Source organism: Rheinheimera sp. ATLC3, assembly GCF_059429535.1.
In genome coordinates, this window is sequence record NZ_CM182103.1 from 3625544 (window position 1) to 4086916 (window position 461373).

Here is a 461373-nt window from a genome sequence, read left to right on the forward strand (position 1 = left end):
GCGTGCAATACTCAGCGCTGGAGTTTATTAAACCTGCCGCACTACAATTCCGTTACCGGCTGCAAGGGTTTGATCAGCACTGGCATGATGTTGGCCAGCGGCGCGAAGCGGTATATACCAATCTTACGCCAGGGCGTTTTGTGTTTCAGGTACAAACGCGTTTTGATAATGGTCCCTGGCTTGATGAGCAATCTGCTGAGCTGGACATAGTAGTACCTAAACGCTTTGACGAAACCTTTATTTATCGCGCACTGTGGGCACTGTTGGCGTTGTTCTGCCTGTATGGCGTATTGTGGTTACTCAGGCGCAACACTGTGAATCAGCAACTACAGCTGGAAAGACTGGTGCGGCAGCGGACACAAGAGTTAGAAAACAGTAACCTGAAGCTTAATGAACTGAATGAACAGCTAACTTTACTGACGCATAAAGACAGTCTGACCGGACTGCGCAACCGTCGTTTTATGTTCGAGCAACTGCCAAAAGATATTGAACACTTTCAGCGTAACCGTGAATCAATGCAGTCGCAGGGTAAATGCGTGGCGTTAATTCATCTGGATCTGGATAACTTTAAACAGGTTAACGATCAATATGGTAATACTGCCGGCGATAGCTGTATTCAGCAGGTTGCAGGCATCTTAATTCGAGAAACACGGGGCTCAGACTACGTTGTACGCTTTGCCGGTGAAGAGTTTGTGCTGGTACTACGTGATATCCAGACTGATTTGGTTGAACAGTTCAGCTACAGGTTAAACGAGCTGATTGGCAAAACGGTATTCAGTTTACCGGATGGCCACCGTACCCGGTTAACCTGCTCAGTCGGTTATGCTATCTTCCCGCTCGACTTGCTGGGCGGGCAACTGATCAGCTGGGAAATATCGCTGCAACTGGCTGAAATGGCGCTATACCACGTGAAGCATGCCGGTAAAAATGGTGTCGCTACTATTCATTTTGACCAACAGGTCGATGCCTTTGAATTTGAAGACTCATCTCATGTTGAAGCTCAGGTAGAGCGTTTACTGGCAGCAGGGCTCGCCCGCTTTGAGCTGAAGAACACCCAGCTGTGAACAAAAAAGCCTGCATTATGCAGGCTTTTTTACAGAACATGCGGCGTTATTTCAGTGCGCTGATACTGTTGTAGATACCGTCACTATCCAGGCCAAGTTCGGCATAGATCTCCTGCTGACTGCCATGCTTAATAAACTGGTCCGGTAAGCCCAGGTTTATACTGCGTACATTTAGCTTTGCCTGGCTGATAAACTCGTTTACGGCAGAGCCCGCACCTGCCATTACAGCATTATCCTCGACCGTAACAAAGTAATCATGCGAAGCGGCAAGCTCGGTCAACAGTGTTTCATCCAGCGGTTTGACAAACCGCATGTCAACCAGGGTGGTGTTCAGCTGCTCGGCTGCATGCTGGCAGGCACTGAGCAGCGGGCCAAATGCCAGTATCGCAATACGCTTGCCCTGACGTATGACTTTGCCTTTACCCAAAGCCAGTAGCTGCATTTTCTGCTCTGTCGCTATACCGGTTCCGCTGCCACGCGGATAACGCACAGCCGCTGGCCCCTGATACTGATAACCAGTGTACAGCATCTGCCGGCACTCGTTTTCATCTGACGGTACCATAATGACCATATTCGGTATGCAGCGCATAAAGCTGATATCAAAGGCTCCCTGATGTGTCGGGCCATCTGCGCCAACGACGCCTGCACGGTCGATAGCAAATAACACATCAAGATTTTGCAGGGCAACATCGTGAATTAACTGATCATAACCACGCTGCAAGAAACTGGAGTAAATGGCCACTACCGGTTTTAACCCTTCAATGGCCATACCGGCAGCCAGTGTTACTGCATGTTGCTCTGCAATAGCTACATCAAAGTAGCGCTTGGGAAATGCTTTTGAAAACCTTACCAGATCAGAACCTTCACGCATTGCCGGCGTTATGGCCTGTAAGCGCTCATCCTGTTCGGCCATGTCGCAAATCCAGCTGCCGAAAATATTAGAGAACGTCGGCAAACCGGCTTTTTTGGCCGGTTGCTTGTTATCATCCGGGTTAAATTTCGACACCGCATGGTAGCCAATCGGATCGGCTTCTGCCGGGGCATAGCCTTTACCTTTTTTGGTTACAATATGCAGCAGCTGCGGGCCTTTCATATTGCGCATATTGCGGATGGTGTTAACCAGCCCTTGCACATCATGGCCATCGATTGGCCCTATATAGTTAAAGCCCAGCTCCTCGAAGAAGGTGCCCGGTGTTACCATGCCTTTGAAATGCTCTTCTGCGCGGCTGGCCAGCTCATGCAGTGGCGGTACACCGCTTAATATTTTTTTACCGCCTTCGCGCAGGCTGGTGTAGAAATTGCCCGACAGAATGCGGGCGAAATACCGGTTTAACGCGCCGACATTCTCTGAAATCGACATTTCGTTATCGTTCAGAATAACCAGCATATCCGGGCGTACTTCACCCGCGTGATTCAGCGCTTCAAATGCCATGCCGGCTGTAATAGCCCCGTCACCGATAACGGCCACGACCTTGCGGTTGCTGCGGGCCTGCTGTGCGGCAATTGCCATACCCAGCGCTGCGCTGATTGATGTGCTGGAGTGGCCCACCGACAAGACGTCATATTCGCTTTCTTCTCGAAACGGGAATGGATGCAGGCCATCTTTTTGCCGTATGCTGTGCATACGCTCTGCGCGGCCGGTCAGGATTTTATGCGGATAGGCCTGGTGGCCAACATCCCATATCACCCGGTCAAATGGAGTATTGTAGACATAATGCAATGCCACAGTCAGCTCAACAGTACCTAAACCAGAAGCGAAATGGCCGCTGCTTTGACTAACACTGCGTAACAAATAACTGCGCAGCTCGTCACTGAGTGCGGGCAGTTTTTCTTGTGGCAGCGCTCTTAGCTGCTCGGGTAAATTAGCCTTGGCTAATAACGGGTAATCGTTAATATCTAACGCCATATTCCTTGCCTGTGTTAAAACCTGCGTTCGATAATGTACTGTGCAAAGGCACGTAATTCATCAGTGTTATACGGTAAGTCTGCCAGAGCGTTCAGTGCCTCCTGATAAAGCTGCTGTGCTTTGGCTTTGGCATTGTCTAAACCCAGCAATGCCGGATAGGTAGATTTATTCGCTTTGGTATCTGACCCCTGAGGCTTACCCAAGGTTACAGTATCGCTTTCTATGTCGAGAATATCATCCTGCACCTGAAATGCCAGCCCTAAAGCACGGGCGAACCTGAGCAGGTTATCGCATTCTCTGGTATCGGTCGACGGGCTGCAAAGCCAGGCCAGCTGCACGGCACATTCTATCAGGGCACCGGTTTTCAGACGGTGCATACGCTCCAGCTGCGCAAGCGTCGTGCTTTGGTTTGTCTGAGCCAGATCAATCGCCTGGCCGCCACACATACCGGCATAACCGGATGCAGCAGCTAAACGCTTTATCATCTGCAATATTGCATCAGCCTTAACCTGTTGGTAAGGATGACTGCTAAGTACTTCAAACGCCAGCGTTTGCAGAGCGTCACCAGCCAGAATTGCGGCGGCTTCATCAAAGGCTTTATGGCAGGTTGGTTTGCCGCGACGTAAGTCATCATTATCCATTGCCGGCAGATCATCATGGATCAATGAGTAGCTGTGCAGCGCCTCGATGGCCGATGCCGGGCCATCCAAATCATGCAGGCTGGCACCGAGCATAGTTCCACAGCTGTATACCAGAAAAGGCCGTACCCGCTTTCCGCCTAACAGTAAGCTGTAGGACATTGCCTGCATAAGCCTATCATCGGTTACCGGCTGCTGAGACAATAGTTGTTGCAGGTGTTGTTCTACCCGTTGCTGATACCGCGGCAAATTAGCTGGTAGCACACCTAATCTCCTTGCTCGGGTTCAAAAGGTAGCAGGCTTTCCTGTTGCTGTTGTTGCATCAGCAGTTGTACTTTCTGCTCTGCGCCTTGCAGTAATTGCTGACTCTGCCGGGCCAAGGTAATACCGCGTTCAAACCGGGCTAAAGATTGATCCAGAGAAAGGTCTCCCTGTTCCAGTTGTTGTACTATCTGCTCCAACTCGGACAAGGTTTGTTCGAACTGGCTCAAATCGGCTTTTTTCTTGCTCATACTGCCCCCGGAAAAAGTGTGCGCAAAGGTACCTTAGCAGGCTATTATGGTCAATCAGAAAGCATAAGTGAAAAGCTAAATAGATAATTTCACGTAATTTATACTCAATCATTGTTTGCTGTTGTCGATAAACAGCTATCGTCTAAGATAAACTTGTCCGGGACGTTCGATGTAGCAGTGCGTGATCTAAGGAGATAAGAGTGGATATAGCTACCCTGGTTGGTATGTTGGGCGCAATTGGCTTTGTGGTAATGGCAATGATCCTGGGCAGTAACGGCGCTCCCGGCATGTTCATGGATACTGTATCCGTACTGATAGTGTTTGCCGGTTCTATTTTCGTGGTTATCTCAAAATTTACCCTCAGTCAGTTCTTCGCTTCAGGTAAAGCTGCTGCAAAAGCGTTCATGTTTAAAATTGAAGCGCCGGAAGAGCTGATTGAAAAAGCGGTACAGCTGGCAGATTCAGCGCGTAAAGGCGGCTTTTTGGCACTGGAAGAGGCTGAGATACCTAATGCTTTTATGCAAAAAGGTGTCAACATGCTGGTGGATGGTCACGACGCTGATGTGGTACGTGCGACGTTATTAAAAGATATCAGCCTGACAGAAAAGCGACATGAAACCGCTATTGCTATCTTTAAAAGCCTCGGTGATGTCGCGCCGGCAATGGGCATGATAGGTACGCTGATTGGTCTTGTTGCAATGCTATCCAACATGGATGACCCTAAAGCAATAGGCCCAGCGATGGCGGTAGCTTTGTTAACCACCTTATACGGTGCTTTTATTGCTAATATTATTGCTATACCGCTGGCAGACAAACTCGCCATTCGTAACGCGCAGGAAAAAACCAATAATCAGCTAATTCTTGATGCTATTTTGGGCATTCAGGACGGACAAAACCCGAAAGTGATCGAAGGGATCCTGCGTAATTACCTGGCGCAAAGTAAACGTGAACCGGCGGCTGCGGAGTAAGTCATGAGTGATGAAGCAGAAGAGTGTAAATGCCCGCCACCGGGTTTGCCGGCGTATATGGGAACCTTTGCTGATTTAATGGCGCTGCTGATGTGCTTTTTCGTACTGCTGTTGGCGTTTTCTGAAATGGATGTACTGAAATTCAAGCAAATTGCCGGCTCAATGAAATTTGCTTTCGGTGTGCAGAATAAAATTGAAGTAGAAGACATTCCAAAAGGTACCAGTATTATCGCGATGGAGTTTCGTCCTGGCCGCCCTGATCCGACGCCGATAGAAACACTGCAACAGCAGACGATTGAAATTACCCAGCAGGTTATAGAGTTTCAGGCCGGCGAAGAAGACTCTGCCGGTGGCCGGCAGGAGCAGCGCGAAGATTTAAGCGGCGGCCAGTCGGTTAGCAATGCTGAAGAAATTATGGATGGCGAATCGGCTGCGGCCGAGGCGCAGGCAGAAGCCCAGCAGGAACAAACCAATGAAATGGTTAAAAAGCTGGCCGAGCAATTGGAAAAACAAATTATCGATGGCGCGATAGAGCTGGAGTCGCTTGGCCAGCAAATAATTATCCGCATTCGCGAAAATGGCTCTTTTCCGTCTGGCTCATCGTTTTTGCAGCCACGTTTTAAACCAATTATTCAAAGGATTGGTAGCTTGTTAAACGAGGTACCGGGGGAGATTACGGTTACCGGTCATACCGATGATATTCAGGTATCGGATGAACTGCACAGCAATAATTGGGATTTGTCAGCCAAGCGGGCGGTTTCAGTTGCAACAGAAATGATTAAAGCCGACGGCTTTGACCGCACACGTTTAGTGGTAGTTGGCCATGCCGATACCAAGCCACTGGTGCCGAACGATACTGATTTAAACCGGCGCCGCAACCGCCGGGTAGAAATTTCGATTATGCAGGGTAAGGCAAAAGAGTCTGATCCGATAAGCCTGGAACCAGCCTCAGGTAACAACCAATAAAGCACTGGCGCAGATTAGGTCTTTGTTAAGAGATCCGCTATAATCTGCGCCACTTTTTTTCCTGCTGATATTTGCTGCTGTCCGATGATTGAATTTATTATCAAACTGCACCCTGAAATTGCCATTAAAAGCAAATCGGTGCGTAAACGCCAGACGTTGCTGCTTGAGCGCAACATCAAGACCATTTTGCTGCGTACCGACAGCAATATCGAAGTTAACAATAATTACGATCACCTGACGATCCGCTGTCCCAGTGACGATACTGCTATCCAGCAGCAGCTGATTGACCGCTTAAGTTGTATTCCGGGTATCGTGCATTTTTCTGAAATGCAGTCGAGTACCTTTAGCTCACTGCACGATATCTACGAGCAGGTTGCCGCTGTTTACGCCGACCAGATACAGAATAAGACCTTTTGCGTGCGGGTTCGCCGTGCCGGCAAGCATGATTTCTCATCAATTGAAGCGGAGCGTTATATTGGCGGCGGCTTAAACCAACTGGTGGCATCTGCACAGGTAAAACTGACTAAACCGGATATCATTGTTGCGCTTGAAGTACGAAAAGATCAGTTGATTATGGTGCGTAAACAGCATCAGGGCATGGGTGGCTTTCCGCTGCCTTCACAGTCTGATGTACTGTCACTGATTTCTGGCGGTTACGACTCAGCTGTAGCCAGCTACCTGATGATCCGCAAAGGCCTGCGCACGCACTACCTGTTTTTTAATCTCGGTGGCGCTGCCCATGAAGCTGGCGTGCGCGAGATGGCACACCTGATTTGGCAAAAATACAGCTTGTCGCACAAGGTGAAATTTGTCAGCGTCAATTTTGCGCCTGTGGTTGACCAGATTTTAGAGACCATTGATAACGGGCTGATGGGCGTTGTACTCAAACGCATGATGATGCGCGCCGCCAGCACTGTAGCAGAGAAGCTGGGCATTAAAGCCATCGTAACCGGTGAAAGTATTGGCCAGGTTTCCAGTCAGACCATTGCCAATTTAAACGTGATTGACCGGGTAACCGAAACATTGATCCTGCGCCCGCTGATTTACCAGGATAAACAGGAGATCATTGCGCTGGCAGCCAAGATTGGTGCTGAAGATATTGCCAAGAGTATGCCGGAGTATTGCGGTGTGATCTCACGCAAGCCTACGGTCAATGCCGTGCTGGCCGAGGTTATCGCCAATGAGCAGAACTTCGATTTTGCTGTGCTGGACCAGGCAGTGCAGGATGCCAAGGTGCTGGATATCCGCACTATAGATTACCAGGCTGAGCAACAGGCTGATGTGGTCACTGTGCTGGCGCAGTTACCTGCCGATGCGGTAGTACTGGATATCCGTAGCCCGGAAGAAACGGATGTTAAGCCGCTGACAGTTGCAGGACATGACGTGGTTGAGCTGCCGTTTTTCCGCCTGGCGTCGCAGTTTGCTAATTTGGATCAGAGCAAGCACTACTACTGTTACTGTGAACGCGGTGTCATGAGCCGCCTGCAGGCGGTTGTATTGCAGGAGCAGGGCTTTAAAAACGTATCGGTGTACCGGCCTTAACACCGATATTGCTGGCGCTGTAAAATCTGTTGTAGCAACGTCTGATTATGCGGCACTTTAATATTATGGTATGCCGCCTGCTGCACTATATAGCCGGTTATCGCGTCAATTTCGGTACGCCGGCCATGCGCTAAATCCTGCTGCATAGACGAGAAGTTCTTAGCGGTATCATTGATAACCCGCAGCACTGTTTGCAAGGTGGTTGGTTCATTAAGCGGATAGCCGCATATTGCCGCCACCTGGCATACTTCAGTCACCAGCGCCTCGATATGGTGGCGATATTTCAAAGACGCGAGTTCACCATTACGGCAATTATGTAATGCAGTCAGTGGATTAATCACGGCATTGATAGCGAGCTTTTGCCACAGCGCCGGTTGGATATTATCGGTAAGCGTCACAGGGCCAAGCGCCATATCCATAGCTTGCACCACTTGTTGCTGCTGTACTTTGGCCGCACTATTGAGCGCTGCCAGCGTACTCATACCCTCACCGGTATGCAGCACTGTATCAGCCTGTCTCAATGCGCCGTGGGTTGTTGTCAGAAACCACAGGCCTTGCTGCGGCAACAGCATTGGTGTTACCTGCGCTATGCTGCCCATGCCGTTGTGGCTTAATACCAGTTGCGCATCTGAAGCTAATGCCGGAAGCAAGGCTTGCACGGCTTCTGTTACCGCATAGCTTTTTACCGGTATAAGTACTGCGGAGATGGGCGCCGAAGCAGGCGTAAACTGTAACTGACGATGGGAAAATTTAATCGTCAGCAACCGGGGTTGGCGCAGCCACAGGCTGACATCACAGCCTGCCTGTTGCATGCGGCACGCAGCCAGTAAACCTATAGCGCCCTGGCCAACAATGCTCCAGCTTAACGTTTGCTGCGGGGCCGGATCTTGTGCCACAGGCCACGCACCAGGTAAAAGCTGATGACGCCGGTGATATCAGCTGCAAAATCAAGCCAGTCGCCCTGGCGACGGGTAAAGTAGTGTTGTACCAGCTCTATAGCGCCGCCATAACTGCCAAGCACAATAAAGGCGGTGAGCGGTGCCAGTTTAAAGCCTTTCCACAACAAGGCGGCGAGTAAGGCAAAAATACTAAAATGCACCAGCTTGTCCACGTGAGCAAAGCCAGCGATAACACGGTGGCCGTTTAGCTCAGCCAGAAAGCTTGCCGTAGCCAGCACAAAGAAGGAGAGGCAAAAAACGCGGTAGACAGTCTGCGACACAAAAACCCCCGTAATATATGGCGCTCGGATTGTAACAGTTTTCTGGTTATAATCACCAGCAAACAGAGGCTGTTATAGTCAGGAGATAAAGAATGCCATCCTTCGATATTGTTTCAGAAGTTGATATAAACCAGGCGAAAAACGCCGTAGAGAATGCCAAACGGGAACTGGAGACACGCTTTGATTTTCGTGGCGTTAACGCCAAAATTGAGCTGAACAAAGAGCAAATTGAGCTGACCGCTGAAGCTGATCAGCAAGTCATGCAACTGTTTGATATTTTTGCGACTAAAGCCAGCAAATTGCAGCTGGATGTCAGCAGCTTCAAAATTGAAAAAGAAGAACGTCACGGCAAATTTATCACCCGTCATGTCAGTATCAAGCAGGGTATCGATAAAGAGATGGCGAAAAAAATCGTTAAGCTGGTTAAAGATAGCAGTATCAAAGTGCAGGTCGCGATACAGGGCGAAGAACTGCGGGTAACCGGTAAAAAGCGAGACGATTTACAGGCCGTTATGCAATTGGTGCGTACCAGCGAGCTGGGGCAACCGTTTCAGTTTAAAAATTTCCGCGATTGATTTTTAGCCATCCAGACATCTATTGACATTTTGCCTTGATGGCGTAAACTGCACGCGGCTCCATATGGAGCCGCTTTTTCTGGTGCTGCAGAGCGACTGCAGTTAAACGGGAATCTGGTGTAAATCCAGAGCTGCCCCCGCAACGGTAAACAACTGAGCTGTACTCAAGGCCACTGTCACAGGATGGGAAGGCGGGTGCAGGCGAAAGCAGGTTGTCAGCCCGGAGACCGGCCCGAAAAATTCCTATAACTTGAATAAATGTGCGGTGGGCACGTTTTCGGAGCTTACATGTTTAAACCTGCTTTTGCGGCCGTTCTGGTCGCGTCCTGCTGCTCGGTTGCAGCAGATGATTCTGTTGAACATATCAGTATTTATGCCAATCGTACCGCAACGCCGCAACAAGAAGTGCTAGCCAGTATAACTGTACTGGAGCGCGATGATATCGTTGCGCGCCAGGCCAGCGATTTGCCCGCTTTGCTTGCGCAGTTGCCGGGGATCAGTTTGGCAAGAAGTGGTGGCCGCGGCCAGCTTAGCAGTGTATTTGTACGTGGCGGCGAGACAGATCATACGCTGGTGCTGATAGATGGTGTGCGCAGTGGTTCAGCAACTGCTGGTGCAAGATCTCTGGCAACGTTGCCGCTGGAGCTGATTGAGCGTATTGAAGTGATTCGGGGGCCCCGTGCTGCTTGGTACGGTTCCGATGCTTTAGCAGGTGTGATTGCTATTACTACGCGGCGCAGCAACGGTGTTGAGGCGACTGTTAATGCAGGGAGTTATGGCCAGTTCGGTACTGATGTTAGCATCGTACATCAGGCTGAAAAATTAACGCTTCGGGCTACAGCTGGTGCGAGTGCTGCAGACGGATTTAATGTTCAACCTGAGCTTGATCAGGATAGAGATGGCTATGATCAGCGGTTTGTAAAAGTTGCAGCAGACTATCAAACTGACTGGGGGGTATGGAGTGCGCAGGCTGATGTTGTCTCAGGCTCATATCAATATGATACCTCCTATGGTGATCAAGACCAGGCTGATACGTTAAATCGCACCTACTTACTTGGCTGGCACCATCAGCTTGGCCAGTGGCAGCATCAGGTGCAAGTAAACCGGCAGCTTGATAGCGACGCTGTTTTTGGTCCAACTTCAAGAAGCCCTTTCGTTACCGAACGCGATGAATTTAACTATCAGACATCAACGGCATTGTCTGACAACTTAAATATTCTTGCCGGTATTAACTGGTATCAGGAGAGTGTAGACAAGTCAGCCACTGTCTATGAGCGCTTAAGCCGCAACAACCGTGCAGTGTTTACCGGCGTAAATTATCAGCTAGCCAAGTTGAAACTTGAAGCCGCAGCACGCCGGGACGACGCCACCGAATATGGCAGCAATAATACCTGGCAGCTGGCCGCTGGTTATCAGTTAAATGAGCAATGGAGTTTACGTGCCAGTCGGGGTTCTGCATTTAAAGCACCGACGTTTAACGACCTGTACTTCCCCGGTTCAAATAATCCTGAGTTGTTACCGGAACACGCTGTTTCTGATGAGATTGCCGTAGACTTTGCGGCGGAGAATGTGCAGTTAAGTCTGGCTTGGTTTGACCGCGATGTAACAAACCTGATCCAGTGGGCAGTGACCCGACCAGAGAACGTCGCTAAAGCAGACATTGAGGGGTTTGAGCTTACAGCTGATTATCAGTGGCAGCAGTGGTCACAGAGTTTAGCTTATACCTGGCTGGATGCCAGAGATAACGATAGTGGCTCACGTTTGTTATTGCGCCCTGAAAACAGTATTAACTGGCGCGGCAGTTATACTGCAGATGTGTGGTCGGCATTCGTAACAGCAGACTATCAAAGCCGTACTCGTCAACCGTCTGACTGGTATACCAGCTTGGCTTTTCCGGATGGGCCGTCCCACACACTGTGGGGCGTTGGAGTAAGTTATGATCTTTCAACAGAGCTGACGTTAAGAGCCAAGGTCGATAATCTGTTTGATAAAGATTATTACACTAATTATGGCTTTGCTACCGCAGGCACTAACTTTGGTATCAGCCTGAGTTACAGCCCACGTTAACAATAAAAAAGCCACACTGATATCTAGTGTGGCATATCAGCCTGAGTTACAGCCCACGTTAACAATAAAAAAGCCACACTGATATCTAGTGTGGCATATCAGCCTGTTGCGGCTCACTCTGCCGTTGCAGGTACTGATAATAGCGCTGCGGTTCCTGTGTCTGTTGCAAAGCTTGCCACAGACTTATCGCCAGTTGCTGATGTTGCTGATAAAAGCCCTTACTAAACACCAGATAACCGGTAGTTTGATAAAGCGGCGGGTACACGACTTCTAAACCCTCAGTAAAGCCTGTCGGGGCTGGTAACGTGTTTACTTCACACAGCGTTGTAGTCGCATCAACACGGCCTTGTTTTACCAAATCAAAAGCCTGCTGCTGCGACTGCACCGGTACAATACTTACCCCAACCGGATAATCGGGTGTGGCATAACCCAGTGGTCTGGCAATCATGATGCCAGTGCCTGAGCGTTGCATAACATTGTCGTTATGCCGCTGTACCAGGCAAGTAGAATGCTGGCTCAGTGCCAGCCTGGCGTCCGGCTCGTCATTGCTATTTAACGGATAGACAGCAAAGCTGCGGCGTGATTCAGCGTAGGTTGCTACCAGTGCATCTACCTTATTTTGCTCCAGTAACTGCAGGCAACGTAGCCAGGGCTTGCGCTGCAACATCAGTTGTATCCCGGTAAGTTTTACGGCAGCTTGCAAATGCTCTATCGTTACACCGGGTGGTGAGGCCACTTGCTCACCGTCACCGGCATAGTAGGGCAGTAGCTGCTTATCTTCGTAGCAGAAGGTAAGCCCGGTTGTCATATTTTCCTGTGCCGCATTTGTCTGTGCTGCGGTTAGCATCAGGCTTAACAGGCAAAATATCGCCCTGAAGCCGTTCATGATTTCAACAATGCCTGATAGCGCTGGCGAAACTTCATCATTTTCGGTGCGACTATGACCTGACAATAGCCTTGTTCCGGATGCTTGAGAAAGTAGCCCTGATGGTAATCTTCAGCGATATAAAATGCGGTTACAGGTGATACTTCAGTGACAATACTGCCACTAAATACATTTTCTGCTTTAAGTTCAGCGATGATGTTATTGGCGATATGTTGCTGCTTGTCATTGTGATAGAAAATCGCTGAGCGATACTGCGTGCCAATGTCGTTGCCCTGGCGGTTTAGTTGAGTAGGGTCGTGCAAACTAAAGAAAATCAGACAGAGCTGCTCATAACTTATCATGGCATCATCATATTCAACCTGCACCACTTCTGCGTGGCCGGTGTCGCCGTCACAAACACGGCGATAGTTGGCAGTTTCAGCACTACCGCCCATATAACCACTAAGTGCGCTTATTACACCATTTAATTGGTTCATAGCTGCTTCAAGGCACCAGAAACAGCCCGCACCAAATGTTGCGGTTTGTAACGCCATTGCTTTTCTCCTTCTTCCCTGCATTTTGACTTTACGCTAGTTTTTCAGTTGCATCCAGTTTCTGTATAGCGGAAATAAATAAGGCGCCGACCGGCGCCTTATTATTGGCTAAGAGGGATGCACCTCATCTGCAGCATGCTCGTCAGGCGCTTCATTTTCCAGTTTATGCAGCTTCTGCTCCAGTCGCTTTGGTGAACCGGTGTTGCGGGCTATCACCATGTAAGTTACCGGCACCACATAAATGGTCATCAGTGTGGCCAGAGCGACGCCTGAGAAAATAACCATACCAATTACCATCCGGCTTTCAGAACCCGGGCCGCTGGCAACGATTAGCGGTATGCTGCTCATCGCCGTAGTGAAAGCTGTCATCACAATAGGGCGCAGTCGCTGTGTCGCGGCTTGCTGTATCGCGGTGGTAAATTCTACACCGGCATCACGCAGCTGGTTAGCAAACTCAACAATCAGAATACCGTTTTTAGCTACCAGACCTATCAACATGACCAGACCAATCTGGCTATATATATTTAGCGTCATACCACTGAAGTACAGACCGGACAGTGCGCCGACCAGCCCAAGTGGTACCGTGACCAGGATCACCAGCGGGTGAATAAAGCTTTCAAACTGTGCCGCCAACACCAGATAGGTGATAAGCAGCGCCAGTACAAACACCATCAGTGTTGAACGGCCACTTTCCTGATACAGCAGTGACTCACCTTTATAATCTATACCGACCGTATCGTGGATCTCGGTTTCAACGATGTTTTCCAGATATTCCAGCGCTTCACCCAGGCTGTAACCCGGCGCCATACTGGCCGTTAGCGTAATACTGCGCATACGGTTATAGCGGTTCAGGCTAGACGAGGTGGCTTCTTCACGCAGGGTTACCAGATTATCCAGCGGGATCAGCTCGCCTGATGTCTCAGAGCGCAAATACACATTAGTAATACTGCCAGGAGCAGTGAAGTCATCATCTTTACCTTCAATAATGACATCATACTCTTTACCACGGTCGAGGAAGGTGGTTACCCGGCGTCCGCCCAGCATGGCTTCCAGTGAACGGCCAATGGCGCCAACAGAAATCCCCAAATCACCGGCACGTTCGGTATTAATTTCGACTAATACCTGCGGTACTGTCTCTTTGTAGTCATGATCCAGCATCAGAATATTCGGATTTTCTGCTGCTTTTTCCAGCACTATATCGCGCCAGCGCGCCAGTTCTTCGTAAGTGTTGCCTTGCAACACAAACTGAATAGGACGGCCACCGCCACCACCGCCGCCCAGGCCGCTACGCATAAACGTAAAGGCGCGCACATCCGGTATCTCATTCAGCTTCTGGCCAACTTCACCCATCAGCTCTTGCGTGCGGCGCTTACCGTTGTGCCAGTTCTCGGTGCCGACAATCGCCACACCGCCACTGTTGCCCCAGCCGGGCACCCTTACCAGTAAGCGGTTAAACTCACCTTTTTGGTAGTAAGGCATCAGCACATCTTCAATTAAGCGCATATTTCGGCTGTTGCTGGTATAGCTGGCGCCTTCGGCGGGGCTCATCATAACAAAGAAGGTGCCACGGTCTTCCGGCGGCGCCAGTTCGCTTGGTAGCAGCCGCACCAGCATGTAGCTGGCGATAAAACATAAGGCAACCACAATCATTACCGGCCAACGGGTGGCACATACGACTTCCAGTTGCCGGCGGTAGGCGTTCTCCAGCTTATGAAAGGCCGCATGCAGCCAAAGGCCCAGCTTGCTTTCACGTTTTTGATGCGTCAGTAGTTTGCTGCACAGCATTGGGGATAGTGTCAGTGCAGTCACACTGGAAAAGGCTACAGCCGCTGCAATGGCCAGCGCAAACTCCGTAAAGAGTTTACCCAGCTGCCCCTGCATAAACACCAGCGGCACAAACACTGAAATCAGCACCAGAGTGGTAGCGATAACGGCAAAACCTACCTCGCGCGCGCCACGGTATGATGCCACCAGCGGATGCTCGCCAAGCTCGATTCGCCGGTAAATGTTTTCCAGCACGACGATGGAGTCATCCACCACCAGGCCAATGGCCAGCACCATCGCAAGCAATGTCAGCAGGTTGACTGAAAAATCCAGTGCAAACAATACCGTTACGGCGGAAACCAGCGCCACCGGCACAGTTACCGCCGGGATAAACGTTGCTCGGATATTGCCAAGGAATAAGAAAATAACCACCACCACCAGCACCATAGCGATGGCCAGCGTGTTATACACTTCTTTTATCGATTCGGCGATAAACAGCGAAGAATCGTAACCCGGCTCAATAGTGGTGCCCTGCGGTAATGTCTCTTTAATCCGCTCCATCTCCGCCCGGGCGGCGCGCACCACTTCAAGCGTGTTGGCTTTAGATTGCTTGATTATACCGATACCGAGCAGGTTTTTACCGTCGCCGCGAAACTCACTTTCCTCATTTTCTGCGGTTAGCAACACATCGGCTACTTCGCCCAGGCGCACCAGGTAATTATTATCGCCGCGCTTAATGACCAGGCGGCGAAAATCCTGCTGCGTTTTGTAAGTGCGCACTACCCGTACGGTAAAATCACGGTCGGTCGATTTAATGTTACCGGCTGGCAGTTCAACGTTTTCTGCTCGCAGTACATTTTCGATATCCTGCACTGTGACGCCGCGTGATGCCATCGCATCACGATCCAGCCAGATGCGCATGGCATAATCACGGGAGCCGCCCAGTTGCAGGCGGGCGACACCGTCTACCACTGAGAAACGTTCAACAATGTAGCGATCGGCGTAATCAGTCAGCTCCAGTGAGGTCATGGTTTCACTGTTAAGCACAAACCAGGCAATGGTATCTTCATCATCGCTGGCTTTGGACACTTCCGGCGGGTCGGCCTGATCGGGCAGGTTATTCAGCGCGCGCGATACGCGGTCCCGCACGTCATTGGCGGCAGAGTCGATATCGCGTTCTACATTAAATTCTATTGAAATGTTCGAGCGGCCATTGCGTGACACTGAGTTGATATTCTTAATGCCTTCAACGCCACTGATACGATCTTCAAGCAACTGGGTAATTTTCGATTCAACAATTTCAGCAGATGCACCGGGGTAATTGGTGCTGATGCTGACGATCGGCGTATCAATGTCAGGGTATTCCCTAAGTGGCAGCATGCTAAAGCAGACAATACCGAAGACTATCAGCAGCAGGTTTATTACCGTGGCGAAAACCGGTCGTTTTACCGAGGTGTCAGACAACCACATAATCAGCCTCCGACACGGTTAATGGTGATGCCAGAGCGCAGTTTCTGAATACCTTCGACAACTACTTCATCACCTTCTTTCAGGCCGCTGAGTATTTCGACCCAACCCGGAATACGCTGGCCGATGGTCACTTCGGTCTGATGTACAATGTCGTTTTCATCTACAGTGTAAACAAACTGTTTTTGTTGCTGCGGTACCAGGGCCTTTTCTGATATTTGCATCGCCATGCGGTTATCCAGCTCCAGTTTCACATTCAGCAGCATACCCGGGCGTAAGCGCAGGTCATTGTTTTCCAGCATGCCATGAACAGTAACTGTGCGGGTCACCGGATCTAAGCGGGTGTCAACTGCACTGACGGTGCCGATAAAATTGATATCGCCATAAGCGGCATTCGTCACAGTTAACGGCATACCGACTTTAATTTCAGCCAGGTAATGCTCAGCAACGCTAAAGGCCACCCGAAGCTTATGTAAATCATCCAACGTTGTAATGACAGTGCCACTATTGATGTAAGCCCCCTGACTGACCTGCCGTAAGCCAAGGTAGCCTTCAAAAGGTGCCTTGATAGTCATCTCTGCCAGCTGCGCTTTAGCGATATCTAATTGCGCCAGCGTGGTGTTTACCTTAGTTTGTTGTTCATCCAGCAGTGATTGTGCAGTGGCCTGTGTATTTGCTAAGTTTTTCAGCCGATCTAACTGCCGTTTTTGTTCTGTTAAAACGCCTTCCAGTTCTGTCACGCGCGCGCGCTCTTCTACATCATGCAAGCGGGCGATAACTTCATCTTTTTTAACTTTTTTACCTTCGCTTACATTCAGCTCGGTTATGAAATCGCTGGTAGGTGACACCAGCGTGATAGAATTATTTGCAATGCCGGTGCCCAAAGAGCTAATGCTGCGGATCATGGCTTTGGTTTCAGCTTTCGCAGTTTTTACGGCTACGGCAGCTGCGCCGCGAGTTGCGCCGTTATGCTGGTTTGGCATCCAATACAAATAGGCTACGAATACCAGCAGAGCGATAAGTATCACCCAAATTAATTTTGAATGTAGTTTTGCCACAATAACCCCTGAGTAACAGCATATATTTTAAGTTTAAAGTCCGCTTTATTGTATGGAAGAAATACCCGTTTAGATTTCCTGTTATCGCAGTCGAGGCGGCGTTGGTCGATTCAACTGTAGGTGTTGACTGACAAAATCGGAACACTCTTTGCTAAAATCACGGAACTCGGGATTAAAAACTGCCATCATAGGTTAAAGGATATAAATGAGTATAAAACCGATGTCGCCAGTTAACGTGCAGGGGGCTACAAGCCGCGGTGGAGCCGCCGTAATGCTGTGCAGTGCCTTGGTAGCAATGGTATTGCTTATCAGCATAACGTGGGCGGAGCAGCTACAACTATGGCATGCGCTTGTATTAATAGGTGCAGGGTTGGGGATGTTTTCCGGTTGGGCAAAGCTGGCAGAGCCAGAATTTTTTCTGCAATATGATGAGCAAGGGGTGCGCTATCAACACCGGCATGGCTGCTGGATGCTAACCTGGGGCAGTTTTTTATACAGCGGCGTGCCACAATACAATGGTCAGCCCCTGGGCTACATTGGCTTTAAAGTGACTGATTACGACAGTTTTCTGCAACATTTGCCGCTTCGGCTCGCTGTCCGTATTATGACTGAGCAAAGGGCATTGTATATCGAAGCGGTGCGTCAGGGCTGTGTATCTGGCCAGTGTGCCAGCGAGCTATTAACAGAAGGTGGTAGTTTTGCGACAGCGACACAGCATTACAATGGTATTAAAGCCGCGTTTGCCAGTCGAATGAAGCAGTTAGCTGCCCAGACTGGGTTTGATGTCTTTGTCCCGGTTAGTCTTACGCCCGGCGAGACTCAGCAATTGTGTCTCCAAATTAATCAGGCCAGACTACAATTGATACAGAATACAGTCACCTAGACACTCTGGACTGACTGTATCATAATACTGGCAACATCACATGTTACGCAGGGTAGTGAATGAATAATTACGAAAAACCGTTCTTGGTCAGTGGCCGTAATACATTGATCCATAAAAATAAAAAGCTTGACTTGGTTGTTGTGAATGACGACGACGATCCGAATGTTATAGTTACCCGCCACGGTGTAAAAATATTTACTGAGTCAGTACCGGCCAATCGTGCTGAGGCAAAAGATCGTTATATGGAGGTAGTTGATATCTCTAGTTCGGATGTTTTTGGTGAAGTTAAAACGCTACTGTTTATTCAGGCTATCAACAATAAAGAGTACAAGGTAGATTACAGCAAGAAAGGTACGGATTTGTTTATTCGTATCCACCAGGAAAATTATATTTAATATTTCGCTAAAAAAGGCCCTGTACGACAATCAGGGCTTGCCTTTGCTGCAGTTATTTGCTTCATTAGCATAGCTTTCTTCTTGTAGTAACCAGAAGTGTTAAACCTATGCAATTTACCGAGCACAACAACAGTATAAAAATAACCGTGCCTGTAACACTGGATGCGCTCAGTGCGCACGATGTCAATTCACAGTTACAAGCTGCCGGCTATGGCAGATGTCTTATCATTCAGGATCAGATCACTAACCTGCTGGTGGAATATCAGCAAATTCAGCAAAAAATTAAAGAAAAACTGCAGGCCCCCGGTGTACCGCTGACTTACCGCATTGCCGAAAAGCGTGACGCAGAGCTCACGTTTGAGATAAGTGAAGACCAGATGTCAGCTGCCGCAATTATTACTGCTGCCTGGGGTGGGGCACCGATTTCGGCCAATGCCCTGGTAAAAGCTGCACAGGACGCCGGTGTCGTATTCGGTTTTAGTAAAGATCATATTATTAAGCTGGTTAGTCATGCCAGTAAAGCCGAGCCGGGCAGCAAGGTAAAGCTAATCGTCGCCCGTGGTCGGGCTGTAGTACATGGCCAGAATTCACGATTTGAACCACTGATCCCTGAAATGCAAAGCCGGCGCAACAAACCGTTATTGCAATCTGACGAAAAAGCAGACCTGCGGGATTTTGGTGTTATTCCCGCCGTCAGAGCTGGAGAGACACTGATGCGGCGTCATCCGCCTACTGCCGGTGTAGATGGCATGTTGATTAATGGCAGCCCGATTCCAGCGACACCGGGCCAGGTCATTGAATGGCAGATGGCTGAGGGCAGTGAGTTGTCCGCGACCGATGGTGATTTGCTGCTGGCTGCGCGTGATGGCTTGCCACGGGTTGTTGAAAATGGTGCGACTGTAGATGAAGTCTTTACCGTTAAAAATGTAGATCTGGCCACCGGTCATATTATTTTCAAAGGCTCAGTAGTGGTCAGCGGTGATGTTACTGAGGGGATGAAAGTTATCGCTGGCGGTAATGTGTTCGTAAAAGGCTTTGTTGAAGGCACTTTGATAGAGGCCGGTGGCGATATCACCGTCGGCGGCTCTATTATCGGCCATCAGATAGCCACAGCTGAAAGAGACAGTGAATACAGTACTGAGTTAAAAGCAAAAGGCGATATTCAGTGCAATATTGCTCAGTATGCCAGATTAAGCTGTGACGGCAATTTGTATGTAAATAAACAAATGATGCATTGTGCTGTTGCGGCCGCCAAAGTTTACGGCGGGCCGGAAGACAACCCTAACGGCAAGATTATTGGCGGTTATTTCTATCTGGACTACGGCATTTTTACCGGTAATCTGGGTGCCCCTTCCAGCAGTAATATTCTGATTGAGCTGAATCGGCTGGTGGATCCTATCGCAGAAAAGCAGGAGATTTTGCGCACCAGTATCGCTGCGGCAAAAAAAGACATGCAGGATATTAAAGAGCAGTTAGAGAAACTGAAGAAAATCGAAGGCAACAATCAGATTGAAGTGCGCAAACAAGAGTTGCATCAGGAATTTGAAGAGCACCGGGATGTGGCTCTGGCACTGATTGAAGACGTTAAGCAACTTGAAGTACAGCGGCGGGAGAAGTTAGATCAGGCGCATATCATCGTACGTCAGCAATTGTTTTCGGCTGTTGAAGTGCATTTTGGTAAGGATATTGTTCGCAGCCGACGTGAATATGGGCCATCTAAAATTATGCTGGTAGATGGCAGCCCTGCGATAGAACCCTTTATCTGATGCTGTTCGCGATGGGCGACCACTGTGCTGCGGCGCAAGGGGCTGCTTTTCGCCCATCGGTGACTTAAGCTTCTTACGTGTTCAGGCCGGAGCTGGCGAAGTGAAACGCTACTATTTTCTACTGTTAATGTTGTGTCATGGCTCGCTGCTATCTGCAGCCGAGTGTGAGATGGCATTTGCGCACGGTATTCTGATTGCCCCGGATCATATCCGTATTTTGCAGAACAACCGCACCCATGTGCAGATTAATAATGATCAGCAATTATTTATTCGTGGCGAGTTAATCAGCCTTACGCCTGAAGATGTTGTGCTTTTGCAGCAATATAGCCGGGATTTGCGCAAGTTTGTGCCGGAAATTGTTAGTATTGCGGTTGACGGTGTGGAGCTGGGTCTTTCCAGTATTGAGGCAATGTTTACCGGTATTGGCAGTAAATCGCAGCAGGCTGAATGGCGCGAGCTGGTGCGCGAAACCACCTTTCAATGGATGTCCCGCTTTGTCCGCACTAATGAACACTTTTATCTGGCACCACAAAGCCTCAATGAACTGGATTACTTTTTACATGGCGAGTTAAAACCGCAGCTCGATAGCCTGGCCCGGCATACGGTTGGCGCAGTGTGGGGCGCGCTGCGTGATGCACTTAGGCACTCTGATAGTAATTTTGAACGCACTGATAATCAGGAATGGCAATCTGTTGGCCATCTGGTTGATAAAATCAACCTGGGGTTGGATGCCAAAGCGGTAGAGCTGGAAGAGAAATCAGCATTGTTTTGTCAGCGTATGCAAGAGCTTGACGAGGTTGAACAGCAGTTACAACAACGTCTACCCGCTTTAAAAGACTACGATGTCGTGATGCAAAAAGACTGATACTACGCCTGGTTCAGACTACGCCATATTCCTCGCCCAACACCGGTGGCATAGCGTTATCCACTTCATCATTTATCGCGTCGAGTGTTTTTTCAGCTTCATCCAGCGAGCTGACTTCTGCGACATGAAACAGCGCTTCACCCTCATTCACCAGCGGCAAGTTGTTGCGGCCTATCACGATACCGGCAAAGCTGGCGTGCACTGCCACTTCAAAATCAGAATAAGGTGAGTAGATATGCGCCAGTATATCGCCGGGTTTTACAGTCTGCCCAAGGCCGACATAATAGCGGGCAATACCATCATGCTCAGCCCTTACCCAGCTACTTTTTTTCGAGAACAACGACTTGGTTGTAGGGCGTTTACGCATAGCGCGTAACATGCCTAAATCTGTCATCACATTTAAAATACCGCGCACACCGACATTAATGGCCTGCTCGTCAAAACGCAGCGCCTCACCCGCTTCGTATAGCAGGATAGGGATGCCGAGTGTGTTGGCTGTACCGCGCATGGTGCCATCGCGGCTGGCGGCCTTGATTATAATAGGGGCGTTAAACACTTCTGCCATGCGCAGCGCGGTTTTATCCTTAGCGCTGGCTCTGACCTGAGGCAGGTTGGCACGGTGGATAGCCCCGGTGTGCAGATCTATGGCATGGGTGCAGTTACGCAGCACCTGCTCGGTAAACTGATAGGCCATACGGCTACCGAGTGAACCTTTTTCGCTGCCAGGGAAGCTGCGGTTTAAGTCCCGTCGATCCGGCAGATAGCGCGATTGCTGCACAAAACCGTAGGTATTAACAATAGGAACAACGATCAGCGTGCCTTTGAGCTGACTTAAACGCGGTAGTTTCAGCAAACGGCGGCATATTTCTACGCCGTTAATTTCATCGCCGTGCAGTGCGGCGGTGATAAGTAGCACCGGACCGTCTTTGCGACCATGAATGACGTGGGCACCAATGTTTAGCTCGGTATGGGTATATAACTTACCAAAGGGGATATCCACCAGCGCTCTGCTGCCGGGAGGAATGCTGCTGTCTGCCAGTGTAAAAGGTGCTCTGCTGCCTGCCTGCATTAGCCGGTTCCTTTGGTATTTAACTTGCGTTTGCTTTTATGCAGCGCCACTTTTTGCTCAAGAAAAGCGATAGTTAAATCGGCAATATCTTTGTCTGTTGCTGCTTCAATGCCTTCAAGCCCAGGCGAGCTGTTTACTTCCATCACAACCGGGCCATGGTTTGAGCGCAGTAAGTCAACACCGGCGACATTAAGCCCCATGGTTTTAGCGGCCCGGATAGCGGTACTGCGCTCGTCTTTGGTCAGCCGCACTGAGGATGCAGTACCACCGCGGTGTAAATTAGAACGAAACTCGCCGGCCTTCGCCTGGCGTTTCATTGCTGCGACAACTTTGTTGCCAATGACAAAGCAGCGGATATCGGCGCCGTTAGCCTCACGAATATATTCCTGCACCAGAATATTGGCGTTTAACCCCATAAAGGCTTCTATCACACTCTCTGCGGCGGTACGGGTTTCCGCCAGCACCACACCTATACCCTGGGTACCTTCGAGCAGCTTAATCACTAAAGGTGCGCCGCCAACCATTTCTATGAGGTCGGGGATATCGCCCGGCTTGTCGGCAAAGCCGGTTACCGGCAAGCCAATGCCCTGACGGGCCAGTAACTGCAGGCTGCGCAGTTTGTCACGTGCCCGGCTTATCGCAACCGACTCATTCAGGCTGTATACGCCCATCATCTCAAACTGACGCAGTACGGCCGTGCCGTAAAATGTAATAGATGCACCAATACGTGGGATCACGGCATCAAAGCCTTCTAATGCTTCACCTTTATGGTGAATAGAGGACTTTATCCGGTTAACATTGATATAGCAGGTAAGCGGGTCTATCACCTGTACCTGGTGGCCACGTGCTGTGGCAGCCTCGACCAGACGTTTGGTGGAATACAACTCTGCATTGCGCGATAAAATCGCAATTTTCATGCGCTCTCCGATAAGCGGTAGTGTTCGCAGCTATTGTAAGATTGTCTTACGCACCCGGCAGCAAGAATACTGCTGCCGATGATAAATATTTAAGTTGCTTTTTCAACCCAGTAAGAATAACGAGCCTAAACCGAGAAAGGCGAAAAAGCCAATTACATCCGTGACAGTTGTCAGGATCACCGAACCGGACAGGGCAGGGTCTATATTCAGTTTTTCCAGCCAGATGGGGATCAATACCCCGGAGATGGCTGCAGCGACGATATTAATCACGATAGCCATGCCAATTACACCGCCAATAATCCAGTCACCAAACCAAAAATAGGTAATAGCGGCTATGACCAGGGCCCACAGCAAGCCGTTGATAGCACCAACACCAAGCTCTTTGCGTAGCAGTGTCATATAGGTTTTAGGCGTTATCTGCTCCAGCGCCAGGCCCCGGATCATCAGTGTTAACGTTTGGCTGCCGGCAATACCACCCATACTGGCAACAATAGGCATTAATACCGCAAGAGCAACAACCTGTTGTAAGGTGGCTTCAAACAAACCAATGGTCCATGCTGCAAGAAAAGCGGTCAGCAGGTTAATACCCAGCCATAATGCACGGCGTTTCGCGCTGTTAAATACCGGGGCGAACAAGTCTTCTTCTTCATCCAGACCTGCGGTGTGCATAAACTGGCTTTCCAGGCTTCTGCGCACGTTTTCCAGTGCTTCACCTATAGACAGGCGGCCAAGCAGTTTGCCCTCGGCATCAACGACAGCCAAAGCAGTATAACCCGAGCGCGACACGATATCTGAGCCTTGATCCAGGTCCATCTCGCCTTCAACTAAAGGCGCATCTTTATCAATAACGGTTTCTACCGGTAAATGGCTGCCAAGGCCGAGTAACTGGGTCGCATGAACCAGGCCAACATAACGCCCGGTGCGGTCGACGACAAACAACGCATCGTGGTACTCAGCATCCTCCGCTAACTGGCGGAACAAACGGATGCCATCACGAACTTTGGCATTTTTATTGATGATGAGCATATCGTGGTCGGCATAACGACCGCACTGATCTTCATCATAGCCCAACGCAGTGTCCAGCCAGCGGCGCTGGCTTTCATCAAGCCGCGAGCAGGCATAGTCGTAGATACGTTGTGGCAGCTCATCGAGCAGCTCTATCAGATCGTCAACTTCCATGCCCTCAACCAGAGAGCGCAGCTGTTGTTCATCCAGTTGTTTAAAAATATTGTCCCGCGCGTCGACCCGCATATAGGTCAGTGCGGCAATCTGGTCATCCGGATGCAGGCTAAGCCAGGTGCTAACCCGCTGTTCTACCGGCATTGCTTCTAATGCAATAGCAATTTCTTCCGGTTCCAGCTGGCTAAGCTTTCCGGTCAGCTGTTCAGCTTCGTTCTCATCGAAGCTATCACGTACTATCTCTTCAATGTCCAGCGGTTGGTTTTCAGCCATTTACTACTCCCTTGCCCGGGTGGGGTTACCACCAGCCGCGTATTTTAAACCAAATCAGCCCCGCCAATCCGCCCAATGCCATGGCAATTAACACAGTGAAATAGCCATTGTGCATTTGCAGTTCAGGCATATAAATAAAATTCATGCCATAAATACCTGCAATAAATGTCAGCGGGATGAAAATGGTACTGACGATGGTCAACACTTTCATTCGCTCGTTTATCTGGTGCGATGTTGTTGACAGATAGCCTTCGACCAGATCACTGAGCTGATCGTAGTATAAATCAGTCATGCTATGCAGCCGCTCAAATTTTTCATAAAAATCACGCAGTTCGGTGCTGCTAAAATGGCGCAGTAGCGGGTTTTGTTCTTCGTACATTGCGTCAGAGAAAATATCTTTCTGATATGCCAGATTACGGTTTATTTTACGCAGTACTGAACGATAGCGCATAATTAGCGCCATCTGCTCATCATCGCCGCGGTGTAACATGGCATCTTCCAGTTCACTTTGCTCTTCTTCAAAACTAATCAGCTTTTCCAGGTAGCTTGCCGACACACTGAGGATCAGCTGTTTGATCCAGTCGGCAACGGTGACCTGGCTGTTACCGTTGATCTGTGGAGTGAGCTGCGCCAGAAGCTGTGGGTTATGACAGTGGATCCGGCTTATCAGTATTTGTTTTGAATACAGCAGGTTAACCTGAGCACTGCCGCTGTACTCACTGAAATCAGCGTCGGCATAGCCACGCATTATTAACAGTGTGAAGTCTGTTTGTGATTCCAGCTTGGGTGGATGACGCTGTCGGCTGAAATCCTCAGCCAGCGTTGGCACTATCGCAAAGCGGCGCAATACCAGTAATTGCTCGTCCGCAGAGGCATCATTAAGGTTAATCCATAATTTTGCATCCGCGGGTAGCTGAGCGGGCAACTGCTCGTATGATATCTGCTGCCAGGCGCTGGTTTCAGGTTCAAAATAACTAAGAAGAATCATATTGTTTGCGCATCAAAGAGTCATGGTTACAGCATACTCATAAATTTGTGCTGCGGGCAAATACGATGTGGGAAAAGCGCAGCCACTGCTGCGCTTGTTGCTGAATTAATAAGCGGTAGTGTTAATTTCTAATTCTGAACTGGCTGACAACACCGTTCAGGTTATCTGCTGCAGCGCTTAACTGTACCGACTCTGCCGACAGTTCTGTTGCATGACCTGCGGTATTATCAACCAGAGCGGTTATGGTGTGTAAACTCTGATTAATTTCATCGGCTGCAGCACTTTGCTGCCCGGTGCTGTCGGCAATCTGACTGCTTTGCTGTTTGACCCGCATAATGGCATGGCTGATGTCGGTTAACGCAGCTTCCAGCGTGCGGGCACGCTCTGCGCTGGTTTCTGTCTGCTGCCGGCCTTGTTGCATAGTACTTTCAGCATCTTTTGATATTGCTTGCAGCTTTTCGACCATCTGCCGGATGTCCTGTGTACTGTCCTGTGTTCTGCCTGCCAGGGACCTTACTTCATCTGCAACTACCGCAAAACCCCGGCCTTGCTCACCAGCCCGCGCTGCTTCGATCGCAGCGTTTAATGCCAGCAGGTTAGTTTGCTCAGCGATACCCTTGATTACATCAACTACAGTGCCGATGTTTTCTGACTCTTTAGCCAACCCAGCGACAATCTGCACTGACTGTAACATCTGAGCTGACAACTGCTGCATATCTGCTACTGCCGTTGCAGACAATGTCTGACCTTGCCGCGCGTGCTGTTCGGCATCTGTTGCCGCATCGCTGGTTTGCTGAGCGTTGTTGCTGATATTCTGCGTCGTTGCCGCCATTTCATGTACAGCAGCCGAGACATTATCAATCTGAGCTTTACAGGTCTGGATCTCCTGATTGGTCAGGCTGGCAACCTGAGTCAGGTGCTGGCTGCTGCTGTTGACGGACGACGCCTGCTGCGCAGTCTGTCGCAGTAACTGGCGTAACTTGGCAGTGAACTGATTAAAATGGCTGGCCAGTGCGCCCACCTCGTCCTGACTGCTGATGTCAATGCTGCGCGTTAAATCACCGTCGCCGCTGGCAATATCCTGCATCATCAGCGTCAGCTGCTGTAATGGCCGTGTAATGGCAGAGGTCATTAACCAAATCACCAGCAAAGTCACCGCGACAATAAGCAGAGTCAGCAGCATTGCCCAGTTCGTTGCGCTGTTTATCGGCGCTTCTACTACCTCTACCGGCACCAGTAGGGCAATCATCCAATTCAGTGCCGGAAAGTCCAGCATGACCGGCTGAGTGTAGGCGTAATAATCGACGCCATTGAAGTGCACTGGCAGTCTTAGGCTATTGCCTTGTTTTGCGGCAGAAGCCAGTTTTGCAAAACCGGTATTGCCGTCGGTATCGAAATTGGTAATCGGATCGTTAGGGGTATATTTTACGCCACCTGCCTTTGCGAAGTGGACGATATTACCCTGTTCATCGAGCAATACCGGTAAACCATGCCCTTGATAACTCAGCTGTTCTACATGCTCGCCCACTTTGTTGATGTGTAAGTCGAGGCCTCCTACGCCCAGCAGTTTGCCACTGCTGTCACGTACCGGCCCCTGGACGACTGTGGAGATAATACCGGTGGTCATATCGGCCGACGGCGAATTGACAAAGTAGCGGTTTTTTTCCAGCGTCAGCTGGTACCAGGGGCGCTTGCTGGCAAAATAGCCTTTATTAATATCGCCGGCATCTGCCCCTTCAGTTGCTACACCGGTGCGGGCGCTCTCGCGGAAGTATTCACCTGAACTGTCCAGCGCAAAAAAAGCTGAAAGGATATTGGGGTCCCGGCTGCTAATGCCGATAAATGTCTGATTGATTTGCGGGTAACCATTGATGCTGTTTAACTCAGTGCCGCGGCCCGGGTAGCTACTGAACCACTGCTGGAATTGTGGGTTTTCCAGATAAGTGCGCGCTACCTGGCCATACTGAGCAAAAAAGCCGGCAATACGGGCCGCCTCCTGAGTCACGGTATGATTCACTTCAGCATTCACCTGCAAACTGGTTTGCTGCTTAATGTCACTGACTACTAAAATGGCGGTGCCGAGCAATAATATGGCAACGGCGCTGCCGATACTAAGCAACAATTTTTGCTTAATAGACGCCTGAGTAAATAAACGCATGCAATACCCCTAAAACCTGAATTTTCTTGTTGTAATATCTTGTTTTTATTTGGTGCAAAAGCATCTTTGTCATTGGTCACTATGCCAGATCCTGGTGCAAAACCAAGTGATCTACGGCATAAAATCTGAAAAAAGGTGCCTAATTATCAAGATCATGCAAAATATTGGCCATTCAGCTGTGTTCGAGTTGCGTTCTGCTTTCTGAAAAATATTTACTACTGGCTGTCGAATTTCATAGTTCACTACCGACAACTCATCGACAGTCTGAACGCTGCGTTTGAACAATAATATTTAATAGCCGGAGAAACTATGAACCGTATGATATTTGTTAACCTGCCGGTGCAGGATTTACCCGCCTCCATCGCTTTTTACAGTGCCTTGGGGTTTACGAACAACGCTCATTTTAGTGACGAAACCGCAGCTTGCATGGTGTGGAGTAATGAAATTCATGTCATGTTATTAACTCATGACAAATGGCGGCAGTTCACCAAAAAGCCAATTGCACCAGGCAGTACCAGTGAAGTGATGCTGGCGCTGGCGTTAGACAGCATTGATGCGGTAAACAACATGAACACGGCTGCAGCAACGTCTGGCGGTACAGCAGATGTTAACCCGAAACAGGAGCTGGGCTTTATGTACAGCTGCAGCTTTGCTGATCCAGATGGCCATATTTGGGAGCCGTTCTGGATGGACCCGGCGGCTATACCACAAAGTTAAGCCGTTTTAGGCGCGCTAAAGGCCTTGCTGTAAAAGCCGGACGGGTCAAAACAGCAGACCCGTTTCTTGCCCGATGCCAACATATCGCAGGCATTGCTGATGCGCTGCAGCCGTGTTTTCGCCTGTTTGGCTGAGGTTATCCAGTGGATCCAATCAAGCCGCGCAATGGTGGTTGTATCATGCCAGGCGGCTAAAGCGGCAGGATCTGCTGCCAGCGCCTGCTGCAGGTCTTGTGGTAACTCAGGTTCAGGCTCCTGCTGTACCGGCTTAATATCAAAGCTGGCATTACTTCCAGGCTGCACACCAGCGGCGTCGAGTAATGTCTGCTGCAGTTTTAACCAATGACTTAACTTTCCGTCTGGCTCCAGCGTGGCCTGAAACGGTTGCCCGTTAATATTGCCATCGACAGTCGTTCTGCCGCGACGAGGCAATGTTTCACTGACCTCTTTGGGAAGAATGACAAAGCCCCACGGTGATGCGCTATCCATTTGCGCCGGGCACAGTATGGTAGCGATAAACTCAGATGTATTTATGGCCTGGCTCATAGTGCTTTGCCTCATGTTCGTTGGTACAGTTGTTGTCAGGCGGCAGTCTGTAACAATATTGCTGACTATTGGTAAGGTACAAAAGATAACACAACAGCGTAAGTTTAAAAGTGTAAAGGCAATCAGGCTGTTGAGGTATAAATTTCTTGATTTACATTTATGCAACGAAATACACTGGCGAAGCAATATGGAGATTTTAAAAAATGCCTGAACTAAATGTCAGAGGTATGTCAGATGCCCAGCCAAAAACTCATGTTGTAATCAGGGTTTTGGCTATGCCACTGTCTTTGCTACTGTTTGCTGCCTTTGTGCAGCAGTGCTTTGTATTAATATCAGAACCTCATAAGGTTGAATCCGTTTTTTTGCACATCGCAAATACTTTATTGTTTGCGTTTTTGTTTTGGCCATTTTCTTATGTGGCAGTTAAGGGGAAGGCCCCAAGGCGTTGGCTTCCATTTCAGTAATAGTTTGTTAAACGCCGTATTTTATACTCTTAAATTTACCGCATCGACATGGGTAAAAATTACCCAGACATATTGAAGGTTCCCGATGATTATCAGGTGCTGTGACACTGAAGATTTACAAGGCTTGCTTGATTTATATCGCGAACTTCGTCCGCATGATCCAACGCTTAAGCAACATGACGCCCAGCAAGCGTGGCATAAACTGCTGGCAAACCCGGGCATAAAAATCATTGTTGCGGAAATAGATGGTGTGTTGGCATCGACCTGCCAGCTGAGTATCTGCCCGACGTTAACAAATGCTGCAAAGCCCTTTGGTATTATCGAGCATGTTATTACTGCGGAGGCTTACCGGCGGCGTAGCTTGAGTGAGAAAGTGATTGAGCGGGCATTAGATATCGCATGGGAAGAGAACTGCTACAAAGTGATGTTATTATCCGGGGAGAGTCGTACAGCAGCCCATAAGTTGTATGAAAAGATCGGATTTCAGTCGGGCATTGAACGCGGATTCGTGATTAAACCTGATCTGGGGTAGCTACATTGTGGGGGCCTTCAGGCCTTTACCAAAGCAACGGAAAACACGAATATGTATGAAGAGATACTCACTTTTTGGTTTGAAGAATTAACACCACAGCAATGGTGGCAGGCCGATGAAGAATTTGATAACACAATCAAACAGCGCTTCTCGACGATATTACAACAGGCGGCGGCAGGTGAATTAGCGCAGTGGCGGCAAGCTGCAAAGGGGCGTCTGGCTGAAGTCATCGTATTGGATCAGTTCTCCCGTAATATTTACCGCGGTACCCCTCAGGCGTTTTCTCAGGATGCTATGGCATTAGCGCTGGCGCAGGAAGCCGTTGCCGCCGGAGCTTTGCAACAGCTAAACGCAGATGAGCGTAACTTTTTACTGATGCCTTATATGCACAGCGAATCAGTTGTTATACATCAAAGCGCTGAGACGCTATTTAAGCAGCACGCACCAGAGAATAACTATCAGTTCGAGTTAAAACATAAAGCGATCATCGACCGTTTTGGCCGCTACCCGCACCGCAACACCATATTAGGCCGGCCGTCGACAGCTGAAGAAACAGCGTTTCTGCAGCAGCCTGGCTCAGGTTTTTAGCGGTAACGGCACTGCTAATAACGTCAGTGCTTTAAAATGACATACAGGGCGTGAATGATCCCTGGTATAAAACCGAATAGCGTCAATAGAATATTCAGCCAGAAGTGCCCTTTTAAGCCCACTTCAAGAAACACGCCCAAGGGCGGCAGTATTATCGCAAATATAATTTTAATCGGATCTGTCGCAGTAACGGCCATAGTAAGTTCCTGTATCTCGGTTAAGGTGTAAGTGATTTACACCGCTGTTTAACAGAAGCATTATCTGTACCGTATTGCTGAAGACAAACGTCATGGTTAAACAACAAATGCTGCAGGGCAGGCAGAGTAGGGCGTAAGCCAAATGCTGACCCGTAGGCAAACCGGGAAAATGAGATACGAAGCTGAGCACACAGAGGCTATCTTTTTGGTCACTACGCAGTTTTTATAGTATTTGTGGAAAACTTTACAGACAAAAAAGCCGGTGTGAAACCGGCTTTTTTAACATACGCAGCCGTTATGCTTTGGTTTTAGCAATATATTCGTCAACCATCTGTTCCAACACATCCAGTGGCAATGCACCGTTTTTCAGGACTGTGTCGTGGAACTGGCGGATATCAAATTTATCGCCAAGTGCTGTTTTAGCTTTCTCGCGTAGTTCGACAATTTTCAGCATACCAATTTTATAGGCGGTGGCCTGCGATGGCATAACAATATACCGCTCAATCGCTTTTTCTACCGCTGTGGGGGTATTGGGTGTGTTATCCAGCAAATACTGAATAGCCTGTTCGCGGCTCCATTTCTTCGCGTGAATACCGGTATCCACCACCAGACGGCAAGCGCGCCACAACTCCATTGCCAGGCGGCCAAAGTCAGAGTACGGGTCCTGATACAGGCCAATCTCTTTTGGCAGCATTTCGGTGTATAAGCCCCAGCCTTCAATGTAGGCAGTGTAGCCACCGAAACGGCGGAACTTCGGCATATCCTCCAGCTCCTGCGCGATTGCCAGTTGCATATGGTGGCCAGGAATACCTTCATGATAGGCCAGTGCTTCCATTTCATATTTTGGCATATCGCTCATACGATACAGGTTGGCGTAATAGATTCCGGGGCGACTGCCATCCATCGATGGCTGCTGATAAAATGCCTTGCCGGCCGTTTTTTCACGAAATGGCTCTACGGCTTTGACGATCATCTCCGCTTTGGGTTTGACCAGAAACAGCTCATCCAGGCGGCTGCGCATATTGTCAATAATGGCGGTAGCATCCCTCAGGTATTCAGCCTTACCTTCGTCAGTTTCCGGATAGTAGAACTGCGGATCGGTCTGCATAAAGTTGAAAAATGCTTTTAAATCGCCATCAAAGCCGGTTTTTTCCATAATAGCGCGCATTTCATTATGAATACGTGCCACTTCGTCCAGGCCAATCTGATGGATTTGATCTGCTGTTAAATTGGTGGTGGTGGTGCGTTGAAGGGCATTATTGTAAAAGGCGTCACCGTCTTTAAAACGCCATACCCCATCTTCGGTGCCGGCCTGTTGCTCTAATTGCTGTAAATACTGTATTAAACCGGTGTAGGCAGGTTTAACGCTGGTCAACAGTGCAACGGCGGCCTCGTCTAACAGCAGTTTTTTGGCTGCGTCAGAAATATCAAGTGCAGTGACTTTCTTGCGAAAATCGGCCAGCAGAGTACTGTCTTCACCGGAATCAAACGGGGCACCTTTAATCACATTTTCGCTGGCGGAAATAACCATCGGGAACACGAATTTCGGTGCGATAATGCCGGCATCGGCACGTTTTTGCAGTTGCTGCTGTAACTGAGTGAATAACGCAGGTACCGCATTTAAGCGGGCAATATAGGCTTTGGCATCGCTTTCGCTACTGATGCTGTGCTGGTTAATCAGCAGGCTTGGTACCTGAGAGTGGGTGCCAAACATCTGATTGACGGGGTAACTGTATAACCGCCATTTCGCATCATCCAGCTCTTGCTGCAGTTCCTGTTGCATTAGCAGGTAGCTTACCCGGGTAGTGTCATCCAGTTTGCTCTGGTCGATACCTTGAAGCATCGTCAGATGTTGTCTGGTCAGCGCTAAACCGGCCTGAAAGTGCTCGTCAGATAAATCCTGCCATTTGTCGTAGTCGTCTTTAATACCCAGACGGGTTTGCAATAACGGGCTGCGGCGCACATTGTCCATAAAAATCTGCTCAAACAGATTATTGGCTTTCTCCGATTCGCTGCTGGCTACTGCTGCCGTTTGCGCTGTAGTTGGTGCCGGTGCTGACGTTTGTTGTGGGCCGCAACCGGCCAGAAGTGCCACGCTGATGGCTACCGGTAATAAGGCCCGGCGCGTAAAAATATGCTGTTTCATCGGGGTTCCTGCTGTTGTCGTTAGAATAGTCGGTTTTATTCTACGCAAGCTGGTTCAGATGAAAAGGTAAAGTATCGCAGTACAGTCTTCTGTTATCTCAGCGGGCTTTGTTAAATTAGCCTGCGCCCGCTAGATAAACAGTGTCAGCAAATCATTCAGGTAACGGGCGCCTTTGTCAGTAATTTGCCAGTGCGATGCCGTTACCGTGATAAGTTGTTTCCGTTCAGCCTCGTCAATCGCGGCACTGATACTGCTTAGCGGCAGGCCGGTGAAGGCAGTAAAATCGCTTATCGGGCAGGGCTCCAGCAAGCGAAAACGGTTCATGAAAAACTCAAAAGGCCTGTCTTCCGGCTCTACCTGCTGGCGGCTATCCATGTAACCACGGCTGATATCCATGTAGCCTTTGGGATGTTTAATCTTTACCGTGCGTAAAATACTGTTGCGTGACGGCAGCGTAATTTTACCGTGCGCCCCGCAACCTATACCCAGGTAGTCGCCATAACGCCAGTAATTCAGGTTATGTTGACATTGCTGACCGGTTTTGGCGTAAGCCGAAATTTCGTACTGCTGGTAACCGTGTTGCTGCAGCAGTGCCAGGCCTTGTTGCTGAATATCCCACAAGGTATCGTCCGGCGGCAGCACCGGCGGGCGGGATGCAAAAGCAGTGTTGGGTTCAATGGTGAGCTGATACCACGACAAGTGCGGCGGCGCTAAATCGATTGCCTGATGTAAATCGGCTAAGGCGCCAGTGACATCCTGCTGCGGCAGGCCATGCATTAAATCCAGATTGAAACTGTTCAGTGGTAAGGCTTTGGCAAGCTTTGCCGCTGCAATTGCTTCGTCGCTGTCATGTATGCGGCCAAGCGCTGTTAGCTGTGCGCTTTGAAAACTTTGCACACCAATCGAAAACCGCGTCACCCCGGCTGCGACATAACCGGCAAAGCGTTCTGCTTCGACGGTACCGGGGTTGGCTTCCATTGTCACTTCCATATCAGGCGTACAGGCAATACGCTGTTTGACCCCTGTAAGAATCTGGCCAATACCGGCGGCTGAAAACACACTGGGCGTACCACCGCCGATAAAGATGCTACTGATGGTGCGGCCATGTACCAGAGGCAGATCCTGCTGCAAATCTGCCAGCAAATGCGCGATGTATTCCTGCTCTGGAATACCTTGCTTAACAGCGTGCGAGTTAAAATCGCAATACGGACATTTCTGGATACACCACGGAATATGGATATACAGCGCCAGAGGTGGTAACTGCAATGACAACGCGCTTATCCTTTGTGTTTTGTCAGAAGGTTTAACAGCTCAGACAAAGCTTTACCGCGATGACTTAGCTGTTGTTTGCGCTCACGGGGAAGCTCTGCACTGGTGCAGCCTTCTGATGGCACAAAAAATACCGGATCATAGCCAAAGCCGTGTTCGCCGCTGCGACTTAGGCTGATCTCACCGTGCCAGATACCGTGACATATCAGCGGGGTCGGGTCTTCTGCGTGGCGCATATACACCAGCACACAATGAAACTGCGCACTGCGTTGATCTTGAGGTACGTCTTTTAATGCCTGCAGCAGTTTATCGATGTTGCTGTCGTCACTTGCGGCTTCACCGGCATAGCGGGCCGAGTATATGCCTGGTGCACCACCTAAGGCGTCAACGGCAAGGCCAGAATCATCAGCAATAGCCGGTAAACCGGTTACCAGCGCAGCATGACGGGCTTTAAGGATGGCATTCTCTACAAAACTCAAACCAGTTTCATCAGCGTCGCTAACACCCAGCTCACTTTGAGGCACTATGCTCAACTGCAAAGGCGCAAGCAACTGCGAGAGCTCCGCCAGCTTGCCCTTGTTACTGGTGGCTAGCACAATTTTGTCTGTCATAACGTTAATCAGTCTACGTAAAAGGTTTGGTCAAAAGTCAGTTGCTGGCTCTGATTGCCGCTGACAATGTTGATAGAAAAACTAAAACGCTGTTCATGCCGAAACGGCAGCTGCGCCAGATAGTAAACTGCATCGCCTTCAGTGATTTCACTAAATTGCAACGCTTGCTGCCGGCCCTGCAGGTCTTTTGCTATGCCTGAAATAGCCACCTTCTGCGCATGCTGGGTGTTTTTGTCCAGCACAGAAATATTAACTACCGCATTGTATTTGCTGCGCTGTAACTTGTACTGAGTAGCAATTTCCGGGGTTAATAGCGGTGCCGGAAAAGCAATATAGTGCACATCCCAGTTACCTAACTGCTTTTTTTGCTCAGCCACAGCCGTCATGCTGAGGCTTAAACCCAGCACGATCATCAGTATAAAGTGTCGCATAGTTCACCTTGCTTAAGTCAGGCATTAAGCGCTAAGTATAGCGCCTGAGATTTAAATGCCCGGAAACCAGTTACTAAACAGAATGTTTAAAAACTGCAAACCAATCAGTACAACCAGTACTGACAAATCGAGCCCGCCAAGCGGTGGCAGAATACGGCGCACTGGCGCCAGTACTGGCTCGGTTAACTGATACATTACGTACTCTACCGGGCTGCGGCCCTGGCTAAACCAGCTAAGCAGGGCGCGGATCACCAGGATCCAGAACAGCAGGGTTAACACTTCTTTGACTAAAAAGATGGCTGCGAAAATTAAACTTGGTACCAGTATTATCTGGCCGGCTGAAATCACCTGCAGCAGAAGCAACTTGGTTAGCATTACGGCATAGGCCAGCAGCAATGTAGCGGTATCGAGCCGGCCTAAGCTTGGAATAATGCGGCGTAGCGGCAAAACCAGCGGGTTTGTAGCTTTTACCACAAACTGGCTAAACGGATTATAAAAATCTGCCCGCACCAGTTGTAACCAAAGACGCAGTATTACCACCATCAGGTACAGACTAAAGGCGGTATCAATCAGAAACATCACAGCTTGCATCGGGTACTCCGCATGTTAACTAGTAAAATCTTAGCTATTACAAGCTCTGCGCCATTTCCTGCGCCCGCTTAATGGCTGCATACATGGCATCAGAAACCATTTTTTCAAGGCCTTGCTCTGCAAAAGTGGTTACAGCTTCGTGCGTGGTACCGCCTTTTGAGGTGACCTGAGCACGCAGTTCAGCAAAGCTGTGTTCACTGTTTAGTGCCATCGTCGCTGCACCCAATGCAGTTTGTGCCACCATCTGTTTTGCCTGTACAGCGTCAAAACCTAGCTGTTCAGCCACTTGCTGCATCGCCTGCATAAAGAAAAAGAAATAAGCCGGTGAGCTGCCGGTAACGGCAATTACGTGATCAATTTGCGCTTCGCTGTCCAGCCAAACGGTCATGCCGGTACCGCTGAAAATATGGTCGACAAAAGCTTTTTCATAGTTAGAACACGCTGTTGGGAATAAGCCTGTTACGCCAAGACGAACCAGCGAAGGGGTGTTTGGCATGGCTCTGACCAGACGGATATCGCCAAGCCACTGCTGATAACGCGCTGCAGTAATACCGGCTGCCAGCGTTACAAACAGTTTCTCGGCAATTTCCGGGGCGGCTTCAATCAGCGCAGCACAAACTTCCTGCATCATCTGCGGTTTTACTGCCAACACTATCACATCGGCTTTTTTCACGGCTTCGATGTTATCCAGCGTTGTCTGAATGCCAAAATCGGCTGCCAGTGCGGTTAGTTTGGGCTGGCTGCGATTGGCGGCGATAATATTCTCTGCCGGATATCCGGCATTGACCATTGCAGCAATAACGCAGCGGGCCATGTTACCGGCACCAATAAAAGCAACCATATTGTCATTCATCTGTTTATTCATTCCTGTTTGTAATCCCGTGCACCAAAAATTGCGGTGCCTAATCGTATCATAGTTGCGCCGTAAGTCAGAGCCAGCGGCCAGTCATCCGACATACCCATTGATAATTCAGTTGCCTGCGGGTAGTGCTGTTGCAATTGCAAAGACAATTGCTGCATCGCGGCGAAAGCTCTTTTACTATCACCAGGGGCGGGGATTGCCATCAGGCCTTTTAGCTCAAGCTGTGGCAACTGCGCGATTGCTGCTGCCAGCTCAGGCAGTTGCTGCGGCAAAATACCGGCTTTGGTTGGCTCATTGCTGATATTAATCTGCAGCAGCACTTTAAGCTTACCCAAATGTGCCGGGCGCTGTTCCGCCAGGCGCTGTGCAATTTTAAGCCGGTCAATACTGTGCACCCAGCTGGCATGTTCGGCTACCAGTTTGGTTTTATTCGATTGCAACGGGCCGATAAAATGCCAGCAGATATCCTGACAGTCTGACAGCTGCTGCGCTTTTTCAACTAATTCTTGCGGGTAATTTTCACCGAATAAACGCTGTCCGGCCTGATAGGCAGCCAATACGGCAGATGCAGGTTTAGTTTTACTTACTGCAATCAACGCTACCGCTTTGCTGTCTGTAGCCAAAGCACTGCATTTTTCCTTCAGGTTGTAATAGGCGAGGCTCAGTTGTTCTGCTATGTTATTCATATTAATTGGCAAAGTGGAGTAAAAATTGTCATGGATATTACCGAATTATTAGCCTTTAGTGTGCAGCATAAAGCGTCAGATTTACACCTTTCAGCTGGCGTGCCGCCACTGATCCGGGTTGATGGTGATGTTCGCAAGCTGAACATTCCGCCGTTGTCACATAAAGAAGTACATGCCTTAGTGTACGAGATTATGACCGACAAGCAGCGTAAAGAATACGAAGAACATCTTGAATCAGACTTTTCATTTGAAGTACCTAACTTAGCACGCTTCCGGGTTAACGCCTTTGTGCAAAACCGTGGTGCAGCAGCGGTATTCCGTACTATCCCAAGTGAAGTATTAACGCTGGATGATTTAGGTGCACCGGATATTTTTAAAACCATTGCCGAAAACCCGCGTGGTCTGGTGCTGGTTACCGGCCCGACCGGTTCGGGTAAATCAACCACCCTGGCCGCGATGATCGATTACATCAACACTATGCGCCATGATCACATTCTGACGATAGAAGATCCGATCGAATTTGTGCACAACAACAAATCCAGCCTAATCAACCAGCGTGAAGTGCACCGTGATACCCACAGTTTCAGCAACGCTTTGCGTTCAGCGCTGCGGGAAGACCCGGACGTTATTCTGGTAGGTGAATTACGAGACCTGGAAACCATCAGACTTGCTATGACAGCAGCTGAAACCGGTCACCTGGTGTTTGGTACTTTGCACACCACATCTGCGCCTAAAACCATTGACCGTATTATTGACGTCTTCCCCGGTGAAGAAAAAGACATGGTGCGGTCTATGTTGTCTGAATCATTACGCGCTGTTATTTCACAGACGCTGCTGAAAAAGGTCGGTGGTGGCCGTATTGCTGCGCATGAAATTATGGTTGGCTTGCCTGCTATCCGTAACCTTATCCGGGAAGACAAAATTGCCCAGATGTACTCGGTTATTCAAACGGGTGCTGCGCATGGCATGCAAACCATGGATCAGTGTTTAGTGAATCTGGTGAACCGCGGCTTGGTATCACAACGCGACGCTGCTGCCAAAGCGCAGGATAAAAATACTTTCGGTGCCATGGGCAGGATATAAATTGCTATGCAGCTAGATGATTTTCTTGAAAAAATGGTCAGCGAAAAAGCGTCTGACCTGTTTATCACTGCCGGGATGCCGGTAGCCGCCAAGATAAACGGTGAGCTGCTGCCGATAGATGAAACGCCACTGACGGATGCGGCGTCACTGAAGCTGGTGTTGTCGGCGATGAATGATAAGCAGCAACAGGAATTTATGACCAGCAAAGAATGCAACTTTGCGATTGCCAATGAGGTAGGGCGTTTCCGGGTGTCGGCATTCTGGCAGCGTGACTGTGCTGGTATGGTGGTGCGCCGAATTGTCACGAAAATTCCGAATGTGGATGATCTTGGTCTGCCGCCTATCATGAAAGAAGTCATCATGTCTAAGCGCGGACTGGTGCTGTTTGTCGGTGGTACCGGTACCGGTAAATCAACATCCCTGGCAGCACTGCTTGGTTATCGCAACAAAAATGCCAAAGGCCATATTCTGACCATTGAAGACCCGATCGAGTTTGTGCATGAGCATCACAAAAGCCTTATTACCCAGCGCGAAGTCGGCATTGATACCGAATCCTTTGAAGCTGCGCTGAAAAGTTCACTACGTCAGGCGCCGGATGTGATCCTGATTGGTGAAATACGCAGCCAGGATACGATGGAATATGCCTTATCGTTCGCTGAAACCGGTCATTTGTGTATTGCTACTTTGCACGCTAACAATGCCAACCAGGCAATAGACCGCATTATGCATTTGGTGCCCAAAGAAATGCACCAGAAGCTGCTGTTCGATTTGTCACTGAACTTACGCGGCATAGTGGCGCAGCAGCTGGTGCCTACTGCCGATGGCCAGGGCCGGGTTGCCGCTATTGAAGTGTTGCTTAATTCGCCTTTAATAGCCGATTTAATTGCCCGTGGTGAAATGGGCGAAATTAAAGCGGTGATGACCAAATCTCGTGAGCTTGGCATGCAAACCTTTGATCAGGCCCTGTACGATTTATATCAGGCTGGCCGTATAAGTTACGCCGATGCTATCCATCATGCAGACTCACCAAACGATCTGCGTCTGATGATTAAACTGCGCAGTGGCGACACCAAAGGCGCAGGCTTCTTGTCTGGTGTGACGATTGAAGGTTTTGAGAAGAGCGACGATTAACGGCAAACGTGAGTGAGGCAGGTATGAGCATTGGGCAAATTATGACGCACAGAAACCGCTTAATTACCACTATGGCCGATGCCAGCCTGGCCTCATTACGTGAAGTCTTTGCCAAAGCGTGTTTTCAGCATGTACCGGTAACAGACGCCAGCAATCGTCTGGTAGGCATAGTCTCTGTAAAAGATTATTTTCGCGAAATCAGTCCGGTAATGGATGCAGCCAGTGATCCGGCAATAAACTTATTTGTCCGCAGTCGCAAAGTACATCAGGTGATGGTTACGCCGGTTATCACCGTATCTGAACATAGTACGATAAAGCAGGCTGCAGCATTATTATTGAAGCACAACATTGGCTGTCTGCCGGTAACAGATGAGCATAAACATTTGCTCGGTTTAGTGTCCTGGAAAGACATCATGCGAGCTGCATTAAATCATACCGCTACGCCGTCCTAGCCTGCTTGCTGGTAGCGTTTATGTAAAATAGCTACCCGCTCGACATAAGCCTGGGTTTCGGCAAAAGGCGGTATGCCATTGTATTTTCTGACATTGCTGGCGCCGGCATTATATGCAGCCAGTGCCAGTGATACTTCGCCATTGTATTGTTTGATTAAGTCTGCCAGATAACGGCTGCCTGCTGTAATATTCTGAGCCGGCGCACTGGCATCCAGCACTCCAAGCTGCTGTGCAGTTTGCGGCATCAGTTGCATTAACCCTACTGCACCTTTACGTGAAACAATGGCAGGGCGAAATGATGACTCAGCATGAATAACGGCCCGGATCAGGGCTGGGTCAAGCTGATAATCGACAGCAGCCTTTGCAATCAGCTGATTATAAGGTCTGATGTACAAGGGTACAGTGTGCCAGTTCACGGTAGATGTCGGATCGCAGGCAAAGCAGTCATAACGTACAATCTGATAAGGCCTGTTCAATGGCTGGCGATCGGAAAACATCGCTGTGCCATCGGCTTTAACCGACCGGTATACAGCAATTTGCGCAGGCGGCGTTTTGGCTTTTACGTCACCCGTGCTGCGGGCCGGATCGCCCGGCGACAGTTTCAGCTGTCTTTTACCGTCTGCTGATAAACCCTGATCCTGCGCGTTAGCGTCAGAGGCTGCCAGCACCGCAGTCATAACCAGCACAATACCCAATAAGCGCCACACGTTGTTGTATCCGTTACATGAAAGGATCGCAAGTAAAGCACTAAGCTGGCGAAATCTCAAGCATGCTTGGCATTGTAGAGGCTTTACTCAGTTATTTCTGTGTAATTGCCGGTTCACCCAAATCAGTACCACCGCAACGATGACAACCACCACCGGCACACTAATGCTTTGCCACAGCTGGGTATTGAGCTGTGGCAGCCAGTAACCCAGTGCTTTAATGGCTTTTTCTGCCAGCTGTACTGCGTAATAGCTGATAGCGACCAGGGATAAACCTTCTACCATCTGCTGCATATTCAGCTGCAATTTAGCCCGTCTGTCCATCGATGCCAGCAGTTGCTGGTTTTGCTGCTCCAGTTTCAGGTTAATGCGGGTGCGTAGCAGCTCTGTTGAGCGGCCTAAACGGCCAGAGAGAGTGTTCTGGCGAAACACAACGGATTCACTGGTGCGAAACGCCGGCGTTAAGCGCCTTTCACTGAAATCCTGTAGTGATAGCAAACCCTCAATAGGGGTTTCATTCAGGCTTTTAATTCTGTCCAGCGTCAGCTGATAATAGGCCGCGGTGGCTTGCAGCCTGGAGCTGGTATCGGCAATTAAATGTTCGGTTTGCGCTGCCATCGTTGTAATTTCGTTTAGCAAACGCTCATCATCGCTTTGTTTGTGTTCTATGCGCTGTGTAATGTCAGACAACTGCTGCTCCAGCAGCGTTAGTTTGGCCAGCGCCTGGCGTGACAGCGGCCAACCGAGCAATGACAGCTTACGATAATTGCCCAAATCGAACAGCTGCTGCACCAGGCGGCCAAGTGCGGCAGGTGACAGGCCGTGATCTACCAACAGCATACGACCGGCTCCTTCGGCATGTTTTTGAAAGTCGGTCCAGATCCGGGCTTTTTGCCCGGCCAAAAGGCTGCTGATGCAATTATCCGGGTTAAACAGCGTATCAATATTGCCACAGGTGTTAAGTTGCGCCGGGGTAATCACGCTAAGCTGCACGACGCGGAATATCTGACCCGGGATATCGTCCAGCCAGTCTTTGGTTGGCAGAAAATCCAACGGGTCATCAAATAGCTGTTTGGCGCTGCCGTTCTGAATAAATACATAGCTGGAAAACTCGCCATGCTTTTCAAAACGCAGGCTGCCGCCAAACAGTGGCAGGTTTATATCATTATCAGCATCGCTAAAATGGCTACCCTGCGCTCTGGCTAACTGTTGAATAAAGGCAAGCTCACTGCTACGTGAGGCCGGCGATACTGTCAGCATAAACTGACATAGCCGGCACGGCGCAGTCAGGGCTGGAAAGGTGCGCTGCTGCAACTCTTTATCCAGCATATCGCGCAGCGGATGGCTGCGGTTATGGAGTCCGGTCATATCAATGCTCCTGAGATATTAAACGAAACACGGGTGAGCATACGGGCCGTTTCAGCTTACAAAGCAGGTTGTATGCCAGTAGCGTCATCACCTGGCTTTCACACCAACATTGCACTTAACATATTGCTGGAAAATGGTATTTTTCTGACAGGCTGATGTCAGCGTTACAGTATAGGGCTGGAAGATGCGTAAAATGCCCCGTTATAACGCAAAAATGATGTATCAGGGTGCACCGTAGCTTACGTTTAACGGCCGTTGCGCCTACAATAGCGGCTCATTTACGGTGAGTTTTCCTGTCAGGTTCTAATGTTATGTCTGTAGCGGTTAATCGTGCCTTGCTGATCGCGGTTGCCAGCGTATTGCTGGCAATGGTCACTATTCAATCCGGAGCGTCTGTTGCCAAGCAGCTGTTTCCGCTTATCGGCCCTGAGGGCACTACTGCACTGCGGTTGGGGTTTTCTGCTTTAGTGCTGTGGCTGGTATTCAGGCCTTGGCGTGCATTACCATCCGGCCGGCGCGACTGGCTGGCCATCGTGACGTACGGCATAAGCCTTGGCGGCATGAACATTCTGTTTTATCTTGCTATTGAGCGTATTCCGCTTGGTATAGGTGTGGCGCTGGAATTCACCGGCCCGCTGGCCGTAGCGCTATTTTCGTCGCGGCGTAAGCGGGATTTACTGTGGGTAGGCTGCGCTATTGCCGGCATTTTACTGCTGTTGCCAGATATGCGCGGCACTGACGCGTTAGACCCTATTGGTGTTGTTATGGCGCTTGCCGCCGGAGCATGCTGGGCGGGCTATATTCTATTTGGTAAAAAAACCAATGCCCAAGGCTCAGGCGGTATTACTGTTGCACTTGGCATGACCGTAGCTGCATTGTTTCTGGTACCGATTGGCGCGGTAAGTCAGGGCACGGCATTGCTGAGCTGGCAGGTACTGCCGCTCGGCTTTCTGGTGGGTATTTTATCCAGTGCCATACCGTATTCACTAGAGATGATAGCGCTTCGCAATATGACCTCACAAAGCTTTAGTGTGTTTATGAGCATGGAACCGGCAATAGCGGCACTGGCGGGTTTTCTGATTTTGGCAGAGCTTCTAACGATATGGCAGTGGTTAGCAATAGGGTTGGTTATTATTGCCTCGCTGGGTAGTTCATTTACCTCTGCACCACAACAGCAACAGAAAACTTGATCCAGCGCTAAGCCCATTGCTACTTTTTGCGTTATAACCATGATAAACCGCTAACGGAGAATGTTATGACCCTGAATACTGTAGCGCAGCTGATGACGGCCGATCCTTTATGTGTAACCCGTGATGCCAGCTTGAAAGATGCGCATGATTTAATGCGTGGGAAAAATATCCGTCATATCCCGGTGATTGATACCAGTGGCGAGCTGGTTGGCATGCTAACGCAAAAAATTATGATCGCTAAAGTAATGGGGTTAATGGCGCAATACGGTGCTACGGCGCTGGAACGCAAAGAAAAGCAGCAACTGGTAGCGGATATTATGGCTACGGATTTTGCCGCCGTCGCGCCAGAGCAATCACTAAAAGAGGTGGCCGGCTTTTTTGTTAAAAACCGCCATGGTTGTATGCCGGTGGTAGATGAAAACAATAAGCTGAAGGGGATACTAACCTCGTCAGATTTTGTCCGGCTGGCAGCAGAATTATTGGAAAAGCAATAAAAAGCCGGCAAGAAAGCCGGCTAAAGGTGTAATACTCACGTCGGTTTACCCACGCCAACACGCCGTAAACCCATCCCTGGGGGCTCGATTCGGCCATCCAGGCCTGCAACGGTTGGCTTAGAGTAAACCTCTGTTCGTTTAAAAAGTTCTATTGTTTTACGCCCATCTCTTTTAACAGATTATCGGCACCGTCCAGCTGCATTTGCCACAGCATAAAACGGTGATCGACCTGAATAGAGCGGGTGTTATCCGGGTTGTAGTCCCAATCCGAAATGATGGAATCCAGCGTACCATCAAACGCCAGGCCAACCAGTTCAGCTTTGCTGTTCAGTACCGCCGAACCTGAGTTACCGCCGGTAATATCCAGTGTCGCCATAAAGTTAACCGGTACAGAGTTTAAACTGTCTACTTTGTAAGGGCCGTACTGCTTGGCGGCAATGGCATCCAGCTGCTTTTGCGGGGCATTAAATTCACCTTCACCGGTGGCTTTGGCAGTAATACCACGCAGCGTTGTAAACGGCGCCCAGGCGTTGCCGTCTTCGTTACCATGTGCCCGGCCTTTCACGTTACCGTAGGTAACACGCAGCGTGCTGTTGGCATCAGGGTAAACGGCTAGTCCTTTAGATTGCATAAACGCAATTTTAGCCCGCATGTAGCTGGCATAAGCCTGCTGAATTTTACCTGCCAGCTCTTCTTCTGCAGCTTCGCGTTTCAGGCTCCATTTGTGCAGGGCTACCGCAGCTTTAACAAACGCATCGTCAGTTTTGGCAAACTGTTCAGGTGTCATATCCAACAAAGCCATGCGCTTATCAAGCGCGGTTAACGCGGTATTGGCATACCAGTTATCTATCACAGTTTTCAGCTGTGCTTCACTCATGCCGTCTTTAATACCCATGACTTTGTCAAACTCGGCATCACGTTGCTTCTTTGGCTGGGCGGCATAACGGCTCAGGTTATATAAGTCCAGTGCCTTTTCTACGCTGACGGCGAAATTACGTTCCATGCCGGTTAAAAACGCTTTATAGCGCGGTAAATCACGGCTTTGAAAACCGGCTTTACGCTCGGCATCTGGCTTGGTGCCTTCTTCCGCTAAACGGTACAGCGCAGCTGCAACGTTTAATAAACGCGGTTTAGCGTTATCAAGCAGATAGTCGCGGTGATCCTGATTCTGCCGCTGCTTTAACAGCTTTTCGATGTTTTTCAGATCTGCGGCGTAGGCTTTTTTATTGTCGCGGCTGCTGTTAACCCAAGTAGTGAGTTCAGCATGCTCCGCCGTTTTACGCTGTAAAAAATCGCTTTGTGCAAAACTGTCCAGCATGCCCTGACGGTTTTTCATATAGTTGTTTAAACCTGCGACACGGCTGGCGTATTTAAGCTCAGCGTCTTTATCGGTAGCGGTTTCGCGGGCGATAATATCCAGCGTGTTTTTATAATGCGCTACCGTATTAGGGTAAGCCCATTCAAAGGTGTCACTTACTTCGCTTGGCAGGCGGTGACGGTTGGTGCGGCCCGGGTAACCCAGCGCCATAACAAAGTCACCTTCTTTTACGCCGTCTTTGGCCAGCGTCAGATGAAAATCCGGTTTGTAAGGCACATTTTCGGTGCTGAAGTCAGCTGATTTTCCTTCAGGGCTAACGTAAGCGCGGTAAAAGCTGTAGTCGCCTGTATGGCGTGGCCACATCCAGTTGTCAGTGTCACCGCCAAACTTACCTACACCTTCAGCGGGAGCATGCACTAAACGCACATCTTTAATTTCCAGCTGTTTAATCAGATAGAACTCCAGGCTGCCATAATAAGCGGCTACCGTGCAGCGATGGCCTTCATCTTTTTCACATTCTGCAACCAAAGCTTTTTGGTTTGCTTCAATAGCGTCAATACGCTTTTTGCCGTTTAACTTCGCTGTTTTGGCATCAATGATTTTATCACTGACATTGTCTACGGCTTTGGTCACGAAAATACGGCTGCCCGGTGCGGCAGGCACCTCTTCTTTCATTGTTTTAGCCAGAAAACCGTTTGCTAATAAGTCGTTTTCGGGGGTGGAATTATGTGCAATGCTGCCGTAGGCGCAGTGGTGATTCGTCGCTACCAGGCCTTCAGGCGATACAAATGACGCTGAGCAGCCGCCAAGACTGACAATAGCCGCGGCAGGAAACTCAGTAAGTTTGGTTAAGTCAGACGGGTTCAGTGCCAGACCAGCGGCTTTTAATTCAGTAGCAATTTGCGGCAGTTGCTGTGGCATCCACATGCCTTCATCTGCCATTGCAAAATTACTGGCAACAGCCAGCATCAGTAGGGATTTTTTCATAGCGACTCTTTTATTTATTTTGGGTTAACAGAAAGGTGAAACAGTAGAACCTGATTTATCAGAATGCGGCTATAGTCTTAGGCATAGCCTGCCTTGTCAATACGCCGACAAAGCCTGTTACATTTTAATGCGCTGCTTGCCCTCAGTGCTGCGTTAGCTGAACCAGCAAGGGTGATTGAGTTTACCGTTTTTAGCCTGATACATCGCACTATCGGCCCGGCGTAACAATTCATCGCAATCATTGTCGCCCTGAAATAACACCAAACCTATGCTGCAGGCACATTGATGCATACAATGCTCGGTTAGTGGAAAGGGGCGGGATAGTTCCTGTGTAATCTTGGCCGCAATGGCCTGCATATGTTCTTTACTACGTATCACGTCGGTATCGATATCTCTTAGCAGCACGATAAACTCATCACCGCCAAAACGCGCCACCGTGTCGGCTTGCCTGACCGTATTACGTAATCTCGCCGCCATCTCGACTAACAGGCTGTCTCCTTTTTTGTGGCCATAGATGTCGTTTACCGGCTTAAAATTATCCAAGTCAATAAACATCAGGCCGCAATAGTGCTGACTGCGGCGGCTGGCGGCCATTGCCTGCAGCATATGCTCTTCCAGCAGGCGTCTGTTCGCCAGCCCGGTCAGGCTGTCATAAAATGCCAGGCGTCTTATCTGCGCCGCACTAAGCCAGCGGCCGATGGCTAGTTCTGCCAGGTTGCTGTATGCCTTAATTTTTTCCAGCAGCTCTGCTGAGGGTTGTGCTATTTCATCATGATAGATAGCAAAAGTGCCAAGAACCTTACCCTGCGCATTTTTAACCGGTTGCGACCAGCATGCTTTGACGCCTGCCAGCTGCGCCAGGTCCTGATAAGGTTGCCAGTAAGGGTGTGTGCTGATATCGGACACGATGACGGTTTCGCCGGTATAGGCGGCAGTGCCGCAGGAGCCAACGCCAATACCTATTGTGACGCCGTCAATTGCCTGGTTGTATGCATCAGGCAGAGTAGGGGCGGCACCGTGGCGCAAGGTTTTACCGTCTTCATCTAACAGTAAAATAGAACAATGCGTTAATGGGTGCAGTTGTTCGACCTGCGTAACCAGATTATGCAAAATAGTTTTTAGCTCAGCGCCTTCGCTTATCTGGCTTAAAATTTGATTTTGCAGCATTAATTCCTGTGTGCGCTGCTGCACTTGTTGTTCGGTGTGCAGCAGGCTGCTCTGATAACGGTTATTAATCAGGCTAAGCTCGGTAAACTGCAACGCCAGCGAAGCCAGCATGTTTAACATCGCAGGAAGTTTTTCTTCATCAACTATGGGTATTTCAGACAGTGCAGCGAGATAGTCGTTGGTGTTAAAGCCGGCTTCTGCTGCTTGTGCCTGGAAAAAAGCCGCGTCTGGCTCTTTAAGTAAAAACTGCCCGATAAACAGGTTAGCTATATGCTGGCCTTCAAGCATGATTGGAGTTGCACAATCAGTCAGGCCGTTACCGCAGCGATAAAGTGAGTAGTTTTTACTGTGCTGTGTTTGTTTAGACAGCTCGCAGTCGCTTTCCAGGCAGCGTTTTAATGTTGTTTCGCTTTGACGGTGAAATTGTACACAGGCCCTTTGCCAACGTGACGACGCCAGCACCTTGCCCTGTAAATCAATGAGTGCAATTGGGATATTCATCACCAGCAGGAAGTTTTCAAAAAGGGCGTTTAAACGGGAAAAATCCAGCGCAGCAACCAGCTTGCTGGCTACTGTGCTATCAGGGTCAGGCAGAGCCTGATTCCAGTCGGTGGACATTGGGTCCAACATTTGGATCAGGTTCGCCTCGCGGTGCAAATGCGGTGGTTTCGCGGTCATGACGCTTAAGTGTAGTTAGCTGCCCGATGTTTCGCCACTGCTGTACAGCAAGCTGGTTCCGTTAGCGTACAGTTTAACTGCCGCTGTTCTACCTATTTATGGCGTTGTTGTAGTACTTTAACAACGTCATTCAGTTCCAGTTTTTGACTGCGTAATAACACCAACAGGTGAAAAATCAGATCAGCCGCTTCGTTAGCTAACTCTTCTTTATCGCCAGCCATCGCCGCTAAGGCCGATTCGACACCTTCTTCACCGACTTTTTGCGCGATGCGTTTTACGCCTTTAGCAAACAGGCTGGCGGTGTAGCTACTGGCCGGCTCGGCGCCTTCACGGCTTTTAATCACCTGTTCTAAGTCATATAAAAACGCCAGTTGCGGGCTATTGGCGCTGTTGTCATGCCAGCAGGTTTCGGTACCGACATGGCAGGTTGGCCCTTGTGGCAGTGCCAGCACTAAAATGCTGTCGGCATCGCAGTCGCTGTCGACGCTAACCAGCTTTAAGGTATGGCCTGAGCTTTCGCCTTTGGTCCACAGCCGCTGTTTGCTGCGGCTGTAAAAGGTGACGTTGCCGCTTTGCAGTGTGTGCTCAAGTGCCTCCGGGTTCATATAGCCCTGCATCAGCACCTTGCCGGAGATGGCATGCTGTACTATCGCTGGCAGCAGTTGGTTTTCCGGCCAGCTTAGTTGGTTAATATTGTCTTTATTCATAACTACCCTTGTTCATTTTTCATGCCAGTCAGGTTATGGCTCTGAGGTTTAACTGCACACAGAGGCGCCGTAAATACCTCCCTGTAGGCTCCTCTGTGGCATCCCTGCCACAGACGCTCTGTTCAGCAGTTAATCCTCGTCGCTCGGGACATTGGCGTTCCGGCTGGCACAAGCCAAGCAAGCGCGGATGTACTTTTTACTGTGACCGTTGAAGCCCTGGACGGGCTGAGACGAGCCCCCATGGATGGGTTCACGGCGTGTCACAGCAAAAATGTACGCAGCGATTGCGTGTTCGAAGCTCCGTTTGTGCCTTTATGGTCGAATAATGATGCCATCAGTGATCAATTTGGCTTTTAACTCCGCAATTTCAATAATACCTTTGTGAAACACGCTGGCAGCCAAAGCACCATCAACATCGGCGTTTTCAAACACATCAGTAAAGTGCTGCATAGTACCGGCGCCACCACTGGCAATCAGCGGCACGCTGCACACCTCGCGGATGCTTTTCAGCTGGGCAATGTCATAGCCCTGGCGCACCCCATCCTGATTCATGCAGTTAAGTACAATCTCGCCGGCACCGCGGCTTAGCACCTCGCTAACCCAATCGCGGGTAAGCCACTGGGTTTTTCGGGTGCGGCTTTCATCACCGGTAAACTGGTATACCTGATACTGGCCGGAAGTGACATCAAAAAAGCTGTCGATGCCAATCACAACACACTGTTGGCCAAAGCTGTGGTTAAGCTCGTTAATCAGCTCTGGTCTTAGCAGGGCCGGGCTGTTTACTGAAATTTTATCGGCACCCATTTCCAGAATTTTGCCGGCATCAGCCACCGTTTTAATGCCACCGGCAACGCAAAACGGAATATCGATCACCTCGGCAATGCGCTGCACCCAGCTTTTATCGACCACCCGGCCATCGCTCGACGCGGTAATATCATAAAACACCAGCTCGTCGGCGCCGGCCTCGGCATAACGCTGTGCCAGCGGCACGATATCGCCGATAATTTCATGGTTACGAAACTGTACGCCTTTTACGACCTTACCATCGCGTACATCAAGGCAGGGAATTAACCGTTTTGCCAGCATGCAATGGCCTCCTCAAGGGTAAATTTACCTTCCAGTAATGAGCGGCCTAAAATAACGCCGGCCACGCCGCTGCCAATTAAGGCGCGGATATCATCCAGCTTGCCGATACCGCCCGAGGCCTGCCACTGTATTTGCGGATACTTGCTGGCCAGCTCTTTGTATAGCTGCACATTCGAGCCGGTTAAGGTGCCGTCTTTGCTGATATCAGTACAAAGCACATGTTTAGCTCCGGCAGCAATATAACCGTCCAGCACCTGTTCTAAGGTAATATTGGATTGCTCAATCCAGCCATGCGAAGGCAGGGTTTTCTCGCCTTTATCATTAATGGCGACATCCAGCGCCAGCACGATGTGTTCGCCGCCGTATTTACGCACCCAGCTTTGCACCAGTTCGCTCTGGCGTATGGCTAAACTGCCGATAACGACGCGGCCAGCACCGGCATCAAGTAAATCAATCACATCCTGCTCGCTGCGCACGCCACCGCCAACCTGAATATGTAAAGGTGAAGCTGTCATTAGCTCAGTTAACAGTTTAAGCTGGCGTTTAGCGGCATCTTTGGCGCCGGATAAATCCACTATATGCAGCCAGTCTGCACCAGCCTGGGCGTATTGATTACGCAACCCGATTGGGCTGAAGTCATATTGGGTCGTGTTGTCGTAGCGGCCTTGGTACAAGCGCACCACATTGCCGTCAATTAAGTCGATGGCGGGGATAATCATAACTGCCACTCCAGAAAATTCTGTAATAACCGCGCGCCGGTTTTACCCGAGCGCTCCGGGTGAAACTGGGCACCGGCGACATTGTCTTTGCCAATGACCGCAGCAAAATCAGTACCGTAATGGCACTGCGCCAGGCTGTACTCGTCTGGTGCCACCGCAAAGCTGTGCACAAAATACAGATAGTCTGTGACAGAAAAACCTCGCATTAACGGATGTTCACTTATGCTGTGCAATGTATTCCAGCCCATATGCGGCAAACGCAGACCGCCGCTCTTTAATGGCAGTACTTCAGAAGGAATAAGGTTTAAGCAAGCGACATCACCTTCCATGCTGTGCGCAGTCAGCATTTGCATTCCCAGACAAATACCCAGCAGTGGTTGTTGCAGGTTTTGCAATGTATCAATAAGTTCGGCTTGCTGAAGTTTGGCCATGGCATTGTGCGCGGTGCCAACGCCGGGCAGCAGCACTTTATCGGCCGCTTTAATGGCTTTGGCATCACAGCTGATGCTGGCCTCAACGCCCAGGCGTTTAAACGCAAAGTACACTGAGCTGATGTTGGCGCAACCGGTATCCACTATCACCAGCTTCATCACAGCACTCCTTTTGAGCTCGGTAGCGCTTCGCCCGATACAGTAATGGCCTGGCGCAATGCGCGGCCAAAGGCTTTAAACAAGCCTTCTACTTTATGGTGCTTGTTGCCCTCAGTGATACTCAGGTGCAGCGTCATCAGCATGGCATCGCTTAATGAGCGGAAAAAGTGCGGCACCATCTCAAGCGTTAAACCGCCAACAGCACCTTCGCCAAGCTCGCCGTTAAAGACAAACAGCGGCCGGCCGGATAAATCCAGCACACATTCAGCGCGGCATTCATCCATCGGCAGCACAAAGCCAAAGCGGTTAATGCCGCGTTTGTTGCCCAGTGCCTGCTTCAGCGCCTGGCCCAGTGCCAGTGCGGTATCTTCGACGCTATGGTGATCGTCGATGTGTAAATCACCTTCCACTTTTACCTGCAGTGAAAAGCCGCCGTGGGTGGCAATTTGCTCCAGCATATGATCGAAAAAGCCGACGCCGGTGTTAAAGCTGTTATTGCCGCTGGTATCCAGATCGACACTGATTTCAATATCGGTTTCCCGCGTGGTGCGGCGAACTGTCGCTTTGCGGCCACGACTTAGCAGTTGTTTGGTGATGTGCGCCCAGCCTAAGCTGTCGCGGTTATACTGAAACGCTGGCAGGCCCATGTTCTCGGCCAGTTGCACATCGGTGATACGATCGCCAATCACATAAGAGTTAGTAAAGTCGATTTTGCCCTGCTGCAGGTAGTCTTTTACCAGCCCCAGCTTCGGCTTGCGGCAGCTGCAGTTATCATGTTCAAAGTGCGGGCAAATCAGCACATCGTCAAATTTGATGCCTTGCGAGGTTAACAGCTGCATCATCTTGTCGTGCGGCGCATCAAAGGTATCACGCGGGAAGCTGTCGGTGCCCAGGCCATCCTGATTGGTCACCATCACTAAACGATAACCTGCAGCCTGCAATTTTAATAAAGAGGGCACCAAATCAGGCTCGTAAGCCAGCTTTTCCAGGCTATCGAGCTGCTTGTCAATCGGCGGCTCTTCTACCATGGTGCCGTCGCGGTCGATAAATAAAATAGGCTGGCCACTCATGCGCTTACTCTCTCTTTGCTATCGGTGTTAGAAAAATACTGCTGCATCGCCTCTGTCAGGCGCTGCATTTCATCGGCGTTGCCAATCGATACCCGTACCACTTCAGATAAACCCAGCTGACTGGACTGATTGCGGATTAAAATATCGCTTTTAATAAGGCTGCTTACGCAGTCTGCAGCGTTGTTTACCTGCAGCAGCACATAGTTAGCGTTGCTCGGCCAGACCTTTTGTACGCCAGTTTGCGCTTTGGCAAAGGCGATAAAGGCATCACGCAGCGTATTTATCGTCGCGACACTTTGCTGCATTTGCGTGATACCGGCTTTGGATAACGCTTGGGCGGCAATTTGTGCCACCGGCTCGGCGATCGGGTAGGGCGCGATCATTTTCTTTAGTGCGTTTATCACTTCCGGTGCGGCCAAGGTAAAGCCGCAGCGCAGCCCGGCCAGACCAAAGGCTTTGGATAAGGTGCGTAAAATGACTAAATGCGGGTAGTTAGCCAGTTCATTGGCCAGTGTCGCTTCAGGCGCAAACTCGATATAGGCCTCATCGACCACCACCAGAGCTTTACCGGCGAAATGCTCCAGTACGGCAATAATTTGCTCACGCGGGATCAGATCGCCGGTCGGGTTATTCGGGCTGCAGATAAACACCAGCTTGGGACTGGTGGCAAAAATGCCGGCTAAGTCCAGCTGTTCGTTATTAATTAGCAGCACTTTATTCACAGCCGTTTGGTTGCTCTCAGCGCTTATCGCATACATGCCGTAGGTTGGCGGGCAAATGGTAATGCTGTCCTGTTTCGGCTCGCAAAAGCTTCTGATCAAAAGCTCAATGCCTTCGTCCGCGCCGCGGCTTACCAGTACCTGCTCGGGTGATACACCGGCATAAGCGGCATAAGCATTAATTACCGCTTTTGGCTGACAGGACGGGTAGCGGTTAAAGGTGCCATCCAGCTGATAGCTTGGTGCTAAGGCATTTTCATTGGCGTTAAGCCAGACAGCGCCACCACTCATGCTGCTGCGCGCCGAGGCGTAGGGCACGAGGTCTTTCACAATTTGTCTGGCCAGGTTATTTACGCCAGTTGGGGTTGAGTTTGCCATCTTGTGCTTAACCTTCAGTCGAATTAAGTTCTGCCAGACGTAGCCGCACCGCATTGGCGTGCGCGTCCAGGCTTTCTGCTTGTGCCAGCGTGACGATGGCCGGGCCGATATTACGCATGCCCTGTGCGCTTAGCTTTTGCACCGTGAAGCGGCGGTAAAAATCGGCCAGCGATAAGCTGGATACCGTTTTGCTGTAACCGTAGGTGGGCAGCACATGGTTGGTACCGCTGGCGTAGTCACCGGCAGACTCTGGCGTCCATTTGCCGACAAAAATACTGGCGGCGCTGTTAAATTGCGCAACCAGCTCATCATCGCAGGCGGTTTGCACAATTAAATGCTCCGGCGCATAGGCATTGGTTACCGCCACGGCCTGGGCTAAACCCGCGGTTAAAATATAGCGGCTGTGGCTAAGTGCGGCCTCAGCAATGTCTTTGCGCGGCAGTTGCGAGAGCTGGCTGGCCACTTCTACCTGTACGGCCGCAATTAAATCGCTGCTGTCACTGACTAAGATCACTTGTGAGTCGGGGCCGTGTTCGGCTTGCGATAACAAGTCGGCAGCGACAAAGGCTGCATTGGCGCTGTTATCGGCCAGTACCAGCACCTCCGACGGGCCGGCCGGCATATCTATTTGTGCGCCTTTGGCATCCTGACTGACCTGCTGCTTGGCTTCGGTAACATAGCGATTACCCGGGCCGAAGATTTTATCCACTTTGGCGATGCTTTGGGTGCCATAGGCCAGTGCAGCAATGGCCTGGGCGCCACCAATGGTGTAAATCTCGCTGATGCCACAAAGCTCTGCCGCATACAGAATTTCCGGCGCGATATCGCCCGCTACCGGTTTGCCCGGTGGCGTTACCAGCACTATGCGCTCGCAACCGGCTAACTGCGCCGGTACACCCAGCATCAGTACCGTGGAGGGCAGTGGCGCACTGCCACCGGGGATATACAAACCAACAGCGGCAATGGCGCGGCTTTTAAGCTGACAGCTTACGCCGGCACTGGTTTCTACTTCGATATCACGCGGCAACTGGGCAGCGTGAAACTTACGGATATTGTCATAGGCCAGCTCAATAGCCGCTTTACGCTCTGGCAACAGTTTTGCCAGTTGTGCTTGTTTCTCTTTGGAACTTAACGCTAACGGGTTGCTATCTAAGCCATCAAACTGCTGGCTGTAGGCACGCAGCGCCGCATCGCCGTTCGCACGAACATTGCGGATAATCTCTGCTACCTGCGTACTTAAGGATGCCGAATCCGCCAGCGCTGGCCGTGCCAGAGCGGCCTGTTGCCCGGAGTCAGATAACGAAGCCCAATCAATCACGCGGCTCATGGTTACTCCATCATCTTTTCAATTGGTAGCACTAAGATGGAGCTGGCGCCCAGCGCTTTTAACTGCTCCATGGTTTCCCAGAACAGCGTTTCACTACTCACCACATGAATAGCGACCATCTCATCGTTGCCGGCCAGTGGCAGCATGGTCGGGTTTTCTGCCCCCGGCAGCAGCGCAATCACTTCATCTAAGCGCGCGCGCGGGGCGTGCAGCATAATGTATTTACTTTCATTGGCTTGCATCACGCCATTAATACGTGGCATCAGCTTGTTGATAAGTTTCAACTGACGCTCATCGCTTAGCCCTTTGCGCTGGATCAGCACCGCTTTACTGCGGTAAATCACTTCGACTTCTTTTAAACCATTGGCTTCGAGTGTGGCACCGGTAGAGACCAGATCACAGATAGCATCGGCTAAACCGGCACGCGGCGCCACTTCAACCGAGCCTTTTAAATTAACAATACGGGCATTAACGCCTTGCTGTTTTAAATAACGGCCGAGCAAGCGCGGGTAAGTGGTGGCGATAGTTTTGCCATCTAACGAGGCCGCGCCGGTGTAGTTTTCTTCCTGCGGCACGGCAATGGATAAACGGCAACCGCCAAAATCGAGCCGCTTTAGCACGGTGTAATCAAAGCTGTCGTTATCCATTTTGCGCTGCAAGGATTCTTCTTCCAGCACGTTTTCGCCGACAATGCCTAAGTCACAGACGCCATCCATTACCAGGCCGGGAATATCGTCATCGCGCACCCGCAGAATATCGATGTCCATGTTCTCGACATGGGCAATGAGGCGCTGCTCGCGCAGGTTAATTTTTAAGCCGCAGCTGGTTAGCAGGGCTTGGGAGTCGACCGATAAACGGCCGGATTTCTGCATGGCGATGCGTAAACGTTTTGATTCTGTTGCCGGACTCATATAGGTCTCCGTGACGATAATTAAATTGTATAAAGCATAAAAACAAAAACCCCGCGCCTGGGCTCGGGGTTTTTGTTGCTGTACCACCGGAGCGCCAGAAAATAGCCCTCCGAATTATCCGGACGGCTAGTCGCTATGATGATGCAGTACAGTGACGTTGTTCATTTTGCAATTCTTGCTGATTAAGATGTTATACAACTTACCTGTGCTAAATAAAAACATCAAGCAGAAATTCACCTTGTTTAAATTTTAGATATAATTTAAATTATTGATATTTATTGATTTTATATTTTTCGACTGTTCAGGTGGGAAAATAATTATTGTTTGTGGCCTGGGTTTTGAGTTTATTTGGTTAAATTATGATCAGGTTGTATAGTCATTTGGCTTGGCTGGGCCGGTTTCATCAGCCTGATGCCGGGAGTATACTGAACTACTTTCATTCAGCAGATAAAAATACCCTGGGGATATAATGGCGAAAGGTGTTGGTGGCTTAACCACAGAGCAGGCGTTAGCACAGTTAGATGATATGACCGCAAATGTCAGGCCGATAGCATTAGATGAATATCAGCAGCGTATTGATAAAGCCATCGGATTAATGGCAGCTAAGCAATTAGATGTCATGTTGCTGAACGCCGGTACTAATTTGCGTTACTTCACCGGTGTAGACTGGTATGCGAGCGAGCGCCTGGTGGCCGCGCTGTTGTTTGCTGATGGCACGCTGATATATGTTATTCCGCATTTTGAAATTGGCAGCATCGCACCGCTGATGCTTATTAAAGGTGAGGTTCTCAGCTGGCAAGAGCACGATGACCCTTACGCGCTGTGCGCGCAGAGAATCAAAGAGCGCTTTGGTGATAAGGCAAAACTGGCGCTGGATGAAAGTGCGCAGTTTTTCATTGCCGATGGTTTGCAGCAACATTTACCGAACCTGCGTATTTCCAATGCACGCCATGTTACTGCACCTTGCAGGATGCACAAATCAGCAGCAGAACTGGCTCTGATGCAAACAGCAATGGATATGACGCTGGCGGTACACAAAGCCGCTGCCAGTGTTTTATATGACGGCATCAGTACCACAGAGGTAACCGAGTTTATTCATCTGGCCCACAAAAAAGTGGGGGCTGCCTCGGGGTCGTATTTTTGTATCGTCTTGTTTGGAGAAGATACCGCGTACCCACATGGCGTAGCGCACCCCAAAACACTGTCTGATAACGATATGGTACTGATTGACACCGGTTGCCGTGTGCATGGTTACTTATCTGACATTACCCGAAGTTATGTTTTTGGCGAGGCGAATGAGCACCAGCGCACGGTGTGGCAGCATGAAAAAAATGCCCAGCAAGCCGCTTTTGCTGCAGCCAGAAACGGTATTGCCTGTCAGCAGGTTGACCGCGCAGCACGTGGTTATTTGCAGCAGCAAGGTTACGGTCCGGATTATAACTTGCCGGGGCTACCCCATCGTACCGGACACGGTATCGGGCTCGACATACACGAATGGCCTTATCTGGTTGAAGGAAATACCACTGAACTGGCGACGGGCATGTGTTTTAGCAATGAACCTATGCTGGTGTTGCCAGGGGAATTTGGCGTGCGGCTTGAAGACCATTTTTATATGACAGAGCAGGGACCGCGCTGGTTTACTGAACCTGCAGTGGATATTGAACAACCATTTGGCTGAGCCTTGCGGTATATCGTCTGAACTTGTCAGCAGCAACGTACTCTTATCGTTAACAGGGCGTTAAAGCTTATCGTTCTGTTGCCGATAAGGGGAAGTAACTGCAGGAGAGTGTGATGGATGCTTTTATGCCCTTTGTTCAGCGTGTACCCGGTTCGCCGGTGGAACCTGATCCGAAACAGGTTGTGCCGGTATTTAAAGAAGCCCGCCTGAGCCCGGTTAAACCGCACGAGCAGAAATACCTGATTTTGCAGCGGCCACAGCGTAGGCGCGATCGCCGTCAGGGTGAATACCCGGATGCTCCCTACACTACGCCCGAAGATGAACAGCATGTTGATAAAGATGGTCATCTGGATATTTTTGTCTGAAATCCGTCGTTGTTGAGGCATAATAGCGGCCTGTTTTTTCTGCCGGTTGCGATCTGTTGTCTTTGTTATTTATCACCGCTTTTATTCGACCATATCTGAGCTGTCATGCTTAAGCAGGTAACGAGTGCTTTTGCTGCTGGTGGCGCTTTGGCAAAACACATTGCCGGCTTTAATGCCCGTGATGCCCAGTTACAGATGGCGCAGGCGGTAGCTGATGTGATTGAGCACCCAGGGGCTTTGGTAGTTGAAGCCGGTACCGGTACCGGTAAAACCTACGCTTATCTGGTGCCGGCACTGCTAAGCGGGAAAAAAGTCGTCTTATCTACAGGTACGAAAAACCTGCAGGAGCAGCTGTATTTTCGTGACTTGCCCAAGGTGGTTAAAGCGTTGGCCAGCCCATTGCAATTGGCACTGCTAAAAGGGCGTAGCAACTATTTATGTTTGTTCCGGCTGGAGCAGCACTATAATCACGTGCCGCTGCAGGATGAGCAGCTGATCCAGGATCTGAGCCTAATCAAAAAGTGGTCTGCCGAGACTCAAAGCGGTGATATCGGTGAGCTGACCTACATTGCTGAAGACTCTAAAGCGTTGCCTTATGTCACCAGTACCACTGACAATTGTCTGGGTAAAGACTGTCCGGTGTACGAGGATTGTCATTTACTAAAGGCGCGTAAAAAGGCACAGGCGGCTGATTTGGTGGTAGTAAACCATCACTTGTTCTTCGCCGATTTAGCATTAAAAGACACCGGCTTTGGCGAATTGCTACCGCAAATGGATGTCATTATTTTTGATGAAGCCCATCAGCTACCAGATATCGCCAGTGACTATTTTGGCGAGAATGTTTCAAGCCGCTTACTGCTTGATCTGTGCCGCGATATTGATATTGCCTGCAAAAGCGAACTGCGTGATCATCCGCAACTGGCAAAAACAGCAGATAAAGTAGCGCAACTGGTTAAAGATTGGCGCCTGCAGTTTGCCACAGATCCAGCGCGTGGTAACTGGCGCGAGGCCTATCAGCAAAGCTCAATGCAAACTGCGCTGAACCGTGTCAGTGAAGCCATAGATATGCTGTATCTGGTCATGAAAAGCAGCCTTGGCCGCAGCGATCTTATTGATAACGCCTTTGAACGTTTAGCGCTGTGTAAGGCCAGGTTGCTGAAATTAATGGATATGCAGCAAAGCGGCGTTAGTTTGTGGTATGAAACAACCCGCCTGCACGTTAATTTGCATCTGACGCCTTTAAGTATCGCAGATAAATTCAGCACTATTGTTGCTGAAAATGAGCGCAGCTGGATCTTTACATCAGCCACCTTGTCTGTGAATAACGGCTTTACGCATTACACTATGCAAATGGGTTTAACCCGTGCAAAAACGTTGTTGTTGCAAAGCCCGTTTAATTACAGTGAACAGGCGATGCTGTGCGTACCCAGGTATATGAGTGAGCCGCATGAGCAGGGCATGGCGCGCCAGCTGCTGCAAATAGCAGTGCGCTTGGTGGAAGCGAATAACGGGCGCTGCTTTTTTCTGTTTACCAGCCATCGTATGCTGCAATTGGTTGCGAAACAATTACCGGATTTAGTGCGCCAACCGGTATTAGTGCAGGGCAGCACAGGTAAGCGCCTGTTGCTGGAGCAGTTTGTCACACTGGATAATGCCGTGCTACTGGGCACCGGCAGCTTCTGGGAGGGCGTGGATGTGCGTGGTGATGCTCTCAGTTGCGTGATTATCGACAAGTTGCCGTTTGCCTCGCCTGATGAGCCATTATTGCAAGCCCGCAGTGAAGACTGCGCCTTACGTGGTGAAGACCCTTTTGCCAAAGTGCAGCTGCCACAAGCGGTGATCACCTTAAAGCAAGGGGTTGGGCGGCTGATCCGCGATGTGACCGATCGTGGTGTTATGGTCATTTGTGATAACCGTCTGGTTACCAAACCTTATGGTGAGGTATTTTTAACCAGTTTACCGCCGATGCGCCGCACCCGTTCGCTTGATGAGGCGGTAAATTTTTTACAACAGATAAAACAGGACAATGAAGTTGACCAAAGCAAATAGCAAACTACTTGCCCTAGATACCTCGACTGAAGCGTGCTCTGTAGCTTTACAGCTGGGCAGTGAGATACTGACGCTGGATGAAGTTTGCCCGCAGCAGCACAGTAAACGTATTTTGCCAATGGTGCAGCAACTGCTGAGCGAAGCCGGTATCAGCCTGGCTCAGCTCGATGGTATTGTATTTGGCCGCGGGCCGGGCAGTTTTACCGGCGTGCGTATCGGTGTTGGGGTTACTCAGGGGCTGGCTTTTGGTGCCGATATACCGGTGTATGGCGTATCTACTTTGGCGGCGATGGCGCAAGCTGCAGCACGGTTACACAGCGCCACTCAGGTCATTGCGGCGATAGATGCCCGGATGGCAGAAGTGTATATCGCCCGGTTTGCACTGAACGATACCTTGAGCAATGCCCTGATGCAGGCACAAAGTGAAGAGGTAGCGATAAAACCTGATGCACTTAATGCTTTTAGCTTAAGTGGCCCGGTAATGGGGGTTGGCACCGGCTGGCAAACTTACGCCCGGCAATTATCTGCGGTTCAGCACGTCAGCATTGCCAATGATATTTTGTACCCCTCGGCGCAGGACATGCTTACGCTTGCATTACCGGCTTTGGCCAGCGGTGCTTTTATTGCGGCAGAGCACGCTGAGCCTGTATATGTAAGAGATGAAGTGACCTGGCAGAAACTGCCCGGCAAATAAAAATACTTGGTTTGTTGGCTGTGCTGGTTATAATTAGCGCTAAGTTCGTCCGGAAAGTGTGCTATGACACTGAATATCAATTCTGCTGCTAATGCAACGCAAAGTATCAGTACCGTTTTTAACGGCACTGAGCCTCGCCGTGCTCAGCTGCGTAACGAGCAAACTTCGGAATTGCCACAAGGGCGCGGTGTCCGGGCCAGCTCTGCCGTTATCGACCGGCTGGACGATGAACGGCGTCAGCAAGCTAATTTTCGCGCCGCTACCGACAGGCGCAGTCAACAGGCAATAGATGCCTATCAAAGCCAGGCCAACGAGCAGCGCCGCAGTGAAGTACAATCCTTGCTGGGTGTCGATCTTTACGCCTGAATAAATCCAATCTGCTAGTACAACCGTAACCTTAACAATGTCGTATTGTTGAGGGGCTATTATGAATTCTACCTGTTTAATTACCGGAGCCAGTTCCGGTATTGGCCGGGAACTGGCGCTGTATTACGCGGCGCAAGGGTGGACAGTATATGCAGTGGCGCGTTCAAAAGATAAGCTGGATGAGCTGAGCCGCCAACATGGCGCTATTCATGCTGTTGTACTTGATCTGACTGACCGGGATGCGCTTCGTTCGTGTGCTGAGCGTTTACACGCAGAGGGTGTCGTGCTGGATCTGCTGCTGCTAAATGCCGGCACCTGCGAATACGTTGATGTCAACGATCTGGATTTAACTGCTTTTGACAGAACCTTCGCGATTAACTTTCAGGCGGTGGTAAGTAGCACTAAATATTTTATGCCGCTGCTAAAAGCCTCGTTAGCGCCGAAGCTGGCAATTGTCAGCTCTATGGCGCATTTCTTTCCTTTTACCAAATCTCAGGCTTATGGGGCCAGCAAGGCTGCGACAAGTTATTTTGCCGACACCTTGCGGCTCGATCTAGCAGGCAATGGCATCAGTGTGCATTTGATTGAGCCCGGCTTTGTCGATACGCCGCTGACCCAAAAAAATGATTTTACCATGCCATTTTTATTGCCGGTACAAGAGGCAGCAAAGCGTATTTATAACGGTTTACAGCAAGGGAAAACACGGCTGCGCTTTCCGTTGCGTTTAAGTTTTATGTTAAAGCTGATGTCTATGTTGCCTTACGGTTTTCGCAATAAAGTTGCGCAGAGGATGAAACAGTGAGCATTGCAACAGGCTTTAACTGGCGGGCACTGATAGGTTTTCAGCTAGGTTGGTTTGCACTGATTTTCTGGCAGAACCTGGCGTTAGTGCCGGTTGCGATGTACTGGTGTTACGGCCTCTGGTGTCTTACATCGAGACAGCGCCTGGCAGTACTCATTATTCTGCTTATCGGGCTGTGTGTTGATGCTCTGTTAATCCAGAGCAATATATTGCAGTTTCTCAGCGCACAAGGCGTTGAGCTAATGGGGTTGCCGCTGTGGTTTATAGCCCTGTGGGCCATCTTTGCGCTTGCGTCAGTTGAGTTTATGGCCAGCGTACTTACCCGGCCCTGGCTTGCCGCCATACTGGGCGCCAGCGGTGGCCCCTTGTCTTACTACAGTGGGGCGGCGCTCAGTGGTGGCGCTTTGCAGTTTCCTTCAGGCATGTGGTCAGCCGTCTGTCTGATAATTGTCTGGGCGCTCATTGCCATCTTATTAGGCCAAAGCCGGAGGTTATATGTTGAAACAGCTTAGTGCGGCAATAGTATTGCTTTTTACCCTGAACTGTTACGCACTACCAGAGCTTAAAACTGTTGGTGAGGGCACATATCGCTATCTGTTCTGGCAGCTGTATGATGCCAGGCTGGCGAGCGAAAGCGGCACTTTTGAAAGTTACCGGCAAAGTTCACCTTTACTGTTAGCACTGACATACAAGCGTGATATCAGTAAGCAGCAGTTTATTGATGCGACGATCGATGAATGGCGTAAACTCGGGCGTAGCAGTGAACAACAGCAACAGCAGTGGGCCGGGCAGCTACAAAGTGTGTGGCAGGATGTAAAAGAGGGCGACACCTTATCTGCGCTGCTGCAAGCTGACGGGAGCGTGATATTTTACTTTAATGGTGAAGAAACCGGAACGCTGACAGATGCCGGTTTTGGCAGCGCTTTTTTTGATATCTGGCTGCATCCTGATACCAGTGCGCCAAAGCTGCGCCGCCAGTTAATAGCGGCGCAGTAGTTTTAGATTGAACTAGCGGAGTTTATTTAGTCTGCTGAATATATTGGATCAGCTTTTTTGCAATCTGGGTGTTGTCCTGAAAGCCGGCAAAGCTTTTAGCGTCTTTACCATAGGCCAGTACCGCCACATCAATAGCAGTGTGGCCACCGGTTGTCCAACCGGTGAACGAATACTTAGCCACCAGTTTGTTGGATAATTTACGCAGAGTGTCTTCGTCTTGCTTACGCGTGCTTAACAGCTCTGCTTTTTCGGCATCGTTAAGACTAATAGAGGTCAAATCTGACCACAGTGCGAGCGCATCCTGATCTGAGCCGGCTTGTTTTAACTGTTGCGCAATACTGCGACCGGTCGCTTTAACTTGTTTCACTACGTCAGGCAGCCACTTATACTCACCTGCAGCGCCAAGGGATAAACCGCCAGTCTCATGGTCTGCAGTAATGACCAGTAAAGTATCCGGGTGGTTGTCAACATAGGCTTTGGCAACCGCTATGGCTTTGGCGAAGTCATTCATTTCAGCCATAGCGCAAGCGATATCGTTATCATGGCCGCACCAGTCAATCTGGCTACCTTCAACCATCAGTACGAAGCCTTTCTCGGCTGGTGTCAGCAGCTGTAATGCTTTCTCGGTCAGCGTGGCCAGTTGCTTATCCTGCTTGCTGTTAAGTGCCGCTGGTAACGCTGTCTCTGCCAGTAATGCCAGTGCCGGTGTTTTCGTCAGGGTATCCAGCTGTTGCCAGCTGTCAGTGTATTGAAAACCCAGCTCATTGAATTCACTAACCAAATCACGGCCGTTACGGATAAAGTAATCCGTACCACCACCTAACATCAGATCCGCAACCGGCATGCCATTAATGCGGTAGTCCAGAAACATATCGGCTATTTCATTATAGTTACGACGGCTTTTGTTATGCGCCAAAAAAGAGGCCGGTGTGGCATGGTTAATTTGTGAACTGGCCACTATGCCGTTGGCTTTGCCCAGCCTTTTCGCCAGCTGCATCATAGTGCCGATGGGAATATGCTGACGGTTTACCGATATAGCACCATTGTAGCTTTTCACACCTGTTGCCAGTGCCGTAGCGCCTGCTGCAGAGTCAGTAACGTAAGTATCGTCATCAGGGTAGGTACTGGCGACTCCTTGCCACAGCTCATCAAAAATCGTGTTTTCCACCGTTTTGGTACTGGTATCGTCGCTATAGTAACGATACGCCGACAGATATGCCGGGCCCATACCATCACCAATCATATAGATAATGTTCTTCGGTGCGGCCAGAGCTACAACCGGTGTAAACAATAAAGATAACGATAACAAATGTCGGCGCATACAGGTTTACCTTAATAGGGCTTGATGTTATTAGCTGCTAGTGTACTTTATAGCGTAGCTGTGACAAACGGATGTCGATGAAGCGGCAGTATAACAGGCTCAATGTTCTGTTTTGAATTATGCATGCAAGGCGGCTAAATTAACTGCGCAGGGAACTGAATTAAAACTGAATACTCGAAGCATGTAGTTAACATATATGGCAGTTTCGCTGCCTATTAGCATTGCCAGCACTTATAAAGGTTTGAAGTATGTCAATTATTACTACAAGAAAGACAGTGGTGTTATCTTTATTGTTTAGCTGTATAGCGTTCTCTTCGGTGGCCGATACTGCCGCTCAGTCTGCAGAACTTCAGCAACTGGCTGAGTCAGCGCAGCGCAGCGCTGAAAATATCCAACGTAATGAGTACCGTCATCCTGCACAAACCCTGCAGTTTTTTGGCGTTAAACCAGACATGTCTGTACTGGAAATCTGGCCAGGGCACGGCTGGTACACTGAAATACTGGCGCCGTTTTTAAAAGAACAGGGAAAGCTGACATTGGCGCAGTTTCGCCATAACGACGGTTCTCTGAAAGATGACCGCAGTATCTTTTGGGCGCGCGTTAGTGAGCGTTTGGCACAGCGTATAGCTGATAACGCTGAGTACTTTGGCACGCCTGAAATGATTGAGCTCGACCCACCGCTGTTTTATCCGCAGCAAAGTGAGCAATACGACATGGTGCTGACATTTCGCAATGCGCATATCTGGAATGAAGACGGTAACTTGTTTGCCACTTTGCAAAGTATTTTCGCTGCATTGAAGCCAGGCGGTATCCTGGGTATGGTCGAGCATCGTGCTGCCAGATTGTCCGATATTTCAAGCTCTGCAGTAGAAGGTTATCTGGATGAATCTTATGTGATAGAGGCCGCAGAGTTGGCAGGCTTTACGCTAGTAGAAAGCAGCGAGCTTAATGCTAACCCGGCAGATACCAAAAATTACCCGAAAGGGGTTTATGCGTTGCCGCCGACACTGGCCATGGGTAACTATAACAAAGCAGAATATCTGAAAATCGGTGAAAGTGACCGTATGACATTAAAGTTTATTAAACCGGAGCAATAAACAGCGCTAATTGTGCAACGCCGGCAATTATGGGATGATTAGCCGTTAGAGTAAAAACTCCAATGAAGCCACCATAGCAATTAAGCGCAACAACAGATTGCGTGCAGGTGGTTTTATATCTATAAAATAATAACCTTAGACAAGAGGAGAGGGCGGTGGATAGAGTTTGGATAAAACGTTACCCGTCAGGCGTACCCGCAGAAATTAACGCTGATCATTACCCGTCATTACTGGATATTTTTGAACAAAGCATCGCCCAATACCCGGACAAAACCGCTTTTATCAATATGGGTAAAAGTATCAGTTACCGCGAGCTGGATAAACAAAGTACCGCTTTTGCTGCTTACTTACAGGCTGAGCTGGGGCTGAAAAAAGGTGACGCTGTTGCCATTATGATGCCAAATCTGCTGCAATATCCTATCGCCTTAATGGGGATATTACGTGCTGGCTGTGTTGTCGTGAACGTCAACCCGCTGTACACCCCGCGAGAACTGGAACATCAGTTAAACGATTCGAAAGCGAAAGCCATAGTGATAGTGGATAATTTTGCCCACACGCTGGCTGCGATAGAAAGCAAAGTAAAGCTGGATCATATTATTCTGACCAAAATGGGTGACCGTCTTGGCACGCTTAAAGGCACCATTGTTAATCTGGTTGTCAAACATATTAAAAAGCTGGTGCCAGCGTATAACCTGAGTAAGTTTGTTCGCTTTAACAGCGTGCTGGAGAAAGGTGCTACTACTAACTACCGTAAGCCAGAATTGCAGGGTAGTGACATCGCCTTTCTGCAATATACCGGTGGTACTACAGGTGTATCCAAAGGCGCTATGCTAACGCATCGTAATATGGTGGGTAACCTGGAGCAGGTGAGTGGCTGTCTGGATAAGTTACTGCAAAAAGGGGCAGAGCAGGTTGTCACTGCACTGCCGCTGTATCATATCTTTGCATTAACCGCGAATTTCTTTACCTTTTTCAAATATGGTGCGACAAACCTGCTTATTACAAATCCGCGCGATATGAAAGGCTTCGTCAAAGAGCTGAGCAAATTTCATTTCACGATCTTTACCGGTGTGAACACACTTTATAATGGCTTGTTGAATACGCCTGGCTTTGCTCAGTTAGACTTCAGTGGTTTAAAGGCCTCTATCGGTGGCGGTATGGCGGTACAGCGCCCTGTTGCAGAGCGCTGGCAGAAAGTAACCGGTACCCGCTTACTTGAGGGCTACGGCCTGACAGAGTGTTGCCCGCTGGTAACGGTAAGCCCATACGATATTGACGGTTACAACGGTAGTATTGGTTTACCGGCGCCCTCCACTGATATCAAACTGGTTAATGATGACGGTAACGAAGTGCCGCCGGGTGAGCCGGGTGAGATGCTGGTAAAAGGGCCACAGGTTATGCTGGGTTACCTGAATCGTCCGGAAGAAACCGCGAAAGTGTTAAAAGACGGCTGGTTGTATACCGGTGATATCGCCCGTATGGACGAAGAAGGCTTCTTTTATATCGTTGACCGTAAAAAAGACATGATTCTGGTGTCTGGCTTTAACGTGTACCCGAACGAAATTGAAGAAGTGGTCGCCATGCATGACAAAGTGCTGGAAGTTGCAGCAGTAGGTGTGCCAAATGAAGCGACAGGTGAAGCGGTAAAACTGTTTATCGTGAAAAAAGATGCCAGCCTCACTGAGCAGGAGATCATCCAACATTGCCGGCAACAATTAACGGGCTATAAAGTGCCAAAACTGGTAGAATTCCGCGCAGAATTGCCAAAAACCAATGTAGGTAAAATCTTACGGCGTGAACTTCGTGGTTAACACGCAGTGTAATAAAAGCCGGCTCTGATGCCGGCTTTTGTTTGCAGTACATTTTCCATTGCCAAAGTAATACAGGTAGCAGATGACAGGGTTAATAACCGATAACGCGGCATTGGCAGCTTATTGTCAGCAGGCCGCACAGCAAAAAGTGCTGGCACTGGATACAGAATTTATCCGTCAAAGCACGCTGGCGCCCAAGCTAGGCCTGATCCAGATGTTTGACGGTGCCGCACTGGCGCTGGTTGACCCGCTTGAAATTACCGACTGGACACCTTTTGTGCAGTTGATGTCGAACAACCGTGTAGTGAAGCTGCTGCACTCATGCAGTGAAGACATTGAAGCGCTGGCAACCATAGGGGTTATCGATATTAACCCGTTGTTTGATACTCAGTTGGCCGCCGAGCTGATTGGCTGGGGTAGCAGTATGGGCTATGCCCGGCTGGTCGAGCAGCTAAGTGGTGAAGTGCTGGATAAAAGCGAATCCCGAACCGACTGGCTGGCACGGCCGCTAACGGCAACGCAATTGCAATATGCCGCAAACGATGTGCATTTTCTGTATCCGTTATACGACAAATTGCTGTCTCACATGAGTGAAATGCAGCAGCAGCTATTGTTACTTGAAGGGGCACAATTGATGCGCCGGCGCGATCAACAGCTGCCATTGGCGTTTAAGTATCTGGAAATCAAAAACAGCTGGCAGCTTACCCCGCGTGAGCTGGCAGTACTGCGCGAACTGGCAGCTTGGCGCTACAGCTATGCACAGCAGCGTGATTTGGCACTGGGGCTCATTTTAAAAGATATCCATCTTATTGAACTTGCCAAACGCCGGCCATCAACAGCAGAAAGCCTGATGAACATTCCGGGCATGCCGCCGCGTGATGTGCGCCGCCACGCTAAGCTGCTGGTCGACATTATCACTCAGGCGAAAGAGTTACCGCCAGCACAATGCCCGCAGCGGTTCTATCACAACGACAGCTTCGCCGGTTACAAAGAAACCGTAAATGAGCTGACAAAAGCAGTAAAAACCGCAGCTGAGGCGTTAGCAATCCCGGCCGAATTTATGTCTGTTAAGCGTCAGCTAAACGAATACCTGAACTGGTGCTGGCGGGTGTCGGACGAGGAGCGTCAGCAATTACCGATACCAGAATATCTTACCGGTTGGCGTCAGCTCCATTTAGCCCCCTTCCTGCCGCAGCCAGCCCACATCAGCCGATAGGGCCGTCACTACGTTAATGCACTGCTCTTGGATCAGTGCTTTTTATCGACCTTTTTGTTCTAATTTTGTCATTCAAATGCAATGATCCTGCTACTTTGGTTTGGCGTAACACCTCAGCAACTTTTAACTGAAGGGTTATAACAATGCTTAAGATAAAACACTTTGCTTTACCTGCAGTATTGGCACTTTCTTTAACCGGATGCTGGTTAGATGACGATGATGATCCGGCACCAACGCCTGAGCCTCCGGCTGTCGAAGATGCTACCGTTCAGGTGGTGCATGCCGTTATCGACGCACCTGATGTGAATATTCTGGCCAACGGCGATGCGGTTATCACTGATCTTGCTTTTGCACAGGCGTCTGAAGTGCTGGATCTGCCTCCTGCCACTTATAGTATCGCCGCAGAGGCACTTCTGCCGGGTGATGACACCGCAACCGTTATCGGCCCAATCGATTTAAGTCTGGAGGAGGCAAAACGCTACACCGTATTTGCCGTAGGCACAGTGATGGATGACTCACTCGAAGCGCTGGTTGTGCCCGGCACCACGGCCGACGTTAGCAGCGGTAAAATTCGGTTGCAGGTTGTCCATGCCGCAGCCGGTGCGCCAGAGGTTGAAGTGCATGTAACGGCACCGAATGCAGAGCTGGGCACGCCGCTTGCAACATTAATGTTTAAAGACTTTACCGATTACGTTGAAGTTGACCCTGCCCAGTATCAGGTGCGTATTACCTTGCCAGGCACGGATACCGTGGTGTTTGACAGTGGAACCTTAGACTTAAGTACCGCTGGGACTGACCTGGTTGTCGCAGCGATAGACAGCCAATACTCTGGTGAATCGCCGGTATCCTTATTAGCTGTGGCGCAGGATGGCAGTGAAATGGCTATTCTCGATGCCAATGCGACATCTTCAGTAAGGGTGGTGCACAATGTATCTGACGCACCAGCGGTAGATGTGCTCGTCAATGATGCTATTATCCTGGTGGATGCGTTAGCCTTCCCGGATTTTACACCTTACGTGGCTGTGGCGCCTGATACGTACAATGTGAAAGTGGCTGCTGATGCCGATAACAGTGTGGTTGTTATAGATGAAGACCTGATGCTGGATGCCGGTGCGTATTACAGTGTGCTGGCTGTGGGCGCTTTGGGCGAAAATAGCATAGAACCACTTATATTATCTGATATGCCGCGTCGCATAGCGACAGAAGCGCAGGTGCGTATCGTGCATGGCTCAACCTTAGCCGGTAATGTCGATATTTATGTTACCGCGACCGAAGATATCAGCGCGGCAACACCCGCCTTTGCCGATATACCTTTTAAAGCCGAAACCGGCTATGTCTCGCTGGCCGCGGGGGATTACGTGGTCACAGTAACGCCAGCCGGCAGTAAAACCGCAGCCATTGGCCCGGTGGCGTTAACGCTTGAGGCAAACAGCATTTACACCGCTATCGCCCGCGACGGCGTTGGGTTAACCGCAGATGTTGGCCTCATTTTAATGGACGATTTTGTCCAGCCTTAAAACCAAATAACAGAAGGTCCTGTTAAGTTAAAGCCCGCCTTGTGCGGGCTTTGTGTTTTTCTACCCGCCTAAAATTAAATTAAAAACTTTGTTATTTATTAATGTTTTTGTTACTTTCCTGCCGCAAGTTATCAAGGACAACTGTTTACTCTGTTGTCATGCCACAGCAAGGCCAGTAATAAGTTTTAATAAGCTGCAAATTCGTACAAGTAAAAAGCAGCCAGCGGCGGATTATAGCGTTTTTATTGTCGCTGGTGATTAGAGCGGTGGATGAAGGGGTAAGGGAGCGATGAGGTATTCAGAGCTTATACAACGCAGGGGTTTTAATGAAATTTAATTGGAAAGCAGCGGTTGGCATAGTCGTGCTGATAAGTGGGGTTGCGGTAGCTGCAGTGGCTTATTGGCAGGTGAGTAGTGAGCAAAGGCAACGACGGGTTGATGTGATCAATTTAAAAAAATTTATGTCAGAGCTGAATTGCAGCGAGCCAGCTTCTAAGGCAGAGACGATGATTTGCTCTGATGATACTTTGATGCAACTCGATAAGCAGTTGGCTGTGGCTTACCACAACAACAGCTTATGGAGATCTTTAAAGGCAAGAAGCAATCAAGATGAACTGTGTTTAAAAAACTGTTTAGTCAATCTGGACAAAATACAGCAGCGCTGGATTACTAAGGTTCGCAATCGCTGCGACACAGTTGAATGTTTAACCAAAGCCTACACAGACCGGATCACTGAATTAAATGGCCAACCAGAACCCTTGCCTACATTCAGATTAGTTTCTAACAATGAGCCTGCAATGTGTAGCGCTATGCTGGAAATTCTTAACAGTACACCGCGTGAGCAGTTGGGTGCTTGCGCCCGCTATGATTTTAGCGGCACAGCTTTTACGCCAGTGTCAGCAAAGCTTGGGCCAGAGCACTGGCAGAGATTTGAGCGTTTTAATAATGAAAGAGGGAATCTACAGTCTTTATCAGTGCTAGAACTTTGGGCGGCGATGGAGCAAAAAGATCAAACAGATTATCGCGAACTATACGGTGTTCAGCATGAATTGGGTGAGGGGAATGAAGCGACCTGGCTGCTGGAAGCACGTTTTCCCAGCAGAAGCTGTCAGACCTTGCCTTATGGTACTAACACAGAAAGAAAGCGGTACGGGCAAACATATCAGCAGTTTAAACAACTAGATGCTACCGGCAAGTTGCAGCATGCAAAGCAATATGGATGGCAGTCTGTAGTTGCTATCTCAGGCGCTGGAGAAACGAGATCATTATATTCTGGCCAGCTGCTGCGTTATGGCGAGGAATGGTATGTCCTAGATCAAGAGCTTATGAGACAAATGAATGGGCCGGAAGAGTCGATTTCAAAACCGTCTATTAATTTGAAGAGAATTGATCCCAACGTGGATCAACAGTCAGGAACTTGGCGAAGTTATATGTGTAGTTATTGGTATAACTATTGAGAGGTTATTTTTCAAGGTATTACTGAGGAGAGTGAGTGTGTCGGAGTTCATTAAAAAATTTAGATCTTTGTACGCGGATAGTTTAGGTGCTAAGGCTTTGACATTCATAGCCTTAGCAACCGCGATAATTTTTTAGCATCTTTTATAGCACCAATAGGGGCAGATTCATTGATTCACTGTCCCCATAGATTCAACGCCTTAATCTACCGACACTGAAGATGGCTGAGCACATTGCCATAAATATTAAAAACGGATATATCGCGGCAAAGGTTTGCTCGTCGTTATAAGTACCAGCCCTTTGCATCAGTGCGGTAGTTAGTAAGGCGAGGGTGCCAAAAACAATTGCCGCTAGCCCAGATAACCGCTGTACCCACCGATGCAGCCGCGCTATGTTAAAGCGTTGAAACCGGCGTAAACCCCAACTACTGTATTGCCAGTAGCCAAACATCACGGATAAAAATGCGCTAACAAGGTAGCCAACTGGTGTTGCCAAAGTGAATGATGCCAGCTTGGTCGACACAGCCATGGTAAATATCACCATAACTAAGATGCCAACACTATAGAATGTTGAAAAGATAAATTGATGCATAGATTTATATTTAAGGTCGTTGTCTGGGGCTAAAAATGACAAACCCGCTGGCGCGGGTTTGTTGGCTCAGCTTAGCGCTTATCTTCCGGGAAGGTAACGTTTAGCTCCAGCACCGACAGTTCGTCGTCGCGCTTTTCCAGCGATACGGCAATTTGCTCGGGTGAAATATCCACGTATTTACGGATCACTTCGAGAATATCGCGCTCCAGCTGCGGCAGGTAATCCGGGCTGTTACGCTTTCTGCGTTCATGCGCGACAATAATTTGCAGCCGCTCTTTAGCGGTGTTGGCGCTGTTTTTCTTGTTTGAACGAAAATAATCCAGTAATGACATCCGTTATCCTCCAAATATCCGTTTTAACAGGCCCTTTTTCTCCACAGTTAAAAAGCGGAAGGGTACTTTTTCGCCCAGCAAGCGATCGACTGTATCAAGGTATGCCTGACCGGCATCGCTTTCGGCATCCAGAATAACCGGCTGGCCCGAGTTAGAGGCGTTTAGCACGGCTTGCGACTCTGGAATGACACCGAGCAAATCAATAGAGAGAATTTCTTTTACGTCATCTACGCTTAACATCTCGCCTTTTTCTACCCGCTCCGGGTTATAACGCGTAAGCAGCAGGTGCTCTTTAATCGCGTCTAGGCCTTGTTCAGCGCGGCGTGATTTGCTGGATAACATACCCAGAATGCGGTCAGAGTCGCGCACTGACGACACTTCAGGGTTGGTTACCACTACAGCTTCATCAGCAAAGTACAGTGCCATCATGGCACCGGCTTCAATACCGGCTGGCGAGTCACACAGAATAAAATCGAAGTCTTTAGCCAGCTCGTTCAGTACGCGTTCTACGCCGTCTTTGGTTAATGCATCTTTGTCACGGGTTTGTGACGCGGGCAGAATAAACAGGTTGTCGGTACGTTTATCTTTGATCAGCGTTTGTTTTAAATTGGCTTCGCCGTTAATTACGTTAACGAAGTCATACACTACGCGGCGCTCGCAGCCCATAATCAAATCTAAATTACGCAGGCCAATGTCGAAGTCGATAATAACGGTTTTATGGCCTTTTAATGCTAAACCTGTACCGATAGCTGCGCTGGAGGTGGTTTTGCCTACACCGCCTTTACCTGACGTGACAACAATAATTTTTGCCATCAAAAATTCCTTATACTAATTCTGCTAATACCAGTTGGTCATCCTGCAGCTTAATGCAGGCTGACTTGCTCCAAAATTCACCTTGCAGGCTTTCGCTTAGCCAGTAGTTGCCGGCAATAGATACCAGCTCGGCCTGCAGGTTATAACAATAAATTCGTTTGCTGCTGTCACCGGCAGCACCGGCTATTGCCTTACCGCGCAGCGTGCCATAGATATGGATATTGCCATCGGCAATCACTTCGGCGCCGGCGCCGACCGTGCCTTTAACAATAAGGTCAGTGCCTTTGGCATAAATCTGCTGGCCAGAGCGCACCGCCTGTTCAACCACTTTGCTGTCCATCGCCACACTTACTGTATTCACCGCAGGGGCCGCTTTACTGGCCGGAGCGGCAGCTACCGCAGCTGCTTTGCTGTCTTTACCCAGTTGCAGCGCAGCTAAACCGGCTTGCTGTGCTTGTTGTTTTAACGTGCTGCTGGCACCACAAACACCAACCAGTACCAGTTTTAACTCAGTAAATAGTTGTTTTATCGCAATAAAGTCTGGTGTTTGCTGGCAGTCTGTAAGGTTAAGAATAATAGGGGCCTGATAAAAAAACGCCGGCGCCTGCGCGAGTTTCTGGCTTAATTGAGTTTGCAGGGCACTGACACTGAGGTCCGGGCAGGAGAGTACCGATAAAGGGAATAGGCTCCCTTTGAGTTCCAAAGTCTGATCTGACATAACTAATTCTTTGCGCACTTATTATAATTTGTCGCGGTTGCGGTTCAGGCCTTGCCAGACCGCGCTTTTATTTGCGTTGCTGCCTGTTGGCGGGTACGCAATAACAAGGCTTCATGTTATAGTTTAGGCCTTCGTTAAGCAAGGTTGAGGCGTGGTTTTATTCGATGCTGTGTGCAGTGTATAAAAGCCGGAAAAAAGACAGTACCTATTTGTATGTAAAGCAGCGGGATGACTTCTCGGCAGTGCCGCAGGCATTGCTCGATACCTTTGGTAAACCCGAGCTGGTAACCGTGATTAATTTAGATAAACGGGAACATCTGGCGCTGGCAGATATCGATAGAGTGAAGCAGCAGTTACAACAGCAGGGTTTTTACTTACAGCTGCCGCCTCCGCCGGAAGATTTACTGGCGCAGCACAAAGCGCTGCAGCGCTGATTTCTCTCGACTATTTTCATAATTAACGGGTCTTTTTATGTTTAGAACGCTTATCGCTATTACCACTGCGGCTATATTCAGTACTGCCGTTTTTGCAGCCGATACCAAACCCGCTTTTGCCGATTACACCGCCACCTTAAAGCAGGAGGCGCTGGCTAAAGGTTATGCGCCACAGTTGCTTGATGAGGTGTTTTCATCACTGCAGTTTCATGAACGTGTGGTCAGCGCTGATAAGTCTCAGCCAGAATTTGTTGAAACCCTAAGTACCTATTTGCCGAAAAGAGTCAGCGAAACCCGCATAAAAATGGCGCGGGAACGCTATCAGCAATATTTGCCGGAACTGACCAAAATCGGCGAGAAATACGGCGTGCAGCCACGTTTTATTGTCGCGCTGTGGGGGTTGGAAAGCAGTTTCGGCCGCTTTATGGGCACATATTCTGTGCCGTCAGCCTTGGTTACGCTGGCTTATGAAGGCCGGCGTGAAGCCTTTTTTAAAGCCGAGTTTTACCAGGCGCTGGATATTCTGGCGCAGGGCCATATCAGCCTGAATGATATGAAAGGCTCCTGGGCTGGTGCCATGGGGCAAAGCCAGTTTATGCCAAGCTCTTTTATGGCCTATGCGCAGGATGGTGATGGCGATGGTAAAAAAGATATCTGGACCAATCAGCTGGATGTGTTTGCCTCTATTGCAAACTATCTGAAACAACAAGGCTGGGACAACGACAAAACCTGGGGCAGGGAAGTGCTGCTGCCACAGAACTTTGATTTCAGCCAAGCCATTGCCCGTGGCAGCCTGCAGCGTAGCGAATGGCTGGGGCGCTGGGCGCAGTCAGAACGCAGCTTGTCAGACTGGAGCGCTTTGGGATTGCAAAGGTTAAACGGTACCGCGCTGCCGGTGCGGGATATCAGTGCAGCGCTGATTTTACCCGATGGTGACAGCGGACGGGCATTTCTGGCGTACGACAACTACAAAGTGCTGATGCACTGGAACAAGTCCTATTATTTTGTCACCAGCGTTGGCTACCTGGCCGATCTTATCGTTGCGGCGGAGTCATAATATGACATATCAACATCTTGATATAAACGGTAACAACATAACGTTACCGGTTGGCAAAGTGGTTTGTATTGGCCAGAACTATCAGGACCATATTGCCGAGATGCAGAGTAAAACAGCGCCTGAAGCATTGTTTTTTATCAAACCTGCTACTGCACTGTGTAGCCTTACACCTGGCTTTACTATTCCGTCTGGCAAAGGGGCGGTGCATAACGAAACCGAGCTTGCGGTATTAATTGGCAAAACGCTGAAAAACGCCAGTATTGCAGAGGTCGCTGATGCGATCTGGGGCTACAGCCTGGCACTTGATTTAACGCTGCGCGAGGTACAGGCTGAACTTAAAAAGCTAGGCAGACCCTGGGAGATAGCCAAAGGCTTTGATGGCGCCTGCCCGGTGGCAGCTTTTGTTGAAAAAAGCCGGATTAGCAATGCGCAGCAACTGGCGTTTACGCTGCAGGTTAACGGCGAAACGCGTCAGCAAGGCAATACTGCCAGCATGATCCGCGGCATACATCAGCTTATCAGCGAAATGAGCAGCCACTTTACCCTGCAGCCGGGTGACATAGTGCTGACCGGCACGCCGGCTGGCGTCGGGCCACTGCACAGCGGTGATACGCTGCAACTGCAGCTGGCAGATCTTTTTACTGTTAACAGCAGAGTAAACTAAGCATGGCACTTGCAGAACGTTACTGGGAAACCACACCACTTGAGCAGATGAACAAAGAAGAGTGGGAGGCGCTGTGCGATGGCTGCGCCAAATGCTGCCTGAATAAGTTTATCGACGATGATGAAGAACAAGGGCCAACAGCCGTGCTGCACCAGGACGAACAGGTACATTACACTAATATCGCCTGTCGTTACCTGAACAGCCATAAGTGCGAATGCACCGAGTACAGCCAGCGCACTGTATTGGTACCGGATTGCATTGCACTGACCAAAGATAATTTAAAAGATATTTTCTTTATGCCAACCAGCTGTGCTTACCGGCGTTTGCATGAAGGCCGGGGTTTGCCGCACTGGCACCCGCTGTTAAACGGCGGAAAAAAAAGCCTGATGCATAAAAAACAAATGTCGGTACGTAACAAAACAATTTCAGAATTGCAGGTAAACATGGACGATTTTGAAGATTTTATCGTGCGCTGGCCGCTTAATGATCTGGATTAACCCTGCGATACCGGAGTAAATACTTTGTCTTTTTTTGAATACAGTCAGCAGTTTATCCGGCACTTTAGCCCTGTTACGGTGCAGCTTATCATCAGCGTGTCGGTTATTATTCTGTATTTTATTATCAGCCGGCGGGTAATGCCGCTGCTGTATCAGGTGATTGCGCACAGCCGGCTTAAAGCTGAAATGAATAAACGCGCTGCAGTGGTACTGCATATTCTGCTGGTGCTGGCACTTATTGTGGTGCTGAGTGTGGTCTGGGGCGTGGATATCCGTGGCTTATTGGTTCTGGCCTCGTCAATGATTGCCGTTGTCGGCGTGGCGCTGTTTGCTGCCTGGAGCCTGCTCAGTAACATTACCGCTTTCTTTATTTTGCTGGGGCAAAAAGCCTTTGCCGAAGGCATGGAAGTAAGGGTGATTGACGGTGGCAATTACCTTGAAGGCCGCATTGTTGAAATTAATTTGTTCAGCACTGTACTGCGTACCAAGGATAACGAGCAGGTGGTGTATCCGAATAACCTGTTGATCTCGCGCCCGGTGGTGGTATTTCCGCGCAAAAGCCGAAAAATTGTGCAGAACACGGTAGCCGAAAAGGCCCAGCGTTGGCGGCGTAAGGTATTGATTGGGCAGAAAAGTGAGTGATTTTTGCGTGACAGCTATCAGGCACGCTGCTACATTCGGCAACATGCAATGATAACAATAATATGCTACCGCCCCGATGCGCTTAAAACAGATAAAACTGTCCGGCTTTAAGTCTTTTGTCGACAGCACCAGTGTGCCGTTTCCGCAGCAGATGACGGCGGTGGTCGGCCCAAATGGCTGTGGCAAATCCAATGTCATCGATGCGGTGCGCTGGGTGTTGGGTGAAAGCTCGGCCAAAAACCTGCGCGGCGATGCGATGACCGATGTTATTTTTAACGGCTCGGCGCAGCGTAAGCCGGTGTCACAGGCATCGGTAGAGCTGGTATTTGAGAACACCGAAGGCCGCTTGGCAGGTGGGCTTGCCGATCGTAGTGAAATTTCGATCAAGCGTATTGTCACCCGCGATGCCCAGTCCAACTATTTCCTCAATGGCAGCAAATGCCGCCGTCGCGATATTACCGACATTTTCCTTGGTACCGGGCTTGGGCCGCGCAGTTATGCCATTATCGAGCAGGGCATGATTTCACGGCTTATTGAGTCCAAACCACAGGAACTCAGAGTGTTTATCGAAGAAGCTGCAGGTATCTCAAAATACAAAGAACGCCGGCGCGAGACGGAAAACCGCATTAAACATACCCGGGAAAACCTGGACCGGTTGTCTGATGTGCGGGACGAACTTGGCAAAAATATCGATAAGCTAAAACGCCAGGCGACAGCCGCCCAGCGTTACAAAGAATTAAAAGCGCAAGAGCGTAAGCTAAAGGCTGAGCTGACCACCATTAAATGGTTGTATTACAGTAACCGGTTTAACGCATTAGAACAGCAGTTGCAGCAACAACAAACCGAACTGGAAAAATATCAGTCGCAGGAGCTGGGCGATCAGCGGGTATTGCTGGAATTAAAGCAACAGGCGCAGGATGGCCGGCAGCAACTGGAAAAAACGCAAAGCCAGTTTTACCAGTTAGGCGCTACCATCAGCCGTCTCGAACAACAAATTCTGCATCAGCGCCAGCAACAGCAAACATTAAACGCACAGATGCAGCAAAGCCGCCATAGCCTGCAGCAGGTTGAAGAATTTATTGCCACCGAGCAAGCACAATACAGCGAGCTTGAACAGCAACTGCTGCTGGACGAGCCTCAGCAGGAATTATTAGCCGGGCAGCTTGATGTACTCAATGAGCAGCTGCAATTGCTTGAAGATGAACAACTGGCGCAGCAGCAAGCATTTCAGCACTGGCAGCAGCAACACTTTCGCTTGCAGCAACAACAGCAACAGCAGCAGTTACAATTGCAAAATCAGCAGCAGCAATATAGTCAGTTACAGCAACAACAACAGCAGATCACAGATGATATTGCTGCGCTGTCGCTGGCACCACTGCAACAGCGCATTGCTGAATTAGACGCAGAGCAGGCGCGCAGCGCGCAACTGTTGCAGCAATATATTGCTGCACAGACTAAAGCGCAAACTGATGTGCACCAGCAAGAACAGCATTGCAGGCAACTGCAAGCGCAGCAGTTAACTGCCGGCAATGACGTGCAAATGCTGCAGCGGGAACAAAGCACACTGCAACAGCAACAAGCGCAGCGCGATACTGAACAGCAGCAGTTATTGCAACAGCTAAAGGTAAAACCTGGTTGGGCTACGGCGGTAGCTATGGTGCTGGGGCAATTACAGCACGCTGTTGTCGCTGCAGGGTTGCCTGAAGAGCCCAAAACAGTGGTAATGACAAACCAGCAAGCAGCTGCACCCGGCACCCTGGCTGCGGTGATCGTGGCAGGGGTGTACCCTGATAGTTTTAATCATATTTTTCTCTCAGACAGTGTTGCTGACGCAGCCAGGCGCCAGACACAGTTACAGCAGGGGCAGTCACTGATTTGCCAGCAAGGTTATTGGCTTGGCACCAACTGGGCATTGCTGGCAGGTACCAGCCAAAGCGACAGCTATTTATTGCGGGCCGAACGGCTGCAACAGCTCAGTGGCGAAATAGCTGATGCTATTGCTCATTTGCAACAGATTGAAACAAGCTTATCTGAGCAGACATCGCTGCTGCAGCAGGGTAAGGCTGTGCTGCAACAAACTTCGGAGCAACTGCTGCAGGCGGAAAAACAACATCAGCAGCAGCAAACTAATTTACTGCTGGCGCAACAGGAGCTGCAACAAGGGCAGAGGCTGGCGCAGAAGCTGGATGCTGAGCAGCAGCAACTGCTGCTGAAGCAGGCGCAACTGGAAGAGAGTATTGAACAGTTGCAGGTAGCGCAGGAAATAAGCGCTGAACAACTGCTTGAACACGACGCTCAGCAGCACCAGCTGCAGCAAAACAGTGGCAGTGCACAGCAGCAACTACAGCAGCTACGCGCGCAGTTTGAACAAAAACGTCAGCAGCAACAACAGCTGCTGATGCAGCAAAAAGTATCAGAGCAGCAGCTCAGTGCATTGCAGTTAAGTTTGACACGCGCCAAAACGCAGCAACAACAGCTGCAGGAGCAACTGAGCCAGCTGGATGAGAAATTGCAGCCGGATGATGACGCCGAACTGATACTGCAGGAACAATTGCAGCAGAGCCTGCTTGAACGCGACGACGCCGAGCAGCAAATGATCAGTCAGCAGGATGCGTTAGCCGGGGTTGAGCAACAAATACGCCAGCTGGAGCAAGGACAGCAGGGCATTATGCAGCTACTGAACAAAAAGCGCGCCGAGCTGGCCGATATCCAGCTGGATGCCGAAGGGTATCGCGTGCGGGCCAATAACATGATGGAGTTGCTGCGCGAACAGCAGGCCAATATGAAAGACGTGCTGGCAGAGCTGCCAGCCGATGCTGATGAAGCCGTGTGGCAGCAGCAACTGGACAAAACCACCGATGCAGTAGCGCGTTTAGGCCCGATAAACCTGGCGGCAATTGAAGAATATGAGCAGCAGTCTGAACGCAAACAGTATCTGGATGCGCAGAACGACGATTTGATGGCGGCGATGGATACATTGGAAACAGCGATCCGCAAAATTGATAAAGAAACCCGGCAGAAATTTAAAGACACCTTTGAGCAGGTTAACGATGGTCTGAAAACCTTGTTTCCGAAAGTCTTTGGTGGTGGCAGAGCCTATCTGGATTTAACCGAAGATGACTTACTGGAAACCGGGGTCACTATCATGGCGCAACCGCCTGGTAAAAAAAACAGTACAATACATTTATTATCGGGTGGTGAAAAAGCCCTAACCGCTTTATCATTGGTGTTTTCTATTTTCCGGCTTAATCCGGCACCATTTTGTATGTTGGATGAAGTAGATGCGCCGCTGGATGATGCCAACGTAGGGCGTTTTTGTAATCTGGTGCGGGAAATGTCGGAAACCGTACAATTTATTTATATTAGCCACAATAAAATTGCCATGGAAATGGCAGCACAGTTAATGGGTGTGACGATGCAAGAACCAGGCGTGTCGCGCGTAGTGGCTGTTGATGTGGATGATGCTGTAAAAATGGCAGCAGCCTCTTAATTAAAGGTAACCTTATGGCTGACGAATTACGTTTGATTTTTATTATTATCGGTGCCCTGGTTCTGGGTGGCTTGTTGTTGCATGGCTTGTGGACAGTGCGTAAAAACGCAGGCCAACCCCGGCACCGCTATTACGACGAGCCGGCAAAGGATGAACAGGACAAAACCGAAGGCTTCGACGAGCTAGGCGTTGGTCCGGTAAGGGTAGTCAAACGTGGCAATCAGGACAGCTCTGCCGGCGCAGCACCGTCTAAAGCAGAGCCGATGCGCCGCAGTGAGTCTGCGGGTGGCGCGGTGAGCCGCACCGGGCCGATGACAAAGCAACCGTCAGCAGAGGTGCAAACTGAGTTGCCGTTTGATGAGCCAAAAGAGCCGGAACTGAATTTTTCTGCTTTGGCTGATGATGAGGTGCCCGAAACAGTATTTGATAGCGAAGTGCCTGACGCTGAGCCAGATGCCGATGTTGCAGCTGAAGAGCCGTCAGAAGTGTTGATCCTGTATGTGTTGTTGCCGGAAAGCAAAGAAATGAAAGGCCCGGATCTGTTGTCCGCATTGCTGACACTGGGCTTTAAGTACGGTGACATGGATATTTTCCACCGCCATACCGACAGCGCCGGCTCTGGCGCGGTATTGTTCAGCCTGGCAAATATGTTTAACCCCGGTACTTTTGATTTGGAAAACATTGATAAACTGGCCACACGTGGTGTGAGTTTATTTATGACGTTACCAGGCCCGGGTGAACCGCTGCAGAATTTTAACCTGATGCACAACGCAGCTAAGAAGCTGGCAGAAGAATTCGGTGGTCAGGTGCTGGATGGTCAGCGTAGTGTGTTAACGGTGCAAACGGTGCGTCATTACGTCGACAAAATCCGCGAGTTTCAGCGCCAGCAGCTGATCCACGGTTAACGGTGAAATAGTCAACAGACAAAACGGCAGGCGGTAGTCCTGCCGTTTTTGTTATGGCAAACTCTGTGCATTATTTTTTCGGGTCATTACCATATGAGTCAGTCTTTATTACAACAGGTGCAAAAGCTCAGACAGCAGCTGGAGCAATACAGTTATCAATACTATGTGCTGGACAACCCGACCGTACCAGACGCCGAATACGACAGCCTTTACCGCCAGCTACAGCAGCTTGAAGCACAAGATCCCGGGCTTATTACCCCGGACTCGCCGACGCAGCGGGTAGGCGCAGCGCCATTAAGTAAATTTGGCCAGGTTACTCATACTATTCCGATGTTATCGCTGGACAATGCTTTTGATACAGATGAGTTTCAGGCATTTTGTAAGCGTATGGCCGACAGGCTGGATAGCAGCACTGAATTCAGTTTTTGCTGTGAGCCAAAGCTCGATGGGCTGGCTGTCAGCATCCGTTATGAAAATGGTCTGTTGGTGCAGGCGGCAACACGTGGTGACGGTTACACCGGTGAAGACATCACTGCGAATGTAAAAACCATCCGGGCAGTGCCTTTAAGGCTGCAAGGCGACAAAGTGCCAGCCGTGCTTGAAGTGCGTGGTGAAGTGTTTATGCCGCTGGCAGGCTTTGCGGCGATGAATGATAAAGCCCGGGCAGCGGGCGAAAAGGTATTTGCTAACCCACGTAATGCCGCCGCTGGTAGCCTGCGTCAGCTGGACCCGAAAATCAGTGCGCAGCGGCCACTGATGTTTTATGCCTATGCTGTTGGCGCCGTAGAAGATGCAGATGCTGTATTGAATAACCAAAGCCACTACCAACGGCTAATGCAATTGAAAGAGTGGGGGTTACCGGTGTGCCCGGAGATCCGTCTGGTGACAGGCGCTCAGGCAGCGCTTAATTATTATCAGGATATTTTATCGCGCCGCGCTGCTTTGGCGTATGAGATAGATGGTGTGGTGATAAAAGTGTCTGACCTGGCCCAGCAGCAGGCGCTGGGCTTTGTGGCACGGGCACCACGCTGGGCCATTGCCTTTAAGTTTCCGGCGCAGGAAATGCTAACCACCTTGCTTGATGTGGAATTTCAGGTGGGCCGCACTGGCGCCATCACGCCGGTGGCACGGCTGGAGCCGGTTGTTGTCGGCGGTGTGACGGTCAGTAACGCTACGCTGCACAATCAGGACGAGATTGACCGGCTCGGTATTAAAATTGGTGACAAAGTTATCGTGCGCCGCGCCGGAGATGTTATTCCGCAGATTGTTTCCGTGGTGCTGGAGCAACGGCCTGACGATAGTCACAATATTGTTTTTCCTGACAGCTGCCCGGTTTGTGGCTCGGCGGTAGAGCGGGTAAGTGGCGAGGCCGTTGCCCGCTGCAGTGGCGGGTTATTTTGCCCGGCACAATTAAAAGAGTCGATAAAACACTTTGTGTCACGCAAAGCCATCGATATCGATGGTCTGGGCGATAAGCTGGTTGAACAGTTGGTTAACCAGCAGCTGGTAAAAACGCCAGCTGATATTTATCAACTCGATATGGCGGCCCTGGTTGGGCTTGAGCGGATGGCCGAAAAATCTGCGCTTAAGCTGTTGTCGGCGATAGAACAGTCAAAAACGACAACCTTGGCGCGCTTTATCTATGCTCTGGGGATCCGCGAAGTGGGCGAGGCGACCGCGCTTAATCTGGCCAACCATTTTGCCAGCCTGGATAAGCTACAGCAGGCGTCAATCGAGCAACTGCTGCAGGTGGCGGATGTTGGCACAGTGGTGGCGGAACATCTGCACAGTTTCTTTGCAGAACCACATAATCAGCAGGTTATAACTGCGTTACTGGCGGCCGGGATCAGCTGGCCGGTAATCGAGCAACAAGCAGACACTGAACAGCCGCTGGCGGGCCAGACAATAGTGCTGACCGGCACACTGACCAGTATGGGGCGGGATGACGCCAAAATGAAACTGCAGCGGTTAGGCGCCAAGGTGTCAGGCTCGGTTTCCAATAAGACTCATGCTGTTATAGCTGGCGATAATGCCGGCTCCAAACTGGCTAAGGCGACAGAATTAAATGTGCCGGTATGGAATGAGCAGCAGATGCTGGATCTGTTTTCGCAGTACGGAGTGATGTAAATGCCGGATTTTTTGTATCAGCTGTTGCTGGATTGGGGCGCGTTATTCAGACCATATGTGCGCGATATCGCACTGGCTATGGTAGCGACCTGTCTGGTTGTATTTGGTGATGATTTAAACCGGCTTGTGCGCAGGCAAACGGCGGCGCTGCATTTTGTCTGGCGTACCGGCATTTTTATTCTGCTGTGTGCGTTTGGTTATGGTGCACTGACGATTTTTCTGACGCCTCTGGTGGCGGGGCAGCTAGCGAAGCTTAGTAACCTTTGGCTGCCTTGGCTGAGCCTGGGGATTTTTATCGTGCTGGGTATGCTGGCGCAGCGTAAGCGGCAATTATGAGTAAAACACCACTTTGGCCGGTGCTGGATGACTATGGCTTGCATAAGGTGCCGCTCCGGTTCTACTGGCTGCTTGTTTTGCTGCTACGACCTTACATTTGCTGGGTAATGGTGCTGACGTTACCGCAGGCGCAGCGCGATATGCTCAGCTGGTTTTACCCCAAACAACATGATTTTATTGTCGCTTGCCTGGTCGCTGCGCCACTATTATTGCTGGTTGCTGCACAAAGCCAGCGTAAACCCAAAGGCCGTAAAGGCTGGCGGCATATCTGGCGCTTTGGTCGCAGCATCTTGCTGAGCGTTGCCTGTATTGATTTAGTGCTGAGTATAATGCATTTGCCACAGCAGGTGATGCTGGATGCGCCCTGGCGCATTCTGACACCTTTGTTACTGGCTGCAGGCTGTTTCTGGTTGCTGTGCTCCCGCACATTAAAAGCGGTATTTTCAGAGTGGCCTGAACAGGGGAATACCCCACAAGAGCCGGCTTAAGCCAGCTTGCTCAGGTGCTTCTGTTTTAACTGTTCATAGCGTTGTAATTGATCGGTTTTCAGTTTACTGCTTTCAATCAGCTGCTGACATTGTTGCAGCAGTTGTTGCCGCTGCAGGGCGGAGCATAAGGGGCGGGGTGATGTAAGCAACGTTTGCCATAAATTCAGCGCAATGCCGGCATTTTTTGGCATCACCTGCCAGGCCAGTGAAAATGCAGAGAAGGCTTCCTGCCAGTTGCCGTGCTGGTATAAGCGTACCGCATTGTTGTTTAGCTCACGTGGGCCATGCGCCATTGCAGAGCGTTCTTGTTGCTCCTGCATCAGATAGGCAGCTAAAGCCGGTTCAGGTTGTTGTTGACGGCAGTAGTGACTGATGCGGTTAAACAGGTTTCTTGAGGCATCACTCAGCCCCACTTCGTGCAGCGCCTTAGCTTTATCCAGTGCATCTTCAAGCGAATCGATCTCGTTTTGTTCACTCAACTCTGCCAGCAGTTGACGGGCTTTATCGCGGTGATCCTGTAGATATAACAATCTGGCTTGCAAAACCTGCTGTGCTTCGCTCAGATTTTGCTGGCCAAACTGCCGCTGCACTGTGTTCAGTGATAAGGTTGCCTGGCGGTTTAGCCGGCTTTGCTGTTCGCTGTCTTCGCTGCTAAGCGCAAAATCAATACTGGCGCGGGCCAGATTAAAATACAGATCAGGTTGTTCATGCATAGAGTGGCGGGCAAACTTCACCATGTCCCGCGCGGCCCGGTATTGCATTTCGTAATCATGGTTTAGGCGCGACAACTGCAATAATTTTTGCTGACGCAATAAGTTGCGTGGCGCAATATCTGCTGCTGCCAGAATATGTTGTTGTGCCAGCTGATAATGCTGCTGGCGAAACTCCAGCTCACTTAAACAATCAAGCGCGAACAGCCGGGTTTCGGTACGGGCCAACATCAACTCTAATTCGGCAAAAGCGTGAGTTTCATCATTAATATGCAATAAGCAGCGCACCTTGCCTATTCTGGCCCAGCCAAACGGCTGAATTTGTAGCATAGCGTTAAAAAACGTCAGCGCTTCTGTATATTTTTGCTGTAATAACAGAATGTCGCCTTTTAGCTTGAGAAATAACGGGAATAATTTGTGCAGTTCAGCTTGTGTCAGCTGCTGGTTTAGCAGATTCAGCGCTGCGTTATACTGTTGATGTTCAAGTTGTTCATATACCGGCCGCAATTGTTGTTTACGCCTGAGTACGCGTTCGATACGTTGCTGTAGATCGCGGATAACATAAGGTTTGGCTAGGAATTCATCGGGCTGTAGCTCCAGTACACTGTGTACCAGAGCCGGCTCGGTCTCCGCGCTGATAAAAATCAGCCCGCAACTGAGTTTATGTAGGCCTGTGGCTTTTAGCTCCTCAAACAGCTGGTAGCCGTCTTTGCCTTTTGGCAAATTATAAGCGCAGATGATGAGCTCGTAGTTATTTTGTTTACACAGGTTTAACGCGGTCTGCGCCCGGTCGGCATAACTGATATTGTGATATCCCAATTGTTCCAGGGCATAGCGCAGATAGCTCTGGCTCAGACTTTGATCGTCAATAATAAGGATACGCTCGTCGCGTTTTACATCTGGCTCCATAAAGCAATATCAGATCCGCTAGCTTTAAGTCTGGCTTCACTATAGCAAGTTTTTAACATTATATAACAGCGAAATATAGCGCAAACGGATTGTGGCGTGTTTGAGTCAGCGTCAACGGTGTCTTATAAGAGAGTGGATAGAGCTTTGCTTATGGCCTGTTTTTGGTTTGTTTTGTAATGAAGGTAAATGGTGGATTGTACTGGGTTCGAACCAGTGACCCCCGCCTTGTAAGGGCGGTGCTCTCCCAGCTGAGCTAACAATCCATGGGAATATCAAATTTGGGCATCACACACGTTTTGAGCGAAGTGATGGTGGATTGTACTGGGTTCGAACCAGTGACCCCCGCCTTGTAAGGGCGGTGCTCTCCCAGCTGAGCTAACAATCCATGGGAGTATCAAATTTTGGCTTCACACACGTTTTGAGCGAGGTGATGGTGGATTGTACTGGGTTCGAACCAGTGACCCCCGCCTTGTAAGGGCGGTGCTCTCCCAGCTGAGCTAACAATCCATGCCGGTTGATGGCGCTCATTATAGGGAGCACGATTTAGCTGTCAACATTATTTTGGTAAATACGGTTTGCTTGCTGCAAAAGTAAACATTATGCGCTGCGTAAACAGAAAACTGTACTGAACTGCCTGCCTTAGCGGGTGCATCCTGTGCGGGGCATTGTTACAATACCGCTCATTATTACACTGTGATGGATAAAGTATGTCTCTTGTTACCCGTTTTGCACCAAGCCCAACTGGCTATCTGCATGTTGGCGGTGCCCGCACCGCGTTATTTAGCTGGTTATATGCCAGAAAAAATGGTGGAAAGTTCATTCTGCGGATTGAAGACACTGATTTAGAGCGTTCAACGCAGGAATCGGTTGATGCCATTTTAGAGGGTATGAACTGGTTAGGCCTGGATTACGATGAAGGCCCGTATTATCAAACCAAGCGTTTTGACCTGTATAAAGAGGTTGTGGCGCAGCTGTTGGCTGAAGGTAAAGCTTATAAGTGCTTCTGTACAGTAGAAGAAGTAGACGCGATGCGCGAAGCGCAAATGGCAGCAGGTGAGAAACCCCGTTACAACGGTATGTGGCGTGATCGCACAGATCACCCGACAGATAAGCCTTTTGTTATCCGTTTTAAAAATCCACAAACCGGTACCGTGGTCATTGATGATTTGATCAAGGGCAAAATCGAAATTGCTAACAGTGAGCTTGATGATTTGATCATTGCGCGCAGCGACGGTACCCCGACTTACAACCTGACGGTGGTGGTGGACGATTGGAAGATGGGTATCACCCACGTGATCCGCGGTGATGACCATGTTAATAATACGCCACGGCAGATGAATATCCTGGCTGCGCTGGGTGCTGATATTCCTAAATATGCCCATGTGCCAATGATTTTAGGTGATGACGGTAAACGGTTATCAAAACGCCATGGCGCGGTTGGCGTGATGCAGTATCGTGACAATGGCTTCCTGCCTGAGGCGCTACTGAACTATCTGGTTCGTCTGGGCTGGTCACATGGTGACCAGGAAATTTTCTCTAAAGATGAGCTGGTGCAACTGTTCGACTTATCAGCATGTAACCGCGCGCCTTCGGCGTTCAACACCGACAAGCTGATTTGGTTAAACCAACATTATATGAAAACGCTACCAGCAGAACAGGTTGCTGCACAGTTAGCCTGGCATCTTACTGATCAGCAGTTAGATACCAGTAATGGCCCGGCGCTGACAGAACTGGTAAAAGCGCAGGCAGAGCGGGTTAAGACACTTAAAGAAATGGTCGCAGTAAGTCGCTACTTTTATGAAGACTTTGCAGAGTTTGATGCGGATGCGGCGAAAAAACATTTACGCCCGGTTGCGCTGGAACCTTTACAGGCAGTTTCAGCCAAACTGGCAGAGCTGAACGACTGGACACAGGAAAGCATTCATCAGGTGATCAATGCCACGGCTGAAGCATTAGGCGTAGGCATGGGTAAAATAGGGATGCCGTTGCGGGTTGCTGTAACTGGCGGTGGTAACTCTCCGGCGCTGGATATCACTTTAGCCCTGGTGGGTAAAAGCAGAAGCCTTGAACGCTTGGCTGCTGCTATCAGCTTTGTTCAGCAGCGCTCAGCAGAATAAACAGTGGCCGGAAAATAACATAGTTTCGGCCAATGCCCCGATTACTCAGTCCGGTTTACTGGGCTGTGTAACCGGGGCTGATAAAATACAAGTGTCACGGAAGACGAAATAATAAAAGCGGATAAACCACTACTCATGGGTGAGTTTCAGTTAAGGGAGTGATACAGCGACATAATGCATGTTTTCTTAAAAAGCGTCAGCTTGGCACTGATGCTTGGCTTGTATGGGGTGCAAGCTGCAGAAACAGATAGTTTACCCACCAGCGAAGAGCCATTACAGCCGATAGGCTTTTTTGGCACGGTAACAGGTGACGTAGAACTGGGCTTCCTGTTTACTTCAGGTAATACAGATTCCTTTGCTATCCGGGCGAACAGTGAACTGGTGCACGATCTGGAATATTTCCGAAATCGTTACCAGTTGCAAAGCCTGCTGCAAAAAAATAATGTGACTAACAGTGACACCGGTGAAAAAGATCAGGTGACAACAGCAAGCCGCTACAGCTTTACCGGACAGAGTAACTATAAACTCGTGAAAGGCCGTGAATCGATCTTTGGCCGCGCAACCTATGCACATGACAAGTTTGGTGCTTTTCGTGAGCAAGCGGCATTGGCGGTCGGTTATGGTAACCGGTTGTACGAAAAGCTGACCAGCTATCTGGATTTAGAGACGGGGCCGGGTTTTTCGCATCAGCAAAGTGCTTCAGGTAATAATAACAGTGGCCCAATATGGTTTGTGGCGGCTAATCTGGATTATGCATTGTTTGACACTACCAGTTTCCGCCAGACGCTGGAGAGTTCTACCTCGCTTGGCGGGGAAAACTCGACATTGCTCAGCCGTAGCAGCATTACTGCGAAAATAGTCGATAAATTGTCAATGCGCTTTAATTTTGTTGTGCGCTATAACTCCAGGCCTGAAGGCGACTTACGTAAAACCGATACTGAAACATCGGCGTCGCTGGTTTATACCTTTTAATACCAGTCTGTCATCAGCCAGAGCCGCGTAAGTAGCTCTGGCTGAATAGCGTTATCAGTGCAATGTTAATTAACCAGTTCGTTACCGGTTTCGGTATTACTGGCAAATGCCAGTAAATTGTCACTGGTGATCTGACAAATTTCCTGTAACGCTTCTCTGGTAAAAAACGCCTGGTGGCCTGTAATCAATACATTAGGGAACGTCAGCAGGCGTTTAAAAACCTCATCATCAATCATTTGCTCGGACAGGTTTTCAAAAAACAGGTCAGCTTCCTGTTCGTACACATCAAGGCCCAGATAGCCAATTTTCCGGCTTTTTAAGCCGTCAATAATTGCTTTGCTATCAACCAGGGCGCCACGACTGGTGTTTATCAGCATGACACCGCCTTTCATGCTGCCGATGCTGTAATGGTTGATCAGATGTTTTGTATCGGGGGTCAGCGGGCAGTGCAGGCTGATAATATCACTTTGGGCATAAAGCTCTGCTAATGAAACATAGCGCCCGCCCAGGCGCTGTATTTCCTCTGCCTGAACCAGGTCGTGGCACAACAGTTGGCAACCAAACCCATGTAAAATACGGGCGGTGGCCAGCCCAATTCTTCCTGTCCCAACAAGGCCTACCGTTTTGCCAAATAAATTAAACCCCAACAGGCCATCAAGCGCGAAGTTGTCGTCCCGCACTCTGTTATAGGCTTTATGCAGTTTGCGGTTTAAACACAGCATCATACCAACGGTATGTTCTGCAACGGCTTCAGGTGAATAAGCCGGCACCCGTGCAACGCGGATACCCAGTGTTTTGGCCGTGCTTAAGTCAACATTATTAAAGCCGGCACACCTTAGTGCCACCATTTCGATGCCTAGCTCAGATAATTGTTGCAGCACTTCTGCATTAAGTTCGTCATTTACAAATACACAGACGGCATGACAGCCTGCAGCCAGCTTCACGCTGGATTTGGTCAGGCGGCAGTCATGATAGCTAAATTGCAGGCTGCTGTCGGCCCACTGTGTAAAACCGTCACAGTCATATTTTTTTGCGCTGAATACGGCAACTTTCATGATAGGTCTCCCATATTGTTGCCGTATAGCTTAGTGTAAAAATATGGGTAATATTTAGCGCTGGATCAAAGTTAGAGTAAGTCTTCTATCGAGCTGGCAATGGCAGAAGGCTTAGTGCGCGGTGCATAACGTTTTACGACATCGCCATCTTTATTAACCAGAAATTTGGTAAAATTCCATTTGATAGCGCGGGTTTTCATTAAACCACGGGCGCTGTCTTTAAGATGTTCAAACAGCGGTGACGCATCCGGGCCATTAACCATCAGTTTGGCCATCACCGGGAAGCTTACGCCATAGTTGAGCTCACAAAACTGCTGAATATCGCTGTCAGATCCCGGTTCCTGACCACCAAACTGGTTACAGGGGAAGGCCAGTATCACCAAACCTTTGTCGTGATATTTCTGGTGCAGTTCTTCCAGTTCTTTGTATTGCGGTGTAAAGCCACACTGACTGGCGGTGTTGACAATCAACAACACTTTACCGCGATACTGGCTTAAATCTAAATCATTGCCCTGTGCGTTCTTTACTTTGTACTGGTGAACATTGGCCATGCTGATCCCTTCTTTAATTGCTTTCAATCAGGCGAATATCTTTGTAAGCTTTGCGCCACAGTATGTCACAGTTTTAAGTCATTAATATGTCAATTAATAGTAATAGCAAAGTCGCGTTTATTGGCCTTGGCGTTATGGGATACCCGATGGCAGGTTACCTGCAGCAAAAAGGTTATCAGGTTACTGTTTATAACCGTACCACAGCCAAAGCAGAAAAATGGGCCGCACAGTATGGTGGCAGCTGGGCAGCAACACCTAATGCAGCCGCACAGGGGGCTGAACTGGTGTTTATGTGTGTCGGTAATGATAACGATGTGCGTTCTGTAGTATACGGCGAGCATGGCGTGTTAGGTGCTATGGCTGCAGGCAGTGTACTGATTGATCACACGACGGCGTCAGCAGAGTTAGCACGCGAACTTGCCGCCGCGGCAGCAGAAAAAGGCGTAGGCTTTTTAGATGCACCGGTATCCGGTGGCCAGGCTGGTGCTGAAAATGGCGTATTAACGGTGATGATCGGTGGCGAGCAGGTTGATATGGCCAAAGCGGAAGCTGCCATTATGTGCTTCGCCCGCTGTGCGAAATTGCTCGGGCCTGCAGGCAGTGGTCAATTAGCGAAGATGGTGAACCAGATTTGTATCGCCGGCGTGGTGCAAGGCCTGGCTGAAGCGCTTAACTTTGCCCAAAACGCCGGGCTTGATGGCGCGGCCGTGGTAGAAGTGATTTCGCAAGGCGCGGCGTCATCCTGGCAGATGCAAAACCGTTCGCTAACGATGCTCGATGGTAAATACGATTTTGGTTTTGCGGTCGACTGGATGCGCAAAGATTTAGGCATAGCGCTTAATGAAGCACGACAAAATGGTAGTCATTTGCCACTGACAGCGCTGGTTGATCAGTTTTACAGCGAAGTACAGCAGATGGGCGGTGGCCGCTGGGATACGTCAAGCTTACTGGCGCGGTTAAAGCGTTAAGCGCGGATCGGGTAGAAAATCCAATTCTGTCGCTGAGCTGATACAAACTTGATAGGCGTCATGAGCTGGATTGAGCAGGATATTTTGTTCACGCGGTGCTATTACACTTGGCACTGCTAAGGCCAGGCTGGCCTGCTGCGCCAGCCAGTCGTCACCGATGCGGGCAGTGTCGATGCTGGCTGGTTGCTGTCGCCAGTTAGCCGGCAGGTTGGTGTGACTAAGAGACAATATGTCGTCTGTGGTAAGCGTTAATTGAAATAGCCGGTATTGTTTAAGTGCTGTGCGATTATTTAGATGTACCAGCACTTCCAGTATCGCGAGGGCTTCAGACCCGGCAGTGTAAACACACAATTGACCTTTGCTGTTCCAGCGTCCGCCGAACAGCTTTGCGCCTTCACCGTCAAATGCTTGTGCAGCCCATTTGTGATGCACTAAGCGATACACATGCATCAGGCAAATACACCGTGCTCTAAACGGCCGATTAAATCTAATATCGCCTGTGTCTCGGCCGAGGTCGCCAGCATGTCCAATGGGGCTTTATCGCCAAGACCATACACCGGCTCCGTGAGCCAACGTTTAGTTGCAGCCATGTCTGTATCGAATAACGTATTAGCGGCAACCAGAACAGTAGCAAAACGATGCAGCCTGTCGCTTTCTTCCTGGGTAAATTTACCCAATTTTGCCCGCCTGGCCAGCGTAGCGGGAGCTAACTGGCAAACCTGTGCTAACTGCTTTTTATCAAGCATTGATACTAAAGACAGCTTATCAAATACGCTATAGCTAAACCCTTCATGTAGTGCCTGATACAATTTAGGCCCTCGCTCAGCAATACCTAGCCGTTGCCACAGATTAGGTGCGGTATCAGGTGTAGGGGTAAACTCGCGAACTAAGGCCGTCATGATGTATCCAATATCAGTTGATATTTGTTGAGGTTATCATGTGATTGCTTGGTGGTCAAAAAAAGAGCGTCAAGATCATTTCAATCTTAGCGCTCTTATATGATTAAAGTGGCAACTTAGTTAAACGTCATCTCTGGCACGTTACCTTCAATAACCAGTTTACCTGCAGTTTTCTGCTGAATTTCTTCAACAGAAATACCCGGAGCCCGCTCCAGCAGTTGGAAAGCGCCATTACGCACTTCCAGTACCGCTAAGTCGGTAACGATTTTCTTTACGCAGCCCACGCCAGTCAGCGGCAAAGTGCAGTCGGTTAACAGCTTGCTGTTGCCGTATTTATCGGCATGCGTCATGGTTACTACGATATTCTGCGCACCAGCGACCAAGTCCATCGCGCCGCCCATGCCTTTTACCAGTTTGCCCGGGATCATCCAGCTGGCAATGTTACCGTTTTGGTCGACTTCAAAAGCGCCTAATACAGTTAAATCAACATGGCCGCCGCGGATCATGGCAAAGCTTTCAGCTGAGTTGAAAATTGCCGCGCCTTTAATAGCCGTAACGGTTTCTTTGCCGGCATTAATCATATCGGCATCGATTTCATCTTCCGTCGGGTAGGGGCCCATGCCCAGCAAGCCGTTTTCGGATTGCAGCATCACTTCCATGCCTTTAGGCACATAGTTCGCTACCAGCGTAGGGATACCGATACCTAAGTTTACGTAGTAGCCGTCTTGTAGCTCTTGCGCCACGCGCATGGCAACTTGTTCACGAGATAAAGCCATTGTTGCCCCCTTAACCTTGACGGACCATACGACGTTCAATGCGTTTTTCAAAGTTGCCTTTGATCACGCGCTGCACATAAATACCTGGCGTATGAATTTGTGATGGTTCCAGCTCGCCCGGTTCAACAATTTCTTCCACTTCCGCCACGGTAATTTTACCGGCGGTTGCCGCCATTGGGTTGAAGTTCATAGAGGTATGGCGAAACATCAGGTTACCGTAGCGGTCGGCTTTCCAGGCGCGCACTATGGCAAAATCACCGGTGATAGACTCTTCCAGCACGTAGTTACGGCCTTTAATTTCACGGGTTTCTTTACCTTCAGCCACAGGTGTACCGTAACCGGTCGCAGTGAAAAACGCCGGTATGCCAGCACCGCCAGCGCGCATTTTTTCTGCCAGCGTGCCCTGTGGTGTTAATTCCACTTCCAGCTCGCCGTTTAATAATTGCTTCTCAAACAGCGCGTTTTCACCCACGTAAGAGGCAATCATTTTCTTAATTTGCTTATCTTCGAGCAAAATACCCAAACCAAAACCATCAACGCCGCAGTTGTTCGATACCACGGTGAGATCCTTGGTTTTCATTTTCTTGATCTGAGCAATTAATCCCTCAGGTATGCCGCATAAGCCAAAGCCTCCGGCAATAACGGTCATACCGTCTTGCAGGCCTGCCATGGCGTCTTCGTACGAATGTACGACTTTATTAAACCCTGCCATTTGAAATCCTCTACGCGCTTTTTTAACGGTTAGTTTGCGTGCACTTGGCCTTTAGCGCCAATCCTACTTTAGAACTAGGTTGCTTGCCGAGCTTGTCGGTAATAAACCAGCCGGCTCTGGCCAGCGCAGTTAAATCGATACCGTGTGAAATGCCAAGCCCGTTTAGTAAATACACCACATCTTCAGTGGCAACATTGCCTGACGCACCCGCTGCATACGGGCAGCCACCCAGTCCTGCAACTGCACTATCGATAACCGCAATGCCGCGGCCTAGCGCGACGTAAATATTGGTTAACGCCTGGCCGTAAGTGTCGTGAAAATGCACGGCCAGCTTATCTACGGGTACTACAGCAAGCGCCGCATCGAGCATGGCATTGACTTTATCCGGCGTGCCAACACCTATGGTATCGCCCAGCGAAATTTCGTAGCAGCCCATATCCAGCAGCGCTTTAGCCACCCTTGCAACTTCTGATGGCGCCACATCACCTTGGTAAGGACAACCAACCACACAGGACACATAGCCGCGCACTTTAATGCCATCGGCTTTGGCTGCTTCCATCACTGGGGCGAAACGCTCTAAGCTTTCGCTGATTGAGCAGTTAATGTTTTTCTGGCTGAACGCTTCAGAGGCGGCACCGAAAATCGCCACTTCATTAGCACCGGCGGCTTTAGCGGCTTCATAGCCTTTCAGATTAGGTGTAAGTGCAGCGCAGGTGATACCCGCTTTGCGGCTAATACCGGCAAACACTTCAGCCGAGTCAGCCATTTGCGGTACCCACTTGGGAGAAACAAAGGCGCCACTTTCAATGTAGCTGTGGCCGGCATCAGTGAGCATATTGATCAGCGTGATTTTATCGGCTGTGCTAACGCTTTGTTCGTTTTGCAGGCCATCGCGCGGGCCCACTTCAACGATACGCACTTGCTTGGGCAAACTCATGCTTCCTCCGGGCTAAAATCAACCAGCTCAGCACCATCTTTTACCAGATCGCCAGCGCTATAAAACACTTCATTCACCACACCGTTTTTAGGCGCTTTAATGCTGTATTCCATTTTCATCGCTTCCATGATCACCAATGTATCACCGGCTTTTACCGTGCTACCGGCATTAGCCATAACGGCAACGATAGTGCCGTTCATCGGCGCGGTTAAACTACCGGCGTGCTCGCCGCCTTCTACTTCGGTAGCAACTTCAGTCTGGTAGATAAAGTCGTAGCGCTGATGCTTAATAAACACGCTGATGGTGTCCTGATATTGGCTTACCCGCACCTTGGTTCGGTGATCGCCGAGCACAGCGCTTAGCTCATCACCGTTAAGCTCGGCCTGGCAGCAAAGCCGCTGACCGGCAACATCCACCACATAATGTTGCTGTTGCTGCTGCACTTTTAAAGTGGTGCTGCTATCGCCGTGTTTCAGGCAAATGTCCACTGTTGGCGTTTCATTTACACGCCAGCCATGGCTAAACTGCCAGGGGCTGAAGCTGTTACACGAGGTTTGCGGCGCTTTTTGCTTTTCAAGTATGAAAAGCGTGGCGAGCACCAGTGCCTGATTATCTTCTTTATTGGCCGGAGCAAATAAGCTTTGCTGATGCTTATTAATAAAGTTGGTATCAAGCTCGGCGGCTTTAAATGCCGGGTGCTCGGTCAGGCTGGTTAAAAAGCCCAGGTTTGTGGTCACGCCGGCAATGCGGTAATCATCCAGTGCGCGTAGCATGCGGGCAATAGCGCGATCACGGCTTTCATCCCAGACGATTAACTTAGCAATCATCGGGTCATAGAAGGGAGATACTTCATCGTTTTCAACCACGCCGGTATCAACGCGCACATGACGGTTGGCTTCAGGCTGGCGTAAATACGTCAGCTTACCGGTTTGCGGCAGGAAGTCGTTGTCCGGATCTTCAGCATAAACCCGCACTTCAATAGCGTGGCCATCAAGCTGAATATCCTCCTGCGCTAGCGGAAGCTTTTCACCGGCAGCGACTAACAGCTGCCATTTCACCAAATCCTGACCGGTAATCATCTCGGTAACCGGGTGCTCTACCTGCAGGCGGGTGTTCATCTCCATAAAGTAGAAAGAGCCGTCTTCGTCGAATAAAAACTCGACGGTACCGGCGCCACGGTAATCAATGGCTTTGGCCGCTTTTACCGCTGCTTCACCCATAGCTTTACGCTGCTCGCTGCTAAAGTTCGGCGCTGGCGCTTCTTCAATCACTTTCTGGTGGCGGCGCTGTATTGAGCAATCGCGTTCGGCCAGGTATACGGCATTACCATGGTTATCGGCAAACACCTGAATTTCAACATGGCGCGGTTTGGTCAGATAGCGCTCAATCAGCATCTTGTCGTTACCAAAACCGGCTTTGGCTTCACGCCGCGCACTGGCTAAGGCGTCGGGAAACTCTTCGGCTTTCCACACCACGCGCATGCCTTTACCACCACCACCGTAGGCGGCTTTTAACAGCTGCGGGTAGCCGATGCGCGCTGACTCTTTGCTTAGCAGTGCATCGCTTTGATCGTCACCATGATAGCCCGGTACCAGCGGCACGCCGGCTTTGGCCATAATCTCTTTGGCGGCACTTTTTGAGCCCATAGCGGTAATAGCGCCTACCGGTGGGCCAATAAACACAACGCCGGCTTCATAACAGGCTTTGGCAAAATCTTCGTTTTCAGATAAAAAACCATAACCTGGGTGAATGGCCTCAGTGCCACTTTGTTTGGCGATAGCAATGATTTTATCTGCACGTAAGTAGGAGTCTTTGCTCGGTGCCGGGCCCAATAAATAGGCCTCATCGGCCATGCGCACATGGCGGGCATTGGCATCGGCTTCTGAGAATACCGCAACGCAGCGAATGCCCAGTTTGTGTGCAGTGTCGATAACGCGGCAGGCAATTTCACCGCGGTTGGCGATCAGTATTTTACGAAACATTATGCGTCTTCCTTGCCAAGCCAGGCGGGTTTACGTTTTTCTAAGAAAGCGGTTAAGCCTTCCTGACCTTCTGGCGATACCCGAATTTCAGCAATTGCCTGCTCGGTATGAGCGATTACGTTGTTGCTGATCTTACGGTTATAAATATTATGAATAAGTGACTTAGCGGCAGTCATAGCAGCGGGGCTGTTTTGCAGCATGGTGTTGATCAGCGTTTCGGCCACATCGCTCATTTCGCCTTCGGTGACTACTTCATGCAGTAAACCGAGCTGTTTGGCTTTTGGCGCCATAAAACGCTCGGCCGTTAGGAAATAACGCCGGCTTTCACGTTCGCCAATAGCGCGCATAACATAGGGGCTAATAACCGCTGGAATAAGGCCAATACGCACTTCGCTTAAACAGAAACTGGCATTTTCTTCGGCGATGGCGATATCGCAACAAGCGACTAAACCCAGCGCACCACCAAAAGCGGCGCCTTTAATAAGCGCAATAGTGGGTTTAGGGAATTTATCTAACCGGTGCATTAAGGTCGCCAGTTCAGCGGCGTCATTGAGATTTTGCTGATAGTTTTTCTGCGCCATCGAGCGCATCCATTTTAAGTCAGCGCCAGCAGAGAAGTTTTTGCCATTGCTGGTCAGTACTAACACCCGAACATTGTCGTTGTTGGCTAGATCGCGCAGCACGGCAATAAGTTCAGCAATCATCGCATCGTCGAAAGCGTTGTGCACTTCGGGGCGATTTAGTGTAAGTGTGGCTACGCCACGTGGGTCGATACTGACTTCTGTGTAAACCTGGGTCATATGTTCTCCGAAAGTATTAATGCAACTTGAGACTGCATTTCTTCGAAATCGCGGTTGCTGCGTGAAGTTTTTTCTGCGACACGCCATAAACCGTCCATGGGGCTCGATTCCGGCCATCCATGGCCTCCAACGGTCGCCGAAAAAATCACATCCGCACCCGCTTGATATCCGTTGCAGCAAGCGCGCAGTGCACTTTGCTCAGAACCGTGTTTTTCAGGGACGAAAAACACGAGCCTACAGGGATGTATTCACGGCGTGTTCTGACAAAGTTGTACGGAGTGATTGCGATTGTCTGCATCATAGTGGCATCACATCCTAAACACGCCAAAACGGCTCTCTTCAATCGGTGCATTAAGCGCGGCCGCTAAGGCCAGGCCGACTGTCATTCGGGTTTGCGCCGGGTCGATGATACCGTCGTCCCACAAGCGGCCACTGGCATAGTACGGATGGCCCTGTTTTTCATACTGCTCAATAATTGGCTTCTTCAAGGCGGCTTCGGCATCCGTTGACAGTGTCTCACCTTTACGGGCTAAACCGTCTTTGGTCACCTGCGCCATTACGCCAGCAGCTTGTTCGCCACCCATTACCGAAATACGCGCGTTTGGCCACATCCACATCATGGTCGGGTCATAAGCGCGGCCACACATACCGTAGTTACCGGCGCCGTAGCTGCCACCGATTAATACCGTGAACTTCGGCACTTTGGCACAGCTTACTGCCATCACCATTTTCGCGCCGTGCTTGGCGATACCTTCGGCTTCATACTTTTTACCGACCATAAAGCCGGTGATGTTTTGCAGGAACAGCAGGGGTATTTTGCGCTGGGCACACAGCTCAATAAAGTGTGCACCTTTTTGTGCCGATTCAGAGAATAAGATCCCGTTATTGGCGACGATACCTACCGGGTAGCCGAAAATGCGCGCAAAACCACACACCAGGGTGGCACCATAGTATTGTTTAAACTCATCAAAGTCAGAGCCATCGACAATGCGGGCAATCACTTCTTTTACATCGAACGGCTTGCGCAAATCGGTGCCAACAATACCGTACAGCTCTTTGGCATCGTACAGTGGCTCTTGCGCCGGTTTAATATCCATTTGCTCTGGGGCAGGGCGGTTTAAGCGTGATACCGCATTGCGGGCCAGTTGCAGCGCATGCTCGTCATTTAACGCATAGTGATCGGCCACACCTGAGATTTTGCAGTGTACATCAGCACCACCGAGCTCTTCTGCGGAAACTTCTTCACCGGTTGCGGCTTTTACCAGCGGCGGGCCGGCCAGGAAGATCGTGCCTTGCTCTTTAACAATAATGCTCTCATCGGCCATCGCGGGTACATAGGCGCCACCGGCAGTACACAGGCCCATTACCACGGCAATTTGTGGGATGCCTTTGGCAGACATATTGGCCTGGTTAAAGAAAATGCGGCCAAAGTGCAGCTTATCCGGGAATACTTCATCCTGACGGGGCAGGTTAGCGCCGCCTGAGTCGACCAGATAAATACACGGCAGGTGGCAGCGCTCGGCAATCTCCTGGGCGCGTAAGTGTTTTTTCACCGTCAGCGGGTAGTAGGTGCCGCCTTTTACCGTGGCGTCGTTGGCAACAATCATACACTCAACGCCACTGACACGGCCGATACCGGCTACCACGCCGGCGCTGGGTACATAATCTTCATAACATTCCCAACCGGCAAACTGACCAATTTCTAAAAATGGCGAGCCCGGGTCGAGTAACTTTTGAATACGATCGCGTACAAACAGCTTACCGCGTGAGGTATGGCGCGCAATCAACGCTTCACCGCCACCGAGTTTTATTTTCTGTACTTTGCTTTGCAGATCATCAACTACGGCCTGCATGGCAGCAGCGTTTTTTTGGAAGTCCTCAGAGCGAGGGTTTACTTTTGAGGTAATTCTGGTCACTTAAGTCACCTTTAACCGGGCCTGCAGGCCCGGTGCAGAGTAGCTGGAAAGGTTTGTCTTGCGTTTAGTTCGATTCAGTAAACAGCTCACGGCCAATCAGCATACGGCGGATTTCCGAGGTGCCGGCACCGATTTCGTACAGCTTGGCATCACGCAGTAAGCGTCCGGTAGGGTACTCGTTAATGTAGCCGTTACCGCCTAATAACTGGATCGCATCCAGTGCCATTTGAGTGGCCAGCTCAGCTGCATATAAAATTACGCCGGCAGCGTCTTTACGCGTGGTTTCGCCACGATCACAGGCTTTAGCCACCATGTAAACGTAAGAGCGTGCTGCGTTCATACGGGTATACATGTCTGCCACTTTACCCTGTACCAGCTGGAATTCACCGATAGACTGACCAAATTGCTTACGGTCGTGAATATAAGGCACCACAACGTCCATACAAGCTTGCATAATGCCCAGCGGGCCGGCAGACAGTACAACACGCTCATAGTCCAGGCCGCTCATCAGTACCTGTACGCCACGGCCAACCTGGCCTAATACGTTTTCTTCCGGCACTTCGCAGTCTTCAAATACCAGCTCACAGGTGTTTGAACCGCGCATACCTAATTTATCCAGCTTCTGCGCCTGGCTGAAGCCTTTAAAACCACGTTCAACGATAAAAGCAGTAATACCTTTGCTACCGGCGTTAACGTCAGTTTTCGCATAGATCACATAAGTGTGCGCATCCGGGCCGTTAGTGATCCACATTTTGTTGCCGTTTAAGATGTACTTGTCGCCTTTTTTCTCAGCGCGCAGTTTCATGCTAACCACGTCTGAACCGGCGTTTGGCTCGCTCATCGCCAGCGCACCAATGTGCTCGCCTGAGCACAGCTTTGGCAGGTACTTCATCTTCTGCGCTTCAGTACCGTTGCGGTGGATCTGGTTTACACACAGGTTAGAGTGCGCACCGTAAGACAGCGCAACAGAGGCAGAGGCACGGCTGATTTCTTCCATCGCAATAACATGCTCTAAATAGCCTAAACCTGAGCCACCGTATTTTTCATCAACGGTGATACCCAGCAGACCTAAATCACCGAATTTGCGCCATAACTCGTTAGGAAACTCGTTTTTCTCATCAATTTCGGCGGCGCGCGGGGCGATTTCGTCGCGGGCGAAGGCATTTACCTGCTCGCGGATCATGTCCACTGTGTCGCCTAAATCGAAGTTAAGGCCTTTGTAACTGCTAATCATGGTCTATCCCCGTTTGCTATGTCTTACCGCTTAAGCGGTTTTATGATGTTTGGCGTCGGCTAAGGTATCGCGGCAACGTTTTTCTACCGTTACCAGCTCCATCAGCACCACTTTGATGTCGTCCATTTGCTGATGCAGTTCGGCTTTTTTCTGCTCAATGAGCTTCAGCATGGTATTTAATTGGGTCACGCTGCTTTTATCAGCGTCATATAATTCGAATAGCTGGCCGGTTTCGGCCAGGCTAAAACCCAGGCGCTTACCGCGTAAAATCAGTTTTAACCTTACGCGGTCGCGCTTGCTGTAAATGCGGGTTTGCCCGCTACGCAGTGGCGTGATCAGCCCCTGATCTTCATAAAAGCGGATACTACGGGTGGTAATATCAAACTCTTTGGCCAGTTCGCTGATACTGTATGTTTTTTCTTCTTTTTCTGTCATAAACGCCATCCCCGAAAACGCAGTCAATATAAGTGAAGTTTACGTAAAGGTAAAGCTAAGGGCTGGCGGCTTTCTGCGCCAAAATGCGATTTTTCCGCGCTTTGTAAAGCAAAAATGCCAATATTGGCTGGTCTGACTGTACAGTTTACTGAACCAAAAGCGCGGCACACTACCATAGTGTTAGATGGTTGACGTTGGCGTAAACGTAAATTTGGTGTAGGCTCTGGGCAACTTTTTGGGCCGACCGCTTTTGGGGAGAATGTTATGGCTACTGACAATATTGTTATCGTTGCGGCAAAACGCACCGCTATGGGCGGCTTTATGGGCGGTCTATCTGATGTAGACGCCACAGTCTTGGGCGCTAGCGCCATTAAAGCAGCGCTGGAACAGGCCGGTTTAAGTGGCGATAAGGTCAGCGAAGTGATCATGGGTAACGTTCTGCCAGCCGGTCTGGGCCAGGCGCCAGCGCGTCAGGCGACATTAAAGGCTGGGTTACCGCTTACAGCCGGTGCCACTACGATTAATAAAGTGTGTGGTTCAGGCTTAAAGGCAGTCATGTTGGCCAGTGACTTGTTAAAAGCCGGTAGTGCAGATGTGGTGGTTGCCGGTGGTATGGAGTCAATGAGTAACGCGCCTTACTTATTGGATAAAGCGCGCAGCGGCTACCGTATGGGCCACGGTCAGATTAAAGATCATATGATGTTAGACGGCCTAGAAAATGCCTACGACGGCAAAGCCATGGGCTGTTTCGCTCAGGGTACGGCTGACGAAAAAGGCATTACCCGTGAGCAAATGGATGCGTTTGCTGTGCAATCGTTAACCCGCGCACAGAACGCTATCAACTCTGGTGCTTTTGAAGGTGAAATTACCCCGGTAACGTTCCAGACACGCAAAGGCGAAGTCACCTTTAATGTAGATGAGCAGCCAGGCAATGCCAAAGTAGACAAAATCCCGACTCTGCGTCCGGCCTTTGCTAAAGACGGTACTATCACCGCAGCGAACTCAAGCTCAATTTCAGACGGTGCAGCCGCCCTTATTCTGATGCGTGAAAGCGATGCCAAGACACAGGGTGCTAAGCCATTAGCGCGCGTTGTTGCTCATGCTACTAACTCAATGGAACCTGCACTGTTTACTGTTGCCCCGGTTGGCGCTATGCAAAAAGTATTGCAAAAAGCCGGCTGGGATAAAGAGCAGGTTGATCTGTGGGAAATTAACGAAGCCTTTGCCATGGTAACCATGCTGGCGATTAACGAGCTGGGCCTGGATGAGAGCAAAGTAAACGTTAACGGCGGTGCTTGTGCACTGGGCCATCCTATCGGTGCTTCAGGTGCGCGTATTCTGGTTACGCTGATCCACGCGCTGCGTAATCGTGGCCTGAGCAAAGGCGTGGCCTCACTGTGTATCGGTGGTGGTGAAGCTGTAGCGTTGGCCGTAGAGGTTTTATAGCAAGAATGAACCAGGCTTCGTGCGAAGCAGATTTAATTTAGCGAGCGATCAAGAGTGAGCCGGGGAGCGGCGAACGGGCGAGCGTGTTAAATGTGTGAAAGCCGCGAAGCCGGGAACCGGAGGACGGTGCAAGCCGACGCTTCCACCGTAACAACACGCAGCCCCGCGAATTTCTCCCAAATTCGCTCTTGATCGTCTGCTTAGTTGTTCCGGTTCCGCTTTGGCTGGCAAGTCCGGCAAACAATACAGCTCGTTAGCGAACATTGATAACAATATATACAGACGCTGACAGCAGACCCAAACAATCGGGAGAAGCAATATGACACAACAGGTTATGCATTTTATCGACGGCGAGTTTGTTGCACCAACAGGCGACAAACTGATCCCCGTTACCAACCCGGCAACGCAGGATGTGATTGCGCAAGTGGCTTGTGCCACGCCAAACGAAATGGAACGGGCAATTGAATCAGCTAAAGCTGCGTTTAAAACCTGGAAAGAAGTACCGGTATCTGAGCGCGCCCGTCTGATGATGCGTTTTGCGCATTTGTTAAAAGAGCATCAGGGCGAAATTGCTGACATTATCTGTAAAGAGCTGGGTAAAACAGTAGAAGACGCCAAGGGCGACGTATGGCGCGGTATCGAGGTAGTTGAGCAGGCTGCGAATATTCCGTCATTAATGATGGGTGAAACAGTAGAAAACGTCGCGCGCAGCATCGATACCTACAGCTACATTCAGCCGCTGGGCGTGTGTGCTGGTATTACGCCGTTTAACTTCCCGGCGATGATCCCGCTGTGGATGTTCCCGATGGCCATTGCCTGTGGTAATACCTTTATTTTAAAACCGTCTGAACAAGATCCGATGACGGTAAATAAAATCGCTGAGTTATTCGTGCAAGCCGGTGCACCAAAAGGCGTGTTACAGGTTGTTCACGGCGCGAAAGAGCAGGTTGATGCCATTTTGCACCACCCTGATATCAAAGCGATTTCATTCGTGGGTTCAGTTAACGTTGGCCAGTACATTTACAAAACCGGTACTGACAACTTAAAACGCGTACAAGCTTTTGCCGGTGCGAAAAACCACATGGTTATTATGCCGGATGCTAACAAACAGCAAGTTATCAATGCCTTAGTGGGGGCCTCTGTCGGTGCGGCTGGTCAGCGCTGTATGGCGATTTCAGTCGCGGTATTCGTCGGCGCTGCAGCTGATTGGATCCCAGAAGTAGCAGCCGCTATCGGCAAAGTGCGCCCGGGCGTTTACACCGACCCTAACGCAGCCTATGGCCCACAAATCAGCCCGCAGGCGCGTGCCCGCGTGTTATCTCTGATTGAGCAAGGTAAGAAAGAAGGTGCGACCTGCGTACTGGATGGCTCTGACTGTAAAGTTGACGGTTACCCGAATGGTAACTGGGTTGGCCCAACCGTATTTAGCAACGTTACTACCGAGATGGAAATCTATAAGCAAGAAATCTTCGGCCCGGTACTGTCGACCATGACAGTGGGTTCATTGGATGAAGCGCTGAAAGTGGTTAACGATAGCCCATACGGTAACGGTACTTCTATTTTCACAGCCAGCGGCGCTGCTGCACGTAAGTATCAGCACGAAGTGGAAGTGGGCCAGGTAGGTATCAATATTCCTATTCCGGTACCTCTGCCATTCTTCTCGTTTACCGGCTGGAAAGGTTCGTTTTATGGTGATCAGCATGCTTACGGTAAGCAGGCGGTACGTTTCTATACCGAAACGAAGACGATTACAGCGCGCTGGTTTGATGATGATATTCGGGTGTCTGGCCCGAATATGTCGATTAACTTGCGTTAAGGGATACGGGTGAGAACCAGACTTTACTAAACTGACCGTTGAAGGCCATGGATGGCCGGAATCGAGCCCCAGGGAAGGTTTACGGCGTGTCAGTGTGTAAAGTGTGGTTCTCACTGTTCGGTGCAGGCAATCGCTTCCACCGTAACAACACGCAGACCCGCTCGGATCTCCCATCCTCGCTTTTGATCGTCTGCTTAATTGTTCCGGTTCCGCGTTGCAATCCGATATGGACTCAGGTTCAAAAAGGTTAATACGGCAAAGTACGAAAGTAATTGAGCCGATTGGAAAAGCAGGACCAACTATGAATTTCAATTTAACAGAAGACCAACAAGCCTTTGTCGATGTGGCTAAACAGTTTGCCGAACAAGAACTGGCACCACACGCAGCCCATTGGGATCGCGATCACCACTTTCCAAAAGACGTTATTCAAAAAGCCGGTGAGCTGGGTTTTTGCTCACTGTACACGCCGGAAGATGACGGCGGTATGGGCTTATCACGTTTAGATTCATCGATTATTTTTGAACAGCTGTCGATGGGCTGTACCGCAACGACAGCGATGCTGACCATTCACAATATGGCCACCTGGATGATTGCCAACTGGGGTACCAGCGATGCGAAAGCAGAGTGGATGGAGCACTTAGTTACTGGCCAGAAACTGGCATCTTATTGTTTGACTGAGCCAGGCTCAGGTTCGGATGCCGCCGGTCTTCGCACTACAGCGAAAAAAGATGGCGATGAGTACGTATTAAACGGCTCGAAAATGTTTATCTCTGGCGCCGGTTCTACCGAAGTATTGGTAGTGATGGCGCGTACCGGCGAAGCCGGGCCAAAAGGCATTTCAGCCTTTATCGTGCCAGCGGATGCCAAAGGCGTTATTTATGGCAAAGCGGAAGAGAAAATGGGTTGGAACGCGCAGCCAACCCGCTTAATCACCTTCGAAGATGTACGTATTCCGGCGCATTACCTGCTGGGTAATGAAGGTGAAGGCTTCAGTTTTGCCATGAAAGGCTTAGACGGCGGCCGTATCAATATCGCAACCTGTTCAATTGGTACTGCGCAGCAGGCTCTTAACACCGCGCGTAACTATATGCTGGAGCGGCAGCAGTTTGGTAAGCCACTGGCGGCGTTTCAGGCGCTGCAGTTTAAACTGGCTGATATGGCAACTGAGCTGGTTGCCGCGCGTCAGTTAGTGCGCTTAGCGGCGTTTAAGCTTGATCAAAAAGACAGTGAAGCAACAGCATACTGCGCAATGGCGAAACGCTTTGCGACTGACGTTGGCTTCCAGGTATGTGATCAGGCACTGCAACTGCACGGCGGCTATGGCTATATCAAAGAATACCCGCTGGAGCGGCACTTCCGTGATGTACGCGTGCATCAGATTTTGGAAGGCACTAACGAAATTATGCGGCTGATTATTGGCCGGCGTTTACTGGATGAAGCCGCAGGCGACATTCTGTAATCGAATTTGAGAATAATGGTTTCATCAGGCTGATGTAGCGCAGACGGGCTTGTTCTAAACCGACCGTTGAAGCCCTGGACGGGCGGAAACGAGCCCTCATGGATGGGTTTACGGCGTGTCGGTGTGAATAAGGCCGTTGTAGCCTTATCCAAACCTATATCGCCTAAATCAGGAGACAACAATGGCTCAACTAAAACTCGAAAAACGCGGCCACACGGCGCTTATCACCATGTCAAACCCGCCGGCAAATACCTGGACGGCGGAAACCTTAACCCAGCTGCGTGACGCGGTTAAAAGCCTGGATGCCGACAAAAATATCTATGCCTTAGTCATCACTGGTGAAGGTGAAAAGTTCTTCTCAGCCGGTGCTGATTTAAAACTGTTTGCCGATGGCGATAAAGCCGTAGCCAGCGATATGTCCCGTATCTTTGGCGAAGCCTTTGAAACCTTAAGCGCATTTCGTGGTGTGTCTATTGCCGCCATTAATGGCTATGCCATGGGCGGCGGTTTAGAAGTCGCACTGGCCTGTGATATCCGTATCACCGAGCAGCAAGCGCAGATGGCGCTGCCGGAAGCCAAAGTCGGGTTACTGCCTTGCGCGGGCGGTACACAAAACCTGGCTTGGTTAGTAGGTGAAGGCTGGGCGAAACGTATGATCCTGTGTGGTGAGCGTATTGGCGCGGAAAAAGCCCAACAAATTGGCCTGGTTGAAGAAGTCGTCGCAACCGGTATGGCTTTGGAAAGTGCGCTGGCATTGGCAGAAAAAGTGGCCGAGCAAAGCCCGTCTGCTGTTAGCGCTTGTAAAACGCTGATCCAAAAAGGCCGCAGTGGCACTATGCAAAGTGCATTGCCGCTGGAACGCGAGCTGTTTGTTGGCTTGTTCGATACCAAAGATCAGGTTGAAGGTGTGCAGGCGTTTTTAGAAAAACGCAAAGCAAACTGGGTGAATGGCTAATGAGCGCGGTAAATGAGGTAGTGCTGTATCAGGAATTAACAGCACAGAACGGTAAAAAAATCGGTGTTGCCACACTTAATTCAGAAAAATCACTCAATGCCTTAAGCCTGCCGATGGTGGAATCCTTATTGCCTAAGCTGCAAAGCTGGCAGTCGGATCCGGCAATCAGCTTAGTGATTCTGGATGGCAGCGGCGATAAAGCCTTTTGCGCCGGGGGGGACATTCGTGATTTGTACAAAGCCATGCTGGATAAGCCGGGCGAGTATGCGCCTTATGTAGAAGATTTCTTCACCAAAGAGTATGCGCTGGATTATCTCATCCACACCTTTGGCAAACCGGTGCTGGTGTGGGGAAATGGTATTGTAATGGGCGGCGGCTTAGGCCTGATGGCGGGTGCATCGCATAAAGTGGTTACTGCGACCAGCCGTATCGCGATGCCGGAAATGGCAATAGGCCTGTATCCTGACGTCGGGGCCAGCTGGTTTTTAAACCGTATGCCGCCTGGCTGTGGCCTGTTTTTAGGCTTAACCGGCGCTTCTATTAACGCCGCCGATGCCAAGTTTATTGGTCTGGCTGATCACTTTGTGCTGCACGAGTGCAAAGCTTCGCTTATCGACAAGCTTAAAAACATTAACTGGGGCGATACCATTGCGCTTAACCATCAGAAGCTGTCTGATGCGCTACGCAATGAAGAAGATCAATGCCGCACCCAAATGCCACTGAGCCAAATCCGCCCTCACCAAACTGAGATTGAAGCGCTTGCTGGCTTAACGGAGCTTGAAACGGTCATTTCAGCAATTAACGCCATGCAAGGCGAGGATAAATGGCTGCAAAAAGCTAAAGATTCATTGGCCTACGGCAGCCCAATTACCGCGCACATTGTGTTTGAGCTGTTAAAACTGGGCCAAAGCAAAATTCTGGCCGACAGCTTCCGTTTAGAGCTGGGCTTAAGTGTGCAGTGCGGCAAATTGGGTGAATTTACCGAAGGTGTGCGTGCGCTATTGATGGATAAAGATTTACAACCGAAGTGGCAATACAAAACCGTCGCGGAAGTACCTCAGGCGGTTATTGCTGAACTATTTCGCTCACCGTGGCAGGCGCAAAACCATCCGCTGCGGCATCTGGGCACAGACGAGTAAGGAGCCAATATGGCAAAGGTTGCATTTATCGGTTTAGGAAATATGGGTGGCCCAATGGCCATCAATCTGGTTAAAGCGGGCCACAGCGTTGCTGCATTTGACTTATCTGAAACGGCATTAGCGCAGGTTAAAGCGGAAGGTGCTACCGTAGCTGCCAGTGCTGCTGATGCGGTAAAAGGCGCTGAGTTTGTTATCTCCATGCTGCCAGCGGGCAAGCATGTACTGGGCCTGTATTTAGGCGAGCAGGGTTTAGCGGCGCATATCAGTAAAGATGCCTTGGTGATTGACTGCTCTACCATCGATGCTGATAGCGCGCGTAAAGTGGGTGCAGGGTTCTCCGCGCAGGGTATTGCCTTTATTGATGCACCGGTATCCGGTGGTGTCGGCGGTGCCAAAGCTGGCACGCTAACCTTTATTGTCGGTGGTGACGTTGCGCATTTTGAGCGCGCTAAAACGGTGCTTAGCAATATGGGTAAGAACCTGTTCCACGCAGGTGCAGTAGGTGCTGGCCAGGTTGCAAAAATCTGCAACAATATGCTGCTGAGCATTTTAATGGTGGGCACCTCAGAAGCGCTGCAAATGGGCGTGGATAATGGCCTCGACCCGAAAGTGCTGTCAGATATTATGCTGAAAAGCTCAGGTCGCAACTGGACGTTGGAGCTGTACAATCCGTGCCCGGATGTAATGGAAAACGTGCCATCGTCAAATGGCTATCAGGGAGGCTTTATGGTCGATTTGATGGCGAAAGATTTAGGCCTGGCATTGGAAGCAGCACTGCAAAGCCAAAGCAGCACGCCGATGGGCGCGCTGGCGCGTAGCCTGTATGTCACGCATCAGCGGGCCGGTAATGGCAAGCTGGATTTTTCCAGTATTTTCAAGCTGTTTGAAAAGAAAGCCGGTTAGATTTGGGTAACAGTGGCAGTTGGATAGAACGGCTGCCACTGCGTACATTTTTTGTCAGACACGCCGTAAATACGTCCCTGTAGGCTCCTGTTTTTCATCCCTGAAAAACACGGTCTGCCAAAAAAGTACATCCGTGTCAGCCTTAGTGTTAACCGGAACCTTAACATCATTTAATAGAGCGGAGCTGCGAGCTTCGTAGCAAACAAGATTATAAGCCTGCGCGAAGATACTTTTTGCGTAAGACCGTTGCAGGCCATGGATGGCCGGAATCGAGCCCCAGGGACGGCTTGTGGCGTGTCGCAGCAAAAATGTTCGTTGCGCAGGCGATTACGGAGTAAGAAATGAACCTGCAAAACAAAACCATCGTTATCACTGGCGGTGCACAGGGCCTGGGCCTGGAAATGGCGCGCATGTGCGCGGTAGAAGGCGCAAAATTAGCACTAATCGATATGAATGCTGATCAATTAGCGGCGGCTAAAGCTGAGCTGGGTGTTAGCACCACAGTAAACACTTACATTGCCAACGTAGCGAATGAAGAACAGGTAGAAAGCACCTTCGCGCAAATCGACAGCGATTTTAATGGCATCGACGGCTTAATCAACAACGCCGGTATTTTACGTGATGGCCTGCTACTGAAATACAAAGACGGCGAGTTGCAAAGCAAGATGTCACTTGCCCAGTTCCAGTCGGTTATTGATGTTAACCTGACCGGTGTGTTCCTGTGTGGCCGCGAAGCCGCTGCTGCTATGGTAAAACGCGGTACTAAAGGCGTGATTATTAATATGTCCAGCGTGGCGCGAGCCGGCAACATGGGCCAAACCAACTACGCTGCGTCTAAAGCCGGTGTAGTTGCAATGACGGTAACCTGGGCGCGCGAACTAGGCCGCTTTGGTATTCGTGTGGGCGCTATTGCACCGGGCGTAATCCGCACCGCAATGACGGATGCGATGAAACCGGAAGCGCGTGACCGCTTAGAGAAGATGAAGCCGGTAGGGCGCTTAGGCGAAGCCAGCGAAATTGCCCATACCGCGAAATACATTTTTGAAAACGATTTCTTCACCGGCCGCGTGGTAGAAATCGACGGCGGCATCAGCATGTAATTAGATGCAAAAAAAGGCGCTAAGGCGCCTTTTTTATTAATAACTCTGTTGTCTCAAGCGGCTTGGTGATCGTTTTTCTAACCGGCCGCTGGCCGAGCCAAACGCCTAGTAATACGGCTGTCATACCAAGCGTTTGCAGCCAGGTCAGCTGCTGCTGCAGCACCAGTGCTCCAAGCACAGTAGCGCTTAACGGGCTAAGCAAACTCAGTGTAGTAACGGCTGCCGCAGGCATTTTCAGCACACCACGTAGCCACATTACGTAGGTTAATCCGGTACCTATTACACCTAGCCACAAATACCCTGCAATATTCAGTAAGCTAAAATGGGCTGGCATCGGCTCGAATATCAATGCTAGTGGCAATAAAAACAGCCCGCCTGCGGTAAGCTGCCAGCTGGTTAACACCATAGCGCTGGCAGGCGGCAGCCATTTTTTGGTCAGTAAAGTACCGCAAGCCATAGAAAATGCACCTGCTGCGGCCGCTGCCACACCGGTGAGATCCAGTGCAGCTTCCGGCCCCAGTACCAGCATGGCAACACCGGCTAAACCACATAGTGCCGCTATCCAGCTGAGTAAACCCGTCTTAGCCTGAAACCAGGCCCAGCCCAGCAGTACAACAACCAACGGCTGAATGGCTCCTATGGTTGCGGCAACGCCACCCGGAAGGCGGTAGGCTGCAACGAACAGTAAGGCCTGAAACACGCCGATATTCAGCATGCCAAGCAGAAAGATTTTACCCCACCAGCCTTTAGCCGGGATCTGGCGTAAACACAGTAGCATTAATAGGCCTATAGGCAGCGTACGCAAGGCGGCTGACAGCAACGGCACATCTGGCGGCAGCCATTCGGTAGTCACCAGATAAGTGCTGCCCCAAATTAACGGGGCTAATGCCGTTAAGCCAATATCAAACAAGCGTGGTGCGGTGTGTTGCATTCTATACTCCTAAAACTTAATTCTCTGCTATCTGACAAAGCGCGCACTGTAAAACCTTAACCATGCTTGAGGTAAAGTGCTTTTTTCAGCCGGATGAGTTTACGTTGCGAAATGGCAAAAAATTGTTACTCTGAACTGCGTTAAAAAAACATATTGGAATCTCTGATGAAAAAAATCCTGATTGTTCTGCCATTACTGTTCTGCACCATGCAGGCCGCAGCTGATGACAAAGCCGAGCTGACAGCTCTGCTAAGTGAGTTTTTAGATGGCGCCACCCGCAATGATGCCGCTGTTCATGATAAATACTGGGCAGATGAACTGATTTATACCAGCTCCAGTGGTACCCGCTTTGGCAAAGCTGAGCTGATGCAAGGCGTAACCAGCCGCGGTATGTTAAAGCCAGACGAGATTGACACCGTATACAGCAGTGAAGACGTGCGCATTATGCAATATGGCAACACAGCCGTGGTGGCGTTTGTGCTGGTAGGCCGGTCAGGCGTAGATACCAAACGTTATTTAAACAGCGGTACCTTTGTAAAACGTGATGATGGCAAATGGCAGGCAGTGAATTGGCAGGCTACGGCAAAAACTGACTAGTATTCGTGCTTTGCCTGGCGGGTAGCAAATGATGGTGAAATAACAGTTCAGAGCTCAGCAATTAAAAACGTTGATATTTCCAGTACTGCGTGGTGTAAAGCCCACCAGGGAATCATTATACCGTAAATATACGATAAGCTAGGGGTAGTTTAATTTTGTGGAAGATAAATTAAAATAAAACAAATAGTTGCAATGCCATGTGCATGCTTTAAAGTGAAAATATTTACAATATATATCGTCAGGTAACCATAGTTTTTCTGCTGTCGTTTCACGCACGATAGCCGGAGGTTTACGTTAACCTGTCCTTTTAATGGAAGTGTCTGATGTCTCGTTTAATCAAATATGTCCCCCTGTTACTTTGCTTAACCGCGTGCTCAGCCAAACACAGCTTTAATGCTGAGGTTGCCTGGAATGAACTAATTTTTACGCTGCAAAACGACTATGCCTATCTGGACAAAGTGGGGCCGGAATTTGATGTATTGCAGGCGGAGTTTCGTAACAAAATGCTCGCTGCCAAAACAGAGCAGGAGTTTATCGACCTGAGCCAGGCTTTTTTGCGCAATTTCCAGGATCCACACCTGAATATGGGCCCTTATGACACTGATGATTATAGTGTGTATCCCACAGGTGCCGATATTTATGCAGAATATGTCGACGGTAGCGCACATATCGTTGATGTTAAAGCGGACTCTGCTGCCTTTATACAAGGACTACGTCCTAAGATGGTTATTGTTCAGGTTGATGGTGTCAGTATCGACGATGCGATTCAAATCGTTACGGGGCGCAATATTGATGCGCTTACAACAGAACAAAAAAACTATGCTTTGAATATCGCTTTAGGCGGTAAACGTTATCAACCCAGGCAGTTAGCCATACTATCTGGCTCGGATATTAACACTGTTGCATTGGCTGCCAGCTACGACAGTATCAACCGGTTAAAAGAAGGCCCAGCGGTAAGTTTTGCCGATAAGCAAGGGGTTGGTTATATCCGTTTTAACAATGCTTTGGGTAATGAAGAAACAGTTAGTGGATTTCGTGAAGCGTTGAAGACGTTACAGCATAGCCGGGCCTTTGTTATTGACTTACGCAATACGCCAAGTGGCGGAAATACCGGGGTGGCTGAGCCCATTCTGGGACATTTTGTCAACGCAAAGCAACCCTATCAGCTATACCGGGTGCAGCAGTCGGGGCAAGTATACAGCGAAGCTCCGCTACAACAGGCAATAGTGACACCCCAGCAGCCATATATTGATAAACCATTTGTGGTTCTTGCGGGCCACTGGACAGGTAGTATGGGCGAGGGCATGACCATTGCACTGGACGCATTAGGTGCTAAAGCGGTAATTGGCGCACCGATGGCAGATTTGCTGGGCGGCATTAAACAGGTGCAACTGGCGGCAAGTGGTGCCTGGTTAGAGTTGGGGTTTGAACGCTTGTATCACGTCAATGGCAGTTTCCGTGAAGACTTTTTACCATCAATACTATTAGCTGCGGCAGATACGGATATAAACGGCGAAGACCCTGCTCTGCTCGCCTCGATAAAACTGTTGGATCAGGCAGAATAACGTTGGGTGAAACTGAAATAACCGGGAGACTTATATGCCACATTGTGTAATCGAGTATTCAGACACCTTAGATGCTAAACCCATTTTAACCGCAGTGTTCGACGGTGCCTTGCAATCAGAGTTGTTTGAGCCTGGCGGCGTTGATATCAAAGTGCGGGCACAATCTTACCAGCAGCATATCAGCGGCGCCAAGCATCGCGATTTTATCCATGTACAACTGCGGATCCTAAGTGGCCGCAATCTGGCACAAAAACAGCATTTATCGCAATGCGTGCTGGATAAACTGCTGCAACTTGGCCTGGTAAGCTGCTCACATACGGTGGAAGTGATCGATATCGACCGTGCCAGCTACGCTAAAAAGGTCAGCTGATATGCAGATCCGTCTGGATGATTTAACCGGTGGTGAGGTAATTACGTTGCTGCGCGAGCACCTGGCCGATATGTACGCCACCTCACCGCCAGAAAGTGTACATGCGCTGGATGTTGAAGCCTTAAAAGCCAGCAACATCCGCTTTTTTAGTGCCTGGCAGGGGGACACTTTAGCGGGCTGTGTAGCGATTAAAACACTGGACAGCGCGCAGGCTGAGCTAAAGTCGATGCGCACTGCCACAGCTTTTCGGGGCATGGGTGTAGGGCAGGCGTTGTTGCAGTATATAATCGACCATGCCAAAGCGCAGGGCTTTATCTCACTTAGCCTGGAAACCGGCACCCAGGACTATTTTACTCCAGCCAGAAGCCTGTACCGTAAGTTTGGCTTTACCGATTGTGGCCCTTTTGGCCAGTACAAGCTGGACCCGAACAGCCATTTTATGACGCTAAGCTTGCGCGGATAAACGCAAGCGTAGCAACAAAGGAGAGCCTGATGCACTTTTTGCTGATGTACGACACCGCACCGGACTATTTACAACGCCGTGCTGAATTTCGTTCGGCGCATCTGGCACTGGCCTGGCAAGCCGCACAGCGCGGCGAATTGCTGCTAGGCGGCGCCGTCGGCGAGCCGGCAGACAGCGCCTTGTTGCTATTTAACTGCGACAGCGCCGATATTCCAGCGGCTTTTGCCAAAGCCGATCCTTACGTACTAAATGGTCTGGTCAGCCGCTGGCAGGTTAAGCCCTGGCAGACGGTAGTGGGCGAGGGCGCAACTAATCCGGTGAAACCAGAGGCTGCAGGCTAATGGCCGAGACAAAAACCAAAGCAACCAACGCCAGCGTTGACGATTACCTGGCCAGCCGCGCTAACGCGCAGCAGCTAAGCGATTGTCATCAGCTTATTACTTTATTTGGCGATGTAACCGGCGAAGCGGCAATTATGTGGGGGCCAAGTATTGTTGGTTTTGGTCGCTACCGTTATACCTACGACAGCGGCCATAGCGGTGAAGCCCCGCTTACCGGCTTTGCCATTCGTGGCCGCGATATCGTTATTTACCTGCTGGCCGAAGGCGCTGGGCAACAGCAATTACTGCAACAACTGGGCAAGCACAAAATGGGTAAAGCCTGTTTGTATATCAAGCGTTTGGCTGACCTGGACATCGCGGTGTTAAAGCAACTCGCACTTAACTCTGTAGCAGAATTACAGCGGCGCTACGGTGCGGCTGGCTGATGTTAGCCAGCGTTTTCAATCGCTACCGGGCAGCCGGATTGCACTTAGCAGGCTTGGAATAAAGAAGGCGGAACGAATAATTACCAAGCTTTGGCAAAGTATCAAAATACAGCACGACAAGTCAGATCGTCTTTAATGTGCCAAAAGCGGACATCTCTCAACTCTAGCCGAATTATAAGCTCTGAAATTATATCCAGTTCACGTCTTGATGCCGTTGATGAATGTTAGTCGGGTCAACCCGTATTTGAAGTTCACTCAATATTAGCTGTACCTATATATTGTTGTAAATCTTAAGTGGGCGGTGTAGTGTTTTGTGCATTAACTTTACAAGGACAGTTTGAACCGGTTGAGTTTGAGCGCTAATGCGTATAACCGAGAGTCTACTTTTTATGGATAAGAAAAGCCTATGCGGATAGATATCGCCGAGATTATAGAACTTGTAGGGAGAACTCCGGGAATCTATCGCAGACCGGATAGGATCGACGTCGCCCGTGAAATAACAAATCTCCGCAATAAGCTACAGAGCACAATTGACTCAAATCTTCAGCCTTGGTTCGTCCTGCTCGACGAGTCAATTCAGCTCTTCTTTCTGCTTGAGCGCTTCATGTTTCGCCAGCCACTCATGAATAACGAGGTTCCATTCGCTATTCAGTGCTCAAAAATAAAGAGAGATCTGGTCTCGATCCGTGAGTTGATAGCCATCGGGCAAGATATCTGCGCCGCAGTTCTAGTGCGTACATTCTTAGAAGACTTAGAGATCGCTATGGTTGTCGCTCTGGACATAGACATGAGCGCTAGTTACAAAACGACCAACAACCAAACAGATTTCTGGAATAAGTATGTAGGCTACGGACGAGTTTACGACCACATCTCCAAGTACTTATCTGCCAGTGGGGCGCAAGACGCAGAGATCAGTGAGACGATTGCGCGACATAAGGATATGAAGCGATTCTGTTCAGATTGTACTCATGGAGGGATGATGTCGTCACTTCGCTCGGCTTTCACCCCTTCACTAACGGCTAAAGACCAAGTACATCATCAATCACTCGGCGCGATTTCGCCTGACGCTAGATACATTTGTCTATCCGTTTCGGAAGAGTGTCGTGTATTCGCTGGATCGCTGGTTAATCATCTCACCAGAGAGACTAAGCTTCACGTTTATGAACGCTTTACACTGGATGACAAACTATTCGATGTCTTCTCCAGCGCTTACGTGCTTCAGGAGCTTGTCAAACGACATGGGAAGAAATTGCATAATGCTCAGGCCAAAAACGTACAGACCAAACAAGCTGCACCGCAGTGAAAACTGTGCCGGTAAGACAGGTCAGTGCCAGAAGCGGACGCTTGGGCACTGTAAAAATATCATTTCCACATCAGAGCATAGCCCTCCCTCTAATTAGCCGAATTAATCCGTATTTGTAGCAAATGTAAATATCGCTGTACCTATAACCTATTGTCAGTTATGAAAAAGCGATGTAGGGTTATGAGCATTAAATTTACAAAGGTGGAAAAGTCCTTGCTTAAATACGGGGCTTTCCGCTGAATAAGAGTTAGGCATTACAGGGAGTACCTCGATGGATTGGTTTTTAAGATTGATTAGAATCGCTGGTGTTAACTTCCCGGTTGCTGCATCCCTTGTGCAATTGCAGGCTGAGATTGATTCGGAAAAAATTGCTAAATTAATTGAAACACTACGCGATCCAATTAGCTACCTACACGAAGATGTACAGGCTGTATCAACACGTATTTATGAGCAACTGAAGGCAGATGACTCTACAATTTTGTATTTTCCTGAAGAGTTCTACAGTAGATATAGCCGTGCAATTGCAGCCTTGGACTCACAAGGGTATCTAACTAAACAAAATGCTGCGGGCTGTAAATTTCCACTTTCTATACAATTAACTGATCCCTCTTACATCATGTATATGTGCCATTTGGCGGAACAAGCCAACAAGATGAATGAAATAACATCAATAGTTGATAAATGTGAGGTAGGGTCTTGGTTAGACGGAAATAAATTGTCCCAAGAAATAGGACTGCCTACGGACGTCGTGAGAAGTATATTTAGCATTTATGAGTCAAAGGGTTATGGCTATCTCTCAAAAGAAATTGGTGCATGCAGGTATATTGGGAAAGCTTAACTATCGCCATCAAAAACGCGATCTATGTGTGCTCGATTCTCAACAAGTTGCTCGTGTTTGTGACGGGCGTTAGCGGTACAAAAGTATAGACATGAAAAGATACAGAATATTTTCATTTGATTTTGATTCAAGGGCGCACTCCTTAGAGCCTGTTCAAGAGCAATTGGATGAGAAAGTAAAAGAACTGCACATTGAAAATAGAGAAAAGACTATTAAGGAGCTTGCTGAGCAGTTTGGGAACTGGAGCATAGAACAAAAAGTAAAGAACTTTCTGGATTTGAAGTTTAAGCCTTTTTCAGTAGCAGCTTTCCATAACAAGTTTTTAGAGCAGATCAGGAACTCATTTGTTGTAGGGGGTTATTATCCTGCTCTAACAGGAGCTTGTGCTCTCGGTGAGAGGATTCTTAACCATATGGTATTGTTGCTTCGAGACTACCACAAAACATCGCCGGAATATAAAAAACTATATCGTAAGCAATCATTCGATTATTGGCCCTTTGCGATCGATGCTCTGGAATCTTGGGGCGAATTATTGCCAGAGGCTGCCGCAAAATTTAGGGTTCTCAATGACAAACGCAATCATGCTATTCACTTTAATCCAGAAACAGATCGCAATGATCGAGAGCTGGCGTTGCAGGCCATTCATTTGGTTCAAGACATAGTAAGTGCTCAGTTTGCAGCTTTTGGAAAACAGCCTTGGTACTTCTGTGTTCCAGGTGAGATTTACATAAAAAAGGAATGGGAAGAACGACCTTTAATTAAGCACATCTTCATACCTAATTCAGCACTCGTTGGCCCAAAACATAAGGTCGAAAGCATAATTCCTCAAATAGTTATAAACGATCAATTTGCATATGAGTGTCGAGAAATTTCCGATGAGGAATACATCGAGTTGCGCCAGCGCCGCTAACAGGGTGCTGCTCCCGGACAAATTCTCCGCTGCGCTCCAAATTTGCCGTAGATCGCGGCGTTAACGTCCGCTCTTCGCTCAGACTGTGTGAAAACTGCTGATCACCTTTTGGCCTAAGCAGCAGATTTATATGATCAATCGTTCTTGATAAAGCCAAGTGGTTAGCTGCCACTTTACTAAAATTAACAGCATACGAATTAGAACAAAGTGTGCTGGTATGACCCACCATATAAAAGGCCAGAGCAGGCATCAAGTAGCCTTACTTCCTGAGGCGCTGGATGACTTCGTTACTGAAGATAATCCTGTCCGGGTAGTCGATATCTTTGTTGATGGACTACAACTTGATTCTCTGGGCTTCGAGCGAGTCAGCGCTAAGCAAACCGGGCGGCCAGGATATCACCCTGCTACCATGTTGAAGCTGTACATTTATGGATACCTGAAACGCATCCAATCTTCCCGCAGGCTGGAAAAAGAAACACATCGGAACGTTGAGTTGATGTGGCTACTTGAGCGACTTACCCCGGACTTTAAAACCATCGCAGACTTCAGAAAAAGTAACGGTAAAGGTATCAAGAATGCTTGCCGGGCTTTTATCGACTTGTGTCGGCATATGCAAATGTTCACAGATGTCATTGTGGCCATCGACGGCAGCAAGTTCAAAGCAGTAAACAGTAAAGCCAACAACTTTACGCCTCAAAAAGCGAAAGACCATATTGCGCGGGTTGAATTAAGCATCAGCAATTATCTGAATAAGCTGGATGAAGCAGACAAATGCTCAGAACCTGATACCAGTGCAGAATTAACCGTAACTAAACTAGCATGGCTAAAAAAACGGTTGGGTGAACTTCAGGAGATCCAACAAACAGTTGAACAACAGCCAGACAAGCAACTGTCTTTAACCGATCCAGATTCCCGGTTAATGAAAACAAACAACATGAACCGACAAGTTTGTTACAACGTGCAGACTGCCGTGGATACGAAGAATCACCTGATCGTGGCACATGAAGTGACCAACACAACAGATCGAGGCCAACTTAGTTACGTGACAACATTGGCTCAGGAAGCCGTTGGTAGAGAGGACATAACTGTACTGGCCGACAAAGGTTATTACAGCCGTAGCGATATTAAAGCAGTACTCGATACTGGTGCTGTGGCGCTGGTGCCGAAGGGTGATACCTCCGGCGCTGACCGTAAAGGCCTTTTTAACCGTTCGCTGTTTAGGTATGACCGAGAAAACGACGTTTATATTTGCCCGGCTGGCAGCGAGCTTCAGAATAGGTTTACAGCATTTGAAGATGGGCTGGAACAGCAAATGTACTTTAATAATATCGCCTGCCGGGATTGTAGCCAAAGGTTAAAATGCACTACATCCAAGCGAGATCCCAGACGTATCCGGCGATGGGTTCATGAAGCTGAAATAGAAGATATGCAAGCCAGGCTTGATGCACTTCCACAAACAGCAGTAATCCGAAAGCAAACTGTAGAGCATCCGTTCGGAACAATTAAAATGTGGATGGGTGCGACTCACTTCCTGATGCGACGATTTAAAAACGTCAGCACCGAAATCAGTCTACATGTACTGGCCTACAACCTGAAAAGGATGATATCAATCTGGGGTACTGAAGGCTTAGCCAGTAAGCTGCGAGAGCATTACGGTTAGCGACGATAGCCGCTTCAACCCATGATAACAACCCAGTTGCTCTAAACACCGGCTTTAGAAGGTCCCGAACCACCTGAATGACAATTACAGCCTATACGAGTAAATTCAGCGAGACACTAACAATACATGCCCAGAGCGCCGCTGAAAAAGCCAAAAATATGAGTTTTTACACAGCCTGCGCTCAAAGCAGACAGTTCAGTTATCCATATTCCTTTAAGCAACCACAGCGCCAAACTTTCTCTTTTGCCTTATTGACGAGCAAAGCTTTGCGGGTTTCAATTGTTGTCAATTTTGCGACAGCATGGCAGTTAGACAATCGCCCGAAATATAAGGAGCAGTAATGCTGGTAAAGGGAAAAATTACCCAGTGGGATGATGATAAAGGCTTTGGTTTTATTCAGCCGTTGTTAAAAGGCCAGCGGGTGTTTGTGCATATTAAAGCGCTGCAGAACCGTTCGCGCCGTCCGGTCATTGGCGAGGTGGTCACTTACGCTATCGGTAAAGATGAGCAAGGCCGGCTGCAGGCGCAGCAGGTAACCTTTGCCGGTGAAAAACGCAAAATCAAAGCCGCAAGAACCGCTGCAAAGTGGCCTTTGTGGTGTGTATTAGCGTTTGCTGCAGTGCTGGTCGCTGCTGTTGCTACTGCCAAACTGCCGCTGTATGTGCCGCTGCTTTATGCCGGGCTTAGTTTGCTTACTTTTGTTACTTACTGGCTGGATAAACGTAAAGCGCAGGCCGGGCGCTGGCGTACACCTGAGTCTACCTTGCAGTTTATGGCGCTGCTGGGTGGCTGGCCCGGTGCTTTACTGGCGCAAAGTTATTTGCGGCATAAGTCACAAAAACGGGCTTTTCTGGTGGTGTTTTATCTTGGTGCTTTGCTAAACCTGATTGCCCTGGCCTGGCTGCACAGCCAGCAAATGTTGCCCGCCGGTATTGGCGGATAGCCAACCGAAATACGCCATAAATAGACATTGACCTTAAAGCGTGGTTTAACGTTAGCCTGCATTTCTCTTATAGTAACAGTGAGATGTGGAAACGTTTATGAACATTATTTACAGCAAAATACTAGCAGGCGGGTTGCTGCTGCTGTTATGGCTGCCATCTGGTTATGCGCAGCAAACTGATGCCGAGACCATCATCGATATAGCTGGCTATCAGGTGCCGGTAAAAGCGGGCGGCTTGTATGACAAATACCGCTCCAACCCGCCGCTATCCGTTATTGCTGAGCAGGCGCCGGATATCGACCTGAGTTGGTTTAAGACCCTGCAAAAACGCCGGGTTGATATTGGCTTTAGCTCTTATTCGCCAAACTTCTACTATAAAAACAGCCGTATTACCGCTGTGTTTACCGCAGATTTAGCACGGCTGAAAGCCTTAATACCACCAAAAATACTAGAACATGTAACACCATTACAGATCTGGCCTGGCCGTGGGCTGATAGCGCTGACCGCCTATGCTTATCACTATTGTGACAACGACAATTACAACGAAATTGCCGTGTCGGTGATCACGACAAAACCGGGAAAGCTGAATGTCGGGCCATTAAGCCTGCTGCGTCAATCACTAACCGATGACTACTGGGGTTATGTGTTGCAGCTACCGGTGAATACCGAGCTTGCCAGAGTAAGAGGCGTTGTTGGTTATAATTTGCCGAAATGGACCACTGCTATTGATTATCAGCAGCATGCAGACAAGGTGGTGGTGAGTATTGCCGATGCGAAGACTGGCGCTACCGATTTTACTTTTGAAGCTGAAGCTCTGCCTGTGAAAACGGACGATTTCCCGGTAGTCAGAAATAGCTTTGTTAATCTTGATGCAAGCGGCACTGTTACCACAGGCTACGCATTATCACGCTTGCAGTTATTTGCCGATACCTCTGAGGACGATGCAGTAAAGCTGACTTTCACTGATGGCAGCTTGTCACGCTATATCAGGCAACTAAAGTTAGGTAAGCTGATGAAATATGAATATGTGCCAGAGTTTCAGAGTGCACTTTATGCACCGGTTACGCTGGAACAAGCACAGGGTGACGGAAATTGGTAAGTAAGAGACAGAGCCGGGTTTGGAGGAGCGGACCAGATGAAAATAGGTGAACTGGCTAAACGCACCGGTTTGGCCGCGTCGAAGATCCGCTTTTATGAGGATATTGGCCTGCTAAAGCTGGTACAGCGCAAAGCGAATGGTTATCGCAGTTACCCGCCCGAGGCCGAGCTGGCGCTGAATTTAATCGTCAAAGGCCAGCAGGCCGGTTTTAGCCTGGACGAGTTACAAAAGCTGGTGCCTGCCAACTTAGATGATTGGCGCCATGATGCGCTGCTTAGCGCGTTAAAAGGCAAAATTGCCGATATTGACGCGCTGCAGCAGAAGCTGGCGCACAGCAAGCAGCAGTTACTGGGTGTACTGGCTGACATTGAAGCTAAACCCGGTGATATGGCCTGCGCCGATAATGCCCGCCGTGTTATTGCGCAAATGACTGCAGAGAAAAAATAGCCGCGAAAATCGCTTGACCTTAAAGTTTACTTTAACCTTAAAGTGGCTGCTGTAACCTAACAGGAGCCACGTTATGAGCCTATTTACCCCACTTACCTTACCCAACGGCAGTGTAATTGCCAACCGTATTGCTAAAGCGGCGATGGAAGAGAATCTGGCGTCGGGACAACATACACCTTCAGAGCCATTATTCCGGCTGTATCAGGCCTGGGCCGACGGCGGCGCCGGCTTGATCATTTCCGGCAATGTGATGGTAGACCGTACAGCGATGACGGGCCCGGGTGGGGTGGTGCTGGAAGATGATACTGAGCTTGACAGCTTTAAACGCTGGGCCGCCATTGGCCAGAGCGGCGGTGCGCAGTTCTGGTTGCAGATTAATCACCCCGGCCGGCAGATGCCGGCCAGCCTTGGCCAACCTACCTTTGCGCCGTCAGCGGTAGCGCTCGATCTTGGCAAGATGTCGCATTATTTTGTCCCGCCACAAGCCATGACTGAAGCACAAATTCAGCAGGTGATTAGCCGCTTTATCCGTACAGCTAAACTGGCGGAAAAAGCCGGTTTTAAAGGCGTGCAGGTGCATGCGGCGCATGGCTACCTGCTCAGCCAGTTTTTATCGCCGCTGACTAACCAGCGCAATGATAAGTGGGGTGGTAGCCTTGAAAATCGAGCCCGCTTATTGGTTGAAATTGTTCAAGGCATTAGGGCTCAGGTTAATCCGCGCTTTGCGGTAGCGGTAAAGCTTAACTCAGCCGATTTTCAGCGTGGCGGCTTTAGCAGTGATGATGCGCGAGCAGTGGTACTGATGTTGAATCAACTTAAGGTTGACCTGGTGGAATTATCCGGCGGCAGCTATGAAGCGCCTGCCATGCAGGGCGCTGCGCGCGATGGCCGCACCCTGGCACGTGAAGCTTATTTTCTCGAGTTTGCATCAGAGCTGGCGAAAGTGGCTAGCATGCCGGTCATGGTAACCGGTGGTATTAAACGTCTGAGTGTGGCGCAACAGGTACTGTTGAACGGTGTAGATATGGTGGGTATTGCCACCGCACTAGCTATAGCGCCCGATTTACCTAAACAGTGGCAACAGGGTAATGCTGTTGTGCCCGAGCTGGCAGTGATTAACTGGCGTAATAAGCCGCTGGCATCATTGGCGAATATGGCGCTGGTGAAGTATCAGCTTAGTAAACTGAGCCGGCAAAAGCGGCCCAAACCACAGGTATCGCCAATCTGGGCGCTTATAAAGCAGCAGCTTGCTGATAAGTGTCGCACACGGCGCTACCGTAGCTGGCTGGAAAAACACCGACAGCAGTTGCTATAACACTTCGCGCTCTTTTGGCCTGCGCCGCGGAATAACATCCGGGTGCAGCGCTTTAATCTGTGCCAGATAGCGTTTAAAGCGCAGCATCAGATCGTCATCCAATTCGCTTCTGGCCAGCAGTTTTACGGCGGCGCGTACATAGCGTTGGCTAAAATCTGTAACTTTGGCCCCTTTAATCAGGGTTTGCATTAAATTAATCGCAATGGTCGGGTTGGTGGGCATGTAATCAAAGGTTTCAGCAAAGCGGTCAAAGGCGGTATTAAAGTCTTCCCGCTGATAAGCCTGTGCGGCCTCAGTATTAATGACTTTCAGTTTGTTTTTTAACTCTTCATGCCGTAGCTGTTCCATTTCCAGCATAATGCGCTGGGTCTCGGTCAGGAAATCGTCGCGTTCCAGTATATGTTGCAGCTTATCGATATAAACCTGGCTGGCGTATAAATCACCCAGTTCAAAATAAGCTTTGGCGGCATCCATACAGCTGTCGATGGTAATAGTGTGCTGATAAGACAGCGGTATTTCACTGATAAGCTGTTTAGCGTCAGCCAACTCGCCCTTGGCAGCAAGAAAACGGCTGCGCAAAATAGTGATCTCGGCTGTTAATTTACTGGCATCAAAACGCTTGGCCAAATGGTCAACAATTTTGGCGGCGTTGTTAATTGTTACCGCGCGCTCCAGCACATTGCCGCAATACGCGGCATCTACCAGGCTGCGGGCCTGATTAAGATAGTTTTCAGCGGTATCGTTAACCGAATGGCGTGCGGCTGCCACGATCTTGCTGTTTATCCGCGCGGATGCCGGCTTGTCGCCGATAATCGATGCCAGATTGGCTAAGGTTTTTTGGCGGGTAATATTTTTTGGCGATAACAGCACAGCTTCATGCAAAGTATTGTGGGCAATTTCAAAGCGACGGTATTTCACATACAAGCGCGATAACCAATCCAGTGCTTCTACTTTGGTTTCATCAAACTGCGTCAAATCGGCTAACTGTAACTCGGTATCGTCCCAGCGCTGCTGATAAAAGCACGCTACCGCATGACCAAGCCTGGCCCAGGCACTGGTTTTATATTGCTGCAGTACCTGCTGATAAAAGGCTTCAGCCTCAGCATAATTGCGCAGCTTCAGCAACAGTTCCCCTTTGATACGCAGTGCAGCGGCAGCAAATTCGGGCTTTTGAATTACTGCGTTATCGCATTCTGTAATGGCATTTTGGTAATCCTGTGCGAACAGGCTGACATAGATTTTGCGCAGCGCAATTCGGCCTTTTACTGCGCGACTGATACGTTCTTCCAGCTGCTGGTAGGTAAAAGGTTTTAGCAGGTAATCATCGGGTTGCAGCTCTATCATACCGTGCACTATCTGGCGCTGGTTTTCGGCGCTGACCATAATAAAGCAGTTTAGTGGTGCCAGAAGTTGCTTGATTTTTAAGGTTTCAAACAGTTGGTAGCCGTCTTTGCCTTCACCCAGGTTGAAGTCGCTGAGAATAAAGTCGAACGGAATTTCATGGCATTTGGCGATGGCTTCGTTTGCATCGCGGGCCAGATGAATAGACTCAAAACCTATTTGCTGGGCCATGGCTTTTATAGACGTTCTCACCGGCGCGCAGTCGTCGATGATCAGAATTTGTTTACAACGATAAAAGCTGGCGTCCATACCTACCACAAAATAATCAGGCTGATGATGCATACTAGGTCAAGTCAGGTCGCGGAGTAAAGTGTCCTATGCAGCTAATGACAGGAGTGAAGCAATTTATGTTAATGCACTGTGGTGTCGATCCATCAGCTATATTTTAGCGTAGTTGTTTAAGCCAATTGTTTAGTGGAGACAGGTATGAACTTTCATCGCGTGAGCCATTTAAATCACCAGGGCGTGCGGATCAATGAGTTAGTGATCCATTCCTATGAAATGGGCGTCTATCTGGCAGAGGCAGACTATGACGGCCGCAAAGCATTTTTGCAGGATGAAACAGGCAAAGCACAACGTTTTCATAGTGTAGAGGAAGTCAGGCAGCTACTGGACCGCTGCACCATTTGTAAAGCTTATCTGGTGCATCAGTCCGCATATGACGAAATGTGTGGCTGCGCTGAAAAAGTGGACAATACGTTAAAAGTACCGCTGTTCGTCGCCAGTGTCAGTTAATACTTTGATATAGCCGTTGCCACATCGCATTGTTTTGCTGTTTGAGTGCGGCGGCTTTTTGCTTCACGTCGTTTGCCAGGGCGTCTTTGTTATCCAGCAGTTGTTGCAGGGCATGCAGCAGGTTTTGCTCACTCAGCTCGGCGACGCAGTAATCCCCCATACCAAAATCGCTCATCATGGCATGGTATTTATGGCTCCAGCTGGTAGCAATGCAAGGCACGCCCTGGCTAAGGGCGTTAACGGCGCCATGAAAGCGTGAACTTATCGCCAGCGTAGCCTTGCCGATAAAAGCTTTTACTGCCAGAGGGTCTTCAATCTGAACTATTGTGCACGGTGCTTTAGCGGCAATTTCGTCACACAGCTGCGCGTCTTCTTTACCTTCATGGTTTACCAGTACACATTGCATACCCTGTTCAGCCAGTTTATTGGCGGCAGCGGCGAAAGCAGCAATGTAGTCTGCGCGCATTTTTTCGGCGTCGGCATGGTTAAACTTAGACACCACTTTGTTATTCGGGATAAGCGCAGCATAAGCACCCTGGATGTCAGGTATTTCGTCGTTAGGCCGGGCCGTTAAACCGACGGTGAAATCAGGTGTCAGTACAACAGAGTCGGGCAGGTTTGGTACACAGCTTTGTAAATGCTGTAGCGATACCGGGTCGCGGACAAAAATCAACCGGGCGTTTTGAATGATATCGCGCATTGCGGCTTTGCTATCTTCGGTTTTAAACGGGCCAAACGCCTGCGGCATAAAAATGAAGGGTTTACCGGCTTTGGCAAAACGTACCACTTCTTTGGCAGTGTTTTGTAAAAAGCGCAGCGGCCACTGATCACCATAGGCAAAACCACTGGCTTCCAGTACTAAATCAACCTGACGCTCGCTTACCATGCCATAACGGTTAAATAAACGCTGCATGGCCGAGGGTAACTTGCCTATCAGCGGTGTCAGATCCAGGCCACCACGGCGAAATGACAGCTTTTGCCAGGCACCAAGACGGGCACGTTCGGGGTAGGGCAGGTTCGGGCCGGGGGATAGTACCAGCTCAGTGCGTTGTGGTAATTTTTTTAACCCTTCAAGGCTTGCCAGTAGCATCAGATAGGCGCCCTTGTTACGAAACTGCACACCTTTAATTTCAACAAAAAGCGCTTTACTCATGTCTGAATTCTCTCTTGTGGTTAACTATAAAGAAACTGTGTGCCCGGGCTTTGCTATTTAATGGCCCTGTGGCCGGACAGCCGCTTCTGGCGAAAGTGCGAAATAATACGCCAGATATGTTGTAGCAGATACAGGTAAGCCGCGAACATCAGCAAAAATAGCAGCAGCATGATGACATCCGGTACCAGCAGGTATTCGCCGATAATACCGATGCAGGCAAAAATACAGGCCAGCGCGGTGATTAACATTAATGATTCACGTGAGCTAAGGCCCAGCCGTAATGAAATATGATGTAAGTGCTCGCGGTCAGCCTGAAACGGTGACTGGCCTTTGCGAATGCGTCGAACCATAATGGCTATCATATCCATCAGCGGTATGGCGATAATCCACAGAGCGGTAACCGGCCGGAAACTGGCGGTTTCACTTTGTGTGCCGATGATCAGCAACCAGATAACGCTAAGACCAATTAACATGCTGCCGGCATCACCCATAAAAATACGCCGGCCGGGGACCAGGTTCAGGTTGCATGCCAGATACGGCAGCAGTGCAACGGCGATCACCAGCGCTAAGGTTGCGTACAGCTGCTGGCCCCACAAGGTCATAAATATAGCCAGCGTGATAAAGCTGACCAGGCTTAGCATGCCGGCCAGGCCATCAATGCCGTCGGTCATGTTAAAAGCATTAATCGCAGCAATAACGGCTATCAGAGTAATAGGTAAACCCAGCACGCCTAATTCCACTACACCAAAACCAAATAGGTTACCCAGGCTGGCAATATGCAAATCCAGGCTGTAAGTCATGGCCAGCCCAACCAATGTTTGTACTGCCAGACGCAGTTTGACACTTAAGTCCAGATAATCATCAAACACGCCCAGCACCACAATGACGCCGCTACAAGCCAGATAGTAAAAAGGCTGTATGCTGCTGTCAGCAAACAGTATTAATGCTGTCGCCAGCCCGCAATAGGTGGCAATACCGCCAATTAAGGGTACTGCACCCTGATGCTGTTTACGGCCACGGGGAATGTCTACCAAACCCATTCGGACTGACAAGGGGTACCACAAGCCGATGGCAATACAGGCGGTAAAAAAGGCTGCTAAATAAAGTGGCACATGTTCAGACATTACACATCCGGCTGTTAATCAGTGTTAGCATCTATTCAGCTAAGCGTCAGCTGAAATCGGTTATTTATATTGTTCAGAGTTTGTAGCGCAATACGCTATAAACTAAGTGTTTTTTAAATATGCAACAAGTATTGTACACAGTCTGGCAGACTGTCGGGGTGAAAATTCAGCGTGCAAGTTATTAACAGTAATATTCTGATTATCAGTAATATGGGCCCAAAGCCTTCATCGCCGTTTCAGGGCAAGTTTGTACATAATCAGGTATGGGCGCTGGCTGCTCTTCATCCTGCGTATCATTATATGCGTTGGCACAGTGACTCTTTGCTGAACAAAATATTGAAATATCCGGTTTTTATACTGGATTTTATCTGGCGCTATATTCTGAGCCGTCGCAGGTTTGATATTGTACACGTACATTTTTTTTATCCGACTATCTATCTGGCGATACTATATAAAACGCTGCGCAACCGCAGCGTTAAAATTGTTGTGACCTGTCATGGCAGTGATATCTATAAGTACCAGCCACCGGGTAAACTGTACCGCTGGTGTGCCGCTAAGGTTGACCAGTGGATTTTTGCCAGTAAAGCGCTGGCCAGGCACTTTTCCTTGCCGGTACAACAGGCCGAAGTACTGCCCGCGGGCATTAATGAGCTGTTTCGTCAGGCAGAGCCGGTGAGCTGGCAGGATAAAAGCATTGATGTGCTGTATGTTGGCAGTCTGGATCAGAATAAAGGTATGGATCGCCTGCTGGCGTTGCTGCCGGTATTAAAAGACAAGAAGGTTGTGATTGCCGGTTCAGGCCCCTGGTTGCAGCAGCTGCAGCAAGCTGCGCAGCAATTTCCTAATGTGCTGGTGGTTGGGCCCAAAGACAGCGTCGCTCTGAAACAATTGTACAGCCAGGCCCGGTGTTTTATCAGTTTGTCCCGCCATGAAGCTTTTGGTCTGGTAATGGCTGAAGCCATGGCGTGTTATACGCCGGTCATTGCCACTGGCACAGACGGCTCTGCTGAGCAGGTCATCAACGGTGTCAATGGCTTGCTGGTGTCGCAGCAGTCAGAGGAAGCTGAGGTGATACAGCAGTATCAACAGGCACTGGTGGCTTTTTTTGCGCAACCGGCAGAGCAGTATCAGCAAATGCAGTTAAACAGTCGTCATAGTGCAGAACAATACCTGCTGGGGCAGGTGGTTAATCGTCTACAGGATATCTATCAGAGAGTTGTGTCATGAATCAAGCCGTTGCAGCGTTACAGCAGCCCATTGCTGAAGTAAAAGTAGGACCGGTTCAGGTATCTGCCTTTGCCGATATGCAGCAGTTACTCGCCTTTATTATCCGGGAAGACGGCAGCACCTATGCGGGGTCTGCTATCGCGATTAATCCGGAAAAAGTGCTTACCGCCATGCGTAACAGCGAAATTGAAGCCGTGATAAGCGGCGCCGACATTCGTTATGCAGATGGCATAGGGGTTGTTAAGGTAATGCGCCGGCGGCTGAAGAAAAATGTCCAGCGTATCCCCGGTTGTGAGCTATGGCAGCAGTTAATGCTGCGCGCCGCTACCTACAAGGTGCCGGTATTTATAGTCGGTGCCAAACCGGAAGTGAACCAGCAAACGGCGGACAAGCTGAGGGCGCAGCAGGTGAATTTGGTCGGTGCGGTAGATGGGTATTTTAAAGATGAGGCGGCCCTTATTGCGCAGATTAAGCAAAGTGGCGCCCGTTTTGTCAGTATTGCAATGGGATCGCCGAAGCAGGAACTGCTGATCCAACGCATCAGGGCGCAGCACCCGGATTGCTTTTATATGGGCGTAGGCGGCACCTACGATGTATTTACCGGTAATGTCAAACGGGCACCTGAAATGTGGTGCAAACTGAATCTGGAATGGGCGTATCGTTTACTGTCTCAGCCCAGCCGTATTGGCCGCCAGCTGGGTTTGCTGCGTTATGTGTGGTGGTATTTCACCGGCAAAATTTAATGTCAGGGATGTAATGATATGGCTAAGCAAGAATTTCCGTTAATCAGTGTATATATGCCAACCTATAACCGGGTCAATATGGCAATCACGGCTATAGAGTCGGTACTCGCGCAGGACTACCCCAACATAGAGATGCTGGTGGTAGACGATGCGTCAACTGACGACACCTGGCAGGTGCTGACCAACCGATATATTGATGATGAGCGGCTGCGTTTTTTCCGCCAGAGTAAAGGCCAGGGCGCCTGCGCGGCCCGTAACCGGGCGATAACCGAGGCAAGAGGCGATTTTGTCACCGGTATTGATGATGACGATGAGTTTTTACCGCATCGCCTAAGCAGCTTATATAACGCCTATGACGACAAATACAGTTGCGTGTGCTCCGGCTATATCTGGGATTACGGCACGGTGCAAAAGCGCTTATTTGCCAAAGAGCAGGTGGTGACGTTGCCAGAACTACTGGATTTGCATACGTTATCGAACCAGGCACTGGTGCGGCGTGAGCGCATGCTGCAGCTGGAAGGCTTTGATGTGTCGCTGGCCGCATTTCAGGATTACGATATGTGGGTAAGGGTTGTGCTGGCGTTTGGACCGGCGCTGCGTATTGCTGAACCCAGTTATAAGGTGAATGTCGGACATGAGCTTGGCCGTATCACTAATTCGCCGAAACGTCTGGATGCGCATAAACAGTTTGTGGCAAAACACAGGGCGCTGATGAGCGAGCGTAACTTACACAATCAGATGTTTTACCGCCAGTGCATGGAGCATATCCCGCTTACGCTGTCGCAGTTAATCAGTAGCTGTCGCTATGGTTTAGTCAAGCTGAAGTGGCGCTATTACCTGAAACATAAGCTCGGGTCGTTAAGTCGCTGGCGCATTAAAATGTTCAGCAAAGGTTTACTTGGGTTATTCAGAAAATAATGACCCAACAGGCCATCTCTAACGGGTTGCAGCGTGGCTGTGATAAAGCGCTGCGCTGGCTTATTCCGCCTTTTTTACTGATCGATTGCATCAACGGCGCATTGTTGCAGCTTAGTGGCAGCAGCTTTGCATTGTCAGCCGTTTACAAGCTGGCATTGTTGCTGTTGATGATGCTGTCGTTATGGCATGAGCAGGCTAAAAAGACGGTGTTATTTGCCATGCTGTGGTTACTGCTGTTGGCAGGCCCAGCCCTGAACTGGCCTGCACTGGCCCCGGGCTGGATGATTGCCGATATGCAGCTGGCGCTTAAACTTATCAGCCCATTACTGGCATTTTACTACCTGCATTCGCTGTTTCAACGGGCACCGGTACGCGCCATGCAGCTGTGCCGCCTAACGTTATGGTTATCTGGCGCAGTATTACTGGTTAACACGGCAGCCGGGCTGGCGGGCTTTGGTTTTAGCGCTTATCAGCCGCTGGAGGGCGTGGCTCAGTCATTTCTGGGTATCAAAGGATATTTTTATTCCACAAACGAGCTATCCGCAGTACTACTGGTATTAACCTGTGCCTTGCTGGCACTGAGCTGGCCGGCGCACAAAATGCGTTATCTGCTGCTTAGCAGTTGTTCGCTACTGATGGCGTTATTGTTGCTGACCAAAACCGGGCTATTTGGCGTTTTGCTGCTGGTGGTATTAATACCGCTGCTGATGCAAAACAGCTCATTCTGGTATCAGCACCGGCGGTGGGTCGGTGGTGCAGCAACGTTAATGCTGCTGGCATTGCTGCTGGTTATCGTTAACGGTGAGACGCTACTGCGTATGCTTGGTATTTACGACAAGCTGCAGTTTGTTTATCAGCAGCGCGGTATTAGCGGCATTATGCTGTCGTCGCGTGATTATTATGCCGGCCGGATCTGGCAAGTCGCGGCCGAACACTACAGCCTCTGGCAGCAAATACTTGGCGTGGGTCAGGGCGGCGTGGCCTTGTATCTGAAAAAGTATTTTGCTGAGCTGGACTGGTTTGATTTGCTGGTACTGCATGGCATTGCCGGTGTGTTGGTTTGGCTGCTGACCTTTGCCATATTTTTACGCCACAACGTACGTTGTGGCACTCATGGCTATGGTCGTAGCCTGTTACTGCTGAATTTACTGCTGCTACTGGTGTCGTCGGTTGCCGGGCATATTCTGACCTCGGGCATGCTGTGGTTGCCGTGGGCATTATGTAATGCATTGTTGCTGCATCAGGCAAAGCCTGGTTACACCGAAACGGAGAACGCATGAAGGAATTTTTTGAACCGTTTTTTTACCCGCAAAATATTGTGTTGCTGGGGTTATTATTAGCCTGCATCTGTTACCGTAAAAAAGGCTTATGGGTTTTGCTGGTATTTTATTATCTGACCGGCAACAGTTTTGTCGCCAATCAGGCCAGGCATTGGTATAGCAGTACTCAGCTAACGTCGTATGATATTAAACCGGGTAGTCTGGTGGTGGTGTTGGGCTGCGGAGGCACTGAGGAAGACTTAACCGCCTGCGCCAGGGCAAGGCTGGAACAGGTTGCTGCGGCGTTACCCGATGGCAGCAGTGTCGTAATTACCAGCCGTTACTGTCAGCCTTATATTGATTATTTGCTGGCCAGAGCTGATAACCTGGCGGTGGATTGCATCTATGGTGGCGACAATACTTATCAGGAGTTTAATACTCTGGTCAGCAAAACATCGCTAAAGCCAGATTATGTGCTGACCTCTGACTTCCATGCCTGGCGGGTTCAGCAATTGCTGAATGATCACCATCTGGACAGTAAGATCCTGACCAGTTCCAGCCGGACGTTCCGTCATTTAAACTGCCATTTGCAATGTTTGCTGACGGTGAATCTGGCCAATTATGATCTGTACAGCAAGCTAATCTCAGAGTTTGCCAGTTATACCGTTTATACGCTGACGCGCAGCTGGACCGACTGGTATGATGCTCCGGCACAAACACAAAACAGCGTAAATATACAGTAAGCCCGGGGAACGCGAATGCGAAACGCTCTTTTAACACTATTGTTGCTGACGACACTGCCTGCCAGCGCAGCTAATACATTGAAGTGGCAAACACTGGCGCCTATGCCTGTGGCCGTGCAGGAGATCTACCCTGCGGTGCATCAGGGCAAAATATACGTTGCTGGCGGGTTAAGCGATAAGATCTCAGCAGAACAACAGCAGATGACGGCCGGGGTGCAGATTTACGACCCGGCAACAGATCAGTGGCAAGCCGGGCCTGCGCTGCCGCAACCGCGCCACCATGCCTATTTGGTTTCTGTTGACGGTAAACTGTTTGTGTTTGGTGGTTTTGTGCAGGCAAATGGCGGGCGCTGGAGTGCCAGTGCGGACATTCTGCTGCTGGATGAAAGCAAAGAAGTCTGGCGCAATGTTGCACAGTTACCAAAACCACTGACAGAAACCGTGGCTGTGGTACTGAATGGCAAAGTTCATTTCGTCAGTGGCCGCTCACCGTCTGGTGCTGAGAATGCACAGTGGCGCGATCAGGCCGATGTTAACTGGCACTGGGTATTTGACCCGTTAAGCCTGACGGTCAGCAAAGCAGCACCGGCTGCAACACCGTTAAACAGCGCAAGCGCGGTCGCACTACAGCAGCAGCTTTATATGATGGGCGGGCGCAAAGTCGGTGCAGCTAACCTGGCATTATTACAACGCTTTGATCCGGCGTTGTCGCAGTGGCAACAACTGGCCTCTATGCCGCAGGCAAGTGGTGGTTTAGCAGCGGCCGTGCTGGGTGAGTACATACTGGTATTTGGTGGTGAGTATTTTGACAATGACGGCGGGGTTTATGCGCCAGTCTGGCAATACGATGCTGCAGCAGACCGCTGGCAACAACAGGGCAGTATGCCGCTGCCAAGGCATGGTCTGGGTGCGGTGACACTTAACAACAAAGTGTATGTGCTGGGTGGTGCGACTAAAGCCGGCTTGAATGCAACGTCTGCGGTATTGGAAGTGGTAACCGTTGACGGAAATGACCAGCGTTAATCACAAGGCAGTAATAATCTGATGTGGCATCTGACACGAATACTGTTGTGGCGTGTACTGGCCGTTATTAGCCTGCTGCTGGGGCTGATTGGCATACCTTTACCCGGGTTGCCGACGGTGCCTTTTATGCTGTTGAGTGCCTGGGCTGCGGGTAAAGGCTGGCCGGCACTGGAACAACGCTTGCTGGCACACCCTAAATATGGCCCGGCACTGGTGCAGTGGCGCAGCCACGGCATAGTTTCCCGCAAAGCCAAGCTGCTGGCATCGGTGATGATGCTGGCAAGTGCTGGGGCGCTGCAGTTTTCCACCGCGCCTTTTTGGCTAAAACTACTGTTACCGCTGTTTTTATTTGCTGTCGCTGTCTGGCTGTGGTGCCGGCCGGAAGCAATCAAAACGTTACCGGCACAACATTAATGTTCACTCACGTTTTCCCTGACAAAGGATATTGCATGTCACCGTTTTGGCCCGTCTGGATGCTACCCCGCTATCAGTTAACTGCTGGGGGAAATTATGCAACCCGTTAACAAGGTGCTGCCCTGGATAGCCGGTTTTTTATTACCTTATCGCAGGCAGGTTACGCTGGCGATACTGTTTTTACTGTTAGGTTCGCTAAGCTGGCTGGCGCTGGGGCAAGGCGTACGCCTGCTGGTCGATGAGGGCTTCGCGGCGAACAACAGCAGCGAGCTCAACCGCATTACAGTTGGCATTTTGCTGTTATGTGCCTTTACTGCCGCAGCGGTGTTTTGTCGTTTCTACCTGATGACCTGGCTGGGCGAGCGGGTAAGTGCAGATATCCGCAATCAGGTGTATCAGCATATGTTAACGCTTTCGCCATCCTTTTACAGTCAGATGCGCACCGGTGAGGTGATTTCACGCTTTACTGCCGATACGACGTTACTACAAAGCGTGGTCGGTTCCAGCTTATCGATGGCACTGCGTTCAACCGTAACGGCGTGCGGTGGCCTTTTGATGATGGCGCTGACCAGTTTTAAAATGACGGCGTTAGTGCTGCTGGCGGTACCGCTGGTGCTGCTGCCGATTATCGTACTGGGCCGAAAAGTCAGGGTGTTATCGCGCGCCAGTCAGGACCGCTTAGCGGATGTTGGCGCCTATGTAGATGAAAGCCTGCATGAAATTCACACCGTGCAGGCCTATGGCCATGAAGCTTACGACAAACAGTTGTTTGCCGGGCGTATTGAACAGGTGATGCAGACGGCGAAGCAGCGGATTTTTTACCGATCATTGCTAATTGCCGCAGTGATGTTGCTTAGCATCAGCGCTATGGTGTTAATCAGCTGGGTTGGCGCACATGATGTGCTGGCCGGTAAAATCAGTGCCGGTGAGCTGACCGCTTTTATGTTTTATGCTGTGATGGTGGCCGGTAGTGCGGCGACGATAAGTGAAGTGATAGGCGATATTCAGCGTGCGGCCGGTGCAACCGAGCGCTTGATTGAGCTGGCGACAGCGCCGGTAGATATATACTCGCCGGAAATACCTGTAACTTTTGATGCGCCGGTACAAGGCAGGCTGGCCGTTCGCGGGCTCAGTTTTGCTTATCCGCTTGCGGCGGATAAAACCGTGTTACACGATCTTAATATTGAGCTGAAACCGGGCGAGCGTATTGCTTTAGTCGGGCCAAGCGGCGCCGGCAAAACCACGCTATTCCAACTGCTGCAGCGCTTTTATCAGCCGACCAGCGGCCAAATCCTGCTCGACGGTATTGATATCAGCAATGTCGGTTTGGCTGAGCTTCGTGCCCAGTTTGCGCTGGTGCCACAGGAGTCGGTGATCTTTGCTACCTCGGTATTAGAGAACGTGCGTTATGGCCGACCCGATGCGACAGAGCACGAGGTCATAGCCGCGTGTGTCGCGGCGCGGGCAGACAGTTTTATCCGTGAATTCACCGACGGCTATGCTACGCAACTGGGAGAGCGGGGCGTACGGCTTTCCGGTGGTCAGAAACAGCGCATTGCCATTGCCAGGGCTATTCTGGCGGACAGGCCGGTGCTGTTATTGGATGAAGCGACCAGCGCGCTCGATGCCATTAGTGAGCAGCAGGTGCAGCAGGCACTGGATAACCTGATGCAGGGCAAAACGACGCTGATTATTGCGCACCGCTTAGCCACGGTGATTAACGCAGATCGCATTTTGCTGCTGGAGCAGGGCCGGTTAATCGCCAGTGGTACCCATCAGCAGTTGCTGCAAACAAGCCCGCTGTATCAGCAGCTGGCGCAATTGCAGTTGCTGAGCTAACGGCACGCTTAATTAATTTTAGCGATGTACAGAAAAAGGGTAAGCTGTAAAACGCCAGCTATACTAAAACCGTTTTCAATGTTGGGTTAAAAGGAGATGGTTATGTCTAAGGTTCAGGCTGTTCCGGCAGGTTATGCTGCAGTGTTACCCTATCTGGTGATTAAAAATGCCGCTGAGGCGCTGGATTTTTATCAGAATGCGTTTGGCGCAGAATTGATTATGCGCATGGATATGCCATCAGGCGCGGTAATGCATGCCGAGATGCGCATAGGCACGGCGGTATTTATGCTCAGTGAACAGAACGATGACTGGGGCAGTAAAAGCCCGGATATGCTTGGTGACAGTCCGGTCACCCTGATGCTTTATGTGCCTGACGTAGATGCGTTTGTTGAACGGGCAACGGTAGCTGGCGCTAAGCTGGTGATGCCGGTTGCCGATCAGTTTTATGGCGATCGCAGCGGTTGCCTGGTTGACCCTTTTGGTCATCGCTGGATGATCTCAACCCATATTGAAGATGTCAGCGAAGAAGATATGGCAAAACGCGCCGCAGATTTGTTTGGTGGCTGATAGCGGTTGCCATTAAGTTGGATTTTCGGAGGGAAAATGAGGCTGTTTAGTTATCTTATACTTTGTCTGGTGCTGGTCAGCGGTTGCAGCACGGCGCATAAGCCGCCAGCAGAGGCAACTGCGCAGAGCGCACAGTTACTGCGCTTGGATTATGTCAGCAGTATCGACAACGCTGCCAGGCAGTATTTTGTCTATTTACCCTCCGGCTATCAGCAAAATACGAATAAGAAATGGCCAATGCTGCTGTTTTTACACGGCAATGGTGAGCGCGGTAACGGCCTTGATGAGCTGGATTACACGCTGATCCACGGCCCGCTATATGAGGCGTGGATCCAAAAGCGTGACCTGCCTTTTATTATTGTGGTGCCACAACTGCACATGTTTGGCATGGATAAAGTACCTTATATTGCTAACCGCAGCCGCGATGCTATTCCTGCACGGCTGACGGATGGCGTACCGGCAAGGCCGGCAATGTTTCCATCCGACAAACCGATAGTGCCGGCAGCCATTGCCGGCGATATGTCAGCGGTGCCGCCGTTATTACCCGATGGTTGGGAACGGGCGGAGCCTGATCTTTTGTCAATCATAGACACAGTTCAGCAGCGGTTTCATGTCGATGCACAGCGGCGCTATTTAACCGGGATCAGTTATGGTGGTTTTGGTAGCTGGTATCTGGCCAGTAAGCAGCCAGAGCTTTTTGCGGCGGTTGCGCCAATTGTAGGCTGGGGACATCCGGACTTAATGGCGCCTATCGCCCGTGCTAAAACACCTCTGTGGGTATTTGCCGCCGGGCGCGATCTTGCTATCAACAAAAACTATTTTTATCCGGGCATAGAACGGCTGCGCCAGCTTGGGCATGACAACGTGCGGTTCAGTATGCTGGAGCAAGCCGGACACGATGCCTGGAAACAGGTCTACGCCGGTTCGGACTTGTACCAATGGCTATTGCAGCAGCACAAAACTGCCGGTAAGTGATAAAATACCGGCAAATTAAAGTGCTATTGCCCGGTTACGGCCTTGCTGTTTCGCCAGATACAAGGCTTTGTCGGCCCGGGCGAAGACTTCATCGAAGTATTCTTCCTGCCCGGTTGCCAGCGTGGCGACACCAATGCTGGCGCTGGTAGCTATGCCTTCAGGTTGCAGCTGTTGCAGGCTTTGACACAGCTGCCCGGCCAACTGTGTGGCTCGCTGCAGATCATAGCCTGTTAGCAGTACTACAAACTCCTCTCCACCAAAACGTGCAACATACTGGTCTTCTGCGCCGCAAAGTGTCTGTAGCATGACGGCAATGCGCTTTAACACCTTATCACCAAACTGATGACCGTACTGATCGTTTATCTGTTTGAAATGATCGATGTCGATAACCAATACCGACAGTGCAGATTGCTGCCGGTTGGCATCGGCAAAGCGTCTTTTCGCCAGCTCGGTTAAAAAGTGACGGTTATACAAACCGGTAAGATGATCTTTGGTTGCCAGCTCTAACAAGCGCTGACGCTCGCGGGTTAGCTGCTCAATTAAGCGGGTAGACGAAATCAGGTTGTTAATGCGGGCAAACAGCTCTTCGTCCAGCACTGGCTTGGAGATGTAATCATTGGCGCCCGATTGTAGCGCCTGAATGCGCCGGTTAATGCTTTCCAGACTGGTGACCGCCAGAATAGGCGTTTGTGCAAAGCGGCTATCGGCGCGCAGATGGCGGATAAAATCGATGCCGGTTTCATTATCCTGCAGCACGATATCCGTCATGATAAGTTCGTATTTGTTATCGCTAAGCAGTTGCATAGCCTGCGCAATAGAAAATGCATGATCCATTTGTAAACCCAGCCGTTTTAACTTGGCATCGGTGGCTTTGGCTACTGTCAGGCTGTCTTCAAGGTATAAGGCTTTGCCGCTGATATTATAGCGAAATGGCCCCAGCGGGATCAGCGCGTGCAGGCTTTCTTCCAACCGTGGTAAATCATCTTTGCGGATAATATCTGTAGCACCGGCTGTGAGTGCTGAGGATAACAGTGTCGGCTCGGTTTCTGAGGTGACAATAAAAATAGGCACCTTGACATTTTGTTGGCGCACAAGCCGGCAAAACTCAATACCGGTAAGATCGGGCAGATACATCGCAACACAAATTATCTGAAAACGCTGCAGTTTCAGCTGCTTTAGCCCGGCAATAGCTGAGTCAACAAAGGTTAGCTTAAAATCGTAACTTTCAAGCATCCGTGACAGGATGCGCTGGTAGGTGGGGCTGGGTTCTACAATTAACGCGTCCATCGAATGTCCGTTTTTCAATCAGTTAACGGCCATTCTATAGCAAAAAAAATACAACACAAAGACAACAGCCGACACTGTTGTCTGCGGCAATATTGCGTCAGATCAAAACCACAGCCAGTGCAGAGGCTAGAATGAGCGCTTTTTCGCGTCAGGTAAATGCAATGAGAAAACCCGAGTTACTGTCGCCTGCGGGCAGCTTAAAAGCAATGCGTCTGGCGTTTGCCTACGGTGCTGATGCCGTGTATGCCGGGCAGCCGCGTTATAGCCTGAGGGTGCGCAATAACGAGTTTGACTTGGCTGCGCTCGAAACCGGCATAAATGAAGCCCACGCGCTGGGTAAAAAGCTCTATGTAGTGGTCAATATTGCGCCACACAACAGCAAGTTAACAAGTTTTGTGTCTGATATGGCGCCGGTGGTAGCGTTAAAACCGGATGCGCTGATAGTGTCAGATCCCGGTGTCATTTATCTGCTGCGGCAGCATTTTCCAAAGATGCCACTGCACTTATCGGTTCAGGCCAATACGGTAAACTGGGCTGCGGTGAAGTTCTGGCAATCGCTGGGTATAGAGCGGGTTATTTTATCGCGCGAATTATCGGTAGAGGAAATTGGCGAAATTCGCCATCAGGTACCGGACATGGAACTGGAAGTGTTTGTGCACGGCGCGTTGTGTATGGCGTATTCAGGGCGCTGCCTGTTATCGGGCTATATTAATAAGCGCGACCCTAACCAGGGCGCCTGCACCAACAGCTGCCGCTGGCCGTATCAGGTGCATGCGGCGCGCGAGGATGAAGTAGGGCAGTTTACACCTGTCAGCACACCGGCACTGCTTGAAGAGCCGGGCCGCCCGGGTGAGTTGATGGCGATAGATGAAGATCTGCACGGTACCTATATTCTTAATTCAAAAGACTTGCGTGCCATTGAACATGTGCCGGCATTGACAGCAATGGGCGTGCACTCGCTGAAAATAGAAGGCCGTACTAAATCTCCTTATTATGTAGCGCGCACCGCTCAGGTATACCGGCGCGCGATAGACGATGCCGCAGAGGGCAGAGCATTTAACCCGCAATTACTCAGTGAACTGGACGGCATGGCAAACCGTGGCTTTACCGAAGGTTTTTTACGCAGGCATAAACCGCAGGACTTACAAAACTATGACACCAGCCACAGCGTGGGAGAGCAGTTGCTGGTAGGCGAGTTTATTGCTGAACAAGACGCCGATGGTTTTGCCCTGCTGGACGTGAAAAACCAGTTTGCCGTCGGCGATGAGCTTATTTTGATGACGCCGCAAGGCAATCATGCTTTTGTGTTACAGGCGCTACATGACAAACAGGGCCAGGCGTTATTGCTGGCTCCGGGCGCTTGCTATCAGCTTAAGGTTAAGTTGCCGAACCGTTATGATGTGCGTTTTGCCATGCTGTTAAAGCAGCTGCCACATAGCGTTAAGATAGCGTCACAGCCTTTAGCTGTGCAGGTAAGTTAGCCATGCCTGCACTGATTGAAGCCAGTTGTATTAACTGTGACATGTGCGTACCGGAGTGCCCGAATGATGCTATCAGCCGCGGTATAACACACTATGAAGTAAACCCGGCGCTCTGTACCGAATGTATCGGTTTTTACGACAATCCGACCTGTATCGCCGTATGTCCTATAGATTGTATTGAGTTAATATCATGATAAATTTGGGATTTTTTTAAGCCCAGTCATGTTCAATTCAGCCGGTAGCCTTATCCTGTGTTACGCTTAATACAGTGTAACTATTGCCGGAGAGCCCATGGAAGCCAATCATGTAGAAGTACGCCATCTTACCCGCCAGGATATGACCGAACTGCGAAAAGCCTCTGAACAGGTGTATCAGGATGCCCCTTTACTGAGCTGGACAGAAGCGGTTGTTGATACCTTGTTGACGAAATTTCCTGATGGTCAGCTGTGTGTCTGTGTTGATGGCAAGGTGGTGGGTTGTGCGTTTTCGCTGATTATTGATTACCGTAAGTTCAGTGACGAGCATACCTATGATCAGATTGTCACCGGCTTTAGTTTTGAAAACCATGACCATAACGGCGATGTGTTATACGGCATCGAGGTGTTTATTCACCCGGATTACCGGGGCTTGCGCCTGGCCAGGCGGTTGTATGATGCCCGCAAAGAGCTGTGTGAAAACCTGAATTTACGCGCCATTATGGCCGGTGGCCGTATGCCTAATTACAACCAGTATGCCGATAAGCTCAGTGCAAAACAGTACATTGAAAAAGTAAAAGGCAAGGAGATCCATGATCCGGTGCTGAGTTTTCAGCTGGCAAATGGGTTTCATGTCCGGCGCTTACTTAAAGGTTATTTGCGCGGTGATACGCAGTCGCAGGAATACGCGACCTTGCTGGAATGGGCCAACATTTATTACACCAAATCAGTGAAATTGATCAATGCCCCCAAAGCGGAAGTGCGCCTTGGGCTGGTGCAGTGGCAAATGCGCAATATGGCCAACATTGAACAGTTATTTGAACAGATGGAGTTTTTTGTTGATGCGGTATCGGATTACAAAAGCGACTTTATTCTGTTTCCGGAGCTGTTTGCTGCGCCGCTGATGGAACATTACAACCACTTAAGCGTAACGGAAAGCATCCGCCAGCTGGCAAAGTATACGGAAACCATTCGCGATAAATTTATCGAGTTTGCGATTGCTTACAACATTAACATTATTACCGGCAGCATGCCGTATCTGGTAAAAGGCAAGTTGTACAACAGCGGCTTTTTATGCCGGCGTGATGGCACCTGGGAGCAGTACGATAAGGTGCATGTTACACCGGCAGAAAGACGCAATTGGGCCATGAGTGGTGGTAACCGGGTTGAAGTGTTTGATACCGACTGCGGTAAAATCGGCATTATGATTTGTTACGATGTTGAGTTTCCTGAGTACGCCCGGTTATTGTCCGAGCAGGGCATGAATATCCTCTTTGTGCCGTTTTTAACTGATACCCAAAATGGTTATACCCGGGTGCGTCACTGTGCGATGGCCCGCGCGATTGAAAACGAATGTTATGTCGCTATTGCCGGTGCGGTGGGCAACCTGGCCCGGGTGAATAACATGGATATTCAGTACGCGCAGTCAGCACTATTCACCCCGTCAGACTTTGCGTTTCCCACCACCGGCATTAAAGCGGAGGCGACACCTAACTCAGAGATGCTGCTTATTGTTGATGTTGATCTGGACTTACTAAAAGAGCTACACAGTCACGGCAGCGTAAATACTATGAAAGATCGCCGCCATGATGTGTATCAGTTATCGCTGGTAAAACCGAATGTGAAATAACGCCGCTATTGCTGCAGCATGGCTAGAAAAGCGTTCCAGCTATGCTCGTCGGCCTGGCGGTTGTACTCAAACGGCATGCCAAATTTTTTGCCGTTTTCAGTCGCGTGTTTGTCGGTAAAACTGTGTTTGGCGTCGGGGTAGTTCAGCACATCAAAGCGGGCGCCGGCATTAGCCATCTCCAGCGTAAAGTCACTGACTTGCTGTGCTGGTACAAAAGGGTCTGAACCGCCGGTGGCCACCAGAATGTGTGCTTTAACCTGGCCTTTCTTCGCTGGCATCTGCGTGCTTAGCATGCCATGAAAACTGGCAACACCGGCCAGATCTGCACCTTTACGTGCTTGATTTAACACCACAGCGCCGCCGAAACAGTAGCCAATAGCGTACAGCCTGGCAGGATCAACAGAGGGCAACTTCGCCAGCGCTGTTTTGGCAGCGTCAAAACGTGCCTGCATCTTTTCTGAATCTTCCAGCGCCTGTTGCATAAAAGCTTTGGCGTTATCCGGATGCTCTGCAACCTTGCCATGGCCATACATATCAACGGCGACTGCACTGTAGCCAAGCTCAGCCAGCAATCTGGCGCGGCTGCGGGCATAATCGTTAAAGCCCCACCATTCATGTACCACGATAATGCCGGGTTTTGTAGTCTGGTTGTCAGTATTGCTGTATATCACCATTTGCCCCAGCCCTTCAGGCATACTTAGTGTTTGTTCCGTTACGGCGCAGTAGCCGGTAAAGCTGATAAACAGCAGTAAACTTGCGGCAAGATAGTTTTTCATAGCATGTCTCCACAGATTGGCTGTTGTCAGGATATAGTGTGCAGCTAAAGCTAATAAGCGGCACAGCGTTAGCTGAGTATCAGCATAGTGGTAAAATACGCTAACTGCCTCATTCGCAAGAGGGATATTAGCCGCTTGATATTCTGCGCTGGCAACTGATTTGATAAGAGAAGAGCAACCAATGATTAAACCTGTTACCGCGGCGCAGGCTATGCGCTATAGCCGCCAGCTGATGCTGCCGCAACTTGATTTTCGCGGCCAGGAGGCATTGCTTGGTAGCAAAGTACTGTTAATTGGCATGGGCGGTTTAGGTTGCGCCGCAGCCCCTTATCTGGTGGCCAGTGGCGTGGGCAGTATTACGCTGGCAGATGATGACAGTATCGACAGCAGCAACTTGCAGCGGCAAATTCTGTATCGGGAGCATGACGTTGGCCTTAGCAAAGTGGAACAAGCGGCAGCGAGCTTGCGTCAGCTAAATAGCGAGATTTCGGTTAGTGCTCTGTCCCGGCGGTTGAGCGACAGCGATTTAGCAGCACTGGTGCCTGAGTTTTCCCTGGTACTCGATTGCACCGATAACTTAACCAGCCGTAACGCAATTAATGCTGCCTGCGTTCAAGCACGTGTGCCGCTGGTGTCAGCTGCAGCAATACGCTTTGAAGGCCAGGTAGCCAGTTTCAGTATGCAGGGTGATGACGGCTGTTATCACTGTTTAAGCCAGCTGTTTGGCGAACAACAATTAACGTGCATGGAAGCCGGTATTTTAAGCCCGGTAGTCGGTGTTGTTGGTACTATGCAAGCGCTTGAAGCGGTAAAAATTCTGGCCGGTGTTGGCACACCTATGTACGGCAAGTTGCAACTGTTTGATGCGCTAACCAGCCAGTGGCGACAGTTTACACTTAGCAAAGATCCGTTATGTAGCGTGTGTGCAACGCCGGTTACAGCAACGGCAACAGAGTAAGCAGAGGAAATACCATGACAGCACATCAGGCACAGATGCAAGGGTTCGCCAGGTACAACGCTGAGTTTAACAGCCGTTTGTATGGGCTGATTGGCGGGCTAACGGATGCTGAGCGCAAAAAAGATATGGGCGCTTTTTTTGGCTCTATACACGCTACGCTGAATCATATTCTGCTGGCGGATAGGATCTGGCTGGGCCGTTTTGCCACTGCATTTCCTGCGATGCAGTCGTTACAACAGGCAGAACTGGTGCATAAGTTTGGCTCTTTACGTGATGAACTTTATGCTGACTTTGCTGAGCTTAACGCGCAAAGGGCGTTAACAGATACGCTGATTATCAATTGGGCAGCAGAGCTGACCGCTGAGCAGCTTGCCAGTAGTATGAGCTACCGTAACTCTCAGGGCATGCTGCGCGAACACCCTACCTGGGTAGCGGTAGCGCATATGTTTAATCATCAAACGCATCACCGAGGCCAGATCACCACCTTGCTAAACCAGCTGGGCCACGATGCCGGTGTAACTGACTTTGTCGCTTATATTAGTTAGCCAACCAGACTTACGTTAAGCGCTTGCGGCAGATCAAATTTGCCAAACAACAGCCGCTGTATACTGCCAGCTGCCGCTACCGGCAGCTGTTATGACAGAGGCGAAAATGCAGACTATTAAATGGGACCCCGAGTTAATCAATAAGTACAATATTAACGGCCCAAGATACACGTCTTATCCGACAGCGCTTTCTTTATCCGAAGATTTTGATTTATCTGTTATTCCAGCTGCTATCAGCCAGGCTCAGGATGAGCTGAGTCTGTATGTGCATATCCCGTTTTGCCACCAGCTTTGTTATTACTGTGGCTGCAATAAAGTCGTGACCCGACACCAGCACAAAGCCGATGTCTATCTGGATGCGTTAGTACAGGAAATGCAGCTTTATGCGCCACTGCTTGATACCAAACGTATTAAACAGTTGCACTTGGGTGGGGGCACGCCAACGTTTTTAACCGAAGTGCAGTTAAGCCGTTTGATGGCCATGCTGCACAAGTATTTTACGCTTAACGCCGATGCTGAAATCAGCATTGAAATTGACCCGCGCAGCTGCAGTGACGACAAGCTGGGGCATTTACGCAGTTTGGGGTTTAACCGGGTGAGTTTTGGGGTGCAGGATCTGGATGAAAAAGTGCAGATCGCGATCAACCGGGTGCAGGATACCGAACTGATCCGCCACCAGGTTGCACTTAGCCGTGAGCTTGGGTTTAGCTCTGTTAACCTGGACCTGGTGTACGGCTTGCCATTTCAGCAACCTGCCAGTTTTGCGCAAACGGTAGAAGAGATTATCCGCCTGAACCCCGATCGCATTTCACTGTTTAGCTATGCCCACTTGCCTGAACGTTTTGCCGCGCAGCGCAAAATTGCCGACAGTACCTTACCGGATGCGCCAGCTAAACTTGCGCTGATGCAGCTGGCCGTTAGCCGTTTTGTTGCGGCCGGTTATCAGTTTATTGGTATGGATCATTTTGCCAGACCCGATGATGCGTTGGCCAAAGCGCAGCAAAACGGTAAGTTACAGCGTAATTTTCAGGGCTACACCACCTCCGGTCAGGATGCACTGGTCGGTCTTGGCGTATCATCTATCAGCCAGGTGAAAGGTGTGTTGTGGCAAAACAGCAAAGAGCTGACAGAATATTATGCGTCTGTTGCTGCCAGTGACTTACCCGCGCGGCGCGGTTTTAGTTTAAGCGCCGATGATAAATTACGTGCTGCACTGATAAGCCAGTTAATTTGCCATTTCGAGTTGGATATTACCGTGTTTAGCCGCAACTGGCAGTTACCACATTTTTGGCAGTACTTTAGCGATGCGCTAGAGCGGCTGCAGCCGTTTATGGAAGATGGCCTGGTTGAAATATATGCAGAGCGTATAAAAGTTACAGCTACCGGCAGATTGTGGGTTCGCAGTATCTGCGCATGCTTTGATGCGTATTTAAATACCGGCCAGCGGCATTATTCCAAAGTGGTGTAAAGCACTGGTAGCGCCGCAGCTGGCCGGTTGCCACTCAGGCAAACACGCCAATTCATAACAATGTAGCGTTGGTTGCATCCCTGCTTACGCAAGCACGCCTGACACTGTTTTATAAAATATCCCGTGATCTTAAATATAAGCCAGCGCAACTGCTGGCTTTCGGGTTGTATTGTCAGCAATTCGCTTTACCGAAATGATATAGCCTTCGCCTTCATACCCCAACTAAAGTGCTGAAAAAAATAACAACAGCAGGGTAGTTGTACCTGCAAAAAACTAAGTACACCCCCGGGGAGGATAAGACATGTTAAAGCTTAATACTATTACCATGGCCATTGTAATGGCTTTTGCATTACCGCTTGGCGCGCAGGAAACTGAGCAAACAGCAGATGATGCCGCAAAACAGGCAGCAGCAAAAAATGACACCGCCATTGAAGTTATTTCAGTAACTGCTACTAAGCGAAAAACCAAATTAATGGAAACGCCGGTGGCCATCTCGGCGTTAAGCGAAGCTCAGCTTAGGCAAAGCGGTGTCAATAACGTTAAAGACATTGCCGATTTAGTGCCGGGGCTGGATATCTCGACCGCGACCGATCAGGCCGCGCCGGTGATTTCAATGCGTGGTGTACGTTCTACCAACATCACCGAGCTTGGCGACCCGGCTGTAGGCGTGCATTTAGACGGCATTTACTCGCCGCGGATGCAGGGTGCACTGGCGCTGATGTATGACGTAGAGCGGGTTGAAGCACTGCGCGGGCCGCAGGGCACCTTATTTGGCCGTAACTCTACGGTGGGTAGTATTAACGTTATATCAGCTAAACCCGACTTTAGCGGTTTTGCCGGTAATATCAATGCCGAAGCCGGCAGGTTTAACAGTAAAAACCTCGGTGGTTTTGTCAATATCCCGCTGAGTGACGAATTTGCTGTGCGCATTGCCGCCAAAGGCTTAAAGCGGGATTCTTACCTGGAAGGCTACTGGGACCCTAACCAGTATGACACCCGGCATCTAAGTGACGAGGTTCTGAACGCACCGGTTATTTCAGAAGATTCCTATCAGGGCGTTGGTTCAACCGTAACACAGCGGGAAAACTGGTGGATAGATGGTGCAGGTACTAACCCTGAGGCGCAGCGCGTGCGGGCGCTGACACCAGCCGACAAAAGCGACTTTTACAATAATGCCAATGAACACTCATTTCGTATCAGTACCTTATGGCAGCCAGCGAGTGGCCAGTTCAGCAACCACACGGTTTTTCAGCAATACGTCAACGACAGTGCCGGTACGCTGGATTTAGTCAATTGTGATCAGCTGCGCGGCCGTCCGGCGGAATTCGGCGGCGATTGCTCGTCATTTTTACCCAGCGATAATACTTATCAGGCCGTTGTTAACGTGCCGGGCAAACTGAACCTGGATATTACCTACCTGCGCAATACGCTGAACTACACGCTAAATGATGAGATGAGCCTGGTATGGCTGCTGGGTTATGAGGACATGGACAGATCGTCAGCACAAGACAGCGAAACCGGCTTAGATCCGTGGGACGGCGCGACCTATTTCCTCAAAGGTACCGGCGCGACATCTTATTCGACAGAGTTGCAGTTACAGTCTGATGAGTTTGGCGATCTGATATGGATTGCCGGTATTAATTATTTCCACGAAAAAACCACCACATTGGGCTATTACGACAACCCGATGGATGACAAAGCGTTCTGGGATCAACCGGATCGTTCAACTGAAGCCTACGCATTTTTTGGCCAGGCCACCTACAACATCAGCGATGATTTGCATGCTACCTTTGGCTACCGTTTCAGCCACGAAACCAAACAGGATAAAGGCGGCCGTACTTATCGCTGCTCGAACGCCGATGGCTGCGCGCCAGGCTGGTTAAACCGCAGTGTACTTAATGCGTTACCGGTGGATTATTTTAACGACCCGGCACTTTATGCCTCCTACTTTGAAAACGACAATAAAGGCCAGTGGCGTAACCACGACTTCAGAATCGGCCTGGATTACAACCTGAGCGCAGATACCATGCTGTACAGTTATCTGGCATCGGGCTTTAAAGCCGGCGGTATCGGCGATGTATTTGAAGTCGTCAACGACAGAACCGGCGAAGTCAGCCGCTTTGAAACCCAGTTTGACCCGGAAAAAGTGCTGACGTTAGAGCTTGGCGCCAAATCCAGCTTTTTCAATAACTCATTGAACCTGCAGGCAGCGTTTTTCTACACCGACTACACCGATATGCAATACGCTTCTGTAGGATCTATCGGCAATGTTGAGCGCTTATCGCCGGTTGAAGATGAAAACGGCGCACCGATCCTGGATGACAATGGCATGCCAATTCTGGATTATCAGAACCAGCCGGTGATTGCCTACTATACGCAAAACGTGCCGGGCGCCACCATTAAAGGCCTTGAGTTCGAGTTTGACTGGAAACCTTATCAGAATGGCCGTATCAGCGGCTATGCCACCTGGACCCATGCCCGCGTGACCGAGGACTGGATCACCAAGTGGGATTATGATCCGGAATACCTGTTTGGCTTGTCGTATGAAGACTCGATAGACCCGGAAAATACGCTGCTGACCACCAACCTCAAAGGCAATGACCTGGCGATGACGCCGCGCTTTACTGCCAATGTCAGCTATACCCACAGCTTCGACTTAGGCCGGTTCGGCTTTGTACACGGCTGGTTTAACCTGAGCTGGAAAGATAAGTCTTACACCACCATCTGGAATCTGGATAAACATCTGGATGATATGGACTTTACCGTCAGCGACGAAGCCGCACTGTACATTACCGATAAACGTGATGCCTACACCATGGTAAATGCGTCATTAAAATATGAACCGCAAAGCCAGGCCTGGTACGCCGAAGTGTTTATCAATAACGCCACCGATGAGCTGGTGCAGTACTGGAATAACACCGGCAAGGGTATTAACAAAGGCAGCTTTGGTATGCCACGTTACTACGGTATCCGCGCCGGCTTTAATTTCTAACCCCGGCCTTCTGTAATACGGTGTCCGCAGCAGCATGTTTTCGCTGCGGGCACTCTGTTTCGCAACAGACAGGACATCATGATGAAAAACACCACCAAGCTCATCTGTGCTGCTTTTTGTTTTGTTAGCACGACGCCAGCCCACGCCGGTTATTTTAAAGACGACTTTAGCTGGGGCTTTAACAGCGGTATCTGGTCTGCCAGAACGGGCACTAATGGTTCACCCTTTGGCTGTGCTTTTACACCGGCTATGGTGTCACCAAGCTCGCATGGCATTACGCTGGCGCTGAGCCAGGGTAGCTGCGCTGAACTGCAAAGCCGAGCCAGTTACAGTTATGGCAAAGTGCAGGGCGCGCTGAAAACCGGCAATACGCCGGGTACTGTGGCATCAATTTTTACCTATACCTCGTGGTGGGATGTGCCCGGCAGAGCCTGGCAGGAGATTGATATCGAGTTTTTGCCCACGCTTGGCAATGTAGTGCATACCAATGTGATTTATCAGCCACAGGGCGGCACTTATCAAAGCTGGGAGCAGGACATCGATCTTGCCCAGTACGGCCTTAACATTCAGCAAAATCTGCTGACTATCGGTTTTGACTGGAGTCCAAGCCAGATCCGCTGGTATCTGTATGACGCCAGTGGCAACGAACAAACCTTACGCACGGTTTACAAAGATAATGGTGACGGCTATCTGGCAAACGACGAGATACCAGCTTATGCCTGGCCGGTCGACAATACCAGAATCATGCTTAACCACTGGCACGGCGACAATTCGCAAAGCGGCTTTTACTTTCCTGGCCAGTACTTTGCTGACACAGCCTGGGCTTATTACGACTTTATTGAATACATTCCCCATTAAGTATAAGTGTCTGCAGTGATGCCACTGCGGCATTGCTGTACTGCAGACGTATAGGATTTCACTATGTCTTTTGTTTCATATTCTGCCCTTACTAAAACCCTCTGTGTATGCTCAGCGCTGGTGGTTTGCCATATCAACGCTAACGCGGAAAACCTTAGCTGGCCTAAAGTGAATTCTGCGTTAAAGCCGGATCCGGCCATAGAACAACAGCTGGATGCCATACTCGCCGGCATGACGATTGAACAAAAAGTGGCACAACTCATCCAGCCTGAGATTGGTTATTTAAGCGTGGCACAGATGCGCAAATATGGTTTTGGCTCTTACCTTAATGGCGGCAACACCGCCCCTTATGGCCAAAAGCAAGCCGATGCTAAAACCTGGCTTAAGTATGCCGATGAAATGTATGCCGCCGCCATTGATAGCAGCGAAGATGGCAGTAGCATTCCTACCATCTGGGGTACTGATGCGATGCACGGCCATAGCAATGTGTATGGCGCGACCTTGTTTCCACATAACATTGGTCTTGGCGCAGCGCGCGATGCTGATTTAATTCACAAAATAGGCCAGGCTACCGCTAAAGAAGTCGCGGCAACCGGCATTGAATGGATGTTTGCGCCCACCGTAGCGGTGGTGCGGGACGATCGCTGGGGCCGCACTTACGAGAGTTTTTCTGAACACCCCGACATTGTAGCCAGTTATGCCGGCCCTATGGTAACCGGGGTGCAGGGCGAAATTGGCGAAACATTTTTAACGGATTATCGGCGTATTGCCACCGCTAAGCACTTTGTCGGCGACGGTGGTACCCAAAACGGCATCGACCGTGGTGATACTCTGGCCACAGAGCAGGAATTGCGTGATATTCATGCCGCTGGCTATTACACCGCTATTGCAGCTGGCGTGCAGTCGGTTATGGCGTCTTTTAACAGCTGGAATGGCAAAAGGGTGCATGGCGATCGGTATCTGTTAACAGACGTGCTTAAAGAACAAATGGGCTTTGACGGCTTTGTTATCAGTGACTGGAATGCGCATAAATTTGTTGATGGCTGCGATTTGGAGCAATGCGCCGCCGCCTTCAACGCTGGCGTAGATGTGATGATGGTGCCGGAACACTTTGAAGCCTTTTACCACAATACCCTGCAGCAGGTAAAAGACGGCGTTATTTCTGCTGCACGGCTCGATGATGCGGTAAGGCGGTTTTTACGTGCCAAAATACGCTGGGGCGTTTTTAGCCGGGGTAAACCGTCCAGCCGGCCCGAATCGGCAAACCCGCAATGGTTTAATGCCAAAGAACATCGTGAATTGGCGCGGGAAGCGGTGCGAAAATCGCTGGTATTGTTAAAAAACAACGATAATCTTCTGCCGCTGTCGCCAAAAAGCAAAGTGCTTATTGCCGGTGATGGCGCAGATAATATTGCCAAACAAGCCGGTGGCTGGAGTGTGTCCTGGCAGGGTACCGATAACACCAATGCCGATTTCCCCAATGCCACCTCTATCTATGCCGGTTTACGTCAGCAAATTGAAGCGGCCGGCGGCAGTGCCGAGCTAAGTGCGGATGGACAATACCGCAACAAACCTGATGTCGCGATAGTGGTGATTGGCGAAGAGCCTTATGCAGAATGGTTTGGTGATATTCAGCAACTGGAATATCAGCACGGCAATAAACGCGATTTAGCGCTGCTTAAACGCTTAAAACAGCAGAATATTCCTGTGGTAACAGTGTTTTTAAGTGGCAGGCCGCTGTGGGTGAATAAAGAACTTAATGCGTCTGATGCCTTTGTCGCAGCCTGGCTACCCGGCTCTGAAGGGCAGGGCGTTGCCGATGTATTACTGACCAACATCGCAGGCGCTATTCAGTATGATTTTCATGGCAAACTGAGTTTTTCCTGGCCCAAATTTGATGATCAATACCTGCTGAATGTCGGCCAGGCGCAGTACGAGCCGCTGTTTGCTTATGGCTATGGCCTGACGTATGCTGATGAGGTTGTGCTTGCGACCTTATCTGAAGCAACACGGGCACAACCAGTGCAAGATGCCGCCGGGCAAACACCACTGTTTGTCAGAAACTTAGCCGAAGGCATGTTGTGGGCTTTGTCGGATAACAGCGCGGCGTTGAAGCGGTTTAATACACCCTCAGCGATCAGTGCCGATGGTCACAGTATCACCATGCAGTCTGTCAATTTAGCCTATCAGGAAGATGGCAGAAAATTTGTCTGGCAAGGCGCTGACAACAGCGCATCGGCCAGTTTGATCTACGCCGATGGGCAGCTAGTGCCGCAAGATATCCGTAGCAAATCTTTGCAGCTGAGTATCCGGCTGGACAGCGCTAATATGGAAAATGCCGGGGAAAAAGCGCTGAAAATAGCGGCAATGTGCCAGCAACAAAACTGTTTACGCGACGTAGCGCTGAAACCTGTGCTGCAAAACCTGACTGCAGGCAAGTGGTATAACATAGCGTTACCGCTGCATTGTGAAGGCGAAGCAGGCCCGGTAAACTTAGTGCAAGAGGCGGTGCGGTTTACCGCAGCACAGCCGTTTAGTCTGGCTGTAGCAGATATTGCCTTAGTTAACACCGTAGCGTCATCCACTATCTTACTGGAGTGTGCGCAGTAGCAGTAACGGGCTGGCCCGGCAACCAAAGCTGCCGGGCTAACATTTACGTTAAAGGTTAGCCGTTGATAAAAATCGATTCCAAAAGGCAGTTGTTTTGGTTGTGCCAGTATTGTGGCTGGCTGGCGTATGCCTTACTTACCGAATTGATGATTAAAATGCCGGGGCAGGAGCCCTGGGTTATCCATCTGCCGCATCTGGTGCTTGACACCTGCTGTGGCTTTTTTATTACCTTGTGGCTCAGAAAACTTTATACCGGTTTCAGGCGAAAACCTGCCGGTGTCAGTATCAGCATGCATATTATAAGCTTGTTGGCGGCCTCACTGTTGTGGACCCAGTTTAAATGGCACAGCTTGCAGTGGTTTTATGGCACCTTGTGGCAGCCGATGACCTGGTTTGATTTTGGTACCTGGACATCCGCCTCAATGACGATGCTGGCGACCTGGACCGCCGGTTACTACGGCATAAAAATCTATCTTGATAACGCAGAGCAGCGCCATCAGGCAGCAGAGGCATTGCATCTGGCGAAAGAGTCGCAGCTTAAGATGCTGCGCTATCAGTTAAACCCGCATTTTATGTTTAACAGTATCAATGCCATTTGTACGCTTATTCTGAAACAACACAATGCTAATGCGGTAGCGATGCTGGAGAAGCTGTGTGATTTCCTGCGCTACAGTTTATATACCGACCCTTTAGCGAAAATAACGGTGCAGGATGAAATTGCCATACTGCAAACCTATGTCGATATAGAACAGTGCCGCTTTCAAAGTGAGCTAAAGGTACTGATAACGGCTGAACCCTCCTGCTATGCGCTGCTGATGCCATCGCTGTTATTGCAACCGTTGGTAGAAAACGCGTTAAAACATGGTATGAGGCAGAAAAACACTATCATTATTGCCGTTAACTTTACCCGGGTTGCTGACAAGCTGCATATTTGTGTCAGCGATAACGGCGCTGGTTTTGAGCCTTCAGCACCGGCATCCCTGGGTATTGGTATCAAGAATTGTCATGAGAGGCTACAGCTGATTTATCCTGCTGCCAGCCAGTTAACCCTCGGTAACAGTGAAAATGGTGGCGCCAGAGTGAGTATATCTATCCCGCTGGAACTGGCTGAGAACAAGCGATGAAGCAGTTAAAAACACTACTGGTAGATGATGAATACAGTGCCATCGAAGGGCTGGCCATCCGGCTTGAAGCTTTTTCGCAGATTGAGGTAGTAGGGTATGCCCGCAATGTTGCCGATGCATTGGCGCTTATCAGTAAAACTGAGCCGGATTTAATTTTCCTTGATATTGAAATGCCTGGCCAATCTGGCTTTGAGCTGATAAAACAGCTGCAACCGGAAACCTGCCCGGCCATTATTTTTGTCACTGCGTTTCATCAATATGCGGTGCAGGCATTTGAGGTAAGGGCGCTGGATTATTTGCTTAAACCTGTAAAAAAGGAGCGCCTCGCCGAAGCCATTGCCAGGGTTGCAGTCAACATTGACACAGGTTCAAGCAAGCAACATATGCTGGAAGTGGCTGACATCTTACAAACAGGTGACGCAGCAGGGCTTGCTGACACTGCACCAGCGTATCGGATTGAACAGGAAAAGCTGGTGATACAGGACGGGCATCACCCCGCGCAATTGATCCCCTATCGGGAAATAGTATGGATAGATGCTGCCGGCGATTATATGTGTGTTCACACCAGCACAGAGACGTTTGTGATGCGTGCCAGAATGAAAAGCCTGATCAACGATGTACTGCCTGACGGCTTCTTACGGATCCACAAATCAACCATTGTAAACCTGCAGTATGTGGTAAAACTCGAACCGTTAATGAATTCAGAATACAACCTTGTGTTAACCAACCAGAAATCGTTAAAAGTCAGCCGTACGTACAGCAGGCAGTTGAAGTTAAGCCTAACAGGGATTAATCCAGGCTAAAGATTATCTGTGGTAATCCCGTTATTCCCAAACTTAGCTTTTTAATTCTTTGAAACCGAGGAGCTGTAGTTGAAATTGTCGATCAACATACCATAGTTCAATAAGTGTTCGTGGAATACTTTGGCTGTTCCCTCTGCAGTATCATGTCGCCAATCACGTTGCAGCTCTGCGGCTACCATTAGCCAGGTAACAGGTGTAACGCCATGTGTTATCAAACGCTGAACAGCCATAGATTGTGTTGCAAAGTCATGCGCGCCTGAAGCATCAATTACGCCATAAACATCAAACCCTTCGCCAGCAGCCTGCATTGCCGGAAAGGCTAAGCAAACGTCAGTAGTTACACCCGCCATTATCAGCTTTTTTTTACCAGTGGCTTTGACAGCACTAACAAATTCATCGTTGTCCCAAGCGCTAATTTGGCCGGGACGTCTGATTACTGTGGCTTCATGATGAATATCTAAAATCTCCTGCATTAAAGGGCCATTTGGCCCGCTTTCATAGCTAGAAGTAATAATCGTAGGTAGCTCAAAAACTCTACCAATTTTCGCCAGCGCCAAAACGTTTGAGCGGAACTCGGCCGGGGAGTAGTCATGAACTAACTGCATGATCCCAGATTGATGGTCAATTAACAACAGAGCACATTCTTCTTTAGCAAAACGACCTTGAGAGTAAACTTTTAACATGGATTTCACCTTATTAAACCTGTGTTTAGCGATATTAAAAGTGTAGTGCACTGTTACTTAGCGTCCTCAGGAAATAGAGAAACAACATTGTTCTATTAATGAGGTTAATAATGGTTGTTGAAACTAGCGACATATCCCCCCTTAATTACACCAACATTAGTGTTTTAAGTGGCAGAAATGAGAGGGAGGACAGGTGTAAATGCAGAATACTCAAATAACTTAGCAAGGGTACGCAACAAATAGCAATTTTGGGGGTGTTGCAACTCTATTATTCACTAAGTTTGAATGTGATTAACATAACTAACTTCAGAAGCAAAATGTTGACCACAATTTTTTAGTTAAAGCATGGTGCATTTATGAATCTTAATTCCACACGTATTTTTGTGAAAATCGTTAAAGCAGGTGGTATTTCAGAAGCGTCAAAAATGGCAAATTTGCCCAAGGCTACCTTTAGTCGGCATCTGTCAAAGTTGGAAGAGCAAATTGGTGAGCGTTTAATTAATCGTTCAACGCGGGCGCTCTCTTTAACTGACATAGGTAGGGAGTATTTCTCCATTGTTGAAGAGCATATCGATAAGTTGGAATACGCTACTTTACAACTATTGCAAGATCATTCTGCTCCTGCAGGTCTAATTCGTATTGGTGTGGGAGCGGGTTATTGCCAATTTCTGGTTCTACCCCTAATTAAAGGTTTCATGGATACTTATCCAAAGGTCAAGATTGAGTTAACTATATCGGAGCAGAAAACCTGTCTTATTAAGGCGGGTTTTGATTTCGCTATAGAAACGGGTGTGTTGGCTGATTCGGAGTTATTATGCCGGAAATTGACGCAGTTTAGACAGGTTCTCTGTGCTTCGCCAGTATATCTTAGGGATAGAGGCATGCCTGAAACGTTGAGTGACTTAGTCGACCATGAATGCATAGTGCTGACTCCTGCTGCAGATAAGTGGTGCTTTAAACCAGCATTGATGGTTACATTACCTTGGAGAGTTGCTGCAGGAAGTATATGCAATAGTGAGCAACTGGTGCTAAATGGTCTGGGTATTGGCTTATTACCTGAGTTCTTGGTGGCTCAGCATCTTAAGTCTGGTGCTATGTGTGAAGTGTTAGGTGCTTTTAAGATGGTTGACATAGAAGTAAATATACTTTACGCAAATAACAAGGCTAAAAGTACTGCAGCAATGGCTTTAATTGAATATATGATACAAAAAACCAAGGTTTTTTAGTGCAAAATTATGAATGTTAAAAATAAAAGCCAGCATCTTAATGATAGTGGCTTAAAGTTACTGAGTCATATTAAAGTTTAAACAGTTCGTACTGCTAGCGATGCCACGTGATTACCCTGAAATCGAGCCATGGCAAGTTCTTTGTCCGATGGCTGCCTTTTGCCATCAGCACCTGCAATACATGCTGCCCCCAAAGGTGAACCTCCGTTAAACTCTGTTGTATCAGCTAGTTCAGGACAACTATAAGGTAAGCCTACAACGAGCATACCATGATGCAGTAAGGTAGTATGAAAAGATTGAATTGTTGTTTCGTTGCCACCACCTGTTCCGGTAGATGTAAACACACTGCCTATTTTACCAATAAGTTTGCCTTGTGCCCAAACACCACCGGTTTGGTCAAGAAAGTTGCGCATTTGCGATGCCATATTGCCAAATCGGGTTGGTGAGCCAAAAATAATAGCATCATAGTCAACCAAGTCTGTTGGTTTAGCAATGTCAGCTGCCTGGTCTAATTTCACGCCTGCAGACTTAGCAACATCAGGTGGCATCAGCTCCGCAACTCTTTTCATATCTACAGTCACGCCAGATACCTGCTTGGCACCTTCCGTTATTGCCTTTGCCATTGTTTCAACATGGCCATAGGATGAATAATACAATACTAAAACACGTTTCATAGAAACCTCAGTGAATGTTAAGTTGATGATGGTTGTGTGGATGATTGCCAAAAACGTGACAAAATTAATGCAAGTTCGTCTGGCTTCTCTTCGGGTAACCAATGGCCAGAATCCGCGATAACCATGCCCGACGCGCGGGAACTGATAAGTTGCGCTGCATTGCCGCAGTAATTATGCATTACCGCAGCACTACCAATACCAAGAACAGCAGTAGCTAACAGGTCCTTGCTCATTTCAGATAGTTGTGACGCGCTCTGTGGAATAGCGTGATAGTGCATTAAACTCCCTCTGAGTGCGCCAGATCTTTTGATGGCATGAATGTATTGATCTCGTTCGTTGCTACTTATAGCATCTGAATTAAAGGCGAAATCACGAAAGAAGTGATCAAGGTAAATGTCTTCCTTGCCTTGAATAAGGCTCATAGCGAGATCCACATCCTGATGCATTTGAATATGCCAAAAAATTTTTGACAAATCTGGTACGTTTTCTGATTCAATTCCCCAGAAAGGAGCCTCTATCATCGCAAGTGATAGCGCTCTGTTTTTTATTAGATACGCTAAAGCAAGAGCAATAGGCCCGCCAATATCATGCGCGACTAAGTGAACTATCTCGATTTGCAGCGTGTTAAGCACTTCAAGTAAAACTTCAGCCTGTGCTTTAACGTCATAACCATTCATGGGCTTTGCGGAATCACCGAATCCGGGAAGGTCAGGAATGATAAAATGAAACTTCGACTGTTCCAGATGGCCAATCATAGGCAGCCACTCTCGGTGGTTTTGCGGCCAACCATGTAACAACAGGACCGCTTGTTCACCAAAACCACAGCGTACAGTGTTAATGGAACCGACAGAGGTAGATATTTTGCTGCTTGAGAGATTAGTAACCATAATCTAATTCTCGGCCAGCATTTTGGCATGCAATACGGCTTTTTTTATGGTTTCTGCCCAAAAATTGTCTGGCTGTGGATCATGTTGCCCTGGTTTTAATGTCCAGTTTAGCGTGTAGTCTAAATAGACACCGTCTTTCTCTTCAAAAATGGTATTAGTTACAAAGCCACTGTATATATTGTCTTGATATGATTTGAAGATCACTGTGCGGGTGAACTTATCGGCAGAGATAAGTTCGTGAATGACTTTACCATGTGCCGTCTCCATGCGGCGCTCTATCGTGGAATCGCCATAATCATTTAGTATTTCAACATGCACTATTCCAGGTACGTACTTGTCGGGATGACGCACTTTTTCAAGCATCATCTGCCATAACTTTTCCGGAGCGGTATTTACTTTTTCACGATGATTCACTAATGGCATCTGTCGCTCTCCAAATTTGCTCTAAAGACAAACTAGTACTGATTCGCAGTGAGCAACAGGCATAATAGTGAAACGGTATTGTCTCAAAATTGTGCTTGCTGCTTTGTGCTATTTTTCATCATCGCGTAAGCGAAGAAAGTTAAGGCAATAAAGATAATTGCCAGGATTAAATTTATCGGAACGCCCAATTGACGCAGTTCTTCAGTGGCATAGACATCTGTACCCGGAATTACGTAGGCTACTAACAAGCCAGGCCAGAAAGTCAGCGGCGCCAAAGTCGCAAGAAAAGCGTAATTTCGCTGCAGTGAGTAAAATGAAACGCAGCTGACCAGTAAAAGCGTTGTGAATTGCATAGCGATATGGAACTTAGCATGGCCCGGCCAGGCAGGGTTAAACAAATGTGTGGCATTGAACACATCGGCCAAAGCAACAATAACGACTGTTCCAATAATGGATAAACCCATTAGCGATTTTGCGATTTTGCGTGATGCCATCAGTTTATCCTCATTAACTTAAAAGTTCTTTATTGCTTACTATTCTTTAGGTAAAGCTACACGTATTGCCTTGGAAGCGTTTTTAAAAAGGTGTTGCTGCTGACTTAACCAAACGCTGCCCAGCACAACAGCCATACCGAGAACTTGCAGTAAAGACAGCGTTTGATCCAGAACCCACCAGCCTAAAAGCACAGCGCTGAATGGGCTTAAAAAGCCCAATGGAGAGACTAGATTCGGGCTAAGTTTGGCGATACCTCTAAACCACAAAATGTAGGTCAGTGCTGCACCAATGAGGCCAAGATACAAAAAGCCTGTGATATTTATGGCAGAAAGTTCAGGCAGAGGTGGTTCGAAAATAAAGGCTGCAGGGACCAGTAATATACCGCCAGCAGTAAGCTGCCAACTGGTGAAGGTTAGTGTGCTGACTGGTGGTTGCCAGCGTCGACTTAATACGGTGCCCAATGCCATTGCGACAGCACTGCCTAATCCCGCAATGATACCTAAAGTGTCAAGTTTAGCCGACGGTGTAAGTATCAGAAGTGCAACACCTAGCATGCCGGCAATAGACGCGATAACTGCTGTTCGGGAAATATCTGTACCCAATAACCCTTTAGATAACAATAGGACAAACAGAAATTGTATCGCTCCCATAGTTGCTGCGACTCCACCGGGTAGCCGATATGCAGCGATAAAAAGGAGCCACCAAAATATAGCAAAGTTCAGTGCCCCTAAAATAACAACCCTCCACAACCAGGAGAAGCTTGGTAAGCGATGCACAAATAGCAGAAGTAAAACGCCAGCAGGCAGGGCCCGCAGCATAGAGGTGGTAATAGGATAGCCTTGTGGCAGCATTTCTGTGGTAACCAAATAAGTACTGCCCCATATAATGGGCGCCAGACCGGTTAGTACAACATCCGAGCTTTTCAAAATGCTTATTCTCAGCGATTTGATGTACCTTCAGAGTAACTCTTGCAGTAATCAGGCACTAGTAACAACAATGAGATACCAGCGTTTCATTTGTTGTGGTGTTTAACTGTCGGAAAACAGCCTAAAGTTTGAACAGTTTGTTGACTTAACTTTTGGATATTTAAAATGAGCCCCCCTTTTACCGCTGACAACTCTGCTTTAGTGTTAATAGACCACCAAATTGGCACCATGCAATTAATAAAAAATATGCCTGCCTCGGAGTCAAAAAAATTTACTATCTCACTGGCTAAAGCGGCCAAAATTTGGGGGCTGCCTGTCGTGTTGACTAGTAGCCAAGAAAACCAGATACAAGGGCCGCTTATTCCTGAATTAGAGGCGTTGTTTCCGGTAGAGTTTGCCAATCGGGTACAGCGAACTGGAATCGTTAACGCCTGGACTGATCCGCGTTTCGTTGCCGCTATTAAAGCAACCGGAAAAACGCATTTAATTATGGCCGGTGTAACCACAGACGTTTGTTTAATCTATCCCGCGATAGATGCAGTAAACGCCGGCTTCGCTGTGCAAGCAGTAATGGATGCATCAGGCTCGCCGTTTCAACTATCAGAGTCGTTGTCGCAACAACGTATGCATGACGCGGGTGTTGTATTAACAACAACCAATACGATAATTGCTGAGTTGACACAGGATTGGAGTACCGATAAGGGACAACAACTGGTGCAATTGTTGTTTACAGAGATTCTACCGTCAATCGGTTAGAGTCGAAAAATACATCTAATGGTTGACATACCTGCTTGCTAAATACTTTTTCCTGCCCTGTCCGTCAGAATTGAATTCTCCTAATACATTTTTCTGACGGGCAGTTTTTATGTTATCTATCCAGCGTACGCATGCGCCTGCCTAATCACTGTTTAATATCTAATTAGTACCTTACTTGAGCTGATTTCTGGTCATTTGGTTCATATTTAACCCCATGCACTACATTATCTAATTGCAAAAAAACGGTGGAAATTTCTCCTATAGTCTATTTTTAATGCTGTGAGAAAAGCTCATCTTGTCGACCTTTAAGAGCATTAATATGGATCTGAATGCAACAAAGTTTTTCGTAAAAATTGTTAAAGCTGGCAGCATTTCTGCAGCCTCCAGAGACCTGAACTTACCAAAAGCGACCTTAAGTCGTCAGCTGGCAGGCTTGGAACAGAAAATCGGCGAAAGATTAATTAACCGCTCTACCAGAGGATTGTCGTTAACTGATATTGGCAAAGAGTACTACCAAAACGTCGCAAACTTGATCGAGGAACTGGAGGCATTGGAGTATACACTGTTGAGCAACCATGCCGGACCAGCTGGCCTTATTCGTGTTGGAGCAACGTCGGGATATTGCCAGTATATAATCACTCCACTATTGCCCAAGTTTTTAGCTGCTTATCCTAAGATTCGTATCGAACTAAAACTAAGTGAGCAACGCGAACACATCGTACAAGATGGTTTAGATCTCACTGTCAGGATGGGCAATCTTGATGATTCAGATTTGTTGTGTCGAAAAATTACTGATGTTAGAAGAGTTATATGTGCTACGGCGTCTTATCTGAAGACGCATGGTATACCAACGCTGCCGGTCGATTTGAAACATCATGAGTGCGTAGTTCTATCTTCATCCTTAGATAAATGGCATTTTAACGATTTTACATCAGTAGCTGTTAACTGGCGTATAGCTGCTGGTAATATGACCAATGCCTGTGAGTTGGTTTTAGCCGGCGTGGGCTTAGGGCTACTAGCTGATTTTATGATTGCAGAACATTTAGCCAATGGAACTCTCATCGAAGTTTTAGCAGATCATCCGGTAATTTTCTCCCAGGTGAATGTACTTTATGCCAATAATAAGGCTCGGACGTTAGCGGCTATGACCTTTGTTGACTTTTTAATTACAGAATTGCGCCAAGCAAATACATAACCTCTGACAGAGTCGACTTTTGGAACATTGCTATTCCGTTAATGCTCTACTTGTCATCAACGGTATTGTTATATGCTAACTGTGAGTTCGATTATTGCCTGAAGTCATTTTGACGTATAAGGGGGACTGTGAACTTTGCCTGCCACATCACATAAATCAGTTACAGCGAGTTTTCTAGATTGGTATAGAGATGGCATATTTTCTAGTACAGTCAAGCGACATCATGTCTTTGAGCGCTCTGCTATATCACTGCTCGACGCATTTCATGGTTGCGGCGATGTTTCAGCACCTGCTGTAGATGACATTTATATTGGGGTAATGCAATCTTCGCCAATTAAAGTGAGATGCAACATCGGTGCGGGTTTTTTCAGCGATACTTTGGGGCCTGGCTTTTTTTTTGTAGGTCCGCCGCTTTATGCGACTCAAGTCAACGTGAGTGGGCCGCACTTTATAAGGTTCCTGACGATTCCGGTAAAATTGGCGCAACAGTTGGGTACGGCCTCAGAGCAGCATGACTATAAAATTCTTCATAGCCGATTTACTAGAGATGACTGGATCTCATCTACTATCAATCAGTTATGGCTTGAAAGTAGTAATACAGATGATATGTCACAGTTATTTGCTGAGACCTGTATTGCCGCTATTTTGGTGCGTTTGCAGCAACTGGCTCTTACTTGCTCAACTCTGATAGTTAAAGGTGGCCTGTCGCCTTATCAGCAAAAAAAAGCTATTGAGTACATCGAGGGCGCTTTGACGAAGGACATTTCCATTGTCGAGTTAGCTGATCATGTAAATTTATCGCCTTGGCATTTCTGCCGTGCATTTCGACAGTCAGTGGGGTTACCACCGCATAAATTTCAAATAAGACTCAGGATTAACTATGCTATAGAACTGCTCAAATATAGTAAGTTAAACGTGTTAGAAATCGCTTTGAGCGTCGGTTTTAAATCTTCAAAATCATTTTCTTTGGCATTCTACAGAACGATGGGATGTAGTCCGAGTTTTTATAGGCTTTCAATAAATTATTGATTTTAAAATTCATTTCTCGTATGGCATGCAAGAATGTATGACAGTTTTAAGATTTCTTTTACTGTCTCCAATTCATAATCAGAACGTGGTGCGAAAATAAACATAATATTTGGCGACACCCTACCTTGTATTGCAAGAGGATGGCGTAATCCCCAGTGTTTTTGAAGTACTAAACCGATCAGTGTATCAGGCAAGGTTAAATGCAAACTCCCAATAGGTGGGTTATGAATATGTGCAAATTCATAATCTACCATGAAGGCGTTTCTGTTCTTAGAAGCATCAGAGGGGGATAGAGTTAGCGCCCTTGAGCCCGGAGGCGCAATCTGCGTATGAGCTTCAACAACGTGTGGAAGTGAAAATGCAAATAGGGTGAGCTCTTCTATTAATTGCCAATTGGTAGGAAATTGCTCTAGCTGTTCTTGCGGATTAGCGGGGGTCATTGTCGGGATGGGGCCTTGTCGTTGCAGCCGCTCAGATAATGTGGGATAAAGTGTCTTCATTAGGATCTCTCCAATGGGGCGTAATTAAACGCGATAACTTCCAACTAGTTGGTTTAGCTCAAGGGCTACATTATTGAGTTGACGTGAAGTTATACCTGCAGTTTTGGTTCCTGCTGCTGTTTGATCTGTGACGATAACTATTTGATGAAGATTCTCATTAATGGCGTTTGAAACATGTGTTTGCTGCTCAGCTGCAGAGGCGATTTGTGCATTCATGTTATTTATTGTAGCCACGGCTGTGTTGACGCTATTTAATGCCAATTCCACCTGATGAATTTCTTCAACGCTACTGGTACTACTTAAGCGTAAATCCTCTATCAGGCGTACGGCTGCTAAGATACCCGCCTGCAGCCGGTTTATCATGTTTTGTATTTCCTGAGTACTGTTTTGCGTTCTGCTAGCTAAGGTTCTAACTTCGTCTGCTACCACAGCAAAACCTCGCCCAGCTTCACCAGCTCTGGCTGCTTCAATGGCAGCATTTAGCGCCAATAGGTTGGTTTGTTCAGCTATACTTCTTATAACGTCCAGCACGCCTCCAATGTTATCCGACTCATTGCCTAGAGCGCTGATAACTTCGACCCCGTGACTTACTTGCTTAGCCAAACCGTTAATGACACCAACAGTGTTATTTAACGTGACTTTTGAATTTGTTACTAAATCCTCAGCATTTGCTGCAGCATTGGATGCTTGCATTGCGCTATCCGCCACTTCTTGAGCTGAAGCAGCCATTTCATTCATAGCAGTGGCAACCTGATCACTTTCCGATTGCTGTCTGACGACACCATTTTCAGATTGCTGCAAAACTTTTTCTAAATCATAGGCGCTTTGCTTGAGGGTGGCACTAGACGTTGCCACTTGCGACACCAAATCCTGAACTTGCTCTGCAAATTGGTTAAAGGCCTGGGCTAGTCGTGAAAGTTCATCATTACCTATAACTTCTAGCCTGTGAGTTAAGTCTCCACTGCCTTTGGCAATATTGGTCATTGCGCCAACAGCATTTTTAAGTGGTTTGACAATGCTTCGAACGACTGTCAGAGCGAGCATAGTAATTATTAGTAGTGCGGCTATAGCTGTGATAACAGACCAAAGTAAGCTGTTATTAAAAGAGCCTTCTACATACTCTTGCATCAGTTTAACCTGCTCGTCTAAACCATCAATCCAGAAGCCTGTACCAATCATTAGCCCCCATTTTTCAAGCTCTTCAGCATAACCTAATTTAGGAACTGTTTTGCCGGTTTCTGTGTTATTCCAGTGGTAATACAAATAGCCAGTTCGGTCCTTCGCTGCTGTCCATAAGCTACGAATAACTTCAGTGCCATTAGGATCTGTTAATGTCATCAGGTTGCGTCCCTCAAGAGCTGGGTTCGCGGCGTGCATCACATTAACACCTTGTTTATCATAAACAAAAAAATACCCCATGTTGCCGCTATCATCAAAGCGCAGCTGTCGCAAAATCTCTAAAGCTTGTTGGCGAATAATCGGGTCAGCATCAGCGGCGGGGTCCTGGTACAAATGAGCAATAGCTGACCGCCCTAATTGCATGTAGTTTTTGATTGCTTGCTGTTGATTATTTTTGAAAGTTTGTTCGAAGTCATTTACTGCTCTCTGGCCAAAATCATGAGCTTGGTAAAGATTGAATGATTCCAGCAGGATTGCTAGAAGTACGCTTGGCAAAATTGCAAGTAAAAAAATCCTGCTTTGAATGGTTAGTTTTTGCATATCGCCAATTTTGATTGGTTTGATTATTGGTTAATTATGGAGGCAAAGTTTAGCGGGCAGAAGTGACATTTCTGGAATGAAATCGTTTCATTTGTTGTTCGGAAATGAAAACGCCACCCGTAAGGTGGCGTTTTTAAATGAATTTTTGGTGCGTCCTAGTGGACTCGAACCACCGACCCCCACCATGTCAAGGTGGTGCTCTAACCAGCTGAGCTAAGGACGCACACTTTGGTTGTAGCGCAGTAGCGACAACGGCGGCTATGTTATTGTGCAGATGCCACCTTGGCAAGTGTTTTTACTGCTAAAACGCGAGTTTGCTGTATTTTTAGCCGTAAAAACGTAGCAGGGTGTTAACTTTTAGGGGCGAGCTGCAGCGGGCACTGGCTATTAAGAGTTTGCCACCAGCGTACATGTTCAGCCAGTTCGGCACGCATTTGCTGTAAGGTGGTGTCAAAACGCTGCGTAAGGGCATCACGCAAGGGGGTATCGGCATACAGCGCTTCTAACAGTGGCCACAGCTGCTGTTGGTAACTTTGCAGGTTAACGGTGTATTGCTGTACTTCAGCAATAAAAAACTTGTTGAAAATATTCGCCAGTATCTCCAGTTGTTGTTTATCCGGCCTTGGCTGGCACACCTGTTCAGGACTGATATCTGTCAGCATCTGATTCACCTGCGACAGCTGATGAGTGCTCTGACGCAGGCTGTACTGCAAACGGCCCAGAGTATTGTAGCGGTACAGCACTTGTAGTTGTTGCTCGATATCAACGTTACTGGCCGCCTGCCAGTTTTGTTCTGAGATAAATTGCTGTAACAGGGTAAGTTCAGTTAATGCCTGCCAGGTTTCACTAATGCCGGTTGGGGAGTTAATCGGTAAAGTTTTACTTACACCCAAAAGCTCTTTGCGCAGGGTGTCGTCGGTTAGTAGCATGTTGTTAAAGGCAACGCCAATGCTGTCCTGCTTTTGCTGATACACCTGCTGCAGCTGCGTCAGCAGGGCGGTGTTATCCCAGCTCTTGCTCAGGCATAGCTGCAACTGACTAAGAAAGCGCAGCTCATAACTGAGCTGCTTACTGGCACTATACACCTTACCAAGGCTGGAGTTGCGTTCACCTATTAAGGTATCCAGGCTGCAGCGGCGGGTGGCATAGGCATCGGTAATGTCCAGCCGCAAATCGGGCAGGGGTTGTTTTAAATCGCGTTGTTCGGCTAATTTTGCTGCGGCTGGCAAGCTGCTGTCTGGCGCAGTGGTATCCAGCACCCTGGCTAATCGCTGCTGATAATTGGTCAATGCTTTATCGCCGTTATAACCGCTGCAAGCTGTTAAACTCAGCAGCAGCGGTAGCAGCCAGAGCTTCATATGTTTACGCCGCCTTATGTTCCAGTTTATGTAAAGTACGTTTTAAGATCATAGCCAGCATCAATGCAGCTACGCTTAAGCCGGCAATAATACCAATCCAGAAACCATGGGGGCCCATGGGTTCTACCAGCCAGTCTGTTAAACCCAATACGGCGCCAAGGCCAAAGCCGATTGGCCAGTAAGCAATAAAGGTGATAAAAAATACCGGTTTAGTCACTTTCATACCCCGCAGTGCACAAGCAGAAACCACCTGAATGGCATCGGATACCTGATAAAAACAGGCCAGAATGAGCAGGGACGCTGCAAGCGCAATAACGCTGGCATCGGCAGAATACAGTGATGCTATGGTGCCACGCAGTAAAAAAGTCAGGCTGGCAATGATAAATGACATCATCACTGCAAGCACTATTGCTGTCGATATGGCTTTTTTCAGTTCAGTAAGGCTTTGCTGGCCCACTAAATGGCCAACGCGGATTGTTGTCGCCATACCGAGGCTAAGCGGCAGCATAAACACTATACCACTGTAGTTTTGCGCGATCTGGTGCCCGGCTACCATGATAGGGCCAAGATGCACTATGGCTAGCGGAATGCAGGCAAATAAGGTCACTTCAAAGAAGATTGAAAAGGCGATAGGGGTGCCGATGCTGACAATTTGCCAGCAGTCTTTCAGGTTTAGCCGGTAACTGTCGGGGTGAGTTTTGTAGCGCTGTGTGGTGCGGCTAAACCAGCCGTATACCAGGATGGCAATAAACATGGCAACAAACACCAGGCTGGTTGCTATGCCACAGCCCGCACCGCCAAGGGCAGGCATGCCCAGTTTGCCGTAAATAAACACATAGTTAGCCGGGATATTAACCAATATACCAACAAAGCTTATCCACATACTGGCTTTGGTGTTGCCAATGCCTTCAAACATACTACGGATAACCATATAGCCAGCCGCGGGGAACAGGCCGAAGCTGACATAATACAGGTAGTCCAGGGTTTTTTGCCTGAGCTCACTTTCCATCTGCAACAGATCAATTGGAGCCTGCACGTATAACATCAGAATAAACAATGCCGCGGCCAGCGCCATCGCCAGATACATTGCCTGCACGGTAAAGTGGGTTACAGGCTTTACCTGTTTACCGCCATAGTACTGGGCCACTATAGGCGTCAGGGCCAGCAGCAAACCCTGCATGGTCATCACCACCGGAAACCACAGGCCGGATGCAACAGCAATGGCCGCCATATCAACAGCACTGTAGCGGCCGGCCATCACAGTGTCGACAAAGTACATCAGCGTCTGGGTAAGTTGTGCCAGCACTATGGGGCCAGAAAGTTTCAGTATGGTTCTGGCTTCGAAGCGGGAAAAAGGTAACATAGCGGGTCTGTTGTATCAGCAGCGTGCAATGGCGCGCAATGTAGCACAATTGGGGGCTTATGTTTACCGGAATAGTTCAGACCAAAGCTGTGATAACACAAATTCGTGACGAAGTGGCGCTGCGGCGTTTGACCATAAAACCCGGTGCTGAATTTTTGCGCGATTTAAATCGTGGCGCCAGTATTGCCATTAACGGTGTGTGTTTAACGGTTACTGATTTTGATAGCGAAGCAGGTTGGGTTAATTTTGATGTGATTACCGAGACATTAGCTAAAACCAACTTAGGCAAGCTTATCGTTGGAGATGACGTTAATTTTGAACGCTCGCTAACATTTGGTAGTGAACTTGGAGGCCATATTGTATCTGGCCATATCCAGACTACGGCGAATATTGTGGCTGTACACAGACAAGGCAATGATTGCTCTATGCAGTTGGCACTGGCTCCGGAGCATATGCGTTATGTGCTTAGCAAAGGTTTTATTACTGTGGAAGGTTGCAGCTTAACAGTGGGTGAAACCCTGTCTGATGGTTTTATGCTGTACCTTATCCCCGAAACGCTGGCAATCACTACCTTAGGGCAAAAAAGGGCTGGCGACACTCTGAATATTGAGCTCGATCAGCAAACCCAAACCATAGTGCAAACCGTCGAGCGGATTATGGCCGAACGGTTTGCACGCCAGGCAGATCAGTAATACTGCTCATCATCGGCATCTATAAACAGCTGTACACTGTGGTGCAGCTCGTCTTTATGCACTCTGATATGAATAGGGTTACAGCAATTCGTACAATCTTCGGTGTAATCCTGATCATCATCGGTCACTTCAACACTCAGGTGCATAGCATGACCACAAAACGGACATTCGATGGTTTTACTCAGTAAGTTCATTATGTCTCCGTCAGGTTATGTAAGCCTTTATTCAGGCTTTGGTTTGACCACCTAAACTGCGCCCGCCGTCTACTGCTATAACTTGTCCGGTAATGTAGGGCGATTGCAGTAAAAATAACAGCGTTTGGGCTATGTCTTCTGGCGTGCCTAATTGCTGCATCGGAATTTGTGCCAGTATGGCAGCTTTCTCCTGCTCTTTAAGTACGACAGATTGTTCGGGCGGCCATAAAATGGCGCCAGGTGCAATAGCATTGACTCTAATTGTAGGCGCTAATTCCCGGGCAAGAGATTTTGTCATCATTAGAAGCGCCGCCTTTGCCATACAGTAAATACTATGCTGCGCCAGCGGTTGCTGTGCATGTATATCAACCATATTTACTATGGCACCCTGACGCTTACTAAGTTCAGGCACCAGAGCGCGGCTTAGAAAGTATGGTGCTTTGACATTGGAGCCAAATAAGTCCTGCCAGTCATCCAGCGAGGCTTTCGCAACCGGCGTTGCATAAAAACTGGAAGCATTGTTCACCAGCGCGTCCAACCTGTTAAAGCAAGCGAGCACCTGTTGCACAAGTTCGGGCCAGTAGGCTTCGTTTAATAAATCTGCTTGCACGACAGCGGCACTGTGCTGCCGTTGCAGGTTTAATGACTGTGCAAGTTCGTCTGCGTCAGCGCGTGACTGCTTGCAGTGAATAATAACTCTGTAACCCTGGCTGTGAAGAGTTTGTATCATTTGACGGCCAAGCCGTTTAGCGCTGCCAGTAATCAGTGCAACTGGCTGTTCAGAGGTAAGCATTATTAAGTTTCCGTGAAGTTAAGCGGGAAAGTGTTGTATCTCTACCCGGTGCACAGCATATACGGTTGTAGTATTTTTTTGATCACTGTGCGGGTCAGCTAAACAGTTGTTTAATCATCTCTTGTGCTTGTACCAGATAAGCCCCACGAAATAAATACGCATGGTTTAGCACATGATAAAGATTATAAAGATCTTTACGTTCGGTGTACGCTTTATCCAGCGGGTAAAGTTCCTGATAGGCTTTGTAAAAGTGTTCAGGGAAGCGCCCGAATAACGTGGTATAGGCCAGATCTGCTTCCCGGTCACCGTAGTAACAGGCGGGATCGAACACGGCGGGGCTATCGCTGACAAAACCAATATTACCCCGCCACAAATCACCATGCAGCAAGCTTGGAGGCGGCTGGTAGTTCTGCAGACGTTGCCGGCATTGCTCTACCAGATAATCAATTTTGCCAAACCCAAATCCCTGCTCTAACAACAATTGTAACTGCCAGCCAAGTCGTTGTTCAGAAAAAAAACTGCTCCAGTTTGCCTGCCATTTATTCGGTTGTGGCGTGGTGCCCAGGCTATTGTCCCAATCAAAACCGTACATGGCCTGATCATGCTGTTTATGCAGCAATGCCAGTTGCTGGGCCAGATGCTGCCAGCCTTGCACCGTTTCACCACTAAATGGCATGTACTCCAGAACCAGAAAGGCCTTATCTATAGTCTGGCCGGCGCAAATTACCTTCGGAACTCGGATGCAATGGGCTTGTTGTAAGGCATGCAGGCTTAACACTTCGGTTTCAAACTGTTCTGCCTGCTCACGTTGGTTTAGTTTGACAAAAAACTGCTGGCCTTTACCGCTTACCCGCCAAGACAGGTTAATGCTGCCACCGGTCAACTGAGCTTTGCTTTCAATCTCAAAATCACTGTCCAGTTCACTGTTAATATGTTCAGCAATAGCCTGCCACATGCGTGCTCTCCTTATCTGCGCCGTGCTTTGAAGTATGGTCGATAAAGCAGAAATTTCACTGATCGCAATCATATAACTTTAGCGTATTTAATAATGTGTTTGCTTACTCTATTGCAGGGCCTGAACAAAGGTGACTTCATTTCATTTTTTAAAGACTGTCGAGTGATGTGGTTTAGACAACCGTATTGTTATGCCTATACTTACGCATAAAAAATTGTCAGGCCTATGGCTGAAGGGTGAAGCATTTGTCTGTCGCTGTTCGATTTTTTGATGCTGGAGATACAAATGGCGTTTTCTTTTGATGATGCATCTATAACCGCTCAGCAGCTACAGAGTTTGTTTGCTGCTCAACCTATTTTCGACTCTGCTAACCAACGCGTTGCTGTCGAATTACTGTACCGCAGTGATACGGGAGTAAGTGCGTTAGAAATTGGCGATAGTAAAGCTACCTCTGAACTTGTTTATAATTTGTGCAGCGGTATTTCAGCGCAGATAGCGCAATACAATGCGCCGGTTTTTATCAATGTTGACGCTGACTTTTTGATGTCGGGCAGCTTTTTGCCACTGGAACCTGACAAAGTTGTAATTGAGCTGGTCGAACGTATTACACCAACGCCTGAATTTGTGGCTTGTGTTGCAGGATTAAAACAACGCGGATTTAGTTTTGCACTGGATGATTTTGAGTTTACAGCAGATTGGGATCCTCTTATCGAATTAGCTGACATCATAAAAGTTGATATCTTACATAGCTCTACAGCGATGATTCTCGAACAAATGCAGCGTTTAAATAGATTTTCCGTCCGATGGCTGGCCGAGCGTATTGAAACCCCGGAACAACTTGAGCAATGCAAATCACTTGGTTTTACGATGTTTCAGGGGTATTTTCTGGCCCGGCCTGAACTGGTAACCGGCAAGAAAGTCCCCGTTGCGACATTGAGGCTGGCAGATTTAATTGACAACTTGTTCCAGCCAGAACCCGATATTGCCACACTTACAGCGCAATTTGCCGATGAACCCAACTTGGTTACCGGTTTATTACGTATTGCCAATAGCCCCCTGTATAGAAAGACCCGTGAAGTTAGCTCAATAAAACAGCTTATTGTGTGTTTGGGATTGGACTTGGTTAGAAAATGGGTATTAATGTTTTCTGTGCTTAAAAACTGTAACTCTGCGGCTGCCAGTCTGGTTTTAACCCGGGCTTACACAGCACAGAGACTGGCTGTTGATTGGCATTTAAGTGACATTGAGCAAAGTAAATATTTTCTAACGGCGCTGATCTCCGGCGTAGATGTATTGTTTGGAGTTCAACCGGTTGAATTTGTAGCAGGTTTAAATGTGGCTGAAGATATAAAACAGGCGATTTCATCAGGTATTGGTGGGGCAGCAAAGGCTGTAGAGATAGTGAAAAGAATAGAACAAAGTTACTCGATGAAAATGTTGGCAGATGACCTGAATAAAAAGTACTTTAGTTTTTATAACCAGCAGCAGTATACAGTGCAGCAAAAACTGAGTTTGTTTGCTGGCAATTAGGCCGCTCTTTCGGTAATTATGGCTTTTAGCCGCTACGGACACCTGTTACTATAGCCGCCGATTTATTCGCCTTACTGATAACCGTATCTTATGACTTTTCGTGTAAGTCATTAACTGATGCCGTTACAGTGAGCGCTAACTCTTTTTAATTAAACATGTGACCCTTGGTATGGGCCACCACTGTATAAGGATTTATCATGCCAGTTATTACTCTGCCTGATGGCAGCCAGCGCGCTTTTGATCATGCTGTTTCCGTTATGGATGTTGCCAAAGACATTGGCCCCGGTCTAGCTAAAGCCACCATCGCCGGTAAGGTGAATGGCCAGTTAGTCGATGCCTGCGATCCTATTGAAACTGATGCCAGCTTAAGCATTATTACCAGCAAAGATCAGGAAGGGCTGGAGATTATCCGCCATTCTTGTGCGCACTTATTAGGTCACGCCATTAAACAGCTGTGGCCAAATGTGAAGATGGCTATCGGTCCGGTTATCGATAAAGGTTTTTATTATGATGTCGATTTGGATCACCCAATCAGTGCCGAAGATTTAGCTGCACTTGAAGAGCGTATGCACGCGCTGGCGAAGACCGAATACGACGTTATTAAAAAGAAAGTCAGCTGGCAGCAAGCGTTTGATACCTTTAAAGCGCGTGGCGAAAGCTACAAGATGGAAATTCTGGAGCAAAATGTCGCCAAAGACGACCAGCCTGGCTTATACCATCACGAAGAATATATTGATATGTGCCGTGGCCCGCATGTACCAAACATGCGTTTTTGCCAGCACTTCAAAATTATGAAAGTGGCTGGTGCTTACTGGCGCGGCGACTCAAAAAATAAAATGCTGCAGCGTGTATATGGCACAGCGTGGGCAGATAAAAAGCAACTGGCTGCTTACTTACTGCAGCTGGAGGAAGCCGAAAAACGTGACCACCGTAAAATCGGTAAAGCACTGGATTTATTCCACTGGCAGGAAGAAGCGCCTGGCATGGTGTTTTGGCACAATGACGGCTGGACTATTTATACCGAACTTGAAAAGTTCGTGCGTGAAAAACTGCGCAACTTCGATTATGACGAAGTAAAAGGTCCACTAATGATGGACCGCAGTCTGTGGGAGAAATCAGGCCACTGGGATAAGTTTGCCGGCGGCATGTTTACCACTGAATCCGAAAAGCGTGAGTACGCCATCAAGCCGATGAACTGCCCGGGTCATGTGCAGATTTTTAATCAGGGGTTAAAGTCATACCGTGATTTGCCATTGCGTATGGCTGAGTTTGGTTGCTGTCACCGTAATGAGCCTTCAGGTGCGCTGCATGGTTTGATGCGGGTTCGTGGCTTTACCCAGGACGATGCGCATATTTTCTGTACTGAAGATCAAATCACTGCTGAAGTCAGTGGTTGTATCGATATGGTCTATGAAACCTATAAAACTTTCGGTTTTGATAAAATCGTGGTCAAGCTGTCAACCCGGCCGGAAAAGCGTGTTGGGTCAGATGAAATCTGGGACAAGGCTGAGAAAGCACTGGCGGATGTGTTACAGGATAAAGGTATTGAGTTTGAATACCTGCATGGTGAAGGCGCGTTCTATGGCCCGAAAATTGAGTTCACCTTGCATGACTGTTTAGACCGTGCCTGGCAGTGCGGTACCGTGCAGCTGGATTTCTCGATGCCAGCACGTTTAGGCGCATCTTATATTGCAGAAAGTGGCGAGCGGCAGATCCCGGTGATGATTCACCGTGCTATTTTAGGTTCACTGGAGCGTTTTATTGGTATTCTGATTGAAGAATATGCCGGTCAATTCCCAACCTGGTTGGCACCGCATCAGGTCGTGGTGATGAATATTACCGATAATCAGGCCGAATATGTACAGAATTTAGTAAAAACTTTCAAATCTCACGGTATTAGGGTCATAAGTGACTTGAGAAATGAGAAGATAGGCTTTAAAATTCGCGAGCACACGCTTAAGCGCATTCCTTACCTTGTTGTCGTTGGTGATAAAGAAATGGAAGCCGGTGATATTGCACTGAGAACGCGCAAGGGTGAAGACTTGGGTAAAATGTCTGTAGAAGCTTTTGTAGAACAGCTGACTGCAGAAATAAAAGACCGCGTCTGAGCCATTTAAGCGAAAGATTAATTTTCGGAGGAACATACTATTAAAGTAGGAAAGAAAACATTACCTGCAAACCGTCCTAACAGGATCAATGAAGAAATAACAGTACCAGAAGTACGGTTAATTGGTTTGGAAGGTGAGCAGCTGGGTGTAGTACGTATCGCTGACGCCATTACCATGGCAGAAGAAACCGGAGCCGATTTAGTAGAGATTAGCCCGACAGCCGAACCGCCAGTTTGTAAGTTGATGGACTACGGTAAGTTCCTGTTCGAAAAGAGTAAAGCTCTTAAAGAGCAAAAGAAGAAGCAAAAACAGATCCAGATTAAGGAAATTAAATTCCGGCCTGGAACTGATGAAGGCGATTACCAGGTAAAACTACGCAACCTGCGTCGCTTCATTGAAGAGGGTGACAAAGCTAAAGTAACGCTACGTTATCGTGGTCGTGAAATGGCGCATCTTGACATCGGTATTGATATGTTAAATCGGATTAAAGAAGATTTAGCTGACATTGCCGTGTGCGAATCTTTCCCTTCACGGGTGGAAGGTCGCCAGATGATCATGATGCTGGCCCCAAATAAGAAGTAATAAGTGCTTTCAAGTGTAACCCTGCGCTGTAAAGGGCAGGGTTGACGCCTTATTATTCGTTGTAATTTAACAATGCGAGTTTTTAACTATGCCAAAGATGAAAACCAATAAAGGTGCTGCGAAGCGTTTCAAAAAAACCGCTTCTGGTAGCTTTAAACGTAAGCAATCACACCTTCGCCACATCCTGACGAAGAAGACCTCTAAGCGTAAGCGTCAGTTAGGTCCAAAAACCTTAGTCGCTAAAGTAGACATCGCCGGCTTAGTCCGTTGCATGCCTTACGCATAATTAATTAGGAGTCTGACATGCCAAGAGTTAAACGTGGTGTAACGGCGCGCGCGCGTCATAAGAAGGTGTTAAACCAGGCTAAAGGTTACTACGGTGCCCGCAGTCGTGTTTATCGTGTTGCTTTCCAGGCTGTAATTAAAGCCGGCCAATATGCTTACCGTGACCGTCGTCAGCGTAAGCGTCAATTCCGTCAACTGTGGATTGCGCGTATCAACGCTGCGTCACGTATGAACGGTTTATCTTACAGCCGTTTCATTGATGGCCTGAAAAAAGCCTCAGTGGAAATCGACCGTAAGATCCTGGCTGACATCGCCGTATTCGACAAAGCAGCATTTACTGCTTTAGTTGCTAAAGCGAAACAAGCGTTAGCAGCGTAATTTACGCGCTAAAGAAACAGCCACCTCAGGGTGGCTTTTTTTATGCCTTGGTTTTCCGGCAACGAGTAATAAAAAACGCCTGCTTTAAGCAGGCGTTTTTTATTGGTAATACAGGCAATCAGTTTATTGCTGGTTTGAACTGCAGGATAAGTTGATTGTTTTTGAACAGCTGCAAGGTATCTCCGTTTACTTCGGCGCGGTCAGCGGATTGCAGAGACTGGGTAAACTGCTGTTCCAACTCACTGCTATCGGCACAAAATTTACGGGTGCTTACCAGTGGTTGCACACTTAACTGGCTGGAGCGCTGCTTATAGCTGCCATTGAAGTTATTACAACCCGCAAAGCCATATAAACGTTCATTGGGTTCGAATATTACCCGGACATTGAGTTGCTGTGGCACATACCTGTTGGCCAGCTTCTCCGCGCGCCAGACGATACCCTGCATTTTGCCAGGTTGTAATTGATCCGGGCAGGCAGCGCCTGGCCAGAACTGTTCAAACTTGTCGATAAACAGCGTATTGGCCTGATCATCCTGACCTCTGCGCCCGAGCAGCGTAACGATAACATTATTGCCTTTTAGCCGTTCGTCCTGCTGGTATTGGCGCATTACCGGCAAATGGTGCTGGGTATTAGCGACCGTCAGGGTTTCGCCGCTGGCGCAGCTGGTAAAGCTAGCCTGACTATCGTTTAATGTATACAACCCCAGCATGGCCTGCCGTGTGTCCAGTTTTCTAAACTCTGCCTCACGTTGCAGCTGGTAATTCGTATTAGATGTAATAGGTTTACCGCTCAGATCAAGCATGGCCAGTTGGGTGTTCGACAAAAAGTGAAACGCTGGCAGGGTTTGCTGCTGATTCACTAAATGCAGGCTACGCTTTTCCAATAGCCAAATGCCCCTGATGATACTTATCTGGTTGCGTTCCAGATACTCCTGTCGTACCGCAAAGCGGCCATCACGAAACAGGTTTATATGATACGAAATGCCGGGGCAATCGGCGCACGGTAAGGTACCGCTGAACGTCATATCAGTATCGACGAAGATATGCTCGAAATCTGTTGCTAATGATTCTGCAACGGCGTCGTTTTCAACAACAACTTCTTCCGGTTCTGAAGGTTTAATTACTTCTGCCGGAACAGCCAGGGTTTCAACTTCTGCTTTGCGCTCATCAGGCAACTGACTACAGGCAGACAACAGCATTGCAACAACAAGTAGGCGCTTTTTCATCCGGAGTTCCAGGTTAAAAATTTTCGCTATTATAGCGGAATTCTTAACTGGCTTTAACAGCTATTTCAGCGGTGAATTCAGTTCGCTTATCGCAGTTTTAACATAAACAGCAGCTTGCTCTGGTTGCTCTTGCATAAAGCAGTGTCCGCCTTTAACTTCTGTAACACTGACGGCCTTGTTACACCTTTGCCATTTGCCCAGCGATTTAGCAATAAAAGGATAGCTTTTGTCACCATAAAATACCTTTACCGGTGCGCAATGGCGTGCAAGCTGGTGCCAGAGTTTGTGCGGGTACGAGGCGAAAATATCGGCTTCGCGCTGTGGTAAACATTTAAGGCTTAGTCCATGCTCACTGGGTTTTAACGCATGGTCGATATAGGCCGCTAAGGCATCCGGATGCCAGTTAGCGAACATGCCTCGGTTTGTCAGATAGTTGACGGCACTTTGTTTGTCAGGCCAATGCTGGCGGCGGCGCAGTGCTGCCCTGGCCATTGGGTTTTTATGATACAGCCGGATGCCGCTAAGGGCGCTGATCGCCGTTAGCATGGCTGGCGTAAATAATACCGGGTCGAGCAATACTATACCGTCAAAAGGGCTGGCCAGGCTGGTATGAATAAGCGCCGTTAGTACACCGCCAAAGCTGTGACCGACGCCGTATACCGGCATAGCATGGTATAGGTGCTGATGTGCAGCCCATGCTTGAGCGGCCAGTTCTGCGCTTTTGTTCCAGCCGACAAAAGCACCGCCATGGTCACTGTCGCCGTGGCCCTGGGCGTCGGAGAGAAATAAGTCAAAGTCAGCAGCAAGCCGCTGCAGCATTGGCTGGTACATCCTGCTGCAAAAACCATTACCGTGCAGCATATGTAAAACGGCTTTGCCGCTTGCTTCAGTGCGGTACCCGCGCAGGGTGAAGCCCTGCGTGGTTTGATAAGACCAGGGGACTAACTGCAACATCATATCCTTTAGTTATTTTTCAACTAAAGGTGCCATGACAAACGATGCAGGGCAAGCCTGAAGCATGCTATTTCGTGCCAAACAGCTTGTCGCCAGCATCTCCCAGACCCGGTAAAATATAGCCGTGCTCATTTAAACAGCGGTCGGTTGCCGCGGTATAGAGTTCTACATCAGGATGAGCCTGCTGCAAGGCCGCTATGCCCTCAGGTGCAGCAACCAATACCAGGGCTTTAATACGGCTCGCACCGTGTTTCTTCAGCAAATCTATTGTTGCAATCATAGAGCCGCCGGTTGCCAGCATGGGATCAACCACTATCGCCAGACGCTGGTCTAAATCGGAGGCGAGTTTTTGAAAATACGGTACCGGTTGTAAACTTTCTTCATCGCGGTACATGCCAACAACACTTATTCTTGCGCTTGGCAGCAACTCTAACACACCATCAAGCATACCCAGGCCGGCCCGAAGAATAGGAACTATTGTTACTTTCTTGCCCTGAATTTGCTCAACCGCAACAGGCCCACTCCATGTATCTATGGTCACGGTTTCAGTCGCCAGGTCTTGTGTTGCCTCGTAAGTCAATAAACTGCCAAGCTCAGCTGCAAGCTGACGAAACTGCCTGGTGCTGATGTCAGCTGCGCGCAATAACCCAATTTTATGCTTTACCAACGGATGGCTAAGCTGATGTACTGTCATAACGTATTCCTCTGTTTAACGCAGCTAAGCATAACGCAATCTGCTTTTACTTGCAGTTTCTGCTCAGGCGTTATAAAAACAGTGCCATTTATTCAGCGATAACAGGATTAAGCTATGCGGATTAAGATGCCAGCGCAGTTACTGGCAATATGTTTATGTTTCGGCGGAGGGGCTATGGCGCAGGCAAAACAACTTGAATTAGAACGTTTGTTCGCTGATCCGGCGCTGAGCGGGGCAACACCAAGGGCGTTAGCAATGGCGCCGGATGGTAGCCGTGTCACTTACCTAAAAGGCAAGGCTGAAGACGCCAACAGGCTGGATTTATGGGAATTCAATATCAAAGCGGCTAAGCATCGTTTATTGGTGAATGCCGACAGTTTAGTCAGTGGCGCTGAAGTGCTATCAGATGAAGAAAAAGCCCGCCGCGAGCGTATGCGGTTATTTGCCTCAGGCATTATCAGCTACAGCTGGGCCAAAAACAGTGATGCGCTGCTGTTTCCGTTAAATGGCGACTTATATTATTACCAGCTAAAAACTCAGTCAGCGAAAAAACTCACTCATACTGAAGCGTTTGAAACTGATGCAACTATTTCGCCCAACGGCCGCTATGTTGCCTTTATTCGTGAACAGAACCTGTTTGTGCTGGAAATCGCGACCGGTAAAGAAACCCAGCTTACGTTTGACGGTGGTGGCGTAATTAAAAATGGCATGGCCGAATTTGTTGCGCAGGAAGAAATGGGCCGCATGACCGGTTACTGGTGGGCGCCGGACGACAGCAAGATTGCCTTTACCCGTACCGACGAAAGCGGCGTGGCAGAAGTCGTGCGCAATGAAATTTATGCCGATGAAATTAAGTTATTTAATCAACGTTACCCTTACACCGGCACTGCGAACGCAAAAATACAGCTGGGTGTGGTTAGCGTTGCCGACGGCAAGGTTAACTGGTTGCCACATGGAGAGAATGACGATATTTATCTGCCGCGTGTAGAGTGGACGAAAAATGCCCGTTATTTAAGCTATCAGTGGCAAAGCCGCGATCAGCATAAGCTAGAACTGCGCTTAGTCGATCTGAGCAATAACCAGCAAAAAGTACTGCTGACTGAAACAAGCAACACCTGGTTGAACTTGCATGATGACTTACATTTTTTGAAAGATGATAAGGGTTTCATCTGGGCATCTGAGCGTGATGGTTATAAACATCTGTACTACTACGATTTCGACGGTAAATTACAGCGCCAGTTAACTCAGGGTAACTGGGTGGTAGATGAACTGGATGCCGTTAACGAAAAGCAGGGCATGGTATATTTTACTGCGCGCAAAGATACACCGCTGGAACGTCATCTGTACCAGGTTGGCCTTGGCGGCGGTGATATCAAACGCCTGACAACTCCAAACTATGACCATGCCCTGGTAATGGCGAAGGATGGCAGTAGCTTTATTGACAGCTTTTCGAATGTGACCACGCCTAACAAAGTGGCACTGCGCGCTCTGGACGGCACCATTCTGACCTGGCTTGAGCAAAACGAGCTGAACGAAACTCACCCGCTGACCCCTTACCATGCCCAGTTAAAAGCACCGCGTTTTGGCACGATAAACGCAGAAGATGGCCAGACCATGCATTATCGGATGTTTGAACCCGCCGCACTTGAACCCGGTAAGAAATACCCGGTGATTGTCAGTGTATACGGAGGGCCGCATGCCCAACGGGTAACCAACAGTTGGAGCGCACGCGACCTGTATCTGCATTATCTGGTGCAGCAGGGTTATCTGGTGTTCCAATTGGATAACCGTGGTTCATATAACCGCGGCAAGGCATTTGAAGATCCTATCTATAAAAAATTAGGCGTGGCTGAGATTGCCGACCAGATTAGAGGCGTCGAGTATCTGCGCAGTCTGCCATATGTTGATGCCGGTAAAATTGCCATTTATGGCCACAGCTATGGTGGTTATATGGCGATCATGGCGATGTTTAAAGCATCTGATTATTTTGCTGCCGGTGTATCGGGTGCCCCGGTTACCGACTGGGCATTGTACGACACGCATTATACAGAACGTTATCTTGGTCATCCGGATGAAAATGCCGCAGGATATGAAGCCAGTGCAGTGTTCCCTTATGCTGATGGTTTAAAAGGTAAACTGCTTATTTATCATGGGATGGCGGATGACAATGTACTTTTTACCCATAGTACTAAGCTTTACAAGCAGTTACAGGATAAAGGCCTGCTGTTTGATATGATAAATTATCCGGGGAGCAAACATTCTATGTTTGGCCAGCCGGTGCAAACACATTTACATAAAAGCATTACCCGCTTCTTTGATGAACATCTGAAATAACAAAAAAAGCCGGTACGCTGTACCGGCTTTTTTCTTGTCCTGTCTCAGCTGTTACCCTGAATATGGTAGCTGACCTGCGCCCGTGGGTTCAGGTATTCAGCAACCTGTTGTGGCAGCGACTGAATTTTTATTACTTTGCTGATGTTAAGTTTGTCTGGTTCCAGCGTCAGAATGGGGGCTTCCAGCCTCGGAACATCAGCGTCATATACCAGTACGTTTGGGCACAACAAATTCTTACTGTTCACAGACATGACGATACCAATACGCTGATCAGATAGCTGTACTATAGTACCGGGCGGATATACCCCCATCATTTTGATCATCACTTTCATTTCGCGATCAGCCAGTTTGCCTTTCATTGTCCGGTACATGTAAGACAGTGCATGGTGTGGTGAGCGTGATTTACTGATATCAAGCGGATGGCACAGATTGTCAAACTCGTTTACCACGGCAACAATTTTCGCCAATGCGTCGATGCTGCTCTCTTTTAGCCCCTTAGGGTAGCCGCTGCCATCAATATACTCGTGGTGTTGTTCTACAATTGGCCAGGCTTCAAGTGGAAAGTTATCTGTTAGCCCCACCAGATCTACACCGTACTTGGTGTGCATTTTCAGAAGATTTTGTTCTGGTGTTGTCAGCGGCGTGGGTTTTCGCAAAATTTGGCTTGGGATCTTAATTTTACCAATATCATGAAACAGTGCACCTATCCCGACAGTTTTAATTTGCTCTGCGCTTAAATTAAGGTTCTTAGCCAGCATCATCGATAAGGTTGCGACGTTAAGCGAATGATAATAAAGGCCTTCTTGCTCTTTGTTCGCAGCAGAAATCAGGTGCAGTACCAGCGAGTCGGCATTTAGCAGCACATCGGTCATTGCGCCTATCAGGCTGCTGGCATCGTCAATAGCATTCAATGGCCTGCTGCTAAGCTTACTCATTATGCTTCTGACTTGCAGTAACGACTGTGCAAATGCTTTTTCAGTGCGCTGAATATCCCGCCGGTGCGCTTTCGCCTGTTCAATACGCTGCATTTTATCTTGCTGCATTTTTATTTGTGCTTCACTGGCAGCCATATTGAAGCTTGCCGCATCTTCATCGTTAAGTTCAGGCGGCATCTCTATTTTCTTGCTTTTATCCGGGTAAAACAGCACGTACTCTATATCAAGCGAGCGGATAATTTGCAGTTGTTGCATGTTCTCAATAATCATATTGCCGGACAGGAACGGATGTTTCATCCAGGCTCCAGGCAGTTTTACCGCATAACCCAGTTTTAAATCAGCAGGTTTAATTTTTAGTACAGACAACCACAGTACTCCGAATTCGTTCGTTCTAGTTAGTTTAAGCTTGTTGAGTGACAATACCAGTGACACAGAACAAAAAAGGCCAGAAAATTCTGGCCTTGTTCCATTCATCTGATATCAGAAGCGGATAGTGTACCGCACTGTCCACAAGCGGCCAATCCAGTCGTGTACTGAACTGGCGTAACCGTTTGTCGGTGATGATGCATATGGCGGCTGTTTGTCTGTTAGATTACGCACCGACAACAATAATGATTGGTTATCATTTATGTCATAGCCCAGGCTGCCGCTGAATATCAGCCAGGAGTCGACGGTTTCATTATCAAATTTAAAGTCGCCATCGCCCAGAGAGCTTATGTAATGTGCTGATACACTGGCAGACCAATTGGCCATGGCCCAGTCAGCACCAAAGTCAGCAACTAACTCAGGGCGTGCTATTTCTGCTGCGCCGCTTAACTTACCAAGTAAATCCTGTTTCGGGCTGTCGGCAGTGATCTGACGCTCGTAAGAGAATGTCTTGGTTGCGTTAGCGAACAGATCAAAGCTACCGGCACGGCCGGCATCCAGCCGGTAATTGACTTTAACGTCGACACCATCAGTTTCCTGACTGCCTACGTTGAAAAAGCCGGTGCGTAAAAATACCAGATCATTACCGCTGTCAATCACGCAACCAAAAGCGCCTGCCAGTTCGGCTTCACTACCAACAACCGGGGCACTGCCGCTGACACAGGCGCGAAGAGTGGTGTTCGCATCAACATCAACAATGTCGGTGTGCTCGTAGCGCCAGTAATCGACAGTCAGTTGCAGATTGTTGGTCAGGTTCCAGGAAGCCCCCACGTTAACTGCTTCGGAATTTTCAGCGTCCAGGCCGGTATTGCCAAGTGTTTCCTGATCAAATTCAAGCTCACCAAATTGCGCACCGAAGTCACCGCATAAGCCGTTAAATGGCTGATCAGCACCGCAATCGATGTAATTTGCGGTCAACGACGTGCCTGCGCCAAGCTGAGACAGGGAAGGAGCTCTGAAGCCAGTGCTCCATGATGCCCGCAGGATAAGATCATCCGTTGCGCGATAACGCAGAGACAGTTTTGGATTAACGTCGCCACCAAAGTCACTGTAATGATCGTAACGCACTGCAGCTATCGCATCCAGGCTGTCAGTGATCGGCACATTGAATTCACCATATACAGCATACTGATTGCGGTCTGCTTTAGCGTCTGAAGCACCAAGGCCGTAAATGCCGTCGCTTTGCGCCACGGCTGCAGGATTATCGGAGATTTCTTCGCTACGGAACTCGCCGCCGAATACCGCACTGACAGCACCAGCCGGCAATTCGACAGCCAGATTGCCTGCAATGTTGAAATCCAGCGACATCACTTCTGACTCGCCTTTACGCGGTGCAAGTTCACGAACCGATGCCAATACCGCATCGTTGTTATCACGGCCTAAATTAAACGGGTTGTAACTGCCATCTGCTATAGCAGCGTCTAACTTATCTTTGCCGATATAGCCGGAAACATGGGTAATTTCATTGTCAGTTTTGCCGTAAATCGCAGCGGTTTCCCACGACCAGTCAGCAAGTTCGCCTCTTAACCCCGCTAAAACACGGTAAGAGGTGGTGTCGTAATCCTGAATGCGGCGCTCGGGGAAACGTGAACGCACACGAATACTGTCAATGCTGCCATCCTGCGCATTTGCCTGTGCGAAACGTTCAGGCACAAAGGCTGAATCGCCCGCGATATCAATATCAAATGATGCTGCTGAATCGTAGGCAGAACCGGTGTTATGCTGATACATCGCTTCAGCAAAGAACTCTTTGCCCTCATTGAGGCGGTACACGTGGTTCAGCGTAGTGCCAAAAGCCGAGGTATCGGGCTGAATAGCGCGTTGTATAACATAATCAAAGTTACAGCGCGTGCCGCCGTTACGGGTATCGTCGCCACACCAGTCTTCGGCATAGTCAACGCCGTCAACAGTGACCCGGGTGTTTGATTTGAAAGTAACATCAATGGGTCTGTCACTATTGAACAACGCTTTACGGTCGAAATAGTCCACTACCAGAGTGGTGTTGCTGTTGGCGGTGTTAAAACCGCCGACATAAGTCAGGTTATAGCGGCCAAAGTCACTGTCTTTAGTATCATCACCATAAGATGCCGATACTTCATGACCTTCGACATCTTGGCGTAAGATAAAATTCACCACACCTGCAATGGCATCAGAGCCATAAACCGATGATGCACCGTCGGTAAGAATTTCTACCCGCTCCAATGCTGACATGGGGATAGCATTTACGTTAACAAAAGAATCGAATCCGTTAGTAAATGAATCGACAGCTACCCGGCGGCCATTCACCAGCACCAGTGTTGAGCTGCTGCCCAAACCGCGTAAGCTGACTCCCGCAGACCCCGCCGGGCTGCCATCGTTGCCACCAACGCCACCATTTTCTGTAAAGGTGCCGGCACTGGAGGCTTGTGGTAAATCACGCAGGAAATCACTCAGTGTATTGTAACCGCGGGAGGTTAAATCATCCCGGTCAAAGATCTGCACCGGGTTGGCACCTTCAAGGTCCACGCCTTTTAAGCGTGATCCTGTGACCTGAATTTTCTCAATGTCTTTTTCTTCAGCGTTGTCTTCAACAGACTGGGCGTGGACGCCAGACATGGCAAGTAACATGGCAATACTCAGGGTGGATAGCTTCATTTTTGCTTTAATAAACATACACATTCCTCTGGATAGTAAACGCCGCCTTACAAGGCGGTCTGATTAAAAAGCAGTAAAATGCGTCGAAGCAAAGTCAAAGCAGCATAGGCATAGCAGATGCCACTAGCGTTATAGCAAGTTGGCAACGGTCAAGATTAGGCTGAAAACTACAGATCTCTGCCTGACGCAGAGGGAGAACTAATTATTGAACCACTCGGACAAGTAGTAAGGAGAGACGTAATAGCCGTAATGATTGACAGCGCATTTTTGCATCGTTACGTCTCCTGTGTTGATAAAGCGGATGAAGTGACAGTTAAATTCCAGCATCTGAGAGTTTCTGTCAAGCTTTTTTCTGTAGCAGCAGAAAATGTCCCTTATTTGGCTTACAGCATGGTTTCAGGTAAGACCAGTTGTTGATTTGTCTCTTGACACTTTTCAAATTCAAACGTACATTTCAAACACCTGTTTAAATCGTGGTAAGGTTATGCCAAATAAACACAGCACTCAGTATAAAATTCTTGATGCGGCGCAGAGTTTATTTGCCGAGACCGGCTTTAATGACACCTCTTTGCGGCAAATCACCAGCCTGGCAGAAGTGAACCTGGCGTCGGTGAACTATCACTTTGGTTCAAAAAAAGAGCTTATTCAGGCTGTTTTGCAGCGGTATTTGATAGTACTGATGCCAAGGCTGGATCAGGAGTTCACCCGTTTACTGGCGGCACAGCAGCCTAATAACCTGAACCAGGTCTTGACGGTATTTGTCAAACCGCTGCTTGAACTGAATAAAGTAAACCAAAACGGAACCCGTATTTTTTTGCAGCTGCTAGGCCGCGGCTATGCCGATGTGCAGGGGCACTTACGCTGGTTCTTTAATCACCATTATGGGCGGGTGCTGGATAAACTGGTACTACTGGTACAGCAGGCTTGTCCGGATTTACCGCCTGGTGAACTGTTTTGGCGGTTGCATTTTTCACTTGGCACTGTCGTATTTACGATGGCGTCGAATGAGGCTCTGGCTGAAATTGCCCAGGCCGATTTTAATGAAAAAGTCGATATTGAAGGTGTAATTTTACGCCTGATACCGTACTTGTCAGCAGCTATCGCTGCACCTGTACCAACTGTTTCTCAAATAAGTCAAACCGCGCCCATGCTGGCGAGTGAAGGAAGGTAATATGTTAGTCCTGTTAATATTGGTTGTTACCCTGGCGGTGGTGTTCGGTGTGACGGACATCCGCCGTAACCTGATCACCAAACCTATTTTTGCGGTGTTCAAGAAAATTCTGCCACCGCTGTCTGATACAGAGCGTGAGGCTATGGAGGCCGGCGATGTTTGGTGGGACGGTGAGCTGTTTAAAGGTAAACCAGACTGGCAAAAATTGCACAGTTTTCCAAAAGCAGAACTGAATGACGATGAGCAGTCATTTTTAGACAATCAGGTTGAAACCCTGCTGAAAATGCTGGACGACTATAAAATTGTGCAGGAACAGCGTGATTTACCGCAGGAAGTCTGGGCGTTTTTAAAGCGTGAAGGCTTCTTTGCGATGATTATTCCCAAATCGTACGGTGGCCGTGAGTTTTCAGCGATAGCTAACTCTACGATCGTTTCACGTATTGCAACACGCAGTTTAACGGCGGCAGTGACGGTGATGGTGCCGAACTCTCTTGGTCCGGGTGAGCTGTTAATGCACTATGGTACACAAGAGCAAAAAGATCGCTGGCTACCGAACCTGGCCAACGGTACTGATGTGCCCTGTTTTGCACTGACTGGCCCGGAGGCGGGCTCTGATGCAGGCGGCATCCCCGATACCGGCGTGGTGTGTAAAGGCGAGTTTGAAGGCAAAGAAGTGGTGGGTATCCGCCTGAACTGGGATAAACGTTATATCACCTTGGCGCCGGTAGCAACGGTACTGGGCCTGGCGTTTAAATTGTACGACCCTGAGAATTTATTGGGTGATAAAGAAGAGTTAGGTATTACTTGTGCTCTGATCCCAACCAGCCATCAAGGCGTGCAGATCGGTGATCGTCACTTCCCGATGAATATGGCATTTATGAACGGTACAACCTACGGTAGGGATGTATTTATTCCGCTGGAGTGGATCATCGGTGGTCCGGATTATGCCGGTCGCGGCTGGCGTATGCTGGTAGAGTGTTTATCAGCGGGCCGTGGTATCAGCTTGCCTGCATTGGCCACGGCTACCGGCCACCTTGCTGCACGCATGACCGGTGCTTATGGCTACGTGCGTCAGCAGTTTGGCATGTCTATCGGCAAGTTTGAAGGTGTTCAGGAGTCTCTGGCCCGTATCGGTGGCCTGACATATAGTCTTGAAGCGATGCGGGTAATGACTGCGGGCGCTATTGATATGAATTTAAGCCCCAGTGTGGTTACTGCCATTGCCAAATATCATATGACAGAAATGTCCCGGACGTTGATGAATGACGCGTTTGATATTCATGCCGGCCGTGCTATTCAGGTAGGCCCCAAAAACTATCTGGCGCATGGCTACATGGGCATTCCGATCTCAATCACGGTAGAAGGCGCAAATATTCTGACCCGCAATCTGATGATTTTCGGTCAGGGGGCGACGCGTTGTCACCCTTATGTGTTAGCAGAGCTGGAAGCTGCTGCTAACCCGGATGCAGAAGAAGGTTTAAAGCAATTTGATACGCTGTTGATGAAGCACGTCGGTTTTGCGGTTGGTAATACCTTTGGCGCTTTATGGCAAGGCTTGACGGCCGGAGCCTTTAACAGTGCGCCGGTATCAGGTGAAACAGCTAAATACTATAAACAATTAAGCCGTATGAGCCGTGGCCTGGCACTGTGTGCCGATTTTTCAATGCTGATTTTAGGCGGCGAGTTGAAGCGCCGCGAAATGTTATCAGCCCGGTTAGGTGATGTATTAAGCCAGCTTTATATTGCATCAGCAGTACTTAAGTTCTATGAAGACAACGGTCGTCAACAGTGTGATTTACCATTCGTGCATTACAGTCTGCAGCGGGCTTTGTTCGAAATAGGGCGTGCCTTTGACGGTTTCTTTGCTAACTTCCCGAACCGGTTTGTAGCAGGTTTGATGCGTACTTTGGTATTCCCATTCGGTATCGGCTATAAGATGCCTGCGGATGACATTGCGATTCAGATTTGCGATGCCATGTCGAAGCCGGGTGTTGTTCGCGACAGGCTAACGCACTTATGTTACATAGGCGAAGGTGAGAACGACGCTACCGGCCTGATGGAAGGTGCCTTTGTTGCGATGTATGAAGCCCAGCCTTTGATGAAGAAAATTTATCAGGCGCAGCGCAGTGGACAGTTACCGCGTAAGCAGCCACTTGAGCACACCATAGTACAGGCACAAGATGCAGGTATTATCAGTGCTGATGAAGCCCAGCAGTTAAACAGAATGAATGAGCTGCGTTTCAGCGCTATCAGCGTTGACAGCTTTGCTGCTGGTACGCTCGAAGCAATGGCAATAACGCCAGCCAGCTGACGGCAGCGCTACAACTTGTTACACTTGGAAACCGGCAGGGTCTGTGCTCTGCCGGTTTTATTTATTGGGGAGTGACAGATGTCCACAGATATCAATATCCGTCTGGCGACGCCACAGGATGTGCCAACCATACTGAAATTTATTCAGGGTCTGGCTGAATACGAGAAGCTGGCTGATCAGGTGGTGGCTACGGAAGAGAAATTAGAGCAGACGCTATTCGGTGACAAGCGCTATGCAGAAGTTGTTATTGCCGAATATAACCAGCAGGCTGCCGGGTTTGCGCTGTTTTTCCACAATTATTCTACCTTTTTAGCAAAACCCGGTATTTATCTGGAGGATTTGTTCGTCTTACCAGATTTCCGCGGCAAGGGCTTGGGTAAAGTGCTACTCAGTTATCTGGCAAAGCTGGCGGTTGAGCGGGATTGTGGCCGGCTGGAGTGGTCAGTACTTGACTGGAATCAGCCTGCAATAGACTTTTATCAGGCACAGGGCGCTACGATGCTGCATGACTGGCGGATAAACCGGGTGACCGGCGAAAACCTCAAAGCGCTGGCACAGAGCGTCTGAATAATGCTAACTGCAGTGCTGCACATGGCCGCACTGCAGTTAGCAGGCCACAGCTGTTATTGTTTTGTGTCGTCAGTGACGGGTAAGGTTAGTGTAAAACAGCTGCCTTTGCCTTCAACGCTGCTGACTGTCAACCGGCCGTTATGCTGCTGAGCAAACTGCAATGCATCATAAGCGCCAATTCCCATCCCTGAGTTGCCCTTAGTGGTATCAAACGGTTTGAACAAGCGTTGCTGAATAAACTGCTCGCTCATACCGCATCCGGTGTCGGTGATAGTAACCAGTAACATAGCGCTGGGTGTATCCGCGGTAACATCAACGGTCACCACTACTTCGCCTGTTTCTTCGGTGGCATGTTGGGCGTTATCGATAAGGTGATAAAGCACGCTGCTAAAACGCTCTTTATCTAAAGACAACATGCAGTTTTTTAATACATGCAGGGTAGGCAGCGGTTTTCTTACTGCGCACTTGAGTTTTATTACCTGTTCCAGCTCTTGCGCCACGGAAAACTTGCTGCTGCTGTTTGAGTCACTGCGTTTATCTGTTAGTTGTGACAGCATATTACCAAGCCGTTGCTGCATGGCTTCCAGAGTGTCGAAGCTATCTTTGATAAACTCGGGGTTCTGCATATGTTTTTTGCTGTTGTTCAGCATCAGGTCTAACTGAGCTTTCACATTCTTTAAATCGTGTACGACAAAGGCAGACATTCGGCTAAAAGCGGCAAACTGAGCATTTTCACTCAGCGCTTTACTGGCCAGCGTCAGCAATAAATAGCTGCTGATCTGTTCGGTAATAATCATCAGATAGTCTCTGAGCTCCCAGTTCAGCTTCAGCCGCTCTGCTGTTGGGGTATTGAGAATACACAGGCCCCACAGCTGCTGCTCATCAAAAACCGGTATAATCAGGTGGCCGTCTATTTTCAGCGTGTCACCTTTAAATTGCACAAAACTATCAGTTTGATCAGATAAATCTGTGATCCAGCCCGGTCTGGCATGGTGCTGACAATAATGTTGCAGCAGATTAAGCTCATCAGCTGTCACTGATACCCGGCCCTGGCAAGCAACTGCGTGCAGCTGTGATGGGGTAAAAGCACGGATTAGTGCTCCTCTTTGGTAGCCGGTAGCGGTGAGCCAGGCGTTTAGGTAGGCTTGATAGTCAACATCCTGCTGCAGTTTCAACGACTTCAGATACTGTGTCAGGCTTAGCCACTTGGTACGGTAATCAAATTTATTGGCGTAAAAGTTTTTCTCAATATACACCTTAAATCTGCGTCTGACTTTGCCCGACAAGGCGACAACAGCAAACAGCAGACAGCCTGCTGCAATCAGTATCGCCTGCAGCAGGCCTGTCCAGCTAAGATCAAACAACTTAATGGAAAAGCCGGCAACAGCCAGTACGCTCAGGTAAATACCAGCCAGCAACACTATGGTGCTGTTGACAACAATTTCTCTGGAAACATATACACTGATGGCCCACGAACGGATACGGCGAATAGCCACGACTAACAGCGGTAGTACCAGGGCAGCAATAAAACCGCGGGCAGCCCAAAGCTGTGGATCTATCCGGCTGAATAGCGCAGCTTCAGCCAACAGAATAAAGTCGAACAAAATTTGTAAGCCAAGCCCAAGCACTAAAGGTTTGAACTGCCAGACAACAGGCCCGGCACGGCGATAAAGCGCTTCAAGCAGTGCTAACTGACCAATGCACAATAACAAGTTGATGCTGAATATAATGTTGTTACTTACCGGAACAAAGACATTTACCAGTGCCAGGCAAAATACTATTGGAATAACAAGTTTAACCGCGCCTTGCGCCAAAAAGGACCACCAGCGTATCTCACTGCTACTCAGGCAGGAAAATAACAACAAAAATAAAAGTATGTGGCGAAGTGCCTCAACAATAACTGAGTCGGCACTGATAAAAGGCTGTGTACTGAACAGCAGGTAGAACACTGCCCAGAACACCTGTACTGCGGCAAATGCCAGCAGCAGGTTTTTGGTTCTGTTGACGGCTTTGTCTGTCAATAACAGCAGGAACAAAAAAGCGTAACAGCATATCGCCAGCACGAAACCGGCTGAACTGATTGTAAAAACCAAGCTAACGCTGTCCTGCATCAACGGGTCGTTCCGGCGTTGAGCAGGTTAAGCAGGTGAACAACCGGAATCGCGTAGGTTATACCGCTGGGGTCTGACAATACGGCCTCTTTGGTAGATTTAACGTGTACGCGATTAATGATACCGATAACAGTACCGTCAACCATAGAAAATAATGGGCTGCCGCTGTTGCCGGGGTAAGCTGTTGCGTCCAGTTGATACACCAGATAAGGCTGCTTTAATGCCCGGATAGTGTTTGTTTGCAGCTGCTGTGAGTTTTGTGCCGGAATAACGACAGGTGTATGCGCAGCAATAATACCGGTATGCGTAGCAGGGTATAGCCCCAGCACCGAGGTGATAGGATAACCGGTCAGACTAACAGAATTACCCTCTGCAAGCATTGCTTCATTCGACAATTTAATGGCCGGCAATGCTTTTTCAATGCGAAGCACCGCAATGTCATGTGCTAAATCTTCTGCAATATGCAAAATTTTATGCACTTCAACTTTTTCGCCCTGACCTGATAATACAACATACTGCTCTAATGTTGCCGGATCTGTTGGCCGGGCGATAATATGATAATTGGTTGCAACCTGTTTGCCGTTACCTGTGACAAAACCCGTGCCGAGCAGTGTAATGCGCGGGGAAGCTGTCGGGTTTAACAAACCTATAGCCACAATAGAGGGCTTTATGCGTGATATGTGCTCTGGCAGATTGATAGTGTCGGCTGCCAGGCTCCATTGGCTCAGCAGCAGCGCTGTCAGGCAGAATAAAACTCGCATATGGTTATCCCTGCGGTTGATGAGTAAATCTATCCAGATCTGCCGGGCGGGCTATGGCCGCTGGATCTGACAATGGATTCCAAACCGGTTTAATCAGGGTTTTTAACTTCGCCAATACACGCACAACTTTATTGCTGACAGAGATAGGCAGATACAACCAGCGACAGACCAAAAACACTTTACGTCGAAATACCCAGTGATACATGGCTTGTTCTGCATAAAAGTTGTAGTGCCAGCGCTGCTCAAATAATCTGGATGAGGTGTAGGTCAGTTTTGGATCCCAGCGATAGAAGAAAAAGCGCATATCGAACCAGCTCATGCGTGTGCCCAGATTATCGAAAATAATGACAGACTCTGGTTGGCTGAGTAATTTGTAGCCCAGCTTACGCAGTTGAATACCAATATCGATATGTTCGCGGATCACCATCGACGGTAATTCGATCTGTTGTAATGCTTTGGTCAGAAACAGCACGCCATGCAACTCAAACATCTCACTGTCAGCTACCTGCTGCGGAATATCCTGCGGCAGAGCGCGGCGATATGATTTGTGCTCGATCAGATACTCTTTACCTTCGACATCGACGACTTGTATTGCGTTGGTGTACAAATGGTTGCGTAGCGTTGCGCCTTCATCTACGCCTTCTTTTTCCAGTGTCAGCGGGTTTACTACTGCAGCACCGCTGCTTTGGGCTGTGTCGAGTAATGGTGGCAGCCAACCGGGAGTCACGTTAGAGTCGTTATCCAGCAGCATGGTATAAGGTGTCGTGATACTGTCGCGGATTTTACTGACGGCATCCATTGGGATCATCAGCCCCAGCTCGACTATCTCTGCGTTAGTTTTGTTTTGCAGCAAGGCTTTAAGTTGCTGTTTTATATGAGCCGGGTAACCCAGATCCAGCACTTTTAATAAAAACGGTTCTGGGGTACAACGGTACAGATTTTCAATGCATGCAATGATGCCGGAGTAGCGATCGCGTGGGCTGATAACTACCGTTACGCTAGCTTGCGTCATGATAAGATCCTTCTTTTAGCATAAGTTTTTGAAAAATTTTAAGATACTGCGTTGTCATCGCTTCAACGGAAAAAGTTTGTTGCACGCGATCGAAGCCTGCGTTGCCCATGCTCTGACATGAATCAGCATCATTAAGCAATTTTTGCATACTTTCAGCCAATTGCTGTGCGCAAGCCGGGGCAACTAAAAAGCCGGTCAGGCTGTGCATAATAATCTCTTTTATGCCTCCCACATGGGTAGCAATAACAGGCCTTCGCCGCGCTCCTGCTTCAATAAACACCAGACCAAAAGCTTCTTCATGCGACGGTTGTACAAAGATATCACAGGCATCCAGCCACAAGGCCGGGTCGCTAATCTGGCCCAGAAACCTTACCTGATGTTGCAGTTGAAGTGATTGCGCTAAATCAACGAGTGTGTTTTTTTCTGCTTCAGTGCCTGTGCCGGCAATGAATAACTGCACACCCGCATCGTGTAACAACGCCAGCGCCTGCAATGTATCCTGATGTCCTTTTATTGCGCCGAGATGACCGATACTGAGCAGTATTTTACTGTCGGCTTCCAGGCCGAGTTCAGCTCTGGCCTGCTGTTTAGTTCGCGCGGGCACCGACAACAGCGAAGTTCCGCCATACACTACACTGCAGTCGCTACCACGCAGGCCCATATTATCGGTCAAAAGCCGCATCCGATCTTTTGATACCGCAACAAAATGTGACAGTGCAAAGCGGATAAACCGGTTACTTAGTGAGGGGTTATAGCATTCAAGTCTGGAGCGGTGAAAAGTGCCAACGGCAGGTATACGGCAGAGTTTAGCTGCAAGCCCGGCATAGAGTTGGCTGGACTCGCAATGCGCATGTACCAGCTGTATATTGTGTTTTTTTATCAGTTTAGCTAACTGCCAGATCAGGCCAAACTTTTTACCGGATATCTGCGGCAGAGCAATATCATGTTCAGCGTCTGTAGGTTTATCAAAAGGGCCGAAGCACACTGCTACAACCTGATGGCCGGACTGACACAGTGCGTTTACCGTGTCATGGAACCTTACCGTTCTGCCACCTTTTTCGAGACTTTGCACCACTTCCATAATGCGTAATGTTGCTGTTGCGGTCACCCGGATATCCTTCCCTGACATACCAATGAACATATTTATCTTTCAAACTATATCACGTACAGTCTACCATGTAGGGCGTAAAAATATATAATTCACCAGATCTTTGACATCATAAGGAATTGATATGTCAACTACCGGTAGGCAGTCGGTAATTCATGTTGTAAGTAGTTTAAAAGTCGGGGGTGCAGAACGTTTTGTTATCGACTTATGCCAGGAGCAGGTCGGGCAGGGGTTAAACGTTGCTATTTTATCTTTCGGCCTTGCAGAAGACACCCTGGTGTCGGTGTGCCACGAACATCAAATTCCGCTGACGATTACAAACGGTAAAGGCTGGCGCGCGCAGAAACAAAGGTTACAGCTGTTAACACGCTTTGATGTCATTCATGTTCATTCTCCGGCCGCACTTAAGAGCCTGGTATTTCATCTGTTTTTGCTAAAGCATAAAAAACTGATATATACCCGCCACGGCGCCGCACCTTTAAATAAACCACACTGGATACGTCTACACCGTTTTACCCGCAGTTTTATTCACGCAGTTACTTTTGTGTCAGCAGAAGCTAAACACAGCTTTGCCCACCATGGCTGGCATAAAGTGCCACAGTATATTATCGATAATGGTGTCAGATTGCCGTCCCAAGCGTTAACAGATGATAAAAACACTGCGCACAATGGTGTGCTCAGGCTCGGATCTGTTGGCAGAATGGTGAAATTGAAAAGTCAGTTAAGCCTGTTACAAGCAGTATCACAGATGGATAGCGACAGCCAGAATCAGCTCGAGTTGCATTTCTTTGGTGATGGTGAATTGCGATCACAGTTAGAAACATTTCATCAGCAACACAGTGGGATCCGTGCGGTTTTTCATGGCGTGGAAATTGACCGGCAAAATATTTATCCTCATATTGATATGCTGGTTGTCACCTCGAGTACCGAGGGACTGTCAATGGTAATCTTGGAGGCTATGGCGTACGGCAAACCCGTTATAGCAACCAACGTTGGCGGAAATCCAATGCTTGTGAAATCAGGTGAAACCGGCTTTCTTTATGAGTTCAACGATATAGATGAACTAAAATCTGTTATCTCAGGTGTGCTGCAAAATGCTGAGATAAGAGTCAAACTAGGCAGACAGGCCCGCAGTTGGGTTGAGCAGCAGTATTCTTTGACTAAGACGGCCGCACTTTACCGGGAACTGTATAATGCCAAATAGTTCATGGCGTGCCTGGCGCAGCGCACGTATTGTTGCGCTGGTTTTTGCACTATTGTTATCACTGGTATCTTACTGGCCTAAATGGCAGTGGTTGCAGTGGCTTAGTTTGCTGGTGCTTTATTCTCCTTCCTGGTTGTTTTTAGGTCTGTTTGTGCCTTGGCTGCTTGGGTGGAAATCACTTACTCGCTGGCAATGCCTGATGCTGGTTCCTATGCTGTTTGTCGCAGCAAAAATACTTGATGTTAGCTGGCCTGTAAGCCGCAGCGCACAAGACACAAACTTTGTTTTGTTGTCTGCCAATCTAGGTAATATGGCAAATACAGAACAGCTTGCGCAGTTAATGACACAGCATAAGGTGTCAGTTGCTATATTTCAGGAAGCCAGGTTGGAAAAATTAACGGCGCTAGACGCCGACAATTGGCAAACCCACTGCGATGCAGGCCTATGTATTGTCAGTAAATTCCCTTTTGACGTTGAGCAAACTCTGTCCCGCAGCCTGTTTCAGGGCTATGGTAATTTTGCAGTGTTCTATCGACTTAATTTACCTGAGCGTCATTTATTGCTGGCGAATGTTCACTTTGAAACACCAAGACCTGCGCTGGAATCCCTAATTAAGTTAAGTCCTGATAATACCGCTATGCAGGTGAGGCAGCAGGACAGAGAACTACAGGCGACAATCATTGCCGACTGGGCGCATTCTCAGGAAGAAGCACTGATGATTGGCGGTGATTTTAACATGCCGGTTTTATCACCAATATACCAGCACTACTTTTCTTCTCTGGGGAACGCATTATCTGAGCGACCAACGCAAATAGTGCGTTACACCAAGTACACACGCTGGCATGGTATTCGAATTGACCATCAGCTTTATCGCGGCGATTTAATGCCGCTTGAAGCTGGTGTGCTACAACTAAGCAGTGGCGACCACCGGCCTGTTCTTGTCAAATGGAGGATATAATATGCGTTTTTCTCATATTAGTGTCTTACTGTTAATATTTTTGCCAGTGGCGCAAGCCATTACTCAGCCCGGCTTGTGGGGGCCGGGTCATGTGACTGGAAACATTGATACCAGTTGGTACGTAGACCCGATGATACGCTACGCCAACTATGTGACAGATGCTGAGTTGCTGCAGAAAGACAAAATCACTGCGGATAAAGCCAGCCAGTATTTGTACGACAGGCCAAGAGCGTTAACACAATTGTTTTTGCTAACCGGGGATCCTAAGTGGAAACAAGATGCTATAGCGGCAAGTCAGTTTTATCTGGCCAGAGTGGCAGACGATGGTTATTTTTCACTGGTCGATAAAAAAGACGTTAAATACCTGATGCCACGGGGCTTGCTGTATTACTATCAGCTGACCAGTGATGAGTCGGCCAGACGCGCTATTAACCGTATTTATCTGGCTTCTCTGGATTGGAACCCTGAATACCGTAACCGGGGTTTTTGGACTGAAAGGAATCAAGCTGCAGCGCTTGAAGCTGCCTTAAGTTATTACGAATTGACGAATGATGCTAAAGCACTGCAACGAATTGAGCAGATCCTCAATGCAACCTTAGATATGGTTATTTCACCGGCCAATGGCTGGCCGCAGCGCGGTTGTCCGCAACATACTTTTAAAGCGCATGAAGGGGGGACCGACGAGTCAGCTGTTTGTTCTCCTTGGATGTTAGCATTGCTGGCAGATCCTATCTGGCGTTTTCACCAATTGACTCAGTCTGATAAGGCCGAGAAGTTATTGCGGCTATTCGGCCGTTTTATCCTGGAGCATGGTACTTACCCTGGTAAAGATAAGTTTGAAGGACAGCAGTTGCCTAAGTATCTGGTGGTATTTGATAACGCGCAGATGGAGGATATAAATCCATGGAACGATATGCAGCATAGCTGTGACGTAGCTGCTCTGCTTGGGAAGGCGCTGTACTTTGAACCACAGATTTCCCGGCAATCTGCCGAGACCTTTTTTGCTTTACTGGCCCCTTGTAAAAATAAAGCCAGCCGGCTCAAAGACAAGAAGCCATATTGGCGCGTGCGTCCGCCGAGGAAGTTTGGCTGGGAGTATTCCACTACCAGCGACTTACCCTGGCTTGAACAGATCGTTATTCAGCGTCAGAGTAAATAGTGAAATAAATCAGCAACCTTAGTTTTGAAAAGTAAACGGTTATTCATGTAACGTTAAGCAAGGCGCATAGCCTGAACACAAAAGCACAAATATTGTGCTAACGTTAATTCACATAATTATCAGCCAAAAACGACAGATTTTTGGTAGACGTAGTATCGCAGGTGAAAAATGAAACATTTAAAGTTCATGCAGAAGATTCCTGTGGTGAAACACCTTGTCAACAAGGCTATTTCCCGGCTCGCGAGTAATGACGCCAGCGCCATTGCCAATCACTTTTCGCAGTTTCTGAAAGTTGAGTTGGCCAATACCAGTGAGCTCAGATCTGAGGTTTTTAATGTCAGGCATCAGGTTTATTGTGAGGAATTGCATTTTGAGGACGAGCGAAATAACCGGCTGGAACAGGATGAATTTGACAGTCATTCTTTTCATAGCCTGATACGTCATGTTACGACAGGCAGAGTCGCAGGTACCGTACGGTTAATTACATCAGAACAGACCGGCGACATGCTGCCAATTGAAGTGCATTGTATGCACGCCATTACAGACCCTGATATTAAACCTTCTGCCTTTCCCAGAAGTGAAATTTGTGAAATCTCCCGGCTGGCGGTGCCAGAGACATTTCGCCGGCGTAAATTCGATCAGTACAAAGGTGCAGCAACCGGTGTCATTAATGAAGTATTCTTTTCTGAAAAAGAACTGCGCTGCTTTCCTTATATCGCGATATGTTTATATTTGTCAGCCGCTCTAATGGCGCTGCATAACAATAAAAAGCACGTTTTTGTAATGATGGAACCTCGTTTGGCCAGAAGCCTTACGTTTGTCGGGATTGTGTTTAAACAACTTGGTGAGCCGGTTGAGTATCATGGCAAGCGGGCAGCGTATTATATTAACCCCGAAATGTTCAGAAAGAACCTGTCGATCGGCTATGTGAAATTGCTCGAGTCAATTGAGAGAGAGCTTTATCCGAATGAAAAACCCCGTCCGATCAAACGTAAATTTCCGAAATTAGGCTGGGGTGTTCGTTACAGTTAAACGACAATTGAGATTTCTTTATGCCTTCAAATGGCTTTGGCAGCGCGTTATCTGCGTGGAAACAGCTGCTGGCTGACGATCAGGTTATTGATGACACAGCCAGCTTAAAAGATGCGCAAAAGGCGACTTTTGCATATAGCGCTAAAGTGCTGGCAATTCTTCATCCGGAAAAAGAACAGTTGGCAGAATGTCTTGGCATAGCCCGTCAGCATAACCAGAAACTCTACACGGTGAGCTCAGGAAAAAACTGGGGATACGGCTCGCAGCTGCCTGTCAGCGAGGGCAGCGTGATTCTTAACCTGGGCCGGCTTAAAAAAATAAGTAATTACGATCAGAAAAACGGTGTTGTGACCGTTGAGGCTGGCGTAACTCAGGCTGAACTCGCTGCTTTTTTAAAACAGCAAGGGGACCATCATTGGATGGATTGCACGGGCTCCAGCGCCAGCTGCAGTGTAGTGGGCAATACTGTTGAGCGTGGATTTGGCCATACCGCTTATGGTGAACATGTTAAATATGTATGCGGCCTGGAGGTGATGTTAATTGATGGTCGGGTTATCAGAACTGGTCTGCACCGTTTTGGTAGCGCTAAAGCAGCCGGCGTTTATCAGCCAGGTTTAGGGCCGGCGTTAGACGGACTATTTTTCCAATCTAATCTGGGCGTAGTGCTGAGTATTACCCTGTGGCTAATGCCAAAACCAGAGAATTTTCTGGCATTCTATATTTCCACAGAGCAAGACATGCTTGAGGATATCGTTGAAAGCCTTAGCAAACTGAAACGGCAGGGTTATCTGACAAGTCTGCCACATATCGCTAATCCATTTAGAGTGCTGCCCGGCTTACAGCAATTTCCCGCAGAAGATGCTGCAAAATCCGCATATCCGCTTACTTCCCAAAGACTGCAGCAGTTGCGCAAACATTGGCAGGTTGGCGTGTGGAATGTATCCGGTGCGTTATATGGCACCAAAGAACAGGTAAAGCTGGCAAAATCAGCATTAAAAAAACAATTTCGCCATTGCAAAGCAACCCAGCTAAATTTTGTTAGTGATACCTTATTGCAAGCTATTGAAAAGTATCAATGGTTACTGTCAAAGCTACTTCGTAGAGACATGGCACGGGTGTTAGCAGTATTAAAACCGGTGCATCTGATGATGAAAGGGCAGCCCAGTGATAGTTTTCTGGCCAGTGCTTATTGGCGTATGCCAGAGCTACCAGATAACGAGTATCGGCTAGACCAGGATGGCGTTGGTTTGATTTGGTGTGCTGTTGTTGCACCAGCAGAGGGAATGCACGCGCGGCGTATTGAGAAAACAGTAACTGAAACACTGGCATCATTCGATTTTGAAGGCGGCATAACCTTTACGTTGCTAAGTGAGCGCTGTTTGGATGCTGTTATCAGTATCAGTTTTAACCGACACTCAAGAGACAATATTGACTGGGACCAAAAAGCGATAGCATGTCGCCGCCAGCTATATAAAAACCTGCTGCAAGATGGGTATTTTCCATACCGGCTTGATATCAGCATGATGCAATATTTAGCCGAGTATAGCTCCCCCCAATATGAGCAGCTATTGCAGGAGTTGAAGCATATGTTTGATGCAAATAACTTACTGTCTCCAGGCCGTTATATTATCGACCAGAAAGTGTAGGGATTTTTTACACTCGTTTCTACTTTCACGCCACTTGTTTGCGTAAGTTATTGTTATTAGTGTATTAAAAATATTGGCGCAATAACTGCATGTTGTCGCTCGTGATGTAGCAGTTGTTGCCGCATGCATAAACAGCAGTCGAAGTAGAAATGGAGGCGTCATGAAATCAGGATTAGGTTTTTTGGTAGCGGCACTTGGAAGTGCAGTATTATTTGCGGGTAGTGCAGCAGCTGCACCACTTAGTCTTACTTTTGAAACATCCAGCGGTTGGTTAGCTGACGGTTTAAATTATAACGGTTATGCCCCTCAGACCCGTCATCGCAACGGCGTAGAGACAGTATACGATTGTGCTGCAGGCGCAACCAATGCTTCAAATGGTTGTGGTCTGGAGTTTTACAATGCTGCAGATGGCATTGCGCAGGGCTACACATCTGTAGACTGGGGTAACCCTCTGGTTGCTGGTCAGTACAGCGGATTAGACATCGCGTCATACGATGGGGTGTTAGAAGCCGATGCGGGTTGGGTAGACACAGGTATGATCACTCACCGTAACCGTATGGTCAGAAGCGGTAGTGTTACTTTGGCTGAGTTAAACCTGTTCACAGTATTTGATATCGTGAGCCCGTTTGTTGCTCAGGCAAGCTCAGCTTTTGGTATCAGTTTTACAGAAACAGTAAACAACCCTTATGGTTACTGCGATGCTGATATTCAGTTTTCTGATGTACCCTGTGACGACTACTTCAATATCTCTGGTATCCCTTTACCAATCGAGTTTACCTTTGAAGGTCGTAAATACGTTATCGAGTTCCGTTTGTGGGGCGATGCAGATTCTGGTTTCTTAATTGAAGACAACTTACTGCGTACCGCTGAGAACTCTGACAATGATTTATTTGTGCAGGCTCGTTTAGTGTCTGTTCCTGAGCCAGCGACTATAGCTGTACTGGGCATGGGCCTGTTAATGCTGAGCTTACGCCGGCAGAAAGTGTAATTTAGTGTCTTAAAAGAAAGCCAGCGGTATGCTGGCTTTTTTATGTCTGCATATGGCAATGTGAGTCGATAGTGAAGGGGTAGTTGATTTAGCAAAAAGGATTTCTGAAATGGAGCTGTCTGCGCTAAAAATAGAGAATGATAATAACGGTGTGCTGATGAGCTGGTATGCCGATAACCGGGCTGTTCGACTAAAGTTCAGCGGTGATGTTATCAAAGTGCCTGCAGCGGCTGATGCCGCATTTGCCAGCTGTTTAATGCCAGCCATGCTACTAGGCGAAACGTTAAGTGTCGACAGTACTTTTACGCTTAGCCGCGACCTGATTAAAAACCTTACCAAATTCCAGCAGATTTTTTCAGGTTGGTTCAACGACCTGCAGTTTGTCAATTTTGACATAACCGATCCGAGCTTACATGACTCTCTAATCAAACCCGACGGTAATGCAGTGTTTTACTCTGGCGGAGTGGATGCAAGCTATTCGTTTTTTGAGCTACAGGATAATATCGATTACCTGATTTTTTGTCTCGGCCTCGATATTCAGCTGCGTGAAAAAGAGCGCTGTGATAAGGCGTTGGAGAGTGCCCGCAAGTTTGCTGAGCATTACGGTAAACGCCTTATCGTCATTGAAACTAACTTCAGAGAAGCCTTTCCTGAGCTATCTGCCCAAAGGTGTCAAGTCGTACTGCTGATAAGTTACAGCCTGGCTTTAGGCTTAAGATGCCTTTTTGTTCCGGCAAGTCACGATGTATTGGAGTTGGAACCTTTTATTACGCACCCGATGACAGACCCTTTGTTAACCAATGGTGTGACTGAAGTGGTACATCACGGTATGGTCAGCCGGGTTAAAAAAACCATAACGATTGCCCGCTCAGAGCAGGCATTGGCATTTCTGCGGGTATGTAATGCCTCAGACCAATTTAACTGTGGTAAGTGCGAAAAATGCCTGCGCACCATGGCTACATTAGCTGCAATCGGGGTCAGCTCTCCTGCATTGCCTGCTCTGACGGAGCTTAAGCAATTACGGGAAGCCAAAATATGGACACCGGGCAAATACCATATGTGGCATGATATTTACCTCTGCGCGAAGCAAAATAATGCACTGCGGCTAGCTAAAGCTGTTAACAAACTTTGCCGGCGATATGAATGGAAGCAACTGCTGAAATTGTTTAAAGTGCAAAGCCTCAAGCTGCTAAACGACCTGATACAGCGCTAGTATGATGTCTACTTTTTTTACAATTTGAGTTTGTCATTTCATAATTATTTTACTAAACATCTAAAAAATAACGGCAAAGTAAATCTGGCCCGGTATATGCACCCATTCTATTGTCCCAGTCAGCTTAGCGCAGTAGGTGGCTGGCATAGACCCAATAACAAATGGAGGCGTTATGAAAAGCAAGAAAACGTTGCTCGCAGCCGTTGGAGGTTTAGCATTACTCACCGGCAGCGCGCAGGCAGCACTGATAGCTTCATTCGATTTTGATACAGCCAGTGGTTGGTTGGCTGATGGTTCTGCACAAACCCGCAACTCTGCAGATGATTCGATTATCAATTGTGCAGCGGGTGATTTACCCGGTACTAATGGTTGTGGTTTAACTTTCTATGGAGCACAGGAAGTTACAGATGGTTATAACTCTGTTGACTGGTTCAGTAATGGCGGTGTTGGGCCTAGTGGTCTGGATATCGTATCACTGTCTGGCACTTTGGTGACCGATGGTGCGTGGGTTGACACAGGTATTATTACCCACAGGAACTTTATATTACCGTCTCCGGCTACTACGCTGCACACTTTGGATCTGATGTCTGAATTTAGTATTACGTCGCCACTGTTGCTTGGTCCGGCGTCTGATACCTTTGACATTAGTTTTGTTGAAACACCAAATCAGGGTGGTTGCCCACCACCAAATCCACTAGGTTCCTCTTGTGACGATGCCTTCACCATTGATGGTTTACCTGAAGCTATCGTATTCGAAATTGATGGCATTACTTATACCATCGAGTTTCGTCTGTTCGGCGGTGAGGGATTTATTGTCGCTGACAATACGTTGTATACCAGAGAGGATGAGGAAAATACCTTATTTGTTCAGGCCCGTGTTACTGCACGCCAGGTACCAGAGCCGGCTACCCTGGGTATTCTGGGGTTAGGTTTGCTGCTGTTGAATCGTCGTAAACTGATGAAGTAGAACCGCAAAATAAAAAAAGCTGGCGTCTGCCAGCTTTTTTTATTTATTAACTAGGATACAGCATTAATCTTCCAATCCCAGCTCAGCCATTAAAGCTTTGGCCTGAGCTGCTACTTCCTGATTGTCTGCAAGCTGCTCCAATACCGCCCGGGCTTTTTCTTTGCTTCCCGTTTTTGCCAATGCCTCAGCATAATGTAGTTGCACTTGTGCTGTATCAGGTCTGACGTTTAGCGACGCTTCAAACATTTCTTTTGCCTTTGTTGCATCACCTGTTGCCAGTAAAACTTTGCCGTAAGTATCCAGTATATCCGGATGCTTCGGTTGCAGATCGTGCGCTTTTTTAGCATGTGCCAGCGCGACAGATAGATTGCCTTTTTCCAGCATTAACCAAGCCAGATTGTTAAGTGCCAGCACATTGTCAGGCTGCTCTTTCAACATAGTCTGATACGTTTGAACTGCGCGATCAGCATCCGTATTTAAAGACAACTGGGCCAGCATCGCCTGTATTGTCGGCGTGCTGCCTTGTGCTGCTATGTGTTTTTCCAATAGCGCTATGCCTTTATCGGTTGAACCGAGCCTGCTGTGTAATTCGGCCAGCAGTAGGGCAGTTTTAACGTTGGCTTGCTTGGCGTAGCTTTGAGACAATGCCTGCACAGCGTCGGAATACTTTTGTTCTCTTGTCAGGGCTTTGCCGACGAAGAACTGTGTTTCTGGCTTCTGTTGTACATCATCCGGCAGCGTGTGCACAAACTCCAATAGCTGCTGACTGCGCTCAGCCTCATCAAGAATTTGCAGTTTTATGTTGATAAAGCGGTTATGTCCTGGCTGAGCTGCCAGTAGTTGATCAACGAGTTTGAGCGCAGCTGTATAATCTTTGTTAGCGTATAGCGCCTGCATATAGGCTTGGGTCGCCATATTAGACGCCGGCTGCAGGTTATGCCAGCTTTGAGCGCTTTGCAGAGCTTGTGCTGGTGCATTCAATCTTAACTGGGTATCAATCAGGTAGGCCCAATGCATAGGTAGCCATTCACGTTGCTCTGCTTTGATGCTATTTAGTAGCTCCAGCGCCTCATTGTAGGCACCTTCGTTATGTTTAAAACTGGCTAGCATCAACGCCAGATTATAGTCCTGAGGGGCAGCTTTTTGCGCTTTAGTCAGTCGTTGCAATGCATCTGTTTTATCACCTGTGCCGTGGCTGAGCGCTATATACTGCTCAAGTGCCTGAATATTTTGTGGTTCATCGTCCAGTAATGCCTGAAAACGTTGTGTTGCTAACGTCGTATCGCCCTTGGCTGCTGCCAGAGAGGCATTTAACAGACGAGCCAAACTATTCTTAGGCTCCTTCGTTAATACCTGGTCTATATGTTCAGCAGCGATGTCAGGCTGTTCACTGACCAAAGCGACATAAGCTTTCATATTATGACCGGCGCTGCTTCGCTCAGTACTGGCAATCCATTCGTCGGCCAAAGCCATCGCTTTATCATACTCCTGCTGCCTGATGTAGGCGGTAAGCAATAACACACGGGCCTGATCAGCTGCAGGGTCTAATTGTAAAGCTTGTTCCAGCGAGCGTATCGCCGTGTCGCGCTGACCGGGCATTTTCAGTTGTATAGCGCCTAGCGTCAGTAGCTCTCGTGCCGAAAAAGGCTCGTCTGATTTGTACTGTGCTAAAAGGTTTTGAGCGGCTTCAGTACTGCCTTGTTTGGTCAACTCGAATGCTGTCGCCGCCAGTAGTTGAATGTCAGATTGTTGCAGTTCTTTTCCTGACAACAGTTGTTGTGCGGCTTCTGTATTACCTGCTTTTAGCATGAGTTGGGCATAAAGCATTTCAGCTTCAGGGTAATGTTTCAGGATGTCTTTAATGACTTCCAGGTGGCTCAAGGCGACATTTTCTAACTTTAAGTTAACTGCGATCAATGCCGCAAGAATGCGCGCTTGTGCCGAGTTAAATCCGCCGCCTATCGCTGTATCTATGTGTATTCTCGCCTGTTCAAAGTCTTTTTTATCGTAAGCAATAATAGCAGCGAAATAATTTGCCAACGGTTGTTGCGGTACTTTCTTCAGCAATGGCTGCAGTATTGCATCCGCCTGTTGCAACTGCTCAGTTTTTACATAAGACTGCGCCAGTAACAATTGCGGTAATAAATGATAGGGATTTTCTGCCACATACGCTTTTAACAGGCTGATAGCTGTGGTCGAGTCATTTTCTGCAAGTGCAATCTTACTTCTGACATACAGTGACTGTTGATACAGTGCAGAAGATTCTGGAATTTGCATGAGCTTTTGTTTAACGTCAGCAAGATCAGACTTCGCCAGTGCCTGAAAAGCCGCCGCAAAGTCTGCTACATCTGTCTGGCTGGACGCAGAAAGCTGATTAAATAACGCCTCAGCATTTTCAGTACCGCCCAGCTCGGCTTCTGCCAGCGCTTTAAAAGTTAGCAGATAATCCTGTTCAGGTTGAGCGTAAGCGGAAGTATCTTCCAGCAATGTTAAGATATCACTGTAGTTACTGTTCAGGTATAACACCTTGACATACTCTTGAACGAAGGCGGAGTTATCTGCACTGTACTGGTCAGCACGCTGATACTCTTTTACCGCGTCATCCAATGCCCCCACTTTTACGTATAGCTGCGCCAGGGCCAGCCGGTAGTCAGCCCGTTCCGGGTCTTTTTGCAATGCAGACTTCAGTTCGACCAATGCACTGTTGAACTGGTTGTTTGCCAGAAAAGTCTGAGCTGCTTCAAAGTGCTCATCGCTACTTTTCTGGCCACATGCGGTAAGCGTCAAACCTATAATGACTGCCGTACTGACTCTGGTGAAGCTTTTCATATCCCAATCCTTGTGTTGATATATTTATCCAAATATCCCTCTGGTATCGATAACAATTTTACGGGCAACTTCGGCAAGACTAAGTGCTTTAAACTGTTTATGGTCAACCAGAATGAGTAAAATATTTGCTTTTTCAATCGCCTCTGGCAGTGACACCAGATTTGGTTTTAGCTCTGACAATGAAGCGGGTAAAGCTTTAATATTAGGTTCAACAACTAAAATTTCGCCAATGTTTTGCTGCTTTAATGCCAGCGTGATATTAACCGCCGGGCTCTCGCGCAAGTCATCGATGTCTGCTTTAAACGCTAGTCCAAGGCAGGCGATGACCGGACGTTTAAATTCATCAGCAGCCTTGATAACTTTATCCATCACATACTGAGGTTTGTAGTCGTTTATTTCCCTGGCCAGCCTTATCATGTTGGCTTGCTCTGGCGCAGAGTCAACGATAAACCATGGATCGACCGCGATACAATGGCCACCAACACCCGGGCCAGGTGACAAAATGTTTACCCTGGGGTGACGGTTTGCCAACTTGATAAGTTCCCACACATTAATTTTTAATGTGTCACAAATCATCGATAGCTCGTTGGCGAAGGCAATATTGACGTCTCGAAAAGAGTTCTCAGTCAATTTTGTCATTTCAGCAGTTCTTGAGCTTGTTTGCAGACATTCACCACGTACAAACTGCAAATACAAAGATGTTGCTATTTCGGCGCAGCGAGGGGTAATACCGCCAATAATTCTGTCATTACTTACCAGCTCTTGCAGAATGCGTCCCGGCAATACCCGTTCCGGGCAGTGAGCAACATACAGCTGTGCATTGTCCGGATCCTGATGAGGTAAGACTAAATCAGTGCGTAACTCTGCCAACCAACGGGAAATTTTCTCTGTGGTGCCGACCGGGGAGGTTGATTCGAGAATAATCAGATCGCCCGCTTTCAAAAATGGAGCAATGCTTTTTACCGCAGCTTCGATAAATGACAAGTCTGGCTTTTTATCTTCTTTAAATGGAGTAGGCACGGCGAGAATGAAAGCGTCGGCAGTATCAGGTACAGTTGCAGCTTTTAGCTTGCCAGTCATTACTGCGGCCTGAACCAACATATCCAGGTCCGGTTCGACGATGTGGATTTTACCCTGATTAATAGTCTCAACCGCATAAGTTGAAACATCGACACCCAGCACTTCAATTCCGCGTGAAGCAATAACTGCTGCAGTAGGCAAACCAATATAACCCAAGCCTACTACACATACTTTATTAAACGTTTTCATAAAGCTCCTGTAACTGTGTGGCATCTGATAGCTAAGGAGTTACTGGCTGTCAGATACATTATTCATTCAATAATTGACGCAATAAATTAGCTTCGTCCTGGCATCTTAAGCTACTACAGCGGATAAACTGCCAATGAAGTGACGATTTGGCATTCAGCTGCAACGCCTGCTTGATTCTGTTACGTTTATATACGCCGACAGAGCCTGTTTTTTGACCGTTCGCTTCATACCAGTATTGTAATATAGCGTTGTTACCTGAGTGGTCGCTTAACCAAATAAGTCTGCTGTTATTGGTGAGATCACTGCTAACTTTATTCCAGCCTTGAGGAATCATATTATTCAGGTAATAGTCTGCCCGGTTCGCATCATGCCGGCCATCAAACTGATAGCTTATGTCGATCACTTCAACACCTGACAGGTGCCTGACATTATGCGCTTTTCTGCTGTATGCCGGAATATAAGGGGACGGTGTTTGGTCTTTATTTGTTGTAGTCAGTTCAGCCGGGCTAAAGTTCAGCACAGGGAATTGCCCCATCAACAGTTTGATACTTATACCTGATGCCAGCAAACTGGCACCCACAACCAATGCCAGTGGCATTGCGGCGAGCCTTTGCGTGGCATAAGGTTTATCCTCGCTTGCGGGATGAGGCTCCAGTTTGCCCACCAGATAAAACAGCACGACAATAAAGGGTATATAAAGAAACCAGCCGAACATATTATGATCTTTTACTATAGAGCTTTGCATATCGCTGTAGTAACCGATCAGTATGATAAGTACGATACGGACACCATTGACTAAAATTGCACCGATGACTGCACAGAATGTTAGCAAGAGCATATTCTTCAGCTTTCGCAGGTGCAGATGACACAGTAAAGTGCTAAGGGCGAGCGATACAATAAAATAGCGTAAGCCACTGCATCCTTCCGCAATTTCAAAAACACCTTGCGGGATTTGAATAAAATTACCGTCGACATATACCGGAATATGCGTCAGCTGCATAATAAACTTAGTGATAACAACGGAAATATACTGCAGCGGGGCGGTGAGGCTGCCCCAAACCGGCGATATAAACCATAGCAAGGCTAATGGCACTACTAAGGCTAAAGAGGGCCTAACCAGGGTGCAGAATAGCAATATGACGTAAAGCGGGAACAACAGCCGTAAAATACTGACTTGCTGGGCGGTAATACTGACAGCTAAAATCGCGGCAACCGATAGCATTGCCAGCAGATAACCAATGTGAAAGCGCAGTTCAAGATTATTACGCTGTTGCCATAACAATGTGACGATAATGAAAGGCATCAGATAAGCGTGAGAGTAGGTGCCATCGTCAAAGCTGTATGTTCGCCAGTCTGATATCACCTGAGGGTAAATAAACAAACTGTAGCCTAACAGCAGTACAATAAACGTAAACAAGATTTCGGCACGCTTGATGGTCATCCATGACACTCCGTATCTGCAAATGGAGAGAAAACTGAAACTACTCAGCAGTTCCTCGACCGAGTTTGACGCTTAAGCCGTTAATAATCAACTATTGGTTGTGACGAAAGCTTCGTTTATACTCTGTGGGCGGTTCAGATGTGACTGGCCGTAGCAAGCGTCAACGCTGCTGTAAATTGCGAACGGATGCGTAATACATGAAACTATACCCACAATTACTGCGTGGCGTTGCGTTGCCTTTTATGTCAAAAGTAAAAGGTAAGCCCCTGTCTGGCTATGTAAAGGAGTACAGCCGTAATCTGAAAAAATCTCCTGAAGCACTGCAGCAATTACAATGGCAGGCGCTGACACGTTTACTGGATCACGCCTTTGAGCAGTGCCCGTTTTACCGTGAGCGTTGGCAAAAAGCAGGTATTGACGACATCCGTACCGTGGACAGCATGCAGCAGTTTCGCCAGCTGCCGATACTGACAAAAGATGATATTCGTCAGAATTATCAGCAGTTAAGAGCAACAAACTTTCCGCATAATATTATTAAATCGACCGGCGGCTCGACCGGGCAACCTCTTACTATAGAGCTTAATCAAGACAGCAATACCCGGCGTGAAGCGGTCATGTGGCGAGGGTATAACTGGCTTGGTGCAGGCCTGGGTGAGCGAACCTTATATTTGTGGGGGGCGGGTATAGGTAAAGCCTCGCTGACGAGACGGTGGAAGGAAAACTTATATCACTGGTTTTACAACCGGAAAATGTTGAACTCCTTTTCTATGTCGCCGGCTAATCTGCATGAATATATCGATCAGATAAATGCTTACCGGCCTGATGCGCTGGTTGCCTATGTAAACCCGCTGTATGAGCTGGCGTTACATCTGCTGCAGAACAAGATCAAAATACACTCGCCCGGCACAATCCTCACTGGCGCAGAGCCACTGTATGAGTATCAGCGAACAGCTATCGAGCAAGCTTTTGCCTGTCAGGTGTATAACACCTACGGCTGCCGCGAAGTGATGCTAATAGCGGCAGAATGCAAAGAGCACAAACAACTGCATATAAACAGTGATCATCTTCTGGTTGAGACGGTAAATGAAGCTGGTTTGCCGGTGTTTGGCGAAAGTGGTGATATCCTGCTGACAGATCTGTTCAATTACGGTATGCCGTTAATCAGATATCAGAATGGCGATCGGGCGACGTTACACAACAGCCTGTGTAAGTGTGCTAATCCCTTACCGGTTATGTCCAGTGTGGATGGACGTAAGCTTGACGTTATTAAAACGCCGTCTGGTAAATTAATTCCGGGTGAGCTTTTTCCGCATTTATTCAAAGAGTTTCCCGGCATCTATAAATTTCAGGTACGTCAGAGTAAGTTGGACGCGTTGACTATCAACATTGTGGAAAAACGCCCTTTGAATGCGTCTGAGCGGGCAGCTATTACCAGCGAAATAAACCGTTATAGCCAGGGCGAGCTGACGCTGACAATAAACGTTGTTGACGATATACCTCTCACCGCAGCCGGTAAGCACAGAGTTACCGTATGCGAGGTATAAGCTGATGTCACGTCGTAAGCTCGTTATCGTATCTAATCTATATCCGCTACCGTGGGAGCCGGGCCGCGCCAGCTTTAACCGGCAGCAGTTTGCTTTGCTCGAATCAGAGTACGAGCTGTCAGTATTGGTGCCGGTGAACTTTATCGATTGGTTCAGGCACATCAGGAAAATATCGCAGTCTGATCGTGTGCGTTATGCGCCATACTTTTTTATGCCTAAGATAGGACGGCGTTTTTATGCTGTTTTTATGTTTCTGTCTTTGCTTCTGCACTCCGGTTTCTGGCTTAAAAAGCGCGCTCCGGATGTGATGCTGGCGAGTTGGGCGTATCCCGATGCGGTAGCAACCAGTTGGTTGGCGTCTTTGTTTGGCTGCATATTCTTCTTTAAAGTGCACGGCTCTGATGTCCATATGCATGGACTGAAAGCCGCCCGGGCAGCACAGATAAAACAGGCGGCAAACAAGGCGAGTGCAATCATTTCTGTATCGGAAGAGCTCAAAGCGCAAATGGTTGGTTTAGGGATAGACGGTGCTAAAGTCCGGGTAATCTACAATGGCGTAGATCACGCGTTATTTTCCGCTACATACCAGCGTAAGATTGATAAACCCTACATGCTGTTTGTCGGGAATTTAAAGCAAGACAAAGGTGTGATGGAACTGCTGCAGGCGTTTACTGCTATAGCTGAGCGCTTTTCTGAATATCAGCTGGTGATTGCAGGTAGCGGAGTAATGCGGGATATGATGCTGCAAAGTATTCAGCAGCAAGGGATAGCTGAGAGGGTTATGCTGCTTGGTAACGTTGCGCACAATGAGTTGCCTGCATTGATGCAGTATGCGAGTCTGGTGGTATTACCCAGCTACCATGAAGGTGTGCCGAATGTGCTGTTAGAGTCTATGGCAGCGGGTACTCCTGTAGTTGCCACCGCGGTTGGTGGCATTCCGGAAATAGTTGAGCAAGACGTTACCGGCATTCTGGTACCGTCAGCAGAGCCGGTAATGTTGGCAGAAGCTCTAAAGCAGGCATTACAAAAACCGTGGCAGCGCAGCGCTATACAGCAACATGCTGCGCAATTTACCTGGCAGAAAAATAAAGCTCAAATTCTGGAAATGCTTGGATAAGAATATGTAACAACGGGCAGCATTAAACAGCGAATCAGTGCAATCAGCTGTCGGCGCCAGGGTGGCGCAAATGAAAAATGGAGACAACAAATAATGCGGGTAAGTGGAATTTCGCGTGTGTTACGCGGCCTGATACCTCAATCAATTTTGCGACGAAAATACAGTTCGGGCGAACCTGCACTGTATTTAACGTTTGACGATGGCCCGCATCCAGATGTGACGCCAAGGTTGCTCGATTTGCTTGACAAATATAACGCTAAAGCCAGTTTTTTTCTGATAGGTGTAAATGCAAAACAATATCCTGAGCTAGTTACTGAAATTGCCAAACGTGGGCATACAGTCGCAAATCATAGTTATCAACATCTGGCATTGCCGAAATTATCCTATGAAGCTCAGCTGGCCGAGATAAACCAAAGCGGTCAGGTCATCGAATCTATCTTGCGCAAGCCTTGCATTCATTTTCGCGCGCCAAGAGGACAGTGGAGTTTTCGGGTATTACTTAGCTTGCGTAACATGAGAGTCAAAGCTGTGCACTGGAGCCGTGATTCAATGGATTATCAGAAAGTTGAGCCCGCCGTTATCGTGAAAAATCTGTTGGACAACCCTCTTACTGCTGGCGATATCGTGTTGTTTCATGATGACAATGATTGTTGTATAGCGGCATTGGATGAGCTTCTGCCAGTATGGCAACAGCAGGGGTTTCAATTGAAGTCGCTGGAGTCATGATATGAATATTCTGTTTCATCACCGGACACGTGGTAAAGGCGCTGAAGGTGTGCATATCATGGGGGTTACAAACGGTTTGCGCGCACTTGGGCACAGCGTGCATATTTTGTCGCTTCCCGGTGCGGATCCGGAAGCGGGAAGCGCTGCCTCCGCTGGCGCTCAGCATGACAACACCGCTGCGCCAAAACAGAAAGGCACCCTTGTCAGATGGCTATTAGATTTAACCCGTTATGTACCCGAGGCGGTATTTGAGTTATTTGAATTAGCTTACAATTTGCCGGCGGTATTAAGGCTGCGCCGTGCGGTTAAGTGTCATAACATCACGACCATTTATGAACGTTACTCCTTGTTTATGTTTGCCACTGTATGGTGGGCCAGACGAAAGAACATCCCGGTTATCTTAGAAATCAATGACTCGTGTCTGGTGCATCGGGTTCGGCCACTTTTTTTCCGCGCATTTGCCAGGAAAATAGAAGGCTGGGTGTTCAGAAATGCGACCGGACTGGTTTTTATATCCGGGCACTTTCAGCAAGTTGCTAAAGAGGGGTATCGCAACATAGCACCTTCAGTTATTTCACCAAATGGCGCGGATTTGAACCAGTTTGTTATTGATGAGCAGGCTGCAAAGCAGTTAAGAGAAAAACTGAATATTGATGATAAGGTGGTACTTGGCTATGTCGGTGCCTTTGTGCACTGGCATGGTATTGACTGGTTTGTTGACCTGATAGCCGACAAAATCAAACTGTATCCCGATTTAGTGTTGTTGCTGGTTGGAGACGGCGTAAGCTTTGAACCAATAAAACAGCGTATAGAACAGGCAGGAATAACATCTCAGATCATTTTGACCGGCCGCGTTGCTCACGAAGAAATAGCCACCTACATAGGTGCCATGGACTATGGCATTTTGCCTGACTCTAACGACTACGGTTCGCCAATGAAGTTATTTGAGTTTATGGCGATGGCTAAGGGCATGGTAATACCTGATTTTTCACCTGTTACCGAAGTGGTAAAAGATAATGAGACAGGTTGGTTGTTTCCGGCAAATGATAAAAACGCCTGTATTGCACGTGTGCTGCAGCTTGTTGCTGATAAAGCACAGCAACGCCGGGTAGGAGCGAATGCGCGGCACTATATCGAGCAGCACCGGCAATGGAAACATAACGCAGAACAGCTGCTGGGGTTGTTGCCAGATGCATAAACTGATTGCAGATTTACGTCGCAAGCAACAGATCTTTCATGAAGATGGTGCTAATGTCAGTATGCTAAGGGTTGTCATGGCCGATGGTACCTGTGCAAATGTGCTGTATCGTTTAATGCGTTGGCTCGCTGAAATGAAGTTATCACCGCTAGCTTACCTGTGTTATCAGTTGAATAAACTGCTCAATGGGTGTGTTATCGGAATAGGGGCAGATTTTGGCCCGGGCTTTGTCTTGATGCACCCGGTTGGTGTGGTTATCAACTCGAAAGTGCGGGGGGAGAGTAATATTACCATTGAAAGTGGTGTTGTTATTGGTGACGAAAAAGGCCGCTCTCCAGTGCTTGGTAATGATATTTTCATTGGCGCCGGCGCTAAAGTAATTGGTCCGGTTCATATTGGCAATAAAGTGAAGATTGGCGCGAATGCTGTAGTAACCAAGTCTGCGCCTGAATCGGCTACGATGCTTGGTGTGCCGGCCAGGCCATATTTACGTTAATTAAGGAAAGGCAGTATAACCATGGAATGGGTGTTTTGGGGCAGTATCGCAGTAATACTCTACAGTTATTTCATATATCCGCTGCTGCTCATGGCTGCCAGTTCACTGGTTCAGCTATGGCGCGATAACAGCTATATCTGGCGCGGTGTAAACCAGCGCAGTGTCCAGCACACTGCCGATGACAGCCTGCCTGCTGTCACAGTGGTCATCGCTGCATACAACGAGCAAAGTTGTATAGCTCAGCGCGTTACAAACATCCTGAGTCAGGATTATCCACAACATAAGCTTACGTTGTTAGTCGGCTCTGACGGCAGCAAAGACCGCACGGCAGACATTCTTGCCGACATCAAAGACCCCAGGTTACAGGCGCATTTATTCACTGAAAATCGCGGCAAGGTCAGCGTATTGAATGAGCTGCTAAGTTTGGTTAAGACCGAGATAACTGTATTAACCGATGCGAACACTGTATTTAAACCTGATACTATCCGCCGTCTGGTCAGACACTTCTCCGACCCCGCTGTAGGCGCCGTATGCGGTGAACTGCAATTAGTGGACGCTGAAACCGGCAACAACCGTGACGGTGTGTATTGGCGCTATGAACGGTTATTGAAGTTCCACGAGTCCAGGATTAATGCGCTTTTGGGTGCTAATGGGGCTAACTACGCAATCAGGCAGTCGCTGTACGAGCCTTTGCCTGCCAATACTATTGTTGATGATTATAAAATAGCCATGAATGTTGCCCGTCAGGGATACGTGCTGAAATATGATCCTGAAGCCATTGCGACAGAAGAGAGCGCGCCGACTATTAAGGATGAGATGGGCCGCAGGATCAGGATTGGTCTTGGTAATTATCAGGCTTGTTTTAGTATGCCCTGGCTGCTGAGCCCCAAAAATGGTGCCCGTTTATTCAGCTACATCAGCCATAAAGTTATGCGCTGGTTTGTACCGCATATGATGATCGCTGCAGCCGTCAGCAATGTTTTTTTATTGGATAAACCCAAGTATATGCTGATGTTTATTCTGCAGGTTCTGTTTTATTTACTGGCGTTTTACGGTTATCAGAAGCATAAGGCTGGAAAGCTATTATCAACGCCACTGGCGTTAGTTGTGTTTTTCGTATCAATGAATTATGCATTGGCGCTAGGTTTTAAACGGTATTTTTCAACAAATATTCAGGGTAACTGGCAGAGGACAGAAAGGTAATGTGGGTGTTATTGGTATTTATTGTTGTTGCCGCCGGATTTACATTTCTGGCAATCGTTCGTCAGAAGAATATGCAGAACTGGTTGTGGAACTATATCCGCCATCTTTCAAAGAGACCAGCTCAGGTAAATGGGCCAAAACACATATTATTTTGTTTTGTCGATCATTATGAACCTCAGTGGGGACGTAATATTTCATTGGAGCAGGAAAGAGCCAGGGTTGACAGGTGGTTTAATGAATACCCGGTAATTGCCAGCCAGTTTAAAGATGCTGATGGCTGTTTTCCGAAGCATTGTTTTTATTATCCGGAAGAGGAATATCGCTATGAGCATCTGGCGAAGATATCTGATCTTTGCTACCGCGGTTTTGGTGAAATTGAGGTGCATCTGCATCATGATAATGACACCAGCGATAACTTACGTAAGACACTAACTGATTTCACAGAAATGCTGCATCGTGAGCATGGTGCTTTTGTGCGCAATGCCGATACCGGCAAGCTCAGCTACAGTTTCATACATGGTAACTGGTGCCTGAACAACTGCCGCCCAGACGGACGTTGGTGCGGTGTAAACGATGAACTGATTGTATTAAAAGAAACCGGCTGTTATGCCGATTTCACTTTCCCCTCTGCGCCGAGTGATACTCAGCCCGCTATGGTCAATGCCATTTACTATGCCAAAGACAAGCCGGGGCTTCCTAACTCGCACAATATTGGCCAGCCGGTTGCGGTAAATGCTCAGCCCTGGGGTGACCTGATGATGATTACCGGGCCAATAGGCCTGAATTGGAAAGTCCGAAAAAAAGGCGTATTCCCTCAGATCGAGAATTCAGACATTCGCACCAGTATGCCCCCAACATCGGAGCGGGTAGATTTGTGGGTGCAATCTGATATTCATGTGCAAGGCAGGCCAGAGTGGATATTTGTTAAGGTGCACACACACGGCACGCAAGAAGAAGACATGGATACGTTACTGGGTGCTCCTTTTGCAAGCATGTGTCAGCATTTACAGAACACGTATAACGATGGAGAAAACTACGTACTGCATTATGTCAGTGCGCGGGAGATGTACAATATTGCAAAGGCTGCTGAAGCTGGTGAGAGTGGAAACCCGAATGATTTCCGCGATTATATTATTGCTAAGCCAGCATATAAGCCTTTGTCTGATAAGGGACAGAGTACAAAGGAAATGTAATATGAACATCAAGGGCAGTAGCAGATCAGCGATTGAAATTATTTCAGGTCACATGGCTTTGAAATGGCAACGACGACCAAATGGACTTTATTGCTTCAATTATCATCGTATAGGTCATGCGGCTGACTCTGAATTCGACCCTAATGTGTTCAGTTGCTCTGAGGAGCGTTTTGCGCAGCATTTAAAGCTATACAAGCAGGATTTTGATGTTGTCAGTATTGACGAATTAATCGCTTTACATATTAACCGGCAGAAGATTAAAGAGCGTTTGGCCGTTATTACCTTTGATGATGGCTATATTGATAATTATCTTGTGGCCTATCCCATGCTGAAGTCAGCGGGCATTTCGGCAGGTTTTTTTGTGTCGACCGATTATATTGATAAGCCTGAAACCCCCTGGTGGGATGAAGTAGGCTGGATAGTACGCCACGCGGATGCAAAAACAGTCAAACTGCCGCATTGGTCTCAGTCAGTGAATATTGCTGATGGATCTATCCGGATGCGGGTAAGGCGGTTACTAAGAGCGGTTAAGCAAGACAACAGCCTGGGTATGACAGAAAAACTGACACAACTTAAACAGCTGTTGCAACTTGATAGCAAGCATATGCCTAAGCCGACCGATCTGTTTATCAACTGGGCGCAGTTGAAAGAAATGGCCGACAACGGCATGCATATCGGCTCTCATACTCTGTCGCATAATATTCTTTCCCACTTAAGTGTGGAGAAACAGTTAATTGAGTTGACGCAGTCAAAGCAGCGGCTGGAAACCATGCTGAATTGTAACGTTAGCTCAGTGGCTTATCCGGTTGGCGGCACAGACTCTTTTACTCAAGAAACTCAGCAACTGGTACACCAGGCGGGATATCAGCTGGCATTCTCGTTCATGTCGGGGGTGAATACTGATTTAAGTGTTAACAACCGGTTTCAGCTGCGACGATTTCCAATAGAAGAAGACGCCTCACGCTGGCAGTTGAAGCAGATGGTAAACCGGTTTTTCACGTTGTGGACAAATGAGATATGAGTGCCACTACCGTGGTGTTAAGCGCTGGCCCCAATGGTCTGGGTGTGACGCGAAGCTTATACCTTAAAGGGATCCGGCCGGTAGTGATTAGCCGCCAGAGTGATGATGTTGTAAATTACTCCCGCCTGCCTGCTCGCAAAATTGTACTACCTGAAAAAGATACCGAGTCTGCCTTGCTGCAGACGCTGCTGGCACTGCCTCAGGCTGCTATTGTTATCCCCACTTCTGATTGGTTTGTCAGCTTTCTGGCGGAGAACAGCGAGAGGTTGAGTCAGCATATCCGCTTTTTATTGCCATCGCCTGATATTGCCAGGATGCTGATTGATAAAGCCGCTGAGACCGAAACTGTCTCGTCAATACTGCCCCTGCCCAAAACGATACAGAGATTAACCGATTTAACAGCGTTAATGGATAATCTGCGCTTACCGGTAATTATTAAACCACGTTCTCATCAGCATATGGTTCTGGGCAGCAAAAACCGCATACTGGGTAATGTACAGGAAGTGACAGATTTTTTTGTTCAGTACCAAACGCAACTGGAGCATTTAATTGCCCAGGAGGTTGTACCTGGTGACGATGACTGCCAGTGGGTTTGCAATTGTTTCTTCGACTACAACTCGGACTTAGTACAAGCTTTCAGCTTTAACCGGCTGCGGTTATCGCCTTCCCATTATGGCGTAACCAGTTATGCCATAAGTCAGTACAATGAAGACGTTATTGCACTGAGCAAAAAGCTTGGTAAAGCATTGGGTTATGTTGGTCCGGCAATGGTTGAATTTAAGTTTGATAGCCGTGATAACTGCTACAAATATATCGAGCTAAATCCGCGCCTGGGCATGTGTAACTATTTTGACACCCGCTGTGGTATTAACAATGCTCACGCTTATTGGCAGTTGCTCAATGATGAGGTACTGAACTATAGCGTGCAGATGAAAAACGAAGTGATTTTTGTCAGCCTGTATGAGGATTTTTTCTCCCGGCGCAAGGATGGTGAAAGTGTCAGGCAGATTTTCGCAGCCTACCTTAACGATTTTTTTAAGCCTCATGTGTTTATTTATCACACCTGGTGGGACCCGGCACCTTCTGCCCGAATGCTGCTCAGACAGCTGACCCGCTTACTAAAAGCTCTGCTAAGGAAGGCCAGAGTAATATGAATAACGACTTTATCTGTATCAGCCAGGACAAAATGACAGAAGCCAGTGGCCATTTCATGGCGGGCCAGCAGTGGCTGTCTTATCGTGGTGAAACAACAGTCTGTGAGGATGAGCAAGGGGTATTGCTACTGTTTGGCTATGTGCATAATCAGGATTTTAATGCTACGCCAGCGTATTGGTTAAATCTGCTGCAGCATGATAATGAACAGCTGTTGGCGGCGGCAAACATGCTGGACGGTGCATATAACCTGCTGCTGTTAAATAAAAACACTGGTCATTGCAGCTTGATTACCGATCGGCTCGGTTGCCACCGTTTGTATTATTATCAAAGCGCTAAGGTTATCTGGTTAAGTACTGATTTGTTGTATATCGCCACTAAAGCCGGGCCGAGTCATTTCGACCGCTATGGTTTGATGGAAACACTGCATTTTCGCTGGTTAACCGGTCAGCATTCACTAATTGAAAATGTGAAAAAACTGCCCCATGCTGCAGTCGTTACCTTGCAGGCGGGGAAACCGCCAGCGCTAGAACGACGTTTTGGTTTGTTACCTGCCAGAAACATACAGGCCGGCAAAACGCTATTGGCTCATGCCGACGCCGTTCAGCAATTACTTTGTACTAACATTGCAACTTCTGTAAAACAGACTGATCGTGTCGCAGTATTGCTAAGTGGCGGCGTCGACTCGTCCGTGTTATTGGGGATCTGTTGCCAGCTTAAACTGAATGTCGTTGCTGTAACACCGGTGCATGACAATCATTCTAATCCGGAATTAGAAACGGCAAAACAATTTGCCCGTGAATTGGGAGTCGAGCACAGAATAGTACCGGTAAAAGATGACCTGCTGGAACCTCTATTCTGTGATACAGTGCAATGCCTTGCCGGTGCACCCCGCAGCCACAGTGCAATTTCGCTGTTGTATATTATGCGCCAGCTTGCAGGTGAGTTTGATAAAGTGTTGTATGGCGAAGGTGCGGATACCTTATTTGGCTCCAGAGCCGTTAAGCACTTCACCAGACGGTATCAAAAGCATCTTAAGTTAAAGCGGCTGATGCGGGTATTACCCGGCTCTGGATTGATAACGCGGCGGCTACCTTCCGGCTCCAGGTTAAGGAAGCTAACAGACTTTGATGTTCAGCAAGACACTATATCTTCGATAAAGCTGACGCTTCAGCCTGCCACAGATACGGCGCTGGCAGACGATTTGCGGTTAGACAGCTCTGCCATATTACAGCAGTTTAATACTGACAGCGCGGTTTTCACTAATTTTGATGGTGCTGTGCGCTATGTGAAACAGGTTGTATTCTCCAGTGATGTTGTTAACCACTTCTTTGAGATAAGCCGTCTGGCAGATTTGTATGATTTACAGTTGGTTAATCCGTTTGTTTGCTGGCCGGTCATGCATTATGCCTCGCAGTTACCTGACGAATATTATTTGGGCGGCGATTTTGTAAAGCCGGTACTGCGTAAAATTGGTGAGCAATTCTATACAACGCAGCTTATGTACTTACCCAAATTTGGCTTTCCTGTCCCGCACAAACATTGGCTTGATACCTCGCTGAGCAAGCTGTCCCGGCAAGCAGTGACGTTTTTTAACGTGCCGGATGTGTGGGCAGAGGATACTGAGATGATCTGGACACTGACCGGACTATACCTTTTAGCATTACGTGCTGATATTACCCCTTGTCGTCTGACTAACGGTGCTGATTGACGTGAGTAACAGCAATACAGCGCCTGTAGTTTGGCGCAGACTTTCCTCAGTATCAGAACTGTCGGCCGTGAGTGAAAAGTGGCATTTACTCAATCAGCAGTGCGGGGGCGTGCTATTTTGTTCGCCGCAGTGGCAATTGCATTGGGTGTCATGCTTTTGGCAGGCGGATTGGCAGTTAGAAACCTGGATATGCACCAGTGGTGACAATCTGGTAGCGATATTGCCTTGTTATACTCAACCTGATGAAAGAAATAGAAAGCGCGTTATGTTTCCACTGGGGCAGGGCGAAGCAGAAGAGTGCGAGGTGGCATCTGAGTTTGTGGATTTGCTGATTGCGCCTGACTGGCCTCAGCTGCTGCCTGAACTGGCGCGCCTGTTAACCTCTTCAGGCCGGCCACGTATCAGATGGCGGGCTGTTAACGCAGGCGCAAATGTTCTGCAGTTAGCCCATGCGCTGGGGCATTCCGTAGTGCAAGCATCGGGTTACAGGTATCTGCATAGCCGTGAGCATGATTTTAAACTGGCTTCACAATTAGAACGCAAATGGCAGAAAATTGTCCGGTATGAGAGTAAAAAAAGGGCACATTTTTACTGGCTTAACAAACAGGAAGCCTGCGATATGTGGCCCGAACTCAAACGGCTGCATCAGCTACGTTGGAATCGTAAAGGCAGGCAAGGCGCTTTTATCAGCGCTGTTTTTAATCAGTTTCATCAGATGCTGCTTTTACAGCAGGCTGACAGCTGCGCTATGGCCGTGTTAAAAATTGACGGTGAGCTAGCTGCAATACATTACTATCTTAAAAGTACGGATTATATGCATTTCTATCAGGCTGGTTGGGCAGAGCCGTTTTCTGGTTTTTCGCCCTCTGCAATGTTACACCTGTGGGCCGCTCGTCAGATGAATAACCTTGCTTACGACTTCATGCTGGGCGCAGCTAAGAGTTATAAACAAGATTTCTGCAATCAGAAACAACTATGCTATCAGCTGGATGTTTACGCTGACGTAGTATCGTATGCGCTGGCAATATTAAGAAAGTTAAAGAGACAAGCAGGACGTTTAAAATGGCTATCGTAAACAGTAATACCCGTCTGATTGTGCAGGAACGGACAGATGCGTTTTTCCCTTTTCTATTTTTATGCCTGTACATGGTTTTGATTCTGGTGCGGCCGCACGAGTGGCTGCCTCAACTGCAGGATCTACCTGTAATCCGCTTGTCGTTACTACTGGCTTTTTTTAGCTACCTGGTATTGCAACAGGATAAGAAATTCCCGCCACAAACCCTGTGTTGTATGTTGCTGGTATTAGTGATGCTGTTGTCAGGAATTCGCAATGGCTGGCTTGGTGGCGGTATAACCAGCGCGAATAATTTTATTATTTCAGGGGTGTTACCGATAATTGTTTTTAGCGGTTTAACGACTACCGTTGCCCGCACCAGAATGTTAATGCTGATAGCTATTATCGCGGCTATGGTGATGGTAAATAACGGAATATCACAGAAGAATAGTTCTGTAGGTATCGGCTGGGCGGGTAGTGCGCTGTCATGGCTGGATAGGATCACCTATGTCGGTTTCTTTAACGACCCTAATGATTTAGGGATGTTCTTTGTAATGACATTACCCTTTGTAGTGTTGTTTTTTTTGCAAGGAGGCTTTCTGGTTAAAGTGATTTCAGCTTTAAGCGGAGCCTACATCCTGTATGGTGTTTATCTTACGAACTCTCGTGGAGCACTGGTGTCTCTGGTTGCAATGGCTGCTGTTTTCAGTTACCTGAACTGGGGTAAATTGAAAACGGTTCTCACCGGATTGTTACTGTCCCCGGCTTTGATCTTTATCTTTATGAAATTCCGCTCTATTGATGTTGATGAGGAATCTGCTGCCGGGCGTGTTGATTCCTGGTACGAAGGCATGCAACTGTTTTTCTGGCGCCCGATACTCGGAGTTGGACAGGGTAATTTCCTCGATTATCACCATATTACTGCGCATAACTCCTATGTATTGACGTTAGCTGAGTTGGGGCTTAGTGGATATTTTCTTTGGATGGTATTCTTACTGCTTACGTTGTACATGGTATATCCGCAACGTCAGCTAAATACGATAACATTACCAACAGTACCGGAAAGTTTTGCCTCCTACCGCGAGCAGGAAGCCTTTACCAAGCAATACAATCGTGTCAAAGCTCAGAAGTGGTACAGTGACTGTATGTTCTATTCTATGGTGGGGTTTGCCGGCACAGTCTTTTTCCTCAGCCGGACATATTCTGTGGTAGGTTACGTTTTTGCTGGGATCGCTATAGCGCAGTATTATCAGGTTGCAAAGTTTACAGGTCTGAATCCTTTACCGTCATTAAAAAACATCATGACACGTATCTTGTGGCTGACCTTGCTGAGTATATTTGTGTTGCTTATCGCAATCCGGGTCATGTTGTAGCATTAGCGTGATGAGATGGCCTGCTTAAGCTCGACCAAGGTGCGCCGGTCAAGTACAAGCAGGCTAATGATATAACTTACACTACCCGCGCCAACCAGCAGAAACAGATTGATCAGATTTATTTCTGTCAGGTACAACTTTAACAGAAATACCGTTGCGACCATGACGGCACCGCAGCTAATAATTTTGCCGACGCTGCGGACGAATGCCCCCAATGGGAACTGGAATAGCTTGCTGTACCTGGATAGTACAATAATATATGCCAGCGGAAACCCAACAACCCATGCTAAAGCAAGACCGGTAGCGCCGAACTGATGTAGTGAAAGCAAAGCTACAGCCATAAATACAATTAAATAAAGCGTGTTTACGATAAGATAGTTAATGTGCCCCAAAGCCTTAGCAGCCGGCTGAAATAGCTCCTCACTAAAGCGCAGCGGCATTAACATCAATACCAGCGTGGTGGGAATTATAGCGGCATCCCATTTATTACCGATAATTGACGGCAGCAAATAGTCACTTACCGAGGCTAATCCCCAGAAAATAGGCAGCGTAAATATCAGCCCCAGGCGCTGTGCTTTAACAATAAAATGAGTGATCTTAGCTGGTTGATCTTGAATTTGAGAAAACGCCGGAAAAGAAATTTCTTTAATCAGTGGTAGTATTTTCTTCTGTGGCATCAGGGCGAAGTTGAGTGCCACGGTAAATATACCTATTTCAGCAGTACTAAGTAGCAAGCCGCCAATTGCAATATCCAGATGAATGAAAACATACCAAAGCAGAGTGAAAACGGACATTAAGCCGCCGAAGCGGATAAGAGGCAGGCTATCGCGGACTCTGAACGTGGGTAAGCAGGGGGCAGGGTGGTAAATTAGCAAAAGGGTCACTCTTAATGCTATCGCAATAATTTCGCCATACACCAAAGCCCAAAAACCATGGCCGTAAATAGCCAGTAGCAGGGTACTGACTGCTGCAACAATGTTAGAGACTGCCGCAATCAGAGCAAGCTTTTTAAATGCCATTTGCCGCCTTAACAGTGCTGTAGGAACAGTTTCCAGTGCCAGCAGCAGAAAACACCAGGCATTCACTTTTAGTACGTCGGCTACATAAGCGTTATTGTATAAATTAGCCACAGTGTCAGCCAGCAGATACTGACAACAAAACAACAGTGTGTATATGCTGAGTGTCACGCCGAAATAAGAAGATATAGCTGAACGTTCTAAAGTTTTTGCTTGTATAAGTGGGCTGATTGCAATAGTAGACGCAATGGTCATTAATAAACTGAAAAGAATATCAGCCAGTGCGACTATGCCGTAGTCTTCCGGCGTCAGGATGCGGATAACCCAGAATGTAAGTACCCAGCGTAAAGTTTGTGTTGTTGCTCTTCCCAGTGCTACCCATTTAAGTGAGTGCAGCACTTTGTTCTTAAGCGCGTTGTTATCGCTCATTCTGATTAGATGCGCCTATTATCAAGAAACAATGTCATTGTTGGATTATGCAGCGAATAAACAGTGTACAGAAAATAGCCAGTTCCTGGTAATTAGACTAGCGGGGACTTAACGTCCCCGGCCAAATAATACTATTTCAACTGTGCGGATCAGAATAACAAGATCCAGCATCAGGCTGCGATGCTTTATATAGTACAGGTCGAACTTCAACTTTTCCTGCGCATCTTCCGCTGTGGAACCATAAGGATATTTTAGTTGCGCCCAACCAGTGAGCCCCGGTTTTACATTGTGGCGGTTGTTATAGTAAGGAATGTCTTTCGCCAGTTGGACAACAAACTCAGGTCTTTCAGGACGCGGCCCGACAAATCCCATCTCACCTTTTAAAACGTTGAACAGCTGAGGTAGCTCATCGATACGGTACTTACGAATAAACTGCCCGACGCGTGTAACGCGACTATCATTGGCTGAGGCCCACTGAGCACCATTTTTCTCCGCGTCTGGTCGCATACTGCGGAATTTCAGGATGTAAAAAGGGTTTCCATCGATGCCGACACGTATCTGCCTGTAAAAAATAGATACTGAGTGTTTCCGACCATCTTCAAGGTATATCAGCAGTGCAGTTATCAGCATAATTGGCCAGGTAACCAACAGCAATGACACCGCAAGCACGACATTTAACAGGTAACCTAAACTTGTTCTGAAACGAGGATTAGACGATAAGCCGTTTGAGTGAATAATCCAGCTTGGATATATCAGGTTAACAGCAATCTGGCCAGTTTCGTTCTCAATGAAATCGAGTATCTCGATAATATCGATACCCCGGGTCTTACACTTAAATAACGCTTCTACGGGCAGCATGTTGCGACGCTCATCACATGCAATAACCAACTGATCAATTTTATTTTCCGTAACGAATTTGAACAGGTCATTGCTGTAATCGATAGTTAGCTGGCGCTGAGGTTGGATGGCAGCCGATTTGTCACCCTCAACCCGAACGTAACCTACGATTTCAAAATCACGTCTGTCGACATTACGGCGCATTCTGCGCTCGATAATTGAAGCACGTTCCCCGGCACCAAGTACCAAAACTCTGCGACGACTTATACGATTAATATCATGGTACTGGCAAAAGGCCCGGAAACCAGATATTAACACCGCAGCTATCAATGATGCCCATAGTAAGTACAAGCTACCGATTCGGAAAGCCGGGAACAGCTGAAATATGATGAACTCTAAAAGTATGGTGCTGAACAGTAAGGTGATAACAACGCGTTTTACTATTCCTTTATTACCTTCGCGTAGCTTGTGATCGTATAAGCCAACTGACAGAGCACATAACATAACTGCCGCAGCAAATATGACTATATTCACTAACTGAATATCTAAAGATACCGGAGAGTAACTGGAGTGGTACAGAGAACTTGCCAACCAGCTCGACAGACAAAGAAGAGCCAATTCACCTGACAAGAAAAGTTTGTCAGCAATAGATTTCCTTCCATAGCGACTAGCATTCATTTTAACGACATCCTTGTGCATCCATTGCAATTATGCTTTTTACCAAAGTATCAGAGTAACAAGCGAGCTTAGTTTAGCCCAGATCGCACAGCTTTTACAGATACAACCAAAAATTAATTTGCAATTCTCACGTCAAAGGAGCGAATATATAAGCTATATTCAGATCGAATTTGCAAAAGGATGAGCATTATTATGGCATTAGTAGCATCTTGGAAAAGTGGTATTACACTATTTTTTTTAGCCTTAATAACCGGTTGTAGCAGCACTTATTTGCCCAACGCAACAGTTCATAACTCTCTTACTACCTCAGTAAATAACTACCAGTACCTGATCGGCCCTAATGACAGTGTCACCATATTTGTCTGGCGAAATCCAGAGTTGTCGGGCAGTTTTATTGTCAGGCCAGATGGTAAAATTTCTACTTCGTTAGTTGAAGACGTGGCCGTAAGCGGTAAGACACCTACTCAGTTGGCGCGAGAGATGGAGTCGATATTAAGTAAGTACATCCGTGACCCTGTCGTAACAGTATCAGTAACGAATTTCGTCGGTCCTTACAGCGAACAAATAAGGGTTATAGGTGCAGCTGCAAATCCTCAGGCAATTAGTTACAGAGAATATATGACGCTGCTGGACCTGATGATTGCAGTCGGCGGCCTGACTGAATTCGCCGATGGAAATGCAGCAAAACTGGTTCGGGTTTCCAATGGAACGCAATTGACCTACGATCTTAGGTTGGACGATTTAATCCGTGATGGTAACATCGCAGCCAACGTTGATATGCTGCCAGGCGATATTGTGATAATCCCTGAGGCATGGTTTTAAAACGCTGTCATAAGTAGTAATGCCGTCATGGAGTGACAAATGAAACAACTTACAGAAGCTATTGAGCAGATTTCAACCTACAGCCGTGGTATCTGGCTGCACAGGCGCTATGTCATTATAACGGCTTGGCTGGCCTGTATCCTGGGCTGGTATGTCGTACACGAGCTTCCTCCTGTATATGAAGCTGAGTCCAAGCTGTATGTCGAAACTGAAACAATGCTGGAGCCTTTGCTCAAAGGTATTGCTATCAGAAATAATCAGGACCAGGAGATTAAACTCCTAGCCAGGACCTTGCTTAGTCGTCCTAATCTAAAGAAAATCGCCCGTGAAACTGACCTCGATATTGAAGCCGTTAATGATAAACAGTACGAAGCTTTGATCGACTCTCTAATGGAAGATATTGTTATTGCATCTTCCGGTCGTGAAAATATTTACGTTATTACCTACCATAACCGGTCTCCTCAGCTTGCTTTAAAGGTTGTGCAAGCAACGTTGAATACCTTTGTTGAAAATAGACTGGGTACGTCCAGGGCTGACTCCAAAGGCGCTGAGAAATTTCTCAGTGAGCAGATTGCTGAATATGAAGCAAGGTTGATTGAAGCTGAACGCAAGCTATCTGAATTTAAGAAAAATAAAATGTTTATGATGCCAAGTGCGGAGAGTAATTACTACGCCCGACTGAGCGCAGAAAAACAGAACCTTGAAACTGCTATGCTGGAGTTGCAACAACTGGAGACCCGTTTGGAATTGGCGCGAGCGCAGCTGGTGCCTGTTTCGCAAAATGGCGCATCCGTTGTTCCACCGGATTTTGTAACGCCGTTTGACGAACGAATAGCATCGCTGAACACCAATCTTGACAACTTGCTAATAAAATTCACCGAGAACCATCCTGATGTTGTGGAAACACAAAGGCTGTTAAGTTTTCTTAAAAAGCAACGTGAAGAAATGCTGGCCGAACTTGCTTCAAGTGAACAAAGTACAGGTACGGCTAATGAATATATTCAGCAGCTTAAGCTAAATGTTTCCGAGTTGGAGTCTCAGGTTGCATCAGCCTCAGTCAAAGTGGATGCTTATGCGCGCAAAGTGAAAGAGTTTGAAAGTCGCTTAAGCCAGATACCTGAAATTGAGGCGGAGTTTACCGGGCTTAACCGTGATTATGAAATTAACCGCTCCCAATATGAAGCGCTGCTTACCCGCAGAGAAGCCGCTGAGCTGGCAAGGAAAGCTGATGTATCAGAGCAGGATGTTCAGTTTAGGGTCATAGACCCTCCCAGGGTACCTATCACACCCTCAGGCCCGAAACGATTGTTACTTTATACAGCCGTGTTACTAGGCGGATGCTTCCTCGGTATAGCTGTGGCTTTTATACGCAGTCAGATATCGCCTACGCTTATCGCGGTATCGCAATTGAAAACTATCTCTGAAATACCTGTGTTCGGATTAGTATCGCATACGAATAAACAGCAATTGATCCGCAGTATGCGCATGCATTTCATTTATTTTGTGCTATTAACAGGAACGTTGTTTGCCGTCTATGCAATGATCATGGTTAGCGAGTTGCTTTTTGGTGGTACAGCAGAAACGATATCGAGGGTTTTTAAGTGAGCATTATAGAAAAAGCACTGGATAAGCAGCTGTCTGTCAAGGATGCTTCAACATCTAATCAATCTGAATCTACAGCACGTGAAGAAACAGCGCTTAGAGAAAGTATTCCAGAGCGTGCGGGAAGCGCAGCTGCAGCACGGTCGGTTACACCGGAGAATTCGGCAGAACAAGCTAGTCAAAACAGTTCACGTAGTGTGGAGTTGGATTTGGCAGATCTTGAAAGACGCCACTTTGTTTCTTTGTCGCCAAAACGCCGCGTAATAAATGAAGAGTTTAGTGTTATAAAGCGTAAGCTTATTAATAATGCGTTTGGCCCATTAAGTAAGTCTTTGAAACACTCAAACTTAATTTTAGTAAGTAGTTCCCGCCCCGGAGAAGGAAAAACCTTCACTTCTATCAATCTGGCGTTGAGTATCGCCCTTGAGCAAGATAAAACCGTGTTGCTGGTGGACACAGATGTTCTGAGACCTCAGGTGGCAAAGACGCTTGGTATAGAAAATGATCTGGGCCTGACGGATTACCTGTCTTCAGATAACATTGATGTACAGGATATTATTCTGTCGACCAATGTTGAACGTTTGAAGCTGATTACTGCCGGTCGGGCGCACCATTTATCTACTGAGCTTTTGGCCAGCCAGAAAATGGCAGATCTTGCCCGAGAGTTTGCTACACGCTACAAAGACCGGATCGTGTTATTCGATGCACCTCCTTTATTGGGGGTCAACGAAACTGCTGTTGTCGCCATGATGTGCGGACAGGCAATTATTGTACTGGAAGAAAACAGATCGAAACTGTCTGAAATTGAGCAATCAATAGCCTTAATACCACCAGAGATCGCAGTGGGATTTGTGATTAATAAAGCCCACCGTACTCAAATTGGCGATTATGGATACGGATATTACTATGGTGGTGCCTAAACAACCTTTGCGGGTTTGGCCGACTGTAGTTGCCTGTTGCCTGTTTGGTAATATCGTGCATGCAGGTGATTGGCAGCTTAATCCAGGCATAATTGCTGACAGCTATCTTTACCAGCTTAAGCAGCAGGATTATGCAAGCTGGGATGAGGGGGCAGCATTAGCGTTGTCGCCTAATATTGAACTGCTTTTCAATAGCAAGCATTTGCAGACAGCGCTTGACTGGCGGCAAAAGCATATTTTTTATGACGACAAACAGCGTGACGACAGATCGTTAGATTACATTAACTTTAACAACCGGTTATCGGCATTTGATAACCGGTTGATGTGGACGGTTAACGCCAGTGAAAGTTATCGGATTCGCAATTCGCAGCGCGGTATCTTTGCTGATGAAATCACTGGTTTTTCAGATTTAAGTAAGACCCGTAATTTGGGAACTTCACTGGCAGTTAGAACCGCTCCTCACCGTGATACTCAAAGTGCATTAAGTCTAACCGCCCGGAAAATTGACTCGGAACGTCCAGACAATGATGATGCGTTGGGGAATTTCAGCAACGAATTTTATGCTGCGGATTTTGCAATTGGCAAGCGTAGGCGTGATAGCGCATTTTACTGGCAACTTAACAGCCGTTATTCAGAAAGTGCCAGAGATGCAGGAAATGATTTGACGTCTGAGAGCGCTGATCTGACCGTCGGAGTTCCAGTGTTACGCAAGTTAGCCTGGATTAGCAGAGCACGATATGAAAATAACGACCTTTTTACAAACTACACTAATAAGTTCCGTTCTGTCGGAACAGGATTAGAATATCGCTTTGGTAATGTTTCTTATGTGAATGCCACTTATAACTGGTATCGACAGCAGCAGTTGCTGGAAGAGGAAGACAGTTACTGGGCTTTTGACATGTTGTTGGCACCTACGCGACGAACCTCTTTGCAGGTTACCGTAGATCGCCGTTATTACGGCCGGTCAGTTGAAGTAGCGGGCAGTTATCGCTTACAGCGATTATCCGCAAGACTAACCTATAATGAGCGTGTCACTGTTACCAATGGGCTTGATCAGATATTTAACGATTTAGGGTTGTTTGTCTGCCCTGGCGCATTTAGCGATATTACTGATTGTTTCGTTCCCCCGTCTGCGAATTATCAGCTGTTACCCGGTGAGTCATTACAGAACTTTGTCGAAACAGATATCGAGATCAGTGAAAATGTGGTTTTGCGAAAAGGCGGATCTTTTAGTCTGGCTTATGACCGGAATCGACTGGCGCTAGGGTTAAACTTGCGCCGTACAGAAGATGAGTATGTTGAAAGCAACCGGCTGAACAAGACTAAAGGGGCATCTTTGAATGCAAGCTGGAGGTTAACGCCGCTGATGACATTAACATCAGAGATAAATTTTTATGAAATAGAATACTCTCTGGAAGACCGTAAAGATAAAAATCTTCAGTTTAAAGGCGGACTGAAGGTTGAACTGAATGAGCATTCAGATATTTCAGTCAATCTCAGGCGTGTAGAGCGGGATTCAAATCAGCAGCAGTTCGATTTGCAGGAAAACCGGGTTTGGTTGAGCTACGCATATCAGTTTTGATACTGATATGCGTAGCTCAATACAATATCAATCTAACGGTTTGCTTTCTTTATGCTGCAATACTCTTTGCTGTTTCTTCAACAGCTCATCCATCTCTTGCAGCAACTTTAGTTTCTCTTCAATCATGGAATTTAGCGCCGTAGAAACATTTTGGCTTATGCCTGCGTTATCTGCAGCAGGCGCAGGTTGCACTGGTTCTGAAGGATGCAGATTAGCAACCTCCTGATTAATTTCCGCAATAACAAGTTGTACATCATCAGTGTTCAACTGTTTTTTGTCTTCGAGATAGCCGTACAGCAGTACTCTGTCCATCAGGGTATTTATTTTACGCGGAATACCTCTGCTTTGTTGGTGAATAAACGGATAGCAGTCATCATTGATTATTGAGCTGTCAGCGCCGGCTTGTTGTAAGCGGTATTGAATATAGGCTTTAGTATCATCCGGTTGAAGAGCCGATAAATTTGACGACGCAATAATCCGTTGTCTGAACTGCTCCATATCCGGCGACTGAATAATGGCATTTAGCTCATTCTGCCCCAATAAGAAGCTTTGTAGCAGTGGCTTGCCGTTAAACTGAAAGTTAGACAACATGCGCAGCTCTTCAATAGATGCCAGTGGCAAATTTTGCGCTTCGTCTACCAGTAGTAAAGCGCGACGGTGCTGAGCATGCAGCCTTTTAAGATAGCTGTATATGGCATCAAGATAGCTGGCTTTCGTATGTTCTGTCACGACCAGATTAAAGCTCGATGCCACCATACGAATCAGATCGTCCGGCTCCAGTTTAGATGTGACGATTTGCTTGGCAATAATTTCATCTTGATTGAGCTGGTTTAGCAACTGGTTTGCAATAGTAGTTTTACCAGTGCCTACGTCGCCGGTGATGACAATAAATCCTTCGCCCTGAGACAGACCGTATTGAAGATAGGCGAGAGCACGCTTATGTAGCTTACTGGCGTAAAACCAGTTCGGGGTAGGGGTAAGTTGAAAAGGCCGTTCCCTGAATCCATAGTACTTCTCGTACATAGCTTATAATCCTTTAGCAAAGTTCAGCAGCAGTGTTGCTGAGGTCAACGTTAGCGATAGTCTATACAAAAACACGTATGAACACGACATTCTGTGGCAGCTACAGCGGTAGTTTTTTCTTGATGGCGCAAAATATGTGTAAGTTCTGTGGTGGTGTTAGCAGATTAAGCCATTCTAAAAACAGCTTATTTTTGTCAGTTTTGCTGGTTAATTCATCGTTGCGTTTAAAAAGTGTCCGAACAAACAAGGTGGCAGAAAAAACTGTTGACACATTTTCGGTGGCACCCTAGAATGCGCCCCGTGTTCAGCGCTAATGCAAGTTAGCGAAAAACATAAAAGTGTGGGGCTATAGCTCAGCTGGGAGAGCGCTTGCATGGCATGCAAGAGGTCAGCGGTTCGATCCCGCTTAGCTCCACCAAGATTTTTTAGTGCGTCCCCTTCGTCTAGAGGCCTAGGACACCGCCCTTTCACGGCGGTAACAGGGGTTCGAATCCCCTAGGGGACGCCAATAAATCTGCACTTTTTGAATGAATGTTTTTGCGTCCCCTTCGTCTAGAGGCCTAGGACACCGCCCTTTCACGGCGGTAACAGGGGTTCGAATCCCCTAGGGGACGCCACTTCATCATTCTGTTTTACTGTTACTGTGTCCCCTTCGTCTAGAGGCCTAGGACACCGCCCTTTCACGGCGGTAACAGGGGTTCGAATCCCCTAGGGGACGCCACTTCCGCGTCAAAGCTTTTAAATATCACAAATCTATTTTCTCAGAAATAATCTGCAGCAGGCTTGCAGTTGAATCATTGTTTAGTCAGGTTCAAAATCGGCTAATAGCCTTCCAACAAATTCGCTGATGAATGGCTGCGCTTCGCTGTTGGGGTGTATACCGTCTCCCAGCATTAAATCGCTTTTAACGGCAATCTCGTCCATAAAAAATGGCCATAGTGTTATTTGATGTTTTTCAGCCAGTTGCGGATATATTCCACTAAATTGTTGTCCATAACGAGGTCCATAGTTCGGTGGTATACGTATTTGCATTAGCACTGGTGCCGCTTTATGCTGCTTAACCAATGTGATGATTTCATTTAAATTGGACTCAATAGTATCAATAGCATGACCACGTAATCCATCGTTGCCACCTAGTTCGATTAGTACGGCATCAGGTTGATGCTGCTGCAGTAGAGCTGGTAGGCGTGCAACACCGCCGGCTGTTGTTTCACCGCTGATACTGGCATTAATTAATTGCCAATCAGTGCGTTGTTGCAGCAGATAAGGCCAGCCTTGTTGCTGTTGCATGCCGTAGGCTGCACTTAAACTGTCGCCAAGAATAAGCAGTTTCTGTGCCTGGCTAATCTGGCTGAAAAATACGAGCACAAAGAAGAAGATAATACGCATGATGACAACACCTGAAGTTCACATTAAAGCAGCTAATTTGGCTAAGAGCGTCAAAGTAGCAGATGGTTCCTTAACTATCCTGCATGATATCAGTCTGACGATCAATCATGGTGAAAGCGTAGCGATTGTTGGCGCTTCCGGTTCGGGTAAATCCACTTTGCTTAGCTTGCTGGCCGGTTTAGACACACCGAGCAACGGAGAGGTTTTTCTGAGGCAGCACCCTTTGCACAAATTGTCTGAAGATGAGCGGGCCGGAATAAGGGCCTCTGAAGTCGGGTTTGTGTTTCAGTCTTTTTTGTTGCTGCCAAGCCTGACCGCGCTGGAGAATGTTACGTTGCCAGCTGAGCTTGCTGGAATAAAAGATGCTAAAGCACGCGGCACTGCATTACTGCAGCAGGTTGGTTTAGCTGCCCGGGCAGATTTTTTCCCGTCACAGTTATCAGGAGGGGAGCAGCAACGTGTTGCGATAGCTCGAGCATTTATTACGCAGCCTGCCGTCCTGTTTGCCGATGAGCCATCCGCTAATCTGGATGCACAAACGGGGAAAAAAGTAGAAGATCTGCTGTTTAAACTCAATAAAGAGCAGGGTACTACGCTCATCCTGGTCACCCACAATGCAGAGCTTGCAGCACGCTGCCAGAGACAATATCAGATGCAGGCCGGTCGATTTGTCAATGCAGATGACAAGGGGCTGGCTGATGTGGGTTAACATAGCGTGGCGATTGTTCTGGCGGGAGCTACGTCGTGGAGAGCTCTGGGTTATCGGCTTTGCACTGTTTCTTGCTGTTGGCTCAGTGGTCAGTTTGAGTGGTATTACTCAAAGCGTAAATAGTGCGCTTAAACAACGCAGTGCGCATTTTTCGGCTGCAGACAGGGTATTAAGATCCAGCCAGCCTTTTGATACAGAAGTTATTACGCAAGCCTTAGCGAAAGATCTGAAGGTCTCCCGTCAGATGCAGTTCGATTCTATGCTGTTTGCTGGCGATAAGATGCAGTTAGCCACTATTAAAGCGGTTGATGACAGCTACCCACTGCGAGGCGAGCTGCGCTTAAACCGCTCCTCAGTAGCCGGTGTTGGGGATGCTGTACCAATCCTGCCAGGCGAAGTTTACTTCGAAGCCCGCTTGTTCGATTTGCTTAAGCTTAAAGTTGGTGACAAGGTTGAACTCGGTATGTCCCGCTTAACTGTGGCAGGCGTTATTACCGAGGAGCCTGATGCGCCGCTGAGTGTGTTTGGCGGAGCACCACGGGTACTAATGCACCTTAGTGACGTGGCTGCAACAGAAATTGTTCAACCGGGAAGTCGTATTGCTTACCGCTATTTATTTGCCGGTACTGAGCAGCAGCTAAGTCAGTTTGAAGACCTGATGCAGCCGCAGCTTACCGCACATCAACGCTGGCAGAAACTGGATAACCAGTCTGCAATAGGTGGGGCTTTGCAACGCGCTGAACGGTTTCTATTGCTGTCAGGCTTGCTTGGGATTGTACTGGCAGCTTGTGCTGCGGCTGTAGCTGCGAGCCGCTACAGCCAGCGCCATACTCAGTCTGTGGCGGTTATTAAGGCTCTGGGCGCGACAACGCGGCAAATCAGACTGATTTATGGTGGTCACCTGTTGCTTGTAGTCGGATTTAGTCTGGTCTGTGGCATTATTGCCGGCCAGCTTGCCATTGAAGCTGCCCAGTTTGGGATCCAATATTATTTAGGCGATTTTCGTAGTGCGTTCAGCTGGAGACCGATATGGCTTGGCAGCCTGACCTGTGTGATTTGTGCGATGTTATTTGCAGCCAGGCCCATGTGGCGTCTTGCGGGTACGGCGGCGATTGCGGTACTGAAAAATTCTACTCTTAAGTTGGAGCTCGATAAGCTGCAGTTGCTAATAGGGGCCTTGGCTATCTGGGCGCTGATGTGGCTGTTTAGCGGTGAGTTTCTGCTAAGTATTGGCTTGTTTTTATTATGCGCGCTTTTTGCAGCGCTACTGATGTCTGTGGCAGCGTTGCTGGTTAAGCTGGCTAAACCGGTAGCTGCCGGGCAAAGCAGTGCAAGGCGGCTTGCATTGGCCAATCTGCGCCGGCGGCTGTGGGCGAACAGTTTTCAGCTAATTACCTTTAGTCTAGCTATCTTCCTGACTTTGCTGTTGTACTTTCTGCGTGCAGAGCTTATCGGGCAGTGGCAACAGCAGATCCCAGAAGGCGCGCCGAATCAGTTTTTGGTCAATATTACTGAACCGCAGCGTACAGTGCTCAATCAGTTTGCCGCTGAGCACAACCTTGTTATAGGGCGATATTATCCTGTAGTACGGGGCAGGTTGGTGTCTGTTAATGATGAGCAGCTGCAGCAGGAAGCAACGAAAGAGCAACGTTCAGAGCAACGGGTTGGTATTGGTCGTGAACTTAATCTGACCTGGCTGGCGCAGCTACCCGATAACAATCAGGTAGTGTCTGGGGCCTGGTTTGACGCAGAGAGTAAAGCGCAGGTTTCGGTTGAAAGTGAAATAGCCCAAAGGCTAGATATCAAGCTTGGCGATATGCTGGCGTTTTCTGTCGGCGGTCAGCAACTTAGCGCAACAGTCACCAGTATCCGTAAAGTGGACTGGAATAGCCTGCAGCCCAATTTTTATATGATTTTAAGCCCCGATGTACTGGCAGACTTTCCCGCTACCTATATCACGGCGTTTTATCTGCAGCCTGAGCAAAGTTTGCTGCTTAATCAGCTGGCCAGGTTAATGCCGACAGTAACTGTTATCAGTGTTGATAATATTATTCAGCAGGTAAACAGTATTATCAGTCAGGTGACGATTGCCCTTAGCTTTATTTTGCTCATTATATGCTGCGCTGCGGCATTGGTATTGGTTGCGCAGGTGCAGGCTACGCTGGAACAACGTGAACAGGAGTTGGCAATCTTGCGTACGTTAGGAGCGCGCCATACCTTTTTACGCAATGCCTTGCTATTAGAGTTTTCGCTGCTAGGTGGATTAGCAGGCCTATTTGCTACTGTATTGGCAGAGCTGATGCTTTTTATTGTGCAACAAAGAGCGTTTGACCTGCCATTTACATTACATTACACGCTGTGGTGGTTAGGGCCGGCACTGGGTATTGTTTTGGTGACAACGCTTGGATGGTTGCAGCTGAAGCGTTTAATGCGTATCCCTGGTGCTGTACTGATAAGACGGGTGCTACAAAGCTGAACGCCGGGATAGTAAATTGTTTAGTGCTGGCTCCAGTTCAGTATATTGGAACTGATAGCCGGCCTTCGTCAAGTTTGCCGGTATTACCCGTTGCCCATCAAGCAGCAATGTTGCCATTTCACCCAGCAATAAATTTAATATAAAAGCGGGTACGGGCAATAAGGCAGGGCGGTGCAGAACTTTTGCCAGTGTCAGGCTGAACTGTGTATTGGTAACCGGGGTGGGGGCAGTTGCATTGAAGACGCCCTGTAAAGTCGGATGAAGCAGCAAGAATTCAATAATCTGTACTATGTCATCAATATGCACCCATGACATGTACTGCTGACCACTACCTATTTTACCGCCAAGCCCAAGTTGAAATGGCGGTAGCATTTTTTTCAGGGCACCTCCATTTTTCGCCAGCACTACGCCAGTACGTAACAGACAGACCCGCGTTTGTGGGCTTGCCGCCTCCTGAGCGACTGCTTCCCACTGTTTACATAGCTGATGGGGAAAGTCGTCATGGACATGGCTAAAGTCCTCACTGATAAGCTGAGCCTGCTGGGCGCCATAAAAACCTATTGCGGAACCACTTATCAATACCTGGGGAGGCGTTGAAGCACGGTTAATTGCGTTTGCAAGGGCAGTGGTACACTGCCAACGGCTATTACATAAAGTGTGCTTTTGCTGTGTTGACCAGCGTTTGCCGACTATAGGTTCGCCGGCAAGGTTTATTACAGCGCTGACAGCATTAAAATCTACATCTTCCAAACTGTCTACTGCCGTAACACCTTCCCCAAAGCGTGTGGTCACGCTCTTGGGAGAGCGGCTTAATATTGTCAGTTTATAGTGATTTTGCCATCGCTTAACCAGCGCACTGCCAATCAGACCGGTGCCACCGGTTATCAGTATATGCATTTAGGATGTTATCCTGATACGGAGCCAAGGTGATAAGTATAGAGCTTATTTGTTTACAGACAGCGTTAATGATACTGAATCCGCAAACCGAAGCGCATGGGGCTTGTCTATTTCAACTTCCGCATAATTTACTGAAACGTGTTCTGCCGCAATTGCCAGCACATCAGCAGTCAGTTTTTCCAGCAGTGAGAAACGCTGATTTTCAACCAGTGCAATAATTTTTTTAGTAATGGTTCTGTAGTTCAGTGCGTTATCCATATTATCTGTGTTAGCTGCATTTGCGGCACTGTATTTGATTAACGCATTAATAATCACATCTTGCTTATTGTTAATTTCATCTTCTTTTATACCAATATAGGTACGCAAACGCAGATTTTTTATTTTGATTATCGCAGGATTATTCAGATCCATTATCTATTCCTAACATCACAGTTTTTGTTGTCTATATTACGCGCAAGAAATGATTTCGATCATCACATCGCTAGATCAAATTGTCATTCAGCTAAGATATACAGTAAAGCGTGCACCGCCCAACTCACTATCGTCAATTTCCAGAGTACCAGAATAGGATTGAACTAATTCTGCAACAATAGCAAGGCCGACACCATGTCCTTCCTGATAAGTGTCCAGTCTGGTTCCGCGTTCAAATAGGGCTTGCCGTTTCTCTTGTGGCACACCTGGGCCGTCATCTTCAATACACAACATTAAATGCTGCGACTGTTTTATCGTTACCGCGACCTGCTGCCGGCAAGCTTTACAAGCGTTGTCCATTAGGTTGCCGAGAATTTCCATCAAATCGGTTTCATCCCCTCTGAAGGCGCATTGCTCCGCACATTCAATGTTTATAGCCAGGTTTTTGTCGCGGTATATTTTGCTCAGCGCAGAAACCAGTTTCTCCAGGCGGGGCTTAATTTCAATTTGCTTTTTCCAAACATCCTGACCGGAACTGGCTGCTCTTTTGAGCTGATGTTCGATCATTGATGTGATCCGATCCAGTTGTTCTTTCAGCTCTGGTTGTTGGCTAAGTGCGGAGGTCTGCAATACCGCAACCGGCGTTTTCAGCGCATGCGCCAGGTCACTTAGATGGTGGCGATAGCGCTGTTTTTGCCGGTTTTGGTTTGCCAGCAGTAAATTTAAATCTTCTTTAATAATACTGAGCTCGGCGGGGTAGCGGGCGCTTAACTGCTCCTGACTGCCATTTTCAACGCGGCGTATTTCGTGGTCAAGCCTTGATAACGGTTTGGTTGTCCAGTAATACGCCAGTAACATCAGCAACAGCAGCATTAAACCGATACCGATAAACCACTGAATTAACGTAGCGCGAAATGTTTGCTGAGGGGCGATAAGCCTTTCGTTAGTTTGTACTATATGTACTGTAAGCGGGCGGGTATATTCTTCTGCATCAAACAGTAAAGATATTGATAACACCCAGAAAGAACCACTTGGCTGAATGACCTGGCGAAATAGATGCTCTCCTGGTGGTAACGCTTCTATTGGCGGAACAAAGTGCTGATTAAGTGATGAATCTGACTGCCACACCAGCTCCTGTTCATGCGTAATGTAAGCACTAAGGCCTGAATCAGGACGATAAAAATCAGGCGTTAGCGCATTATTCAGCAGCTCAACTTTGTCTTCTGATACGCTAAGTTCAGACAAAATGGCGTACATATGCACTTCCATCTTTTGTTCAGCGGAGGTGAGCAGTTGGGTGTAAAAAGCACGATCTATTGCAATAAATGAACTTGGCAGCAGAAATAGCAGTAAAAAAATACTGACCAGCATCTGCCGCAGTTTCAAAGATAGTGACATATCAGGCGACGTTCAGGGTGAAACGGTAACCCCTGCCGCGCAGAGTTTCAATGGGTTTATTTTCACCATCTGGGTCGAGCTTTTTCCGCAGACGAAGTACAAACACTTCAATGACGTTACTGTCCAGGTCAAAATCCTGATCGTAAATATGCTCGGTCAGTTCAGTTTTTGAAATAACTTTATTGGGATTCATCATAAAGTACTCAAGTACTTTGTATTCGTAAGCGGTCAAGCTGATTTCATCTTCATTCAACCATACTTGCTGGGTACGGCTGTTCAGCGCAATAGGGCCGGCAGACAAGGTTGGTTCAGGCTGACCTGCAGCCCGACGGATAAGGGCGTTACAGCGTGCCAATAACTCTTCAGTATGAAACGGCTTAGTCAGATAATCATCTGCTCCGGCATCGAGACCCTCAACTTTTTCCTGCCAGCTGCCCCGGGCTGTCAATACGATAATAGGGGTTTTTAACGCTTTCTGGCGGGCTTTACGGATCAAGGTGAGACCATCCATTTTCGGCAAACCAATATCGATAATAGCCAGATCGTAGGGATATTCAGATAACTTGAACCAACCGTCATCGCCATCCATTGCAACATCAACGCTAAACTGTTGCTGCTGTAACTGTTCTTTGATTTGCTGAGCTAACAGATTTTCATCTTCTACAACGAGTAGGCGCATTAAATTCCATCCTTTTTTACCCGGCCGGACTGGCCATCTACTAACACGGTAATTACACGCCCATCTGCCTGTAATACCCGGATCCGGTACTGCTGTTTTTCTGTCTGCACTTTGACTATTTTACCCGGATAACGCTCCTGCGCCAAAGCAGCCGCGCGCTCACGGGTAATTTGCAAAGTATCCTGTATACCTTTAGCTTGAAGCGATATGCTGGCCAGCAGCCCGATAATCAACAGAATAATTCTGGTGCTACGCATTGTTCTCTCCACTTCTTGTCGCGGTACTTTACCTAACTATTTGTGTAGCAGCAATTATCTTGGCTGTTACTTTATTGGGTATTGTCCTTTACTGCAGACATGGTTATTAAATGACACAGGCAAGATTAGGTAAGTCAGACTTAATTCGTGCTGAATACTCTGGCGGGAACCAAATAAATTAAGTTAAAAAATAATTGCAAATGTAAAAATTTTAACTAATTTAATTGTGTTGGCAGTAAAAACTCTCAGCTCCCGGTTGTTTGGTTTGCCTTTTTGGTCACAATGCCAACCCGGAAAAGTCAGGCGGTAGTCAGCGGAGTCAGCAGGGATAGAGAGCTACTTTAAGGACGATAAAAATGAACAAACTTTATTTCGCACTGGGTATGACGCTGTTTACGTTAGCTACGAATGTATGCTTTGCGGAGACCAAAACACCAGCACAGGTTAGCAAAGCTGCTGCTACGGAGCATGCAGCACAAAAAGTCTTTCTGAACACCGCCACGCTTGAGCAGCTTGAAGCCATTCCGGGGCTTGGTAAAAAGAAAGCTCAGGCAGTGCTTGATTATATTGCGCAAAATGGTGCGATAAAAAATGAAACCCAGTTGACGGAAGTCAAAGGCATAGGCGAAAAACTGGCGGCAAAAATAAGCCCGTACGTTAGCTTCAATTAATGAATCTCAAAGCCCCGGAGATCAGTCTCCGAGGGCTTTCATTTGCTCGTTAGCCCACTGCACCGCAGTATGGTAGGAATCCGGTACCTTATCGTTGGGCAGTTGTAACGTATTAATAGCCTGATTTGCTTCTTTCCACTGTGCCTTTTCATAATATTGAATTAGCTGAATATAGTCTGCCAGCACGCCTTTTTTTTCTATCAGTGCTTCTTTAATCTCTTTTGCCAATGGCAGCTTATTCATTACGCTGTCAATCGGTTCATCCAGAATTGCATCCATCAGCGACATTAAGCCTGTAAGGAAAGCCTTTGCTGTATCAACTTTGCCATGCAGCTCAGCAAGGCCTTCAGCAAAACGGGCGCGGGTCATTGACATTCGCATCAGCTCGGCTGGTTTGTCACTGCTTATCTGCGACGTGAACAGCAAGGACAAAAACTTTTTCAGTTCAGCCTGCCCAAGGACGACCAGGGCTTGTTTAATGGTTTCAATTTCTGCACGGCGTTTAAATATTGAAGAATTACTGTAACGTAGTAATTTGTATGATAAATGTACGTCTCGTTGAAAAACTTCTGTAATTTTATTCAGATCCATATCTGATTTTGAGGTTTCGTACAGCAGCTCAGCCAGTGTCATCTGCGCCGGTGCCAGGGCCTTACTTTGCATCATCTCCGGTTTTGAGAAGAAGTACCCCTGAAAGTAGCTAAAGCCCATATCCAACGCCAACTGAAACTCTTCATTGGTTTCAACTTTTTCTGCCAGTAATTTAATATGTGGAAAATCAGTCAACGCCAATTTAATTTCGTTGATAGTATCGGCGGCGGTAGAGCGGAAATCTATTTTGATAATATCAATAAAGGGATAAAAGTGCCGCCATACTCCCTGGTGAATATAGTCATCCAGTGCCAGCACATAGCCTTGCTCTTTTAATTGCTGACATTCTGCCAGCAAACGTTTTCCGGGTTGAATAGTTTCCAGTATTTCTATTACCACCTGCTCTTTGGGCAGCATGCTCGGGTATTTTTTTTGCAACGTATCGAGCGTGAAGTTAATAAAGCCGGGTTTATCGCCGAGAAAGTCATCCAGACCAAAGCTAAATTGACTACCTTCAACCATGCGCGAGGTAGCCTCATCACCATCAACATCAGGAAAAGCATTCTCCAGACCGTCCCGAAACAATAGTTCGTATGCATATAGCTCTTTGTTACGGTCAAGGATAGGTTGGCGAGCGGCGTAAAAATACATAAATGTTCGGTCTCAGAAAATGAACACTAAAATGCTAATCTAGCAAAAATAACTGGCCAGGACACATAATTTTTTGTCGTGTGCTGGCCGGAAAATGCATTTATCAGTGTTTGAGCTCAGTTTGCATTTTTTCAAATACGGATGTGATTTCCGGTGCAGGCGTTTTAGTGAGTTTGCTTACCAGCACAATAAACAAACTGCTGATAATGACTCCCGGCAGAATTTCGTATACCAGAGTGCTTAGGGTGTCGCCGTTTTCAAGCACCGGCGCGTAAATCCAGAAAAGTACTGTGGCAGCACCGCTGATAATACCGCTTAATGCTCCGGCAAATGTCATTCTTTTCCAGTACAGGCTAAATACCACCAACGGGCCAAATGCAGCACCAAAACCAGCCCAGGCGTTACTTACCAATGTCAGGATGGAACTGTCCCTGTCATAAGCCAGTACTATGGCAACCATCGCTACGGCTAATACTGATAACCGGCCAACCAAAACCAGCTCGCGCTGGGACGCGCTGCGATTGACGAAGGTTTTATAAAAGTCTTCTGTCAGTGAGCTTGATGTAACCAGTAGCTGTGAAGAAATGGTGCTCATAATAGCGGCCAGAATCGCCGCAAGTAAAAAGCCGGAAATAAGGGGATGAAACAGGAACTGGGAAAAAATGATAAAGATTGTTTCAGGATCGCTCAGTGTCATCTTAGTATTGGCGACATAAGCAATACCAACCAGGCCTGTCATCACCGCGCCCAGCAGTGTAATGAGCATCCAGCTCATACCGATACGCCGTGCAGCTTTAATATCTTTTACCGAGCGGATGGCCATAAAACGCACAATGATATGTGGCTGGCCAAAATAGCCAAAACCCCAGGACAACAGCGAGATTATACCCAGTGCTGTCAGCGCTGTACCGGTGTTCGCATCGACGAACATATTACTGAAATCCGGGTTGATGCTGTTGACCTGCGACATCACAGACCCCAATCCGCCCAAATGGTCCAGTGCGACCAATGGTACTAACACCAGTGAGACAAACATTATGCAACCCTGTACGAAATCAGTGATACTAACCGCAAGAAAGCCACCAAACAGGGTATAAGCCACCACGACACCGGCAGTGACATAGAGCCCCAGTTCATAGCTTAAACCAAATGAGCTTTCAAACAGCTTGCCACCACCAACAACACCTGACGAGGTGTACAACGTAAAAAACAACACGATAACAACAGATGATACTATACGTAGGGTACGGGTTTTGTCGGCAAAACGGTTTTCAAAGTAATCAGGCAACGTAATAGAATCGTTGGCTACTTCGGTGTAGACCCTTAAACGGGGGGCAACGATGACGTAATTGAGGAAAGCTCCGATCAACAAACCAATGGCTATCCAGCCGCTGCTGATACCCGACAGGTACATTGCGCCTGGTACACCCATCAGCATCCAACCGCTCATGTCTGACGCACCAGCGGACAGTGCTGTCACAGCAGGGCCGAGTTTACGGCCGCCCAGCATATAGCCTGATACATCATCCGTTGACGTTTTATAGCCATATAAACCAATGGCCAACATTACGATAAAATATAACCCTAACGAAATAATAGTGCCTGTTTCCAAAACAGTTTCTCCTTATGACAGCGGCTAAGCTTTGGTTAACGCGGGTCTAACCAAAGCTCAGTACAAAAAAATACCTGATACAGGATCAGGTTTAAAATCAGACTCATGCTAACAAGTTGCGCGCATGCTTACCAGTGTAAAGCGGTAAGCATGCGCTGACAGTGGCTGGATAACTAAGCTTTGGGGCTCATTTGGGGTATAACGGTGGTAGTGATTGTTGTTCGTCAACTGTACTCGTTTTCGCTGCATTAAAATGCTGCCAGGCACGCCAGAGTGCGTCCCCTTGCCAGGTGTTAGCATTATTGCTGTACAGCGCATCGTTAAGGATATCCAGCTGCTGATTCAATTCTTTGGCGTTGACAACGGCTTTTAATTCAGTCAGAGACAAGCACCGTCTGTCCAACTGTTGGTGGCCAAAACGTAACAGCTCAGCTCTGGCGACTACGGCATTATTTTGCTGGCAGGCTTGCTTTAACGCCCGGCTGTCAAAACGCACGCGGCTTGTTATCGTTGCTGCGGGTTGCGGCGGTGTTTTTAATTGCCACAGCAGGTAACCGATAAACAGGCTGATAAACCAAAGTGCGGCAAGAGCACTGCTCAGGTAGTTCCACTGCCACTTTGATACCGGTTGCACGGCAGGTTGTGTTATTTGTTGCACAGGGGAGGGGGTAACAGCGCCTTTTGTATCAGGCCCGGTACTGACTGCAGCAGCGACACCGCTGACCGTCAGTTTACGTGCTGGCAAACTAGCATGCTCAAGCTTACCGGTTTGGCTGTTCCACCAGGGTAAGCTTACTGCGGGTAACTCCAGTTCGCCGGCTTTATTTGCAATTACGGCAGTGGTGAAGACTTTTTGCGCAACTAAGCGGCCATTGCGTTCAGCGCTTTTAGCTTGTGGTTGCTCCTGATACAACCGCAGTCCGTCCGGGAAACCTTGTTTGATTTCAGGTAACTGATTTTCTGCCACATCAACGGCCGACAACGTGATAGTGCGGGTCACCGGTTCACCCTGTTTCAGCTCGGTAATATCCGGGCTCCATTCTTCGGTTAATGTCACCAGACCGGCAACCAGCCAGTCGCCGGGAAAGCTATCCGGTATTGGATTAACCTTTATATCTATCGGCTGAGCCTGCTGAACCACTGTTTTGGTGCGGGCAAAGTAATTATAACGTGCGCTGTCACGGTCTATCATTTCGCCATTAAAAGCCGGTGGCGTAATGGTAAAGCTACCGCTACGCTGCGGCGTTATAGCATAACGGCGGGTAATAGTTCGGTACCGGATACCGTTAACCAGGGCAGAGCTTTCGCTGTCCTGGCCCACCTGGCTGATACTGGCGCCTTCGAGCACCGGCTCTGACAATGAGCCGCGTTGCAGCTCGCCATTAAAATAAATGGTCACGGTGTAATAGCTAAGCTGTTGTACATACAGCTGTTGTTGCTCCATCTTTGCTTCAAGAAACAGCTCTTGCGAGTTACTGCTACTTTTGCTAACACTGCCTTCGAGGATTTTTAATGTAATTGGCGTTGTGCTCAGGCCCTGTAGTGTAAAGGCAGGAATGGTAAATTCGCCGCTTGACTTAGGCAGTAGCACAACCCGCCAACTGGTGCTCTGGCTTGCCTGACCATTAATGATCTGGGTGCTGCTGCTAATTGACGGCACCATGACTGTGAAGTCTTTTTCCAATATACGAAAGCTGATCGCATCCGACGCGACCCGGGCGTCTGCAATCACTTCCAGTGTCACCGCTTCGCCCTGCAGTGCAGGGTTTTTATCTACACTGGCGGTTAATTTAGTCAGTGCCTGTAACGGTAAGCTTAACAGCAGCGCTAAGGCCAGCAGTACACCCTTTACCATTGTTGATCAACTCCTGTTGGCAAACGCTGTTGTTGCCGTTTTAAATATTCCAGATACATTTTATTACGCAGCAACAGGGCTGGGTCGTCCTGCACCTTTCGTAGCAGGTTGTCTAACTGTTGTTGCTCTTCGTCTGTTGCATTTGGCCACGCTTCGCGTATGGCCTGAGTTTGTTCCTGCGCTTCTTCGTCAGCTTCTGATGCCGGTGCAGGCTGGTTTTCCTGTTCACCCTGTTCTGGTTCCGGCGTTTGCTCTGCTTCTGTTTGTTGCTGCTGTTGCCCTTCCTGCTCAGAGGCATCGTTGGCGTTGTTTTCGCTATCTGAACTGTTGTCACTGTTTGAACTACTGTCAGATTGCTGTTGCTCATCTCCCTGCTTTTGCTGCTGATCCTGCTGGTTTTTCTGTTGCTTCTGCTGCTCCTGCTGCTGTTGTTGTTGCTGCAGTAATTGCTGCATTAACTGAGCATTTTGAGCGGCAGGGGAGAAGTCGGGGGCCAGTTCCATTGCTTGCTGATAAGCGGCCAGTGCGTCTTCATAGCGCTGCTGCTGAGCCAGGCTGTTACCGAGATTATGGTAGGCGTCAGCCGTTGGAGTTTGCGCTGTTGCACTGCGATAGGCTTGTTCTGCCTGCTGAAAGTCACCGTTGCGGTAGGCAGCATTGCCTTGCCATAGCGGCTGGGTAAATTTCTGCTGCGCGCTGGTATAGTCACCTTGCTGATAATCCTGCTGTGCTTGTTGCTGGCGTGTTTGCCACAAGTCACGCCATTCAAAAGCATGTGAGGGAGCAGGGAATAACATTACCAGGCCAACGGCCAGCAGACTGCTGTATTTTCGGTTTAGCAGCAGAAGAGGTAATAACAACCACACCAGATAAATCGCATTATCCTGCCATTGATCACCCTGGATCTGCTTAGTGGTGTCGGCCTGATCCAGTGCAGACAGTGGCGGCAGGTTAATAATGTCGTTTAGCATGCCGCCGGTGGTGCTGGCCTGGGTGTAAACACCACCGCTTTGCCTGGCGAGCGTCGCCAGTTGGGGCTGCGGCAGTTTGGGTATCACAACAGCTCCGGTAGCAGTTTTGAGCAGCTCACCATTTTCCAGTTGTACCGGTGCGCCGTCTTCGGTACCAAAACCCAGCACGGACAAGCGGTGTGGCCAGTTATTTATCAGATCCTGTAGTTCGCGGAAACTGTTGTTATCAAAACCATCGGTAAACACGACAACATCGCCGCGCGGATATCCTGCCTGGCGCAATAATTTGTCGGCCTGTTGTAAAGCGGCTACCAGGTTCGACCCCTGAACCGGCATAATTTCTGGTTTGAGATCCGGAATGAGTAAGCGGATATTATTATGATCCGGTGTCAGCGGAGAGATCACAAAGGCATCGCCAGCGAAGCTTAGTAACGCCAGCTCACCTTCGCGCAGTTGATCAGTAAAATCAAGTGCCGCAAAACGCATCTGTGTCAGCCGATCGGGGGCCATGTCGGTTGCACGCATCGACATTGACATATCCAGTACCAGAACTGTGGCTTTTTTTAATGCAAAAGCCGGTTGTGGTAGTTTCTGCCAACTTGGGCCTGCCAGGGCAATACTGGTGACCAGCCAGCAACAGAGCAGTAATGGTAGCGCCAGAGGCTGTTTTTTAAGTAAAAGCTGCCCGCCGAGCAAGGCTTGCTGCAAATGCGGAGCAATTAAACTGTGCCAGGGGCTATGCTCGCGGCGGTGGAAATATAACAGGACGGCAAACAGCAACACCGGTAACAGTGACAGCAACCACAACGGGCGTAAAAAATGAAAATCAGCCAGCATGTTTAAATACCCCACGCCAGTTAATACTACGAGCGGCCAGAACAAAGGACAACAGCAAGGCTACAGCCAAGGGCCAGTGCAATAAACTGCGCTGCGGCCGGTACGTCACGCTGTCACGCTCTATAGGTTCAAGCTGGTCAATTAACTGATAAATCTGGTTCAGTTCATTTAAATCACGGGCTCGGAAATAACGGCCTCCGGTATCCTCAGCCAGCTTCGTGAGTAAGCGCTCATCCAGATCCTGAGATGGATTGACGACCCGCTGACCAAACACACTCTGCTGCACCATTTGCTCTGCACCCACGCCAACGGTATGAATTCTTACGCCTGCCGCTTTAGCCAGCTGTAACGCCTCCAGAGGCTGAATATTGCCTGCGGTGTTGGCACCATCGCTGAGCAGGATTAACACCTTGTTTGAACTGTCGTAAGTGTTCAGTCGTTTTACTGCCAGGCCAATCGCCTCGCCGATAGCTGTGCGTGTGCCGACCAAGCGCAGTACGCTATCATCCAGCATCTTTTGCACCGTGACTAAATCGAAGGTCAAAGGCGTCTGTTGATATGCGGCGTCGGCAAATAAGATAAGACCGATCCTATCGCCCTGGCGGCGCTTAATGAAGTCGCTGACCACTGACTTTACGGCATCCAGCCGGTTAACACTTTGTCCCTGATACTGCATGTCGGCAATTTCCATTGAGCCGGATAAATCCAGGGCCAGCATCAGGTCGCGCCCTTGCTGAGGTAGTGTCACCGGCTCACCGAGCCAGCGGGGCTGCGTGGCGGCCAATACCAGCATAAGCCATATTATCATTGCCAATAATGAGCTCAGACTAACGTGTTTACCTTTGCGGCCGGAGGGCTCAGAAGCCAGTCTGGCCAAAGCGGGCAGGGTTAATGCAGCTTCTGTTGTTGCCTGGCGCTTAACCCGCAATAAAAGCGGCATTATCACCAGCACAGCCAACCAAGGGTATCCAAACTCAAGCATGCTTTACCTCCGCCTTGCTCGTTGGCAGGGGCGCTTTGGCCTGATATCCGCTTAGCCAGGCTTTGGCAAACAGATAATATGCCGATTTGGCCTCGGTATTGTCATCCCGCTGGTAAAGCAGCACAGTTAAGTCAGGTAGTGTAGCCTGGCATTGCGTTGCCAACCATTGTTGCCAATGTTTGCTGTCCATACTAAGTGCAGGATGTGCTGGCTGATAGTGCCTCAGTACACGTTTTATTAATTGATTGATTTGAGTGGCGTCATCGCCACTGTGATGCATCTGCTCCAGTAACAGCAACGCCTGCCGTTTTGGTGCGAAGTAACGCCAGCGACCGTAAACACGCAGCGCCAGATAAAGCAGTGCCATGGCCAGCACCGCAATCAGTAACCACCACAAAGGTGCCAATGCAAAGCCAAGTACCAGTTCCGGTTCACTGATATCGGCAAGTTGTGTCAGCGGGGACCCCGGTTCAGCCATACCACTTTCTCTCTAATTGACTCAAGACCGGCTCGGCGGCACTGACCGGCAGCCATTTGCAGCCAAGCTGGTTAAGGTGAAGCTTAAGTTGTTGTTGCATGTCTTGTTGCTGGCGGGCGTAGCGCTGCTGCAAGGCACTACTACCAAGCTCCACATAACCCGTCTGCAGGCCATCACTGACCGCCGCCATGCCATGACTGGTTGTTGGTAGCATCAAATCCAGCGGATCTGTCACCGGGCAACAACTCACTTCATTGTGCTGGCGAATGGCCCGGATATGGCGCAAACCGTCCTGATTAAAATCACTGAAGTCTGACAGTACATAGACCAGGCTGCCGGGGCGCACCAACCGGCGCAGCTGGCTTAAGGCGTCATTCAGTGTCAGGCCGCGGTTGCCGCTATCGGCCTGATGTATTTCGGTCAGCGCATGAAAATAGCGTAATACACCATGGCTGCGGCTTTGCGGTTTTAGCTCGATATGCTGATGCTTGCTAAACACCAGGCCGCCGAGTTTGTCACCACGCTGTTTGACATGCCAGGCAATAAGCGCTGCCAGATGTGCTGCCTGCACTGATTTAAACAGCAGGCTCGAACCAAAATGCATGCTGCTGCTAAGATCCGTCAGTACAAATACCGGCCGCTCTTTTTCTTCACGAAACAACTTGGTGTGCACTTTTCCGGTGCGGGCTGTAACGCGCCAGTCGATGGTGCGTACGTCATCACCATTCTGATAATGACGCACCTCATCAAACTCCATGCCCCGGCCTTTGCTTTTGGCAAGATAAGTGCCTGCCAGTTTACTCTGGATAGCCATTTGCGGCGTTAAGTCGAGTACCTTAGTGTAGCGCTGATACCAAAGTAGCTCTGTCAGGCCAAGGCTAGTGCCCGTTGTACCGTTTTGCAGCCGCCACTGCTGGGGAGACAACTGGTTCATATTAGGCCGACGGCACCAGACGCAGAATTTCACTTAATACGTCATCGGTACTGATCCCTTCAGCTTCAGCTGCATAGGTCAGAATAAGACGATGGCGCAGCGTATTATGGAATACCGCTTGAATGTCATCCGGCGTGACAAAATCCCGGCCTGCCAGCCAGGCTTTAGCTCGGGCACAACGTTCTACCGCAATGGTTGCCCTTGGGCTGGCGCCGTAGCCAATCCAGCTTGCCAGTTTATCACTGTATGCACTGGCATTGCGGGTGGCCATAATCAGCTGCACGATATACTGTTCCAGGCTGTCTGCCATATGTAGCTGTAAAATAGCTTTACGGGCAGCAAAAATGTCGTTTTGGCTGATTGGAGATACCGCATTCTGTTCGCCGCTCAATGCCTCACCGCGGGTAAGCTTTAAAATAGCCAGTTCTGTTGCGGCATCAGGGTAATCTACTTTCAGGTGCAGCAAGAAACGGTCGAGCTGAGCTTCCGGCAACGGATAAGTCCCTTCCTGCTCCAGCGGGTTTTGTGTTGCCATCACTAAAAACAATTCTGGCAACGGGTAAGTATGGCGGCCAACAGTAACCTGCTTTTCTGCCATTGCTTCAAGTAGTGCTGACTGCACCTTTGCCGGTGCCCGGTTTATCTCATCGGCCAGAATAATATGGTGGAACAACGGGCCGCTTTGAAATTCGAACTGGCCGGTTTCCGGACGGTAGATATCGGTACCGGTTAAATCGGCGGGCAATAAGTCTGGTGTAAACTGAATGCGGTGGAACTGGCCTTCTACACCGTGTGCCAGTGCATTGACAGCACGGGTTTTTGCCAGCCCCGGCGGCCCTTCTACTAATAGGTGGCCATTTGCCAGCAGTGCCAGCAGAATGCCTTCAGTAAGTTCAGATTGACCCAGCACCTGGCTGTCGAGGTAGGCTTTTAAACCAGAAAACGCGTTCACCATAATGTTATCAGTCTTAATTAATTAATTAATTTCATTGATTGTTTTTTCGCCATATGCCACAAAAACGGGCTAGGCTAAGACGTTATAACCTAAATATGGTTCAGTTTGCATTAAAACAAGTGTTTTAATTTTCGGCGTCTGTCGTTACAATCGACCGATAAATACAGGTCAGACCTGTATATTAATCACAGAGGAACACTATGAATTCGCCAATAAACCTTACTACCCGTCAGGGCGATCGCATCGCAATTGTCTCTGGTTTACGTACCCCTTTTGCTAAACAAGCGACAGAGTTTCATGGCGTATCTGCACTGGACTTGGGCAAATTGGTGGTTAATGAGCTGCTGATCCGCAGTGAGCTTGACGTTAAGCTGGTAGAGCAACTGGTTTATGGTCAGGTGGTGCAAATGCCTGAAGCACCGAATATTGCCCGCGAAATAGTGCTGGGTACAGGCATGAATGTGCATACTGATGCCTTTAGTGTTACCCGTGCCTGTGCTACCAGTTTTCAGTCTGTTGTCAGCGTAGCAGAGTCGATGATGGCGGGTATTACTCAGATAGGCGTTGCCGGTGGTGCTGACTCCAGCTCAGTGTTGCCTATTGGTGTCAGCAAAAAGCTTGCGCGGGCGCTGGTTGATTTAAATAAAGCCCGTACCTTTGGCCAGAAGCTGGCTATATTCCGCCGGCTCGGGTTAAAAGATTTACTGCCGGTACCTCCGGCAGTCGCGGAATACAGCACAGGCTTGTCGATGGGTGATACGGCAGAACAAATGGCAAAAACGCACGGTATAAGCCGTGCTGACCAGGATGCACTGGCACACCGCTCTCACACGTTGGCGGCTCAGGCCTGGCAAAGTGGTGTGATGCAAGATGAGGTGATGACAGCACACATTGAGCCGTACTCTCGCTATCTGGCTATTGATAACAATATTCGTCAGGACTCTAAATTAGAGTCTTACGCCAAACTTAAACCGGTTTTTGACCGCGCGCATGGCACTGTCACCGCGGCGAATGCCACCCCGTTAACGGATGGTGCTTCAGCGGTATTAATGATGACGGAAAGCCGCGCCAAAGCATTGGGTTACACGCCGCTGGGGTACATCCGCAGTTATGCCTTTGCTGCCATCGATGTGTACGACGATATGTTGATGGGGCCATCTTATGCTACGCCAATAGCACTGGATAGAGCTGGCATGTCGTTAAATGATCTGACGTTGATTGAAATGCACGAAGCCTTTGCAGCACAGACACTGGCCAACGTTAAAATGTTTGCCAGTAAAAAATTCGCGCAGGAGAAACTTGGCCGCAGCAGCGCCATTGGTGAAATTGATATGACAAAATTTAATGTGCAGGGCGGTTCACTGGCTTACGGACACCCGTTTGCGGCTACCGGCACCCGCTTAATTGTGCAGACGCTGAACGAGTTAAAACGCCGCGGTGGCGGTACGGGCTTAACCACAGCTTGTGCTGCCGGTGGCTTAGGCGCGGCGATGATTTTGGAGACAGAATAATGACAACTACTAACAGTTTCAGCCTGCAAATCCGCGAGGACAATGTCGGTGTTATTACAATGGATATTGCCGGCGAGTCGATGAATGTACTAAAAGCCGCTTTTGCTGAAGAAATAACAGCGCTGCTGGCAGAGATTAAAGCCAACAGCCATCTCAAGGGGCTGGTGTTTATCAGTGGCAAGAGTGATTCCTTTATCGCCGGTGCCGATATTTCGATGCTGGACAATTGCCATTCCGCAGCCGAAGCTGAAGCGATTGGCCGTATGGGACAACAGATGTTTGATCAGCTTGAACAGCTGAGTATTCCGTTGGTCGCGGCTATTCATGGCCCTTGTCTTGGCGGTGGTTTGGAGCTGGCGATGGCATGTCATGCCAGGGTGGCTACGACAGATAGCAAAACCGTGCTGGGCCTGCCGGAAGTGCAGTTGGGCTTATTGCCAGGCAGTGGCGGTACGCAGCGCCTGCCGCGTTTAGTGGGCTTGCAAAAAGCCCTTGATATGATTTTAACCGGCAAACAGCTGCGGGCAGCTCAGGCGAAAAAAGCAGGGTTGGTTGATGATGTTGTGCCGCAAAGCATTTTACTCGATGCCGCAGTTAAGCTGGCATTAAAAGGTAAACCTCAGCGCGGGCAACCGAAGCTTAACCTGGTGGGCAAAGTGCTTGAGCGTACCGCATTTGGTCGTAATATCCTGTTTAGCCAGGCGCGTAAACAAACACTGAAAAAAACGCAGGGCAACTATCCGGCACCGCTGAAAATTCTTGAGGTGATTAAAACCGGCGTAGATAACGGTAAGCAGGCTGGCCTGGCAGCTGAGGCCAAAGCCTTTGGTGAGCTGTGTATGACCAAAGAGTCAGCGGCGCTACGCAGCTTATTTTTTGCCACAACCCAGATGAAAAAAGAAACCGGTGCCGGTGATATTAAACCGGCTAAAGTACATAAAGCTGCGGTATTGGGCGGTGGCTTAATGGGCGGCGGTATTGCCAACGTTACGGCGACTAAAGCAGGTGTGCCGGTCAGGATTAAAGATATCAACGAGCAGGGTATCAGTAACGCACTTAAATACAGCTACTCACTCCTGCAGAAAAAGTTTAAGCGCCGTTTTATCAGCAAAGCTGACATGCAGCGGCAAATGTTGCTGATCACAGGCACAACCGATTACAGCGGTTTTCATGATGTGGATATTGTGGTTGAAGCGGTGTTTGAAGACTTAGCATTGAAGCAGCAAATGGTGGCAGACATTGAACAGCATTGTACAGAAAATACCGTTTTTGCCAGCAACACCAGCTCATTGCCAATCGGTCAGATCGCTGCTAAGGCACAACGGCCGGAAAATGTAATTGGCCTGCATTACTTCTCACCGGTAGATAAAATGCCGCTGGTTGAGGTCATTGCGCACAAGACAACGTCTGAACAAACCATAGCCACGACTGTTGCTTTTGCCCGTAAGCAAGGCAAAACGCCGATAGTGGTAAAAGATGGGGCAGGTTTCTACGTTAACCGTATTCTGGCGCTGTATATGAACGAGGCGGCCAATATCCTGCTGGAAGGCGAGCCGGTTGAGAAGATCGATAAAGCTCTGGTTAAGTTTGGCTTCCCGGTGGGGCCGATGACATTGCTCGATGAAGTTGGTATAGATGTTGGCGCAAAGATTTCACCTATTCTGGCGAATGAACTGGGAGAGCGGTTTGTAGCGCCGTCGGCGTTTGATAAGTTACTTGCAGATGGCCGTAAAGGTAAAAAGTCTGACAAAGGCTTTTATCTATACGGTAACAACAGCAAAAAAGGCAAAAAGCTGGTTGATGAAAGCGTTTATCCGGTACTGGGTGTTACAGTCGCACCGAAACTTAGCGCAGACGACATCAGCCGCCGCTGTGTCGTCCAGATGCTGAATGAAGCGGTCCGCACGTTAGAAGAAGGCATTATTGCCTCCGCCCGTGATGGTGATATCGGTGCGATATTCGGTATAGGTTTTCCGCCGTTCCTTGGCGGGCCGTTCCGCTATATTGACCAGTTAGGTGCCGCTGAGCTGGTAGCCCAGTTACGCAATCTGGAGTCGCGTTTTGGTAGCCGTTTTACACCTGCCGCGCTGCTGGTGACTATGGCTGAACAACATAAACGGTTCTACGACTAAGCTAGCTGGCGAAAATACAACCAAAGGTTAACAACATCAGATAAATAAGGGCGCTATAATGGCGCCCTTTGTTTTAGCTGTTCGATGTATAGTGTTATGGGGGCCCTGTGTTGTTGTTACCTGTTGTTTGGCTGCTGACGGCCGCTGGTATTTACGTTGCGGCGCTGCGTAGCGGTATGACTGCTGTTAAATGGGCCTTAGCGGCGCTGTGCACCGGCCCACTGCTGATCCCGCTGTTTAGCAGCCACAAGCGGTTGGTACTAAGCAAATCGCGGGGAAACAGCACCGGTTTATTCCGGCCCTGAGTTTTTCAGCTCTGTAGCAGTGCATTGCGTAACTGAGTAATAATCTCACTGATTTGCTTGCGTGGCGCTGCTTTAGGCAGCGATATTGCAAACAACTCCCTGGTCATTACCGGGGCGTCTTTAATCAGCTTCAAACTGCTGTCAGCCATCAGGTTCTGCACCATCGTCTCCGGCAGATAAGCTGAGCCTCCACTTTGCTGCATCAGTTCCAGAGCGATGCGTGCACTGCCTGTGCGGATGTAAGGAGCTGGCAGTTCCGGAAAAAAGCGGGCGTGTTGTGTATCGAAGGCAGTACCCCAATCAATGTGTATGTAGCTGTGTCGCATCGCGCTGGCCGCACTATTATCAGCAAAGGTCGTGACCGGTACCAGTTTGATATCACCCAGTTTATCTATTTGCATTTCGTCCATTTTTGGTGCGTCGAACAAAATGGCTAAATCGAGATGTCGCTCCAGCACCTGACGTGCTATCTGATCTTTGCCCATTGATTCTGCACGCCATGACAGATCGGGCAGGGCTTGCTGTAACCTGATAAAGCCTTGCAGTAAAAACGCATCCCAGACATTCGCAGTTGCTGCAATAGATAGCGGTGCTGCTTGTTCTGCACTAACCGCCATAGCCTGCTTGGCGCGTTGTAGTGCTGCCAGCATAGCTTCTGCATGCGGTAACAGGCGCTCACCGGACGCGGTAAGCTGAATGTTGTTGCGATAGCGGCTGAACAGATTTACCCCTAATTGTTGCTCAAGCTGACGGATACGAAAACTGACGGCTGACTGTGTTAAATAGAGATTTTCGGCGGCTTTACCAAAATGTCTGGTACGCTGAACTTCGATAAAGGTTTTAAGCAGTTCGGTATCCAAATTTGACCCTTTAAAAAATTTATGGTGTCGATAAAAAATATTTGTTTTACGACAGGAATATTGTTAACCATACTCCGCACAGTTTAAACAGGCTGGCTTGATATTCAACGAGATTAGAGGAAAAAAGTGATGCAGCAAAGTTTTGTCGCTAACCGTCGCTTTTTCGATGACCGTAATTTCCCAAAAGGATTTACGCGGTCCGGGCGCTTTACTCTGGCAGAAGGTAATATGCTGGAGAAACATGGGGTGGCAATGCAGGAACTGGAGCAGGGCAGTCGTGCACCAGTGAATGATGAAGAGAAACGCTTTATTGCAGTGTGTAAAGGCGAAGAGCCTGCCACCACAGCGTATGAAAAGACCTGGCTGAAATACCGGCAACGGCTTGCAGAAAAGCGCAAGTTTCATACGGTGTTTGGTAAGAAGCGAATTGCCGATGGCAGTGACGACTTCTCTTACGTCGAGACCGATGCTGATTAGCAAAAAAAGCCCCTGCACATAGGGGCTTTTTTGTGGCTGCAGTCTGATTAAACCGGTACAGCGCTGAGTTTGATGCGACGGGCTTTTTGTTCCTGCAGGAAGTGGGTAAATTCGCTGTCTGAAAGCGGTTTGCTGTAGTAGTAGCCCTGTATCACGTCACAGCGAAGTTTGCGCAGCATTGCCAATTGGTCTTCCTGCTCAACACCTTCTGCAACCACACTCAGGCTTAGGTTGTGGGCTATCGTCATGATGGTATCGACCATATTACGACCGCGGGCTGTGTTCATATCATCAATAAAAGCTTTATCAATTTTTAGTGTGTTTAGCGGAAACTGTTTTAAATACGCCAGCGAAGAATAGCCGGTGCCAAAGTCATCCATCGCCAGGTGAATACCTCGGGCACGCAGTTTTTTCATCGTCTCAATCGCCTGCGGCGGAGACTGCATAACTGTGCCTTCAGTGATCTCAAGCTCAAGGTGATAAGACGGCAGCTCAGCTTGCTGCAAAGTGTCGTCAATCAATTCACATAAATATGGCAGACTAAACTGACGTGACGATAAATTTACTGCAACCCGGCCTTGAAACAGCCCCTGATCTATCCAGCCTTTAACAGCCTGGCACGCCTTGCGTAATACGACTTCACCAATTTCGATGATCTGCCCGGTCTCTTCTGCTACCGGAATAAAGCTGGCGGGGCTTACGATACCGCCTTTGGGCGTAATAAAACGTACCAGTGCCTCCATGCCGACCAGCTGGCCGCTAACAATGTCCATTTTCGGCTGATAATACACTGCAAAGTAATCTTCTTTTAAACCATGCCGTATCAGGTTTTCCAACTGCAGTCTTTTAACCGCCAGTTTATTCATAGAATCATTGAAGAACAGGTACCGGTTTGCACCCTGGCTTTTAGCGTGGTACATCGCCGTGTCTGCATTTCGCAGCAATGCCTGCGGATCCATACCATCATCCGGGAACAGCACTATACCAACGCTACTGGTTATCACCAGTTCATGCTGGTTGACCAATAGCGGCTGATTGATTAACGCCAGCAGTTCTTTTGCTAACGAGGTGATATGATGCAGATCATTGGTTTGATCCAACATAATAGCGAATTCATCGCCACCAAGACGGTATAGTTTACTGTGATATTTACTGTAACTGCTTAACCGATCAGCCAATTTACACAGCAGGCTATCGCCCAGTTCATGGCCAAGCGAGTCATTGATTTTTTTAAAGTTGTCTAAATCAAACACCAGCAAAGCGTGCTCAGTTTTGCTGCTGACGAGTTCCCCCAGTTTTTGCATAAACTGGGCCCGGTTGGGCAAGCCGGTTAAGGTGTCGCTGTTGGCAAGGCGGTGTAGCTCGGCTTCACGTTGTTTACGTTCGGTAATATCTGAAAACACAGCCACATACTGGGTTACATTGCCCTGGTCGTCTTTTATCTGATCAAAAGTCAGCTCCGCCTGGTATATGTTGCCGTTTTGGTGCTGTTCCTGAATTTCGCCACTCCAGGTGCCGGTTTTAGCCAGTTGTCTATTCACGTCGTGCATAAAGGCACTGGGATACAGGGACAGCTCAAAGCGCTGTTGCAGTATTTGCTCGCGGCTTTTGCCGGTGATTTTGCTAAACGAAGGGTTTACTTCGAGAATAGTAAAATTGGTGTCACAGATAACGACAGCGTCGGATATTGTTTTCAGGCAGCGGGCAAATAGCTGCAATTGCTCTTCAGTCTGTTTTAACTGGTTAATATTTTTCAGGGTGCCTGTCATCCGGGCAGGTTTGCCGTTTGCAGAAAAAGAAACCGTCTTACCGCGGTCTAACACCCAGATCCAGTTGTTGTCAGCGCCCTTTAAGCGGTAAGTCGCTTCAAAATGCGCTGTTTTCCCGTCCAGATGATCTTGTAATAACTGGCTGACCCTCTCCAGGTCCTGCGGATGGATTTGGGCTTTATTTGGTGGAAAATCTTGTGATTCAGGCGTCAGTTCAACCGGATGTAACCAGGAACTTGAACGGTATAATTCGCTGCTACCGATTTTCCAGTCCCATAACTCGTCGCCGCTACCCCATAAAGACAGGCGCAGCCGTTCTTCGCTTTGTTCGAGTTTGGTTTGATAACGCCGCATTTTTACAATGCTAAGATGTGCCAGAACCAGGGCACCGAAAGAGCCCAATAGCACCAGGCTCAGCGTATAAGGTTGCAGGTAATCCCAACCCGTTGCGTATAAGCTAAAAGGTAGGCAGCTGAACAAAATAGCGCTGATTATTATAATAATTTTTTGCTTTAGAGACACTTATAGCAGCTACCGGATAATACGAGTTTCCACGTTATATAACTTTATCTGTAGTGTCAAAACCAATTTGCGTTTGTTTCAACTGCTGCTTCAGGCTTTGTGGGTCACTGAAGCGCAAGTGGCTATGTTCTGGCTTACTATCTGTTGCCAGAAAGATAGCGTCGTAATCGGGCAACAGCAGTTGCTGTAAAAAACCGGTAAATTGCTCCAGCGTAAGTTGTTGCATGCTTTGCACAATACGTTCATTTAACGCAAAACTGTAATCCTGCTGGCCCAATGCCAGCCAATAACGTTTGGCCCTGGCGCCCAGGCTGTTATCACGCTCGTTAAGCTGCGCTAATATCCCGTGCTTAATTTCGGCGAACTCCTCGGCAGATAATGTCTCAGTGTCAGATAAAAAAGCACGGAAAAACATCACTGTTGCTTCATACAAGGTATCACAACGGGTTGTTGGTGATTGCACATAAAAAGCTATGCCGGGTAGCATATTAATAGGCACATAACCGGTTCCTACCAGATAACCGAGCTGCTGCTCAGTGCGAAGCTGATGAAAGTACTCTGGCGACATAACATGGTTAGCAAGCATAAACAGCGCCATTTGCTCGGGCGTGGCATGCTGCGCAGGCAGATATATTACCAATGCATGGTCGCTGTGCTCTACGTCCAGTTGCAGCCAGACAGGCCCCAGCCCCTGTATGTTAAATTGGGGATTCGGTAATCGGTTTCCTGTATCAGGCAGCTTTGTTTGCCACTGTTTCAGGATTGTAGTTAGTTGCTGAGCCTGAGCGGATGTCCAATTACCAAGCATCAGACTTTCAATATGTACCTGTTGCAGTAATTGCTGATGAAATTGTATGAAGCTCTGGAAATCCAGCTCTTCCAGTGCGTCGGCCAGTATATCTATTTCTGGGTTTTGTGGCTGCAATAAAGCCGAAAGCTGGCTAAACAAGCGTGCTACCGGCTTATTTTTGCTGCTGTTACGCCAGTGCCGGCTGAGTTGACGTTTAAGTTCACTAAAGCGGTGCGCACTGAAATCCTGCTGCAGCATCTGTTGCAGTAAATCCTGTAACAGCCTGAGTTGGTTAGCACTCAGACCGCTGGTGTGAATACTGATACCCTGACGCTGCACATGGAGGTTGTACACCAGGCCGATAGTCGTTGCGGCATAGAATTGCTGGTTAATGTTGTCCAGAAAAAGCTCAACCCAAAGCCGTGTCGCGGCCAGTTGCCGGCAATTCCCCAAACTTTGTGGCAAACTGAGCTGGACAAACAGGTGGCCTTTGGGACTGGCAAACTCGGTATCAGCTTTGTACCAGATACACAATGACTTCTCATCATGAATACACACCGGGTTGTCCATATGTTTGTCTGGCGCCAGCAGCGTGATGTCACCGTCAAGATAGGGATTGGTAGCAGGTAAACGTAGCTGAGGATCAGGTTTGGCGTTGCTGAGCTGTGCCAATAAGTCGGGTTTCAGTTTGTCAATGCTGTAAGGCGTATGGTACCAACGCGCCTGCTGTTGTACCGGTACGCCAGGTGCAATCAGCATCAGACGCATATTTTCACTGTTAAAGTAGCCAAGCACCTGTTGATACAACGCTTCGTTTGGCTGCTCCATCCGGTAGTCGCCAAAAATAATGTCGTGCACAGGGTAATGTTGCATGCTGACTGACAGATGAGTTGCTGTTTGCAGCGCGGTAGCCGGCTCCTGATACAGATATGCCCAGTGCAGTAATTTCTGCCGTTCGGCAAATAATGACTGTGGCAGTGGCCTGGCTTTTAACATAGCCAGCATACTAAAAAGCGCCTGTAAAATACGATCCCGCTCGGTCAGCCCTTTTTCGGTCAGCTCAAACGAAATGGTAAAGTCTTTATAATTACTGCCATCAATGCCGCCACCAGCACTGAGTTGGTTAACTAAATCCTGCTGTTTAAGTAAACTTAGCAATGACCCCGGCCCTTCATCACCGAGTATATGTGCAATAAAACTGATCACTTTATGCCGGTACCAAGGCTGTATATCCGGTAGCGCAAAGCTGACTACCAATTTTTGTGTGTCGCGATGCGGCTGAATGTTCAATTGTATTGCCTGGTGCTGCTGCAGATAGAGTGGCACGTCGAGCGGTGGCTTTTTCGGCAAATGCGAGGGCAGGGTGTAAAAATACTGTTCAACATACTGTTGCTGCTGAACCAAAGGCAAGGACGACACCAATGTCAGTGTCATCCGGCTGGCGCTGTACTGGGTGGCAAAGAATTCTTGCAGTGCATGCTGTAAGCTGCCTTGTTCTGTGTCGGCCAAAGTACTCAGGTTACCGACAGAGAACTTGGCAAAAGGATGCGCCGGGTTAATGCTCTCTTTATGAGCCTGATATATACGCCGGCCATCGTCTTTTAATTTCAGCGAAAACTCAGCTTCAATAGCATGGCGCTCTTTCTCAACGTATTCACTGTTGAATAAAGGTTGGCTGAACATATCGGCAAAGCGTGCCAGTGCTTCAGCAAAAAAACGCGTATCAATATCAAAGAAAAAGCTGCTGTGCTCAGTGCCGGTCCATGCATTATGGCTGCCACCGTGATGGTTAATAAAATGCTGATATTCGCCGGCATCAGGATAGTTAACTGAGCCAAGAAATAGCATATGTTCCAGAAAGTGAGCTAACCCTTCGCGCTCGGCGGGGTCGTCAAAGTGTCCGACATTCACTGTCAGGGCTGCAGCACTTTTTTCGCTGTCGGCCTGATGCACCAGCAGCACGGCTAAACCATTTTCCAGTGTCAGATACTGGTATTGCCGGCAGTCGTTAGGGCTTTGCAATATTTGGCTATTTTCCAACAGTAGCGCCTTTTCAGGTAGCGACAATATAAATCTGAATACACATTGTCATAGCAATAAGTAATAAGCAACTTGGGTGTTATGCGTTAATAGCAGTTACTCTTAGTGGTAACTTTCATTATCATAGCGCACAATTTTTACCCGGCGTATTGTTATCTGCCCCGGTTCAGTTAACAGGAAACCCAGAGCAGTATGGTGTCACAAAAATGGTAAATCTCGTTATTATGCGCCACGGTGAGGCTGAACCACTGTCATCTGAAGATAGCCAGCGGCAGCTTACCGACCGTGGGCAGCATGAAGTTAACCAGATGGCACTGTGGTTACAGCAACATTATGCTGCATTTGACTGGATTTGGGCCAGCCCTTACAAGCGAACCCGCCAGACTGCCGAATTAATGTTAGCTAAGCAGGCTCCGTTTAGCCAGTTAGAACTATTGCCGGAGCTGGTACCAGACGCCGATGCTGCACTATTTAAAAGTTATTTCGATGCCTGTATCAGTGAAAAACCTGATGCCCGCGTGCTACTTGTCTCGCATATGCCACTGGTCAGCTTTCTAGTTGAAGCCTTTACATTGCCAGGGCAGGCGCCGGTATTCAGCACCGCACAACTAGCGTGTATCGACTACAGCCCTATGCAGGGAGGGAAGTTGTTGGAACGTTTATCACCTGCAGATCTGACACTTGTTAGTTTTTGACATGGATAGCCGGTAGTTTAATCGTCAATCTGCAGTAACAGCAACAGGGCGCCATGTTTACCCCAGCTTTTTGGGGCGGTATGAAAGGCGCGTACGTTAGGATGCTGAATTAGCCAATTCGGTACTTTTCTGGCAAGAATACCAAGACCTTTACCGTGTACCACACAGGCACAATTAATGTGTTGCTTAGCGCAATAGGCCAGCAAACCGGCCAGTTCTGTTTTTGCTTCGCGCGTGGTCATACCGTGCAAATCCAATAAGACCTGTGGCTGAAACTCACCGCGACGCAGCCGCCCCGGTAAGTGAGGGTCGTCGCCTTGCCTTAACCAGCTGAGGCTGCCGCCATCTGCGACATAACCTTCGAATTCGTCAGAAAACCAGAACAAATTTTCATCAAGCTGATGGCTTAAGACGTCTGCACGTCTTTTTTGCTTGCGAGGTGTGACGCTTGGCGGTATCTTGTCCTGCGCAATAGGCCTTGCCCCCGTTATCGACTCGCGAAACAGCAGACTGTCTTCGGCACTGATACCGGGTGATGTTACACTGACTTTCTTTTGCATGGCGCAAGTCTACTCAAACTTACCGGTTAATACAAAAAGAGCTTAAATTCATCATGTCCGACACTGGCGAACTGCTGTTTACCCCTGAATTATTAAGCGATGCTGCTGCTGAGCTTCATACTGTGCATGACTGGCTGCGTTTCGCGGTCAGTAAACTTAATCAATCCGGTGTTTATCTGGGGCATGGCACTGATAATCCATGGGATGAAGCTGCCGGACTACTGTGCTTTGTACTGCATTTGCCTCCGTTGACGGACGATAAGCTATTACATGTCAGACTAACCCGCGATGAGCGGCAGCAATTTTTAAGCTTGTTGCGTCAGCGAATAGAACAGCGGATCCCTGCGGCATATATCACGCAACAGGCATACTTTGCCGGTTTACCGTTTTATGTTGATGAGCGGGTGCTGGTACCGCGCTCACCTATTGCCGAGCTGATTAACTGTAAATTTATCCGTCAGTTAAACGGCAAACCGGTGCAACAGGTACTGGATTTATGCACCGGCTCCGGTTGTATTGCCATTGCCTGCGCTTATGCCTTTGAAGATGCGCAGGTTGATGCGGTGGATATCAGTGAAGATGCCCTTGATGTGGCGCAGTATAACATTGAACAGCATGGCCTTGAGCAGCGTGTATTTCCCATATTATCAGATGGTTACAGTGCGCTTGGCGGAGCTAAGTATGACTTGATCGTGACCAATCCGCCGTATGTTGATGCCGACGATATGGCCGATTTGCCGGACGAGTATCGGCATGAGCCTGAGCTGGGACTGGCGTCCGGTGAGGATGGGCTGGCGCTGACACGACACATTTTACGCGGTGCTGCTGAGCATCTTACCGATGGCGGTGTGCTGGTATGTGAAGTGGGTAACAGCATGGTGCAACTGCAGCAGGATTATCCGGATGTTGCCTTTGACTGGCTGCAGTTTGAGCATGGTGGCATTGGCGTGTTTGCTATCAGCAAAGCTGAGTTGGAGCGTTGTCAGCATTTGTTTCAGGATTAATCAGTATTAAAACCTATTAGCGTTAGGAGTCGTTATGGCCGGTAACAGCATCGGGCAATTGTTTAAAGTCACAACTTTCGGTGAAAGCCATGGCCCGGCCATTGGGGGGATTGTTGATGGTTGTCCGCCGGGAATGACGCTGACAGCGGAAGATCTGCAGCTTGACTTAGACCGGCGAAAGCCTGGTACATCACGCTACACCACGGCGCGGCGTGAAGATGATGCGGTTAAAATTCTGTCCGGTGTATTTGAAGACACCACGACCGGAGCCAGCATAGGTTTACTGATAGAAAATACCGATCAGCGCTCGCAGGATTATTCTAATATCAAAGATTTGTTCCGGCCCGGTCACGCCGATTACACCTACTGGCATAAGTACGGCATCCGTGATTACCGGGGTGGTGGCCGCTCGTCAGCGCGCGAAACAGCGGTACGTGTTGCTGCCGGTGCTATTGCCAAAAAATACCTGCGTGAGCAGTGTGGTATAGAGATCCGCGGGTATCTGGCGCAGCTTGGGCCGGTAAAAGCTGAGCTGGTAAGTTGGGACGAAGTCGAAAATAACCCGTTTTTTTGCCCCGACCCGTCAAAGCTGGATGCACTGGATGACTATATGCGCCAGCTAAAAAAAGACGGCGATTCAGTGGGCGCCCGGGTAAATGTTGTTGCCAGCAACATGCCGGTCGGCTGGGGCGAACCCGTATTTGACAGGCTGGATGCAGATATTGCCCATGCGATGATGAGCATTAATGCGGTAAAGGCTGTTGAAATTGGCGACGGTTTTGCGGTGGTTGAGCAGTGTGGTTCTACCCACCGCGATGAGCTTTCACCGCAAGGTTTCAGTGCCAATCATGCCGGTGGTGTGCTCGGTGGTATTTCATCCGGCCAGGACTTACTGGTGAGCATGGCGTTAAAGCCAACGTCAAGTATTAGCATCCCGGGTAAAAGTATCAATACCTCTGGCGAGGTGGTCGATATTGTTACCAAAGGCCGGCACGACCCTTGCGTTGGCATCCGCGCTGTGCCGATTGCTGAGGCGATGTTGGCGATTGTACTGATGGATCATTATCTGCGTCACCGTGCGCAAAATCTGCATGTACAGGTGACAACCCCCGATATCGCCCGCGTTAACCGCGATTAACCCAGCGTGATGATGCAAATGTCTGCCAGGCCAGCTTTAGTGCTGGCTTACTTTACCTATTTTGGCGTGCTGGGCATTTTCGTGCCTTACTTTGGCCTGTTTTTAGATGGCCGCGGGCTGAGCTCAGCTGACATAGGTTTGTTACTGGCAATTGTTACCGCCAGCCGCATTGTTGGCCCTTCGGTGTGGGCACTGGTTGCCGAACGCACAGGTAAACCTCTGCTGGTGATGCGATGCGGCGCAATACTCGCCAGTTTGGGGTGGTTAAGCAGCTTTGCCGATTATGGCTTCTGGCCACTGTTATGTGGTTTTGCGTTATTCAGTTTTTTCTGGACGGCTATTTTACCGCAGTTAGAAGTATCAGCCTTTGCTTTTTTAAATGATGATACCCAGGCCTACGGCCGTATTCGTACGTCTGGCAGTGTTGGTTATATCGTTTTAGTTATGCTGGGCGGCTGGCTGTTTGAGCGCTATGGAAGCGAGTTTTTACCGTTGTCGGCGTTGTTGTTTCTATTGCTGCTGTTATGCAGTTTGTTCCTATTACCTAACGTCAGTGTCAACGCAGAGCTTAGCAGCGAGCATGTCAGTTTTACGAAACTTATCAAAAACACCGTATTAGTACGGTTTATGCTGGCGGCGTTGTTATTACAGATGAGTTTTGCCCCTTTTTATGGGTTTTTCACGCTGTACAGCCGGGATTTGGGCTACAGCGGTACCCAAACCGGTCTGTTTATTGGCCTGGCTATTCTGGCTGAAATCGTCGCATTTTATTTTGCCGGCAGTTTAATGCGTAACCGAAGCTACCGGCTGCTGCTGAGCGTCTGCTACGGTGTGACGGTATTACGCTGGTACATGCTGGCAACAGTGGCGGATAACGTTTGGCTGTTGTGTTTTAGTATGTTACTGCATGCTGGTAGCTTCGCGATTGCCCACAGCTGTGCCATGCAGTTTATTCAGCAATTTTTTCCAAGGAAGCTGCGTAGCCGAGGTCAGGCGATGTATGCCGGTGTTATTTTCGGCGGTGGTGGAGCCATTGGTGCCTATTTCTCTGGCTTGTTATGGCAGAACGGCGCTGGTGCCAGCCTGACATTTACTGCTGCGGCGTTATTGGCTTTAGCGGCTACTTTGCTGGCGCTGACGCTGCCCGGTGGAAAAGGGGCCGGCAAGACATTACAATAGCGGCCGTTTTCACAGCAGCAAAGGTGTATGCAGTATGGCTAATCTGTTCCGGCTGGGGCTTATTATTAACCCGTTAGCGGGGCTTGGCGGCAGCGTTGGTTTAAAAGGTTCAGACGGTCAGGCGCAAAAAGCACTGGAGCTTGGTGCAAAGCCGCAGGCAATGCAGCGGGTAAAAACGGCGTTGACAGAGCTGCTGGCGCAAAAAGACAAATTTGAAATACTAACCGTCGCCGGCGATATGGGCCACAGCGTCTGTGAAGAGCTCGGTTTGCAAAGCCAGGTAATTTATACACCACCTTCATGGCCGTCCAGCGCAAACGATACCGAAAATGCAGCCAGACTGTTAGCACAGCAGGGGGTGGATATTCTGTTGTTTGCCGGTGGCGATGGTACTGCACGTAATATCTGCGCCGCTGTGGCTGATAATACTACTGTGCTGGGTATTCCGGCAGGCGTGAAAATTCACTCTGGCGTGTATGCTATATCACCGCAGGCGGCCGGTAAGCTGGTGGCTAAGTTGGTGGCTGGCGAGCTGGTATCACTTAGCGAAGCGCCGGTAATGGACATTGATGAACAGGCGTTCAGAACCGGCGTGGTAAAAGCTCGCCGCTTTGGCGAGATGCGTATCCCTGCGCTGCTGCGTTATGTGCAAAGCGTAAAAATGGGAGGGCGCGAGTCTGAAGAGCTGGTACTGGCCGATTTAGCTGCTTATGTCGTTAGCCAGCTTGAAGATAATGTGCGCTACGTAATGGGCTCCGGCTCTACGGTAGCAGCCGTCATGGCTGAGCTTGGCGTTGATAATACCCTGCTGGGCGTCGATGTCGTCGAGAACGGGCAGCTGATAGCCAAAGATGTTACCGCCGCAGAGCTGCTGCAGCTGGTGCAGGGCAGGCCGAGTAAGCTTATCATTACGTTGATTGGTGGTCAGGGCCATGTGTTTGGCCGCGGTAATCAGCAGTTGTCTCCCGAGGTTATCCGCGCCATTGGCCGCGATAACATTTTACTTATTGCCAGCAAAACCAAACTGCAGCAGCTTGATGGCAGGCCGTTACTTGCCGACAGCGGTGATGCGACATTGGACAGGCAGCTCACCGGATTAATTAATATTCTGACCGGCTACAACGATTATGTGATGTACCGCTTAGGCTATGAAGACGAGGAATAACATGACAACAGCAGTACCCGAGCAATTTATTGATGCGGTAACCGAGCTTTTTGATGCATTGGTGCCGGTTGCGACTGACGATGAGCTGTTTGCATCAGGTTATCTGCGCGGCCACTTCGACCTTGCGGTAGGCACACTGCAAGTAGAAGGCGCGCCTTTTGCGGCATCTGATGTAATAAGTCAGGTCAGTGGTACTTTACAGCAGGCTATAACAACAGGTGAATTGAATGAGCAGGATCAGCAACACGTAAATTCGATTTGGTTGCGTGTTCAGCAGCTGGCAGCCTGAGCTGACAAGACATTCGCGCGCTTATGCGCTACCATAAGCGCACTTTTAACCAAAAGCCGTTTGGCTTTTCCAGCATAAGTGGAACTCATGTCAAAATATACAACGCTTGAACAGCACGCCAGCTATGGTATCGGTTTACAGATGGGCCAGCAGCTGGCCGACAACCCGTTTGAAGGTCTGGATATCGACGCGGTAGCAGCCGGTGTGATTGCGGCCTTCACTGAACAGACTCAAGAGGTAAGCGACGAGCAAATTCGTGCTGCCTTTACTGTGATCAGCGAGCGTATGCAGGCTGAGCAGGCAGAAAAAGCAGAACTACTGGCCGAGGCCGGTGAAGCTTTCCTGGCTGAAAACGCCAAGCGTCCTGAAATCACCGTAACTGACTCAGGCTTACAATACGAAGTCCTGGTGGCGGCAGAAGGCGAAAAGCCAACTCGCAATTCAACTGTACGTACGCACTACCACGGTACTTTGATTGACGGCACAGTGTTTGACAGCTCTTATCAGCGTGGCGAGCCGGCAGAATTTCCGGTATCCGGCGTTATCGCTGGCTGGACGGAAGCGCTGCAGCTGATGGCACCTGGCAGCAAACTGCGTTTATACATTCCGCACAACCTGGCTTACGGCGAGCGTGGTGCAGGTAATGCTATCGCGCCTTTTAGCGCACTGATTTTCGATGTAGAACTGTTAGCTATACTGTAATAGCGCTCAGTATGCAACAAAGCCCTGCTTAGCAGGGCTTTGTTGCTTTCAGGTGTAGCAACACATAATCAGCAGGTAAGTATGTATCACATCCGCCCTTATCAGATTGGTGAAGAGCCGCTTTTACGCGAACTGTTTTATCACACTGTACATAACGTAAATCAGCGCGACTATACGCTTGAGCAGCGTAATGCCTGGGCTCCGGAGCGCTTCGATGCAAACACCTGGGCACTGCGTATTATGCAAAGTGAGCCCTTTGTCGCGCTGGATAATGACACTATTGTAGGGTTTGCCAATGTACAACATGATGGCTATATCGACTTCTTCTTTTGTCATCATGCATACCAGGGTAAAGGCGTAGGCAAAGCGCTGATGCAGCACATCATAAAAACCGGTCGTCGCTATGGTCTGAAACGCTTTTATGCCGACGTCAGTATAACGGCAAAGCCATTTTTTCAGCATTATGGCTTTGTTGTAGTGCGCCAACAGCAAAAAGAAGTGCGGGGTGTGGGACTAACCAATTTTTTAATGGAAAAGCGCCAGGCCTAAATGACTGCTAGTGACAGCCACACCCGCAGCAATTTTCCCCTAATTAAAAACTCCTTCTATAGTTAAACACGGACAAAACATGCTGAAGGAGGCAGGCTATGCTGTTAATAAAAAGATTCTCTGCGGTTTTTGCTATCTGTGTTTCTGGCATTCTGCCAACAACTTCCACTATGGCGGCAGATAGCGGCAGTAAATATGATGTTATCGGCATTACACTTGGTATGACTGTTGAAGATGCAAAGCAAAAGCTGCGGGACTTTGGCATTGAAGAGCAGTCAATATACGAAACCCGCATGTCGTACAGTTATAGCGATGGCATAAATCACAATTTTAAAACGGATGATTTTGTTTACCGGATAATCGGTGCGAATAAAGCGCTATATAAAGACGGTAAACAGCACAGTGACTCTATTACCCTGTATTTTTCACCGCCTCCTGAGGGGGGACGGCTGGTTGGTTTGCAACGCCTGATGCTAAACGGCATTGATCCGGTTACAGGTGGCCAGTTTAAGCAAGCGGTTATTGATAAATATGGCGAGCCGACTACCGCAAACAGCAACACATTGAACTGGAAGTTTGGCAGTGGCAATAAAAACTGCCTGTCCGCCAGTCAGGATGGTACAGGGGTAGCGTTGCCTGACAGCAGTAAAAATAAAAGCATCCTGGATATGGTTTTTGTAAAAAGATCAGGTCAGTACCGGCTGGACTTGTTCAGAGTAAGCCGGATTAAAAATCTTGATGAATGCGCCAATATGCTGGAATTCAAGCTTACCGCTACAGATACCAAGCCAGCAAACAGTGTGACAACCACAATGATTGATATTCCATCTTGGGTGAGTGCTGAATTGGCCGCCGGAGCAGAAGTAGAAAGATTACGAAAAGCGGCTGTTGAAAAACGCGAAGGTAAGGGCAAAGTGCCTGCTCTGTGACTATGCGCTGTACTTTTACTTGTAAGAATACATACAGCGCTGATTGAGTATCAGACGCGGTGGCTATTTGCTGCCACACCACTCAGCTTTAACCCAAGGATATTATTTCAATGTTCGCTTTACAGACAAAAAACGCTTTTCTACTTATCTGTCTGCTGTTTGCCTTTTCGGCCAGTACCGCTGAAACTGCTTACCGTCATGCAAATGAAACCATTGGTAGTGTGCGCGAAGTATACGATGGCAAATTGTACCCCGATATTCAGGTGAATACCTTTCGCAACATCGATCGCTTATTTCCCAGCCGCATTGTTAAGCGCGGCAACACAGTACTTGAGTTGCCACAGAGCAAAAATCCGCTGCAGCAGTTCTCCTACGATGTCGATGGCAAGCAGTATGACTTGTACGATGTGTTGTCAATGAACCGTGTCAGCGGCATGTTGATTTTACACCACGGCGAGGTTGTGTTTGAAAAATACCAGTTGGGTAATGACCAGCATACACGCTGGATGTCGATGTCGGTGGCAAAATCAGTGACGGCGACACTGATAGGTGCGGCGATACAGGATGGCGCGATAAAAAATGTCGATGCCCCGATTGTGGATTACTTGCCTCGGTTTAAAAACACCGCTTATGACGGTGTAACGGTGCGCCAGTTGTTACAGATGCGGTCCGGGGTAGCGTGGAATGAAACCTATACCGACCCGGCGTCAGACCGCAGACGCATGCTAGAGGCGCAAATAAGCCAGAAGAGCGGCGCTATCCTGGAGCTGATGGCCTCTTTACCGCGTGCTGCACAACCCGGCAGTGTGTGGAATTACAGCACCGGCGAAACGCAGGTAGCTGGCGCCCTGGTGCAGGCGGCAACAGGAAAGCCGGTAGCGGAGTATTTATCAGAGAAAATCTGGGCAAAACTTGGTATGCAGGCTGATGCCAGCTGGTGGCTGGAATCGCCCGGTGGGTTGGAAATCGGTGGTAGCGGTTTGTCAGCAACAATGCGGGACTATGGCCGGTTTGGTTTATTTTTACTGCATGACGGTATCATTAACCAGCAGCGTGTTTTGCCACAAGGCTGGCTGGATGCCGCAAGCAGTGCACAGAGAATTAATGGTAAAGAGGTTGAGTATGGTTACATGTTATGGCCACTGCATGGCCGAAGTTACGCGGCCGAGGGCATTTTTGGCCAATACGTATTTGTTGACCCCGATAAACAGCTGGTAGTGGTGATGTTAAGTGCACAGGCTAAGCCATTAAACCGTGCCCCCTTGGATGAACATAGATTTTTACGCGCCTTGTCAGCATATTTCCCAGATAGCAGTCTTAAATAGCTGCACTCACAAAATATTTTTGCGCGGGCAGTTGAAATACATATTTTGCACCCGCATATATCGCTTTATCGCGATATTTAAATGAATCGATTTTGTTATGGCATTTTCAGATACTACACAATTAACGGCTAAACAGCTGGACGACATTATTAAGGCGCTGGCGCATCCGGTAAGGCGCAATATTTTGCATTGGCTGAAAACGCCAGAGCAATATTTTGCTGATCAGGACCACCCACTTAGCCTCGGCGTTTGTGCCGGCAAAATTGAGCGTCAAACCGGCTTGTCGCAAAGCACGGTGTCGGCACATCTGGCAACGCTGCAGCGTGCCGGGGTTATCAATAGCCAGAAAGTCGGGCAATGGCATTTTTTTAAACGGGATGACGTGATGATCAGTCAGTTTCTGGCGCAAATCAGTCATCAGTTATAGATAAGTACTTTCAACAGCACAGGATATAGATATGGCAACCTTATTTGACCCAATACAAATCGGCGATTTACAGTTACCCAACCGCATTATTATGGCGCCTTTAACACGCTGTCGCGCCAGCGAAGGCCGCGTACCCAACGAATTAATGGCCGAATATTACACTCAGCGCGCCACTGCCGGGCTTATTCTGACTGAGGCAACCTCTGTTACTCCTATGGGCGTGGGCTATCCGGATACACCTGGGATCTGGTCAGATGAACAGGTTGCAGGCTGGCGCAAAATTACTGCGGCGGTACATGAAGCGGGTGGGCGCATTATGTTACAGCTATGGCATGTGGGACGTATTTCTGACCCGTTGTATTTAAACGGTGAATTACCGGTAGCGCCAAGCGCGATACAACCTGCCGGACATGTCAGTTTGGTGCGGCCGAAAAAAGATTTTGTTACCCCGCGTGCGCTTGAAACTTCGGAAATAGCAGGTATTGTCGAGGCCTACCGCAAAGGGGCAGAAAATGCCAAGCTGGCTGGCTTTGACGGTGTTGAAATTCATGGCGCTAATGGCTATTTGTTAGATCAGTTCCTGCAGGACAGCACCAATACTCGCAACGACAACTACGGTGGTAGTATTGAAAATCGTGCCCGTCTGATGCTGGAGGTCACTGATGCCGTGGTCGCTGTCTGGGGAGCCGGCCGTGTTGGTATGCATCTGGCACCGCGGGCTGATGCTCATGACATGGGTGACTCACAGCGTGCTGATACTTTCGGTTATGTCGCCAAAGAACTGGGTAAGCGTGGTATTGCGTTTATCTGTGCCCGGGAAGCGCAAGCCGAAGATAGCCTTGGCCCAATGCTGAAGCAACAGTTTGGTGGCGTTTATATCAGCAATGAGAAGTTTGATAAAGCCTCAGCAACTAAGGCGCTGGCAGAGGGCAGTGCCGACGCCGTGGCCTTTGGTGTGCCTTTTATTGCAAACCCGGATTTAGTACAGCGTTTTGCTGTCGATGCAGCATTAAACACTGCTAAGCCAGAGCTGTTTTACGCCAGCGGCAAAGAGGGCTATACCGACTATCCATTTTTAGCACGTTAGCCTGTATAAACAAGAAAACCGGCGTTTGCCGGTTTTTTTGTTTAGTTATAAGAGCTTGTGTATTTTTTATTAGCCCCGGTATGGGTTGCTGCTTAATCTGACAAGCTGTGACAACAACAGTACCGCCGCAATGGCGGCATAAATACATAGTGAAAATGCGCTCCAGAAGGCCATACTCTGGCCTAAAAACTGCCAACTGGTATCGCCACAGCTACCGGTCGGTTCAAATACTGATGGTAACCATTTGTCCAACGGCATCCACGTAGGAAAATCGGCAAACAGGGCGCAGCTGAAAAAGCCGCCTTCGGCCAGCAGCTTTTCAATTTCTAATAGCTCATTGGCCTGCATTACACCAAAGAGTGCAGCAGCCAGCATACCAAGCAATGCAACAACACGTAGCAGTGTATGAGCGGGGGCAATTAAACCGATGATGCCGGCCAGCAATACGCCGGTAAAGGCGCTGCGTACATAAATGCATTTGATGCATGGCTGCATATTCAGGCCATACTGGAAATACAGCGCTGTGCCAAGCAACATCAGACATGACAAGACTACCAAAGCCCAGCCCCAGCGCTTAGTAGATAAACGTTTGAAATAATGTAGCATTTCCTATCCTTCTGACGGGGATTTTTGTCAACTGCCGTTAATCTACGGTATTTGTTGTCAATGTACAATCAAGCTGTTACCAATGGCTATTTTCAGGCGGTGACTTGTTAACTGTTGGCGCTCTGGTACAATCAGTGCAAATTTCTGAACAAGAAGACGGATAGATCCGCATGACTAATCTGATAAAAGCGCAAAGCCCGGCCGGGTTTGCTGAAGAGTATATTGTTGACTCGATTTGGAACGGTAAATTTGCGCCTGGTTCAATACTGCCTGCAGAGCGTGAGTTATCAGAGCTTATCGGCGTAACCCGTACCACTTTGCGTGAAGTTTTACAGCGTTTAGCCCGTGATGGCTGGTTAACCATCCAACATGGTAAGCCAACCAAAGTGAATAACTTTTGGGAAACGTCAGGCTTAAATATTCTTGAAACGCTGGCGCGGTTAGATGAAGAACGGATGCCGGAACTGGTAGACGAGTTGCTGTCAGCGCGCACCAATATCAGCGCGATCTATATTCGCGGTGCTATTAAGAACCATGCCCAGCAGGTGGTGGATATTTTTGCCGGTGCTGAAGCGCTGGAAGACACCGCTGAAGCTTTTGCCGAATTTGACTATAACCTGAACCATGAGTTGGCACTGCATTCTGCTAACCGGATTTACGTACTGATTTTAAACGGCTTTCGTGGTTTGTATAACAAAATTGCCCGTTTTTACTTCTCTCACCCGCAAGCTCGTGAGCTGGCGCGTAAGTATTATCACCAGATTAAACTGTACGCCGAAAATGGTAAGTTTGATGAAGTGGTATTTGCCGTGCGTAAATACGGTAAAGAAAGTGGCCTGGTCTGGTCAGAACTGCGGCCGCAGATCCCAAAAGATTTGGTTGAGTAACTCGTTAATATAAACCGCCTGAGGGCGGTTTGTTGTTTCTGGACTACGCTAAAAACTTGAGCAAGGCGGGGATGCCGGTTATTATTGCAGGGAATAAGATATTCCTTATGGTTATAAAGGGGCCGGGCATGAGCAGCCAGCAGCGCGAAATTTATCTTGATAACAATGCGACTACGCCAGTGTTGCCGGTGGCCGCGCAGGCTGCTATGCACACCATGCAGCGGGGCTTTGGTAACCCAAGCAGCAGTCATGCTACCGGTATTAAAGCCAAAGCCGAGTTGGAAAGTACGCGGGCCCTTGCCAGACAGCTGATAGGTGCCAGTACCGGGGATATCGTGTTTACGTCCGGTGCCACTGAAGGTATTCAAACCTCTATTGTATCTGCGCTGATGGCTGCGCGCGCGCGGGGATTAACTGGCGCCAAAACGCTGCTGCTGTATGGGGCTACGGAACATAAAGCCGTGCCGGAAAGCCTGAAACACTGGAATAAAGTATTGCAGCTTGATGCAACGGTAATGGCCATTCCCGTTAACCAGCGCGGCGTGCTCGATTATGACTTTATCCGCGCTAATCTGGCTTCAGCTGTGATGATTTGTACTATGGCGGCAAATAATGAAACGGGCGTAAAGCAAGACCTGGCTGCGCTGGAGCAGTTGATCCGTAGTGTTAATCCGACAGTGTACTGGATGGTTGATTGTGTACAGGCATTGGGAAAGATGGCGCTTAACATTGCCCAAACCAGTATTGATTATGCGCCGTTCAGTGGGCACAAGCTTTACGCACCCAAAGGTATTGGTTTTCTATATGTTCGCCGCGGCGCACCTTATCAGCCTTTTATTGCAGGCGGAGGCCAGGAAAGTGGTTTACGTTCCGGCACTGAAAACCTGCCGGGTATCGCTGCATTACATGCAGTGTTCAGTGAGCTGGCTAAAACGCAGGGCTCGGTATTTCAACCCGAAGCAGTACTGTGGCAATACCGGCATCAACTCATTTCAGCCTTAAAGCAGGTGTTCCCGGCGCTCGAGCTCAACAGCTCTGAGCCCTATGTCGTACCCACCACAATCAATTTCTCGGTACCTGGTTTTTACAGCAAAGATATTATGGACTTGTTTGACGCTGCCGGTATACGTGTCAGCTCTGGTTCGGCCTGTAGCTCTAAAGTACCCAGCAGTTTTGTATTAGATGCGATGGGGCTTGAACCCTGGCGCTCACAAGGCGCGATACGGTTATCCTTTGGCCCGGCGATGACGCAGGCCGAATGTGTACAGGCCTGCAATGCGATAACGGCATTAGCTGAAATCGTCTGCAAGCATTGTCTGGTGCTGACCGATGCTACGCCGACGCTGGAGATCCATGCCCGGGGTTTATTGCAGCTGAAGCATGAAGCCTTGTGCAGCTATGTACTGATTTGCCCTGACAGCCGCGATGCGGTAGTGATAGATCCGGTATTGCCGCTGGCTGGGCGCATCGCCAATATCATTCAGGGCCAGGGCCTGACATTAAAAGCTGTGCTTGATACGCACCTGCACCGCGATCATCTGTCAGCCAGGCGAGAAATTATTGCCTTGATTGGCGAGCATGAATCACATCAGGACTGCGATGTGCTGGGCTGGCCAAAACAGCAGACAGAACTGATTTGTGGGCCTTACCGGCTGACAAAATTGGCAACCCCCGGCCATACCGCAGAAGCTGTGACGATACTGCTGCGAAAAGAACAACAATTATGCGCCGCGTTTGCCGGTGATTTGATTTTACCCGGTGGGGTGGGTCGTACCGATCTGCCAGGCGGTGATATGTCAGCACTGGCACACAGTATCCGTTTGTTAGCTGCGACGCTTAAAGATAATACGCTGGTGCTATCGAGCCATGATTATGCCCAGCGCTTTTTCACGACACTGGCATTGGCAATACAAGAACAACCGCTATTGCATGCGCTGTTACAGGACGAGGCAGACAGCGACTGGCAGCAACAGTTACAACAGCAGGCAGTATTGCTGCAGCAGCAAAATCAGCATTTGTGTGGCTTGGTTGAAGTCAGCTTATCTGATGCCACCGACGTCATCGCGCCGGAGCACTTAGCCGGATTTATGCAGCAGCATGGTGCTTTGCAGGTGATTGATGTGCGTGAGCCACATGAGCAAAGTGCCGGTGCCTTAGCGCAGCATTTGCCAGTGCCTTATCCGGTGACGGAGATCCCATTGTCAAAGCTGGCAGATGCTCTTATCAGTGGTAAGTTAGAACAACAGCAAGCCCTGCTGTTGGTATGCCGGTCCGGTAATCGCAGCCTGGTGGCTTGTAAAGTGCTCGGGCGCCTGGGGTTTACGCAGGTATACAACCTGAAAGGCGGCACGGCATTACTTTGCTGATAAAACTGCGCCGGCATTAACCGGCGCTAACGACTTCCTGCCAGGTTGTCGACAAACTTAGTAAAAGAACTGCTGCAGTGGGTTTAACAGCCGGGTAAGGCCTTTTTTAAACTGCAGTGGTGCACTCAGTACCGACAAACACAAGCAGTCTTCATCGGGCAATGTGCGCGGAGTATGGGTATCGTCCGGTGAGTTGATCAGTAAATCGCCGGCATAGTATTCACCATTTTCGTCAGCTATTTTACCTGCCAGCACCAGCGTCATTTCCAGGCCTAAATGAGTATGCTGCGGCACTTCAGTATCCTTGCTGATATACAGCAGTGAAATATGGTAATCGCTGCCAGCCGGAATTTTCGCCGTTGCTATGCCTCCGAGTTGGAGCCATTTACCGTGTTTCGACGCCAGACGTTGCAGCGCTCTGGGTAACGTGAACTCGCGCCCGGCAACCTGGACCTGCTGCACAGGCACCTCTATCACTTCTGCGCGCGCAGCGGGTTCTTGCTGCGACATGATATCGCTTAGCATGGCGTCCCAGTTTGTATTATCTGGTTTCAGCCGTTGTTGCATTAACCTGCCAGCAAGATCGGTGGTGATATCGCGTTGCAGTTGCTGACAGTGCGGGCATAAATCGACATGTGCTGCCACTGCCAGCGCAACATCTGCATTAAGACACCCTTCAGCAAATTGCTCCAGTAATGCCATACCCGGATGATATTTAATTGCGTGCGCCATCTAATGCCTCTCTCAGTCTGTCCAGCGCCAGGCGGATGCGTGATTTTACAGTGCCCAGGGGAATAGCCAGTTCGTCTGATACTTCCTGATGGGTTTTCTCTTGCAGGTAAACTTTTTCTATAACTTCGCGTTGTGGGGGCGGCAATAACGAAAAATGCGGTGCCAGTTTTTCAGACAAAAGCTGAATATCCCAATTGTCAGCCGCATCCTCGGCGTAAGATTCCGGGTAGTCACCATTCCACAGATCGTCAGCGCTAATGTCGTCTTTACGGCTCTGCTTTTTACGCAGCATGTCAAAGCGTACGTTGCGGGCAATGGTAAAAATCCAGGTGGAGGCACAGCCTCTGGACGCGTCGAACAACGCTGCCTTTTTCCAGACGTTTAGCATGGTATCCTGCACCATTTCCAAAGCCTGCTGCTCGTTACCAAACATTTTCATGCCGAACGCTTTAAGCCTGGGAGCGAAATAATTGAACAGTTCGGCATAGGCTTGGCGGTCGCGTTTTAACGCCACGAAAGTAAGTGCATCTTCCCACTGCTGATGAGTGTGATCCTGCCCCGTCATAGGTGTGCCGATATCCGTTTTCGAATTAAGGCGCTCATCATGCCTTGGTGGCGAGGTTAACTTCAACATATTTCAGGTTCCGCAATAAGCAGTTAGCTATGCTGCATTGTTTGTATGCAGTGTTATACGCAGTCTGAAAGAGTGTGGATCTTGCTTGTTTGTATCAAAAAATAGAATGTTTTATGCGTATTATTCTGATTTTTTTACTAAAAAATTGCCTTATTATAGCTGTATCAAATAAGCGGAGGCGATTATGAAAAAGATACTTTTTATCAGTAGTTCAATTAGTGGCGACAAAGGCCATTCGGTGCAACTGGCGCAGCAATTTATTGCCCAATTACCTCAAGGTAATTTTAATGTTGATACACTGGACTTAAATAAAGCACCGGTACCACATCTTGAAATGACCGAGATGGCAGCATGGATGACACCTGCAGAGCAGCGTACTGACGTACAGCAAAAGCTGGCAGCAATTTCTGATGACATTATCGCGCGTGTAAAAGCAGCTGACGTGATTGTGCTTGGCGTACCTATGTATAACTTTGGTATTCCATCTCAGTTAAAAGCCTTGCTGGATCGTATCGCCCGTGCCGGCATTACATTCAAATATACAGAGCAGGGACCGGTAGGTTTACTGGAAGACAAACCCGTAGTGGTTTTTGCAACCCGCGGTGGCGTATACCAGGGTACCCCTGCTGACAGCCAGACCCCATTTTTACAGTCTTTCCTGAACTTTGTTGGCTTAAAAGATGTACATTTTGTCTACGCAGAAGGACTCAATATGGGAACTGACGCGCAGCAGGCGGCGTTAACCGCAGCCAAAGAGCGTTTAGTACAAATCAGCGCTAAAATTGCAGCTTAACTTCTCCACAGCTGTTTGAATATCTGTTCTCATGCTGTTTTGCCGGCCTGTTCAGGCCGGCGTTTTTGTTACAGTTAATCTTATATGTCAGGTAGTCAGCCGCATCCCGTTTGCCGACGGTTGCGTTAGCTGCCGATGCTTTGTATAACAAGGTGTCATTTTTAATATAAGAACTTAACTATGCCTCAAATTCGTTACTCTGTGCTGGCGCTCGCTATTTGCACTCTGTCGCTGGCGGGCCCATTGCATGCCAAAAATACTGAATCACTGAATTACCCGACTGAAGCGGTTAGTGTACCGGTGGTATATAACGCTGATCCTACTGTTGAGCTAAGTTTAGAGCAAATTATGTCAGATCCGGATTGGCTTGGGCGTCAGCCGGAAGAAGCGCATTGGTCGTTGGACAGCCAGCAGGTGTATTTTGAACGTAAACGCCAGGGTAGTGAACAGCGCGATTGGTACGCCCGGCCACTGACTGCGGCTGACAATGGCAGTATAGTACCGTTGTCGCAGCTGCATCAGATTGGCGCAGCTCAGATTAGCTATAACGCTGATCGCAGTATGCAAGCTTATGTATTCGAAGGCGATGTGTTTGTTCGTCGCGTAACTGATGGTGAGCTGATACAGCTAACGCGCGATAATGCAGCGCAAAGCTCACCTGAGTTTTTACTTGATGGCCGACTGGTATACCGCGAAGGCTGGATCTGGTACGCGCATGATTTGGCAACCGGCCAGCGTGTTGAATTGGTCAGCCTGAAAACAGAAGATAAACCCAAAGCTCCGGCAACACCGTCAGGTTATCTGGCTCAGGAGCAACACAAGCTGATTGAGTTTGTTGCTTTGCAGCAAAAACATGCTGAGCAGCGCTTTGATGCTAAAAAGCAATTGCAGCAACAAAATGCCAGTATTGCTGCTCCGGCCATATATCTTGGTAAGGGGCAACAGGTCGTCGGTGCCAGTTTGTCGCCAAAAGCAGATTATTTATTGGTATCGGTACGAAAAGCTGGTAAAGCCAATGAAAAAGACATTATGCCAAATTACATTACCGGCAACGGTGATATAGCAGCGCAGAAAGTTCGTGCCCGCGTAAATGATGTAAATCCTGAGCCGCAGCGCGTTTTGCTGATTAGCCTGCAGGATGGTAGCAGCACTGAGTTAAGCTACAGCAGCTTACCTGGCTATAACGAAGATGTGTTAGCCGGGGTCAAAGCAGAAAATGCGAAAGCCCGTGGCGAGAAGTACAAAAGTGAAAAGGTAATCCGTGCTATCGGTCTGATGAATGACTGGTACTGGAGCCAGAGCGCTATACGCTGGCACCGCAGTGGTGAGCAGGTGGCGCTGATGCTAAAAGCATTGGATAACAAAGACCGCTGGATAGCAACGGTTGACCTGAAACAGAAAAAGCTGATACCGCAGCACAGGCTGCATGACGATGCCTGGGTGAACTACGCGTTTAATGATTTTGGCTGGCTGAATAACAGCGAGAGCCTGTATTATCTGTCTGAAGAGTCTGGCTATTCACATTTATATGTTAAGCCTTTAAAAGGGAAGGCCAAAAAACTGACTGAGGGCAGTTTTGAAGTGGCTGATCCGGTGTTGACGCACGATGACAGCTACATTTACTTTCAGGCTAATGTTAAGCACCCGGGTAATTATGAGGTTTACCGTGCCGTGCTGGAGACGGGCAAAACCGAGCAGTTGACCAAACTTGGCGGCAACACCAGCTTTACGCTGTCGCCGGATGAATCAAAGCTGTTGCTGAATTTCTCTACCAACCTTAAGCCGAATGAATTATATGTTGCTGATGCTGTTGTCGGTGCAGAGGTAAAACCGCTGACAGACACTATCTCGGCAGAGTTTAAGCAGCTACCTCTGGTTGCACCGCAAATCGTGGCGGTACCGTCAAGCCACGGCAAACAGCCGGTTTTTGCCAAAGTGTACTACCCGAAAGATTATCAGCAAGGTGAGAAGCGCCGCGCTGTGATCTTTAACCACGGTGCCGGTTATCTGCAAAACAGTGATTTAGGCTGGTCTGGTTACTTCCGCGAGTTTCTGTTCCATAACTTACTGACCCAGCAGGGCTATGTAGTAATGGATATGGATTACCGTGCATCAAAAGGTTATGGCCGTGACTGGCGCACCGCAATTTACCGCCGGATGGGCACGCCAGAGATTGAAGATTTAGCAGATGGCGTGAACTGGCTGGTAGACAATGCGAATGTTGATCGTAACCGTATTGGTACTTATGGTGGTTCTTACGGTGGCTTTATGACCTTTATGGCGCTGTTTACCCAGCCGGATCTGTTTCAGGCCGGTGCAGCCCTGCGTCCGGTCAGTGACTGGGCTTATTATAACCATGCTTACACGTCTAATATTCTGAACTCACCAGCGATTGATCCTATAGCGTATCAGCGCAGTTCGCCCATTTACTTTACGCAGGGTCTGAAAAAACCATTGTTGATTAACGCCCCTATGGTTGATGACAATGTGTTTTTCCAGGACGTTGTGCGTCTGGTTCAACGCCTGATTGAGCAGGAAAACAACAACTTTGAAACCGCTATTTATCCGGTTGAACCGCATGGCTTCCGTCAGCCAAGCAGCTGGCTGGATGAGTACCGCCGGATTTATAAATTGTTTGAACAAAATTTGTAAGGCGCAGCTATTACGGCCGCAATACCCGCTTTGGCTCGTCGCAGCAACTCGCCCCAATGCCTGCGGCGGGGCTCAGACACTCTGCGCCGACCAAATCGGGTTTCCGGCCTACATTGGATATAGCACTTAATATAAAAAAAACGTCTCACCAGGAGACGTTTTTTTATCATCGCGCGGTAGCGCCGTTAGTCTTTTTTCAGCAAGTCCCGAATTTCAGTCAGTAACTTCACATCCTCCGGTACAACGGCGACAGGCGCAGGCTTGGCTTCTTCTTTCTTTTTCATTGAGTTCATTGCCTTAACACCGACAAACACCGCAAAAGCAATAATAATAAAGTCGATAATGGTCTGGATAAAAGCACCGTACTTAATCACCACTTCGGCCTGAGTTTCTGTTGCCTGTTGAATAACAACCGCCAGATCGCGAAAGTTAACGCCGCCCAACAACACGCCAATAGGCGGCATGATGACATCATTTACAAAAGACGAAACAATTTTGCCAAAGGCCGCGCCGATAATGATACCGACGGCCATATCTACTACGTTGCCACGCATGGCAAAGGTTTTAAATTCCTGCAGCATACTCATAGCTAAACTCCTGTTTTATTATCATTATCTGCCATTGAGTCTGCAGCTATATGCTGCAAATGGCTAACAACACTATAGCCAGCAAAGGGTATTTTGCCACTAGCATTTAAGACAATTTATAGCTTTAACTCAGGGCTTTAACGCGCCATTGGCCGCAACAAAGTCGGTGTCAGCCTGAAAATGCAGCACGTTGCCATGATAAGGCTGATGCAACTGCAAGCTGGCAGCATGCAGCATTAATCTCGGTGCGGCTTGCTGCGCCTCAGTGTGCGCATAAAAAGCATCGCCCAGTATTGGGTGGCCCAGCGACAGCATATGAACGCGTAGCTGATGCGAGCGTCCGGTGATGGGTCTGAGTTCAACCAAAGCCCGGTCTGATAATTGTTGCACTAAGCTATAGTTGGTTATCGCGGTTTTACCGGTTTGCTGACAAACTTTCTGTTTGGGCAGCTGATCTTTGTCCGCAATAAGCGGTAAATCGATCGTGCCTTCTGCCTGCTGCAGCTGGCCCCATACCATTGCCAGATAGCGCTTTTTAACCGTTCTGCCAGCAAATTGCTGTTTTAGTGCTGTTTCGGCTTTACGGCGCAGGGCTATAACAACAACACCGGACGTCGCCATGTCAAGGCGGTGTACCAGTTGTGCCAGTGGATACTGCTGTTGTACGCGGCTTAGCAAACAATCAGACAAGTGTTCACCGCGCCCCGGGTTAGTCAACAGGCCACTTGGTTTGTTCAGTACTATCAGATCTTTGTCCTGATATAGAATATCAAGCCATGGCTCAGTAGGAGGGGTGTATATAAAGGGCGTAGTCATACTGGCGCAGTCTGCAAACAAAGAGGGTAGCTTAGCGTAATTTCAGCGACAGGCAAGCGGCTTTTACGGCATAATAGCCGGCGCTTTTACCATGGAGATAGAGATGAGCAGTACTGAACAACTGGCAATACTGCCGGCGACAAAAGAGCCGTTCCAGATAGTCTATGCCGATGATGTATTGTTGGTTGTTAACAAACCGGCCCGGTTGCTGACAGTGCCGGGGCGCCATCCGCAGAACCAGGACTGTCTGATCCGCAGGGTGCAGCGTGAATTTCCTTTTGCAGAAGTTGTGCACCGGCTTGATTACGATACGTCCGGTTTGGTTATTTTGCCCATGACGAAGAGAGTACTGTCTGATATCAGCAAACAGTTTCAGGCCCGAACGGTTCATAAGCACTATATTGCTGTGGTTGCCGGTAAAGTGGCTAAAACACAGGGTATTATTGAACTGCCGATTGCGAGTGATAATGACAACCGGCCGCTTTACAAAGTATGTCAGCAAGACGGTAAGCCATCAGTTACCCGATATAAGCTGCTGAGTTACGACAGCACTACAGATCAAAGCAGGGTTCAGCTTGAACCGGTGACCGGGCGCTCACATCAGCTACGTGTGCATATGCTGGCGCTTGGCCATCCGATGCTGGGTGACGTCTTATATGCGCCATCAGATGTTATAGGTAAAAGTTCGCGTTTGATGTTGCACGCTGAGTACATACGTTTTCAGCATCCGCTGACAAAACAGCCAGTTGAGTTTAGTGCTACTGCGCCTTTTTAGTATTCAGCCAGATAATGGCCGGTAAGCCTAACACCAAAGCACTGATAACGCCGTATAAGTGAGCATCTGTAGCGACACTGGCGTTTATCAGCTTAGCTAAATCTTCATCCGGCCCATGCCATTGTTCCCAGCTCACTTTGGCAATAAGCCCTGCCAGCAGTAACCAGCCTGTATTAATTTTCTGCTGAATATCTTTTAGTGCGCCAAGTGTCAGCATGGCGTGCAGTAAACCTGATAAGCCAACGTAAATTTGTATTTGTTCAGAACCAACATATAACAACACGCTTATCGCCACAGCACACAGCAGCCAGTGCGCGGCCAGTTGGCGGTAGCTGAAACAACCCGCATGCAACAGCATGGCCAGCAGCAAACCGCCAAGGTTCATCAGTAAATGCCAGTTATTGCTATGTAGCAGGTGACCAGAGACTAAACGCCAGTATTGAGCATCAGCTATGCCGTCTCTACTATAACTGAGTGCTGCTTGCATGTGTTCGGGTAGCGCAGCCAGCAGCAGAATAGCGGCTGCCACCAGCAGGTACGGCAACCAGGACGTGACATAGGGCTTAAATTTGTGCAAAGGCAACTCATCAAATGTTATTAGTGCGCTTATGCAAAACGATAACCCAAGCCAGGTCAAGCAAAATTCTTGTCAAAGTATGCAGGCACGACAAAGCTGCGCTGAAGTTGCTGCTGCAACCGGTCAACGGCGTTTATCAATATTGATATTACGCGGCGAACTGGTTAGGGTGTTTGTACTTTATTCTCAGCAGACCAGCCGAATTATGTTTAGCCAGTTGTCCCATTGCTACAAAACATTACTAGTTTTAGGTTTTACGTCAGTCATCACGTTGCAGGTTAGTGCTGCACAGCAGGAAAACCGCGAGCCGGAAGCCGCTACCGGTGTTTATCAGCAGCAGCTGGTAACGGCAAAACATTATATGGTCGCCGCTGCACATCCACTGGCAACTGAAGCGGGCAGAGCAATACTGGCTAAAGGTGGTAGTGCAGTGGATGCGGCTATCGCCACCCAGTTAATGCTGGGATTAGTAGAACCACAAAGTTCGGGTCTTGGCGGCGGTGCTTTTATGCTGCACTGGCAGGCCAGGCAACAGCAGCTCACCAGTTTCGACGGACGTGAAACGGCACCACAGAGTGCCACACCGTTATTGTTTAGTGAAAACGGCAAGGTAATGGATTGGCGTGATGCTTATGTCGGCGGTAAATCCGTTGGGGTGCCAGGTGTTGTTGCGATGCTGTATGCTGCGCATCAACAATATGGCAAGCTGCCCTGGGCAGATCTGTTTAGCGACGCTATACAGACCGCTGAGCAGGGGTTTTCGGTGTCCAGCCGCACGGCCTCTCAGCTGGCCAAAGGCTGGAACAAAGGCATTACTGAGTTTTATGATTCAAAGCAGTATTTTTTCCCGCATGGAAAACCGGTCGCAGAAGGCGAGATCCTGAAAAACCCGGCCTATGCTGCCACGCTCAAGCTGATTGCTAAAAACGGACCCGATGCGTTTTACCATGGCGAGCTGGCAAAAGCGATAAGCGACAGGGTACAGAGCGCTCCGATTAATCCGGGTAAGTTGTCTGTGTCAGATTTGGCCGGTTACAAAGCCGTACAGCGCGATGCTATCTGCATGCCTTACCGCGCATACAAGGTATGTGGTATGGCGCCACCGAGTTCCGGCGGAATAGCGGTACTGCAGATACTGGGCATATTACAGCATTACGACATGTCGAAACTGGCGCCGAATAGCCTTAAGGCTACCCATATGCTGGCCCAGGCTGCAAAGCTGGCTTTTGCCGACCGCGAGCGTTATCTGGCAGATCCGGCGTTTGTGCCAGTGCCAACCGAAGGCATGCTGGCAAAAGATTATCTGGCAAGCAGAGCAGCGCTTGTCGATTTAACGAAAGCAGGCAAACCTGCAACCGCCGGTGTGCCTGCAGGGGCACCTTCGCTTATCAGTGCCAGCTCACCAGAGCTACCTAATACCAGCCACTTTTCTATTGTAGACAGTGAAGGTAATGCCGTCAGCATGACCACCAGTATTGAAAATGTGTTTGGTTCCGGCCTGATGGTAGGCGGATTTTTACTGAACAACCAGCTGACTGACTTCAGTTTAAGCCCGCAGCAGAATGGTTATCTGGTGGCAAACCGCGTAGAGAGTGGCAAAAGACCGCGCTCCTCTATGGCGCCGATGATGGTGTTTGATCAGCATAACAAACCTGTGCTGCTGATAGGCTCACCGGGCGGTAGCCGTATTATCAATTATGTTGCCCAGAGTATCGTCGCGGTACTGGACTGGAAACTGGATGTGCAACAGGCGCTTAGTTTACCGCGTCTCACTCATCGCAATGATTATCTGGCGCTGGAAAAGCACACAGTGCTGGAGCAACAGCTGGGCGCTTTACAGGACATGGGCTACAAGGTACAAATTCAGGATCTGAACAGTGGTCTGCATGCTATTTCTATTAGCGAGGCCGGATTGCAGGGCGCTGCCGATCCACGTCGCGAAGGCCGGGTAGCGGGCGAATGACGGAGTTAACTATGACCGACGTTTTAGTTGATGCTACAGACGGCATATTGCAGATCCGATTGAACCGTCCAGCCAGGAAAAATGCGTTAAGCCAGCAGATGTACCGGGATATGAACAGTGCCTTGCAGCGCGCAGCAGAAGACAGCAGCATCAAGGTAGTATTACTGCAGGGCGGTGACGATTGTTTTAGTGCCGGCAACGATTTGAAAGATTTTCTCGCCGCCGGTGTACTGGATGCTGAACACCCCACGGTGCAGTTCTTGTATCTGCTGGCACAGTGTCCAAAACCGTTGGTTGCCGCTGTGTCTGGCCTGGCAATTGGTATCGGTACTACGGCACTGCTGCACTGCGATCTGGTATATGCAGCAGATAGTGCCCGTTTTCAGCTACCGTTTACCCAATTAGGCTTGTGTCCTGAAGCCGCGTCCAGTTTGCTGCTGCCGCGTTTGATTGGCTATCAGCGTGCTGCTCAGTATTTGCTGCTGGGAGAGCGTTTTGATGCTGCACAAGCATACGCCATGGGGCTGGTAAATCAGGTCGTCACCAGTGCAGAACTTGAGGCGCTGGCCTGGCAAAAAGCGCAGCAGTTGGCCGCATTACCGGCTGACGCTGTGCAAACCAGTAAAGCGCTGCTAAAAGCAGGTAGTGCCCGGACAAGTGCAGCTATAGCAACTGAACTGGCGCAGTTTCAGCGTTTGCTGGATGGTGAAGATTGTCAGCAGCGGATAGCAGCGTTTTTCAAGCGTTAATATCAGCGCAAACAAAGGCAGCATCAGCGGGCGCTGGTGCTGAATTTATCTACTTTTACTGAACTTACAACCCAACTGCTGTTTCGTTTCGTCATCTCAACGACCCGTAATTCGTCTACCTGTTTACCATCGTGCGGGCCAGTCAGCAGCAAGGTGATTTCAGCCACATCTTCGTATTGCTCACGCAGATTGCCTCCGCTGCGGTTGACGCGAATTTCAACACTGTCAAAGGACATATTCATCAGTGTGCGGCCAACCTGGCGCACTGTGCCGTAAGATTCCATTAAGTCTGCATATTCTTTGGTGCTGAGTTTTTTCGCTTTTTCCAGATCTTTGTCATTATAAAGCGCCTGGAAAAACTCAGTAGCGATATACTCAGGTGTGCCCCACTGGGCATTAACTTTAGATGTATCGTCTTTGCAGGCGACTAACAGCAGTAAGAGTAGCGGGGAAAGCCAATACAGTTTCATGGTGTACTATCCGGTGAAAATTGGATATCCAGTGTGGCTTTTTTTTTCTGCGCTGTAAAGAAAAGGGCTGCAAAAGCAGCCCTTTATAATCATTGAAAACGATTTTAGGCCTGCAGTTCCTGCTCGGTGAAGATATCAGCAAACAGCGGGCTGGTTAAGTAGCGCTCTGCAGCACTGGCCAAGATCACGACAATGTTTTTACCAGCGTTTTCCGGCTTAGCAGCAAGGCGTTGTGCTGCAACCAAAGCGGCACCGGATGAAATACCGGCCAGAATGCCTTCTTCGCGCATTAAGCGATGTGCCGCCGCTATGGCTTCGTCACTGGTAACTTGCTCAACACTGTCAACCAGCGCCAGGTCCAGATTGCCCGGAATAAAGCCTGCGCCTATCCCCTGAATTTTATGCGGGCCGGGTTTTAATTCTTCGCCGGCTTTAGCCTGGCTGATTACCGGCGACTCTGCTGGCTCTACTGCTACACTTTGCAGTGGCAGCTTTTTCTCGTTCTTCAGATAACGGCTGACACCTGTGATAGTACCGCCAGTGCCGACGCCGGCAACGAAGATATCCACTTTGCCGTCTAAGTCGTTATAAATTTCCGGACCTGTGGTATCAAAGTGAATTTGCGGGTTAGCTGGGTTTTCGAACTGACCAAGAATTAAATATTTATCCGGGTTTGATGCCTGAATTTCTTTGGCTTTTTCGATGGCGCCTTTCATGCCTTTCGGCCCTTCAGTCAGCACCAGATTAGCGCCCAGGGCTTTTAACAGCTTCCGCCGTTCTAAGCTCATCGTAGCTGGCATGGTAAGGGTTAACTTATAGCCGCGGCTTGCCGCTACAAACGCCAGTGCTATACCAGTGTTACCAGAGGTAGGTTCGACAATTTCTTTATCTGCAGTCAGAGTGCCTTTTTTCTCGGCATCCCAGATTAACGCAGCGCCTAAACGACATTTCACGCTGAAGCTTGGATTACGCGCTTCAATTTTTGCATAGACATTTGCACCGCCTTCAATGGTCCGGTTTAATTTGACCAGAGGGGTTCTGCCGATAGACAATGAGTTGTCTGCATAGACGTTTGCCATAAAAAAACTCCGTTTACGATAAATTGGTTATAAGAATACGCCAGCGTGGCAAAAATGACAGTAGCTTTTGGCTATAAGATATTACATTTCACCACAAGCATAGAGGGAAACCATGGCCTTTGTAAGCACCGACAATTATATCGTTTCAGCTGAACTGGCATTGGCAGTAAATGCGGCTGTAACGCTGGAAAAACCTCTGCTGATAAAAGGCGAGCCGGGTACCGGTAAAACCAGGCTGGCAGAAGAGTTAGCGGCCAGTTTAGGCACAGAATTAATTCAGTGGCATATAAAGTCGACCACTAAGGCTCAGCATGGCTTGTACGAGTATGACGCGGTTTCACGTTTGCGCGACAGTCAGCTTGGCAGTGACAAAGTACAGGATATTAATAACTATATTCGCCCTGGCAAACTGTGGCAGGCATTTTCAGCAGCAAAACGACCGGTGCTGCTGATTGATGAAATAGATAAAGCCGATATCGAGTTTCCAAACGACCTGCTGCATGAGCTGGACAGGATGGCGTTTTATGTGCACGAAACCGGTGAACAGGTTACGGCGGAGCAGAGGCCTGTTGTAATTATCACGTCTAATAACGAAAAAGAGTTGCCGGATGCTTTTTTACGCCGCTGCTTTTTTCATTATATCCGCTTTCCGGACGCCGAAATTTTACGTGCTATTGTCGCGGTGCATTTTCCGCATATTCAGCAGCAGCTGTTAACTGTGGCGCTGGAAGTGTTTTTTGAACTGCGTGAGTTGCCGGGGTTAAAGAAAAAGCCATCGACGTCTGAGCTATTGGACTGGCTTAAATTACTGTTGGCAGAAGATATACCTGCAGAGGTGCTTACCGATAAACAGCAAAAGGGTGAATTAATGCCAATGTTTGGTGCTTTGCTGAAAAATGAGCAGGATGTCGCCCTGGTAGAAAAACTGGCGTTTCTGGCCAAACGGCAAGGGCGGTAAAATGACGCAAGCATCTGTATTATATGCTGGGGTCGACTGCAATACTCCTTTTGGCTCGTCGCAGCAACTCGCTGCGGCTGACGCCTGCGCTCAGACACTCTGCGCCGACCAAAACGAGTTTCCAGTCTCGCCCTCCAATATGCGCACATCATTTCGATTTAGGCATGCCGCATGCTGATTGATTTCTTTTTTACGCTGCGAAAATACGGTTTAAAAACCAGCATTACTGAATTGCTGGACTTGCTTAACGCGTTACAGAAACAGATGATCTTCGCCGATACGGAAGCCTTTTATCAGTTAGCACGGCTTTGTCTGGTAAAAGATGAAACCCAGTACGATAAATTCGACCGTGCTTTTGCCGATTACTTTGAAGGTGTTGCCGGGGTCGATATTGCTGCCAGCATTCCGCCTGAATGGCTGGTGCCGGAAGTGCTGCGTAAGCTCAGTGAGGAAGATAAAGCCAAGCTACAAGCGCTGGGCGGGCTGGATAAATTGCTGCAAACGTTGCGCGAGCGTTTAGCCGAGCAGCAAAAAAAACACAGCGGTGGTAATAAATGGATAGGCACTGGCGGCACGTCGCCTTTTGGTGCTTACGGTTATAACCCGGAAGGTGTGCGTATTGGTCAGCAGGGCAGTGGCGCGCGCAGGGCGGTAAAGGTGTGGGATAAGCGCGAGTTTAAAGACTTAGACACCGAAAGCGAGCTTAACAACCGTAGTATTAAACTGGCGCTGAAGCAGTTGCGTAAGTTTGCCCGTAGCGGCGCCGAGAATGAACTGGATTTACACGGCACTATTCAGGCGACGTCAGAACAGGCCGGCTGGTTGGATTTACGCTTTATGCGCGAGCGGCACAATGCCGTGAAGCTACTGGTGTTTTTCGATGTGGGTGGCTCGATGGATGACCACATTGAACAGTGTCAGAAGCTGTTTGCGGCAGTTAAAACCGAGTTTAAGTATCTGGAGTTTTTTTACTTTCACAACTGCGTATATGAAGGCGTCTGGCGTGATAATAAACGCCGTTATACCGAGCAGGTTAAAGTAGAAGACATTATTCATACCTATAGCAGCGATTATAAACTGATTTTCGTTGGTGACGCGACGATGGGGCCTTACGAGATAGAATACCCCGGCGGCAGCGTAGAGCATTTTAATGAGCTGCCGGGTAAAGTATGGCTACAAAGGTTATTGGCGCAATACCCAAAAGCGGTCTGGTTAAACCCCCAGCCACTGCAGTGGTGGGGGCATTACTATTCTATTGGTATCATTGAAAAAATCATGCAAGGCCGCATGTTTGCGTTGACATTAGACGGTCTTGGCAGCGCCATCAAATTATTGTAGCCAGCAGTGGCCACTGCGCAGTCATCTGTCTTTTCTGCTTAATGCAGAAACTCTTCAATGCCTTCATCCAATTCCGGTGTTTTTTCCAGTCGGGCAAATAGTTCTGATAATGTCAGGTGTAACGCATGTACCAGTTTTGCCGGGAAGCCATCAAAGTTGCCTTCGGCAATGCTGCGCTCGTTATCCAGCATGTACTGGGCAATATGGATGCATACCGCATAAGCCGACAGTTCAGGCGCTGCAGCCGGGTTTTCCTGGTAGCGAATGGCGGTGACAATTTCCTGCGGAAAGTACCAGTAGTTGGCCAGTTCAGCGCCTGCTTCGGTGTAGTCAAAACCAAGCAACTGTTTTTCCAGCCGTGAGCGGCTTTCACCGGTGTTAACCCGTTTGTCGATGGCAACGGCCTCTGCCGGTTTGACCAAGTGGATGAGATACTCACCTATGGCATGCAACAGGCCACAGGTATAGGCAACATCAGCGTCAATGTTAAAGGATTTTGCCAGCCATTTGCAGCGGTTCGCCACTTTAAAAGACTTCGTCCAGAATGCTTCCAGATCAAAAGCTTCCGGGCCCTTTAGCGTAGAGGCGAACCCGACAGACAACACTAACGTACGTAGTGAATTAAAACCCAGAATAAGTACGGCGTCTTTTACAGAACCTACTTTACGGTGGCCGCCGTAGCGCACAGAGTTCGCCATGCGTAACACCTTAGCCGTCAGTGCCTGGTCATTGCTTAAGATAGCTGCGATATGGCCACTGGTAATATCGGGGTTATTAAAACTACTGATTAGTTCCTGTACTACTTTGGGAATGCTAGGTAAATTTGTTGCTTTTTCAATCATTTGCTTCATAGCGGCACTCGGGTCAAGAAGGTTAGCGTTAGAGATAAACTGTATCTGAGCAGTATAAACATAGTTCAGGCATTTTGTGTTGTTATTGTTTTATAACAAAATAATTCAGAATCAAACAGTTTTTGCTAATTAACGCATAAAGTAAGCGTTGTGCAATGTGAACGCTGGACACGCTATAGGGTGGCCCGTATATTGTCGCCTGCATGTTAAAACTGTATTGCCGTAAGGACTGAATGTGACCAGCCTGAATACTGAGATAAATGCGCATGATGATCTCGACGCTATGCTTGTTGCCCAACCGGTATTTAACGCGGATAAGCAGCGTTATGCTGTAGAGTTATTATTAAGTAATTCCAGAACTATCAATGGCGTATTGCTTGACACAAACCTTAGCAATGAACAACTCAGCATGTACTGCCAGACAATCAGTGTGCAAGCGGATCAATACCGTACCGCCGTGTTTGTTAACGTCAGTACGCAGCTGCTGCTATCGGCGGCGACATTAGCGCTGCAACCTGACCGAACAATACTGACATTGACCGGTGATATTGATGTTACTCCCGCATTATTAGCTTGTGTGGCTGCTCATAAACAACAGGGCTTTCGCTTTGCACTGAATAACAGCTGCGTAAATGACAACATTTTACCCTTGTTGGCACTTGTCAGTATTATCCGGCTCGACATGATAGGCAGTTCTTTACCCCAGGTTGAGCACTATAAAAAGCGCTATGCCAGACCAGATCTTCTGTGGTTGGCAGAAAAAGTAGAAACGGAACCGCAGTTTGCTGCTTGTAAAGCGTTAGGCTGCAATTTGTTTCAGGGGTATTTCCTTAGCGATGCGTTGGCGGTCGATGGCAAGAAAATTGAACCGGGAGCACTTAAACTTGCCGAAATTATTCGCTGTCTGTTCAGTGAAGAGCCTGATATTAACGAGTTAGCGCAGCTGCTGAACGATGAGCCTGCCATTGTAATGGGGATACTGAAAATAGCGAACAGCCCACTGTATCGTAAAACCCGCGATGTCAGCTCAGTCAAAGAAATGGTGACGCGCCTTGGGCTGGAGCTGGTAAGAAAGTGGGTACTGACCTATGCTGTGCTTGGCACCGCAACAGCTGCTGCTGCGATTACGGTACTTGCTCGTGCATACAGTGCACAGAGTATTGCCCGGCACTGGCAGCATACCGAGCAACAATGCCAGCAGTATTTTCTGGCAGCACTGATTTCAGGATCAGATATGTTGTTTGGTATTGCCTCTGAACGGCTATTGCCTTATCTGAATATTAATCCAACAATTTTTGATGCCATCGTCAATAACAATGGCCCGATTGCTCAGGCCTTGACCACGGTACGCAGTATTGAGCGCAGTTATGCATTGAAACAACCGGTAAATGCGCAGGACATGCCATATCTTAACTTTTACGCCGCAGAATTAAGCCAGATCCAACAGCGGTTGGCTGAAGCTGGCTTCTAATAGCAGTTAACGTGGTTTTTTTCTCATATGCCTGGCGAGGCTGCGGTCAATCAGACCATCGCGGTGCGCTTCGCGAATATATGCATCAAGCCGCTTTTTCAGCGCAGCCCATTTTGGATGTAACGCCAGGGTTAAATCGGCTTTATCTGTCTCTACGCTATTGCGGTAAAAATGCGTATCGGGGAAGTGGTTATTAATAAGCCAGTTGGCGACATGTTCGTTCATATACACCAGATCACAACGACCGTTTACCAGCATATTAAATTGATCAAATTCTGAATCAGAATCCAGCCGGATTAGCTGGCCCTCAGATAACTGCTGAGTAAAAGCGGTATATTTATAATAGCGCCTTAAGCAAATGCTGTGGTTGCTATTAGCTGTTAGCTCTTCGTCATTGATAGGGCGTAGCGAATAAAGATAGTCGTGGTGTTCAACAATAGGTTGCGTGAATAGCAACGCGTCTGGCTCTTCAGTCCATTTTTCAGCCAGTACAGTCGCGTCATATTTGCCACTGTAAACACCTAACTCTGCCCGCTGTCGGTTTTCAAACACGTATTCTAATTCATAGGGCTGTTCGTCAAAGAATGCGTTTAACAGCTCGGGTACTACACCCAGCGGCACATTGTCATTAGCGGCATACATATAAGGCGGCACCTGCGGATAATAAATTGCCACCTTAAATGTTTCTGCGCTTGCCTGCGGCAAGGTAAACAATAATGATATTAGCCAGATGTTGTTACGCACCTATATTTCCTAAGGTTGCCAGCTATTATAATAACCGGGTCAATACAATGCTGTTATATTCTGACAGGGTATTATGACAGGCAACCGGTTTAGGCTGTCGCCAATTCAAAATAAAAACAGCAGCTCAATATGCCAGTTAATCATTGTATTTTGCAAGCCTGCTTTTTCGCTGTTACCACTGATAGATCAGTGATAAGGATATATTTCTTGGCCTGCCGGGATAATAGCGGTCGCCATCAAAACTGCTGTAATCAGCCCGCTCAGCATAGGCACGATCTGTCAGATTATTCACCCGGGCGAACAGGGTAAACTGCGGGCTGATATTCCAGCTGCTGCGCAGGTTAAACAGATTATGCCCGCCGTACTGATGCAGGTTTTCAGCGTCAGTGTAGTAACGGCTTATATAATGCCACTCCAGCGCTAACTGCAGATTATTACCCGCCTGCCAATCAAGTTGAATATTCGCCAAAGTACGGGGGGCTGTATCAATATCATTACCGTTTATATCAACGCCATTTAATATTTCACTGTAATGATAACGATGCCTGGCGTGGGTGGCGGCAATTTTCATATTAATACTGTCACTCAAATCGTAATCCAGCTCAAACTCTATTCCCTGATGCCGTGATGCGCCGTCGTTAACATTAAAAAAGTTACTGTCGCGAAAAATAAAGTTGTGTTTTGACATCTGATACAGTGCCAGCGTGTAGCGCAGGTCGGCTTGCACGTAGCGATAGCCCAGCTCCAGATTATTGGCAGTTTCAGGCTGCAGGTCAGCGACATTCTGTTCTCGTTGCAGCTGATATAGCTCAGCAGTTTGTGGTGCCCGGTAGCCGCGGGACAGGTTGGCATACAGCTGGCCAGTGTTATTTAGCTGGTAACTGACAGCAAATTTGGGGGATATATCGTCAAAGCTGGAAACGCTGCTTGGCGGACGGCTGTAACGGCAGCCACCCATGGCGCACGGTGTGCCGTCATCTTTGGTACGTCCGGTCAGCATATTATTGCGATAGTTATAGCGCATACTTTCGTATCGCACGCCGGCATGCAATTGCCAGTCCCCACGTTGCCAGCTGATTGCAGCAAAAGGGGCATACAAACGGGCAGAAACATCATAGTCGTAATGCTTCCCCACAGGCACCGTTTCTACGACAAACGGCGAGCCGTTGGCACTTTGCTGCTGGTATTCATACATATCACCGCGGCTGTATTCGCTGTCAAACCCCAGTTGCAGCTGCAGGCTTGTATTAAGTTCATGCTGCCACAGTGACAAGATGCCGACACCTTGCTGGCCGTTACGCTCAAGGGGGGCTCCGGGCAGATAGTGTTTAATAAACTCCATCTGCTGGTCACGCAGGTAGGGGGTGATGGTAATGCTGTTTTTGTCAGACAAACTCCAGCTGGTTTTAGTCCACAGCCGAAATGATCGGGCATCACGGTATGGTTCGACACCGTCTGGCAGCACGGCAACTGCGTCATGCGAGTAATCACTGGCATAACCTGCCGTATCCTGCTGTAAATTGGTAAAGGTTGCACCGGTTTGCACGGAAAATGCGCTGGCGTTATAACGATGGCGCAGATTAACTTTTTGCTGTGTCACGCTTTCACTGGGCCGGTAGCCACTGTCACTGGTAACACTGGCATTAATCCCTATACCGCTATTGGCAAAGGCTTTACCGGCCCGCACTTTATAGCGCTGATAGCCGTATGAGCCAAGATCCAACCCGAGCAGGGCGTTATCATAAGTAGTATCGGGGGTGATCACGTTGACCACACCATGTACCGCATTCGAGCCATACAGTACTGAACCAGGGCCTTTTAATACTTCTATCCGCTGTGCCATTTCGCTGTGGGCTTCAAACAGCTCATTCACGTTACAAAAACCTGCCGCGCGCAGCGGTATGCCATCTTCTGCTGTTAAAATACCACCGCAGGCGCCGGCACCGGAAAACACCTGAGAGCGCAGTGCGGGCAAATATTCCTGGCCATTGCCCCGTTGCAGGTTAGCACCCGCGACCTGCTTTAATGCTTCTTCAATATGAGTGGGAGCGAGCATCTGCAGGCTACGCTCATCTATTGTGCTGAGCATAACGGGCAGTGTATCGGCCAGCACAGCGGTGCGGGACGCCGTTGTTGTAATGCGTTCAATCTTTTCTTGCTGGGCCAGTGTCTGGCTTGCCACCAGAGCACAGAAACCGGCTAATATAGCTTGATTTTTTGTCATAACAGTCTGTTGAAAAAGGCGAATTGCGTAAATGCTAACACTGCTGCAGGCCGTTGAGCCAGCCAAACTGCCGATAGCGGCATTTAAAATGCGGAATGTCTATGGCAGGAAGAAACTTCAGCGGTTAACCTTAACCAGCTATGCTTAATTCGCTGCAGCCAAACCGGCTGACAAAAGATAAAGGAGCAGTGGTATGAGTGATCTGAATACCCTACATAACAGGGCCGTATGGTTTGATATACCCGTGGCAGAGCTAAAACGTGCGGCAGATTTCTATTCCGCCGTGCTGGCTGTAAAAGTCGATATCTTCACAGAAGCGGGTTTTAGCTTTGCGGTACTGGAACACAGTGAGGGTAACGGTGGTTGTCTGGTGCCAAACGCGGCAGATATCAGTGACAAAGGTATTATGTTGTATCTGAATGTTCACGGCAGAATACGCGAAGCCGTAACCAAGGTTAACCTACACGGCGGTCAAGTATTACAGGCGGTGCATGCTATAGGGCCACATGGTTTTCGTGCTGTCGTTATTGATAGTGAAGGCAACAGGGTCGTGCTTCATTCAGAGACGGATGCGTGATATCTGAATAATGCGTTGAATTTTCTGACATCTTTAGTAGGAAAAGGTATTTTATAAATATTACTAGCACCCATTTAACGCTACGAGCTAAGCAGCCTGCACACTGCAGTTCGTTGCAGGCTTTGGTTTTTACCAACGTTTACTAAATTGTAGTCCCAGGCCGTTTAAGCCTGCCGTTGGGGTTACCTGTATGCCATAAAACGGCTCGGCAAAATAGTAGCTGGCAGCCATACCAATAAGCGCGCCGGCCAGTACATCGCTGGTGTCGTGATGATCGTTTTTTACCCGACTGTAGCCGACATAGGCAGCCAACCCATAAGCCGGTGCACCATATTGCCAGCCATAACGGCGCTGCAAAAAGGCGGCACCCTGAAATGCCATTGAGGTATGCCCGGATGGAAACGCATCATTAGCCGAGCCATCGGGCCTGTTTTTATGTACTGCTGTTTTCAGCGCATAGGTCGCCGCGATGGTACTGGCGAAGCTGTAGTAAAACTGTTTGCTTCCTTCATTGTCATCCAGATACTGCGTCATGCCCCAGGCCGCGGCAGGTAGTGCCACACGCAGCACATCTGCCGTGGTATCACTGTTAGCTCTGGCCTGTTGTAGCGGTGCGGCAACCAGTAACGCCGCCAAAACGACGGACAAAATACCTTTTAACATTACGACTCCATTATCATTGGCAAATCAGCGTTGGCAGATCACAGTTCCAGATATTGCGGCCAACCCAGCAGTGGGTTAGTCAACCCCTGCTTACCTTCCAGGGCATCAAGCTTTTCCGGGCTGGCATTAGTGTTAGCCAGCGCCTGATAATCTCTGGCAAAATGCAGTGTGCGCAACAGCGCCGGAATAAAATGCTGACCCAAATCTTCACGGATGGCGCCGCTATTGGCGTCGGGTAGCTGCGCCAGTGTGGCTTCGGTTTGCAGCTTAAAAAAGGTTTCGCTGAACCAGTGCGGCTGTAACTCTAGGCTGCGGATTTTTTGTTTTAAATCCTGGCGTACTTTGTCGGCACCGGTCAACGCCCGGTAAAACACCACTTCAGCCAGTACTTCTTCCAGGCTGAAATGCTCAAACTCATCAAAATGGGTGCGGGCATAAAATTGCTGTTGTAACAGTTGCATCGACTGAGTACGGCGGTGTTCTTTTAACGCTTGCTGATACTGCGCCCAGCCATCCCACTCATCGGCATCCGGTGGCGTGGCAACTGCTTGCAGCAACTGTTCCTCAACATCACCGTATAGCGAGGCTTTACCGGTTTTTTTGCTGACAGCAGATAACATGCTCCAGCCTTTCTGAAATGGTTTAACCAGGCCTTCCGGTGCCAGTAGCAAGGCCAGCGCCCGCTCATGGTCATTATCACTCAGCTGTTGTAACCCCAGGCTGACCACACCTATGACATCATAGGCAGCCTGTTCTAACAGGTGCATCTTGTACTTATTGTAAAATTTGTCTGCAAATTTCAGGCTCATTAGCACAGCTTTGGTTTTAACCTGTGTTAGCTGCTCATTACTTAAGCTGTCTTCAGCCTGTGCTTTGTTAATCACCTGAGTTAAAAACGGGCCATTGTTACTGTCGCGAAGTATTAACTGCATGCACTACACCTTTAATCCAGGAAGCTGAACATATCGTCCACTTCACTGTATTCATCATCCGTGGCCTGGTTTTTCTCTTTGGCTTGCAGTACCAGCTCGGAAGCAAATTTGCTGATAATGCCTTCCCAGCCGGAGTTTTCGTTGCGGATAAGGGCTTTAATGGCACTTTCTACTTCGGGTGTCAGCTGTCGGATCAGCGCTAGCAGGCTGCGCGGATCGTCAATCCCCAGGTTGTGAACATCTTCTGCCTGATGCCGTTCGGTATAGGCTTCAGCTTCTTCCAGATGTTCTTCATCTTCGTACAGTTTGTCTTCCCAGTAGTTTTCGTACTCAAGCACTTCGCCACGATACAGTTCAATAAAAGGAATGCTCAGGTAAAACAGGCCAGCGGGATCTTCCGCAATGCATTCAAGTACGGCAGCTTGTTTGTCTTCTGTATCCTGGGTGCGGATAAGGTAGGTGAGAAAATCAAAGGTATGTTGCTTTAGCTCTTCGGCATTGTTTTTAATTTTCTCTTCCCAGTACAGCGGTTGCTGACAAACGATATCGCGGATCCGCTCCGGGCTCATCAGCTCAGACATAATAGACGGGAACGAAATATCATGTTCGCTGTTAATCTGAGTCAACGTAACGATATCGATATTTTCAATGACTTCTACCAGCTGATCATCACTCATGGTATTGGCTATCAGCTCAAACTTTTTGCTGGCTTGCTTAGGTTCAATTACAGCCAGCTCTTTAATCTCTGCTACAGCAATTTCTATTAAACTGGTACTCATTAACCTTATTCTCCCTTAAAGCGGATATCGTCGTACTGATCGTCGTAACCGTCTTCATCGCCATCGTCATCTGCGCCGTAGTCATCACTGTCGTAATCGTAGCCATCGTTATAACTTTCATCACCGGCGTCGTCCTGAGTGTTATTCGAGCTGCTGCGACTGACTGCCTGTACTTTACCGGCGTTGTCTAACATAAATAGCACTGCGCAGGCTTCGATTAACGCAAACTCAGAGTATGAGCGTACGGCTTTAACCAGTTCCAGATCAGCATTATTAAAAGCTACAGAGGTTTTAAACTCGTCCCAGACAGGCGCTGTAGCCGTATTTAGCCACTGCTGCCATTTGGGTTTTGCTGGCGGTGGGAATTTTACCCGGCCATACAGCGCAACCGGTAAATATTCCGGTAGTGATTCCAGCATTTGTGGATCCGCAAGCAGAATGGCTTTGATCTTGGCGGTAAATTGTTCCAGCGCCTTGGGTGTATCCGGATCCATGTAGGATTCGATATTTTCCAGCGCATCAGTTTGCAAAGCACGCAGCCGTGCAGTATTTAATTTCGTTGCCATAACACTCTTACACGCAAAGGGGCTTAAGAATAATACTGATCCCACAGCTCCTGCATGGCTGCGGCGGGGTCGGTGACAATAACATTGTTGAAATCTTTAATATAGGCAGCTTTCTGCTTCGGATCTGACAGCAAATCGTAGGCCGCTTTTACTCGCTGCAGCTGAACGGCGGCCAGGTCTTTCTCTTCATCACTGAGGCCATGCAGTTTATCCGGGTGGTATTTATTGGCTAAGCGGCGGTAGGCTTTTTTAATGTCGTCATCGCTGGCATTGGTTTTTACACCAAGTACGCGAAAATGATTAATCATAATGTGTCCCGAAAAATCTACTAAATGCCGAAAAACTATGAGGAGTTGCATTGCCTGCGCCGCCGCAAGCATTTGCGACAGACAGCAGGCGATAATAGCAGATTGTACAGATTACTTCACCTGTCGTGGCTGACAGATTAAGTATTAGCGTGGTACAAACCAGGCGGGGTTTACCGGCGAGGTGAACATCAGTGGCGCAAACTTCTTAAAATGCGCTGCGTTATCAGGGCACTGGATATTATCCGGGTAGTGTTTTTTCCAGGCATCGTTCACCAGATATAACGTATTCCCATGCACGGTCACGCCTTCCACTGCAGTTTGCACCATTTTCTCATATGCCGGGCAAGCGCTGTCGGCCGGGGTAGGGGCATAGTAAGCCATTTGTTGTACAAAAGGCGCTTGCTGCTGGCTGATATCAAGGATCCAAAGCTGATCATCGTTCCGGGCCACTGCTACCAGATAGCCGGGGTGGCCAGTTTTGGGGCTTGGCAGGTACTCTAAATCATTAATCGGGTGGTCTTTGTTATCAGGCACCGGCAACACAAAGCCGGTATCCTGCACTTTGACATACGTATCCTGCTGCCAGAATGTGTCGTCGTAAGGCACTTTAAAAATCATTGGGGTATTTTCAGCGTTTTGTTCCAATCCAAGATATAAGTTCCCCGCCTTATCAAAGGCTAACCCTTCTATGCCGTCATTAGGAAAGTTGCCAACGTTGGCCGCCTTTGGAAATTGTACCGGTCGCGCGGCGGTAATCTCGGCGCGGCTAAGGGCTTTGTCGGTTTCAATTTTAACCAGCAAAGTCGGGTAATCGGTTGAGTTTGTTTCGCCATAGCGTGCTTTACATTCGGCGCTTAAGCTAACAAAAGAGGAATCCTCAGTTACACTGACAAACACCGTGTCGTTCTGCCTGTCCCAGGTCAGCGCCTCAAAATCCGGATACTTGCTAAACAACTCACCAAAACAACCGTTTAATACATCCTCCGCTACTGTTATTTGCAGCGGTGGTGCGTTAAGCGCTGCCGTTTGTGGGTTTACACGGAGTAACTTATTACGCATTTCAACTGCGGCACTGTTATCACCCAGATGAATAATTTCGTCATGGCGCCAGGTAAAGCCCGAGCTTTGCGGGTTATTCAGTGTCTGGCCTTGCGCATCGGTTATCCATTTGCCTGCAGTCGGATGTTCAGCGGCAGCAATGTTTGCGGCAAGCAAAGCCGCTGTTATACAGAGTATTGATTTCATGAGTCTTCTACATATCTGGCAAGTAAACCTATTCTGCCAGTCAAAAATGACAATTTAAACCGTTATCGGTTTAGTAGCGCAGGCGACAGGTTTAGCGGTTGCCTGCTAATCCACAGCAGCCTGGCATGCGTATTATTTAAGCCTGAGCAGATGCAATGTTGTTTCTTATCAAAGAATGCCGTTAATGCAGGCGCTATGATGTGGTTCGCTGCGCCTACCAAGCAGCGGCGCTATATCAATAACTACGTGCACGACAGATGACACGCAGACGATGACAAGACAAATCAGATCAGAGGCACAACTTATGACAAACAGCAGAAGACGCTTTTTAAAATTAACCGCAGGCGGTGTGGTAGGGTTTGGCTTGGGCGGCATAAGCCTCAACGCCATGGCTGCAGAGCACGTTGACCCTGAAGACCCGCAGGCAAAGGCCTTACAGTATGTACACAAGTCAGCTAAGGACGGGCAGCAATGTGCTGGCTGCGCGCTGGCACAGGGCAGTGCCGGTGACGCCTGGCGTCCTTGCGGTATTTTCCCGGGTAAACTGGTTAGCAGTGAGGGCTGGTGTGCAGCCTGGGCCAAAAAGCCGGGCTAAACTGTACCATCAGGCCCGTGTGGCGGGCCTGATGCGCAAAAAGACTTAACACTCAATAATGTTAACGGCTAGCCCACCGCGCGAGGTTTCCTTATACTTGGTTTGCATATCTTTACCGGTATCCCACATGGTTTTAATCACCTTATCCAGCGATACTTTGTGATCACCGCTGCCACGCAGAGCCAGCCTGGATGCATTAATAGCTTTAACCGACCCCATGGCATTGCGTTCAATACAGGGCACCTGAACTAAACCACCAACAGGGTCACAGGTTAAACCCAGGTTATGTTCCATGCCAATTTCGGCCGCGTTTTCAACATGCGACGGCGTGCCGCCGAGTATTTCGGTTAATGCCGCAGCCGCCATAGAACAGGCGACGCCTACCTCGCCCTGACAGCCAACTTCAGCGCCCGAGATAGAAGCGTTTTTCTTGTACAAGATGCCGATAGCGGCTGCAGTTAGCAGGTATTGCACGGCAATATCCGGTGTAACCGGCTGAATAAATTTATCGTAATACATCAGAACCGCGGGAATAATGCCTGCTGCACCATTGGTGGGAGCCGTCACCACGCGGCCACCGGCGGCGTTCTCTTCATTTACCGCCAGCGCAAACAGATTTACCCAGTCCATTACCTGTAGCGGATCAGCGCTTTTCTCCGCCATCAGCTTTTTATACAGTGCCGGTGCCCGGCGTTTAACTTTTAAACCGCCTGGTAAAATACCTTCGGTTTTAATGCCGCGCTCGATACAGGCGCGCATTGTCAGCCATATATTGTTCAGCTCGTCTGTGATTTGTGCCGGGCTGCGTAATACTTTTTCGTTTTCCAGCATTAAACCGGCAATCGACAGCCCATTTTCTTTGCACAGCGCCAGAAGCTCTGCGCCAGATTCAAACGGGAACGGCGGTGGGTTATCTGCAGCAAACTGGCTGGCGGCTTCTTTTTCTTTGGCGAAATCTTCTGCTTTAACAATAAAGCCGCCACCTATTGAGAAATACACATCACTCAGCACAACGTTTTTGTCTTTGTCCAGCGCAATCAGCTCCATGCCGTTGGAGTGTTCTTTTAATGTTTTGCGCCGGTGAAATACGATGGCGCCTTCGCGCGCAAAGCTGACCGGTTGTAGTTTACCCAGACGGATCTGCTGCTCGTCATGTACTTGTTTTAGTAAGCCGGGTACGGCGTCCGGGTCTACTGTTTCCGGCAGATAACCGGCCAGCCCCAGAATAACGGCTTTGCCGGTACCATGGCCAACGCCGGTTTGGCCTAAAGAGCCGTATAACTCCACTTTAACGCTGGCGACTTTTTCCAGCAGGCCGCCATCGGCTAAATCGTCGGTAAATTTCTTCGCTGCCCGCATCGGGCCAACAGTATGCGAGCTCGACGGCCCGATACCGATACTGAACATGTCAAAAGCACTGATAATCATAATTTATTCTGGCTGGTCGCTATCAAAGTTGCCCCATTGTAGCCCAAGCAGTGCTGTTCTGTAAGTCGGTTGGTAACTGGTCGGCGCTTATTACATATGAGAAAAACTAATGGGTGCTAATTAGGCGAGTTGCAAACACAACCTATGCAGAATCGCCGCAGTTGCTCCCCAGATAAACTTATCCTGATACGGCATCGCATGCAGTTGCTGCACTTTACCGCGTAGTGGCAGGCTAAACTGGTGGCGGTTTTCCTGTTGCAAAAAGTGATTCAGCGGCACTTCAAAAATACCAGCGACTTCGTCTGCCTGTAGTATCCAGCTTTGCTGAGGCGACAGCAGGCCTACCCAGGGTTCAATGGTAAAACCGGTGCTGGTCGGTTGTAGCGGTAAGGTGCCGAGCAGCTCAACGGCGGCGGGAGACAGGCCAATTTCTTCTTCTGCTTCACGAAGTGCTGCAGTGCTGCTGCTTTCACCCGGTTCTATACGCCCGCCGGGAAAGCTGATTTGCCCCGGATGATGCCGCAGATGCAATGCCCGCTGCGTAAACAACACATTGAGTTTGTCACCATAATCGACTACCGGCACGAGCACTGCGGCTTTAAACTTATCGGTTGCCGATACCGCTTCGCTGTCAGCCTGAAGCTGTAGTAAAAAGCGCTGACGAAACTCGGCTGCCTTCATGCTATTTTCTCAGCCTTAGCCAGTACCGGCAGTATTTTATTGACCTTATCCAGGGTTTCCTGATATTCGCTATCCAGGTCAGAATCGGCCACTATGCCGCCACCAGCCTGGCAGTGGATCTGATTTTCGCTACAAATTAACGTACGTATCGCGATATTGGTGTCCATATCGCCATTGCTGTTAATGTAGCCGATCGCGCCGCAATACACTGAGCGACGCTGCGGTTCAAGCTGCTCGATAATTTGCATAGCGCGCACTTTAGGTGCGCCGGTAATAGAGCCGCCCGGGAAAGCGCCTCGCAACAAATCGCAGGCGGTGAATTCTGGCGACAGTGTGCCACTGACTGTGCTGACCAAATGGTGCACAGCCGGAAAACTCTCGATAGCAAACAGGCTGGGTACTTCAACACTGCCGGGCAGACATACTTTGCCCAAATCGTTACGCAACAAATCGACAATCATCACATTTTCAGCGCGATCCTTAGCTGATGTACGCAGGTTTTCTGCTTCAACCTCGTCTGTCATCGGGCAGATACCGCGTGGTCGTGTACCTTTTATCGGCTTGGTTTCTACCTTATTATCATGCAGCTGCAAAAAGCGCTCGGGCGAAATGCTCAGCACTGTACCTTGGGGCAGGCGGATAAAAGCAGAGAAGGGCGCAGCATTTTTATCGCGCAGCTGCTGATACGCCTGCCATTCGTCGCCGGTGTAACCGGCACTGAAGCGCTGGGTTAGGTTTATCTGATAGCAGTCACCGCTTAGCAGATACCGCTGTATCTGCTGAAACTTTGCCGAGTAGCCTGCCTTATCCATATTTGCCTGCCAGCTGCCGGTTAAGTTAAATGGCGTTGCCCGGGGGGCCGGGCGTTGCAGCCTGGCATAGAGTTTTTCCCAACCAGCTGCAGCATTGCCGCGATAGTCGGTAAACCACAACTTTTTTTGCTGTTTATCCAGGATTAGCGCCCAGTGATATAAGCCTATCGCCATATCCGGCAAAGCAATATCGGCCTGAGCGGTGGCGGGCAGTTTTTCCACATAGCGGCCAAGGTCATAGCCAAAATACCCCACAGCGCCGCCGGTAAAGGGTAAACCCTTGTCGCTACTGTGCGGGAAATAGCGCTTTAACGCACAGTTCAGCACGGTAAAGGGGTCTTGCTGATAGGTATGAGCGCCTTGTTCGTCAGTTAAAATGCTTTGACCATTTATTGCCTCTAACGTGGCTACTGGCTCAGCCACTAATATGTCGTAGCGGCTGTTTATATGATCAGGCGAGGCCGAGTCGAGCAACATGGCCCAGGGCTGATCGGCAAAATGGCTAAACAATGCAAGTAAGTTAGCTGGCGTTTCGCCGTAAATTTCTGGCGGAATAAGGTACTGCTGCATGAATGGGGCTAGCCGCTGTTTCTGATGCGCGCTATCATACCAGCACCCGCTAAAATAGTTAAACATGGCGCTGCCAGAGGCGTCAGAGGACAAGTAAAGATGACGGTTATTCGCCAGCAAGACTTTATCGACAGCATCGAAGATGCATTGCAGTACATCTCGTATTATCACCCGCTGGATTTTATCAAAGCGCTGGAAGTGGCCTACCACAAAGAGCAGAACCAGGCAGCAAAAGATGCTATCGCACAAATTCTGATTAACTCGCGTATGTCTGCCGAAGGCCACCGGCCAATTTGTCAGGATACCGGTATCGTTACCTGCTTTGTTAAAATTGGTATGGATGTGAAGTGGGATAAAACCGATATGACGGTGCAGGAGATGGTAAACGAAGGCACACGCCGTGCTTACCTGAACCCGGATAACCCGCTGCGCGCTTCTATAGTGGCAGACCCTGCCGGCGGCCGTAAAAACACCAAAGATAATACACCTGCCGTGGTGCACATTGATTTGGTAGCCGGCCACCATGTTGAAGTGATGATCGCAGCCAAAGGCGGTGGCTCTGAAAACAAAACCAAAATGGCGATGCTTAACCCGTCAGATTCAATCGTGGATTGGGTACTGGAAACCTTACCAAAGATGGGCGCAGGCTGGTGCCCACCAGGTATGTTAGGTATAGGTATTGGCGGTACTGCCGAGAAAGCGGCGGTACTGGCCAAAGAAGCCCTGATGGAGCCGGTCGATATTCAGGAACTTATCGCCAAAGGTGCTGAAACGGCAGATGAAAAACTGCGCTTAGAGCTGTACGAAAAAGTGAACAAGCTTGGCATTGGTGCCCAGGGCCTGGGTGGTTTAACCACAGTTGTTGATGTAAAAATTAACAGCGTACCAACCCATGCCGCCAGCTTACCGGTAGTGATGATCCCAAACTGTGCCGCCACACGGCATGTGCATTTTCATTTAGATGGCTCAGGAGCGGCAGATATCACGCCGCCAAAACTGGAAGACTGGCCGCAGGTCACCTGGGAGCTTGGCAGCAATGTGCGCCGGGTGAACCTTGATACGGTAACGCCAGAAGATGTGCAAAGCTGGCAGGCGGGTGAAACCGTATTGCTAAGCGGCAAAATGCTCACCGGCCGTGATGCGGCGCATAAACGTATTGCTGACATGTTAAACCGAGGCGAAGCCTTACCGGATGGCGTTGACTTTAAAAACCGCTTTATTTACTACGTTGGCCCTGTAGATGCTGTTGGCGATGAAGTGGTAGGCCCGGCGGGCCCCACTACCGCGACACGGATGGATAAATTTACCGATATGATGCTATCGCAAACCGGTTTGCTTGGCATGATAGGTAAGTCAGAGCGTGGTGATAAAACTGTTGCCAGCATTAAGCAGCATAAAGCTGTGTACCTAATGGCTGTGGGCGGCGCGGCGTATCTGGTATCTAAGGCAATTAAAAAATCGCGCGTGGTCGCCTTTGCCGACTTAGGCATGGAAGCGATATACGAATTTGATGTACAGGATATGCCGGTTACCGTTGCGGTCGATTCAAACGGCAACAACGTACACCAGCAGGGGCCGGCCATCTGGAAAGTGAATATCCAGCAAATGGAAAAAGCGTAACTGCATTAAACTCAAAGGCTGTAGCTGTGCTGCAGCCTTATTTTTTTCAGCTTATAACAACAAAAATCCAAGGGATACGCATGAAAAAGACCTTACTGACATTAGCGTTGCTGGCTGCAGCCAGCGTTCAGGCCAAAGCGCCGCTTACGGTAGAACATTTAAACCAATTTAATAAGTTACACGATGTCGTGTTATCACCCGATGGCCGTTTTGTCGCTTATGGTCAGAGTAACGGCGGCTTCAGCCCTGCGGATAACAGCAGCGACCTGTATCTGATGGATTTATCAAACCTGAACAAGGTGACCCGTTTAACCCAGAGTGCCGGGCGTGAAAGCCAGTTGCAGTGGGCAGCAGATGGCCGCAGTATTTATTTTATTGCCAGCCGCAGTGGCACCGCTCAGGTATGGAACCTGCCGCTGTATGGTGGTGAGGCGTTGCAGCTAACAGACTTACCTCTGCCGGTTGAAGGTTTTAAAGTATCAGCAGATGGCAAGCAGTTGGCATTGGCGCTGGCGGTTAAACCCGGCTGTCAAACACTGCAATGTACCGTAGATGCTAAAGCGGCTGATGCGGCGAAAAAAGATACTGCTATGGCATTTGATCAGTTGATGGTACGACACTGGGATAGCTGGCAAACGCCGTATCGCAGCCATTTACATGTGGCATCGCTTACTGATGGTGTGGTCAAAGATGCGACAAACCTGATGAGCGAGTGGAACACAGACATTGCCGGTATCAGTGAAGTGGCCTTTACGCCGGATAATCAGCGCCTGGTGTTCAGTGCGAAAATTCCGGCGGCCGATCAGGCCTGGCACACTAATTACGATATTTTTATGGTGCCGGTAGCAGGTGGTGAAAAACAAAACCTGACCGCAGCAAACCCGGCCTGGGATGCACAGCCATCGTTTTCCAATGATGGCCGTTTCATGGCTTACAAAGCCATGAGCAAACCCCAGGCGGAAGCTGACAAATTCAGCCTGATGCTGCTGGATATGGTGACCGGGCAGCGAAAAGAGCTGGCGCCGGAGTTTGACCGTTCAATAAGCGATTATAAATTTGGCCCGGACAACCGCACTTTGTACGTTACAACTCAGGATGTGGGCCAATACAGTATTTACGCTATTAACACCGGCTTTGGTGATGTACGTAAAGTGTTTGGCGACGGCACGGCCGGGGCGCTGAATGTTGCCAGCGATAAAATCGTCTTTACCAACCATAAGCTGGACATGCCAGCAGAAATCTTTCAGCTTAACCCCGATGGCAGCGGTTTAACGCAGCTAACCGATATCAATGCCAGCTGGCGCGAGCAGGTACAGTTTGGCGACTACGAGCAGTTTAGCTTTAAAGGCGCTAACGACGATACTGTATATGGATATCTGGTAAAACCATGGGACTTTGATGCCAAGAAAAAATACCCTATGGCATTTTTAGTACACGGTGGGCCCCAGGGCAGCTTTGGCAATATGTTTAACGAGCGCTGGAATGCGCAGATGTACGCAGCCAAAGGCTATGCAGTGGTGATGATCGATTTTCATGGTTCAACCGGCTATGGCCAGGAATTTACAGCCTCTATCAGCCGTGACTGGGGTGGTAAACCGCTGGAAGATCTAAAGAAAGGTTTTGATTACATCATACAGGCGCAACCTTGGATTGATGGCAGCCGGGCTTGCGCACTGGGCGCGTCTTACGGTGGTTATATGATGAACTGGATTGCCGGTAACTGGCCAACCGGTTTTAAGTGCCTGGTTAACCATGCCGGTTTATACGATATGCCAAGTTTTTACGGCAGCACCGAAGAATTATGGTTTCCTGAGTACGATTTAGGTGGTCCGGTATGGCAGGCTGAGTCTGACTATCAGAAATTTAACCCATCAGCATTGGCTGACAAATGGCAAACGCCGATGCTGGTGATCCATGGCTTAAAAGATTACCGCGTGCCCTATGCGCAGGGGCTTGGGGCATTTACCAACCTGCAACGCAAGGGCATTGACTCACGGCTGGTGATTTTTCCGGATGAAAATCATTGGATCTTAAACAAAGACAACCGCGTACGCTGGTACAACGAAGTATTCCAGTGGCTGGATAAGTATACTAAAGGTTAACTTTGTTAAGTTAAGCTGGAGTAATAATTACCCGCTAGATGCAAATATTACCGCTGCTACGCTACCGGTTGCACGTTGACCGGTAGCTTTTATGTTAAAGCCCGCCTTTAAAACATGTTTTTTCTCAGCGCTTTATTATTTTATGTGCCGGTGAAGTACCGGTTTGGTACAGCCATTGCGTTAGATCATGGTGTTGTAATATTAAGCTGTGTCTTTACAGCGTCGTTCCGTCATCAGTAAGAGGAGATATGACATGAAAACGCAACTGAATTCTGCACTGATCCTTAGTCTGGCTTTAGCAACTACTTCAGTGCTGGCTGGGGGAGTTGGCCACATGGATACCGTAGATACAGATAAAAACGGTACTGTATCGAAAATAGAATTTGAGCAATACGTCGGCGAGCAGTATTTTGGCAAAGCTGACCGTAACAATGACGGTATGATTGATGATACTGAATTTATGGCCAACCGCATGGGTGGTGACCTGGATGAGTTTGACCGTGACAGTGATGGCCGGTTAACCCGCACAGAGTGGCATACCAGTGTGTTTGATAAGTTCGATACCAACAGCGACAGGGTATTGGATAAAAGCGAATGGCAGCGGGTTAAAAGCAGCGGCATTGGTATGTAGCAGCGTGTAAGCTTGCATTAGGCTTTTGATATTGGCATACCCGGGCAGTAACCTGCCCGGGTATTTTTATGTTGTTAACCCGCTCTGTATTCTTTAACCTGTCGCTGGCTTTACTGCACAAAAATTGCGCTGAGCCAATCACTCACCGGTTTTCTGCAAGGTTATATGATGAATTTTCAAGACTGCCGCGATCATTGTCTGATGCAGCTACAAAGTAGCGAAGATTTTCCATTCGGCCCGGATATTTATGTTTATAAAGTAGCGGGTAAGATTTTTGCGATTTTATCGGAAACTGCCGGTGTGGCAAGAGTGAATCTGAAGTGTGATCCGGCGGAAGCAATAATGCTGCGGGATATATTTCGGGCTATAACGCCCGGCTATCATATGAACAAGCAGCACTGGAATACGCTGTTGCTTGACGGCAGTGTGCCGGAGAATGAAATTAAACGTCAGATAGAGCATTCTTATCAATTGGTGGTGAAAAGCCTGCCTAAAGCCAAACGACCGCAGCTGACAGGCTAAACTGGGCACTGCGATCGTCTGTATGCCGGCGCTTAGGCGGTAGCTTCACCGGCAATTTGTTGCAATGCCGCCGCAAGTTGTGATGGTTCCTGTGCACCAGAAATAAGATATTTATTATTGATGATAAAAGCCGGCACCGACGAAATGCCTGCATGCTGGTACTTCGCAATATCGGCATCGACTATGTCGGCGTACTCATTTGTTGCCAGGACCTTTGCAGCGGCGTCTTTGTCCAGCCCGGCGCTTTGTGCGCACTGCATCAGCACTTCATGGTTTGAAACATCAGCAGCTTCACCAAAATACGCATTAAACAATGCCTGTTTCATCGCAGTGGCTTTATGTTGGGTATCAGCCCATTTGACTAAGCGGTGAGCATCAAATGTATTACAGGTAAAACGCTGCTGCATGTTGCTGAAATTCAGGCCCAGCTCTGTCGCAATGCGGATCATATTTTCCTGCGCTGCCCGCATTTCAGCTTCCGGCCGGCCATATTTGCGGCTCAGTGCCGGCAATATAGGCTCTTTGGACATATTTTTGTCCGGGTTTAGCTCAAATGCATGCCACTCTATTGTTGCAGTTATCTCAGGCAGGCTGTTTAGTGCCTGCTCTAATCGGGCATAACCAATAGCACACCAGGGGCAGGCAATATCAGATACCAAATCGATTTTAATTTTTTGCATTACCAGACTCCTGTGCGTCCAGGCTCAGCAGATAGCTGACCAGATCATTAAACTGCTGCTGTGATTTTAATGCACCGATTTTAATCACATATTTACCATTAACGACAAAAGTCGGCACTGAGGTGATGTTAAGTTTCTCCCGGATACTGTCGTAACCGGCAACGTCGGCAAGTACCGGCATGCTGTCAATTCTGCTGTCGAAAACGTCTGGCGCAACGCCATGCTCTGCAAACAAGGCTTTGACATCTGCACGGTTAGCAGGGGCTTTACGCTCTGTATGGATACGGGCAAACAGCGCTGGCGTAATGCTGTGTTCAACCTTCAGCGCTACTGCCAGTGCATAGGCACGCTGTAACTCCGGCCCCATATCTCTTCCCAGAAAAGACACCGGGGCCCGTTTGAAACTGACATCAGCCGGCAGTGAAGTTTTAAGTTGCTGTGCGATAGGTTCGAAGTTGTAGCAGTGCGGGCAGAAATATGAGAAAAACTCCATCACTTGATTTGATGCGCTGACGTCAGACGACACTACATCATAATGTTCACCGGCATTGAAATCCTGTGCCAGCAGGGGATTGGCGAGTAATACGAACAACAGGGGTAACAGCAGTTTTTTCATCAGCAGTTCCGATTTTTTCAGTTATTGACAGTAGCATGATAAAACAGCTGTGGGGTTAAGCCAAATGCTGGCGGTGTGTTTAGTGGAACTCCGCTACCGGTTGGCTAAGGTGGCTCTTTAGCTGGTGCTTTGGTGGGGCAACCCCAAATTGCTGGCGCAGCCTGGCCGCTGTGCCGTTTGCCTCAAGTTTAAACAGTGTTTTTGCCAGAGCTTGTAGCAAAGGCTGATAGCGTTTGTGCAGCATGTGGTAATCCGGCACCGTTTTTATTGTCTGCATTGTACTGACAAACCCTTGTGGAGCAGCCGACAGCTGGTAAGCAGCAAACAGTACGGCGTCGACTTTTTGTTGCTCATACAGTTGCCGGGCGGAGGCTGTATCCGAAACGGGGATTAACTGAATGTCTGGTGGTAGCGTATGCAGCATGTTCTCCAGAATTAGCGCACCTCTGACATACACCAGGCTACTGACAGTGTTTAAGCTGCAGCTGGCACATTTTGTTTGATTAACATACAAATTTACGTTGGTATCGAATAGAACGTATGGTACAGCCATTAAATTTGGATAGCTTTGAGTGACATCCAATACTCTTGCCAGTTCGCCTGACAGATGGCCTTTATTGGACTCGACCAGACTTCTGCCAAACGGTACCGAGATAAATTCCACCTGGATACCCATTGTCTTGTAGGCTTCGCTGAGCAATGCCTGACTGTACTGTGCTGCCGGCGTGTCTAAGGCCGTTCTAAATATCAGCTTTTGGTCAGCGCTAACCGGTACGTTGATGGCAGATAAAAACAAACAAAGGATAAAGCCCAGTCTGGGCCAGCGGCTATTCATGAGGTTACCGGTATTGTTACTGACAGATGCTGTAGCGCGAGCGAAATTATATATCATTTTGCTAACTTTTCAGCCAAAAAATCTACCAAAACACGTACTTTGGCAGATAAATGCCTATTTTGCGGGTACAGTGCCCAAATCCCGTCATCGGGCTGACGAATAGTATCCAGCACGGAATGCAATTGTGCGCTGTTCAGTTTGTCTCTGACGTAATAATCCGGTAGCTGCACTAAGCCGAGGCCTTTTAAAGCGGCATCCAGCAGCGCAACGCCACTGTTACAGATTATTCTCCCTTTGGGTTTAAACTGCTGCATGCTGCCGTCAACATTAAAACGCCACACTGCGACTGTGCCCGTCAGGCACTGATGTTGCTGTAGCTGCTGTAGTGTCGTTGGCGTGCCGTTTTTGTGCAGGTATTCAGCAGACGCAACAATATACTGGGTTCTGCTGGCCAGCTTGCGCGCTATCAGGCTGGAATCTTCCAGTGTGCCCAGACGTATCGCCAGGTCAAAACCACCCTGAATAAGATCTAACTTGTTGTTGGTCAGCTGCATATCCAGCTCGGTATCGGGATATAGCTGAAGAAAATCATGCAATAGCGGGGCAATGTGGGTTTCGCCATAGAATACGGGCGCTGTGATCTTAATCAGCCCTTTGGGACTGGCCTTCAAGTTGGCCAGCGTACGGTTTGCTTCCTCCAGACTGCTGACAAGATGCCGGCAATGTTGCAGGTACAGCTGTCCTTCCTCGGTCAGGCTGACATTGCGCGTGCTGCGATACAATAATTTTATCGCCAGTGATGTTTCCAGCTCGGCAATGTTACGGCTGACCTGTGCCACTGAAATACCCAGTACTTTGGCCGCTTTGGTAAAACTTTGTTGCTCTGCTACTGCTACAAATTCACTGATCCCAATCCAGTGTTTCATTTGGTCTTGCCTTTTTATTGTTGCATATATGAAAAACTGATTTGCATTGTAATGGTATTTTCATTGATATGGAAAAAATACAAATCAGGTTACACTTGCCGTTATAAACTTTGCCTGCGTTAACTTTTTAAAAAGGACAACCCAATGAACATGATTAAAACACGTGCAGCTGTGGCCTGGGGCCCGGGTCAGCCATTATCAATAGAAGAAGTGGATTTAATGCCGCCGCAAAAAGGTGAGGTCCTGGTTAAAATTGTGGCGACCGGTGTGTGTCACACTGATGCTTTTACGTTATCCGGTGAAGACCCTGAAGGTATTTTTCCGGCTATTTTAGGCCATGAGGGCGGTGGTATCGTTGAAGCAGTGGGTGAAGGCGTAACCTCTGTTGCTGTCGGCGATCACGTTATCCCGCTATACACGCCGGAGTGTGGCAAATGTAAGTTCTGCTTGTCGGGTAAAACAAACCTGTGTCAGGCCATTCGCGCAACCCAGGGTAAGGGCCTGATGCCAGATGGCACCACACGTTTTTCAAAAGACGGTAAACCCATTTATCACTATATGGGCACATCGACGTTTTCTGAATACACGGTGTTACCAGAAATCTCACTGGCAAAAATCAGTAAAGAAGCACCTTTGGAAAAAGTCTGTCTGCTCGGCTGTGGTGTTACCACGGGTATGGGCGCGGTAATGAACACGGCTAAGGTAAAAGAAGGTGATACGGTGGCTATTTTTGGCCTGGGTGGTATTGGTTTGTCGGCAGTAATTGGTGCCGTGATGGCAAAAGCCAGCCGGATTATTGCTATCGATATTAACGAAGATAAGTTTGATATTGCGAAAAAGCTCGGTGCAACTGATGTGGTGAACCCGAAGAAATTTGATAAGCCGATTCAAGAGGTTATCGTTGAGATGACCGACGGCGGCGTTGACTTCTCGTTTGAATGTATCGGTAATGTTCACGTTATGCGCTCAGCCCTGGAGTGCTGTCATAAAGGTTGGGGGGAGTCGGTTATCATCGGTGTTGCGGGCGCGGGCCAGGAAATTTCTACCCGTCCATTTCAGCTGGTGACCGGTCGGGTTTGGCGTGGTACGGCGTTTGGTGGTGTAAAAGGACGCAGCGAGCTGCCAGAATACGTCAACCGCTACTTAAATGGTGAGTTTGAGCTGGATACCTTTATTACCCATACCATGCCACTGGAAGATATTAATAAAGCCTTTGATTTAATGCATGAAGGTAAGTCAATCAGAACTGTTATTCATTTCTAAGTGAGCCCAGGTGTAGTCAGGACGGATTACAACACCCGCCCTGGCTCGCCACAGCAACTCGCCCTTAGCCTGTGGCAGGGCTCAGACACTCTGTGGCGACCAGAACGGGGTTCTAATCCTCTTCGAGGGATAGCAGAAGGATATTTTTTATGACAAATTCACAGGCGTTGCCAGCCATAACCAAAGTAAGTGAGCAGCTATGCTTTGGTGGTAAGCAAATCCGCTATAAACATCAATCGGCAGTATTACACTGCGACATGCAGTTTTCTGTTTTTCTGCCACCGCAAGCCGAAACCACAAGGGTTCCAGCGCTATACTGGCTGTCGGGGTTAACCTGCACTGATGAAAATTTTTCCAGTAAGGCGGGCGCGCAACAGTTTGCCGCAAAGTTGGGCATAGCACTGATTATTCCTGATACCAGCCCGCGTGGTGACGATGTGCCGGATGATAAAAATGCAGCCTACGATTTTGGTCTCGGTGCCGGTTTTTATGTCAATGCGACCCAGGCTCCTTTTAATAAGCACTACAAGATGTACGACTATATTGTCAGCGAATTGCCTGAACTGGTAGAAGCAGCATTGCCGTTAACAGACAAACGCGCGATCAGTGGCCATTCGATGGGGGGGCATGGTGCTTTGGTTATCGGCCTTCGCAACCCGCAGCGCTACTGCAGCATTTCGGCTTTTTCGCCGATTTGTAATCCGGTAAATAGCCCTTGGGGGATTAAAGCGTTTAGCGGCTATTTGGGTGAAGATAGAAGCCAATGGCAGCAATATGATGCCTCTTTGCTGCTAAAAGAAGCAATGAGCCCAGCGCCGGTTTTAGTAGACCAGGGCAGTGCAGATAATTTTTATCCGGAGCAGCTTCGCACGGCAAGCCTGATTGACGCTGCGTCAGCTAGCGGTGCTAAAGCGAGCATCCGTTTGCAGCCGGGTTATGATCATAGCTACTACTTTATTGCCAGTTTTATCGGTGCGCACCTGCATTTTCATGCAGAATACTTGAAGTAAACTGCTGTGCTGGCATACTCCGGTAAACAGACTTTCCCGGAGTATGCCATGAGTTACGATGACAATAATATTTTTGCAAAAATTCTGCGCGGCGACATTCCCAGTTTCAAAGTATACGAAGATGACTACACGCTGGCCTTTATGGACATTATGCCGCAGGCAGACGGCCATACTCTGGTTATCCCGAAGTTTAAAGCTGAAACGTTGTTGGATATTCCAGCTGATGAACTGATCCACACTATGACCACTGTGCAAAAAGTGATGTCGGCGCTAAAATCTACCCTCGGAGTTGAAGGCGTTGTGCTAATGCAGCTCAATGGCGAAGCCGCAGGGCAAACCGTACCGCATTTACATTTTCATTTAATTCCTGAACATCTGCGAAAGTTAAAAGGCCATGGTGCCGAGCAGGGCGATATGGAAAAAATTAAGGCGTTGGCCCAGAAGATTAGTGCGGCGCTGTAAATAGCGTTACTGCAGAAAAGGTGACTCAACATAAGTCAGCAGATGAGCAACTATTACCCTCAAGTGTTTAGCTTACTCAGGCAGTGCTCCCGTCATGCGCTGTGGCGCAATGCACTGTTATTGGCGCTGTGGCTTGTTGTCTGGATGTTAGGGTTACTGGTTGAATACACCGAACATGCCAGCATCTGGTTTCCTGCTGCCGGGCTTACCAGTGCGGCGGTGTTTATCATTGGTGTCAGGGCCGTGCCGGCACTATTGCTCGGTTGTGTGATTGTTACATTCTGGACGGCTCAGCATTATCAATTGCCACTTAGCTATGTACAGTTGCTGCAGGCAGGCTTGCTGTTTGGTGTGGCGCATATTGTGCCGTACTATGCCGGTGCAAGATTGCTCAGGCGTTTGGCTAATATTGGTCAGTTCTATTTGCCAATATTTGTGATCGCTTTTTTACTGGTTGCGGCGTTATGTTCGTTAGTTGCCACCTTCTCCGTGCTGGGGGCTCTGGTACTGTCGTCGATGATGCCGGTTGAAGATATTGCCCATACCTGGTTACCGTTCTGGATTGGTGATATGGCCGGTGTGATTGTCATTGCGCCAGTATTTTGTGGCCTTTTGGCTGTACTGTATCCATCTCCCAAGTTTGTGCTGGAAGACTACATCGGCCCACAGCAAACTGTGGCAAGCAGCGGCTATCAGTTTAAACTGATGGTGAATGTTGTTCTGCTCAGTCTGGCGATGCTGCTGGCGCGTTACTCCGATTCACCACAAAGCGCTTTTGCGGTATTTTTTCTGGTGATCCCGCATATGTGGATTGCCTGTACCGAGTCTGTGTTTTTTACTGCCCTGAGTGTAGCACTGAGTAGTTTTGCTATCGCGTTGCTGGTGCATTTTCTCGGCCTGATGCAATACGCCATGGTGTATCAGTTTGCGATTAACGTTATTGCTGCTAATGCGCTGTTTGGCCTGGCGGTACCAGCGTTGATGACCGCTAACAAACAGCTGCGGCTGATAGTGTCGACCGACAGCCTGACTAAAGTGGCATCGAGGGTGCACTTGCAGCAAAGAGCCGAGTTGGAGATTGCCCGCTCGCTGGAGCAACAGGAACCGCTGTGCCTGATGGTGTTTGATATTGATCATTTTAAGCACATTAACGATCAACTGGGCCACAGTGTTGGTGATCAGGTGTTGCGTGATGCCTGTCATGCTGCGCAGCAGTTGCTCAGACCAACGGATGTGATAGGCCGCTATGGCGGGGACGAATTTGTCGTACTGTTGCCACATACGCAGCAAGATGTGGTCGTTGCTATTGGTCAGCGTATTATTGGCCGCCTGAAAGACATTAAGCTGGCAAACGATTTGAGCGTGTCTGCCAGTTTTGGTGTCGCAGCGCTGAAAGCTGACGACAGCTTCAGAACATTATTTGAAAGGGCCGATGCAGCCCTTTATCAGGCAAAGAAAAAAGGTCGTAGTCAGGTAGCCTGGCATTAGTTGTCAGTGCGTTGCAGTAAGTCCCACTGGTTGCCATACAGATCGGTAAAAACAACCACAGTGCCATAAGCTTCTTCACGTGGAGCTTCAAGGAACGTGACGCCGGCTGCTTTCATCGCATTATAGTCCCGCCAGAAATCATCCGTCTGTAAAAACAACCACACCCTGCCGCCAGCCTGCATGCCAACAGATTGCTTTTGCTGTTCAGTTGCAGCTTTGGCCAATAACAACGCTGTGCCATTGTGCTGCCTGGGGGCTACCTGTACCCAACGCTTTCCTTTACCTAAGTCAGTATCTTCCAGCAGTTCAAACCCCAGTTTGGAGGTATAAAACGCGATTGCCTCGTCATAGTTGTCTACCAACAGCGCAACATTTGCAATATGTGCCACAGCATACTCCTGTGTATTTTAAAGTGCGCGCATCCTGCCAGTCGTCTGACAGTTTAACAAGTCTTGTCACGTGATTTTCACTTGAGCTTGCGACAAATTGCACTTAAGGTAGCGGCTTTTATAGCGCCGTTGAATTTGTCGTGAAGGAACCGCTGTTGTGCGTATACTGAGCCTTTTAAGTATTTCTGTTTTCTTTTCAGTGGGATGTGCAACACTTCCGCAGCCAGATAGCGCTCTGACATTGAATATTATTCACATCAACGACACCCATTCCCATTTTGATGCCAGCCCGGCCAGCGTGAAGCACGACGGCGAACCGGTTTACACTTTTATCGGCGGGCATCCGCGTATTTTGACTAAGGCGCAGCAGCTTAAGCAGCGTTCTTTGCAGGATAAGATCCCGGCATTGTTTTTACACGGCGGGGATGCATTTAAAGGCAGCGCCTACTTCGAGCTGTTTGAGCAGCGCATTAATATTGATGTGCTAAACCGTATGCATATTGACGCCATGGCGCTTGGAAACCATGAGTTCGATATTGGCCTGGCGAAGCTGTCAGATTTTATCGGTAAGGTTAACTTTCCGCTGCTGGCGGCGAACGTTGATACGGCAAAAGAGCCGGCGCTGGCGGACAGTAAAAACATAAAGCCCTATGCATTATTTGTTGTGGAACACCATCAACTGCGCGCTATTACTGACATAACCGAGGCCAATGGACGCGAGTTAGTAGCCGTTTTTGGCTTAGCGCTTGAAGATATGCGGGCAATAGCGCCGGATACCGGTGCGCTGGTATTTAACAATGAGATCCAGTCTGCGCAGCGCACTGTTGATATGCTAACTGCGCAAGGAGTTAAACACATCATTGCGCTGACGCACCTTGGCCATCAACGCGACTTAGCCGTTGCTGCGGCTGTTAACGGCATTGATGCTATCGTTGGCGGCCATTCGCATAGTTTGCTTGGCGATTTCCGTCACTGGGGTCTGGGCCAGCAGCGACCTTATGCCGAGCTTGTGACCAATCCGGATGGGCAGGGCAGAACCTGCGTAGTGCAAGCAGGACAGTTTGCTCAGGCGATAGGACAGGCGCAGCTAAGTTTTAACAACGCCGGACAGCTGATCCGTTGCGATGGTCAGAACACTCTGCTTGCCAGCCGGGATTATTTTTCCTCCCCACTGCGCAATGAGCAAAGCCGCTTTGCCGGCAGTAAACAGCAAAGTGCAGAGCAGTTTATTGCGGATTTACCACGCACAGCCATAGTGGCGGAAGACGATTCATTACGTCAGCTACTGGACACGAAATATAAGCCGGCGGTCAGTCGTGCTTATGGTGAGCAAATTGCCGTTGCTGAGCACAAAATTAATCATGTCAGGTTGCCGGGTAGTGGCGGTAGCTCGAATCACGGTTCCGAATTGGCAGGGATCGTTACCGACGCGATGGTGTATTGGCTTAATCGTAGTGATGTCAGGACCGTAACGGGCCAAACGGTGGATTTTGCTCTGATAGGTGCGGGTAATATCCGCTCAGCTATTGAAGCTGGAAACCTGTATGAGGGCCATGTGCGGCTTGAAGTGTTGCCGTTTAATACGCCGCTCAGCGTCATCAGTATCAGCGGCGCTCAGCTTGAGAAACTGCTGACAGAGACTATCAGTGCCACGCTTATACCCGGTGCGCACAGCGGTAAGTTTCCGTACACCGGCAAGCTGCGCTATATCGCATCAGAAGTGGCGGCAGGTAAAGCTGAGCTCAGTCAATTGCAGTTTTGGCGTGATGGAAAGTGGCAGAATATTCAGCCGGAACATGTCTATACCATGGCAACAACGCAATATCTGGCCGATGGTAACGATGGCTGGCAAGTGCTGCAGCAAATACAACAACATAGCAGCGACCGGCGGGATATTATACTACAGCACGGTCAACCGGCGGTATTTAGCGTAAATAAAGTGGTCGCCAATATGGACAGCAGCGGGGCAACGTCGTTTAGCGCAGTCTACAACGATATCGGCAAACTGCCTTGTGATGCACAGGGCGCCGATTGCAAGGTTGCTGCCCGGGCTGTTATTGATTACCTTAAAGCCACACCGTCGGTGCTTTCGCAACCACGGCAGCCAACGGTGACGCTACTGCGCTGAGCTAACGTTTAAATTTTGTTTCCAGTATCACTGACGAGTTAGTGCGCTCAACGCCGTCAAGGTTACCAATGTCATCCAGTATGTGGCTCAGTTGCTCAGTGCTTTGAGCCTGCACTATCGCAATCAAATCATACTCACCACTGATCGCATACAGCGCCGACACTTGCGGGATTTGTTTTAGTTCGATATTGGTTTTAGCGGTCAGTTTTTGCCGAACCTTTATGCTGACATGGGCCGATACCAGTGATGCCAGATAGTCATCACCATAATCTACCGAGTACCCTTTGATGATGCCACTGTGCTCAAGCTTGGCAATACGGGTTTGCACCGTAGAGCGGGACAGATCCAGCATTCGGGCCAAGTCTGAAATGCTGGCTCTGGCATTGTGCTTTAATACGGCTAGTAGTTTTTCATCTTCCTTGCTTATCATTTTGCTAATTGATTCCGTTAAATTGCAGTGTTGGCTTGTTATATTGCTGATAATGATACTGCAATGTGACGGCCGTCGGCAATATAATAAAGCAACTATTACAGCGTACCGCCACCAGTAGAATTGAGAACAGGCGGTGTTTTCTATAGCAACAGTGAGGTTTTTATGCAGGTAACAAGAAGTTTGTTCGATGAAGTTATGGTACCTAACTATGCGCCGTCTAAAATTATTCCGGTCAAAGGCGAAGGTTCGCGCGTATGGGATCAGCAAGGTAATGAGTTTATCGATTTCGCCGGTGGTATTGCGGTTAACTGTTTAGGCCATTGTCATCCGGCGCTGGTGTCTGCATTAAAAGATCAGGCCGATAAACTGTGGCATTTATCAAATGTAATGACCAACGAGCCAGCATTGCTGTTAGCCAAAGCCCTGGTTGATGCTACTTTTGCTGAAAAAGTATATTTTGCCAATTCAGGTGCAGAGTCAAATGAAGCGGCTCTGAAACTGGCACGCCGTTATGCTAAAGATAAATATGGCGAGCAGAAAAACCAGATCATCGCCTTTAAACAAGGCTTCCATGGCCGTACTTTCTTCACAGTAACAGTGGGTGGTCAGCCCGCTTACTCTGACGGCTTTGGCCCGAAGCCAGACGCTATTGTGCATGCAGAGTTTAACAATCTGGATAGCTTAAAAGCGCTAATTAATGACAACACCTGTGCGGTAATGGTTGAGCCGGTGCAAGGCGAAGGCGGTGTTATGCCAGCGTCGAAAGAATTTATTGAAGGTGTGCGCGAGCTATGCGATGCACACAACGCGCTGTTGATTTTTGATGAAGTACAAACGGGCGTAGGCCGTACCGGTGAGCTGTATGCGTATATGGGGTATGGCGTCACGCCGGACATCCTGACAACAGCTAAAGCATTAGGGGGTGGTTTCCCAATCGGTGCTATGTTAACCACCACTGAGATTGCTAAGCATCTGGTAGTGGGGACTCATGGTTCTACCTATGGCGGTAACCCATTGGCCTGTGCCGTAGCGCTGGCTGCAGTCAATACCGTGAATACACCCGCAGTGCTTAGCGGTGTTACAGCCAAGGCTCAACTGTTTAAAGACGGCCTGAATAAAATTAATGAAAAGTACCATGTGTTTAGCGAAATCCGTGGTGCTGGCTTATTGATTGGCGCGGTATTGAACAGTGATTATGCCGGTAAAGCGCGCGATATCATGCTGGCGGCGGCAGATCAGGGCCTGATGGCGCTGGTTGCCGGAATCAATGTAGTGCGTTTTGCGCCATCACTGGTGATCCCGGATGCAGATATTGAAGCTGGCCTGGCGCGTTTTGAGCAGGCAGTAGCCAGCGTGGTAAAGGGCTAAATTATGCTAGTGATCCGGCCGATCACCGCAGCTGATTTTGCTGCGCTAAAACACATCGCAGTTGAGTCCGGTGCTGGTTTTACCTCGCTGCCGGTAAACGATGACCGGTTGAAACAGAAAATTACCCATGCAGAGCATAGCTTTGCCGCTGATGTGACTGCACCGGGAGATCAGGGCTATCTGTTTGTACTGGAAGACACTGCCAGTGGTGAGATAGTCGGTACTACCGGTATTGAAGCGGCAGTAGGTACCAGCACGCCGCTGTATCACTTTCAGCAAAATACGGTTATTCACCACAGTGCGGAACTGAATGTGTTTAATCAACTGAAAACGCTGACGCTGTGTAATGATTATACCGGCGCGTCTGAAATTTGTACTTTATTTCTGCGGGAAAGCTACCGGCGTAATCATGCCGGACGCTTTTTATCGAAAGTACGGTTTTTGTTTATGGCGGAACACCCGCAACGTTTTAGTGACCGGGTAATTGCTGAAATGCGCGGCGCTGCTGATAGCAACGGCCAGCCACCTTTCTGGCACTGGCTGCAGCAACTGTTTCTGACGATTGATTTTCCTACGGCTGATCATCTTATCGGTATTGGTAAGAAAGCCTTTATTGCCGAGCTGATGCCGCGCCATCCCATCTATGTTGGCTTACTGCCGCAGGCGGCGCAGGCTGTAATAGGGCAGGTACATCAGAACACTAAGCCTGCACTTAAAATGCTGGAGAGTGAAGGTTTTATTCACCGTGGCTATATTGACCTGTTTGACGGAGGGCCAACGGTAGAAGCCAGGTTAAGTCAGATTAAGTCGGTTGCGGCGAGTAAGAAAGTACCGGTTAAAATTGCCGATGTTCAGGGAGAGCAAACATTGGCCGTTGCCAACACGGCGTTGCAACAGTTTAGGGCCAGCTTTGGAAAAGCGGCAAAGTTTGATGCAGATCAGAGCGTGTTATTGCTAAGTGCAGAGTTTGCCGATACCTTGCAGCTGCACGATGGCGACCTGGCAAGATTTATTATTCTGGATAAGGCCTGAGAAGGCCTGCAAGTTAATTTGGTAAACGTTAAGGCGGATTAATAATGCATACTGATGTAAAAGAATTATTTGCCAATCTGTGGCAAAACTATGTAGCGGTCACTCCTTCTGCCAAGAACGTACACCGCTTACTGGGCAGTTCACAGCAGGACGATGTGATTAACGATCACATTGCGCTGCGTACTTTTAATCTGGAAAAAGTCGGGCTGGAGAAGCTGGCTGCGCACTTTATCGCACTGGGTTATGAAGAGTGTGGCGAGTATCACTTTGAAGCGAAGAAGTTATACGCCAAACACTATGAACACCCTGATCGCAGCCTGCCAAAAGTATTTATCTCTGAGCTGTTGCTGGATAAATGTTCGGTTTATTTACGCGACACCATTACCGCTTTAGTCGAGCAGATCCCGGCAGAAGCGGTAACGGCAGATAACTTTTTATACAGTGGCACACACTGGCAGGTCAGCCAGGCTACGTACGAAAAATTACTGGCAGAAAGTGAATATGCAGCCTGGGTTTCGGCCTGGGGTTATCGCGCGAACCACTTTACGGTAAGCGTGAACGACTTGCACAGTTTCGACACGCTAGAGCAAGTAAATACTGCGCTTAAAGACGCTGGCTTCCTGCTAAATACGTCTGGCGGCGAAATTAAAGGCACACCTGAGGTCTATCTGGAGCAGTCATCGACACTGGCCGATTTACACCCGGTGCAATTTAGCGATACTGTGGCGACAATTCCAAGTTGTTTCTATGAGTTTGCCCGGCGCTACCCGCTGGCAAACGGCGTACTATACACTGGTTTTGTTGCGGCTTCTGCCGATAAGATTTTTGAAAGCACCAATGCACGCTAATTGAAATGTTAGTGTGTAAAAAGCCGGCTTAATGCCGGCTTTTTTGCATTTTAGCTAACGGATTAACAGTTGCTTACAGATAATAATGCCTCAGTAACTTGATCCACAGCGCAACTTTCTGACTAAATATTGCTCTGACCATAAAATATTGACAGATATCAGGAAGTATCTAACGGTGAACCGACTTAGCCGCTATTTTTTGCTTTTTACTGCAGCGTTAAATACCACAGCTGTAGCCGGTATGGAGCTAAAAACTGTGCCGTTAGCCCATCCTGCCAATGGCGATATTGTCCATCTTAAAGCAACACAACAGCTGGCAGTGTCTGGTTTTAGTCAGTTTGCCCGTTGGCTGAGTATGGTTGAGCTGAAAGATTTCACTGCCAGGCAACTGCCGATACCCGATGACGCCCAGTTTTTTAATCAGGCTACGCTTGCCGGGTTCGATAAACCGCAACTGGTGTTTATGGGTATAGGAGGCATCAGTCGGTTAAATGCAGATGCCTCTGAGGCACAGCGGCTGGTGACGGCAGAGTCTATATATCGTGTGCTGGATCAGAACCGGCTGCGCGAGGCCGACTTTGTGGTGAATTTAGGTTCGGGCCTGAGCGATTTTATTGTGCCTGATTTTCAGTACACGCATGTGTATCGTCAGCAGGCTGACGGCAGCTTTGTGCATTATGCACTAAAAATTCCGGCGTTGGTGCAGAGCTGGCGGGCCGAACCTGACTATAAACCCAGAAAGCACTATCTGATAGATGCGAATCAGGATGGTAATACCGACTTGCTGTTTGTCTGGCAGGGAAAGTTTCATGTGTTTATGCAGCAACCTGATGGCCGTTTTGCTACGACAGCAACCGTAATGGATTGGCCGGTACCGTTATCTACTGAACAGGAAGCTGATCAGCGCAATGACGCAGGACGCAGTTATAATGGCCAGTTTATAGATTCGCTGCGTGAGATAACGGATATTGATGGAGATGGCATAGCAGACCTGGTTGTCAACCGCGAGCAACTGACAGATGCGCTGGAGCGCAATAACGCCTTTCGGGTGTATTTTGGCAAACATACTGTTAAAGGGCTGATGTTCGCTGCTGAACCAGATACACAGCTAACGACGGAAACGTCTCCTATCGAGGTCAATATCGATGATATTAACGGTGATGGCCGCCAGGACTTTTACATACCAAGCACCCATTTCGGGGTGGGGACGTTGATCCGGGTATTACTGCGCGGCAGCGCAAATCTGGATATCGATTTCTTTTTATTAAATGCTGATCGGCAGTATCCGGCTAAAGCCGATTTTCGCCAGCAGGCTACCATAGATGTCAGTATCGGTAACTTTCGCTTTGATATGCCGTTGTTTGAGTTGGCGGATATTGATGGTAGCGGTAAAAAAAGCTTGCTGGTAGGAGATGGGCAAGACACCCTTAAACTTTACTCGCAGGAAGATAAACGCTTGTTCAGCCGGCGAGGCAAGTCGTATGACTACGCACTGCCGCGCGATGCACGTCGGGTGAAAGTCGCCGACCTGACTGACAATGGCAAAGACGATATTATTTTGCCATTCGACAATCAGGACGAACAGGATGTGCGTAATGCATTGCGTTTGCTGCTCAGTAACTAACAGGGCGCTGTTACCGCCCTGTTAGTTAAATACGCTTAACGGGGTTCGAACTCAAATTTTGCCCGTTTACGCTCACGCAAGCCTATTTCGTTCAGGGTGTTAGCGTCGTACAGGCGGCCATTGACCATAGTGAATTGTACTTTATCGCTGACGCGGATATCGTCCAGCGGATTGCCGTCAATCACGATCAGGTCGGCCAGCTTGCCAGCTTCCAGGCTGCCGAGTTGATGGTCCATACCGAAGGTTTTTGCCGGGTTAATGGTGGCGGTTTTCAGCGCTTCTAACGGGCTCATCCCACCCTGAGCAAACATCCAGATCTCCCAATGAGCGCCTAAACCTTCACGTTGGCCGTGCGCACCGATGTTGGTTACTACACCGATATCACTCAGCTCTTTTGCTGTTTTGGCAACAGAAAAATGATTGTAGTGATGCTGAGGTGCTGTAGGCCGGCGCATGCTACGTGGTGCTAATTCATCCATTGGAACATAGGTGCGCATTTTGGGGTGTTTCCAGACTTCTGTTTTGTCGTACCAGTAATTTTCACCCCAGATCCCACCATAGGCGACGACCAGCGTAGGGGTATAGGCTGTGTTGCTGGCCTGCCACAGTTGTTTAACATCGTCATACACTTTAGCTGCCGGTAACGCATGCTCAATAGTGGTGTGGCCATCCACGATCATCGTCAGGTTGTGTTGCATCAGCGAGCCACCTTCGGGTACCACCAGCATATTTAGCTCACGTGCCGCCTGTATCACTTGCTGACGCTGATTACGCCGCGGCTGATTATAGCTTTTTACGCTAAACGCTCCCGCTTTTTGTAAGCGTTGCAGATGGAATTTCGCATCTTCCAGACTGTCGATATGAGAAGTGTAACCGGCGCCTTCCGCACCATATAAAATTGTACCGGTGGAGAAAATACGTGGCCCGGCAATCATGCCAGCCAGTTGCATTTCGCTGGCAGAGAATACTTCACGGGTATCGTTAGATGGGTCATGAATGGCTGTCACACCAAAAGCCAGCGAGGCATAATTTTGCCAGTTCTGCTGTGGCGTAATCTGGTTGCTGCCCTGGCTGCCATGAGCGTGGGCATCAAACAGGCCCGGCATAATGGTTTTACCCGTAATATCAAATACTTTTGCATTAACCGGTACGGCAACATCACTGCGTTTTCCTACCGCTTTAATTTTATTGTTTTCAACCAGTACCACACCGTCCTGAATAATTTCGTCACCTTTCATCGTAATAACTTGTCCGCCGACAAAGGCAACACTGCCACGCGGAAAGTCTGCCGGCACGCTAAAACTTAAATCGACACCGTCTTTGGCGGCAAAATCAGTTTTGTCGCTAAAGTCAAACAAGCCATCAATGCTGGCATGGTATAACTCTGGCCCCAGGCTCCAGTATAAATTACGGCTGTCGCCGCTCCAGCTGATATATTCGCCTGCGCGTACTGACAGCTGTTTAACCGGGAACTGCTTGTCAGTCCCACTGATATCAATAGCCTTGCCGCGCTCAGTAAACGGCGTTACAAACACTTTAAATCTGTCGGCAAAGGCCAGGTATTTACCATCAGGGGAGAGTTTAAACTCGGTACCAAACTTTGCCGTGTACAAGGTTTGCTGGCTGTGTTTAGTCAAATCTATTCGCAGTAAACTTGGGGCAGGGCTGTTATGCATGGCATAAACAGCATCATTGCCGGCACCGAACATAGGGCTGCGGCCGTTCTGACTAATAAGCTCTGGTTTACCGCCTTTACTGCTGATTTTGTATAAACCGGTATGTAAAGACCACTGCCGGGGTAACAGGCTGCCGGCGCCGGCTTTACGGTATACCACGGTTTTTCCATCCGGGCTGAACACCGGTTCGACATATTTACCCGGTTCGTCAGTCAGTTTGGTTACCCTGCCGTTGCGCAAATTAAGCAGATTTACCGCGCCTTGCTCATTATCGTTCCAACTGACGTAAACCAGCTGTTTGCCATCGCGCGAAAACTGAGGATAGAACTCAAAGTCAGTGCTTTGTTTGGTAAGCCGCTTGGGGTTGGGCTCATCAACATCGGTAATGTATAAATGCCCCAAAGCGGTGAATACCGCTTGTTTTCCATCAGGAGACACTTGCACAAAGCGCAGCATTTTTGTTTTAACCTGATCGTTATCGATATTCTGCTTAACCTGCACCGCAGTTTGTATCTGTTTGCTGTTTTCTACCACAAAGGGGATGGTTGCCAGTGTCTTATCCGCGACAGTGAGTTGTTTTATTTCTCCACCGGCCCAAAATAACAGCGCTTTGTTGTCCGGTGTCCAGCTCAGCGTCGGGTATACACCGTGAATGGCCCAGGTTTCCTGCATGTCACGGTCCAGACCGTCGTAAAGTTTAATATGTTCACCGCTGGTTAAATCATATAAAAACAGTGTGCTTTGAAAATCTACCCGGCGGATATAGGCCAGGTATTTACCGTCGGGTGATGGTGTTGGCCGGATAGCGCCACCTGCGCCATCAAGTATCGTTTCCCACTTACCGGTTTCACGTTCAAAACGTTTTATCTTATAGATACCGCTTTCTGAGTCTTTGCTGTAATGAAAGGTTTTACCGGGCGTGTCATCCTGAGAAAAATAAATGTACTTACCGTCGGGTGAGAATGCCGGTTCGCCTAAATCTTTCTGGTCATTTTCCCTAGCGGTCAGCATGATGCCGTTGCCGCCGGTTTTATGGTATTGCCAGATTTCACCGGCACCTAATGATCTGCTGGCGGTAAAATGTTTGCGGGCGACGATAAACTCACCGTCGGGGCTCCACGCCGGGCTGTTTAATAAACGAAAGGTTTCATTGGTAACTGCACGCGGTTCACTGCCATCAGCGCGCATAATCCAGATATTATCACCGCCGCCTTCATCGCTGGTGTAGGCGATGTACTGGCCATCCGGGCTAAATGCCGGTTGCATCTGCCAGCCGATATCTTTTGTCAGTAGTGTTGCTGTTCCGCCCGTAACGGGCATGGTGTAAATGTCGCCCAGTAAATCAAACGCCAGTGTTTTGCCATCTGGACTCAATGCGATATTCATCCAGCTGCCTTTAGACACCTTAATATCAACTGTCTCAAACTGTCCCTGAGGGGCGTTTACATCCCAGGTCTGTTCTTTATCTGTTGCTGTTTCTGCCTGCAAAAAGAAACTGCTGATAGCCAGCGCCAGCACTGATGGCGTCCATAGCGTGGAGGAAAGTGATTTCATTTGAAGGTTCCCGTATTTTTATGCTGTTTTGTTATGATTGTTAGTTTGCTACCGCCTCAGAGTGACATAAACTCGGGCCTGTGTTAAGCCGTTGGCTGTGAGCTTGCGTCAGAACTCTGGCAAAAGCCGATAAATTCTGGAGGGGAGCAAGTGATAGAATCACCTTGTGTGGCATCTTGCCGGTTGAATAATGATAAATATTGTGTGGGTTGTTTGCGTCACATTACAGAAATAGTTGACTGGAACAAACGCACAGATGAAGAAAATGCCGCTATATTACATAAGGTTGCTAAAAGAAAGCAGGTTGCTGCGTTGCAAGGCCCCGTTGAGGGCGAAACGTATCCGATAACGCAGGCTGAATGGCAGGCAGCTAAATCACAAAAGCCTGTGCGCTGATAAGGAAAGCCTATGCTGGATTGGCAAATGATACTGGATGTAAAACCTTTCTCCTGGCATGAGTTGGGAACGGCGCTGGTTTGTGGCTTTATCATCGGGCTGGAGCGCCAACTGCGGGGTAAGCCTGCCGGTATCCGCACCTCTATTCTGATTGTTATGGGTACCTACGTATTTATCGCTGCATCTATGTCTGTTAACAGCAACATGACAGACCCTTCGCGCATTATTGGCCAGGTAATTACCGGTGTAGGCTTTCTTGGCGCCGGCGTTATGCTGGCCCGCGATGGTATGGTGCTAGGGGTGACATCCGCTGCCACTATCTGGGTATTGGCTGCTGTTGGCGTTTGTATCGGTATAGGTCAGGATCTGGTGGCAATTAAATTATCGCTGTTGGTGGTAGCTGTGCTGGTTGGTATCGATATCCTGGAGAACTCGTCTTCAGTGCTGCGCCGCGGTGTACACCGCACCTATAATGAATGGCTGCATCGTTCAAATGGCAGTTTGTTTAGCCGGCGTAAGGATGACATGCCGACAGCGAGAACAGATATTGATGATCCACATTAATATCTGTGCCATTAAGTTACGCTAGTATGCTGAATAATATAATAAATAAGAGGCTATTGAATGCTTGAGGCTGTCTGGATAGGGTTCGCATTTTCTCTGGGGTTGGTGGTGCGTGCCGTCGGTTTGCCGCCATTAGTTGGCTACCTGCTGGCAGGTTTTGTCATTTCAGCAACGGCATCCGACCTTAACCTGCCACCCGAAGGCCCGTCTATTATTCATCACGTTGCCCATCTTGGCGTCTTACTCCTGCTGTTTACCGTAGGCTTAAAGCTTAATGTACGCAGCTTAGGCAAACCTGAAGTCCTGGGCGGCAGTACCTTGCATTTTGTGTTATCCATCGTACTGACATTACCGGCAGTGCTGTTTATTTTTGATGTCAGTTGGTATCAGGCGCTGATGCTGGCAGTCGCCCTGGCATTTTCCAGCACAGTGCTGGCAGCAAAAGTGCTTGAGGGTAAACGCGAAATACGGGCGTTTCATGGCCGTGTCGCTATCGGTATTCTTATCATGCAGGATTTGCTGGCGCTGCTGGTGATGAGCCTTGCCAATGGTACTACGCCGTCACCATGGGCCTTGCTGGTATTTGCGCTGCCACTGCTGCGGCCATTACTTTATAAACTGCTTGATGCCAGTGGCCACGAAGACTTGCTGATCCTGTTTGGATTGATGTTGGCGCTGGTGATTGGTGGTCAGGGCTTTGAGCTGGTGGGTTTGAGCTCTGAGCTTGGGGCGCTGGTATTTGGTGCCATGCTGGCTAAGCATCCGCGGGCGGGTGAGTTGTCTAAGTCACTTTGGAGTATTAAAGAGTTTTTTCTGGTCGGGTTTTTCCTGCAGATTGGTATAGATGGCTTACCGGATGCCAATGCCTGGTTATTTGCCGGTGTTATGTCTCTGTTGTTACCGTTAAAAGCGCTGCTGTTTTTTCTGCTGCTTATCCTGTTTAAATTGCGTGCCCGCAGCGCGTTTTTAACCAGTATCAGCCTGACAAACTACAGTGAGTTTGGCCTGATTGTCGCCAGCGTTGTGCTACCAGAGTGGCTCATTCCGCTGGCACTGACAGTGGCAATCTCTTTTGTGATTTCTGCACCGTTGAACCGGATGGCACACCCTCTGTACGACAGACTGTGTAACTGGCTGCTGAAATTTGAGCGTAATATCCACCATCCGGATGAACAGCCGGTATCGCTTGGCGATGCGCAGGTGCTAATTATGGGCATGGGGCGTACCGGCAGTGCGGCTTATAATTACCTGAAAAACAACCGTAAAATCATTGCGATGGATTCAGATCCGGCAAAAGTGCGGGAGCATCAGCGCAAAGGTATGAATATTTTCTACGCTGATGCTGAAGATCAGGTGTTCTGGCAGGATCTGCACTTTGGTGATGTTGAAGCCGTTATTCTCAGTATGAATGATGTCGAAGCCAAGATGATTGCAGCCAAAAAACTGCGAAATGCTGGTTTTAAAGGCTTTATTGTCTCGCACAGCATGCACGACGATGAAGCGCGTGACATCATTGCTGCCGGTGCTGACCAGACATACCTGACAATGTCAGAAGCCGGGGTTGGTATCGCTGAGCACGTTAAACAGCATTGTTTTGGCGTAGTGGGGAAATAACCTGACAAAAAAATAAGGCGCCTTCAGGCGCCTTATTTTTATGAATTTAATCTGCCAATTAGCTTGCGCTACGCTCTTTGATAGCAGCGATAATTGGTGATGAGCCGAAACCATTGCTGGTTGCCCACTCGATATCGCCTGAAGCAGCAATCTGGCTACCTGGTAACTGGCTGATGATAAAACCTGCAGTGTCAGCAGCGTTGTATTTAATTGCGTGGCGGATCAGTGGTAAACCGTCACAAACTACGCCGTCGTATACATTACGTAAGCGTAAGCGGTTATCAGACAGTGTTTTACGCAGGTTGTTTTTGCTGTCAGCAGCAACATAAGAACAGATTGATTGTGCCAGCTGATCGTCAGCTGCAACTGGAGTGCTGATAAATGAAGTGGCTGCGATAACAGTAGCTAAAGTGATTAATTTGGCTTTCATAGTCTTGCTCCAAAATGAGTTAGTTCACAATCATCAATTAAGCAGTTTCAGTCTTCTGAAGTGCTTACCACGAAAGGACATGCAGCATGTCGAGTAACCCTGACAGAGCAGAATACACATCGCATTTGCGACGGCAGCCCAGCTATCGTAGATACCTTTTAACAGCGGTAACCTTAGACCTGAAGCTTTGCGTGTACACCCTTTCGGATGACTTGCCTTTCGAGCGTGCGCATTCTAATTAACGGCTATTTTTTATGCAAGCTTAATTTTGACTGAATTGAAATTATTTTTAAATTTAACTGGTTATACCTGTTAGCCGGTAGAGCGCAGCATGCTGTCACTGTGGGCCAGGCTGACACTGATTGCCAGTTTTATGGCCTCCAGCACCAGGCTGGTACTCAGACTGGCGGTGCCGGGAATTTTGCTGGCTTGCACCGGTGTCAAAGGTACCTGTATCAGGCCGCCATGCAGGCTGGTATTCTGGTGCTTGATATAATGCATTAAACCGTAAAACAGGTGGTTGGCGACAAAGGTACCGGCGCTGTATGACAACCGGGCAGGTAAAGCGTGGCTTTGCAGTGCATCGACAATAGCATTGAGCGGCAGGTTACTGAAATAGGCCGCCGGCCCGTGCTGAGCAGTCAGACTGTCTTTGGGTTGCTGCTGCTTATTATCTGGTTCGCTGGCGTCATTAATATTCAGTGCTACTTTCTCAACTTGGATATCAACCTTTGAACGGCACTGATTAATCAGCAGTAAATATGCCGGTTTATAGTTAGTGATAAGCTGTTCAAGTGCTGTCAGGCTTTGTTTGAACACGCAGGGCAGTTGTTCAACCTGGATCCGGCAATCTGTTGCGACTTGCCAGTCAGCCAGGCTTAGTAACTGTTGGTACAGCTCAGTATCTGTCTGGGGGCCTGGATGGTCAATCACGGCAATCAGTATGCTGCGCATGCTGCAGTACTCCTTTACTTTATCCTTGAAATGCTCACTGCGCCTTAGCTTACTACAGCGTGCTTCAGACTGACAGATCAAGCGCCGTAAGCGCCACTACAGCGCGCTGCCAGCGCCGGTACAGACTGTCAGCTGTACTGGCTGATAGCTGAGGCTGAAATTGCCAGCCCGCTTGCCATATCTGCTCAATCTCATTCAAACAGCTGAAGTGCCCCAATTGTAACGCCGCTAAAAAGGCTGCACCTAACGCCGTAGCATCGGTCGTGTGGCAGCGGGTAATATCAGTCTGGGTCAGATCAGACAGAGCCTGTAAATACCAGCGGTTGGCCGTCATGCCACCATCAACGCGCAGGCTGTTTACTGTTATACCATCCTGGGCGATGGCAGTAAGAAGATCGCGGCTTTGATACGCCACGCTGCAAAGCGCTGCCGCGGCAAGCTCAGCGCGGCCCGTATCCCGGGTCATGCCAAACAAAGCGGCTTTGATCTCCGGATGCCAGTAGGGTGTGCCAAGGCCGGTGAAAGCGGGGATCAGCAGCTCAGTTTGCTGATAATGGCTTTGCTCTGCCAGGGTTTCTGTCTCACTGGCTTGTTGGATAACACCCAGCTTATCGCGCAGCCATTGCACAGTGGCGCCAGCCATAAAAATGCTGCCTTCCAGCGCATAGGTGCAGTTGCCGTTTAGCCGCCAGGCAACAGTCGTTAATAACTTATGCTGGCTGCTAATGATGTTATCGCCGGTATTTACCACGGCAAAGCAACCGGTGCCATAAGTGCTTTTGCTCATACCGGCACTAACACAGGCCTGACCAAGTAGCGCGGCTTGCTGATCACCAATCATACTCAGCACCGGGACAGGTGCACCAAACAGCTTGGTTTCGGTCACGCCAAACAGGCCGGCATTATCTTTTACCTCTGGCAATAACGTTGCGGGAATATCAAAGAGCTCAAGCAGCTCATCATCCCAGCACTGGCTGTGAATATTAAACAGTAACGTGCGGCTGGCGTTGCTGGCATCTGTGGCATGTACTTTGCCGCCGGTCAGCTGCCACAGCAGGTAACTATCCACAGTCCCAAAACACAACTCACCGTTTTTTGCTTGCTGCTTCGCCCCTGCGACATGCTGTAGCAGCCAGGCTAGCTTAGTAGCAGAGAAATAAGGGTCAGCCAGCAAACCGGTTTTTTGCTGTAGTAGTGTATCCAAGCCCTGATCTTTTAGTTGTTGGCACTGTTTGCTGCTGCGTCTGTCTTGCCAGACAATGGCGGGGTACAGCACTTTACCGGTTGCTCTGTGCCACAGCACAGTGGTTTCGCGTTGGTTGGTGATCCCAATACCGGCAACGTCTGATGCTTTTATACCGGCTTGATGCAAAACGGCGATGATACAGTGGTATACCGTCTGCCAGATTTGTTCAGGGTCTTGCTCTACCCAGCCCGGCTTGGGGTAGTTAAGCGGCAGTTCCTGCTGATGGCAGGCGATAACCTGTAGTGCTTTATTGTAAAGAATAGCGCGGCTGGAGGTGGTACCCTGATCAATTGAAAGTATATATTTGGCCATGACAGATGCATTTAGCGTTATGCTTAAGTTATTGTGCAGCCTAGCAGTAAAACAGGCTAAAGCCTATGCCAACAAATGGAGACAGTATGATTGTAACCTTTAAATCCAAAGCCAGCGGCGATTTGATTTATTTCAAAGATGCCGCCTTAAAGCTGCTTAATTTGATGGGGCGTGACGACAAAGTGCCCTCAGCCCTGTATGCCGAAGATGTGCCAGCAGCGCTGCAACAGTTGCAGCAAGGCCTGGCAGAGATAGCTGAACAAGAAAAAGCCAAAGTGCAGCAGCAAGAAGAAGGGCAGGCCAGCTCTGATGGCAAAAAATACATCAGCCTCAATACCCGGGCCATACCTTTGCTGGAGATGCTGCAAAAGGCTCAGAAAAAGCAGTGTCCGGTATCCTGGGAGTGACACTCAGCTTTCTTGCTGCGCGCTGCAGGCTTGGCTAAAAGCGGTCATGGCGCGGCAGCGTCAGGCTAACCAACAGCCCGCCGGCAGTGTTACGTAAACTGATCGTGCCGCCGTGCGCTTCAATAATATCGCGGCACAACGTCAGACCAATGCCTGAGCCATTCGTTTTACTGGTATAAAACGGTACCAGTGCGTGCTGTAATACATCGTCCGTGATGCCTCCGCCGCCATCCTGAACACAAAGCGTTAACGCCGTATTTTGCTCAAGCAAACGCAAACTGATTTGCTCAGGTGGTGAGCCTGATTCATGGGCGTTTTTCAGTATGTTCAACAACAGCTGGGCCAACTGTTGGCTATCGGCCTGCCACTGAAGCACTGGCAGTTGTCCGAGCAGCTCAAAATCGTACTGATCCTGCAGCTGGTTAATCAGGCGCGGCCAGTTCACCGGTGCCAGTTTAGGCGCCGGCAACTTTGCAAACTGAATGTAGGCTTGTACAAACTGGTTTAAATGCAGGCAGCGTTCACTGATGGTGTCAAATAGCTGACTTAACGCGGCCAGATGTTGCTTGTCGGCCATGGCCTTACCGGAAAACGCCAGCGATGACAAAGGCGCCAGCGTGTTGTTTAACTCATGGCCGATAACTCGCAGCAGTTTTTTCCAGGCGTTTAACTCTTCGCGCTGAATTTCGCGGGTTAGCGGTTTTAATAAATACAGCCAGTGTAGCCTCTGGTTAAGCTGAAACTGGCTGACGGACAAATGCCAGACGCTTTGCTCGGCATTATCCAGCCTTATCAGCCCTTGCTGACGACCTGTCAGTGCCTTATGCAGTTCGGGTTTGTCTGTCGCCACGCTGAACAGCTTACTGCCATCGAAGGCTTTGCCCTGATGCAACAAACGGCGTGCTGCAGGATTACTCATCAGGACAGTATCGGCGGCGTCGGTCAACAGCAGGGCGGTGGGGCTGCTTTGCAGTACGGTATCAAGCAGCAGTTCGCGCTGGTATAACGTAGCTCGCTCACTGCGTAATTGCGCCGACATCTGATTAAGGCTATCAGCCAATGGTTTAAGCTCGTGCACCCGCAGCTGGTTTGCACTGGTGTTAAAACTGCCGTCCTGCAGGTTTTGCGCATGCAGAACCAACGCCTGGATTTCCCGGTGCAGCGGTGCTAAGGCGCGCTGCAGCAGTATTGCCAGTGTGAGAAAAAACACACAGATACCTGCACTTAGCAGGGTATCTGCTCCGAGGTACTGGTGTTGTAGCAGCAGAGCCAGCAAGGTCAGAGCAGCACACAACAGATTAAGCCGGCTTTTGCTGCTCAGTTTGCTAAAACGCAAAACATGATCAGGGCGTTTCAATACCATAGTGCTCCATACGCCGGTACAGTGCCTGGCGGCTGATGCCAAGCTGTTTGGCTGCGCGCGATACTACGCCCCCCGCGAGCTGCAAGGCCTGCTCTAACTGAGTGCGGTCAATATCATCGAGTGAGCGTTTAGAGCTGGCAGCGGTATCCGGTAACCCCAGGTCGGCGCTTTGTATTTCAGCACCGGCACTTAACAGTAGCGCCCGCTGACAGACGTTTTGCAGCTCACGGACATTGCCCGGCCAGCTATACTGCTGCAAAAGCTGTGACGCCTCGCGGCTTAGACTTTTTTTGCCGGACAGAAAGAACTGCGCCAGCGGCAGAATATCATCCGGTCGCGCACACAGCGCCGGCAGCGCTAACTGCACGACATTAATGCGATAATATAAGTCCTGCCGAAATTGTCCTTGCGCGATGGCGTGGGTTAGGTCAGCGTTGGTGGCGCTTATCAGCCTGATATCCGCTTTTCGCGTGACACTGGAACCCAGCCGCTCGTATTCGCCGGTTTGTAATACCCGCAGTAGTTTGGCCTGGCCGGCCAGCGACAGGTTGCCAATTTCATCAAGGAAAACGGTGCCGCCATCTGCTGCCTCAAAACGGCCGATACGGGTTTTACTGGCGCCACTATAGGCACCGGCTTCAGCACCAAACAGCTCTGCTTCCATTAAATCGGCGGGCAGGGCGCCCATGTTCACCTTAATAAAAGCGTTGTGTTTGCGCTCAGAGTTGGCATGCAGCACATTAGCGATGCCTTCTTTTCCGGCGCCATTGGGGCCGGTGATTAACACGCTGGCACTGGACGGTGCTAGCTGCAGCGCCATTTGCAGCAATTGCTGCATCTGGCTGCTGGCAAACACCAGGCCGCATAAGTCTTTACCGGCAAAAGCGGCGAGGCGTTGCTGCTCATTACGCTGCTGCAGTTCAGTCAATTGCTTAAGCTTCAGTGCATTGGCCACGGTTAACAGCAGCCGCTGATCATCCCAGGGTTTGGCTATGTAATCTGTCGCGCCGGCTTTTACCAGCTCGACCACCATTTCCAGCTGGGTCCAGGCGGTCATCAGTACAACAGGAATGGACGGGTACTGCTGGCGCAGTTGGTAAAACAAGGCTTTACCCTGGTCACCGTGCATCTGGCCAGCACTGAAATTCATATCCTGCAGAATGAGATCTGTGTTGTTTTGTGCCAGTATTTGCCAGGCTTGCTCTGGCGTACCGGCACACTCTACCTGATACCCCTGCAGCGTAAACAGGGTCTGCAGGGCCTGGCAGATAGGCTGATTGTCATCAATGACCAGTATTTTCAGCATAGTTTATAAAGCTTTAGTCGCTGTGGCCGGTGATATCCGGGTGGCAATGGCCGCAGGATACCATGTTGCCACTGTCACGCATACCAGCAGGATCAGGCTGGCCAGCAGCGGCAGATACAGATCCAGAGGCGGTATCGTAATCACTTGCGACAAGGCTTTATTTAACAGCAGTGCACAGCCGATCCCGAACAAAGCGCCTATAGCAGTACACAGCCAGTTCTCGCTCAACAGCTCAAGAAAAATCACTTTTTTGCTGGCACCTAACGCACGTTTCACACCAATTTCCTGCTGCCTTTTAAGCGCATGAAAATGTGTACTGCTGTAACTTGATACCATTGTAACCAGCAGCATCAGCGCACTTAATAATGCCAACAATGTTGCCAGGCCATATTCGTTGCGGTATAGCCGCTGATATTGTTCTGCTAAAGTACGAACATGCAGTATTTCAATATTGGGTTCGACGTTACGCAGTACTTTGTCCACTTGTTGACGCACATTTTCCGCCTGTCCTGGTTGCACCCGCAGCAGTATGCCGTAGCCCCAGTCGACACTGTAAGGCGGTGCCACCTGAATATTGTTAAACATAATGTTCGTGCCGTGTCGTTGACCATAAAAATCAGAGATCACCGCTGCCACCCGGCCACGGTTCAGCTGCCGGCCCACTGCTGGTTTACCGGCAAACAGTTTATCGGCCAGGCTTTTGGTGATCACGACATCCGGTTGTACCGGGTTATCCAGTGATACCGAATGCTGTGGCAGCTCGCCCTGCAGCACCTCGCTGTTAAGCACGTTGAAAAAGTCTTTCGATACAAAGTACATCGGTACCGAGGGCTGGTTGGTGCGGTCTTCCTCGCCATCGATATAAACATTGCCGTTGTTACCACCCTGCAAAATAGCCGACTGGTTGGTGTAGGCCGCTGCAATGACACCAGGCATTGCCTGTACCGCATCAAGCTGGCGGTTTAGCAGTTCTTCCAGCGCCGGGTACACCCGCAGTGATGCCATGGTTGGTTTGAGTTGTACCAGCAAGGTATTGTCCATATCCAGGCCGGTAGGCTGGTTAAGCTGCTGGTGAGTTTGCTTGGCCAGCAAAATGCTGTTTAGTAACAGGGCCAGTGTCATTGCCAGTTGTAACAGCAATAAACCGGTTACCACTTTGCGGCTGAACAATACTTTAAAAAGTAGATAAAAAGACATTGTTATTATTCCTTAAGCTGCTGATTGAGTGAGCCAAAAGAGGCGCGTAGCGAAGGGTACAGCGTTACCAGGTAGCTACAGATAACAGCCACAGTCAGCAGGCTTAACAGCAGCGTTAAATCCCAGTTCGAAAACAATCTGTTGGCCGGTAGCAGATTGTTCATCAGCTTGATACCGCCATAACCGGTAAGCAGTGCGCCGCTGATGGTAAACACCGCCATGATCAGCACATCTGCCAGCATTTGCAGCTGTAACTGGCTGCGGCTGGCGCCCAGCGCTCGGCGCAAACTGAATTCATACTGGTTACTCAGATAGCGGTTTAAAGACAGGTGGCTGGCATTAAACAGGCAAACCAGTAAAAACAGTAAGGTTACCAATGCAAAGGCTTTGATATCGCTGCTGTCGCCACCAAAATAGCTGACTATGTCCCGCATCGCGATCAGTTGGTTATTTGGCGCCGATGGATGGCGGCCGGCAGCTTTTTCATCCTGCACCAGATTGGTCATAAACTGGCGGTACGCTTGCTGCTGAGCCGGGGTGTCAAGCTTTACCCAGTACTGTAGTTGGTGCAGCGCACCGGTGCGGCCCTGGGTGCTGAGCTGGCGATAGTCGGTGTCGTCGAACGTTTGTGATTGGCTGTTTGACAGATAATTCATGTCGTAACCGGTTTCCAGCGGCAGGTAGATATCATCTGCCTCGCTTAAGTGATTACGGTTATTGGCATCGTATAACCGCGGCAGCATTTGCCAGTCATCCAATACGGCACTGACGGTAACGTTACGGTCATCCAGCAGCAATTTCTCGCCAACTACGTCGCTTTTGCCAAATAGCTTTTCAGCTGTGGCTTTGGTTAAAATCACTTCCGGCCGTGCGCTGTTATCCGGCCAGATACTGCCGTGCAGTACCGGTACGTCGAACATGGCAAAAAAGTCGCGCTGCGTAATGCGGATACTAACCGGCAGCGGCGTTTGGTCGGCACGCTGGCGCAAATAGCCATCGGCGCTGTACATGGCAGCTGCTTGACTTGGAATGTCTGTTTGGCTTAGCTTTTCAACATTGCTGTAGCTCAGTACTCTTGGGGTTCTGCAGTCTGTGCTGCATTCATACGGCACCAGGTTCAGCATCGGAAAAAACAATTTATCGCTTTTTTCAGGCAGTGGATCGCTGTTTAGCTGGTAGTAAAACGTGGCGTTGGCAAAAAACACCCCCAGGCCAACACTGAGAATAAAAATTGTCAGTGCATACGGCAGCGGTGCACGGCGGATGCTGATCAGGCTGACTTTAAGATAATAAATAAACTGTTCCATTGCCGGCTCCTTAAGCGCTTTGTGCCGAGAGCGGGTCGTATAGCACCGCATCACTGAGCTGGCCGTCGATGATCTGAATATGCCTGCCAGCGCGGCGCGCCTGATCCGGGTCGTGTGTCACCATTAAAATGGTGCAACCCTGTTGATTAATTTGCTCCAGAAGCTCCATAACCTGGCGGGCCATTAATGAATCCAGGTTACCGGTTGGTTCATCTGCCAGCAAAATACGCGGCTGGCCGGCGATAGCACGGGCAATGGCCACCCGTTGCTGCTGACCACCGGACAATTGGCTGGGCAGGTAGCTGCGCCGCGCGTGCAGGCCTACCAGCTCCAACGCCTGTTCAATCCGCTGTTTGCGCTGTGCCGGTTTTAAGCCGCGGTAGCGCAGCGGCAGCTCAATATTATCGTAGATGCTGAAATCTTTAATCAGGTTAAAGCTTTGAAAGATAAAACCTATTTTTTCATTACGCAATTTAGACAGCGCAGCATCAGATAACCCCTTTACCGACTTACCATCCAGCTGGTAGTCGCCTTCGTCAAACTGCTCCAGCGTGCCGAGAATGTTCAGCAGCGTAGATTTGCCAGAACCGGAAGGGCCGGTCAGCGCAGCGAATTCGCCTTCATTAATCTGTAAGCTAATATCGCGCAGGGCATGGGTTTCAATCAGCTCGGTGCGGAAAATTTTACTTAAATTCGTTAGCGTTATCATATTGTTATCCTTAATTTTTAATTTAGATTGACCCGGTTTTGATCTTTAAAGTCGGCTAAATTTGAAATAACCCATTGTTCGCCCTCGCTGGCACCGTCAAGTATTTCTACCCATTGCACTGATAACGCGCCAAGTTCGATGTTTTTGCGTACCGCCTGATTGTCCAGCACCTGATAGGCCTGACGACCGCCGCCAGAGCTGATAAATTCACCACGGGCAATCTTCAGCACATCGGTTTTATGCTCAAGGATGACGCGGGCCGTTAAGCGCTGGCTCTGACGCAGGGCAGTGCTGTCAACATCGTCAAAACGTACCCTGGCACTGACCTGGTTGTTGCGTACTTCAGGGGCGATATAACTGATAGCGCCGTTTAATCGCTGGCTGCCGATGCTCACTTCTACCTGCTGGCCGGGCAGTAAGTCGCGGGCATAGCTTTCCGGCACAGCAAGCTCTGCTTCATAGCGGCTTAAGTCGATTACCGTTAGCAGGGCTTGCCCTGGCAGAACATGGCTTTGCTGTTCAACCAGCCAGTTACCCAGCTGGCCGGTCACCGGCGCTGTGATATTAAGGGCAGTCACTTTACGTTCCAATTCATTAACAACCAGCTGCTGGCGGTGGATATCCTGCGTGCGTGAGCTTTGTTCAAAGCTCAGCTTGTCTTTGGCCAGTTCCACTTTGCGTTTGGCGTGATCAAATTCCAGCTCGGCTTTGGTCAGGTTGTCGGTGGCGATATCAAAATCCAGCTTGCGGATCACACCAAGTTCAATCGACTGCTGTGCGCGCTCAAGCTCGCGCCGGGCCGCCAGCAAATTAACCTGGGCGTTATTCATTACCTGTTCCATATCCAGCTGTTGCTCACGCGCTGCAAGCGCAGCACGTTCTGCTTCAGAGCGCATACCCTCAAGCACCGCCTGCTGTTGCTGCAAGTCATTTTGCAGCGCCGGGCTGCTGATGGTGGCGAGCAAGTCGCCTAAGGTAACGGCTTCACCCGGTTGCTTAAATAACTGCACCTGGCCGGTTTCCTGGCTGTACAGTGTTGGCGCATTGGCGGCAACAATCCGGCCTTGTACGGCGATATCACGCACTAAATCGCCGCGCTGTACTGTGGCAAACTGCATTTGTGAGCGCGGCAGTACTAAGCTGGCGGTTTCGCCAATAGAATTAAAAAAAGCCGCTGCCAGCACTATTACGGTGCCGGCAATAGCGGCGGCAGGGAGAACGCGGCGAAACAGCGTTTTGGGCTGACGCTGAATAATGTTGTCCTGTGTTTCAGTACCCTGGATCATTGTTATTGGTGTCCTTTATGTGTTGCTAAGCTGCAGTGTTATAGCAGTATTAGTGCCAATGTTTAAGTTATTGTTTTTAAGTTAATTATTTTTGTTTTTGGGTGTGTTTGGCAGTGTCCGCGGACACTTTGACTGTCCGCACAGGCTTTGCGGACAACACTTGCCAAAACAACTGCTTAACGTAGAATCGGTCGCATACGGCGCAGTGTCGCAAAACCAATAAATAACGCGGGTGCTTGATATGGATGTAACAGAGCAGAAAACGTGTGATAACTGCCACACCGTCTTACATGGTGCTTTTTGTCATCAGTGTGGGCAGGAGAAGAAGAGTTATATCCGTAATGTCAGTGGTGTAATAACGGAGTTTTTCGGTGAATTCAGTAACTGGGATACCCGGGTCTGGCAGACGCTGATCCCGTTGTGGTTTCGCCCGGGCTTTTTAAGCCGCCGTTATGTTGCCGGTCACCGCGTGCCTTATGTGCCGCCGCTGCGGCTGTACTTGTTTACCTCTATTGTCGCGTTTTTAATCTTTGCCCAACTGGTACCGGAGGTGCCGGTAACGGTTAACCCGGCTACAGAGCAGCTGGAAAATGCCGCCAGCCAGCCTAAAAGCACCTTTTCACAAGTGATGGATGATATTAGGCGCGATATCGAGCAGGAAAAGCAGCAACAGCAAAAGCCATTTGATAGCGAGATTGGGTTTTTATCCGACAGCGCTCAGTCTGAGTTTGATAAAAAGCTGGAAGCGCTGATTGCTAACCCTAAGCTGGCAATTAATAAGTTTTTCAGCCTGGCACCGCAGATGATGTTTTTACTGCTGCCGCTTTTTGCGCTGCTACTGAAGTTGCTGTACATCCGCTCCGATCGTTACTACATGGAGCATTTAATTGTTGCGCTGCACAGCCACAGTTTCATTTTACAAATGTCTGCGCTGTATCTGGGGCTTAACGCTTTATCTGCTGTTGCCAGCTGGCCGTGGCTGGCTGACGTTTGCGGGTTTTTGGCGTCGGTAACGCTTATCTGGATCCCGGTTTATCTGTTTTTATGTCAGAAGTTTTACTACCAGCAAGGCTGGCTGAAAACCGCACTGAAATTCTGGTTAACCAGCTCTTTGTATAACGTGTTATTTGTTGCTGCGATCATGGGGCTGATTATTTTAAGTATTTTGTGGTCGTAACACATCTGACTCGTGGCGCCAGCCATGAACAGCTGTGGGTACCTGACAAATAAGATAAGTTTATTAAACAGTTTCGTAATAGGCTGGGCGTTCCGTTAGGGCAAAAATTTTAACAAACTGTCAGTTAGTTGATTTTTATGACCCCGGGATGCCATTTAATGCTGACAGCGACAAGCGTAATAAACATTAAACGCCGTTTTACGTATATAATTTTGCTCATCACTGTTACCGCTGTTTGCGCCTGTAGCAAAGTGCCGGCGCCGCGTCCGGACAGCAATATAACGGCAGCGGATACCACCGCGCCTTCCCACTTTGATAACCCCATTATTAAATACGACACCCAGGACCCGACAAACGAAGTAGGGGCTTTTATCTATACTGCAGACCCGGCAGTTATGGTGACAGATGATACGGTATATCTGTATAGCACACATGATGAACAGCATGCAGAGGGTAAAGATTACCGCATGTACGACTACCGGCTCTGGACCAGCAAAGACATGATCAGCTGGCAAAATAACGGTGCTGTGTTCAAAGCTGCGGATTTTAGCTGGGCCCGTACCGATGAAAAAGCCGGTAACGCTTACGCGCATCATGTTATTGAGCACAAAGACAAATCAGGTAAGGCCCGCTATTACTTTTATGCCGCGGTTGAAGGCGGCCAAACCGGTGGGCAATTTGGCTTTTCCATTGGTGTAGCGGTAGCGGATAACCCGCAAGGCCCGTTTACAGACCCGCGTGGCATGCCGATGATTTTGCTTGAAGATACTGCACAGTATAAAGACCATAGCTGGCGCAATATCGACCCGGCGGTGTTTATTGATGATGATGGCCGCGCTTACCTTTACTGGGGCAATAAGCAGCTATGGTGGGTGGAGCTTGAGCCCGATCTGGTACACCTCAAAGGCGAAAACTACACGCTGGATGCGGACGGGAAGATGCAAAACCGCAGTACCGCCCAGGTCGATATTCATACCGTTGACACCTTACCCAATTTTGAAGAAGCCCCCTATGTATCAAAGCATAACGGTATTTACTATTTGCTGTATGCGGCGGGTTTTCCGGAAAGTATTGCCTATGCCACCAGTAACTCTGCCACAGGGCCCTGGCAGTACCGGGGTATTATTCTGCCGCCACTGCCTGGCACCACCACTATTCACCCGGCGATGTTTGATTTTAAAGGCAACACTTATCTTGCGTATCACAGCGCCGATCTTCCGGGTGGCGGCAGTTACCGCAGATCAGTCAGTGTAGACAGAGTGTACTTTAATGACGACGGCAGCCTGAAACCCATAGTACGCACCACTAAATAGAAAAGGATACTGTTGGTATGAAAGTGACTAAAAAAGGCCCTGGTAAGCATTTATTTGAACTGCCCGGCGTAAAATGTAACGTGCTTAACCTGGTCGTGCTGCTAACCGTGTGTTTATTTGCCGTACCCGCGTCAGCGCAGCCGGACGATAGCATGACAGTGATTGTTACACCTGAGCAGGCAGATGCAATCGAAATTGGTACCGGGCCGCTGCCTGGCGCTCAGGTGCAGGAAGCGTGGCATTCACAGTATGGCAGCCGGTTTGCGCGTAATGTTACGGTGGCCACGCTAACGCCTTTTTTGCCTGAGCCGGCAATGGCCAGTGGCGCTGCGGTTATCGTGGCACCCGGTGGTGGTTTTCGTACCCTGTCAATGGAAAACGAAGGTTGGGATGTGGCCCGGGCGCTTGCCAAACAGGGCATTGCCGCCTTTGTGCTGAAGTACCGTTTAAACCAAACCCCGTCGGAGATGGCGGCATTTAAGCGGGCAATGGAGCAGATGTTCGCAAACACCGGGCGCAAGGCACCGCAGCTTGAACCTGAACAGATGAGGAAACAACTTGCCGTGCAGCTTGAAGATTCCAACGCTGCATTCGCGTTAATCCGCCGCCGTGCAGCTGAGTGGAAAATCGACCCGGACCGCATCGGCATGCTGGGTTTCTCGGCCGGCGCCATGTTAACGATGGCCACTGCGCTTACCGGCGAGGAGGCAAAGCCTGCTTTTATTGGCAATATTTATGGCCCCATTACTGCAGTAACGGTGCCGGCTGATGCACCACCTTTATTTGTCGCGCTGGCAGCCGATGATCCGTTTTTTGCCAGCAGTCAATTTGGCCTGATTGAAAGCTGGCAGGCAGCGAAAAAGCCAGTGGAGTTTCATTTTTATGAGCAGGGCGGTCATGGCTTTGGCATGTACCCTAAACAGACGACCAGTACCGGTTGGTTTAATGCGTTCGTTAGCTGGTTAACGATGCATGGCATGCTTAAGCATACAGAGTAGTAACCCGGCAGGGATTATTGTTTGGCAGAAGCTGGACCAGCCGCCAGTTCAGCAAGTTCTTTTTCTGCCGCCAGCGCGTCGTAAACGACCTGATGCGGCGCTCTTAGCTTGGTTTTATCCAGCGCCAGCAGGTGATTAACCGCCTGCTGATATTTACCGCTTTGCCAGCTTATTTCCGCCATTCTGAGCTGATAAATCGCTTTATTGGTGTCGTCACTGTCATCCTGCATATAGGGTATTGCTTGTTGGTAATTCGCATAGGCAGTGTCATATTGCTGTAGCAACTGTTGCGTGCGTGCCAGGTTACCTAAAGCGACGATGATTTTTCCGCTATGGCCCAGCTGTAGTGCAGCAGCAACAGCCTGCTCTCTAAAGCTCGCGGCCGCAACCAGCTGGTTATTAATGTGTTCTATCAGCGCTTTGTTTGAGTACCATTCAAACCAGAACAGCGGGTCTTTGTTCTTGCTAAAGTGTGCAGCCGCGTCATTAAGAATGGCGTCGGCTTTATCGTATTCGTGCAGTGAGTAGTGCAGGTTAGCCAGCTCTACCAGCCGTAGTGGTGTGCCGAAGGTATCAAATGCACCCTGCAGCATGCTAAGTGCCAGGCCAGCGTAGCGGCGGGCAGGCTCTGTGTCACCCTCACTGTACAGCACTTTGGCATGATAAAAGTAAAGCTGAGCGGCAAAACTGCCGGGCACAGACTGTCGTTTAAGCAATTGTTCGGTTTGCAGTTTTAGCGCAGCAAACTGTTGTTTATCAAACAGGTAATCAAGTTCGTACGATTTTACTTTGAACCAGCTGACAGAGGCAGGCGGCAGGGCAGTCAGCTGTTGCCTGATATATGACAGGCAAGGTTGTTCAGTTACCTTGCTGCAAAACAGCTCGTGATCACTGATATGCTCGGCACTGTTTACATTAAATGTACACAGGGTTAAACCGATAAATAAAGTCGTACTGCGCATGCCGGCTCATCCTGATCTGCTGTAAAGGCTATCGTTACATATGCGTCTGGCTTACTTTACATCAGTCATCACTAAAATACAGCCAGATTAAAAAAGCTTTAACCGCAACAGTAATACTATTTTTGCCTGCTATTTTTATTGCTACAGCAGCAGCCTAAGGGGCAGAACATGGCGCAATTACTGGATGTAATTATCGGCAGTTTTCTGGGAAGCAGTGTGGTAACAGCGTTACTGGGTGTGCTGTTTTTACGCCGCAATAAAACTATTGAAACACAGATTGAAGCTCAGTTTAGCCAAGGGCTGAAAGTGTTTGAATCTACCCGCAGCTGGAAAGAGCAGGCGCTGGCAGAACTATTTGGCCCGCTACAAATGCAGCTGGAGCGCACCAAACGCGCGTTTGAACGTTGGGACAATAAAAACCTGCATTTGGAAGCCGAGGTTATTCAAAAAGGCAATATCGCCATCCGCGATTTACTGCTGGCCAAAGGCCATCTAATCCCCGCGCAGCTAATGGCGCATGCTATAGCACTGATAGAGCACTACGACGCCTGGATAGAAGCCTACAACCGTATTCGAAACGACACCGCACTCACCGCCAACACCGACTTCGTCTTCGTCGGCCCGGCAGGTTATCCATTTCCCGCTGAAGCAGAGCAGGCGTTTAAAGCGCAGTTTAAACTGCTGCAGCATGAGTTGTATGGGGTTTGAGGCCGGTGTTTATATACAGTGTTATTTGAGATGTCAGGCAACTTTGGTCAGATATCCCGTTAACATTGCACATAAGCGAATTGCGGGTTTTATTTACATGCTATAAATTAGGTACTTACGTTTGAAGGGTGCAGAAATATAATGCACAGCGTCAGAAATATAAGGCACGCTCGTTTTGCCGGATTGGAAAAACGAAAACCTGAGAAATATCGTCATTTTACAACGACATGTTAATGGTTGTTTCCTCTGTCGGAAATGAAGCAACGAGCATGCACAATAATAAAATGTTAGGCTTTTACGTAGCCTCAATCAGCTCGATGCTGTAACCATCTGGATCTTCAATAAATGCAATCATTTCTCTGTCGTCAAATTTCATTTTACCAGGTTCTCTTGTTATTTTGACGCCAATTTCTTTTAGTGAATGGCAAAATTGATGAATATCGGTTACCGCGAAAGCTAGATGTCCAAAAGCATCACCCTTTTCATATTTTCTCTCATTCCAGTTATGAGTCAATTCAATTACAGTAGAGGTTGATTCTTTTTCAAATCCCAAGAATGTAAGTGTGAATTGTCCTTCTGGGTAGTCAATCTTCCTTAGGATTTTTAGACCAAATAATTCGGTATAGAAAGCGAGTGAACGCTCAAGCTCACTAACTCGAAGCATCACGTGTAAGAATTGAACCACTTGATTAGCATTTTTCATATTCCTTCCCCAGAAAACGCCCTTTAGCCAGAGCAGACTAAAGGGCTTAGGTTGCAAATTAGCCGGCCTGTTGTATTACTTTACCAAGCTCCTCATTTGTGTAGGCTTTACCAGCAATACCCCAAAGTCCTTCAACGGCATAAACGGCATTTACCCATATCGATTCCTTGGGAAGTTTTTCCTCTGTATGAGTAAGCACGATATCGGTGACTTCTCGAACGAATTTATCTTTTTGTGCTTGAGTGCCAAACGTGAATGAGGGAACTCGTAGTTCAACGATAGCTAGAGGAGACGGCTTTAACCCTGAAAAAGTTAGTTCGCTATCCATGAATACCACCTCCCCAACAATGTTTGGCAGCATGAATCGATTACCACTGATTTGGTGAGTATCTAGAAAAGCCTGACCAACTGCTTGATGCATCTTTTGAGCGGCTTCCTTAGTAATGAGTCCTTCAGTGATAATGATTTGAATTGGCATGTTATTTCTCCATAAATTAATTAGTAGAATTTAATGTGTAGTGATCACTATGTTTAGTATATATAGTGGTCGCTATTTATTTCAAGTTAAATATAATGATCGATATCTATAATTTCGAGGTGGGCTAATGAGAGCTTCAAAAGAGCATATGGAAAAGACACGCAACCATATACTGAAGTCTTCGGAACAGGGCTTCCGTGAAGAGGGGTACAGTGGCTTGGGGATCAACGGTCTCGCAAAACGAGCTGGAATGACGTCTGGCGCTTTTTATGGTCACTTTTCTTCAAAAGGCCAAGCATTTTATGAGGTTATCGAGAAGGGAATGAATGACTATATTGATACACTCATTCAGCTAGAGGAACAGTATCAAGATGATTGGCCCCAACAGTTTTTGGATTTCTATTTGAGCTTAGATCATACGGATGATCTCGGGCATAGCTGTGTTGTTCCGGCACTTTCAGCAGATGTAATGCGGTCAGATGAAGACACAAAGAAGTTGTTTTCAGAGAAGCTTGAGCAGATTGTGGTTCAAATGAGCTCGGGTTTAGTTGGGAGAGATAAAGTCGGTGCATGGGCTTTGGTATCGCTACTGGCGGGCAGTGTGATGATCGCACGGTGCAGCTCGTCTCGAAATCAAGCTAAGGAAATACTAGAGTCTGCACGTACTTTGGCAAACTCTATTGTTTGCAAAGAAAAGTGAGCATAACAAATCAATCAACTTCGCGTCTTCGGCGCCGGACGCAGGAAAGCTGCACCGGTTATTGAGGCGTTAGACTTTGGAGGAAGCAATGTTGTTAAGTGAGTATCTGCAAAAGCATTTCATTGATAAGTCTGCATTTGCGTCGATGGTCGGAATTTCGCCAGATCGCCTTGATCAGCTTATAGCAGCTGAAGCAATACCAAGTTCTACCTATATCTGTGAGGGAAGCTCGGTTCGATCCGCAGCATTTGGCGCGACTGAAATTAGTGAGAGCTTGATAGGAGAGTACTTCCGGCCTGAGTGCGTGCGCTGGGCCAGAATTGCAGCCCAATCGGCTTCCGGATCTGAGCGCGCAGCTGTTGTTGAGACGCTGACAAAGGAACTTCGTAGCGCCCTGCAGGACTATCTGGAAGATTCGATGGTTGTTGAGAAAAAGATTCAAAGCTTCCTCCCTCATTTCTGGAACGGCACTTTTGGATTGTGTGTCGCAGACCCATCCTCTGGTATTGGTATCGTGAGAAAGGAGATGCTTCAGGAAAAGTTGACGATACTCACAGCGGACGGGAATAAGCCATCCGCTGTTGGTTTCTCCAAGGAAGATCTGCTCCAACTCATTGATGACTACGCAAGCTCCTCAATGCCTTTCTCGCCTGCCGAGTATGAGCGCAGCAGCAGAAAGCGGCTTGTTGATGATTTGCGGCCAATGGTAGCCAAAGCCTAACAATACGACGCCAAAGGCGGCGCGCTTGCTGTTGGCGTTAGGCGTGTCTAGTGTTTTAGGGGAAGTCCAGTATAAGCAACTCTTTGAGTTCAAGACACCGAAAAGCATCGCCTAACCCTGGCTCAAGAGCCGTTGCATGCGGCTTAGCTTGAACGTTTGGCGAATAAAATTAGCAGGTATATAAACAATGAAAACGCAATATTATACAGCTACAAGTCTTGATGGATTTCTCGCGACTGAGGATGATTCTCTTGATTGGCTTTTCCCTCTTGGGGATCTTAACAATTCCAGCTATCCAGAATTCATACGTGAAGTAGGCGCCCTGACGATGGGATCAGCAACCTATGAATGGATGGTGCGCCATGCTGAGCAGGTAGCTAAAGAGACGGGCTCACCATGGCCTTACAACCAACCAGCATGGATATTTTCAAGTCGTAAGCTGCCCGGGATTGATGGCGCAGATATCCATTTTGCAAATGGAGATGTACATCAAATTCATCGAGAAATGAGAAGTGCGGCTAAAGACAAAAATATTTGGATTGTAGGTGGCGGCGACCTGGCAGGCCAGTTCTATGACGCAGGCCTACTGGATGAGATTATTGTTCAAATTGGCTCTGCCACCCTTGGTAAAGGCAAACCCCTTTTTCCGCGCTGTGTTTTAAGCCCAACACTCCAGCTTGTTTCCGTTCGCCAGTTAGGCATAGGTATGGCTGAACTACGTTATGAAGTGAATAAAAGTGTTTAGGGTATATGAGCCTAACACATATGCGCCTTCCTGGAGTTAATAGGTAAAACCGCTATTCTGGCTGCGTTAGCGGCCAGGCTTTTGCTCATCAGCAAGACAGATTGCTTTATTTTTCATCATAGTTGCCAGGCGATAGCTTGCAACAAACACATATTGGGTCTCTTTTACTCCATTCTCAATCAGCACCTGCTCATTCCAGCATCCTTACTGGCAAGACAGAGGCGCTAGACACTTATCGGTAAACCCATTGCTATCACTATTAAATGCACTGGTTTAAAGGCCTGTTAGGTTCAAAAGCAGCACAGGTGCGAATGTTAATGCGTGGCAGCAAGCCAGTTATTCAAACCGCTGGCTATAGCAGTGTGCTACAAGGTGGATAGTTCATCTTGTTGACTTTAACTTTATCTCGGATAATAATTGTCCGTAATTGAGGCTGATAACTGGTAAGCCTCGATATGACTCTCATAAAAGGAACAAAAAATGCAAAGACTTGACTATTTTTCTTTAGCTATGCCTACATTTCAGCACTTGGGCGGGCTCGATCAATATTGCAAAAAAAGTTCTATGGATCAGACGATAATGCGGCTTGTTCAGATATACGCTTCTCAACTTAACGGCTGTGCGTTCTGTGTAGATATCCATTGTAAAGAAGCTAAAATTGCTGGTGAGCGTGAATTAAGAATTTACCACGTGGCAACGTGGCAAGATTCGCCACTTTTCAATGAGAAGGAAAAGCTCGCATTTGAATGGACAAAAGCCGTCACGTTGATCAATCAAGGCCCGGTATCAGATGAATTATTCGAGAGAATGCAGCAGCATTTTAGTGATCAGGAAATTGTCGATTTAAATATGCAAATTGGCTTTATAAATCTTTTCAATCGCTTTGCTGCGACATTTAAATCGGTGCCAGGTGATAGAGACAAAGTCTTGGGGCTAGGGAGAGCGAATCTTTCATGATTCTAGGCAATCAGGTCGAATGGGCACTTCACTGTGTAATGATTTTAGCAACAGTTCCAAAAGGCAAGCTGCTGAGTTCCCGGACGCTTGCCGAGTTTCACGGTGTTCCGAAAGACTACTTGTCGAAATGCTTGCAGATGCTATCTAATGCCGGGCTGGTAAGTACTACGTCTGGGCCTCACGGCGGTTACAGCTTAGCAAAGTCGCCCAATGACATTTCATTTCTAGATGTGGTCGAGGCGGTTGAAGGAAAAAAAAAGACTTTCAAATGCAATGAAATCCGTAGAAACAATCCTTGTTTGGCTAAAGTCGATAGAAAATTTTCAGATCTGTGTGCTATTGCAGCTGTTATGTATGATGCCGACGAAGCTTGGAGAATGGTACTTCGAAATAGAAAACTTTCTGATATTACTGAGAATCTGGCAGCAGGAGTTAGTAGAGAATCGATGTCTAACTTAGTTCGATGGATTGATGAGAATTAGGCGGCAAACAAAGCTCTGCTAAACATATTATGCAAAGTGCATATTCCGCTTCAGTCGTCTTTCTTGTTGCGACAGTACGTGGGGGGAAATACAAAATGGCGTTTTACCAAGCGAATGCACGCCAATCGTTATCCGTCACTTCGACTATAGGCTAGTATTACCGTAAATATTTCCATGCTAAGCTGCGGCGCCCTACATAATATTGCATAACTCTGCGTTGATGCAGGTTGGCAAACTATAAAACAACGAGGAATCTGCGTAATGCTAATATTCTTTATCAGTATCGCCATACTCTTACTTGGCTATAAACTGTACAGCCCGTTTGTTGAAAAACAAGCTGCCATAGATCCTAGCGCTGTCACGCCTCAAGAGCGTCTGCATGATGGTGTTGATTATGTCGCCATCCATCCTGTAAAAGCATTCCTCATTCAGTTTCTGAATGTAGCGGGGGTAGGGCCAATTTTCGGTCCTATTTTAGGTGCTGTATATGGCCCTGTTGCACTAGTGTGGATTGTAATAGGTAACGTTGTCGGCGGAGCTGTACACGATTACTTCTCTGGTGTAATGAGCTTAAAAGAAGATGGTAAGAGCTTACCTGAAATAGCCGGCCATTATTACAATGTGATTTTTAAAGGCTTCATGCTGATTTTTACTGCGATGTTGCTGTTCTTCGTTGGCGTCGTTTTTATCATGAGCCCGGCAGGCTTACTGAGTAACCTATCTTTCTTTGAAGGTACGATTCTGGCGGGTAATACCTTTTGGGTATTGGTGATTCTGGCCTATTACTTTTTAGCGACGTTGTTACCCATTGATAAAATCATCACTAAGTTATACCCAATGTTTGGTGCGTTAATGATTGTGATGACCAGCCTTATTGCCATTTCAATTCTGTTGGAAGCGCCACATTTACCACAGGTAAACGATATCTTTGCTTACTTTGACTCGCACGAACACCATGACTTTTTAACACCTAACCCCGATGGCGCGCCTATTTGGCCGTTACTGTTCCTGACGATTACATGTGGTGCCATCAGTGGCTTCCATTCTACTCAGTCACCGATGATTGCCAGATGCCTTACTAATGAAAAGTATGCGCGCCCGGTATTTTATGGCGCCATGATGTGTGAAGGTATCGTGGCCTGTGTTTGGGCCTTAGCCGGTATTTCAGCTTTCCCGGGCGGCTATGTTGAGTTAAAAGCGATGTTAGCGCAGGGTGGCCCGGGCTTAGTGGTTAACCATATTGCGAACAGTTACCTTGGCGTGTTCGGTGGCGTAATGGCAATACTGGCTGTTGCTATATTCCCTATCACATCAGGTGACACCGCGTTTCGTTCTTTACGGCTAACCATTATGGACGCGTTTAATATTTCGCAGACCACATTGCACCGCTTGCTGTTAGCAGTGCCGCTGCTGGGTATTGCTTATTTAATGACGTTCCTGGATTTCTCTCTAATCTGGCGGTATTTCGCGTTCTCCAACATGCTGTTGTCTACCAGCGTGCTTTGGCTGGCAACTAAATACCTGTTTGACCGCGGTACTTTTCACTGGATTGCCAGTATTCCTGCGGTAATTGGTACGGCAATTACAGTGGCGTATATTGCCACGGCGGGTATTGGTTTTAACCTGCCAGCTACTTACAGCAAGCCTATTGGTGTAGCGGTCGCCGTGTTGGTGCTTATCGGTTTATTTGTTGCGCACCAAAAACGTACACCAGCGCACGCCTAACGTTAACAGAATTAAAAAAGGCCGTTTTACGGCCTTTTTTATTGCGCAAAAACTACTTTGTTTCTGCCCTGTGCTTTGGCCTGATACAACGCTTTATCCGCTCTTGACAGGCTGCTGTTTAGCGCTTCCGGCGCCTGATACTGGCTGATGCCTATACTGCAGGTGACGGCTAAATTGTCATAGCCGGTAAAGGCAATCGCTGCTATCGCCTGACGCAGCCGTTCGGCAATGGCTTCTGCCTGCTGGGCATTGGCATCAGGCAATACGATTAAAAACTCTTCACCGCCGGTGCGGCCTAATCGGTCTTGTTCACGCAACATAGCACAGACGATGATACACATTTGTTGCAGCACTATATCGCCGGCGTCATGGCCAAAGCAGTCATTGACCTGCTTAAAATGGTCCAGATCGAGGATCAGAAAACTCAGCTCTGTCTTGGTATCAATTGCCTTTATCCGCTCCTGCTCAGCCTGCATCATAATACGCCGCCGGTTAGCAACATTGGTCAGCTCATCTGTCATGGCAAGGCGGTGCAGGCGCTGGTTACGCTTTTTCAGCGAGATAGCGAACGCCAATAAAATGACCAGCATCAGTACAATAAGTACCAGAGCCGCGTATTGCCAGCGCTGTGCCAGTTGTAATGCGCTGACATGCTGCTCAACCAGCTGTTTCTCCGCTTTTAGCTGGGTATTACGCTCTTGCTGGCGGACAGAATCAAACTGTACCCGTAATAAATTACTTTGTTGCTCGCGGGCTTTTTGCTGCTGGATCTGCGTTTGCTCTAGATATTGGTTTAACAATGCATAGGCTTCATCGTACTGTTTAGTACCCGCGAGCGCTGCTGCCTTGGCTTTGTAAAGCATCAGCAAATAGCGTGGGTTGCCATCTGCGCTAAGTGCGGTTTCAGCAAGGGCAAATTGCTGCAATGCTTCCGGCACCTGCTGCAGGGCCAGCAAGGTCTCGCCGTGATACATCGCCAGCAAGCCGCGGTAAGTTGCAACAGAGGACATATCATAAGTTTGCAGCGTATCCAGCTCGCTTTGCGCCTCCTTTGCCAGTGTTATCGCAATGTCGTAACGCTTAAGCAAATTGTTAATCCATACCAGATTCACTTTGGTAAAGGTGCGCCACATTGGCTCTTTTAACTGCTGATACACTGTCATCGACTGTTCAAACAACTGCAGTGCCTGCTGATACTGGCCAAGTTCAGCGTAGGAAAAGGCTTTTTCATGCATGATTAGCGCATGTCGGAACTGCTCATCCGGCGAGTTAAACTCCTGCTCGGCCTGTTCGATGTAATTCAGTGCGTCTTGGTAAAGCCCCATCCGACGGTAGGTGGCAGCGATGGATAATACTAAATCACTGATGTAGGGTTTATAGCCTAAACCACGCTGCAACTGATAGGCGGTAAGATAATGCTGCATGGCATCAGCGTAATTGCCCTCATAAGAGGCTATGCTGCCAAGCAGACTGAGGCTGATAGCTATGCTGAGCGGGTTCTCGCTGTCACTTGCAGCCTGATAACCCAACTGCGCGTTTTGCTCTGCCTGCTGCGCTTGTCCAAGTTGGCTGAACAGGTAATAACGGCAAACGTAGTAATCTGCCAACGCTGCACTGTCACCGCGTGCTTTGGCGGCAGCAAGTTGGGCATCACTGTATTCAATACCTTTTTGCGGTTGGTCAAAAAAGCCCAGCATGCAGCGCATTCTGTCAAAGATATTACGCCGTACCGGGTCATTGGCAGGCAGTGTGGTTTCTAATTCTTGTAAGGTGGTTTGAAAGTCGGTCAGGCTGAAAAAATAACGCTGACCGCTTTCAATCTGGTGTACCAGCTCATCAAACTGCTCAGGCGTTGCATGCGCGCAACTACAGCAAAGTACAGTCAGTGCACAGAAAAGCCGCTTAATTGCCATACATCGCCTTCATTACATGCTGCCTGTCAATAGCTTAGCAGCTGCTGGTTGTTTGCCTATTACTGTAATACAAAATCAGCAATCAGGGTTTTTTTACCCAATTACCATCCAGCAGTATGTAATGGCCGGCACTGGTACGCTCCAGCGCCTTTTTGCCTGCCATGGCTTCTACATCAGCCACTGCAATGCTGTTTTGCTTAGCCAGCCTGGCATATTCAGCACGGCGGGCGTCGTTAATCAGTTTAACGATGTCATTGGCTTCACTGTTGTTTTGCACCGCACCCAGATAGCCATTTGCCTGCTCGCCAACTAAACCCTGAGCTTTGGCCTGGCTTAACGCTGCCATCGCCTGTTGTAAATTCATTGCCAGCACCGGCAGGCTTATGGCAAACAGGGCAGGTAACAGCAACATTTTCAGCTTGCTTAACGATTTCATTTTACGCTCCTTAAAATAACCCACTGTCGTCGCTGAATAGCTCATCGAGCTGCTTATCGACTTTGATATAAATTTCATGCTGAATTTTCACATTCAAATTGATATTAATTGGCTCCGCTGGCATCGCAACCTGCACTTTGGGGGTGCAGGCTGCAAGGCTCAGCAGTAGCAATATGGCACTGCTCAGTTGCTTAATCATTAGGATGCTCCATTAGCGCTTACCGGCGCTTTGCTGTTGAAGACGTTGTTGTACCCGCTGTTTTATTTTGTCACTTATTTGGCTGCTAAGTTGTAAACTGGTGATGAGCGCCGGAATATCTTCCTCCAGATTAATATTCAGGTTAATCGGCCGTCCGGCTTCCAATGCCGGGTTGTTACCGTGTAGTTGTAGTGCCAGCAGTAACTTACCGTTTGTATCATAGCTAACATTACTGGACAGCACGGAGTAATGAAAATCATCCAGTGCTTTTAACATGACTTTCATTCCCGGGTTGGTCGCAGCCATGTTTTCAGCTGTGGGCGGGCGGTATTGTAACTGGCCGCCTGGGCTTTCTGCCGCAATGTAACCCCCTTCGACACTGGCGCCACTGCGGTTTAACAACAGCGGGATGGTACCGGAGATAAGGCCGTTACCGGTTAAGTCTGTCGTGGGGTGTTGCTGCAGTAATTTGGTCAGGTCTATGCGCTCAACTTGCACGGTGATCTGCTGCTGTTGCAGCGCCAGATCCAATAACGTTGGCTCAACACGGATTTGCCCGCCCATCGCCAGTAGCTGCAACTGCCTGATATCAAGTTTACCGGCGGTTAAGGTGTTAGCCGGTGTCACATAGCTGGTTTGCATCCGCAGCGGGCCGGCAACAACACCATGCTGTATTTCAGCCAGCGTTGCACCACTGGTGCTAACTGATACGGTATCGCCTTTGTACTCGACTGACAGCGGCAGATTAAGATCGGTAAACAGGCTGCGGTCATAAATACCACTGACACCCGACAGCGCAATGTCCGCCTGAGCGGCGATGGTATCGGCCAGTGTTACGCTGCCGCTTGCGGTTATACGGCCACGGTTAAACTCTAACAGGGCAGGCCAATCGGTAAGGCTCTGCTGAAAAGGGTTGCCGGCCAGTAAAAAAGCATCGTCCAGTTGCCAGTTTAGCGTTAAACCTTGTTGCTGATACGTCAGTTGGTGATTGATACCGAGGTTGGCCTGATTGCTTAACTTGCCTGTAGCATTCAGCTTCAGCGCGTTGCTATCGCCAGCAGCGACGCTGCCGTTAAGTTGACCCTGCCACTGCCAGCTCTGTGCCTTTAATGCGGCCTGTTTAATATCGGCTGCGTCAGCCTGAATATCGGTTTTAAACGTTAGTGCAGAAAAGGCGCTGTCGCCTGTTAACCGGGATGATGTCGCTGAGATCTTAACATTACTGGCGCTAAATTCGGTTGCCTGCAGCGTTGTTGTGCTGACGTCGCTGCTGCTTAAGTTCAGTTGCCAGCTATTGGCCAGCCAGTAAGCGTTAAATTGGCTTTGTAATTTCAGCTGTTCAAGTTCGATACCCGTATCCGGTGTTAAATGCTGCTGCACCCAGGTCAGTTTGCCATTTTTTAAACTGGCACTGAGCGGGGGCGTCAGGTTCATCAGCGTATCGGCAGACAACGTTAACGCACTGGCACCGGTTGTACGGATATTTACGCTCAGTGGCAAAGCGGTAAGCTCTGGCTGGCTGCTGCCGTCGGCTGATAAATCCAGATACACGGTGTCGCTATTAATCCCTAGCTGTTGCAGCTGCTCCGGTACAACCGGCTGCTGCAGGGTCAGCTTGCTGTTTAACTGGTACTGGTTAAGTTCACCCTGTTTGAATCCAACCGCTGCCGTTAACCTGCCCTGCAAGCGGCCAATTCCGGGTACGGCTAATGGTGCTGGTAAATCCGCATTAAGTTGCCAGTTGCCTGATATATGCTGGCTAATACTGGCCAGGTCTGCTTGTTCAGGCAGATCAAACGACCATTGGCTGACAACACGCACCGGTGCTGTGAACTGCGCGACAGCATCGGCTGGTAATGCAAGCTGCCAGGCACTCGTCTGCTGCAGCAGCCAGGGGGAAGGCGGGGATATCGTAAGCTCCACCGCGCCCTCAGCCAGCAGATTAGTTTGTTGTATCAGACTTTGATGTAAATCCAGACTTATGCTGTCATCAAGCGTCAACTGTACATTTAGCTGCGGCAAATTTTGCACCGTTTCATAGCTGCCGTTTAGCGTCAAACGCTGTTGTTGCGTGTCTGCAGTATCAAAGCCGGTGAGCGCAAAGCGCAGCTTTTGCTGGTCGACAGTAGCTTGGCCATTTAGCAGGTAGTGGCAGAGGCTGTTGCCACAAGGCAGTTGCAGGCTGACGCGTTGCAGGCTGATGCGTTCGGGCAGCACTGTCGGAAGTTGCCAGTTTTGTGGCAGGCTAAAAGGCTCATTATCGGCAGCTGCAGCGGGCGTGTTCTGCTCAGGCCATTGTGTCAGTTTGATGTCGGCCGAGCCAAGCCCGAATTCACGTAGCACAGGGCTGAACCCGCCACTAAAAGACCAGACCAGGGTGACCTCGCTAAGCGTAAACTGCGCAGCAGTTTGCTCAAGTTGAAAACTAACCCGGCCAAGGCGTAGCTGGTGCAGACTGAGGGCAGCAATGTTAAATTGCAGGTTTTTCACCGGTAAAGCTGCCAGTTGTTTTTGCAGGTACCAGTAAGCGCCGGCTGTTAACAGCAGTAATAAAGCTAAGCCTGTAAGCAGCGTTTTATGCCACCAGCGCATAGAGTTTCCTTTCGGTTAATAAGCTGACATTAAGCCGAACTTACTGAATAGGTTATGAATATATCAGGCTTGCGAAGTTGCTGCCATTTACGCTGCATCGAAGCGGGCGGCACCTGGGTAAAAAGATGGCCATAAAAAAGGGCAGCGGTTGCTGCCCTTAGCCTGAAATACGGTAGGACAAATTAGTTACGCTCTGCGGCAGACGCATCGCGCAGTGCGCGGAACTCGTTGCCTTCATTCCAGTTTGGCCAGGTACGGCTGTTAGCCAGCTCGTTACCTACCTGATAAAACAGGAACAAGTCTTGCTGGGCGCCACGTAAATCCCAGTTATCATCGTATTCGTCATTCACTTTGTGGTAGCAGCATTTGTTAAACTCGGCACGCTGCGCTTTACCCCAATCTGCACCTTTCTCAAAATGGTCGTTACCGCCTTTGGCATATAAAATCGGCACACCTTTCTTCGACAGGTTGAAATGGTCTGAGCGATAAGCAATACCCGCTTCAGGGTTGTGCTCACGCACCGGATAGCGACCTTGCTGCTTGGTGTATTTAATCAGAATATCTTCCGCGTTGTTGTTACCCAGGCCAACAATCACCATATCTTTCATCGGACCATAGACGTTCATCACATCCATATTAATGCCGACAACGGTTTTCTCCAGCGGGAAGACCGGGTTAGCTGCATACCAGGCGGAACCCAGTAAACCACGTTCTTCCGCGGTCACGGCAACAAATACCACCGAGCGCTCGGGCTGTGGCTGCTGTGTAAAGTATTCTGCCAGCGCCAGTAAGCCGCCAGTGCCGGAGGCATTGTCTTGGGCGCCGTTAAAGACTTTGTTGGTCGGGTTGGAAAAGTCCATCCCCAGATGATCCCAGTGTGCCATGTACAGCACGTACTCGTCCGGGTACTTGCTGCCTTCGATATAGCCGACAACATTGCTTGATGTCAGCTCACGCAGGTTATTTTTCACCGTGATTGACGCTTTGGTATTCAGAGGTAGCGGGGCAAAGTCTTTTTCCAGGGCTTTTTTATGCATGGTGGCCAGGTCTGTGCCGACATTGGCGAACAGTTTCTCTGCCGACTCAGTCGTGATCCAGCCCTCGACTTTTGCCAGATCCGCGTTTTTGTTCTCGTTGATTAAATCAAACTTAATCGGCGAGCCATGCGCAACCACACCCCAACCATAGCTGGCGGCGTCGGTTTCATGAATGATTAACGCCATCGCAGCACCCTGACGGGCGGCTTCTTCATATTTGTAGGTCCAGCGGCCGTAATACGTCATAGCATTGCCATTAAACAGCTTAGGGTCCTGCGTAGCAAAGCCGGGGTCATTGACAAACATCACCACGGTTTTGCCTTTTACATCCAGGCCTTCGTAGTCGTTCCAGCCGTATTCCGGTGCGACGATACCGTAGCCGACAAACACCATGTCGCTGTCTTTCACTTCTACCTGTTCAGTTACTTGTTTGGTCCAGGCCGTCATTTCGTCGCGATAAGTAAATTGGGCCGGCACGTTGTCGCCGCTCAGTGTCATCGCCGACACCTCTTTCGGGTCGATTTGTACCAATGACACCGGCTGCTTGTAGCTGTCACCGTCGATGGGTTTGAGGCCAATACGGCGGAAATTGTCTTCCAGATAGGCAACTGTCAGCTCTTCGCCTTTCGTTGCCGGCGCGCGGCCCTGAAACTCGTCTGAAGACAAGGTTTTAATATATTCTCCCAGACGCGGATTTACTTCTGTCAGCTTAAGTGTCTGCTGAGCTTCCTCTGTCTGAGCTTTTGCCGGCTCGGTTGTATTAACGTCGGTAGCCGGCTCTGAACAGGCGGCTAGCAAGCCTGCTGCCGCCAGAGCTGCGGCAAGGCGGGTAAACCTGGATAGGGTCGTCATAAATACTCCATATTGTTATCGTTATAAAGCCCGCTACAGAGCAAGCCTGATATAAAAGCCATTTATCTTAGCGTACCGCTAATGCACTGACCAGTTTGCTGACCGCCCGCAATTGGCGGTTAATCCTGATACCCCCAGGGCACAGGTGGTAAAGTAACCGGTTTGGTTAAATCGAAATCGACTCTGAATTCTCGCCCTTCACGGATCATCCGATAGCTGAAGATCTGTGGGTAGATATACATTTGCCAGATATTACTATTTGACTGCGGGTTACCTAAGCGGGCAAACAGCTCTTTAGAATACTGATCTGCCGGGAAGCTTTGTACATTAGCCCAGCCAGCGTCAACGGTATGGCCGCCATACATGGTGGATTGGTCATATTCGCCATTTTTTTGCCGGTGATCGTGCTTTAAGCTAAGGCCACAACCGGTTTTAGTGATAATCCAGGTACGGGAGTGATCATCGCCGACATGGAAGGGGATCTGTAACTGCCGGTCGGTACATTTACGCACATGCATGATTAGCCGGCCGTTAAAGCCATCACTTGAAGGTGTATCAACACTGACTTTGCCAGCAAAGGCTTTGCCACAAAGCGCCGCCAGATTATTAAAGAAGTTATCGTGGCTGGCAATTGATACCAAAGGCGCCTCTTTAATGCTGTTGGCCTGAACTGAAATGCTAAGTAGCAGCGCACAGCCGGAAATGAGCTTTTGCATGGGTATTTCTCCTTTTTATAGCGCCGGACTATAACCTTTGTCAGTGTCCGGCGCAAAGCAGTGGTATGATGACAGAAAATAACCCGGGGATAACACCATGCAAAATGAACTGGATGCTAAGTTTTTACTTAATGTGTTTGGCAAAGTTGAGAAACACGGTACGCCGATTAACAATGAGCTGGGTGCCGGGTTTGAACTGGATGGTATAACGGTTAATTCCGGCTTTGACGGATACGAGATTTACTTTAGCAATGGCAAGGTGCAGTTAACATTGGGTTTTCACCATAAATGGCACAGCGATGCGTCGAGCGAGGCAGATATGGATGCCTTTGTCGCACAGCTTAAAAAAATTAACCTTAACTACTGATTTATTTCATTGATGCTAAGGATTTGTTCAGATTAAACCGCTACCATGGCGCTCAAATATAAGCGCTGGCAGATATGATCGCGGTTCACCTCTGAAAAAGTTCTGTTTAGACGGCTAAAAGGCTATTGCTTGGGGCCGTAAAACAGGTTAAGGTGTCGTCCGTCAATCATATCTGATAGACCAGAAGAGGTGCGTTAGCCAGGTAACTCAGGACAGATGTCTATACATCGTAGCCTGAATGAGGGGGACTAACGCCGAGAAAAGTGTTGTTATAGAGCGTCACTTTTCGGTCGCTAAGGCTGAATCCTTACGACTGTCACCTGAATAGCGGTGGAGAGCTTCTGGCCTTTGTTAACTACAGTTTACAGAAATTACAGAAGCTGTCTGTTCCATTCTCGTTTTGCTGTTAGCAAATGCCATGCTCTGCTTATTATGTTTTATAAGGAGAGGCACCTTTGTCCAAACTTATCGTTGCAAAATTCGGCGGCACCAGTGTCGCAGACTTCGAAGCTATGTCGCGTTGTGCCGACATTATTCTGGCTGAACCCGCCATTCGTTTAGTGGTTGTCAGTGCCAGCTCAGGCGTCACTAATTTATTGGTAGATATCACCAGGCATGCCGATGTGGCAGAGCGTTATGCCTGTTATCAGGGTATTGAGCGCATCACGTTAGCGGTATTAAACCGGCTGGATAATCCGCAACAGGCTGCACCAGAGATTGAAGGGATCCTGTCGGCGCTGCGTGAACTGATAGAGAACGGCGCGGTATACAGCGGTGCACATAAAGATGAAATACAGTCATTTGGTGAGCGTTTAAGCTCAGTGTTGTTTGCGCAGGTGCTGCGCGAGCGTGGCGCATCGGCACTATGCTTTGATGCCCGCCGCGTAATGCGTACCGACAGCCGGTTTGGTAAAGGTGAGCCGCAAATAAGTCAGATCAGCGAATTATGTGCACTGCATCTGCAGCCATTAGTGGCGGATAATGTTGTTGTGACTCAGGGCTTTATCGGCGCCGATGAAATCGGCCAGACTACCACGCTCGGCCGGGGCGGTTCGGATTACAGCGCAGCATTATTTGGCGAAGCGCTAAGCGCGTCAGTGGTGCAAATTTGGACCGATGTGGTCGGTATTTTTACTACCGACCCGCGTTTAACCGAGCAGGCGCGTTGTATTAAAGAAATCAGTTTTGATGAAGCGGCAGAGATGGCGACATTTGGTGCCAAGGTGCTGCATCCTGCAACGTTAATACCGGCAATGCGGCGTAATATCGGCGTATTTGTTGGCTCCAGCCGCGAACCCAAAGCGGGTGGGACCTGGATAGCCAAAGACGTGAAAGACCGGCCGCCGTATCGTGCCATTGCACTTAGAAAATCACAGACATTGATCACCGTAAAAAGCCCGGCCATGTTGCATGCCGCCGGCTTTTTAACCCGGGTGTTTGATATTTTAAGCCGTCACCAGATTTCGGTAGATTTGGTTACCACATCAGAAATCAGTGTGGCACTGACATTGGACGAGGGCGGCATGACCAGCGCGTTCAATGTTTCTGTTGAGCCGGCGCTAAGCGAGCTGCGCAGCTTTTGTGAAGTGTCAGTCGAGCAGGGCCTGAGCTTAGTTGCAGTAATTGGTAATCACCTGCACAGCAGTAAAGGTATTACCGGCGATTTGTTTAATACGCTGGAGCGCATTAATATGCGACTGATTTGCCATGGTGCGTCCAAGCATAACCTGTGTTTCTTAGTGCAGGATGCTGATGCACCGGGTGTGGTGAAGCAATTGCACCAGAACTTATTTAGTGCAGCTTGAGCTGACTCCGGCAGAAACTGGTTTGCTCACGTCAACGCGCCGTGAACCCATCCATGGGGGCTCGATTCAGGCATCCATGCCTTCAACGGTTGACTTAGAGCAAACCTATTCCTGCCGTTAACTACTGCTATGTAGCTGGACAATATAAAAAGCCCTGACTTGGCAGGGCTTTTTATCGGGTTACAGACTACTCGTATGGCAGCGGATCTGTAGTGTTGTTTAGCGTAAAGGCTTCCAGCCGCTCCTGGCAGGAACCACATTTACCACAGGCTTTTTCCCGGCCGTTATAACAAGTCCAGGTTTTGCTGTAATCAAGCCCCATGGCCAGGCCATCAGCAAGAATTTCAATTTTAGTTTGCGCTAAGTACGGGCTGATAATATCGACCGGCTCATAGTTGGCTATCTGACAGACATCATGCATTTTCTGCACAAACTCGGGCCGACAATCCGGGTAGATAAAATGATCGCCACTGTGAGCGCCATAATAAACCTGGCTGGCGCCAAGTGATACGGCATAGCCAACGGCCAGTGACAGCAAAATCATGTTGCGGTTAGGCACGACGGTCGACTTCATGTTGTCGGCGGCGTAATGGCCCTCCGGAATGTCGATATTGTCGGTTAACGAAGAGCCTGCAAGTAACTGATTGATAGCAGATATATCAACAATTTTATGGTTTATTCCCAGTTCCTGACACACCTCGGCGGCGCATTGCAACTCTTTAACGTGGCGCTGACCATAGTTAAAAGACAAGGCATAGACGTCATGCCCGGCCTGAATCGCTTTGTGTAATACAGTAAACGAATCCATTCCACCGGAATAAATCACAACAACTTTGTTCGGCATCGCTGGCCCTCTCTTGTATAATGCAGCTCAAATTCAGCAACTTCGCCGCTCTGCTGCAGCGGGGCGCGCATTGTACAGTAAATCAGCCATGGGCTAAAGGGTAAAGCACAGCGTGTATAAAGTTAACGAAGTCTTTGAAACCATTCAGGGGGAGGGCAGCTTTACCGGTGCTGCGGCTATTTTTATCCGTCTGCAGGGATGTCCGGTAGGGTGTAGCTGGTGTGATACCAAACATACCTGGGAGATAAAAGATACGCTGCGTCAGCCGCTTGGCGATATCGTGATTAAAATCGCTGAGACTGAGCACTGGGCAGAGGTAAGTCCTGCTGAGCTGCTTGCATTGTTTGCAACCGAAGGTTATCAGGCTAAGCATGTGGTGATTACCGGTGGCGAGCCCTGCATGTACGACCTGAACCCGCTATGCCATCTACTGCACCAGCATGGTTATAGTACCCAGATTGAAACCAGCGGCACCTTTGAGGTAAAAGCGCCTGCTGACACCTGGGTTACCGTATCACCCAAGGTCAATATGGCTGGCGGCTATACAGTACTGCAAAGTGCACTGGACAGAGCGAACGAAATTAAACACCCGGTAGCGATGGAGAAACATGTTGATGAACTGTTGCAGTTATTGCAACGCACAGACACAACCGCTAAGCTGGTTTACCTGCAGCCAATCAGCCAGCAGCGCCGTGCCACGGAGTTAGCCATCGCGATGTGTAAACGGCATAACTTTCGTTTAAGTGTGCAGGTTCACAAATATCTGGGGATCAGTTAAATGCAAGCAGTGTCAGATTTTTTTCAGCAATACGCTCAGGCTTATATCAGCAGCGATCTGCAGCGTTTCGGCCAGCTGATATCCTTACCCAGCATGTTGCTTGCCGGCGACAATAAAACCTTACTGACTGATATCGAAAGCCTGCAAGGCTATGTGCTATCACGCGTTGAGAAATACCGCGAGCTGGGTGTAGAAAATGCAGATTTTGTGCTGCAGCATCAGTTGCGGTTATCTGAACAGCTGCAGTTCGTCAGCCTGTACTGGCGCTTCTATGACATTAACAGTAAAGTGCTGTTTACCTGCCATACCTCTTATACTTTGCAGCGCTGTGAAACGCAGTGGCAGGTAGTGGCCATTATTCTTGACGATGAAGATGCCGCATACCAGCGATTACGCAATCAGGTATTGTAATTAAGCCAGGCTTGCAGACTGTCAAGGCAAGGAGATGGACTGGTTTGTAATGCCAGTTTCTGTTTAAGTGCCGGTTGCATCGGTATCAGTTCCAGATAGCGTGATGCCAGCCAACTGGCGTTCTGGTAGTTTGGGCTGGGATATAACTGTTGCAGAGCAGGGTGTTGCTGCAGTAATTTCTCCAACTGTGCAATAAGTGGTGTGTATTGCGGTTCTATATCCAAAGCCGGCCAGTTATCTAATCCGGTTACTTCAGCGACAGGCAAGTTATCCGCTTCTTGCCAGCGCTTTACAATCAGTACTTTCTCTACACCTCTGATGGTAATACCAAGCAATCCATCTTCAAGCTGTTCAAAGTCCTCGATATTTACCCGTGTTGCCAGGCTCAAGATCCTGTCTGAATGTGACTGACTAACGTAGGGGTTAATTTGGGCAACAGCGAAATCACGTTTACCTGAGCTGGCTTCACTAACCAGGCGCAGATAACGGGGCTCGAACACACGCAGGCGCATGCGACCATCCGGTAGAATAAAACTATTAAGCGGAAATAATGCCAGTTGCTTCATTGTCGTATTAATAACGTTGTATAGTTGCCAGTTGTACGCACCGAGCGAGCTAATGGTTTACCGCCACAAGGATTTTATGTCGACCGAATACTGGTTTTATTTGCTTGCAGGTTTATTAACGTTAAACCTGATATTACTGCTTGTTGTTCTATTCAGGCGCAACGACGTTAGCTTGCAGCTGACACAATTTAAACTGGAGCAAGCGCAGCAGCAGGCACAGCAGCAACAACAGCTGCTGGAGCAGCTACACCTGCAACGGCAGCAACTGCAGCAGCAGCAACAGGAGCATTTGCTGCAGGTACTGCAGAAAATTACGGATACGCAGCAAGCGTCGCGTTTTGAGCTGAGTAAAAACCTGCAGCAACAGGCTATTATGCTGGCTGAACAAGTGAAACAGCTTACCGTCAGCATTGATCAACGCCTGAAAGATATTGCCGGTCAGGTTGAAAAACGTTTAAGCGATGGTTTTGAAAAGACGAACCAGACCTTTACCGATATTGTTAAACGCCTGGCGCTGATTGACGATGCGCAGAAAAAAATTACCGAGCTTTCCGGTAACGTAGTCAGCTTGCAGGAAGTGCTGGCGGATAAGCGCTCACGTGGCGCTTTTGGTGAAGTGCAACTTACAGCGCTTATTCGTAATGTATTGCCAGAACAACATTTTTCACTACAGCATACGCTGAGTAATGGCCGTATCGCCGATTGTATGTTGTTTCTGCCCAAACCCAGTGGTGATATCGCTATAGATGCAAAGTTTCCGCTGGAGAGCTATAAAAAAATGACTGATCCTGCTGCTGGCACAGAGGAGCGCAAGCTAGCGCAGCGTCAGTTTAAGCAAGATGTGAAAAAACATATCAACGATATTGCGGATAAATACATCATTGCTAATGAAACAGCAGATGGTGCCATTATGTTTTTGCCGGCCGAAGCCATTTTTGCTGAGCTACATGCATATCATGCTGACATCGTGGAAGAGGCATACAGGCGCAGAGTGTGGCTGACATCGCCAACCACTTTAATGGCAGTACTGACGACTGCACGCAGCGTATTAAAAGATGACGCAACGCGACGGCAGGTGCACCTTATTCAGGAACATTTGGTTAAGCTCGCTGAAGACTTCTCCCGTTTTCGCGGTCGTTTTGATAACTTAGCTAAACATATCGATCAGGCCTCTGCTGATGTGAAGCAAATTCATACGTCAGCGCATAAAATAAGCAATAGGTTTGAGCAAATTGAAAAAGTAGAATGGCTGGAAGAACGCGAGTAAGCGGCGGTTTATAGCTCCGGCTGGCCGGAGCTATGGCAGGCAAATCAGTGCTTTTTGAACTCGGGTTCGTCTTTTAACTTCGGGATCTTAAGACCCAATTCCTGTCCACGATAGCGGGCATAATAAGTACAGCCAACAAACATGACACCGGCCAGTAAAAGTTCCAGCAGTGATAATCCCCACTGCATACCATTGCTGACCCACAGGTTGGTGAGACTATGCAGGAAGTAAATCATCACAATAAAATTTGCCCAGGCCATAGTGTAGGCATGGCCTTTTACAATGCCGTACAGCGGTAACCACAAAGGCAGCCACAGCAGAGCCAATAACACATAAGCATTGCCCAGTTGAGGTGGTGCAAGCCATAGGATCCAAAGTGGCTGTAACAACCACAGCCCCCAAAAACCGAACCGGCCAAGCTGCAGATATCTGCGGCTTTGTGCGGATAACGGGACAGTACTACCAGATGGCATCGTTAATCCTTGTGTTGCTTAAGTTGCTGGCTGAGTGTGGCCAGGCGTTTACCAAAGGCAATTGCCAGGCGCTGCTCTTCCACGCTCAGTTTATTGTCGGCCTGATGGCCGCTAACATGTGTCGGGCCATAAGGCGTGCCACCGCTTTTGGTCTGATGTAACTCTGGCTCGCTGTAAGGTAAGCCGGTTAACAGCATGCCATGATGCAACAGCGGCAGGCTCATACTCAGTAAGGTGGCTTCGTTACCACCATGCATGCTGCCTGACGACGTAAAAACGCCGGCAGGTTTATCAATCAGCTCACCCTTTAACCAGATGCTGGTAGTATTGTCCCAGAAGGCTTTGGCATCAGCAACCATGTTGCCAAAGCGCACCGGACTGCCAAATGCCAGGCCATCACATTGCCGAAGTTCGGCCTGACTGACAAGGGCGTGGCGGCTGGCATGTTGCGGATCAAGTGGCGGGATGCAACGTACCAGTGCTTCGGCGCCAGCTTGCTGTACGCCTATGGCTATCTTATCCGCCAGGGCTGCAACAGCACCGTGCCGGGAGTAATACAGCACCAGAATAGTGGCTGTCATGACAAAATATTCAATACGTTAGCTGCGGGGCGGCCAATGGCAGCCTTGTTGCCGTTAACAACAATCGGCCGCTCAATCAGTTTTGGGTGGGCGGCCATTGCATCGATAAGTTGCTGCTCGCTCAATGCCTCGTTATCAAGCCCCAAAGCTTTGTACTCGTCTTCTTTTGTTCGCAGCAACTGCCGGGCGCTGATGTTGAGCCACTGCAGTAATTGTTTCAGCTCTACAGCCGTGGGGGGCGTTTTTAAGTACTCGACAACGTCTACCTCTTGTCCCTTTTCCTTTAATAGCTCTAGTGTTTCACGGCTCTTAGAGCAGCGCGGGTTATGGTATATTTTTATCATCAGTTGTCCTGTCGGTAGAAATTACTAGGCTGATTTACATACGACGCAAACGGTCAAATTCAGTTTGCAGCTGTCTTTTTTTAGCTTCCAGACGGCGGTTTTCCAGTTTCTCTTCCGGTTTTAAATGGTTCAATGCTTCGTTCAGATCGTCTATCGCTCGCGGATAATCTGCACGCTGATAACTCAGATCTGCACGCGCTTCATAAAAACGGGCAAAGTCTCCCACCGCTTTATAAGCTTCAGACAACAGATCGTACGCCAGGATATTGTCGCTTTTATAAAACAGCAGGCTTTTAAGTAAATGGATAGCCAGCCGGGGGGCACCGGATGTGAGTGCTGCATTGGCATAGTTTAGCGTAACGACCTGATTATTCGGCCGCAGCAGATACTGTTGCTCCAGCATATCCAAACAAAGCTGGTATTCCTTTTGCGCCAGTAAAATATCGGTATAAACGTCAATATAATATAAATTGTGTTCATCCTTTTCCAGCATCTGTTCGATAAGCTTACGTGACTGCTGCAGATCGCCTTTATCCAGTAGCGCTATTGCCAGACCGTACTGATTCGCTTTGGTATTACCGCCTGGCTCTGTCAGTTTTTTGCGAAAGACAGTCTCCGCATCATTTTTACCGTAATGATAGCGAGCCAGCACACGGGCTTTAGTCAGGGTAAAATCCTGGCTGTCGGGTATAAACCGCTGCTGGAATTGCTCGGCGCGTAAGCGGGTATCACTTACCCGGCTTTGTGATAGTGGGTGCGTTTGCAAAAATGCCAGTTGCTGGTTTACAAAGCGGCTTTGCTCAGACAATTTACGGAAAAAATTAGGCACAGCATAAGGGTCGAAGCCCGCATCTACCATAATTTGCATACCGATGCGGTCAGCTTCTTGCTCATTGCCGCGGGTAAAGTTGATGGCACTTTGCTGGGATGCACCCTGTGTTGCCATCATCGCCGCCATACCTGCTTCCGGGTTTACCGTTGCCAGTACAATAGCGCCTAAAATACCTGCCAGCGTCAGCGGGGCTTTCTGGCTCTGGGCTTCAACGAAACGGGCAATGTGACGCTGCGTAACGTGGGCGATTTCGTGCGCCATTACAGACGCGAATTCACTTTCGCTATCGGCTATTGCCAGCGTACCGGTGTGTGAGGTGACATTGCCGCCCAGTGTCGCAAAAGCATTAATGTTCTTGTTGTCAATCCAGTAGAATTTAAAAGGAAATTTGACATCATTTGCCCTGGCCACCAGGCGGTTGCCAAGAGAGTTAATATATTCATCCAGCAAGGGGTCATACACCATCGGTAAGCTGCCCCGGGTCTGGCGCATCATTACATCACCGAGCTGCTTTTCTTTGTCTGGCGTAATGGTATTAAAAGCGTTACCGCCAAGATCCGGTAAATCTGCGTGTGCAGATGGCATGGCTGCCTGTGATAATGCAGCCAGCAGACAAATGAGCACGGGCTTGTTTACTGCAGAGAATGTCATGTGAAAAACACCTGCCCCTGTTGTATTTAATAGTCACTAACGTAATGCTGACTTTGTCTGGATTTTTTGCGATTAGTTCCAGTTTGTCAGGGCGCTAACTTAACATATATTTTTTGCCAACAGACGGTTTAGCGCCAAATTCTCCGTTATCTTCGGTATACTGATGCGGACTCAGGCACTTTTGCCGTGTTGCCCGATGCTGGAGTTCTAATATGCTGGATTGGTTGAAAAAATGGTACGCCAATAAATTCTCAGATCCGCAAGTGGTCACATTGTTTTTGTTACTGCTGATCGGATTTATGGCGATTTACTGGTTAAGTGGCATTTTGGCGCCGGTGCTGGTAGCTATTGCATTTGCCTATCTGTTGGAATGGCCCGTGGTTAGGCTAACCCGACTTGGCTTGTCACGTTCTGTCAGTACCATTGCCGTTGTAGCGGGTTTTCTCGGGTTGGCAACACTGACCCTGATGTGGATTATACCCATTGTCTGGTATCAGGGGCGTAATCTGCTTCGGGATTTGCCGCAAATGATAGAGCAGGGGCGTAGTTACCTGCTGGAGTTACCGCAGTCTTTTCCCGGTATGGTTAGCGTAGAGCAAATAAATATTCTTATTCATTCAGTGGACGAGCGGTTGATGGTGTTTGGCCGGGATATGCTGCAGTTGTCGCTGGCTTCTATTGTCGATTTGGTTGCGCTACTGATATACCTTGTACTGGTGCCGATGATGGTGTTCTTTATGCTTAAAGATAAAGCGCAGTTAACGGCCAGCTTCGTACAACTGCTACCTTCTGAGCGTAAGCTTATCGGTCAGGTTTGGCATGAAATGAATGCGCAGATCATGAATTATATCCGTGGCAAGATACTGGAAATTTTTATTGTTGGTGCTGTCAGCTATGCCGTATTTGCTATTTTTGGTCTGAATTATCCGCTGTTACTTGGGGTATTGGTGGGGCTGTCGGTGCTTATTCCGTACATCGGTGCGGCAGTGGTGACATTGCCGGTAGCGCTGGTGGCTTTTTTTCAGTGGGGCCCGACGGCTGAGTTTGGTTATCTGATGCTGGCATACGGTATTATTCAGGCACTGGATGGCAATCTGCTGGTACCTATACTGTTTTCTGAAGCTGTCGATCTGAACCCGGTGTTTATTATTATTGCAGTGTTATTTTTCGGCGGTCTGTTTGGTTTCTGGGGCATATTCTTCGCTATTCCACTGGCTTCTCTGGTTAAAGCGACAATAAATGCCTGGTCAGAGCGCGCGCATCCACATAGCAATACAGCGATATAGAAATATAGTGACATAAAAAAACAGTGCGCCTGTTGGCGCACTGTTTTTTCAGTAAGCTTGTTACTGCTTGGGTTATTCGGTTGCCGGCATGATACGCAGTAGCTCGCCGTCTGAGCTGTCAGTCAGTATATACAGGAAGCCGTCAGGGCCTTGTTCTACATCGCGGATGCGCTGGCCAATCATGATGCGTTCCTCGTGCGTAACCTTATTACCATCGAGCTCTAACCTAACCAGCTGCCCAAATTTTAACGAGCCAACAAACAGGTTTTGCTGCCAGTAAGGGAACATGTCGGCAGTGTAAAATGCCATACCGCTTGGGGCTATTGAAGGTACCCAGTAATGCAGTGGTTGTTCCAGACCTTGCTGCGCAGTTTTACCGATAACCCCACCGCCATATTCTTCACCGTATGTAATTAACGGCCAGCCATAATTTTTACCCGGCTGGGCAATATTAATTTCGTCACCACCTTGCGGGCCATGCTCGTGGGTCCACAGCTGCCCGGTTTGCGGATGCAAAGCTGCACCTTGCATATTGCGGTGCCCATATGACCAGATTTCTGCTTTGGCGCCGTTCTTGCTGACGTAAGGATTGTCCTCAGGTACGCTGCCGTCAGTGTTAATACGGATCACTTTTCCTAAATGGTTATCCAGTTTCTGCGCCTGATCACGCTCGCTGCCTCTGTCGCCGGTTGTGATAAACAGCTTTCCGGCGTTATCCAGTACCAGACGGCTACCAAAATGGTGGCGGCTGTCGTATTTAGGTGCCTGGCTGAAGATAACCTCAACGTTGCTCAAACTGGCATCGTTCAATGTGGCTTTGGCTACCGCAGTACTGTTTTTGCCACCGCGGGGTTCACTGAAGCTGAAATATATCTGTTTGCTACTGCCAAAATCCTTCGCCAGGATCACATCAAGTAAACCACCCTGACCGCGGGCGTCTATCTCTGGTAAACCGGAGATGGCGGTTTTGTTTTTGCCATCAGCACTGAGTTTGACTAGACCACCGTTGCGTTCGGTAATCAGCATGCTGCCGTCAGGTAAAAACGTCATCCCCCAGGGGTGATTGAAGCCACTTGCCACAGTATCGAGCTGCAGTAATGCTTTTTCTGACTCAAGTGGGGCAGCATGTGCTGATATGGCAACAGCTGCTAGACATGCCAGTATATGTTTTTGCATATTTACTCCTTAACAGTGGCTGTCAGCAGCCATCGGGTAGTTGCTTTTATCGTGCAACGCTAATCTTTGCGTCCGGCTTAATTTAAGTAGTCCAGTACAACCTGATGATGATCTTTGGTTTTAAATTTGTCGAACACCTGCTCTATCTTGCCATCTTGTGCTACAAGAAAACTAATGCGGTGCAGGCCGTCATATACTTTGCCCATGAACTTCTTTTCGCCCCAGACGCCGTAGCTGTCTGCCACTTTATGATCTTCATCTGCTAACAACGTGAAATTCAAACTGTCGCGCTCGGCAAACTTTTTGAGTCTGGCAGGGCTGTCGGTGCTGATGCCAACTACCGTCACGCCTTTGTCCTGCAATTTCTGCTTAGTATCTCTTAAACCGCATGCCTGCACTGTGCAGCCAGGTGTCATTGCTTTAGGATAAAAATATATCAGCACGCGGTTAGTTTTTAACAGTTGACTGAGTGTAATCTGCTGCTCATCTTGATTTGTCAGGGTAAAATCCGGCGCTACTGCACCTTTTGCTAAATAAGACATTACTGCTCCTTTTCAGGTTTGGGCATGAAAGCTGCCTGTCAGATTCATTTCAGAGACCAGTGCCATGACGTCTGCTTCAATAGCCTCAGCCGGTTCACCTTCTGGCAGTTCCAATGTCATAATAGTATGCATCATCGTCTGACCGTCTGGCGCTGTTTTGCTCTCTGATTGCAAAGAGCCGATATAAACCTGCCGGCTTGCCAGCAATCCGGTAATACTGCCTAAAGTACCCACTTTGTCTGGCCCCTGGTATTCCAGTACATAATGCGCTGCTACCGCTTTACGCTGGTGCGCACTGGTACGTTTGGTCATCGTCGTCAGATCAAGTTCAAGCCCAAGCCCGGGCAGCAAATGCTCTATCCGGCTGATGGCCGCGGGGTCACCGGACAGCAGCATGATAAATGTAAATTCGCCGCCAAAAATAGCCATCCGACTGTCAATGATATTGCAATTACAGTCGGTAACTAAACGCGCCAGTTTGCTAACAATACCGGTACGGTCGGTACCGATGGCCGTTACTACAAGTTGTTGTGGCATAGTATAAAAACCCAGATGACAAACCAAATAATACAAGGCATGAAGTGCTGGCGCCAAGTGTAACATACCGCCAGATTATGTCATCCGTTTGTCCCGGTGCAGCCTAAACGCTTTTCGATTCTTGTGTTTACGCCAGTGTCTCTTTAACATAGGCGCCCTTATCGTTAAATGGGGCTGTATTGCATATGTTCAGAGGAAGTTGGGTCGCGCTAATTACACCTATGGTTGATCAGGGAATAGTTGACTATGACAGCCTCAAGCGTTTGGTTGATTTTCATCTGGAAAATGGTACACAAGGCCTGGTGATTATGGGCACGACCGGTGAAGCGGCTACCATAAGTTTTGCTGAGCAAATACAGGTGATTTCAGCTGTATGTGCGCAGGTTCAGGGCCGTATCGCTGTGATCGCCGGTAACGGTGCAAATGCAACTGCTGAGGCGGTCGAACGCACTAAAGCGCTGTCTGCACTACCCATTGACGGCTTTCTGACGGTAACGCCGTTTTATAACAAACCGATGCAAAAAGGCATGGTACTGCATTTTAATGCAGTGGCAGCCGCAACGGATAAGCCGGTACTGCTATATAATGTGCCGGGGCGAACCGGTGTAGATTTATTACCCGAGACCGTCGCTGAGCTGGCAAAAACGTCAAACATTGTCGGGATTAAAGAGGCTACAGGCTCGATGACACGTTTGACCGACTTACAACAATTATGTCCGGCCGATTTCATGTTGCTAAGTGGCGATGATGCCAGTGCGGCTGAGTTTATGTTAAAAGGCGGGCATGGTGTCATTTCTGTCACGACCAACGTTGCACCAAAACAAATGGCGCAATTGTGCCAGGCAGCGTGCAACGGTGATGCAGCTGACGCAGAAGCTATTGATAAAACACTTCAGGCGTTACACCATGATCTGTTCATTGAAGCCAATCCTATACCGGCAAAATGGGCGTTACACAGAATGGGGCTGATAAAATCAGATCAGGTGCGGTTACCTTTAACGCAACTTGAACCAATTCACGGCAGTATAATCGAACAGGCATTAACGCAGGCAGGTATTGAGTTCTAATCAGCACTAAAGCCGTATCGCACCAAATTTAGGAGTAGTAACGTGCAACATTGGATTAAAAGTAGTGTAGTAGCGAGCGTATTGCTGACAGGCTGTTCATTATTACAAACTGAGCAAGCCGAAACAGTCGGTCAGCCGGCAAGTGTACCTGAACTTAAAGTACCCGCAGGGTTAGAAGCACCTGCCAGACCAGCAAAGTATGACATTCCGGATACCAACAGAGCCGATACTGCCGTTGATATCCGTTCACCGGCTTTGGTTCTGGGTACGGCCAGCAGCAGCCGTGTAGAAGAAGGCGATAAATTGTCACGTGTCTGGTTTGATCGCAGCGATTATACCGGTGATTTGGTGCCGTTTCTAAAGCAAATGTTGCAAACACAGTTTGCTGAGCAAGGTATTGAGCTTACATCTGATGAGCAGGGGCTTAATTACACGACCGGCTGGATCGCCCGTTCGGAGGAAGAGGGGTTCTGGTTCTGGAAGTCCAGCCAGCAGCAGGAGCAGGCACGTTACAAAATTAGTATTGAACCTCGCCCACACGGACGCTCAGCAAGCGTTACCGTAACTATGCTGGAGCATCAGTATTTTACCCCGGACGCCAAGTTAAGCAAAACGGATACAAAGCGGCAGGAAGTCGCGTTGCTTAATCAGATCATTGACCGTATTGGTAAAGAAGAAATCATTATCGCCCGCGCTAATAAAGCTAAAGCACCGGATGTATCGCTAGAGCCGGGAATGGATGCTGAAGGTAACCCGGCGTTAGTCACGCCGCAGCCTATTGATGTCACCTGGTCTCAGCTGGAAGCGCTCTTTACCGAGCTAAACCTTGATGTAACAGATATTAACCGGTCATCGTATACTTACTACCTGAACTATCAGAAACCAGAGCCCGGCTTTTGGTCGAAAATCTGGGGTAGTGATACCAAACCCGTACTACCGTTACCAGATGGTGAATACCAGTTGGTATTAAGCCGGGCTGATAAACAAACCGCCATCAGTTTACGTGACAAGAACGGTACCAGCCTTGATGCGGAAACTACGCTGGCATTGCACGAGCCTTTTGTGCAGGCAATCCGGTTGGCTCGCATCGAACTGTAATATACTGCGTTCTGCACTTACGGCCGGTGTCCGGCCCGGGTAGCTTTAAGCATTGAAAGTCAAATGCCACCGAAGGGTGGCATTATTTTTCCATAACACATTGAAAGTGGCGCGCTTTTGTCATTACACTGCGAATGATAAAACAGGAGGTTGTGAATGCTGGAAATACAGGATTACCTGAAAATACTTATCGGGATTTTCGCCATTCTGAATCCGCTTGGAGCTTTGCCTCTGTATTTGTCGTTGACCCAGCACTACAATGCTGTTGAAAGACGGGCAACAGCAGCCAGCGCCGCTAAAGCAGCGACGATAATTTTGCTTATTACGTTGTTTTTCGGCGAGTTTATACTGAGCTTTTTTGGCATATCGGTAAACTCATTTAGAGTGGGTGGCGGCATTCTGATTTTGCTGATGGCAATTTCAATGTTATACGCACAAACCAGTAGTGCAAAAAATACTGATGCTGAGCGCGAAGAGGCAGAGCATCGCAAATCAGTCGCCGTTGTACCATTAGCGATGCCAATGCTTGCCGGGCCTGGCGCAATAAGCTCCATTATTCTGTATGCCAATCGTAGTGATGGTTGGCAGCATTACGCTATTATGTCTGCCGAGCTTGTGTTAATCGGTTTCGGCTTGTGGGCGTTGATGCGGTTGGCAGATAAAATTTCGGCACGTTTAGGTCAAACCGGGATGAATATTATCACCAGGGTGATGGGGCTTATACTGGCTGCTATTGCTGTAGAATTTATCAGTGCGGGGTTAAAAGGCATTTTTCCGGTACTGGCCTGAGGTAAAAAACAATGATCAAGATGTTACATCTTTTCAGTCTGCTGTGTGCTTTGTCTGGTATGGCTGTGCATGCAGGTCAGGTTGCCAATTTATATCATGCTGATGTCGCTGCTGAAGGTGAATGGCAACAGGACGCTTTAAAACAGGTGTTGATCCGGGTCAGTGGTAAATCTGATATAGCCGCTGCGCCTGAGTTGGAAGGCGAGTTTAAGCAAGCTTCTGCCTATATAAAACAGTTTGAGGCAATACGCCATGCTGATGGCAACCGCATGCGGGTACTGCTGGATGCTGTTAAGGTGAATCAGCTACTACAACAGAATAATGTTGCAGTCTGGGGCGCTCTTCGTCCGGATATTCTGGTCTGGCTGGTGCAACAGCAAGATGGAAACCGCAATTTTGTAAGACGCTCTGAGCAGCCACTAAATGCCGCGCTGCAACAGTCATTTGGTGAGGCGGGGTTGCCACTTTTACTCCCGCTGTACGATATGGATGACCTGTTGAACCTGTCCGAAACTGACGTCTGGGCCGGGTTTTGGCAGCAGATTAATCAGGCCAGTGTCCGTTACCGGCCTGATATCGTCGTGTTGGTTGCTGTCGATAGCACTGAGCAAGACGGTCAGCCCATGTTGCGGCTAAACTGGCAACGGCAGGAAAATGGCAGAACCTATCGTGATGAAATCATAGAAAAGGATGAAAGCAGCCTGATGCAAAGCTTTGCTGCCTCCTTGTCATCTCAGTTGGCGCAGCAGTATGCCAGTGTAATGTCAGCGCAGTCCGATAGTGATTATGTGCTTGAAGTTCAGCATCTTACTGATCTGCCCGCGCTGGTACAGGTTCAAAAATTATTACAGCAGATGGTTGGCGTATCTGAAGTGACAATAGTTCGCTATGACAGCGATAGCGCACAGTATAAATTAAGCACCAGTATCAGCGCCGACGGCCTGATGAACGCTCTGCGCTTTAACCCGCGCCTACGTGTAGTAGCAGAAGAAAATACCGCTGAGTATCAGTCACTGAATGCGGGTGAACAACCGGTATTTTCCCGATTTGAGTACGTTAAACCCTGATGCAACCACTACAGTACACGCTTGCCGTAACACTGCCGGAAGATGAAACGCTCGACAGCTTCTACGCCGCGGGGCAAAGCGAAGCTGTGGTTTTTTTGAAAAGCTACCTGCAGCAGCGTATGCAGCAAAGCCCGGTTTACCTGTTTGGCGCCAGTGGCAGTGGTAAATCGCATTTACTTTACGCGGCCTGTGTGCAAGCTCAGGAACAGGGCCTGACCAGCCAGTTACTGACGTTAGATGATTGCAGACTGTTAAGCCCAAGGTTGCTCGATGATTTGGAGCAGTTAGATCTGGTATGTCTGGATAATATTCAGGCGATAGCGGGTGATATCAGCTGGCAAACGGCAGTGTTTGATTTGTATAACCGTATGCAGGAACAGGGTAAAGCCTTAATTATCGTTGGTAACGAAAGCCCGTCACAGATGGGGTTGCAGCTGGCTGATTTGGTGTCCAGGCTGCAGGCTTGTACGGCGTTTCAGCTGCGTTTACTGACAGACGAGGATAAACAAAAGCTGCTGCAGCAGAAAGCACGTTTACGCGGTATGGAGCTGCCTGATGAAGTGGCACGTTATCTGTTAAATCATCAGGACAGGGACATCCGGGCGCTGGTCAGTATGCTGGATAAACTTGATAAAGCCACTTTAGTGCACCAGCGCAAGCTTACCATTCCTTTTGTAAAAGACATTCTTAACTAAAACAGCGCGTTCTTTGTAGAAAAAGTGCCTCAGCAGCCTGCGTTTAACCCGCATTCTGGTGTATCATTGTCGGCTTTGACACGATATAACCTTAGCTGCTTTGAGGACACGCATGAACCTAACAGCAATATTGGAAAATGCCTTACAGGCCGTAGCCGCCGCCGCAGATATTCCTGCGCTGGAAACTATCCGCGTAGAGTTTCTGGGTAAAAAAGGCAGCATTACTGAACTTTTGAAATCACTGGGTGCGATGGACCCGGAGCAGCGCAAACAAGCCGGTGCTGAGATAAACGAGCTGAAGCAAAAAGTGCAGGAGGCGTTAAACACACGCCGCGACTTGCTGCAGCACGAGCAACTGGCGGCTAAACTGGCACAGGAACAAATAGACGTAACCTTACCGGGCCGGACTCTGGAGACGGGTGGTCTGCATCCGGTAACCCGCACTATTGAACGTATTTCGTCATTCTTTGCTGAACTTGGCTTTGATATAAAACACGGCCCGGAAATCGAAGATGATTTTCACAACTTTGATGCTCTGAATATTCCGGAGCACCATCCTGCCCGGGCGGATCACGATACGTTTTATTTCAACCCCAAGCTGATGCTGCGCACGCAAACATCAGGGGTGCAAATACGCACTATGGAACAGCAGCAGCCACCACTGCGTATTATTTCCCCGGGCCGGGTTTACCGGAACGACTACGATCAAACTCATACCCCGATGTTTCATCAGGTCGAAGGCTTAATGGTTGATACCAACGTTAGCTTTACGGAGCTAAAAGGTATTTTGCATGACTTTTTGCATAACTTCTTTGAAGAAGACCTGCAGATCCGCTTCAGACCTTCGTTTTTCCCATTCACCGAGCCTTCAGCGGAAGTTGATGTAATGGGTAAAAACGGGAAATGGCTTGAGGTACTAGGTTGCGGTATGGTGCATCCTAATGTGTTGCGTTCTGTGGGTATCGACCCGGAAGTGTACAGCGGTTTTGCCTTTGGTATGGGCGTTGAGCGTCTGACGATGCTGCGTTACGGCGTAACAGATTTGCGCGCCTTCTTTGAAAACGATTTACGTTTCTTAAAACAGTTCAGATAAGCGGAGTTAATTTAGATGAAATTCAGTGAAGCCTGGTTACGCGAGTGGGTAAACCCAGCCATTGACACCAATACCTTATCTGAACAGTTATCCATGGCAGGTCTTGAGGTTGACGGTATTGAAACTGTCGCCGGTGAGTTCAGCGGCGTAGTGGTTGGTGAAGTCATCGAGTGCGGACCGCACCCTGATGCAGACAAACTGCAGGTTACAAAAGTCAGTATTGGTGAAAGCGAACTGCTGGACATCGTATGTGGTGCGAAAAACTGCCGTCAGGGACTAAAAGTTGCCGTTGCAACAGTTGGTGCTGTGCTGCCGGGCGATTTTGTTATTAAGAAAGCTAAGTTACGCGGTCAACCGTCACATGGTATGTTGTGCTCATTATCAGAGCTTGGCATGGCAGATGATTCAGACGGCATACTGGAGTTGCCGCAGGATGCACCTGTTGGTCAGAATATCCGCGACTATCTGAAGCTGGATGATCGTATCATTGAGGTTGATTTAACGCCTAACCGCGCAGATTGCCTGGGTATTAAAGGTTTAGCCCGGGAAGTTGGCGTATTAAACAAACTCAGTGTTAGCCAGCCGGCTATAACACCGGTTGCGGCGTCTGTTACCGACAAGAAAACCATCACGTTAAGCAGCCCTGAAGCCTGTCCAAGGTATTTAGGGCGGGTAGTGCGCAATGTTAATGTCAAAGCCGCCAGCCCTCTTTGGCTTACCGAAAAGCTGCGTCGCTGCGGTGTGCGTAGTATAGATGCAGTGGTAGATATCACTAACTTTGTGTTGTTAGAGCTTGGCCACCCTATGCATGCTTTTGATCTGGCAAAAATTGATGGAGACATCAATGTACGCTTGGCGCAGGAGGGAGAAAAGCTGGTTCTGCTGGATGAGAGTGAAGTTGTGTTAAAAGCCAACACGCTGCTTATCGCTGATAGCAGTAAAGCGCTGGCTATGGCGGGTATTTTTGGCGGATTACACAGTGGCGTAACGGCTGAAACCAAAGACGTATTTCTTGAAAGTGCATTTTTTGCACCGCTGGCTATTGCTGGTAAAGCCCGTCAGTACGGCTTACATACCGATGCTTCACACCGGTATGAACGTGGCGTAGACCCACAGTTACAGCATGAGGCAATGGAGCGGGCGACTGAGCTGCTATTACAAATTTGCGGTGGTGAAGCCGGCCCTGTAGTTGAAGCCGTTTCTGAAGCGCATTTACCCGAAGTGAAAACAATTAGCCTGAGCCAGGCGAAGTTAGCGCGGATCTTAGGTATCAGCATCGACAAAGCTGAAGTCAGTGCCATTTTCAGCCGTTTGGGGCTTGATGTAACTGATACTGCAGATGGCTGGCAGGTAACCGTGCCGGGTTACCGCTTTGATATCAGTATCGCCGAAGATCTGATTGAAGAAGTTGCCCGTGTCTACGGTTACAACAGCATTCCAAACCTGGCACCTAAAGCCAGTTTAAAAATGCGCACTTTCCGCGAAGCTGAACTTAACGTGCAACGTTTACGCACTGTTTTGGTAGACCGGGGTTATCAGGAAGCTATCACTTACAGTTTTGTTGACCCTAAAGTGCAGCAGGTGCTGTTTCCGCAACAACAGGCTTTAGTGCTGCCAAACCCAATATCGACAGATATGTCAGCCATGCGGTTGAACCTGTGGCCAGGTTTACTGCAAACCGTTATTTACAATCAGAACCGGCAGCAAAACCGGATCCGTTTGTTTGAGTATGGTTTAAAGTTCATTCCAGATGCGGCATCTGAAGGTGGCGTACGGCAAGTGCCGGTAATTGGTGGTGTTATTGTTGGTTCAATGCATAACGAACACTGGAATATGGAAAACCGTAACGCTGACTTCTATGATATCAAAGGTGATGTTGAAGCCTTACTGGCGCAAACATCTGCCACTGAGCAATTTCGTTTTGTAACCGCTGAACACAGCGCATTACATCCGGGGCAGACTGCAGCGGTATACCGAGCAGATCAGCACGTTGGCTATGTCGGTGCCTTACACCCTGAAGCAGAACGTAAACTGGGTATTAAAGGTAAAGCTTATCTGTTCGAGCTGGAAGTAGCTGCGCTGGGTTTACGCGAAATTGTACAGGCGCATGAATTGTCAAAGTATCCGGCGAACCGGCGGGATTTGGCAATAGTAGTTAAATCAGAGGTGCGTTTTGCTGATATAGCTGCTACTATTAAAAAAGTTGGCGGAAATCAATTAGTTGACCTAAAATTGTTTGACGTGTATACAGGTACGGGTGTGGCAGAGGGGTTTAAATCACTTGCCATTGCTGTTACCTTGCAGGATATAGCGCGTACCCTGGAAGATAAAGATATCCAACAGTTGGTAAATCAAGTAGTTAGCGCGCTTGGTGAAGAGTTCAACGCAACGTTGAGGGATTAAGAATGGCGCTTACCAAAGCCGATTTAGCAGAACGTCTGTTTACAAAATTTGGTGTCAGCAAACGCGACGCTAAATTAATAGTGGAAGCTTTTTTTGAAGAGATCCGCGTGGCCCTTGAGGCGGGTGATCAGGTAAAGTTATCCGGCTTTGGCAATTTTGACCTGCGGGTTAAAAATGAGCGCCCAGGGCGTAACCCGAAAACGGGTGAAGATATCCCCATTTCTGCCCGTTGTGTGGTGACTTTCCGGCCGGGACAGAAATTAAAGTCGCGGGTTGAGTTGGGGACAAGCAAGAAATAACCCGTTACAACTCGGTTAATTGGTTTAAAAAACGGTAAGCAGTGCAGACTGCTTGCCGTTTTTTTATGCAAACGGATCTGCGACATAAAATATTTCCGATCCACAGAGCAGTTACAGCTGTAATTAGCGCTAACGAGTAATGGATTTAAATTATGGCAATCAAAATTGGTATCAGTGCCTGTGTATTAGGCGAGAAAGTACGTTACGACGGTGGGCATAAGGCGTCTGCATTTTGCTTGCAACAACTGTTGCCCCTGGTAAGTTATGTTCCGGTCTGCCCGGAAATGGCCATTGGTATGCCGTCGCCACGCCCGGCTATCCGTTTGCAGCTTGATGAAAAGCAGAATGTTCACCTGGTACAAAGTAATGACAACAACATCGACCATACAGAAGCGATGTTGGATTACACTGCAAAGACATTACCGAAGTTTATTGAGCTTAGTGGTTATATCGTATGTGCTAAATCGCCTAGTTGTGGCATGGAACGGGTAAGGTTATTCGATGCTAAAGGCCAGCAACTGGGGAAGTTAGGCGTCGGGCTATATACACACCAATTAATGCAGAAATTCCCCTGGTTACCGATAGAGGAAGACGGCAGGTTATTCGATGCGGATTTAAGAGAAAACTTTATCTGCCGCGTATTCAGTTGTCATGATTATCAGCAGACCATGCAGGATGGGTTCAGCATTGGCAAACTGGTCGCTTTTCACAGCCGCTATAAGTTTTTAGTTATGGCACACAGCCCTACGGCTTATCGCACACTCGGGCGTCTCGTAGCACAAGCGAAGTTGTTTGCACCGGAGGAGTTACGCCAGCGCTACCTGTTGGAGTTGATGCAGGCGCTGAAAAATATCGCTACCCGTAAACAGCACACTAATGTATTGCAGCATCTGCAGGGATTCCTTAAACACAGTCTTAACGCCGATGCCAAGCAGGAACTGACCGAACTTATTCACCGATACCGGCAAGGCTTTGTGCCGTTACTTGCACCGATAACATTATTACAGCACCATCTGAAATTACAGCCGAATAGCTATGTCAGCAGGCAGCGCTATTTTGAACCTTACCCCGAGTCACTGGGGCTGAGGGCCTGATATGCAGAAGCTGAACCTTGTATGGCTGCGCAACGACTTAAGATTGTTGGACAATGCAGTGTTATGCAGTGCACTGCAGCATGCTGAAAAATCCGGGGCTGCAGTCTTGGTGCTTTATGTCGCTACGCCAGAAACCTGGGCTTTGCATGATATGGCTGTGATAAAGCAGGATTTACTGCGTAGGCGCGTGGTACAGCTACAACAGGAATTGACGGAGATTGCGTTGCCAATGCTGACTATCGAAGGTAGCAGTTATCAGCAAGTACCCGAAATATTCCATACTTTGTGCCAGATGTTTGAACTGAATGTTTTTGTACAGACAGAATACGAGTTGCGTGAGCAACAGCGCGATAGTGCTGTTGAGTATCTGGTGCAGCAACACAACGGCCAGTTTATTCGTTTTGACACTCAGTGCATTATGCCGCCGGGCGATATTAGAACGCAGCAAGGTGATATCTATAAAGTTTTCACGCCTTTTAAACGTACGTGGCTGGCAAAATTGCGTGAAGAAGGGGTGCACTGCTACGGCCGTCCAAAGATGATTAATCAACCCAAGCTGGAATTACCGGACTTTCCGCCACTTAAAGACGGAGATGGCAGCTCAGCGGATTGGGATGTTGCTGAGACCAGTGTGCTTGAACTGATGCGGCGCTTTTGCCGCGAAAAAGTGGCCGACTATCATCAGCAACGGGATTTTCCGGCCCAAGACGGTACATCCCGGTTATCGGCATATTTGGCCATTGGCGTGATCTCTGCGTCGCAGTGCGTTGCCAGGCTGCAATTGGAGGCTGGTGAAGCGTGGTCAGAAGATAAAAGCGGAGCCGGTGTGTGGTTGTCTGAGCTTATCTGGCGCGAATTCTATAAGCATATTTTAGTTGCTTACCCGCAGCTGATAAAACATCAGCCATTTCAGCGTGAGACAGCAGATATTCGTTGGCACAACAATAAACAGTTATTTGACGCCTGGTGTAACGGCAATACTGGCTACCCGATTGTCGATGCTGCTATGCGGCAGTTGAACCAGACTGGCTGGATGCATAATCGTCTGAGGATGATAGCTGCCAGCTTTCTGGTTAAAGATTTACATATCGACTGGCGTTGGGGCGAGCGCTATTTCATGTCCAAGCTGATAGACGGTGACTTTGCCGCCAATAATGGTGGCTGGCAGTGGGCCGCTTCTACCGGCACTGATGCAGCGCCCTATTTCCGTATTTTTAACCCGGTAACACAAAGCGAAAAGTTTGATCCAAAAGGCGACTTTATTCGTTTGTATGTACCTGAACTGAGTAAGTTTACAGGTAAGACGATCCATTGGCCGCACGCACAGCCATTGTCGGCGTATCCGAAGCCCATAGTCGATCACGCTGTCGCACGTAAACAGACGCTTGAACTTTTTGCAGAGGTTAAAAAAACGCATGACAACTGATGCAGCACCACGGATTGAACAATTTCTGAAATTTTACAATCAGTTATCCAGCGCTAATTTAGAGCAGCTGGATAAGATTTATCACGTTGACGTCGAGTTTACTGATCCTGTTCATAGCCTGGTAGGGCGCGAAGCCTTGGCGGATTACTTTGACCATGCTTATGCCCGACTGCTGTACAGCGAATTCAGCGCCGGGCAAAAAATAGAGCAGGGTGAACACGGTTTTCTCAGTTGGCGTATGCAAATGCGCCACCCGGCAATTAAGAATGGAGAGCTAGTTAGCTTGGATGGCTGCAGTGTGCTGCGCTGGCAGAATGAACTGATCGTTTACCACCGCGATTATTACGACCTGACCGAGATGGTGTATCAACATTTACCGATAATTGGCTGGCTGACTGGCAAAGTAAAGCAGCGTATGAGTAGCGGTAAGTAAACATAAGCAGATAACTGTATTTTGAAGGAAGAGTATGCGTATAGCTGTTGTTGGTGGTGGTATTTCGGGCATGATGTCCTGGTACTTATTGCAGCAAAAACACGATGTGACCCTGTTTGAGGCGAATGATTATCTTGGGGGGCACACTGCAACGGTACAGGTAAATGTTGCAGGGCAGGACTATGCGATTGACACAGGTTTTATCGTGTTTAATGACTGGACTTATCCAATTTTTAATCGCTTTCTGAACGAATTGGGCGTCGCCTTTCAGCCGACGCAAATGAGTTTTTCGGTAAAAAACAGCGCGCAGAATCTCGAGTACAATGGAAATACCTTAACCAGCCTGTTTGCTCAACGCCGAAATCTGCTTAGGCCATCATTCTGGTTGATGCTCAGTGATATTGTTCGTTTTAACCGGCTCGGCAAGCAATTATTGGCCTCGAACGATGCTGATCTGGATTTGGCTCTGGGAGATTTCCTCGCTAAACATGGGTTTGGTAATGCCATACGCGATAACTACTTGCTACCAATGGGGGCGGCGATCTGGTCTGCGGGCCTGGCTGATATGCCCGCGTTTCCACTGCGCTTTTTCCTGCGTTTTTTTAATAACCACGGTTTGCTGAATATCAGTAACAGACCTCAGTGGTCCGTTATCAGTGGTGGTTCCAAGCGTTATGTCGACGCTTTAATAACAAAGCTTGGCACTGATAAGCTGAAATTAAACCAGCGTATTCGCACCATTTCACGCGATGATAAAGGCGTAATGCTTAGCTTTGACGATGGCCGCACAGAGCATTTTGATAAGCTGGTCATGGCTTGTCACAGCGATCAGGCACTGGCTCTGTTGGGGGAAAGTGCCACGCAGCAAGAGCGGCAAATTCTCGGCGCCATTGCGTACCAACAAAATGATGTGGTGCTGCACACGGATACGCGGTTACTGCCTAAACGCAAAAACGCCTGGGCGGCATGGAACTATAATCTTGATGCCAATGTGAATGACAGGGCAACCCTGACGTATAATATGAACCTACTCCAAGGTATCAGCGCTCCGGTTACATTCTGCGTCACACTGAATAATTCCACTGCCATAGCCAAAGATAAGATTCTCGGCGTATACCGTTATGCGCACCCGGTATATAACCATTGTACACTGGCCGCCCAACAGCGGCGCCATAGCATAAATGGTGAAAACAACACCTATTTCTGTGGTGCATATTGGTATAACGGCTTTCATGAAGATGGCGCCAGAAGTGCGACTGATGTCGCCAACATGCTCGGGGTGTCATTCTGATGCAGTGTGGTCATGCTGTGTATCAGGGCGAGGTGGGGCATTTAAGGCTCACCCCACGCCGCCATGGTTTCAGTTATCCGCTGGCGTTGTACTGGCTTGACTGTAATGAACTCAATAAGGCGTCACTGCAGGATGCAGGCATTCAGTTCGAGCAGTTTGGTGCCCTAAGTTTCCGACGTACTGATTATCTGTCAGGTGCTGATAATCTATATCAGGCAGTCTGCGACAAGATTAACCAGTTAGGCGGTTTAACAAAACCTGACAGAGTATTCGTGCTGACCCCTCTTGCCAACTGGGGGCTATATTTCAGCCCGCTTACACTGTACTACGGCTTTGATGAGCAACAGCAGTTCTGCTGTCTGCTGGCAGAGGTAAGTAACACCCCGTGGAATGAGCGCCATTATTATCTGCAGAACATTGTTCATGGGCAACAGCATTATCAGCATGATAAAGCTTTCCATGTATCACCTTTTCACCCCATTGATATGCAGTATCACTGGCAGATCCCTGTACCTGGTCGGGCATTAAGATGCAGCGTTGCCAATACGCAAGGCGGCCATCAGGTATTTAGTGCCTGGTTCAATTTGCAACGTCATGAATTGACAGCAAAATGGAAACGACAATGGTTGATCCGACAGCCATGGCAAAACGTACAGGTGGTATGGCGGATATATTGGCATGCACTAAAGTTGCTCATAAAAAGAGTACCGGTGCACGCTCACCCTAAAACGAAGGATAATAAATCATGACGATGAGCCTGACGGACGTTTCTCTGTTTGACAACCTGAGCTGGTTCGAACGCCTGTATAGGAAATTTACGCTGAACTTTATCAGTCAGTTAAAGCATGGCGATATCACCCTGGTTGAGGGTAATCAACGTTTACGGCTTGGCGATGAGCAGGCAGCGCTGAAGGTGGTTATCACAGTGCTTGACCCGGCGTTTTATCAAAAAATGGTGGTCGCTGGCTCAGTTGGTGCTGGTGAAGCTTACATTCTGGGCTGGTGGCGCTGTGATGATCTTACTGCGCTGGTGCGTATTTTTGCATTAAACCTGGCTGCGTTGGATAAGCTGGATTCGGCAATCAGCAGGCTTGGGCGCCCGCTGTTGAAGCTGTTGAACTGGCGTAATCGTAACACCAAAACACAGGCTCGGAAAAATATTGCAGCACATTATGATCTGGGAAATGACATGTACCGGCTGTTTCTCGATGACAGTATGATGTATTCAAGTGCTGTGTACCCTGACGACAACGCCGATCTTGCTCAGGCACAACAACATAAACTGAAACTGATTTGTGACAGGCTACAGTTAAAAGCGCATGACCATTTGCTAGAAATAGGCACAGGTTGGGGCGCTATGGCTATTTACGCAGCACAAAACTATGGCTGTAAAGTCACGACAACCACTATTTCAAAGCAGCAATATGATTACGCCACCGACCGAATTAACGCGCTGGGGCTGCAGGATAGGATTACTGTTTTACTCAGCGATTACCGGGATCTTAGCGGTCAGTTTGACAAGCTGGTGTCTATTGAGATGATCGAAGCTGTTGGCGAAGAATATCTTGATACCTATTTTGCTAAATGCAGCAGCTTGTTAAAACCAGAAGGTTTGATGATGCTGCAGGCGATAACAATAGTAGACCAGCGTTACCGTCAATATGTGCGTGAAGTGGATTTTATAAAACGCTATGTGTTTCCGGGGGGCTGCCTGCCCTCCGTTAGCCGAATGTCAGATGCGGTGTGTCGCAATACAGATCTGGTCATGCGCCAGCTGCATGATATCGGCTTCGACTACGCAAAAACGTTGAAACACTGGTGTGATAACTTTATGCAAGCGCGTGATAAGGTGCATCAGCTGGGTTACGACGATAACTTCGTGCGGTTGTGGCATTTTTATCTTTGTTACTGTGAAGGCGGGTTCAGAGAACGCGCAACCAGTGCAGTGCATATGCTGTTGTCCAAGCCGCTGAACCGGGACAATCTGATCTGAAAAAGTTGCAACGGTGCAGGTAAAAGCTACCTGCACTTGCGGCATACTTCGGCTACCTTTTAGCTTTTCTTTTTATTTTTATCATATTTTACAGCAACTTAATTTTTTATAGCTTTTTGGTTCAGTCCTTGCAGTCATTTAGGCAGCTGCAGCGCTGCCTAAACTCAATTGTACCTGGCTGCAGCGAGTATTTAATCAACATTGGAGCAAAGCTATGAATAGTGATATTGCAGAAGGCAAATGGCGCCAGATTAAAGGTTCAGTAAAAGAGAAATGGGGAAAGCTCACTGACGATGATTTACAGGAAGTAAATGGCCGTTTTGAAAAGTTCTGCGGTAAAATGCAAGAACGCTATGGCATGAGCCGCGAAGAAGCTGAAGACGAGTTTAATCGCTTTCGCTGAGTCTACATTTTAATTTAAAAGGGCCAGCAGGCCCTTTTAATGTTTGAGGATCACTGCTTTACCAAAATAATTCCGGCGTCTGAAATGACAATTTTCTTCTCTTTGTACAAGCTGCCAATTGCCTGCTTAAACGCTTTTTTGCTGACGCCGAACTGCGCATAAATAAGCTCAGGTGCGCTTTTGTCTGTTAACGCAAGCTTACCGCCATTTTGCTCCAGTTTCGCCAGCACTTGCGCTGTCAACTCTTGTGCTTGTTTAAACGTCGAAGCGCTCAGACGCAAATCAATTTTGTCATCATCGCGTACTTTGGCAATATAGGCAGGCAGTTTATCGCCTCGGCGCAGAGGTTTAAATACATCACTTTGGTATAACACGCCCCAGTGTTGATGATTAACGACCGCCTTATAGCCAATATCGGTTTGTTCACTGATAATAATATCTACTTTGTCTCCAGGGCGATATTGGGGAACTGTTTTGTGCAGATGCCGGTCCAGCTTGCTGGAGGCGACTATCCGGTTACTGTTATCGACATAACAGTACAGCAAATAGCTTTGTCCTTCTTTGAGCGGAATTTGTTGCTCGCTAAAAGGCACTAACAGGTCCTTCTTCAACCCCCAGTTGACGAAAGCTCCAACCTTAGTTGTAGCTACCACTTTTAACATGGCAACTTCGCCTACCTTAATTTTAGGTCGTTCAGTTGTGGCAATAAGCTGATCTTCCGAGTCAAGGTAAAGAAAAACATCAAGCTGATTGCCAATCTCCAGGCCGGCAGGGGCGACATTATTTGGCAGTAATATTTCTCCCCAGCTTAGTCCATCCAGATAAAAGCCAAACTTCACCTGTTTTTTAACTGCTAAATTGTTGATTTTCCCAAGAGCCAGCATGCGATATCCAAATTTCTGCCCGATAGGGGCTGTGTTAATAGGCGCTATTGTAACGGTTTTTTTGCAGCGTTGCTTAAGATAAGCCAGAACATGATAAACTTTGCGGCATTATTTTTTCCGGGTTAAGTGTGACATGTCTTCCTCTTCTTTGCTGCATCCACGCAACTTACATCACGGTCAATACGACTTCGCCGAATTGACAAAAGTTTTGCCTGATTTACAGCACTTTATCTGCAGTAACAGAACCGGTGGGCAAACAATAAACTTTGGTGATAATGCTGCTGTAGTGGCATTGAATCGGGCGATACTTGCCAGGTATTACAATGTTAAATTTTGGCAGCTACCACAGGGCTATTTGTGCCCGCCGGTGCCGGGCAGGGCTGATTACGTGCACTATATTGCCGACTTACTGGCGCGCAGTTACCCGACGCTGCCGCTGGGTAAGCAAGTTAAGTTATTAGACATTGGCACCGGTGCCAATTTGATTTATCCAATCATTGCCAGTCAGAGTTACGGCTGGCAGGTATACGGCAGTGATATAGACCCTATCGCGGTTAAGGTTGCTAAAACAATTGTTGCCAGTAACCCTTCACTGCAGCCGCTTGTGCACATTGTTCAGCAAACAGATAACACAATTTTCAGCGGTATTATTCAGCGCCAGCAGCAATTTCACCTGACGATGTGTAACCCACCTTTTTACGCCTCGGCGGCTGAAGCGGAGGCGGCGAGCTCGCGTAAGTGGATTAATCTGGGTAAAGGGCAGCAGGGGGCTGTACGTAATTTTGCCGGCCAGCAGCATGAATTATGGTGCGCCGGAGGAGAATTAGCGTTTATCAGCCAGATGATCCGTGAAAGCGCACTGTTTAAACAGCAAGTATGCTGGTTTACGACCCTGGTATCGCAGCAAAAGCATATAAAGCCGCTACGTAAATTGCTTAGTAGTGTCGGTGCAGTGCAAACCGATGTAATCGAAATGCGGCAGGGCCAAAAAGTCAGTCGTGCACTGGCCTGGAGCTTTCTGACTTTATCACAACAGCAGCAGTGGCCGGCTATTTGACAGGTTATGCCTGGTGTGTAAATTCAGCAATATTGGCTGTTGGCTGCGCTTTATTCATTTTTTGCCACAGTTTCTCATGGAAAAAGTAGCCGACAGTATTGACGGACGGCTCAACCACCGCAATTACACCGCCCAAAATAAAGTTACCTGTAATCAGGTAAGTGACCGCGAAGGCAATACTAAAATGCATGATAGCGAAGGTAATGGTTTTACTCATGATGTTTATCCTCAGAACTTTTTAATAGTTAGATGATAAACGTTCTCATTACTGTTTAAAGTGAATTAAAATGGTCAGCTTAATCGGTTTTTGCAATCGTTAAAGCTGGCTATATACCTGGCTATTAATCAATTGGTTGTTCAATGCGCTTTAATGCATCTGTCAGCATTGGTAAATCTAAGCGGTCATTGAGAGGTACTAAAGTACCTGCCGACCAGACGCCATAACTGCCGTCTGCCCGTAAAATAACCATCTTATCTTTTTTAAAACTGATGATTTCACCACCACTGATATTGAGCTTGGGTAAAATGCGCGGATGTAGTAGATTGTCACCCGGCCAGTTCGCTTGTGCCTGACAACCTGCCTGGGCCAGCAGTGTAGGTAGCCAATCCAGATGTTGTGTAACCTGATGTGGTTGTAACTGCCGCAAGGCAGCCCAATTTGACCAAACAGTAGCGGGGGCCAGGCTGAACTGTTTATGGCTGCCGCTTAAACCCAATACGACTATGTTGTCAAATTGGCTGTAGCTTTGCCAATGCTGATATGGGGTATTGTCGAAGACAATGCTGTATTGTGCAGGTGCTGCAACATTAAGCCAGGGCAATTGCGCAACTTCGGTTTCGGCAGAACGGCTTATACTAATGCGTCCCTCAGGCAATTGCGCTAACCATGACGGCGCCGCTTCCAATTGCTGCTGTGCATTCTGCTCTATCAGGAATTTGCCATACAGAAGATTGAGCAAAGCTTCGTCTGGTGCTACAGGAGCAAAATGCTGCTCCAGCGGTCTGAGGCCCGCGCTGGCCAGGTGCTTAACCAGTTCCGGGCTGAAGCCATCAGTGACCAGCAGTAGAGTAGAATGACTGTCTGAAGTTTCCTGACATACCATGTTGTGCTGATGACTGAAGTGTTGTGGTAAGCTCAGCTTATCGAGCTGTATCTGGTTTTGTTTATTCAGGTCAATCAGCTGATAACGGGCGAGAAAGGTTTTTGCAGTTGCAGGGTAAGATAGCGGCAGCACATTGTCCTGACGGGTAACATCGTATTTTACGTTGGCATCAGCATAAATATGCAGTAAATGGCTTAACATGAAGCTGCCAATAAACAGTGTAAATAATGGTGTCGCTATCGCAGATTTTTTCAGCCGTTCTATTTTTTTCCAGCAAAAGTTGCTTAGAGTCAGCTCCACTGCCAATAAAAGGGCAGCAACAGTAACAACAATTAATACGAAATTGCGCAAGTTAGTGACAATTTGTTGCCGTAACAGTTCTGCAGCCTGGTCTAACGATGCGCTGCCAACGTGGTAACCCAGGTTGGCATAAACATAAGCATCAAAAATAAGTACTATAAGGGCAACGGTAGCCAGTATTGCGGCTAAGCCCCGTACATGGCGCTGATAGGGAAATACTAACGATATCGGAAATATCGTTAGAATAAAAAACATAAAACACAAAAATGCTGTATGACCTATCCAGTTCAGTGGCAGATACAGCCAGCCCATTATTGAAACAGGCAAGGGTTCAGCCAGCCAGTAAACTGAAGTTACTGCCAGTGCCAGCAAAATATTGAAGAAGCTAAACCAGTGGCCCCAGTTCAGTAGCCGGTTGACCTTTTTTACCAGTGACAGGTTGTTTTCCAGCACCATAAGTGATTAGTTTGCCTTATCAACAACAGTGTCAGCCAATGCCTGACTAAAATGGCTGACAACGGCGGCACGCTGGTTCTGCGGTACACTGCTGTTAACAACATGGCTGATGGCGTTACCTAAACACATCAGGCTCAGTTCTGTGGTGGCTTTTTCAGCATGCAACACATCCAGCAGCTGATTTACCAGCTTTTCAATTTGTGCAGTGGAATACTTTGATACAATTGGCATGAATTATCCGCAGGTCACGTGAATTAAACAGTTAGAATAGTACCAGAATTCATTTTAAACAGGAAAAGTTATGTCAGTAGATGTGCAGCAGTTGGCGATAAATTATCTGGAACTGGATGAGCAGGCGCAAAGTAAAGCGCATTACAGGCCGTCACTAGTGACGCCTACTTCAGCCGTAGCACACCTGGTCGAGCAGCTGCACCTGGCGTACAACGGTAAACCGGCTAAAGGCTACGCAGCTTTCAACCCGGAAAAAGATCAACAGGTTGTGACTGTACTGCAGGATTGGCAAAAGCAAAACAGTGATTTTAATGTCCTGGCAAACACTGCTACTGCGGCATTAGAGCAGCAACTGCAAGCGCATCAGCTACCCGAAAGTGGTTATTTGCTAGTGTGTCACTATCGCTATCTGACCAGTGATTATCTGATGATTTGCCTGCTGGGCAGTAAGGACCATTTTTCACTGACTGATGAGCTGGAACTGGCAACTTCGCGTCATCTGGATATTGCCCGGATGCAACTGGCCGCGCGGATTGATTTAACTGAATATTTAAGTTCGCCGGAACAGGGGAAATACATCAGCTTTATCCGTGGCCGGGCAGGGCGTAAAGTGGCGGACTTTTTCCTCGACTTTCTCGGTTGTGAAGAGGGCACTGATGCCAAAGCTAACAGTAAGGTGGTGCTGGCCTCTGTTGAGGAATATTTTGCGGCAGCAGAGTTTGATAGCGGCGAGAAAAATGATGCACGTAAGCAGGTGTACAGTTACTGTGAGGAGAGGGCCAAAGCAGGACAGGACGTTGTACTGACAGAGTTGTCCGCTGTGATAGATGATCAGGAACAACAGGGCTTTTTACGTTATTGCCAGGAACAGCAGTTACAAGTGGCTGAGCAATTTCCGGTAGAAGTAAAAGAGCTAAAAAAACTGATTAAATTTAGTGGGCAGGGCGCTGGCTTATCAATTAGTTTTGAACAGAAACTGCTGGGCGACCGTGTTCAATATGATCCACACAGCGATACCATTCTGATTAAAGGCACACCGCCTAATTTGCGCGACCAGTTACAGCGTTTTCTTCAGGGTTATTCTGCTTTTGACCGCGCAGGTAATGAGTCGGAGTGAGTGCGGCTGTCCTTAACACTGTCTGTTAAATCCAGCTTGGCACTTTTGCCTGAAAGTTGCTTGAAAGGTGATATCTGCAATCTGGCAGTATGCTTAAGGAGCATGATATTGCCGACAACGACGGCAAAAGCAAGCGAAAGCGCGATTATCAGCGGCCAGTTCATGGGTTTACCTGCAGATATTCGTAACATAGCGGGCAAATATCGTATCAAGGTGTTCAAGCACCAGTTCCTGCTCTGTCAGGGGGTGTAGTGTGATGCACTGACGCAATGTCAATGCTGAAAAGTGCGTCAGATATTGCTCAGCGACAGGCCTATGGCTAAGGTGCCATGGCTCTGCAGCAACACCTCCCTGATAAACCTGATAAGGCTGAAAAAAGCCAAAGCCAGCAGCGTGTTTTTGCAACCATTGTTGCATGGCCCAAAATGGGCCTGTCGCGCTGTATTCTTCTGGCAGCAGTCGTGGTTTGTAATCGTCTGGTACTGCCGCAGCATCATATATGTCGACCTCTGTGCCCCAATGATGACGGCTGGCACCAGGCAACGCTGAATACAATAAGACGGCGTCGAGTTTCGCCATACCGGCTAACTTCGTCACGTCCACAGCCTTACCGGCTTGGTCAAATACGGTCCTGGCTCCTGTTATTTTAGCTTGCCAGATAGCGGCCTGGCGCTGATAAGAACGAAAAGACGACGCTATTCTGATATCAATACCTGACGTTTTTGCGGCCTCACATAATGCAGTAAAAGGTGAAACGGTGGCAGTATGTAAACTAAAACCATCCTGATACTGCACAATATGCTGCTCTGTAAGACCTGTCAGGATATCGATGTCTGTTGTATTCATAGGCTCAGGTGTAACTGTTCCAGCACGGCTTCATACATTTTAGCCAGTTGCTCGAGATCCGTAACTGAGACACACTCATTCACTTTATGGATAGTGGCATTACACGGACCAAGCTCTATCACCTGAGCACCTGTTGGTGCAATAAAGCGGCCATCTGACGTGCCACCACTTGTTTCAAGCCGCGGCTCAAAGCCCTGCACCTTTTTTATCGCCTCAACAGTGGCCGCGACCAGGCTGCCGCTGTCGGTCAGAAATGGCAGGCCGTTTAATGTCCAGTCCAGCTCATAATTAAGGCCATGACGGTCCAGCAATGCAATGACGCGTTGTTGCAAGCTCTCAGCCGTGCTTTCGGTACTGTAGCGAAAATTAAACATAACATTTAACTCGCCCGGTATTACATTCGATGCGCCGGTGCCAGCATGAATATTCGCTATCTGAAAGCTGGTGGCCGGGAAATAAGCATTCCCCTTATCCCACTGTTCAGCAGCAAGCTCTGTTAAAGCTGCAGCGGCTTTATGAACAGGGTTATCTGCTAATTGAGGGTAGGCGACATGTCCCTGGATGCCTTTTACGACCAGGTTGCCGGTTAAAGAACCGCGGCGGCCATTCTTCACGACATCGCCGGCTTTGTGGCTACTGGAGGGTTCGCCTACAATGCACCAGCTTATTTTTTCCTGCCGCTGTTCCAGCGTTTCGATGACACGTTTTGTACCGTTAATAAAAGGGCCTTCCTCATCACTGGTGATAAGGTAGGCCAGATCAAACCTGGGCTCAGGGTAATGATGTAAAAAACGCTCCGTTGCAACAACCATCGCTGCAAGACTGCCTTTCATATCAGCCGCACCACGACCATACAGAGTATCGCCGATAATAGTGGGCTCAAAAGGTGGGGTGTGCCACTGTCCAGCCGGACCGGTTGGCACGACATCGGTGTGCCCGGCGAAACAAAATACCGGTTTGCCGCTACCGCGACGGGCCCACATATTCAGGGTATCTTCAAAATGCATGACTTCTACATTAAAACCGATGGCGGCTAAACGTGCAGCCATTACTTGCTGACAGCCTGCGTCCTCTGGTGTAACCGAAGGGCGGGCGATCAAATCCATCGTCAGTGCAATAACTTCATTGGATGCCATCATCGTTATAGTCCGAAAATTTGTTGGTATTGCTCAGCTTTAAACCCCAGAATATACCGGTTATTGTGCACCAGTAACGGGCGTTTGATCATTGCTGGCTGGGCCAACATCAATTTCAACGCTTTATCTTCAGTTAAATCTGTTTTGTCAGCATCATCAAGTTGACGATAGGTTGTGCCTCTGGTGTTGAGCAGATTTTGCCAGCCACATTGAGCAGAGAAGTTTGCAAGTTGCGCTTGTGTAAGGCCATCAGCGCGGTAGTCTACAAACTGATAGGCGATTTGATGTTGTTCAAGCCAGCTTTTGGCTTTTTTAATTGTGTCACAGTTCTTAATACCATATAGAGTTGTCATCATTATTTGTTCTTCATTTGTAGAGTGAATACAGCGTCCTGACCTGCTGCCACAGAGCGCTCAGTACTGAACACTGCTGATATAGCCGGATGTGGTAGTACCATTAATACCACCAAATACCCCATGTCAGCCTGAAGTAATTTGGGATCAAGCCTGAGCACTGGCTGCCCGGCTATAACCTGATCACCATCATGAACCAAGGGTTTTATCACTTCACCATGCTTCAGACTGTTGTCTTCGGGCAGATCAAGTTGCAGGGTTAAGCCGCTTTTATGCCGGAAGTTTAATCTTCGGCCGCCAAGCAGGCTGCGATCATAAATACCCGCAAAGGGTGCTATCAGGGTGTCATGCCGCAGTTTAATGCATAACGCCTGGGGTAATACAGTGGTGTTATAAAGCGGATCGGTATGCGCATGTAAAGGTAGTATCATACCAGATGCCGGGCTGTTAACAGCTAACCCCGGCATTTTAGCATTGTATTGTTCTTGCCAATTTATCAACAAACGCTCCGGCTCTAAGTACTTCAGCAGTATTAATTCAGCATAATTCGGTGATTACGGATTATGAGTATGCCGTGCAGCGTGCACTACTGCAACTGAACGAATACATCGAAAAAATGAAATATGACATTTCAACGGTTTTTGCATGAATATTTAATGAAGTCTTTTTTTTGCAGGGTAGTTTATAGCGTTAAGTTTGTAGTTCTGTTGAGTTATATGGGACTTTGTTGTCCACAGATTTTGTGGATAACTTTGTGTGTAACGTTGTTTAAGTCGGTTAAGTTAATGAATTTATTTAGATAAGTAAGTTGGCATATTTTTTGTTAGTTTGAACTTAGCCTAAAGCTGCTATGAAGTAAGGCAAAATGCCAGTTTGAGTTTTGATAACCAATGTAAGCGCTGGTAAAAAGCAGTTTCCTTGGCATAAGCCAGCCGCAAATCGTTGATCAAAATTATTGTTTTGGCTGGTAGCTTGCAGCCAATCTGGCCTGCCTATTAGCTGAGGCAGGTAAAGGTTGCGGATTTATGCTATCGTTCAAATGTGAACCTACTTCAGGAGCAAGCAATGCAGTATCCGCTATATAGTACGCTGCGCGAGGGCAGAGAATATAGTAAGCAGTGGCCGGCCAAAGCTGAATTGAATAGTTTATTTATTGAAAATAAAGTTATTTTGCTAACTTCAATCGCCGGACGTTTTTTACCTTTGCTGGCGATAGTGTGTGCAGTCATTCAGTATTTTTATCTCGGAAAGGCGTTTCTTCCTCAGATACTTGCGATGATGTTATTCGTAGCTGCGCTGCCTTTACAAGGTTGGTATTGGTTAGGTGTTCGTGCAGCAACACCTTTGCCACCTTCTATTGCCGGCTGGTATTTACAGATCAGGCAGAAAATGCAGCAGCAGGGCATAAGCATGGCGCCGGTAAAGCAGCCTGGCCGCTACAAAGATCTGGCCATACTGCTGCAGCAAGCTTATCAGCAGTTGGACAGAGCTTTTGTCAGACAATGGTTTTAATGTTTAGGCTTGCAGCGTTGCGATGCTAAACAAATTCAAATTAATTAAATACCGACCATACAGGTGCGTGGTCTGATGGGCGCTCTATGGCTCGGATTTCATAATCGATACCACATTCAGTGCAGCGCTTAGCGAGTGGGGCAGTAGCCATGATAACGTCAATGCGCAGGCCTCTGTTGTCGTCGAAACCTTTTGAGCGGTAGTCAAACCAGCTGTATTGTGCTGTGGTGTCCGGGTTGAGCTCTCTGAACGTGTCGAGCAGTCCCCAGTCTTTTAGCTGAGCTAACCAAGCCCGTTCTTCTGGCAGGAAGGATGTTTTTCCTTCGCGTAACCAACGTTTGGCATTCGCCTCACCAATACCGATATCCAGATCTACAGGAGAAATATTGATATCGCCAATAACCGCGATATGCTCATCTGGCGTATGATGCGTAGTCAAATACTGCTGTAAATCTGCGTAGAATTTTGTCTTGGCCGGAAACTTAACAGGATGATTGCGGTTTTCTCCCTGCGGGAAGTAGCCATTAAGTACAGTAAGAGGCGTGCCGTCTGGCATGCTGAAACGGCCAATTAGCATTCGGCGCTGAGCGTCGGGCTCATCTGTTGGAAAGCCATACTGCATATGCTCAGCGGGGGCTTTGCTTAATATTGCTACACCATAATGGCCCTTTTGCCCAAAATAATATACGTGATAGCCCATTGCCTCCACATCTGATAACGGAAACTCATCATCATGCACTTTTATTTCCTGCAAACCCACAATATCTGGTTGATGTTTGTCCAGAAGTGCTTTTAGTTGATGCAGCCTTGCGCGTATGCCATTAATATTAAAGGAAATTATTTTCATATCGTGATGCCCTTATTGTCTTGATTCTGGCAAGTGGGGCGATGATAACACTTTCACGGCTGGTGTGGCACAATGTTGCCATGTTGTATGTATGAAATATCAGGCTGTGGAGATTTAGTTGGCAGCATTACAGTTAGCGCTGGGCGAATTAAGTTACCTGCTTAATTACAGCAGTAAAAGACGAAGCGTGGCATTACAAATCGCTGATGGGAAATTAACGGTAAGAGCTCCGGTAGGCGTGAGTGTTGCTGAAGTTAATGCTTTAATTGCCAGCAAGCAGGCCTGGATTTCAAAACACCTTAGCCAGACACAGCTGCGACATTCTCCGGGTTGGCTGGAACAAGGTTGTGTTCCTTTACTTGATCAACTCCTGCCGTTGCAGGTGCAAAGTGCTTTGACTACTGGCGTCATGCAGTCTGGTGGTGCAGTAATTGTATCACTGTCAAAACGGGCTAAACCGACCGACGCCAAATTGCGTCAGCTATTGACTGACTGGTATAAACAGCAGGCCAGCGCTTGGTTTACTGAGCGTGTTACATTCTGGCAGCGGGAGATGAATTTAACGTCAACCGCACTTACCATCGGTAATTGGAAAACGAAATGGGGATACTGTAAAAGCAATGCAGAGCTGGGGTTTAACTGGCGCTTAATGATGGCACCCGAATGGGTAGCAGACTATGTTGTTGTGCACGAACTTGCCCATTTGCGCCACCTTAACCATTCTGTGCACTTCTGGCAACTGGTGCGGCAATATTACCCGCGACATAGCGATGCCAAGCTATGGTTGAAGCAACATCAGTACCGGCTTGAGCTGTAAAAAAAGCGCCGGCTCGAAAGCCGGCGTAAATACTAGGACATCGAAACAGGAGAGAAATGGTACTACATAACAACTACTGTAAGATGAGACTGTGGCCGTTCAAATTAATTCAAAATATTTTTAGTATTTTTTGCCGCTGCTTTGCATTTGCATTAGCCGCTGATTTAAGCTTGCCAACTCTGGCGATGCCTGAGCCAGGTAAGGCACTGCTTCGGAATAACCAATATTGGAATTAAAATTAATGACTAATCTTTTACGCCTGCAGCAATTAGCCAAGCTGATGGATGTCACCAGATTACAGGATGACGAAACAAATGCCTCTTTTGACAGTTGGACAGCGTCATTACCTGCTATATCTGCTGCAGCTTATTGCGTTTACCCTCAGTATTTGATGTCACTGCTAAACTGGCCGGCACGTCAGAAGCAATCAGCTATTGCAACTGTGGTTAATTTTCCTACAGGTGACTTACCTGAAGAGCAGGTTTGCCAGCAGATCCAACAGGCGTTGTCGGCGGGGGCCACAGAAATCGATTGTGTGCTGCCATATAAAATGTTGCAGCGCGGAGAATATGACGCAGTAAGAAGCTTTCTGCAAAGTGTCCGTAAAGCCTGTGTTGATAGGTGTTTGAAAATTATTATTGAGTCTGGTGAACTGACAACAGCACAACAAATAACAGTAGCCAGTGAACTTGTAATTGATGCTGGCGCTGACTTTATTAAAACATCTACCGGTAAAGTGCCGATAGGTGTTACTGAGGAAGCCACTCGCCTCATTCTGACGGTGATAGCCGCAGCAAAACGTGAAGTGGGCTTTAAGGCTTCTGGTGGTGTGCGCACGGTAGAGCAAGCTCTGAAAATTGTAGAATTATATGAAGAACTGACAGGGAAAATAGCGCTTAGCAGTGGGTTGCGTATTGGTGCCAGTGCTTTGGTGTATGAACTGGCAGATCGGCTCGCTGAGTAGCCTTCAGCGCCGCATTTCGTCCCGCAGCTTATCAAACTGTTGTAGCAGTTCTTTGTAGCGTACGCGGTGATGTTCTGGTAATGGCATGTTATCCACAACGCGGAAGGTCTTTTTACACCGGTCAAACAGTTCAGATGACTTACGCTTGTGTTGACTGTTCAGTAACTGAATCGAAGCTTGGATCAGGTTCAACGCACTGCCAGTGTTCATTGGTGCAAGCTCCAGTGCGGCTTCAAACTGTGTTACGGCTGCATTAAAGTTACCTTCCTTATAGCTTTTTATGCCGGCTTTATTCAGTTCGCCGAACTGCTGCTGCTTTTTATCAACGAAAAGTTGCTGATCACTGAATAACGTTTTCAGCAATGGGTTTTGCATTAATTCAGCAGGTACCAGTTGTGTCAGGCTTTGGGCCTGCTCAAACTCACCAATTTGATTTAATAAAAATATTGCGTCAGGCAATACCTGATGTTGTTCAGACAGCTGGTCGGCAACTGCGGCATAAGTTTTCTTCGCTTGATACTGAGCGCCGTTGAGCGATTCCAGTCTGGCCTGGCATAAGGCTTCAAATAAACCAAAATCGATTTCGCGCGTCATGCCATCATCACGCTTCACGCGCTGTAATGCGAGCGAAACTTCCTGTAGATAGCGGTTACGTTGGTTTTGATCATCCGCGCGTACTGCGGCATCAATAACAGTGCGGATATAGTTTAGAAGATGTACGATATCTTGCTTAATTGAACGTCGGGTGATCTCATATAGTTGCTTGCTGGCTTGAACCTGCAGCGGCACATTATTAAGTTTGCGTGCAATCTCAATGAGCAAGTACTGTCGTGACATGCTGTAAGGCGCTATTTCAGCAGCAGTCTGGATGCTACTAAACGCTTGCTCCTGATCTCCGGTAGCCTGATAAGTCATGGCTTGTATATCGTAGGCTTCTGCAAAATAGCGATTACTTTCGATTGCTTCCTGGCATAACGCCAAACTTTCATCAAAACGTTGTAATTCGAAACATAATTTCGCCTGTAGCAACAATGCCCAACCGCTGCGATGCTGATTAAGGCTATTTTGCAGGATCAACTCCGCTTCTTCGTAACGATGCAACACCAGCAAGTTCTCGACCATAACTCTTTTACAAAACTGCTGATAGCGGCTTTCGCTTGCTATTGCCTGCTGACATAACTCAATTGCCCGTTCGGGCTGGTCATCGAACAATGCCTGGTACAGTGCTGACAATTGGGATTTCTTTCGTTGTATACGCTGAATGCGGCTACGCAATACGTTCTGCGAAAAGGGTTTGACCAGGTAGTCATCTGGCTCGAGTTCGACAGCACTCATAACCATAGGAACTTTATTTTCGCCAGTGACCAGCATAAAGATACTGTGAGGTGCCAGTAGTTTTTTTTCTCTCAGGTCCTCAAGCAGCTGTTTACCGTTTTTTCCCACACCTAAGTGATAATCAACGAAGAGTACGTCGTAACTGACTGTGGCACACTTTGCTAATGCCTGTTCTCCTGTTGGCGAAAAGGCGACGTTTGTCGCTCCCATTTGATATAAAATACCTTTAAACATCAATTGGAAAGCCCGTTGATCGTCAACAATTAGAACACGTTGATTCTCAAGCGTTTTGTTATCCATCAATACCACATTAATTCATTAGCAATTTGTGACTAAGTGTCGGAAATAACTGACAGATAAGCAAGATAATATTAATAGGCTTGTGCTGCAAAAGTTTCAGCAAAGAGAGAGATGGTGGAGGGGGAAGGATTCGAACCTTCGAAGGCAGTGCCGGCAGATTTACAGTCTGATCCCTTTGGCCACTCGGGAACCCCTCCACGAGTGGACGGCATATTATCAAACTGACTTTTGATGTAAAGCCATTTGCTAAACTTTTTTGTCTGACTGCCGATAATTCAGTCAGACCGGGATTTATGAAGCACTTAAACTACTTGTCCAGAATGATTATTAACGAATGGCAGCTCAATTCTAAACTTAATAATGCGCTTCAGCACGCGCAGCGGGCTGATTTCGCTCTTTATCTGGCGTTATTGTCACCAGCGGTTGAAGAGTCTGCCGAGTTTCTTACACCTGATGCTATATCAGAGACAAAAGTGGGCGATGATCTGTGTAACAGATTTGGAGTTCGCCCGGCACGAAGTTTTGCTATGGAAGAAGGCGATATCGTGGTGCTCAGTCAACATACTAAAGCCTTGCAGAAAGGCGGTATGGCAGGCTTAAAGTTAGCAATGAGTATGAATACCGCGCCATTGCTACAGCATGACGATAAAAAAAGGCTGAGCAACGATATCGTTCAAGCGCTGAGCTTGCACAGTCAAAGACGGCTTTTGCAGCCGGAATTGACAAAACCGCAAGCTAATCCTGCCGCTATGTATGAAATATTGCAGCAGTTACATGCTGGAGAAGCAGCTTAGTTTATTAAATTTGACTACCTGAGATTAAATGTTGCCGGCATTGTTTAAATTTCTTCCCACTATTGCAGGGGCACTGCTCATTTCGCTGTATTTTCCATGGGGTTTGCTCGATTAATATGCCATTGAGGTAATACCATCTATCTTCGAGCACAAAACGTGAGCGTTCCCGAAATTGATGCAGTTGATTATGCTGCATATATTTAACCGTAAACTCGACAAAGCCCTCTTTTGCGCTTTGCTCTGCACTGTGTACCTCTAATGTAATAAAATGGCTGTCATGTGCAAAAGAGGCCAGAGCCGCGACAGGATTCTCTTGCCGCACTGAAGGATGATAAGTTTGATATATGTAATCAACGGCCTTATGACAGTATGCGCTATACCTGGAACGCATCAGTTGCTCGCAATAGCGCACCTGCATCTGTCCACTAATAAAAGCGTGGCAACATAAGTCAAAAGGCTTAGCTGAGCCACAATAACATTGCATAACGATAGCTCTGATAAATCGATGCTGAAATTCTACCGTATGTAATCCCTGTTGTCCTGTTACGAACACGCGGCTAGTGCTTAAATACCTCTTTCGCGACAAGCTCACTCTGATAGAACCAAATATTATTCTCCACAGCAAGTTTCCGGCATTGTTCTAATTGTTGTGAGCCTAAAGGCTGACCAAAGTTGATAACTACTTTGCAGCTGGCAGAAGTAAGGGCCTGAGTTAAAGTCGCTGCCAAATCGCTAATTTGTTTCTGATGCACAACCAGAACATTGTGCAAGGATAATTGATAGCTCTCCGCCCACTCTTTATCTGGCAGACTGGAAGGTGCAACAAGAAGTATCCATCCATCCTGACTTTGATGTTGTTTAATTAACTGTAAAAGGCTTTGCCGGGGCGCGATGTCACTAATATCTGCGCCGATGCCCGCATTAACGAGAGTTTGTAATACGCAACTATCGTTATAAGTAGTCGATTGAAATAATGGACGACGCATCACATTGTTATACATACAACCCTCTAGTGTTTATTTATACAGTGTATGAATATACAGTATTTGTGTGTTGGATAAAAAGCAAGCATTTTTTGCAATTATTATCGATAGACTGGCTGGACCATTAGTAAGGCAAATTTAGGTAGAATGGCCGCCAAAACGCCAGTAATAGATGGGTAATGGATGTTATTAGAACAGTATGTGCAGCAAGACGGTGAGTATTTTAGCTTCACTCGCCAGCAGGCAAGTGGCTTTGCCAAACAAGTCGCTTCTGACTTTAATCCTATACATGATGAAGACGCGAAGCGGTTTTGTGTGCCGGGGGATTTGCTTTTTTCGTATTTGCTAACACGGTATGGTGTTTCACAGCACCTTAGCTGCCAGTTTGCCGGTATGGTTGGTGCAGATATAGCACTACATTGTGCTGAGGAGCCCGAAGGCATTACTATTCTTGATGATCAGAACAAAAAGTATCTGTCGTTGCAGCGTAGTGGGCCATCTCAGAACGACCTTAACGTCATAGAACCGCTGATAAAGGATTATGTCAGGTTTTCTGGTCAGAACTTTCCTCATATATTGCAGCCACTAATGCAGCGGCATAATGTAATGATCAACGCTCAACGCCCGCTGGTGATATATGAAAGCATGGCATTGGAATTTGAACTGTTACCATCGCAGAAAGTGGATTTAAGTCTGACAGCATCATCATTGTCAGTTGAGGGAAAAAGGGGCAATGCGCTTTTGCAGTTTTCACTAAAAGAGGATGGCAAGTTGATAGGCGTTGGCGAGAAGCGGATGATTTTGAGCAATTTGGTTCCTTACGATGACATGCAAATGACTCAAATGGTGCTGGAGTACAACCATCGTAAAGCTATGGCTTGATAAATCTTTAAGGAAGTACGGAGGGGCGCTTACTTTATAAGCAATCGATATGCTTTTTGCACTTTAGGTGTTGCACGTGTTTAAAAACGCCCTATAATGCGCGCCATGCCACGGGGTGCTGCGAAAACAGAGTCTCCGGGTAGTTTAGAAAGAAAGTTAAAAATCTTCAAAAAGACGCTTGACAGACTTTCTTAAATCACTAAAATGGCGCCCTCGCTTCACGGTGGTGGTAAACACGGTGAAACGGGATAAAAAGTCGGGTGTGACGAGTGTTTTTAAAAAAGAATAATCGTCACGCTTGACTTAAAAACTGGGAAGTGTAACATACGCCTCCCGCTTCTAAGCGAAGCACGCTCTTTAACAATTCGCAATCAATCATCTGTGTGGGCACTTATGATGGATTTCACAAAATGAAATTTATCGGTTGAGTGACTTACATAGAAATATGTTTTAAGTCAGTAAGACTGAGCAGTCCTTTATGGACAGCAAACACTTTTAATTGAAGAGTTTGATCATGGCTCAGATTGAACGCTGGCGGCAGGCCTAACACATGCAAGTCGAGCGAATGAAGGGAGCTTGCTCCTGGATTTAGCGGCGGACGGGTGAGTAATGTATAGGGAGCTGCCCGATAGAGGGGGATACCAGTTGGAAACGACTGTTAATACCGCATAATGTCTACGGACCAAAGTGTGGGACCTTCGGGCCACATGCTATCGGATGCACCTATATGGGATTAGCTAGTTGGTGGGGTAATGGCTCACCAAGGCGACGATCCCTAGCTGGTTTGAGAGGATGATCAGCCACACTGGAACTGAGACACGGTCCAGACTCCTACGGGAGGCAGCAGTGGGGAATATTGGACAATGGGCGCAAGCCTGATCCAGCCATGCCGCGTGTGTGAAGAAGGCCTTCGGGTTGTAAAGCACTTTCAGCGAGGAGGAAGGGTGTTGTGTTAATAGCACAGCATTTTGACGTTACTCGCAGAAGAAGCACCGGCTAACTCCGTGCCAGCAGCCGCGGTAATACGGAGGGTGCAAGCGTTAATCGGAATTACTGGGCGTAAAGCGCACGTAGGCGGTGTGTTAAGTTGGATGTGAAAGCCCCGGGCTCAACCTGGGAATTGCATTCAAAACTGGCACGCTAGAGTATGTGAGAGGGGGGTAGAATTCCAAGTGTAGCGGTGAAATGCGTAGAGATTTGGAGGAATACCAGTGGCGAAGGCGGCCCCCTGGCACAATACTGACGCTCAGGTGCGAAAGCGTGGGGAGCAAACAGGATTAGATACCCTGGTAGTCCACGCCGTAAACGATGTCTACTAGCTGTTCGTGGTCTTGTACTGTGAGTAGCGCAGCTAACGCACTAAGTAGACCGCCTGGGGAGTACGGTCGCAAGATTAAAACTCAAATGAATTGACGGGGGCCCGCACAAGCGGTGGAGCATGTGGTTTAATTCGACGCAACGCGAAGAACCTTACCTACTCTTGACATCTAGCGAAGATTGCAGAGATGCAGTTGTGCCTTCGGGAACGCTAAGACAGGTGCTGCATGGCTGTCGTCAGCTCGTGTTGTGAAATGTTGGGTTAAGTCCCGCAACGAGCGCAACCCTTATCCTTAGTTGCCAGCACGTAATGGTGGGAACTCTAGGGAGACTGCCGGTGATAAACCGGAGGAAGGTGGGGACGACGTCAAGTCATCATGGCCCTTACGAGTAGGGCTACACACGTGCTACAATGGTACGTACAGAGGGAGGCAAGCTGGCGACAGTGAGCGGATCTCTTAAAGCGTATCGTAGTCCGGATTGGAGTCTGCAACTCGACTCCATGAAGTCGGAATCGCTAGTAATCGCAAATCAGAATGTTGCGGTGAATACGTTCCCGGGCCTTGTACACACCGCCCGTCACACCATGGGAGTGGGTTGCAAAAGAAGTAGGTAGCTTAACCTTCGGGAGGGCGCTTACCACTTTGTGATTCATGACTGGGGTGAAGTCGTAACAAGGTAACCGTAGGGGAACCTGCGGTTGGATCACCTCCTTACCTAAAGTGACATGAAGTTATAAGTGTTCACACAGATGATTGATTGCATGAGATAGAGCACACGTACAGATTGGGTCTGTAGCTCAGGTGGTTAGAGCGCACCCCTGATAAGGGTGAGGTCGGTAGTTCGAGTCTACTCAGACCCACCAAATTCCGCGTTATACGGCGTTGCTTCCCTGCTTGCATACCTAAGTATGCTTCACAGGAAAGCGCCTTGTCTAAAGCGAAATTAACTAGATTGGGGTTATAGCTCAGCTGGGAGAGCGCCTGCCTTGCACGCAGGAGGTCAGCGGTTCGATCCCGCTTAACTCCACCATTCCTTTAGTGTGTTGAAATTCAAATGAAACTGTTCTTACGAGAATGATTTGATTTGAGTTTAATCTCAAACTGCTCTTTAACAATTTGGCAAGCTGATAGTAGTAAAAAACAAGCTAAGCAACCTCTCGAACTCAAGCGAGAGAGTGTATAGCAAAGCACACTGTACGACACAAAAACATTTTTGGGTTGTATGGTTAAGTGACTAAGCGTACACGGTGGATGCCTTGGCAGTCAGAGGCGATGAAGGACGTACTAACCTGCGAAAAGCTGTGGGAAGCCGGTAAGAGGCGTTAGACCCGCAGATGTCCGAATGGGGAAACCCAGTGAGTTTACTCACTATCCTTAACTGAATACATAGGTTAAGGAGGCAAACCGGGAGAACTGAAACATCTAAGTACCCCGAGGAAAAGAAATCAACCGAGATTCCGTTAGTAGCGGCGAGCGAACGCGGAGTAGCCCTTAAGCTGGATTGGTGTTAGTGGAATCATGTGGAAATATGAGCGATACAGGGTGATAGCCCCGTACACGACAATGCCTTTTTAGTGAAAACGAGTAGGACGGGACACGTGGTATCCTGTTTGAACATGGGGGGACCATCCTCCAAGGCTAAATACTCCTGACTGACCGATAGTGAACCAGTACCGTGAGGGAAAGGCGAAAAGAACCCCTGTAAGGGGAGTGAAATAGAACCTGAAACCGTGTACGTACAAGCAGTGGGAGCACCTTCGTGGTGTGACTGCGTACCTTTTGTATAATGGGTCAGCGACTTACATTCTGTAGCGAGGTTAACCGAATAGGGGAGCCGTAGGGAAACCGAGTCTTAACTGGGCGAATAGTTGCAGGGTGTAGACCCGAAACCGGGCGATCTATCCATGAGCAGGTTGAAGGTTGGGTAACACTAACTGGAGGACCGAACCCACATCTGTTGAAAAAGATGGGGATGACTTGTGGATCGGAGTGAAAGGCTAATCAAGCTCGGAGATATCTGGTTCTCCTCGAAAGCTATTTAGGTAGCGCCTCGAGCGAATACCATTGGGGGTAGAGCACTGTTTGGGCTAGGGGGTCATCCCGACTTACCAACCCCATGCAAACTCCGAATACCAATGAGTACTACTCGGGAGACACACGGCGGGTGCTAACGTCCGTCGTGAAAAGGGAAACAACCCAGACCGCCAGCTAAGGTCCCAAAGTAATGATTAAGTGGAAAACGATGTGGGAAGGCATAGACAGCTAGGAGGTTGGCTTAGAAGCAGCCACCCTTTAAAGAAAGCGTAATAGCTCACTAGTCGAGTCGGCCTGCGCGGAAGATGTAACGGGGCTAAATCATTCACCGAAGCTGCGGACTTGTGCTTGCACAAGTGGTAGAGGAGCGTTCTGTAAGCCTGTGAAGGTGACCCGGGAGGGTTGCTGGAGGTATCAGAAGTGCGAATGCTGACATGAGTAACGATAAGGGGAGTGAAAAACTTCCCCGCCGAAAGACCAAGGGTTCCTATCCCATGCTAATCAGGGTAGGGTGAGTCGGCCCCTAAGGCGAGGCTGAAAGGCGTAGTCGATGGGAAACGGGTTAATATTCCCGTACCGGCCAATACTGCGATGGGGGGACGGAGAAAGCTAGGCAAGCGCGGCGTTGGTAGTCCGCGTGAAAGTATGTAGGTTGAGCGTTTAGGAAAATCCGGATGCTTAAGACTGAGATACGAGACGAGTCACCACGGTGACGAAGTTGCTAACGCTATGCTTCCAGGAAAAGCCTCTAAGCTTCAGGTATTGGTGACCGTACCCTAAACCGACACAGGTGGTCAGGTAGAGCATACCAAGGCGCTTGAGAGAACTCGGCTGAAGGAACTAGGCAAAATAGTACCGTAACTTCGGGAGAAGGTACGCTCTTTGCTGTGAAGGACTTGCTCCGTAAGCAGTGAAGAGTCGCAGTGACCAGCTGGCTGCAACTGTTTATTAAAAACACAGCACTCTGCAAACTCGTAAGAGGACGTATAGGGTGTGACACCTGCCCGGTGCCGGAAGGTTAATTGATGGGGTTAGCGCAAGCGAAGCTCTTGATCGAAGCCCCGGTAAACGGCGGCCGTAACTATAACGGTCCTAAGGTAGCGAAATTCCTTGTCGGGTAAGTTCCGACCTGCACGAATGGTGTAATGATGGCCAGGCTGTCTCCAGCCGAGACTCAGTGAAATTGAAATTGCGGTGAAGATGCCGTATACCCGCGGCTAGACGGAAAGACCCCGTGAACCTTTACTATAGCTTGGCACTGAACATTGACCCTACATGTGTAGGATAGGTGGGAGGCTTTGAAGCGGTAACGCCAGTTATCGTGGAGCCGTCCTTGAAATACCACCCTTGTATGTTTGATGTTCTAACGTAGGTCCCTGAATCGGGATTGCGGACAGTGTCTGGTGGGTAGTTTGACTGGGGCGGTCTCCTCCTAAAGAGTAACGGAGGAGCACGAAGGTTGGCTAAGTACGGTCGGACATCGTACGGTTAGTGTAATGGTAGAAGCCAGCTTAACTGCGAGACAGACACGTCGAGCAGGTACGAAAGTAGGTCATAGTGATCCGGTGGTTCTGTATGGAAGGGCCATCGCTCAACGGATAAAAGGTACTCCGGGGATAACAGGCTGATACCGCCCAAGAGTTCATATCGACGGCGGTGTTTGGCACCTCGATGTCGGCTCATCACATCCTGGGGCTGAAGTCGGTCCCAAGGGTATGGCTGTTCGCCATTTAAAGTGGTACGCGAGCTGGGTTTAGAACGTCGTGAGACAGTTCGGTCCCTATCTGCCGTGGGCGTTGGATGATTGAGTGGAGTTGCTCCTAGTACGAGAGGACCGGAGTGAACGAACCGCTGGTGTTCGGGTTGTCATGCCAATGGCACTGCCCGGTAGCTACGTTCGGAACGGATAACCGCTGAAAGCATCTAAGCGGGAAGCCGGCCACAAGATGAGTCATCCCTCAGACTTTAAGTCTGCTAAAGGGTCGTTGGAGACCACAACGTTGATAGGTGAGGTGTGGAAGCGCTGTGAGGCGTTAAGCTAACTCATACTAATTGCCCGAGAGGCTTAACCATACAACGCCAAAGATGTTTTAGGCTGAAAAGCCAACAGAAATACAGTGTGCATACTACAAGCTTGCTAAGTTAAAGACAGTAAACCGTTTTTGCCTGGTGGCAATAGCGCTGTGGAACCACCTGATCCCATTCCGAACTCAGAAGTGAAACGCAGCTGCGACGATGGTAGTGTAGCATTCGCTATGCGAGAGTAGTTCACCGCCAGGCGCCTCATAAAGCAGAAGGCCTACCTTAACCGGTAGGCCTTTTTGTGTTTGGCGGCCAGAACGTATCGTTCACCGTTGCACGCCCCGAAGCACAATACTCAACACTCTCAACAACGCGGCGGGTTTTATTGCCCACATAAAACTGCATCGAATGTTACCACCTGCTGGCCGCCCATAAAAAAGCCCGCTATGCGGGCTTATCAGAACTGTTAGCGTCAACGGCCGAGGCAAGCTTCCCAATCTTTCCAGACTGGCTGCAACCCTTGCTCAATCATGTCTGCAGCGACCTGTGAAGGTAAACGGTCGTCATCAATGCTGAACTGCTGCAGATTTTCCGGTGCTACACTATACCCCCCGGGTTGCGTTTTTGAACCAGCACTCAGACTGGTAATGGCTAGTGGAGCAACAGCGCGGCGAAATTCTGCCGACTCACGCGTTGACAGGCTTATCTCCAGTTCTGGCGCAAATAGACGAAATGCACATATCAGTTGGATGAGATCTCTGTCTGTAACAGTGTTATCAGCGATACCACCGCCACTGCAGGGGCGGATCCTGGGCACAGACAGGCTAAAGCGGCATTGCCAGTATCGTTTTTGCAAATACTGCAGATGTTGGGCAAGCATAACTGCATCGGTACGCCAGTCTGTCAGTCCAAGCAGAACACCAAGGCCTATCTTATCGATGCCGGCCTGACCAATTCTGTCCGGGCCGTTAAGCCGCCATGGCATATCTGCTTTGCGCCCTTTAATATGGTGCCGTTGATAGGCGCCTGCCTGATAGGTTTCCTGGTATAGCATTACCGCATCGACGCCAAGTTGCCGGAGTTCGGCATATTCTGATACGGCGAGTGGCTGGACTTCGAGCTGTAGGCTGCTGAAGTATCGTCTTATTACCGGGATTACCGTGCGAAAATATGCCATACCAACTTTGTGTTCATGCTCTCCGGTGAGCAGCAGAACCTGATCGATGCCCAGTGCTTTTAACGCCAGGCATTCCTGTTCAACTTCTTCAACAGTCAGTGTTTTACGCTTAATCTTCTGGCTCATAGAGAAACCACAGTAGCTGCATTCATTGGCGCACAGATTAGATAAATAGAGCGGAGCATAAAATTGTACCGTGGCGCCAAAGCGCTGTCTGGTCAATAAACCTGCTCTGTCGGCTATCTGTGGCAAGAACGACGTTGCTGTGGGCGACAGTAACGCCTGTAAGTCGTTAAACGTCAGTTTGCTTTTAGCTATCGCTGCCTGCACTTGCTGCGCCGTATAGTTATGACTATTTAGCTGAGTGTCATGCCAGCTTAGCGTTTGCCAGATATCGTGAAATGTCATAACGATGCCAAAAATTTAGTAAGTGGGCTGGACGCTTTAGCTGTGGAGTGTTGCAATGATAAGCCCGCTTCATAGGCTGAGCGACCGGCTTGAACTGCCAGCTTAAAGGCGTTTGCCATTGATACCGGTGAATGACTTGTCGCAATGGCCGTATTGATTAGCACTGCTGCCGCACCAAGTTCCATTGCGGCGCAAGCATGTGATGGGTAGCCTAAACCTGCATCAATGATCACCGGTACACCGGCCTGTTCAATAATAATGCGCAGCATAGCTTCGGTTTGCAAACCAAGATTCGAACCAATGGGGGCCGCCAGAGGCATTACTGCCGCGCAACCGGCTTGCTCCAGGCGTTTACATAATACCGGGTCGGCACCGCAGTATGGCAAGACAACAAAGCCACGTTGAACCAGTTGCTCGGCTGCCAGCAGTGTCTCTAGCGGGTCCGGCATCAAATAGCGTGGATCCGGATGGATTTCAAGCTTTAGCCAGTTTGTGTCCAGTGCATCACGGGCCAGCTCTGCGGCCAGAATTGCCTCTTTTGCCGTTTTTGCGCCTGAGGTATTGGGTAGCAGCTGAATATTAAGCTGGCGTAGCGGAGTGAGTAAGTCATCTTGCGGCTTACCAAGTTGCACACGTTTTAATGCCAGAGTGATAAGCTGCGTTTCGCTGGCAACAATTGCCTGTTGCATCAATGCCGCGCTGGCAAATTTACCGCTGCCAAGTAGCAAGCGGCTGTGAAAGGCTTTATCGGCGATAGTCAGCATGACTAGCCTCCTGTTACCAGCTGGAAAAATTGTACCGCATCGGCAGGTGCTAACCGGTGCTCCGGCCATAGCCGCTTAGCCAATACATTGTTGTTGATTGCAACTGCCAGCCCGTTTGGATCCAGCCCCAACCGCGTTACCAATTGTTCGACCGTGCTGATGGCTTCAAGCTGAAAAGGATCGTCATTAACTGTTATATGCATGATAGCTACTCCATTGCTGCAGCAGGTCGTTATACGCCTGCTGGGGTTTATGCTGTGCGGTAATTGCAGATACGACAGCAATACCGTCGACACCGCAGGCCGCAACATCTTTGATCTGCTGTAGTCCAATGCCGCCTATTGCAACTGTTGGGATATCGCGGCACAGTGCCGCATAGCGTTTTAGCTTCGTCAATCCCTGAGGTTTTGATGGCATCCACTTGGTTTGGGTAGCAAAAACGTGACCCAGCGCGATGTAAGAAGGCTTTAACTGTCGCGCAATCAGTAACTCTGTATAACTGTGGGTCGATATGCCAAGACGAAGGCCTGCTGATGCAATAGCCGCAAGGTCAGCTTGTAGCAGGTCTTCTTGTCCAAGATGGACGCCATAGGCACCATGTTTTATGGCTAATTCCCAGTGATCATTTATAAATAGCCGTAAACCATAGTCGCGACTCAGGTTTATTGCTTGCTTGATTTGTTGTTCAATATCTTTGGCATCACCTTGCTTTAGTCTTAGCTGGATGACATCTGGCTGACAGGGTAACAACGATAATAACCACTGTACGCTATCGACAACAGGGTAGAGACCTATAGGTGAAACCATAGCAGCAAAAGCCAGGTCCTCCTGCCGGGCTTGCAGTGGCTCTGGCAGATGAGGGAAATATAGCGGATTTTCCGGCCAGGAATGATGCTGCAGGCAGCCCGCCCCTTTACCAGTGGTATAGCTCAGACTTAGCGCTTGCTGCAGATAAGCTCGGGCAATAATAACTGAATCAATCAGTGTGTAATTATGGGCAGCAGATGCTGCGATAGCACTGGACAACACACAGCCTGTACCATGATTATTTTTCGTGGGCAGCCGGTTGTGGCTGAGTATAATATCTGGCCTGGCAGCAGTTCGCAGCGTATCGCAGACAAATTGTCTGCTATCGCTATGGCCGCCTTTTATCAGGACAGATTTTGCCCCTGCGGCGAGTAACTGATCTGCCTGCTGTTGTTCTGATGCCTGTGGTAAACCACTGAGCAGCGCCAGTTCAGGCAGGTTAGGTGTGATCAGATCCAGCAATGGCATCAGTTGACGGCGCCAGATACTTAAACTGCTCTGGCTGATAAAATCGTATCCTGAACTACTGCTTAGCACCGGATCGGCAATCACAGTAAACTGGTAAGCAGCTTTGTGTTGCCTTAGCCAGTCAGCAAGCAGTTGAAGCAGCTCGGGCTCGGGAATAAGCCCAATTTTAACCGCCCGCGGTGGCAAGTCTTCCAGCAGACAGTTTAACTGAGCACACAACAGTGCAGGGCTGACGGCTTCATAGCCAATCACCTGGCAACTATTTTGTGCTGTCACAGCTGTTATAACACTACAGCCATGGCATTCCAGCGCGCTGAACGTATGTAAATCGGCCTGGATCCCTGCGCCGCCACCGCTATCTGAGCTGGCAATAGTCCACACTATAGGTTTGGTGGGGGAGGGATCAGGCATCTGCAATCTCCTCATCTTGTTTAATTTGCTGGTTTAATCGCATTGAGCAAAACTTTGGCCCGCACATCGAGCAAAATTGCTCAGTATCAGCACCTTCATGGCTTAGCGTTTCGTCGTGGTAAGCTTTGGCGGTAAAGGGATCTAACGCCAGGTTGTATTGATCTTGCCAACGGAATTCATAGCGTGCTTTAGACAGAGCATTGTCACGTAGCTGAGCAGCTGGGTGGCCTTTGGCCAGATCGGCAGCATGGGCGGCAATTTTATAAGCAATTAGCCCTTGTTTTACATCTTCTTTGTTGGGAAGCCCCAGGTGCTCTTTTGGTGTTACGTAGCACAACATGGCGCATCCAAACCAGCCTATCATCGCAGCGCCTATACCAGAGGTAATATGATCATAACCAGGAGCAATGTCAGTCGTCAGGGGCCCCAAAGTGTAAAACGGTGCTTCGTGGCAGTGTTTTAGTTGTTCCGTCATGTTTTGCTGTATAAGTTGCATTGGCACATGGCCCGGCCCTTCAATCATCACCTGAACATTGTAGCGCCAGGCAATTTTTGTCAGCTCACCCAAAGTGCGCAGTTCGGCAAATTGAGCTTCATCATTTGCGTCGGCAATGCTACCCGGACGCAGGCCATCACCTAATGACAGCGAAATATCGTAGGCGGCGCACAGTTTGCAGATATCTTCAAAATGCTGATAGAGAAAATTTTCCTGTTGGTGCAGCCGTGTCCACTGCGCCATGATAGCACCACCGCGGGAGACAATGCCGGTAACCCTGCTCACCGTTAAGCTGATGAAGTCTTTTAATACGCCTGCGTGGATAGTGAAATAGTCAACACCTTGCTCTGCCTGTTCAGCCAGTGTGTCGTAAAAAATCTGCCAGTTTAGCTTGCTGACATCACCGTTTACTTTTTCCAGTGCCTGATAAATGGGTACTGTACCTACCGGCACCGGGCTGTTACGCAGGATCCAATCGCGGGTTTGGTGGATGCGGCGTCCGGTTGACAGATCCATTATGGTGTCTGCGCCCCAGCGTGTTGCCCAAACCAGTTTTTCTACTTCTTCTTCAATGCTTGAGCTGACGGAGGAATTACCAATGTTGGCATTCACTTTTACCTTAAAGTTACGGCCGATAATCATTGGTTCGGCTTCAGGGTGGTTGATGTTAGCCGGGATAATAGCGCGCCCGGCTGCAACTTCGCTGCGGACAAACTCTGCTGTTATCTGTCCTGGAATGGCTGCGCCAAAGCTTTCTCCCTTATGCCTGGCAATACCATCGTCAGTAGCCGCCATGTTTTCGCGCAGGGCAATAAAGTGCATTTCGGCGGTAATGATACCCGCGCGGGCATAATGCAGCTGAGTAACCGTTTTGCCCTGTTTGGCGCGTAGCCGTTGATGCGTGAACTCAGTTATCTGCTCGTCAAGTGCAATATCGGCAAAAGCCGGCAAGGGGGAATCTTCGGTGTCGTTACGCGCAGCTATCCAGTTTGCGCGCAGCTTGGGCAAACCTCGTAGTACATCTAACGGTTGGGCTGGGTCGCCATAAGGTCCTGATGTGTCATACACCGCTAAAGCGGGGTTCGGCTCAATGCTGCCATCCGCCAGATGACTATGGCTTAAATGAATATCCCGCACTGGCACCCTGACTCCGCTGTGTTCACAGTGCAAATAGCGGCGTTTAGAACCTGGGAAAGTTTCACCCTGCAATGCCTGAATATAGGCTCGGGCATGGGCGCGTAGGTCACGTTTGGATATAGTTGTAGCAGACATAGCAAGCTCCGGTTTTCAAGTTGAGGTTGCTTGTCCGGAGTAGGGCAGATAATCACATACAGCTAGGGCGCAGTGCGGACCTATGCTGGGTAGGATATGGTATAGCCCCTTGTTTCCCTTCGCAGGTATTAGCCTGATCAGGTTCAACGGATCCCGTTTTCACGGTCTCAGCCCGCTGTAAACAGCTGGGCACTCCGACAAGATGGCGCTAAGTATTCACGTATTACCAACGAAATTCAAGGCTCAGTATAAAAACATCTGAGCACTGTGGGTGCTGCAACGGCTTTTTTACAGGCTCTGAACGTACAAATACAGCGACTTCAGAATTTTCATTTTCTGCTCATCACTGGCATGTTCGTGTGCCAGATTCTCCAGCGCCAGACTGAATTCTTCCATGGTCAGGTTAGGTTTATCCAAACCGTGCATCAATTTGTCAGTACGGTAGCGTTGCCATTTTTGCTGCTCGCTGTCGGTCAGGCTGTGAGGATAATTACGCGCCCGGTATAAAAACAGCAGATTATTCAGCCTGTCGTCAGCGAAAACCGGTGCATTGCTGCCAAGTTGCTCAGGCGGCAGCTCATGCAGTTGCTGCATTTTTTGTTTATCGGCGTTGCTGATGAAACCGCTGTATAACTGATAATCCGGGTTTGTCTCGGTGGGATACTCATCCAGTTGCTGATAAAGTTCGATGGCTTTGCTTTGAGAAATCCGGTGTTGTCGCAGCCAGTCTAAATGTTCAAGGCACATCGCCCGGTTAATACCAAGCTCGGCCGCCCGGCTTTCACTCAGCGTTTTCGCCGGCGCCAGAACCGGGCATTTATTCAAATGCACCAGTTTTAAACCAAGCCGTTGCTCGCCATCAGCTAAATCAGCTGTTTTGGTGTACAGTTTTTCTTTCAGCGCAGTAATGTCGTCATGCAGCAATGGTTCGGGCGAAGCTTGCAGGTTGTAACAGATTACAGCGTTTTTATTTGTCGGGTGAAAGGCTAGTGGCACTATCCAACTAACACAGCCTGAGCTTGCCGGAAACTTCGATGAAACATGAACCAGAGGTGTCATGCCCGCAACGTCAATCAGTTCAGCGGCTTTGTTTTTTTGTCTCAGTTCAAACAAATAGGCAAACAGTTTTGGTTGCTGTTGTTTAATCAGCCTGGCTATTGCGATAGTGGCATGCACATCTGATAACGCATCATGGGCCTGTTCATGTGCCAGGCCGTTGGCTTTTGTCAGCTCTTCCAATTTAAAGCTTGGGCTGCCATCTTCACGCAGTGGCCAGTTTATTCCTTCCGGGCGAAGTGCATAACACGCGCGAACCATATCGATAACGTCCCAGCGGCTGTTACCATGCTGCCATTCACGGCTGTATGGCTCGTAAAGGTTTCGGAACAAACTGTGCCGGGTCACTTCGTCATCAAAACGCAGGTTGTTATAACCGATTACGCAGGTATTGGGCTCACTGAACCGGCTTAAAATGCGCTGCATAAAGTCAGTTTCCGGCAGGCCTTTTTTATTACACAGCTGAGGGGTTAAACCGGTAATAAGCGCAGCTTGCGGATGGGGCAGATAATCATTCGCTAACTGGCAATACCAAACATCTGGTTCGGCAATAATATTCAGATCCAAATCTGTACGGATACCGGCAAATTGCGCGGGCCGGTCACGCTTGGGGTCTGCGCCCCAGGTCTCATAGTCGTGGAAATAATAAGACATTTGTGTAGACATAGTTCAGTACTGTTATATGTTTTCTGCCAGAATAGAAAGGCGCGATCATAACATCAGACTGGCAACGGTGCGCTACTTATCGTCAACTAAGCTTTCGAGTGCTGACCCTGGGTCTTCTTCGCCACATACTGAGCTGTCTTCAGGGCTTGCTGCCTCTGCGTCGCGGTGCGAAAGTGGCGGTTGCCGTTTGGGGTCTTGGGTTGAAGCTGTGTTGTCTGGATCTGAATGCTGCGTCATTCTCTACCGCCAAAATGGATACTTTTGTCAGAAGTATAGGTAGGCTGAGGGCTAAAGCCAAACGACTTCATTACGAGCATGGCTCGGTTTTAGCCAGACTCTGCTATGTCAGCCTTAAACAGCGATGCAAACTCCTGTGCCGGCCGTGGTGCGGAAACCAGATAACCCTGGCCCTGATTGCAGCCAGCCTGGCGTAAAAACTCCAGTTGCTGCTGATGTTCAATACCTTCAGCGATAACATCTAACCCCAGCGCTTTGGCCATAGCAATAATAGCGTTGACGATTTGGCAGGCTCCGCGGTTGCCGGGGATATCCCTGACAAAGCTCTGGTCAATCTTCAGTGTATCAATGGGTAAACGTCTTAAATAAGATAGCGAAGAGTATCCGGTGCCGAAGTCGTCAATAGACAATTTGAAGCCTAACGCTTTAAGTTGGGTCAGCTGATACTGGGTTTGCTCTGCTTGTTCGGGGATCAGGCAGCTTTCAGTTAACTCCAGCTCTATCCGCTGTGGTGGCACGTCTGCCAACCGGATAATATGGTGTAACCGGGTAACAAACGCTGAGTCAGCAAGCTGCAGCGCCGATATGTTTACCGATACAGGTATAGTGCTGCCATGCCATTGTTTCAACTGCATGCACACCCGCTGCAGAACTTGCTCACCAAGTGCAGTGATAAGCCCCAATTTTTCTGCCAGCGGAATGAATTGGGCAGGGGACATAACCCCCAGCTGAGGATGCTGCCAACGTACCAGTGCTTCGAGCCCAACTAACTGTTGAGTGTCCAGCGTAAATTTAGGCTGATAATACACGTCGAGTTGCTGTAAGCGCAGTGCTTCGCGCAATGCCTGCTCCAGTTTCAACTCATCGACACTCTGTTGCCCGGCGCTGGCATGGTAAAAATAGTACTGGTTACGGCCACTGTTTTTTGCCTGATACATCGCAACGTCGGCATGCTTAACCAGTTGCTCAGCATTAGCACCATCCTGCGGAAATACCGCAATACCTATGCTGGTTGTCAGGAAAAACTCCTGGTCCAGCAGCCGTACTGGTTTTTCTATCTGTTTAATCAAGCGCCTGGCTAAGCACTCCAGCTGATCTGTCTGGTGAATCTCAGGCAATAAGATGGTAAATTCATCGCCGCCCAGTCTGGCGACGGATTCGCCTTCGCGCACTGTTTCGCTAATTCTGCGCGCTACCTCTTTCAGTGCCTGATCACCGGCCTGATGTCCAAGGGTGTCATTGATACGTTTGAATAAGTCTAAATCGAGAAATAACACCGCGAGCTTATGATTGTGACGTTGTGCATTCGCGAGGCTAAGTTGCAGCCGGTCAAAAAACATGCGACGGTTTGCCAGCCCGGTTAATTCATCAATGTAGGCCAGTTGATGGATTTTTTGCTCTTGCTGCTTGCGTTCAGTGATATCACTGAAGATTGCTGCGAACTGGCTTATCTGCTGCTGTTCATTGCGGATAGCCGTAATAGTAAGCCACTGTGGATAAAGCTCTCCATTTTTGCGTTTGTTCCAGATTTCGCCCTGCCAATGGCCATGTTGCAGTAATACCTGCCACATATCGCGGTAAAATTCTGTTTGATGCAGGCCTGAACTGAGCAGACGCGGGCTTTGTCCTACGACTTCCTGTAACGAATATCCGGTGATATTACAGAAACTTGGATTTACTGATTGGATAATACCGTTGTGGTCTGTAATCATAATGCCATCGAGCGACGCATCGATAACTTTATGCGCTAACCGCAGATAATCGGCCGACGTTCTTAACGCTACGTCCCGGGCCATCAGCGCCGTTCTTAATTGGTCAACATAGGCATATTCGACGTTACGCAGGATGTCGTTGAACGATAATAAACCGATTAACCTGTTATCCTGTTTTACGGCGACATGCCGTAGCTGGTTGTCTGTCAGCAAACGCACCGCCTGCAGCAGTGTAGCGTTAGCGCTCATGCTGACCAGTGGCGTAGTAGCCAGCATTGCAACAGCTGGGTTAGTGTCATGCTGCGTCAGAAAGCCAATCAAATCTTGCTCAGTGAGAATACCTTGTTCACCATTTTCGAACTGAACGACAGCGGCGTCAGCATCATGCTGATGCATCTGAACGACAGCGGCAGACAAAGGCAAAGACGCTTGCAGATGCAGTGGCTCTTTGTTTATGCATGAACTGACGTCGCGAAACTGCAGGTAAAACTCTATTCTCTGTTGCCTGACAATATCACTTTGTGTCAAAAGACCGACCGGGTTGCCGGATGGGTCTTCAACCAATAAACGGCGAATACCATGCTGTAACATTATGCCTGCTGCGCTGCTGAGCCTGCTGCTGTTTTTCACACTACGCACCGGTGAGCTCATGACATTCAGCAAAAGAGTGTCAGCGGTACCCGGTTTGCCAAAATCCAACTTCCTGGTATCTGCCGCCGTCCAGATACCACAGACTCTGCCATTGTCGGGTGCAACGATTAACACGCTGCTTATGCTGTGGCGGCGCATTAAAATAGCGGCGTCGCGCACTGTTTGATCACTACCGCAGCAAACCAGCTGTTTTAGCGCAACAGTGGCTATCACAGGGTCATTATCATGCAGTGAAGTGTCTGAGGTATCGGGCATTATGCTGTGCAATCCAGGCGTCGAAATAATCTGTCCGGCACTTTATACAATCTGCACTATGTTCGTATTGCGACAGATCAACTTACCCTGATTCAGGAACGACAACGGTGATATTCAGCCGACAGTTTTGCACAGTTGGCGCAATATTGTCAGTGACACCGAATCCTGATTTTTAGGATAGGCCAGGCCGATTTCGCGCTGTAAATTGAGTGAGGTTATCGTGCTTAACGTTATGTCCTGCCGCTGCAGCAAAGAGTCGAAGTTCGGTACCAACGCGCAGCCAACACCGGCAGAGACCAGACCAAGTGCATACTCGATGGTTTGAATATCAGCACGGATATCCGGTTTAATACCAAGGCGGACTAACTCAGGGTAGAGAATATTCCAGGCATCGCAGGGGGTGCGTTTAATCAGGGGTAATTGCTCAAAATCCGTAAGCTGGATTTGTTGTTGCAGGCTAAGCGCAGTACCGGGTGGCATTGCCAGCAGATAACTGTCGCGCCAGATGGGCTGAAATGCTTCACCCGCTTTTAGCTGATGTGGTGTGATAATCCTGGCATCACAAGGCTCTTCAGGCTCTACCAAATGCAGTTCCAGCCCGGCAACGCTGTTACTGAACTCGCGTAGCAGCTGACTCATGCGCTCTACACCTAAGGCCCGGATAAGCCCCAGCCTGAATTTAACTCTGGCGACAGGTTCCCGGAATGAGGCTTTAAGTGACTGCAGCTGCCCAAGCAGCCGCCCGGCGTGACCGTAGAGTTTTTCACCGTCTTCTGTTGGTAATACACCCTTGGGAAGACGCAAAAACAATGTCACGCCAAGCTCTTGTTCTAACTGGCGCAGTGCTGCAGACAAAGATGGCTGTGCTACGCAACAGTATCGGGCTGCAGCACTGACGCTACCTTGTTCATAGACGGCAACAAAATAATTCAGCTGACGAATATCCATAGGTAAAAGCTATACCTGATACAGAATTATTATATTTTAACTGTACATCAAAGCAGGCTAATCTGGCCATAACAAAAATTATTTCGCTGGTTTTATTAAGGAATTTGCTATGACACGCGCACATTTTGACTGGCAGGACCCTTTTGCATTTAGCGCAATGCTTACCGAAGAAGAACGCATGATCCGGGATAGTGCTCATCAGTATTGTCAGGACAAGCTCATGCCACGTGTATTGATGGCCAACCGCGAAGAACATTTCCACCGCGAAATTATGTATGAGCTGGGTGAACTTGGGCTGCTTGGCGCTACATTGCCGGAGAAATATGGCTGTTCTGCCGTAAATTATGTTTGCTATGGCCTTATCGCACGCGAGGTGGAGCGGGTTGATAGTGGATATCGCAGTGCAATGAGTGTGCAATCTTCTCTTGTTATGCACCCGATCCATGCTTATGGCTCTGAAGCGCAACGGCAGAAGTACTTGCCAAAACTTGCCACAGGCGAGTGGGTTGGTTGTTTTGGTTTAACCGAGCCTGATGCAGGTTCAGATCCTGCCAGCATGCGCACGGTCGCGAAGAAAGTAGCCGGCGGTTATGTGCTTAACGGCAGTAAAATGTGGATCACCAATTCGCCAATCGCCGATGTATTTGTCGTGTGGGCCAAACTTGACGGCGAGATCCGTGGTTTTGTGCTTGAAAAAGGCATGAAAGGCCTTTCTGCGCCGAAAATAGAAGGAAAGTTTTCACTGCGCGCATCCATTACCGGCGAGATTGTAATGGATAACGTAGAAGTGGCAGAAGATGCCTTGCTACCTAATGTCAGTGGTTTGAAGGGCCCTTTTGGTTGCCTAAATAAAGCGCGCTACGGTATTGCCTGGGGTGCGCTTGGCGCTGCAGAGTTTTGCTGGCATGCCGCGCGCCAATACACGCTGGACAGGCAGCAATTTGGCCGGCCTTTGGCAGCTAATCAGTTAATTCAGAAGAAGCTGGCTGACATGCAAACAGAAATCAGCATAGGTCTGTTAGCTTGTCTGCAGGCCGGACGTTTGATGGATCAGAATTTGTTAGCGCCGGAAACAATTTCACTTATTAAACGTAACTCGTGTGGCAAGGCGTTGGATATTGCCCGGGTTGCCCGTGATATGCACGGTGGTAATGGCATAGCCGATGAATATCATGTGATCCGTCATGTGATGAATCTGGAGGCGGTTAATACCTATGAAGGCACCCATGATGTGCATGCTTTGATACTGGGCCGGGCGCAAACCGGCTTGCAGGCGTTTAGCGGCGTTTAATCAGTTAGCCTGAGGGGAACTCTTATGTCCGATGCTGAACATCCTTGGGTATCACAATATCGCCAGCGGTTACAACATGGCAATTTACCTGTGCATAGCAGTAGCCATCACATTGATTATGCAACGCTCTATCAATTGTGGCACAGCCAGTTGTGTAGTCGTTTGCTCGATCTGCAATCAAGGCAGCTGCAGGCTAAAGGTCAGAGTTTTTACACTATTGGCAGCGCCGGCCATGAAGGTAATGCCGCAGTAGCTGCAGCCCTGCGTGTAACCGACCCTGCGTTTTTACACTATCGCAGCGGTGCGTTCTTTATCGAGCGTAGTAAGCAGTTAGGCGGAACAACCCCCTTGTATGATATGTTGCTGTCGTTTTGCGCCAGCAGCGATGATCCTATATCCGGTGGGCGTCATAAAGTGCTTGGCAGCCTTGCGCTTAATATCCCACCACAAACCAGCACTATAGCGTCACAATTACCAAAAGCCGTTGGTGCGGCCTTCGCTGTGGATTTAGCCAAGCGACTGCAACTGGATGGGCAATGGCCACATGATGCGATAGTACTTTGCAGCTTTGGTGATGCGTCGGCAAATCATTCAACAGCACAAGGTGCTATAAACTCAGCGTGTTGGGCTGCTTATCAGCAAGTGCCTGTGCCCATATTATTTGTTTGTGAGGATAATGGCCTGGGTATTTCGACACCCACGCCAAGCGGCTGGATAGAACAGGACTTAGCCGACCGGCCCGCGCTGAAGTATTTCGCTGCCGACAGCCGTGATTTGGCGCAGGCTTATCATGTCAGTCGGCGGGCTGCAGACTATGTGCGCAGTAAACGTAAACCTGCCGTGTTGCATTTGTCGACGGTACGTTTATTCGGCCATGCCGGCGCTGATGCCGAAGCTGCATATCGAACCAAGGCACAGATAGACGCAGAACTCGAGCAGGATCCGCTACTTAGCAGCACAGCCGCGTTACTGGCCACAGCCCAAATAAGCACGGTGCAATTGCAGAAGCAATTGGATGCTTTGGTTTTACAAATAGGCAGAGTTGCTGCTGTCGCCAGCTGCCAGCCTAAGCTGGTATCGGCGCAACAGGTCATGGCGTCGATTGCACCGCAGCGTGATGCTGTGCCGGTACCCGCTTTGCTATCGGAAGAGGCTCATCAGCAGTTATTTGCATTCGACCAACACAACGTAGGTAAAAAACAACATCTGGCTAAGCTATTAAATTGGGCATTGCATGATGTGCTGGCGCAATATAAAAATTCCGTTGTTTTCGGCGAAGATGTTGGCAAGAAAGGCGGAGTTTATGGTGTTACCCAGCATTTAGTGCATGCATTTGGCAGTAATAGGGTTGTTAACACATTACTGGATGAGCAAAGTATTCTCGGAATGGCTATCGGACTTGCACAGCAAGGATTTATTCCGATCCCTGAAATACAGTTTCTGGCTTATGTGCATAATGCTGAAGATCAAATTCGTGGTGAAGCAGCAACATTGCCATTTTTCTCCAATGGGCAATATCATAATGCGATGGTGATCCGTATTGCTGGCTTGGCTTATCAGCGCGGTTTCGGCGGCCATTTTCATAACGATAATTCGTTTGCAGTATTCAGAGATATACCAGGTATTGTCTTGCTGTGCCCTTCAAATGGACACGATGCCGTATTACTGCTTCGTCAGGCAGTTCAATTAGCGCATCAGCAGAAAAGGCTGGTCATAATGCTGGAACCCATAGCGCTTTATATGACAAGAGATTTGGCAGAAACGGGTGATGGCGGCTGGTTATGCCATTACCCTGAACCACAAGCGCCGGTTCCGCCGTTGGGGATGCCGGCAGTGTATGGTGAGGGCCGTGATTTAGCTATTATCAGTTATGGCAATGGTTATTATCTCAGCAGGCAGGCTGAGCTGGAGTTGCGTCTGCAGCAATATCGGATCAGAGTAATTGATTTACGTACACTGGTACCGCTGCACATTGAGCACATTATTACTGCGCTGCATGGCTGCAACAAAGTGCTGATTGTCGATGAGTGCCGTCGGCGCGGCTCGCTAAGTGAAGAGCTTTTTACCGCTTTGCATGAAGCAAAACCCGGACATTATCAAATCCAGCGTCTATGTGCTGAAGATAGTTTTATTCCGCTTGGCGCTGCGGCCTATAGTGTTTTGCCATCCAAACAGCAAATTGTACAGCGCGCCCTTAATATGTTGGGCGTGCCAGTCAACGAGGTGGTTAAGTGAAAAGAACGGCATTGGTGGTCTGTCCCGGGCGCGGTACTTACAATAAAACGGAATACGGTTATGTCAGAAATCACACTCCTGAAGCCGCGTTAATGGCGCAATTTGATAACGCCAGAGCTGAAGCTGCGCTGACGACGGTAACAGAACTGGAAAGCATGCCTGTATTTAATCGCGCAGTGCATACTAAAGCAGACAACGCTGCTGCGCTTATTTTTGCCGCCGGCGTTGCTGATTATGCGGCTATTGATTTCAATCAGTTCGAAGTTGTTGCAGTAACGGGTAACTCTATGGGCTGGTACACTGCGCTGGGGTGTGCAGGTGTTCTTAGTGCTGAAACAGGCATGCAGTTGGTGACAGATATGGCGCAGCTAACGGCAGCCTGCAGTGGGGCACAGTTTATTTATCCGGTTGTTGACGATAATTGGCGGCCGGATCCGGTGCGCCAGGCGCTGGTGCAGCACCAATTGACACTGCACCAATCAGAGTTATTTATGTCTATTGCCTACGGTGGCTATGCCGTGCTGGCAGGCACTGAAGCTGCTGTTAAAGCTGCGATGTCTGCACTACCTCCCTGCGATGATAGGTTTCCTTTGTTATTAACAGGGCATGCCGGATTTCATACTGCGTTGATGCAGAGTGCCTCTGATAGCGCACTCACCAGGTGGCCTGCTACCCGTTTTAACCAGCCTCAGCTGCCATTGGTTGACGGTCGGGGCCATATCTGGCCTGGGCTGGGCTGTGATTTAGCTGCGCTGCAGCATTATACGCTGCAGCATCAGGTTTGTCAGACCTATGACTTTAGCAAAGCATTGCAAGTGGCAGTAAAAGAGTTTGCACCTGAGCATATTATACTGCTGGGCCCGGGAGCGGGGGCGGGTAGCGCTGTAGCACAAAGCCTGATACAAATTAAATGGCAAGGGCTGACATCAAAGCAAGATTTCACCGATTTACAACATAGACAAATACCCTATGTGTTAAGTATGGGGATGCCTGAGCAGCGTTTGCATTGCACGCTATCAGGGTTGGCTTAGTGCAGCCTGGCTACCTGATTTAATACCGACAATTTGTGCTCGTAAAGCTGCTGTTCGTCATCAGAGGGCGCATTACGTTTGGCCTTTTTCATATATCTGACCGCAGATACGGTGTCGTCAAGCGCATAGTAGCTTCGTGCCAGACCAAAATATGCCTCGTGATTTTTTGTATCCAGACTGATGGCATTTTCGTAGTATTTTTTCGCCCCGGTATAATCGGCATTTCGGTAAGCCTCATTGCCCAACATCAAAAAATAGTAGGGGTTGTCATTACGTTTCGCCAGTACGCGTTTTTCCAGCGCTTCAGCGTCCACCATATTACCTGTTTGCCGGTAAAGCACGGCTAAGTTAGCAAGGGTATTGGTAACGTCCGGCTCAAGCGCAAGGCTGTACTTGTAACTGGTTTCGGCCAGTTCGTGCATGCCGTTAACACGGAACAATACTCCCAGGTTAGACCAAGTAACGGAAAATGCAGGATCTGCTTGTGCTGCAGCCTTATAGTATTCATAAGCATTGGCATATTGTTCGTTAGCAAATGCAACCGCGGCTTTATTGTTATAAAACATTGCCACAACGGTTGCCGGTGCTACTGACTTTTCCTCAAATTGGTGTTTGAGGCTGTAAGGATCAAAATCGACAACCAGGTCTTTACCCAGCAAGATAATTCCTGAAGATTTTTGGGGTGTTTTTTGATGTTTAAGTCTCAGATTAATATGGCCGTTTAACCAGGTTTGTCTGAATGCGCTGGTCCAGTATTCCGGAATTTGAATATCCTGAAAAGTGGCGCTCATTCCCAGCTCTTTCGCCATGCTGTAGGTCAGAATCGATAAGCTCAGGCAGTTTGCTTTGCCTGACGCTATGGTTTCACTGGCCGTTTTTGTTGCGGTGTTGTCATACAGCAGCCCATCCTGGGCATAAGAAAATATCAACTGAAGTGCGGCCTTAGTTCTCTCTTCGATTGATAGAGTATTGGTAACAATGCGATTGAGATCCTGTTTGGTTGTGTCCGGCAGCGCAAAGATTTGCTCCGGTGTTTCAATTTCTGTTGTGCTGGTACCAAACTGAGACGCTATCAGGAGTTCTTCAGGCACAGGCAATGAAGTGCTTTGTGTTGATTGACAGGCACTTAAAGATGACAGCATTAAAACGACCAGTATCGTTAACTTCATACAGATCCCAGTGTTAGAACTACCTAACAAATATAGTGTAGAACGGTGATTTTACTAACAGGTTCTACCTGATAATGAGCAGGTTGGGGTAATTGGATGGGATAGCCGGTTGTGATTTTGTGGTGGATCAAGTACAAAGAACTGATAAGGGTTTCAGGGATTTTAACAATGAAAACGTTATTCGCAACAGCTTTGCTCAGTTTTTCAATTACAGTCTCGGCTGCTGACAAGCCGATTGGCATAGTGATACACGGCGGTGCCGGAACCATTAGCCGTACGACAATGACTGAACAGCAAGAACAGGCATATCACGTGATGTTAAAGCATGCCGTTGAGCAAGGGTATGCCGTATTGGAGCGCGGTGGTTCAAGCGTGGAAGCGGTAACCGCTGCAGTTATCGTGCTGGAGGATTCCCCCTTGTTCAATGCCGGCAAAGGCGCGGTATATACCTATGATGAAACACATGAACTGGACGCGTCTATTATGGATGGCCGCGATCGCAATGCTGGCGCTGTAGCCGGGGTGACGAATGTGAAGAACCCAATACTGCTGGCACGGGCAGTAATGGAGAAATCTGTGCATGTAATGCTGGCGGGCACAGGCGCGGAGCAATTTGCTAAAGAGCAGCAGCTGGAACTGGTAGAGAACCGCTATTTTGATACTGAGTTCCGTTATGAGGCATTAAAACGGGCCAAACAGGCAATGTCTCCTCAACCGCATCAGGCCGCAGTGCCTAACGATCCGGCCTGGAAAATGGGCACTGTTGGTGCCGTGGCGATTGATCGCAGTGGCAATCTGGCGGCGGCGACGTCGACAGGTGGCATGACGGCAAAACGCTTTGGCCGGATAGGTGATGCACCTGTAATTGGTGCCGGCAACTTCGCTGACAACAACAGCTGTGCAGTTTCAGCGACTGGTCATGGCGAATACTTTATCCGCTATCAGGTCGCCAGCGAAATATGCAGTCGCGCGAAATACCAGAACAAAAGTGCACAAGCAGCTGCAAAAGAAGTGATTGCAGAGCTAAAACAGGTTGGTGGAGACGGCGGCGTCATTGTTGTGGACAAAAGTGGCCGTTTGAGCTGGGTGTTTAACACTGAAGGTATGTACCGGGCAATGAAAACAGAAGGCAAAGATGCTATCAGTGAGATTTTTGCTAACGGGGAATAATTACACCGCAGCGGAAAAACTCGGCTACGCTTAATCAGAGTCTGACGCGAGTTATACAGTATAAGGGAGGGCGCATGGACTTATTAAAAGTGGCCGATTATATGAACCGCTATCCGGTAACATTTACTGCTGATATGCCGGTTGAAATGGCCGTAGACCGGTTGATCAGAGGACGGCAGACCGGCGGGCCGGTGATAGATATACATAAAAAAATTGTGGGGTTTGTTTCAGAGCAAGACTGTTTGCAGCGCATGCTGACTTCTACCTATCATGATCAGCAAGCCGCCAGGGTTGCTGATGTAATGAATCCGGCGGTATTAACGGTGAAGGAATATGACGGCATTATCGACCTGGCGCAAATTATGTTAAAAGCCAAACCCAAGTTGTACCCGGTGGTAGATGACGATGGCTATCTACTTGGTATTATTACCCGCTCTGATGTATTGGCAGCGATAGATAAAGAGCTGCATTCGCATTACGGTAAAGTAGGCTAAAGCAGACAAGCTTAAAGGCTGGATCTTTACCCGTCGCTCTTGGTAGCATTGCGCCCTCTGTTTACGAGGGCGTTGTTTTGTCTGAAGCTGCTATTTCTGTATCTGATTTAATCTCCCGCACCAATAACTGTCTGTTAAAAGATCAGTTTCGTTTGCGCAGGCGTTTACATAACTGTAAATCGCTGGCTGACGAGGCAAAACTGACTCTGTTGCAACGTATTGCTGCCGATATTGCCCGTTCAGAGTCACTGTGTGCTGCGCGCTTGCAGGGTTTGCCTAAAGTGACATACCCTCCTCAATTGCCGGTGTCTGAGAAAAAAGACGATATCAAAGCGGCTATTGCTGCTCATCAGGTAGTCATCATCGCCGGTGAAACCGGCTCGGGTAAAACCACACAGATCCCCAAAATTTGTCTCGAGCTTGGACGAGGCGTGGCTGGCATGATTGGCCACACCCAGCCGCGTCGTTTGGCTGCGCGCAGCGTTTGTGATCGTATTGCCGAAGAGCTGCAGTGCCAGGTTGGTAATCAGGTCGGGTATAAAATCCGTTTTGGTGATCATACTAACGACAACACTTTTGTGAAGTTGATGACAGACGGTATTCTACTGGCTGAAATTCAGCAGGATAGATTTCTAAACCAGTATGACACTTTAATCATTGATGAAGCGCACGAGCGCAGCCTGAATATTGATTTCCTGCTGGGTTACTTAAAACAATTGTTGCCCAAGCGGCCTGATTTGAAGCTGATTATTACCTCAGCCACGATAGATCCACAGCGTTTTTCCAAACACTTTTTCAATGCTCCTGTTATTGAAGTATCGGGCCGTACTTATCCGGTAGAGACCCGTTACCGTGCGGTCAGTGAGCAGGACGATAAAGATGCGGATCAGTTACAGGGTATTTTCGATGCGGTGGAGGAGCTATACCGGGAACCGCCCGGCGATATTCTGATTTTCTTAAACGGTGAACGTGAAATCAGGGACACGGCAGACGCGCTGGAGAAGTTAAAGCTACCCCACACCGAAGTACTGCCGTTGTATGCCAGATTAAGCGCGGCAGAGCAAAACCGGATCTTTCAAAGTCATGCCGGCCGGCGTATTGTGCTGGCGACTAACGTTGCAGAAACTTCACTGACAGTACCGGGTATTCGCTATGTGATAGACCCCGGTACGGCCAGATTATCGCGCTATAGTTATCGCTCGAAAGTGCAGCAGTTACCGATAGAAGCCATAAGCCAAGCCAGCGCCAATCAGCGTAAAGGCCGCTGTGGCCGTGTGGCGGCGGGTATTTGCATTCGCTTATACAGTGAAGAAGATTTTAACAGCAGGCCAGAGTTTACTGATCCTGAAATACTGCGCACCAATCTGGCCTCTGTCATCATGCAGATGCTGGCGCTTGGCCTTGGCGACATTGCGGCTTTTCCCTTTTTACAACGGCCGGACAGTCGTTTCGTTAATGACGGTATTAAACTGCTGGAAGAGCTTGGCGCAATACCAGCGCAACGCGGCAAGGGTGGTCTTAAGCTAACCGAACTTGGCCGCAAACTGGCGCGTTTACCGATAGACCCGCGTTTAGCGCGTATGGTGTTATTTGCCGCTGAGAACGGTGGTTTAAATGAGTTATTGGTACTGTCAGCCGCATTGTCGATACAAGACCCACGCGAGAGACCGCTGGATAAGCAGCAAAAGGCTGATCAGTATCATGCCCGCTTCGCCGATCCTGATTCGGATTTTGCCAGTTGGCTTAAGCTGTGGCAGTACCTGCAAGAGCAGCAGGACGCCTTAAGCAACAACCAGTTCCGCCGGTTATGCCGCCAGGAATTTTTAAACTATCTGCGTGTACGTGAATGGCAAGACTTAAATACCCAACTGACGCAGTTGATGCAAGAGCAGGGTTATAAGCTGAATCCGCAGCCAGCGGGTTATCAGGTTATACATCAGGCGGTATTAAGTGGGCTGCTGGGGCAGATCGGTTTTAAAGACTCAGACGCCGATTACCTTGGCCCGCGCCAGACCCGCTTTTTTGTGTTTCCGGGCAGTCATTTATTTAAACGTAAGCCGAAATGGGTAGCCGCCGCAGAGTGGGTAGAAACAAGTAAATTATACGCCAGAACGCTGGCGAAGATAGAACCGGAGTGGATAGAACCGCTTGCGCAGCATCTGGTTACGCGCAGTTATAGCGAGCCACACTGGGAGAAAAAACGTGGTGCCGTTATTGCCTATGAGCAGGTCAGTCTGTATGGCCTGGTGATAGTGCCTAAAAGGGCGGTTTTATACAGCAAAATTGACCCTGCGGTTAGCCATAATATCTTTGTTCGCGAAGCGCTGGTAAATCAGGAATTGGGCAGCAATGAAACCTTTTTACAGCATAATCAGCGGCTAATCGATGACGTAACTGCATTAGAAGAAAAATCACGCCGGCGCGATATTCTGGTTGATGAAGATACGCTGGCGACATTTTATGCAGAGCGTGTGCCGCAGTGGGCGAACAACCGCATTGATTTTGCTAAATGGTGGAAACAAAAGCGTAGCGAAGATAAAACCTATCTGAATTTTGACCCCAACAGCCTGTTATCCCGTGATGCCAGCGATATCACCGCCGATAAATTTCCGGAGCAGTGGCAACAGGGAAATTTAACATTGCCGTTGGAATATCACTTTGCGCCTGGTGAAATAGACGATGGCGTGAGTTTAATTATCCCGGTGGCACTGCTAAATCAGATAGAAGATCAGGGTTTTGACTGGTTAATTCCGGCGCTTCGGCATGAACTATTGGTTGCGCTGATTAAAGCTTTGCCTAAACAGTACCGGCGTAACTTTGTGCCGGCACCGAATTATGCTGATGCGTTAATGCAGACCATTAGTCCGCAGGATGGAAAATTACTCGACGCCGTCAGCAATCGCTTAAAGCGAATGTCAGGTGTGACGATCCCCGAGGATGCCTGGGAGCTGAGCAGTGTGCCGGTTCATCTAAAAATGAACTTCAAGGTGGTTAACGACAGTGGCAAAGTGCTGCAACAAAGCCGTTCTTTAAGCATACTCAAGCAAGGGTTGCAAGGCGAGGTGCAGCAAAGTTTGAGTCAGGTAGCTGAGCAGGGAATAGAGCAGGAACAACTGACACAGTGGAGTTTTGGTTCCTTGCCGCGTGAATATGTAAAGCTGCAAGCAGGCTATGAAATCAAAGCCTTCCCGGCATTGGTTGACGAGAGGGACTCTGTCGCAATAAGGCTGCTGGACAATCCACAAGAGGCGCTGGCATCGACAAAAACCGGGCTCAGGAGACTTCTGCTGTTAAATATCCCTTCACCGGTGAAATATCTGCAGGAATCGTTACCAAACAAAGCAAAATTGGGTTTGTATTTTAATCCGTTTGGCAGGGTACTGGAGCTGATTGACGACTGTATCGCCGCCGGTATTGATTCATTGGTAGAGCAAGCTGGTTTGCCCGATGATGAACGAAGCTTTGCTATGCTTCGGGAGCAAGTCAGAGCAGAGCTTGGCGATACGGTGGTATCAATAGCACTTAAAGTCGAGCAGATACTTACCTTGTGCCACGACATTCAAAAACGGCTGAAAGGCCGGGTAGATCTGGCACATGTGCAATCGCAAGGTGACGTAAAACAACAGCTGAATGAGTTGATATTCAAAGGCTTTGTCAGCGCTCATGGTGCCGCAAAGCTGGATGATTTAATTCGCTATCTACAGGCAATGCAGAAAAGGCTGGAAAAGCTGGCTGTTGATCCGCAGCGTGACAGGTTGTTAATGCTTGAATATCAAAAAGCCTTTGACGCTTATCATAATCTGTTAGGTAAATTTGCTGGCAGCAAAGTACTACCGGCGCCGGTACAAGACATTTACTGGATGTTACAAGAGCTTAAGGTATCTTTGCACGCGCAGCAGCTTGGTACGCCTTACCCTATATCGGTAAAACGGGTTTTGCATGCTGTCAACGATATTAAAGCGTAGCGGATTTAGGTTGTAATACGGATACTGAGCAGGCTTTACAGCAGCAGTGGAAAGTTCTATAACTAAACGCTGACGTAGTTGAGGGAGGCGTTATGCTGACAAAGGGTGATAACCGGCATTATTTCAGGATGATGGTCAATGCCGAAGTGAAGCTGATGATAAATGATCCGGAAACTGGCCGGACGATAGATGGTGTTTGCCGTGACCTTAGTGCGTCTGGCATGTCTGTTGAAGTTGATGAACCGCTAGAGATGGGGACGTTGATCCGTGTCAGGCTGGAATCAGCGAATGCCAGTATTCCCCCGCTGGATGCCAGTGCTAAAGTAATGCGCTGTAGTCAGGAAAGTGAAGATATTTATCAGTTGGGCTTGGCATTTATGGAGTTAAATTAGTCCGGTAATACCAGGTATCAGCATAAAAAAAAGCAGCGTTCAGCTGCTTTTTTTATGCTTTATCATTTATTACTTTGAGAACCGAACGCTAAAGGTTACCGGTACCATAGGGTCAATACGTTTCAGCCCGGCCAGCTCCTGTAATTTTGCGATACCAGCGCCCAGTTTAAACTGGTTAGTATCCAGCATTACGGGGGCTTCCGTTGCGGCTTGCAAGGTGCTGCTATTTAACATAGTTATCCGCACTTTTGCATTGACTACCGCACTTTGACCGGCAATGGTTGCCGTCAGCGGTATATCCTGCACCACAGAGTTACCGGCCGTCAGTGCGGCAATACTGTCACTGGTAAGGGGGGCTTTAATCTGAATAGTGGCAAATTGCTCTGCCTGCAAAACATATTGCCAGATCCGGTCATTTCGAATAGGGATATTGGTTTGCATGCTGCTCACAGGAATAGTGACAGAAACGTCCTTTTCATCCCAGCTACCGTTTAGCGTTTGAAATGCATGTGTTTCGGCAACCAAGTCATTTTTCACCGACACAAAATGCAGGCTGGATTGCCCGTTATCAAGTTGCCAGGTAGCGGCATTGGCAAAGCCTGCGCACAGTGCTAATGACAGAGCTAGAACTTTCATTTGTTTCTCCTTTGGTGTCAATATTGCGCCAGCTTATCGCATAAGTATCGCTGGCACCATGTGAAAAACTACTGTGTTTAATAGATTTTACACACCAGGCCTTTGAGATAGCTCCCTTCCGGGTAAAAACTGGCGATAGGGTGGTCGCTGTCCTGAGCCAGCTTTTCGATAAATAAACAGTCACGCTTAGCATCGACAGCGGCATCGGCAACAATTTTCTGGAACAAACCGTCATCCATCAGCCCAGAGCAGGAAAATGTCAGCAACAAACCACCGGGTTTAACAATCTGCATTGCCACCATATTGATGTCTTTGTAACCACGGCAGGCGCCGGGTAGCTGAGCCTTACTTTCTGCAAATTTTGGCGGATCCAGGATCACCATATCAAACTGTTTACCCTGTTCACGGTATTGCCGCAGCAGTTTGAACACATCAAACTTAACATTATCGAGCTTTGACAAGTCCAGATGATTAAGTTCCGCATTTTTGCGCGCAGTGCTAAGGGCAAGCTCTGATAAATCAGCATTGGTCACCGATAATGCGCCGCCTTGCAGCGCAGCTACACCAAAGGTTCCGGTGTAACTAAAGCAGTTCAGTACATCTTTAGCGTTGGCATAGCGTTTGGCTGCTGCTCTGCTGGCCCGTTGGTCCAGATAAAATCCGGTCTTGTGGCCCTGAACAACATCTACCAATAACGACATACCATGTTCTTTGATAATGACTTCGCCACTTTGACGTGGTAAATGCAGCCAGCCTGTTACAGCCTGTAGGCCTTCTTTCTTTCTGACATCCACATCAGAACGCTCGTAAATGCTATGTGCAGGAAACAGCGTTTTTAACGCCGCAACAATAGCATCCCGCCAGGCATCAGCACCGGCAGAGAGCAGTTGACATACCAGGACATCATTGTATTTGTCGATAGTGACGCCCGGTAAACCATCAGACTCGGCAGCCACCACGCGTAAGCCTGTTGTTTGGTTTAAATCGAACAACTCGGTCCGCATCTGCCACGCACGCTGTATACGGCGTAAAAAAAAGGCCTCATCGACGACTTCATCTTTGTTGAAACTCCAGACGCGTGCCCGGATTTGAGACTGCGCTGAGTACGCGGCATAACCCAGCCATTCTCCTTTACTGCTGACAACTTCCACTGTCTGGCCATCTGACGGTTTACCGCTTACCGATTTTACCGCTTTAGAAAAAATCCATGGATGCAAGCGCTTAAGCGACTTCTCTCTGGTTTCCTGCAACATAAGACGGGGTAAAACAGATGAGACTATGGGCTGGTTCATGGCTGACGATACACTGTGCTAGACTAAAGGCCGCATTGTAGTGAAGCTGTGCGTAAAGCTAAAGCATAATTTCTGTCTTGTCCGGTATTTACCAGAGGGCGGTGTATAGCTGCGAATGAAAGGAGCGAAAGTTGGCGACAATTCCATCGATGATGCAGGCGGTTACTGTAGTTAACCCCGGAAAAGACAGTGAGCTGGCGATCGAACAACGACCACTGCCTCAACCCGGCCCTGAACAATTGCTTATTAAAGTGGCCGCAGCGGGCATAAACCGGGCTGATTTGATGCAACGCCGGGGAGCTTACCCTCCTCCTGAGGGTGAAAGTGACATTCTGGGGCTTGAAGTCGCAGGTGTGGTTATTGCCGCAGGGCCTCAGCATAAAAGCTGGCTGGGCAAAGCGGTGTTTGGTCTGGTACCGGGAGGTGGCTACGCCGAATATGCGTTATTGCACGCTGGCCATGCTATGGTGGTACCTGCAGGGTATTCGATGGCGGAAGCAGCCGCCACCGCCGAGGTGTTTTTAACGGCATATCAGTTGCTCAGTAGTATAGGCAATACGCAACCGGGCCAGCATGTGCTTATTCACGCGGGTGCCAGTGGCGTGGGTACCGCAGCAGTGCAGCTTGCAAAGGCGATAGGTTGCAAGGTTGCAGTTACCGCGAGTAGCAATGATAAACTTGAGTTATGTCAGAGGCTTGGTGCAGATATACTGATAAACTACAAAGATGTGGAGTTTGCACTGACATTGTCTGAACACTGGCCGGCCGGTGTGGATATCATTTTGGATCCTGTAGCCGGTGACTATATTCGCCGTGAGATCCCGCTGCTTAAAATGGATGGCAAGATAGTGATATATGCGATGATGGCAGGGCGTGACGTGCCAGACTTAGATATGGCGCCGTTATTTAAACGGCGTGGTCAGATAATCTGCTCTACGCTGCGCAATCGTACGAACAGTTATAAAACAAGATTAACGCAGGCTTTTTATCAGGCATATGGCCAGGCACTTGCTCAAAGGCAGATACAGCCGGTGTTGCAGCAACAATTTCACTGGCACCAGGCAGAACAGGCGCATCAATTAATGGCCAGTAATAGCACCAAGGGCAAGCTTGTTCTAACATTCTGATTTAATATTAAACACTTAACAGGCGAGTTTTACGATACTTGTCTGCTTTCATTGTATATGTTCAGGAAGCAATAACGGAATGACACTCGGTACCATAGGAAAATCTACTTACAGCAAGTTAGTGTCTGCGCTGATAAACCGTATTTATGATAACACCCCGGTGGCAGACTCAGTATATGAGCAGGCGCAGCAGTATTTCCGACAAACACTGGAGCAACAAGCCGAAAAAACCGAGCTTGAACAGCAAGTTTATCTGTATGAGAACCGTCAGCATCAGGTCAGTAAACGCGATCTGGCTATGGTCGAGCGTAACCTGCAGCAGGCCCAGAGCGAAAAGCAGGTGTTTGTGCAAGCACGAGAAGAGGAAGCCTGGCAGCGTTATTCTGTTTTAAAGCAGATATGCCAGGAAATACTTAACCTTTGTCAGGGCGAGGCTCAGGACGAAACTGCGGTACTCAGCGCGAAATTACTCGGTACGATCCAGCTATTGTCGCCCACCGAAGGCAAGCACGTTGCCAGCAGCAATCAAAAAAGCAAACATCTTTATAAAGCGGTATTGTCTCTGCGTTTACTGGATAAACTGCTAACAGACGGCGAATTGCACAATGCCTATGTGCAACAGCGTTACAATGCGTCCAAAGGCACTGTGGCAGAGGACGAGTATCAACCGTTTCGTGATGATGTACAGATCCCGCTGCTGATGGCGGCTCTACTGCAGGATATCGGCAGTTGCCATCCGGATGCTCTGGCTATTTTAAAAGGGCCTGATGGCAACGCTGACGAGTTCAGGGTGCTGGATAATGATGAACGGATGGCGTTATTGCAAATCAGCTACCGCGAAAGTCTGAAGTTTGTCACCCAGGGCCTTGGACTTGGCAGATACACCGGTAACTCTAAAGCGGAGCGGGACAGTTTTATTAAATTGGAAGCCGAGCGACAGAATTTTATGCTGTCATTGCTGAAAAGCGCTATAAAACCTGAGCATGGTATTGGTAATTTACTGAAAATTCCGCAGATTTATACCTCTGTAGTACTGTCAACGAAAAGTAGTTTTGCTTATGACACCTTACCTAAAGTGACACTGGTGTTAGAGAAAGGCGTAGAAAAAGGCGTGTACAGTAAAGTCGCGGTAGATGCGCTGATCAGTATTACCGGTGTGTTTCCGCAAGGTTTTGGCGTCACCTACATACCGAAAGACTCTGACCGGCAGGATATGGATCGCTACGAGTATGCCATTGTAACGGGCTTGTATCCGGCTGACATCAAACAGCCAATATGTCGTATGGTGACCCGAAACTTGACCTACAACGTTTCTGCACAGGGGTGTGTGATAAGTGCAGAGAATAATCTTTATTATCCGCAAGCACGGAAAAAGCTGGAGAAAATCAGTGAAGAGAGGCTGCTTGAAATTCTAAGCAAGTTGGTATCAAATTTTGAAGAACGCAAGAATATGCCATTGTTGCCCAAGTGCTGGCATCCGGACGAGTACTTTTCTTATCTGAAAAACCAGAATCTGTGGAATAAAGTGGTGATGCACAGTAACTAAGAGAAGCGGCCTTAATCACTTGGCCGCTGTGTCTCTGTCTCGCTGTCTGCTGTAGGGGCATCATCAAAGCCATCGTCCGGTGTTAGCTGTTCAATATCTTCATCGTAGCCAGCGGGCACCTGCTGCCTGGCGGCAACAAAGTCTTCATCCAGCATTTGTGCAGCTACCGTGTCTTCGTCGACACGCGGGTCAAGTGCGGCGGCAAGAGGGGAGGACACTAAATCGCCCGAGCCCATTTTAAACTGCGCATTTTGCTGCTCGTCCATCATGCGTTTTACTTGCTTTTGCGTGTAATTGACTCTTAGCAGGCGCAGGAACAGCGTAAAGGCGCAACAACTGATAAAGGCATATAACATCGAAGGGCCAATCAGCTGCATTAATGTCGACGCGAGCAATGGCCCAAAGCAGGCTCCAAGACCAAAGGTAAGTAAGACTGTCGCTGAAAGTGCGACACGATCATTCTGCTCCACATTCTGATTAGCAAATGCAGATGCGATGGGGTAAAGCGTAAATGCCAGAACGCCGTAGCAAAATGTTGCTATCAGCAGCATGATACCCGTCAATGGCAGTATTGCGATCAGTAGCGTAAGCATCGTCAGTGCGGCAGCATTAAACCGTAAAATGCGGCTACGGGGTATACGATCTGAGATCTTGCCCATCGGCCACTGAGCCAGCAACCCTGCCAGGATAGTCACCGACATAAATAACGTCACCTCTTCTGTCGGCATACCTTTACTGGCGGCATAAGCAGGTGCCAAACCATAAAAAGATCCTGCCATCAACCCTGCTACAGTAATTGCCGTCAGCGACTGCGGCACTTGCTTCCAAAATACAAAGACTTTAAGCGGCGCCGGCTGCAAAGGGGCGGGGTGAATGCGTGTGGTCAACGCAATGGGCACTATACACAGCGAATAACACATGCTGATAATCAGCAGTGGTGCTATACCCAAATCGGGAAACTGGCTTAACATCAGCTGCCCGCCAATCATGCCGAGGTAAGAGGTAATCATATAAAACGCAAACACCGTGCCGCGCTGCGAACTTTCAGTCTGTTCGTTCAACCAGCTTTCCAGCACCATGTACTGGCACATCATGCCCATACCGACGATGATCCGCATCAACAGCCAGACTTCCAGCTGCGATGTTAAAACATGTGTCATGGCGCAGGCACTGACGATAGCAGCGCTGGCCACAAAAGCCCGGATATGTCCGACTCTGGCAATAACCTTATGACCCAGTTTAGAGCCCAGCACCAATCCGAGGTAATAGCACGACATCAGAGCACCAATCCAGACAGAGTCAACCTGCTGCTGAGCCAGTGATAAGCCGAGGTAGGTTGACAGTGAGCCCTGCGCAACCAACATCAGCAAGGTCGTCAGAAATAATGCGGTGAAACTGCGGTAAGGGTGTTTACTGGTCATCCTTTGCCTTTCAAAAAAAGCAGGCAGCCCAGGCTGCCTGAATAATTATTTGACGCGCATACCCGGTTCAGCGCCTTCATCAGGTGACAGAATAAATAACTCACTGCCACCGGGGCCGGCGGCCAGCACCATGCCTTCAGATAAACCAAAACGCATTTTACGCGGAGCCAGGTTGGCAACCATTACGGTAAGGCGGCCTTCCAGTTGCTCGGGACTGTAGGCAGCTTTTATCCCGGCGAAAACCTGGCGCACTTCACCTGCGCCAATATCAAGCTGCAGTTGCACCAGTTTGTCGGCACCTTCAACGGCCTCTGCTTTAACGATACGGGCAACGCGCAGATCAATTTTGGCAAAATCATCAATACTGATGGTCTCTGCAATCGGCTCGCGCTCGCCGCTGGCGGGCTTTTCTGTTTTTGCTGCTTTTGTAGCCGGTTTTTCCGCCGCCGGTTGCAAATTCTCTTTTGATGCTTCCAGCATAGCGGCCACTTTTGCCGGCTCAACGCGTTGCATTAAGGCTTTAAACGGATTAATTGCATGATTGGTCAACGGCTGCTGATAGGTACTCCAGCTCAGCTCACTGTTTAAAAAGGCTTCAGTTTCGCTGGCCATTAATGGCAGCACAGGCTTTAAGTAGTGCATCAATACCCGGAACAGGTTAATACCCATTGAACAGACGTCATGCGCTTCTTGCTGTTTGCTGTCATCTTTCACCAGTACCCAGGGCGCCTTCGCATCAATATATTGGTTAGCTTTATCAGCCAGCGCCATAATGTCACGGATTGCACGGGCGAACTCGCGTTTTTCAAAGCTGTCGGCGATGCTTTCGCCTGCAGCAGTAAATTCGGCCAGCAGCTCAGGTTCAGCCACGTTTGCAGATAATTTGCCATCATAGCGTTTGGTGATAAATCCGGCACAGCGGCTGGCAATATTGACTACTTTGCCGACTAAGTCCGCATTCACTTTCTGGCTGAAATCATCCAGGTTTAAATCGAGATCGGTGATGCTGCTGCTGAGTTTTGACGCAAAGTAGTAGCGCAGGTATTCCGGGTTTAAATGATCCAGATAAGTGCGGGCTTTAATGAAAGTGCCGCGCGACTTTGACATTTTCGCGCCATTTACTGTCACGAAGCCGTGCGCGAAAATAGCATTGGGTTTACGCATACCGGCGCCATGCAGCATAGCTGGCCAGAACAGGCTGTGGAAATAAATGATGTCTTTACCGATAAAGTGATAAACCTCGGCGTCGGAATCCAACTGCCAGAAGCTGTCAAAGTCGATACCTTTTTTATCGCACAGGTTTTTAAAGCTGGCCAGATAGCCGATAGGCGCGTCCAGCCAGACATAGAAAAACTTGCCAGGCGCCCCGGGAATTTCAAAGCCAAAATAAGGCGCATCACGGCTAATGTCCCACATTTGCAGGCCGTCTTTAAACCATTCCTGTAGTTTATTCGCCATTTCATCCTGTAGGCTGCCGCTACGGGTCCAGTCTTGCAGCATCTGACCAAAAGCCGGTAAATCAAAGAAATAATGCTCAGAGTCTTTCAGTACCGGCGTGGCACCGGACACCACAGAGCGGGCATTTTTCACTTCTGTCGGGCTGTAAGTTGCACCACAGACATCGCAGCTATCGCCATTCTGATCTAATGCGCCGCATTTGGGGCAATCGCCTTTAACAAAGCGGTCAGGTAAAAACATCTGCTTTTGCGGGTCGAACAGCTGGCTGATCGTTTTGCGTTTGATATAACCACCAGCATTAAGTTTGTTGTAAATCTGGCTGGCAAAGTCACGGTTTTCATCGCTGTGTGTCGAATGGTAATTGTCAAAGCCAATAGCAAAACCGGCAAAGTCAGCCTGGTGTTCAACATTGGTTTTGGCAATCATTTGCTCAGGTGTAATGCCTTGTTCCTGCGCTTTGAGCATAATTGGTGTGCCATGCGCATCATCAGCACAGACGTAATAACATTCATGGCCGCGGGCTTTTTGAAACCTGGCCCAGATATCGGTTTGAATGTATTCCAGTAAGTGACCGAGGTGGATAGGGCCATTGGCATAGGGTAAAGCGCTGGTTACAAGAATTTTCCGTGTCGACATTAAACGATGCTCTTATACATAAATAACTGAAAAAATTTCGCTAAATGATACACTAGCTGCCATCGATCCGCACCCGCCATCCAGTGGATCCGGTAAAAAAACGCATTAAAATCTGATTCTGGAATTTCTGATGTTCAACTGGTTTAAATCCTCCAAATCTGAGTCGGTACCCGAAGCACTGCTGCATTGGTTACAGCAATGGCAACTACCTGAAAGCGGTGCGCCGTTATCGTTAATATTACAAACTGTCAGCTTGAATAAAAATGTACTGCAGGTTCAGTTAAAACTACCACTGGCGTCAGTAACTGCTGCGTTGCAGCAAGCGCTTCACGATGCAGGCTTTGCATACAAGGTGCAAATTGGCTACCAGTCAGAAGTGGATGCTGCCTTTAAAAATATTAAGCATATCGTGCTGATAGCCTCTGGTAAGGGAGGAGTGGGTAAATCAACTACTGCCGTGAATATTGCTGCAGCTCTGGCGCTGGAGGGGGCCCAAGTGGGATTGCTGGATGCGGATATTTACGGCCCGTCTATACCGACAATGCTGGGGTTAAGCGGAGAGAAAATTACCTCGCCGGATAACAAATTGATGCAGCCTAAATTTGCCCACGGCGTGCACCTTCAGTCTATCGGATTTCTGGTTGACCCTTTGCAGGCCTCGGTTTGGCGCGGGCCAATGGCCAGTCAGGCGCTGCTACAACTACTCAATGAAACGTTGTGGCCACAGCTGGATTATCTGATTGTTGATATGCCGCCCGGCACCGGGGATATTCAGCTGACCATGGCGCAAAAGCTGCCTGTTACTGCTGCGGTAGTGGTCACGACGCCACAGGATGTTGCACTTGCTGATGCGCAAAAAGCCATCAGTATGTTTCGCCAGGTTAATATTCCAATTGCCGGCCTGATTGAAAATATGAGCTTTTATCTGTGTGGTCATTGTGGCGCACGTGATGATATTTTTGGCACAGAAGGTGGCGTGTTGCTGGCTGAGCGTTACCAGGTGCCGGTACTTGGCCAGTTACCTCTGCAAAAGCAAATCCGCGAGCAGGCTGATCTGGGCATGCCTGTTGTACTAAAAGAGCAGCCAGTGGCACAAATTTACCGTACAATCAGCCGGCAATTGATACTGGCTTTACATTGGCAAACCTCTGTACAGCAGGCAAGCCAGCCTGAAATTATTATAACGGACGATTAAGATGAGATTGTGTGACCGCGATATAGAACGCCATTTAGCTGAAGGTAAAATTAAAATTGAGCCTATGCCAGACACCGATATGATCAGCGGCGTCAGTGTGGATATCCGCCTTGGCAACAAGTTCCGTGTTTTTCAGGCGCATGCCGCACCCTATATCGATTTAAGTGGCCCAAGAGCCGAAGTAGACAAAGCACTCAACAGTGTGATGAGTGACGAAATTTACATCGCGGACGGCGATAAATTTATTCTACACCCCGGTGAGCTGGCACTGGCCATGACGCTGGAGTCCGTCACGCTGCCCGCTGATATCGTGGGTTGGCTTGATGGCCGTTCATCACTGGCGAGGTTGGGTTTGATGGTACATGTTACCGCACATCGTATTGACCCGGGCTGGTCAGGCAACATTGTGTTGGAGTTTTATAACAGTGGGAAATTGCCGCTGGCGCTTCGGCCAAAAATGAAAATTGGTGCCCTGAACTTTGAACTGATGACAGGTGCGGCAGAGCGACCTTATAACAAACGTCTGGATGCAAAGTATCAGCAACAAACGGGCGCAGTAGCCAGTCGAATTGGTCATGATGACAAAAGCTGAGCTGTGCAGCCTGCAAAGTAAAAAGCCCACGCAAAAACGTGGGCCGAAAGCTATAAAGCAAAAATGAAGCGGGATGATTATGCAATAAAGTTGCATAGCTTGGCAATGTGGTGTTGTAAATAATTCCGCCTGTTTACAGCATAATTGGTTAAAAACACTGTTTGGAGGCAAAGTTGGGGCCTGGTAGTATCGTTCGTTTGTTATCTCTTGCGGCTATCTGGGGCGCTTCTTTCTTGTTTATGCGAATTGCCGTGCCGGAGCTCGGGCCTGCCTGGTTGATGTTTGGCCGGGTATTGTCGGCAGCTGTCTTTCTGGCGCTGGTTGCGCTGGTGTTAAAACGCGGATTGCCACTTCGGGCTCATGCAGCACATTTTATGATACTGAGCTTTTTCAATACCGCTCTGCCGTTTTTATTGTTTGCCTTTGCTGCACAGACATTAACGGCCTCGTTGCTTGCCGTACTGAATGCCACTGCGCCTTTATGGGGCGCTGTTATCGGCTGGCTGTTCTTTCGCCAGACAATGTCTTTGCGACTGGCTGCAGGGCTGGTTTTGGGTATAGTGGGTGTTGCCGTGCTTGTTGGCTTTGATGCCGTGGTGTCGGATGCTTCAGCTATTCCGGCGATCGTCGCTGCTGCCAGCGCGGCTTGCTGTTACGGTATTGCAACCTGGTACACCCGGCTGGCGAAGCCGGTGCCGGCTTTTATCAACGCTCATGGCAGTATGTGGGGCGCCAGTTTATGGCTACTGCCATTGTTATGGTTTATCCCGTTGCCGGTTGCGGAGCCGGCAAACCACAGCTTACTGGCTGTGCTGGCGCTTGGCATTGTTTGTACCGGTATTGCCTATCTGTTGTACTTTCGTTTGGTACAGGATTTAGGCGCAACGCCAACCCTTACCGTGACTTTTTTGATCCCGGTATTTGGCGTACTGTGGGGCCATATCTTTTTGCATGAACAGATCGGCTGGCATACGCTGGCAGGTGCCGCCTCTGTCATTGTCGGTACTGCGCTGGTCAGCGGTTTTAGTATCCAATCTTTACGCGCTCCGGCGCCTGTTAAGGAGCAAGCATGAAACTTTATGGTTCACAAACATCACCTTATGTACGGCGGATCCGCCTACTGCTGGCCGGTACACCGCATGAGTTTGTTAATTTAAACATTTTCTCAGGAGCTGGACGTGAGACGCTTGCAGCTATTAACCCTGCACTGCGTATACCCATGCTGGAAGACGGCGACCGTGCTATCTTCGACTCTGGTGTAATATACCGTTACCTCGCAGCTAAGCTGGGATTAGCTGCCCTGAGCTGGTATCAGGAAAACCAGTTGACGGTGATTAACGCAGTCAACGATTCTCTGGTGATGCTGCTGCAGTGTAACCGCAGTGGTTTTGATACCAATGACGATAAACTGTTTTTTAATCTGCAACGTGAACGGGTGGCAACATCCCTGTTTGTATTAGAGCAGCAGGCCGCCAACGGCGAGTTTGCCAGCTGGGACTACGTTGCGATGTCATTATACAGCCTGATTGATTGGACCCTGTTTCGTGAACTTATTGAGCTGGATGACTATCCTGCGTTGCTAACTTTTGCGAACAGTAATCGACAGCAAGCGATGATAAATGAAACGGATCCGCGCCTGGGGTAGGCGCGGCGATGCTCATTGCGCTGCTTTTAGCAGCACAGGCTCAATCAGTACACTCTGCTCCTGATTTGATAGCCAGATCTGGCCTTCGCTGATATTGCACTGCAACTGCATGGTGCGGTCAACCAGCCTGGCCATCGCTTTAACCGCTTCTTCCGGTATGTCGATAACTTTCAGGTTACTGTAACGCTCCAGTGCTTGCTGATTGTTTTTCCACCATACCGGTACGCTTCTGCCACCATAACAAAATAACTGTACCTGTCTGGCTCGGCCAGCCGCTTTGCGTAACCACTTTTCGTCGCTCTGTCCGAACTCAACCCAAAGCTCTATCTCTTTGGCCAGTGTGGTATCCCACAGTTCCGGCTCATCATCTTCTGCACTTAAGCCTTTTGTGAAGGCGAGCGTTGGGCTGGCATTAAGGGCAAAGGCAAGCAGGCGCACCATCATGCGTTCGTTATTTTCTGAAGGATGCTGTGCAAGCGTCAGACTGTGATCCTGATAATAGTGTCTGTCCATATCTGCTATTTGCAGCTGAACTTTAAAAACAGTGGCTTTTAATGCCATAAATAAACCTGCGTTGAGCCTTGGGGCACAGAGTGTACCGCGTTCGGTGTAGCGGCTCAATTTCGGGTTACGTTTGATACACTGACATTGAAGGATAAATTACGCTATGCTGATGCCAGATTTAGCTAAACAACTGAGTTAACGTTAAAATGTCAGAGTTTGACTTTGCAATGGTGCAGAACTTTTTAATCGCATTATTGCTTGGCGCCCTGGTAGGGGTTGAGCGGGAAAAACACAGGCGTAACGAACATCCCGGTAATTTTGGTGGCCTTCGAACCTATATTTTATTTGCGCAGGCAGGCGCTATTTCCGCCTGGCTATCCTTGCATCTGCAGTCGCCCTGGCTTTTTGTCATCACGGTGTTGATTGTCGCACTGGCGGTTATTGCCGCCTACGTGCTGGAGAACCAACGTACGGCGGCTTCTCCAGGCCTTACCAGTGAAATAAGTGCTATTACCGTGTGCCTGCTCGGCGGCGCCATTATGTTTGGCTATGCAGAGCTGGCGGTGATGCTGGGTATTCTGACGTCTGCCATTTTAACCTTTAAACAACCGCTGCATGGGTTGGTGGCCAAAATTGATATTGATGACATGTATGCCGGATTAAAGCTGCTGATTGCCAGTTTTATTGTGCTGCCACTGCTACCTAACCATGCGATTGACCCGTGGCAGGCGCTTAATCCGTACCGGCTATGGTTACTCGTGATCCTGATATCATCTATGTCGTTGCTGGGCTACATAGCGGTGCGTTGGCTTGGTACCGCGCATGGAACTGTGGTGACAGGTATAAGTGGCGGACTGGCATCATCCACCGCCGCCACACTGAGCTTCGCCCGCAGTAGTAAACTACAAAGTGATCCTTTGGCTGCCGATACGCAGGCGTGTGGTGTTTTATTAGCCTGGCTGGTGATGTTTATCCGTGTACTGGTCACGGTAGCTATTGTGTATCAACCGTTACTGGCGCCGTTATTGCTGCCATTTACCACTATGGCTGTAATCACAGCTGTTATGGCTGGTATGTATTACTGGCTTGGTAATCGACGTTATATTTCGCCACAGCACAGCGAACTGAAAGTTAGTAACCCCTTTAGCCTGGTCGCGGCAATCAAATTTGGTGTTTTGTTTGCGGTGATACTGCTGCTGGTAAAGCTTACTGAACAATATGCGGCAGCAGAAGGCTTATACATACTGGCTGCTGTCGCGGGTATTACGGATGTCGATGCAGTAACCTTGTCTATGACAGATTATGCGAGGCGTTTGCCTGATGCGTTGGCAGTAGCTTCAGCCGGCGTGACGATAGCGGCGCTTAGCAACACTGTAGTCAAATGTATGCTGGTGTTCGTGCTTGGCAGCAGGGTGTTGGCAAACAAGCTGCTCATCGCTACGCTGGTTATCCTGTCTGGTGGCTTAACGGCACTGTTTTTCAGCTGAAAGTTATTTCAGGTTGGGTTAAGCCTGGCTTTGTTCTGATGCAGCTAAAATGTGTTCTGGAGGCTCTATGTTTACTGTGAAAACTATTACAGCGCTTACTCTGGTTGCTTGTGTTTCTGCTCCGGTGGCGGCTGAGACGTTACTTACCGATCACAATCTGGATCAGCTTGAGCTACTGATCCCCAAATTACAGCAGCTACAGCAAAGGCCGCAAAATAATCAATTTAAGCTGCAGCAGCATTGTGACTGGTCAAAGCATTACCAGCAATTAAGTGCGCAGGAAAAAGACAAAAACTATCAAAAACAAATTGAACAGCTGGTTAAGCAACATGGTTTTACGCCGCAGCAATTTGTTGAGCTAAGTGCAAAAGTAAGCTGGCCGGTACTGGACAGTATCCAACCGGCATTACAGGTATCGCAGCAGGCATTGATGTTTGTGCCGGCAGCGCAGCGGCAAAATGCAGAAAAAAGTATCAAGCGGGGGCAGCAGTATTATCAGACGTTGACAAGCTGCCTGACAGCAGAAGATAAAACTGCGCTGGCCAGACACAATGGCAGAATCATGCAAATTGCTAAACAACTTGGTGGGGTAGAGCAGTTACTGCCAGCGGGTGTGTCCAATCAGGGGCATTAGCAGTGCCGTATCAATACCATTAATCACAGAAATAAAATGGTAAATATTTTATGTTGTGATGCTTCAACTGAATTATTCACGGCAAACAAAGGTTATATGATGACGCGTAATTATTTTGTTTCTTGCTCTGCTCTGGTGTTAGCAATGACGGTGGCGTGCAGTAATGTTGCTGCAGCAGAGGAAACCCCCAACGGTTTTCTTTACGGCGTAGGCGTTGGCGTTGGCGTTAATCAGGAAATTTATCGCGGTTACAGCAGCCGTACCATACCTTTGCCGATACTGGGGTATCGGGGTGAAAAGCTGTCGGTATACGGTCCTTTTGTCAGCTATCAGTTGGCTGAGCTTGGTAATTTCAGCGTGAGTGCAAAATTGGCGCCGCGTTTTGATGGCTTCGACTCGTCTGACAGTACGGTATTTACCGGAATGGCGAAGCGCAAAGATTCGCTGGATGGTGGTATAGCGGTTCAGCTGCGCCAGCAAGACTGGTTGCTCGAAGCAGATACCGTATTTGATTTGCTTGGCAATTCCAACGGCCAGGAATCGACACTGGCGGTAAGTTATAACTACCGCTTTAATGCTGTAGTGGTTGAACCTAAATTTGCGGTGAGTTATGCCGACAGTGACCTGGTTGATTATTATTATGGTGTTCGCGAAGATGAAGCCATTGCCGGGCGCTCTGCTTATAGTGCTGATGGCGTTTGGAATTATTCTGCGGGTTTAGCCGTTAGTACGCCGCTATTTTTCGGTGGTATGACGCGGCTTGGCATTGAGCACAAATGGTATGGTAGTAGTATCAGTGACAGCCCGTTAACCGATCGTGATACCGGGCTGTCAGCCTTTATTTCCTGGTCGCGCTTTTTCTAAGCGTCGTTACTTAGAATTACCCCGGCTTGTGCAGTAAAGCTTGTACTAACTGGTGCACGGCTTGTAACTGAGGACCGATAGCTGTTGCGTAATCGGCACCGGTATAACCCCACCAATCCCAGCAGGCATTGGGGTTGAACGGGTTTATATTACTGGCCTGCGTTTGTGGATACACGATAACTATGTTGTTGGTATCAGCATAGTTATTTAATCCTGTGCCAGTGACGTAGGCATCGCCTACGTTGTCAGCATTTTGCCTGCAACCATGAAAACTGACATGCAGCTGACAGGGTTCACCGCCAGCACAGTGCTGCGGGATATATAAATAACCGGTTTTAGCCAGAGTGGTTGTCGCTGCTGTGGATAATTGGTGTTGATTTATCTCGACGAGCTCACCGGTTGTTGTCGCAGCTTTAGGTTTAATGTCGCCGATTAAGTGGTTAAGCAGAGCGCCTGCAGCATCGTAGTTGCAACTTGCCAGATACGGTGGCTCTGACTGGCTGCAACTTCCCAGATCAGTGCGGTCTGTCGGAAAGGTATGCGCGAACGCTTTGTCATCAACGAACACGATATTCTCTGGTTTAACCCATTGCTGGTACTGCTGGAAAAGCAGGGCGCCCAGCTTTGGTTGTACTGTCTTATCTTCAGTGCCGTTAAGAATCCATATCTTATCATTGGCCTGAGCGCTGAGCGGGGCCAGTTTGTCAGCTTCACGCGCTGTAGTAAGGTATTGTTCTATTGCCGTAAGATCTGGCGCACTGGTGTCTTTATTAAAGCAATGCTCCAATGCCAGTCCGAGACTGTTTTGCGCGCAGTACACAGGCCCACCGGCTAACATGGCCACACCTTTGACCTGGCTGGCAAATGCCTGATGATATTGGCCAGCCATATAAGCTCCGCTGGACAAACCTGATACGGTAATAGTGTCATTCAGGTTTAGCGTGCTGATAGCTGAATCGTTGTTTGCCAGAACACATGCGGACTGGGCCGACAGCAACAGGACGGTCAGAGTGACAAAGCGCATAAAAACTCCGTAACAAAATGGGATGACATTAAATGTTGCATATAAGTAATGATGCGGCAATAAGGCTTTAGTACAGGCAGATGAGCGTAGCTGTCGATAATGGCAGAGTGTTATTTGCTGATACCAGGTTAGCTTATTTACATAATATGATGCATTGCTTTTTAGCATCTTAACGTTGCAAAACACCGGCTTTGTGGTTAGATTGAATAGCATCGCAAGCTGAACAACAGGAAGTCATAATGAAAAAATGGGCAAGTGCAATTATTGCGGCAACGGTGTTTTCCACAGCTGCAATGGCGAATACTCAGGATTATAAACTGGTAACTGTTGCCGGTTATCTGAATTTTTATCTGCTGAACCTTAATGCCTGTGAGGACTTCCACCCGGCGGTGCGATCAGCTGCTTACGATGCTGAAAAAAATCTGTATCCGTTTCTGGATAAACTTAGCACCAAGATGGATAAAACCGGTTCAGATAAGAAAATGGTATCTGATATCGTGATGAAAAGACGCAGTATGCTTAACGCACAAATTGCCGATGGCGATTTCACTATTGAACACTGTCAGGCGATTGTCAAAATATTAAACGAAGACGGTCTGGATAAAACGCTGTTAAGTGCACTCGAATAGCCAACAGCACAATATTCAATCCTGATAACAAAACCGCCGGCATTAAGCCGGCGGTTTTGTTATGCCTGAGCAGATATATTTCTGTTACACTGTGGCGTGCTTTAGGGCGGGTTGATACCCGCCAGCCAGGGAAGCAGGTGAGAGGCCTGCACTGTACCCGCAACTGTAAGATGTGCTGCAATCTGTAACCACTGGCTTTGCGCCGGGAAGGGTGATTGTGGGCTATCACATCAAGTCAGGATACCTGCTTAAGCCTAGTGTTATGCCTCTGTGCGGGAGTTCACAGCAGCGCCATGCCATGCTCATAGCAGGCCGGCGGCTGCCTTTGTCAGGAGTCGGTTTTGCTGAATGTATCTGCGATTTCTCTTCGCTTAGACAATAAGCCTATTTTGCAGAATATTAGTTTTTCACTGCAGCCTGGTGAGTTTGTTGGTGTTATCGGGCCAAATGGTGCCGGTAAAAGTAGCCTGTTGCGTTTGTTATGTAACCATCATACTGCAGACAGCGGCACTATACTGCTGCGGAAAATACCCGTGCAGCAATATAGTGCGGCAAAGCTGGCGCGCACTGTGGCTGTTGTTAGTCAGAACTTGTCTCCGCTGTTCAGTTTAACTGTGCAACAGGTCGCCGCTATGGGGCTTTTGCCCCGTAAAAGCTGGTTTGAACTTAATAACAGTGAAGATGACGAGTGTATAAGTCAGGCGTTACAAAAAGTAGGGCTGGAACATAAAACAACGCAACAGGTTGATACGCTGTCAGGTGGTGAGCTGCAGCGACTTTATATTGCACGTGCTTTGGTGCAGCAGCCAGCCATATTACTGCTTGATGAACCCACGAACCATCTGGACGTAAAGTTTCAACATCAGATATTACAGCTGGTACGCAATCTGGGTATTCCGGCTTTGGCATGCCTGCACGACTTAAATCTTGCGGCAATGTACTGCGATAAGCTGTTACTACTTGACCAGGGAGTACAGTGTGGTTTTGGCCCACCAGACCAGGTACTGACCGAATCCATATTACAGCCGGTTTTTGGGATGAGCTGCCATACCTATTTGCATCCACAGTTGCAAAAGCTTCAACTCACCTTTTTGCCTGATGATGGAGGTCGTTGATGTTAAGACGTCGTTATGGCCGAACTATGACGGGCGCTGTTATTTTGCTGTTAGTGAGCGTGCTGTTAAGCCTGACTTTTGGCAGCGTTAAGTTAAGTATCCGTGAGGTGTTTTATTTACTGGCCGGCCAGGGCTTTAACCTGCCAATTAATGCAGAGCTGTTAAATACAATCGTCTGGCAGATAAGACTGCCCCGCATACTGACCGCCGTATTAGTGGGGGCTGGCCTGGCGATTTGTGGCGCTATTTTGCAAAACGCCAGCCGCAATCCGCTTGCCGATCCTTATTTATTTGGTTTGATGGCTGGTGCCGGTTTGGGAGCGACACTTGTCAGTGTTGTGTTACCACCTCAGATGGTGAGTATGGCTTTGGGGGCGTTTGCAGGTGCACTGTTTGCCGTGGCGCTGGTATTTGCTGTGTGCGCAGGCCAGCGCTGGCGTAAAGTAGAGACTACGTTGCTGGCAGGTGTTGCCGTGTCTTTTATGCTCAGTGCAATAAGTAGCTTTATTTTGTATTTTGCCGAGCCATTTGCAGCTAACCGCATTATGTTCTGGCTGATGGGGAGTTTAAGCCGCACAGACTGGCACAGCGTTGCGCTGTTGGCACCGGTGACGTTAATAGTACTGCTGTTGGCACTGGCGCTTCGCAGACAGCTGGATGCGTTACTATTTAGTGATGAAAGTGCACGTACGCTTGGTGTTAATACATTACGGTTGCGTTTGACATTGTTACTGGCAACGGCGTTACTGACCGCATGTATCGTATCGCAATGCGGAGGCATAGCCTTTGTCGGTCTGATGGTGCCACATATTGTCAGGCATTTTTTTGGTGTGACGTCGGTGCGCTTGTTATTGGGCTCGGCAGTGGTTGGTGCCTTGTTTATGATTTGGGTTGATAATCTGGCCCGCTTAATTTTGCCGCAGCAGGAAATTCCACTGGGGGTTATTACCTCGCTGGCTGGCAGCGTATTCTTTTTACTTATAATGCGCCGGCAACGGCTATAGCGATAACTTATGAGCTCAGAACAGCAGAAACAACAACGTCACCGTGAAAGGCAACAGCGCCTGAAAGTGCAGGTTGACAGCGCCATCGCTGCAGCAACAGAAGACAAGGGTTTATTACTGGTAATAACCGGTAACGGCAAGGGAAAATCAACGTCAGGTTTTGGTACTGTCGCCCGCGCAGTCGGGCATGGTCAGAAAGCCGCCGTAGCTCAGTTTATAAAAGGAAACTGGGATTGTGGCGAACGTAACTTGTTGCAACAACACGGTGTGCAATTCGCAGTTATGGCTACCGGCTTTACCTGGGATACACAGGATAAGGCGGCTGACATAGCGGCAGCGGAGCACGTGTGGCAGCAGGCAGAACAGTTTTTGGCTGATGATTCTGTAGATCTGGTGCTGCTTGACGAGCTCACTTATATGATTAGTTATCATTACATCGAACTGGAACGGATAGAGCGGGCATTGATGTCTCGTCCAGAGACTCAGCATGTGGTAATAACAGGCCGAGCCTGCCACCGGCGATTGATTGAACTGGCAGATACTGTCAGTGAAGTACAAAATGTAAAGCATGCGTTTGACCGCGGTGTCAAAGCTCAAAAGGGAGTGGATTGGTGATGCGCTGGTTGGTGTTGGTATTGTTGTTCAACAGTGGCTTAGCGTTAGCGCAGCAGCGCATTGTTGCATTAGCCCCGCATATTACTGAAATGTTGTATGCCATTGGCGCCGGAGACAGATTGGTTGCGGTAAGTGATTACAGTGACTATCCCGAGCAGGCTGCCGACCTTCCCAGTGTGGCAAATTATGCCAGCATTAATATTGAAGCCGTATTGGCGTTACAGCCAGATCTGGTTATTGCCTGGCGTACCGGCAATCCGCAGGCCGATATTAAACGTCTGCAGCAGCTGGGGATCAAAGTTGCATTCTCTGATCCGCTGACTTTGGACGATATTGCTGAAGAACTCGTGATGCTGGGTGAGCTGACCGGCTTACAGCCCCAGGCACAGCAGCAGGCTGAGCAATTTAAGGCGCAGTTGAACCAACTGAGGCAGCAATATCAGCATAAAACGCCGGTAACGGTTTTTTTTGCTATGGGAACCACGCCGTTAAGCACAGTAGCGAATAATGCCTGGCCGCAACAGATATTAGCGCTGTGCCGGGCAGAAAATCCGTTTTCAAAAGTGAAAGGTGATTATCCGCAAGTGGGTATTGAGCAAGTGTTACTGACGCAGCCTGAGGTGATTATTCAGCCTGCAGGCCAGGGGCGCAGTGCCGATTTTCGCTTTTGGAAGACATTTCAGACCTTGCCCGCAGTGAAATCTGAACATTTTTTAACCGTAAATGCAGATTATCTGTTTCGTACTACCCCCCGCACACTGCTTGGTATTAAGCAACTTTGTCAGGGGGTAGATAATTACCGCTGATCAGCTTGCAATACTACTCATCAGTTCATTAGCCCGGCGCATTAAGCGCTCAGCCGTACGCACCTGATTCGATTGCAGTAGCTCGCCCGAAAGGCTTAAATATTTATCTGCCAGTTTTCGCCGCAGCGAAACATGCAGCGAGAAGTCTGTTGGCACCAGACTATTGTATTGTTGCAGCTTGTCATAAACAGCGTCGACGTCTGCCGCTTTAATGCTGGCGCCAAGCTCATTCTCGAGCAATGAGAAGCTGTGCTGGTAAAATACTTCAGCAGCCTGATACGGAAACTCAGCGTCATTGCCTGACGCAACACTTTGTTCATATAGTGTCATGGCATCCACAGCTGCTGCGAGTTGCTGCCCCTGCGTAACCAACGGTGCTGTCAGCTCATTACTCGCAAACAGCAGCTGACCCACTTTAATCAGCTGTTGTAAGGCCTGCGCATTATTCGTTGCAACAGCGTCGTTAAATGCACTGATATAAGCATCACTCTCTTCACTATCCGGTATGATTTTGTAGCGGCCATCTATACGCTGAAGCTCGGTGTGTATAGTAAATGGATCCGGTGCATCACTTTGCACCTGATATTGCTGATTAATCAATAACTGATTAAGCTGGGCACGCAGCACTTCAATAGCGGTTTGTTTACTGCGCTGCATATTACTGCTGAGCTCAGCCAGATAATGCGAGTCAGGGTATAAGGTTTTAGCTTGTGCCAGAATCCGCTCTATTTCCGGATAATTGGGGTAGGTGAAACTTCTGTCACTGATAAGTTGATCAACTTGTTGCTCAAAATGGTTCAGAATACGATTTTGCTGCAAGCGAAGCAGGGCTTCGTGCGGTATTGCCCGCTCGGTTGACTCAGACACTGCCGCAAGTACCTCGGCCGGCGAGGCATCAAACAGCTGTTGATACTGTTGCTGCTGCGCGTCGAGCAATGCCGTTTTCTGTTCAAACTGTTCCACTGCACGTTGCTGCTGCTGATAATAATGCCAGCCACCCCAGGCGAGCATTATAACCGCTGCTGCAACAGCTGCAGATGCCCATAGCTGCTGCGTAAAGCGTTGCATCAGCTCTGTGATAGAGGTGTTGCGTAGTTTTGGGTCAAACTGTAACGCCCGTTTAAGCGTAATCCACTGTAACAGGTTGATATGTGCCGGCTTTGTCGCTTGCCTATTCTGTGCCGCAGCTTTATCGGCAGGTAGGCGTTCGAATGGGTGTTTACTGGTCAGTAGTTCGTAACTTAAGCAAGCGAATGAGAATAGATCATCAGCAACACAGGGAGTATTCCCAGCCAAAAGCTGGGGACTGGCATAAGCTGGCGTGTAGCCGCTTAGCGGCGCAGTCTGACTTTGCTGCTCAGCAGCATAGATATCGTGATTCAGTTGTAGCGTTTGCGACACGCCAAAATCCAGCACTTTTACGACACCCGCACGGTTGACCATAATATTGGCTGGCTTCAGATCCGCATGTACGATACCTATCTGGTGCGCATAGTTTAGCGCCTGCGCGATCTGTTGCAGCAAATTGCAAGCAGACTTTAACGGTAAACCTTTGGGTTTATACCGTTTAATCACCTGCTCAAGGCTCTCGCCGTCAAGAAACTCCATCACAATAAAATGGTGGTGTTGATCACTATCTACGTCAAACACCCGCACTATATTCGGATGTGAAAGTTGCTGTGTTTTATGTGCTTCCTGCAGCAGGAGTTGCAGTGCTTCGGGTTGGTTAACATATTGTGGCTGAAGCACCTTAATAGCGACAGTGCAGTCTGCCACGCCTGCTTTCTGTAAAAAGGTATCCGTAGCCCGATAGATATCGCTCATACCGCCGGAGCCAATTTTACTCTCCAGTAAGTAACGCTGTTTTATCAGCATTCCATCGGCTACTGCTGTCTGTGACGCGGTGGCTATCGGGCTTTGTGGTTTGCTTGCCTTCACTGCATAGCGTGTTTTATCAGCATCGTCTGCTGGTGTCTCTTGTACACTGGCCGGTTCCTGAACAGTCATATTCTACTCCTTGTTAAGCATGGCAGCAGTGGATGTTACCTTTTCAATCTTAAATAATTGTCAATTATTTCACAATAAAGGCAGGTTATCACGCTATTGTTTGCCTTATTGTTAATTAGGTGTCTATTGACGTTGCATTTAAATTAACTTAACCTTCACGACCGATTTATGGTAAATAAATTGTGATTATGCTGACAAGCAGGAGTGTAATGTGGGGCAGAGGGATATGTTACTTGAATTGTCAGTGCTGAGTTATCACCGCCTTTCACCCAGGCAGGTTGCAGTTAAACGTTTTGATGCAGCGGGTGGCAGCTTAGGTCGTTCTGAACAGGCCGACTGGTATCTGCCGGATCCGGAGCGGGTTGTTTCCGGTGTGCATGCACTGATAAGTTATATCAACGGTGCCTTTACTATCACAGATAAATCTACCAACGGTTTATTTGTTAACCGCGCGGTTGAAGCCTTAGGTACCGGCAATCAGCATGTGTTGCAGCATGGTGATGTACTGAGTATGGGCGATTATGAGATCCAGGTGGCACTGGTTGATGCAATGCCGCCTGTACAGACTGCGCCTAAGGAACACCAACAGCCGGTTACGTCATTTGAAACCACACCCGTGGTTAACAGCCACATCAGTACTGAGCATGCTGCCGGTTTGTCTATCGCTGAAGTGTCGGCAGATATTTTCGGTAGCGGTGGCAGTGTAGTTAGTGATAGTAGAAACAAAAACTCTGAACCGGATCTGACACTGGATGATCATTTCCTCGCACCGTCGGCTCTTATTCCGGATGACTGGGCATCTGAGTGGCAAGCTACAGATAAAACGCCAGTCAGAGAGTTGAACGGCTCTTCTGCTGTCAGCAAATTTGTTGACGAAAAAACTACCGGTGCAGAGCCCGCCCAACAATGCTTGCAGGCCTTTCTTAAAGGGCTTGGTGTGCAGGAATCAGACCCTCGTTTAACCGCTTCAGCGCAGTGGTGGGAAACGCTGGGTCAGGCCTTACAGCAATCTTTGCAAGGTGTCATAGGCGTTATGCGGGAGCGCTCCAATGTTAAAAACACTTTTCGGGTAAATCAGACTACGTTTCAGCAACGTGAAAATAATCCCCTGAAGTTTTCAGCTAACACTGAAGAGGCCTTTCACAATCTGTTTAACCGCCGTGGAGCCAGCTATATGCCTGCGCGGCAAGCGATTGCTGAAGCCTTTGCAGATATCAGCCAGCATGAAGCCGCTATTCTCGCCGGTACGGCAGGCGCGATAAACGGTCTGCTGACACAGTTGTCTCCGGCCAGGATTGAAGCTACTGATTTTGGTGCCAGTTTTGTCGATAAGGTCAATCCTGCACTACGTCAGGCCAGACTGTGGAGTCGGTATAAAGCTCTGCACGCTGAGCTGGCAGCAGAAGCCAACAATAAAGATAAACAAGGGGTTAATGATGATTTTATTAGCGCCTATGAAGCCAGTTTACAGAAGAAACAGAATAAATAAGCGGTAGGACATAACAACACCGTCAGGAGTAGTAGCGATGAAACTTTTAAGAACACTGATACTTATTTGTATAAGCATGGCTGTGCTGTCTGGTTGCCAGGCGGTATATGCCACTTTTCCACCCTCGACCAAGCTGCATTTTCGGGTCGCGTCAGATATTAACCCTGATTTTGATGGCAGACCGTCACCGGTCATCATCAAAGTGTATGAGCTGGCATCAAAGACTGTTTTCGAAAATCAGGACTTTTTTGTACTGTACGACAGCCCTGAAACCATTTTGCGTACAGATCTGTTAAAGAAAGACGAGTTGGTATTTGAACCGGGCCAGCGTAATGAGTACCGCATGGCACTGCAGCCTGCCACTAAGGCTGTGGCTATAGTCGCTGCCTATCGCGATATTGAAGGTGCCAGATGGCGTGCAGTGGTGGATGTTAAACCAACCGGATACGACGATTTTTATGTCTATGTGGATAAGTTGGCGGTGTATATCCGTGAGCATGACTTAGAGCGTAAACAATAAATGCCAGTGTTGGGGAAGTATGTAAATGAGTGACTTTAGCCGCGTTGCATGGTCTGAAGGGTTATTTCTGCGCCCGCAGCATTTTCAGCAGCAAGAACGCTATTTTGAGTACAGTCGCCAGCAGCAAGCAGCAATGCAATTGCCGTACTGTTGGGGGGTGCGGCAGCTGAGCATTGATCATCAGAGTCTGAAGTTTGGTCAGTTTGCCCTGGCTGAGCTCGAGGCTATGTTGGCCGATGGTACTGTACTGCAGCTACCGATGGTAGAGCAGTTGCCTGCGCCAATCCAGGTGCCGAAGTCGTGCCGCGATCAGCTGGTTTATCTGTGTTTGCCGGTAAATAAAGCCAGTGGGCAAAATATCAGCAATGATAAAGATCGGATCTGTCGCTTCGCTTACGCCGACCACAGCATAACAGATAACAGTCTGGCAGAAGAGGCGACAGAGACTCTGCAGTTAGCCAAGTTACAACTGCAGTTTAAGCTCGAGTCTGAAGACCGGGGCGGCTTTATTTGTCTGCCGGTTGCCCGTATTCGTGAAGTATCTGAGCAAGGCGAAGTTAAGTTGGTGAAAAAGTTTATCCCGCCTTTACTCGATATTCAGCAAGATGGCGAACTGACCGCTTTTGTTAATGAGGCGTTGGGTATGTTGTGTCAGCGGGCTGACGCGCTGGCAGACCGTCTGGGTAAGGGGCAGGGAACCGCCAATTCTATTGCCGATTTTCTGATGCTACAGGTATTAAACCGTTATGAGCCGGTACTACGCCATCTTAAAAGTGGCGTGCTGGAGCATCCGCTTAACCTGTACCGGCTGATTGTCAGTTTGCTTGGAGAGCTTGCTACGTTCACTTCACGGCAAAAACGTCCGCCACAGTTTCCTGAGTATCAGCATGACGACTTAACGATGGTGTTTGGCAATCTTGGCGTCATTCTGAATCAGACTCTGAGTGTGGTGCTGGAACAGACAGCTCAGGCTCTGCCGTTAGAGCAAGCCAAGTTTGGCATTCTTGTGTCGCCACTGACAGATAAAACCTTATTAGAGTACGCACAATTCGTGCTGGCTGTGTCAGCAGACTTGCCGGCGGATGATATTCGTAAGCACCTGCCCGCCAGACTGAAAATTGGCCCGGTAGAGCATATCCGTGAGCTGGTGAATAACCAATTGCCAGGGATCGCCGTAACTGGCTTACCCGTTGCGCCAAGGCAGGTTCCGTATCACGCCGGATACCACTATTTTCAGCTGGATAAAGGCAGCATTTATTGGGAACGCCTGGCAAACAGTGGTGGGCTGGCATTGCATTTGTCCGGCAATTACCCCGGTTTAAAAATAGAGCTGTGGGCCATTAAATCGTAACAGTGTGCCTCTCTGATAAATAATATGGATAGTGAACAATGTCAGATAAAACCGTGATGAAACCACGACCTGGAGGTAAAGCCCCGGCCAAAGCAATTGCTCCGGCCGTTGGGCAACACCACACCGGCGACAATGACAGAACAAGAATATCTGCTAACGCTGTGCACAACGACAATCAGCAGCGGCTGCAGGTGCTTTCCATCAGCGATAACATTCTGATAGATGAAGCCGGTGCGCTGTTTTCTCTGGTATCACCAATACGGCACACCAAGCAACACGCAGATGTCGCGGGCCTTAAAACACAGTGTGTACAACTGATCAGCCAGTATGAGCAGCAACTACGCAACAAGGGCATCCCAGCTGAATTGATTGAAAAAGCCCGCTACTGCATGTGTTCATTTATTGATGAAACAGTGCTTAACACCAGTTGGGGCGGCAATAGTGAATGGGCGACGGAAAGCTTACTGTCTACTTTTCACAATGAAACCTTTGGCGGAGAGTATTTTTTTACATTACTGGATAACGCCATAGCCTCGCCAAAAGAGCACCTGCTGTTACTGGAGTTACAGTATCTGTGCCTGTCATTTGGTTTTGTCGGCAAAATGCGGATTGAAGAGCGCGGTTATGAAAAGCTCGAAGGGTTTCGTGAACGTGCCTATAAAGCCATCCGTTCACAGCGCGGTGAACCGGCCCGCGAGCTGTCGCCAGGCTGGCGCAGTCAGGTTGTCGCCGCCAATCAGCTGCGGGCCGAATTTCCCCTGTGGGTAATTTGCTCAGTCGTTGCGGCGGTGTTGCTTGGTTGCTACATGTATTTGAATTATCAGATTAACAGCTATTCCGATCAGGTAAGCAGGCAACTAAATAATTTAATCGTCTGGCAACAGGACACACCTCAACCGGCAACAGCAAAAGTGAAACAGGATGCAATCCGGTTGCAGCAATTATTACAGACTGAAATCCGTCGTGAGTTACTTGAAGTAATCGAATTGCCTGACAGGGTTCGGATCCGGGTGGGCCTAGATCAGTCTTTTAGCCCTGGCAGTACCGGTATTAATGAAGGTTTTCAGCCGGTTGCAGTGAAAATAGCCCGAGCACTCGAGGGAACAGAGGGCCGTATTCTGGTCAGTGGATACACAGATGACTTGCCGATTTTTACCAGCAAATATCCATCTAACTGGCACTTGTCGTTGGCCCGGGCCAATGCGATGTCAGATGCGCTGGCATCCGGCGCCAATTTACATGGCCGCTTGTGGCCTGAAGGTCACGGTGACGCCAACCCGATAGCACCGAATAACAGCGCACAGAACCGGGCGTTGAACCGGCGTGTTGAAATTGACCTGCTACCGTAGCGGCTGAAACAAAGGAAGTGTTATGAAAGTTAAAACTGTGCTGCAGCCTGTCATGGCAGTGCTGAAATCCAGTCTGTTTATTACTATTGTCGGCCTGCTGGCGCTGGCGCTGTTAATCTGGTTCGGTGGCCCACTACTGGCGATAGCCGGCTATGAACCGTTGGCAAGCAGCAGTGCCCGTCTGCTGACATTACTCATTATCGCTATGCTGTGGGGCGGGAGTCACTATATTAAAGGATTGCGCGAGAACCGCTCGAACCGCCAGGCCGTGGATACTTTGTTAAATGGCGAAGAGCATCAGCAGCATGACGAACTGGCAAAACGCGATATAGAAGTGCTGCGGCAAAGGATGCAAAAGGCATTGGACATTTTAAAGCATGCACGCTTTGGCAAGGCCCGTGATATATACCAGCTACCGTGGTACATGCTGATAGGCCCGCCGGGTTCAGGCAAAACAACGGCATTGCACAACTCTGGTCTGGAGTTTCCGTTAAAAGAGCATATGGGGGCGGATGCTATAGAAGGGATTGGCGGCACCCGCCAGTGTGACTGGTGGTTCACTAACCGCGCAGTACTGATTGATACCGCCGGGCGCTACACTACTCAGGACAGCCATGCAGCACAGGACTCTACCGCATGGCAGGGATTTTTGGGCCTGTTACGCAAACACAGACCACGCCGGCCAATTAATGGTGTCATTGTGTTTGTCAGTCTGGCTGATTTGCTTAATCAAACCCGTACCGAGCGTAACTTACATGCCCGGGCCATCAAGCAGCGCGTGCAAGAGTTACAGAACCAGCTTGGTATGACGTTTCCTGTGTATGTTATGTTCACAAAGGCAGATTTAATTGCTGGCTTTACCGAGTTTTTTGATCATCTGAGCGAAGAGGAGCGGGAGCAGGTCTGGGGGATGACATTCAATGCAGTCGCTAATGACGCAGAAAAAGGAGTGGTCTCACAGTTTAATAAAGAGTTTCACGCCATGATCAATCGCCTGACTCAGCGGTTATTCAGTCGCTTGCAATATGAGCACGATCAGGAGAACCGGGCGGCGATTTACGAATTCCCAAGGCAGTTAAGATTACTGCAAAGTGCTGCTGATGATTTTCTCAAAGAGATATTTGCCCCCAATCCTTTTGAAAAGCCAACAATGTTACGGGGCGTTTATATTGCCAGTGCCACACAGGAAGGTGTGCCGATAGATCGGGTCATGTCACAGCTTGGTTCTAACTTTGGCCTTGCAGAACCGCCACTGCGTCGGCAGACCGGCGAAGGTAAGGGATACTTTATTAAGCGGTTCTTTGAAGAAATTGTTATCCCTGAACGGGAACTGGCATCCGTTAATCTTCGGCATAAAAACAGGCATCGTTGGATACGGCGTTCAGTGATGGCCGCTACCGCGTTGTCCTCCGTCTGGCTGTTGTTCGCCTGGGCTGGCAGTTATAGCTGGAATACCACTCTGGTCGATACGGTTAGTCACGATATTGAGAGCTATCAGAGTCTTACAGAAGGCAACCGCACAGAGCAGGACGTGGTTGCACTTAACGACCAGCTGAACTTATTACGTGACTTACCTGCAGGGTATTCTGGCGTTCTGCCTACAGATGGCCCCAGAAATCTTGGTTTATATCAGGGAGATAAGTTGGGGCAGGCGGGTAAAACTGCCTACCAGCACGGTCTTTACCATAGTTTTGTCCCTTTCTTGTTACAGAGTTTAACGGATGAAATGCAGATAAATGCTCAGCACAGAGATTATCTGTATGAAACACTAAAAACGTATCTGATGCTGTTTAAACCTGAATACTTTGATGCTGAACAGATAAGTTCCTGGTTTGCGCTCTATGTGGAGCGGCGTTTTGCTGGCGACGTAAACCAGCCATTGAGACTGTCGTTACAGAACCATCTGCAGGCGTTACTGGAAAACGGTGTTAAAGGTGCGACATATAGTGAAGATGCTGTAATAGCTGCCCGTGATTTGTTGTTGACGGTTCCGTTAGCCGAGCGGGCTTATCAGCGCATCCGTACAGAACTGATTAAAAGTCATATTCCTGATTTCAGACTGGTAGATGTATTGGGTACTGACGGCGTTAAAATAGTTCAGCGTAAAAGTGGGCACTCATTGCAGGAAGGTATTCCGGGCTTATACACCTATAAAGGGTTCCATGGTCTGTTTAACGTTGAGAAGCGCCGGATTATCCGCAGTTTAATGCAAGACAGTTGGGTTTATGGTGAACTGACAGAGTCGGGTGACAACCCTGCGGATTCAAGCTTGTCTGAGCAGGTTACTGAGCGCTATCTGCGTGATTATGCGTATCAGTGGCAGCAGCTATTGGACGACATCAGTATTGCCTCCGTCAGTGATGTTGAGCAGGGTGTTTTTGTGACAAAGGTACTGTCGGGCCCTGAGCAGCCTATTCAGAGTATTATCAAGGCAGTGCAACAGAATGTGCGGCTGACCAGTTTGCCGGAGTCAGCTGAAGCGAAGCTGGCAACTGATGTCGCCGGCAAGGTCGCAGAAACGCAGTTTTCCGGGCAAAAAGCGAGGTTAGACCGTTTACTACCTGACAATATGTCAGCGTTGTCTCAACAGCTGCCGGGTAAAGAAGTAGAGCTGGCTTTCACTGAGCTACTGAATATCAGTGATGCTCAGCTGGAGCAAATCGGCCAAACCAGCCGCATGTACCACCAATATCTGGAGCGGTTGTATATGCCCGGAGGCATGGCCCGTCAGGCTTATGTTAATCAGCTGGATGGCGAAGGTGGAAATGAGCTTAGTATGGCGCTGCGGCGTCTGAAGAGCGATATCCCTTCTCCTTTTGCTGATTGGTTAGGTAATCTGTCGGCTGATACCGGTAAGCTTTTTGCAAAAGGTAGTCGCCAGCACATAAATGAAGCCTGGCAAGGTACAGTTTTGGCGGAATACAAACGCGCTATCGCTGGCCGCTATCCGCTTGAACGGCGCAGTGACAATGACATTAAACTGCGCGATTTTGAGCGTTTCTTTGGTTACGACGGTACATTGGATAACTTTTTCAAGGATTATCTGCGCCCCTTTGTTAATACCAGCCGCACTAACTGGACGTTTAAGAAAGACATAGGTCTGGATCACAGTGTTCTGAATACATTCCAGGCTGCTGCACAGATCCGGGCGGCATTCTTTGAAAATGGCAGTCAGAAGCTGAAAGTGGGTTTTAGCCTGCGGCCTGTCTATCTTGACCGCCACATAACACACCTTTTGCTGGAGCTTGATGGCCAGGAGTTATCCTACCGGCATGGCCCGACTCGTTCGAGACAGTTTTTTTGGCCAGGCGACAGGAATAAGCTGGAAACCAGACTGGTTTTTACCCCAGCCAACTCAGGGTTACCCTCTAATGTCAGTCATGCTGGTGAGTGGTCCTGGTTCCGCTTTCTTGATGAGCTGACGCAAGCCAGACCGCAGACCCGGACAGATAAGATTTTACATCTGGCTGTACAGGGTAATAAGGCCCGTGTCGAACTGGTGCCTGATACAGTAAATAACCCTTTTTGGAATAGTGCATTGGAGACGTTCAGTTGTCCGGCAAGTTTATAAATGAGATAGGTATTTGCGGCAAGATCCCCAGTCGCGGCGATTTTCTTGCTCAGGGATTGGCAGCCGGTTTTGTCGATAGCTGGAACGAGTGGTTACAGGCTGTTATGGCTGTTAGTCGGGAGCAGTTGGGGCGGCAATGGCTGGAAAGCTATCTGATCAGCCCGGTCTGGCATTTTGCACTGTCCGCTGGCGTCTGCGGTAAAGATCCGGTAATGGGCAGCCTTATGCCAAGCGTTGATCAGGTAGGCCGGCATTTCCCGCTTACACTAGCCAGAGTTATGCCATGCACGCCGGTTCATGCCCGATTGCAGGATAACTGGAGCCCTGTATTACAACAGCAGGCCCTGTTAACACTTGAGGATGACTTTAGCTTTGAGCTTTGGCTTACCAGATTACAGCAGGCCGAAATTTGCTGGCCCGACAAGCAACACCTTGTGGCGCCCGTCAT

At 48.7% G+C, this 461373-nt stretch carries 426 protein-coding genes, 11 tRNA genes, 3 rRNA genes and 5 riboswitches (2 of these 445 only partly in view); of the genes, 247 read left to right on the forward strand and 193 right to left on the reverse strand.

All coding sequences use genetic code 11. The features are described from left to right. On the forward strand, positions 1-1064 hold the 3' portion of the coding sequence (locus AC5SV9_RS16870) for a ligand-binding sensor domain-containing protein (RefSeq protein ID WP_475148749.1). 1972 nt of this gene lie to the left of the window's left edge; 1064 of the gene's 3036 nt are visible here — the last part of the coding sequence; its start codon lies beyond the left edge, outside the window; it ends in the stop codon at positions 1062-1064. Positions 1065-1110: 46 nt separating this feature from the next. Here the strand turns inward: AC5SV9_RS16870 and dxs are convergent, their stop codons facing one another. The 3 genes from dxs to xseB are packed head-to-tail and all read right to left on the reverse strand — an operon-like array spanning position 1111 to position 4120. After that, positions 1111-2970: a 1-deoxy-D-xylulose-5-phosphate synthase gene (gene dxs / locus AC5SV9_RS16875; RefSeq protein ID WP_475148750.1), complete on the reverse strand. Its 1860-nt coding sequence runs from the start codon at positions 2968-2970 to the stop codon at positions 1111-1113. Positions 2971-2984: 14 nt separating this feature from the next. After that, positions 2985-3872 carry a (2E,6E)-farnesyl diphosphate synthase gene (gene ispA, locus AC5SV9_RS16880; RefSeq protein WP_475148752.1) on the reverse strand — a complete coding sequence of 296 codons (888 nt, stop codon included), beginning with the start codon at positions 3870-3872 and terminating at the stop codon, positions 2985-2987. Between the two features lie 2 nt (positions 3873-3874). After that, positions 3875-4120 carry an exodeoxyribonuclease VII small subunit gene (gene xseB, locus AC5SV9_RS16885; RefSeq protein ID WP_134056150.1) on the reverse strand — a complete coding sequence of 82 codons (246 nt, stop codon included), beginning with the start codon at positions 4118-4120 and terminating at the stop codon, positions 3875-3877. Between the two features lie 200 nt (positions 4121-4320). Here xseB and pomA point away from each other — a divergent pair, with 200 nt between their 5' ends. The 3 genes from pomA (at position 4321) to thiI (ending at position 7596) form a co-directional block, all read left to right on the forward strand. Continuing rightward, the gene (gene pomA / locus AC5SV9_RS16890; RefSeq protein ID WP_134056147.1) at positions 4321-5088 is read left to right on the forward strand and encodes a flagellar motor protein PomA; all 768 of its coding nucleotides are present in this window, start codon (positions 4321-4323) and stop codon (positions 5086-5088) included. Between the two features lie 3 nt (positions 5089-5091). Further along, on the forward strand, positions 5092-6054 hold the full coding sequence (locus tag AC5SV9_RS16895) for a flagellar motor protein MotB (RefSeq protein ID WP_475148754.1): 963 nt from the start codon (positions 5092-5094) through the stop codon (positions 6052-6054). A gap of 84 nt (positions 6055-6138) precedes the next feature. Continuing rightward, the gene (thiI, locus tag AC5SV9_RS16900; protein WP_475148756.1) at positions 6139-7596 is read left to right on the forward strand and encodes a tRNA uracil 4-sulfurtransferase ThiI; all 1458 of its coding nucleotides are present in this window, start codon (positions 6139-6141) and stop codon (positions 7594-7596) included. On the opposite strand, the gene AC5SV9_RS16905 is transcribed toward thiI, so the two are convergent. Together AC5SV9_RS16905 and AC5SV9_RS16910 are read right to left on the reverse strand one after the other, a co-directional pair. Next, positions 7593-8492, reverse strand: coding sequence for a ketopantoate reductase family protein (locus AC5SV9_RS16905; protein ID WP_475148758.1), 900 nt, complete (start codon positions 8490-8492; stop codon positions 7593-7595). The two genes, thiI and AC5SV9_RS16905, sit on opposite strands and share 4 nt — an antisense overlap. Beyond that, entirely contained in the window at positions 8459-8815 is a 357-nt protein-coding gene (locus AC5SV9_RS16910; protein WP_475148760.1) for a VanZ family protein, read from the reverse strand. Before AC5SV9_RS16910 ends, AC5SV9_RS16905 begins: the two co-directional genes overlap by 34 nt. A gap of 92 nt (positions 8816-8907) precedes the next feature. Between AC5SV9_RS16910 and AC5SV9_RS16915 the strand changes: the two genes are divergently transcribed. Both AC5SV9_RS16915 and AC5SV9_RS16920 read left to right on the forward strand, forming a co-directional pair. Beyond that, the gene (locus tag AC5SV9_RS16915) at positions 8908-9390 is read left to right on the forward strand and encodes a YajQ family cyclic di-GMP-binding protein (protein WP_475148762.1); all 483 of its coding nucleotides are present in this window, start codon (positions 8908-8910) and stop codon (positions 9388-9390) included. 63 nt (positions 9391-9453) lie between these two features. Further along, a riboswitch (cobalamin riboswitch) is annotated at positions 9454-9640 on the forward strand. A gap of 38 nt (positions 9641-9678) precedes the next feature. Beyond that, positions 9679-11457, forward strand: coding sequence for a TonB-dependent receptor domain-containing protein (locus AC5SV9_RS16920; RefSeq protein ID WP_475148764.1), 1779 nt, complete (start codon positions 9679-9681; stop codon positions 11455-11457). Between the two features lie 85 nt (positions 11458-11542). Here the strand turns inward: AC5SV9_RS16920 and AC5SV9_RS16925 are convergent, their stop codons facing one another. The 4 genes from AC5SV9_RS16925 to AC5SV9_RS16940 form a co-directional block, all read right to left on the reverse strand. Further along, positions 11543-12409 (reverse strand): amino acid ABC transporter, encoded by an 867-nt coding sequence (locus AC5SV9_RS16925; RefSeq protein ID WP_475148769.1) that lies wholly within the window; start codon positions 12407-12409, stop codon positions 11543-11545. Then, positions 12340-12876: a peptide-methionine (S)-S-oxide reductase MsrA gene (msrA, locus tag AC5SV9_RS16930; RefSeq protein WP_475148771.1), complete on the reverse strand. Its 537-nt coding sequence runs from the start codon at positions 12874-12876 to the stop codon at positions 12340-12342. Before msrA ends, AC5SV9_RS16925 begins: the two co-directional genes overlap by 70 nt. A 108-nt stretch (positions 12877-12984) precedes the next feature. Next, a complete protein-coding gene (locus tag AC5SV9_RS16935; RefSeq protein ID WP_475148772.1) occupies positions 12985-16110 on the reverse strand; it encodes an efflux RND transporter permease subunit in 3126 nt (1041 codons plus the stop codon). 2 nt (positions 16111-16112) lie between these two features. Next, complete coding sequence (locus AC5SV9_RS16940; protein ID WP_475148774.1) at positions 16113-17165, reverse strand: efflux RND transporter periplasmic adaptor subunit; 1053 nt, start codon at positions 17163-17165, stop codon at positions 16113-16115. Between the two features lie 205 nt (positions 17166-17370). Here AC5SV9_RS16940 and AC5SV9_RS16945 point away from each other — a divergent pair, with 205 nt between their 5' ends. The 4 genes from AC5SV9_RS16945 to AC5SV9_RS16960 all read left to right on the forward strand — a co-directional run bounded on the left by AC5SV9_RS16945 (position 17371) and on the right by AC5SV9_RS16960 (position 21074). Beyond that, positions 17371-18048 (forward strand): DUF2982 domain-containing protein, encoded by a 678-nt coding sequence (locus AC5SV9_RS16945; protein ID WP_475148776.1) that lies wholly within the window; start codon positions 17371-17373, stop codon positions 18046-18048. 59 nt (positions 18049-18107) lie between these two features. Next, entirely contained in the window at positions 18108-18443 is a 336-nt protein-coding gene (locus tag AC5SV9_RS16950; RefSeq protein ID WP_134056116.1) for a hypothetical protein, read from the forward strand. Positions 18444-18550: 107 nt separating this feature from the next. After that, positions 18551-20209, forward strand: a complete 1659-nt coding sequence (locus tag AC5SV9_RS16955) for a flagellar assembly protein A (protein WP_475148778.1) — start codon at positions 18551-18553, stop codon at positions 20207-20209. A gap of 100 nt (positions 20210-20309) precedes the next feature. Next, positions 20310-21074 carry a DUF2884 family protein gene (locus AC5SV9_RS16960; RefSeq protein WP_475148779.1) on the forward strand — a complete coding sequence of 255 codons (765 nt, stop codon included), beginning with the start codon at positions 20310-20312 and terminating at the stop codon, positions 21072-21074. A 13-nt stretch (positions 21075-21087) separates the two neighbouring features. Here AC5SV9_RS16960 and AC5SV9_RS16965 read toward each other — a convergent pair whose 3' ends face one another. The 5 genes from AC5SV9_RS16965 to AC5SV9_RS16985 form a co-directional block, all read right to left on the reverse strand. Further along, positions 21088-22143, reverse strand: a complete 1056-nt coding sequence (locus AC5SV9_RS16965; RefSeq protein WP_475148780.1) for a succinylglutamate desuccinylase/aspartoacylase family protein — start codon at positions 22141-22143, stop codon at positions 21088-21090. Beyond that, positions 22143-23060 (reverse strand): 30S ribosomal protein S6--L-glutamate ligase, encoded by a 918-nt coding sequence (rimK, locus tag AC5SV9_RS16970; protein ID WP_475148783.1) that lies wholly within the window; start codon positions 23058-23060, stop codon positions 22143-22145. The genes AC5SV9_RS16965 and rimK overlap by 1 nt, the downstream gene beginning before the upstream one ends. Before the next feature lie 102 nt (positions 23061-23162). Continuing rightward, a complete protein-coding gene (gene mgtE / locus AC5SV9_RS16975; RefSeq protein WP_475148784.1) occupies positions 23163-24512 on the reverse strand; it encodes a magnesium transporter in 1350 nt (449 codons plus the stop codon). A gap of 25 nt (positions 24513-24537) precedes the next feature. Beyond that, complete coding sequence (locus AC5SV9_RS16980) at positions 24538-25500, reverse strand: magnesium transporter CorA family protein (protein ID WP_475148785.1); 963 nt, start codon at positions 25498-25500, stop codon at positions 24538-24540. 121 nt (positions 25501-25621) lie between these two features. Further along, on the reverse strand, positions 25622-27658 hold the full coding sequence (locus tag AC5SV9_RS16985) for a methyl-accepting chemotaxis protein (protein ID WP_475148790.1): 2037 nt from the start codon (positions 27656-27658) through the stop codon (positions 25622-25624). 309 nt (positions 27659-27967) lie between these two features. Here AC5SV9_RS16985 and AC5SV9_RS16990 point away from each other — a divergent pair, with 309 nt between their 5' ends. Then, complete coding sequence (locus tag AC5SV9_RS16990) at positions 27968-28375, forward strand: VOC family protein (protein ID WP_475148793.1); 408 nt, start codon at positions 27968-27970, stop codon at positions 28373-28375. Here AC5SV9_RS16990 and AC5SV9_RS16995 read toward each other — a convergent pair. After that, positions 28372-28920 carry a YdeI/OmpD-associated family protein gene (locus AC5SV9_RS16995; RefSeq protein WP_475148795.1) on the reverse strand — a complete coding sequence of 183 codons (549 nt, stop codon included), beginning with the start codon at positions 28918-28920 and terminating at the stop codon, positions 28372-28374. The genes AC5SV9_RS16990 and AC5SV9_RS16995 overlap by 4 nt on opposite strands. A gap of 549 nt (positions 28921-29469) precedes the next feature. Between AC5SV9_RS16995 and AC5SV9_RS17000 the strand changes: the two genes are divergently transcribed. Both AC5SV9_RS17000 and AC5SV9_RS17005 read left to right on the forward strand, forming a co-directional pair. After that, the gene (locus AC5SV9_RS17000) at positions 29470-29916 is read left to right on the forward strand and encodes a GNAT family N-acetyltransferase (RefSeq protein ID WP_475148796.1); all 447 of its coding nucleotides are present in this window, start codon (positions 29470-29472) and stop codon (positions 29914-29916) included. 51 nt (positions 29917-29967) lie between these two features. Continuing rightward, on the forward strand, positions 29968-30504 hold the full coding sequence (locus AC5SV9_RS17005; RefSeq protein ID WP_475148799.1) for a DUF924 family protein: 537 nt from the start codon (positions 29968-29970) through the stop codon (positions 30502-30504). A 23-nt stretch (positions 30505-30527) separates the two neighbouring features. Here AC5SV9_RS17005 and AC5SV9_RS17010 read toward each other — a convergent pair whose 3' ends face one another. The 8 genes from AC5SV9_RS17010 to AC5SV9_RS17045 all read right to left on the reverse strand — a co-directional run bounded on the left by AC5SV9_RS17010 (position 30528) and on the right by AC5SV9_RS17045 (position 37297). Next, entirely contained in the window at positions 30528-30701 is a 174-nt protein-coding gene (locus AC5SV9_RS17010; protein ID WP_475148800.1) for a YqaE/Pmp3 family membrane protein, read from the reverse strand. A gap of 295 nt (positions 30702-30996) precedes the next feature. Beyond that, complete coding sequence (locus AC5SV9_RS17015) at positions 30997-32847, reverse strand: DUF885 domain-containing protein (RefSeq protein ID WP_475148801.1); 1851 nt, start codon at positions 32845-32847, stop codon at positions 30997-30999. 129 nt (positions 32848-32976) lie between these two features. Beyond that, entirely contained in the window at positions 32977-34119 is a 1143-nt protein-coding gene (gene hemW, locus AC5SV9_RS17020; RefSeq protein WP_475148802.1) for a radical SAM family heme chaperone HemW, read from the reverse strand. Between the two features lie 5 nt (positions 34120-34124). Continuing rightward, positions 34125-34727 carry an RdgB/HAM1 family non-canonical purine NTP pyrophosphatase gene (gene rdgB / locus AC5SV9_RS17025; RefSeq protein WP_475148805.1) on the reverse strand — a complete coding sequence of 201 codons (603 nt, stop codon included), beginning with the start codon at positions 34725-34727 and terminating at the stop codon, positions 34125-34127. A gap of 8 nt (positions 34728-34735) precedes the next feature. Further along, positions 34736-35158 carry a DUF4426 domain-containing protein gene (locus AC5SV9_RS17030; protein ID WP_475148807.1) on the reverse strand — a complete coding sequence of 141 codons (423 nt, stop codon included), beginning with the start codon at positions 35156-35158 and terminating at the stop codon, positions 34736-34738. Positions 35159-35209: 51 nt separating this feature from the next. After that, complete coding sequence (locus AC5SV9_RS17035; protein WP_134056074.1) at positions 35210-35749, reverse strand: YggT family protein; 540 nt, start codon at positions 35747-35749, stop codon at positions 35210-35212. A 37-nt stretch (positions 35750-35786) separates the two neighbouring features. Next, positions 35787-36602: a pyrroline-5-carboxylate reductase gene (gene proC, locus AC5SV9_RS17040; RefSeq protein ID WP_475148809.1), complete on the reverse strand. Its 816-nt coding sequence runs from the start codon at positions 36600-36602 to the stop codon at positions 35787-35789. Between the two features lie 8 nt (positions 36603-36610). Further along, complete coding sequence (locus AC5SV9_RS17045) at positions 36611-37297, reverse strand: YggS family pyridoxal phosphate-dependent enzyme (RefSeq protein ID WP_475148812.1); 687 nt, start codon at positions 37295-37297, stop codon at positions 36611-36613. Between the two features lie 30 nt (positions 37298-37327). Here AC5SV9_RS17045 and AC5SV9_RS17050 point away from each other — a divergent pair, with 30 nt between their 5' ends. Genes AC5SV9_RS17050 through AC5SV9_RS17060 form a run of 3 tightly spaced genes read left to right on the forward strand, consistent with a single transcriptional unit; the run spans position 37328 to position 39963 of the window. Continuing rightward, the gene (locus AC5SV9_RS17050) at positions 37328-38380 is read left to right on the forward strand and encodes a type IV pilus twitching motility protein PilT (protein ID WP_134056066.1); all 1053 of its coding nucleotides are present in this window, start codon (positions 37328-37330) and stop codon (positions 38378-38380) included. A gap of 6 nt (positions 38381-38386) precedes the next feature. Continuing rightward, entirely contained in the window at positions 38387-39511 is a 1125-nt protein-coding gene (locus tag AC5SV9_RS17055) for a PilT/PilU family type 4a pilus ATPase (protein WP_230818970.1), read from the forward strand. A gap of 41 nt (positions 39512-39552) precedes the next feature. Further along, positions 39553-39963 carry a CBS domain-containing protein gene (locus AC5SV9_RS17060; protein ID WP_475148817.1) on the forward strand — a complete coding sequence of 137 codons (411 nt, stop codon included), beginning with the start codon at positions 39553-39555 and terminating at the stop codon, positions 39961-39963. Here the strand turns inward: AC5SV9_RS17060 and AC5SV9_RS17065 are convergent. Both AC5SV9_RS17065 and AC5SV9_RS17070 read right to left on the reverse strand, forming a co-directional pair. Beyond that, the gene (locus AC5SV9_RS17065; RefSeq protein WP_475148819.1) at positions 39960-40670 is read right to left on the reverse strand and encodes a lytic transglycosylase domain-containing protein; all 711 of its coding nucleotides are present in this window, start codon (positions 40668-40670) and stop codon (positions 39960-39962) included. The genes AC5SV9_RS17060 and AC5SV9_RS17065 overlap by 4 nt on opposite strands. An 87-nt stretch (positions 40671-40757) precedes the next feature. After that, the gene (locus tag AC5SV9_RS17070) at positions 40758-42035 is read right to left on the reverse strand and encodes a DUF3422 family protein (RefSeq protein ID WP_475148822.1); all 1278 of its coding nucleotides are present in this window, start codon (positions 42033-42035) and stop codon (positions 40758-40760) included. A gap of 311 nt (positions 42036-42346) precedes the next feature. Between AC5SV9_RS17070 and AC5SV9_RS17075 the strand changes: the two genes are divergently transcribed. Next, on the forward strand, positions 42347-43225 hold the full coding sequence (locus tag AC5SV9_RS17075) for an EamA family transporter (protein WP_475148823.1): 879 nt from the start codon (positions 42347-42349) through the stop codon (positions 43223-43225). A 65-nt stretch (positions 43226-43290) separates the two neighbouring features. Next, on the forward strand, positions 43291-43719 hold the full coding sequence (locus AC5SV9_RS17080) for a CBS domain-containing protein (protein WP_475148826.1): 429 nt from the start codon (positions 43291-43293) through the stop codon (positions 43717-43719). A 148-nt stretch (positions 43720-43867) separates the two neighbouring features. On the opposite strand, the gene AC5SV9_RS17085 is transcribed toward AC5SV9_RS17080, so the two are convergent. The 10 genes from AC5SV9_RS17085 to hisG form a co-directional block, all read right to left on the reverse strand. Then, on the reverse strand, positions 43868-46024 hold the full coding sequence (locus AC5SV9_RS17085) for a S46 family peptidase (protein ID WP_475148828.1): 2157 nt from the start codon (positions 46022-46024) through the stop codon (positions 43868-43870). Positions 46025-46177: 153 nt separating this feature from the next. Further along, positions 46178-47869, reverse strand: coding sequence for a PocR ligand-binding domain-containing protein (locus tag AC5SV9_RS17090; protein ID WP_475148831.1), 1692 nt, complete (start codon positions 47867-47869; stop codon positions 46178-46180). Positions 47870-47961: 92 nt separating this feature from the next. After that, positions 47962-48576, reverse strand: a complete 615-nt coding sequence (gene hisIE, locus AC5SV9_RS17095) for a bifunctional phosphoribosyl-AMP cyclohydrolase/phosphoribosyl-ATP diphosphatase HisIE (protein ID WP_475148833.1) — start codon at positions 48574-48576, stop codon at positions 47962-47964. 312 nt (positions 48577-48888) lie between these two features. Continuing rightward, positions 48889-49662 carry an imidazole glycerol phosphate synthase subunit HisF gene (gene hisF, locus AC5SV9_RS17100; RefSeq protein ID WP_475148836.1) on the reverse strand — a complete coding sequence of 258 codons (774 nt, stop codon included), beginning with the start codon at positions 49660-49662 and terminating at the stop codon, positions 48889-48891. Continuing rightward, positions 49644-50381, reverse strand: a complete 738-nt coding sequence (gene hisA, locus AC5SV9_RS17105; protein ID WP_475148839.1) for a 1-(5-phosphoribosyl)-5-[(5-phosphoribosylamino)methylideneamino]imidazole-4-carboxamide isomerase — start codon at positions 50379-50381, stop codon at positions 49644-49646. The genes hisF and hisA overlap by 19 nt, the downstream gene beginning before the upstream one ends. Next, on the reverse strand, positions 50378-50971 hold the full coding sequence (hisH, locus tag AC5SV9_RS17110) for an imidazole glycerol phosphate synthase subunit HisH (protein ID WP_475148841.1): 594 nt from the start codon (positions 50969-50971) through the stop codon (positions 50378-50380). The genes hisA and hisH overlap by 4 nt, the downstream gene beginning before the upstream one ends. Further along, positions 50971-52041: a bifunctional histidinol-phosphatase/imidazoleglycerol-phosphate dehydratase HisB gene (hisB, locus tag AC5SV9_RS17115; RefSeq protein WP_475148843.1), complete on the reverse strand. Its 1071-nt coding sequence runs from the start codon at positions 52039-52041 to the stop codon at positions 50971-50973. The genes hisH and hisB overlap by 1 nt, the downstream gene beginning before the upstream one ends. Beyond that, on the reverse strand, positions 52038-53138 hold the full coding sequence (hisC, locus tag AC5SV9_RS17120) for a histidinol-phosphate transaminase (protein WP_475148846.1): 1101 nt from the start codon (positions 53136-53138) through the stop codon (positions 52038-52040). The genes hisB and hisC overlap by 4 nt, the downstream gene beginning before the upstream one ends. Before the next feature lie 7 nt (positions 53139-53145). After that, the gene (gene hisD, locus AC5SV9_RS17125) at positions 53146-54465 is read right to left on the reverse strand and encodes a histidinol dehydrogenase (protein WP_475148848.1); all 1320 of its coding nucleotides are present in this window, start codon (positions 54463-54465) and stop codon (positions 53146-53148) included. A 2-nt stretch (positions 54466-54467) separates the two neighbouring features. Continuing rightward, positions 54468-55376 (reverse strand): ATP phosphoribosyltransferase, encoded by a 909-nt coding sequence (hisG, locus tag AC5SV9_RS17130; RefSeq protein WP_475148850.1) that lies wholly within the window; start codon positions 55374-55376, stop codon positions 54468-54470. 469 nt (positions 55377-55845) lie between these two features. Between hisG and AC5SV9_RS17135 the strand changes: the two genes are divergently transcribed. From AC5SV9_RS17135 to AC5SV9_RS17170, 8 genes are all read left to right on the forward strand, one after another. Continuing rightward, positions 55846-57054: a M24 family metallopeptidase gene (locus AC5SV9_RS17135; protein ID WP_475148852.1), complete on the forward strand. Its 1209-nt coding sequence runs from the start codon at positions 55846-55848 to the stop codon at positions 57052-57054. Positions 57055-57167: 113 nt separating this feature from the next. Continuing rightward, positions 57168-57419 carry a hypothetical protein gene (locus AC5SV9_RS17140; protein ID WP_475148853.1) on the forward strand — a complete coding sequence of 84 codons (252 nt, stop codon included), beginning with the start codon at positions 57168-57170 and terminating at the stop codon, positions 57417-57419. A 105-nt stretch (positions 57420-57524) separates the two neighbouring features. Next, the gene (gene yoaA, locus AC5SV9_RS17145) at positions 57525-59468 is read left to right on the forward strand and encodes a DNA repair helicase YoaA (protein WP_475148854.1); all 1944 of its coding nucleotides are present in this window, start codon (positions 57525-57527) and stop codon (positions 59466-59468) included. Continuing rightward, positions 59452-60162, forward strand: a complete 711-nt coding sequence (gene tsaB, locus AC5SV9_RS17150) for a tRNA (adenosine(37)-N6)-threonylcarbamoyltransferase complex dimerization subunit type 1 TsaB (RefSeq protein WP_475148856.1) — start codon at positions 59452-59454, stop codon at positions 60160-60162. The genes yoaA and tsaB overlap by 17 nt, the downstream gene beginning before the upstream one ends. 63 nt (positions 60163-60225) lie before the next feature. Continuing rightward, complete coding sequence (locus tag AC5SV9_RS17155; RefSeq protein ID WP_475148858.1) at positions 60226-60528, forward strand: hypothetical protein; 303 nt, start codon at positions 60226-60228, stop codon at positions 60526-60528. A gap of 61 nt (positions 60529-60589) precedes the next feature. Next, positions 60590-61330 carry an SDR family NAD(P)-dependent oxidoreductase gene (locus AC5SV9_RS17160; RefSeq protein WP_475148859.1) on the forward strand — a complete coding sequence of 247 codons (741 nt, stop codon included), beginning with the start codon at positions 60590-60592 and terminating at the stop codon, positions 61328-61330. Next, complete coding sequence (locus AC5SV9_RS17165; RefSeq protein WP_475148860.1) at positions 61327-61842, forward strand: DUF2878 domain-containing protein; 516 nt, start codon at positions 61327-61329, stop codon at positions 61840-61842. Before AC5SV9_RS17160 ends, AC5SV9_RS17165 begins: the two co-directional genes overlap by 4 nt. Next, positions 61826-62326, forward strand: a complete 501-nt coding sequence (locus AC5SV9_RS17170; protein WP_475148861.1) for a chalcone isomerase family protein — start codon at positions 61826-61828, stop codon at positions 62324-62326. The genes AC5SV9_RS17165 and AC5SV9_RS17170 overlap by 17 nt, the downstream gene beginning before the upstream one ends. A 22-nt stretch (positions 62327-62348) precedes the next feature. Here the strand turns inward: AC5SV9_RS17170 and AC5SV9_RS17175 are convergent, their stop codons facing one another. Continuing rightward, positions 62349-63647, reverse strand: coding sequence for an alkaline phosphatase (locus AC5SV9_RS17175; protein ID WP_475148862.1), 1299 nt, complete (start codon positions 63645-63647; stop codon positions 62349-62351). A 248-nt stretch (positions 63648-63895) separates the two neighbouring features. Here AC5SV9_RS17175 and AC5SV9_RS17180 point away from each other — a divergent pair, with 248 nt between their 5' ends. From AC5SV9_RS17180 to AC5SV9_RS17200, 5 genes are all read left to right on the forward strand, one after another. Then, entirely contained in the window at positions 63896-64744 is an 849-nt protein-coding gene (locus tag AC5SV9_RS17180) for a class I SAM-dependent methyltransferase (RefSeq protein WP_475148863.1), read from the forward strand. A 155-nt stretch (positions 64745-64899) separates the two neighbouring features. Then, positions 64900-66555 carry a long-chain-fatty-acid--CoA ligase FadD gene (gene fadD, locus AC5SV9_RS17185; RefSeq protein WP_475148864.1) on the forward strand — a complete coding sequence of 552 codons (1656 nt, stop codon included), beginning with the start codon at positions 64900-64902 and terminating at the stop codon, positions 66553-66555. An 82-nt stretch (positions 66556-66637) separates the two neighbouring features. Beyond that, the gene (rnd, locus tag AC5SV9_RS17190) at positions 66638-67771 is read left to right on the forward strand and encodes a ribonuclease D (protein ID WP_475148866.1); all 1134 of its coding nucleotides are present in this window, start codon (positions 66638-66640) and stop codon (positions 67769-67771) included. A 143-nt stretch (positions 67772-67914) separates the two neighbouring features. Further along, positions 67915-69288, forward strand: a complete 1374-nt coding sequence (locus tag AC5SV9_RS17195) for a DUF4397 domain-containing protein (protein ID WP_475148867.1) — start codon at positions 67915-67917, stop codon at positions 69286-69288. A gap of 326 nt (positions 69289-69614) precedes the next feature. Then, a complete protein-coding gene (locus tag AC5SV9_RS17200; protein ID WP_475148869.1) occupies positions 69615-70745 on the forward strand; it encodes a lysozyme inhibitor LprI family protein in 1131 nt (376 codons plus the stop codon). 190 nt (positions 70746-70935) lie between these two features. Here AC5SV9_RS17200 and AC5SV9_RS17205 read toward each other — a convergent pair whose 3' ends face one another. The 4 genes from AC5SV9_RS17205 to minC all read right to left on the reverse strand — a co-directional run bounded on the left by AC5SV9_RS17205 (position 70936) and on the right by minC (position 73197). Beyond that, positions 70936-71286 carry a hypothetical protein gene (locus tag AC5SV9_RS17205; protein ID WP_475148871.1) on the reverse strand — a complete coding sequence of 117 codons (351 nt, stop codon included), beginning with the start codon at positions 71284-71286 and terminating at the stop codon, positions 70936-70938. 119 nt (positions 71287-71405) lie between these two features. Beyond that, positions 71406-71666, reverse strand: a complete 261-nt coding sequence (gene minE, locus AC5SV9_RS17210; protein WP_134055998.1) for a cell division topological specificity factor MinE — start codon at positions 71664-71666, stop codon at positions 71406-71408. A gap of 3 nt (positions 71667-71669) precedes the next feature. Further along, positions 71670-72479, reverse strand: coding sequence for a septum site-determining protein MinD (gene minD / locus AC5SV9_RS17215; RefSeq protein WP_134055996.1), 810 nt, complete (start codon positions 72477-72479; stop codon positions 71670-71672). Positions 72480-72489: 10 nt separating this feature from the next. Next, the gene (gene minC / locus AC5SV9_RS17220) at positions 72490-73197 is read right to left on the reverse strand and encodes a septum site-determining protein MinC (RefSeq protein ID WP_397472537.1); all 708 of its coding nucleotides are present in this window, start codon (positions 73195-73197) and stop codon (positions 72490-72492) included. Between the two features lie 164 nt (positions 73198-73361). On the opposite strand from minC, the gene AC5SV9_RS17225 reads away from it, so the two are divergent. The 10 genes from AC5SV9_RS17225 to AC5SV9_RS17270 all read left to right on the forward strand — a co-directional run bounded on the left by AC5SV9_RS17225 (position 73362) and on the right by AC5SV9_RS17270 (position 83837). Continuing rightward, the gene (locus AC5SV9_RS17225; protein WP_331923108.1) at positions 73362-73631 is read left to right on the forward strand and encodes a YcgL domain-containing protein; all 270 of its coding nucleotides are present in this window, start codon (positions 73362-73364) and stop codon (positions 73629-73631) included. A gap of 37 nt (positions 73632-73668) precedes the next feature. Further along, positions 73669-74688 carry a lytic murein transglycosylase gene (locus tag AC5SV9_RS17230; RefSeq protein ID WP_475148873.1) on the forward strand — a complete coding sequence of 340 codons (1020 nt, stop codon included), beginning with the start codon at positions 73669-73671 and terminating at the stop codon, positions 74686-74688. Between the two features lies 1 nt (position 74689). Next, complete coding sequence (locus AC5SV9_RS17235; RefSeq protein WP_475148875.1) at positions 74690-75352, forward strand: fumarylacetoacetate hydrolase family protein; 663 nt, start codon at positions 74690-74692, stop codon at positions 75350-75352. Positions 75353-75354: 2 nt separating this feature from the next. Then, entirely contained in the window at positions 75355-75849 is a 495-nt protein-coding gene (locus AC5SV9_RS17240; protein ID WP_475148876.1) for a YcgN family cysteine cluster protein, read from the forward strand. A 24-nt stretch (positions 75850-75873) separates the two neighbouring features. Next, a complete protein-coding gene (locus AC5SV9_RS17245; protein ID WP_269062634.1) occupies positions 75874-76491 on the forward strand; it encodes a mechanosensitive ion channel domain-containing protein in 618 nt (205 codons plus the stop codon). A gap of 76 nt (positions 76492-76567) precedes the next feature. Beyond that, on the forward strand, positions 76568-79981 hold the full coding sequence (locus tag AC5SV9_RS17250) for an AAA family ATPase (protein WP_475148878.1): 3414 nt from the start codon (positions 76568-76570) through the stop codon (positions 79979-79981). Positions 79982-79995: 14 nt separating this feature from the next. After that, positions 79996-80886, forward strand: a complete 891-nt coding sequence (gene zipA, locus AC5SV9_RS17255) for a cell division protein ZipA (protein WP_475148879.1) — start codon at positions 79996-79998, stop codon at positions 80884-80886. A gap of 93 nt (positions 80887-80979) precedes the next feature. Further along, complete coding sequence (gene ligA, locus AC5SV9_RS17260; RefSeq protein ID WP_475148882.1) at positions 80980-83013, forward strand: NAD-dependent DNA ligase LigA; 2034 nt, start codon at positions 80980-80982, stop codon at positions 83011-83013. Then, entirely contained in the window at positions 83014-83349 is a 336-nt protein-coding gene (locus AC5SV9_RS17265; protein WP_134055976.1) for a DUF3392 domain-containing protein, read from the forward strand. Then, positions 83346-83837: a DUF2919 family protein gene (locus AC5SV9_RS17270; protein ID WP_475148884.1), complete on the forward strand. Its 492-nt coding sequence runs from the start codon at positions 83346-83348 to the stop codon at positions 83835-83837. Before AC5SV9_RS17265 ends, AC5SV9_RS17270 begins: the two co-directional genes overlap by 4 nt. Here the strand turns inward: AC5SV9_RS17270 and AC5SV9_RS17275 are convergent. The 4 genes from AC5SV9_RS17275 to AC5SV9_RS17290 form a co-directional block, all read right to left on the reverse strand. After that, entirely contained in the window at positions 83834-85456 is a 1623-nt protein-coding gene (locus AC5SV9_RS17275; RefSeq protein ID WP_475148886.1) for a response regulator, read from the reverse strand. The two genes, AC5SV9_RS17270 and AC5SV9_RS17275, sit on opposite strands and share 4 nt — an antisense overlap. A 187-nt stretch (positions 85457-85643) precedes the next feature. Then, positions 85644-85719: transfer RNA gene (locus AC5SV9_RS17280), tRNA-Val, on the reverse strand. A gap of 46 nt (positions 85720-85765) precedes the next feature. Beyond that, positions 85766-85841 (reverse strand) — tRNA-Val (locus AC5SV9_RS17285). A gap of 46 nt (positions 85842-85887) precedes the next feature. After that, positions 85888-85963, reverse strand: a tRNA-Val gene (locus AC5SV9_RS17290). A 200-nt stretch (positions 85964-86163) separates the two neighbouring features. On the opposite strand from AC5SV9_RS17290, the gene gltX reads away from it, so the two are divergent. Together gltX and AC5SV9_RS17300 are read left to right on the forward strand one after the other, a co-directional pair. Next, the gene (gene gltX, locus AC5SV9_RS17295; RefSeq protein ID WP_475148887.1) at positions 86164-87573 is read left to right on the forward strand and encodes a glutamate--tRNA ligase; all 1410 of its coding nucleotides are present in this window, start codon (positions 86164-86166) and stop codon (positions 87571-87573) included. A gap of 174 nt (positions 87574-87747) precedes the next feature. Beyond that, complete coding sequence (locus AC5SV9_RS17300) at positions 87748-88545, forward strand: DUF481 domain-containing protein (RefSeq protein WP_230818999.1); 798 nt, start codon at positions 87748-87750, stop codon at positions 88543-88545. 65 nt (positions 88546-88610) lie between these two features. Here AC5SV9_RS17300 and AC5SV9_RS17305 read toward each other — a convergent pair whose 3' ends face one another. Together AC5SV9_RS17305 and AC5SV9_RS17310 are read right to left on the reverse strand one after the other, a co-directional pair. Next, positions 88611-89600 carry a 2-hydroxyacid dehydrogenase gene (locus AC5SV9_RS17305; protein ID WP_475148888.1) on the reverse strand — a complete coding sequence of 330 codons (990 nt, stop codon included), beginning with the start codon at positions 89598-89600 and terminating at the stop codon, positions 88611-88613. Between the two features lie 71 nt (positions 89601-89671). Continuing rightward, entirely contained in the window at positions 89672-90151 is a 480-nt protein-coding gene (locus tag AC5SV9_RS17310; protein WP_230819264.1) for a glutathione peroxidase, read from the reverse strand. An 86-nt stretch (positions 90152-90237) separates the two neighbouring features. Between AC5SV9_RS17310 and AC5SV9_RS17315 the strand changes: the two genes are divergently transcribed. Beyond that, positions 90238-91119 (forward strand): NAD(P)-dependent oxidoreductase, encoded by an 882-nt coding sequence (locus tag AC5SV9_RS17315; RefSeq protein ID WP_273021112.1) that lies wholly within the window; start codon positions 90238-90240, stop codon positions 91117-91119. Here the strand turns inward: AC5SV9_RS17315 and AC5SV9_RS17320 are convergent. The 10 genes from AC5SV9_RS17320 to AC5SV9_RS17365 all read right to left on the reverse strand — a co-directional run bounded on the left by AC5SV9_RS17320 (position 91108) and on the right by AC5SV9_RS17365 (position 100810). Further along, positions 91108-91569 (reverse strand): RES family NAD+ phosphorylase, encoded by a 462-nt coding sequence (locus AC5SV9_RS17320; protein WP_230819002.1) that lies wholly within the window; start codon positions 91567-91569, stop codon positions 91108-91110. The two genes, AC5SV9_RS17315 and AC5SV9_RS17320, sit on opposite strands and share 12 nt — an antisense overlap. Continuing rightward, the gene (parS, locus tag AC5SV9_RS17325) at positions 91569-92018 is read right to left on the reverse strand and encodes a type II RES/Xre toxin-antitoxin system antitoxin (RefSeq protein WP_230819003.1); all 450 of its coding nucleotides are present in this window, start codon (positions 92016-92018) and stop codon (positions 91569-91571) included. Before parS ends, AC5SV9_RS17320 begins: the two co-directional genes overlap by 1 nt. 116 nt (positions 92019-92134) lie before the next feature. After that, entirely contained in the window at positions 92135-92794 is a 660-nt protein-coding gene (locus tag AC5SV9_RS17330; RefSeq protein ID WP_475148890.1) for a CoA transferase subunit B, read from the reverse strand. A 10-nt stretch (positions 92795-92804) separates the two neighbouring features. Next, positions 92805-93506: a CoA transferase subunit A gene (locus AC5SV9_RS17335; protein ID WP_226766841.1), complete on the reverse strand. Its 702-nt coding sequence runs from the start codon at positions 93504-93506 to the stop codon at positions 92805-92807. Between the two features lie 22 nt (positions 93507-93528). Further along, positions 93529-94443 carry a hydroxymethylglutaryl-CoA lyase gene (locus tag AC5SV9_RS17340; protein ID WP_475148893.1) on the reverse strand — a complete coding sequence of 305 codons (915 nt, stop codon included), beginning with the start codon at positions 94441-94443 and terminating at the stop codon, positions 93529-93531. Beyond that, the gene (locus tag AC5SV9_RS17345) at positions 94440-96425 is read right to left on the reverse strand and encodes an acetyl/propionyl/methylcrotonyl-CoA carboxylase subunit alpha (protein WP_475148895.1); all 1986 of its coding nucleotides are present in this window, start codon (positions 96423-96425) and stop codon (positions 94440-94442) included. Before AC5SV9_RS17345 ends, AC5SV9_RS17340 begins: the two co-directional genes overlap by 4 nt. Beyond that, the gene (locus tag AC5SV9_RS17350) at positions 96425-97225 is read right to left on the reverse strand and encodes an enoyl-CoA hydratase/isomerase family protein (RefSeq protein ID WP_475148898.1); all 801 of its coding nucleotides are present in this window, start codon (positions 97223-97225) and stop codon (positions 96425-96427) included. Before AC5SV9_RS17350 ends, AC5SV9_RS17345 begins: the two co-directional genes overlap by 1 nt. A gap of 308 nt (positions 97226-97533) precedes the next feature. Then, entirely contained in the window at positions 97534-99141 is a 1608-nt protein-coding gene (locus tag AC5SV9_RS17355) for a carboxyl transferase domain-containing protein (RefSeq protein WP_475148900.1), read from the reverse strand. Between the two features lie 64 nt (positions 99142-99205). Then, positions 99206-100375 carry an isovaleryl-CoA dehydrogenase gene (locus AC5SV9_RS17360; protein ID WP_475148903.1) on the reverse strand — a complete coding sequence of 390 codons (1170 nt, stop codon included), beginning with the start codon at positions 100373-100375 and terminating at the stop codon, positions 99206-99208. A gap of 30 nt (positions 100376-100405) precedes the next feature. Then, positions 100406-100810, reverse strand: a complete 405-nt coding sequence (locus AC5SV9_RS17365) for a MerR family transcriptional regulator (RefSeq protein WP_134055942.1) — start codon at positions 100808-100810, stop codon at positions 100406-100408. A gap of 264 nt (positions 100811-101074) precedes the next feature. Here AC5SV9_RS17365 and AC5SV9_RS17370 point away from each other — a divergent pair, with 264 nt between their 5' ends. The 7 genes from AC5SV9_RS17370 (at position 101075) to AC5SV9_RS17400 (ending at position 109628) form a co-directional block, all read left to right on the forward strand. Next, entirely contained in the window at positions 101075-102256 is a 1182-nt protein-coding gene (locus AC5SV9_RS17370) for a thiolase family protein (protein ID WP_475148906.1), read from the forward strand. A 319-nt stretch (positions 102257-102575) separates the two neighbouring features. Continuing rightward, on the forward strand, positions 102576-104072 hold the full coding sequence (locus tag AC5SV9_RS17375) for a CoA-acylating methylmalonate-semialdehyde dehydrogenase (RefSeq protein ID WP_475148907.1): 1497 nt from the start codon (positions 102576-102578) through the stop codon (positions 104070-104072). Between the two features lie 301 nt (positions 104073-104373). Beyond that, positions 104374-105531, forward strand: a complete 1158-nt coding sequence (locus tag AC5SV9_RS17380) for an acyl-CoA dehydrogenase family protein (RefSeq protein WP_475148910.1) — start codon at positions 104374-104376, stop codon at positions 105529-105531. A 181-nt stretch (positions 105532-105712) separates the two neighbouring features. Continuing rightward, positions 105713-106486 carry an enoyl-CoA hydratase gene (locus tag AC5SV9_RS17385; RefSeq protein WP_475148912.1) on the forward strand — a complete coding sequence of 258 codons (774 nt, stop codon included), beginning with the start codon at positions 105713-105715 and terminating at the stop codon, positions 106484-106486. Beyond that, on the forward strand, positions 106486-107625 hold the full coding sequence (locus AC5SV9_RS17390) for an enoyl-CoA hydratase/isomerase family protein (RefSeq protein ID WP_475148914.1): 1140 nt from the start codon (positions 106486-106488) through the stop codon (positions 107623-107625). The genes AC5SV9_RS17385 and AC5SV9_RS17390 overlap by 1 nt, the downstream gene beginning before the upstream one ends. 9 nt (positions 107626-107634) lie before the next feature. Then, positions 107635-108528 carry a 3-hydroxyisobutyrate dehydrogenase gene (gene mmsB, locus AC5SV9_RS17395; protein WP_475148917.1) on the forward strand — a complete coding sequence of 298 codons (894 nt, stop codon included), beginning with the start codon at positions 107635-107637 and terminating at the stop codon, positions 108526-108528. 341 nt (positions 108529-108869) lie between these two features. Further along, positions 108870-109628 carry an SDR family oxidoreductase gene (locus AC5SV9_RS17400; RefSeq protein WP_475148919.1) on the forward strand — a complete coding sequence of 253 codons (759 nt, stop codon included), beginning with the start codon at positions 108870-108872 and terminating at the stop codon, positions 109626-109628. Positions 109629-109647: 19 nt separating this feature from the next. Here AC5SV9_RS17400 and AC5SV9_RS17405 read toward each other — a convergent pair whose 3' ends face one another. Continuing rightward, a complete protein-coding gene (locus AC5SV9_RS17405) occupies positions 109648-110559 on the reverse strand; it encodes an EamA family transporter (RefSeq protein ID WP_475148922.1) in 912 nt (303 codons plus the stop codon). Between the two features lie 165 nt (positions 110560-110724). Between AC5SV9_RS17405 and AC5SV9_RS17410 the strand changes: the two genes are divergently transcribed. The 15 genes from AC5SV9_RS17410 to AC5SV9_RS17480 all read left to right on the forward strand — a co-directional run bounded on the left by AC5SV9_RS17410 (position 110725) and on the right by AC5SV9_RS17480 (position 122835). After that, positions 110725-111156, forward strand: coding sequence for a nuclear transport factor 2 family protein (locus AC5SV9_RS17410; protein ID WP_475148923.1), 432 nt, complete (start codon positions 110725-110727; stop codon positions 111154-111156). A 323-nt stretch (positions 111157-111479) separates the two neighbouring features. After that, positions 111480-112721, forward strand: a complete 1242-nt coding sequence (locus tag AC5SV9_RS17415) for a S41 family peptidase (protein ID WP_475148926.1) — start codon at positions 111480-111482, stop codon at positions 112719-112721. A 34-nt stretch (positions 112722-112755) separates the two neighbouring features. After that, the gene (locus AC5SV9_RS17420; RefSeq protein WP_475148928.1) at positions 112756-113091 is read left to right on the forward strand and encodes a 5-carboxymethyl-2-hydroxymuconate Delta-isomerase; all 336 of its coding nucleotides are present in this window, start codon (positions 112756-112758) and stop codon (positions 113089-113091) included. 1 nt (position 113092) lies between these two features. Then, positions 113093-113554 (forward strand): GNAT family N-acetyltransferase, encoded by a 462-nt coding sequence (locus tag AC5SV9_RS17425; RefSeq protein ID WP_475148931.1) that lies wholly within the window; start codon positions 113093-113095, stop codon positions 113552-113554. 29 nt (positions 113555-113583) lie between these two features. Then, on the forward strand, positions 113584-113895 hold the full coding sequence (locus AC5SV9_RS17430; protein ID WP_475148934.1) for a YciI-like protein: 312 nt from the start codon (positions 113584-113586) through the stop codon (positions 113893-113895). Further along, the gene (locus AC5SV9_RS17435; protein WP_475148936.1) at positions 113895-114320 is read left to right on the forward strand and encodes a DUF1801 domain-containing protein; all 426 of its coding nucleotides are present in this window, start codon (positions 113895-113897) and stop codon (positions 114318-114320) included. The genes AC5SV9_RS17430 and AC5SV9_RS17435 overlap by 1 nt, the downstream gene beginning before the upstream one ends. Before the next feature lie 406 nt (positions 114321-114726). Further along, positions 114727-115623 (forward strand): hypothetical protein, encoded by an 897-nt coding sequence (locus tag AC5SV9_RS17440; RefSeq protein ID WP_475148938.1) that lies wholly within the window; start codon positions 114727-114729, stop codon positions 115621-115623. A 271-nt stretch (positions 115624-115894) separates the two neighbouring features. Beyond that, positions 115895-116461: a hypothetical protein gene (locus AC5SV9_RS17445; protein WP_475148939.1), complete on the forward strand. Its 567-nt coding sequence runs from the start codon at positions 115895-115897 to the stop codon at positions 116459-116461. A 91-nt stretch (positions 116462-116552) separates the two neighbouring features. Then, positions 116553-117371: a hypothetical protein gene (locus tag AC5SV9_RS17450; protein WP_475148941.1), complete on the forward strand. Its 819-nt coding sequence runs from the start codon at positions 116553-116555 to the stop codon at positions 117369-117371. A 217-nt stretch (positions 117372-117588) separates the two neighbouring features. Continuing rightward, positions 117589-119031: an IS1182 family transposase gene (locus AC5SV9_RS17455; RefSeq protein ID WP_475148943.1), complete on the forward strand. Its 1443-nt coding sequence runs from the start codon at positions 117589-117591 to the stop codon at positions 119029-119031. 77 nt (positions 119032-119108) lie between these two features. After that, the gene (locus AC5SV9_RS17460) at positions 119109-119372 is read left to right on the forward strand and encodes a hypothetical protein (RefSeq protein WP_475148946.1); all 264 of its coding nucleotides are present in this window, start codon (positions 119109-119111) and stop codon (positions 119370-119372) included. Further along, positions 119372-119974, forward strand: coding sequence for a DUF1294 domain-containing protein (locus AC5SV9_RS17465; RefSeq protein WP_475148948.1), 603 nt, complete (start codon positions 119372-119374; stop codon positions 119972-119974). The genes AC5SV9_RS17460 and AC5SV9_RS17465 overlap by 1 nt, the downstream gene beginning before the upstream one ends. A gap of 97 nt (positions 119975-120071) precedes the next feature. After that, on the forward strand, positions 120072-121073 hold the full coding sequence (locus AC5SV9_RS17470) for a hypothetical protein (protein WP_475148951.1): 1002 nt from the start codon (positions 120072-120074) through the stop codon (positions 121071-121073). Positions 121074-121109: 36 nt separating this feature from the next. After that, positions 121110-121520 (forward strand): MerR family transcriptional regulator, encoded by a 411-nt coding sequence (locus AC5SV9_RS17475; protein ID WP_475148952.1) that lies wholly within the window; start codon positions 121110-121112, stop codon positions 121518-121520. Between the two features lie 73 nt (positions 121521-121593). Beyond that, positions 121594-122835, forward strand: a complete 1242-nt coding sequence (locus AC5SV9_RS17480; protein ID WP_475148955.1) for an NADH:flavin oxidoreductase/NADH oxidase family protein — start codon at positions 121594-121596, stop codon at positions 122833-122835. Here AC5SV9_RS17480 and AC5SV9_RS17485 read toward each other — a convergent pair. Next, complete coding sequence (locus tag AC5SV9_RS17485; RefSeq protein ID WP_475148957.1) at positions 122830-124518, reverse strand: response regulator; 1689 nt, start codon at positions 124516-124518, stop codon at positions 122830-122832. The two genes, AC5SV9_RS17480 and AC5SV9_RS17485, sit on opposite strands and share 6 nt — an antisense overlap. Positions 124519-124662: 144 nt before the next feature. Between AC5SV9_RS17485 and AC5SV9_RS17490 the strand changes: the two genes are divergently transcribed. Next, positions 124663-124971, forward strand: coding sequence for a DUF6482 family protein (locus AC5SV9_RS17490; RefSeq protein ID WP_134055894.1), 309 nt, complete (start codon positions 124663-124665; stop codon positions 124969-124971). Here the strand turns inward: AC5SV9_RS17490 and AC5SV9_RS17495 are convergent. Beyond that, positions 124964-126124: a polysaccharide pyruvyl transferase family protein gene (locus AC5SV9_RS17495; protein ID WP_475148959.1), complete on the reverse strand. Its 1161-nt coding sequence runs from the start codon at positions 126122-126124 to the stop codon at positions 124964-124966. The two genes, AC5SV9_RS17490 and AC5SV9_RS17495, sit on opposite strands and share 8 nt — an antisense overlap. 53 nt (positions 126125-126177) lie before the next feature. Beyond that, positions 126178-127248: a UDP-N-acetylglucosamine--undecaprenyl-phosphate N-acetylglucosaminephosphotransferase gene (gene wecA, locus AC5SV9_RS17500; protein WP_475148960.1), complete on the reverse strand. Its 1071-nt coding sequence runs from the start codon at positions 127246-127248 to the stop codon at positions 126178-126180. Positions 127249-127419: 171 nt separating this feature from the next. On the opposite strand from wecA, the gene AC5SV9_RS17505 reads away from it, so the two are divergent. The 10 genes from AC5SV9_RS17505 to AC5SV9_RS17550 all read left to right on the forward strand — a co-directional run bounded on the left by AC5SV9_RS17505 (position 127420) and on the right by AC5SV9_RS17550 (position 136956). Beyond that, positions 127420-128475, forward strand: coding sequence for a glycosyltransferase family 4 protein (locus tag AC5SV9_RS17505; RefSeq protein ID WP_475148962.1), 1056 nt, complete (start codon positions 127420-127422; stop codon positions 128473-128475). Beyond that, entirely contained in the window at positions 128472-129218 is a 747-nt protein-coding gene (locus AC5SV9_RS17510; protein ID WP_475148963.1) for a WecB/TagA/CpsF family glycosyltransferase, read from the forward strand. The genes AC5SV9_RS17505 and AC5SV9_RS17510 overlap by 4 nt, the downstream gene beginning before the upstream one ends. Before the next feature lie 18 nt (positions 129219-129236). Next, on the forward strand, positions 129237-130136 hold the full coding sequence (locus AC5SV9_RS17515) for a glycosyltransferase (RefSeq protein WP_475148965.1): 900 nt from the start codon (positions 129237-129239) through the stop codon (positions 130134-130136). Then, complete coding sequence (locus AC5SV9_RS17520; RefSeq protein WP_475148968.1) at positions 130136-131416, forward strand: hypothetical protein; 1281 nt, start codon at positions 130136-130138, stop codon at positions 131414-131416. Before AC5SV9_RS17515 ends, AC5SV9_RS17520 begins: the two co-directional genes overlap by 1 nt. Continuing rightward, positions 131413-132138: a hypothetical protein gene (locus tag AC5SV9_RS17525; RefSeq protein WP_475148969.1), complete on the forward strand. Its 726-nt coding sequence runs from the start codon at positions 131413-131415 to the stop codon at positions 132136-132138. The genes AC5SV9_RS17520 and AC5SV9_RS17525 overlap by 4 nt, the downstream gene beginning before the upstream one ends. A 15-nt stretch (positions 132139-132153) precedes the next feature. Further along, on the forward strand, positions 132154-133161 hold the full coding sequence (locus AC5SV9_RS17530; RefSeq protein WP_475148972.1) for a Kelch repeat-containing protein: 1008 nt from the start codon (positions 132154-132156) through the stop codon (positions 133159-133161). A gap of 21 nt (positions 133162-133182) precedes the next feature. Continuing rightward, positions 133183-133575: a YbaN family protein gene (locus AC5SV9_RS17535; RefSeq protein WP_475148973.1), complete on the forward strand. Its 393-nt coding sequence runs from the start codon at positions 133183-133185 to the stop codon at positions 133573-133575. 96 nt (positions 133576-133671) lie between these two features. Continuing rightward, positions 133672-135414: an ABC transporter transmembrane domain-containing protein gene (locus AC5SV9_RS17540; protein WP_475148976.1), complete on the forward strand. Its 1743-nt coding sequence runs from the start codon at positions 133672-133674 to the stop codon at positions 135412-135414. A gap of 102 nt (positions 135415-135516) precedes the next feature. Further along, on the forward strand, positions 135517-135981 hold the full coding sequence (locus AC5SV9_RS17545; protein WP_475148979.1) for a VOC family protein: 465 nt from the start codon (positions 135517-135519) through the stop codon (positions 135979-135981). A 36-nt stretch (positions 135982-136017) separates the two neighbouring features. Beyond that, positions 136018-136956: a carboxylesterase family protein gene (locus AC5SV9_RS17550; protein WP_475148981.1), complete on the forward strand. Its 939-nt coding sequence runs from the start codon at positions 136018-136020 to the stop codon at positions 136954-136956. 15 nt (positions 136957-136971) lie between these two features. On the opposite strand, the gene AC5SV9_RS17555 is transcribed toward AC5SV9_RS17550, so the two are convergent. Further along, complete coding sequence (locus AC5SV9_RS17555) at positions 136972-138243, reverse strand: GGDEF domain-containing response regulator (RefSeq protein ID WP_475148984.1); 1272 nt, start codon at positions 138241-138243, stop codon at positions 136972-136974. Between the two features lie 161 nt (positions 138244-138404). Here AC5SV9_RS17555 and trhP point away from each other — a divergent pair, with 161 nt between their 5' ends. The 3 genes from trhP to AC5SV9_RS17570 all read left to right on the forward strand — a co-directional run bounded on the left by trhP (position 138405) and on the right by AC5SV9_RS17570 (position 141548). Next, positions 138405-139724, forward strand: a complete 1320-nt coding sequence (gene trhP, locus AC5SV9_RS17560) for a prephenate-dependent tRNA uridine(34) hydroxylase TrhP (RefSeq protein WP_475149454.1) — start codon at positions 138405-138407, stop codon at positions 139722-139724. Positions 139725-139726: 2 nt separating this feature from the next. Next, the gene (locus AC5SV9_RS17565) at positions 139727-139918 is read left to right on the forward strand and encodes a YfhL family 4Fe-4S dicluster ferredoxin (RefSeq protein ID WP_134055870.1); all 192 of its coding nucleotides are present in this window, start codon (positions 139727-139729) and stop codon (positions 139916-139918) included. Between the two features lie 97 nt (positions 139919-140015). Then, on the forward strand, positions 140016-141548 hold the full coding sequence (locus AC5SV9_RS17570; RefSeq protein WP_134055868.1) for a bifunctional GNAT family N-acetyltransferase/carbon-nitrogen hydrolase family protein: 1533 nt from the start codon (positions 140016-140018) through the stop codon (positions 141546-141548). A gap of 5 nt (positions 141549-141553) precedes the next feature. Here AC5SV9_RS17570 and AC5SV9_RS17575 read toward each other — a convergent pair whose 3' ends face one another. Next, positions 141554-142324 (reverse strand): dienelactone hydrolase family protein, encoded by a 771-nt coding sequence (locus AC5SV9_RS17575; protein WP_475148987.1) that lies wholly within the window; start codon positions 142322-142324, stop codon positions 141554-141556. A gap of 181 nt (positions 142325-142505) precedes the next feature. On the opposite strand from AC5SV9_RS17575, the gene moeB reads away from it, so the two are divergent. The 8 genes from moeB to AC5SV9_RS17615 all read left to right on the forward strand — a co-directional run bounded on the left by moeB (position 142506) and on the right by AC5SV9_RS17615 (position 153682). Beyond that, positions 142506-143282, forward strand: a complete 777-nt coding sequence (gene moeB, locus AC5SV9_RS17580; RefSeq protein ID WP_475148989.1) for a molybdopterin-synthase adenylyltransferase MoeB — start codon at positions 142506-142508, stop codon at positions 143280-143282. 14 nt (positions 143283-143296) lie between these two features. Then, on the forward strand, positions 143297-143827 hold the full coding sequence (locus AC5SV9_RS17585) for a DinB family protein (RefSeq protein WP_475148992.1): 531 nt from the start codon (positions 143297-143299) through the stop codon (positions 143825-143827). A gap of 91 nt (positions 143828-143918) precedes the next feature. Further along, a complete protein-coding gene (hemN, locus tag AC5SV9_RS17590; RefSeq protein WP_475148993.1) occupies positions 143919-145295 on the forward strand; it encodes an oxygen-independent coproporphyrinogen III oxidase in 1377 nt (458 codons plus the stop codon). 301 nt (positions 145296-145596) lie between these two features. After that, positions 145597-148287: a TonB-dependent receptor gene (locus AC5SV9_RS17595; protein WP_475148995.1), complete on the forward strand. Its 2691-nt coding sequence runs from the start codon at positions 145597-145599 to the stop codon at positions 148285-148287. Positions 148288-148365: 78 nt separating this feature from the next. Further along, entirely contained in the window at positions 148366-149145 is a 780-nt protein-coding gene (locus AC5SV9_RS17600; RefSeq protein ID WP_475148998.1) for a family 16 glycosylhydrolase, read from the forward strand. Between the two features lie 63 nt (positions 149146-149208). Next, complete coding sequence (locus AC5SV9_RS17605; RefSeq protein ID WP_475148999.1) at positions 149209-151755, forward strand: glycoside hydrolase family 3 protein; 2547 nt, start codon at positions 149209-149211, stop codon at positions 151753-151755. 62 nt (positions 151756-151817) lie between these two features. Next, positions 151818-152879 (forward strand): sensor histidine kinase, encoded by a 1062-nt coding sequence (locus AC5SV9_RS17610; RefSeq protein WP_475149004.1) that lies wholly within the window; start codon positions 151818-151820, stop codon positions 152877-152879. Beyond that, a complete protein-coding gene (locus AC5SV9_RS17615; protein ID WP_475149007.1) occupies positions 152876-153682 on the forward strand; it encodes a LytR/AlgR family response regulator transcription factor in 807 nt (268 codons plus the stop codon). Before AC5SV9_RS17610 ends, AC5SV9_RS17615 begins: the two co-directional genes overlap by 4 nt. A 41-nt stretch (positions 153683-153723) precedes the next feature. Here AC5SV9_RS17615 and AC5SV9_RS17620 read toward each other — a convergent pair whose 3' ends face one another. Further along, positions 153724-154365: an isochorismatase family protein gene (locus AC5SV9_RS17620; RefSeq protein ID WP_475149011.1), complete on the reverse strand. Its 642-nt coding sequence runs from the start codon at positions 154363-154365 to the stop codon at positions 153724-153726. A gap of 356 nt (positions 154366-154721) precedes the next feature. Here AC5SV9_RS17620 and AC5SV9_RS17625 point away from each other — a divergent pair, with 356 nt between their 5' ends. Then, positions 154722-155591, forward strand: coding sequence for a LysR family transcriptional regulator (locus AC5SV9_RS17625; protein WP_475149015.1), 870 nt, complete (start codon positions 154722-154724; stop codon positions 155589-155591). Positions 155592-155668: 77 nt separating this feature from the next. On the opposite strand, the gene wrbA (AC5SV9_RS17630) is transcribed toward AC5SV9_RS17625, so the two are convergent. From wrbA (AC5SV9_RS17630) to AC5SV9_RS17650, 5 genes are all read right to left on the reverse strand, one after another. After that, positions 155669-156265 (reverse strand): NAD(P)H:quinone oxidoreductase, encoded by a 597-nt coding sequence (gene wrbA / locus AC5SV9_RS17630; RefSeq protein WP_475149017.1) that lies wholly within the window; start codon positions 156263-156265, stop codon positions 155669-155671. 17 nt (positions 156266-156282) lie between these two features. Then, on the reverse strand, positions 156283-157152 hold the full coding sequence (locus tag AC5SV9_RS17635; protein ID WP_475149019.1) for an alpha/beta fold hydrolase: 870 nt from the start codon (positions 157150-157152) through the stop codon (positions 156283-156285). Positions 157153-157155: 3 nt separating this feature from the next. After that, positions 157156-157575, reverse strand: a complete 420-nt coding sequence (locus AC5SV9_RS17640; protein ID WP_475149021.1) for an AtaL-like protein — start codon at positions 157573-157575, stop codon at positions 157156-157158. An 83-nt stretch (positions 157576-157658) separates the two neighbouring features. Further along, on the reverse strand, positions 157659-158069 hold the full coding sequence (locus AC5SV9_RS17645) for a hypothetical protein (RefSeq protein WP_475149023.1): 411 nt from the start codon (positions 158067-158069) through the stop codon (positions 157659-157661). A 39-nt stretch (positions 158070-158108) separates the two neighbouring features. Continuing rightward, positions 158109-158996, reverse strand: a complete 888-nt coding sequence (locus AC5SV9_RS17650; RefSeq protein WP_475149025.1) for an EamA family transporter — start codon at positions 158994-158996, stop codon at positions 158109-158111. Positions 158997-159161: 165 nt separating this feature from the next. On the opposite strand from AC5SV9_RS17650, the gene AC5SV9_RS17655 reads away from it, so the two are divergent. The 3 genes from AC5SV9_RS17655 (at position 159162) to AC5SV9_RS17665 (ending at position 161976) form a co-directional block, all read left to right on the forward strand. Beyond that, positions 159162-159752: an isochorismatase family protein gene (locus tag AC5SV9_RS17655; protein WP_475149027.1), complete on the forward strand. Its 591-nt coding sequence runs from the start codon at positions 159162-159164 to the stop codon at positions 159750-159752. Positions 159753-160071: 319 nt separating this feature from the next. Then, positions 160072-160947 carry a LysR family transcriptional regulator gene (locus AC5SV9_RS17660; protein WP_475149029.1) on the forward strand — a complete coding sequence of 292 codons (876 nt, stop codon included), beginning with the start codon at positions 160072-160074 and terminating at the stop codon, positions 160945-160947. A 135-nt stretch (positions 160948-161082) separates the two neighbouring features. After that, positions 161083-161976: a helix-turn-helix domain-containing protein gene (locus AC5SV9_RS17665; protein ID WP_475149031.1), complete on the forward strand. Its 894-nt coding sequence runs from the start codon at positions 161083-161085 to the stop codon at positions 161974-161976. A gap of 2 nt (positions 161977-161978) precedes the next feature. Here the strand turns inward: AC5SV9_RS17665 and AC5SV9_RS17670 are convergent, their stop codons facing one another. The 5 genes from AC5SV9_RS17670 to AC5SV9_RS17690 all read right to left on the reverse strand — a co-directional run bounded on the left by AC5SV9_RS17670 (position 161979) and on the right by AC5SV9_RS17690 (position 166916). Next, positions 161979-162476 carry a luciferase domain-containing protein gene (locus AC5SV9_RS17670; RefSeq protein ID WP_475149034.1) on the reverse strand — a complete coding sequence of 166 codons (498 nt, stop codon included), beginning with the start codon at positions 162474-162476 and terminating at the stop codon, positions 161979-161981. 24 nt (positions 162477-162500) lie between these two features. After that, positions 162501-164195: a methyl-accepting chemotaxis protein gene (locus tag AC5SV9_RS17675; protein WP_475149036.1), complete on the reverse strand. Its 1695-nt coding sequence runs from the start codon at positions 164193-164195 to the stop codon at positions 162501-162503. Positions 164196-164341: 146 nt separating this feature from the next. Then, positions 164342-164418 (reverse strand) — tRNA-Val (locus AC5SV9_RS17680). A gap of 127 nt (positions 164419-164545) precedes the next feature. Beyond that, entirely contained in the window at positions 164546-165553 is a 1008-nt protein-coding gene (locus AC5SV9_RS17685) for a DUF3080 family protein (protein ID WP_475149038.1), read from the reverse strand. Between the two features lie 4 nt (positions 165554-165557). Continuing rightward, the gene (locus AC5SV9_RS17690; protein WP_273021041.1) at positions 165558-166916 is read right to left on the reverse strand and encodes an MATE family efflux transporter; all 1359 of its coding nucleotides are present in this window, start codon (positions 166914-166916) and stop codon (positions 165558-165560) included. Between the two features lie 59 nt (positions 166917-166975). Between AC5SV9_RS17690 and AC5SV9_RS17695 the strand changes: the two genes are divergently transcribed. Then, a complete protein-coding gene (locus AC5SV9_RS17695; RefSeq protein WP_475149040.1) occupies positions 166976-167608 on the forward strand; it encodes a riboflavin synthase subunit alpha in 633 nt (210 codons plus the stop codon). On the opposite strand, the gene AC5SV9_RS17700 is transcribed toward AC5SV9_RS17695, so the two are convergent. The 3 genes from AC5SV9_RS17700 to AC5SV9_RS17710 all read right to left on the reverse strand — a co-directional run bounded on the left by AC5SV9_RS17700 (position 167602) and on the right by AC5SV9_RS17710 (position 169550). Further along, on the reverse strand, positions 167602-167802 hold the full coding sequence (locus tag AC5SV9_RS17700) for a CPXCG motif-containing cysteine-rich protein (RefSeq protein ID WP_134055668.1): 201 nt from the start codon (positions 167800-167802) through the stop codon (positions 167602-167604). The two genes, AC5SV9_RS17695 and AC5SV9_RS17700, sit on opposite strands and share 7 nt — an antisense overlap. Positions 167803-167833: 31 nt before the next feature. Then, positions 167834-168595 (reverse strand): pteridine reductase, encoded by a 762-nt coding sequence (locus AC5SV9_RS17705; RefSeq protein ID WP_475149045.1) that lies wholly within the window; start codon positions 168593-168595, stop codon positions 167834-167836. A 94-nt stretch (positions 168596-168689) separates the two neighbouring features. Next, positions 168690-169550: a fructosamine kinase family protein gene (locus AC5SV9_RS17710; RefSeq protein WP_475149047.1), complete on the reverse strand. Its 861-nt coding sequence runs from the start codon at positions 169548-169550 to the stop codon at positions 168690-168692. A gap of 285 nt (positions 169551-169835) precedes the next feature. On the opposite strand from AC5SV9_RS17710, the gene AC5SV9_RS17715 reads away from it, so the two are divergent. The 5 genes from AC5SV9_RS17715 (at position 169836) to rplT (ending at position 174433) form a co-directional block, all read left to right on the forward strand. After that, positions 169836-171080 carry an EAL and HDOD domain-containing protein gene (locus AC5SV9_RS17715; protein ID WP_475149049.1) on the forward strand — a complete coding sequence of 415 codons (1245 nt, stop codon included), beginning with the start codon at positions 169836-169838 and terminating at the stop codon, positions 171078-171080. Positions 171081-171277: 197 nt separating this feature from the next. Next, positions 171278-173188, forward strand: a complete 1911-nt coding sequence (gene thrS, locus AC5SV9_RS17720; RefSeq protein ID WP_475149051.1) for a threonine--tRNA ligase — start codon at positions 171278-171280, stop codon at positions 173186-173188. A 39-nt stretch (positions 173189-173227) separates the two neighbouring features. After that, positions 173228-173770: a translation initiation factor IF-3 gene (infC, locus tag AC5SV9_RS17725; RefSeq protein ID WP_134055658.1), complete on the forward strand. Its 543-nt coding sequence runs from the start codon at positions 173228-173230 to the stop codon at positions 173768-173770. 88 nt (positions 173771-173858) lie between these two features. Beyond that, positions 173859-174056, forward strand: a complete 198-nt coding sequence (gene rpmI / locus AC5SV9_RS17730; protein ID WP_027672243.1) for a 50S ribosomal protein L35 — start codon at positions 173859-173861, stop codon at positions 174054-174056. Between the two features lie 17 nt (positions 174057-174073). Beyond that, entirely contained in the window at positions 174074-174433 is a 360-nt protein-coding gene (gene rplT, locus AC5SV9_RS17735; RefSeq protein WP_008219135.1) for a 50S ribosomal protein L20, read from the forward strand. A 118-nt stretch (positions 174434-174551) separates the two neighbouring features. Here the strand turns inward: rplT and AC5SV9_RS17740 are convergent, their stop codons facing one another. From AC5SV9_RS17740 to upp, 3 genes are all read right to left on the reverse strand, one after another. Further along, a complete protein-coding gene (locus tag AC5SV9_RS17740; protein WP_475149055.1) occupies positions 174552-175658 on the reverse strand; it encodes an META domain-containing protein in 1107 nt (368 codons plus the stop codon). A gap of 60 nt (positions 175659-175718) precedes the next feature. Continuing rightward, the gene (locus AC5SV9_RS17745) at positions 175719-176615 is read right to left on the reverse strand and encodes an alpha/beta fold hydrolase (protein WP_475149059.1); all 897 of its coding nucleotides are present in this window, start codon (positions 176613-176615) and stop codon (positions 175719-175721) included. Positions 176616-176679: 64 nt separating this feature from the next. Beyond that, the gene (gene upp, locus AC5SV9_RS17750) at positions 176680-177306 is read right to left on the reverse strand and encodes a uracil phosphoribosyltransferase (protein WP_475149061.1); all 627 of its coding nucleotides are present in this window, start codon (positions 177304-177306) and stop codon (positions 176680-176682) included. A 114-nt stretch (positions 177307-177420) separates the two neighbouring features. Between upp and AC5SV9_RS17755 the strand changes: the two genes are divergently transcribed. Beyond that, entirely contained in the window at positions 177421-179640 is a 2220-nt protein-coding gene (locus AC5SV9_RS17755) for a S9 family peptidase (protein ID WP_475149063.1), read from the forward strand. A 44-nt stretch (positions 179641-179684) separates the two neighbouring features. Here the strand turns inward: AC5SV9_RS17755 and AC5SV9_RS17760 are convergent, their stop codons facing one another. Together AC5SV9_RS17760 and AC5SV9_RS17765 are read right to left on the reverse strand one after the other, a co-directional pair. Then, positions 179685-180995, reverse strand: coding sequence for an HD-GYP domain-containing protein (locus AC5SV9_RS17760; RefSeq protein ID WP_475149457.1), 1311 nt, complete (start codon positions 180993-180995; stop codon positions 179685-179687). A gap of 60 nt (positions 180996-181055) precedes the next feature. Next, positions 181056-183653: a TonB-dependent receptor gene (locus tag AC5SV9_RS17765; protein ID WP_475149066.1), complete on the reverse strand. Its 2598-nt coding sequence runs from the start codon at positions 183651-183653 to the stop codon at positions 181056-181058. 466 nt (positions 183654-184119) lie between these two features. Between AC5SV9_RS17765 and psrA the strand changes: the two genes are divergently transcribed. The 3 genes from psrA to AC5SV9_RS17780 all read left to right on the forward strand — a co-directional run bounded on the left by psrA (position 184120) and on the right by AC5SV9_RS17780 (position 187684). Next, positions 184120-184806 carry a TetR family transcriptional repressor PsrA gene (gene psrA, locus AC5SV9_RS17770; RefSeq protein WP_134055646.1) on the forward strand — a complete coding sequence of 229 codons (687 nt, stop codon included), beginning with the start codon at positions 184120-184122 and terminating at the stop codon, positions 184804-184806. Between the two features lies 1 nt (position 184807). Next, a complete protein-coding gene (locus tag AC5SV9_RS17775; protein ID WP_475149071.1) occupies positions 184808-187117 on the forward strand; it encodes an acyl-CoA dehydrogenase in 2310 nt (769 codons plus the stop codon). Between the two features lie 78 nt (positions 187118-187195). Then, a complete protein-coding gene (locus AC5SV9_RS17780) occupies positions 187196-187684 on the forward strand; it encodes a GNAT family N-acetyltransferase (RefSeq protein ID WP_475149072.1) in 489 nt (162 codons plus the stop codon). 56 nt (positions 187685-187740) lie between these two features. Here AC5SV9_RS17780 and prsK read toward each other — a convergent pair whose 3' ends face one another. The 4 genes from prsK to AC5SV9_RS17800 are packed head-to-tail and all read right to left on the reverse strand — an operon-like array spanning position 187741 to position 192679. Next, entirely contained in the window at positions 187741-189780 is a 2040-nt protein-coding gene (gene prsK, locus AC5SV9_RS17785; protein WP_475149074.1) for an XrtA/PEP-CTERM system histidine kinase PrsK, read from the reverse strand. Positions 189781-189797: 17 nt separating this feature from the next. Beyond that, entirely contained in the window at positions 189798-190559 is a 762-nt protein-coding gene (locus tag AC5SV9_RS17790) for a S1 family peptidase (protein WP_475149076.1), read from the reverse strand. A 4-nt stretch (positions 190560-190563) separates the two neighbouring features. Continuing rightward, positions 190564-191571, reverse strand: a complete 1008-nt coding sequence (locus AC5SV9_RS17795) for a glycosyltransferase family 2 protein (protein WP_475149079.1) — start codon at positions 191569-191571, stop codon at positions 190564-190566. Beyond that, positions 191558-192679, reverse strand: coding sequence for a glycosyltransferase family 4 protein (locus AC5SV9_RS17800; RefSeq protein ID WP_475149081.1), 1122 nt, complete (start codon positions 192677-192679; stop codon positions 191558-191560). Before AC5SV9_RS17800 ends, AC5SV9_RS17795 begins: the two co-directional genes overlap by 14 nt. 124 nt (positions 192680-192803) lie before the next feature. Between AC5SV9_RS17800 and AC5SV9_RS17805 the strand changes: the two genes are divergently transcribed. From AC5SV9_RS17805 to AC5SV9_RS17840, 8 genes are all read left to right on the forward strand, one after another. Further along, positions 192804-193883, forward strand: coding sequence for a glycosyltransferase family 4 protein (locus tag AC5SV9_RS17805; RefSeq protein WP_475149082.1), 1080 nt, complete (start codon positions 192804-192806; stop codon positions 193881-193883). Further along, positions 193873-194841: an endonuclease/exonuclease/phosphatase family protein gene (locus AC5SV9_RS17810; protein WP_475149084.1), complete on the forward strand. Its 969-nt coding sequence runs from the start codon at positions 193873-193875 to the stop codon at positions 194839-194841. Before AC5SV9_RS17805 ends, AC5SV9_RS17810 begins: the two co-directional genes overlap by 11 nt. A gap of 1 nt (position 194842) precedes the next feature. Beyond that, positions 194843-196000: a hypothetical protein gene (locus AC5SV9_RS17815; RefSeq protein ID WP_475149086.1), complete on the forward strand. Its 1158-nt coding sequence runs from the start codon at positions 194843-194845 to the stop codon at positions 195998-196000. Positions 196001-196168: 168 nt separating this feature from the next. Further along, positions 196169-197032, forward strand: coding sequence for a PEP-CTERM/exosortase system-associated acyltransferase (locus tag AC5SV9_RS17820; protein ID WP_475149087.1), 864 nt, complete (start codon positions 196169-196171; stop codon positions 197030-197032). A gap of 20 nt (positions 197033-197052) precedes the next feature. Next, complete coding sequence (locus AC5SV9_RS17825) at positions 197053-198678, forward strand: FAD-binding oxidoreductase (protein WP_475149089.1); 1626 nt, start codon at positions 197053-197055, stop codon at positions 198676-198678. Between the two features lie 160 nt (positions 198679-198838). Continuing rightward, positions 198839-199666 (forward strand): THxN family PEP-CTERM protein, encoded by an 828-nt coding sequence (locus tag AC5SV9_RS17830; RefSeq protein WP_417707731.1) that lies wholly within the window; start codon positions 198839-198841, stop codon positions 199664-199666. A 109-nt stretch (positions 199667-199775) separates the two neighbouring features. After that, entirely contained in the window at positions 199776-200879 is a 1104-nt protein-coding gene (locus AC5SV9_RS17835; RefSeq protein ID WP_475149091.1) for a hypothetical protein, read from the forward strand. Between the two features lie 172 nt (positions 200880-201051). Then, positions 201052-201846 carry a THxN family PEP-CTERM protein gene (locus tag AC5SV9_RS17840; RefSeq protein ID WP_475149093.1) on the forward strand — a complete coding sequence of 265 codons (795 nt, stop codon included), beginning with the start codon at positions 201052-201054 and terminating at the stop codon, positions 201844-201846. Positions 201847-201909: 63 nt separating this feature from the next. On the opposite strand, the gene prsT is transcribed toward AC5SV9_RS17840, so the two are convergent. From prsT to xrt, 3 genes are read right to left on the reverse strand one after another with little or no spacing between them, the layout of a single operon-like run. Next, entirely contained in the window at positions 201910-204675 is a 2766-nt protein-coding gene (prsT, locus tag AC5SV9_RS17845) for an XrtA/PEP-CTERM system TPR-repeat protein PrsT (RefSeq protein WP_475149096.1), read from the reverse strand. 24 nt (positions 204676-204699) lie between these two features. Continuing rightward, positions 204700-205944: a UDP-N-acetyl-D-mannosamine dehydrogenase gene (gene wecC, locus AC5SV9_RS17850; RefSeq protein ID WP_475149099.1), complete on the reverse strand. Its 1245-nt coding sequence runs from the start codon at positions 205942-205944 to the stop codon at positions 204700-204702. Between the two features lie 58 nt (positions 205945-206002). Continuing rightward, positions 206003-207385: an exosortase gene (gene xrt, locus AC5SV9_RS17855; protein ID WP_475149101.1), complete on the reverse strand. Its 1383-nt coding sequence runs from the start codon at positions 207383-207385 to the stop codon at positions 206003-206005. Positions 207386-207582: 197 nt separating this feature from the next. Here xrt and AC5SV9_RS17860 point away from each other — a divergent pair, with 197 nt between their 5' ends. The 12 genes from AC5SV9_RS17860 to AC5SV9_RS17915 all read left to right on the forward strand — a co-directional run bounded on the left by AC5SV9_RS17860 (position 207583) and on the right by AC5SV9_RS17915 (position 221173). Further along, the gene (locus tag AC5SV9_RS17860; RefSeq protein ID WP_475149105.1) at positions 207583-208929 is read left to right on the forward strand and encodes a phenylacetate--CoA ligase family protein; all 1347 of its coding nucleotides are present in this window, start codon (positions 207583-207585) and stop codon (positions 208927-208929) included. Between the two features lie 4 nt (positions 208930-208933). Continuing rightward, positions 208934-210046: a glycosyltransferase gene (locus tag AC5SV9_RS17865; protein ID WP_475149106.1), complete on the forward strand. Its 1113-nt coding sequence runs from the start codon at positions 208934-208936 to the stop codon at positions 210044-210046. A gap of 93 nt (positions 210047-210139) precedes the next feature. After that, positions 210140-210772 (forward strand): polysaccharide deacetylase family protein, encoded by a 633-nt coding sequence (locus AC5SV9_RS17870; RefSeq protein WP_475149107.1) that lies wholly within the window; start codon positions 210140-210142, stop codon positions 210770-210772. Position 210773: 1 nt separating this feature from the next. After that, on the forward strand, positions 210774-211970 hold the full coding sequence (locus AC5SV9_RS17875) for a glycosyltransferase family 4 protein (RefSeq protein WP_475149110.1): 1197 nt from the start codon (positions 210774-210776) through the stop codon (positions 211968-211970). Further along, complete coding sequence (locus AC5SV9_RS17880; RefSeq protein ID WP_475149112.1) at positions 211963-212466, forward strand: serine O-acetyltransferase; 504 nt, start codon at positions 211963-211965, stop codon at positions 212464-212466. The genes AC5SV9_RS17875 and AC5SV9_RS17880 overlap by 8 nt, the downstream gene beginning before the upstream one ends. A gap of 21 nt (positions 212467-212487) precedes the next feature. Beyond that, positions 212488-213669 (forward strand): glycosyltransferase family 2 protein, encoded by a 1182-nt coding sequence (locus AC5SV9_RS17885; protein ID WP_475149115.1) that lies wholly within the window; start codon positions 212488-212490, stop codon positions 213667-213669. Then, positions 213669-214862, forward strand: a complete 1194-nt coding sequence (locus AC5SV9_RS17890) for a hypothetical protein (protein WP_475149118.1) — start codon at positions 213669-213671, stop codon at positions 214860-214862. The genes AC5SV9_RS17885 and AC5SV9_RS17890 overlap by 1 nt, the downstream gene beginning before the upstream one ends. A gap of 1 nt (position 214863) precedes the next feature. Next, positions 214864-215883, forward strand: a complete 1020-nt coding sequence (locus AC5SV9_RS17895; RefSeq protein WP_475149121.1) for a polysaccharide deacetylase family protein — start codon at positions 214864-214866, stop codon at positions 215881-215883. Beyond that, on the forward strand, positions 215880-217037 hold the full coding sequence (locus AC5SV9_RS17900; protein ID WP_475149123.1) for a carboxylate--amine ligase: 1158 nt from the start codon (positions 215880-215882) through the stop codon (positions 217035-217037). Before AC5SV9_RS17895 ends, AC5SV9_RS17900 begins: the two co-directional genes overlap by 4 nt. Beyond that, entirely contained in the window at positions 217034-218746 is a 1713-nt protein-coding gene (locus tag AC5SV9_RS17905) for an asparagine synthase-related protein (RefSeq protein ID WP_475149125.1), read from the forward strand. Before AC5SV9_RS17900 ends, AC5SV9_RS17905 begins: the two co-directional genes overlap by 4 nt. A 1-nt stretch (position 218747) precedes the next feature. Continuing rightward, the gene (locus AC5SV9_RS17910) at positions 218748-219821 is read left to right on the forward strand and encodes a GNAT family N-acetyltransferase (protein WP_475149127.1); all 1074 of its coding nucleotides are present in this window, start codon (positions 218748-218750) and stop codon (positions 219819-219821) included. Continuing rightward, a complete protein-coding gene (locus tag AC5SV9_RS17915; RefSeq protein WP_475149129.1) occupies positions 219809-221173 on the forward strand; it encodes an O-antigen ligase family protein in 1365 nt (454 codons plus the stop codon). The genes AC5SV9_RS17910 and AC5SV9_RS17915 overlap by 13 nt, the downstream gene beginning before the upstream one ends. Positions 221174-221175: 2 nt before the next feature. Here AC5SV9_RS17915 and AC5SV9_RS17920 read toward each other — a convergent pair whose 3' ends face one another. Beyond that, positions 221176-222618: an oligosaccharide flippase family protein gene (locus tag AC5SV9_RS17920; protein ID WP_475149131.1), complete on the reverse strand. Its 1443-nt coding sequence runs from the start codon at positions 222616-222618 to the stop codon at positions 221176-221178. Between the two features lie 108 nt (positions 222619-222726). After that, positions 222727-224133, reverse strand: a complete 1407-nt coding sequence (locus AC5SV9_RS17925; protein ID WP_475149133.1) for a TIGR03013 family XrtA/PEP-CTERM system glycosyltransferase — start codon at positions 224131-224133, stop codon at positions 222727-222729. A 180-nt stretch (positions 224134-224313) separates the two neighbouring features. On the opposite strand from AC5SV9_RS17925, the gene AC5SV9_RS17930 reads away from it, so the two are divergent. The 4 genes from AC5SV9_RS17930 (at position 224314) to AC5SV9_RS17945 (ending at position 229059) form a co-directional block, all read left to right on the forward strand. After that, positions 224314-224955 (forward strand): XrtA/PEP-CTERM system exopolysaccharide export protein, encoded by a 642-nt coding sequence (locus AC5SV9_RS17930; protein ID WP_417707712.1) that lies wholly within the window; start codon positions 224314-224316, stop codon positions 224953-224955. Between the two features lie 39 nt (positions 224956-224994). After that, positions 224995-226560: an XrtA system polysaccharide chain length determinant gene (locus AC5SV9_RS17935; protein ID WP_475149136.1), complete on the forward strand. Its 1566-nt coding sequence runs from the start codon at positions 224995-224997 to the stop codon at positions 226558-226560. Beyond that, on the forward strand, positions 226557-227477 hold the full coding sequence (locus tag AC5SV9_RS17940) for an XrtA-associated tyrosine autokinase (protein WP_475149139.1): 921 nt from the start codon (positions 226557-226559) through the stop codon (positions 227475-227477). The genes AC5SV9_RS17935 and AC5SV9_RS17940 overlap by 4 nt, the downstream gene beginning before the upstream one ends. A gap of 163 nt (positions 227478-227640) precedes the next feature. Beyond that, positions 227641-229059, forward strand: a complete 1419-nt coding sequence (locus tag AC5SV9_RS17945; protein WP_475149141.1) for a TIGR03016 family PEP-CTERM system-associated outer membrane protein — start codon at positions 227641-227643, stop codon at positions 229057-229059. Positions 229060-229086: 27 nt separating this feature from the next. Here AC5SV9_RS17945 and AC5SV9_RS17950 read toward each other — a convergent pair whose 3' ends face one another. After that, positions 229087-230082 (reverse strand): XrtA/PEP-CTERM system-associated ATPase, encoded by a 996-nt coding sequence (locus tag AC5SV9_RS17950; protein ID WP_475149144.1) that lies wholly within the window; start codon positions 230080-230082, stop codon positions 229087-229089. Positions 230083-230424: 342 nt separating this feature from the next. Here AC5SV9_RS17950 and AC5SV9_RS17955 point away from each other — a divergent pair. The 4 genes from AC5SV9_RS17955 (at position 230425) to AC5SV9_RS17970 (ending at position 230803) form a co-directional block, all read left to right on the forward strand. After that, positions 230425-230500: transfer RNA gene (locus tag AC5SV9_RS17955), tRNA-Ala, on the forward strand. Positions 230501-230514: 14 nt separating this feature from the next. Continuing rightward, a tRNA-Glu gene (locus tag AC5SV9_RS17960) sits at positions 230515-230590 on the forward strand. Positions 230591-230623: 33 nt separating this feature from the next. Continuing rightward, positions 230624-230699: transfer RNA gene (locus tag AC5SV9_RS17965), tRNA-Glu, on the forward strand. A gap of 28 nt (positions 230700-230727) precedes the next feature. After that, positions 230728-230803, forward strand: a tRNA-Glu gene (locus AC5SV9_RS17970). 80 nt (positions 230804-230883) lie between these two features. On the opposite strand, the gene AC5SV9_RS17975 is transcribed toward AC5SV9_RS17970, so the two are convergent. Further along, positions 230884-231471, reverse strand: coding sequence for an arylesterase (locus AC5SV9_RS17975; RefSeq protein WP_475149146.1), 588 nt, complete (start codon positions 231469-231471; stop codon positions 230884-230886). Here AC5SV9_RS17975 and AC5SV9_RS17980 point away from each other — a divergent pair. Together AC5SV9_RS17980 and AC5SV9_RS17985 are read left to right on the forward strand one after the other, a co-directional pair. Continuing rightward, on the forward strand, positions 231470-232180 hold the full coding sequence (locus tag AC5SV9_RS17980; protein ID WP_475149148.1) for an ABC transporter ATP-binding protein: 711 nt from the start codon (positions 231470-231472) through the stop codon (positions 232178-232180). The two genes, AC5SV9_RS17975 and AC5SV9_RS17980, sit on opposite strands and share 2 nt — an antisense overlap. After that, the gene (locus tag AC5SV9_RS17985; protein WP_475149151.1) at positions 232170-234656 is read left to right on the forward strand and encodes an ABC transporter permease; all 2487 of its coding nucleotides are present in this window, start codon (positions 232170-232172) and stop codon (positions 234654-234656) included. Before AC5SV9_RS17980 ends, AC5SV9_RS17985 begins: the two co-directional genes overlap by 11 nt. On the opposite strand, the gene AC5SV9_RS17990 is transcribed toward AC5SV9_RS17985, so the two are convergent. The 5 genes from AC5SV9_RS17990 to AC5SV9_RS18010 all read right to left on the reverse strand — a co-directional run bounded on the left by AC5SV9_RS17990 (position 234645) and on the right by AC5SV9_RS18010 (position 238298). Next, on the reverse strand, positions 234645-235553 hold the full coding sequence (locus tag AC5SV9_RS17990) for a TIGR01777 family oxidoreductase (RefSeq protein WP_475149153.1): 909 nt from the start codon (positions 235551-235553) through the stop codon (positions 234645-234647). The genes AC5SV9_RS17985 and AC5SV9_RS17990 overlap by 12 nt on opposite strands. 45 nt (positions 235554-235598) lie before the next feature. Continuing rightward, positions 235599-235964, reverse strand: a complete 366-nt coding sequence (gene folX, locus AC5SV9_RS17995; RefSeq protein WP_475149154.1) for a dihydroneopterin triphosphate 2'-epimerase — start codon at positions 235962-235964, stop codon at positions 235599-235601. 87 nt (positions 235965-236051) lie between these two features. Beyond that, positions 236052-237362: an ATP-binding protein gene (locus AC5SV9_RS18000; RefSeq protein WP_475149157.1), complete on the reverse strand. Its 1311-nt coding sequence runs from the start codon at positions 237360-237362 to the stop codon at positions 236052-236054. A 1-nt stretch (position 237363) separates the two neighbouring features. After that, on the reverse strand, positions 237364-238041 hold the full coding sequence (locus tag AC5SV9_RS18005) for a response regulator transcription factor (protein ID WP_134055564.1): 678 nt from the start codon (positions 238039-238041) through the stop codon (positions 237364-237366). After that, positions 238041-238298: a PepSY domain-containing protein gene (locus tag AC5SV9_RS18010; RefSeq protein WP_475149160.1), complete on the reverse strand. Its 258-nt coding sequence runs from the start codon at positions 238296-238298 to the stop codon at positions 238041-238043. Before AC5SV9_RS18010 ends, AC5SV9_RS18005 begins: the two co-directional genes overlap by 1 nt. A 356-nt stretch (positions 238299-238654) precedes the next feature. Between AC5SV9_RS18010 and AC5SV9_RS18015 the strand changes: the two genes are divergently transcribed. Continuing rightward, the gene (locus AC5SV9_RS18015) at positions 238655-238969 is read left to right on the forward strand and encodes a ComEA family DNA-binding protein (RefSeq protein ID WP_475149163.1); all 315 of its coding nucleotides are present in this window, start codon (positions 238655-238657) and stop codon (positions 238967-238969) included. A gap of 21 nt (positions 238970-238990) precedes the next feature. On the opposite strand, the gene AC5SV9_RS18020 is transcribed toward AC5SV9_RS18015, so the two are convergent. The 8 genes from AC5SV9_RS18020 to AC5SV9_RS18055 form a co-directional block, all read right to left on the reverse strand. Continuing rightward, a complete protein-coding gene (locus AC5SV9_RS18020) occupies positions 238991-240211 on the reverse strand; it encodes an EAL and HDOD domain-containing protein (RefSeq protein ID WP_475149165.1) in 1221 nt (406 codons plus the stop codon). A 103-nt stretch (positions 240212-240314) separates the two neighbouring features. Further along, positions 240315-241823 (reverse strand): sodium/proline symporter PutP, encoded by a 1509-nt coding sequence (gene putP, locus AC5SV9_RS18025; RefSeq protein ID WP_475149167.1) that lies wholly within the window; start codon positions 241821-241823, stop codon positions 240315-240317. A 187-nt stretch (positions 241824-242010) separates the two neighbouring features. Continuing rightward, on the reverse strand, positions 242011-243678 hold the full coding sequence (locus tag AC5SV9_RS18030; protein WP_475149169.1) for a BatD family protein: 1668 nt from the start codon (positions 243676-243678) through the stop codon (positions 242011-242013). Beyond that, the gene (locus AC5SV9_RS18035) at positions 243672-245486 is read right to left on the reverse strand and encodes a vWA domain-containing protein (RefSeq protein WP_475149171.1); all 1815 of its coding nucleotides are present in this window, start codon (positions 245484-245486) and stop codon (positions 243672-243674) included. Before AC5SV9_RS18035 ends, AC5SV9_RS18030 begins: the two co-directional genes overlap by 7 nt. After that, positions 245476-246468 (reverse strand): vWA domain-containing protein, encoded by a 993-nt coding sequence (locus tag AC5SV9_RS18040; RefSeq protein WP_475149172.1) that lies wholly within the window; start codon positions 246466-246468, stop codon positions 245476-245478. The genes AC5SV9_RS18035 and AC5SV9_RS18040 overlap by 11 nt, the downstream gene beginning before the upstream one ends. Beyond that, positions 246461-246946 carry a DUF4381 domain-containing protein gene (locus tag AC5SV9_RS18045; RefSeq protein ID WP_475149175.1) on the reverse strand — a complete coding sequence of 162 codons (486 nt, stop codon included), beginning with the start codon at positions 246944-246946 and terminating at the stop codon, positions 246461-246463. Before AC5SV9_RS18045 ends, AC5SV9_RS18040 begins: the two co-directional genes overlap by 8 nt. Further along, complete coding sequence (locus tag AC5SV9_RS18050; protein WP_475149176.1) at positions 246939-247880, reverse strand: DUF58 domain-containing protein; 942 nt, start codon at positions 247878-247880, stop codon at positions 246939-246941. Before AC5SV9_RS18050 ends, AC5SV9_RS18045 begins: the two co-directional genes overlap by 8 nt. 1 nt (position 247881) lies before the next feature. Continuing rightward, entirely contained in the window at positions 247882-248835 is a 954-nt protein-coding gene (locus AC5SV9_RS18055) for an AAA family ATPase (protein WP_134055544.1), read from the reverse strand. A 200-nt stretch (positions 248836-249035) separates the two neighbouring features. On the opposite strand from AC5SV9_RS18055, the gene fadI reads away from it, so the two are divergent. Together fadI and fadJ are read left to right on the forward strand one after the other, a co-directional pair. After that, the gene (gene fadI, locus AC5SV9_RS18060; protein ID WP_475149180.1) at positions 249036-250346 is read left to right on the forward strand and encodes an acetyl-CoA C-acyltransferase FadI; all 1311 of its coding nucleotides are present in this window, start codon (positions 249036-249038) and stop codon (positions 250344-250346) included. Beyond that, positions 250346-252478, forward strand: coding sequence for a fatty acid oxidation complex subunit alpha FadJ (fadJ, locus tag AC5SV9_RS18065; RefSeq protein WP_475149182.1), 2133 nt, complete (start codon positions 250346-250348; stop codon positions 252476-252478). The genes fadI and fadJ overlap by 1 nt, the downstream gene beginning before the upstream one ends. Before the next feature lie 310 nt (positions 252479-252788). Here the strand turns inward: fadJ and hdfR are convergent, their stop codons facing one another. Continuing rightward, positions 252789-253643, reverse strand: a complete 855-nt coding sequence (gene hdfR / locus AC5SV9_RS18070) for an HTH-type transcriptional regulator HdfR (RefSeq protein WP_475149185.1) — start codon at positions 253641-253643, stop codon at positions 252789-252791. Positions 253644-253772: 129 nt separating this feature from the next. Between hdfR and AC5SV9_RS18075 the strand changes: the two genes are divergently transcribed. Continuing rightward, complete coding sequence (locus AC5SV9_RS18075; RefSeq protein ID WP_475149187.1) at positions 253773-254120, forward strand: MaoP family protein; 348 nt, start codon at positions 253773-253775, stop codon at positions 254118-254120. Positions 254121-254167: 47 nt separating this feature from the next. Here the strand turns inward: AC5SV9_RS18075 and AC5SV9_RS18080 are convergent, their stop codons facing one another. Beyond that, positions 254168-256411: a putative bifunctional diguanylate cyclase/phosphodiesterase gene (locus tag AC5SV9_RS18080; protein WP_495473524.1), complete on the reverse strand. Its 2244-nt coding sequence runs from the start codon at positions 256409-256411 to the stop codon at positions 254168-254170. 34 nt (positions 256412-256445) lie between these two features. Continuing rightward, positions 256446-259241 carry an insulinase family protein gene (locus AC5SV9_RS18085; RefSeq protein ID WP_475149192.1) on the reverse strand — a complete coding sequence of 932 codons (2796 nt, stop codon included), beginning with the start codon at positions 259239-259241 and terminating at the stop codon, positions 256446-256448. Between the two features lie 206 nt (positions 259242-259447). Between AC5SV9_RS18085 and sixA the strand changes: the two genes are divergently transcribed. Next, positions 259448-259936 carry a phosphohistidine phosphatase SixA gene (gene sixA / locus AC5SV9_RS18090; protein WP_475149194.1) on the forward strand — a complete coding sequence of 163 codons (489 nt, stop codon included), beginning with the start codon at positions 259448-259450 and terminating at the stop codon, positions 259934-259936. Positions 259937-259953: 17 nt separating this feature from the next. Here sixA and smrB read toward each other — a convergent pair whose 3' ends face one another. Further along, positions 259954-260496 carry an endonuclease SmrB gene (gene smrB, locus AC5SV9_RS18095; protein WP_475149196.1) on the reverse strand — a complete coding sequence of 181 codons (543 nt, stop codon included), beginning with the start codon at positions 260494-260496 and terminating at the stop codon, positions 259954-259956. Between the two features lie 53 nt (positions 260497-260549). Between smrB and prmB the strand changes: the two genes are divergently transcribed. From prmB to AC5SV9_RS18150, 11 genes are all read left to right on the forward strand, one after another. Further along, positions 260550-261500: a 50S ribosomal protein L3 N(5)-glutamine methyltransferase gene (gene prmB, locus AC5SV9_RS18100; RefSeq protein ID WP_475149199.1), complete on the forward strand. Its 951-nt coding sequence runs from the start codon at positions 260550-260552 to the stop codon at positions 261498-261500. 34 nt (positions 261501-261534) lie between these two features. Continuing rightward, entirely contained in the window at positions 261535-262638 is a 1104-nt protein-coding gene (gene aroC / locus AC5SV9_RS18105; protein WP_475149201.1) for a chorismate synthase, read from the forward strand. 18 nt (positions 262639-262656) lie between these two features. Then, positions 262657-263817 (forward strand): MFS transporter, encoded by a 1161-nt coding sequence (locus AC5SV9_RS18110; protein WP_475149202.1) that lies wholly within the window; start codon positions 262657-262659, stop codon positions 263815-263817. A gap of 34 nt (positions 263818-263851) precedes the next feature. After that, entirely contained in the window at positions 263852-264982 is a 1131-nt protein-coding gene (locus AC5SV9_RS18115) for an ATP-NAD kinase family protein (RefSeq protein ID WP_475149205.1), read from the forward strand. A 1-nt stretch (position 264983) separates the two neighbouring features. Further along, positions 264984-265271 (forward strand): YfcL family protein, encoded by a 288-nt coding sequence (locus AC5SV9_RS18120; protein WP_475149206.1) that lies wholly within the window; start codon positions 264984-264986, stop codon positions 265269-265271. An 87-nt stretch (positions 265272-265358) separates the two neighbouring features. After that, positions 265359-265973: a BamJ family beta-barrel-assembly machinery protein gene (gene bamJ, locus AC5SV9_RS18125; RefSeq protein ID WP_475149207.1), complete on the forward strand. Its 615-nt coding sequence runs from the start codon at positions 265359-265361 to the stop codon at positions 265971-265973. An 81-nt stretch (positions 265974-266054) separates the two neighbouring features. Beyond that, the gene (locus tag AC5SV9_RS18130; protein ID WP_475149209.1) at positions 266055-266522 is read left to right on the forward strand and encodes a GNAT family N-acetyltransferase; all 468 of its coding nucleotides are present in this window, start codon (positions 266055-266057) and stop codon (positions 266520-266522) included. A 98-nt stretch (positions 266523-266620) separates the two neighbouring features. Then, positions 266621-267451 carry a hypothetical protein gene (locus tag AC5SV9_RS18135; RefSeq protein WP_475149210.1) on the forward strand — a complete coding sequence of 277 codons (831 nt, stop codon included), beginning with the start codon at positions 266621-266623 and terminating at the stop codon, positions 267449-267451. A 110-nt stretch (positions 267452-267561) separates the two neighbouring features. Continuing rightward, positions 267562-268776, forward strand: coding sequence for a serine hydrolase domain-containing protein (locus AC5SV9_RS18140; protein ID WP_475149211.1), 1215 nt, complete (start codon positions 267562-267564; stop codon positions 268774-268776). A gap of 97 nt (positions 268777-268873) precedes the next feature. Further along, the gene (locus AC5SV9_RS18145; protein WP_417706734.1) at positions 268874-269203 is read left to right on the forward strand and encodes an ArsR/SmtB family transcription factor; all 330 of its coding nucleotides are present in this window, start codon (positions 268874-268876) and stop codon (positions 269201-269203) included. 31 nt (positions 269204-269234) lie between these two features. After that, positions 269235-270290, forward strand: a complete 1056-nt coding sequence (locus tag AC5SV9_RS18150) for an alkene reductase (RefSeq protein ID WP_475149213.1) — start codon at positions 269235-269237, stop codon at positions 270288-270290. Between the two features lie 69 nt (positions 270291-270359). On the opposite strand, the gene dsbB is transcribed toward AC5SV9_RS18150, so the two are convergent. Continuing rightward, positions 270360-270896: a disulfide bond formation protein DsbB gene (gene dsbB / locus AC5SV9_RS18155; RefSeq protein ID WP_475149215.1), complete on the reverse strand. Its 537-nt coding sequence runs from the start codon at positions 270894-270896 to the stop codon at positions 270360-270362. Positions 270897-271066: 170 nt separating this feature from the next. On the opposite strand from dsbB, the gene fadR reads away from it, so the two are divergent. Further along, a complete protein-coding gene (fadR, locus tag AC5SV9_RS18160) occupies positions 271067-271783 on the forward strand; it encodes a fatty acid metabolism transcriptional regulator FadR (protein ID WP_134055500.1) in 717 nt (238 codons plus the stop codon). 128 nt (positions 271784-271911) lie between these two features. Further along, positions 271912-274149, forward strand: coding sequence for an aminotransferase class V-fold PLP-dependent enzyme (locus AC5SV9_RS18165; protein ID WP_475149218.1), 2238 nt, complete (start codon positions 271912-271914; stop codon positions 274147-274149). A 57-nt stretch (positions 274150-274206) separates the two neighbouring features. On the opposite strand, the gene AC5SV9_RS18170 is transcribed toward AC5SV9_RS18165, so the two are convergent. Beyond that, complete coding sequence (locus AC5SV9_RS18170) at positions 274207-274881, reverse strand: ChrR family anti-sigma-E factor (RefSeq protein WP_475149220.1); 675 nt, start codon at positions 274879-274881, stop codon at positions 274207-274209. Continuing rightward, the gene (locus tag AC5SV9_RS18175; RefSeq protein WP_273025030.1) at positions 274865-275515 is read right to left on the reverse strand and encodes a sigma-70 family RNA polymerase sigma factor; all 651 of its coding nucleotides are present in this window, start codon (positions 275513-275515) and stop codon (positions 274865-274867) included. Before AC5SV9_RS18175 ends, AC5SV9_RS18170 begins: the two co-directional genes overlap by 17 nt. A gap of 184 nt (positions 275516-275699) precedes the next feature. Here AC5SV9_RS18175 and AC5SV9_RS18180 point away from each other — a divergent pair, with 184 nt between their 5' ends. Together AC5SV9_RS18180 and AC5SV9_RS18185 are read left to right on the forward strand one after the other, a co-directional pair. Further along, positions 275700-276308 (forward strand): FMN-dependent NADH-azoreductase, encoded by a 609-nt coding sequence (locus tag AC5SV9_RS18180; protein ID WP_475149222.1) that lies wholly within the window; start codon positions 275700-275702, stop codon positions 276306-276308. Positions 276309-276488: 180 nt separating this feature from the next. Next, a complete protein-coding gene (locus tag AC5SV9_RS18185; protein ID WP_475149224.1) occupies positions 276489-278960 on the forward strand; it encodes a S9 family peptidase in 2472 nt (823 codons plus the stop codon). Between the two features lie 185 nt (positions 278961-279145). Here AC5SV9_RS18185 and mscL read toward each other — a convergent pair whose 3' ends face one another. Both mscL and AC5SV9_RS18195 read right to left on the reverse strand, forming a co-directional pair. Continuing rightward, on the reverse strand, positions 279146-279547 hold the full coding sequence (gene mscL, locus AC5SV9_RS18190) for a large-conductance mechanosensitive channel protein MscL (protein WP_134055490.1): 402 nt from the start codon (positions 279545-279547) through the stop codon (positions 279146-279148). A gap of 129 nt (positions 279548-279676) precedes the next feature. Beyond that, positions 279677-280363, reverse strand: a complete 687-nt coding sequence (locus tag AC5SV9_RS18195; RefSeq protein WP_475149227.1) for an RluA family pseudouridine synthase — start codon at positions 280361-280363, stop codon at positions 279677-279679. Between the two features lie 103 nt (positions 280364-280466). On the opposite strand from AC5SV9_RS18195, the gene AC5SV9_RS18200 reads away from it, so the two are divergent. Then, positions 280467-281138, forward strand: a complete 672-nt coding sequence (locus tag AC5SV9_RS18200; protein WP_475149230.1) for an RluA family pseudouridine synthase — start codon at positions 280467-280469, stop codon at positions 281136-281138. Here the strand turns inward: AC5SV9_RS18200 and rrtA are convergent. Then, on the reverse strand, positions 281122-281715 hold the full coding sequence (gene rrtA / locus AC5SV9_RS18205; RefSeq protein WP_475149233.1) for a rhombosortase: 594 nt from the start codon (positions 281713-281715) through the stop codon (positions 281122-281124). The two genes, AC5SV9_RS18200 and rrtA, sit on opposite strands and share 17 nt — an antisense overlap. 31 nt (positions 281716-281746) lie before the next feature. Here rrtA and ggt point away from each other — a divergent pair, with 31 nt between their 5' ends. Further along, a complete protein-coding gene (gene ggt, locus AC5SV9_RS18210) occupies positions 281747-283678 on the forward strand; it encodes a gamma-glutamyltransferase (protein ID WP_475149235.1) in 1932 nt (643 codons plus the stop codon). 11 nt (positions 283679-283689) lie between these two features. Continuing rightward, on the forward strand, positions 283690-284427 hold the full coding sequence (locus AC5SV9_RS18215; RefSeq protein WP_475149236.1) for an enoyl-CoA hydratase: 738 nt from the start codon (positions 283690-283692) through the stop codon (positions 284425-284427). Between the two features lie 23 nt (positions 284428-284450). On the opposite strand, the gene AC5SV9_RS18220 is transcribed toward AC5SV9_RS18215, so the two are convergent. Then, entirely contained in the window at positions 284451-284897 is a 447-nt protein-coding gene (locus AC5SV9_RS18220) for a hypothetical protein (protein ID WP_134055480.1), read from the reverse strand. Positions 284898-285001: 104 nt separating this feature from the next. Beyond that, a complete protein-coding gene (gene cysK, locus AC5SV9_RS18225; protein ID WP_475149238.1) occupies positions 285002-285976 on the reverse strand; it encodes a cysteine synthase A in 975 nt (324 codons plus the stop codon). 112 nt (positions 285977-286088) lie between these two features. Between cysK and AC5SV9_RS18230 the strand changes: the two genes are divergently transcribed. Both AC5SV9_RS18230 and AC5SV9_RS18235 read left to right on the forward strand, forming a co-directional pair. After that, a complete protein-coding gene (locus AC5SV9_RS18230) occupies positions 286089-286934 on the forward strand; it encodes an AAA family ATPase (RefSeq protein WP_475149240.1) in 846 nt (281 codons plus the stop codon). 171 nt (positions 286935-287105) lie between these two features. Continuing rightward, positions 287106-288272, forward strand: a complete 1167-nt coding sequence (locus AC5SV9_RS18235) for a vWA domain-containing protein (RefSeq protein WP_475149241.1) — start codon at positions 287106-287108, stop codon at positions 288270-288272. 38 nt (positions 288273-288310) lie between these two features. On the opposite strand, the gene AC5SV9_RS18240 is transcribed toward AC5SV9_RS18235, so the two are convergent. Then, positions 288311-289123 carry an HDOD domain-containing protein gene (locus AC5SV9_RS18240; RefSeq protein ID WP_475149243.1) on the reverse strand — a complete coding sequence of 271 codons (813 nt, stop codon included), beginning with the start codon at positions 289121-289123 and terminating at the stop codon, positions 288311-288313. Positions 289124-289358: 235 nt separating this feature from the next. Here AC5SV9_RS18240 and AC5SV9_RS18245 point away from each other — a divergent pair, with 235 nt between their 5' ends. Continuing rightward, positions 289359-290594, forward strand: a complete 1236-nt coding sequence (locus AC5SV9_RS18245; RefSeq protein WP_475149244.1) for an EAL and HDOD domain-containing protein — start codon at positions 289359-289361, stop codon at positions 290592-290594. Between the two features lie 6 nt (positions 290595-290600). Here AC5SV9_RS18245 and AC5SV9_RS18250 read toward each other — a convergent pair whose 3' ends face one another. Together AC5SV9_RS18250 and AC5SV9_RS18255 are read right to left on the reverse strand one after the other, a co-directional pair. Beyond that, positions 290601-291338, reverse strand: a complete 738-nt coding sequence (locus AC5SV9_RS18250; RefSeq protein ID WP_475149246.1) for a substrate-binding periplasmic protein — start codon at positions 291336-291338, stop codon at positions 290601-290603. Positions 291339-291510: 172 nt separating this feature from the next. Further along, the gene (locus tag AC5SV9_RS18255; protein ID WP_475149247.1) at positions 291511-293562 is read right to left on the reverse strand and encodes a TonB-dependent receptor; all 2052 of its coding nucleotides are present in this window, start codon (positions 293560-293562) and stop codon (positions 291511-291513) included. Between the two features lie 193 nt (positions 293563-293755). On the opposite strand from AC5SV9_RS18255, the gene AC5SV9_RS18260 reads away from it, so the two are divergent. Next, positions 293756-294139, forward strand: a complete 384-nt coding sequence (locus tag AC5SV9_RS18260) for a VOC family protein (RefSeq protein WP_475149248.1) — start codon at positions 293756-293758, stop codon at positions 294137-294139. 129 nt (positions 294140-294268) lie between these two features. Here AC5SV9_RS18260 and AC5SV9_RS18265 read toward each other — a convergent pair whose 3' ends face one another. The 6 genes from AC5SV9_RS18265 to AC5SV9_RS18290 all read right to left on the reverse strand — a co-directional run bounded on the left by AC5SV9_RS18265 (position 294269) and on the right by AC5SV9_RS18290 (position 298632). Next, positions 294269-294802 carry a phosphatase PAP2 family protein gene (locus tag AC5SV9_RS18265; protein WP_475149250.1) on the reverse strand — a complete coding sequence of 178 codons (534 nt, stop codon included), beginning with the start codon at positions 294800-294802 and terminating at the stop codon, positions 294269-294271. Positions 294803-294840: 38 nt separating this feature from the next. Next, the gene (gene atcC / locus AC5SV9_RS18270) at positions 294841-295734 is read right to left on the reverse strand and encodes a cold adaptation protein AtcC (RefSeq protein ID WP_475149251.1); all 894 of its coding nucleotides are present in this window, start codon (positions 295732-295734) and stop codon (positions 294841-294843) included. 11 nt (positions 295735-295745) lie between these two features. Further along, positions 295746-296513, reverse strand: a complete 768-nt coding sequence (atcB, locus tag AC5SV9_RS18275) for a cold adaptation protein AtcB (RefSeq protein ID WP_475149252.1) — start codon at positions 296511-296513, stop codon at positions 295746-295748. A 5-nt stretch (positions 296514-296518) separates the two neighbouring features. Then, positions 296519-297079: a cold adaptation protein AtcA gene (atcA, locus tag AC5SV9_RS18280; protein ID WP_475149253.1), complete on the reverse strand. Its 561-nt coding sequence runs from the start codon at positions 297077-297079 to the stop codon at positions 296519-296521. A gap of 23 nt (positions 297080-297102) precedes the next feature. Beyond that, positions 297103-297387 (reverse strand): cold adaptation protein ActJcold adaptation protein ActJ, encoded by a 285-nt coding sequence (gene atcJ, locus AC5SV9_RS18285; protein WP_134055458.1) that lies wholly within the window; start codon positions 297385-297387, stop codon positions 297103-297105. Between the two features lie 144 nt (positions 297388-297531). After that, a complete protein-coding gene (locus tag AC5SV9_RS18290; RefSeq protein ID WP_475149255.1) occupies positions 297532-298632 on the reverse strand; it encodes a hypothetical protein in 1101 nt (366 codons plus the stop codon). Positions 298633-298936: 304 nt separating this feature from the next. On the opposite strand from AC5SV9_RS18290, the gene AC5SV9_RS18295 reads away from it, so the two are divergent. Next, entirely contained in the window at positions 298937-299227 is a 291-nt protein-coding gene (locus tag AC5SV9_RS18295) for a high-potential iron-sulfur protein (RefSeq protein WP_475149257.1), read from the forward strand. 45 nt (positions 299228-299272) lie between these two features. Here the strand turns inward: AC5SV9_RS18295 and AC5SV9_RS18300 are convergent, their stop codons facing one another. The 3 genes from AC5SV9_RS18300 to pabB all read right to left on the reverse strand — a co-directional run bounded on the left by AC5SV9_RS18300 (position 299273) and on the right by pabB (position 302718). Further along, positions 299273-300655: an L-serine ammonia-lyase gene (locus AC5SV9_RS18300; protein ID WP_475149258.1), complete on the reverse strand. Its 1383-nt coding sequence runs from the start codon at positions 300653-300655 to the stop codon at positions 299273-299275. Between the two features lie 120 nt (positions 300656-300775). After that, a complete protein-coding gene (locus AC5SV9_RS18305) occupies positions 300776-301336 on the reverse strand; it encodes a CoA pyrophosphatase (protein ID WP_475149260.1) in 561 nt (186 codons plus the stop codon). Beyond that, on the reverse strand, positions 301333-302718 hold the full coding sequence (gene pabB / locus AC5SV9_RS18310) for an aminodeoxychorismate synthase component I (RefSeq protein WP_475149262.1): 1386 nt from the start codon (positions 302716-302718) through the stop codon (positions 301333-301335). The genes AC5SV9_RS18305 and pabB overlap by 4 nt, the downstream gene beginning before the upstream one ends. A gap of 99 nt (positions 302719-302817) precedes the next feature. Between pabB and AC5SV9_RS18315 the strand changes: the two genes are divergently transcribed. The 4 genes from AC5SV9_RS18315 (at position 302818) to AC5SV9_RS18330 (ending at position 307593) form a co-directional block, all read left to right on the forward strand. Beyond that, positions 302818-304338: a fumarate hydratase gene (locus AC5SV9_RS18315; RefSeq protein WP_475149263.1), complete on the forward strand. Its 1521-nt coding sequence runs from the start codon at positions 302818-302820 to the stop codon at positions 304336-304338. Positions 304339-304418: 80 nt separating this feature from the next. After that, positions 304419-306440: a S9 family peptidase gene (locus AC5SV9_RS18320; protein ID WP_475149265.1), complete on the forward strand. Its 2022-nt coding sequence runs from the start codon at positions 304419-304421 to the stop codon at positions 306438-306440. 253 nt (positions 306441-306693) lie between these two features. Continuing rightward, complete coding sequence (locus AC5SV9_RS18325) at positions 306694-307071, forward strand: EF-hand domain-containing protein (RefSeq protein WP_475149267.1); 378 nt, start codon at positions 306694-306696, stop codon at positions 307069-307071. Positions 307072-307236: 165 nt separating this feature from the next. After that, positions 307237-307593 carry an MmcQ/YjbR family DNA-binding protein gene (locus tag AC5SV9_RS18330; RefSeq protein WP_475149268.1) on the forward strand — a complete coding sequence of 119 codons (357 nt, stop codon included), beginning with the start codon at positions 307237-307239 and terminating at the stop codon, positions 307591-307593. A gap of 32 nt (positions 307594-307625) precedes the next feature. Here AC5SV9_RS18330 and AC5SV9_RS18335 read toward each other — a convergent pair whose 3' ends face one another. The 4 genes from AC5SV9_RS18335 to AC5SV9_RS18350 all read right to left on the reverse strand — a co-directional run bounded on the left by AC5SV9_RS18335 (position 307626) and on the right by AC5SV9_RS18350 (position 310650). Next, the gene (locus AC5SV9_RS18335) at positions 307626-308273 is read right to left on the reverse strand and encodes a DsbA family oxidoreductase (RefSeq protein WP_475149271.1); all 648 of its coding nucleotides are present in this window, start codon (positions 308271-308273) and stop codon (positions 307626-307628) included. Next, entirely contained in the window at positions 308260-308889 is a 630-nt protein-coding gene (locus AC5SV9_RS18340) for a thiol:disulfide interchange protein DsbA/DsbL (protein WP_475149272.1), read from the reverse strand. Before AC5SV9_RS18340 ends, AC5SV9_RS18335 begins: the two co-directional genes overlap by 14 nt. A gap of 79 nt (positions 308890-308968) precedes the next feature. After that, a complete protein-coding gene (locus tag AC5SV9_RS18345; RefSeq protein WP_475149273.1) occupies positions 308969-309724 on the reverse strand; it encodes a substrate-binding periplasmic protein in 756 nt (251 codons plus the stop codon). A gap of 53 nt (positions 309725-309777) precedes the next feature. Beyond that, positions 309778-310650 (reverse strand): LysR substrate-binding domain-containing protein, encoded by an 873-nt coding sequence (locus tag AC5SV9_RS18350; RefSeq protein WP_475149274.1) that lies wholly within the window; start codon positions 310648-310650, stop codon positions 309778-309780. Positions 310651-310803: 153 nt separating this feature from the next. On the opposite strand from AC5SV9_RS18350, the gene AC5SV9_RS18355 reads away from it, so the two are divergent. The 4 genes from AC5SV9_RS18355 (at position 310804) to AC5SV9_RS18370 (ending at position 314873) form a co-directional block, all read left to right on the forward strand. Continuing rightward, on the forward strand, positions 310804-311913 hold the full coding sequence (locus AC5SV9_RS18355) for an S-(hydroxymethyl)glutathione dehydrogenase/class III alcohol dehydrogenase (RefSeq protein ID WP_475149459.1): 1110 nt from the start codon (positions 310804-310806) through the stop codon (positions 311911-311913). A 149-nt stretch (positions 311914-312062) separates the two neighbouring features. Next, positions 312063-312923: an S-formylglutathione hydrolase gene (gene fghA, locus AC5SV9_RS18360; RefSeq protein WP_475149275.1), complete on the forward strand. Its 861-nt coding sequence runs from the start codon at positions 312063-312065 to the stop codon at positions 312921-312923. 48 nt (positions 312924-312971) lie between these two features. Beyond that, positions 312972-313385 carry an HIT family protein gene (locus AC5SV9_RS18365; RefSeq protein ID WP_134055423.1) on the forward strand — a complete coding sequence of 138 codons (414 nt, stop codon included), beginning with the start codon at positions 312972-312974 and terminating at the stop codon, positions 313383-313385. A gap of 42 nt (positions 313386-313427) precedes the next feature. Continuing rightward, positions 313428-314873 (forward strand): GGDEF domain-containing protein, encoded by a 1446-nt coding sequence (locus AC5SV9_RS18370; RefSeq protein ID WP_475149278.1) that lies wholly within the window; start codon positions 313428-313430, stop codon positions 314871-314873. Here AC5SV9_RS18370 and AC5SV9_RS18375 read toward each other — a convergent pair. Then, complete coding sequence (locus AC5SV9_RS18375; RefSeq protein ID WP_475149279.1) at positions 314870-315262, reverse strand: VOC family protein; 393 nt, start codon at positions 315260-315262, stop codon at positions 314870-314872. The genes AC5SV9_RS18370 and AC5SV9_RS18375 overlap by 4 nt on opposite strands. 157 nt (positions 315263-315419) lie before the next feature. Between AC5SV9_RS18375 and AC5SV9_RS18380 the strand changes: the two genes are divergently transcribed. After that, positions 315420-317390 (forward strand): bifunctional metallophosphatase/5'-nucleotidase, encoded by a 1971-nt coding sequence (locus AC5SV9_RS18380; protein ID WP_475149280.1) that lies wholly within the window; start codon positions 315420-315422, stop codon positions 317388-317390. Between the two features lies 1 nt (position 317391). Here AC5SV9_RS18380 and AC5SV9_RS18385 read toward each other — a convergent pair whose 3' ends face one another. Then, the gene (locus tag AC5SV9_RS18385) at positions 317392-317820 is read right to left on the reverse strand and encodes an Lrp/AsnC family transcriptional regulator (protein ID WP_134055417.1); all 429 of its coding nucleotides are present in this window, start codon (positions 317818-317820) and stop codon (positions 317392-317394) included. 165 nt (positions 317821-317985) lie between these two features. On the opposite strand from AC5SV9_RS18385, the gene AC5SV9_RS18390 reads away from it, so the two are divergent. The 4 genes from AC5SV9_RS18390 (at position 317986) to AC5SV9_RS18405 (ending at position 322695) form a co-directional block, all read left to right on the forward strand. Next, a complete protein-coding gene (locus tag AC5SV9_RS18390) occupies positions 317986-319191 on the forward strand; it encodes an aspartate aminotransferase family protein (RefSeq protein ID WP_475149284.1) in 1206 nt (401 codons plus the stop codon). A 3-nt stretch (positions 319192-319194) separates the two neighbouring features. Next, positions 319195-320223, forward strand: a complete 1029-nt coding sequence (gene astA / locus AC5SV9_RS18395; protein ID WP_475149287.1) for an arginine N-succinyltransferase — start codon at positions 319195-319197, stop codon at positions 320221-320223. Between the two features lie 44 nt (positions 320224-320267). Beyond that, positions 320268-321071: a DUF1338 domain-containing protein gene (locus AC5SV9_RS18400; RefSeq protein WP_134055411.1), complete on the forward strand. Its 804-nt coding sequence runs from the start codon at positions 320268-320270 to the stop codon at positions 321069-321071. A gap of 175 nt (positions 321072-321246) precedes the next feature. Further along, the gene (locus tag AC5SV9_RS18405) at positions 321247-322695 is read left to right on the forward strand and encodes an FG-GAP repeat domain-containing protein (protein ID WP_475149289.1); all 1449 of its coding nucleotides are present in this window, start codon (positions 321247-321249) and stop codon (positions 322693-322695) included. A 35-nt stretch (positions 322696-322730) separates the two neighbouring features. Here the strand turns inward: AC5SV9_RS18405 and AC5SV9_RS18410 are convergent, their stop codons facing one another. Next, positions 322731-325925: an amidohydrolase family protein gene (locus AC5SV9_RS18410; protein WP_475149291.1), complete on the reverse strand. Its 3195-nt coding sequence runs from the start codon at positions 325923-325925 to the stop codon at positions 322731-322733. Positions 325926-326093: 168 nt separating this feature from the next. On the opposite strand from AC5SV9_RS18410, the gene AC5SV9_RS18415 reads away from it, so the two are divergent. From AC5SV9_RS18415 to AC5SV9_RS18425, 3 genes are read left to right on the forward strand one after another with little or no spacing between them, the layout of a single operon-like run. Then, the gene (locus tag AC5SV9_RS18415; RefSeq protein ID WP_475149461.1) at positions 326094-326321 is read left to right on the forward strand and encodes a DUF1289 domain-containing protein; all 228 of its coding nucleotides are present in this window, start codon (positions 326094-326096) and stop codon (positions 326319-326321) included. Positions 326322-326333: 12 nt separating this feature from the next. After that, positions 326334-326885, forward strand: coding sequence for an MgtC/SapB family protein (locus AC5SV9_RS18420; protein ID WP_475149293.1), 552 nt, complete (start codon positions 326334-326336; stop codon positions 326883-326885). Between the two features lie 60 nt (positions 326886-326945). Continuing rightward, positions 326946-328499, forward strand: a complete 1554-nt coding sequence (locus tag AC5SV9_RS18425) for a cation:proton antiporter domain-containing protein (RefSeq protein ID WP_475149294.1) — start codon at positions 326946-326948, stop codon at positions 328497-328499. A 58-nt stretch (positions 328500-328557) separates the two neighbouring features. Here the strand turns inward: AC5SV9_RS18425 and AC5SV9_RS18430 are convergent, their stop codons facing one another. The 3 genes from AC5SV9_RS18430 to glpK all read right to left on the reverse strand — a co-directional run bounded on the left by AC5SV9_RS18430 (position 328558) and on the right by glpK (position 331441). Then, the gene (locus tag AC5SV9_RS18430; RefSeq protein ID WP_475149296.1) at positions 328558-328929 is read right to left on the reverse strand and encodes a DUF3718 domain-containing protein; all 372 of its coding nucleotides are present in this window, start codon (positions 328927-328929) and stop codon (positions 328558-328560) included. 129 nt (positions 328930-329058) lie between these two features. Further along, positions 329059-329156: riboswitch (cyclic di-GMP riboswitch) on the reverse strand. 85 nt (positions 329157-329241) lie between these two features. After that, positions 329242-329883, reverse strand: a complete 642-nt coding sequence (locus tag AC5SV9_RS18435; RefSeq protein WP_475149298.1) for a pyroglutamyl-peptidase I family protein — start codon at positions 329881-329883, stop codon at positions 329242-329244. A gap of 64 nt (positions 329884-329947) precedes the next feature. Continuing rightward, the gene (gene glpK / locus AC5SV9_RS18440; RefSeq protein WP_475149299.1) at positions 329948-331441 is read right to left on the reverse strand and encodes a glycerol kinase GlpK; all 1494 of its coding nucleotides are present in this window, start codon (positions 331439-331441) and stop codon (positions 329948-329950) included. 86 nt (positions 331442-331527) lie between these two features. Between glpK and AC5SV9_RS18445 the strand changes: the two genes are divergently transcribed. Then, positions 331528-331848, forward strand: coding sequence for a DUF1840 domain-containing protein (locus tag AC5SV9_RS18445; protein ID WP_475149301.1), 321 nt, complete (start codon positions 331528-331530; stop codon positions 331846-331848). A gap of 34 nt (positions 331849-331882) precedes the next feature. Here the strand turns inward: AC5SV9_RS18445 and AC5SV9_RS18450 are convergent, their stop codons facing one another. Genes AC5SV9_RS18450 through AC5SV9_RS18475 form a run of 6 tightly spaced genes read right to left on the reverse strand, consistent with a single transcriptional unit; the run spans position 331883 to position 339016 of the window. Then, positions 331883-333211: a sensor histidine kinase gene (locus tag AC5SV9_RS18450; protein WP_475149303.1), complete on the reverse strand. Its 1329-nt coding sequence runs from the start codon at positions 333209-333211 to the stop codon at positions 331883-331885. Continuing rightward, positions 333192-334517, reverse strand: coding sequence for a sigma-54-dependent transcriptional regulator (locus tag AC5SV9_RS18455; RefSeq protein ID WP_475149306.1), 1326 nt, complete (start codon positions 334515-334517; stop codon positions 333192-333194). The genes AC5SV9_RS18450 and AC5SV9_RS18455 overlap by 20 nt, the downstream gene beginning before the upstream one ends. Positions 334518-334520: 3 nt before the next feature. Next, the gene (locus tag AC5SV9_RS18460; RefSeq protein WP_475149308.1) at positions 334521-335714 is read right to left on the reverse strand and encodes an FtsX-like permease family protein; all 1194 of its coding nucleotides are present in this window, start codon (positions 335712-335714) and stop codon (positions 334521-334523) included. 5 nt (positions 335715-335719) lie between these two features. Next, positions 335720-337021: an ABC transporter permease gene (locus AC5SV9_RS18465; RefSeq protein WP_475149311.1), complete on the reverse strand. Its 1302-nt coding sequence runs from the start codon at positions 337019-337021 to the stop codon at positions 335720-335722. Between the two features lie 10 nt (positions 337022-337031). Then, positions 337032-337730, reverse strand: a complete 699-nt coding sequence (locus AC5SV9_RS18470) for an ABC transporter ATP-binding protein (protein WP_475149313.1) — start codon at positions 337728-337730, stop codon at positions 337032-337034. A 17-nt stretch (positions 337731-337747) separates the two neighbouring features. Then, positions 337748-339016, reverse strand: a complete 1269-nt coding sequence (locus AC5SV9_RS18475) for an efflux RND transporter periplasmic adaptor subunit (RefSeq protein ID WP_475149316.1) — start codon at positions 339014-339016, stop codon at positions 337748-337750. Positions 339017-339257: 241 nt separating this feature from the next. Between AC5SV9_RS18475 and AC5SV9_RS18480 the strand changes: the two genes are divergently transcribed. The 3 genes from AC5SV9_RS18480 (at position 339258) to AC5SV9_RS18490 (ending at position 342504) form a co-directional block, all read left to right on the forward strand. Further along, positions 339258-340193 carry a DUF3667 domain-containing protein gene (locus tag AC5SV9_RS18480; RefSeq protein ID WP_475149318.1) on the forward strand — a complete coding sequence of 312 codons (936 nt, stop codon included), beginning with the start codon at positions 339258-339260 and terminating at the stop codon, positions 340191-340193. Positions 340194-340351: 158 nt separating this feature from the next. Next, positions 340352-341506, forward strand: a complete 1155-nt coding sequence (locus tag AC5SV9_RS18485) for a glycoside hydrolase family 43 protein (protein WP_475149320.1) — start codon at positions 340352-340354, stop codon at positions 341504-341506. Between the two features lie 17 nt (positions 341507-341523). After that, complete coding sequence (locus tag AC5SV9_RS18490; protein ID WP_475149323.1) at positions 341524-342504, forward strand: alpha/beta hydrolase; 981 nt, start codon at positions 341524-341526, stop codon at positions 342502-342504. Between the two features lie 14 nt (positions 342505-342518). Here AC5SV9_RS18490 and AC5SV9_RS18495 read toward each other — a convergent pair whose 3' ends face one another. Continuing rightward, positions 342519-343466: a hypothetical protein gene (locus AC5SV9_RS18495; RefSeq protein ID WP_475149326.1), complete on the reverse strand. Its 948-nt coding sequence runs from the start codon at positions 343464-343466 to the stop codon at positions 342519-342521. 168 nt (positions 343467-343634) lie between these two features. Between AC5SV9_RS18495 and AC5SV9_RS18500 the strand changes: the two genes are divergently transcribed. Continuing rightward, positions 343635-344174, forward strand: coding sequence for a hypothetical protein (locus AC5SV9_RS18500; protein ID WP_475149328.1), 540 nt, complete (start codon positions 343635-343637; stop codon positions 344172-344174). A 295-nt stretch (positions 344175-344469) separates the two neighbouring features. On the opposite strand, the gene gloA is transcribed toward AC5SV9_RS18500, so the two are convergent. After that, positions 344470-344877 carry a lactoylglutathione lyase gene (gene gloA, locus AC5SV9_RS18505; protein ID WP_475149331.1) on the reverse strand — a complete coding sequence of 136 codons (408 nt, stop codon included), beginning with the start codon at positions 344875-344877 and terminating at the stop codon, positions 344470-344472. A 58-nt stretch (positions 344878-344935) separates the two neighbouring features. After that, the gene (locus AC5SV9_RS18510) at positions 344936-345355 is read right to left on the reverse strand and encodes a tautomerase family protein (protein WP_475149333.1); all 420 of its coding nucleotides are present in this window, start codon (positions 345353-345355) and stop codon (positions 344936-344938) included. A gap of 127 nt (positions 345356-345482) precedes the next feature. Here AC5SV9_RS18510 and AC5SV9_RS18515 point away from each other — a divergent pair, with 127 nt between their 5' ends. The 6 genes from AC5SV9_RS18515 (at position 345483) to AC5SV9_RS18540 (ending at position 350685) form a co-directional block, all read left to right on the forward strand. After that, a complete protein-coding gene (locus tag AC5SV9_RS18515; protein WP_475149335.1) occupies positions 345483-346055 on the forward strand; it encodes a TetR/AcrR family transcriptional regulator in 573 nt (190 codons plus the stop codon). 88 nt (positions 346056-346143) lie between these two features. After that, positions 346144-346776 (forward strand): DUF6058 family natural product biosynthesis protein, encoded by a 633-nt coding sequence (locus AC5SV9_RS18520; protein ID WP_475149337.1) that lies wholly within the window; start codon positions 346144-346146, stop codon positions 346774-346776. Between the two features lie 187 nt (positions 346777-346963). Further along, entirely contained in the window at positions 346964-347521 is a 558-nt protein-coding gene (locus tag AC5SV9_RS18525) for a dihydrofolate reductase family protein (RefSeq protein ID WP_475149340.1), read from the forward strand. A 480-nt stretch (positions 347522-348001) separates the two neighbouring features. After that, the gene (locus tag AC5SV9_RS18530; protein ID WP_475149342.1) at positions 348002-348478 is read left to right on the forward strand and encodes a carboxymuconolactone decarboxylase family protein; all 477 of its coding nucleotides are present in this window, start codon (positions 348002-348004) and stop codon (positions 348476-348478) included. Next, on the forward strand, positions 348475-348960 hold the full coding sequence (locus AC5SV9_RS18535; protein ID WP_475149344.1) for an RrF2 family transcriptional regulator: 486 nt from the start codon (positions 348475-348477) through the stop codon (positions 348958-348960). The genes AC5SV9_RS18530 and AC5SV9_RS18535 overlap by 4 nt, the downstream gene beginning before the upstream one ends. 261 nt (positions 348961-349221) lie before the next feature. Continuing rightward, positions 349222-350685 carry a carbon starvation CstA family protein gene (locus AC5SV9_RS18540; protein WP_475149346.1) on the forward strand — a complete coding sequence of 488 codons (1464 nt, stop codon included), beginning with the start codon at positions 349222-349224 and terminating at the stop codon, positions 350683-350685. Between the two features lie 38 nt (positions 350686-350723). On the opposite strand, the gene AC5SV9_RS18545 is transcribed toward AC5SV9_RS18540, so the two are convergent. From AC5SV9_RS18545 to AC5SV9_RS18570, 6 genes are all read right to left on the reverse strand, one after another. After that, entirely contained in the window at positions 350724-352598 is a 1875-nt protein-coding gene (locus tag AC5SV9_RS18545) for a GGDEF domain-containing protein (protein ID WP_475149348.1), read from the reverse strand. An 82-nt stretch (positions 352599-352680) separates the two neighbouring features. After that, positions 352681-353034, reverse strand: coding sequence for a YdbL family probable chaperone protein (locus AC5SV9_RS18550; RefSeq protein WP_134055368.1), 354 nt, complete (start codon positions 353032-353034; stop codon positions 352681-352683). Between the two features lie 10 nt (positions 353035-353044). After that, positions 353045-353233 carry a YnbE family lipoprotein gene (locus AC5SV9_RS18555; protein WP_273021581.1) on the reverse strand — a complete coding sequence of 63 codons (189 nt, stop codon included), beginning with the start codon at positions 353231-353233 and terminating at the stop codon, positions 353045-353047. Positions 353234-353245: 12 nt separating this feature from the next. Next, complete coding sequence (locus tag AC5SV9_RS18560) at positions 353246-355825, reverse strand: intermembrane phospholipid transport YdbH family protein (RefSeq protein WP_475149351.1); 2580 nt, start codon at positions 355823-355825, stop codon at positions 353246-353248. 182 nt (positions 355826-356007) lie between these two features. After that, positions 356008-357714 (reverse strand): M28 family metallopeptidase, encoded by a 1707-nt coding sequence (locus tag AC5SV9_RS18565; RefSeq protein ID WP_475149352.1) that lies wholly within the window; start codon positions 357712-357714, stop codon positions 356008-356010. Between the two features lie 119 nt (positions 357715-357833). Then, complete coding sequence (locus AC5SV9_RS18570; RefSeq protein WP_475149354.1) at positions 357834-358430, reverse strand: hypothetical protein; 597 nt, start codon at positions 358428-358430, stop codon at positions 357834-357836. Positions 358431-358527: 97 nt separating this feature from the next. On the opposite strand from AC5SV9_RS18570, the gene AC5SV9_RS18575 reads away from it, so the two are divergent. Both AC5SV9_RS18575 and lysC read left to right on the forward strand, forming a co-directional pair. After that, a complete protein-coding gene (locus AC5SV9_RS18575) occupies positions 358528-358797 on the forward strand; it encodes a DUF3081 family protein (RefSeq protein WP_475149356.1) in 270 nt (89 codons plus the stop codon). A gap of 176 nt (positions 358798-358973) precedes the next feature. After that, positions 358974-359146, forward strand: a riboswitch (Lysine riboswitch). 106 nt (positions 359147-359252) lie between these two features. Continuing rightward, positions 359253-360602 (forward strand): lysine-sensitive aspartokinase 3, encoded by a 1350-nt coding sequence (gene lysC, locus AC5SV9_RS18580; protein ID WP_475149358.1) that lies wholly within the window; start codon positions 359253-359255, stop codon positions 360600-360602. A gap of 187 nt (positions 360603-360789) precedes the next feature. Here lysC and queC read toward each other — a convergent pair whose 3' ends face one another. Then, positions 360790-361446: a 7-cyano-7-deazaguanine synthase QueC gene (gene queC / locus AC5SV9_RS18585; protein WP_134055356.1), complete on the reverse strand. Its 657-nt coding sequence runs from the start codon at positions 361444-361446 to the stop codon at positions 360790-360792. A 112-nt stretch (positions 361447-361558) separates the two neighbouring features. On the opposite strand from queC, the gene queE reads away from it, so the two are divergent. Both queE and AC5SV9_RS18595 read left to right on the forward strand, forming a co-directional pair. Then, positions 361559-362224 (forward strand): 7-carboxy-7-deazaguanine synthase QueE, encoded by a 666-nt coding sequence (gene queE / locus AC5SV9_RS18590; protein ID WP_134055354.1) that lies wholly within the window; start codon positions 361559-361561, stop codon positions 362222-362224. Further along, the gene (locus tag AC5SV9_RS18595; RefSeq protein ID WP_475149360.1) at positions 362225-362635 is read left to right on the forward strand and encodes a DUF6841 family protein; all 411 of its coding nucleotides are present in this window, start codon (positions 362225-362227) and stop codon (positions 362633-362635) included. On the opposite strand, the gene AC5SV9_RS18600 is transcribed toward AC5SV9_RS18595, so the two are convergent. Next, positions 362623-363201, reverse strand: coding sequence for an LON peptidase substrate-binding domain-containing protein (locus tag AC5SV9_RS18600; RefSeq protein ID WP_475149362.1), 579 nt, complete (start codon positions 363199-363201; stop codon positions 362623-362625). The two genes, AC5SV9_RS18595 and AC5SV9_RS18600, sit on opposite strands and share 13 nt — an antisense overlap. Positions 363202-363277: 76 nt before the next feature. Here AC5SV9_RS18600 and AC5SV9_RS18605 point away from each other — a divergent pair, with 76 nt between their 5' ends. Then, the gene (locus tag AC5SV9_RS18605) at positions 363278-364468 is read left to right on the forward strand and encodes a DNA recombination protein RmuC (protein WP_475149364.1); all 1191 of its coding nucleotides are present in this window, start codon (positions 363278-363280) and stop codon (positions 364466-364468) included. Between the two features lie 44 nt (positions 364469-364512). Here AC5SV9_RS18605 and AC5SV9_RS18610 read toward each other — a convergent pair whose 3' ends face one another. The 4 genes from AC5SV9_RS18610 to bepA are packed head-to-tail and all read right to left on the reverse strand — an operon-like array spanning position 364513 to position 367349. Next, entirely contained in the window at positions 364513-364941 is a 429-nt protein-coding gene (locus AC5SV9_RS18610; RefSeq protein ID WP_475149367.1) for a DUF2069 domain-containing protein, read from the reverse strand. Positions 364942-364943: 2 nt separating this feature from the next. Then, a complete protein-coding gene (wrbA, locus tag AC5SV9_RS18615; RefSeq protein WP_475149369.1) occupies positions 364944-365522 on the reverse strand; it encodes an NAD(P)H:quinone oxidoreductase in 579 nt (192 codons plus the stop codon). After that, complete coding sequence (arsC, locus tag AC5SV9_RS18620) at positions 365519-365866, reverse strand: arsenate reductase (glutaredoxin) (RefSeq protein WP_475149373.1); 348 nt, start codon at positions 365864-365866, stop codon at positions 365519-365521. Before arsC ends, wrbA (AC5SV9_RS18615) begins: the two co-directional genes overlap by 4 nt. A 34-nt stretch (positions 365867-365900) precedes the next feature. Beyond that, positions 365901-367349 (reverse strand): beta-barrel assembly-enhancing protease, encoded by a 1449-nt coding sequence (gene bepA, locus AC5SV9_RS18625; RefSeq protein WP_475149375.1) that lies wholly within the window; start codon positions 367347-367349, stop codon positions 365901-365903. A 212-nt stretch (positions 367350-367561) separates the two neighbouring features. Here bepA and AC5SV9_RS18630 point away from each other — a divergent pair, with 212 nt between their 5' ends. Further along, on the forward strand, positions 367562-368635 hold the full coding sequence (locus AC5SV9_RS18630) for an AI-2E family transporter (protein WP_134055339.1): 1074 nt from the start codon (positions 367562-367564) through the stop codon (positions 368633-368635). 72 nt (positions 368636-368707) lie between these two features. Here AC5SV9_RS18630 and AC5SV9_RS18635 read toward each other — a convergent pair whose 3' ends face one another. From AC5SV9_RS18635 to AC5SV9_RS18645, 3 genes are all read right to left on the reverse strand, one after another. Continuing rightward, the gene (locus AC5SV9_RS18635) at positions 368708-369811 is read right to left on the reverse strand and encodes a PQQ-dependent sugar dehydrogenase (protein WP_475149378.1); all 1104 of its coding nucleotides are present in this window, start codon (positions 369809-369811) and stop codon (positions 368708-368710) included. A 77-nt stretch (positions 369812-369888) separates the two neighbouring features. Continuing rightward, a complete protein-coding gene (gene bcp, locus AC5SV9_RS18640) occupies positions 369889-370353 on the reverse strand; it encodes a thioredoxin-dependent thiol peroxidase (protein ID WP_475149379.1) in 465 nt (154 codons plus the stop codon). A 12-nt stretch (positions 370354-370365) separates the two neighbouring features. Then, positions 370366-370890 (reverse strand): glycine cleavage system transcriptional repressor, encoded by a 525-nt coding sequence (locus AC5SV9_RS18645; protein ID WP_475149382.1) that lies wholly within the window; start codon positions 370888-370890, stop codon positions 370366-370368. Between the two features lie 185 nt (positions 370891-371075). Between AC5SV9_RS18645 and dapA the strand changes: the two genes are divergently transcribed. From dapA to AC5SV9_RS18720, 15 genes are all read left to right on the forward strand, one after another. Continuing rightward, positions 371076-371957, forward strand: coding sequence for a 4-hydroxy-tetrahydrodipicolinate synthase (gene dapA / locus AC5SV9_RS18650; RefSeq protein WP_475149383.1), 882 nt, complete (start codon positions 371076-371078; stop codon positions 371955-371957). Between the two features lie 42 nt (positions 371958-371999). Next, the gene (gene bamC, locus AC5SV9_RS18655; protein WP_475149386.1) at positions 372000-373055 is read left to right on the forward strand and encodes an NlpB/DapX family lipoprotein; all 1056 of its coding nucleotides are present in this window, start codon (positions 372000-372002) and stop codon (positions 373053-373055) included. A gap of 156 nt (positions 373056-373211) precedes the next feature. Continuing rightward, on the forward strand, positions 373212-373844 hold the full coding sequence (locus tag AC5SV9_RS18660) for a YchE family NAAT transporter (protein ID WP_134055327.1): 633 nt from the start codon (positions 373212-373214) through the stop codon (positions 373842-373844). A gap of 11 nt (positions 373845-373855) precedes the next feature. After that, positions 373856-374911 (forward strand): DUF8605 domain-containing protein, encoded by a 1056-nt coding sequence (locus tag AC5SV9_RS18665; RefSeq protein ID WP_475149389.1) that lies wholly within the window; start codon positions 373856-373858, stop codon positions 374909-374911. Beyond that, positions 374911-375606 (forward strand): DnaA inactivator Hda, encoded by a 696-nt coding sequence (gene hda / locus AC5SV9_RS18670; RefSeq protein ID WP_475149390.1) that lies wholly within the window; start codon positions 374911-374913, stop codon positions 375604-375606. The genes AC5SV9_RS18665 and hda overlap by 1 nt, the downstream gene beginning before the upstream one ends. A gap of 112 nt (positions 375607-375718) precedes the next feature. Continuing rightward, a complete protein-coding gene (gene pheS / locus AC5SV9_RS18675; RefSeq protein WP_134055321.1) occupies positions 375719-376699 on the forward strand; it encodes a phenylalanine--tRNA ligase subunit alpha in 981 nt (326 codons plus the stop codon). 15 nt (positions 376700-376714) lie between these two features. Next, positions 376715-379102, forward strand: a complete 2388-nt coding sequence (gene pheT / locus AC5SV9_RS18680) for a phenylalanine--tRNA ligase subunit beta (protein ID WP_475149393.1) — start codon at positions 376715-376717, stop codon at positions 379100-379102. Between the two features lie 2 nt (positions 379103-379104). Beyond that, a complete protein-coding gene (locus AC5SV9_RS18685) occupies positions 379105-379401 on the forward strand; it encodes an integration host factor subunit alpha (protein ID WP_134055317.1) in 297 nt (98 codons plus the stop codon). A gap of 152 nt (positions 379402-379553) precedes the next feature. Then, positions 379554-380495: a YbgA family protein gene (locus tag AC5SV9_RS18690; RefSeq protein WP_475149396.1), complete on the forward strand. Its 942-nt coding sequence runs from the start codon at positions 379554-379556 to the stop codon at positions 380493-380495. A 1-nt stretch (position 380496) separates the two neighbouring features. Continuing rightward, the gene (phrB, locus tag AC5SV9_RS18695; protein WP_475149399.1) at positions 380497-381921 is read left to right on the forward strand and encodes a deoxyribodipyrimidine photo-lyase; all 1425 of its coding nucleotides are present in this window, start codon (positions 380497-380499) and stop codon (positions 381919-381921) included. Further along, a complete protein-coding gene (locus AC5SV9_RS18700) occupies positions 381911-382354 on the forward strand; it encodes a nuclear transport factor 2 family protein (protein ID WP_475149401.1) in 444 nt (147 codons plus the stop codon). The genes phrB and AC5SV9_RS18700 overlap by 11 nt, the downstream gene beginning before the upstream one ends. Before the next feature lie 34 nt (positions 382355-382388). Next, positions 382389-383645, forward strand: a complete 1257-nt coding sequence (locus tag AC5SV9_RS18705) for an NAD(P)/FAD-dependent oxidoreductase (RefSeq protein ID WP_475149404.1) — start codon at positions 382389-382391, stop codon at positions 383643-383645. Beyond that, the gene (locus tag AC5SV9_RS18710) at positions 383645-384394 is read left to right on the forward strand and encodes a DUF1365 domain-containing protein (protein WP_475149406.1); all 750 of its coding nucleotides are present in this window, start codon (positions 383645-383647) and stop codon (positions 384392-384394) included. The genes AC5SV9_RS18705 and AC5SV9_RS18710 overlap by 1 nt, the downstream gene beginning before the upstream one ends. Next, on the forward strand, positions 384391-385638 hold the full coding sequence (locus AC5SV9_RS18715; protein WP_475149407.1) for a class I SAM-dependent methyltransferase: 1248 nt from the start codon (positions 384391-384393) through the stop codon (positions 385636-385638). The genes AC5SV9_RS18710 and AC5SV9_RS18715 overlap by 4 nt, the downstream gene beginning before the upstream one ends. 214 nt (positions 385639-385852) lie before the next feature. Further along, the gene (locus AC5SV9_RS18720; protein ID WP_475149410.1) at positions 385853-386041 is read left to right on the forward strand and encodes a CsbD family protein; all 189 of its coding nucleotides are present in this window, start codon (positions 385853-385855) and stop codon (positions 386039-386041) included. Between the two features lie 50 nt (positions 386042-386091). Here the strand turns inward: AC5SV9_RS18720 and AC5SV9_RS18725 are convergent, their stop codons facing one another. Then, on the reverse strand, positions 386092-386925 hold the full coding sequence (locus tag AC5SV9_RS18725; protein ID WP_475149412.1) for a CvfB family protein: 834 nt from the start codon (positions 386923-386925) through the stop codon (positions 386092-386094). 133 nt (positions 386926-387058) lie between these two features. Between AC5SV9_RS18725 and rlmF the strand changes: the two genes are divergently transcribed. Further along, complete coding sequence (rlmF, locus tag AC5SV9_RS18730) at positions 387059-387982, forward strand: 23S rRNA (adenine(1618)-N(6))-methyltransferase RlmF (protein WP_475149413.1); 924 nt, start codon at positions 387059-387061, stop codon at positions 387980-387982. Positions 387983-387986: 4 nt separating this feature from the next. Here rlmF and AC5SV9_RS18735 read toward each other — a convergent pair whose 3' ends face one another. The 3 genes from AC5SV9_RS18735 to AC5SV9_RS18745 form a co-directional block, all read right to left on the reverse strand. Beyond that, complete coding sequence (locus AC5SV9_RS18735; RefSeq protein WP_475149416.1) at positions 387987-388199, reverse strand: DUF2061 domain-containing protein; 213 nt, start codon at positions 388197-388199, stop codon at positions 387987-387989. 124 nt (positions 388200-388323) lie between these two features. After that, complete coding sequence (locus tag AC5SV9_RS18740; RefSeq protein ID WP_475149418.1) at positions 388324-389841, reverse strand: DUF3413 domain-containing protein; 1518 nt, start codon at positions 389839-389841, stop codon at positions 388324-388326. A 6-nt stretch (positions 389842-389847) separates the two neighbouring features. After that, positions 389848-390072 (reverse strand): YejL family protein, encoded by a 225-nt coding sequence (locus AC5SV9_RS18745; RefSeq protein WP_230819243.1) that lies wholly within the window; start codon positions 390070-390072, stop codon positions 389848-389850. A 70-nt stretch (positions 390073-390142) separates the two neighbouring features. On the opposite strand from AC5SV9_RS18745, the gene yejK reads away from it, so the two are divergent. Continuing rightward, positions 390143-391189, forward strand: coding sequence for a nucleoid-associated protein YejK (yejK, locus tag AC5SV9_RS18750; protein WP_475149420.1), 1047 nt, complete (start codon positions 390143-390145; stop codon positions 391187-391189). Here yejK and AC5SV9_RS18755 read toward each other — a convergent pair. Genes AC5SV9_RS18755 through AC5SV9_RS18775 form a run of 5 tightly spaced genes read right to left on the reverse strand, consistent with a single transcriptional unit; the run spans position 391150 to position 394024 of the window. Continuing rightward, positions 391150-391380 (reverse strand): DUF2897 family protein, encoded by a 231-nt coding sequence (locus AC5SV9_RS18755; RefSeq protein WP_475149423.1) that lies wholly within the window; start codon positions 391378-391380, stop codon positions 391150-391152. The two genes, yejK and AC5SV9_RS18755, sit on opposite strands and share 40 nt — an antisense overlap. Then, a complete protein-coding gene (locus AC5SV9_RS18760; protein ID WP_475149425.1) occupies positions 391358-392035 on the reverse strand; it encodes a M15 family metallopeptidase in 678 nt (225 codons plus the stop codon). The genes AC5SV9_RS18755 and AC5SV9_RS18760 overlap by 23 nt, the downstream gene beginning before the upstream one ends. Next, complete coding sequence (gene dapE, locus AC5SV9_RS18765) at positions 392032-393171, reverse strand: succinyl-diaminopimelate desuccinylase (RefSeq protein ID WP_475149464.1); 1140 nt, start codon at positions 393169-393171, stop codon at positions 392032-392034. The genes AC5SV9_RS18760 and dapE overlap by 4 nt, the downstream gene beginning before the upstream one ends. Positions 393172-393176: 5 nt before the next feature. After that, on the reverse strand, positions 393177-393527 hold the full coding sequence (locus AC5SV9_RS18770) for an ArsC family reductase (protein WP_475149428.1): 351 nt from the start codon (positions 393525-393527) through the stop codon (positions 393177-393179). Next, on the reverse strand, positions 393527-394024 hold the full coding sequence (locus tag AC5SV9_RS18775; RefSeq protein WP_475149430.1) for a PTS glucose transporter subunit IIA: 498 nt from the start codon (positions 394022-394024) through the stop codon (positions 393527-393529). The genes AC5SV9_RS18770 and AC5SV9_RS18775 overlap by 1 nt, the downstream gene beginning before the upstream one ends. A gap of 565 nt (positions 394025-394589) precedes the next feature. Here AC5SV9_RS18775 and yfbV point away from each other — a divergent pair. Continuing rightward, complete coding sequence (gene yfbV, locus AC5SV9_RS18780; RefSeq protein ID WP_331924996.1) at positions 394590-395036, forward strand: terminus macrodomain insulation protein YfbV; 447 nt, start codon at positions 394590-394592, stop codon at positions 395034-395036. Between the two features lie 40 nt (positions 395037-395076). Here yfbV and xthA read toward each other — a convergent pair whose 3' ends face one another. After that, the gene (gene xthA / locus AC5SV9_RS18785) at positions 395077-395883 is read right to left on the reverse strand and encodes an exodeoxyribonuclease III (protein WP_475149432.1); all 807 of its coding nucleotides are present in this window, start codon (positions 395881-395883) and stop codon (positions 395077-395079) included. Positions 395884-396001: 118 nt separating this feature from the next. On the opposite strand from xthA, the gene AC5SV9_RS18790 reads away from it, so the two are divergent. Beyond that, positions 396002-396700 carry a M48 family metallopeptidase gene (locus AC5SV9_RS18790; protein WP_475149434.1) on the forward strand — a complete coding sequence of 233 codons (699 nt, stop codon included), beginning with the start codon at positions 396002-396004 and terminating at the stop codon, positions 396698-396700. Positions 396701-396941: 241 nt separating this feature from the next. Further along, positions 396942-397664: a deoxyribose-phosphate aldolase gene (deoC, locus tag AC5SV9_RS18795; RefSeq protein ID WP_475149436.1), complete on the forward strand. Its 723-nt coding sequence runs from the start codon at positions 396942-396944 to the stop codon at positions 397662-397664. 3 nt (positions 397665-397667) lie between these two features. Here the strand turns inward: deoC and AC5SV9_RS18800 are convergent, their stop codons facing one another. Continuing rightward, a complete protein-coding gene (locus AC5SV9_RS18800; RefSeq protein WP_475149438.1) occupies positions 397668-399299 on the reverse strand; it encodes a response regulator in 1632 nt (543 codons plus the stop codon). Between the two features lie 112 nt (positions 399300-399411). Further along, a tRNA-Tyr gene (locus AC5SV9_RS18805) sits at positions 399412-399496 on the reverse strand. 96 nt (positions 399497-399592) lie between these two features. Between AC5SV9_RS18805 and AC5SV9_RS18810 the strand changes: the two genes are divergently transcribed. Next, entirely contained in the window at positions 399593-400093 is a 501-nt protein-coding gene (locus AC5SV9_RS18810; protein WP_475149440.1) for a VC2046/SO_2500 family protein, read from the forward strand. 4 nt (positions 400094-400097) lie between these two features. Here the strand turns inward: AC5SV9_RS18810 and AC5SV9_RS18815 are convergent, their stop codons facing one another. Together AC5SV9_RS18815 and AC5SV9_RS18820 are read right to left on the reverse strand one after the other, a co-directional pair. Next, the gene (locus AC5SV9_RS18815; RefSeq protein WP_475149442.1) at positions 400098-400577 is read right to left on the reverse strand and encodes a YchJ family protein; all 480 of its coding nucleotides are present in this window, start codon (positions 400575-400577) and stop codon (positions 400098-400100) included. A gap of 73 nt (positions 400578-400650) precedes the next feature. Beyond that, positions 400651-401094, reverse strand: coding sequence for a hypothetical protein (locus AC5SV9_RS18820; RefSeq protein ID WP_475149445.1), 444 nt, complete (start codon positions 401092-401094; stop codon positions 400651-400653). A 165-nt stretch (positions 401095-401259) separates the two neighbouring features. On the opposite strand from AC5SV9_RS18820, the gene AC5SV9_RS18825 reads away from it, so the two are divergent. The 6 genes from AC5SV9_RS18825 to rrf all read left to right on the forward strand — a co-directional run bounded on the left by AC5SV9_RS18825 (position 401260) and on the right by rrf (position 407591). Continuing rightward, complete coding sequence (locus AC5SV9_RS18825; protein ID WP_475149446.1) at positions 401260-401958, forward strand: DUF3581 family protein; 699 nt, start codon at positions 401260-401262, stop codon at positions 401956-401958. Positions 401959-402454: 496 nt separating this feature from the next. Beyond that, positions 402455-403991, forward strand: a 16S ribosomal RNA gene (locus tag AC5SV9_RS18830). A 72-nt stretch (positions 403992-404063) separates the two neighbouring features. After that, positions 404064-404140: transfer RNA gene (locus AC5SV9_RS18835), tRNA-Ile, on the forward strand. A 91-nt stretch (positions 404141-404231) separates the two neighbouring features. Beyond that, a tRNA-Ala gene (locus AC5SV9_RS18840) sits at positions 404232-404307 on the forward strand. A 194-nt stretch (positions 404308-404501) separates the two neighbouring features. Continuing rightward, positions 404502-407384: ribosomal RNA gene (locus tag AC5SV9_RS18845) — 23S ribosomal RNA — on the forward strand. 92 nt (positions 407385-407476) lie between these two features. After that, positions 407477-407591 (forward strand): 5S ribosomal RNA (gene rrf / locus AC5SV9_RS18850). Together the 16S, 23S and 5S rRNA genes with 2 tRNA genes alongside form the textbook arrangement of a ribosomal RNA operon. A 214-nt stretch (positions 407592-407805) precedes the next feature. Here rrf and thiH read toward each other — a convergent pair. The 8 genes from thiH to AC5SV9_RS18890 form a co-directional block, all read right to left on the reverse strand. Then, positions 407806-408918, reverse strand: a complete 1113-nt coding sequence (thiH, locus tag AC5SV9_RS18855; RefSeq protein WP_475150778.1) for a 2-iminoacetate synthase ThiH — start codon at positions 408916-408918, stop codon at positions 407806-407808. Then, positions 408915-409682, reverse strand: coding sequence for a thiazole synthase (locus AC5SV9_RS18860; protein WP_475150777.1), 768 nt, complete (start codon positions 409680-409682; stop codon positions 408915-408917). The genes thiH and AC5SV9_RS18860 overlap by 4 nt, the downstream gene beginning before the upstream one ends. 2 nt (positions 409683-409684) lie before the next feature. Beyond that, the gene (gene thiS, locus AC5SV9_RS18865) at positions 409685-409885 is read right to left on the reverse strand and encodes a sulfur carrier protein ThiS (RefSeq protein ID WP_475150775.1); all 201 of its coding nucleotides are present in this window, start codon (positions 409883-409885) and stop codon (positions 409685-409687) included. After that, positions 409869-411368: a thiamine phosphate synthase gene (gene thiE, locus AC5SV9_RS18870; protein ID WP_475150773.1), complete on the reverse strand. Its 1500-nt coding sequence runs from the start codon at positions 411366-411368 to the stop codon at positions 409869-409871. The genes thiS and thiE overlap by 17 nt, the downstream gene beginning before the upstream one ends. Beyond that, the gene (thiC, locus tag AC5SV9_RS18875; protein WP_475150772.1) at positions 411361-413136 is read right to left on the reverse strand and encodes a phosphomethylpyrimidine synthase ThiC; all 1776 of its coding nucleotides are present in this window, start codon (positions 413134-413136) and stop codon (positions 411361-411363) included. The genes thiE and thiC overlap by 8 nt, the downstream gene beginning before the upstream one ends. A gap of 96 nt (positions 413137-413232) precedes the next feature. Then, positions 413233-413343: riboswitch (TPP riboswitch) on the reverse strand. A gap of 81 nt (positions 413344-413424) precedes the next feature. Beyond that, positions 413425-414858 (reverse strand): exodeoxyribonuclease I, encoded by a 1434-nt coding sequence (sbcB, locus tag AC5SV9_RS18880; RefSeq protein ID WP_475150769.1) that lies wholly within the window; start codon positions 414856-414858, stop codon positions 413425-413427. 326 nt (positions 414859-415184) lie between these two features. Further along, positions 415185-417713, reverse strand: coding sequence for an EAL domain-containing protein (locus AC5SV9_RS18885; RefSeq protein ID WP_475150767.1), 2529 nt, complete (start codon positions 417711-417713; stop codon positions 415185-415187). 114 nt (positions 417714-417827) lie between these two features. Beyond that, complete coding sequence (locus tag AC5SV9_RS18890; RefSeq protein WP_397472307.1) at positions 417828-418661, reverse strand: LysR family transcriptional regulator; 834 nt, start codon at positions 418659-418661, stop codon at positions 417828-417830. 109 nt (positions 418662-418770) lie between these two features. Between AC5SV9_RS18890 and AC5SV9_RS18895 the strand changes: the two genes are divergently transcribed. The 3 genes from AC5SV9_RS18895 to AC5SV9_RS18905 are packed head-to-tail and all read left to right on the forward strand — an operon-like array spanning position 418771 to position 423218. Continuing rightward, complete coding sequence (locus tag AC5SV9_RS18895) at positions 418771-419952, forward strand: acyl-CoA dehydrogenase (RefSeq protein WP_475150764.1); 1182 nt, start codon at positions 418771-418773, stop codon at positions 419950-419952. 24 nt (positions 419953-419976) lie between these two features. Further along, entirely contained in the window at positions 419977-422187 is a 2211-nt protein-coding gene (locus AC5SV9_RS18900; RefSeq protein ID WP_475150761.1) for a thiamine pyrophosphate-dependent enzyme, read from the forward strand. Then, a complete protein-coding gene (locus tag AC5SV9_RS18905) occupies positions 422184-423218 on the forward strand; it encodes a malonyl CoA-ACP transacylase (protein ID WP_475150759.1) in 1035 nt (344 codons plus the stop codon). The genes AC5SV9_RS18900 and AC5SV9_RS18905 overlap by 4 nt, the downstream gene beginning before the upstream one ends. Here the strand turns inward: AC5SV9_RS18905 and AC5SV9_RS18910 are convergent. Beyond that, positions 423215-424387 (reverse strand): tetratricopeptide repeat protein, encoded by a 1173-nt coding sequence (locus AC5SV9_RS18910; RefSeq protein ID WP_475150758.1) that lies wholly within the window; start codon positions 424385-424387, stop codon positions 423215-423217. The genes AC5SV9_RS18905 and AC5SV9_RS18910 overlap by 4 nt on opposite strands. Before the next feature lie 168 nt (positions 424388-424555). On the opposite strand from AC5SV9_RS18910, the gene AC5SV9_RS18915 reads away from it, so the two are divergent. The 4 genes from AC5SV9_RS18915 (at position 424556) to AC5SV9_RS18930 (ending at position 430408) form a co-directional block, all read left to right on the forward strand. Beyond that, positions 424556-425557, forward strand: coding sequence for an isoaspartyl peptidase/L-asparaginase family protein (locus AC5SV9_RS18915; RefSeq protein ID WP_475150756.1), 1002 nt, complete (start codon positions 424556-424558; stop codon positions 425555-425557). A gap of 74 nt (positions 425558-425631) precedes the next feature. Beyond that, positions 425632-426051 carry a CBS domain-containing protein gene (locus tag AC5SV9_RS18920; protein WP_475150754.1) on the forward strand — a complete coding sequence of 140 codons (420 nt, stop codon included), beginning with the start codon at positions 425632-425634 and terminating at the stop codon, positions 426049-426051. A 77-nt stretch (positions 426052-426128) separates the two neighbouring features. Beyond that, positions 426129-430016 carry an ATP-dependent RNA helicase HrpA gene (hrpA, locus tag AC5SV9_RS18925; protein ID WP_475150751.1) on the forward strand — a complete coding sequence of 1296 codons (3888 nt, stop codon included), beginning with the start codon at positions 426129-426131 and terminating at the stop codon, positions 430014-430016. Positions 430017-430108: 92 nt separating this feature from the next. Further along, entirely contained in the window at positions 430109-430408 is a 300-nt protein-coding gene (locus tag AC5SV9_RS18930) for a PilZ domain-containing protein (protein WP_134055156.1), read from the forward strand. Positions 430409-430477: 69 nt separating this feature from the next. Here AC5SV9_RS18930 and AC5SV9_RS18935 read toward each other — a convergent pair whose 3' ends face one another. Both AC5SV9_RS18935 and AC5SV9_RS18940 read right to left on the reverse strand, forming a co-directional pair. Beyond that, on the reverse strand, positions 430478-431044 hold the full coding sequence (locus AC5SV9_RS18935; RefSeq protein WP_475150748.1) for a YceI family protein: 567 nt from the start codon (positions 431042-431044) through the stop codon (positions 430478-430480). A gap of 77 nt (positions 431045-431121) precedes the next feature. Next, positions 431122-432336, reverse strand: coding sequence for a class I SAM-dependent rRNA methyltransferase (locus tag AC5SV9_RS18940; RefSeq protein ID WP_475150746.1), 1215 nt, complete (start codon positions 432334-432336; stop codon positions 431122-431124). Positions 432337-432467: 131 nt separating this feature from the next. Between AC5SV9_RS18940 and AC5SV9_RS18945 the strand changes: the two genes are divergently transcribed. Continuing rightward, on the forward strand, positions 432468-433463 hold the full coding sequence (locus AC5SV9_RS18945; protein WP_475150744.1) for an NAD(P)H-quinone oxidoreductase: 996 nt from the start codon (positions 432468-432470) through the stop codon (positions 433461-433463). Positions 433464-433542: 79 nt separating this feature from the next. Beyond that, positions 433543-435009: a hypothetical protein gene (locus tag AC5SV9_RS18950; protein WP_475150742.1), complete on the forward strand. Its 1467-nt coding sequence runs from the start codon at positions 433543-433545 to the stop codon at positions 435007-435009. A gap of 11 nt (positions 435010-435020) precedes the next feature. Here AC5SV9_RS18950 and AC5SV9_RS18955 read toward each other — a convergent pair whose 3' ends face one another. Next, the gene (locus tag AC5SV9_RS18955; protein WP_475150741.1) at positions 435021-436430 is read right to left on the reverse strand and encodes an MFS transporter; all 1410 of its coding nucleotides are present in this window, start codon (positions 436428-436430) and stop codon (positions 435021-435023) included. 45 nt (positions 436431-436475) lie between these two features. After that, positions 436476-438524 carry a methionine--tRNA ligase gene (gene metG / locus AC5SV9_RS18960; RefSeq protein WP_475150740.1) on the reverse strand — a complete coding sequence of 683 codons (2049 nt, stop codon included), beginning with the start codon at positions 438522-438524 and terminating at the stop codon, positions 436476-436478. A 130-nt stretch (positions 438525-438654) separates the two neighbouring features. Here metG and apbC point away from each other — a divergent pair, with 130 nt between their 5' ends. The 4 genes from apbC (at position 438655) to AC5SV9_RS18980 (ending at position 441956) form a co-directional block, all read left to right on the forward strand. After that, positions 438655-439719: an iron-sulfur cluster carrier protein ApbC gene (gene apbC / locus AC5SV9_RS18965; RefSeq protein ID WP_475150738.1), complete on the forward strand. Its 1065-nt coding sequence runs from the start codon at positions 438655-438657 to the stop codon at positions 439717-439719. Between the two features lies 1 nt (position 439720). Continuing rightward, positions 439721-440311 (forward strand): dCTP deaminase, encoded by a 591-nt coding sequence (gene dcd / locus AC5SV9_RS18970; protein ID WP_475150737.1) that lies wholly within the window; start codon positions 439721-439723, stop codon positions 440309-440311. Between the two features lie 173 nt (positions 440312-440484). After that, complete coding sequence (locus tag AC5SV9_RS18975) at positions 440485-441384, forward strand: DMT family transporter (RefSeq protein ID WP_475150736.1); 900 nt, start codon at positions 440485-440487, stop codon at positions 441382-441384. Then, positions 441381-441956: a glutathione S-transferase family protein gene (locus tag AC5SV9_RS18980; RefSeq protein ID WP_475150735.1), complete on the forward strand. Its 576-nt coding sequence runs from the start codon at positions 441381-441383 to the stop codon at positions 441954-441956. Before AC5SV9_RS18975 ends, AC5SV9_RS18980 begins: the two co-directional genes overlap by 4 nt. Before the next feature lie 12 nt (positions 441957-441968). Here AC5SV9_RS18980 and AC5SV9_RS18985 read toward each other — a convergent pair whose 3' ends face one another. Continuing rightward, complete coding sequence (locus AC5SV9_RS18985; RefSeq protein WP_475150733.1) at positions 441969-442517, reverse strand: YaeQ family protein; 549 nt, start codon at positions 442515-442517, stop codon at positions 441969-441971. A 149-nt stretch (positions 442518-442666) separates the two neighbouring features. Here AC5SV9_RS18985 and AC5SV9_RS18990 point away from each other — a divergent pair, with 149 nt between their 5' ends. From AC5SV9_RS18990 to AC5SV9_RS19000, 3 genes are all read left to right on the forward strand, one after another. Then, positions 442667-443947 (forward strand): MgtC/SapB family protein, encoded by a 1281-nt coding sequence (locus AC5SV9_RS18990; RefSeq protein ID WP_475150732.1) that lies wholly within the window; start codon positions 442667-442669, stop codon positions 443945-443947. A 67-nt stretch (positions 443948-444014) separates the two neighbouring features. Then, positions 444015-444581, forward strand: a complete 567-nt coding sequence (locus AC5SV9_RS18995; protein ID WP_475150730.1) for a hypothetical protein — start codon at positions 444015-444017, stop codon at positions 444579-444581. A 144-nt stretch (positions 444582-444725) separates the two neighbouring features. Further along, a complete protein-coding gene (locus AC5SV9_RS19000; RefSeq protein ID WP_475150728.1) occupies positions 444726-445445 on the forward strand; it encodes a MipA/OmpV family protein in 720 nt (239 codons plus the stop codon). 16 nt (positions 445446-445461) lie between these two features. On the opposite strand, the gene AC5SV9_RS19005 is transcribed toward AC5SV9_RS19000, so the two are convergent. Then, positions 445462-446469, reverse strand: a complete 1008-nt coding sequence (locus tag AC5SV9_RS19005; RefSeq protein ID WP_475150727.1) for an extracellular catalytic domain type 2 short-chain-length polyhydroxyalkanoate depolymerase — start codon at positions 446467-446469, stop codon at positions 445462-445464. Between the two features lie 239 nt (positions 446470-446708). Between AC5SV9_RS19005 and AC5SV9_RS19010 the strand changes: the two genes are divergently transcribed. The 5 genes from AC5SV9_RS19010 to AC5SV9_RS19030 all read left to right on the forward strand — a co-directional run bounded on the left by AC5SV9_RS19010 (position 446709) and on the right by AC5SV9_RS19030 (position 450638). Beyond that, positions 446709-447098 (forward strand): hypothetical protein, encoded by a 390-nt coding sequence (locus AC5SV9_RS19010; RefSeq protein WP_475150726.1) that lies wholly within the window; start codon positions 446709-446711, stop codon positions 447096-447098. An 85-nt stretch (positions 447099-447183) separates the two neighbouring features. Then, positions 447184-447364: riboswitch (cobalamin riboswitch) on the forward strand. A gap of 75 nt (positions 447365-447439) precedes the next feature. Next, positions 447440-448213 (forward strand): ABC transporter ATP-binding protein, encoded by a 774-nt coding sequence (locus tag AC5SV9_RS19015; protein ID WP_475150724.1) that lies wholly within the window; start codon positions 447440-447442, stop codon positions 448211-448213. Next, complete coding sequence (locus AC5SV9_RS19020; protein ID WP_475150723.1) at positions 448213-449217, forward strand: FecCD family ABC transporter permease; 1005 nt, start codon at positions 448213-448215, stop codon at positions 449215-449217. The genes AC5SV9_RS19015 and AC5SV9_RS19020 overlap by 1 nt, the downstream gene beginning before the upstream one ends. Positions 449218-449226: 9 nt before the next feature. Further along, positions 449227-449832 carry a cob(I)yrinic acid a,c-diamide adenosyltransferase gene (gene cobO / locus AC5SV9_RS19025; RefSeq protein WP_475150721.1) on the forward strand — a complete coding sequence of 202 codons (606 nt, stop codon included), beginning with the start codon at positions 449227-449229 and terminating at the stop codon, positions 449830-449832. Then, a complete protein-coding gene (locus tag AC5SV9_RS19030; RefSeq protein ID WP_475150720.1) occupies positions 449832-450638 on the forward strand; it encodes a cobalamin-binding protein in 807 nt (268 codons plus the stop codon). Before cobO ends, AC5SV9_RS19030 begins: the two co-directional genes overlap by 1 nt. Here the strand turns inward: AC5SV9_RS19030 and AC5SV9_RS19035 are convergent, their stop codons facing one another. Further along, a complete protein-coding gene (locus tag AC5SV9_RS19035; RefSeq protein WP_475150718.1) occupies positions 450639-452645 on the reverse strand; it encodes a serine/threonine-protein kinase in 2007 nt (668 codons plus the stop codon). 211 nt (positions 452646-452856) lie between these two features. Here AC5SV9_RS19035 and tagH point away from each other — a divergent pair, with 211 nt between their 5' ends. The 6 genes in view from tagH to tagF are tightly spaced (at most 38 nt apart) and all read left to right on the forward strand, a layout consistent with a single transcriptional unit that may run on beyond the window. After that, entirely contained in the window at positions 452857-454134 is a 1278-nt protein-coding gene (gene tagH, locus AC5SV9_RS19040) for a type VI secretion system-associated FHA domain protein TagH (protein ID WP_475150717.1), read from the forward strand. A 37-nt stretch (positions 454135-454171) separates the two neighbouring features. Continuing rightward, positions 454172-454654, forward strand: coding sequence for a type VI secretion system lipoprotein TssJ (gene tssJ, locus AC5SV9_RS19045; RefSeq protein WP_475150715.1), 483 nt, complete (start codon positions 454172-454174; stop codon positions 454652-454654). Between the two features lie 25 nt (positions 454655-454679). Further along, on the forward strand, positions 454680-456005 hold the full coding sequence (gene tssK, locus AC5SV9_RS19050; RefSeq protein WP_475150713.1) for a type VI secretion system baseplate subunit TssK: 1326 nt from the start codon (positions 454680-454682) through the stop codon (positions 456003-456005). Between the two features lie 38 nt (positions 456006-456043). Next, positions 456044-457354 carry a type IVB secretion system protein IcmH/DotU gene (gene icmH, locus AC5SV9_RS19055; RefSeq protein ID WP_475150711.1) on the forward strand — a complete coding sequence of 437 codons (1311 nt, stop codon included), beginning with the start codon at positions 456044-456046 and terminating at the stop codon, positions 457352-457354. A gap of 22 nt (positions 457355-457376) precedes the next feature. Continuing rightward, positions 457377-460925, forward strand: coding sequence for a type VI secretion system membrane subunit TssM (gene tssM / locus AC5SV9_RS19060; protein WP_475150710.1), 3549 nt, complete (start codon positions 457377-457379; stop codon positions 460923-460925). Beyond that, positions 460907-461373 carry the 5' portion of a type VI secretion system-associated protein TagF gene (tagF, locus tag AC5SV9_RS19065; protein ID WP_475150709.1) on the forward strand. The gene runs 259 nt beyond the window's last position, so 467 of the gene's 726 nt are visible here — the first part of the coding sequence; the start codon lies at positions 460907-460909; the stop codon falls past the right edge of the window. The genes tssM and tagF overlap by 19 nt, the downstream gene beginning before the upstream one ends.

Bases quoted from the DNA above. Each gene is read 5' to 3' on its own strand.
- AC5SV9_RS18000 (WP_475149157.1), bottom strand. From the start codon at position 237,362: ATGTCACTATCTTTGAAACTGCGGCAGATGCTGGTCAGTATTTTTTTA.
- AC5SV9_RS17310 (WP_230819264.1), bottom strand. From the start codon at position 90,151: ATGGCCAATGTTCACCAGTACAAAGTAAAGAACGCACAGGGCAATGAT.
- AC5SV9_RS17015 (WP_475148801.1), bottom strand. From the start codon at position 32,847: ATGAAACAGCATATTTTTACGCGCCGGGCCTTATTACCGGTAGCCATC.
- hisIE (WP_475148833.1), bottom strand. From the start codon at position 48,576: ATGAATAAAGACAATATTAACCAACTAAGCTGGCCGGAAAACCAACTG.
- AC5SV9_RS18420 (WP_475149293.1), top strand. From the start codon at position 326,334: ATGCTGGATTGGCAAATGATACTGGATGTAAAACCTTTCTCCTGGCAT.
- queC (WP_134055356.1), bottom strand. From the start codon at position 361,446: ATGCCGAACAAAGTTGTTGTGATTTATTCCGGTGGAATGGATTCGTTT.
- AC5SV9_RS17240 (WP_475148876.1), top strand. From the start codon at position 75,355: ATGGCACTTGCAGAACGTTACTGGGAAACCACACCACTTGAGCAGATG.
- AC5SV9_RS17815 (WP_475149086.1), top strand. From the start codon at position 194,843: ATGCGTTTTTCTCATATTAGTGTCTTACTGTTAATATTTTTGCCAGTG.
- AC5SV9_RS18260 (WP_475149248.1), top strand. From the start codon at position 293,756: ATGAGTGATCTGAATACCCTACATAACAGGGCCGTATGGTTTGATATA.
- AC5SV9_RS17565 (WP_134055870.1), top strand. From the start codon at position 139,727: ATGCCTGCACTGATTGAAGCCAGTTGTATTAACTGTGACATGTGCGTA.
- AC5SV9_RS18115 (WP_475149205.1), top strand. From the start codon at position 263,852: ATGGCTAATCTGTTCCGGCTGGGGCTTATTATTAACCCGTTAGCGGGG.
- AC5SV9_RS18195 (WP_475149227.1), bottom strand. From the start codon at position 280,363: ATGACTACGCCCTTTATATACACCCCTCCTACTGAGCCATGGCTTGAT.
- AC5SV9_RS18265 (WP_475149250.1), bottom strand. From the start codon at position 294,802: ATGTTAAAAGGTATTTTGTCCGTCGTTTTGGCGGCGTTACTGGTTGCC.
- bepA (WP_475149375.1), bottom strand. From the start codon at position 367,349: ATGACATTCTCTGCAGTAAACAAGCCCGTGCTCATTTGTCTGCTGGCT.
- AC5SV9_RS18600 (WP_475149362.1), bottom strand. From the start codon at position 363,201: ATGAAGCAACTGGCATTATTTCCGCTTAATAGTTTTATTCTACCGGAT.
- AC5SV9_RS17975 (WP_475149146.1), bottom strand. From the start codon at position 231,471: ATGCGTATTATCTTCTTCTTTGTGCTCGTATTTTTCAGCCAGATTAGC.
- atcA (WP_475149253.1), bottom strand. From the start codon at position 297,079: ATGGCAACGAAATTAAATACTGCACGGCTGCGTGCTTTGCAAACTGAT.
- AC5SV9_RS18710 (WP_475149406.1), top strand. From the start codon at position 383,645: ATGCAGTGTGGTCATGCTGTGTATCAGGGCGAGGTGGGGCATTTAAGG.
- minD (WP_134055996.1), bottom strand. From the start codon at position 72,479: ATGGCAAAAATTATTGTTGTCACGTCAGGTAAAGGCGGTGTAGGCAAA.
- AC5SV9_RS18455 (WP_475149306.1), bottom strand. From the start codon at position 334,517: ATGCTGAAAATACTGGTCATTGATGACAATCAGCCTATCTGCCAGGCC.
- AC5SV9_RS17705 (WP_475149045.1), bottom strand. From the start codon at position 168,595: ATGCTTACCTCTGAACAGCCAGTTGCACTGATTACTGGCAGCGCTAAA.
- AC5SV9_RS18800 (WP_475149438.1), bottom strand. From the start codon at position 399,299: ATGGATAACAAAACGCTTGAGAATCAACGTGTTCTAATTGTTGACGAT.
- mmsB (WP_475148917.1), top strand. From the start codon at position 107,635: ATGGCAAAGGTTGCATTTATCGGTTTAGGAAATATGGGTGGCCCAATG.
- AC5SV9_RS18890 (WP_397472307.1), bottom strand. From the start codon at position 418,661: ATGGATATTCGTCAGCTGAATTATTTTGTTGCCGTCTATGAACAAGGT.
- pheT (WP_475149393.1), top strand. From the start codon at position 376,715: ATGAAATTCAGTGAAGCCTGGTTACGCGAGTGGGTAAACCCAGCCATT.
- AC5SV9_RS18540 (WP_475149346.1), top strand. From the start codon at position 349,222: ATGCTAATATTCTTTATCAGTATCGCCATACTCTTACTTGGCTATAAA.
- AC5SV9_RS18450 (WP_475149303.1), bottom strand. From the start codon at position 333,211: ATGGTATTGAAACGCCCTGATCATGTTTTGCGTTTTAGCAAACTGAGC.
- AC5SV9_RS17140 (WP_475148853.1), top strand. From the start codon at position 57,168: ATGGATGCTTTTATGCCCTTTGTTCAGCGTGTACCCGGTTCGCCGGTG.
- AC5SV9_RS16935 (WP_475148772.1), bottom strand. From the start codon at position 16,110: ATGTGGTTGTCTGACACCTCGGTAAAACGACCGGTTTTCGCCACGGTA.
- AC5SV9_RS17435 (WP_475148936.1), top strand. From the start codon at position 113,895: ATGGCCGAGACAAAAACCAAAGCAACCAACGCCAGCGTTGACGATTAC.
- AC5SV9_RS18495 (WP_475149326.1), bottom strand. From the start codon at position 343,466: ATGCGCAGTACGACTTTATTTATCGGTTTAACCCTGTGTACATTTAAT.
- AC5SV9_RS17050 (WP_134056066.1), top strand. From the start codon at position 37,328: ATGGATATTACCGAATTATTAGCCTTTAGTGTGCAGCATAAAGCGTCA.
- AC5SV9_RS17775 (WP_475149071.1), top strand. From the start codon at position 184,808: ATGTTAGTCCTGTTAATATTGGTTGTTACCCTGGCGGTGGTGTTCGGT.
- AC5SV9_RS17890 (WP_475149118.1), top strand. From the start codon at position 213,669: ATGTGGGTGTTATTGGTATTTATTGTTGTTGCCGCCGGATTTACATTT.
- AC5SV9_RS17315 (WP_273021112.1), top strand. From the start codon at position 90,238: ATGTCAATTAATAGTAATAGCAAAGTCGCGTTTATTGGCCTTGGCGTT.
- AC5SV9_RS18185 (WP_475149224.1), top strand. From the start codon at position 276,489: ATGCCTCAAATTCGTTACTCTGTGCTGGCGCTCGCTATTTGCACTCTG.
- bamJ (WP_475149207.1), top strand. From the start codon at position 265,359: ATGTCAAAATATACAACGCTTGAACAGCACGCCAGCTATGGTATCGGT.
- AC5SV9_RS18910 (WP_475150758.1), bottom strand. From the start codon at position 424,387: ATGAAGTTAACGATACTGGTCGTTTTAATGCTGTCATCTTTAAGTGCC.
- AC5SV9_RS17620 (WP_475149011.1), bottom strand. From the start codon at position 154,365: ATGTTAAAAGTTTACTCTCAAGGTCGTTTTGCTAAAGAAGAATGTGCT.
- AC5SV9_RS17570 (WP_134055868.1), top strand. From the start codon at position 140,016: ATGGAAGCCAATCATGTAGAAGTACGCCATCTTACCCGCCAGGATATG.
- bcp (WP_475149379.1), bottom strand. From the start codon at position 370,353: ATGTCTTATTTAGCAAAAGGTGCAGTAGCGCCGGATTTTACCCTGACA.
- AC5SV9_RS17080 (WP_475148826.1), top strand. From the start codon at position 43,291: ATGACCCTGAATACTGTAGCGCAGCTGATGACGGCCGATCCTTTATGT.
- hisF (WP_475148836.1), bottom strand. From the start codon at position 49,662: ATGCTGGCAAAACGGTTAATTCCCTGCCTTGATGTACGCGATGGTAAG.
- AC5SV9_RS18720 (WP_475149410.1), top strand. From the start codon at position 385,853: ATGAATAGTGATATTGCAGAAGGCAAATGGCGCCAGATTAAAGGTTCA.
- AC5SV9_RS17690 (WP_273021041.1), bottom strand. From the start codon at position 166,916: ATGTTACCTTTTTCCCGCTTCGAAGCCAGAACCATACTGAAACTTTCT.
- AC5SV9_RS17235 (WP_475148875.1), top strand. From the start codon at position 74,690: ATGACATATCAACATCTTGATATAAACGGTAACAACATAACGTTACCG.
- AC5SV9_RS17905 (WP_475149125.1), top strand. From the start codon at position 217,034: ATGAATAACGACTTTATCTGTATCAGCCAGGACAAAATGACAGAAGCC.
- AC5SV9_RS18760 (WP_475149425.1), bottom strand. From the start codon at position 392,035: ATGAATACAACAGACATCGATATCCTGACAGGTCTTACAGAGCAGCAT.
- AC5SV9_RS17520 (WP_475148968.1), top strand. From the start codon at position 130,136: ATGACCCAACAGGCCATCTCTAACGGGTTGCAGCGTGGCTGTGATAAA.
- dcd (WP_475150737.1), top strand. From the start codon at position 439,721: ATGAGATTGTGTGACCGCGATATAGAACGCCATTTAGCTGAAGGTAAA.
- AC5SV9_RS18010 (WP_475149160.1), bottom strand. From the start codon at position 238,298: ATGCGTAGCACCAGAATTATTCTGTTGATTATCGGGCTGCTGGCCAGC.
- AC5SV9_RS18140 (WP_475149211.1), top strand. From the start codon at position 267,562: ATGTTCGCTTTACAGACAAAAAACGCTTTTCTACTTATCTGTCTGCTG.
- AC5SV9_RS18485 (WP_475149320.1), top strand. From the start codon at position 340,352: ATGCTGACAGCGACAAGCGTAATAAACATTAAACGCCGTTTTACGTAT.
- AC5SV9_RS17350 (WP_475148898.1), bottom strand. From the start codon at position 97,225: ATGACCCAGGTTTACACAGAAGTCAGTATCGACCCACGTGGCGTAGCC.
- AC5SV9_RS18770 (WP_475149428.1), bottom strand. From the start codon at position 393,527: ATGATGACAACTCTATATGGTATTAAGAACTGTGACACAATTAAAAAA.
- AC5SV9_RS18130 (WP_475149209.1), top strand. From the start codon at position 266,055: ATGTATCACATCCGCCCTTATCAGATTGGTGAAGAGCCGCTTTTACGC.
- AC5SV9_RS17385 (WP_475148912.1), top strand. From the start codon at position 105,713: ATGGCTCAACTAAAACTCGAAAAACGCGGCCACACGGCGCTTATCACC.
- AC5SV9_RS17380 (WP_475148910.1), top strand. From the start codon at position 104,374: ATGAATTTCAATTTAACAGAAGACCAACAAGCCTTTGTCGATGTGGCT.
- AC5SV9_RS17375 (WP_475148907.1), top strand. From the start codon at position 102,576: ATGACACAACAGGTTATGCATTTTATCGACGGCGAGTTTGTTGCACCA.
- AC5SV9_RS18110 (WP_475149202.1), top strand. From the start codon at position 262,657: ATGTCTGCCAGGCCAGCTTTAGTGCTGGCTTACTTTACCTATTTTGGC.
- AC5SV9_RS17895 (WP_475149121.1), top strand. From the start codon at position 214,864: ATGAACATCAAGGGCAGTAGCAGATCAGCGATTGAAATTATTTCAGGT.
- AC5SV9_RS17990 (WP_475149153.1), bottom strand. From the start codon at position 235,553: ATGCATATACTGATAACCGGTGGCACCGGTCTGATTGGCAGTGCGCTG.
- AC5SV9_RS18560 (WP_475149351.1), bottom strand. From the start codon at position 355,825: ATGCGCTGGTGGCATAAAACGCTGCTTACAGGCTTAGCTTTATTACTG.
- wecA (WP_475148960.1), bottom strand. From the start codon at position 127,248: ATGTCTGAACATGTGCCACTTTATTTAGCAGCCTTTTTTACCGCCTGT.
- xthA (WP_475149432.1), bottom strand. From the start codon at position 395,883: ATGAAAATAATTTCCTTTAATATTAATGGCATACGCGCAAGGCTGCAT.
- AC5SV9_RS17090 (WP_475148831.1), bottom strand. From the start codon at position 47,869: ATGACCGCGAAACCACCGCATTTGCACCGCGAGGCGAACCTGATCCAA.
- AC5SV9_RS18935 (WP_475150748.1), bottom strand. From the start codon at position 431,044: ATGAAAGTTCTAGCTCTGTCATTAGCACTGTGCGCAGGCTTTGCCAAT.
- hda (WP_475149390.1), top strand. From the start codon at position 374,911: ATGCAACCACTACAGTACACGCTTGCCGTAACACTGCCGGAAGATGAA.
- AC5SV9_RS17625 (WP_475149015.1), top strand. From the start codon at position 154,722: ATGAATCTTAATTCCACACGTATTTTTGTGAAAATCGTTAAAGCAGGT.
- AC5SV9_RS18990 (WP_475150732.1), top strand. From the start codon at position 442,667: ATGTCAGAGTTTGACTTTGCAATGGTGCAGAACTTTTTAATCGCATTA.
- AC5SV9_RS18665 (WP_475149389.1), top strand. From the start codon at position 373,856: ATGATCAAGATGTTACATCTTTTCAGTCTGCTGTGTGCTTTGTCTGGT.
- AC5SV9_RS18525 (WP_475149340.1), top strand. From the start codon at position 346,964: ATGAAAACGCAATATTATACAGCTACAAGTCTTGATGGATTTCTCGCG.
- icmH (WP_475150711.1), top strand. From the start codon at position 456,044: ATGTCAGATAAAACCGTGATGAAACCACGACCTGGAGGTAAAGCCCCG.
- AC5SV9_RS18745 (WP_230819243.1), bottom strand. From the start codon at position 390,072: ATGCCAATTGTATCAAAGTATTCCACTGCACAAATTGAAAAGCTGGTA.
- mgtE (WP_475148784.1), bottom strand. From the start codon at position 24,512: ATGGCTGAAAACCAACCGCTGGACATTGAAGAGATAGTACGTGATAGC.
- thiH (WP_475150778.1), bottom strand. From the start codon at position 408,918: ATGACATTTCACGATATCTGGCAAACGCTAAGCTGGCATGACACTCAG.
- AC5SV9_RS17420 (WP_475148928.1), top strand. From the start codon at position 112,756: ATGCCACATTGTGTAATCGAGTATTCAGACACCTTAGATGCTAAACCC.
- AC5SV9_RS18005 (WP_134055564.1), bottom strand. From the start codon at position 238,041: ATGCGCCTACTCGTTGTAGAAGATGAAAATCTGTTAGCTCAGCAAATC.
- AC5SV9_RS17450 (WP_475148941.1), top strand. From the start codon at position 116,553: ATGAAAAGATACAGAATATTTTCATTTGATTTTGATTCAAGGGCGCAC.
- hisB (WP_475148843.1), bottom strand. From the start codon at position 52,041: ATGAGTGGCCAGCCTATTTTATTTATCGACCGCGACGGCACCATGGTA.
- AC5SV9_RS18435 (WP_475149298.1), bottom strand. From the start codon at position 329,883: ATGCGCAGCATACTGATTGCCGTGATTGACCATCCAGGCCCCCAGACA.
- AC5SV9_RS18860 (WP_475150777.1), bottom strand. From the start codon at position 409,682: ATGCTGACTATCGCCGATAAAGCCTTTCACAGCCGCTTGCTACTTGGC.
- AC5SV9_RS17925 (WP_475149133.1), bottom strand. From the start codon at position 224,133: ATGAATGCTAGTCGCTATGGAAGGAAATCTATTGCTGACAAACTTTTC.
- AC5SV9_RS18725 (WP_475149412.1), bottom strand. From the start codon at position 386,925: ATGCTGGCTCTTGGGAAAATCAACAATTTAGCAGTTAAAAAACAGGTG.
- cysK (WP_475149238.1), bottom strand. From the start codon at position 285,976: ATGGCAAACGTCTATGCAGACAACTCATTGTCTATCGGCAGAACCCCT.
- AC5SV9_RS17740 (WP_475149055.1), bottom strand. From the start codon at position 175,658: ATGAAAAAGCGCCTACTTGTTGTTGCAATGCTGTTGTCTGCCTGTAGT.
- AC5SV9_RS17575 (WP_475148987.1), bottom strand. From the start codon at position 142,324: ATGAAAAACTATCTTGCCGCAAGTTTACTGCTGTTTATCAGCTTTACC.
- psrA (WP_134055646.1), top strand. From the start codon at position 184,120: ATGCCAAATAAACACAGCACTCAGTATAAAATTCTTGATGCGGCGCAG.
- AC5SV9_RS18255 (WP_475149247.1), bottom strand. From the start codon at position 293,562: ATGACAAAAAATCAAGCTATATTAGCCGGTTTCTGTGCTCTGGTGGCA.
- AC5SV9_RS18605 (WP_475149364.1), top strand. From the start codon at position 363,278: ATGTCGACCGAATACTGGTTTTATTTGCTTGCAGGTTTATTAACGTTA.
- AC5SV9_RS18635 (WP_475149378.1), bottom strand. From the start codon at position 369,811: ATGCAAAAACATATACTGGCATGTCTAGCAGCTGTTGCCATATCAGCA.
- AC5SV9_RS17345 (WP_475148895.1), bottom strand. From the start codon at position 96,425: ATGTTTCGTAAAATACTGATCGCCAACCGCGGTGAAATTGCCTGCCGC.
- AC5SV9_RS18445 (WP_475149301.1), top strand. From the start codon at position 331,528: ATGATTGTAACCTTTAAATCCAAAGCCAGCGGCGATTTGATTTATTTC.
- pheS (WP_134055321.1), top strand. From the start codon at position 375,719: ATGAACCTAACAGCAATATTGGAAAATGCCTTACAGGCCGTAGCCGCC.
- AC5SV9_RS17885 (WP_475149115.1), top strand. From the start codon at position 212,488: ATGGAATGGGTGTTTTGGGGCAGTATCGCAGTAATACTCTACAGTTAT.
- AC5SV9_RS17595 (WP_475148995.1), top strand. From the start codon at position 145,597: ATGTTAAAGCTTAATACTATTACCATGGCCATTGTAATGGCTTTTGCA.
- xrt (WP_475149101.1), bottom strand. From the start codon at position 207,385: ATGACCATCAAGCGTGCCGAAATCTTGTTTACGTTTATTGTACTGCTG.
- AC5SV9_RS18040 (WP_475149172.1), bottom strand. From the start codon at position 246,468: ATGCTTGAGTTTGGATACCCTTGGTTGGCTGTGCTGGTGATAATGCCG.
- wrbA (WP_475149369.1), bottom strand. From the start codon at position 365,522: ATGACAGCCACTATTCTGGTGCTGTATTACTCCCGGCACGGTGCTGTT.
- AC5SV9_RS18290 (WP_475149255.1), bottom strand. From the start codon at position 298,632: ATGAAATCAATACTCTGTATAACAGCGGCTTTGCTTGCCGCAAACATT.
- AC5SV9_RS18460 (WP_475149308.1), bottom strand. From the start codon at position 335,714: ATGTCTTTTTATCTACTTTTTAAAGTATTGTTCAGCCGCAAAGTGGTA.
- AC5SV9_RS17410 (WP_475148923.1), top strand. From the start codon at position 110,725: ATGAAAAAAATCCTGATTGTTCTGCCATTACTGTTCTGCACCATGCAG.
- AC5SV9_RS18565 (WP_475149352.1), bottom strand. From the start codon at position 357,714: ATGACGACCCTATCCAGGTTTACCCGCCTTGCCGCAGCTCTGGCGGCA.
- AC5SV9_RS18915 (WP_475150756.1), top strand. From the start codon at position 424,556: ATGAAAACGTTATTCGCAACAGCTTTGCTCAGTTTTTCAATTACAGTC.
- AC5SV9_RS16995 (WP_475148795.1), bottom strand. From the start codon at position 28,920: ATGAGCCAGGCCATAAATACATCTGAGTTTATCGCTACCATACTGTGC.
- AC5SV9_RS18715 (WP_475149407.1), top strand. From the start codon at position 384,391: ATGACGATGAGCCTGACGGACGTTTCTCTGTTTGACAACCTGAGCTGG.
- AC5SV9_RS18145 (WP_417706734.1), top strand. From the start codon at position 268,874: ATGGCATTTTCAGATACTACACAATTAACGGCTAAACAGCTGGACGAC.
- AC5SV9_RS17175 (WP_475148862.1), bottom strand. From the start codon at position 63,647: ATGCGCCGACATTTGTTATCGTTATCTTTATTGTTTACACCGGTTGTA.
- AC5SV9_RS17645 (WP_475149023.1), bottom strand. From the start codon at position 158,069: ATGGCATCACGCAAAATCGCAAAATCGCTAATGGGTTTATCCATTATT.
- AC5SV9_RS17640 (WP_475149021.1), bottom strand. From the start codon at position 157,575: ATGCCATTAGTGAATCATCGTGAAAAAGTAAATACCGCTCCGGAAAAG.
- AC5SV9_RS18200 (WP_475149230.1), top strand. From the start codon at position 280,467: ATGAGCAGTACTGAACAACTGGCAATACTGCCGGCGACAAAAGAGCCG.
- yoaA (WP_475148854.1), top strand. From the start codon at position 57,525: ATGCTTAAGCAGGTAACGAGTGCTTTTGCTGCTGGTGGCGCTTTGGCA.
- smrB (WP_475149196.1), bottom strand. From the start codon at position 260,496: ATGCAAAAGAAAGTCAGTGTAACATCACCCGGTATCAGTGCCGAAGAC.
- dapE (WP_475149464.1), bottom strand. From the start codon at position 393,171: ATGGCATCCAATGAAGTTATTGCACTGACGATGGATTTGATCGCCCGC.
- AC5SV9_RS17765 (WP_475149066.1), bottom strand. From the start codon at position 183,653: ATGTTTATTAAAGCAAAAATGAAGCTATCCACCCTGAGTATTGCCATG.
- AC5SV9_RS18035 (WP_475149171.1), bottom strand. From the start codon at position 245,486: ATGCTGGCTGATTTTCATTTTTTACGCCCGTTGTGGTTGCTGTCACTG.
- AC5SV9_RS17335 (WP_226766841.1), bottom strand. From the start codon at position 93,506: ATGGCAGGGTTTAATAAAGTCGTACATTCGTACGAAGACGCCATGGCA.
- AC5SV9_RS18645 (WP_475149382.1), bottom strand. From the start codon at position 370,890: ATGCCACAACAACTTGTAGTAACGGCCATCGGTACCGACCGTACCGGT.
- AC5SV9_RS17320 (WP_230819002.1), bottom strand. From the start codon at position 91,569: ATGCATGTGTATCGCTTAGTGCATCACAAATGGGCTGCACAAGCATTT.
- AC5SV9_RS17525 (WP_475148969.1), top strand. From the start codon at position 131,413: ATGAAGGAATTTTTTGAACCGTTTTTTTACCCGCAAAATATTGTGTTG.
- wecC (WP_475149099.1), bottom strand. From the start codon at position 205,944: ATGAAAACGTTTAATAAAGTATGTGTAGTAGGCTTGGGTTATATTGGT.
- AC5SV9_RS18545 (WP_475149348.1), bottom strand. From the start codon at position 352,598: ATGGCAATTAAGCGGCTTTTCTGTGCACTGACTGTACTTTGCTGTAGT.
- fadJ (WP_475149182.1), top strand. From the start codon at position 250,346: ATGACAACTACTAACAGTTTCAGCCTGCAAATCCGCGAGGACAATGTC.
- AC5SV9_RS18815 (WP_475149442.1), bottom strand. From the start codon at position 400,577: ATGCAATGTTATTGTGGCTCAGCTAAGCCTTTTGACTTATGTTGCCAC.
- AC5SV9_RS18985 (WP_475150733.1), bottom strand. From the start codon at position 442,517: ATGGCATTAAAAGCCACTGTTTTTAAAGTTCAGCTGCAAATAGCAGAT.
- AC5SV9_RS17075 (WP_475148823.1), top strand. From the start codon at position 42,347: ATGTCTGTAGCGGTTAATCGTGCCTTGCTGATCGCGGTTGCCAGCGTA.
- AC5SV9_RS17270 (WP_475148884.1), top strand. From the start codon at position 83,346: ATGAGTAAAACACCACTTTGGCCGGTGCTGGATGACTATGGCTTGCAT.
- AC5SV9_RS18885 (WP_475150767.1), bottom strand. From the start codon at position 417,713: ATGCCCGATACCTCAGACACTTCACTGCATGATAATGACCCTGTGATA.
- AC5SV9_RS17695 (WP_475149040.1), top strand. From the start codon at position 166,976: ATGTTTACCGGAATAGTTCAGACCAAAGCTGTGATAACACAAATTCGT.
- AC5SV9_RS18390 (WP_475149284.1), top strand. From the start codon at position 317,986: ATGCAGGTAACAAGAAGTTTGTTCGATGAAGTTATGGTACCTAACTAT.
- AC5SV9_RS17980 (WP_475149148.1), top strand. From the start codon at position 231,470: ATGATGACAACACCTGAAGTTCACATTAAAGCAGCTAATTTGGCTAAG.
- AC5SV9_RS17530 (WP_475148972.1), top strand. From the start codon at position 132,154: ATGCGAAACGCTCTTTTAACACTATTGTTGCTGACGACACTGCCTGCC.
- AC5SV9_RS18755 (WP_475149423.1), bottom strand. From the start codon at position 391,380: ATGTTACGAATATCTGCAGGTAAACCCATGAACTGGCCGCTGATAATC.
- AC5SV9_RS18895 (WP_475150764.1), top strand. From the start codon at position 418,771: ATGACACGCGCACATTTTGACTGGCAGGACCCTTTTGCATTTAGCGCA.
- pabB (WP_475149262.1), bottom strand. From the start codon at position 302,718: ATGCAGCAGTACCTTATTCCGCCAGAAATTTACGGCGAAACGCCAGCT.
- AC5SV9_RS19020 (WP_475150723.1), top strand. From the start codon at position 448,213: ATGTTAAGACGTCGTTATGGCCGAACTATGACGGGCGCTGTTATTTTG.
- astA (WP_475149287.1), top strand. From the start codon at position 319,195: ATGCTAGTGATCCGGCCGATCACCGCAGCTGATTTTGCTGCGCTAAAA.
- AC5SV9_RS18490 (WP_475149323.1), top strand. From the start codon at position 341,524: ATGAAAGTGACTAAAAAAGGCCCTGGTAAGCATTTATTTGAACTGCCC.
- AC5SV9_RS18020 (WP_475149165.1), bottom strand. From the start codon at position 240,211: ATGTATTTTTACGCCGCTCGCCAACCTATCCTTGACCGTAACAAAGAG.
- hisD (WP_475148848.1), bottom strand. From the start codon at position 54,465: ATGAGCCGCGTGATTGATTGGGCTTCGTTATCTGACTCCGGGCAACAG.
- atcB (WP_475149252.1), bottom strand. From the start codon at position 296,513: ATGAGTACCAGTTTAATAGAAATTGCTGTAGCAGAGATTAAAGAGCTG.
- AC5SV9_RS17030 (WP_475148807.1), bottom strand. From the start codon at position 35,158: ATGCGACACTTTATACTGATGATCGTGCTGGGTTTAAGCCTCAGCATG.
- AC5SV9_RS17155 (WP_475148858.1), top strand. From the start codon at position 60,226: ATGACACTGAATATCAATTCTGCTGCTAATGCAACGCAAAGTATCAGT.
- AC5SV9_RS17055 (WP_230818970.1), top strand. From the start codon at position 38,387: ATGCAGCTAGATGATTTTCTTGAAAAAATGGTCAGCGAAAAAGCGTCT.
- AC5SV9_RS17755 (WP_475149063.1), top strand. From the start codon at position 177,421: ATGCGGATTAAGATGCCAGCGCAGTTACTGGCAATATGTTTATGTTTC.
- AC5SV9_RS17805 (WP_475149082.1), top strand. From the start codon at position 192,804: ATGTCAACTACCGGTAGGCAGTCGGTAATTCATGTTGTAAGTAGTTTA.
- deoC (WP_475149436.1), top strand. From the start codon at position 396,942: ATGACTAATCTTTTACGCCTGCAGCAATTAGCCAAGCTGATGGATGTC.
- AC5SV9_RS18950 (WP_475150742.1), top strand. From the start codon at position 433,543: ATGACACTCGGTACCATAGGAAAATCTACTTACAGCAAGTTAGTGTCT.
- AC5SV9_RS16920 (WP_475148764.1), top strand. From the start codon at position 9,679: ATGTTTAAACCTGCTTTTGCGGCCGTTCTGGTCGCGTCCTGCTGCTCG.
- msrA (WP_475148771.1), bottom strand. From the start codon at position 12,876: ATGGCGTTACAAACCGCAACATTTGGTGCGGGCTGTTTCTGGTGCCTT.
- AC5SV9_RS19005 (WP_475150727.1), bottom strand. From the start codon at position 446,469: ATGCGCTTTGTCACTCTGACCGTCCTGTTGCTGTCGGCCCAGTCCGCA.
- AC5SV9_RS17870 (WP_475149107.1), top strand. From the start codon at position 210,140: ATGCGGGTAAGTGGAATTTCGCGTGTGTTACGCGGCCTGATACCTCAA.
- AC5SV9_RS18470 (WP_475149313.1), bottom strand. From the start codon at position 337,730: ATGATAACGCTAACGAATTTAAGTAAAATTTTCCGCACCGAGCTGATT.
- AC5SV9_RS17170 (WP_475148861.1), top strand. From the start codon at position 61,826: ATGTTGAAACAGCTTAGTGCGGCAATAGTATTGCTTTTTACCCTGAAC.
- AC5SV9_RS17205 (WP_475148871.1), bottom strand. From the start codon at position 71,286: ATGGTGATATTTACCATGGCTGTGTCGACCAAGCTGGCATCATTCACT.
- AC5SV9_RS18350 (WP_475149274.1), bottom strand. From the start codon at position 310,650: ATGAAACACTGGATTGGGATCAGTGAATTTGTAGCAGTAGCAGAGCAA.
- AC5SV9_RS17930 (WP_417707712.1), top strand. From the start codon at position 224,314: ATGAGCATTATTATGGCATTAGTAGCATCTTGGAAAAGTGGTATTACA.
- prsT (WP_475149096.1), bottom strand. From the start codon at position 204,675: ATGAAAAGCTTCACCAGAGTCAGTACGGCAGTCATTATAGGTTTGACG.
- AC5SV9_RS17780 (WP_475149072.1), top strand. From the start codon at position 187,196: ATGTCCACAGATATCAATATCCGTCTGGCGACGCCACAGGATGTGCCA.
- AC5SV9_RS16915 (WP_475148762.1), top strand. From the start codon at position 8,908: ATGCCATCCTTCGATATTGTTTCAGAAGTTGATATAAACCAGGCGAAA.
- rlmF (WP_475149413.1), top strand. From the start codon at position 387,059: ATGTCTTCCTCTTCTTTGCTGCATCCACGCAACTTACATCACGGTCAA.
- thrS (WP_475149051.1), top strand. From the start codon at position 171,278: ATGCCAGTTATTACTCTGCCTGATGGCAGCCAGCGCGCTTTTGATCAT.
- AC5SV9_RS17660 (WP_475149029.1), top strand. From the start codon at position 160,072: ATGGATCTGAATGCAACAAAGTTTTTCGTAAAAATTGTTAAAGCTGGC.
- AC5SV9_RS17300 (WP_230818999.1), top strand. From the start codon at position 87,748: ATGCATGTTTTCTTAAAAAGCGTCAGCTTGGCACTGATGCTTGGCTTG.
- AC5SV9_RS18370 (WP_475149278.1), top strand. From the start codon at position 313,428: ATGAGCAACTATTACCCTCAAGTGTTTAGCTTACTCAGGCAGTGCTCC.
- AC5SV9_RS18475 (WP_475149316.1), bottom strand. From the start codon at position 339,016: ATGATCCAGGGTACTGAAACACAGGACAACATTATTCAGCGTCAGCCC.
- AC5SV9_RS18595 (WP_475149360.1), top strand. From the start codon at position 362,225: ATGCAAGCAGTGTCAGATTTTTTTCAGCAATACGCTCAGGCTTATATC.
- hisG (WP_475148850.1), bottom strand. From the start codon at position 55,376: ATGAGTCCGGCAACAGAATCAAAACGTTTACGCATCGCCATGCAGAAA.
- AC5SV9_RS18180 (WP_475149222.1), top strand. From the start codon at position 275,700: ATGAAAAAGATACTTTTTATCAGTAGTTCAATTAGTGGCGACAAAGGC.
- AC5SV9_RS19035 (WP_475150718.1), bottom strand. From the start codon at position 452,645: ATGACTGTTCAGGAACCGGCCAGTGTACAAGAGACACCAGCAGACGAT.
- AC5SV9_RS17935 (WP_475149136.1), top strand. From the start codon at position 224,995: ATGAAACAACTTACAGAAGCTATTGAGCAGATTTCAACCTACAGCCGT.
- AC5SV9_RS17700 (WP_134055668.1), bottom strand. From the start codon at position 167,802: ATGAACTTACTGAGTAAAACCATCGAATGTCCGTTTTGTGGTCATGCT.
- hisH (WP_475148841.1), bottom strand. From the start codon at position 50,971: ATGAAGCTGGTGATAGTGGATACCGGTTGCGCCAACATCAGCTCAGTG.
- AC5SV9_RS17535 (WP_475148973.1), top strand. From the start codon at position 133,183: ATGTGGCATCTGACACGAATACTGTTGTGGCGTGTACTGGCCGTTATT.
- AC5SV9_RS17425 (WP_475148931.1), top strand. From the start codon at position 113,093: ATGCAGATCCGTCTGGATGATTTAACCGGTGGTGAGGTAATTACGTTG.
- AC5SV9_RS18335 (WP_475149271.1), bottom strand. From the start codon at position 308,273: ATGCAAAAAATTAAAATCGATTTGGTATCTGATATTGCCTGCCCCTGG.
- AC5SV9_RS17225 (WP_331923108.1), top strand. From the start codon at position 73,362: ATGCTGTGTGCAGTGTATAAAAGCCGGAAAAAAGACAGTACCTATTTG.
- atcC (WP_475149251.1), bottom strand. From the start codon at position 295,734: ATGCAGTTAATACTTCGCGACAGTAACAATGGCCCGTTTTTAACTCAG.
- rnd (WP_475148866.1), top strand. From the start codon at position 66,638: ATGACAGGGTTAATAACCGATAACGCGGCATTGGCAGCTTATTGTCAG.
- glpK (WP_475149299.1), bottom strand. From the start codon at position 331,441: ATGGCCAAATATATACTTTCAATTGATCAGGGTACCACCTCCAGCCGC.
- AC5SV9_RS17790 (WP_475149076.1), bottom strand. From the start codon at position 190,559: ATGCGAGTTTTATTCTGCCTGACAGCGCTGCTGCTGAGCCAATGGAGC.
- AC5SV9_RS18465 (WP_475149311.1), bottom strand. From the start codon at position 337,021: ATGGAACAGTTTATTTATTATCTTAAAGTCAGCCTGATCAGCATCCGC.
- AC5SV9_RS17840 (WP_475149093.1), top strand. From the start codon at position 201,052: ATGAAAAGCAAGAAAACGTTGCTCGCAGCCGTTGGAGGTTTAGCATTA.
- AC5SV9_RS17200 (WP_475148869.1), top strand. From the start codon at position 69,615: ATGAAATTTAATTGGAAAGCAGCGGTTGGCATAGTCGTGCTGATAAGT.
- cobO (WP_475150721.1), top strand. From the start codon at position 449,227: ATGAGCTCAGAACAGCAGAAACAACAACGTCACCGTGAAAGGCAACAG.
- AC5SV9_RS18425 (WP_475149294.1), top strand. From the start codon at position 326,946: ATGCTTGAGGCTGTCTGGATAGGGTTCGCATTTTCTCTGGGGTTGGTG.
- metG (WP_475150740.1), bottom strand. From the start codon at position 438,524: ATGTCGACACGGAAAATTCTTGTAACCAGCGCTTTACCCTATGCCAAT.
- AC5SV9_RS17365 (WP_134055942.1), bottom strand. From the start codon at position 100,810: ATGACAGAAAAAGAAGAAAAAACATACAGTATCAGCGAACTGGCCAAA.
- AC5SV9_RS16965 (WP_475148780.1), bottom strand. From the start codon at position 22,143: ATGCAGGCAGGCAGCAGAGCACCTTTTACACTGGCAGACAGCAGCATT.
- hisA (WP_475148839.1), bottom strand. From the start codon at position 50,381: ATGATTATCCCCGCCATCGACTTAATTGACGGCAATGTGGTGCGCTTG.
- minE (WP_134055998.1), bottom strand. From the start codon at position 71,666: ATGTCATTACTGGATTATTTTCGTTCAAACAAGAAAAACAGCGCCAAC.
- AC5SV9_RS17875 (WP_475149110.1), top strand. From the start codon at position 210,774: ATGAATATTCTGTTTCATCACCGGACACGTGGTAAAGGCGCTGAAGGT.
- trhP (WP_475149454.1), top strand. From the start codon at position 138,405: ATGAGAAAACCCGAGTTACTGTCGCCTGCGGGCAGCTTAAAAGCAATG.
- proC (WP_475148809.1), bottom strand. From the start codon at position 36,602: ATGAATGACAATATGGTTGCTTTTATTGGTGCCGGTAACATGGCCCGC.
- minC (WP_397472537.1), bottom strand. From the start codon at position 73,197: ATGTCAGATCAGACTTTGGAACTCAAAGGGAGCCTATTCCCTTTATCG.
- upp (WP_475149061.1), bottom strand. From the start codon at position 177,306: ATGACAGTACATCAGCTTAGCCATCCGTTGGTAAAGCATAAAATTGGG.
- AC5SV9_RS18690 (WP_475149396.1), top strand. From the start codon at position 379,554: ATGGCAATCAAAATTGGTATCAGTGCCTGTGTATTAGGCGAGAAAGTA.
- aroC (WP_475149201.1), top strand. From the start codon at position 261,535: ATGGCCGGTAACAGCATCGGGCAATTGTTTAAAGTCACAACTTTCGGT.
- AC5SV9_RS18235 (WP_475149241.1), top strand. From the start codon at position 287,106: ATGCTGATTGATTTCTTTTTTACGCTGCGAAAATACGGTTTAAAAACC.
- AC5SV9_RS17405 (WP_475148922.1), bottom strand. From the start codon at position 110,559: ATGCAACACACCGCACCACGCTTGTTTGATATTGGCTTAACGGCATTA.
- tssM (WP_475150710.1), top strand. From the start codon at position 457,377: ATGAAAGTTAAAACTGTGCTGCAGCCTGTCATGGCAGTGCTGAAATCC.
- AC5SV9_RS17540 (WP_475148976.1), top strand. From the start codon at position 133,672: ATGCAACCCGTTAACAAGGTGCTGCCCTGGATAGCCGGTTTTTTATTA.
- AC5SV9_RS18630 (WP_134055339.1), top strand. From the start codon at position 367,562: ATGCTGGATTGGTTGAAAAAATGGTACGCCAATAAATTCTCAGATCCG.
- AC5SV9_RS17685 (WP_475149038.1), bottom strand. From the start codon at position 165,553: ATGAAGCTCTGGCTGCTACCGCTGCTGCTGAGTTTAACAGCTTGCAGC.
- dsbB (WP_475149215.1), bottom strand. From the start codon at position 270,896: ATGCTACATTATTTCAAACGTTTATCTACTAAGCGCTGGGGCTGGGCT.
- AC5SV9_RS17135 (WP_475148852.1), top strand. From the start codon at position 55,846: ATGGCGAAAGGTGTTGGTGGCTTAACCACAGAGCAGGCGTTAGCACAG.
- AC5SV9_RS18220 (WP_134055480.1), bottom strand. From the start codon at position 284,897: ATGAAACTGTATTGGCTTTCCCCGCTACTCTTACTGCTGTTAGTCGCC.
- AC5SV9_RS17985 (WP_475149151.1), top strand. From the start codon at position 232,170: ATGTGGGTTAACATAGCGTGGCGATTGTTCTGGCGGGAGCTACGTCGT.
- AC5SV9_RS16950 (WP_134056116.1), top strand. From the start codon at position 18,108: ATGAATAATTACGAAAAACCGTTCTTGGTCAGTGGCCGTAATACATTG.
- AC5SV9_RS17465 (WP_475148948.1), top strand. From the start codon at position 119,372: ATGCTGGTAAAGGGAAAAATTACCCAGTGGGATGATGATAAAGGCTTT.
- AC5SV9_RS17795 (WP_475149079.1), bottom strand. From the start codon at position 191,571: ATGACGCAAGCTAGCGTAACGGTAGTTATCAGCCCACGCGATCGCTAC.
- AC5SV9_RS17275 (WP_475148886.1), bottom strand. From the start codon at position 85,456: ATGGAGCCAGATGTAAAACGCGACGAGCGTATCCTTATTATTGACGAT.
- AC5SV9_RS17715 (WP_475149049.1), top strand. From the start codon at position 169,836: ATGGCGTTTTCTTTTGATGATGCATCTATAACCGCTCAGCAGCTACAG.
- AC5SV9_RS18555 (WP_273021581.1), bottom strand. From the start codon at position 353,233: ATGATTAAGCAACTGAGCAGTGCCATATTGCTACTGCTGAGCCTTGCA.
- zipA (WP_475148879.1), top strand. From the start codon at position 79,996: ATGGCTGACGAATTACGTTTGATTTTTATTATTATCGGTGCCCTGGTT.
- prmB (WP_475149199.1), top strand. From the start codon at position 260,550: ATGTCCGACACTGGCGAACTGCTGTTTACCCCTGAATTATTAAGCGAT.
- AC5SV9_RS19030 (WP_475150720.1), top strand. From the start codon at position 449,832: ATGCGCTGGTTGGTGTTGGTATTGTTGTTCAACAGTGGCTTAGCGTTA.
- AC5SV9_RS18575 (WP_475149356.1), top strand. From the start codon at position 358,528: ATGCAAAATGAACTGGATGCTAAGTTTTTACTTAATGTGTTTGGCAAA.
- AC5SV9_RS17305 (WP_475148888.1), bottom strand. From the start codon at position 89,600: ATGAAAGTTGCCGTATTCAGCGCAAAAAAATATGACTGTGACGGTTTT.
- AC5SV9_RS17710 (WP_475149047.1), bottom strand. From the start codon at position 169,550: ATGTGGCAGGCTATTGCTGAACATATTAACAGTGAACTGGACAGTGAT.
- AC5SV9_RS17555 (WP_475148984.1), bottom strand. From the start codon at position 138,243: ATGGACGCGTTAATTGTAGAACCCAGCCCCACCTACCAGCGCATCCTG.
- AC5SV9_RS17670 (WP_475149034.1), bottom strand. From the start codon at position 162,476: ATGAAGACACTTTATCCCACATTATCTGAGCGGCTGCAACGACAAGGC.
- AC5SV9_RS17900 (WP_475149123.1), top strand. From the start codon at position 215,880: ATGAGTGCCACTACCGTGGTGTTAAGCGCTGGCCCCAATGGTCTGGGT.
- AC5SV9_RS16980 (WP_475148785.1), bottom strand. From the start codon at position 25,500: ATGATTCTTCTTAGTTATTTTGAACCTGAAACCAGCGCCTGGCAGCAG.
- AC5SV9_RS17160 (WP_475148859.1), top strand. From the start codon at position 60,590: ATGAATTCTACCTGTTTAATTACCGGAGCCAGTTCCGGTATTGGCCGG.
- AC5SV9_RS18120 (WP_475149206.1), top strand. From the start codon at position 264,984: ATGACAACAGCAGTACCCGAGCAATTTATTGATGCGGTAACCGAGCTT.
- AC5SV9_RS18165 (WP_475149218.1), top strand. From the start codon at position 271,912: ATGAGCAGCCAGCAGCGCGAAATTTATCTTGATAACAATGCGACTACG.
- AC5SV9_RS17060 (WP_475148817.1), top strand. From the start codon at position 39,553: ATGACGCACAGAAACCGCTTAATTACCACTATGGCCGATGCCAGCCTG.
- ggt (WP_475149235.1), top strand. From the start codon at position 281,747: ATGCAAAACGATAACCCAAGCCAGGTCAAGCAAAATTCTTGTCAAAGT.
- AC5SV9_RS17920 (WP_475149131.1), bottom strand. From the start codon at position 222,618: ATGAGCGATAACAACGCGCTTAAGAACAAAGTGCTGCACTCACTTAAA.
- rimK (WP_475148783.1), bottom strand. From the start codon at position 23,060: ATGAAAATTGCGATTTTATCGCGCAATGCAGAGTTGTATTCCACCAAA.
- hisC (WP_475148846.1), bottom strand. From the start codon at position 53,138: ATGGCAAACTCAACCCCAACTGGCGTAAATAACCTGGCCAGACAAATT.
- AC5SV9_RS17480 (WP_475148955.1), top strand. From the start codon at position 121,594: ATGAGCCTATTTACCCCACTTACCTTACCCAACGGCAGTGTAATTGCC.
- AC5SV9_RS18705 (WP_475149404.1), top strand. From the start codon at position 382,389: ATGCGTATAGCTGTTGTTGGTGGTGGTATTTCGGGCATGATGTCCTGG.
- mscL (WP_134055490.1), bottom strand. From the start codon at position 279,547: ATGAGTATGCTGCAGGAATTTAAAACCTTTGCCATGCGTGGCAACGTA.
- hemN (WP_475148993.1), top strand. From the start codon at position 143,919: ATGACAGAGGCGAAAATGCAGACTATTAAATGGGACCCCGAGTTAATC.
- AC5SV9_RS16985 (WP_475148790.1), bottom strand. From the start codon at position 27,658: ATGCGTTTATTTACTCAGGCGTCTATTAAGCAAAAATTGTTGCTTAGT.
- thiE (WP_475150773.1), bottom strand. From the start codon at position 411,368: ATGCCTGATCCCTCCCCCACCAAACCTATAGTGTGGACTATTGCCAGC.
- AC5SV9_RS17360 (WP_475148903.1), bottom strand. From the start codon at position 100,375: ATGATTAGCAGTTACAAAGGCCTTAACTTCGATTTAGGCGACACAGTG.
- AC5SV9_RS18480 (WP_475149318.1), top strand. From the start codon at position 339,258: ATGGATGTAACAGAGCAGAAAACGTGTGATAACTGCCACACCGTCTTA.
- thiS (WP_475150775.1), bottom strand. From the start codon at position 409,885: ATGCATATAACAGTTAATGACGATCCTTTTCAGCTTGAAGCCATCAGC.
- folX (WP_475149154.1), bottom strand. From the start codon at position 235,964: ATGGATCTGAATAATCCTGCGATAATCAAAATAAAAAATCTGCGTTTG.
- AC5SV9_RS17250 (WP_475148878.1), top strand. From the start codon at position 76,568: ATGCGCTTAAAACAGATAAAACTGTCCGGCTTTAAGTCTTTTGTCGAC.
- AC5SV9_RS17460 (WP_475148946.1), top strand. From the start codon at position 119,109: ATGACAATTACAGCCTATACGAGTAAATTCAGCGAGACACTAACAATA.
- AC5SV9_RS18075 (WP_475149187.1), top strand. From the start codon at position 253,773: ATGCAGCAAAGTTTTGTCGCTAACCGTCGCTTTTTCGATGACCGTAAT.
- AC5SV9_RS18300 (WP_475149258.1), bottom strand. From the start codon at position 300,655: ATGATTATCAGTGCTTTTGACATGTTCAGTATCGGTATCGGGCCGTCG.
- AC5SV9_RS18230 (WP_475149240.1), top strand. From the start codon at position 286,089: ATGGCCTTTGTAAGCACCGACAATTATATCGTTTCAGCTGAACTGGCA.
- AC5SV9_RS18955 (WP_475150741.1), bottom strand. From the start codon at position 436,430: ATGACCAGTAAACACCCTTACCGCAGTTTCACCGCATTATTTCTGACG.
- AC5SV9_RS17835 (WP_475149091.1), top strand. From the start codon at position 199,776: ATGGAGCTGTCTGCGCTAAAAATAGAGAATGATAATAACGGTGTGCTG.
- fghA (WP_475149275.1), top strand. From the start codon at position 312,063: ATGACAAATTCACAGGCGTTGCCAGCCATAACCAAAGTAAGTGAGCAG.
- AC5SV9_RS18175 (WP_273025030.1), bottom strand. From the start codon at position 275,515: ATGTTGAAGTTAACCTCGCCACCAAGGCATGATGAGCGCCTTAATTCG.
- AC5SV9_RS16945 (WP_475148776.1), top strand. From the start codon at position 17,371: ATGAGTATAAAACCGATGTCGCCAGTTAACGTGCAGGGGGCTACAAGC.
- AC5SV9_RS17490 (WP_134055894.1), top strand. From the start codon at position 124,663: ATGAACTTTCATCGCGTGAGCCATTTAAATCACCAGGGCGTGCGGATC.
- AC5SV9_RS17370 (WP_475148906.1), top strand. From the start codon at position 101,075: ATGGCTACTGACAATATTGTTATCGTTGCGGCAAAACGCACCGCTATG.
- AC5SV9_RS17010 (WP_475148800.1), bottom strand. From the start codon at position 30,701: ATGGCCGTTACTGCGACAGATCCGATTAAAATTATATTTGCGATAATA.
- moeB (WP_475148989.1), top strand. From the start codon at position 142,506: ATGATTAAACCTGTTACCGCGGCGCAGGCTATGCGCTATAGCCGCCAG.
- AC5SV9_RS18535 (WP_475149344.1), top strand. From the start codon at position 348,475: ATGATTCTAGGCAATCAGGTCGAATGGGCACTTCACTGTGTAATGATT.
- AC5SV9_RS18550 (WP_134055368.1), bottom strand. From the start codon at position 353,034: ATGAAATCGTTAAGCAAGCTGAAAATGTTGCTGTTACCTGCCCTGTTT.
- AC5SV9_RS18385 (WP_134055417.1), bottom strand. From the start codon at position 317,820: ATGATAAGCAAGGAAGATGAAAAACTACTAGCCGTATTAAAGCACAAT.
- AC5SV9_RS18030 (WP_475149169.1), bottom strand. From the start codon at position 243,678: ATGGTAAAGGGTGTACTGCTGGCCTTAGCGCTGCTGTTAAGCTTACCG.
- AC5SV9_RS17550 (WP_475148981.1), top strand. From the start codon at position 136,018: ATGAGGCTGTTTAGTTATCTTATACTTTGTCTGGTGCTGGTCAGCGGT.
- AC5SV9_RS17585 (WP_475148992.1), top strand. From the start codon at position 143,297: ATGACAGCACATCAGGCACAGATGCAAGGGTTCGCCAGGTACAACGCT.
- AC5SV9_RS18930 (WP_134055156.1), top strand. From the start codon at position 430,109: ATGCTGACAAAGGGTGATAACCGGCATTATTTCAGGATGATGGTCAAT.
- parS (WP_230819003.1), bottom strand. From the start codon at position 92,018: ATGACGGCCTTAGTTCGCGAGTTTACCCCTACACCTGATACCGCACCT.
- AC5SV9_RS17045 (WP_475148812.1), bottom strand. From the start codon at position 37,297: ATGAATAACATAGCAGAACAACTGAGCCTCGCCTATTACAACCTGAAG.
- AC5SV9_RS17195 (WP_475148867.1), top strand. From the start codon at position 67,915: ATGCTTAAGATAAAACACTTTGCTTTACCTGCAGTATTGGCACTTTCT.
- AC5SV9_RS16895 (WP_475148754.1), top strand. From the start codon at position 5,092: ATGAGTGATGAAGCAGAAGAGTGTAAATGCCCGCCACCGGGTTTGCCG.
- sbcB (WP_475150769.1), bottom strand. From the start codon at position 414,858: ATGTCTACACAAATGTCTTATTATTTCCACGACTATGAGACCTGGGGC.
- AC5SV9_RS18940 (WP_475150746.1), bottom strand. From the start codon at position 432,336: ATGAACCAGCCCATAGTCTCATCTGTTTTACCCCGTCTTATGTTGCAG.
- apbC (WP_475150738.1), top strand. From the start codon at position 438,655: ATGTTCAACTGGTTTAAATCCTCCAAATCTGAGTCGGTACCCGAAGCA.
- AC5SV9_RS18055 (WP_134055544.1), bottom strand. From the start codon at position 248,835: ATGGTGAACGCGTTTTCTGGTTTAAAAGCCTACCTCGACAGCCAGGTG.
- AC5SV9_RS18410 (WP_475149291.1), bottom strand. From the start codon at position 325,925: ATGAAATCACTTTCCTCCACGCTATGGACGCCATCAGTGCTGGCGCTG.
- AC5SV9_RS18660 (WP_134055327.1), top strand. From the start codon at position 373,212: ATGCTGGAAATACAGGATTACCTGAAAATACTTATCGGGATTTTCGCC.
- fadR (WP_134055500.1), top strand. From the start codon at position 271,067: ATGACTAATCTGATAAAAGCGCAAAGCCCGGCCGGGTTTGCTGAAGAG.
- AC5SV9_RS18050 (WP_475149176.1), bottom strand. From the start codon at position 247,880: ATGAACCAGTTGTCTCCCCAGCAGTGGCGGCTGCAAAACGGTACAACG.
- AC5SV9_RS17950 (WP_475149144.1), bottom strand. From the start codon at position 230,082: ATGTACGAGAAGTACTATGGATTCAGGGAACGGCCTTTTCAACTTACC.
- AC5SV9_RS18820 (WP_475149445.1), bottom strand. From the start codon at position 401,094: ATGTATAACAATGTGATGCGTCGTCCATTATTTCAATCGACTACTTAT.
- AC5SV9_RS18740 (WP_475149418.1), bottom strand. From the start codon at position 389,841: ATGGTGCTGGAAAACAACCTGTCACTGGTAAAAAAGGTCAACCGGCTA.
- rplT (WP_008219135.1), top strand. From the start codon at position 174,074: ATGCCAAGAGTTAAACGTGGTGTAACGGCGCGCGCGCGTCATAAGAAG.
- AC5SV9_RS18980 (WP_475150735.1), top strand. From the start codon at position 441,381: ATGAAACTTTATGGTTCACAAACATCACCTTATGTACGGCGGATCCGC.
- thiI (WP_475148756.1), top strand. From the start codon at position 6,139: ATGATTGAATTTATTATCAAACTGCACCCTGAAATTGCCATTAAAAGC.
- AC5SV9_RS16990 (WP_475148793.1), top strand. From the start codon at position 27,968: ATGAACCGTATGATATTTGTTAACCTGCCGGTGCAGGATTTACCCGCC.
- AC5SV9_RS17400 (WP_475148919.1), top strand. From the start codon at position 108,870: ATGAACCTGCAAAACAAAACCATCGTTATCACTGGCGGTGCACAGGGC.
- AC5SV9_RS17915 (WP_475149129.1), top strand. From the start codon at position 219,809: ATGGCTATCGTAAACAGTAATACCCGTCTGATTGTGCAGGAACGGACA.
- AC5SV9_RS18345 (WP_475149273.1), bottom strand. From the start codon at position 309,724: ATGAATAGCCGCTGGCCCAGACTGGGCTTTATCCTTTGTTTGTTTTTA.
- AC5SV9_RS18810 (WP_475149440.1), top strand. From the start codon at position 399,593: ATGAAGCACTTAAACTACTTGTCCAGAATGATTATTAACGAATGGCAG.
- AC5SV9_RS18240 (WP_475149243.1), bottom strand. From the start codon at position 289,123: ATGAAGCAAATGATTGAAAAAGCAACAAATTTACCTAGCATTCCCAAA.
- AC5SV9_RS18530 (WP_475149342.1), top strand. From the start codon at position 348,002: ATGCAAAGACTTGACTATTTTTCTTTAGCTATGCCTACATTTCAGCAC.
- xseB (WP_134056150.1), bottom strand. From the start codon at position 4,120: ATGAGCAAGAAAAAAGCCGATTTGAGCCAGTTCGAACAAACCTTGTCC.
- AC5SV9_RS17605 (WP_475148999.1), top strand. From the start codon at position 149,209: ATGTCTTTTGTTTCATATTCTGCCCTTACTAAAACCCTCTGTGTATGC.
- AC5SV9_RS18510 (WP_475149333.1), bottom strand. From the start codon at position 345,355: ATGCCAATTCAAATCATTATCACTGAAGGACTCATTACTAAGGAAGCC.
- AC5SV9_RS17340 (WP_475148893.1), bottom strand. From the start codon at position 94,443: ATGAGTTTGCCCAAGCAAGTGCGTATCGTTGAAGTGGGCCCGCGCGAT.
- AC5SV9_RS17430 (WP_475148934.1), top strand. From the start codon at position 113,584: ATGCACTTTTTGCTGATGTACGACACCGCACCGGACTATTTACAACGC.
- AC5SV9_RS17000 (WP_475148796.1), top strand. From the start codon at position 29,470: ATGATTATCAGGTGCTGTGACACTGAAGATTTACAAGGCTTGCTTGAT.
- AC5SV9_RS17035 (WP_134056074.1), bottom strand. From the start codon at position 35,749: ATGCAAGCTGTGATGTTTCTGATTGATACCGCCTTTAGTCTGTACCTG.
- yfbV (WP_331924996.1), top strand. From the start codon at position 394,590: ATGCAGTATCCGCTATATAGTACGCTGCGCGAGGGCAGAGAATATAGT.
- AC5SV9_RS17615 (WP_475149007.1), top strand. From the start codon at position 152,876: ATGAAGCAGTTAAAAACACTACTGGTAGATGATGAATACAGTGCCATC.
- AC5SV9_RS18045 (WP_475149175.1), bottom strand. From the start codon at position 246,946: ATGGCTGAACCGGGGTCCCCGCTGACACAACTTGCCGATATCAGTGAA.
- rpmI (WP_027672243.1), top strand. From the start codon at position 173,859: ATGCCAAAGATGAAAACCAATAAAGGTGCTGCGAAGCGTTTCAAAAAA.
- AC5SV9_RS17330 (WP_475148890.1), bottom strand. From the start codon at position 92,794: ATGGCTTTATCTCGTGAACAAGTTGCCATGCGCGTGGCGCAAGAGCTA.
- tssK (WP_475150713.1), top strand. From the start codon at position 454,680: ATGAGTGACTTTAGCCGCGTTGCATGGTCTGAAGGGTTATTTCTGCGC.
- AC5SV9_RS18735 (WP_475149416.1), bottom strand. From the start codon at position 388,199: ATGAGTAAAACCATTACCTTCGCTATCATGCATTTTAGTATTGCCTTC.
- dxs (WP_475148750.1), bottom strand. From the start codon at position 2,970: ATGGCGTTAGATATTAACGATTACCCGTTATTAGCCAAGGCTAATTTA.
- AC5SV9_RS18700 (WP_475149401.1), top strand. From the start codon at position 381,911: ATGACAACTGATGCAGCACCACGGATTGAACAATTTCTGAAATTTTAC.
- AC5SV9_RS17475 (WP_475148952.1), top strand. From the start codon at position 121,110: ATGAAAATAGGTGAACTGGCTAAACGCACCGGTTTGGCCGCGTCGAAG.
- AC5SV9_RS17810 (WP_475149084.1), top strand. From the start codon at position 193,873: ATGCCAAATAGTTCATGGCGTGCCTGGCGCAGCGCACGTATTGTTGCG.
- AC5SV9_RS17070 (WP_475148822.1), bottom strand. From the start codon at position 42,035: ATGACCGGACTCCATAACCGCAGCCATCCGCTGCGCGATATGCTGGAT.
- AC5SV9_RS18295 (WP_475149257.1), top strand. From the start codon at position 298,937: ATGACAAACAGCAGAAGACGCTTTTTAAAATTAACCGCAGGCGGTGTG.
- sixA (WP_475149194.1), top strand. From the start codon at position 259,448: ATGGTAAATCTCGTTATTATGCGCCACGGTGAGGCTGAACCACTGTCA.
- AC5SV9_RS18325 (WP_475149267.1), top strand. From the start codon at position 306,694: ATGAAAACGCAACTGAATTCTGCACTGATCCTTAGTCTGGCTTTAGCA.
- AC5SV9_RS18825 (WP_475149446.1), top strand. From the start codon at position 401,260: ATGTTATTAGAACAGTATGTGCAGCAAGACGGTGAGTATTTTAGCTTC.
- AC5SV9_RS17495 (WP_475148959.1), bottom strand. From the start codon at position 126,124: ATGAGTAAAGCGCTTTTTGTTGAAATTAAAGGTGTGCAGTTTCGTAAC.
- AC5SV9_RS16955 (WP_475148778.1), top strand. From the start codon at position 18,551: ATGCAATTTACCGAGCACAACAACAGTATAAAAATAACCGTGCCTGTA.
- ligA (WP_475148882.1), top strand. From the start codon at position 80,980: ATGAGTCAGTCTTTATTACAACAGGTGCAAAAGCTCAGACAGCAGCTG.
- AC5SV9_RS18365 (WP_134055423.1), top strand. From the start codon at position 312,972: ATGAGTTACGATGACAATAATATTTTTGCAAAAATTCTGCGCGGCGAC.
- AC5SV9_RS17515 (WP_475148965.1), top strand. From the start codon at position 129,237: ATGGCTAAGCAAGAATTTCCGTTAATCAGTGTATATATGCCAACCTAT.
- AC5SV9_RS18340 (WP_475149272.1), bottom strand. From the start codon at position 308,889: ATGAAAAAACTGCTGTTACCCCTGTTGTTCGTATTACTCGCCAATCCC.
- AC5SV9_RS17440 (WP_475148938.1), top strand. From the start codon at position 114,727: ATGCGGATAGATATCGCCGAGATTATAGAACTTGTAGGGAGAACTCCG.
- AC5SV9_RS17445 (WP_475148939.1), top strand. From the start codon at position 115,895: ATGGATTGGTTTTTAAGATTGATTAGAATCGCTGGTGTTAACTTCCCG.
- AC5SV9_RS18330 (WP_475149268.1), top strand. From the start codon at position 307,237: ATGATGAATTTTCAAGACTGCCGCGATCATTGTCTGATGCAGCTACAA.
- AC5SV9_RS17230 (WP_475148873.1), top strand. From the start codon at position 73,669: ATGTTTAGAACGCTTATCGCTATTACCACTGCGGCTATATTCAGTACT.
- AC5SV9_RS19010 (WP_475150726.1), top strand. From the start codon at position 446,709: ATGAAAAAATGGGCAAGTGCAATTATTGCGGCAACGGTGTTTTCCACA.
- AC5SV9_RS18135 (WP_475149210.1), top strand. From the start codon at position 266,621: ATGCTGTTAATAAAAAGATTCTCTGCGGTTTTTGCTATCTGTGTTTCT.
- AC5SV9_RS17830 (WP_417707731.1), top strand. From the start codon at position 198,839: ATGAAATCAGGATTAGGTTTTTTGGTAGCGGCACTTGGAAGTGCAGTA.
- AC5SV9_RS18520 (WP_475149337.1), top strand. From the start codon at position 346,144: ATGTTGTTAAGTGAGTATCTGCAAAAGCATTTCATTGATAAGTCTGCA.
- AC5SV9_RS18430 (WP_475149296.1), bottom strand. From the start codon at position 328,929: ATGAAAGCCAAATTAATCACTTTAGCTACTGTTATCGCAGCCACTTCA.
- AC5SV9_RS18515 (WP_475149335.1), top strand. From the start codon at position 345,483: ATGAGAGCTTCAAAAGAGCATATGGAAAAGACACGCAACCATATACTG.
- AC5SV9_RS18315 (WP_475149263.1), top strand. From the start codon at position 302,818: ATGACGGTTATTCGCCAGCAAGACTTTATCGACAGCATCGAAGATGCA.
- gltX (WP_475148887.1), top strand. From the start codon at position 86,164: ATGTCTCTTGTTACCCGTTTTGCACCAAGCCCAACTGGCTATCTGCAT.
- thiC (WP_475150772.1), bottom strand. From the start codon at position 413,136: ATGTCTGCTACAACTATATCCAAACGTGACCTACGCGCCCATGCCCGA.
- dapA (WP_475149383.1), top strand. From the start codon at position 371,076: ATGTTCAGAGGAAGTTGGGTCGCGCTAATTACACCTATGGTTGATCAG.
- AC5SV9_RS18150 (WP_475149213.1), top strand. From the start codon at position 269,235: ATGGCAACCTTATTTGACCCAATACAAATCGGCGATTTACAGTTACCC.
- AC5SV9_RS17470 (WP_475148951.1), top strand. From the start codon at position 120,072: ATGAACATTATTTACAGCAAAATACTAGCAGGCGGGTTGCTGCTGCTG.
- AC5SV9_RS18995 (WP_475150730.1), top strand. From the start codon at position 444,015: ATGTTTACTGTGAAAACTATTACAGCGCTTACTCTGGTTGCTTGTGTT.
- AC5SV9_RS17820 (WP_475149087.1), top strand. From the start codon at position 196,169: ATGAAACATTTAAAGTTCATGCAGAAGATTCCTGTGGTGAAACACCTT.
- AC5SV9_RS17415 (WP_475148926.1), top strand. From the start codon at position 111,480: ATGTCTCGTTTAATCAAATATGTCCCCCTGTTACTTTGCTTAACCGCG.
- AC5SV9_RS17825 (WP_475149089.1), top strand. From the start codon at position 197,053: ATGCCTTCAAATGGCTTTGGCAGCGCGTTATCTGCGTGGAAACAGCTG.
- AC5SV9_RS18570 (WP_475149354.1), bottom strand. From the start codon at position 358,430: ATGCAAAAGCTCATTTCCGGCTGTGCGCTGCTACTTAGCATTTCAGTT.
- gloA (WP_475149331.1), bottom strand. From the start codon at position 344,877: ATGAAAAATGCTAATCAAGTGGTTCAATTCTTACACGTGATGCTTCGA.
- AC5SV9_RS18305 (WP_475149260.1), bottom strand. From the start codon at position 301,336: ATGAAGGCAGCCGAGTTTCGTCAGCGCTTTTTACTACAGCTTCAGGCT.
- AC5SV9_RS17545 (WP_475148979.1), top strand. From the start codon at position 135,517: ATGTCTAAGGTTCAGGCTGTTCCGGCAGGTTATGCTGCAGTGTTACCC.
- atcJ (WP_134055458.1), bottom strand. From the start codon at position 297,387: ATGATTAATCATTTTCGCGTACTTGGTGTAAAAACCAATGCCAGCGAT.
- AC5SV9_RS18610 (WP_475149367.1), bottom strand. From the start codon at position 364,941: ATGCCATCTGGTAGTACTGTCCCGTTATCCGCACAAAGCCGCAGATAT.
- AC5SV9_RS17085 (WP_475148828.1), bottom strand. From the start codon at position 46,024: ATGAAAAAATCCCTACTGATGCTGGCTGTTGCCAGTAATTTTGCAATG.
- arsC (WP_475149373.1), bottom strand. From the start codon at position 365,866: ATGATAAAAATATACCATAACCCGCGCTGCTCTAAGAGCCGTGAAACA.
- AC5SV9_RS17655 (WP_475149027.1), top strand. From the start codon at position 159,162: ATGAGCCCCCCTTTTACCGCTGACAACTCTGCTTTAGTGTTAATAGAC.
- AC5SV9_RS18215 (WP_475149236.1), top strand. From the start codon at position 283,690: ATGACCGACGTTTTAGTTGATGCTACAGACGGCATATTGCAGATCCGA.
- AC5SV9_RS17600 (WP_475148998.1), top strand. From the start codon at position 148,366: ATGATGAAAAACACCACCAAGCTCATCTGTGCTGCTTTTTGTTTTGTT.
- AC5SV9_RS17485 (WP_475148957.1), bottom strand. From the start codon at position 124,518: ATGCATCATCAGCCTGATTATTTTGTGGTAGGTATGGACGCCAGCTTT.
- AC5SV9_RS18920 (WP_475150754.1), top strand. From the start codon at position 425,632: ATGGACTTATTAAAAGTGGCCGATTATATGAACCGCTATCCGGTAACA.
- AC5SV9_RS18170 (WP_475149220.1), bottom strand. From the start codon at position 274,881: ATGGCGCACGCAATTAAATATCATCCGGGTATGGCATTACTGGAGCAA.
- phrB (WP_475149399.1), top strand. From the start codon at position 380,497: ATGCAGAAGCTGAACCTTGTATGGCTGCGCAACGACTTAAGATTGTTG.
- AC5SV9_RS17510 (WP_475148963.1), top strand. From the start codon at position 128,472: ATGAATCAAGCCGTTGCAGCGTTACAGCAGCCCATTGCTGAAGTAAAA.
- AC5SV9_RS18015 (WP_475149163.1), top strand. From the start codon at position 238,655: ATGAACAAACTTTATTTCGCACTGGGTATGACGCTGTTTACGTTAGCT.
- AC5SV9_RS17455 (WP_475148943.1), top strand. From the start codon at position 117,589: ATGACCCACCATATAAAAGGCCAGAGCAGGCATCAAGTAGCCTTACTT.
- AC5SV9_RS17005 (WP_475148799.1), top strand. From the start codon at position 29,968: ATGTATGAAGAGATACTCACTTTTTGGTTTGAAGAATTAACACCACAG.
- AC5SV9_RS19000 (WP_475150728.1), top strand. From the start codon at position 444,726: ATGACGGTGGCGTGCAGTAATGTTGCTGCAGCAGAGGAAACCCCCAAC.
- fadI (WP_475149180.1), top strand. From the start codon at position 249,036: ATGAATTCGCCAATAAACCTTACTACCCGTCAGGGCGATCGCATCGCA.
- AC5SV9_RS17860 (WP_475149105.1), top strand. From the start codon at position 207,583: ATGAAACTATACCCACAATTACTGCGTGGCGTTGCGTTGCCTTTTATG.
- wrbA (WP_475149017.1), bottom strand. From the start codon at position 156,265: ATGAAACGTGTTTTAGTATTGTATTATTCATCCTATGGCCATGTTGAA.
- AC5SV9_RS17265 (WP_134055976.1), top strand. From the start codon at position 83,014: ATGCCGGATTTTTTGTATCAGCTGTTGCTGGATTGGGGCGCGTTATTC.
- AC5SV9_RS17675 (WP_475149036.1), bottom strand. From the start codon at position 164,195: ATGCAAAAACTAACCATTCAAAGCAGGATTTTTTTACTTGCAATTTTG.
- AC5SV9_RS18685 (WP_134055317.1), top strand. From the start codon at position 379,105: ATGGCGCTTACCAAAGCCGATTTAGCAGAACGTCTGTTTACAAAATTT.
- AC5SV9_RS17635 (WP_475149019.1), bottom strand. From the start codon at position 157,152: ATGGTTACTAATCTCTCAAGCAGCAAAATATCTACCTCTGTCGGTTCC.
- tssJ (WP_475150715.1), top strand. From the start codon at position 454,172: ATGAAACTTTTAAGAACACTGATACTTATTTGTATAAGCATGGCTGTG.
- AC5SV9_RS17880 (WP_475149112.1), top strand. From the start codon at position 211,963: ATGCATAAACTGATTGCAGATTTACGTCGCAAGCAACAGATCTTTCAT.
- AC5SV9_RS18400 (WP_134055411.1), top strand. From the start codon at position 320,268: ATGCATACTGATGTAAAAGAATTATTTGCCAATCTGTGGCAAAACTAT.
- AC5SV9_RS17390 (WP_475148914.1), top strand. From the start codon at position 106,486: ATGAGCGCGGTAAATGAGGTAGTGCTGTATCAGGAATTAACAGCACAG.
- yejK (WP_475149420.1), top strand. From the start codon at position 390,143: ATGTCAGTAGATGTGCAGCAGTTGGCGATAAATTATCTGGAACTGGAT.
- AC5SV9_RS17180 (WP_475148863.1), top strand. From the start codon at position 63,896: ATGTCAATTATTACTACAAGAAAGACAGTGGTGTTATCTTTATTGTTT.
- AC5SV9_RS18320 (WP_475149265.1), top strand. From the start codon at position 304,419: ATGAAAAAGACCTTACTGACATTAGCGTTGCTGGCTGCAGCCAGCGTT.
- AC5SV9_RS18900 (WP_475150761.1), top strand. From the start codon at position 419,977: ATGTCCGATGCTGAACATCCTTGGGTATCACAATATCGCCAGCGGTTA.
- AC5SV9_RS18500 (WP_475149328.1), top strand. From the start codon at position 343,635: ATGGCGCAATTACTGGATGTAATTATCGGCAGTTTTCTGGGAAGCAGT.
- AC5SV9_RS17745 (WP_475149059.1), bottom strand. From the start codon at position 176,615: ATGATGTTGCAGTTAGTCCCCTGGTCTTATCAAACCACGCAGGGCTTC.
- AC5SV9_RS17865 (WP_475149106.1), top strand. From the start codon at position 208,934: ATGTCACGTCGTAAGCTCGTTATCGTATCTAATCTATATCCGCTACCG.
- rdgB (WP_475148805.1), bottom strand. From the start codon at position 34,727: ATGACAGACAAAATTGTGCTAGCCACCAGTAACAAGGGCAAGCTGGCG.